The organism is Actinomyces sp. oral taxon 897 (assembly GCF_002999235.1).
In the GTDB taxonomy this organism is placed as follows: Bacteria; Actinomycetota; Actinomycetes; order Actinomycetales; family Actinomycetaceae; genus Actinomyces.
This window is the reverse complement of the sequence record NZ_CP027236.1, coordinates 57,672-519,044: the sequence shown is the minus strand read 5'-3', so window position 1 is coordinate 519,044 and position 461,373 is coordinate 57,672. Positions and strand designations below refer to the sequence as shown.

The 461,373-nt window shown below is 72.1% G+C and carries 364 protein-coding genes, 6 tRNA genes, 4 pseudogenes and 1 riboswitch (2 of these 375 running past the window's edge); of the genes and pseudogenes, 122 read left to right on the top strand and 252 right to left on the bottom strand.

The features are described from left to right. The 8 genes from C3V41_RS14135 to C3V41_RS02065 all read right to left on the bottom strand — a co-directional run. Window positions 1-3,783, bottom strand: the 5' portion of a protein-coding gene (locus C3V41_RS14135; RefSeq protein WP_106108902.1) for a DEAD/DEAH box helicase. It extends 2,751 nt beyond the left edge of the window; 3,783 of the gene's 6,534 nt are visible here — the first part of the coding sequence; it begins with the start codon at window positions 3,781-3,783; its stop codon lies beyond the left edge, outside the window. Between the two features lie 45 nt (window positions 3,784-3,828). Beyond that, the gene (locus C3V41_RS02095; protein WP_106108901.1) at window positions 3,829-4,080 is read right to left on the bottom strand and encodes a hypothetical protein; all 252 of its coding nucleotides are present in this window, start codon (window positions 4,078-4,080) and stop codon (window positions 3,829-3,831) included. Between the two features lie 53 nt (window positions 4,081-4,133). Further along, a complete protein-coding gene (locus C3V41_RS02090; RefSeq protein ID WP_106108900.1) occupies window positions 4,134-9,470 on the bottom strand; it encodes a hypothetical protein in 5,337 nt (1,778 codons plus the stop codon). Beyond that, window positions 9,470-12,541: a DEAD/DEAH box helicase gene (locus C3V41_RS02085; RefSeq protein ID WP_106108899.1), complete on the bottom strand. Its 3,072-nt coding sequence runs from the start codon at window positions 12,539-12,541 to the stop codon at window positions 9,470-9,472. The genes C3V41_RS02090 and C3V41_RS02085 overlap by 1 nt, the downstream gene beginning before the upstream one ends. A gap of 112 nt (window positions 12,542-12,653) precedes the next feature. Continuing rightward, window positions 12,654-12,833 (bottom strand): hypothetical protein, encoded by a 180-nt coding sequence (locus C3V41_RS02080; protein ID WP_129591456.1) that lies wholly within the window; start codon window positions 12,831-12,833, stop codon window positions 12,654-12,656. A 321-nt stretch (window positions 12,834-13,154) separates the two neighbouring features. After that, complete coding sequence (locus C3V41_RS02075) at window positions 13,155-14,207, bottom strand: MarR family winged helix-turn-helix transcriptional regulator (protein ID WP_254423645.1); 1,053 nt, start codon at window positions 14,205-14,207, stop codon at window positions 13,155-13,157. A gap of 289 nt (window positions 14,208-14,496) precedes the next feature. Beyond that, a complete protein-coding gene (locus tag C3V41_RS02070; protein WP_106108896.1) occupies window positions 14,497-14,982 on the bottom strand; it encodes a DUF4411 family protein in 486 nt (161 codons plus the stop codon). Next, entirely contained in the window at window positions 14,982-16,136 is a 1,155-nt protein-coding gene (locus C3V41_RS02065; protein WP_106110598.1) for an ImmA/IrrE family metallo-endopeptidase, read from the bottom strand. Before C3V41_RS02065 ends, C3V41_RS02070 begins: the two co-directional genes overlap by 1 nt. Before the next feature lie 361 nt (window positions 16,137-16,497). Between C3V41_RS02065 and C3V41_RS02060 the strand changes: the two genes are divergently transcribed. After that, window positions 16,498-17,772 (top strand): endonuclease/exonuclease/phosphatase family protein, encoded by a 1,275-nt coding sequence (locus tag C3V41_RS02060; protein ID WP_106108895.1) that lies wholly within the window; start codon window positions 16,498-16,500, stop codon window positions 17,770-17,772. On the opposite strand, the gene C3V41_RS02055 is transcribed toward C3V41_RS02060, so the two are convergent. Then, window positions 17,759-18,511 carry a metal-dependent hydrolase gene (locus C3V41_RS02055; RefSeq protein WP_106108894.1) on the bottom strand — a complete coding sequence of 251 codons (753 nt, stop codon included), beginning with the start codon at window positions 18,509-18,511 and terminating at the stop codon, window positions 17,759-17,761. The genes C3V41_RS02060 and C3V41_RS02055 overlap by 14 nt on opposite strands. An 834-nt stretch (window positions 18,512-19,345) precedes the next feature. On the opposite strand from C3V41_RS02055, the gene C3V41_RS13510 reads away from it, so the two are divergent. Then, window positions 19,346-22,204, top strand: coding sequence for a DEAD/DEAH box helicase (locus tag C3V41_RS13510; protein ID WP_254423644.1), 2,859 nt, complete (start codon window positions 19,346-19,348; stop codon window positions 22,202-22,204). Window positions 22,205-22,513: 309 nt separating this feature from the next. Next, a complete protein-coding gene (locus C3V41_RS02040) occupies window positions 22,514-23,554 on the top strand; it encodes a magnesium transporter CorA family protein (RefSeq protein WP_106108893.1) in 1,041 nt (346 codons plus the stop codon). A 484-nt stretch (window positions 23,555-24,038) separates the two neighbouring features. Here the strand turns inward: C3V41_RS02040 and hisD are convergent, their stop codons facing one another. The 7 genes from hisD to C3V41_RS02005 form a co-directional block, all read right to left on the bottom strand. Next, entirely contained in the window at window positions 24,039-25,403 is a 1,365-nt protein-coding gene (gene hisD / locus C3V41_RS02035) for a histidinol dehydrogenase (protein WP_106108892.1), read from the bottom strand. Between the two features lie 95 nt (window positions 25,404-25,498). Then, the gene (locus C3V41_RS02030; RefSeq protein ID WP_106108891.1) at window positions 25,499-27,469 is read right to left on the bottom strand and encodes a hypothetical protein; all 1,971 of its coding nucleotides are present in this window, start codon (window positions 27,467-27,469) and stop codon (window positions 25,499-25,501) included. Between the two features lie 389 nt (window positions 27,470-27,858). Beyond that, entirely contained in the window at window positions 27,859-28,728 is an 870-nt protein-coding gene (locus C3V41_RS02025; RefSeq protein ID WP_106108890.1) for an SDR family oxidoreductase, read from the bottom strand. A gap of 127 nt (window positions 28,729-28,855) precedes the next feature. Next, entirely contained in the window at window positions 28,856-30,478 is a 1,623-nt protein-coding gene (locus tag C3V41_RS02020; RefSeq protein WP_106108889.1) for a succinic semialdehyde dehydrogenase, read from the bottom strand. A gap of 313 nt (window positions 30,479-30,791) precedes the next feature. Continuing rightward, entirely contained in the window at window positions 30,792-33,029 is a 2,238-nt protein-coding gene (locus C3V41_RS02015) for a right-handed parallel beta-helix repeat-containing protein (RefSeq protein ID WP_106108888.1), read from the bottom strand. Between the two features lie 265 nt (window positions 33,030-33,294). Then, window positions 33,295-33,693, bottom strand: a complete 399-nt coding sequence (locus tag C3V41_RS02010) for a hypothetical protein (RefSeq protein ID WP_106108887.1) — start codon at window positions 33,691-33,693, stop codon at window positions 33,295-33,297. Between the two features lie 194 nt (window positions 33,694-33,887). Beyond that, on the bottom strand, window positions 33,888-34,838 hold the full coding sequence (locus C3V41_RS02005) for an alpha/beta fold hydrolase (RefSeq protein WP_106108886.1): 951 nt from the start codon (window positions 34,836-34,838) through the stop codon (window positions 33,888-33,890). Here C3V41_RS02005 and C3V41_RS14130 point away from each other — a divergent pair. After that, window positions 34,837-34,962 (top strand): hypothetical protein, encoded by a 126-nt coding sequence (locus tag C3V41_RS14130; RefSeq protein WP_281433026.1) that lies wholly within the window; start codon window positions 34,837-34,839, stop codon window positions 34,960-34,962. The genes C3V41_RS02005 and C3V41_RS14130 overlap by 2 nt on opposite strands. Window positions 34,963-35,241: 279 nt before the next feature. Here C3V41_RS14130 and C3V41_RS02000 read toward each other — a convergent pair whose 3' ends face one another. After that, window positions 35,242-35,592, bottom strand: coding sequence for an ArsR/SmtB family transcription factor (locus C3V41_RS02000; RefSeq protein ID WP_106108885.1), 351 nt, complete (start codon window positions 35,590-35,592; stop codon window positions 35,242-35,244). Window positions 35,593-35,920: 328 nt separating this feature from the next. Then, window positions 35,921-37,150, bottom strand: a complete 1,230-nt coding sequence (locus C3V41_RS01995) for an MFS transporter (RefSeq protein ID WP_106108884.1) — start codon at window positions 37,148-37,150, stop codon at window positions 35,921-35,923. 154 nt (window positions 37,151-37,304) lie between these two features. Between C3V41_RS01995 and C3V41_RS01990 the strand changes: the two genes are divergently transcribed. After that, on the top strand, window positions 37,305-37,544 hold the full coding sequence (locus C3V41_RS01990; RefSeq protein ID WP_106108883.1) for an RNA-binding S4 domain-containing protein: 240 nt from the start codon (window positions 37,305-37,307) through the stop codon (window positions 37,542-37,544). Between the two features lie 247 nt (window positions 37,545-37,791). Here the strand turns inward: C3V41_RS01990 and dnaE are convergent, their stop codons facing one another. The 22 genes and pseudogenes from dnaE to C3V41_RS01880 all read right to left on the bottom strand — a co-directional run bounded on the left by dnaE (window position 37,792) and on the right by C3V41_RS01880 (window position 63,918). After that, window positions 37,792-41,379 carry a DNA polymerase III subunit alpha gene (gene dnaE / locus C3V41_RS01985; RefSeq protein WP_106108882.1) on the bottom strand — a complete coding sequence of 1,196 codons (3,588 nt, stop codon included), beginning with the start codon at window positions 41,377-41,379 and terminating at the stop codon, window positions 37,792-37,794. 104 nt (window positions 41,380-41,483) lie between these two features. Continuing rightward, a complete protein-coding gene (locus C3V41_RS01980; protein ID WP_106108881.1) occupies window positions 41,484-42,050 on the bottom strand; it encodes a GNAT family N-acetyltransferase in 567 nt (188 codons plus the stop codon). A gap of 66 nt (window positions 42,051-42,116) precedes the next feature. After that, on the bottom strand, window positions 42,117-43,037 hold the full coding sequence (locus C3V41_RS01975) for an RluA family pseudouridine synthase (protein WP_106108880.1): 921 nt from the start codon (window positions 43,035-43,037) through the stop codon (window positions 42,117-42,119). Continuing rightward, a complete protein-coding gene (gene lspA, locus C3V41_RS01970; protein ID WP_106108879.1) occupies window positions 43,034-43,771 on the bottom strand; it encodes a signal peptidase II in 738 nt (245 codons plus the stop codon). The genes C3V41_RS01975 and lspA overlap by 4 nt, the downstream gene beginning before the upstream one ends. Window positions 43,772-43,890: 119 nt before the next feature. Beyond that, window positions 43,891-44,484, bottom strand: a complete 594-nt coding sequence (locus C3V41_RS01965) for a DivIVA domain-containing protein (protein ID WP_165271564.1) — start codon at window positions 44,482-44,484, stop codon at window positions 43,891-43,893. Between the two features lie 141 nt (window positions 44,485-44,625). Beyond that, on the bottom strand, window positions 44,626-44,925 hold the full coding sequence (locus C3V41_RS01960; protein WP_174714742.1) for a YggT family protein: 300 nt from the start codon (window positions 44,923-44,925) through the stop codon (window positions 44,626-44,628). Window positions 44,926-44,935: 10 nt separating this feature from the next. Continuing rightward, window positions 44,936-45,385: a cell division protein SepF gene (locus C3V41_RS01955; RefSeq protein WP_106108877.1), complete on the bottom strand. Its 450-nt coding sequence runs from the start codon at window positions 45,383-45,385 to the stop codon at window positions 44,936-44,938. A gap of 173 nt (window positions 45,386-45,558) precedes the next feature. After that, entirely contained in the window at window positions 45,559-46,308 is a 750-nt protein-coding gene (pgeF, locus tag C3V41_RS01950; protein WP_106108876.1) for a peptidoglycan editing factor PgeF, read from the bottom strand. A 2-nt stretch (window positions 46,309-46,310) separates the two neighbouring features. Beyond that, entirely contained in the window at window positions 46,311-47,675 is a 1,365-nt protein-coding gene (ftsZ, locus tag C3V41_RS01945) for a cell division protein FtsZ (protein ID WP_106108875.1), read from the bottom strand. Window positions 47,676-47,927: 252 nt separating this feature from the next. Then, complete coding sequence (locus tag C3V41_RS14125) at window positions 47,928-48,833, bottom strand: cell division protein FtsQ/DivIB (protein WP_106108874.1); 906 nt, start codon at window positions 48,831-48,833, stop codon at window positions 47,928-47,930. Then, window positions 48,830-50,314, bottom strand: a complete 1,485-nt coding sequence (murC, locus tag C3V41_RS01935) for a UDP-N-acetylmuramate--L-alanine ligase (protein WP_106108873.1) — start codon at window positions 50,312-50,314, stop codon at window positions 48,830-48,832. The genes C3V41_RS14125 and murC overlap by 4 nt, the downstream gene beginning before the upstream one ends. A 277-nt stretch (window positions 50,315-50,591) precedes the next feature. Further along, window positions 50,592-51,758 (bottom strand): annotated as a pseudogene (locus C3V41_RS01930) (UDP-N-acetylglucosamine--N-acetylmuramyl-(pentapeptide) pyrophosphoryl-undecaprenol N-acetylglucosamine transferase); the annotation flags it as partial. Further along, on the bottom strand, window positions 51,751-53,019 hold the full coding sequence (locus tag C3V41_RS01925) for an FtsW/RodA/SpoVE family cell cycle protein (protein ID WP_106108872.1): 1,269 nt from the start codon (window positions 53,017-53,019) through the stop codon (window positions 51,751-51,753). The gene C3V41_RS01925 and the pseudogene C3V41_RS01930, both read right to left, overlap by 8 nt. Further along, the gene (gene murD / locus C3V41_RS01920) at window positions 53,020-54,453 is read right to left on the bottom strand and encodes a UDP-N-acetylmuramoyl-L-alanine--D-glutamate ligase (RefSeq protein WP_254423772.1); all 1,434 of its coding nucleotides are present in this window, start codon (window positions 54,451-54,453) and stop codon (window positions 53,020-53,022) included. Window positions 54,454-54,624: 171 nt separating this feature from the next. Beyond that, the gene (gene mraY / locus C3V41_RS01915) at window positions 54,625-55,713 is read right to left on the bottom strand and encodes a phospho-N-acetylmuramoyl-pentapeptide-transferase (RefSeq protein WP_106108871.1); all 1,089 of its coding nucleotides are present in this window, start codon (window positions 55,711-55,713) and stop codon (window positions 54,625-54,627) included. Beyond that, the gene (locus tag C3V41_RS01910; RefSeq protein WP_106110594.1) at window positions 55,710-57,137 is read right to left on the bottom strand and encodes a UDP-N-acetylmuramoyl-tripeptide--D-alanyl-D-alanine ligase; all 1,428 of its coding nucleotides are present in this window, start codon (window positions 57,135-57,137) and stop codon (window positions 55,710-55,712) included. Before C3V41_RS01910 ends, mraY begins: the two co-directional genes overlap by 4 nt. 29 nt (window positions 57,138-57,166) lie before the next feature. Continuing rightward, window positions 57,167-58,756, bottom strand: coding sequence for a UDP-N-acetylmuramoyl-L-alanyl-D-glutamate--2,6-diaminopimelate ligase (locus tag C3V41_RS01905; protein ID WP_106108870.1), 1,590 nt, complete (start codon window positions 58,754-58,756; stop codon window positions 57,167-57,169). Between the two features lie 81 nt (window positions 58,757-58,837). Further along, window positions 58,838-60,655 (bottom strand): peptidoglycan D,D-transpeptidase FtsI family protein, encoded by a 1,818-nt coding sequence (locus C3V41_RS01900; RefSeq protein WP_106108869.1) that lies wholly within the window; start codon window positions 60,653-60,655, stop codon window positions 58,838-58,840. A gap of 4 nt (window positions 60,656-60,659) precedes the next feature. After that, window positions 60,660-61,148: a hypothetical protein gene (locus C3V41_RS01895; protein WP_106108868.1), complete on the bottom strand. Its 489-nt coding sequence runs from the start codon at window positions 61,146-61,148 to the stop codon at window positions 60,660-60,662. Between the two features lie 2 nt (window positions 61,149-61,150). After that, on the bottom strand, window positions 61,151-62,326 hold the full coding sequence (gene rsmH / locus C3V41_RS01890; protein WP_174714741.1) for a 16S rRNA (cytosine(1402)-N(4))-methyltransferase RsmH: 1,176 nt from the start codon (window positions 62,324-62,326) through the stop codon (window positions 61,151-61,153). 177 nt (window positions 62,327-62,503) lie between these two features. Next, the gene (gene mraZ, locus C3V41_RS01885; RefSeq protein ID WP_106108866.1) at window positions 62,504-62,935 is read right to left on the bottom strand and encodes a division/cell wall cluster transcriptional repressor MraZ; all 432 of its coding nucleotides are present in this window, start codon (window positions 62,933-62,935) and stop codon (window positions 62,504-62,506) included. A 578-nt stretch (window positions 62,936-63,513) separates the two neighbouring features. Further along, window positions 63,514-63,918, bottom strand: a complete 405-nt coding sequence (locus tag C3V41_RS01880; RefSeq protein ID WP_106108865.1) for a DUF3040 domain-containing protein — start codon at window positions 63,916-63,918, stop codon at window positions 63,514-63,516. A gap of 334 nt (window positions 63,919-64,252) precedes the next feature. Here C3V41_RS01880 and C3V41_RS01875 point away from each other — a divergent pair, with 334 nt between their 5' ends. After that, window positions 64,253-64,984 (top strand): MgtC/SapB family protein, encoded by a 732-nt coding sequence (locus C3V41_RS01875; protein WP_106108864.1) that lies wholly within the window; start codon window positions 64,253-64,255, stop codon window positions 64,982-64,984. 65 nt (window positions 64,985-65,049) lie between these two features. Here C3V41_RS01875 and dinB read toward each other — a convergent pair whose 3' ends face one another. Next, window positions 65,050-66,285 carry a DNA polymerase IV gene (dinB, locus tag C3V41_RS01870; RefSeq protein WP_106108863.1) on the bottom strand — a complete coding sequence of 412 codons (1,236 nt, stop codon included), beginning with the start codon at window positions 66,283-66,285 and terminating at the stop codon, window positions 65,050-65,052. Here dinB and C3V41_RS13010 point away from each other — a divergent pair. Both C3V41_RS13010 and C3V41_RS01865 read left to right on the top strand, forming a co-directional pair. Continuing rightward, window positions 66,284-66,421 carry a hypothetical protein gene (locus tag C3V41_RS13010; protein WP_165271563.1) on the top strand — a complete coding sequence of 46 codons (138 nt, stop codon included), beginning with the start codon at window positions 66,284-66,286 and terminating at the stop codon, window positions 66,419-66,421. The two genes, dinB and C3V41_RS13010, sit on opposite strands and share 2 nt — an antisense overlap. Before the next feature lie 65 nt (window positions 66,422-66,486). After that, window positions 66,487-67,230: a spermidine synthase gene (locus C3V41_RS01865; protein ID WP_106108862.1), complete on the top strand. Its 744-nt coding sequence runs from the start codon at window positions 66,487-66,489 to the stop codon at window positions 67,228-67,230. A 565-nt stretch (window positions 67,231-67,795) separates the two neighbouring features. Here the strand turns inward: C3V41_RS01865 and C3V41_RS01860 are convergent. Then, window positions 67,796-68,668, bottom strand: a pseudogene (locus C3V41_RS01860) (PAC2 family protein); the annotation flags it as partial. Window positions 68,669-68,960: 292 nt separating this feature from the next. Between C3V41_RS01860 and C3V41_RS01855 the strand changes: the two are divergent. From C3V41_RS01855 to C3V41_RS01845, 3 genes and pseudogenes are all read left to right on the top strand, one after another. Beyond that, window positions 68,961-71,449: pseudogene (locus C3V41_RS01855) on the top strand (HelD family protein). Between the two features lie 113 nt (window positions 71,450-71,562). Further along, window positions 71,563-73,290: an AMP-binding protein gene (locus C3V41_RS01850; protein ID WP_106108861.1), complete on the top strand. Its 1,728-nt coding sequence runs from the start codon at window positions 71,563-71,565 to the stop codon at window positions 73,288-73,290. Window positions 73,291-73,298: 8 nt separating this feature from the next. Further along, on the top strand, window positions 73,299-75,053 hold the full coding sequence (locus C3V41_RS01845) for an AMP-binding protein (protein ID WP_441299713.1): 1,755 nt from the start codon (window positions 73,299-73,301) through the stop codon (window positions 75,051-75,053). Between the two features lie 134 nt (window positions 75,054-75,187). Here the strand turns inward: C3V41_RS01845 and C3V41_RS01840 are convergent, their stop codons facing one another. The 4 genes from C3V41_RS01840 to C3V41_RS01825 form a co-directional block, all read right to left on the bottom strand. Further along, window positions 75,188-76,489: a sensor histidine kinase gene (locus C3V41_RS01840; RefSeq protein WP_106108860.1), complete on the bottom strand. Its 1,302-nt coding sequence runs from the start codon at window positions 76,487-76,489 to the stop codon at window positions 75,188-75,190. A gap of 118 nt (window positions 76,490-76,607) precedes the next feature. Then, a complete protein-coding gene (gene dapA, locus C3V41_RS01835) occupies window positions 76,608-77,513 on the bottom strand; it encodes a 4-hydroxy-tetrahydrodipicolinate synthase (protein ID WP_106108859.1) in 906 nt (301 codons plus the stop codon). Between the two features lie 9 nt (window positions 77,514-77,522). After that, entirely contained in the window at window positions 77,523-78,059 is a 537-nt protein-coding gene (locus tag C3V41_RS01830) for a hypothetical protein (RefSeq protein WP_174714740.1), read from the bottom strand. Window positions 78,060-78,064: 5 nt separating this feature from the next. Further along, the gene (locus C3V41_RS01825; RefSeq protein ID WP_174714739.1) at window positions 78,065-78,682 is read right to left on the bottom strand and encodes a hypothetical protein; all 618 of its coding nucleotides are present in this window, start codon (window positions 78,680-78,682) and stop codon (window positions 78,065-78,067) included. Window positions 78,683-79,102: 420 nt separating this feature from the next. Here C3V41_RS01825 and C3V41_RS01820 point away from each other — a divergent pair, with 420 nt between their 5' ends. Then, window positions 79,103-79,903: a GNAT family N-acetyltransferase gene (locus C3V41_RS01820; protein WP_106108858.1), complete on the top strand. Its 801-nt coding sequence runs from the start codon at window positions 79,103-79,105 to the stop codon at window positions 79,901-79,903. A 61-nt stretch (window positions 79,904-79,964) separates the two neighbouring features. Further along, window positions 79,965-81,143, top strand: a complete 1,179-nt coding sequence (locus tag C3V41_RS01815; RefSeq protein ID WP_129591455.1) for a mannosyltransferase family protein — start codon at window positions 79,965-79,967, stop codon at window positions 81,141-81,143. Window positions 81,144-81,331: 188 nt separating this feature from the next. Here the strand turns inward: C3V41_RS01815 and C3V41_RS01810 are convergent, their stop codons facing one another. Then, window positions 81,332-81,925 carry a zinc transporter gene (locus tag C3V41_RS01810; protein WP_106108856.1) on the bottom strand — a complete coding sequence of 198 codons (594 nt, stop codon included), beginning with the start codon at window positions 81,923-81,925 and terminating at the stop codon, window positions 81,332-81,334. Window positions 81,926-82,155: 230 nt separating this feature from the next. Next, window positions 82,156-82,815, bottom strand: a complete 660-nt coding sequence (locus C3V41_RS01805) for a DUF6318 family protein (protein ID WP_129591454.1) — start codon at window positions 82,813-82,815, stop codon at window positions 82,156-82,158. A 436-nt stretch (window positions 82,816-83,251) separates the two neighbouring features. Between C3V41_RS01805 and C3V41_RS01800 the strand changes: the two genes are divergently transcribed. Further along, window positions 83,252-83,857, top strand: coding sequence for a class I SAM-dependent methyltransferase (locus tag C3V41_RS01800; RefSeq protein ID WP_106108854.1), 606 nt, complete (start codon window positions 83,252-83,254; stop codon window positions 83,855-83,857). 8 nt (window positions 83,858-83,865) lie between these two features. On the opposite strand, the gene C3V41_RS01795 is transcribed toward C3V41_RS01800, so the two are convergent. The 5 genes from C3V41_RS01795 to miaA all read right to left on the bottom strand — a co-directional run bounded on the left by C3V41_RS01795 (window position 83,866) and on the right by miaA (window position 90,051). Beyond that, a complete protein-coding gene (locus C3V41_RS01795; protein WP_129591453.1) occupies window positions 83,866-84,855 on the bottom strand; it encodes a hypothetical protein in 990 nt (329 codons plus the stop codon). Window positions 84,856-84,913: 58 nt separating this feature from the next. Next, a complete protein-coding gene (locus C3V41_RS01790; RefSeq protein WP_106110592.1) occupies window positions 84,914-86,521 on the bottom strand; it encodes an MFS transporter in 1,608 nt (535 codons plus the stop codon). A 52-nt stretch (window positions 86,522-86,573) separates the two neighbouring features. Continuing rightward, entirely contained in the window at window positions 86,574-87,965 is a 1,392-nt protein-coding gene (gene brnQ, locus C3V41_RS01785) for a branched-chain amino acid transport system II carrier protein (protein ID WP_106108852.1), read from the bottom strand. Window positions 87,966-88,041: 76 nt separating this feature from the next. Beyond that, window positions 88,042-89,028, bottom strand: a complete 987-nt coding sequence (dapF, locus tag C3V41_RS01780) for a diaminopimelate epimerase (protein ID WP_106108851.1) — start codon at window positions 89,026-89,028, stop codon at window positions 88,042-88,044. A gap of 9 nt (window positions 89,029-89,037) precedes the next feature. After that, a complete protein-coding gene (gene miaA, locus C3V41_RS01775; RefSeq protein ID WP_106108850.1) occupies window positions 89,038-90,051 on the bottom strand; it encodes a tRNA (adenosine(37)-N6)-dimethylallyltransferase MiaA in 1,014 nt (337 codons plus the stop codon). Window positions 90,052-90,195: 144 nt separating this feature from the next. Between miaA and C3V41_RS01770 the strand changes: the two genes are divergently transcribed. Then, a complete protein-coding gene (locus C3V41_RS01770; RefSeq protein WP_106108849.1) occupies window positions 90,196-90,642 on the top strand; it encodes a YbjN domain-containing protein in 447 nt (148 codons plus the stop codon). After that, a complete protein-coding gene (locus tag C3V41_RS01765) occupies window positions 90,639-91,208 on the top strand; it encodes a YbjN domain-containing protein (protein ID WP_174714738.1) in 570 nt (189 codons plus the stop codon). The genes C3V41_RS01770 and C3V41_RS01765 overlap by 4 nt, the downstream gene beginning before the upstream one ends. A 229-nt stretch (window positions 91,209-91,437) precedes the next feature. Here the strand turns inward: C3V41_RS01765 and C3V41_RS01760 are convergent, their stop codons facing one another. From C3V41_RS01760 to C3V41_RS01730, 7 genes are all read right to left on the bottom strand, one after another. Further along, window positions 91,438-91,950: an FMN-binding protein gene (locus C3V41_RS01760; protein WP_106108848.1), complete on the bottom strand. Its 513-nt coding sequence runs from the start codon at window positions 91,948-91,950 to the stop codon at window positions 91,438-91,440. Then, window positions 91,947-92,723, bottom strand: a complete 777-nt coding sequence (locus tag C3V41_RS01755) for an ABC transporter ATP-binding protein (protein WP_106108847.1) — start codon at window positions 92,721-92,723, stop codon at window positions 91,947-91,949. Before C3V41_RS01755 ends, C3V41_RS01760 begins: the two co-directional genes overlap by 4 nt. Window position 92,724: 1 nt before the next feature. Further along, complete coding sequence (locus tag C3V41_RS01750; RefSeq protein ID WP_106108846.1) at window positions 92,725-94,215, bottom strand: ABC transporter permease; 1,491 nt, start codon at window positions 94,213-94,215, stop codon at window positions 92,725-92,727. Between the two features lie 5 nt (window positions 94,216-94,220). Continuing rightward, window positions 94,221-95,513, bottom strand: a complete 1,293-nt coding sequence (locus C3V41_RS01745) for an ABC transporter permease (protein ID WP_106108845.1) — start codon at window positions 95,511-95,513, stop codon at window positions 94,221-94,223. Between the two features lie 79 nt (window positions 95,514-95,592). Then, window positions 95,593-96,864 (bottom strand): DUF2318 domain-containing protein, encoded by a 1,272-nt coding sequence (locus C3V41_RS01740; protein ID WP_106108844.1) that lies wholly within the window; start codon window positions 96,862-96,864, stop codon window positions 95,593-95,595. Window positions 96,865-96,985: 121 nt separating this feature from the next. Then, window positions 96,986-97,612, bottom strand: coding sequence for an iron transporter (locus C3V41_RS01735; RefSeq protein ID WP_106108843.1), 627 nt, complete (start codon window positions 97,610-97,612; stop codon window positions 96,986-96,988). 92 nt (window positions 97,613-97,704) lie between these two features. Beyond that, window positions 97,705-99,567 carry an FTR1 family iron permease gene (locus C3V41_RS01730; RefSeq protein ID WP_106108842.1) on the bottom strand — a complete coding sequence of 621 codons (1,863 nt, stop codon included), beginning with the start codon at window positions 99,565-99,567 and terminating at the stop codon, window positions 97,705-97,707. Between the two features lie 284 nt (window positions 99,568-99,851). Between C3V41_RS01730 and C3V41_RS01725 the strand changes: the two genes are divergently transcribed. Then, window positions 99,852-100,703, top strand: a complete 852-nt coding sequence (locus C3V41_RS01725) for an FAD:protein FMN transferase (RefSeq protein WP_254423643.1) — start codon at window positions 99,852-99,854, stop codon at window positions 100,701-100,703. A 592-nt stretch (window positions 100,704-101,295) separates the two neighbouring features. Here the strand turns inward: C3V41_RS01725 and C3V41_RS01720 are convergent. From C3V41_RS01720 to C3V41_RS01705, 4 genes are all read right to left on the bottom strand, one after another. Continuing rightward, a complete protein-coding gene (locus tag C3V41_RS01720; RefSeq protein WP_106108841.1) occupies window positions 101,296-102,357 on the bottom strand; it encodes a CobW family GTP-binding protein in 1,062 nt (353 codons plus the stop codon). Window positions 102,358-102,871: 514 nt separating this feature from the next. Continuing rightward, entirely contained in the window at window positions 102,872-104,632 is a 1,761-nt protein-coding gene (gene miaB / locus C3V41_RS01715) for a tRNA (N6-isopentenyl adenosine(37)-C2)-methylthiotransferase MiaB (RefSeq protein WP_106108840.1), read from the bottom strand. Window positions 104,633-104,763: 131 nt separating this feature from the next. Continuing rightward, window positions 104,764-105,297, bottom strand: a complete 534-nt coding sequence (locus C3V41_RS01710) for a hypothetical protein (protein WP_129591452.1) — start codon at window positions 105,295-105,297, stop codon at window positions 104,764-104,766. Further along, on the bottom strand, window positions 105,294-106,733 hold the full coding sequence (locus C3V41_RS01705) for a hypothetical protein (protein WP_106108838.1): 1,440 nt from the start codon (window positions 106,731-106,733) through the stop codon (window positions 105,294-105,296). The genes C3V41_RS01710 and C3V41_RS01705 overlap by 4 nt, the downstream gene beginning before the upstream one ends. A 416-nt stretch (window positions 106,734-107,149) precedes the next feature. On the opposite strand from C3V41_RS01705, the gene C3V41_RS01700 reads away from it, so the two are divergent. Further along, a complete protein-coding gene (locus C3V41_RS01700) occupies window positions 107,150-107,413 on the top strand; it encodes a hypothetical protein (protein WP_106108837.1) in 264 nt (87 codons plus the stop codon). 494 nt (window positions 107,414-107,907) lie between these two features. Here C3V41_RS01700 and C3V41_RS01695 read toward each other — a convergent pair whose 3' ends face one another. Further along, a complete protein-coding gene (locus C3V41_RS01695; protein WP_106108836.1) occupies window positions 107,908-110,082 on the bottom strand; it encodes an alpha-galactosidase in 2,175 nt (724 codons plus the stop codon). Between the two features lie 184 nt (window positions 110,083-110,266). Here C3V41_RS01695 and C3V41_RS13500 point away from each other — a divergent pair, with 184 nt between their 5' ends. The 3 genes from C3V41_RS13500 (at window position 110,267) to gcvH (ending at window position 115,434) form a co-directional block, all read left to right on the top strand. Further along, entirely contained in the window at window positions 110,267-113,632 is a 3,366-nt protein-coding gene (locus C3V41_RS13500; protein ID WP_254423642.1) for a beta-eliminating lyase-related protein, read from the top strand. Window positions 113,633-113,647: 15 nt separating this feature from the next. After that, entirely contained in the window at window positions 113,648-114,934 is a 1,287-nt protein-coding gene (locus C3V41_RS01680; protein WP_106108835.1) for a glycine cleavage system aminomethyltransferase GcvT, read from the top strand. A 116-nt stretch (window positions 114,935-115,050) separates the two neighbouring features. Beyond that, complete coding sequence (gcvH, locus tag C3V41_RS01675) at window positions 115,051-115,434, top strand: glycine cleavage system protein GcvH (RefSeq protein WP_106108834.1); 384 nt, start codon at window positions 115,051-115,053, stop codon at window positions 115,432-115,434. Between the two features lie 151 nt (window positions 115,435-115,585). Here the strand turns inward: gcvH and C3V41_RS01670 are convergent, their stop codons facing one another. From C3V41_RS01670 to C3V41_RS01655, 4 genes are all read right to left on the bottom strand, one after another. Next, window positions 115,586-116,167, bottom strand: coding sequence for an NAD(P)H-dependent oxidoreductase (locus C3V41_RS01670; protein WP_106108833.1), 582 nt, complete (start codon window positions 116,165-116,167; stop codon window positions 115,586-115,588). Beyond that, window positions 116,164-116,736: a TetR/AcrR family transcriptional regulator gene (locus C3V41_RS01665; protein WP_106108832.1), complete on the bottom strand. Its 573-nt coding sequence runs from the start codon at window positions 116,734-116,736 to the stop codon at window positions 116,164-116,166. Before C3V41_RS01665 ends, C3V41_RS01670 begins: the two co-directional genes overlap by 4 nt. 105 nt (window positions 116,737-116,841) lie before the next feature. Then, a complete protein-coding gene (locus C3V41_RS01660) occupies window positions 116,842-119,397 on the bottom strand; it encodes an FtsX-like permease family protein (protein ID WP_106108831.1) in 2,556 nt (851 codons plus the stop codon). Then, window positions 119,394-120,092, bottom strand: coding sequence for an ABC transporter ATP-binding protein (locus tag C3V41_RS01655; RefSeq protein WP_106108830.1), 699 nt, complete (start codon window positions 120,090-120,092; stop codon window positions 119,394-119,396). The genes C3V41_RS01660 and C3V41_RS01655 overlap by 4 nt, the downstream gene beginning before the upstream one ends. Before the next feature lie 256 nt (window positions 120,093-120,348). Here C3V41_RS01655 and C3V41_RS01650 point away from each other — a divergent pair, with 256 nt between their 5' ends. Beyond that, entirely contained in the window at window positions 120,349-120,822 is a 474-nt protein-coding gene (locus C3V41_RS01650) for an RpiB/LacA/LacB family sugar-phosphate isomerase (protein WP_106108829.1), read from the top strand. 186 nt (window positions 120,823-121,008) lie between these two features. On the opposite strand, the gene C3V41_RS01645 is transcribed toward C3V41_RS01650, so the two are convergent. Next, window positions 121,009-122,733, bottom strand: coding sequence for a formate--tetrahydrofolate ligase (locus C3V41_RS01645; RefSeq protein ID WP_106108828.1), 1,725 nt, complete (start codon window positions 122,731-122,733; stop codon window positions 121,009-121,011). A gap of 151 nt (window positions 122,734-122,884) precedes the next feature. Here C3V41_RS01645 and C3V41_RS01640 point away from each other — a divergent pair, with 151 nt between their 5' ends. Further along, window positions 122,885-124,177, top strand: coding sequence for a hypothetical protein (locus C3V41_RS01640; RefSeq protein ID WP_106108827.1), 1,293 nt, complete (start codon window positions 122,885-122,887; stop codon window positions 124,175-124,177). 89 nt (window positions 124,178-124,266) lie between these two features. On the opposite strand, the gene C3V41_RS01635 is transcribed toward C3V41_RS01640, so the two are convergent. From C3V41_RS01635 to pgsA, 6 genes are all read right to left on the bottom strand, one after another. Further along, window positions 124,267-124,767, bottom strand: a complete 501-nt coding sequence (locus tag C3V41_RS01635) for a regulatory protein RecX (RefSeq protein ID WP_106108826.1) — start codon at window positions 124,765-124,767, stop codon at window positions 124,267-124,269. After that, the gene (gene recA, locus C3V41_RS01630; protein ID WP_106108825.1) at window positions 124,767-125,996 is read right to left on the bottom strand and encodes a recombinase RecA; all 1,230 of its coding nucleotides are present in this window, start codon (window positions 125,994-125,996) and stop codon (window positions 124,767-124,769) included. Before recA ends, C3V41_RS01635 begins: the two co-directional genes overlap by 1 nt. A 276-nt stretch (window positions 125,997-126,272) precedes the next feature. Continuing rightward, window positions 126,273-126,500: a DUF3046 domain-containing protein gene (locus C3V41_RS01625; protein WP_106108824.1), complete on the bottom strand. Its 228-nt coding sequence runs from the start codon at window positions 126,498-126,500 to the stop codon at window positions 126,273-126,275. A gap of 85 nt (window positions 126,501-126,585) precedes the next feature. Next, window positions 126,586-127,002, bottom strand: coding sequence for a helix-turn-helix domain-containing protein (locus C3V41_RS01620; RefSeq protein WP_174714737.1), 417 nt, complete (start codon window positions 127,000-127,002; stop codon window positions 126,586-126,588). Between the two features lie 149 nt (window positions 127,003-127,151). After that, complete coding sequence (locus tag C3V41_RS01615) at window positions 127,152-127,667, bottom strand: CinA family protein (protein ID WP_106108823.1); 516 nt, start codon at window positions 127,665-127,667, stop codon at window positions 127,152-127,154. Next, window positions 127,654-128,241 carry a CDP-diacylglycerol--glycerol-3-phosphate 3-phosphatidyltransferase gene (gene pgsA, locus C3V41_RS01610; RefSeq protein ID WP_254423641.1) on the bottom strand — a complete coding sequence of 196 codons (588 nt, stop codon included), beginning with the start codon at window positions 128,239-128,241 and terminating at the stop codon, window positions 127,654-127,656. The genes C3V41_RS01615 and pgsA overlap by 14 nt, the downstream gene beginning before the upstream one ends. 156 nt (window positions 128,242-128,397) lie before the next feature. Here pgsA and C3V41_RS01605 point away from each other — a divergent pair, with 156 nt between their 5' ends. After that, window positions 128,398-129,312: a restriction endonuclease gene (locus C3V41_RS01605; protein ID WP_165271562.1), complete on the top strand. Its 915-nt coding sequence runs from the start codon at window positions 128,398-128,400 to the stop codon at window positions 129,310-129,312. A 133-nt stretch (window positions 129,313-129,445) separates the two neighbouring features. Here the strand turns inward: C3V41_RS01605 and infB are convergent, their stop codons facing one another. The 4 genes from infB to rimP all read right to left on the bottom strand — a co-directional run bounded on the left by infB (window position 129,446) and on the right by rimP (window position 134,657). Beyond that, entirely contained in the window at window positions 129,446-132,550 is a 3,105-nt protein-coding gene (infB, locus tag C3V41_RS01600) for a translation initiation factor IF-2 (protein WP_106108821.1), read from the bottom strand. A gap of 71 nt (window positions 132,551-132,621) precedes the next feature. Next, entirely contained in the window at window positions 132,622-132,972 is a 351-nt protein-coding gene (locus C3V41_RS01595) for a YlxR family protein (protein ID WP_106108820.1), read from the bottom strand. Window positions 132,973-133,098: 126 nt separating this feature from the next. After that, the gene (nusA, locus tag C3V41_RS01590) at window positions 133,099-134,139 is read right to left on the bottom strand and encodes a transcription termination factor NusA (protein ID WP_106108819.1); all 1,041 of its coding nucleotides are present in this window, start codon (window positions 134,137-134,139) and stop codon (window positions 133,099-133,101) included. A 65-nt stretch (window positions 134,140-134,204) separates the two neighbouring features. Further along, on the bottom strand, window positions 134,205-134,657 hold the full coding sequence (gene rimP / locus C3V41_RS01585) for a ribosome maturation factor RimP (RefSeq protein ID WP_106108818.1): 453 nt from the start codon (window positions 134,655-134,657) through the stop codon (window positions 134,205-134,207). A gap of 74 nt (window positions 134,658-134,731) precedes the next feature. Here rimP and C3V41_RS13005 point away from each other — a divergent pair, with 74 nt between their 5' ends. Next, window positions 134,732-135,739, top strand: a complete 1,008-nt coding sequence (locus tag C3V41_RS13005; protein ID WP_165271561.1) for a DUF4439 domain-containing protein — start codon at window positions 134,732-134,734, stop codon at window positions 135,737-135,739. Between the two features lie 76 nt (window positions 135,740-135,815). On the opposite strand, the gene C3V41_RS01575 is transcribed toward C3V41_RS13005, so the two are convergent. Further along, entirely contained in the window at window positions 135,816-138,998 is a 3,183-nt protein-coding gene (locus C3V41_RS01575) for a DEAD/DEAH box helicase family protein (protein WP_106108816.1), read from the bottom strand. A 150-nt stretch (window positions 138,999-139,148) separates the two neighbouring features. Further along, complete coding sequence (locus C3V41_RS01570; protein WP_106110587.1) at window positions 139,149-140,987, bottom strand: proline--tRNA ligase; 1,839 nt, start codon at window positions 140,985-140,987, stop codon at window positions 139,149-139,151. A gap of 312 nt (window positions 140,988-141,299) precedes the next feature. Here C3V41_RS01570 and C3V41_RS01565 point away from each other — a divergent pair, with 312 nt between their 5' ends. Beyond that, window positions 141,300-142,088, top strand: coding sequence for a hypothetical protein (locus C3V41_RS01565; RefSeq protein WP_129591450.1), 789 nt, complete (start codon window positions 141,300-141,302; stop codon window positions 142,086-142,088). 603 nt (window positions 142,089-142,691) lie between these two features. After that, on the top strand, window positions 142,692-143,354 hold the full coding sequence (locus C3V41_RS01555; RefSeq protein ID WP_106108814.1) for a hypothetical protein: 663 nt from the start codon (window positions 142,692-142,694) through the stop codon (window positions 143,352-143,354). Window positions 143,355-143,392: 38 nt separating this feature from the next. Here the strand turns inward: C3V41_RS01555 and C3V41_RS01550 are convergent, their stop codons facing one another. The 3 genes from C3V41_RS01550 to C3V41_RS01540 are packed head-to-tail and all read right to left on the bottom strand — an operon-like array spanning window position 143,393 to window position 145,607. Next, complete coding sequence (locus C3V41_RS01550; protein ID WP_106108813.1) at window positions 143,393-144,088, bottom strand: hypothetical protein; 696 nt, start codon at window positions 144,086-144,088, stop codon at window positions 143,393-143,395. Beyond that, window positions 144,085-144,870: an ABC transporter gene (locus tag C3V41_RS01545; RefSeq protein ID WP_129591449.1), complete on the bottom strand. Its 786-nt coding sequence runs from the start codon at window positions 144,868-144,870 to the stop codon at window positions 144,085-144,087. Before C3V41_RS01545 ends, C3V41_RS01550 begins: the two co-directional genes overlap by 4 nt. Further along, on the bottom strand, window positions 144,867-145,607 hold the full coding sequence (locus tag C3V41_RS01540; RefSeq protein ID WP_106108811.1) for an ATP-binding cassette domain-containing protein: 741 nt from the start codon (window positions 145,605-145,607) through the stop codon (window positions 144,867-144,869). Before C3V41_RS01540 ends, C3V41_RS01545 begins: the two co-directional genes overlap by 4 nt. Window positions 145,608-145,739: 132 nt before the next feature. On the opposite strand from C3V41_RS01540, the gene C3V41_RS01535 reads away from it, so the two are divergent. The 4 genes from C3V41_RS01535 to C3V41_RS01520 all read left to right on the top strand — a co-directional run bounded on the left by C3V41_RS01535 (window position 145,740) and on the right by C3V41_RS01520 (window position 148,215). Beyond that, window positions 145,740-146,693 (top strand): sensor histidine kinase, encoded by a 954-nt coding sequence (locus tag C3V41_RS01535; protein ID WP_254423640.1) that lies wholly within the window; start codon window positions 145,740-145,742, stop codon window positions 146,691-146,693. Then, entirely contained in the window at window positions 146,690-147,415 is a 726-nt protein-coding gene (locus C3V41_RS01530; protein ID WP_254423639.1) for a response regulator transcription factor, read from the top strand. Before C3V41_RS01535 ends, C3V41_RS01530 begins: the two co-directional genes overlap by 4 nt. Before the next feature lie 148 nt (window positions 147,416-147,563). Continuing rightward, complete coding sequence (locus C3V41_RS01525) at window positions 147,564-147,959, top strand: hypothetical protein (RefSeq protein WP_217350945.1); 396 nt, start codon at window positions 147,564-147,566, stop codon at window positions 147,957-147,959. Window positions 147,960-147,990: 31 nt separating this feature from the next. Beyond that, window positions 147,991-148,215 (top strand): hypothetical protein, encoded by a 225-nt coding sequence (locus tag C3V41_RS01520; protein ID WP_106108810.1) that lies wholly within the window; start codon window positions 147,991-147,993, stop codon window positions 148,213-148,215. A gap of 77 nt (window positions 148,216-148,292) precedes the next feature. On the opposite strand, the gene C3V41_RS01515 is transcribed toward C3V41_RS01520, so the two are convergent. Beyond that, the gene (locus C3V41_RS01515) at window positions 148,293-148,550 is read right to left on the bottom strand and encodes a GlsB/YeaQ/YmgE family stress response membrane protein (RefSeq protein WP_106108809.1); all 258 of its coding nucleotides are present in this window, start codon (window positions 148,548-148,550) and stop codon (window positions 148,293-148,295) included. A 448-nt stretch (window positions 148,551-148,998) separates the two neighbouring features. Here C3V41_RS01515 and mvk point away from each other — a divergent pair, with 448 nt between their 5' ends. Genes mvk through fni form a run of 4 tightly spaced genes read left to right on the top strand, consistent with a single transcriptional unit; the run spans window position 148,999 to window position 153,093 of the window. Further along, window positions 148,999-149,958: a mevalonate kinase gene (gene mvk, locus C3V41_RS01510; protein ID WP_106108808.1), complete on the top strand. Its 960-nt coding sequence runs from the start codon at window positions 148,999-149,001 to the stop codon at window positions 149,956-149,958. Further along, on the top strand, window positions 149,955-150,938 hold the full coding sequence (gene mvaD, locus C3V41_RS01505; RefSeq protein ID WP_106108807.1) for a diphosphomevalonate decarboxylase: 984 nt from the start codon (window positions 149,955-149,957) through the stop codon (window positions 150,936-150,938). Before mvk ends, mvaD begins: the two co-directional genes overlap by 4 nt. Next, window positions 150,935-152,017: a phosphomevalonate kinase gene (locus C3V41_RS01500; protein WP_106108806.1), complete on the top strand. Its 1,083-nt coding sequence runs from the start codon at window positions 150,935-150,937 to the stop codon at window positions 152,015-152,017. Before mvaD ends, C3V41_RS01500 begins: the two co-directional genes overlap by 4 nt. After that, a complete protein-coding gene (gene fni / locus C3V41_RS01495; protein WP_106108805.1) occupies window positions 152,014-153,093 on the top strand; it encodes a type 2 isopentenyl-diphosphate Delta-isomerase in 1,080 nt (359 codons plus the stop codon). Before C3V41_RS01500 ends, fni begins: the two co-directional genes overlap by 4 nt. A 99-nt stretch (window positions 153,094-153,192) precedes the next feature. On the opposite strand, the gene C3V41_RS01490 is transcribed toward fni, so the two are convergent. The 5 genes from C3V41_RS01490 to C3V41_RS01470 form a co-directional block, all read right to left on the bottom strand. Beyond that, window positions 153,193-154,563 (bottom strand): tripartite tricarboxylate transporter permease, encoded by a 1,371-nt coding sequence (locus tag C3V41_RS01490; RefSeq protein WP_106108804.1) that lies wholly within the window; start codon window positions 154,561-154,563, stop codon window positions 153,193-153,195. After that, a complete protein-coding gene (locus C3V41_RS01485) occupies window positions 154,560-154,868 on the bottom strand; it encodes a hypothetical protein (protein WP_106108803.1) in 309 nt (102 codons plus the stop codon). Before C3V41_RS01485 ends, C3V41_RS01490 begins: the two co-directional genes overlap by 4 nt. A 249-nt stretch (window positions 154,869-155,117) precedes the next feature. After that, entirely contained in the window at window positions 155,118-156,074 is a 957-nt protein-coding gene (locus tag C3V41_RS01480; protein WP_254423638.1) for a GNAT family N-acetyltransferase, read from the bottom strand. Between the two features lie 62 nt (window positions 156,075-156,136). Continuing rightward, window positions 156,137-157,315, bottom strand: coding sequence for a flavodoxin-dependent (E)-4-hydroxy-3-methylbut-2-enyl-diphosphate synthase (gene ispG, locus C3V41_RS01475; protein ID WP_106108802.1), 1,179 nt, complete (start codon window positions 157,313-157,315; stop codon window positions 156,137-156,139). Between the two features lie 17 nt (window positions 157,316-157,332). Further along, window positions 157,333-157,767: a hypothetical protein gene (locus C3V41_RS01470; protein ID WP_129591448.1), complete on the bottom strand. Its 435-nt coding sequence runs from the start codon at window positions 157,765-157,767 to the stop codon at window positions 157,333-157,335. A 360-nt stretch (window positions 157,768-158,127) separates the two neighbouring features. On the opposite strand from C3V41_RS01470, the gene C3V41_RS01465 reads away from it, so the two are divergent. Next, the gene (locus C3V41_RS01465) at window positions 158,128-160,494 is read left to right on the top strand and encodes a glycogen/starch/alpha-glucan phosphorylase (RefSeq protein WP_106108800.1); all 2,367 of its coding nucleotides are present in this window, start codon (window positions 158,128-158,130) and stop codon (window positions 160,492-160,494) included. 216 nt (window positions 160,495-160,710) lie between these two features. Here C3V41_RS01465 and C3V41_RS01460 read toward each other — a convergent pair whose 3' ends face one another. The 3 genes from C3V41_RS01460 to C3V41_RS01450 form a co-directional block, all read right to left on the bottom strand. Beyond that, window positions 160,711-161,646, bottom strand: coding sequence for a tetratricopeptide repeat protein (locus tag C3V41_RS01460; protein WP_106108799.1), 936 nt, complete (start codon window positions 161,644-161,646; stop codon window positions 160,711-160,713). Between the two features lie 118 nt (window positions 161,647-161,764). After that, entirely contained in the window at window positions 161,765-162,772 is a 1,008-nt protein-coding gene (locus C3V41_RS01455; RefSeq protein ID WP_106108798.1) for a twin-arginine translocation signal domain-containing protein, read from the bottom strand. Further along, a complete protein-coding gene (locus C3V41_RS01450; protein ID WP_129591447.1) occupies window positions 162,769-164,307 on the bottom strand; it encodes a hypothetical protein in 1,539 nt (512 codons plus the stop codon). The genes C3V41_RS01455 and C3V41_RS01450 overlap by 4 nt, the downstream gene beginning before the upstream one ends. A gap of 252 nt (window positions 164,308-164,559) precedes the next feature. On the opposite strand from C3V41_RS01450, the gene C3V41_RS01445 reads away from it, so the two are divergent. Next, the gene (locus tag C3V41_RS01445) at window positions 164,560-166,026 is read left to right on the top strand and encodes a DivIVA domain-containing protein (protein WP_106108796.1); all 1,467 of its coding nucleotides are present in this window, start codon (window positions 164,560-164,562) and stop codon (window positions 166,024-166,026) included. A 59-nt stretch (window positions 166,027-166,085) separates the two neighbouring features. Here C3V41_RS01445 and C3V41_RS01440 read toward each other — a convergent pair whose 3' ends face one another. The 3 genes from C3V41_RS01440 to C3V41_RS01430 all read right to left on the bottom strand — a co-directional run bounded on the left by C3V41_RS01440 (window position 166,086) and on the right by C3V41_RS01430 (window position 167,988). Continuing rightward, window positions 166,086-166,451 (bottom strand): GntR family transcriptional regulator, encoded by a 366-nt coding sequence (locus C3V41_RS01440; RefSeq protein ID WP_106108795.1) that lies wholly within the window; start codon window positions 166,449-166,451, stop codon window positions 166,086-166,088. Window positions 166,452-166,592: 141 nt separating this feature from the next. Then, window positions 166,593-166,883 (bottom strand): hypothetical protein, encoded by a 291-nt coding sequence (locus tag C3V41_RS01435; protein ID WP_106108794.1) that lies wholly within the window; start codon window positions 166,881-166,883, stop codon window positions 166,593-166,595. 118 nt (window positions 166,884-167,001) lie between these two features. Further along, complete coding sequence (locus tag C3V41_RS01430) at window positions 167,002-167,988, bottom strand: malate dehydrogenase (protein WP_106108793.1); 987 nt, start codon at window positions 167,986-167,988, stop codon at window positions 167,002-167,004. A 245-nt stretch (window positions 167,989-168,233) separates the two neighbouring features. On the opposite strand from C3V41_RS01430, the gene C3V41_RS01425 reads away from it, so the two are divergent. Continuing rightward, window positions 168,234-170,156, top strand: coding sequence for an ABC transporter ATP-binding protein/permease (locus C3V41_RS01425; protein WP_106108792.1), 1,923 nt, complete (start codon window positions 168,234-168,236; stop codon window positions 170,154-170,156). Between the two features lies 1 nt (window position 170,157). After that, window positions 170,158-171,990 carry a thiol reductant ABC exporter subunit CydC gene (cydC, locus tag C3V41_RS01420; protein WP_106108791.1) on the top strand — a complete coding sequence of 611 codons (1,833 nt, stop codon included), beginning with the start codon at window positions 170,158-170,160 and terminating at the stop codon, window positions 171,988-171,990. A gap of 601 nt (window positions 171,991-172,591) precedes the next feature. Here the strand turns inward: cydC and C3V41_RS01415 are convergent. Beyond that, window positions 172,592-173,911, bottom strand: coding sequence for a dicarboxylate/amino acid:cation symporter (locus tag C3V41_RS01415; RefSeq protein WP_106108790.1), 1,320 nt, complete (start codon window positions 173,909-173,911; stop codon window positions 172,592-172,594). 332 nt (window positions 173,912-174,243) lie between these two features. On the opposite strand from C3V41_RS01415, the gene C3V41_RS01410 reads away from it, so the two are divergent. Then, complete coding sequence (locus C3V41_RS01410; protein WP_106108789.1) at window positions 174,244-175,221, top strand: alpha/beta hydrolase; 978 nt, start codon at window positions 174,244-174,246, stop codon at window positions 175,219-175,221. An 88-nt stretch (window positions 175,222-175,309) separates the two neighbouring features. On the opposite strand, the gene C3V41_RS01405 is transcribed toward C3V41_RS01410, so the two are convergent. From C3V41_RS01405 to C3V41_RS01320, 18 genes are all read right to left on the bottom strand, one after another. Then, window positions 175,310-175,615 carry a DUF3017 domain-containing protein gene (locus tag C3V41_RS01405; protein ID WP_254423637.1) on the bottom strand — a complete coding sequence of 102 codons (306 nt, stop codon included), beginning with the start codon at window positions 175,613-175,615 and terminating at the stop codon, window positions 175,310-175,312. A gap of 53 nt (window positions 175,616-175,668) precedes the next feature. Continuing rightward, window positions 175,669-176,673 (bottom strand): MauE/DoxX family redox-associated membrane protein, encoded by a 1,005-nt coding sequence (locus C3V41_RS01400; protein WP_106108787.1) that lies wholly within the window; start codon window positions 176,671-176,673, stop codon window positions 175,669-175,671. A gap of 181 nt (window positions 176,674-176,854) precedes the next feature. Beyond that, entirely contained in the window at window positions 176,855-177,661 is an 807-nt protein-coding gene (locus tag C3V41_RS01395; protein WP_106108786.1) for a hypothetical protein, read from the bottom strand. 212 nt (window positions 177,662-177,873) lie between these two features. Next, window positions 177,874-179,679: a bifunctional phosphoribosylaminoimidazolecarboxamide formyltransferase/IMP cyclohydrolase gene (purH, locus tag C3V41_RS01390; protein WP_106108785.1), complete on the bottom strand. Its 1,806-nt coding sequence runs from the start codon at window positions 179,677-179,679 to the stop codon at window positions 177,874-177,876. 23 nt (window positions 179,680-179,702) lie between these two features. Beyond that, window positions 179,703-179,788: riboswitch (ZMP/ZTP riboswitch) on the bottom strand. 241 nt (window positions 179,789-180,029) lie between these two features. Further along, window positions 180,030-181,532: a cell division protein PerM gene (locus tag C3V41_RS01385; RefSeq protein WP_106108784.1), complete on the bottom strand. Its 1,503-nt coding sequence runs from the start codon at window positions 181,530-181,532 to the stop codon at window positions 180,030-180,032. Further along, the gene (gene sucD, locus C3V41_RS01380) at window positions 181,529-182,497 is read right to left on the bottom strand and encodes a succinate--CoA ligase subunit alpha (RefSeq protein ID WP_106108783.1); all 969 of its coding nucleotides are present in this window, start codon (window positions 182,495-182,497) and stop codon (window positions 181,529-181,531) included. The genes C3V41_RS01385 and sucD overlap by 4 nt, the downstream gene beginning before the upstream one ends. Window positions 182,498-182,501: 4 nt before the next feature. Continuing rightward, window positions 182,502-183,704 carry an ADP-forming succinate--CoA ligase subunit beta gene (sucC, locus tag C3V41_RS01375; RefSeq protein ID WP_106108782.1) on the bottom strand — a complete coding sequence of 401 codons (1,203 nt, stop codon included), beginning with the start codon at window positions 183,702-183,704 and terminating at the stop codon, window positions 182,502-182,504. A gap of 78 nt (window positions 183,705-183,782) precedes the next feature. Further along, window positions 183,783-188,414 carry an FtsK/SpoIIIE domain-containing protein gene (locus C3V41_RS01370; RefSeq protein ID WP_106108781.1) on the bottom strand — a complete coding sequence of 1,544 codons (4,632 nt, stop codon included), beginning with the start codon at window positions 188,412-188,414 and terminating at the stop codon, window positions 183,783-183,785. A gap of 8 nt (window positions 188,415-188,422) precedes the next feature. Then, a complete protein-coding gene (locus tag C3V41_RS01365) occupies window positions 188,423-191,128 on the bottom strand; it encodes a hypothetical protein (protein ID WP_106108780.1) in 2,706 nt (901 codons plus the stop codon). Then, window positions 191,125-191,592, bottom strand: a complete 468-nt coding sequence (locus tag C3V41_RS01360; protein ID WP_106108779.1) for a TadE/TadG family type IV pilus assembly protein — start codon at window positions 191,590-191,592, stop codon at window positions 191,125-191,127. Before C3V41_RS01360 ends, C3V41_RS01365 begins: the two co-directional genes overlap by 4 nt. Continuing rightward, window positions 191,589-192,026 carry a TadE/TadG family type IV pilus assembly protein gene (locus C3V41_RS01355; RefSeq protein ID WP_254423636.1) on the bottom strand — a complete coding sequence of 146 codons (438 nt, stop codon included), beginning with the start codon at window positions 192,024-192,026 and terminating at the stop codon, window positions 191,589-191,591. The genes C3V41_RS01360 and C3V41_RS01355 overlap by 4 nt, the downstream gene beginning before the upstream one ends. Continuing rightward, window positions 192,023-192,424, bottom strand: a complete 402-nt coding sequence (locus C3V41_RS01350) for a TadE/TadG family type IV pilus assembly protein (RefSeq protein ID WP_106108778.1) — start codon at window positions 192,422-192,424, stop codon at window positions 192,023-192,025. The genes C3V41_RS01355 and C3V41_RS01350 overlap by 4 nt, the downstream gene beginning before the upstream one ends. A 21-nt stretch (window positions 192,425-192,445) precedes the next feature. Continuing rightward, complete coding sequence (locus C3V41_RS01345; RefSeq protein WP_106108777.1) at window positions 192,446-192,664, bottom strand: hypothetical protein; 219 nt, start codon at window positions 192,662-192,664, stop codon at window positions 192,446-192,448. Between the two features lie 42 nt (window positions 192,665-192,706). Then, entirely contained in the window at window positions 192,707-193,630 is a 924-nt protein-coding gene (locus C3V41_RS01340; protein ID WP_106108776.1) for a type II secretion system F family protein, read from the bottom strand. Further along, the gene (locus C3V41_RS01335; protein ID WP_106108775.1) at window positions 193,627-194,490 is read right to left on the bottom strand and encodes a type II secretion system F family protein; all 864 of its coding nucleotides are present in this window, start codon (window positions 194,488-194,490) and stop codon (window positions 193,627-193,629) included. Before C3V41_RS01335 ends, C3V41_RS01340 begins: the two co-directional genes overlap by 4 nt. Then, a complete protein-coding gene (locus tag C3V41_RS01330) occupies window positions 194,487-195,809 on the bottom strand; it encodes a CpaF family protein (RefSeq protein ID WP_106108774.1) in 1,323 nt (440 codons plus the stop codon). Before C3V41_RS01330 ends, C3V41_RS01335 begins: the two co-directional genes overlap by 4 nt. Further along, window positions 195,806-196,576 carry a hypothetical protein gene (locus C3V41_RS01325; RefSeq protein WP_106108773.1) on the bottom strand — a complete coding sequence of 257 codons (771 nt, stop codon included), beginning with the start codon at window positions 196,574-196,576 and terminating at the stop codon, window positions 195,806-195,808. Before C3V41_RS01325 ends, C3V41_RS01330 begins: the two co-directional genes overlap by 4 nt. Next, a complete protein-coding gene (locus tag C3V41_RS01320; RefSeq protein ID WP_106108772.1) occupies window positions 196,576-197,265 on the bottom strand; it encodes an SAF domain-containing protein in 690 nt (229 codons plus the stop codon). The genes C3V41_RS01325 and C3V41_RS01320 overlap by 1 nt, the downstream gene beginning before the upstream one ends. Before the next feature lie 343 nt (window positions 197,266-197,608). Between C3V41_RS01320 and C3V41_RS01315 the strand changes: the two genes are divergently transcribed. The 8 genes from C3V41_RS01315 (at window position 197,609) to C3V41_RS01285 (ending at window position 209,308) form a co-directional block, all read left to right on the top strand. Continuing rightward, window positions 197,609-197,908 (top strand): hypothetical protein, encoded by a 300-nt coding sequence (locus tag C3V41_RS01315; RefSeq protein WP_106108771.1) that lies wholly within the window; start codon window positions 197,609-197,611, stop codon window positions 197,906-197,908. 92 nt (window positions 197,909-198,000) lie between these two features. Then, window positions 198,001-198,336 carry a hypothetical protein gene (locus C3V41_RS01310; protein WP_106108770.1) on the top strand — a complete coding sequence of 112 codons (336 nt, stop codon included), beginning with the start codon at window positions 198,001-198,003 and terminating at the stop codon, window positions 198,334-198,336. Between the two features lie 27 nt (window positions 198,337-198,363). Next, window positions 198,364-200,574, top strand: a complete 2,211-nt coding sequence (locus C3V41_RS12715; RefSeq protein WP_129591446.1) for a DUF6571 family protein — start codon at window positions 198,364-198,366, stop codon at window positions 200,572-200,574. A 63-nt stretch (window positions 200,575-200,637) separates the two neighbouring features. Further along, entirely contained in the window at window positions 200,638-202,884 is a 2,247-nt protein-coding gene (locus tag C3V41_RS01305; protein ID WP_129591445.1) for a DUF6571 family protein, read from the top strand. 81 nt (window positions 202,885-202,965) lie between these two features. Then, complete coding sequence (locus C3V41_RS01300; RefSeq protein WP_106108768.1) at window positions 202,966-203,628, top strand: hypothetical protein; 663 nt, start codon at window positions 202,966-202,968, stop codon at window positions 203,626-203,628. 227 nt (window positions 203,629-203,855) lie between these two features. Beyond that, window positions 203,856-204,659: a hypothetical protein gene (locus tag C3V41_RS13000; protein ID WP_217350982.1), complete on the top strand. Its 804-nt coding sequence runs from the start codon at window positions 203,856-203,858 to the stop codon at window positions 204,657-204,659. Next, the gene (locus C3V41_RS01290) at window positions 204,656-206,929 is read left to right on the top strand and encodes a hypothetical protein (protein WP_129591444.1); all 2,274 of its coding nucleotides are present in this window, start codon (window positions 204,656-204,658) and stop codon (window positions 206,927-206,929) included. The genes C3V41_RS13000 and C3V41_RS01290 overlap by 4 nt, the downstream gene beginning before the upstream one ends. Before the next feature lie 51 nt (window positions 206,930-206,980). Next, window positions 206,981-209,308 carry a DUF6571 family protein gene (locus C3V41_RS01285; RefSeq protein ID WP_106108766.1) on the top strand — a complete coding sequence of 776 codons (2,328 nt, stop codon included), beginning with the start codon at window positions 206,981-206,983 and terminating at the stop codon, window positions 209,306-209,308. 14 nt (window positions 209,309-209,322) lie between these two features. Here the strand turns inward: C3V41_RS01285 and C3V41_RS01280 are convergent, their stop codons facing one another. Then, entirely contained in the window at window positions 209,323-210,174 is an 852-nt protein-coding gene (locus C3V41_RS01280) for a DMT family transporter (protein ID WP_129591443.1), read from the bottom strand. Between the two features lie 393 nt (window positions 210,175-210,567). Here C3V41_RS01280 and C3V41_RS01275 point away from each other — a divergent pair, with 393 nt between their 5' ends. The 5 genes from C3V41_RS01275 to C3V41_RS01255 all read left to right on the top strand — a co-directional run bounded on the left by C3V41_RS01275 (window position 210,568) and on the right by C3V41_RS01255 (window position 220,200). Then, complete coding sequence (locus C3V41_RS01275) at window positions 210,568-212,970, top strand: 6-phosphofructokinase (protein WP_106108764.1); 2,403 nt, start codon at window positions 210,568-210,570, stop codon at window positions 212,968-212,970. Window positions 212,971-213,057: 87 nt separating this feature from the next. Beyond that, complete coding sequence (locus tag C3V41_RS01270) at window positions 213,058-214,566, top strand: chloride channel protein (protein WP_106108763.1); 1,509 nt, start codon at window positions 213,058-213,060, stop codon at window positions 214,564-214,566. A gap of 119 nt (window positions 214,567-214,685) precedes the next feature. Next, window positions 214,686-215,474 (top strand): hypothetical protein, encoded by a 789-nt coding sequence (locus C3V41_RS01265; RefSeq protein WP_106108762.1) that lies wholly within the window; start codon window positions 214,686-214,688, stop codon window positions 215,472-215,474. Between the two features lie 936 nt (window positions 215,475-216,410). Next, window positions 216,411-218,309, top strand: a complete 1,899-nt coding sequence (locus tag C3V41_RS01260) for a phosphoenolpyruvate carboxykinase (GTP) (protein WP_254423635.1) — start codon at window positions 216,411-216,413, stop codon at window positions 218,307-218,309. Window positions 218,310-218,937: 628 nt separating this feature from the next. Continuing rightward, window positions 218,938-220,200 (top strand): alpha-hydroxy acid oxidase, encoded by a 1,263-nt coding sequence (locus C3V41_RS01255; protein ID WP_106108761.1) that lies wholly within the window; start codon window positions 218,938-218,940, stop codon window positions 220,198-220,200. Between the two features lie 315 nt (window positions 220,201-220,515). Here the strand turns inward: C3V41_RS01255 and C3V41_RS01250 are convergent, their stop codons facing one another. From C3V41_RS01250 to C3V41_RS13490, 5 genes are read right to left on the bottom strand one after another with little or no spacing between them, the layout of a single operon-like run. Next, on the bottom strand, window positions 220,516-222,432 hold the full coding sequence (locus C3V41_RS01250; RefSeq protein ID WP_106108760.1) for an alpha-glucosidase: 1,917 nt from the start codon (window positions 222,430-222,432) through the stop codon (window positions 220,516-220,518). Window positions 222,433-222,446: 14 nt separating this feature from the next. Further along, on the bottom strand, window positions 222,447-223,334 hold the full coding sequence (locus tag C3V41_RS01245; protein ID WP_106108759.1) for a carbohydrate ABC transporter permease: 888 nt from the start codon (window positions 223,332-223,334) through the stop codon (window positions 222,447-222,449). 3 nt (window positions 223,335-223,337) lie between these two features. Beyond that, the gene (locus C3V41_RS01240) at window positions 223,338-224,291 is read right to left on the bottom strand and encodes a carbohydrate ABC transporter permease (protein WP_165271559.1); all 954 of its coding nucleotides are present in this window, start codon (window positions 224,289-224,291) and stop codon (window positions 223,338-223,340) included. 19 nt (window positions 224,292-224,310) lie between these two features. Continuing rightward, on the bottom strand, window positions 224,311-225,147 hold the full coding sequence (locus C3V41_RS01235; protein ID WP_254423769.1) for an ABC transporter substrate-binding protein: 837 nt from the start codon (window positions 225,145-225,147) through the stop codon (window positions 224,311-224,313). Next, a complete protein-coding gene (locus C3V41_RS13490) occupies window positions 225,081-225,575 on the bottom strand; it encodes an extracellular solute-binding protein (RefSeq protein ID WP_254423634.1) in 495 nt (164 codons plus the stop codon). Before C3V41_RS13490 ends, C3V41_RS01235 begins: the two co-directional genes overlap by 67 nt. A 179-nt stretch (window positions 225,576-225,754) precedes the next feature. Here C3V41_RS13490 and C3V41_RS01230 point away from each other — a divergent pair, with 179 nt between their 5' ends. From C3V41_RS01230 to C3V41_RS01200, 7 genes are all read left to right on the top strand, one after another. Continuing rightward, on the top strand, window positions 225,755-226,927 hold the full coding sequence (locus C3V41_RS01230; protein ID WP_106108757.1) for an ROK family transcriptional regulator: 1,173 nt from the start codon (window positions 225,755-225,757) through the stop codon (window positions 226,925-226,927). 43 nt (window positions 226,928-226,970) lie between these two features. Further along, a complete protein-coding gene (locus tag C3V41_RS01225) occupies window positions 226,971-229,661 on the top strand; it encodes a TIM-barrel domain-containing protein (protein WP_106108756.1) in 2,691 nt (896 codons plus the stop codon). A gap of 92 nt (window positions 229,662-229,753) precedes the next feature. Further along, on the top strand, window positions 229,754-231,439 hold the full coding sequence (locus C3V41_RS01220) for a cytochrome c biogenesis protein CcdA (RefSeq protein ID WP_106108755.1): 1,686 nt from the start codon (window positions 229,754-229,756) through the stop codon (window positions 231,437-231,439). Window positions 231,440-231,578: 139 nt separating this feature from the next. Continuing rightward, a complete protein-coding gene (locus tag C3V41_RS01215) occupies window positions 231,579-232,157 on the top strand; it encodes a sigma-70 family RNA polymerase sigma factor (RefSeq protein ID WP_106108754.1) in 579 nt (192 codons plus the stop codon). Continuing rightward, window positions 232,154-232,912 (top strand): anti-sigma factor, encoded by a 759-nt coding sequence (locus C3V41_RS01210; RefSeq protein ID WP_106108753.1) that lies wholly within the window; start codon window positions 232,154-232,156, stop codon window positions 232,910-232,912. The genes C3V41_RS01215 and C3V41_RS01210 overlap by 4 nt, the downstream gene beginning before the upstream one ends. A 267-nt stretch (window positions 232,913-233,179) precedes the next feature. Beyond that, complete coding sequence (locus C3V41_RS01205) at window positions 233,180-233,860, top strand: sugar O-acetyltransferase (protein WP_106108752.1); 681 nt, start codon at window positions 233,180-233,182, stop codon at window positions 233,858-233,860. Window positions 233,861-233,915: 55 nt separating this feature from the next. Next, entirely contained in the window at window positions 233,916-234,635 is a 720-nt protein-coding gene (locus tag C3V41_RS01200) for a nitroreductase (protein ID WP_106108751.1), read from the top strand. Between the two features lie 157 nt (window positions 234,636-234,792). Here the strand turns inward: C3V41_RS01200 and C3V41_RS01195 are convergent, their stop codons facing one another. From C3V41_RS01195 to argS, 24 genes are all read right to left on the bottom strand, one after another. After that, the gene (locus tag C3V41_RS01195; protein ID WP_106108750.1) at window positions 234,793-235,815 is read right to left on the bottom strand and encodes a CPBP family intramembrane glutamic endopeptidase; all 1,023 of its coding nucleotides are present in this window, start codon (window positions 235,813-235,815) and stop codon (window positions 234,793-234,795) included. A 360-nt stretch (window positions 235,816-236,175) separates the two neighbouring features. Then, window positions 236,176-239,196 (bottom strand): UvrD-helicase domain-containing protein, encoded by a 3,021-nt coding sequence (locus C3V41_RS01190; protein ID WP_106108749.1) that lies wholly within the window; start codon window positions 239,194-239,196, stop codon window positions 236,176-236,178. 132 nt (window positions 239,197-239,328) lie between these two features. Continuing rightward, a complete protein-coding gene (locus C3V41_RS01185; protein ID WP_106108748.1) occupies window positions 239,329-239,793 on the bottom strand; it encodes a hypothetical protein in 465 nt (154 codons plus the stop codon). 276 nt (window positions 239,794-240,069) lie between these two features. Further along, entirely contained in the window at window positions 240,070-240,819 is a 750-nt protein-coding gene (locus C3V41_RS01180; protein ID WP_106108747.1) for an NAD(P)H-binding protein, read from the bottom strand. Between the two features lie 266 nt (window positions 240,820-241,085). After that, window positions 241,086-241,715: a hypothetical protein gene (locus C3V41_RS01175; protein ID WP_106108746.1), complete on the bottom strand. Its 630-nt coding sequence runs from the start codon at window positions 241,713-241,715 to the stop codon at window positions 241,086-241,088. Then, complete coding sequence (locus C3V41_RS01170) at window positions 241,712-242,560, bottom strand: ImmA/IrrE family metallo-endopeptidase (RefSeq protein ID WP_106108745.1); 849 nt, start codon at window positions 242,558-242,560, stop codon at window positions 241,712-241,714. The genes C3V41_RS01175 and C3V41_RS01170 overlap by 4 nt, the downstream gene beginning before the upstream one ends. Continuing rightward, window positions 242,560-242,910 (bottom strand): helix-turn-helix domain-containing protein, encoded by a 351-nt coding sequence (locus C3V41_RS01165; protein ID WP_106108744.1) that lies wholly within the window; start codon window positions 242,908-242,910, stop codon window positions 242,560-242,562. The genes C3V41_RS01170 and C3V41_RS01165 overlap by 1 nt, the downstream gene beginning before the upstream one ends. A 218-nt stretch (window positions 242,911-243,128) precedes the next feature. Continuing rightward, a complete protein-coding gene (locus C3V41_RS01160) occupies window positions 243,129-245,378 on the bottom strand; it encodes a UvrD-helicase domain-containing protein (RefSeq protein ID WP_106108743.1) in 2,250 nt (749 codons plus the stop codon). A gap of 3 nt (window positions 245,379-245,381) precedes the next feature. Next, the gene (locus C3V41_RS12995; RefSeq protein ID WP_165271558.1) at window positions 245,382-245,540 is read right to left on the bottom strand and encodes a hypothetical protein; all 159 of its coding nucleotides are present in this window, start codon (window positions 245,538-245,540) and stop codon (window positions 245,382-245,384) included. A 239-nt stretch (window positions 245,541-245,779) separates the two neighbouring features. Beyond that, window positions 245,780-246,493: a DNA alkylation repair protein gene (locus tag C3V41_RS01155; protein WP_106108742.1), complete on the bottom strand. Its 714-nt coding sequence runs from the start codon at window positions 246,491-246,493 to the stop codon at window positions 245,780-245,782. Between the two features lie 73 nt (window positions 246,494-246,566). Beyond that, complete coding sequence (locus tag C3V41_RS01150) at window positions 246,567-246,830, bottom strand: Txe/YoeB family addiction module toxin (protein WP_106108741.1); 264 nt, start codon at window positions 246,828-246,830, stop codon at window positions 246,567-246,569. A gap of 1 nt (window position 246,831) precedes the next feature. Then, window positions 246,832-247,089 (bottom strand): type II toxin-antitoxin system Phd/YefM family antitoxin, encoded by a 258-nt coding sequence (locus C3V41_RS01145; protein WP_106108740.1) that lies wholly within the window; start codon window positions 247,087-247,089, stop codon window positions 246,832-246,834. A 225-nt stretch (window positions 247,090-247,314) separates the two neighbouring features. Then, window positions 247,315-248,190, bottom strand: coding sequence for a peptide chain release factor N(5)-glutamine methyltransferase (gene prmC / locus C3V41_RS01140; protein ID WP_254423633.1), 876 nt, complete (start codon window positions 248,188-248,190; stop codon window positions 247,315-247,317). A 268-nt stretch (window positions 248,191-248,458) separates the two neighbouring features. Then, entirely contained in the window at window positions 248,459-249,559 is a 1,101-nt protein-coding gene (gene prfA / locus C3V41_RS01135; RefSeq protein ID WP_217350944.1) for a peptide chain release factor 1, read from the bottom strand. A 117-nt stretch (window positions 249,560-249,676) separates the two neighbouring features. Beyond that, window positions 249,677-249,889, bottom strand: coding sequence for a 50S ribosomal protein L31 (gene rpmE / locus C3V41_RS01130; RefSeq protein ID WP_106108738.1), 213 nt, complete (start codon window positions 249,887-249,889; stop codon window positions 249,677-249,679). Between the two features lie 232 nt (window positions 249,890-250,121). Beyond that, window positions 250,122-251,330 carry a hypothetical protein gene (locus tag C3V41_RS13270; protein WP_174714736.1) on the bottom strand — a complete coding sequence of 403 codons (1,209 nt, stop codon included), beginning with the start codon at window positions 251,328-251,330 and terminating at the stop codon, window positions 250,122-250,124. A gap of 316 nt (window positions 251,331-251,646) precedes the next feature. Next, window positions 251,647-253,629, bottom strand: a complete 1,983-nt coding sequence (gene rho, locus C3V41_RS01115) for a transcription termination factor Rho (RefSeq protein ID WP_441299731.1) — start codon at window positions 253,627-253,629, stop codon at window positions 251,647-251,649. A gap of 723 nt (window positions 253,630-254,352) precedes the next feature. Continuing rightward, on the bottom strand, window positions 254,353-255,252 hold the full coding sequence (thrB, locus tag C3V41_RS01110) for a homoserine kinase (RefSeq protein WP_106108736.1): 900 nt from the start codon (window positions 255,250-255,252) through the stop codon (window positions 254,353-254,355). Window positions 255,253-255,254: 2 nt separating this feature from the next. Next, the gene (locus tag C3V41_RS01105; protein WP_246742288.1) at window positions 255,255-256,559 is read right to left on the bottom strand and encodes a homoserine dehydrogenase; all 1,305 of its coding nucleotides are present in this window, start codon (window positions 256,557-256,559) and stop codon (window positions 255,255-255,257) included. Window positions 256,560-256,931: 372 nt separating this feature from the next. Beyond that, on the bottom strand, window positions 256,932-258,359 hold the full coding sequence (locus C3V41_RS12990; RefSeq protein WP_165271557.1) for a tetratricopeptide repeat protein: 1,428 nt from the start codon (window positions 258,357-258,359) through the stop codon (window positions 256,932-256,934). Window positions 258,360-259,257: 898 nt separating this feature from the next. Continuing rightward, window positions 259,258-260,538: a hypothetical protein gene (locus tag C3V41_RS01095; protein ID WP_129591442.1), complete on the bottom strand. Its 1,281-nt coding sequence runs from the start codon at window positions 260,536-260,538 to the stop codon at window positions 259,258-259,260. 142 nt (window positions 260,539-260,680) lie between these two features. Continuing rightward, window positions 260,681-260,944 carry a hypothetical protein gene (locus tag C3V41_RS01090; protein ID WP_106108732.1) on the bottom strand — a complete coding sequence of 88 codons (264 nt, stop codon included), beginning with the start codon at window positions 260,942-260,944 and terminating at the stop codon, window positions 260,681-260,683. A 218-nt stretch (window positions 260,945-261,162) separates the two neighbouring features. Continuing rightward, window positions 261,163-262,638 carry a diaminopimelate decarboxylase gene (gene lysA / locus C3V41_RS01085; protein WP_106110579.1) on the bottom strand — a complete coding sequence of 492 codons (1,476 nt, stop codon included), beginning with the start codon at window positions 262,636-262,638 and terminating at the stop codon, window positions 261,163-261,165. A gap of 5 nt (window positions 262,639-262,643) precedes the next feature. After that, window positions 262,644-264,326 carry an arginine--tRNA ligase gene (gene argS / locus C3V41_RS01080; protein WP_106110578.1) on the bottom strand — a complete coding sequence of 561 codons (1,683 nt, stop codon included), beginning with the start codon at window positions 264,324-264,326 and terminating at the stop codon, window positions 262,644-262,646. 16 nt (window positions 264,327-264,342) lie between these two features. Between argS and C3V41_RS01075 the strand changes: the two genes are divergently transcribed. After that, the gene (locus tag C3V41_RS01075) at window positions 264,343-264,462 is read left to right on the top strand and encodes a ribbon-helix-helix domain-containing protein (RefSeq protein ID WP_254423632.1); all 120 of its coding nucleotides are present in this window, start codon (window positions 264,343-264,345) and stop codon (window positions 264,460-264,462) included. 175 nt (window positions 264,463-264,637) lie between these two features. Here the strand turns inward: C3V41_RS01075 and C3V41_RS01070 are convergent. From C3V41_RS01070 to C3V41_RS01060, 3 genes are all read right to left on the bottom strand, one after another. Continuing rightward, window positions 264,638-264,713: transfer RNA gene (locus C3V41_RS01070), tRNA-Arg, on the bottom strand. A gap of 274 nt (window positions 264,714-264,987) precedes the next feature. After that, a complete protein-coding gene (locus C3V41_RS01065) occupies window positions 264,988-266,304 on the bottom strand; it encodes a galactokinase family protein (RefSeq protein WP_246742052.1) in 1,317 nt (438 codons plus the stop codon). Beyond that, window positions 266,301-267,176 carry a sugar phosphate nucleotidyltransferase gene (locus tag C3V41_RS01060; protein WP_106110576.1) on the bottom strand — a complete coding sequence of 292 codons (876 nt, stop codon included), beginning with the start codon at window positions 267,174-267,176 and terminating at the stop codon, window positions 266,301-266,303. The genes C3V41_RS01065 and C3V41_RS01060 overlap by 4 nt, the downstream gene beginning before the upstream one ends. A 195-nt stretch (window positions 267,177-267,371) precedes the next feature. Between C3V41_RS01060 and C3V41_RS01050 the strand changes: the two genes are divergently transcribed. From C3V41_RS01050 to C3V41_RS01035, 4 genes are read left to right on the top strand one after another with little or no spacing between them, the layout of a single operon-like run. Further along, window positions 267,372-268,403, top strand: a complete 1,032-nt coding sequence (locus tag C3V41_RS01050) for a siderophore ABC transporter substrate-binding protein (RefSeq protein ID WP_129591441.1) — start codon at window positions 267,372-267,374, stop codon at window positions 268,401-268,403. After that, window positions 268,400-269,503 (top strand): ABC transporter permease, encoded by a 1,104-nt coding sequence (locus C3V41_RS01045; RefSeq protein ID WP_129591440.1) that lies wholly within the window; start codon window positions 268,400-268,402, stop codon window positions 269,501-269,503. Before C3V41_RS01050 ends, C3V41_RS01045 begins: the two co-directional genes overlap by 4 nt. Next, window positions 269,500-270,450 carry an iron chelate uptake ABC transporter family permease subunit gene (locus C3V41_RS01040; protein WP_106108730.1) on the top strand — a complete coding sequence of 317 codons (951 nt, stop codon included), beginning with the start codon at window positions 269,500-269,502 and terminating at the stop codon, window positions 270,448-270,450. Before C3V41_RS01045 ends, C3V41_RS01040 begins: the two co-directional genes overlap by 4 nt. Continuing rightward, a complete protein-coding gene (locus tag C3V41_RS01035) occupies window positions 270,447-271,205 on the top strand; it encodes an iron ABC transporter ATP-binding protein (RefSeq protein ID WP_106108729.1) in 759 nt (252 codons plus the stop codon). The genes C3V41_RS01040 and C3V41_RS01035 overlap by 4 nt, the downstream gene beginning before the upstream one ends. A gap of 79 nt (window positions 271,206-271,284) precedes the next feature. Here C3V41_RS01035 and C3V41_RS01030 read toward each other — a convergent pair whose 3' ends face one another. The 5 genes from C3V41_RS01030 to C3V41_RS01005 form a co-directional block, all read right to left on the bottom strand. Next, the gene (locus C3V41_RS01030) at window positions 271,285-272,733 is read right to left on the bottom strand and encodes a phosphoglucomutase/phosphomannomutase family protein (protein WP_106108728.1); all 1,449 of its coding nucleotides are present in this window, start codon (window positions 272,731-272,733) and stop codon (window positions 271,285-271,287) included. A 167-nt stretch (window positions 272,734-272,900) separates the two neighbouring features. Continuing rightward, window positions 272,901-273,731 (bottom strand): glycerophosphodiester phosphodiesterase family protein, encoded by an 831-nt coding sequence (locus tag C3V41_RS01025; RefSeq protein WP_254423631.1) that lies wholly within the window; start codon window positions 273,729-273,731, stop codon window positions 272,901-272,903. Window positions 273,732-273,736: 5 nt separating this feature from the next. After that, window positions 273,737-275,023: a M23 family metallopeptidase gene (locus C3V41_RS13485; RefSeq protein ID WP_254423630.1), complete on the bottom strand. Its 1,287-nt coding sequence runs from the start codon at window positions 275,021-275,023 to the stop codon at window positions 273,737-273,739. Window positions 275,024-275,332: 309 nt separating this feature from the next. After that, on the bottom strand, window positions 275,333-276,433 hold the full coding sequence (locus C3V41_RS01010) for a hemolysin family protein (protein WP_106108726.1): 1,101 nt from the start codon (window positions 276,431-276,433) through the stop codon (window positions 275,333-275,335). Further along, on the bottom strand, window positions 276,430-277,797 hold the full coding sequence (locus C3V41_RS01005; RefSeq protein ID WP_174714735.1) for a hemolysin family protein: 1,368 nt from the start codon (window positions 277,795-277,797) through the stop codon (window positions 276,430-276,432). Before C3V41_RS01005 ends, C3V41_RS01010 begins: the two co-directional genes overlap by 4 nt. Before the next feature lie 483 nt (window positions 277,798-278,280). On the opposite strand from C3V41_RS01005, the gene C3V41_RS01000 reads away from it, so the two are divergent. The 3 genes from C3V41_RS01000 to C3V41_RS00990 all read left to right on the top strand — a co-directional run bounded on the left by C3V41_RS01000 (window position 278,281) and on the right by C3V41_RS00990 (window position 283,639). Next, complete coding sequence (locus tag C3V41_RS01000; RefSeq protein WP_106110572.1) at window positions 278,281-282,156, top strand: multifunctional oxoglutarate decarboxylase/oxoglutarate dehydrogenase thiamine pyrophosphate-binding subunit/dihydrolipoyllysine-residue succinyltransferase subunit; 3,876 nt, start codon at window positions 278,281-278,283, stop codon at window positions 282,154-282,156. A 125-nt stretch (window positions 282,157-282,281) separates the two neighbouring features. Then, on the top strand, window positions 282,282-282,866 hold the full coding sequence (locus C3V41_RS00995) for a GDSL-type esterase/lipase family protein (protein WP_106108725.1): 585 nt from the start codon (window positions 282,282-282,284) through the stop codon (window positions 282,864-282,866). An 89-nt stretch (window positions 282,867-282,955) separates the two neighbouring features. Beyond that, window positions 282,956-283,639: a copper homeostasis protein CutC gene (locus tag C3V41_RS00990; RefSeq protein WP_106108724.1), complete on the top strand. Its 684-nt coding sequence runs from the start codon at window positions 282,956-282,958 to the stop codon at window positions 283,637-283,639. Between the two features lie 219 nt (window positions 283,640-283,858). Here the strand turns inward: C3V41_RS00990 and C3V41_RS14475 are convergent, their stop codons facing one another. Beyond that, on the bottom strand, window positions 283,859-283,933 hold the full coding sequence (locus tag C3V41_RS14475) for a 50S ribosomal protein bL37 (protein WP_370444841.1): 75 nt from the start codon (window positions 283,931-283,933) through the stop codon (window positions 283,859-283,861). A gap of 212 nt (window positions 283,934-284,145) precedes the next feature. Between C3V41_RS14475 and C3V41_RS00985 the strand changes: the two genes are divergently transcribed. Further along, on the top strand, window positions 284,146-286,608 hold the full coding sequence (locus C3V41_RS00985) for a variant leucine-rich repeat-containing protein (protein ID WP_106108723.1): 2,463 nt from the start codon (window positions 284,146-284,148) through the stop codon (window positions 286,606-286,608). A gap of 210 nt (window positions 286,609-286,818) precedes the next feature. On the opposite strand, the gene rsrA is transcribed toward C3V41_RS00985, so the two are convergent. The 4 genes from rsrA to C3V41_RS00965 all read right to left on the bottom strand — a co-directional run bounded on the left by rsrA (window position 286,819) and on the right by C3V41_RS00965 (window position 290,302). Beyond that, the gene (rsrA, locus tag C3V41_RS00980; protein WP_106110571.1) at window positions 286,819-287,199 is read right to left on the bottom strand and encodes a mycothiol system anti-sigma-R factor; all 381 of its coding nucleotides are present in this window, start codon (window positions 287,197-287,199) and stop codon (window positions 286,819-286,821) included. Continuing rightward, window positions 287,199-287,990 carry a sigma-70 family RNA polymerase sigma factor gene (locus tag C3V41_RS00975; RefSeq protein WP_441299712.1) on the bottom strand — a complete coding sequence of 264 codons (792 nt, stop codon included), beginning with the start codon at window positions 287,988-287,990 and terminating at the stop codon, window positions 287,199-287,201. Before C3V41_RS00975 ends, rsrA begins: the two co-directional genes overlap by 1 nt. 328 nt (window positions 287,991-288,318) lie before the next feature. Further along, entirely contained in the window at window positions 288,319-288,534 is a 216-nt protein-coding gene (locus C3V41_RS00970) for a hypothetical protein (protein ID WP_106110569.1), read from the bottom strand. A gap of 169 nt (window positions 288,535-288,703) precedes the next feature. Further along, a complete protein-coding gene (locus tag C3V41_RS00965) occupies window positions 288,704-290,302 on the bottom strand; it encodes a TROVE domain-containing protein (RefSeq protein ID WP_106108722.1) in 1,599 nt (532 codons plus the stop codon). A 1,477-nt stretch (window positions 290,303-291,779) separates the two neighbouring features. On the opposite strand from C3V41_RS00965, the gene C3V41_RS00960 reads away from it, so the two are divergent. The 5 genes from C3V41_RS00960 (at window position 291,780) to C3V41_RS00940 (ending at window position 298,655) form a co-directional block, all read left to right on the top strand. Beyond that, a complete protein-coding gene (locus C3V41_RS00960) occupies window positions 291,780-292,256 on the top strand; it encodes a DoxX family membrane protein (protein ID WP_106108721.1) in 477 nt (158 codons plus the stop codon). A 267-nt stretch (window positions 292,257-292,523) separates the two neighbouring features. Beyond that, complete coding sequence (locus C3V41_RS00955) at window positions 292,524-294,758, top strand: NADP-dependent isocitrate dehydrogenase (protein ID WP_106108720.1); 2,235 nt, start codon at window positions 292,524-292,526, stop codon at window positions 294,756-294,758. Window positions 294,759-294,916: 158 nt separating this feature from the next. Further along, a complete protein-coding gene (locus C3V41_RS00950) occupies window positions 294,917-296,530 on the top strand; it encodes a 3-phosphoshikimate 1-carboxyvinyltransferase (RefSeq protein ID WP_106110568.1) in 1,614 nt (537 codons plus the stop codon). Then, window positions 296,527-297,780, top strand: coding sequence for a ribosome small subunit-dependent GTPase A (rsgA, locus tag C3V41_RS00945; protein WP_106108719.1), 1,254 nt, complete (start codon window positions 296,527-296,529; stop codon window positions 297,778-297,780). Before C3V41_RS00950 ends, rsgA begins: the two co-directional genes overlap by 4 nt. Window positions 297,781-298,013: 233 nt before the next feature. Next, the gene (locus tag C3V41_RS00940; RefSeq protein WP_106108718.1) at window positions 298,014-298,655 is read left to right on the top strand and encodes a GNAT family N-acetyltransferase; all 642 of its coding nucleotides are present in this window, start codon (window positions 298,014-298,016) and stop codon (window positions 298,653-298,655) included. Between the two features lie 219 nt (window positions 298,656-298,874). Here the strand turns inward: C3V41_RS00940 and C3V41_RS00935 are convergent, their stop codons facing one another. Both C3V41_RS00935 and C3V41_RS00930 read right to left on the bottom strand, forming a co-directional pair. Next, window positions 298,875-299,255 carry a YccF domain-containing protein gene (locus C3V41_RS00935; RefSeq protein ID WP_106108717.1) on the bottom strand — a complete coding sequence of 127 codons (381 nt, stop codon included), beginning with the start codon at window positions 299,253-299,255 and terminating at the stop codon, window positions 298,875-298,877. A 9-nt stretch (window positions 299,256-299,264) separates the two neighbouring features. Next, window positions 299,265-300,185, bottom strand: coding sequence for an ATP-grasp domain-containing protein (locus C3V41_RS00930; RefSeq protein WP_106108716.1), 921 nt, complete (start codon window positions 300,183-300,185; stop codon window positions 299,265-299,267). Between the two features lie 150 nt (window positions 300,186-300,335). Between C3V41_RS00930 and pip the strand changes: the two genes are divergently transcribed. From pip to C3V41_RS00900, 6 genes are all read left to right on the top strand, one after another. After that, window positions 300,336-301,397, top strand: a complete 1,062-nt coding sequence (pip, locus tag C3V41_RS00925) for a prolyl aminopeptidase (protein ID WP_106108715.1) — start codon at window positions 300,336-300,338, stop codon at window positions 301,395-301,397. 27 nt (window positions 301,398-301,424) lie between these two features. After that, window positions 301,425-301,862: a hypothetical protein gene (locus C3V41_RS12985; RefSeq protein WP_165271556.1), complete on the top strand. Its 438-nt coding sequence runs from the start codon at window positions 301,425-301,427 to the stop codon at window positions 301,860-301,862. Between the two features lie 105 nt (window positions 301,863-301,967). Continuing rightward, window positions 301,968-302,040 (top strand) — tRNA-Lys (locus C3V41_RS00915). Window positions 302,041-302,083: 43 nt separating this feature from the next. Continuing rightward, window positions 302,084-302,159, top strand: a tRNA-Lys gene (locus tag C3V41_RS00910). Between the two features lie 282 nt (window positions 302,160-302,441). Continuing rightward, the gene (locus C3V41_RS00905) at window positions 302,442-302,606 is read left to right on the top strand and encodes a hypothetical protein (protein WP_246742047.1); all 165 of its coding nucleotides are present in this window, start codon (window positions 302,442-302,444) and stop codon (window positions 302,604-302,606) included. Between the two features lie 221 nt (window positions 302,607-302,827). After that, window positions 302,828-302,912: transfer RNA gene (locus C3V41_RS00900), tRNA-Leu, on the top strand. A 129-nt stretch (window positions 302,913-303,041) separates the two neighbouring features. On the opposite strand, the gene C3V41_RS00895 is transcribed toward C3V41_RS00900, so the two are convergent. Then, complete coding sequence (locus C3V41_RS00895; protein ID WP_106108713.1) at window positions 303,042-303,695, bottom strand: SIMPL domain-containing protein; 654 nt, start codon at window positions 303,693-303,695, stop codon at window positions 303,042-303,044. Window positions 303,696-303,735: 40 nt separating this feature from the next. Next, complete coding sequence (locus tag C3V41_RS00890) at window positions 303,736-304,029, bottom strand: antibiotic biosynthesis monooxygenase family protein (RefSeq protein WP_106108712.1); 294 nt, start codon at window positions 304,027-304,029, stop codon at window positions 303,736-303,738. Between the two features lie 157 nt (window positions 304,030-304,186). Between C3V41_RS00890 and rph the strand changes: the two genes are divergently transcribed. Further along, window positions 304,187-304,987 carry a ribonuclease PH gene (rph, locus tag C3V41_RS00885; RefSeq protein WP_106108711.1) on the top strand — a complete coding sequence of 267 codons (801 nt, stop codon included), beginning with the start codon at window positions 304,187-304,189 and terminating at the stop codon, window positions 304,985-304,987. Beyond that, window positions 304,984-305,712, top strand: coding sequence for a non-canonical purine NTP pyrophosphatase (locus C3V41_RS00880; RefSeq protein ID WP_106108710.1), 729 nt, complete (start codon window positions 304,984-304,986; stop codon window positions 305,710-305,712). Before rph ends, C3V41_RS00880 begins: the two co-directional genes overlap by 4 nt. Window positions 305,713-305,846: 134 nt before the next feature. Here C3V41_RS00880 and C3V41_RS00875 read toward each other — a convergent pair whose 3' ends face one another. The 6 genes from C3V41_RS00875 to clpS form a co-directional block, all read right to left on the bottom strand. Beyond that, window positions 305,847-307,118: a L,D-transpeptidase family protein gene (locus C3V41_RS00875; RefSeq protein WP_106108709.1), complete on the bottom strand. Its 1,272-nt coding sequence runs from the start codon at window positions 307,116-307,118 to the stop codon at window positions 305,847-305,849. Between the two features lie 333 nt (window positions 307,119-307,451). After that, on the bottom strand, window positions 307,452-307,997 hold the full coding sequence (locus tag C3V41_RS00870; protein ID WP_165271555.1) for a DUF3054 family protein: 546 nt from the start codon (window positions 307,995-307,997) through the stop codon (window positions 307,452-307,454). A 3-nt stretch (window positions 307,998-308,000) separates the two neighbouring features. Beyond that, the gene (locus C3V41_RS00865) at window positions 308,001-308,795 is read right to left on the bottom strand and encodes an MBL fold metallo-hydrolase (protein WP_106108707.1); all 795 of its coding nucleotides are present in this window, start codon (window positions 308,793-308,795) and stop codon (window positions 308,001-308,003) included. Beyond that, complete coding sequence (gene murI / locus C3V41_RS00860; RefSeq protein WP_254423767.1) at window positions 308,792-309,799, bottom strand: glutamate racemase; 1,008 nt, start codon at window positions 309,797-309,799, stop codon at window positions 308,792-308,794. Before murI ends, C3V41_RS00865 begins: the two co-directional genes overlap by 4 nt. Before the next feature lie 30 nt (window positions 309,800-309,829). After that, a complete protein-coding gene (locus C3V41_RS00855) occupies window positions 309,830-310,684 on the bottom strand; it encodes a DUF2017 family protein (protein ID WP_106108706.1) in 855 nt (284 codons plus the stop codon). After that, window positions 310,684-310,998, bottom strand: coding sequence for an ATP-dependent Clp protease adapter ClpS (gene clpS, locus C3V41_RS00850; RefSeq protein WP_106108705.1), 315 nt, complete (start codon window positions 310,996-310,998; stop codon window positions 310,684-310,686). The genes C3V41_RS00855 and clpS overlap by 1 nt, the downstream gene beginning before the upstream one ends. A 126-nt stretch (window positions 310,999-311,124) precedes the next feature. Between clpS and C3V41_RS00845 the strand changes: the two genes are divergently transcribed. Beyond that, on the top strand, window positions 311,125-312,510 hold the full coding sequence (locus C3V41_RS00845) for a nicotinate phosphoribosyltransferase (RefSeq protein ID WP_106108704.1): 1,386 nt from the start codon (window positions 311,125-311,127) through the stop codon (window positions 312,508-312,510). On the opposite strand, the gene C3V41_RS00840 is transcribed toward C3V41_RS00845, so the two are convergent. The 14 genes from C3V41_RS00840 to C3V41_RS00775 form a co-directional block, all read right to left on the bottom strand. After that, entirely contained in the window at window positions 312,507-313,358 is an 852-nt protein-coding gene (locus tag C3V41_RS00840; RefSeq protein WP_106108703.1) for an alpha/beta fold hydrolase, read from the bottom strand. The two genes, C3V41_RS00845 and C3V41_RS00840, sit on opposite strands and share 4 nt — an antisense overlap. A gap of 124 nt (window positions 313,359-313,482) precedes the next feature. Next, the gene (locus tag C3V41_RS00835) at window positions 313,483-315,288 is read right to left on the bottom strand and encodes a DEAD/DEAH box helicase (protein WP_106108702.1); all 1,806 of its coding nucleotides are present in this window, start codon (window positions 315,286-315,288) and stop codon (window positions 313,483-313,485) included. Next, window positions 315,285-315,653 (bottom strand): DUF3039 domain-containing protein, encoded by a 369-nt coding sequence (locus C3V41_RS00830; RefSeq protein WP_106108701.1) that lies wholly within the window; start codon window positions 315,651-315,653, stop codon window positions 315,285-315,287. Before C3V41_RS00830 ends, C3V41_RS00835 begins: the two co-directional genes overlap by 4 nt. Window positions 315,654-315,851: 198 nt before the next feature. Then, window positions 315,852-316,592 (bottom strand): glucosamine-6-phosphate deaminase, encoded by a 741-nt coding sequence (gene nagB, locus C3V41_RS00825; protein WP_106108700.1) that lies wholly within the window; start codon window positions 316,590-316,592, stop codon window positions 315,852-315,854. A gap of 200 nt (window positions 316,593-316,792) precedes the next feature. Continuing rightward, window positions 316,793-318,532, bottom strand: a complete 1,740-nt coding sequence (locus C3V41_RS00820) for a transporter (RefSeq protein WP_106108699.1) — start codon at window positions 318,530-318,532, stop codon at window positions 316,793-316,795. After that, window positions 318,508-319,371: an ABC transporter ATP-binding protein gene (locus tag C3V41_RS00815; RefSeq protein WP_106108698.1), complete on the bottom strand. Its 864-nt coding sequence runs from the start codon at window positions 319,369-319,371 to the stop codon at window positions 318,508-318,510. The genes C3V41_RS00820 and C3V41_RS00815 overlap by 25 nt, the downstream gene beginning before the upstream one ends. A 352-nt stretch (window positions 319,372-319,723) precedes the next feature. After that, window positions 319,724-320,005: an HU family DNA-binding protein gene (locus C3V41_RS00810; protein WP_106108697.1), complete on the bottom strand. Its 282-nt coding sequence runs from the start codon at window positions 320,003-320,005 to the stop codon at window positions 319,724-319,726. A gap of 412 nt (window positions 320,006-320,417) precedes the next feature. Beyond that, a complete protein-coding gene (locus C3V41_RS00805; RefSeq protein ID WP_106108696.1) occupies window positions 320,418-321,107 on the bottom strand; it encodes an N-acetylmannosamine-6-phosphate 2-epimerase in 690 nt (229 codons plus the stop codon). A gap of 39 nt (window positions 321,108-321,146) precedes the next feature. Further along, complete coding sequence (locus C3V41_RS00800; RefSeq protein WP_106108695.1) at window positions 321,147-322,148, bottom strand: ROK family protein; 1,002 nt, start codon at window positions 322,146-322,148, stop codon at window positions 321,147-321,149. A 141-nt stretch (window positions 322,149-322,289) separates the two neighbouring features. After that, window positions 322,290-323,210, bottom strand: a complete 921-nt coding sequence (locus C3V41_RS00795; protein ID WP_106108694.1) for a dihydrodipicolinate synthase family protein — start codon at window positions 323,208-323,210, stop codon at window positions 322,290-322,292. A 423-nt stretch (window positions 323,211-323,633) separates the two neighbouring features. After that, on the bottom strand, window positions 323,634-324,452 hold the full coding sequence (locus C3V41_RS00790; RefSeq protein ID WP_106108693.1) for an ATP-binding cassette domain-containing protein: 819 nt from the start codon (window positions 324,450-324,452) through the stop codon (window positions 323,634-323,636). Beyond that, complete coding sequence (locus tag C3V41_RS00785; RefSeq protein WP_106108692.1) at window positions 324,452-326,602, bottom strand: dipeptide/oligopeptide/nickel ABC transporter permease/ATP-binding protein; 2,151 nt, start codon at window positions 326,600-326,602, stop codon at window positions 324,452-324,454. The genes C3V41_RS00790 and C3V41_RS00785 overlap by 1 nt, the downstream gene beginning before the upstream one ends. Continuing rightward, on the bottom strand, window positions 326,602-327,567 hold the full coding sequence (locus C3V41_RS00780; RefSeq protein WP_106108691.1) for an ABC transporter permease: 966 nt from the start codon (window positions 327,565-327,567) through the stop codon (window positions 326,602-326,604). Before C3V41_RS00780 ends, C3V41_RS00785 begins: the two co-directional genes overlap by 1 nt. Before the next feature lie 186 nt (window positions 327,568-327,753). After that, window positions 327,754-329,364 carry an ABC transporter substrate-binding protein gene (locus tag C3V41_RS00775; protein ID WP_106108690.1) on the bottom strand — a complete coding sequence of 537 codons (1,611 nt, stop codon included), beginning with the start codon at window positions 329,362-329,364 and terminating at the stop codon, window positions 327,754-327,756. Window positions 329,365-329,547: 183 nt separating this feature from the next. Here C3V41_RS00775 and C3V41_RS00770 point away from each other — a divergent pair, with 183 nt between their 5' ends. Next, window positions 329,548-330,291, top strand: coding sequence for a FadR/GntR family transcriptional regulator (locus tag C3V41_RS00770; protein ID WP_106108689.1), 744 nt, complete (start codon window positions 329,548-329,550; stop codon window positions 330,289-330,291). On the opposite strand, the gene C3V41_RS00765 is transcribed toward C3V41_RS00770, so the two are convergent. Continuing rightward, a complete protein-coding gene (locus C3V41_RS00765) occupies window positions 330,214-331,581 on the bottom strand; it encodes an alpha/beta hydrolase (RefSeq protein WP_254423629.1) in 1,368 nt (455 codons plus the stop codon). The genes C3V41_RS00770 and C3V41_RS00765 overlap by 78 nt on opposite strands. Before the next feature lie 71 nt (window positions 331,582-331,652). Further along, entirely contained in the window at window positions 331,653-331,988 is a 336-nt protein-coding gene (locus C3V41_RS00760) for a hypothetical protein (RefSeq protein ID WP_129591439.1), read from the bottom strand. A 59-nt stretch (window positions 331,989-332,047) separates the two neighbouring features. Between C3V41_RS00760 and C3V41_RS00755 the strand changes: the two genes are divergently transcribed. Beyond that, window positions 332,048-334,012 carry a solute carrier family 23 protein gene (locus tag C3V41_RS00755; protein ID WP_106108687.1) on the top strand — a complete coding sequence of 655 codons (1,965 nt, stop codon included), beginning with the start codon at window positions 332,048-332,050 and terminating at the stop codon, window positions 334,010-334,012. Between the two features lie 66 nt (window positions 334,013-334,078). On the opposite strand, the gene C3V41_RS00750 is transcribed toward C3V41_RS00755, so the two are convergent. The 9 genes from C3V41_RS00750 to pyrH all read right to left on the bottom strand — a co-directional run bounded on the left by C3V41_RS00750 (window position 334,079) and on the right by pyrH (window position 343,581). After that, window positions 334,079-335,521, bottom strand: coding sequence for an SPFH domain-containing protein (locus tag C3V41_RS00750; RefSeq protein ID WP_106108686.1), 1,443 nt, complete (start codon window positions 335,519-335,521; stop codon window positions 334,079-334,081). Window positions 335,522-335,803: 282 nt separating this feature from the next. After that, the gene (locus C3V41_RS00745) at window positions 335,804-336,295 is read right to left on the bottom strand and encodes a nodulation protein NfeD (protein ID WP_129591438.1); all 492 of its coding nucleotides are present in this window, start codon (window positions 336,293-336,295) and stop codon (window positions 335,804-335,806) included. A 391-nt stretch (window positions 336,296-336,686) separates the two neighbouring features. Beyond that, complete coding sequence (locus C3V41_RS00740) at window positions 336,687-338,003, bottom strand: M50 family metallopeptidase (RefSeq protein ID WP_106108684.1); 1,317 nt, start codon at window positions 338,001-338,003, stop codon at window positions 336,687-336,689. 4 nt (window positions 338,004-338,007) lie between these two features. Further along, window positions 338,008-339,318, bottom strand: a complete 1,311-nt coding sequence (dxr, locus tag C3V41_RS00735) for a 1-deoxy-D-xylulose-5-phosphate reductoisomerase (RefSeq protein ID WP_106108683.1) — start codon at window positions 339,316-339,318, stop codon at window positions 338,008-338,010. Window positions 339,319-339,329: 11 nt separating this feature from the next. Next, entirely contained in the window at window positions 339,330-339,872 is a 543-nt protein-coding gene (locus C3V41_RS00730) for a DivIVA domain-containing protein (protein ID WP_106108682.1), read from the bottom strand. After that, window positions 339,869-341,122, bottom strand: coding sequence for a 23S rRNA (adenine(2503)-C(2))-methyltransferase RlmN (gene rlmN / locus C3V41_RS00725; RefSeq protein ID WP_441299711.1), 1,254 nt, complete (start codon window positions 341,120-341,122; stop codon window positions 339,869-339,871). Before rlmN ends, C3V41_RS00730 begins: the two co-directional genes overlap by 4 nt. 81 nt (window positions 341,123-341,203) lie before the next feature. Next, window positions 341,204-342,142, bottom strand: a complete 939-nt coding sequence (locus C3V41_RS00720) for a phosphatidate cytidylyltransferase (protein WP_254423628.1) — start codon at window positions 342,140-342,142, stop codon at window positions 341,204-341,206. Window positions 342,143-342,182: 40 nt separating this feature from the next. Beyond that, the gene (gene frr, locus C3V41_RS00715; RefSeq protein WP_106108681.1) at window positions 342,183-342,740 is read right to left on the bottom strand and encodes a ribosome recycling factor; all 558 of its coding nucleotides are present in this window, start codon (window positions 342,738-342,740) and stop codon (window positions 342,183-342,185) included. Window positions 342,741-342,831: 91 nt separating this feature from the next. Next, entirely contained in the window at window positions 342,832-343,581 is a 750-nt protein-coding gene (pyrH, locus tag C3V41_RS00710) for a UMP kinase (protein ID WP_106108680.1), read from the bottom strand. A gap of 228 nt (window positions 343,582-343,809) precedes the next feature. Here pyrH and C3V41_RS00705 point away from each other — a divergent pair, with 228 nt between their 5' ends. Beyond that, a complete protein-coding gene (locus C3V41_RS00705) occupies window positions 343,810-345,549 on the top strand; it encodes a sodium:solute symporter family protein (RefSeq protein ID WP_106108679.1) in 1,740 nt (579 codons plus the stop codon). Between the two features lie 14 nt (window positions 345,550-345,563). Continuing rightward, the gene (locus tag C3V41_RS00700) at window positions 345,564-345,851 is read left to right on the top strand and encodes a hypothetical protein (RefSeq protein ID WP_106108678.1); all 288 of its coding nucleotides are present in this window, start codon (window positions 345,564-345,566) and stop codon (window positions 345,849-345,851) included. Between the two features lie 144 nt (window positions 345,852-345,995). On the opposite strand, the gene tsf is transcribed toward C3V41_RS00700, so the two are convergent. Continuing rightward, window positions 345,996-346,835: a translation elongation factor Ts gene (tsf, locus tag C3V41_RS00695; RefSeq protein WP_106108677.1), complete on the bottom strand. Its 840-nt coding sequence runs from the start codon at window positions 346,833-346,835 to the stop codon at window positions 345,996-345,998. 46 nt (window positions 346,836-346,881) lie between these two features. Next, the gene (gene rpsB / locus C3V41_RS00690) at window positions 346,882-347,703 is read right to left on the bottom strand and encodes a 30S ribosomal protein S2 (RefSeq protein ID WP_106108676.1); all 822 of its coding nucleotides are present in this window, start codon (window positions 347,701-347,703) and stop codon (window positions 346,882-346,884) included. Between the two features lie 574 nt (window positions 347,704-348,277). On the opposite strand from rpsB, the gene C3V41_RS13480 reads away from it, so the two are divergent. After that, complete coding sequence (locus tag C3V41_RS13480) at window positions 348,278-349,495, top strand: M23 family metallopeptidase (protein WP_254423627.1); 1,218 nt, start codon at window positions 348,278-348,280, stop codon at window positions 349,493-349,495. Between the two features lie 640 nt (window positions 349,496-350,135). On the opposite strand, the gene gatB is transcribed toward C3V41_RS13480, so the two are convergent. From gatB to gatC, 3 genes are read right to left on the bottom strand one after another with little or no spacing between them, the layout of a single operon-like run. Continuing rightward, complete coding sequence (gene gatB / locus C3V41_RS00680) at window positions 350,136-351,629, bottom strand: Asp-tRNA(Asn)/Glu-tRNA(Gln) amidotransferase subunit GatB (RefSeq protein WP_106108674.1); 1,494 nt, start codon at window positions 351,627-351,629, stop codon at window positions 350,136-350,138. Next, a complete protein-coding gene (gatA, locus tag C3V41_RS00675) occupies window positions 351,629-353,188 on the bottom strand; it encodes an Asp-tRNA(Asn)/Glu-tRNA(Gln) amidotransferase subunit GatA (RefSeq protein ID WP_106108673.1) in 1,560 nt (519 codons plus the stop codon). Before gatA ends, gatB begins: the two co-directional genes overlap by 1 nt. Window positions 353,189-353,195: 7 nt before the next feature. After that, window positions 353,196-353,492: an Asp-tRNA(Asn)/Glu-tRNA(Gln) amidotransferase subunit GatC gene (gene gatC, locus C3V41_RS00670; RefSeq protein WP_106108672.1), complete on the bottom strand. Its 297-nt coding sequence runs from the start codon at window positions 353,490-353,492 to the stop codon at window positions 353,196-353,198. A 755-nt stretch (window positions 353,493-354,247) separates the two neighbouring features. Between gatC and C3V41_RS00665 the strand changes: the two genes are divergently transcribed. The 3 genes from C3V41_RS00665 to C3V41_RS00655 all read left to right on the top strand — a co-directional run bounded on the left by C3V41_RS00665 (window position 354,248) and on the right by C3V41_RS00655 (window position 358,900). Further along, window positions 354,248-355,864: a L,D-transpeptidase gene (locus tag C3V41_RS00665; RefSeq protein ID WP_254423626.1), complete on the top strand. Its 1,617-nt coding sequence runs from the start codon at window positions 354,248-354,250 to the stop codon at window positions 355,862-355,864. A gap of 225 nt (window positions 355,865-356,089) precedes the next feature. Beyond that, window positions 356,090-358,147 carry a L,D-transpeptidase gene (locus tag C3V41_RS00660; RefSeq protein WP_129591437.1) on the top strand — a complete coding sequence of 686 codons (2,058 nt, stop codon included), beginning with the start codon at window positions 356,090-356,092 and terminating at the stop codon, window positions 358,145-358,147. A 12-nt stretch (window positions 358,148-358,159) separates the two neighbouring features. Then, entirely contained in the window at window positions 358,160-358,900 is a 741-nt protein-coding gene (locus tag C3V41_RS00655) for a UTRA domain-containing protein (protein WP_106108669.1), read from the top strand. A gap of 57 nt (window positions 358,901-358,957) precedes the next feature. Here C3V41_RS00655 and C3V41_RS00650 read toward each other — a convergent pair whose 3' ends face one another. Both C3V41_RS00650 and C3V41_RS00645 read right to left on the bottom strand, forming a co-directional pair. Next, on the bottom strand, window positions 358,958-361,018 hold the full coding sequence (locus C3V41_RS00650) for a glucose PTS transporter subunit IIA (RefSeq protein WP_106108668.1): 2,061 nt from the start codon (window positions 361,016-361,018) through the stop codon (window positions 358,958-358,960). A gap of 92 nt (window positions 361,019-361,110) precedes the next feature. Next, the gene (locus C3V41_RS00645) at window positions 361,111-362,823 is read right to left on the bottom strand and encodes an alpha,alpha-phosphotrehalase (RefSeq protein ID WP_254423625.1); all 1,713 of its coding nucleotides are present in this window, start codon (window positions 362,821-362,823) and stop codon (window positions 361,111-361,113) included. Between the two features lie 139 nt (window positions 362,824-362,962). Here C3V41_RS00645 and proC point away from each other — a divergent pair, with 139 nt between their 5' ends. After that, window positions 362,963-363,790: a pyrroline-5-carboxylate reductase gene (gene proC, locus C3V41_RS00640; RefSeq protein WP_106108666.1), complete on the top strand. Its 828-nt coding sequence runs from the start codon at window positions 362,963-362,965 to the stop codon at window positions 363,788-363,790. 371 nt (window positions 363,791-364,161) lie between these two features. Here the strand turns inward: proC and C3V41_RS00635 are convergent, their stop codons facing one another. The 7 genes from C3V41_RS00635 to C3V41_RS00605 all read right to left on the bottom strand — a co-directional run bounded on the left by C3V41_RS00635 (window position 364,162) and on the right by C3V41_RS00605 (window position 374,006). Further along, the gene (locus C3V41_RS00635) at window positions 364,162-365,928 is read right to left on the bottom strand and encodes an ABC transporter ATP-binding protein (protein ID WP_106108665.1); all 1,767 of its coding nucleotides are present in this window, start codon (window positions 365,926-365,928) and stop codon (window positions 364,162-364,164) included. A 3-nt stretch (window positions 365,929-365,931) separates the two neighbouring features. Next, the gene (locus C3V41_RS00630) at window positions 365,932-367,731 is read right to left on the bottom strand and encodes an ABC transporter ATP-binding protein (protein WP_254423764.1); all 1,800 of its coding nucleotides are present in this window, start codon (window positions 367,729-367,731) and stop codon (window positions 365,932-365,934) included. Window positions 367,732-367,905: 174 nt separating this feature from the next. Then, entirely contained in the window at window positions 367,906-370,371 is a 2,466-nt protein-coding gene (locus C3V41_RS00625; RefSeq protein WP_106108663.1) for an ATP-binding cassette domain-containing protein, read from the bottom strand. Window positions 370,372-370,456: 85 nt separating this feature from the next. After that, window positions 370,457-371,134 carry an ECF transporter S component gene (locus C3V41_RS00620; RefSeq protein ID WP_106108662.1) on the bottom strand — a complete coding sequence of 226 codons (678 nt, stop codon included), beginning with the start codon at window positions 371,132-371,134 and terminating at the stop codon, window positions 370,457-370,459. Between the two features lie 82 nt (window positions 371,135-371,216). Next, window positions 371,217-372,674 (bottom strand): ABC transporter ATP-binding protein, encoded by a 1,458-nt coding sequence (locus C3V41_RS00615; protein WP_106108661.1) that lies wholly within the window; start codon window positions 372,672-372,674, stop codon window positions 371,217-371,219. Next, entirely contained in the window at window positions 372,671-373,396 is a 726-nt protein-coding gene (locus C3V41_RS00610; RefSeq protein ID WP_246742041.1) for an energy-coupling factor transporter transmembrane component T, read from the bottom strand. The genes C3V41_RS00615 and C3V41_RS00610 overlap by 4 nt, the downstream gene beginning before the upstream one ends. Window positions 373,397-373,400: 4 nt before the next feature. Further along, complete coding sequence (locus C3V41_RS00605; RefSeq protein WP_106108660.1) at window positions 373,401-374,006, bottom strand: MptD family putative ECF transporter S component; 606 nt, start codon at window positions 374,004-374,006, stop codon at window positions 373,401-373,403. A gap of 177 nt (window positions 374,007-374,183) precedes the next feature. Between C3V41_RS00605 and valS the strand changes: the two genes are divergently transcribed. Continuing rightward, on the top strand, window positions 374,184-376,991 hold the full coding sequence (valS, locus tag C3V41_RS00600; protein ID WP_106108659.1) for a valine--tRNA ligase: 2,808 nt from the start codon (window positions 374,184-374,186) through the stop codon (window positions 376,989-376,991). A 94-nt stretch (window positions 376,992-377,085) separates the two neighbouring features. Here valS and C3V41_RS00595 read toward each other — a convergent pair whose 3' ends face one another. After that, window positions 377,086-378,417 (bottom strand): diguanylate cyclase, encoded by a 1,332-nt coding sequence (locus C3V41_RS00595; protein ID WP_106108658.1) that lies wholly within the window; start codon window positions 378,415-378,417, stop codon window positions 377,086-377,088. A 272-nt stretch (window positions 378,418-378,689) separates the two neighbouring features. On the opposite strand from C3V41_RS00595, the gene C3V41_RS00590 reads away from it, so the two are divergent. Both C3V41_RS00590 and C3V41_RS00585 read left to right on the top strand, forming a co-directional pair. Continuing rightward, the gene (locus C3V41_RS00590; RefSeq protein WP_441299710.1) at window positions 378,690-380,597 is read left to right on the top strand and encodes an AMP-dependent synthetase/ligase; all 1,908 of its coding nucleotides are present in this window, start codon (window positions 378,690-378,692) and stop codon (window positions 380,595-380,597) included. Window positions 380,598-380,807: 210 nt separating this feature from the next. Next, window positions 380,808-382,739 (top strand): AMP-dependent synthetase/ligase, encoded by a 1,932-nt coding sequence (locus C3V41_RS00585; RefSeq protein ID WP_106108657.1) that lies wholly within the window; start codon window positions 380,808-380,810, stop codon window positions 382,737-382,739. Window positions 382,740-382,918: 179 nt separating this feature from the next. Here the strand turns inward: C3V41_RS00585 and C3V41_RS00580 are convergent, their stop codons facing one another. From C3V41_RS00580 to C3V41_RS00565, 4 genes are all read right to left on the bottom strand, one after another. Beyond that, on the bottom strand, window positions 382,919-383,248 hold the full coding sequence (locus C3V41_RS00580; RefSeq protein WP_106110561.1) for a chorismate mutase: 330 nt from the start codon (window positions 383,246-383,248) through the stop codon (window positions 382,919-382,921). 67 nt (window positions 383,249-383,315) lie between these two features. After that, on the bottom strand, window positions 383,316-384,608 hold the full coding sequence (gene clpX, locus C3V41_RS00575) for an ATP-dependent Clp protease ATP-binding subunit ClpX (RefSeq protein ID WP_106108656.1): 1,293 nt from the start codon (window positions 384,606-384,608) through the stop codon (window positions 383,316-383,318). Between the two features lie 159 nt (window positions 384,609-384,767). Further along, on the bottom strand, window positions 384,768-385,457 hold the full coding sequence (locus C3V41_RS00570; protein ID WP_106108655.1) for an ATP-dependent Clp protease proteolytic subunit: 690 nt from the start codon (window positions 385,455-385,457) through the stop codon (window positions 384,768-384,770). A 1-nt stretch (window position 385,458) separates the two neighbouring features. Beyond that, a complete protein-coding gene (locus tag C3V41_RS00565) occupies window positions 385,459-386,100 on the bottom strand; it encodes a ClpP family protease (protein ID WP_106108654.1) in 642 nt (213 codons plus the stop codon). 435 nt (window positions 386,101-386,535) lie between these two features. Here C3V41_RS00565 and C3V41_RS00560 point away from each other — a divergent pair, with 435 nt between their 5' ends. The 5 genes from C3V41_RS00560 to C3V41_RS00540 all read left to right on the top strand — a co-directional run bounded on the left by C3V41_RS00560 (window position 386,536) and on the right by C3V41_RS00540 (window position 390,286). Continuing rightward, window positions 386,536-387,294 (top strand): class I SAM-dependent methyltransferase, encoded by a 759-nt coding sequence (locus C3V41_RS00560; protein WP_106108653.1) that lies wholly within the window; start codon window positions 386,536-386,538, stop codon window positions 387,292-387,294. Next, a complete protein-coding gene (locus C3V41_RS00555; protein WP_106108652.1) occupies window positions 387,291-387,926 on the top strand; it encodes an ABC transporter ATP-binding protein in 636 nt (211 codons plus the stop codon). Before C3V41_RS00560 ends, C3V41_RS00555 begins: the two co-directional genes overlap by 4 nt. 107 nt (window positions 387,927-388,033) lie before the next feature. Further along, window positions 388,034-389,083 carry an ABC transporter substrate-binding protein gene (locus C3V41_RS00550; protein ID WP_106108651.1) on the top strand — a complete coding sequence of 350 codons (1,050 nt, stop codon included), beginning with the start codon at window positions 388,034-388,036 and terminating at the stop codon, window positions 389,081-389,083. After that, window positions 389,083-389,853, top strand: a complete 771-nt coding sequence (locus C3V41_RS00545; protein WP_106108650.1) for an ABC transporter permease — start codon at window positions 389,083-389,085, stop codon at window positions 389,851-389,853. The genes C3V41_RS00550 and C3V41_RS00545 overlap by 1 nt, the downstream gene beginning before the upstream one ends. 70 nt (window positions 389,854-389,923) lie before the next feature. Further along, on the top strand, window positions 389,924-390,286 hold the full coding sequence (locus C3V41_RS00540) for a cupin domain-containing protein (protein WP_106108649.1): 363 nt from the start codon (window positions 389,924-389,926) through the stop codon (window positions 390,284-390,286). Window positions 390,287-390,477: 191 nt separating this feature from the next. On the opposite strand, the gene tig is transcribed toward C3V41_RS00540, so the two are convergent. The 4 genes from tig to rpmF all read right to left on the bottom strand — a co-directional run bounded on the left by tig (window position 390,478) and on the right by rpmF (window position 393,466). Next, window positions 390,478-392,025: a trigger factor gene (gene tig / locus C3V41_RS00535; protein WP_106108648.1), complete on the bottom strand. Its 1,548-nt coding sequence runs from the start codon at window positions 392,023-392,025 to the stop codon at window positions 390,478-390,480. Between the two features lie 1,047 nt (window positions 392,026-393,072). Beyond that, window positions 393,073-393,146, bottom strand: a tRNA-Pro gene (locus C3V41_RS00530). A 49-nt stretch (window positions 393,147-393,195) separates the two neighbouring features. Then, a tRNA-Gly gene (locus C3V41_RS00525) sits at window positions 393,196-393,266 on the bottom strand. 35 nt (window positions 393,267-393,301) lie between these two features. Continuing rightward, complete coding sequence (gene rpmF, locus C3V41_RS00520) at window positions 393,302-393,466, bottom strand: 50S ribosomal protein L32 (protein ID WP_106108647.1); 165 nt, start codon at window positions 393,464-393,466, stop codon at window positions 393,302-393,304. Window positions 393,467-393,635: 169 nt separating this feature from the next. On the opposite strand from rpmF, the gene C3V41_RS00515 reads away from it, so the two are divergent. The 3 genes from C3V41_RS00515 (at window position 393,636) to epsC (ending at window position 396,552) form a co-directional block, all read left to right on the top strand. Then, entirely contained in the window at window positions 393,636-394,328 is a 693-nt protein-coding gene (locus C3V41_RS00515; RefSeq protein ID WP_106108646.1) for an IMPACT family protein, read from the top strand. Window positions 394,329-394,887: 559 nt separating this feature from the next. After that, on the top strand, window positions 394,888-395,826 hold the full coding sequence (gene cysK / locus C3V41_RS00510; RefSeq protein WP_106108645.1) for a cysteine synthase A: 939 nt from the start codon (window positions 394,888-394,890) through the stop codon (window positions 395,824-395,826). A gap of 150 nt (window positions 395,827-395,976) precedes the next feature. After that, window positions 395,977-396,552 (top strand): serine O-acetyltransferase, encoded by a 576-nt coding sequence (gene epsC, locus C3V41_RS00505; protein WP_106108644.1) that lies wholly within the window; start codon window positions 395,977-395,979, stop codon window positions 396,550-396,552. A 522-nt stretch (window positions 396,553-397,074) separates the two neighbouring features. Here the strand turns inward: epsC and C3V41_RS00500 are convergent. The 3 genes from C3V41_RS00500 to C3V41_RS00485 form a co-directional block, all read right to left on the bottom strand. Beyond that, the gene (locus C3V41_RS00500; RefSeq protein ID WP_106108643.1) at window positions 397,075-398,364 is read right to left on the bottom strand and encodes an alpha/beta hydrolase; all 1,290 of its coding nucleotides are present in this window, start codon (window positions 398,362-398,364) and stop codon (window positions 397,075-397,077) included. 807 nt (window positions 398,365-399,171) lie between these two features. Continuing rightward, window positions 399,172-400,209 carry an Fpg/Nei family DNA glycosylase gene (locus C3V41_RS00490; RefSeq protein WP_106108641.1) on the bottom strand — a complete coding sequence of 346 codons (1,038 nt, stop codon included), beginning with the start codon at window positions 400,207-400,209 and terminating at the stop codon, window positions 399,172-399,174. Window positions 400,210-400,218: 9 nt separating this feature from the next. Beyond that, window positions 400,219-400,671 (bottom strand): ribose-5-phosphate isomerase, encoded by a 453-nt coding sequence (locus tag C3V41_RS00485; RefSeq protein ID WP_106108640.1) that lies wholly within the window; start codon window positions 400,669-400,671, stop codon window positions 400,219-400,221. Between the two features lie 85 nt (window positions 400,672-400,756). Here C3V41_RS00485 and C3V41_RS00480 point away from each other — a divergent pair, with 85 nt between their 5' ends. Continuing rightward, window positions 400,757-402,970, top strand: a complete 2,214-nt coding sequence (locus tag C3V41_RS00480) for a M13 family metallopeptidase (protein ID WP_106108639.1) — start codon at window positions 400,757-400,759, stop codon at window positions 402,968-402,970. A gap of 287 nt (window positions 402,971-403,257) precedes the next feature. On the opposite strand, the gene C3V41_RS00475 is transcribed toward C3V41_RS00480, so the two are convergent. Genes C3V41_RS00475 through C3V41_RS00455 form a run of 5 tightly spaced genes read right to left on the bottom strand, consistent with a single transcriptional unit; the run spans window position 403,258 to window position 406,805 of the window. Continuing rightward, the gene (locus tag C3V41_RS00475) at window positions 403,258-404,091 is read right to left on the bottom strand and encodes a hypothetical protein (RefSeq protein ID WP_106108638.1); all 834 of its coding nucleotides are present in this window, start codon (window positions 404,089-404,091) and stop codon (window positions 403,258-403,260) included. Continuing rightward, window positions 404,084-405,115 carry an ABC transporter ATP-binding protein gene (locus C3V41_RS00470; protein ID WP_106108637.1) on the bottom strand — a complete coding sequence of 344 codons (1,032 nt, stop codon included), beginning with the start codon at window positions 405,113-405,115 and terminating at the stop codon, window positions 404,084-404,086. The genes C3V41_RS00475 and C3V41_RS00470 overlap by 8 nt, the downstream gene beginning before the upstream one ends. After that, complete coding sequence (locus C3V41_RS00465; protein ID WP_106108636.1) at window positions 405,112-405,441, bottom strand: PLDc N-terminal domain-containing protein; 330 nt, start codon at window positions 405,439-405,441, stop codon at window positions 405,112-405,114. The genes C3V41_RS00470 and C3V41_RS00465 overlap by 4 nt, the downstream gene beginning before the upstream one ends. Window positions 405,442-405,453: 12 nt before the next feature. Next, the gene (locus C3V41_RS00460) at window positions 405,454-406,449 is read right to left on the bottom strand and encodes a DUF5808 domain-containing protein (protein WP_106108635.1); all 996 of its coding nucleotides are present in this window, start codon (window positions 406,447-406,449) and stop codon (window positions 405,454-405,456) included. Beyond that, window positions 406,446-406,805 carry a PadR family transcriptional regulator gene (locus tag C3V41_RS00455; RefSeq protein WP_106108634.1) on the bottom strand — a complete coding sequence of 120 codons (360 nt, stop codon included), beginning with the start codon at window positions 406,803-406,805 and terminating at the stop codon, window positions 406,446-406,448. Before C3V41_RS00455 ends, C3V41_RS00460 begins: the two co-directional genes overlap by 4 nt. Window positions 406,806-407,020: 215 nt before the next feature. Between C3V41_RS00455 and pepN the strand changes: the two genes are divergently transcribed. Then, window positions 407,021-409,615, top strand: coding sequence for an aminopeptidase N (gene pepN, locus C3V41_RS00450; RefSeq protein WP_106108633.1), 2,595 nt, complete (start codon window positions 407,021-407,023; stop codon window positions 409,613-409,615). A gap of 144 nt (window positions 409,616-409,759) precedes the next feature. Here pepN and C3V41_RS00445 read toward each other — a convergent pair whose 3' ends face one another. Next, window positions 409,760-411,043, bottom strand: a complete 1,284-nt coding sequence (locus C3V41_RS00445) for a PTS transporter subunit EIIC (RefSeq protein ID WP_441299730.1) — start codon at window positions 411,041-411,043, stop codon at window positions 409,760-409,762. A 626-nt stretch (window positions 411,044-411,669) separates the two neighbouring features. Between C3V41_RS00445 and C3V41_RS00440 the strand changes: the two genes are divergently transcribed. The 4 genes from C3V41_RS00440 (at window position 411,670) to C3V41_RS00425 (ending at window position 413,544) form a co-directional block, all read left to right on the top strand. After that, the gene (locus C3V41_RS00440) at window positions 411,670-412,434 is read left to right on the top strand and encodes a GntR family transcriptional regulator (RefSeq protein ID WP_106110560.1); all 765 of its coding nucleotides are present in this window, start codon (window positions 411,670-411,672) and stop codon (window positions 412,432-412,434) included. Further along, window positions 412,431-412,685 (top strand): glucose PTS transporter subunit EIIB, encoded by a 255-nt coding sequence (locus C3V41_RS00435; RefSeq protein WP_106108631.1) that lies wholly within the window; start codon window positions 412,431-412,433, stop codon window positions 412,683-412,685. The genes C3V41_RS00440 and C3V41_RS00435 overlap by 4 nt, the downstream gene beginning before the upstream one ends. A gap of 170 nt (window positions 412,686-412,855) precedes the next feature. Further along, a complete protein-coding gene (locus tag C3V41_RS00430) occupies window positions 412,856-413,086 on the top strand; it encodes a glucose PTS transporter subunit EIIB (protein WP_106108630.1) in 231 nt (76 codons plus the stop codon). Further along, window positions 413,083-413,544: a PTS sugar transporter subunit IIA gene (locus C3V41_RS00425; protein WP_106108629.1), complete on the top strand. Its 462-nt coding sequence runs from the start codon at window positions 413,083-413,085 to the stop codon at window positions 413,542-413,544. The genes C3V41_RS00430 and C3V41_RS00425 overlap by 4 nt, the downstream gene beginning before the upstream one ends. A 90-nt stretch (window positions 413,545-413,634) precedes the next feature. Here the strand turns inward: C3V41_RS00425 and malQ are convergent, their stop codons facing one another. Next, entirely contained in the window at window positions 413,635-415,851 is a 2,217-nt protein-coding gene (malQ, locus tag C3V41_RS00420) for a 4-alpha-glucanotransferase (RefSeq protein WP_106110559.1), read from the bottom strand. Between the two features lie 8 nt (window positions 415,852-415,859). After that, on the bottom strand, window positions 415,860-416,111 hold the full coding sequence (locus tag C3V41_RS00415) for a PTS glucose/sucrose transporter subunit IIB (RefSeq protein WP_281433045.1): 252 nt from the start codon (window positions 416,109-416,111) through the stop codon (window positions 415,860-415,862). A gap of 175 nt (window positions 416,112-416,286) precedes the next feature. On the opposite strand from C3V41_RS00415, the gene ptsP reads away from it, so the two are divergent. The 7 genes from ptsP (at window position 416,287) to C3V41_RS00380 (ending at window position 426,378) form a co-directional block, all read left to right on the top strand. Beyond that, window positions 416,287-417,984 carry a phosphoenolpyruvate--protein phosphotransferase gene (ptsP, locus tag C3V41_RS00410; RefSeq protein WP_106108627.1) on the top strand — a complete coding sequence of 566 codons (1,698 nt, stop codon included), beginning with the start codon at window positions 416,287-416,289 and terminating at the stop codon, window positions 417,982-417,984. After that, window positions 417,981-419,108, top strand: coding sequence for an acyl-CoA thioesterase (locus C3V41_RS00405; protein ID WP_106108626.1), 1,128 nt, complete (start codon window positions 417,981-417,983; stop codon window positions 419,106-419,108). Before ptsP ends, C3V41_RS00405 begins: the two co-directional genes overlap by 4 nt. A 193-nt stretch (window positions 419,109-419,301) precedes the next feature. Beyond that, window positions 419,302-420,783, top strand: a complete 1,482-nt coding sequence (locus C3V41_RS13265) for an Ig-like domain-containing protein (RefSeq protein ID WP_174714734.1) — start codon at window positions 419,302-419,304, stop codon at window positions 420,781-420,783. 213 nt (window positions 420,784-420,996) lie between these two features. Then, a complete protein-coding gene (locus C3V41_RS00395; RefSeq protein ID WP_106108625.1) occupies window positions 420,997-421,707 on the top strand; it encodes a response regulator transcription factor in 711 nt (236 codons plus the stop codon). Beyond that, window positions 421,707-422,984, top strand: a complete 1,278-nt coding sequence (locus C3V41_RS00390; protein ID WP_106108624.1) for a HAMP domain-containing sensor histidine kinase — start codon at window positions 421,707-421,709, stop codon at window positions 422,982-422,984. The genes C3V41_RS00395 and C3V41_RS00390 overlap by 1 nt, the downstream gene beginning before the upstream one ends. A gap of 212 nt (window positions 422,985-423,196) precedes the next feature. After that, entirely contained in the window at window positions 423,197-423,967 is a 771-nt protein-coding gene (locus tag C3V41_RS00385) for an ABC transporter ATP-binding protein (RefSeq protein WP_106108623.1), read from the top strand. Continuing rightward, on the top strand, window positions 423,964-426,378 hold the full coding sequence (locus C3V41_RS00380; protein WP_254423624.1) for an FtsX-like permease family protein: 2,415 nt from the start codon (window positions 423,964-423,966) through the stop codon (window positions 426,376-426,378). The genes C3V41_RS00385 and C3V41_RS00380 overlap by 4 nt, the downstream gene beginning before the upstream one ends. Before the next feature lie 173 nt (window positions 426,379-426,551). On the opposite strand, the gene C3V41_RS00375 is transcribed toward C3V41_RS00380, so the two are convergent. The 5 genes from C3V41_RS00375 to C3V41_RS00355 all read right to left on the bottom strand — a co-directional run bounded on the left by C3V41_RS00375 (window position 426,552) and on the right by C3V41_RS00355 (window position 434,444). Then, window positions 426,552-427,187, bottom strand: a complete 636-nt coding sequence (locus C3V41_RS00375; RefSeq protein WP_129591436.1) for a hypothetical protein — start codon at window positions 427,185-427,187, stop codon at window positions 426,552-426,554. A 1,036-nt stretch (window positions 427,188-428,223) separates the two neighbouring features. Further along, window positions 428,224-429,906, bottom strand: coding sequence for an energy-dependent translational throttle protein EttA (gene ettA, locus C3V41_RS00370; RefSeq protein WP_106108621.1), 1,683 nt, complete (start codon window positions 429,904-429,906; stop codon window positions 428,224-428,226). Window positions 429,907-430,225: 319 nt separating this feature from the next. Further along, window positions 430,226-431,896, bottom strand: coding sequence for a hypothetical protein (locus tag C3V41_RS00365; protein ID WP_106108620.1), 1,671 nt, complete (start codon window positions 431,894-431,896; stop codon window positions 430,226-430,228). Between the two features lie 277 nt (window positions 431,897-432,173). Then, window positions 432,174-433,295 carry a peptide chain release factor 2 gene (prfB, locus tag C3V41_RS00360; RefSeq protein WP_106108619.1) on the bottom strand — a complete coding sequence of 374 codons (1,122 nt, stop codon included), beginning with the start codon at window positions 433,293-433,295 and terminating at the stop codon, window positions 432,174-432,176. A 237-nt stretch (window positions 433,296-433,532) separates the two neighbouring features. Beyond that, entirely contained in the window at window positions 433,533-434,444 is a 912-nt protein-coding gene (locus C3V41_RS00355) for a LysR family transcriptional regulator (protein WP_106108618.1), read from the bottom strand. 72 nt (window positions 434,445-434,516) lie between these two features. Between C3V41_RS00355 and C3V41_RS00350 the strand changes: the two genes are divergently transcribed. Next, window positions 434,517-434,861, top strand: a complete 345-nt coding sequence (locus tag C3V41_RS00350; RefSeq protein WP_106108617.1) for a CBU_0592 family membrane protein — start codon at window positions 434,517-434,519, stop codon at window positions 434,859-434,861. A gap of 854 nt (window positions 434,862-435,715) precedes the next feature. On the opposite strand, the gene C3V41_RS00340 is transcribed toward C3V41_RS00350, so the two are convergent. From C3V41_RS00340 to C3V41_RS00315, 6 genes are all read right to left on the bottom strand, one after another. Further along, on the bottom strand, window positions 435,716-436,216 hold the full coding sequence (locus tag C3V41_RS00340; RefSeq protein WP_254423623.1) for a peptidase T4: 501 nt from the start codon (window positions 436,214-436,216) through the stop codon (window positions 435,716-435,718). Continuing rightward, the gene (locus tag C3V41_RS00335) at window positions 436,213-436,623 is read right to left on the bottom strand and encodes a TadE/TadG family type IV pilus assembly protein (protein ID WP_254423622.1); all 411 of its coding nucleotides are present in this window, start codon (window positions 436,621-436,623) and stop codon (window positions 436,213-436,215) included. The genes C3V41_RS00340 and C3V41_RS00335 overlap by 4 nt, the downstream gene beginning before the upstream one ends. A gap of 190 nt (window positions 436,624-436,813) precedes the next feature. After that, window positions 436,814-437,002 (bottom strand): hypothetical protein, encoded by a 189-nt coding sequence (locus C3V41_RS00330; protein WP_106108615.1) that lies wholly within the window; start codon window positions 437,000-437,002, stop codon window positions 436,814-436,816. 29 nt (window positions 437,003-437,031) lie between these two features. After that, on the bottom strand, window positions 437,032-437,961 hold the full coding sequence (locus C3V41_RS00325; RefSeq protein ID WP_106108614.1) for a type II secretion system F family protein: 930 nt from the start codon (window positions 437,959-437,961) through the stop codon (window positions 437,032-437,034). After that, window positions 437,958-438,809 (bottom strand): type II secretion system F family protein, encoded by an 852-nt coding sequence (locus C3V41_RS00320; RefSeq protein ID WP_106108613.1) that lies wholly within the window; start codon window positions 438,807-438,809, stop codon window positions 437,958-437,960. Before C3V41_RS00320 ends, C3V41_RS00325 begins: the two co-directional genes overlap by 4 nt. Then, window positions 438,809-440,071: a CpaF family protein gene (locus tag C3V41_RS00315; RefSeq protein WP_106108612.1), complete on the bottom strand. Its 1,263-nt coding sequence runs from the start codon at window positions 440,069-440,071 to the stop codon at window positions 438,809-438,811. The genes C3V41_RS00320 and C3V41_RS00315 overlap by 1 nt, the downstream gene beginning before the upstream one ends. A gap of 243 nt (window positions 440,072-440,314) precedes the next feature. Between C3V41_RS00315 and C3V41_RS00310 the strand changes: the two genes are divergently transcribed. After that, window positions 440,315-441,529, top strand: a complete 1,215-nt coding sequence (locus C3V41_RS00310) for a phosphotransferase (RefSeq protein WP_254423621.1) — start codon at window positions 440,315-440,317, stop codon at window positions 441,527-441,529. 302 nt (window positions 441,530-441,831) lie between these two features. Here C3V41_RS00310 and C3V41_RS00305 read toward each other — a convergent pair whose 3' ends face one another. From C3V41_RS00305 to C3V41_RS00295, 4 genes and pseudogenes are all read right to left on the bottom strand, one after another. Further along, window positions 441,832-442,128 (bottom strand): MerR family transcriptional regulator, encoded by a 297-nt coding sequence (locus tag C3V41_RS00305; protein ID WP_106108610.1) that lies wholly within the window; start codon window positions 442,126-442,128, stop codon window positions 441,832-441,834. Window positions 442,129-442,250: 122 nt separating this feature from the next. Beyond that, window positions 442,251-442,508, bottom strand: a complete 258-nt coding sequence (locus tag C3V41_RS14345; protein WP_368033272.1) for a PD-(D/E)XK nuclease family protein — start codon at window positions 442,506-442,508, stop codon at window positions 442,251-442,253. Between the two features lie 980 nt (window positions 442,509-443,488). Next, window positions 443,489-445,744, bottom strand: a pseudogene (locus C3V41_RS14340) (UvrD-helicase domain-containing protein); the annotation flags it as partial. Between the two features lie 101 nt (window positions 445,745-445,845). Next, complete coding sequence (locus C3V41_RS00295; protein WP_106108609.1) at window positions 445,846-449,613, bottom strand: PD-(D/E)XK nuclease family protein; 3,768 nt, start codon at window positions 449,611-449,613, stop codon at window positions 445,846-445,848. Between the two features lie 368 nt (window positions 449,614-449,981). Between C3V41_RS00295 and C3V41_RS00290 the strand changes: the two genes are divergently transcribed. Continuing rightward, window positions 449,982-450,197 (top strand): DUF3107 domain-containing protein, encoded by a 216-nt coding sequence (locus tag C3V41_RS00290; RefSeq protein WP_106108608.1) that lies wholly within the window; start codon window positions 449,982-449,984, stop codon window positions 450,195-450,197. Between the two features lie 81 nt (window positions 450,198-450,278). Here C3V41_RS00290 and C3V41_RS00285 read toward each other — a convergent pair whose 3' ends face one another. The 3 genes from C3V41_RS00285 to C3V41_RS00275 form a co-directional block, all read right to left on the bottom strand. Next, complete coding sequence (locus tag C3V41_RS00285) at window positions 450,279-451,094, bottom strand: nucleotidyltransferase domain-containing protein (protein ID WP_106108607.1); 816 nt, start codon at window positions 451,092-451,094, stop codon at window positions 450,279-450,281. A 330-nt stretch (window positions 451,095-451,424) separates the two neighbouring features. After that, complete coding sequence (locus C3V41_RS00280) at window positions 451,425-452,663, bottom strand: low temperature requirement protein A (RefSeq protein WP_165271554.1); 1,239 nt, start codon at window positions 452,661-452,663, stop codon at window positions 451,425-451,427. A gap of 61 nt (window positions 452,664-452,724) precedes the next feature. Continuing rightward, a complete protein-coding gene (locus C3V41_RS00275; protein ID WP_106110556.1) occupies window positions 452,725-454,155 on the bottom strand; it encodes a DHA2 family efflux MFS transporter permease subunit in 1,431 nt (476 codons plus the stop codon). Window positions 454,156-454,274: 119 nt separating this feature from the next. Here C3V41_RS00275 and C3V41_RS00270 point away from each other — a divergent pair, with 119 nt between their 5' ends. Both C3V41_RS00270 and C3V41_RS00265 read left to right on the top strand, forming a co-directional pair. Next, window positions 454,275-454,604: a helix-turn-helix domain-containing protein gene (locus C3V41_RS00270; RefSeq protein WP_246742034.1), complete on the top strand. Its 330-nt coding sequence runs from the start codon at window positions 454,275-454,277 to the stop codon at window positions 454,602-454,604. Window positions 454,605-454,639: 35 nt separating this feature from the next. Then, window positions 454,640-455,488: an aldo/keto reductase gene (locus C3V41_RS00265; protein WP_106108605.1), complete on the top strand. Its 849-nt coding sequence runs from the start codon at window positions 454,640-454,642 to the stop codon at window positions 455,486-455,488. Window positions 455,489-455,556: 68 nt separating this feature from the next. On the opposite strand, the gene C3V41_RS00255 is transcribed toward C3V41_RS00265, so the two are convergent. The 6 genes from C3V41_RS00255 to C3V41_RS00230 form a co-directional block, all read right to left on the bottom strand. Then, window positions 455,557-455,832 carry a type II toxin-antitoxin system RelE/ParE family toxin gene (locus tag C3V41_RS00255; RefSeq protein ID WP_106108604.1) on the bottom strand — a complete coding sequence of 92 codons (276 nt, stop codon included), beginning with the start codon at window positions 455,830-455,832 and terminating at the stop codon, window positions 455,557-455,559. Further along, a complete protein-coding gene (locus C3V41_RS00250; protein ID WP_106108603.1) occupies window positions 455,832-456,107 on the bottom strand; it encodes a type II toxin-antitoxin system RelB/DinJ family antitoxin in 276 nt (91 codons plus the stop codon). The genes C3V41_RS00255 and C3V41_RS00250 overlap by 1 nt, the downstream gene beginning before the upstream one ends. A 194-nt stretch (window positions 456,108-456,301) precedes the next feature. After that, window positions 456,302-457,321 (bottom strand): aldo/keto reductase, encoded by a 1,020-nt coding sequence (locus C3V41_RS00245; protein ID WP_106108602.1) that lies wholly within the window; start codon window positions 457,319-457,321, stop codon window positions 456,302-456,304. Window positions 457,322-457,526: 205 nt separating this feature from the next. After that, window positions 457,527-458,681: an ATP-binding protein gene (locus C3V41_RS00240; RefSeq protein WP_254423620.1), complete on the bottom strand. Its 1,155-nt coding sequence runs from the start codon at window positions 458,679-458,681 to the stop codon at window positions 457,527-457,529. 471 nt (window positions 458,682-459,152) lie between these two features. Further along, window positions 459,153-459,794: a response regulator gene (locus C3V41_RS00235; RefSeq protein WP_106108601.1), complete on the bottom strand. Its 642-nt coding sequence runs from the start codon at window positions 459,792-459,794 to the stop codon at window positions 459,153-459,155. Between the two features lie 2 nt (window positions 459,795-459,796). Continuing rightward, the gene (locus C3V41_RS00230) at window positions 459,797-460,975 is read right to left on the bottom strand and encodes a sensor histidine kinase (protein WP_254423619.1); all 1,179 of its coding nucleotides are present in this window, start codon (window positions 460,973-460,975) and stop codon (window positions 459,797-459,799) included. Between the two features lie 355 nt (window positions 460,976-461,330). Between C3V41_RS00230 and C3V41_RS00225 the strand changes: the two genes are divergently transcribed. Next, window positions 461,331-461,373: the start of an ABC transporter ATP-binding protein gene (locus C3V41_RS00225; protein ID WP_106108600.1), read on the top strand. 950 nt of this gene lie beyond the right edge of the window; 43 of the gene's 993 nt are visible here — the first part of the coding sequence; it begins with the start codon at window positions 461,331-461,333; its stop codon lies off the right edge, out of view.

Below are 461,373 nucleotides of genomic sequence, written 5' to 3'. Positions count from 1 at the left end.
CAGGGCACGGGTCTCGGCGTTCCACCGGCTGGCGATCCTGTCCACGGCGGCGGGCAGGCCGACGCGGCAGTGGGCGATGAGGTGGTCACGGGCGGGGGCGACCTCGCCAGGGAAGAGCGCGAGGAAGGAGTCGACGAGGGTCTCGGCGTGGGTAGAGACGTAGCCGGTGAACGTGTCGAGCCAGCAGGGCGCCGGGTCTGCGGCCTCTCCCCCGGTGCCGCTGGGACCGGGGCGGCGCGCGTCGCGCCACTGCTCGAAGACCGTCCTGATGCTGCCGGGCGGCGCGGGGACGGAATCGGGGACGGCGGTGTCCAGGACGTGGGCGGTGAGCTGGCGGGTGAGGAGCTCGGTGGCGCGCAGGTAGGCGGCCGGGGGCCGCACGACGCCGTCGAGGAGCTCAGCGGGCTCCTCGAGGTAGGGCATGGTGCGGGTGGTGGGGCGCACGACGGCCAGGACGAGGGCGTTGCCGTCACTACGGCCGGCGCGGCCCACGCGCTGGAGGTAGCTGGCGGTGGTGCGGGGCAGGGAGGCGAGGCAGACCACGGAGAGGTCCCCGATGTCCACGCCGAGCTCGAGGGTGGGTGTGCAGGTCAGGACGTTGGGGTCCGTGCCGGTGTCGGAGCGGGCGAAGGCCTCCTCCAGCTCCTCGCGGCGCTGGCGGTCCAGGAGGGCGGTGTGCTCCCGGGCCTTGATGGGGCGCAGGCGTCCCTGGGTGTAGAGGGCGCGGTAGTAGTCGGCGCCCTGCCCCACCCCGCCCTCTGAGGCAGCCTGGCCCGGGGCGGGGCCCAGGGTCCCGGTGCAGTGCCACCGGGTGCACCGGGCACCCGTCCAGGCGGCTTCGCGCTCCGGGGCGACGGTGAGGACCTGACGGCAGCGGTCGCACACGAGCCTGGCGGCCTCACGGGTGTCGATGACCAGTCTCTTCGGGTTCAGCCCGTAGGTGCGGCCGGTGGGCGTTGACCGGGAGTCCAGGACGCCCCGGCCGGCCAGGAGCTCGGCAGCCTCGCGCAGGAGGGCCCCCGCGGAGCCGTCCGTCGGGCCGTCGCTGACGTCCAGGCAGCGTCGGGTCCAGTCCCCCGCCCAGGTGGTGGGGGCGCCGTTCAGGGTGATGAAGTCGCTGTCCTTGTCGGTCCTGCCGGTAGTGAGGAACCCGGGGCGGGCGCTGCGCGGGCCGAAGCGGCGCATGGCCCGGTGGCGGGCGCCGCCTCCGACGAGCCAGGTGCGTCCGTCCTGGTCGCGGTAGGGATTCAACCAGTGGTGGGCGATGCCTCCGGCCAGGCGGAGGTGGTCCAGGAGCCCGAGGAGCCACTGCTCGTAGGCGCGTCGGGGCGCTTGGGTCCCGGGGACGTAGCCTGCGCTGTTGAGGTGGGACTCGCGCAGGATATCGGCGACGTCGGAGAGGTCCTCACCGGTGAGGTCGACGTCGACGTTCCAGGAGCCGGTCAGTTCCAGGGTGCGTCCGAGGCGGGCGAAGAGCCCTGCCTCCAGGTGGGCCTCCTGGGCGAGGCGCTGCCGGACGGCCTTGTGGCGTGCCCCGCCCTTGTCCGCGGCGAGCCAGGTGTTGTCCCGGTCCCAGCCCATGCGTCGTACCAGGGACGGCGGGGCCAGGAGGTAGAGCTCCTGGTCGTCCTCGTGGCGTCGTGTCGTGGCCGGGACGAGGTTGTGGGAGAGGTCCTCCAGGGTGGTCCGTCCTCCGGCGGCGCGGGCGGCGCGGTAGAGAGCGGAGCGGAGGTTGAAACGGAAGGCGCGGGCCTCGATGAAGGCGGCCCGGTGGGCGGCGTCCTGGACGGAGTCGGTGAAGACGAGGGTCTTCTTCTCCTCGTCAGGCAGGTGGGTGGAGCCGAAGGCCTGGGACAGGGCGACGGACAGGAGGGTGGAGGCGGCTGTGCCCATGAAGCGGACGGCGTCCCGGGTGCCGCAGGCGGGACAGGTGTCGCGCCTCGCGTCGTCCCCGGTCAGGGGCTGGTGGACGGGGATGAAGCGCTGGTGGGCATCGAAGTCCGGGGAGGGGCGCAGGAGGGCGGGACCCGAGGGGTCGAGGAGGTGAGCGCCTTCAGGGTCGGCGGCGCGCATGAGGTAGCGCAGACGGGAGTGGTCGGTCGAGGAGACGCCCGCCTGCCAGATGGTCAGGTGGTGGGCGTTCAGGGCGCCCTCGGTGTGGCGCTCGGCGGTACCCGGCCTCAAGGCGGCCCAGCCGGAGGCGCCGCAGGAGCGGCAGTAGACGGCGGGGAGGAAGGTGGCGCCTTCCTCCTTCACGGTGGTGGGGGTCCACCAGGTGAAAGAGGGCTCGGTGGAGACCTCCCGCAGGAGCCGGTGGACGTCGCGGACCCAGAGCTGGACCTGGACGTCGATGAGGGGGCGGAGGCGTCCTGTGGCCGGATCCTGTGTGCGGGCGTAGGAGGCGAGGGCGAGGAGGCGGCTGAGGGCGCTGACGCCGACCCTGCGGGTGGCGGGGTCGGTGGAGTACCAGGGGCGCATGGTCGCCCGCCCCAGGGCCATGAGGGCCTCGTCGACGGTGACGGGGCGCGTGCCCAGGACTCTCAGGAGGGTCTGTCCCACGGCGTGCCCGGTGAGCCGCTGGCCCAGTGCGACGGGGTCGGAGAGGTCGTCGGTGGCGGGCTTGCCGTCGTCGGTGACGAGGACGGACTGGGCCAGACGCCTCCAGCCAGCGGCGTCCGTGGGGGCGCTGACGGCGGCGATGTCACCCGGGTCCGGGAAGATCCGGGTGGCGTTCTCCCCCGGCCCGGGGAAGGCCTCGTCGGGGGTGAGGCGGTCCTCGGTAATGACGCAGTCCGCCTCGAAGGGGCGTCCGAAGACGGTCCGGGCGAGGTCCCGCATGGGGGCGGTGGCCGCGTTAGCGCCGCCCGGGTCGGGGCGGCCGTCCGGGGAGCGCGAGGAAGTGAGGTCGCCCAGGGTCGCGGAGGTGGCGACGGGGACGACGTCCCCCAGGGGCCGCCCCGGCCGGGCGATGCCCAGGGCAGCGCCGAGGCGGCGCAGGAGCATGGCGACGTCGGTGCCCTGGGCGCCGTCGTAGGTGTGGAACTCGTCCAGGACGAGGTACTGCAGATCCTGCCCGGCGCCGCGCCACAGGTCCGCGTGGCGGGGGTCCATGAGGAGCAGGTCGAGCATCTTGTAGTTGGTGAGCAGAATGTGGGGTGGGTGGGTGCGCAGGGTGTCCCGGTGGTCAATGACGTGCTCGGCACTCATGACGCGGTGGTGCCCGTCACCGCCAATGTAGAGGCCGACGCGAACCCCGTCCAGCTCGGGGACGCTGCTGACGGTCTGGGCGATGCGACGGGCCTGGTCGGTGGCCAGGGCGTTCATGGGGTAGAGGATGATGGCGGTAATGCCGCTGGGGCCCCTGCCGTGGGCGCGGCGCGCGTGGTCCAGCAGGGGCAGGAGGAAGGCCTCGGTCTTGCCGCTTCCGGTGCCGGTGGTCACCAGCGTGGGTCGCGGTGCGTGGTCGCGGCTGCTCAGGCGCTCGAAGGCGCGGGCCTGGTGCAGGTAGGGGGTGAACCCGGCGGGCATCCAGCTCAGGGGGCTGGCCCAGGTGGGGGCGACGCTGCGGAAGGGCGGGCGCAGCCTCAGGTAGGGGCCGCGGAAGATGCCGTGCTCGGAGGAGTCGAGGAAGGCGGCCAGGACGTTGCGCGCGGCCGGGTCGGCCAGGGAGTACGTGGTGGACAGGTACTCCACGAGCCCGGTGCGGACGTCCTCAGCCAGGAGGCTCGGCAGGCTGGGGGTGAAGGCGGCGTGCCTGCCCCGGGACGGTGCAGAGGTGCCCATTACCAGCCGCCTGTTCTCAAAGCGTCCGATCGAGCAATCATAATGTTACCATCTTATTGCTAGAGTTCGACGATCTTCAATTAGGCGCGAGACAGCATCTAGGATATCCTGCCGGGCGGCCTCCACCAGGGCGTCAGGGCCGAGGGGGAGCTCTACGGCGCCGCCCCGCAGCTCGTCCAGGACCGCCTGCGGGTCGCGGGTCTCCAGCAGACGCAGGACACGCTCGGGCTGACTGACGTCCCGGGCGGGCGCACGGGTCACCGCCAGGACGAGCGCAAGACGATCAAGGTCAGCCACGTCCGCATCATAAGCGGCCCCACCGACACGGTCTCGGCGCACTGGTTCTAGCGTCATGACCCGGGCCGCCCCTTCTGTGCGCCCTGGCCAGCATCCCCCAGGGGCCGGCCAGCGGCGTCGGTGAGGCCGGCGGCGGCGAGGCGGCGGCAGAACTCGGCGTGGGCGGCGGTCATCTCGGCCTCGCGGTCGGCCTTGGTGAAGGGGGCCTCGTAGCGGGAGAGGAAGTCGGTGTAGGGGCCGTCCTCGTACCAGGTCTCAGGCGGCTGGTCGGCGCAGGGGTCGAGCCCCGCCTTCTCCATGTCCTGGATGTAGGACATGAGGGTGGGGTAGTCGGTCTTGTCCTGGTGGACGCCGTAGGCCTGGTGGTGCCTGGCGATCTGGTGGCCCAGGGCGTCGAACCACATGGTGTGCTCGTACTTGCGCAGGACGCCGAACTGGGCGCGGTAGATGAGGCAGAGCTGCTCGGCGGTGAGCCCCAGCATGATGGCGCCCAGGGCGTCGGTCTCCACCAGGGCGGCACGGCGCTCGTAGTCGCTGCGCAGGGGCGTGTCCATGGTCCAGGTGGACAGGCCGAGGTCGCCCGCGTGGTCCCAGGTAATGGGCTCCTCCCCCGCGCCCGGGTCAGCAGGGTGCGGGGCCTCGGCCCGCGCCCGCTTGCCGACGGCGAGGGCGGGCCAGTCGGCGAAGGCGGGGGTCCACGCATCCTCCGGGTCCGTCAGAGGAGCGAGGGCCTTCCACAGGGGCTCGAAGTCCCGGGTGAGGCAGTTGAGGCGAAGCGTCCGCAGCAGCAGGTAGCGCCAGGCCGGGTGCTTGGTAGGGGCGGGGAGCTTCTCAATGAACTCCGGGTGAACATGCGTCTGCCCGGATACCTTGACGAGGTAGTCCCACGGCAGCGAGCACCATTGACCGCACATGAGGACGGTTGCGAGGGCGTCTTCCGGACGGGGCGAAAACCCCGCCGAGAACTCCCCCGAAGAATCGTCGCTTTGCGGCGATTCTTCGCGTTGACATGCGTGGACAGGCGCAGCGCATGTCGACGCCGTACACGAGTGTACGGCGTTGACATGCGCTGCGCCTACAGGGATGAGGGCCGGGACCAGTGAGCGCACGAGCCCGGGAACAGTCATGCTACGCACTGCGACACGCCAGTAGTCCCAAGAGGGCACTCCACTCCAGCGATCAACGCGGGCCTCGTACTGCTCGCGGGCCACAGCGGGTTGATAGTTGGTGCGAGGGACGCAAAACTCAGGAAGCTCCTCCAGATCCCATGGATCATAATCGGAGTTGTGCTTCACAACCTCACGAGGATTCTTGGCAAAAGGAGTACCCACATAAAAGTGAGGTCCTTGTAGGATCACGTCGTTCCACGAACCCGGCACCTCCGTGCGCCACGCCATGGTCCCATCCTGTTTAGCATTCTTCTCATGCCAAGCAGGAGACACCTCGACATTTTCGCCAATCGCAGCACTCTCCGCCAGCACCTCAAGGACGTTCTGGTGATCCTTAAGCAACGGGCGCATCAACCGAGCCTGGGATGCGGGGACGCCCGAATCGTCAATGAGTCTACCCCAGACGCGGAGCACACTCTCATCAACTTTCACGATACGAGCCGGATGCGGGCGCATATCCCAATCGCCACTCGGAAACTTTGTCACTGGCTTTACGTTGGATTCTGACGTCACAAAAGAGTCGTCCAAGGTGCCAGCCGACAGCAAATCGGTCACTTGCATAAAATCCGGAACCCGCGCAACACCGTATACATGAACTCCGAAAATCGCCCAATAATCGACTTCTGGAAACAAGTAACGGTAGTTCAAGAACTGCCAATGTCGTCTCAGCCTGCGGTACGTCGCCCCACGCAATGTCCCGGCTTTGGGGTCCATAAAGTGCCCCTCAGGGTGAACCAGTCCCGCAATTCCATGACCATTCATTGAACGCCACGTTCTCTCCATGAAGAGCATATAAAGATTAGTTTGAACTCCAGCAAGAACCGAATGTTCCACAGGCGACCCAAGCACTGAAGACATAGCCGCCATGGACGTCAAATCCGCAAGATAAGAGGCGCGTTCATTATGAGAACCTAGAACTTCAATGCGTCTTGCGGAAAAGGCCTTCTCGGGGATCCTTGGCTCGAGCATGAACCAGGGATCCGCCTCGGACAGAGTCTCGTTATCCTTCCATGTAGGCCGCACCCACGGCGGGTTCCCGACCTGAAGATCGAAGCCGCCGCGGGTGAAGACCTGGGCGAAGTCGAGCTCCCAGTGGAAGAATCCCTCCTTCTCAGTGATCTCCCGGACGGTGGCGAGCCAGGGGTGCAGCACCTGGAACTCAACGGAGGAGCGCATACCGGTCTCGGCGCGCTCGGTGCGCTCAATGAGGTCGAGGTCGTCGAACCCCGCCTGATCCACCAGGCGCTCGCTGTCAGCCGTCTGCACGGAGTCCAGGCCCAGGATGTCCTCCAGGGTGGCCAACCACTCGCTCCAGTCGGGCAGTTCCTGCCGCCTGTCCAGCGGCCAGAAGGACAGGGCGCACCAGGCGTTCATGACGGTGCGCAGGCGCTGGTACATGGAGTCGGGGTCCGCGAGCGCGTTCTCAATGCGCTCACGGGTCACTGTGGAGGGCGGGGCCTGCAAGGCGTCGGGCATCCCCCAGACCTCAATGCGGCGGGAGGCCTCCTGCTCACTGACCTCCAGGCGCCGTGCCGCGATAGCCCAGAGCCTCTCCACGCGCCCGGCCAGGGCGATCAGGCGCTCCTCCTGGCTGGCTCGCCTGACCGTGCGCCTGCGCAGCTCCTTCTCCGCCTTGCGGCGTCTGTCCTCATCGGTCCTGCGTGCCTGCTCGGCCAGGTCGATCTGCTGGATCTCGCCGCCGAAGAGCGCCTCGGTAATGACTGTCCCGGCACCGGCTGAGCCGACCGGTGCCACCGGGGCGGAAGCCGCCTGCTGATCAGCGGCTTCGTTCTCCAGGAATGCCTCGACCAGGGCGGCGTTGGCGTCGCGGCGCAGCACGTCATCGCGGCGGTGGTCGGGCCGCTTCAGCATGGTCTTGCGCCAGGTCCTCATGGCCTTGGCACCCGCCGGGTCGAGCTCCTTGGCCTGCTTGGCGTCGGCCACGGCGCCCCAGGTGGCTGAGGGCAGGAGGAAGTGGTGGACCTGCCCGGTGCCCAGGGTCCCCAGGGGCACGGCGGCCAGCCCCTGGTCCGTGGGGACCTCCTTGCTGTGCAGGGTCCTGGCCTTGCGCAGGGCGACCAGGTCGTAGGTGGCGCGGCGGGCCCCGATGAGGGAGTTGCCGCGCCTGAGGTGGAGGCCGAACCAGGGGGCGGCCAGGTGGGGCTGCATGACGTTGAGCCACATGGAGACCTCGGCCAGCTCCACGGCGGTGGCGTTGAGGTCCACGCCGTAGACCCGGTGCAGGGCGATCCACGCCTTGACGCGGCGCCGCTCGGCGGGCAGCCGGTCGGCGTCGATCGTCTGCCCGAGCTCCTTCTGCCTGCGCTCCAGGTAGGCCTCGGCGAGCTGGTTGACGGCCTCGTTGGCGAAGGCCCCTGATCCCAGGGCGGGTTCGCACACGCGCACGCCCAGGACCTCTGCGGCGGTCGTGTCCTCAGTGAAGAGCTCGGCCAGGGAGTGGCGTACGACGCACTGGGTGAGGACCTCGGGAGTGTAGTAGGAGGCGGAGCGCTCACGGTCGCGTCCCGACAGGCGGTAGGCGAACTCCCCCGCGCCGTAGCGGCGAATGCGTCTCTCCCCCGTCGTCGGGTCCGTCACCCTCACAATGTCGGAGTCCGCGTAGCGGCCCGAGCTCGCTTCGGGCACCAGCCAGGAGCCCTTGGAGGCGTCCCCGCCCTTGGCGACCTCCACCATCGGCTGGGTGGTGAGGACCCCGGAGTAGGACATGAGGCCCTCGTAGACGGCGCCGAGCTGGTTAATGCCCAGGTTCGCGTACGAGATCCACCCGCCGCGCCTGCGCGCCCCGCGTGATCCCTTGCCCGTGGGGGTGGACAGCAGCAGGAGGCGGAGCACCCGGTGGAGGGCGGCGTCGGAGAGCCAGTGGCGCACCCGGCCGTCCGTGCCGTCAATGAGCGAGGTGCGGGAGCGGGAGAACAGGTCCGCGCGCAGGTCCTCCACCGGCATCTCCTGCACGCCGGGGACGTCGCCGGACACCAGGCGGAAGAGGATGTCGAGGGAGGCGTGGATGTGGTGGGTGCGCGCGGCGGAGGCGGGCAGCTCCTCCAGGCACAGGTCGCGCAGCCGGTCCAGGCCGTAGCCCGAGGCGTAGTCGTCTGACGCCGTGGGCAGGACGCCCAGCTCCGGGTGGGCCTCGGCGAACAGGAGGAAGAGCAGCCGGTACAGGAAGCGCAGGGACTGGCGGGCCAGCTCGTCCGGAAGGTCCGGGTCCAGGAGGTCCTCGTCCTCCCCGGCCTCGCGCATGGAGCGCACCACGTCGCCGGCGACGATCTCCACGCTGCGGCGCAGGCCGTCGCGCAGCTCGGCGGAGACCCCCACGGCGTGGTTGGTGGAGTCCTGGGTCAGGGAGTCCATGACGGTGGTGCCCTCGGGTGTGGGCAGGAGGACCTCGCCGCTCATGAGCCCGGCCACGCGGGCCAGGCCGCCTGACGTCGTCGCCTCCCGGCGCTCCATGGCGGTCACCAGGTCCAGGGCCAGGTAGCGGCCCTCGGACCAGCGCGGGGCGTCGGTGAGCAGGGCCCAGCGGCCTGCCAGCACCAGGGCGTAGCGGGCGGTGGCGTCGGAGGCGAAGAGCTCGGACAGGGCCCGGGCCACGGTGAAGACGGCCTCCGGCTTGCCGCTCGCACTCGTGCGGCTCAGGGGCGACACGAGCCCTCCGGTCCCGGGCACCGCCTGGTCCGCCGCCCCGCCTGGCGCCTGCTCCTCGGCCAGCAGGTCCCCGATCCCGTCCGTCGCGCAGGCCTCCAGCACCACGAGGGCGTGGCCCCCGGGGCCGCGCACGTCCAGCAGCACCGGGACCACGAGCTCGCGCTCGCCCTGGAGAGTGACCAGCTCGGTGCGGTGGCTCGTCTCCAGGGCGGCAGCGGCCTCCTCGCAACCGGCGGCACCGGGCTCAGGGAGGAGGCCGAGAGCCCCCAGGAGGCGGTCGTGGGCGGGGGCCAGGAGGCGGGCGGAGGCCTGCCTGGCCGCGTCGTCCACACCGCCGGCCACCGCGCCGCCGGTCCCCTCGGTGGCGTCCAGGGCCTGGTGGACGGCACGCAGGTAGTCCCCCGACACTGAGAGCAGCCCGTGAAGGGGGTCGGCGCCGCCTGTCCTGGCCTGTGCGCGCCAGCCCTTGACCAGGCCGGAGAGTCGTGCCGGGAAGCCCTCGGCGAGCCAGTGGGCGGAGAGGAACTCGGTGTCGTTGACAATGACGTCGTCCATCACATGCTCCTGGGGACGATGACGGCTAGCAACCAGACATGGGGCTCCCCGGTCACCTGCATGGAGGTGATGAGGTCGTCAATGCCCTGGGCCGTGCGTTCAATGCGCTCCCGTCTCGCACGGGAGACCGATGGCAGGGTCAGGTGATCCAGGCTCTCCTGGTGCCAGACGGACAGGCGTTCGCGGTCGGCCGCCAGGCGCTGGTCGAAGTCGCCCTCGAACTCCGCACGGCGCCTGCGCAAGGCGGTGGTGGCGGCGTCCAGTGCCACGGGAACGCCCGGGCGCAGCCGCTCCAGGAGCTCCTCCTCCAGCGCGCCCGTATTAATGGCGCGGTCGTCCAGGCCCGCACGGCGCAGGAGGGTCACCATGTCCTCGACCCCGACCACGGACGCACTGGCCGAGCCGGTGCGCCCCGCGTCCTCGACGCCGGCTCCCCGGGAGCCTCGCCCGGTGTCCGCCAGTGCCACGCCCACGGCGTCCAGGCTCGCAATGACCACCTGCCCGGCGCCGTTGGCCCAGGTCGCCTGCGTCAGGTAGGTGGGCTGGTCGACCTCGCCGGTCACCACCAGGGCGGTGCCGCGCTCGGTGACGCCCAGGCCCCGGTCGGCCGCCCACTCGGCCACCGGGTGAGCGGGGGTGAGGAACTGGACGTCCGGCCAGGCGTCACCGGAGCTGGTGGACTCCTGGGCGGCCTGCAGGCGCCTCTCGGCCAGCGGGCCCGAGCCGGTCACCGCGATGGCGTCCAGGACCGAGTCCTCGCCGCGCACGAGCTCCCGTGGCAGGTTGCGCAGACGGGTGCGCAGACCCGAGCGGAGCGCCACCGCGGAGTCCGTGCGCAGCTCCAGGAGGTCGTGCTTGCTGTCCCGGCGCACCTGGAGCTCCTCGCGCTCGGCAGGGGTCATCGTCCCGCGCAGGACCGCGGCGACGTAGTCGTCGTCATCCGCGAAGAGGCGCGCCACCTCAGCGGTGCCGCTCAACGCGCCGTCACGGTGGTGGTCCGTGCGCGCCACCGGGGGCCGCACGTCCGGGGACTGCGCGCCGGGGGGCCGTGTACCCGCCGGTGCGCCGCCCCCGGGCGCGTCTCCGGCCAGCCCCAGGGCGACGCGCAGGAACGGGTTGTCGGCGACGACCCTGGCGGGGGGTGCGGAGACGTCCTCGACGGTGCGCCCGCGCGCCAGGGCGTCCATGACCGTGCGCTCCTCCAGACCGCCGTCGTACTCGGTGACGTCCAGGTCCATGAGCACCCCGGCGTCGCCCAGTGCGCGGTTGGCCTCGTGCTCCTTGGTGAGCAGGGAGGTGACCACGCGGACCTCGCTCGTGGCCTCCTCGTCAGCCAGGGCCAGGGCGTGGATCGCGGGGGCGTGGCGCTGCCCGTAGCGGTCGATGCGCCCGTTGCGCTGCTGGAGACGGATAAAGGACCAGGGGACGTCGTAGTGCACGAGCAGGTGGCACTGCTTGTGCAGGTTGAGGCCCTCGGAGGCCATGTCCGAGGCCAGGAGCACCCGGATCGGGGAGCGCTTCTGGCCGAAGGACTCCACAGTGGACTGGATGGTGTCGTCGGACTGGCTGGCGTAGAGGGTGCGGACCGCGTCCTTGGGCATGTGCAGGCGGCCGGGGAGCTCGCGCGCCAGCATCTCAATGGTGTCAATGCGTTCGGAGAAGACGACGACACGGGTGTCGCTGTCCCGGCCCACGCCGAGCTCCTTAAGGAGGGAGGTGAGCACCCTGGTCTTGGCCGGAGCAGTCACCTGGGCGGTCAGGGAGTCCAGGCGCCTCAGGGCGCACTGCTCAGCGGTCTGGGCGGTGCCGTTGGCGCCCGACAGGGTGCGCAGGCGGTTGGCGATAGTGGAGCGCAGGGCCTGCGGGGAGGACAGGAAGGCCTTGAACAGGGTCCAGGGGAAGAGGGTGCGGCCCCGGCCGGTCACGGGGGCGGACCCGCCAGCGGGGTGGAGCCACACGGAGTCCAGCTCGGCCATGACCTCGCGCTCGGCGGCGCCGGGGGCCACCGGGTGGATGGTCGGCTGGAGGCGCTCGCGCCAGCGGTCGGCGATCTCGGAGCGCACCTCCGGGCTGCCGCGGTGGCGGCGCACGTAGAGGTGGGCGATGTCAGCCGAGGAGTAGGAGCGGGGGTCGGCGATCGCCGTGGGGTCCAGCAGGGAGACGAGCTCGGCGAAGGACTCCGCGCTGCCGTTGTGGGGCGTGGCCGAGGCCAAGATGAGGGCGTCGGAGTTCCTCGCCAGGATCCGGGCCAGCTCGTTGTTCTGGGTGCCGCGGTTAATGAGGTTGTGGCACTCATCGATGACGACGGCGTCCCAGCGGTGGGAGCGCAGGTGGTGGCGGTACAAGTGCGGGTTCTTCAGGGTGTCGATGGAGACGATCACCCGGTGGAAGTAGGCAAAGGGGTTGCGTCCGGCGGGCAGGTCCCGCTGGACGCGCTGGATGCCGGCGGAGTCCAGGCGCACCAGGGGGATGCCGAAGCGCGTGAACATCTCGTGCTGGAACTGCTTGAGGACCGCGCGCGGCGTGACCACGAGGACGCGGTCCCCGCGGCCGCGGGCAATGAGCTCGGACAGGGCGATGCCGATCTCCAGGGTCTTGCCCAGGCCCACCGCGTCGCCGATCAGCAGGCGCGGGCGCAGGTTGGACAGCATGGTCCGGGCCGGGCGCAGCTGGTAGTCCAGGTGGTCCAGGAGGGCGCGGTGACCGGCGACCACGCGGGTGTCCGCCACCGGGACCGGGCTGCGGCGCATGACGGCGTCCAGCCACAGGCGCGTACTCAGGAACGCCCCGGAGGTGTCCGGTACCAGGCGGACCTGACGCGGGTCGAGGCGCCGGACCTCGTCGATGGCGGAGAAGAAGGTGGCCTCGTGGTCCCGCACGAGCTCGGAGGCGCCCGTGACCTCCAGCCGCACGCCCGGGGTGGCCGGTGAGACCGTACGGACGATCCACTCCTCGTCGCGGATGACCACCCGCTCGCCGGTGGCGTAGGAGGAGAGCCCGTCGTCGGCCCGGGCGGCTGGGTGGCCGGACGGTCCGCTGAGTGGGTCCGGGACCGTGCCCGAAAGTTCCATCGCCCGCTCCTCCACCAGCTCCGGCCGTGACAGCTGGCAGAACTCTACACCAGCGCGTTCCGCCCACCCCGCACCGCGGCGCGTGCCCGCACAGGCGAACCGCCTCGCCTAATCAGCGAACGCGGACACGGCCGTACTGGAGGTAGTCCAGGTCATCGAGCTCCTCCAGAAGATGCTCCTCCCGGGCAAGAAGCACGCCCTCAGCCTGCCGCTCCCTGAAGTCGTCAGAGTCCACGACCTGCCTGATGCGGGCACGGCGCTCCTCGATGTCCTCCACGGTCAGTGTCGTCACCCTGACGGTCATCTTTCCCTCCGGCGCTGATCGCTGATCTCACCTCGGAGCCTACCCGTGCACGCCCCTGCCACGAGGACCGGACGGGATGTCCGCAGAAGACGACGGCCCAGGAAGGGTGCTTCCCACCACGAGGACCGGGCCCGTTGGGGCCCGCCGGGCCTCACGCGCCCTTACGGCTCGGGAGGCTCGGCGGTGGGAGCTTGGGCGGTGGGAGCCCCGTCAGCGGACAGCGCGCCACACCAGGTGTTGGGGCCGAGGCTGCCGTCGGCGGGGAGCCCCGTCAGCGGACGGTGCACCAGGCGCGGGCCCGGTTCAGGTTCAGTAGTCCTGGCCGCCGAAGCGGCCGAGGAACGTGCGGGCCCCACGACCCGGGTGGCCGTGGCCGCGTCGGCCGGGCCGGAACCCCCGCGCGCCGCGCTCGGGGAAGTCCTCACCCGGGAAGCCGGGGACGCCACCACCAGGACGCCCGCCACGACGCGACCCTCCGTGCGCCCCACGACCACCGTGGCCGCCGTGGCCCCTGCGGCCGCCACGGCCTCCGGGCCCCTCGCCAGCGAAGGCGTCGTCAGCCTCGGGGCCGAACCCGGGACCACCGGGACCGAACCCGGGACCACCGGGGCCGAACGGCCCGAAGCCGTGCTCACGCATGTGCATCATGGCCTCAAAGCGCTCCGCGCCCATGCGCCTGCGCACCTCGTCGAACCGGGGCCCGCACTCGGCGTCGGCATCCGTCCCGAGCTGGGCCTCGAGGGAGTCGATGACCTTGTCCAGGAGCCTGGCCAGCGTGGCGGCCTCCTCGTCGGTGAGGACATTGAGGTAGTCGGCGTGCGCCCCGCCCAGCGGCGTGCCGCGGCCGGCCTGGGTGAGGTGGACGACCATGACGCGGCGGTCCTCCTCGCTGGGCCTGCGCTCGACGAGGCCGTCGGCCTCGAGCTTCTTGAGCAGCTCGTTGAGGGACTGCTGGCGGATGTCGAGGAGGAAGGCGAGCTCGCGGGTGGGGATAGGGCTCTGCATGCGCAGGGCCGCCAGCACCCGGCCGCGGCCGCGGGTGGTGTCGGCGAAGGGCCCGCCGTGGTGGGCCGCCATGTGGCGACGGCGCGTGAGGCGCTGAAGGCGGCGGAAGCGCTCGTGCAGCGGGGCTCGGGCGGAGTCCTCGTCCGGGTGCTCCGCAGGGTCGTCGGGGTCCTGGCTGGCGTCCCACTCGGGAGCGTCCTCCTCGGGGACACTTCCCTCGGGGGCGCACCCCGAGTTGGTTCCCGAGGTGGTCTCGGGGTGGGTGTTGGGGTTCATAGTCGTCTCCGTCTTCGCGTCAGGATGCGACCTCGCATCCGGGGTGGTGTCTGGGGTCATGTCCGCACTGTCGGCGTTCATGGGAACCTCCTGATCTGCTAGGGGCACCGAAGGGCTCCGGCCTCGAGCGGTCCAGGGCGGCGGGACGACGGGTCTCGCACTGCGCTCCGACGCCCGGCACGTGCAGGGCAGCAGCTCAAGGCGTTCCTAACGGTACCTGTTGATTCTTGGTAACACCGACGTTACAGGTACCTTCTGCACCTGGTCAACCCATTCCCGACTGGTACCTGTATGATTTGACTCACGTTTTGTCTCGCTGGCCGCTGCGCCCCGGCCTGAGGGCGGCCACGGGTAGCCCGCGTCCTGTACCTCAGGGAAGGACGAGCTGCGCCCCGCACCGGCGCATCATCTCGAAAGTGGTGGTAACGGCCACCCCCATCGCCTTGCAGGCGTCGGGGATCTTGACTCGTTTACGCCCCATAGGCGCAGACACCTCATTGGTGACCACGGTACAGCCGTAAGCGCGCGCAAACGTCACAAGAAGATAGTCCGCATTATTTCCCGTAAATTGGGCGAGCGCCGCTTTAGTAAACTTCTGACTCACCGCCCACTGCGAGAGCAAAGAAAAGTACTGCACGGGCCCTTGCCCAAGGGGGCGGAAAAAGTTAGTATGCTCCTGCGCCCACACCGCAAGATCGTCTTTGCCAGCTCGGAGCTCATCGTAAACCGGTTCGATACTGAAGACATCACCTGCTACACACATCTGATTCAACCATTCCCAAAAACCTGGGGCAAGATCGAAAGCATAGTAACGGTTCTTAGCCTCAATGAGAACGTTCGCGTCGACCACGTACATCAGGCCACCTCCATGTTAGCAGCCAACTCCTTGAATGTAGCGTGCTTCCTCACCTGCAAGAGCTCGTAAGCCTCCCGGTACGGGGTCCGCCCCCCGAAAGTAGACAGGAGCACCGCCTGGGCGAACCGACGCCCTAGTCGCAAGGGAACCGTATTGTAGTAGTTGCCGCCGTCGCCCGACCTTCGTTCTGTCATGAGGCTCATCAGCCGCTCATGCTCAACACCATACGTGCGACGGAACGCATCCCAGGAGATAAGATGGAGATCGTAGAGACGGTTAAGCACGACCAGCGTGCTCACGCCGAAGCAGTTGGCGAGCCCCTCCAGGGCCTCAACCCCGACATCGCCCCGGTACTCCGCTCTCAGGACCGCTTCCGGGACGAGGGTCGCGGCCGCAACCGCGTTGCACCAGCGCTCCTCGCTGACACCCGGGCGCACGACGTCACTGGGATCCGATAACGCACTGCCTCCCAGGCAGAGGTGGGCCAGCTCGTGGACAAGCGTGAAGACCTGGGCAGCCTGCGTATCCCTGCCGTTGACGAAGATCAGCGGCGCCATCGAGTCAACCAGGGCGAAGCCCCGGAACTCCTGAGGGTCAAGCCGCCGACGAGTATTACTCCCGACGATGCCACTGACCATGACGAGCACCCCAAGCTCCTCGATCCGGTCAATGAGCTTCCGCCGCATACCCTCCCTGCGCGAGCGGCGCGAAGCGGTGTCGTCACGGAGACGAAGCACCGTCCGGACCCGCTCGGCGACGGCAGCGGGATCCTCCTCGCGGACTGCGGATCCCACAATCTCGACAGCTGGCGCACCCTCCTCCAGGAGGTACTCCCGGTACCACTCCTGCCGGTTCTGGCACAGGTAGATCGTGTCGAGCAGATCCCCCGACGGCTTCGAGACGTCGTCGTCCCCGACGGTCCGCATATCGGGGATCGGCAGGGGCTCGTCGGGGGGCTCCGGCAGGAACAGCTGCCCGAACGGCGCGTGCGTCGCCCTGGAGAAGTCCTCGATCTGCCTCAGCGTCGGCCTGCGCGTGCCCCTGATCCACTCATCCAGGTGAGGCACGCGGCTCTCGGCGGTCTCCTTGTCCCAGCCCGCCCGGTCCACCGCCCACTTCAGCAGCGCAGGCGCCACCTCGACTCGAACCGCCACGGTCGGCACCTCCCTCATCGGCAGCCACGATCAGGCTTTCTGTCCCCTCGTGGCCATCATACGACACCGCTGCGACATCCCCGCCGTCTCGGCACAGCCTCGCAACCGTGGACCGGGCCGCCTCGCCCCACGCCCACACGACGGGCCGGAGCCCAGCCACGCCGGGAGGTCATCAACCACCCCATCGCCGTGGGGTACGCTCAGGACAGACGCCCCAGTCATACCGGGAGGTCGCGGCGCCCAGCTCGATCCTGGCCCCGGGCAGACCCGACCACGCTGGTGACAGCGCACCAGACCGAGCGTAATACCGTCGTGATATAATAATCACCACAGGCTTTAGTAGACACGGTGAGAGAAGGACATGTACGGTCACTATCGCAGGTTCGCAGGACTGGCGCTCACGTTAGTCCTCTTTGGCGGCCTCCTTACCGGGACTACGACCCGCGCCCAGGACGATAACGGTACTGACGAGGATCTGAGGCTCGGCACCTTCAATATCCTGGCCTACCGGGAGGTGAACGACGTCCCCCCGACGTCGTGGTACGAACCCGACCACCGGTCCCAGGCGATACCCAGGATTATCAGGGAGAACGACTGGGACGTGGTCAACCTTCAGGAGGTGCAGACCGCGCTCACACGCAAGGACGGGTCCACCACCCCCAGCCAGATCGAGGACCTCAGGGCCTCCACCGACCTGTCGGCCTACGACTTCGCCGCGACCGACAAGGATGGGTGCAACTTCTCCACGAGCAACCCCATGCCACGGACCTGGATGCAGCCTATTGCGTACAAGCGGGACAGGTTCATGCTGGTTGCGCAGGGATGCTTCGTCATGTCCCAGACCCCGGACGACTTCTCCGAGTCGAGCTTCGGCTGGCCGCGCAATATCACCTCCTGGGTCCGGCTGCGGAGCCGGGCCAGCGGCCAGGAGCTGTACGTGTTCAACACCCACATCGCCGCCAACTACGGTCCCATAGGCTCCGGGGGCAAAGGAGTGCCGCGGGAGGAGTGGCTCAGCCACCAGGCGGACCAGGCCAACGTGCTCCTCTCACAGATAAGGAGCATCAACTCGGATAACCTGCCCGTCATGCTGTCCGGGGACTTCAACTCGACCCTGCAGAAGGATCCGGTGTCGGCGGCGAGGACGGTGGCAGAATCAGGGGCGTTCACCGACGCCTACGGCAGTGCCGGCAGCGTCCTGGCCGACGGGGCGACGTGGAACCAGCTGACCGAGACAGGGAGGTTCACCGACAAGATCGACCATATCTTCCTGGGCGGCACGCTCAGGCCCACGGTCCTGGAGTACGCGGTCGTGAGCACCATGAGCAAGGACCCCGACGGGACCGTGCACTTCGCCTCCGACCACAACGCCGTCTCGGCGCACGTCACCTTCCACTGGGCGGCACCGGCACCCACGGGCGCGGCGGGGGCGCAGGGCGCGGCGGACGGCGGCTCCGGCAGCCCGGGCGCCGCGGTGGACGGGCAGGCGGATGCCACGGCCCCAGGGGCCTTCAGGAAGGTGAGCGGGTACGTCGCGGCACTGACCGGGGTCCTGGTCGTGGCCGTACCGGTGCTGGTGCTCTGGCGGAGGCGGGGCAAGGGGGACCCGCCTCGGCACCGTTTCAGCGCCCGGTGACCACCATGTAGGTGAAGCAGTACAGGCAGTAGGCGTACAGGATCCCTCGGAGCACGCGCTCCCGGCCGCTGCCCGCGTCGCCCAGCAGGGCTGGCAGGTTGGCCAGGTGGGTCTTGAACAGCGGGTAGAGGAGGCCGTGGACCGACTGGGTGGTGATGTCGTCGCCTATCCGGTGAACCCACATACCGGCGGCCACGAGCGTGGGCATGAACCACAGGGAGCTGGCCCCCAGGGCCCACGTCCCGATCACGAAGCCGATGAGGAACAGGGACCACAGGGTCCCCTCCCGGCTGCGTGACACCCCGAGCGCGCGGGCGGCGACGGCCAGGAGCAGGCCCAGGACGATCCCGTTGCCGGGGCGCACGTCCACGCCGTTGACCGTGACGGTCCAGAAGGTGACGTCATAGGTCAGGAAGGCCGCAATGACAAAGCCTATGAGGCTGTGGGTCCAGGTCCGGTGCCCGCCCTTGGCGATCACGCGGCTAATAGGCCGGGTGACCCCGGGCAGCGCGGTGGCGACGGATGAGGAGGGGGAGTCGATGTCCGGCAGGAGCGCCGTCACCCCCATAATGAGCGACGCCGCGACGACCTGGGTCAGGGACAGGTCGCCGACCCCGGCGCCCAGGGGGATGGTGGTGACCTCTGACCCGGCACCCAGCGGGGGGATGCTCAGAGTCGCGGTGCCGAACAAGGCCATCCCGGCCGCCACCCCGGAGACGGCGTGCGAGTGCCCCATCATGACAGCGTTTCCTCCCTCTGGCGGGCGACCGCGCAGGTGGGCGACGGTCCTGGGTTCCTGGGCCCACCTTAGGACGCGCCCGGCCCCTGCCCCGGTCACCACGCGGACACGGTCCACGCCACCGCACGGTCAGAACAATATTTCGAACCCTGCCCTAGTCACCACGCGGACACGGTGGCCGAGCGGCCGGGCGGCGTTTGCCGGTCCTCCCTGCGCCGGGGCCCGCCCCGCCGCCATTAGCGGCACCCCCTGCACGCCCGCCCCCGCCCGGGATCCGAGGCCCCCGTCCCCACCGGCAGCGAGCCGCCCCGGTGCGCGCCTTCCCCCGCCCGGGATCCGAGACTTGCACATTCTTTTTACAAACAGCGATCAAAGAACGCTGGAATCAAGCGGATCCTGTCAGCGGCCCGGGGCCTGGACACCAGGATGAATGTGCAGCGCGATCCTTGTTGCACATTCATCCTGTCTCCGACCCCCACCCAGGGACGCAGAACGTTGGAATCACGCCAACGCTTCACTGACACACCTAGGATGAATGTGCAACTGCGCCCTTCCCGCCTCCTGGACCTGAAGATCAGGTGGTCCTCGACCCCAGGACGCGGCCACCTGACTGCGGGTCAGGGCCCGGGGCGGTCCGGCGGGGCGTGGTCTGAGGGCGGGGCCAGGGCGGCCGCGGCGGCAGGCCCACACCCCACCGCCCGGGCGCCACGGCAGCCCCCGACCTCGGCCGTCCGGCCCCAGCCTAGGCCCGGACGACACCTGCGCCCCAGCCTGGGCCCCGCAGACACTCCCTCGCCCCGCCCGGGCGGCGCCCTCGGTCAGTACCATCCTCCTATGGCAAGGACGATTGACGGCAGGATCGTTTCCAAGAAGGTGGACGGGTGGGACACCGAGGCCAGGCACGGGTACGACGTCGACCAGCTCCACGGGTACGACGTCGACCAGCTCCACGGGTACGCGGACGAGACGCCCAGGCACTCGGCTCCTGCCCGGCAGGACGAGGTCCCGCCCAGGGCGCCGTCCGCGCAGACCCGCCCCTCCCCCGTCCACCAGCGCACCAGCACGCTGGCCGGGGGCTCCGCCGTGGGGGACCGCCCCTCCCCCGTCCACCGGCGCGCCGAGGAGATCCTGCGGGCCCTGGTCGGCGTCCCCACCGCCCGCCTGCACCAGGACCAGTGGCGGGCCATTGAGGCCCTGGTGGTGGGGCACCGCCGGGTCCTGGTGGTCCAGCGCACCGGGTGGGGCAAGTCGGCGGTGTACTTCGTGGCCACGGTCCTACTGCGCGAGGGCTGGGGCACCTGGCGGCCGGGCGACCCGCCGCCCCGCCCCGGTGCGATCTCGCCGCCCCGCCCCGGTGCGGGCCCCACGGTCATTGTCTCCCCGCTCCTGGCCCTCATGCGCGACCAGGTAACGGCAGCCAGCCGGGCCGGTATCCACGCGGTGACCATGAACTCGGCCAACGCCACCCAGTGGGACCAGATCCAGGCCCAGGTGCGCGCCGGGGAGGTGGACGTCCTGCTGGTCTCCCCCGAGCGGCTCAACAACCCCGTCTTCCGTGAGGAGGTCCTACCCCACCTGGCCGCCGACGCCGGGCTCGTGGTGATCGACGAGGCGCACTGCATCTCGGACTGGGGCCACGACTTCCGCCCCGACTACCGGCGTATCCGCACCCTGCTGGCCTCCCTGCCGCCCCGCACCCCGGTCCTGGCCACCACGGCCACCGCCAACGCCCGGGTGACGGCCGACGTCGCCGAGCAGCTGGAGACCTCTACGGGCTACCAGGCACCCACCACAGCCCACCGTGCCCCCACCACGGGCCGGGTCAAGGACACCGCCCCATCCGCCCCGGCAGCCGGTAGCGCCCCCGCACCCGGAGGCGCAGCCCGGCAGGAGGCTGCCGGTGCTTCGCGCCGCTACAGCACCCCCACCGGAGGCGCAGCCGGTAGCGCCCTCGCGAGTGGCGACCCGGCCGGTCCAGGCGTCCTGGTGCTGCGCGGCAGCCTCCAGCGGGACTCCTTGCACCTGGGGGTACGCATCCTGCCCGACGCCGCCACCCGCCTGGCCTGGCTGGCCGCCTACCTCCAGCACGTGCCGGGCAGCGGCATCGTCTACTGCCTGACCGTCGCCGCGGCCGGGGAGGTCACCGAGCACCTGCGTCAGGCGGGCCTGGAGGTGGCGACCTACACCGGCCAGACCGACCCCGCCGAGCGCGAGCACCTGGAGGAGGACCTCAAGGCCAACCGGGTCAAGGCCCTGGTCGCCACCTCGGCCCTGAGCATGGGCTTCGACAAGCCCGACCTCACCTTCGTGGTGCACGTGGGGGCTCCCTCCTCACCGGTGAGCTACTACCAGCAGGTGGGCCGCGCCGGGCGCGGGGTGGAACGGGCCGAGGTGGTCCTCCTGCCAGGGAGGGAGGACCGCTCCATCTGGGAGTGGTTCGGCTCCCAGGGCTTCCCCCCGGAGAAGGAGGTGCGTGCCGTCCTGGAGGGAATGGCCGCCCGGCAGGCGGCTGGCGGCGGCCCCATGTCCACGCCCGCGCTGGAGACCCTCACCTCACTGCGCCGCGCCCGCCTGGAGTCCATGCTTAAGGTCCTGGACGTGGACGGGGCGGTGAGACGGGTGCGTGGCGGGTGGGAGCCCACCGGCCGCCCCTGGGCCTACGACGCCGACCGCTACGCCCGCCTGGAGGCGGCCCGGCTGGCCGAGCAGGAGGCCATGGTCGCCTACGAGCACCTGGGGGCCGAGCCCCTGGGGGCTAAGCGCGCTGGCGCCGTCCCTCACCTCGGTGGGGCGCCGCGCCCCGCGGACGACGCGAACAGGGCCGGCACCGGGGCTGGCACCGTCGCCGGGGCTGGTGCCGGGGCTGGCACCGTCGCCGGGCCCGGCACCGGGGCTGGTACCGGGGCGTGCCGTATGGCGTTCCTGCGACAGGCCCTTGACGACCCTGAGGTCACTGAGGGCTGGCGCTGCGGGGCCTGTGACCTGTGCGGCGGGCTGGTCCTGCCCCAGGCGCCCGACGCCGGGCAGGTCGGTGCCGCCCGCCAGGCACTGGCACGCACGGGCGTGGAGCTGCGTGCGCGTCGTCAGTGGCCCACGGGCATGGACCGCCTGGGGCTGGCGCGCTACAGGGGCCGTATCGGCGTTGACGAGCAGGCCGGGGCGGGTATGGCCCTCGGCCGTCTGGACGGTCTGGGGATCTCCGCTCCGCTGCGGGACCTGGTGCTCTCCGGGCGAGACGGTGAGGTCCCCCGGGCCCTGCGCGCCCCCTTCCTGGAGGTGGTTGACCGCCTCGGCGAGGTCGTCCGCCAGGCCGACGCCAGTGGTCAGGCGGACGACGAGGGGCGGGGGCCGCTGGCCGTGGTCATTGTGGACTCCCGTACCCGGCCGCGCCTGGTGCGCCAGCTGGGCCGGGCCGTCGCGAACCGTCTCAGGGGCAGGGCCCTGGGGATCGTGGGCGTCAGCGGGGACGAGCCACCACGTCACGACGTCGGCTCGGCCTTCCGCCTGGCACAGGTGGCCCGCAGCCTGAGCCTGGGTGCCTGGTCCGCTGCCGCGCTGGGGAGGCTGCAGGGGGCCACCGTGGTCCTCGTGGACGACTGGACCGGCTCAGGCTGGACGCTCACGGTGGCCACCTCCCTGCTGCGCCAGGCCGGTGCCGCCGCGGTCCACCCCCTGGTGCTGGCCCAGCGCTGAAGGCAGGTGATGAGCGCGTGCAGCACGACAGCACGGTGCGCCCGGGGGCGATGACCCCGGCCAGCCCGTCGCGGCAGATGGCGGCGCGTGCAGCACGGCGTCCGGAGGCGGCGGTATCCGGGCCCGGGGCGGCGTCGGGGTGGCCGCCAGCGCCGGGCTGCCTGTCACGGACCGGCACCCAGGTCCGGGGCGACGTCGGGCACCAGGCCCGGGGCGGCGTCGGGCACCGGTGCCGTCGGGCCGGTCCCGAAGACGGCTCTCCGGCCTCAGATCACAGCACACAGCCGCTGTGAGTGTGATCATAGGCTTATGTCTGTATCTCCTATGACGCAACCCGCCCGTGCGGGAGAGGTCAACTCCGTTATCTGGCGTGACGGGGAGAAGACGTCCACCGTCCTGCCCCTGGGCCACATTGCCGCGCAGATCGAGGACCCGACCTCCCTGGTGTGGATCGACCTGGTGGACCCCGACCCGGCCACGCTGGTCCTCCTGGCCGAGGAGCTCAGCCTCGAGCCCACCTCCGTGGAGGACGCCATCGCGCCCTTTGAGCGGGCCAAGGCCACGCACCACGGAGACCACGCCTTCTTCGTGGCCTACGCCACCACCTTGACGTCGGAGGTGCTCCCCCAGGCCAGCGCCGAGGACCCTGACGGCGACGGCCTCCTGCTGCACCGCGTCTCCGCCTTTATCTCCCCCTACGGGCTCATTACCATCCGCCGCGGCAACGGCTTTGACATGGGACCGGTCCTGGAACGCTGGCACACCGCCGGGGACATGCTGCGCCTGGGGCCGTTCGCGCTGGTCCACGGCCTGCTGGACGTCATTGTGGACGGCTACTTCTCCACCATCCAGGATCTTGACGAGCACATTGACCACCTGGAGGACCAGCTCTTTGACGTCGACGGGCCCGGTCCGGACTTTCAGCGGGAGGCCTACACCATGCGCAAGAAGCTCGTGGCGCTGCGCCGGGTGGTGCTGCCCATGCGGGACCTGGTCAATATCCTGTGGCGCAACCGCCGCCTGGAGCTGGTGCAGCTGGACCCGTGGTACTCCGACCTGACCGACCACGTGCTGCGTGCCGGGGAGTGGAGCGAGTCCCTGCGCGACATGATCAGCACCATCTTCGACACCCACCTGGCGCTGCAGGACGCGCGCCTGAACGTGGTCATGAAGAAGCTCTCGGGCTGGGCGGCGGTGCTGGCCGCCATTACCTTCGTGACCGGCTGGTTCGGTCAGAACGTGCCGTTCCCGGGCTTTGGTAACACCTTCGGGTACGTCCTGACCTGCCTCCTGACCCTGGGGTCGGGCGTGGGCATGTGGTGGATCATGCGCCGCCACGACTGGATCTAGGCACCCGCCCCGGGCCCCTCCACCCCTCCACCTCCTCCGCTCCCCTCCGCGAGAACGGTACTTATTCCTCGCGAGAACGGTACTTGTTCGCCGCGAGAACGGTACTTATTCTTCGTGAGAACGGGAGGGGTGCTCGCGGGGAGCCAGGCTCGGAAGCTCGGGACCTGTGCGGCACGCCAGGCTCGGAGGCTCGGGGATCTCTGCGTGGCACGCCCATCGTGCCCCCGCACCCGACTCAGTCTGCTGGCAGCCGCCAGGCCCCAGCAGGCGACATGGGAGAACGCTCTGGAGACCACTCGTCGCAGGATGCCCCTTGCCCCTCGCCGAGTGTCAGTGGATCGCCCCGAGGACTACCAGGTATAGGCCTCCTCGCAGATCAGGGCAGGAGTCATAGGCGTCCTGAATGACTCTCCCGTTCTCACGAGGAACAAGTACCGTTCTCACGGCGAACAAGTACCGTTCTCACGGCAAACAAGTACCGTTCTCACGAAAAATAAGTACCGTTCTCGCGGGGGTGGCGGGCCTGGACCGCCTCGCCGTGGGCAGGCAGGTCCTCGGCCTCGGCCAGGGCCGTCAGCGGCCCGGCCACCGCCTCCAGGGCGGCGGCGTCGTACTCCACCACCTGGACCGGCTTGAGGTAGGACATGACGGACAGCCCGCCGGTAAAGCGCGCCGTGCCGCCGGTGGGCAGGACGTGGTTGGAGCCGGCCAGGTAGTCGCCCAGGGGCACCGGGCTGTAGGGCCCCACGAAGACCGCCCCGGCACTGCGCACCCGCCGGGCCAGTCGGGCGGCGTCGGCGGTCTGTACCTCCAGGTGCTCGGGGGCGTAGGCGTCGGCCACGGCCAGGGCCTGCTCGGTGTCCCGCACCAGCACGACGCCGGACTGGGGGCCCCGCAGGGCGGTCCCGGCCCGCTGCCGGTGCCGGGTGGCCGCCAGCCTCCGCTCCAGGGCGGCGTCCACGGCGTCGGCCAGCGCCTCGGAGTCGGTGACCAGGACGCTGCCGGCCTGGGGGTCGTGCTCGGCCTGGGACAGGAGGTCGGCGGCCACGTACTCGGCGTCGGCGGTGGCGTCGGCCAGGACCATGATCTCGGTGGGCCCGGCCTCCGCGTCAATGCCGACCACCCCCCGCACCGCCCGCTTGGCGGCGGCCACGTAGACGTTGCCCGGGCCGGTGACCACGTCCACCGGCTCGCACAGCACCTCACCCCCGGCGTCGGCACGGTCCACGTCGTCCTCGACGGCGGCGCCGTAGGCCAGCATGGCAATGGCCTGCGCCCCGCCGACGGCGTAGACCTCCTCCACCCCCAGCAGCGCGCAGGCCGCCAGGATGGTGGGGTGGGGCAGGCCCGAGAAGGCCGCCTGGGGCGGGGAGGCCAGGGCGACCTGCTCCACGCCCGCCACCTGGGCAGCCACCGCGTTCATGACCACGCTGGAGGGGTAGACGGCCAGGCCCCCGGGGACGTAGAGGCCCACGCGACGCACCGGGACCCAGCGCTGGGTGACCACGCCCCCGGGGACGACCTGCGTGCTGCGCCCGGTGGGCAGCTGGGCGGCGTGCCCGGCACGGTTGTGGGAGACGGAGAGCTCCAGCGCCTGGCGGACCGCGGGGTCAAGGTCCTCCAGGGCCCGGGCCAGGGCGGAGGCGGGGACCCGCAGGTGCTCGGGGCGCACGCCGTCGAAGCGCTCGGCGGCGTCACGCAGGGCGGCGGCCCCGCGCCGGCGCACGTCAGCCAGGACGGGGGCCACCGCCTGGAGGGCGGAGGCGACGTCGACCTCGGCGCGCGGCAGGACCGCGGCGAGCTGGCGGGCTGACAGGTCGGAGCGGCGCAGGTCAGTTCGGCGGAGCATGGCAGGAGCCTACCGGCCCGGGCCCGCTGGCCGCCCCCGCACCCCGCACCAGTTGGTGCGGGCGCCCCTGTGGGCGTACACGAGGCGCCCCCGCCTCAGTTGGTGTGGGCGTTCCTCAGGTGCGGGCCGATATAGCCGACAATGACGTCACCGCAGCCCCTGACCCTCGTGGCGTCGTAGAGGTAGAGGCGCGGGGACACCATGCTGCTCTGGGCGATCACGAAGTGCGCCTGCATGAACACGCACCCGTTGCGGTCACGGCCGGGGACCGTAACGGGCACGGGGAACATGCGTTCCTTGGCCAGCTCGGGCCGGTTGGTCACGGTGTCGGACTCTCGTGGTTTGTACTTGCTCGCGGGCAGGGGCAGGTAACCGGGCGGGGTCTCCTGGAGGTAGGTGTGGAGGTTCTTGACCCCGCATTCGGAGTCGGCCCGGGCGCGCGCGTAGTCGCTCAGCACCTGGAGGATCTGCCAGGTCTTGGTCAGCCACAGGACGTCGGAGTGGTCGTCGAGGTCGGCCACAATGTCCCAGTCGCACGTGAAGGTGACCCCCGGCAGCCCCTCCAGGTGCCCGCTGGAGGCCCGCACCGCCAGCTCGTTCCAGCTCGAGGGGCGCTCCGGCCCCACCGACTCGGGATCCTCGTTCCAGGCCTCCGCGCTCAGGCCGTTGTCCTCAAGGAGCCGACGCAGGCGCAGTATCTCACGCTGTGCCCGCACCATACGGGGGACGGACTTGTCCGTCTCCTCAATGGCGATGGCGAGCTCGAGCTCAAGGTCCTCGTGGGCCTTCTTAAGCAGGTCACGCTCGTCGATCACCGCCTCGATCTGCTCGTTGAGCCGCTCGACCTCGTTGGCGGAGGAGGCCAGGCGCTGGCGTATCTCGTCGTTCGTGGTCTCGGCGGCCAGGAGCGCGCGCTGGTGCTCACCGGCCTCGTTGCGTAGGCTCTCCGCCTCCGAGCGGACCTGGGCCAGCTCGACGCGCAGCGCCTCGATCATGGTCGCGTCCGCCCGGGGCACCGGCGTGACCTGGTCTGCCTGCGCCGTCAGCGCGTCGGCCGTGAGCGTCGTGGGGATCTGCTGCTCAATGGCCGTGTAGGCCTCATTGGGCAGCAGCGAGGGCTGCACGGCCAGGCGACGTCGCTCCTTCTCGGCGCTCTGGGCGAAGACGATGTCGTCCAGGTGCCGGTCCAGGACCTGCCGGTAGCGACGTACCTGCCGGTCCTGGGCCCGCTCGTTGGTGAAGTTCCGTGCGCGCCGCTCGATCGCGCGCGCGGCCCGTTGGCAGGCGACGTCGTCGGCGATCGAGCCCGGCACCAGGAACCTGTGGCGGATCCCGTCCTGCGGCTCGTTCAGGTGCGCACCGGGCAGGAAGGTACGCAGCCCGCCCGGGAGGACCTCGTGGCGGGGGGACACCTTGGCATTGAAGGCCTCGGTGGCCTTGGCGTCCAGGACGTAGACGGCGCTCTGCCCGGCCGTCCCGCAGGTGACCTTGCTGTCAATGAGGCTCTTCCACCTGTCCACCGGGAAGTCCTCGGGCGTCCCCGCCACGAGCACGAGCCCGTGGTGGTCGTCCTCCCCGAGCTCCTTAATGAGGGTGTCCACGTCCTCGGCGTGGAGCACGCGCGGGTCGTTGGACAGGGTGATCCCGTTGTCGTCGCAGTCGAACTCCTCCAGCATATTGCGCACGAAACGGGGTACGCCCATGGTGGTGGGGCGGGACGGCTCCGTCGAGGCGGACTGGGCGTCGATGTCCACCGCGATCACGGTACGCCCGCCCTCCTCCGGGCCGGCCACCATGACCTGGCTCGTCCAGGCGTCACGCCCGTTGCTCTCGACGCAGACGAACCCCATGATCCGGTCCCCCGACTCCTCCGTGGTGTCGACCAGGAAGAACTCCAGCGAGGGCGCCGGGGACACCCGGCTGCCGGGGACGAGGTCGTCGAGCCCGTGCGGTCCCAGCACCTCCCCGTGCTTCGCCTCCGACCAGCGCACCATAATCCCCCGGACCCGGTCCACGACCGAGTCACGGGGATCGGCCACGGTGAAGGTGCTTCGGTACCCCAGCATACTCGCTCCCTCTTCAGTCACCACGGGCCTGGCGACCGCGCCTCCGGGCAGACGACGTCGTCCCGGACTCCGACACTTGGACAAGGACGTCCCACCGGTACCAGGTGGGCCGCGCTCAGGAACCGCCTGGGCGGGTGCAGGCGGCTTTGGCGCGCACCGGCAGGAGGGGTGGCGCAGCGACGGTACGCGGGCCACCATCCTGGCTGTATTGTGCCCTTCCCCGGGCCTCAGCGGGCGCAGGCACGCCCATGGCCCTACCCGGTGCCCGGGCCCCGGCCCCGTGGTCCCGGTGTGATTAGCGCCAGCCGATTCGTGCCAGCGGGCCCCCAGTCCCCGCCCCTGCGGCCCTAAGTACCGGGGCGGCCGGTTCAGTGCCCGGGGCGACTGGCTCAGTGCCCGGAGCGACCTGTGAAGGTGTCCATGGTGGTCGAGATGCCGAACAGGTCCGTGACCGCGTCGGCCACCGGTACCGGCAGGGCCTTGACCAGCAGGACCGCGTTGGCGAACCACGGCAGGATCCGCCGGGCGTCCCCGCGCTCGACGGAGTCCAGGACCTGGCTGGCCACACGCCCCGGCTCCAGGACGGGCAGGAGGAGGGGGACGCGGGTGCGCACGCCGGCGAACATGCCGGTGGAGACGTAGTACGGCGCGACCACCAGGGTGCGCACGTGGGAGCCGGAGCGGCGCAGCTCACTGCGCAGCGACTCCATAAAGCCGACGGCGGCGAACTTGGAGGCCGAGTAGTCGGTCTGCCGGGCCACCCCCACCAGCCCGGCGGCGGAGGCGATAGTCACCACGCAGCCCCGGTCCCGGGTGCGCATACCGGGCAGGAAGCAGCGCACCACCCGGTACAGGGCCAGGACGTTGACGTCGAAGGTGCGCGCCACGTCCTCCTCGGAGAGGTCCTCGAAGCGCCTGCCGGTGACCACCCCCGCGGAGTTGACCAGTACGTCCACCCTTCCCAGGCGCTCCAGGACCACCCGCCCGGCGGCCTCCACCTCCTGGGCGTCGCGCAGGTCCACCCGCTGGGCCAGGCAGGTGGCCCCGGCCGCCTGGACCCGGGTGGCCACGTCCTGGGCGGCGGGCAGGTCCAGGTCCCAGAGGACCACGGCCCGGGCGCCCCGGTGGGCAGCCTGGACGGCCACGAGGGCGCCGATCCCGGAGGCCGCCCCGGTGACCAGGACGACGGCGCCCCGCACGGGGGTGCGACGCGAACGGGCGGGAGACAGGGGACGAGGGGTCCGCGCTGTACTTCTCATGTCAGGGTCCTTAGTGTCGGCGGGTGGCGGCGCAGCGGGCAGGGGTGCCAGCACTCGCCAGAATGTCCGTGCTGCCGGTCCTGTGTCACCGCATCGGTCAGGGCCGTCAGCGCAGTAGGCAGGGGCGTCAGCGCAGCGGGCAGGTCAGGTGCCGCAGGCCGCGCAGGTAGGTGGCCAGCGCCCCCGCCCAGGCCCGCTCCCCCACGCCCGGGGGCGCGTGCAGGCCCAGCCCGTGCTGCACGGCGACGGCCTGGACCTCGGTGTACTTGCGGATCCCCTCCGGCCCGTGACGCCGTCCCAGACCGGAGGCCCCCATGCCGCCCATGGGCGCGTCGGTCGAGCCCCAGGTGGCGGCGTAGCCCTCGTTGACGTTGACGGTGCCGCAGCGCAGGCGACGTGCCAGCGCCCGGCCAGCGGCGGTGTCCCGGGTCCACACCGAGGCGTTGAGGCCGTAGGGGCTGTCGTTGGCGGCGGCCAGGGCGGCGGCGTCGTCCGCCACCGGGTACAGGGCGACGACGGGACCGAAGGTCTCCTCCCGGTAGACCCTCATGCCGGGCCCCACCCCGGTCAGGACGGTGGGTGCGTAGGCGGTGGGGTGGGTACCGGGCAGGGGGTGCCCGCCGGTCAGGACAGTGGCCCCCCGGGCGACGGCGTCCTCCACGTGGGCGTGGACCCGCTCCAGGTGGGCGGGGCTGATCAGCGGGCCCATGCCGGTGGACCACTCCATGTCGGCCCCCACCCGCAGGGTGCGGGCGGCCGACACGAAGGCGGGCACGAACCGGTCCCAGACGGCCTCGTGGACGTAGACGCGCTCAATGGAGACGCATAGCTGCCCGGAGTTGGAGAAGCAGGCCCTGAGCGCGCCGCGCACCGTCCGGCGCAGGGGCGCGTCGGCGCGCACAATGAGCGGGTTCTTGCCGCCGAGCTCGGCCGACACGCTCACCAGGCGGGCCGCGCCCTGGACCGCCACCGTCGCGCCGGTGGCCGACGAGCCGGTGAACATGACCGCGTCACAGGCCTTGACCAGGGGCGTCCCGAGCTCGGCCCCCGGCCCCAGGACCACGGTCAGGAGCCCCTCGGGCAGGCCCGCACGCCTCAGCAGGGAGCGCACGGCCAGGGCGGTCAGGGGGGTGAGGCTGTCGGGCTTGAGCATGACCGCGTTGCCCGCGACCAGGGCGGCCAGGGCGTCCGAGGCCGCCAGGGTCAGGGGGTAGTTCCAAGGGGAGATCACGCCCACCAGGCCCTTGGGCTGGTAGCCGACGGTGACCCGGGTCAGGCCCGCCACGGCACCGCGGCGGCGGCACCGGGCCAGGTGGCGGTGCGCCGTCGCCGCGTAGTAGCGGGCGTTCATGGCCGTGTCGGCCAGCTCCTCGAAGGCGTGGGCCCGGGCCTTGCCGCACTCCCACTGGACGAGGTCGAGCAGGGCCTGCCGCTCCTGCCAGAGCAGGTCGTGGAAGGCCAGGAGCACCCGGCCCCGGTCCCGCACGCTGACCGTCTCCCAGCGCTGCTGGGCGGCGCGCGCCCGGTCCGCCAGGGCGGCCAGGGCCTCGGGACGGGTACGCGGCAGGGTCCCCACCCTGGTCCCGGTCAGCACGGAGGAGGCCTCGAGGCCCGGGGAGCGCGGGGGCCGGAGGGTCACGCCCAAGCGGGCCAGGGCGGCCCGGCCCCGGGCGTCGATACGACCCGCCACGTCGTCGACCTGGTCAGGGGCACTCAGGGGCGGGGCGCCAAGGGCCTGGGAGGAGGTCATGTCCTAACACCTTCCTGGGCACGGGGACCGTACCCGGCAAGCCTACTCCCGCCCGGGGCCCGCGGTGCCGCAGCCCCGTGTCCGCCCGGCGCAGCCAGGATACGGGGAGCGTCCGGTGCCCGGACCGCCAGGGAGACGCGGTCCGCCCCACGTCCAGGATACGGGCCGACTCCGCAGGGTCGCAGTCACCGCCCCGCCTACCGCCCGGCAGCCCTGGGCGGGGCCCGGGGGGATCCAGGGGTCACCACCAGAGCGGCCCTGGGCAGGACCCGGGGGTCCGGGGCCGCCTGGCTGCCAGCGGGCTGGAGACGCCCTAGGCGGGGCCCCCGGGAGCGGTTCCCCTCAGACGGGCCAGCAGGGGCCTGCCCAGGAGGAACCCGGTGACGACCAGGGCAGCCAGGCCCAGTCCGACAACCACCGGGATCCACACCGGCGTCCTGCCCTTGGGGGCCTGGACCGGGGCCTGCGCCACGGCAGCCGTGGGCGTGGGCCCGCTCAGGACCGCGGGCTGGGCCGCCGCGGGCGTGACGACGGGCGCCGGGGCGGGCTGCTGGGAGGTGGGCTGGGCCTGGGGCTCCGGGGTGGGCTGGGGTGCGGGCGCCGGCTGGGCGGCAGGCTGCCACGCCTCGTTGCTCAGGACCCCGCGGTCCACGGCCGTGCCCGCCGGGAGGCCCACGACCTGGGCGACGTCCTGGGGCAGGGGCCGTCCGGTGCCCGAGGCGGGGCTGCCGTCCTTGAGGTGCAGGTCCGCGGTACCCCAGGCCGTGGTCTGGACCGGCTCGGAGACGAACAGGGGGTTGCCCGCGCCGTCACCGTGCAGGTCCAGGCCGCTGGCCTCCTTGCCCTCGGCGGTGACGTGGGGGCTGGCGGTGAAGTCCGCCAGGGAGGAGGCGTTAATGCTCTGGTTGGCCAGGTCCGCGCCCCAGTTCCACAGGACCGTGGTGGAGGGCAGGCCGGTGTCCACGGGCCGGTAGTAGACGTTGTTGTCGATCAGGCGCACCATCTCGTTGGCGTAGACCGACCCGGAGCCGTCGTCGTTGGTACCGCCGGTGACCTGGATCATAGCGGAGTAGCGCCACACGTCACCGGGGGCCGGGATGGTCTGCTCGGAGGAGAAGATGTTGTTGACCACGCTGGTGCCGGTGGTGTCCCAGGACAGGCCGTGGTTGGTGCTCCAGGGCTCCACCGCGACGCACACGCCGTCGGGCCGACGGGCGTTGCAGCCCTTGGAGCGGGAGTCCTCCTGGATCATGACGCTGGTCAGGGCGTGGGAGACGGTGTTGTTCCACACCTTGGTGTCATTGGATCCTGAGACGTGGATGCCGGTGCGTGCGCCGTTGACGAGGTTGGAGGCGATCGTGGTGTTGGAGGAGACCTCGTTGAAGATACCCACCGGCACATTGACCAGGTTGTTGCCCACGATCTGGGAGTCCATGATGCCCTCGTCGAACCAGATGGCCCCGTGCTGGTCCCGGGACTCCTGGCTGGGGTCGGAGACGTCGACGCCGGTGAAGGAGTAGTCCACCGTGTTGAAGGCGACCCGGAGGCGCTGGGAGTGGGTCATCTTCATGTCCGCGATCGTGCAGTAGGCGCCGCAGGAGGTGGTGTTGAACCCGTCGGTGTTGTTGTCCGTCCAGGTGTTGTGCTCCACGGTCACGTCGCTGGAGTCCACGACCCCGAACCCGCCGGCCCCGTTGTGCTCGAAGCGGTTTCCGGTCACCGTGGCGCCGGCGGCGCTGGTGATCCCCAGGGCGGTGGCCCCTGAGGAGTAGCGGAAGACGGAGTTCTCCACGCGGACCGCGTTGGCGGAGGTCACCAGCATGGCGCCGCCGGAGGCGGTGCCGATCTCGGGGTCGGGGTAGTCCCACTGCGCCACCGGGGCGTACTTCTCCACCACCAGGCCCGAGAGGGTGGTGCCGTCCGCGGCCACGGACATGGCACGCGAGTGCTGGACCACCTCGACGGTGTGGGCCGCCGGGTCCACGCCGATGACGTAGGCGGTACCGGTGTGCGGTTTGACGTTGTAGCCGGCCCGGTTGTTGGTGGGGTCCTTGAGGGTGACCGGGTCCGGGTCCTGGACGTAGAAGCTGGAGGCCGTCACCTGGTCCGGGGAGGCCACCTGGGTCAGGGGGACGCCGTCGACGAAGACCTGCTCAGGGTGCGCGGCCATCCCCTCGACGGCGGGGTTGGCGTTGACCGTGCACACGGTGCAGAAGCGCACCATGTCGGTCGCGGTGGACCAGGTGCCCCCCTGCGAGGGCGTCCAGGAGGTGGGGACCGTGGCCCCGGAGAGCACGGGGGAGGCGCCCTGGGCGGCGCGGATCGTCACGGACTTGTCCACGAACAGCTCGCCCTCGCGGTAGGTCCCCTCGGCGAGCTCGATCGTGTCCCCCGGGGCGGCGGCCGACAGCGCGGCCCCCAGGGTGCGTAGCGGGTGCTCCGCGCTGCCGTCGGCGGCGTCGGACCCGGACTGGGCCGAGACGTAGACGGTTGTCCCCGCCGGGGCGGCCAGGGCCTGCGAGGGCACCAGGCTACCCACGGCGACCAGCATAAATACTGTCAGAAGATAGGCGCATAGACGACGAGACACGGGTCGTATTCCCAGCATGGCTCCTTGTTCCCAAAAGGTAGAGGTCATCAACGGGTGTTACCATACCGTGATCCGTGGTTGGTCGGCGCACAGCGGCACTGTGACACGTCCCCTGCCGTCAGCCCCCTGTTGGTGGTGTCAGGTCCTGCGGGACCGTCTGAGCACACAGGGCATGCCACCGCAGCGGCGCCGGGGCGGCCCGTGTCACAGGCGGCATGCCGGCGGCTCACGGGGCCCAGTACTCCCAGCAGGCCAGGCGCTCGGGCGGGGCCCAGGTGGTGGAGGCGGTCCCCACCTCGCCGCTGGCGGCGCTCACCACCAGGGCGGCCAGGGCGGGCTCCCCGCGGGCGGCGCAGTCGTGGTCGAGCATGTGCAGCAGCGGCCCCATGTGACGGGGCAGGACCGCTCCCCCGATCTCCTCGCTGAGCTCGCCGTAGGTGATGGTCTCGCGGTGCGCGGCCACGTCCACCAGGACCTGCCGGGCGTCGGCGGCGGCCCGGGCCAGGCGGGGCGTGAGGGTGTGCAGCCGCTCCCCCACCGGGTAGCGCTCCCCCGTGGTCAGGACCAGGTCCTGTGGGGCCGTCGCGCCGGGGGCGTCCGTCGGGGCGTCGGAGGTGGTCACCATGGTCAGGACCCTACCGTTTCGCCGCCCACGCCCGCCCTCGCTTCTCGCCTTCGCCTGTCCTCGCCCCGTACGTCCTCGCCCCGCCCGTCCTCGCCTTGGCCCACCGGGGACGTGCCTTAGCCATGGGGGACGTACCTTTAGAGTACTTCCCCGGCGACTAAGGTACGTTAACGGTGGCTAAGGTACGTCGCTGGTTAAAGGCCGGTCCTCGCGCAGTGCCGGGCGAAGGCGACCACCTCGGCCTCGACGTCGGCGCGGGTAGAGGGCTCGTTGTGGACCTCGTGACGCACCCCGGTGTAGACGCGGGTGCGTACGTCGCGCAGCCCGGCACCCCACAGGCAGTTGGCCACGTGGTAGGCGCCCTCACCGTAGTTGGCCACCGGGTCCTGGTCGCCGGCCAGCACCAGCACCGGCAGGTCCCGGGGCAGCGTCTCGACCCAGGCGGGGTCGTTGGCCTGGGCGTAGAGGACGGCGAAGTCCCGGGCGAAGCGCAGGGTCATGGGGGCGCCGAAGTTGTTGAAGGGGTCCACGGCGTGGTCCTCGACGACCCCGCGGTCCAGGGCCACCCAGTCGGTGGGGCGGCGCACGTCCTCAAAGCGGTCCAGGGCACCGGCGAAGGCGGCCCCGAAGAGGCCGTCGTCGTCCAGCGCCTGCCCCCCTCGCTCGGTGACGGCGGCCTCCAGGGCGCGCAGCAGGGCGGGGTCCTCCAGACCCCTCATCTGGGCGGCGACACCGCACAGCACCAGGCCCGCCAGGCCCTCGGGGTGGCGCGACGCCAGGACCCGGGCGATCATGGAGCCCCAGGAGTGGCCGAACAGGATGTAGGGGAGCCCCTCGAAGCGCCCGGTGACGACCTGACGCAGGTGCTGCTCGTCTGCCACGACGACGTGGGCCCCGTCCTGGCCCGTGTCCTGCCACACGCCCGAGACCATGGCGGTGCGCCCGTGGCCGGCGTGGTCGTCGGCGGCCACCACGAAGCCGGCGTCGAGCAGGGTGGTAATGAGGTGGAGGTAGCGGCGCGAGTGCTCGCCCAGGCCGTGGATGACCTGGACGACACCGCGCGGGGCGGTGGTCGGGGTGTAGATCCACGCCTGGATCTGGTCGCGGTGGTTGGCTGACTCAAAGGGGACCTCAAACAGTGCCATGGGTGACCTCCTTGTCACTGGCGGGTGGGCCGGGAACCTGCCCGGTCGGCTGCGGGACGCCCCCACCGTACCGGCTCCCGGCCCCCGCCGCCACGAGCCCGACGCCGGGGTCCGCCTGCCCTAGCCGGTCTCCAGCCCCGCTACGCGCCTACCCAGGCCTGGGGAAGGCATAGTCACGGCGGTGACCGCGGTCTGCCTGGTGTTCCACACGCCCGCCCAGGCCTGGAAGGCATGCCATGACGGCGTCTGGTCTCCCACCGCATCACGAGCCCAATACCGGTATCCCGCCTGTCCTGTGCCCGACGCCGGGGTCCGCCTGCCCCATGCCACGCCGCGCTACCCGGTCTCCCGACCCGCTACGCACCCGGTGCCGGGGGACCGCCTGTCCCGTGCCCGGTGCCGCTCAGCGGTGGTGGGGCGGCAGTGGGTAGAGGACGTGCTCGGCCTGCTCCAGGGTGTTGGTGACCAGGAGCTCCACGTGCTCGTTGGCCAGGGCGTAGTAGGAGCGGTTGGCCTCCCGCCGCACTGTGACGAGGCTGCCGTCACGCAGCCTCGCCAGGTGCTGGGACACGGCGGGCAGGGGCCGGCCCAGCCCCTGAGCGATCTCCCCGACGCCGCGCTCACCCTGGCGCAGGCAGGCCAGTATGGCCAGACGGGTGGGGTCGGCCAGGAGCCTGAGGATGCGCGCGGACCGCTCCAGCTCGGCGGCCGTGGGCGAGCGCCCGGGGGGCTGGGCGGACCGGTTCTGGCTCATGGCCAGGACCCTACCGCCCGAGGGCGGGGCTTGGGTCGCCGGATCATCCCCGCACGCGCTGGGCTGGGCCACTACCGCCTGGGGGCGGGGCTCCAACGGTCCGGGCGGGGCCCGAATAGCCTGATTGGCTCGTAGGCGCGGCCCACAAGGCCCCACCCAATGGTCTGGGCGGGCCCAGGTGGCCCGGGGACGGACCCGGGAGAGATCCGCCTACCGGCCCAGGCGGAGGCCCCGGCGGCACCGGCTCAGCAACCGGTGGGCCACCTGCCGGCCCCGGCAGCGGGGCCTACTACCCGTCCCCGCGTCCGGGGGCCACGGTTCATGTCGGTCAACAGGTCGCCGCCGTGAGACGTGTCGTCTCCGCATCCGGGGGCCACAGGCGTACGGCCGCCACGGTGCCCAGAGCGGCCAGGAGCGTCATGGTCCCGGCCGCCAGGGGCAGGCTGGCCGCACCGAGCCACCCCACCAGGGGGTAGGTCAGGAGCCAGCAGGCGTGGGAGACGGAGAAGTCCGCGGCGAAGGCGGCCGGCAGGTCGGCGTCGGGGACCTCGCGGCGGACAATGCGGCCCACCGGGACCTCCACGGCCGCCCACCCCGCCCCGACCACCAGCCAGGTCGCCAGGAGCGCCGGGGCCAGGGCGGCGTCGGGCAGGAGGGTGAGACCGGTCTCCCCGACCCCGCCGAGCACCAGGACGACGGCGCCGGTGAGCATGACCCGGCGCTGCCCCACCGCCTCCAGGAGCCGGGGCAGCAGGGCCGCCACGAGCATGGACCCGGCCCCGTTGACGGCCAGGACGACGCCCAGGGCCGCCTCCCCCAGCCCCAGGCGCTCGCGTACCAGCACCACGGAGTGGACCAGGACGAAGGCGCAGGGGGCGGCGACCACCACGTCCAGGGCAACCACCGGCCGCAGCGCCCGCAGGCGGACGAACAGGGCCGTGCCCCGGCGGACCCGCTCCCAGAAGGGGGCCTCCCGGCTGCCGGGCGCGCGGGCGGGCACGCCCGCACCCGCAATGAGCAGCGCCGAGGCGGCGAACCCCAGGGCGGTGATGTCAAAGAGCCGCCCGGCGGGCAGGACCAGGAGCAGCCCGGCGGCGAGCCCCGGGGAGAGGACGCTTTCCAGGTCCGCGGCCACGCGCGTCAGGGACAGGGCGGAGGTGTAGTCCTCCTCCCGGGGCAGGACGTCGGGGACGACCGAGCTGAGGGTGGGGGTGAAGACCGCGGAGGCGCACTGGAGGACGGCAATGAGCAGGTACACCTGCCAGACCTGGTCCACCAGCGGCAGGGCGAGGGCGCTGGCCAGGCGCACGCCCTGGGCGACGGCCAGGACCGTGCGGCGCGGACGGCCCTCCAGCAGGGTGGCCGCCACGGGGGCGACGCCGACGTAGGCCACCATCTTAATGGCCAGGGCGGTCCCCAGGACGCCGCCGGCGCGGGCCCCGGCGAGCCCGTAGGCCAGCAGCCCCAGGGCCACGGTGGCCAGGCCCGTGCCTACCAGGGAGACCACGTGGGCCAGGAAGAGACGGCGGTAGGTGCGCTGTCGGAGGATGCTGAGCACGTCACCAGGTTATCTAGTTATTGCGCAATAACGCAATTAGCTGAGATGCCGAGGCGTTCGGGCCTCCGGGGCGAGCACTCCTAGCTGCCCGAACGCACAGTACGTCAGAGGCGCACGGGGCGGACACGGGTACCGGGGCTGGGAGAATGGGGGCGTGAGCACCCACCAGCCCTACCCCGCCGTCCCCGTCCGAGGCGAGATCAAGCTCGGCCAGTTCCTCAAGCTCGCCGGACTCGTGGAGGACGGCGCCTCGGCCCGCCTCGCCGTCCAGTGCGGGGACGTGAGCGTCAACGGCCGGGTCGAGAGGCGCCGCGGACACCGTCTGGAGGCGGGGGACGTGGTCGAGGTGGAGGCCCCCTCCGCCCGGGTCGGCGCTCGCGTCGCCGGGGCCTGACCCGCAGACCCGGCAGAGCAGACGAGCCCGCCAGCACAGCCTCCACGCCTGCCTGGGCCTGCTTGCCCGTGGCGGCGAGCAGCGCGCTGGGCGCGGCCAGGCCCTACGCCAGCCTCCGTGCCAGTCTGGGCCCGCTGGCCCGGGGTCCCGCCGGCCTGAGCCCGCTGGCCTAGGGCCCGCACTGGCACCAGCCTCACGCGACAGGCCTCGCCGGCCTGAGCCCGCCAACCGGAGGCCCGCACCGGCCTCAGCGCAGGCAGCCGGGGCCGAGCAGGGCCTTTATGTCGGAGTAGAAGGCCGCGGTGGCCTCCACGCGCAGGGCGTCGTCGAGCTGGGTGCGGATCTCGCGCCCGGGGCTGGTGAGGTTGAGGCGTACCGTGGACATCCCCGGGTGCTTGGTGAGCACCTCGCGCAGCCGCTCCACCAGCGGGACGGTGCAGCGGTTCGACGGCAGGGTGAGGGTCACCGCCTCGTTGGCGGCGCTGGCCACGTCGGGGATGGTCATCTCCTGGGCGTACAGGGCCACCTGGCCGTCGCGCCGGTTGAGGCGCCCGCGCACGGTGACCACCGTGTCAGGGGCCAGCATGGTGGAGACCGTCTGGTAGGTGGCGGGGAAGAACAGCGCCTCCAGGCTCCCGCCCAGGTCCTCGATCTGCGCGATCGCCCACAGGTTGCCCTGCTTGGTGGTCTTGCGGGTCAGGGAGGTAATGAGCCCGGCAATGGTGACCACGGCGCCGTCAGACCGCTCCTCGTCCCCGATGAGGTCGGAGATCTCGGTGTCGCTGAGCTTGCCCAGGATCCCCTCCAGGCCCAGGAGCGGGTGGTCGGAGACGTACAGTCCCAGCATCTCGCGCTCAAAGGCCAGCTTGTCCTTCTTGTCCCACTCGGGGAGGTCGGGGACCTCGGAGGAGAAGACCGGGCCGGAGCCGAATGCGTCGTCCTGCGCCTCACCGCCCGTCAGGGAGGCGAAGAGGTCGAACTGGCCGGCGGCCTCGTTGCGCTTGACCCCGATGATCTCGTCAACCAGGTCCTCGTGGACGGCCTGCAGGCTGCGGCGCGTACGGCCCAGGGAGTCGAACGCCCCGGCCTTAATGAGGGAGTCGATGGTGCGCTTGTTGCACACCACCGCCGGGACCTTGTCCAGGAAGTCCTCGAAGCTGGTGAACTCGCCCTTCTCCTGGCGGGCCCTGACAATGGCGTCGACCACGTTGAGGCCCACGTTGCGGATAGCCGACAGGCCGAACCGCACGTCGTCCCCGACGGCGGAGAACTGGGCCCGGGAGGCGTTGACGTCCGGGGGCAGCACGGTAATGCCCATGTGACGGCACTCCCCCAGGTAGACGGCCAGCTTGTCCTTGTTGTCCTTCTGGGACGTCAGCAGGGCCGCCATGTACTCGGTGGGGTAGTGCGCCTTGAGGTAGGCGGTCCAGTAGGACACGACGCCGTAGGCCGCCGAGTGCGCCTTGTTGAACGCGTACTTGGCGAACGGGACCACCACGTCCCACAGGGTCTTGACGCTCTCCTTGGAGAAGCCGTTGGAGACCATTCCGGCCTCGAACTCGACGAACATCTTGTTCAGGATGTCCATCTTCTTCTTCCCCATGGCCTTGCGCAGGGCGTCGGCCTTGCCCATGGTGAACCCCGCCAAGTCCGTGGCGATCTTCATGACCTGCTCCTGGTAGACGATCAGTCCGTGGGTGGTACCCAGGATCGGCTCCAGGGCCTCCTTGAGCTCGGGGTGGATGGGGACGATCTCCTGCTGGCCGTTCTTGCGCAGGGCGTAGTTGGTGTGGGAGTCCGCTCCCATGGGCCCGGGCCGGTACAGGGCGCCGACGGCGGAGATGTCCTCGAAGTTGTCCGGCCGCATGAGGCGCAGGAGGGTGCGCATGCCCCCGCCGTCGAGCTGGAAGACGCCCAGGGTCTCGCCGCGCGAGAGCAGCTCGTAGGTGCCCTGGTCGTCCAGGGGCACGCTGTCAATGTCCAGGGCGGGCTTGCCGTTGGCCACGATGTTCTCCAGGGCGTCGGAGATGACCGTGAGGTTGCGCAGCCCCAGGAAGTCCATCTTGAGCAGGCCCAGGTGCTCGCAGGTGGGGTAGTCGAACTGGGTGATGTAGGCCCCGTCCTGGACGCGCTGCATCATGGGGATAATGTCGGTGAGCGTGGCCGAGGACATAATGACGGCGCAGGCGTGCACGCCCCACTGCCGGGTCATTCCCTCGAGCCCCTTGGCCAGCTCCACGATCTTCTGGGCGTCGGCGTCCTCGGCGTGGAGCTTACGGAACTCCTCGGCCTCCCCGTAGCGCTCGTCGGAGGGGTTGAAGATCCCCTTGATGGTAATGTCCTTGCCCTGGACCGTGGGGGGCATGGCCTTGGTGAGGCGGTCTCCCACCGCGTAGGGGTAGCCCATGACCCGGCTGGAGTCCTTCAGGGACTGCTTGGCCTTGATGACGCCGTAGGTGACGACCTGGCTGACCTTGTCCTCGCCGTACTTGCGCTTGACGTACTCAATGACCTCGTCACGCCGGCGCTCGTCGAAGTCGACGTCGATATCGGGCATGGAGATGCGCTCGGGGTTGAGGAAGCGCTCGAAGATGAGCCCGTGCTCCAGGGGGTTGAGCTCGGTGATACCCATGGCGTAGGCCACCATGGAGCCCGCCCCCGAGCCGCGTCCCGGCCCGACCCGGATTCCCTGCCGCTTGGCCCAGTTAATGTAGTCCGCCACGACCAGGAAGTAGCCGGGGAACCCCATCTGGGTAATGACGCCGATCTCGTAGTCCGCCTGCTTGCGGCACTCGGGGGGGATATTGCCGCCGAATCGGCGCTCCATTCCCGACCAGCACTCGGAGACGAACCAGGACTCCATGGTCTCACCCTCGGGGACGGGGAAGACGGGCATAAAGGAGGCGCCCTCGTCCACGGTCTGGAAGGACACGTCGCACTGCTCGGCGACCAGCAGGGTGTTGTCGCAGGCGGTCGGCATCTCGGTAAAGAGGCGGCGCATCTCCGCCCCGGGACGCAGGTAGTAGGTGTCGCCGTCGAACTTGAACCGGTCCGGGTCGGACAGGACCGACCCGGAGTTAATGCACAGCATGGCGTCCTGGATGGTGCGGTCCTCGGGGCGCACGTAGTGGGAGTCGTTGGTGGCCAGCAGGGGGGCGCCGATCTTCTCGGCCAGGCGCAGCAGGTCCTTGGTGACCCTCTGCTCGATCTCCAGGCCGTGGTCCATGAGCTCGACGTAGAAGAAGTCGCGCCCGAAGACGTCCTGCAGCTCCCCGGCGCACCGCAGCGCCTCGTCCCACTGGCCCAGGCGCAGGCGGGTCTGGATCTCCGAGGAGGGGCAGCCGGAGGTGCCGATCAGCCCTTCGCTGTAGCGGGAGAGCAGCTCGCGGTCCATGCGCGGGTTCTTGCCCCACTGCCCCTCCAGGGAGGCCAGGGAGTCCAGGCGCATGAGGTTGTGCAGGCCCTCGTTGGTGCGTGACAGGAGGGTCATGTGCGTGTAGGAGCCGCGGGCGGAGACGTCGTCGCCGCGCTGGGACTCGTCCCCCCAGAAGACGCGGGTCCGATCGAAGCGGGAGGTGCCCGGGGTCATATAGGCCTCGACCCCGATAATCGGCTTGATACCGGCGGCCCTGGCGGCGGCGTAGAACTCGTAGGCGCCGAACATGTAGCCGTGGTCGGTAATGGCCAGGGCCGGCTGGCCCAGGCGCCTGGCCTCGGCGACGTAGTCCTTGATCTTGCCCGCGCCGTCCAGCATGGAGTAGTCGGTGTGGACGTGGAGGTGGACGAAGTCGTCCCTGGGTGCGTCCTGGCTGCCCGTGCTGCTTGTCTCCGCCATGGGGTCATCCTAGGGGCACGCATGCCGGCCAGGTGCGCCGGGCCGCCCGCGCCTCCCGACCGCCTGCGCCGCCCGACGGCGGCCGGGGCCCGCGCCGCCCCCGCCTACCGGGAGACCACGCGGGTCATGTCCTGGTGGGCGATGCCCGCGTCCAGGTAGGACCTGCCGGTGAGCACGGTGTAGCCGCAGCGGGCGTAGAAGCCCATCGCCTGCTCCTGGGCGGCGAGCACGACGACCACGGCGGCGGTGCCGTCCCGGTCCACCGCGGCGCGGTGCCAGGCGGCGTCCTCGAGCGCGGCGACCACCCTCACCCCCAGGCCCGTGCCGCGGCAGGCGCGCCGCACGGCCAGGCGTCCCAGGTGGACCAGGCCGGGGTGAGCGGGGTCGATCAGGAGGCGTCCGGCCGCCAGCGGCGCCCCGTCCGCCCCGCGGGCCAGCACGTGGACCGTGGTGGCCAGGTCGTCACGGGCGTCGATCTCCAGGACCAGGGGCACGCCCTGCTCCCCGACGAAGACCTCCAGGCGCACGTCGGCCACGCCCGCGCGGGTGGACTCGGCGGCCGGGCCTCTCTGGTCCCCCGTGCAGGTCTCGAACCGGTACGGCTCGACGGCGGCGCCCAGGGGCGTGATCAGCAGCTCCGGGATCCCGGGGCGCCTGCTGGGCAGGGTCATCGCTCGCTCCTCGTCCACGAGGTCTCCTAGGTGGTGTGGTCTCCCGGGCCGGGGCCGGGCGCGGGGTCAGGGCAGGCGCAGGGCGTCCAGGGCGCGGACCAGGTCGGCGGGGTAGGGGGAGGAGAACCCCATCCACTCCCCTGTGACCGGGTGCGGCAGGCTGAGCTCGACCGCGTGGAGCCACTGGCGTCGCAGGCCGGTGCGGGCGCTCAGGGCGGGGTCGGCGCCGTAGGACTCGTCCCCGACGCAGGGGTGACCGACGGCTGAGAAGTGGACCCGGATCTGGTGGGTGCGACCGGTCTCCAGGCGGACCTTGACGAGGTTGGCCAGGGGCATGGCTTCCATGACGTCGTAGTGGGTGACCGACTCCCTCCCGCCGTCGACGACCGCCATGCGCCACTGCCGGCCCGGGTGGCGCCCAATGGGGGCGTCGATCGTCCCCGAGGAGGGATCCAGGTGCCCCTGGACCAGGGCGTGGTAGACCTTGACCGGCACGTGCTCACGGAAGGAGCGCTTGAGCACGGAGTAGGCACGCTCCCCCTTGGCCACGATCATGACCCCGGAGGTCCCCACGTCCAGGCGGGAGACGATCCCCTGACGCTCGGCGGCCCCGGAGGTGGCCACGCGGACCCGCATGGCGGCCAGCGCCCCCAGCACGTCGGGGCCGTCCCAGCCCATGGAGGGGTGGGCGGCGACGCCGGGCGGCTTGTCCACCACCACAATGTCCTCGTCCTCGTAGAGGATCCCCATGCCCTCCACGGGCGTGGCCACGGGACCGGCGGGCCGGGGGTCGGGCAGGTCCACCTCCAGGGTGGTACCGGCCACCAGGCGCTCGGACTTGCGGACCTCCCGGCCGTCGACCCGTACCCCTCCGCGCGCGCAGATCTCCTCCGCCCGGGAGCGGGACAGGCCGGTCATGCGGGCCAGGGCCGCGTCCAGGCGCTCCCCGACCAGCCCCTCGGGCACCGGCAGGAGACGCAGGCTCATGCACCAGCCCCCGGGGCCCCCGGTGCCGGCTCCCGCCCCGGGGCGGGGTCGGCCCCCGGTGCCGCCTCCGGGGAGGACCCCACCGGGGCGGCGTCCCTCACCTCAGCAGGGTCTCTCACCTCAGCAGGATCCCTTGCCTCGGCAGTGTCCTCTGCCTCGGCGGACTCCGCGTCCGGGTCGGGCTCCTGGTCCGACGAGGTGTTCTCCGCGGGCTTACCGACGCGGCTCCCGTCAAGGTTGACCCCCAGGATCGAGAGAACCATCACGATCCCGGCCGCGACCACAATGGCGATGTCCGCGATATTGCCCACGAAGTGCCCGCCGTAGTCCAGGAAGTCAATGACCCGGCCCCGCAGGAACCCCGGGGAGCGTACGAGCCGGTCCACCAGGTTGCCCACGGCCCCGCCCAGTACCAGCCCCAGGGCCAGGGCCCACCAGGTGGAGGCCAGGCGGCGGCTGACCCACACGACAATGCCGGAGACCACCACGGCGATGAGGGCGAAGAGCCACGTCTGCCCCGTGGCGAAGGAGAAGGCCGCCCCGGGGTTGCGCAGCAGGACCAGGGACAGCCAGGAGCCCAGGAGGCGCACCCGGCTGCCGTCGCTGAGGGCCGCCACGGCCCACACCTTGGTGAGCTGGTCGATCAGGATCACGGCTGCGGCCAGGAGCCACACCATGAGGACGGAGCGGGACCACGGCCGTGCGGGCAGGCCGGTACGGGCAGGAGTGGGCATGAGATCCTTTCCGGGCGGTTATGCCGTGAGGGCGGCGACCGGTGGGCCGCCGCCCTCACGGACAGCATGGTTGGTACCACGCGGTGGGCTACGGTGTCCGCAGCCGCACCAGGTGCGTCTCAGATACCAAGGTCACTGTTTTGGTTGCCGTCCTCAACGTTGGACAGCAGGTTCTGGAGGTAGCTCTTGAGGCGTGTGCGGTAGTCGGACTCGAAGCGCCGGAGCTCGTCGATCTTGTGCTCCAGGCCCGAGCGCTCCTTCTCAAGTTGAGCCAGTGTGCGGTTGCGCTGGTCCTCGGCCTCACGCACGATCTGCTCACCGGTGGTGCGGGCCTCGGCGATAATGCGGTCGCCCTCGGCCTTGCCGTTGGCCACGTGCTCGTCGTGCAGGCGTTGAGCCAGCTCGAGCATGCCCGAGGCCGCAGAGGGCTCCTGCTCGGGGGAGTCCACGGTCAGGGCGGGGGCGACGGGGGCCACCCGGTGCTCCTCCACCACGGGGACCACGGTGGAGGGGCCGCCCTCACCGAACTCCGCAACGCGGCGGTTGGCAGCCTCTAGACGGGCCTTGAGGTCGATGTTCTCGGCCTCCAGCTGCCGCATGGCCTCCACGACCTCGTCGAGGAACTCGTCAACCTCGTCCTGCTCGTAGCCCTCGCGGAACTTGGTGGCCTGGAACTTCTTGTTGAGGACGTCGTCTGCGGTCAGCAGCGCCATAGTCGTCACCTCGGTGTCGTCACGGAACAGGGTACACGAGCACCGGTGAAGAACCGGTCACTCTGGTCACAGCGTACCGGAAACCTGCCAGTCGGCCACCTCGGATGGCGTACATCACGCCGCGCACAGACTCCCGGCACCTCAGACAAGTGCCAGGAGAGCCTCCTGAATCAGCATGATTCCAAGGAAAAGTACGATGAAGCCGAGGTCGATGCCCATGGCTCCCAGCCGGAGGACCGGCAGCGCCCTCCGCAGCCAGCGTAAGGGCGGGTCCGTCAGCCAGTAGACGAGGTTGGCCAGGACCAGGACCACCCCGCGTGGTCGCCAGGAGCGGGCGAAGAACCGGACCCAGTCCAGGACCACCCGGACCAGGAGGACGAGAAGGTAGAGGCTCAGCAGGCACCAGACGATCCAGACGACCTGGCTCAGGGAGCTGCTCACCGAGACGGCCTCAGCCCTGGTTGAAGAAGCGGCTGTGCGTGGTGGTAGCGGCCTCCCCGTCGTCGATCGACACTGAGATGGGCGTCAGCAGGAAGACGCGGGGCGTGACCCGCTCGATGGCGCCGTGCAGACCGAAGACCAGGCCGGCGGAGAAGTCCACCATGCGGCGGGCGTCGGACTCGCTCATGTTGCTGAGGTTCACAATGACGGGGACGCCGTCACGGAAGGACTCACCGATGACACGGGCCTCGTTGTAGGTAGAGGGGTGCACGGTGACGATCCGGCGAAGGTCGGCAGGAACAGGCTCCTCCATCTCCTCCTCGACATCTTCCTCGTAGGGGGTCACGTCCTCGTAGTCCATGGGGGCCTCGGCCGCGTAGGACTCCGCGTAGGTGGCCTCGTCGGGCTGCTCGGCCATGCCGAGAAAGGTTGATACCTTGCGCAGGGCGCTGGCGCTCATGGGTGTGCTCCTTGTCCGTCCGGCTCCGGTGCAACCGAACGCCCTGACCGTAGCTGGCCGGGGGGCCCGCGAGGTCGATTGAGCCCGGCGTGTCTCGCACACGCTGCCCGCGGGCGCCGCGGGGCGCCCCCGCGGCCCTCCCGGCCCCCGGGCCCGGGACCGGGGAAATCGGCTCAGAACACGGGCAGAACAACGCCTCCCAGGCGTCCGACGTCCCCCTGCCGGCGGTAGGAGTAGAAGCGCTCGTCCTCATACGTGCATATACTCACATCTGTAATATGCCTCACTCCTGCACGTCGTAGCTGCGCACGGACCCCCGCGGCGACGTCAATGGCGGGGGTGCCCCACCGGGTCCGGCTGGCGCAGTCCGGCTCGCGGGCGGCCACCTGGGCGCGCATCGCCTCGGGGACCTCGTAGCACGCCCCGCAGATCGAGGGGCCGAGGGCGGCCAGGATGTCCGGGACGGCCGCGCCCAAGCGCGCCATCTCACCCAGGGCCGCGTCCACGACGCCCTCGCACATGCCGCGCCGCCCGGCGTGGACGGCCGCCAGCAGCCGCCCGTCGGCCGAGGCCAGCAGGAGGGGCACGCAGTCGGCGGTGAGGACGCCCGCGGCCAGCGGCCCGCGGCCACGCAGGTCGGCCACCAGGGCGTCCGCGGTGGGCTCCTGCCCCGGGGCGGCGGGGGCGACGACCGTGGAGTGGACCTGGCGCATCCAGGCCACCCGCGTCCCGAGCGCCTCCTCCAGCTCGCGCCGGCGCGCGGCCACACGGTCGGGGTCGTCACCCACGTGGGCGGCCAGGTTGAAGCCCGGGTCGCCCGCGGCGGCAGGCGCCTGGGCGCGCCCGAGGGCGGTGCCCGTGGTGGTGAAGACACCACGGGCACCAGGACCGAGGCTGACCTCGACCAGGTCGGGGACGGTCATGCTCAGCGCAGGAAGTCCGGCAGGTCCAGGTTGTCGTTGTCGGAGTCCTCCGACCCGATGGTGGGGGGCACGTCCAGTTCCGGCCCGGAGCGGGCCGCGGCCGTCCAGGGCACGTCGGCGTAGGGGGGGATCTCGCTGGTGGTGGGGGCGGAGGCCACCGGCGAGGCCGACCTCGGCTGGTAGGAGTTGGGCGGCGGTACCACCACCGGGCGGGTGACCGGGTTCTGGACGGCGTGGACGCCGCGTGCCTGGGTCTCGGAGGCCTGGTGGAGCCTGTGCACCGAGGCGGTCGGTGCCTGGTTGCCCATCACCGGGCGGGGGGCCGGGGCCTGGCGGCTGGTGACGGCCTGGCGGCTGGTGACGGCCTGGCGGGTGGTGGCGGGCGGGCGGGCGGCGGCGCTCTCGGGACGGGCCACCTGGGAGTCGTCGTCGAAGCCGGCGGCGATGACCGTCACGCGGACCTCGTCGCCCAGGGCGCCGTCGACCACGTTGCCGAAGATGATATTGGCCTCGGGGTGGACGGCCTCACGGACCAGCTCGGCGGCGTTGCTGATCTCGAACAGGCCCAGGTCGGAGCCGCCCTGGAAGAACAGCAGGACGCCGTGGGCGCCCTCGATGGAGGTCTCCAGCAGCGGGGAGGCAATGGCCTGCTCGGTGGCGGTCAGGGCGCGGTCCTCGCCCGTGGCCGAGCCGATGCCCATGAGGGCGCTGCCGGCGTCCTGCATAACGGACTTCACGTCGTTGAAGTCGACATTGATCAACCCGGGGGTGGTGATGAGCTCGGTAATGCCCTGGACACCTTGGAGGAGGACCTGGTCGGCCTGCTTGAAGGCGTCCACCACCGAGATATTGCGGTCCGCGATCTGGAGAAGGCGGTCGTTGGGGATGACAATAAGGGTGTCCACCTCCTCGCGGAGGTTGGCCACGCCGCTCTCGGCCTGGTTGGCGCGACGACGGCCCTCGAAGGCAAAGGGGCGGGTCACCACCCCGATGGTCAGGGCGCCGAGCTCACGGGCCACGTGGGCCACGACGGGGGCCGCCCCGGTACCGGTGCCACCGCCCTCACCAGCGGTGACGAAGACCATGTCGGCCCCGTCCAGGGACTCGCGGATGTCGTCCTGGTGGTCCTCGGCCGCCTTGCGCCCGATGCTGGGGTCGGCCCCGGCACCCAGGCCACGGGTCAGGTCGCGGCCGATGTCGAGCTTGGTGTCGGCGTCGGACATGAGGAGGGCCTGAGCGTCCGTGTTCACGGCAATGAACTCGACGCCACGCAGACCGGCCTCGATCATGCGGTTGACGGCGTTGACGCCACCGCCGCCGACGCCCACCACCTTGATGACTGCCTGGTAGTGCTGAGATTCCGCCACTGTGTGCCTCCGAGCGAGTTGAGAGCCACTGGAGCTCCCCCGGTTGCCCTCAACCTTGAACCTGAGGTTGAGGTTGATACTTATGTCATTGTGTTGATGACGAGGTCAACGTTATGAGCCCAGGCAGGATGTGGTCCGCATTTGCCCCGGCGTGTTTCACCACCTGTGAGGGCAAATTTCCCACCCGGGCGCCCCCGGGCCCCAGGACCGGGACCAGCGGCCCGGGGCAGGCGACCCGGTAGCCGGCAGCGGTCACGGGGCCGTGGGCGTGGGCGTCGCCTCCCCCGCGGTCACCGGCGAGCGCGGGGCCGAGACGTCGTAGACGCTGGCGCTGCGGGCACCCAGCAGCTGGGTGAGCACCCTGGCCTTGAGCGCCAGGTCCGTGGTGTCGCCCCAGACCACGGTGGACCCGCTGGCCAGGCTCAGCGACACCTGCCCGGTGGCCGAGGCCGTCCCCGAGACGACCTGGGCGCGCACGGCGGGGTCCAGGGCGCCTATGGCCACCGCCACGGCACTGACCTGCTCCCCGGTGAGGGACTCCCCCTGCGGGGTGACGATCGTGGCCAGGCCCGCGGGCGCCTCACCCACCGTCCCCAGGACGACGGCGTCACCGTCCAGGAGCTCGTAGCCGCCCTCCACCTGCCGGACCGCCACCGGGACGCGCAGGGTCAGCGCCACGTCCACCCCCCGGGGCCAGTTGCGGGTGACCCGCACCGAGCGCACCCGCACCAGGGCGTCAGTCACCTCGTGGCCCATCTCCTCCAGGTTCAGGGACACCAGGGACTGCCCCATCTGGGGGGCCAGGGCCTGGCGGACGTCCTGGACGCTCACCGTGGAGTCGGCGCCCGAGACGTGGATGTCGTCGGCGTGCAGGGAGAACAACGGCGAGAACAGGGGGATCCACACCAGGACCGCCACCACGGCCACCACGGCCAGGGTGGTCACCAGCCGCCTGCGGCGCAGGGAGCGCACCGCCCGGCGCCGCTCCTCCAGGCGGTCGGCCAGACCGGTGGAGACCACCCGCTCCCCCGCCGGCGCGAGCTCCCCGGACGGGGAGCGTCCCAGGACCTCCAGCTCACCGCGCCCCGTGGCGGGCTGGTCGGCCTGCCCCTCCTCTCGCGAGGAGGGGCCCGGGGCGCGGGGACGCCGGTGCCTCACGACGCCCCGTCCCCACGACGGCGCAGGTCCTCCAGGACCACGTCAGCCAGCTCGGTGACGTCCCCGGCCCCCACGGTCAGCAGCAGGTCACCGGGGCGGGCGGCGGCGGCCGCCGCGTGCGCGGCCTGCTCCCGGTCGGCCACGTAGCGGCCCGCGCGCATGCGGTCGGTGATCATGGCGCCCGTGACCTGCGGGAAGTCGGACTGGTTCTCACGGGCCGGGTAGACGCCGGTCACAATGACCTCGTCGGCCTGGTCCAGGGCGGCGGCGAAGCGGTCGGCAAAGGCCTGGGTGCGGGAGAACAGGTGGGGCTGGAAGAGGACCAGGACCCGCCCCCCCGGCGCCACGACCTGGCGGGCGGCCTCGAGCAGCGCCCGGATCTCGGTGGGGTGGTGGGCGTAGTCGTCCACGACGCGCACGCCGTCGCCCTCCCCCCGCGCCTCGAAACGGCGCCCGGCACCGCCGAAGCACGCCAGGGCCCGGGCCATGGCCTCGGGGTCGGCACCGACCTCCAGCCCGGCCGCCCAGGCCCCGGCGGCGTCGAGGGCCACGTGGTCCCCCGGTGCGCCCAGGTCCAGGTGCACGGGTACGGAGGTGGACAGGCCGCCGTCGGACATGACCGTGCGGGTCAGGACGGCCTGGGTGCCCTGCGCGTGCCGCCCGGTGACCTCCAGGTGGACGTGGGACTCCACCAGGGAGCCAGCCGGCAGGCTGGCGACCCCGGTGGTGCCGTAGGTGGCCACCCGCAGCCCCTCCTCGGCGGCGGTCAGCGCCAGGCGCAGGGAACCGGGGTCGTCGGCGCAGGCTACCAGGAGGCCGCCGGGGACCAGGCAGTGGGCGAAGTCGAGGAAGGCGGCCTCAAAGGCCTCCGCCGTGCCGTAGGTGTCCAGGTGGTCGGGCTCGACGTTGGTAATGACCTCCACCCGGGGGCTGTAGTTGAGGAAGGAGCGGTCGGACTCGTCAGCCTCGGCCACGAAGACGGCTCCGCCGCCCAGGTGCGCCCCGGTCCCCAGGTCCCTGACGACCCCGCCGACGGCGAAGGACGGGTCCTGGCCCAGGCGGCGCAGCGCCTGGGCCAGCATGGAGGAGGTGGTCGTCTTGCCGTGGGCGCCGGCCACCGCCACCAGGTCGCGTCCCTGGGCCGCCAGGGCCAGGGCCTGGGAGCGGTGCACGACCCTGGCCCTGGCCGCCCGGGCGGCCAGGAGCTCGGGGTTGGAGGCCCTGATCGCGCTAGAGACCACCACCGTGGCCCGCGGCGGGACGCGGGCGGGGTCGTGGCCGACGTACACCCCCAGCCCCAGGTCACGCAGGTGCTCCAGGGCGGGCCCGTCGTGGGCGTCCGAGCCGGTGACGGTGGCGCCGCGCTCCGCCAGCAGCTGGGCGACCACGCTCATCCCGGCGCCCCCCACGCCAATGAGGTGGAAGGCCTGCCCGTCCAGCGCCGCGGCGCCCGCCCCCCGGTCCCGGTTGCTCTCAGTCATGATCCGTGGTCCTCGCCGTGCTCGTAGGGTCGGTGTCTGGGTCGTAGAGGGGGCCGCCCCCCGCCCCGCCCCCGGAGAGGCCGGTCCACGTGCGGGGCGCGGTGCCCGACGCCGGCCGGGTGGTAGGGGCCTGCGGGGCCACCGGCCCGCTGGCGCCCAGGTCCTCAAGGTCCGGGTCCTCGGCGCCCGGGTCCTCAAGGTCCGGCCCGAGGGCGTCCGGTCCGGCAGCGTCTGCCGCCCCGTCCGGATCCTGCCCGGGGGCCAGGACGGTGGCGGTCACCAGCGCGGTCAGGCGCGCGGCGCCGTCGGGCACCCCGGTGGTGGCGGCGGCTCGGGCCATCTCCTGGCGCCTGCGGACGTCGGTCAGGAGGGTGGCGAAGTCCAGCACGTCGGAGGCGGCCAGGTCGCCGTCGGAGCGCAGCACGCCCCCGTGGGCGGCAATGACGTCCGCGGCGTTGAGACGCTGCTCACCATTGCCCACCGGCAGCGGCACGTACAGGGCGGGCAGGCCCAGGGCGGTCAGCTCCGCCACCGTCCCCGCCCCGGAGCGGCACAGCACGCCGTCGGCGCAGGCGTAGGCCTGCTCCATGGCGGTCAGGTAGTCCAGGACGTGGTAGCGCGTACGCAGGCTCTGCGGGGCCCCGTTATCCAGGGCGTCCTCCAGGGCGGCCCTCACCGGCGCGTCCTTACCCCGGCCGGTGAGGTGGAGGACCTGGAGCCGCTCAGGGAGGCTGGCCAGGGCGGCGCCCACGACCTCGTTGAGGTGCTGGGCACCCAGGGAGCCGCCCGTGATCAGGAGGGTCGGGGCCTGGGGGTCCAGCCCCAGGGCGGCGGCCCCCTGGAGCCGGGCGGTACGCTCGCCCTGGGGGGTGGCGCGCTGGGCGACCAGGTCGGCCACGGCCGGACGCAGCGGCAGGCCGGTCACCTCGGTGCGGCCGTGGGCGGAGCGCAAGGGCGTGGAGGCGAAGGTCAGACCCACCGAGGCGGCCCAGGAGGCCCCCAGCCGGTTGGCCAGGCCGGGACGGGCGTTCTGCTCGTGGATGACCACCGGGACACGGGCCTTACGGGCAGCCAGGTAGGCGGGGGTGGAGACGTAGCCACCGAACCCCACCACCACGTCGGCCCCCAGACGCCCGATGGCCTCGGCCGCGGCGGCGACCGCCCGGTTGAGGCGGGAGGGCAGGCGCAGCAGGTCCACCGAGGGACGCCGGGGCATGGGGACCCTGGGGACCAGGGCCAGCTCCAGCCCGGCGGCGGGGACGAGGTCGGCCTCCAGCCCCTCGGCGGTGCCCAGGACCAGGACCTGGGTGTCCGGGTGCCCGCCCAGGGCGGGGTCACGCAGGGCGTGGGCGGTGGCCAGCAGGGGGTTGACGTGCCCCGCCGTGCCGCCACCCGCGAGCAGGACGCGCAGTGGCCGGGACGGGGCGGCAGGTAGCTCAGACACTCTTCCTCCTTGAGGAGACGACGGACAGGGTACGGCGCACCGCACCAGGACGTGCCGCGAGCTCCTGGGCGGCCCCCGGCTCGGCGCGGGCGAAGGACAGCAGGACGCCGACAGCCGCCAGCACCGATATGAGGGAGGAGCCCCCGGCGCTGATCAGGGGCAGGGGGACGCCCAGGACGGGCAGGAGACCCACCACCACGCTCATATTGATAAAGGCCTGGCCCACGATCCAGGTCATAATGCCGGCGGTGACCACCGAGACGTAGACGGACTCGCAGCGCCGCATGACGCGCAGGCAGCACCACCCGACGACGGCGAAGGAGGCGATGACCGCCAGGGTGCCTACGAGCCCGAACTCCTCCCCCAGGACCGCGAAGACGTAGTCGGAGTCCGCCTGGGTCAGGTAGCCCCACTTCTGGCGCGAGGCCCCCGGCCCGACCCCGGTCCAGCTGCCGGTCCCCAGGGCCCAGCGCCCGTGCTTGGGCTGGTAGCCCACGTCCAGGGGGTCGGCGGAGTCCGGGAACCACCACATGAGGATCCGGGCGCGCCGGTTGGCCACGAGCAGGGAGGCCCCCGCGAAGCCGGCCACGCCCAGGGCCCCCAGGAGGGCGAACCACCTGGCACGCAGGCCGTAGACCCACAGCGCCCCGGCGCCCAGGAGCACCAGGACGATGACGGTCCCCAGGTCGCCGCCCCACAGGACCAGGGCGATCGGGACGCCGACGGGGACCAGGAGCCACAGGGCCAGGCCCTTGAGGTCCTTGAGACGGTCGGCGTGGCAGGCGACGACGTAGCCGATGTACAGGCAGATCGCGAGCTTGATGAACTCCGAGGGCTGGACCGTCTGGTCACCGGGGAGCCTGATCCAGTTGCAGTTCCCGCCCGTGCAGGTGCGCACGGAGGGCACGAAGTCCACCAGGAGCTGGGGCAGGGTCGCCACCACCAGGACCGGCACGGACAGACGCTGCCAGGCCCGGGCGGGCAGGCGCGCCGCCAGCGCCATGAGGGCCAGCCCCACCACCGCGAACACGAGGTACTTGGCGAAGTTCTCGTAGGCGCTGCCCCCGTCGGCCGCGCTCTTGACCGACTGGACGGAGAACACCATGATCAGGCCGAAGGTGAGCAGGGCGAGGCTGGCCAGGAGGAGCGTGTAGTAGCTCAGGGTGGCGGACTCCCCCTCCCGGGGGCCCTCGGAGGAGGCCAGGAGGCGGCGCAGGGGGTGTGCGGGTCGGGGGCCGCCGCCGGTAGGGTCTGCGGGCACTCAGTCACGCTCCTGGTCCGTGGTCCCACGACGTACGTGGTCCCTGGCGGCGGCCGCGAACAGGTCGCCGCGCTGGGCGTAGGAGCTGAACTGGTCCCAGGAGGCGCAGGCGGGGGCCAGCATGACGGTGTCACCGGGACGGGCCAGGGCCGCGGCGGCGGCCACGGCGCCGTCCACGACCTCCCGGGGGCCGCCGTGGGGCACGCGGCGCACCGGGACCTGGGGGGCCTGGCGGGCCAGGGCGTCCAGGACCTCGGTCTGGTCGGCGCCAATGACCACCGCGGCCCGCAGGCGCACGGCCACCTGGCGCACGAGGTCGTGGAACTGGGCCCCCTTGGTGTCCCCGCCCACGATCCACACGCCCGTCCCCGGCTCCAGGGCGCTCAGGGCCGCGCTCGCGGAGTGGGGGTTGGTGGCCTTGGAGTCGTCCACCCAGGTCACGCCCCCGCCCTGGGCGACGGTGACCAGCCGGTGGGCGCCAGGGGCGAAGGCGCGCAGCCCGGCCGAGACGGCCCGCCCCGGGACGCCGACGGCCAGGGCCAGGGCGGAGGCGGCCAGGGCGTCGGCCAGGACGTGGGCAGGCAGACGGGCCGCCTGCCCGCCCGGCGCCAGGTGGGCCAGGTCGGCCAGGGTGGCCACCTCCAGGCCCTCGGTGTGGCGGCCGGGGTGCCAGGCACGGTCCACCAGCAGGTCGTCAACCACCCCCACCTGCCCCAGGGCGGGGGCTTCCAGGGTGAAGCCGACGGCGCGGCAGCCCTCCATGACGTCGGCCTCCCGGACCATCAGGCAGGTGGCCTCGTCGGCGCAGTTGTAGACGGCCCCACGCCGGGTGCGGGCGTAGACGCGGGCCTTGTCCGCCCGGTAGTCCTCGTAGCCACCGTGCCAGTCGAGGTGGTCGGGGGCCAGGTTGAGGCAGGCGGCGGCCAGCGGGGACAGGGTGCGGGTGGTGTGGAGCTGGAAGCTGGACAGCTCCACGGCCAGCACGTCAGCGCCCCCCTCCAGGACGGTGGTGACCACAGGGGCGCCGATATTGCCCACCGCCGGGGCGTTGAGACCGGCCGCGGTCAGGATGGCGGCGAGCATGCCCACCGTGGTGGTCTTGCCGTCGGTGCCGGTGACGGCGACCCAGGGCACGTCCGGGCGGGCGGAGGCGCGCTGGAGGCGCCAGGCGAGCTCGACCTCGCTCCAGGTCTCGATACCGCAGGCGGCCGCGGCAGCCAGGACCGGCCCGGTGGCGGGCACCCCCGGGGAGACCACGAGGAGGCGGGGGCGCTGCTCGGTGAGCGCCTGGGCGAGGCGCCCGGGGCTGCCGGCGCAGGCCGAGGCCACGGCGGCGGGCAGGTCCTCCAGGGACTCCTGCCGTTCGTCGTAGACGCTCACGCGCGCCCCCAGGGTGCTCAGGGCCTCCAGGACGGCACGCCCGGTGCGCCCCATCCCGACCACGCCGACGTGCGCGTCGGCCAGGTCCTCGATCCTCGTGACGTTACTGGGCACGGGCCCACCTTCCTGCTGGAGCTAATGCCGGGACCGGGCCCGCCGGACGCCCGCCGGGCCCGGTCCCGGGGTGAGGGTACGCCGTCGCACCGGGGTAGCGGCGCAGGACGCTCAGGACACGAGGTACTCGCCGTAGAAGAGCCCCATGCCGGCCACCACGCACACCCCGGCGATAATCCAGAAGCGGATGACCACGTTGACCTCGGTCCAGCCCCCCAGCTCGAAGTGGTGGTGGAGGGGGGCCATGCGCAGCACGCGCTTACGGGTCATCTTGAACGAGCCGACCTGGAGGATGTCGCTGAGGACCTCCGCCAGGAACAGCCCCCCGATGACCACGGCGACGAACTCGGTACGGGTCAGGATGGACAGCCCGGCCAGCGCCCCCCCCAGGGCCAGGGAGCCGGTGTCGCCCATAAAGATCTTGGCCGGGGAGGCGTTCCACCACAGGAAGCCGAAGCAGGCCCCCATGAGGGCGGCCGATATCATGGCCATGTCACGTGGGTCACGGACCTGGTAGCAGGTCACGGCAATGGCCTCGCGGTGACCGTACTGGCAGGACTGGTTGAACTGCCACACGCTAATGAGCGCGTAGGCGCCGAAGACCATGGTCGAGGCGCCGGTGGCCAGGCCGTCCAGGCCGTCGGTGAGGTTGACGGCGTTGGACCAGGCGGTGATCAGGAGGTTGGACCAGATGACGAACAGGATCATCCCCACCACCGCGCCCCCGAAGGCCAGGTCCAGGCGTGAGTCCCGGGCGAAGGAGATGCGCGTGGAGGCGGGGGTCAGGCCGCTGCGGTCGGCGAAGTTGAGGGCGGCCACGGAGAAGGAGATACCGATCACGGCCTGGCCCGCGATCTTCTGCCAGGCCCTCAGCCCCAGCGACCGCTCCTTGGCGATCTTGGCGAAGTCGTCCATAAAGCCGATCGCCCCCAGGCCCACGATGAGCAGCATGAGAAGCAGGCCGCTGGCACGCGGTGGCCGCCACATGATCAGGCTGCCGACGGCGTAGCCCAGGACGGTGCCGCCGATAATGACCAGGCCGCCCATAGTGGGGGTACCGCGCTTGGTGAAGTGCCCCTGGGGCCCGTCCTCCCGGATGAACTGCCCGTACTGCTTACGGTGCAGGTAGCGGATGAGCAGGGGCGTGACGAACAGGGAGACCAGCATGCCCACGGCTGCCGCGATAAAGATACCGGTCATTGGGAACGGACCTCCTTGAGGTGGTCGGCCAGGCGCCAGGCGCCTGAGCCGTGGGAGCCCTTGACGAGGACGGCGTCACCGTCACGGACCAGGGAGTCAATACGCGCCAGCGCCGCACCGGCGTCGGCCACCTCCACGACCTCCACACCGCGCTCACGTGCGGCGGCGGCGGCGGGGGCCGCCCCCTGCCCCACGGTCAGCAGGAGGGCGGCACCGGCCTGCGCCACCAGCTCGCCGGTGCGGCGGTGGTCGGCGGGCGAGGACGCCCCCAGCTCCAGCATCTCGGAGACCACCACGACACGGCGGCGTCCGGCCGCCAGGACCGGCAGGGTGGCCAGGGAGGCGGTCATGGAGTCGATATTGGCGTTGTAGGAGTCGTCCACCAGGAGGAGGTCACCGGCCAGGGGGCGCACGTCCATACGGTGGGCGCTCTCAATACGGGCGTCGGCCAGGGCCGCCAGGACGTCCCGGGGGGCCACCCCGGCGGCCAGGGCCAGGGCGGCGGCGGCCAGGGCGTTGGCCACGTTGTGGGCCCCGGGCAGGGACAGACGCAGGCGGGTGGGCCCGGCCCCGGGCAGGTGGACCGTGGTGAGCGGGTAGGCCCCGGCCTCCAGGACCGTGTCGGTGGCCCGCACGTCCGCCCCGGCCCGGCCGCTGGCGGAGAAGGTCAGCACCGCCGCCGGGGCGAGGGGGCGCATGGCCGCGGAGCGGGGGTCGTCCAGGTTGAGCACGGCGGTGCCGCCCGGCCGCAGGCCGGAGAGGATCTCCGCCTTGGCCGCCGCCACGCCCTCGATCCCCCCGAAGCCGTCCATGTGGGCGTGCCCCACCACGAGGACCGCGGCGGCGTCCAGGGGGGCGATACCGGTGAGGTAGGCAATGTGCCCGGGCGCCGAGGCACCCATCTCCAGGACCAGGTAGCGGGTGGAGGCGTCGGAGGACAGGACCGTCAGGGGCAGGCCGATCTCGTTGTTGAAGGAGGCCACCGGGGCCACCGTGGGGGCCACCGAGGCCAGGATCTGGCGAGTGAGGTCCTTGGTGGTGGTCTTGCCCACCGAGCCGGTCACGGCCACGACGGTCAGCTCCCCGCCGCGCTCCCGGGCCCGGCGGCGCAGGTCCGCCAGGTGCTCGCGGGCCAGGCGGCCCAGCGCCGCGACGGTGTCCGGGACCACCACCAGGGGCAGCTCCGCCCCGCCCAGGGCGGCCCGGGCGGCCTGGACGTCGCTGACCAGGGCGGCCTCGGCGTGTGCGCGGGCGACGGCGTCGAGGTAGGCGTGGCCGTCGGTCCTCTCCCCCGCGATGGCCACGAACAAGCTGCCCGGCCCGGCGCGGCGGGAGTCCGTCACCACGGCGGTGACCTGGGCGCTGGCGGCGTCGCCCGGGAGGGGGCCCGCGGGCCGGCTGCCCAGGAGGGTGCCGCCGGCCATGGCGGCGACCTGCGCCAGGGGGCGGGGGATCACGCCTGCCCCCACTTGGCCTCGACGGCCTCGCGCATGACCGGGGCGTCGTTGTAGCGGATGAACTGGTCGGCGACCTCCAGGAAGGGCTCGTGGCCCTTGCCGGTGACAATGACGGTGTCGTCCGGGCCGCACAGCTCCACGCCGCGGCGCACGGCGTCACCCCGCCAGGTGGTGACCTCCTCGACGTCCGCCAGGTCGGGACGGACCCGGCGCACCCCGGCCAGGACGGCGTCGCGGATGGTCTGGGGGTCCTCGGAGCGGGGGTTCTCGTCGGTGACCACCAGGACGTCGGCCAGGCGGGCGGCCACCTCCCCCAGCATGGGCCGCTTGCCCTGGTCGCGGTCGCCGTCGGAGCCGAAGACCACGATGAGGCGCCCCGGTGTGATGGGGCGCACCGCCTCCAGGGCCAGCTCCATGGCGTCAGGGGTGTGGGCGAAGTCCACGATGCACAGCCCGCGCGTCCCGTCCCGCTGGCTGACGCGCTGCATGCGCCCGGGGATGTTGTGGGCGCCGGCCAGGGCCGCCACCGCGGTGGGCGCCGGGACGCCCGCCCGGACAGCCATGACCAGGGCCAGGGCGGCGTTCTGGACGTTGACCAGGCCCGGCAGCGGGCAGGAGGCGCTGATCTCCTGGGCGCCGGGCCCGTGGAGGGTGAAGGTGGTGGCCGCCTCCGCCAGGGAGACCGCGGCGTCAGACACCCACCAGTCGCACTCGGCGTCACCGGGGTAGGCGCGCACCCGCTCCACCTCCAGGCCGGTGGCGGAGGCGGTACGGGCCAGGGACGCCCCCCACCGGTCGTCCACGCAGACCACGGCGCGGCGGGCGTGGGCGGGGGTGAACAGGCGGGACTTGGCCTCCAGGTACCCCTCCATGGTCTTGTGGAAGTCCAGGTGGTCGCGCTGGAGGTTGGTGAAGCCCACGACGTCGAAGGTGACGCCGTCCAGGCGGTGCAGCACGATGGCGTGGCTGGAGGCCTCCAGGGAGGCGGCGCCCACGCCCTCCTCGACGGCCAGGGCCATCATGCGGGCCAGGACCGGGGCCTCCACGGTGGTGCGCGGGGACTCCACCGAGGTGCCTCCCACGCGCAGCTCGACGGTCCCGGCCACCATGCAGCCGCCCAGGTGGGCCGCGAGCATGGCGTCCAGGAAGTAGCTGGTGGTGGTCTTGCCGTTGGTACCGGTCACCGCGGTGGCGGTCAGGTGCTCGGCGGGGTGGTGGTAGACCGCCTGGGACAGGGGGCCGACCAGGGCCCGGGGGTCCTCGTGGACCAGGACCGGGGTGCCGGGGAGGTCGGCGGCCAGGTGGGCCCCCTGGCTGTCGGTGACCACGGCCACGGCCCCGGCCCCCACGGCCTGGGCGGCGAAGGAGGCGCCGTGGACCTTGAAGCCGGGAAGGCCCACGAACAGCTCCCCGGGGGCGACGTCACCGGAGTCCACGCTCACGCCGGTGACCATGACGCCGTCCACGTCCTCCTGGCTGGTGCCTGGCGCCGGGACCAGCGAGAAGGACCGCACCAGCTGCCTCAGATCGGTGGGCTCCAGGTGGTGGGGGCGCAGGGCCGCAGCCGACTCATAGGCGTTACTCATAGCTCCTCAATCTATCTCGGGGTCGGGGAACGGGCGTCGGGCTCGCCCGGAGAAGGAGTGTGACGTGCGAGGACTGAGGTATCAGCCGCCGTCCGGTGAGTGGCCGGGGGGCGCGGAGGTCTCGGCGTCGGCGCGGGCGGCGGCCTGGGCGGCCACCACCGTGGGATCCGGGGCGATCCCCAGGGCGTGCATGGCGGCGGTGGCGATCTTGCGGAAGACGGGGCCCGAGACGGTCCCGCCGTAGACGCCCTCGGGACGGTACAGGACCACCGAGACCGCGATGGCCGGGGCCCGGGCCGGGGTGAAGCCCACGAAGGAGGCCACCGTCCCGCCCTCCCCGGTGAGGATCTCGGTGGTGCCGGTCTTGCCCGCCACCAGGTAGCCGTCCAGGGAGGCGGTCTCGGCGGTGCCCCCCTCCTGGGTGACCCCGATGAGCATGTCGGTCAGGGCGGCGGCGGTGGCCTCGGAGATGACCTGGACGCCCTCGGGCTGGGTCTGGGGGATCTCCTTGCCGTCCGCCCCGATCCAGGCGTCGATGACCCGGGGGGGCATGCGCACGCCCTTGTTGGCGATGGCGGCCAGGACCTGGACGGCCTGGAGGGCGGTGACGGCCACGCCCTGGCCGAACATGGTGGTGTAGCGGGTCCGGCCGTCCCAGGAGTCGGGGGGGTAGAGGAGCCCGGAGGACTCCCCCGGCAGCTCGATCCCGCTCAGGGTGCCCCAGCCGAACCGCTTCATGAGCTCGTAGCGGCTCTGGTCGCTGACGGTGTCACCGACCTGGACGGTGCCCACGTTGGAGGACTCCGCCAGGATCTGGGCGCTGGTGAGGTACTGGTCAGGGTGCTCGTGGGAGTCGTGGAACTCCTCCCCGTCGGGGGACACCCAGCTGTAGGGGACGGTCCAGGGGGTCGTCGGGGTGACGGCCCCCTGCTCCAGGGCGCTGGCGAAGGTGACGACCTTGCCCACGCTGCCGGGCTCGAAGACGGCCTGGACCACCCGGGCCCCGCGGTCCTGCTCGGCGCTGGCGACGGGGTCGGAGGGATCCACCGTGTGGGAGTCCGCCATGACCAGGATCTTGCCGGTGGAGGGCTCCATGACCACGATGGAGCCCCAGTCCGCGCTCTGGGAGTCCACGGCGGCGTCGATCACCTCCTGGGCCAGGGCCTGGAGGTCGGGGTTGATGGTGGTGCGCACGGTGGTCCCGGCGGTGGCCGGGGTGTCCTGCTGCTCACCGGTGGGGATAATGACGCCGCTGCGACCGATCTCGACGCTGCCCTCACCGTCGGTCCCCGACAGCAGGTCGTTCTGGCTGTACTCCAGGCCGGCGGCACCGGTGAGGACCCGGTGCTCCTTCTCACTGGTGTAGCCCACGACGTTGCCGGCCGTCCTGCCGGCCGGGTAGGTGCGCCGACTGCGCTGGTCGGGCTCGATGCCCTGGATGTCCAGGGCCTTGACCTGGCGCCAGGTGTCGGGGGTGACCGCCTCGGCGACAATGACGTAGGTGGAGTCGCCCACCATGGCGCCGCCGAGCTCGTTGACGTCCACGCCCAGGACCGGGGCGAGCAGCTCGGCGGCGGCCAGGGCGCCGTAGCCCACGACGACCTCCTCCTCCGCGCCGGTGGTGGGGTCGGTCCTCTTCTCGCGGCGCTCGTACTGGGAGACCAGGACCTGGTTGACGCCGACGTCGTAGGACACCACGGAGGAGGCCAGGACCGTGCCGTCACGCCCCAGGATCTGGCCGCGCGGGGCGCGGTTGACCCAGGAGACGGTGCGCTCGGCCTTGGCCCTGGCGGCCAGCTCCGGGCCCTGGACGACCTGGATCCAGGCCGTCCTGCCCGCCAGGGCGGTGAACCCGACGGCTCCGGCCAGCTGCATCATCCGACGGCGGCTCAGGTCCACAGGCCTACTTCTCCGCGGCGGGCGTCCCGCCCGAGACGGTGGAGGTGGTCAGGTCCACGACCCCCGGGGCCCCGGAGGGGACCATGCCCAGACGCTGGGCGGCCTGGGTCAGGCTGGAGGGCGAGGAGGCCTTCTGGACCTGGTCGGCGAGGGTGGCGACGTGGTCGTTGGCCACACCGAGCTGGACCTGGGCGGCCTGCATACGGTAGGCGGTGTCCGCCATGGCGGCGTTCAGGGCCATGGAGCTGACCAGGACGGCCACCAGGATGAAGACGACACCCAGGAGGAAGGGCAGCGTGGAGCGCGAGGCCGCGAGGCCCTGGACCACGGACAGGCGCGGGCGGGTGGTGGCCTCGGAGCGCTCGGCGCGGCGGGGCTCACCGCGCCGCGGGCGTGAAGGACGGGCCTGACCGGCCCCCTCCCAGGAGGCGGTGGCTCGTGAGGTGTGACGCGGTGCGGGGCGGGTGGCCCTGACTGCGTTGCTGGCGGACATCTTCAACTCCTTCCGGTGTGGCGGCTACGGGAGCGTGCGGACGCGGCTGGGCGGCGTCGACCGTGCTGGGTTCCACGGTCCCCGTACCGGCACCGCTCCTGGCCCGGCTGCGAGGCGGGGGCGTCGCAGGCGGGACGGGTGCGGACGGCGGCACGCAGGCGCACGGGGGCAGATCGGGGGTTGGCGTCGATCTCGGCCTGGGTGGCCTTCTCGGCGCCGTGGGTGAGAGCCTCCAGGTAGGGCCGGGCGGCCTGGGGGACCAGGGGCAGGCCCTGGGGGGCCCGGCTGGTGGTCCCGGCGGCGATAGCCCGCTTGACGAGCCGGTCCTCCAGGGACTGGTAGGACTCCACCACCAGGCGGCCGCCCACGCGCAGGCAGTCCAGGGCCCGGGGCAGGGCCCTCTGTAGGACGTCGAGCTCGGCGTTGACGGCCACGCGCAGGGCCTGGAAGGTCCGCTTGGCGGGGTGGCCCCCGGTACGCCGGGTGGCGGCGGGGACGGCGGAGCGCACCAGGTCGCTGAGGTCCCGGGTGCTGCGCACCGGGGCGCCCGCCTGGCGGCGGCGGACGACCTCGGCGGCGATGCGCGTGGCGAAGCGCTCCTCACCGTAGGCGCGCAGGACGTGGGTGATCTGGGCGGCGTCCCAGGTGTCCAGGAGGTCCTGGGCTCTGGGGCCCGTGGTGGGGTCCATGCGCATGTCCAGGGGCGCGGGCCGGGAGTAGGAGAAGCCGCGCCCGTCCTCGTCGAGCTGGAGGGAGGAGACCCCCAGGTCCATGAGGACGGCGTCCACCGTGCCCGCCCCGTCGGTGCTGAAGCGGGCGGCGACCTGCGCGACGGCGTCGTAGGTGGTCTGCACGGCGTGGAAGCGTCCCCCGAAGCGGGCCAGACGGGCACTGGCCAGGGCCACGGCCTGCGGGTCACGGTCGATACCCACGAGCGTGAGCTCGGGGAAGCGGCTCAGGGCCCCCTCCGCGTGCCCGCCCATACCCAGGGTGGCGTCGATCATGACCGGCTCCCGCCCGTGGGCCACGGCCTCCTCCAGGGCGGGCGCCAGGAGGTCCAGGCAGCGCCCCAGGAGGACGGGGGTGTGGAGCCCAGCCGCCTGCTCCGCGGCCCGGGAGGTGTCTGCGAAGCCCGCTCCGACGCCGGTCTCGACGGCGGGGCTGGCGTTCTCGCGCACGTTGTCCTCCTTCGGGCGTGAGTCGGGTGGGCGGCCCACCACGGTGACGGATGTGGTGTGGCGGCGCCGTCGGACCAGGACTCCTTCCGCAGGTTCCGGCGTCGGGGAAGTGACGTCGGACGGCGGCGGAAGGGGACCTCGCCAGGCGGGGCTCCACGTTGTGCTAGGCGACGGGTCTCAGAAGAGGCCCGGGACGATCTCCTCGGCCGTGTTGGCGAAGACCTGCTCCTGACTGGTGAGGTACTCCTGCCACGCGGCGGCGTCCCAGATCTCCACCCGGGATCCTGCGCCGATGACGGCGAGGTCCCGGTCCAGCCCCGCGTAGGTACGCAGGTGGGCCGGCAGGGTAATACGACCCTGCTTGTCGGGGACCTGGGAGTCCGCGCCCGAGAGCATGACGCGCACGTAGTCGCGTGCCTGCTTCTGCGTCAACGGGGCCTCGCGGAGCTGGGCGTACATGCGCTCGAACTCGGTTGTGGTGAAGACGTAGAGACAGTGCTCCTGGCCGCGGGTGAGAACCACCCCTCCAGCGAGCTCCTCGCGGAACTTCGCCGGAAGGATGAGTCGACCCTTGGTGTCGAGGCGAGGCGAGTGGGTACCCAGGAACATGGGCCCGCTCCTCCCACCTCAACTATCCAGCGGGCACCACCATACTCCACTTCCCTCCACTTCCCTCCACGCAACAGGTCGAGGGCACGTCACAGTTAGATCGCTGCGGGCTGAGAGGTCTGCCTGCCGCCGGAAAACCGCGCCAGCCCGGGCGTCAAGGACGTGCGCGCACCACCGGGCGCGAACGTGCCCGGACCCGGAAAGGGCGACAGACCGGCCATAGGCGCGCGACACGCCGGGGGACGTGCGCACTCACCCGGAACCCCGGGTACGCGACACGCCGGGGCCGAGGACCTTGACGTCAGAGCGTGCGGCGCTCTTCCTTACGCCCGCACTGGCCTCCATGCCGTAGCGGGCCGGGCGCCACTCTCTTCTACGCACCCGCACCGGGCGCACCCGACGGCGAGGAGGCGGGTCCCGGTGCGCCCCGGCACGGCAGGAGGCCGCTCACGGTGCCGGGTCCAGGGCACGCCACTGGGGCGCCACGCCGGAGGCCGTCCCACGGCGCCGCGGAGGCCGCCCCTGGCCCCGACGCCTTGGCGTACCCGTGGTGGCGCACGCTCCCGCGGGCCGGGGGCTCAGTGGTCGCGACGATGCTCCCAGCGCTCAGCCTGACGCTGCATAAAACGTGAGCGGGGCCTGTCCGTGCCGCTCCCGCCTCTCCTGCCGCCGCGGGCGGGTGAGGACGACTCGTCAGCGGGGCGGGAGGGGCCGGTGAGCATAAGGGTGATCCCCCAGACGGCCAGGGCGAAGCCGACCAGGCCCACCAGGACGGACCACAGGTCGTGGGCGATGGCCACCCCCGCCACCACGACCGCGAAGCCCCCCAGGACCAGGGCGATACCGGCACCGATACGCCGGGGCGTGGGGCGTCCCAGACGCTTGTCCGCGGCGGTCATGGTCTGGGCCAGACCCGGGTCCTCCGCACCGAGCTGCTTCTCAAGGTCGCGTAGGACCTGCTGCTCGCGCTCTGACAGTGCCATGCCGGGACTCCCTTCCGTGTCAGTCCCGCGGGCGGGGCGCCGTCACCGGACCGTGATCCCAAGGATAGGCGCTTAACCGGCCCGGAGCGAAAACGTGTGTCAAGCGGTGGACACCACCATCCCGTCCCCGACAGCCCGCAACGACCCGGTTCTGGCCGCAGCGCCGACCGGGTCCGGGGCCGGTAGTGGCAACCACCACGACACGCCGACAGGACCCGTCCGGGTGCGGCGGGTCCGCCGACCCGACCCGGGCCGGCGGCATACGATCCTCCCGACGGCCCCTGACGCAGCCAGCACACCGCCGCGCACCCACCGATGCAGGAAAGACCCGCACATGCACCACCACCCCGGAACCGCCCTCGACGCCCTGGTCAGTACCACCGGGATCGGGCCGCAGACGGTGTCCCTGTGCGCGGCCTTCGTCCTGTGCCTGCTGCTCGGCCTCGAGCGCCACCTGCACCTCAAGGACGCCGGGATCAAGACCCACGTCCTGGTGGGACTGGGCGCCTGCCTGTTCACCCTGGTCAGCGCCTACGGATTCAGCACCGGGGCCGGCGGGGCGGACGCGCACCCGGACCCCTCGCGCATCGCGGCCCAGATCGTCTCGGGGATCGGGTTCATCGGCGCCGGGGTCATCTTCGTCAACAACGACACCGTCCGGGGGCTGACGACCGCGGCCACGGTCTGGCTCTCCGCGGCAATCGGCGTGGCCTGCGCCGCCAGGATGCTGCCGGCGGCCGCCCTGGCCCTGGGCCTGCACTACCTGCTGGTCTTCGCCGTCGCGCCCCTGACGGCGCACCTGCCGCAGCAGGGGGTCCACCAGGCGGTGGAGGTCACCTACGAGGTCGGGCACGCGGTCATGCCGGCCCTGGTCTCCACGGCGACGTCCCTGGGCTACGCGACATCGATCTCCTCTACCTCCTCGCAGCGCTCGGACCGGGGGCGGGTAATGAGCGCGCGCATGTCCTTCCAGGGCGGGAAGGACGCCGAGGCCCTGGTGCGCGCGCTCGCGGAGGTGGAGGGCGTCATTAGCGTCGACGCCGTCCACGCCTCCGGCCTGGACTGAGGGGCCCGTCCCGGACCGTCCCGGACCGTCCCGAACTGGCCCGGTCCGGGACGCCCGCCGCCCCTTCAGCGGCCCGGTGGCGGGCGCCTGCCCGTCCCCAGCAGGCTCGCCGGGGCCAGGGAGCCCGGCCCCCAGCGCCGTCGGACGGCGTCGGCGGCGCGCTCGGGCGCACCCCGGCGCGGGTCCTCGTCCAGGCTCAGCTGGATCCCGTCCTCACCGCGCTCCAGGCCCTCCAGGCGCACCCCCAGGAGCCGGTACCCGCCGGGCGGGACGGGAAGGGCCTCGAAGAGCGCGCTGACGGTCTGCCACACGTCCCGGGCCAGATCCGTGGAGGCCGGCAGGGTCCGTGAGCGGGTCACCGTCACGAAGTCCGCCCCCCGGGCCTTGAGGACCACCACCCGCGAGCGCAGCGCCCTGGCCCGCAGACGGGCCGCGCACTGGTGGCACTGGTCGAGCAGGACCAGGCGGGCCTGCTCGTGGTCGGTGAGGTTGTCAAAGAAGGTGGTCTCGGTGCCCACGGACTTCTCCTGGCGGCTGGTGGTCACCGGCCGGGGGTCGATGCCGTGGGAGAGGTCGGCCAGGTGGTGGGCGGCCGCCTGGCCCAGGATCCTCTCCAGGGTGCGCACGTCGGTGGCCGCCAGGGTGCGCACGTCGGTAATGCCCCAGCGCTCCAGGGCGGCGGCGGTCCGCTCCCCCACCCCCCACATGGCGCCCACCGGCAGGACGTCCAGGAAGTCCTGGGTGGCGTGGGCGGGGACGAGCAGGAGGCCGTCGGGCTTGGCGTGGGAGGAGGCGAGCTTGGCCACGAACTTGGTGGCGGCCACCCCGACGCTGGCCGGCACCCCCACCCGCTGGCGGATCTGGGAGCGGATCCAGGTGGCGACCTGGACCGGGGTGCCCATGCGCCGTCTGGCCCCGGACACGTCCAGGAAGGCCTCGTCGATACTGACCTGCTCCAGCAGGGGGGTGACCTCGGCCAGGACCTCCATGACACGGGCCGAGACGGCCCCGTAGTGCCCGTGGCGCACGGGTAGCACCACGGCCTGGGGGCAGAGCCGGTGGGCCCGGGCCATGGGCATGGCCGAGTTGACCCCGTAGGCGCGGGCCTCGTAGGAGGCGGCCGAGACCACGCCCCGCCCGTCCTGGCCTCCTACGATGAGGGGCCGTCCGCGCAGCTCGGGGTGCTCCAGGAGCTCCACGGAGGCGAAGAAGGCGTCCATGTCCACGTGGAGGACGGGGGTGGCGGAGTCGTCCGTGCCCCAGCTGCGGCGGGCGCCCTGGGCCCGTGGGGCTCGGCTCATGCTTCCTCCTCCTGGCGGGGCCGGCGTCCTGAGCGTGGAGGGGCAGGTCATTGACCCGCATGCTTCCTCCTCCTGGCGGGCCGGCAGGTGGTGCTGCCGGGACCGGCGCCGGGAACAGGCTAGCGTGCCCCTGTGACACGACAGGCTGCCAGAGCACCGCGTCCCCGGACCCCGTCCCTGGCGGGCCTGCCCCGGGGGCCGGTGCCGACGTCCCTGGCGGTGGCTGAGCTCCAGGTCCGTGACGGCGGGGTCCTGCTGCTGCTGGACGGGACGGAGTCCTCCTGGATCGACCTGGGGGACCCCACTCATCTGGACTTTGAGTACCACCAGCAGATGGACGCCGCCCTGGGGGCGCTGTGGGGCGAGGGCCCGCTGCGGGCGGTGCACCTGGGCGGGGCGGGCTGCGCCCTGGCCCGGGCCTGGGACGCCTCCCGGCCGGGCAGTACCCAGACGGCCGTGGAGGTTGACGCGGTCCTGGCGGACAGGGTGCGCCAGTGGTTCGACCTGCCCCGCTCCCCGCGCCTGAGGATCCGGGTGGGTGACGCCGCCCAGGTCGTCCCCCACCTGCGCGGCGGGCAGTGGGACGTGGTGGTGCGGGACGTGTTCGCGGCCGGGAGGGTGCCCCCGCGGTGCGCCACGACGGAGTTCCTGGCGGCCTGTCGCGCCGCCCTGGCGCCTCGGGGGCTGTACCTGGCCAATGTGGCCTGCCCGCCCCGGGAGCGGGCGGGGGCGGACCTGGCACGGACCCGTGAGGTCTTCGGCGGGGTCCTGGTGGTGGGGGACGCGGCGGTGGTCCGGGGACGGCGTCCGGGGAACCTGGTCGTGGTGGCCCGGGCCGAGCCCCTGACGTCCCGGGAGGCCCGGGCTGTGGAGCGGGCCGTACGCCGCCTGCCCCTGCCGGTGCGTACCTGGGAGGTGCACGACCCGGCGCTCCCGCAGGGCTGAGGGGCCCGGCGCTATCCCGGTGCGAGGCCCTGGGTCCGGGGCGCGGGTCCGGGACGGTGGCCCGGCGGGCTCAGGCCTCGGTGTCCTGGTCGGGCTCGGGGGTGCCACCTGGCCGGGGGCCCGTGGTACCACCGGGGGTACCGGCTGGCCGGTGCCCTGTGGGGCCGGGGGCGCCAGCTGGCTTGTGTCCCGTGGGGCCGGGGGTGTGGGTACCGCGTCGGCCGCGGGGCTGGTCGGGCTGGGGCCGCTGGTCACCGGCCTGGTCCGTGTTGTTCTCCTGGTCCCAGGCGGTCTTCCACCGGGCCCCGGCCTCCAGGCGGGCCCGTTCCTCGCGGGCCACCTGGTCGGCGCTGGGGGCGGCCGCGTGGCGGCCCCGGTAGGTGGGGGTGGGCAGGGGGCGGGTCTCCGGCGTCGGGCGCGGCTCACCGGGGGCCCGGCCCACCCGGCGCCCCGTCACGCCCCGGGAGGTCCCCGGCTGCTTCCCGGCGTGGCGGGGTGCCGGACCCGGTACCACCACGGGCGAGGGCTGGGGGGCCAGGGGCCCGGCGGCGCTGGACAGCTGGTTCTCGGCGGCGTCGTTGGCCTCCAGGAAGGCCTCCAGGCGGGCCCCGATCTCGTCGGCGCTGGGCAGGTCGAACTGCCCCACCGCCTCGTCGGCCCCCTGGGGCACCAGGGAGTCGTACTGGTTCTCCAGGGCCGAGACGATGGTGGCCACCTCGCTCTGGCGCTGGGTCTCGGCGTTGATCTCGGCCCGGGTCACCGCCGCGGCGGCCTCCAGGTCGCCCACGGGCAGGGCCAGGCCGGTGACCTTGGCGGCCGTGCGCAGCAGGGCGGAGGCCCCGGCGGGGTAGTCGTCGCGGGCGACGTAGTGGGGCACCCCCGCGCTCAGCCCCTGGGAGTCCAGGCCGATCTCCCCCATGCGCAGCTCGATCATGGCGCCCATGGTGCCGGGCAGCTCCACGGTCCCGAAGAAGTCGGGCTGGTCGGGGAGCTTGGAGGCGTCCGACCCGTGGTGGTGGACGAAGGTGGGGCGGGTGTGCGGCACCGCCAGGGGGAGGCCGTACATGCCGACCACCTGGGTGACCCCCATGGTGGTGACCACCCGGGTCAGCGCCGCCAGGAAGTCCTCCCAGCGGTAGTCCGGCTCGGCGCCGTGGAGCAGGAGCAGGCTCTCGCCGTCGTCGTCCTGGAGGACGTCCAGGACGATCTGGGGCATGACGGCGCTCTGGTAGCGCCGTGAGGAGTAGACCATGAGGGGACGGCGGGCGCGGTAGTCCACCAGGGCGTCGGCGTCGAAGGTGGCGAGCCTCTCGTGGGGGAGCGTCATGAGGAGCTGCTCGACGGCCAGGGCCCCGGCGTGCCCGGCGTCCATGGCCCCGTCCAGGTGGTGGAGGAGGACGCGGGCACGGGTGAGGCGTGAGGCCTGGGCCTGCTCCATGTTCAGCAGGGGCCGTCCGGTGGGGACTGGTGCCATGTCTTCCTCCTTCTCGCGCCGGGGAATGGACCGTGAGGCCGTCGGGTCCGCAAGTCACGGACCTGGTTCTCCAGCCTGCAACGTCGCGGTCCGCCCCCGTGTTCCTGACGGCCCCCGTCCGTGTTCGCCACGGGCGTCGGCCGCCCGGGGCGCGACCGGGGGCACTCAGAGAATAATGGACTGCCCTCTGCCGCCGGGTGATATATGCACTCGTTGGCACCGGAACCGATCACCGACCCAATGATTGTGAGGCCCTGTGACGTCTGCCAAGCCTGCGCGTACCCAGGACGCCAAGCCCCCCGCCGGGGACGGAGCCGACGCGGCGGCGGTACTGCGGGAGCGGGAGATCGCCGTCGAGCAGGCCCAGGTGGACCGCGCCTACGGGGAGCTGGACCGGCAGCTGGCCGCCGCCAGGTCCGCCCTGGCCGCCACCGAGGCCGCGGGGGCCGCCGGCACCCACCAGTCCCGGGGGGAGCGGGACGCCTACGCCGTGCACTACTCGGACATTATCTCCTGCCTGGAGGGCGTGGAGGACAGGCTCGTCTTCGGGCGGATGGACACCCGCTCCGGCGGGCGCCACTACGTGGGACGCACCGGCCTGCAGGACGCCTCCCGCCGCGAGGTGGTGCTGGACTGGCGCGCCCCCCTGGCCCGGGCCTTCTACCAGGGCACCGCCCTGGACCCGATGGGCCTGGTACGCCGCCGGCACATTGACTCCCGCGCCCGCGTCGTGGTGGGGCTGGAGGACGAGCTGCTGGACGCCTCGGAGCTGGGGACGGGCGGGGGCGGGCTCAGCGTCCAGGGCCTCCAGGGCGAGGGCGCGCTCCTGGCGGCCATGTCCGCGGCCCGCGACGGGCGCATGGGCGACATCGTGGCCACGATCCAGGCCGAGCAGGACCGGGTCGTCACCAGTGACGGCAGGGGCGTCCTGGTGGTCCAGGGCGGGCCCGGCACCGGCAAGACCGCCGTGGCCCTGCACCGGGTGGCCTACCTCTTCTACGCCGAGCGGGAACGTCTGGAGCGCTCCGGGGTGCTGCTGGTGGGGCCCTCACGGACCTTCCTGCGCTACGTGGAGCAGGTGCTGCCCTCCCTGGGTGAGAACGGTGTGGTCTCCACCACCCTGGCGGACCTGGTGCCGGGCGTGCGGGCCCGGGGCTCCGAGAGCCCCGCGGTGGCCGAGCTCAAGGGCAGGGCCCTGTGGGCGCGGGTGCTGCGGCGGGCGGTGCGCTCCCTCCAGCGGGTCCCGGCGCAGCCCCGTGAGATCGTGGTGGAGGGCACCAGCCTGTGGCTGACCCCGCAGGAGGTCACCGAGGCCGTGGGCCGGGCGCGGCGCTCGGGCAGGCCCCACAACCTGGCGCGAGAGACCTTCGTCCTGTGGCTCCTGGAGCGGCTCACGGACCAGTACGCCCGCCTCACCGGCCAGGACGCCTCAGACAAGGACACGCGCGCCTGGATCCGGGAGGACATCCGTACGGCACGCGACGCCCGCCGGGAGATCAACCTGTGCTGGATGCCGACCACGGCGGTGGGCCTGCTGGAGCGCCTGTGGTCCCGCCCGGCCCTGCTGGAGCGCCTGGCCCCCGAGCTGAGCCAGGCCGAGCGCGACCTGCTGCGCCGTGAGCCCGGGGCCGACCCGGACCAGGTGCTCACCGCCGCCGACGTGCCCCTTATTGACGAGCTGTCCGAGTTGCTGGGCCCCAGCGAGGACGCCCAGGCCGCCCGGGCCCGGCACACGGCCCGACGCCGTCAGGAGCTGCTCTCCTACGCGGCCCAGGCCATTGAGGCCCAGGAGCTGGGCCAGGGCATGGTGACCGCGCAGATGCTCGCCGACCGGGTGGAGGACACCGGGCCCCGGACGACCCTGGCGGAGCGGGCGAGGGCGGAACGCACCTGGACCTACGGGCACGTGGTGGTGGACGAGGCCCAGGAGCTGGGTGCCATGGCCTGGCGGGCCCTGGCCCGACGCTGCCCGGTGCGCTCCCTGACGGTGGTCGGCGACCTGGCCCAGTACTCGGGCCCCACCACCCCGGCCTCCTGGTCGCAGGCGCTCGCCGAGCTCGGGACGGCGGGCCCGGACGAGCACGAGCAGGCGCGGGCGGGATCCCGGGGGCCAGGATCCCGCAGGCCGCGGTCCCGCGGGGGCTCGACCCCCCTGCGTGAGGAGGTCCTCACGGTGTGCTACCGCACCCCGGCCACCATTATGGCCGTGGCGGAGCGCACGGTGACGGCCCTGGGGCACCCCCCGGTCTACCCGGTGTCCTCGGTGCGGGATCTGGACGACTGCCTGAGGGTGGAGGACCTCAGCGCCCTGCCGGCCGACGGGGCCGGGGAGGCCGCCTGGGCCCGCGCCCTGCGTCGGGCCGTGAGCGCCGAGTGCGCCGCCATGGACGCCGCGGCGGGCCCCGGCGGGGGCAGGATCGCCGTCATCGCCCCGGAGCCCGGCCCGGTGACCTCGCTCCTGGCCCAGGACCCGGCCCTGGCCGCCGCCATGGAGGCCCCGGGGGGGACGTGCTGCGCGCCCGCCTGGCGGTCATGGGGCCGGTGGCCTCCAAGGGCCTGGAGTTCGACGTCGTGGTCCTGGTGGACCCGGCGGTCATCGGCGGGACGAGCCCCGGGGACCTGTACGTGGCCATGACCCGCCCCACACGCCGTCTCCACGTGGTCTCCCGCCGGGCGCTGCCCCAGGGGCTGAGTGCCCGGACCGACGCCCGGCCCCCTGGGGCCGCGCCCGGCAGGCCGGGGTGATGCCCCCGACAGGGGTCAGGGCCCCACGAGGAGGCAGGGCTACGGCACCGTAGGTTACGGTTGCGTAGGAACTCTGTGCAGCCGCCCGACCGGGCACGCAGGAAAGGGACGCGATGACGACGCACGAGGCCCGCAGCGAGGCTGGGCGCCCGCACTACGCCCCGGGGGTACCCGCGGTGATCGAGCCGGTCACCGAGCCCCTGAGCCAGATGCTGGAGGATGCCACCAGGCGCTTCCCCGAGCGGGTGGCCCTGGACTTCATGGGAGCCACCACGACCTACGCCGCCCTGAGCGGGCAGGTGGCCCGGGCGGCCGAGGCCCTGCGCTCCCTGGGCGTGCGGGCGGGGGACGTCGTCGGCCTCATCCTGCCCAACTGCCCCCAGCACGTGGTCATCGCCTACGCCGCCTGGCGTATCGGGGCCATTGTGGCCGAGCACAACCCCCTGGCCCCGGCGGCCCAGATCCGCGAGCAGATCAGGATCCACCGCGGCACGGTCCTCATCGCCTGGGAGAAGTCCGTCGCCCACCTGGTGTCCACCGCCGGCTCCCTGGAGGCCGCGGGCCTGGAGGGGATGACGGTGCTGTCGGTGGACCTGTCCCGGGGCCTGCCGCTGCGCAGCCGCCTGGCCCTGCGCCTGCCCGTGGCCGCGGCCCGTACCCGGCGCCGGGAGCTGCGGGCCCCGGTGCCCCAGTCCGTGCGCTCCTGGGACGACCTGGCGGCCCTCTGCGAGCCCCTGGCCCCCGACCACCCCCTGCCGGAGGTGGACGACGCCGCCGCCCTGCTGCACACCGGGGGGACCACCGGCACCCCCAAGGCGGTGTGCCTGACCCACCTCAACCTGCGGGCCAACGCGGAGATGAGCCTGGCCTGGGCCTCCCAGACCACCCAGGTGGGCCAGGAGACCTTCTACGCGGTGCTGCCCTTCTTCCACGCCTTCGGCCTGTCCCTGTCCCTGCTGTGCGCGGTGGGCCTGGCCGCCACGCAGGTGGTCCTGCCCAAGTTCGGGGCGGACATGGTCCTGGCCGCCTGGAAGCGGCGTCCGGCGACCTTCTTCCCCGGGGTGCCGGTCATGTTCGACCGTATCGCCTCGCGCGCCAGGGCCACGGGCGCGGACCTGTCCTCCTGCAAGATCGCGGTCTGCGGGGCGGCGGCCACACCGGCCGCGGTGGCGGCGGCCTGGGAGGAGGCCACCGGCGGGGTCATTATCGAGGGCTACGGCATGACCGAGGCCTCCCCCATTATCCTGGGCAACCCCATCTCCCCCGAGCGCCGCCCGGGGGCGCTGGGCGTGCCCTTCCCCTCCACCCAGGTGCGCCTGGTGGACCCCGAGGACCCGCAGCGGGAGGTGGAGCGCGGCGAGGTGGGTGAGATCCTCGCCCACGGCCCGCAGGTGTTCACCGGCTACTGGGGGGACCTTGAGGAGACCGAGGCGGTCCTGCTGCCCGGCGGCTGGCTGCGCACCGGGGACCTGGCCCGCCAGGAGGAGGACGACTTCTACGTCATGGCCGACCGCCGCAAGGAGCTCATCCTGTCGGGCGGGTTCAACGTCTACCCCACTGAGGTGGAGGCCGCGGTGCGCTCCATGCCGCAGGTGGCCGACGTGGCCGTGGTGGGCCTGCCCGGGCAGGCCGGCAACGAGCAGGTCGTCGCCGCCGTGGTGCCCGCCGAGGGCCAGACCGTCACCCTGGACCAGGTGCGGGCCTGGGCGGAGCGGACCCTGGCGCACTACGCGCTGCCCCGCCGCCTGGAGATCCTCGAGGAGCTGCCCCGCAGCGCCATCGGCAAGGTCATGCGCCGCCTGGTGCGCGAGGAGGTCCTGCGCCGGGACGCCAGGAAGTGAGGGAGACCGTGACCACCTCCCCCAGTCGCCCCCTGCCAGAGGACACCCCGGCGAGGCAGGACGCGGCCGCCTACCACCGGCCCCACTACCAGATGGGGATCCCGGCGCTCATCGAGGTACCCGACACCCCGCTCACCGAGCTGCTGGACACGGCCGCCGCCTTCTACCCCCAGCGGGTGGCCCTAGACTTCCTGGGCGCCACCCTGACCTACGCCGAGCTGCGGGAGGCCAGCCTGCGGGCCGCGGGGCTGCTGTGGGAGGCGGGCGTGCGCTGGGGGGACCGGGTGGCCCTCCTCATGCCCAACTGCCCCCAGCACGTCGTCGCCGTCTACGGGGCCCTGCGCCTGGGGGCGGTGGTGGCCGAGCACAACCCCCTGGCCCCGGCCGAGGAGCTGCGAGCCCAGCTGGAGAGCCACCAGGCCCGGGTCCTGGTGGCCTGGGAGAAGGGGTTCGAGGCCCTGGCCGCACTGGGCGACCCGACGGCGGAGCGCACGGTCCTCACCGTGGACCTGTCCGCCGCCATGCCCCCGCACCTGCGCGCCGCCCTGCGCCTGCCCGTGGACCGGGCCCGCCGGCAGCGTTCCGCGTTCAAGGCCGCCGCCCTGCCCGCCACCGTACGCTCCTGGGACCGCGAGGTCGCCAGGCACGCCCCGGTGACGGCCTCGGCCCCGCTGCCCCAGGCTGACGACGTCGCCGTCCTGCTGTACACCGGCGGCACCACCGGCACCCCCAAGGCCGCCATGCTCACCCACCGCAACCTGCGGGCCAACGCGAACCAGGCGATCGCCTGGGTGCCGATGCTCCACGAGGGGGGCGAGGTCTTCCTGGCGCTCCTGCCCTTCTTCCACGCCTTCGGCCTGACCTTCAACCTGTTCTGCGCCGTGCAGAAGGCGGCCACGCAGGTGATGTTCCCCTCCTTCGACGTCTCCCAGGTCCTGGCCGGCCAGCGGCGGCGCCCCTACACCTTCTTCGTGGGGGTGCCGGTCATGTTCGAGCGGATCCTCACCCGCGCCCGCCAGGAGGGGGTGTCCCTGCGCTCCCTGCGTTTCGGGGTGTGCGGCGCCGCCCCCATGCCCCAGCAGGTCGGGCGCATGTGGGAGGAGGACACCGGCGGCTTCTTCGTCGAGGGCTACGGCATGACCGAGACCAGCCCGATCGTCAGCGGCACCCCCATGGGGCCCAGCCGCCGCATGGGCTCGCTCGGGCTGCCCTTCGCCTCCACCGACGTGCGCGTGGTGGACCCCGACGACCCCGACCCGGACCGGGAGGTGGCCGACGGCACGCCCGGTGAGCTGCTCGTGCGCGGCCCGCAGGTGTTCGCCGGCTACTGGCAGGATCCGCAGGCCACCGCCGCCGTCATGCTGCCCGGCGGCTGGCTGCGCACCGGTGACATGGTGCGCCGGGAGGACTCCTTCCTGTGGATGGCCGACCGCCACCGTGAGCTCATCCTCACCGGGGGCTTCAACGTCTACCCCTCCCAGGTGGAGGCCGCGGTCCGGGACATGGAGCAGGTGGCCGACGTGGCCGTGGTGGGCCTGCCCGCCGGGGCGGTGGGTGAGACGGTGGTGGCGGGCGTGGTCCTGGCGCCCGGGGCCACCCTGACCCTGGAGGAGCTGCGTGAGCACGCCGGGCGCACGCTGCCCCGCTACGCCCTGCCCCGCCGCCTGGAGATCCTTCAGGAGCTGCCCCGCAGCCCCATTGGCAAGGTCATGCGCCGCCTGGTACGCCAGGAGGTCGCGCGCCGCGACGGGCAGACGGACTGAGCCGGGGCGCCCGGCACCGGGCCGGGCGCCTGCGCCGGTCCGGACCGCCCAGCGCTGGGCCGGCAGCCACCCACCGGGCGCGGGCGTGGGGCCAGTAGCCCACCCGGCCCACCCGGCTGGCACTGGCACCGGGGCTATCCGGCCACCGGGAAGGCGAGGGAGAGCCGGGACCCCGGGGTGCCGTCAGGCAGCTCGACGGGTCCGGTCTCAAAGAACCCCCCGGCCATCCTCAGCCGCTCCCCCAGGCCGACCAGGCCGGTCCCACGCTCCTCGGACCGGCGCCGCGGCGGCAGGGCGTCGGTGACCGACAGCCTGCACCAGCCGTCACGCACGTACAGGCTCACCCGCGGGGTGGAGCCGCGGGAGGCGTCGGCCAGGGCCTCGTTGAGGACGCGGACGAGGGCCAGGCGCTGCAGGAGCGTCCAGGTGGTGTTCCAGGTGGCCAGGGTGGCGGCGTCGGGCACGGCGGCGCCCGACGGCGTGTCGTCAGGCTCGGCCCCCCAGTGGCTCAGGAGGTCCGGGACGACGGTGACGTCCCCCGTGGGGGCGTAGCGGCCGGGCACCGGTGACCTGTCGGCCTGCAGGAGCGCGACCACCTCGTGGACGGACACCAGGGTCGTGTCCGCGACGTCCTGGATCGTGCTCATGGCGGTGCGCAGCCTCTCCGGGTCCGTCATCATGGACCCGCTGGCGGCCTGGAGCCTAATGGCGGTCAGGCGGTGGCCGATGACGTTGTGCGCCTCACGGGCCAGGTCCAGGCGCTCGGCCACGGTGGCCTGCGCGGCGAGCCAGCAGAGGCCCTGCTGGCGCTGCTCCAGGGCGTCCCGGCGGGAGGCTGCCTGGAGGTAGGTGACGACGACCGCGACCGCGCAGGCCACCGTGAGGGGCAGCAGCCAGGCCATGTCGCGGGCCAGGGCGGGTGAGTCCAGGCGTGCCAGGAGGGCCGGGTTGGCCACGGACCCGGCTACGGCCAGGAGGAGGGCGCCCACCGCCCACCGGTGGTCCGGATCCCAGCGGGTGATCGTGTGCAGGCTGGTGGCCGCGGTCACCACCAGGGGGCTCAGCCCCAGGAGGCCCACCGGGCCGGCCCAGGCCAGGAGGGCGCTCAGGGCGAGTCCCGCGTAGGTCAGGACCAGGCAGGTGCGCTGGCGGACGTGCCTCAGCGGCTGGACGAGGGTCATGAGGAGGTGGACGGCCAGCAGGGCCAGGCCGGCCGGGCGGGGGTCGCTGAGCACCAGGGCCTCGACGCCGGTGGCGAGCAGGCACACGCCGGTCAGGACGAGGTCGCTGAGCGGTATCAGGCAGGTGTTGCCCAGCGCCAGGCAGCGCAGGCGGGACCGCCAGTCCAGGGCACGGGGCCCCAGCAGGTCGCCGGGGCCCAGGTCCGGCCCTTCTTGGTGGTCGGGGGCGGAGATACGTAGGTTCAGAGCTGGCACACCAGCAGGTTACGAGGTGGCAGAGAGGTTCTCTTCCTCCATAAGAAGGAGCGGAGGGCATCCCTTAGGCCCAGTCAGGTGTAGGCCCTGTGGTCGACTACCCTCCCCAGGTACCGCCTCAGAGCAGCCCGCAGGTAGCGAGGGTGGTGCGCAGGGCCTCGACCTCCGTCTGGCTGGCACGCACCAGGGGCAGGCGCAGGGCGGCCGAGGGGATGCGCCCCTGGAGGAGGAGGGCCTCCTTGGCCATGACGGCGCCCTGTCCCCCGCCCATCATGGCGCGCACCAGCGGACGCATGCGCTGGGCGACGGCGCGGGCCCCGGCGAGGTCCCCGGCGTCGACCTCGGTGACCATCTGGCGCCAGGAGTGGGCGTCGGCGTGGGCCACCACGGAGACCATGCCGGAGGCGCCGTGGGCGAGCCAGGCGAAGTTGAGCCCGTCGTCCCCGGAGTAGTACTCCAGGCCGGTGGCCTCCATACGGCAGAAGCCCTGCTCGACGTCGCCGGTGGCGTCCTTGACGGCCAGGACACGGGGGTGCTCGGCCAGGCGGGCCAGGGTGCCGTCCTCAATACGCACGCCGGTGCGGCCGGGGATGTCGTAGATCATGACAGGCAGGTCGGTGGCCTCGACCACGGCCATAATGTGCCGGTAGACGCCCTCCTGGCTGGGGCGGTTGTAGTACGGGGCGTTAATGAGCAGGGCCTGGGCCCCGGCCGCCTGGGAGCCCACGCCAATGCGCACGGCGTGGGCGGTGTCGTTGCTCCCGGCCCCGGCCATGAGCAGGGCGCGTCCTTCCAGGGCGTCCTTGACCTCACGGATGAGGGCCTGCTTCTCCGGCAGGTGGGTGGTGGGGGCCTCGCCGGTGGTTCCCGCCAGGAGGATGAGGTCGGCGCCGTCGTCCACCAGGGAGACGGCGAGCTCCTGGGCGGCACGGATGTCGATGACGCCCTCTGGGGTAAAGGGCGTGACCATGGCCACGCCGACGGAGCCGAAGGAACGGGAGGGAGGTGTGGCAGGAGCCGTCATGGGCAGAGCCTACGTCTCCGGCGCCCCCAGCCACCTGTGACGCCACTCGCTGGGGTGGGGCCGTGCGCGACGCCCCACGGGTGGGAGTTGAGCCGGTCGCCGAGCTGAGCGGCAAGGCCGCTGCGGGCTGAGCGCCCCGCCCAGCAGGCGCGCCCCCACGATGCCGCAGGCCCCCGCCCAGGTCAGGGAGGCGAGCGTGCCGATAATGAAGCGCTCGGTGACCGCGGGGTTGTCACGCAGGTCGGACCAGCGTCCCAGGCCCTTGACGGCCACGACGACGGCGAGCAGCCCCGGCTGGAGCGCCAGGAGAGCCCCGGTGGTCGCGAGCCGCTCCAGCAGGCCGATCCAGGTCCCGCCCCTGAGCACGACCGGCTCGTGCTGGGGCCCCGCCTCCAGGACCGGGACCTGGGTGCCGTCCTGGCTGGTGACGGTGCCGACGGGCGGCTGGGGGACCCTGGCCCAGTGCAGGACCACGACGCCCCACCCGCCCAGCGTGGAGGCCGCCAGCACGGCCAGGACGGTCCCGACGGCGGTGACGTCAGACACGACGGCTACCTCTTTCCCGACGACGGCACAGGTCCCTGGGCCGGGGTGTCCAGGGCCCGCAGGAGGTCGATGACGTAGGGGCGCGCCCCCACCTCCTCCTCGAGGCCGGAGGTGAGGCGCCGCTGGGAGAGGGCCTGGTCGCTAATACCCAGCCTGGTTGCGGCCTCGTGCCCGCTCAGGCCCTCCTCCAGCAGATCGACGGCCTCCCACTGGGCGGGGGTGCGGCGCCCCAGGAGGCAGGCCAGGAGCCGGAGCACGGCCTGGGCCCTCGCCTCGGCCTGCGCGTCCGGCGCCCGGACCGCCAGGGAGACGTGGGAGCCCTTGGCGGCCTCGACGGCCTGCCTGGCGTGGAGGAAGGCGGGGCCGCGTCCGGCCCGGGTACTGGCGCCGTCGTCGAGCTCCCCGGGCCCGGCACCCAGGCCCACGTGCCAGTCGCCGTCACGGGTGGCCACGCGGATGGCCTGGTATGCGGCCTCCGCCCCCTGGGGGACGCCCTGGAGCTCGTCACCCACGGTGCGCTCGAAGGCGGCCCGGACGGGCACGGCCTCCAGGGCCCGCAGGAGCCCGGGCACCCGGTCCTGGCCGGTGCGCGATCCCTGCTGGTCAATGGTCAGGACAAGCACGTGGACAGTATGCGGCACCCGCCCAGGAATCCTCAAGACCAGGAACTTGATCGACGGGATTCAAGGCTTAAGTTGTGATTGACGGGTGTCGCGACCGCATTGGCACCACATCGGCTCGGAACCGGCGTGTCTAAGACCTTTGACCGCCGCGATGCCGGTGGCCGCGGACGCCCGCACCCGGGGCAGGACCCCTGCGGGACGGACTGCCCGTGACCGTGCCCGCCGGCCACCCGCTGGCGGGCGCAGGACCCCCGCAGGACGGCTACCCGGCTGGCGGAGTCGTGCCGGGCACCAGCTGCTCCTCAGGACCCCTGCGGGATGGCCTGCCGCGGCGCCGGTGGCGGCCCGCCACGGGGCAGGACCCCCGCGGGACGCCGGGAGGCGCCGGTGGGCGGCCCGGGACGCCGGTAGGCTCACCCCATGAGCACGCACCAGGGCCAGGGCGCAGCAGCCGCGCACGGCACGGAGCCCGGGCCCCTGCGCCCCGTCCGCCGTCTCCGGCACCCGGGAGCGTCCGCTGCGGGCGGCGGGCGGACGGCCAGGGGCGGTTTTGTGCGCGAGGCGCGCGCCGAGGACCTGGAGGCGGTCGGTGCGGTTCACGCCGCCGCCATGACGGCCTCCCTCGACGCCGCCCACCGCACCGTGCACGATGTCGGGGTCCCGGAGGACGTGCGGGCCGTGGTCTCGGCACCGGTCCTGACCGCCGGCTGGCGGGACGCGGTGTGCGCACCACCGAGCCCGGCCCACCACGTGCTGGTGGCCACGCAGGACGGCGGGGTCGTCGGCCTGGCCGCCCTGGCACCCCTGCCTGACGTCCGGCAGGGCGGGGCCGCCGGCGTGGACGGGGCCGGGACCCCCTCGTCCGTTGACGGCGTCGACCTCGGGGCCACCGGCGCGGACAGACCTACCAGCACGGGCCCCACCAGCGCGGACAGGGCCACCGCTGGACCTGCTGGCGCCGGGCCCGTCCGGGCGGCGGAGCTGACCGCCTTGGCGGTGTCCCCGGACCACCAGCGCGCCGGCCACGGCTCACGCCTCCTGGCAGCAGCCGTTGACCTGGCCCGGGCCGACGGGGCGGGCGTGCTCCTGGTCTGGGCCGTGCGCGGGGACGAGTCGCTGACGCGCCTCCTGGCCGGTGCCGGCCTGGTCCCGACCGGGGCGTCCCGCAGCCTGCCGGTGGGCCGGGGCGTGACGGAGGCCTGCTGGGGGGCGTCCATCTGACGCCGTAAGGCACGGGCAGCACTCCTCGGGCGGGCAGACGGCCTGCTGTACGCTCCCCCTCGTGGACTGCGTTCACTACTCCCCACGAACCCGGCCGTGGGTTCACGCCCTGACCCTGGGTTCGGTCGTCTGGCTGCTGGCGAGGCTGGTGGTCCTCGGCATCAGCCTCGTCGCGTGGTGCACAGAGCTTTCGCCTGGCGTGACCGACCGGCTCGGAGACCCCTCCGCGGACTCCGTCACGGGACTGCCGGGGCTGTTAGGCCACTGGGACACGAACTACTACTTCACGATCGCCTCACAAGGGTACGGCGCAGACGCCGAGTACGGCCTCGCGGCCTTCTTCCCGGGGTACCCGTACCTTTCGCGCTGGGTTGCCGCAGTCCTTCCCTCCCAGAGCACCGGGATCGCCATGCTGGTCGTCGCCTCCGCGTCGTCCTGGTGGACTGCGGTGGTCTTCTCACGCCTCGTCGCCCTGGAGACCGGAGCCGGGGATGAGCTGTCGTACAACGAGCTTCTCCCGGTCGTCCTGCTCATGGCCGGACCTTACTCGGTGTTCCTTTATGCGTCCTACGCCGAGTCGCTGTACCTTGCCCTGGCCGTGACGGCGTGGTACCTCGCTCGTCGTGGACGTTGGTGGACGTGCGCGGCCCTGCTGTCCCTGGCCGTGCTCGTCCGCGTCAACGCCGTGTTTCTCGTGGCGGCGGTACTGGTCATGCAGGCGTGTCGGTGCGGCCTGAGCAGGTGGTGGCGCTTTTCGTGGGTAGTTCTCCCCGCAGGCTTCCTGCTCGGCTGGTTCGCGCGCCTCTACTCGGTGACGGGGGACGCGCTCGCCTGGTCGCACGCCCAGGGCCACGGGTGGAACCGTGAGCTGAGCCTCCCGGTCATGACGATAGCGCGGACCCTGGGCGTCGCCGCCGTCGGGAGTACCCCGGACCGTCAGCTCCAGTTCCTTCTCGACTTTATCTTCTTCCTGGTCGTCCTGTCCTGCTGCTGGGCCTGGTGGAGGCGGAGGGAATACGCCGAGCTCATGTACGCGACCCTGCTTGTCCTGTCAATGGGTACCTCGACCACGCTCGTGTCATTCGCACGGAACTCCGTCACCCTGTTTCCGACGTGGGTCCTGGCGGGTGACGTCCTGACCAGGGCCAGGACCCGAGTCCGCGTCCTCGTCATGGCCAGCTCATTCCTCTTGTTCACCTTGAACACGTTCTTGTTCTCAATAGGGGCCTGGACGGACTAGGACACCTTGGATTCAAGGCGCGGGCGGCTCGTCAGGCTCTGTGCTCCTGGTGGGCGGCGTGTCGGTGAGTACGGGCGGTGGGGTGGGGTTGGCCGCTGGTGTGCTGCCTCGCACCCTCTCGTGAGAACGGTACTTGTTCGTCGTGAGAACGGTACTTATTGTGTGCGGGGGTGGGTGCTGGGGGTTGTTTAGTGTCCTTGTTTGTGCTCTGCGTGGTCGGTGAGGTGTGTTGTGGTGTCTACTAGGTTGAAGGTGTCAGACTGTTGGGTTGTTGTGACGGTGCCTTGGACGTCGTGCCAGGTTCCGTCCTGGGGGCGGTAGCGGGCGGTCCAGGTGGTGGTCAGGGTGAGGTGGACGCCGGTCTGGGGGTGGTGGTAGCGGTGGGTCAGGGTCTGGTGGGGCCAGGGGGCGCCGGGGCTGGTGGTGGTCGTGGTGGTGGCGTCGCCCCAGTCCCAGTGGTAGGAGGTGGGGGTGGCCTCGACCTCCACGGCCACCCCGGCCACGGTGGTGGACAGGGTGCGGGTGGAGGGGTCGGTGTAGGCGATGAGGTCCACGTCCACCCGGGCCGTGGTACCAGGGGGCTGGCGGGTGATGCCCGACCCGTCCACCATCAGGGAGGCCACGTCCCTGGCCGAGACCACCACCGGCACCACTGCCGGGGCGGGCTCCTCGGGCTCCTCGGGTTCGTAGGGCCTGCAGAACAGGTGGCCGGGGTCCGGGGCGTAGGCCACGCACACCAGCGGGGTCTTGCCCGGCTTCGACACCGAGAACGACACCACCACGTCAGACGACCCACCAGACGAACCCGACCCAGAACCACTAGACGAACCCGACCCCGCACCCGCAGCCGGATCCAGACGCTCATACTGATCACCAATAAGCGTAATGGAGTTTCCTTCTGATGATCCGGTGATGGCGGCATTTGACGAGTCTCCGTCGGCCTGTGCCGCAGGAGCGATGGTGACGAATGAGAGAGAGGCCAGCACCCCGAGACCGCGCAGGAACCTTGCTGTCATGACTCTACTACCTCCGTGCCCCCTACGGTCCATGTGCCGTCGTGATAACGTATCGCTATGCGGACGAGGTTGGTCTCGGCCGGGGAGTTCTTTCCGTCCGAGCCGTCCCCGTGGTGGGTCGAGATGTCCCCGCTGTGCAGGGTGACGTCTACCTGGTGGTATTCGTATCCGGGGTTGAGGGGGTAGGCCTCGACCTTCTCGGCGGTCTGCTCCCAGGGGTCGGCCCAGCCCCCCTCCTGGTGCAGCCTGGTGACCTTGTCGATAATGTTGTTGCAGAACTTGCACTGCTGCTCGCTCATGGCCTCGAAGTCCTTGGTGTCACCGGTGACGAAGGCGTACTGGTAGAGCCGGAGGAAGTACACGGCCGCGGCCGCTGCCGCCTCCAGGCTGTCCTCACCCAGGTTCTCGGGCCGCTCCGGTGGTGGTGTGGCCAGGGCCGCCTCGCGCCTGGCCGCCAGGTCCGGCCCCAGGGCCGCGTCACGACTGGCCCGCGCACTGGCCGACGCAGAGGCCGCAGCCGCCATCGCGCTGGCCCCCACCTCATAGGGATCCACACTCGGCGACGCCCCCGCACCAGCCCCGCCAGAGCACCCCACCAGGACGGACACCATGACCACCACCAGGACAGGCGTCGTCCACGACCGGACCCGCACCATCACGACCCCCTCACACACCCAGGAAAACGACGAACACCAGGGGCGGGCCCGGCGGCACCAGCGCCACCACGACCAACCCCACCGCCAACCAGACGACACACACCACCATAACACCACCACCCAACCCACGCACACACACCACAACCACCACACACCAGAACCCCAGACACCCCCACACCCACACCCCCCAAACCAGGACCCACGTCCCACACCCACCCAACCGAACCGGCACCCAGGCAGCAGCCCAGCAGCACCCGCCCCGGACCCCGCCCGCAGCACCACCCAGACACCACCAGCTCACACCCGTTCTCACGACGAACAAGTACCGTTCTCGCGACGAATAAGTACCGTTCTTACGAAAGGGCGGGCGGGACGGAGGGGAGGGACGGGAGGACGCGGGCGGCCCCGCCCGCCGTGCCGCCACTACCCTGGTGGCGTGAGCGAGCACTACTTCACCCCAGGCCCCAGCACCCCTACCGAGGAGCGGACCCACCACTTCACAATCCGGGGGCGTGACCTCACCGTCACCACCGCGAACGGGGTCTTCTCCGCCGACCGCCTGGACAAGGGCACCCAGGTCCTCCTCGCCCACGTCCCCGACCCGCCCGAGCAGGGCACCCTCCTGGACCTGGGGTGCGGGTGGGGGCCCATTAGCCTCGCCCTGGCTGGCGCCGCCCCCCACGCGACCGTCCACGCCGTCGATATCAACGAGCGGTGCGTGGAGCTGACAGCCCGCAACGCCGTCGCCAACGGCCTGACCGTCCACGCGGCCCTGGCCGACCAGGCCCTGGCCTCACTGCGTCAGGCGGGGACCACCCTGGACCTGATCTGGTCCAACCCGCCGGTCCGCATCGGCAAGGGGGCCCTGCACGCCCTGCTGACCACGTGGCTCGGCCTCCTTAGCGAGCAGGGGCAGGCCTGGCTCGTCGTCCAGAGGAACCTGGGTGCTGACTCCCTGGCCGCCTGGCTGCGCGCCGAGGGCTGGCAGGCCACCAGGGCCTCGTCGTCCAAGGGGTACCGGGTGCTGCGCGTGACCCGCTGAGGGACCCTTCAGTCGAACAGCCCGGGCACGTTGTCCTCGAAGGCCTTGGTGAAGACCCCGAGGTCGTGCCCGCCACCCGGCATGACCGTGTAGGTCAGGGACTCCGAGGTGAACAGCTCCGGGTCGGAGGTGCGCAGCGTATCGACCAGGAGGTCCATGAACTGCGTCTCCTCGATGTCCTTCTCCCCCACCACGGCATAGATCCGCAGGTCCAACGACGTGGTCCCGACCTGCGCGGCCTCGGCGGAGATGTGCTCGGCGGTGGCCTGCGCCGCCTCGGCGCCCTGGTAGCCGTCAACCTCCCAGCTGCTCGCGGAGACGGGCATGAACCGCGAGAAGAACGGCAGCTGGTCCTCCAGGACGTCCCAGGTCATGATCGAGCCCATGGAGAAGCCGCCAAAGGCCCGGTGGTCACGGGTGTCCACGAGCTGGCTCGTCCTGACCTGCTCCGGCGTCGTGCCAAAGCGGTACCGGGCCTCCACCGCCGGGACCAGGGCCTCCGTGAGCTCGTGGTCGGTGAAGAAGGTGACCAGGGGCTCGTCCAGCATCCAGTCGTCACTGTCGGAGTCCAGGCTCGGGTCCGGGTAGTAGGTCGTGAACACCACCACCGTGTCCAGGGTGCCCTTCCGGGTCATGTCCTCCAGGACCGGCTGGAGCTGGCTGGCCATGTCCTGGGCCGACTGGGAGGAGCCGTGCATGAGGTAGAGGAAGTTCGTGTCCCGGCTCAGGGGGGCGTCCGGGTGCGGGAGGTAGACCAGGGCGGTCTTGTTATAGACCGTCCCGTCGTAGGTGACCTGGTAGTCCACGGAGGTCAGCGTGGGGCGCGAGGGAGCCTTCTGGGCGGAGGCGGACGCCTGCGCCACGGTGGTGGCGGTGGCCTGCGCTCCTTCGGGCGACAAGTCGTACGGGGCGTGACCGCCCATGAGCGCCGGTCCTGTGGCCGCCGCGGTCAGCACGGCCAGGACACTGAGCACCGTCTGACGCCTGTCATACCTCACAGGCACCAGGGTAGTGTCCGCCTACCGCTCCCGCCCTCAGCGGTAACGGTCAGGCATCTCACACCGCGGTCCCCGGCTCGTCCGGCACCCCACCGGCCCGCCCCAGCGACGGCGGGCGCCGGTCCCGCCGGGCACTGGCACGCAGGTCGGCCCAGGCCACCAGGGCCGAGACGGCGATGACGGCGGCGATCGCCCCCAGGCCCACCTGGGAGGCCGTGTGCCAACCCGAGCCCCGGGCCACGGAGAAGGCCAGGCCGGTAATGGCGGAGATGCCGATAGCGGTGCCGATCCTCTCCCCGGTCTGGATAATCCCGCCCGCGGCACCCGCGTAGGGCAGGGGCACGTCGGCCAGGGAGAGGGTCTGGTTGGGTGAGACCACCAGGCCCTGCCCCGCGCCCAGGAGGAGGAGGGTGACCGCCATCCACCACGGGCTCAGGGCGAGGACGGCGTTGAGGTGGACCACGACGACGGTAGCCCCCAGGCCCACGAGCCCCAGGACCATGCCCCGCAGCACCATGACCCGGCCCACGCGGGTGACGCTGCGCCCGGAGACGGAGGCGCCTACGGCGCTGGCCACGGAGGCCGGCAGGCCCATGAGCCCACTGGCCAGGGCGGAGTAGCCCAGGCCAGCCTGGAGGTACTGGGCCGTAATGATCCAGATCGAGGTGTAGCCCATGAAGTACACGGCGATGGCCAGGCTCCCGTAGGCGAAGGAGGGGACGCGGAAGAGACTGAGGTCCACCATGGGGGCCCTGCCGCGGGCCGCGTAGCGCCTCTCCCAGGCCACCCACCCCGCTACCAGGACCAGGCCCGCAACGAGCAGGCCCCACACCCACGCCCCCCGCTGGTACTCCATAAAGGGCACCATAACCAGGCCCGTGGCCACCGTCAGGAGGGTCATGCCCACCGGGTCCAGGTCAACCGGACGGCGGCCACGGCCCGACGGCGCCGCGGGCCCCTGTGGGGCCGGCCCGGAGCCGCCAGCCCGGCCAGCCGTCTCGCCAGCCACCGCGGCACCCCGGGCGGCCCCCGCACCCGGCACGGCGTCAGGGCGCCCCCAGGCGGTAGGCGGCAGGGCACGCCAGGCGACCCACGCACCGGCCAGGGCGAAGGGCACGAAGACGAGGAAGGAGGAGCGCCACCCCCACTGGTCGCCCAGGGCCCCGATGAGCGCGCCGGACATGAGGGGCCCCACCGCGACCGAGACCCCGATGACCCCGCCGAACAGGCCGAAGGCCCGCCCGCGCGCGGCCCCGGCGTAGTACTGCTGGATCAGGCCGGTGACCTGCGGGTTGAACAGCCCCGAGCCCACCCCCATGAGGACCCGGGCGAGGTTGAGCGCCAGGATCGAGGGCGCCACGCCCGCGGCCAGGGAACCCAGGCCGAACAGGACCAGCCCCGCCACGAAGAGCCGCCCGCGCCCCATGACGTCCCCGGCCCGCCCGGCGGGGACGAGCAGCACCCCGAAGACCAGGGAGTAGCCGGAGACCACGAGCTGGAGGCCCCCGGTGCTCGTGGGTACCGAGGCGGCGATGGCCGGCAGGATCACATTGACGCTGGAGACCGCCAGGAGGGAGACGAACGCCGGGATGAGGAGTACCGGGAGGATCCGGCGCTGCTCAGGGGTGAAGGTGGGCAGTTGCCCTGAGGGCTGGGGGTGACGCACCCTCGCAGCGTACGCGCGACCGGGGCCAGGCGGGACCCCGGTGTAGCACACCTCAGGACAGGGACGCGATCACGTGCTCCACCTCCTCCTGTATCCCGGAGGCGTCCGGGGCGGGGGTGGACCAGCGGCCCGTGCCCACGTCCACGACCAGCCCGACGGCCAGGGCCAGGAGCGTGGGCAGGATCCAGCCGGTGGAGTCGTTCCACAGCCCGGTGCGGGCCAGGAGGGCGCTGACCCTCTCCTCGCCCAGGGACGGCAGGGCGGAGAGGACCGCCAGCACCGTGCTGGCCGCGACCGGCCACAGGTAGGCGGCGCGCAGGTGGCCGGGGGCCGCGACGTCGATCAGGGTGACCACCACCAGGGTCATGGCGACCGGGTAGAGGATAACGATGACCGGTGAGAGCACCACGATAATCTCCGACAGGCCCAGGTTGGCCAGGACCAGCGAGACCAGCGCGGAGACCAGCAGGTGGCGGTCGAAGGGCAGGCGCGGCACCACGGTGACGGCGTAGCCGGACCAGGAGGACAGCAGACCCACGGAGGTGGTCAGGCAGGCCAGGACGGCGATGGCGGCGAACAGGAGGGTCCCCAGGGTCCCCAGGTTCGCCGAGGCCGCCGCACGCAGCAGGCCCGCGCCGTCGGTCACGTCCCCGCCGGTGCGCTGCCCGATCATGGCCAGGCCGACGTAGACCACCGCCAGGAGGACGGCGGCGATCAGCCCCGAGCTGACGGTGGCGCGGGCCACCTGCCGGGTGCCGTGCAGTCCCTGGTCCCGCAGGGCCTGGATGACCACGATGCCGAACACGGAGGCGGCCAGGACGTCCATGGTCAGGTAGCCCTGCGTGAGCCCCGTCGTCAGGGGCGCGCTCGCGTAGGCCCCCGTGGCGGCCCGGTCCACCGGGGAGGAGCCGGCCACGGTCGCCACGCACAGCACGGCCAGGAGCAGGAGCAGCGCCGGGGTGAGCCACCTGCCCACCCGGTTTGCGATACGGCTGGGGCGCAGGGCCACCAGGACCGTGACCCCCAGGAAGACGACGGCGTGGACGAACAGGGCCGGGCGCCCGGGGGTGAGGCCCAGCAGCTCCAGGACGGGCCGGGTGGCCAGCTCGTAGGACACGGTGGTCACCCGGGGCGCCACGTAGAGCGGGCCAATGGACAGGTAGACGGCCAGCGGCATGACGACGCCGAACCTGGGCCCCACGCGCCGGGCCAGCCCGAGAATGCCCTCCCCCGAGGTGGACACGGCCACGATGGCGGTCAGGGGCAGCAGGACGCTCGTGGCCAGGAACCCCAGGAGCACGGGCAGGAAGTGGCTCCCGGCGGAGGCCCCGACCACGGGAGGGAAGATGAGGTTCCCGCTGCCGAAGAACAGGGCGAAGAGCATCAGGCCCGTGGTCAGGACGGTGGTGGAGGTGCGGCGTGGCGCCGTCGTGGACGTGGTCATTGAGGGCCTCCTGTGGTGGTCACTCAGGGCTCCGGGCGCGCCCGCTGGGGTGGTGGCGGACTGGGGGCACGGCGGGTCAGGTCAGGGTGACACGCCCGACGACCTGGGCCGGGCCGGTCAGAAGGACGGTGGAGCCCTGCGCCAGGGGGGCGGCCCCCACGTGCACCCCGACCTCCCCGCCGGGCAGGATGATCCGGTAGTCCTCCGGCGCGCCCGGCCCCTCCCACTCGTGCAGGGCGACGGCCACGGCGCAGGCCCCGGTACCGCAGGCCAGGGTCTCCCCCACGCCGCGCTCCAGGACGCGCACCCGGGCCACGCCCACGCGCTCACCGGTGCCGGGGTCGGTCTGCTCCGCCAGGGGCACGACCAGCTCCAGGTTGGTGCCGGCCTCGGGCACGGGGTCGTAGGCCACCGGCGCGCCGGAGCCGGTCAGGCCGGCCAGGGCGGCGGCCTCCAGCTCCTCGCGGCTGCCCAGGGCGACGACGGTGTGCGGGTTGGGCACGGCCAGGCTCAGGGCGGCCCGCTGCCCCGGCAGGCCGGGGACGGTGACGACGGTGTCCCAGCCGGGCCAGTCGGGGTCGGTGGCGGACGTGCCCGGCAGGAGGGTGAGGCGGGCGGGCCCCATGTCCACCGTCCAGTAGTCCCCCATGCGGGTGAGGGTGCGGGCCCCGCCCCGGGTGCCAATGGTCAGGCTGGCGCCGTCGGGCACGTCCACCAGCCCCTCGGACAGGAGGACGGCGGCGAACAGGCGCGAGGCGTTGCCGCACATCTCGGCCACGGAGCCGTCGGCGTTGTAGTAGTCCATGAACCACTGCGCCTCGGGGACGGCGGCGTGGAAGGCCCGGGCCCCCTCCAGGGCGGCGGTGCGCACCACCCGGACCAGGCCGTCGGCCCCGACGCCCCGGTGCCGGTCGCACACGGCGGCGACGTCACCGGCGGTCAGGGCCACCTCCCGCTCGGGGTCAATGAGGAGCAGGAAGTCGTTGCCGGTTCCGTGGCCCTTGATGAGGGTACGGCCCGACAACGCGCCACCGGTACCCGGGCTGGTGTCGCTGTGCGTCATGAGTACAGCCTATGCGTTGGAGCCCACGACGCCCTCAGCGTCGCTCACCACACGCAGGGCCTGGCCCACCAGGCGGTCACGCTCGCCGGCGGGCAGCTCACCGGCCTCGGTCAGGGCCACGTCCAGCCAGTGGACCCGTGGGTCGCGGCGGAACCACTTGGCCTGGTAGCTGGCGAGGCGGCGGGTGGCCTGGGCGGTGGCGGCGATCGCCTCCTCCACCCCCATGCGCCCGTCGAGGACCGCGAGCGCCTGGGCGTAGCCGATGGCCTGGCTGGCGGTGGGCCCCTGGCGCAAGCCCCGGGCGAGGAGGGCGGTGGTCTCGGTCAGGAGCGTGGAGGCGTCCTCCTTGGTGGGCCTGGTCCCCGGCCCCAGGAACATGGCCCTGGCCCGGGCCTCGATACGCCGGTTGAGCAGGTCCCGGCGTGGGCGCAGGGCCAGGTGGACGGTGGGGACGAGGTCCTTATAGCGGGGCAGGTTGGCGGAGAAGGGGCGTCCGGTGATCTCTATCACCTCTAGTGCGCGGACCACCCTGCGGGTGTCGGCGGCGTCGATCCGCTCGGCGGCCCGGGGGTCGCGGTGGGAGAGCTCCTCCCACAGGGCGGCCCCGCCCCGGGCCCTGAGGCGCTGGTCCAGGGCGGCGCGCACGGCGGGGTCGGTGCCGGGGAAGTGCAGGGCGTCGGTGACGGCCCGGACGTACAGCCCCGAGCCCCCGACGATGAGCGCGCGGTTGCCACGCGCCTCAATGGCCTCCAGGTCGGCGCGGGCGTGGCGCTGGTAGGCGGCGACGCTGGCGGGCTGGGTCACGTCCAGGACGTCGATCTGGTGGTGGGGGTAGCCGCGGCGCCCCTGTGCCGGGAGCTTGGCGGTGCCCACGTCCATGCCCCGGTAGAGCTGGGAGGCGTCGGCGTTGAGCACCTCGGTGCCCCTGGTGCCGTCTGCCGTGCCCAGGGCGTCGGCCAGGTCGAGGGCGAGCTCGGACTTGCCGGTGGCGGTGGGGCCGACGACGGCGACGCGGACGCTCATGACCTTAAGGATACGGGCCTGGTCGGGCCGTCGGGCGAGGGGCTCCCGGGTCCTGCCTACCCCTGCCGGCACCCCGGCCAGTGAGGCGTGTCGCGGCGGGCGGAGGGTGGCTCTAGGACCTGTTTCCCAGGATAGGCTGGTGCTATGCCCACCGCCGTCATGCCCGCCCCGGTGGACGTCGCGCGCGTGCTGGACAGCCTCAGCCGCCTCGGTCTGCGGTCCTTCGTGGACGACGAGGGGGACGTGGGGATCCCGTGGCGCAGTGTCACCGTCCACGTCATCTTCCAGGACACCCGCGCCTTCCAGCTGCGCGGGCTGTGGCACCGGATCGCGGACACCGAGCACCTGGCGTCCCTGCGCCAGCTCGTGGAGGACTGGAACGCCACCCGGATCGGCCCCAAGGCCTACCTGACGCTCTCCGACGCCGGGGTGGTCCGTCTCCACGGGGAGGTCACCTACCCGCTGGCGGCGGGGATGACGGACGACCAGCTCGACTCCTTCGTGTTCACCAGCTGCCGGCTGATCGTGGCCCTCATGCGGGAGGCGGAGGAGACCTTCCCCGACCCGCTGCGTGGGAGCCTGGAGCCATGAGCCCTGCCGGACGCCCCCGCACCTGGCGCACCCTGCTGGCCTCCCTGCTCGGGGCGGTGCGCCAGCCCCGCCGCCCCGAGCCCAGGGTCCCCGAGCCCGCCCCCAGGCAGATGGTGGAGCGTGAGCCCGCCGCGGCCCTGGAGGTGCCGGCCCTGTCCCTGGGTCGGGTGCGTTCCATGCTGAGCAAGTCGATGGGCTACCACGTGCGTGACCACGTCGATGAGGAGCACCCCTCCTTGCTGGGTACGTGGAACGGGTTCCCCTTCGTCATTGAGGAGCCTGCCGAGCACCCCGGATGGCTGCTGGTCTCGGGCGACTGGCAGGAGCCGGCCCTGCCGGGGCAGCGTGACGAGCTGGCCGCCAGCGTCAACGACTGGAACCGGGACAAGTTCTTCCCCACGGTGGCCCTGGTGGACACCCCGGTGGGACCGCTGGTGCGCACGATCTACCTGGTGGACCTGACCACCGGGGTCACGGACAGGCAGCTGCGCCTGCACCTGAACACGGCCCTGGCCTCCTGCACCCAGGCCCTGGCGGAGGTGCGCCCCCTGCTGCCGGAGCTCTGAGCCGCTCCCCCGGCCCCGCTACCCCACCGACCTGACCCGAGGCGGCCGGCGCTCCCCCGGCCCGCCCCCGCTTGCTACGTAGAGGCCAGCACCCAGGGTGGGCTCCCGGCGCGCCCCGGGCTGGCGCATCTGCCAGGGCCCTACGCATCTCCGGGAACGTGGACCCCCGGCCCGCCCGCGGTGGCCGCCGCCCTGTCAGCGGCGTGGCCCCCGGCGCACCCTGCCCGGCTCACTGCTGGGCCTGGGAGGCAATGGCGTCAATGGCCCGGTTGAAGGCCTTGGAGGTCTTGGAGGCCCCTGCCAGGGCGGTGACGTGGGCGTCGGCCAGGCTCCTGCCGGTGACCGCCCCCTCGATCTGGGCCACGAAGCCCTTCATGTAGTCCCGGGAGACGGAGGTCAGGGGGTGGCCGGTGACGTTCATGTCGGTGATGACGCCGCCGCTCAGGGTGACGGTCACGTCAATGGAGTCCTCCTCCACCAGGTCGTCCACCGGCCCGTAGGACTCGCTGGCCGTGTAGGTGCCGTCCGTGTAGGAGGCTGAGGGCGGGGCGGTGGTGTGGTCGCAGCAGTCCGAGGGGGTGGCCGAGGCCGCGGGCTCCTGGGTGCCGGGGGCCTGGGTCTGGGGGCGGCTGGCGTACTCGTCGGAGCTGGGGGTCTCGCCGCCGGCGCAGGAGACCAGCGACGCCGTCGCGATCAGGATCCCGGCGAGGGCGGCCGGGCGCCGCAGGGCGGGGTGGTTCATGACGTGGTCTCCTTAGCGGTCGGGGTGCCAGGGGCGTGGTCACCGGGCTCCTGGGCGCCCTCCAGGCCCTGCCCCTCGAAGTCGAGCATGTCGGCGGCGCGGTGGCCCTCGAAGCCCTCGTTGGTCTTCTCCCCCACCAGGCGCCCGTGGTTGAGGAGGATCTGGCGCTGTCCGGTGGAGGCGACGTGGGCGTCGTGGGTGACGACGATGAGGGTGGTGCCCTGGGCGTGGAGGCGTCCGAAGATGTCCAGGACGAGCTGCTCGTTGGTCTCGTCGAGGTTGCCGGTGGGCTCGTCGGCCAGGACCAGCTCGGGCCTGTTGATCAGGGCCCGGGCGATGCACACCCGCTGCTGCTCGCCGCCGGAGAGCTGGCTGGGCAGGTGGTGGGCCCGGTCGGCCAGGCCGACGGAGTCCAGCATCTGGCGGGCCTCCTTCTCGTCGACCATGGAGTGGTAGTACTGGGCCACCATGACGTTCTCCACGGCGGTCAGGTGGGGGATGAGGTGGAACTGCTGGAAGACCAGGCCGATGACGTTCTTACGGATGTCGGTCAGCTGTCCCGCTGTCAGGGAGCCCAGCTCACGCCCGTCCAGGGTGACGGTGCCCTTGGTGGGGGTGTCCATGCAGCCGATAATGTTCATCAGGGTGGTCTTGCCCGACCCCGAGGAGCCCACGATGGACAGCCACTGGCCCCTGGGGACGGTCAGGCTCAGGTCGTCCACGGCGGCCAGGTCGCCGTAGATCTTGGAGACGTGGGAGAGCTCGAGCAGCATGTCATTCCTCTCGCAGGACGAGCGCGGGGTCGATGGAGGCGGCGCGGCGCACCGGCCGGTAGGCGGCGACCACCGCCACCAGGACGGTCACCGCCACCGAGACGAGGGCCAGCCACCACCCGAAGCCCGCCGCGGAGTCGAACACCCCCAGGAGCACGGCCACGGCCAGGCCGTAGCCGACGGCGGTCCCCACCAGGCCCCCGAACAGCCCCAGCAGGGCGGCCTCGGAGTAGAACTCGACGGCGATGGCGCGCCCGGAGGCCCCCAGGGCCTTGCGCAGGCCGATCTCGTTGCGACGCTCGGAGACGATGACGGTCATGGTGGTTGACACGCCCACCAGCGTCAGGGCCAGGACCACCACGCAGACCACCCAGAAGAGGGTGTTGAGCATGGTGATAATACGGGTGTCGCCGCTGGTGATCTTGGCGACCGGCTGGGCCTGGACGGAGTCGCCGGTGGCGGCGACGGCGTCGACCACGGTGGACATGGGGGCGGCGGCGGTGTCCACGCTGAACTCCAGGACGTCGTAGCCCGGGGCACTCACGCCGGTCAGGGCGTCCACGTCGGCAGCGTTGGCGTAGACGATGTCGTCCTCGCTGCCGCCGGTGTCCACGATCCCGGCCACCTGCCAGCGGGCCTGGCCGGGTGCGGTGGGCGACGCCGGGTTGGCGGAGTCCTGGGAGGCGGCGGCGGTGGACCAGGCCTTGGAGCCCGGGACGGGCCCGGTGTGGTGGTGGCCCACCGTGGCCTGGGAGCTGGACGCGCCGGCGTCGTCGGAGGAGACCGAACCCTGACCGGACTGCCCGGCATGCCCGGAGTGACCTGCGTGGCCCGGGGCGGTGGTGGCGGTGCCCGTGGGCGCGGCGGTGGGGGTCAGCGGGTCCGAGCTCACCGACCCGTCGGGGGCCACCGAGGTCTGGGAGCCCAGGTCCAGGTTGTCGCTGGAGAGGTACTCGGCGGTGACCGTGGAGCCGACGGTGAAGCCCGCGGCCTCGGCCACGTCGGAGCCAATGAGGACCTCCCCGGGGCCGGGCCAGTGGCCGGTCACCTCCCAGTGCCCGTTGAGGGTCCGGACCCGGTCCACGTCGATACCGGCGAGCATGTAGGGGGACTTGTTGATACGCACCGTCTCGTAGCGGTAGGCGGCGGTGGCCAGCTGGTCCGTGCCCACGCCCAGGGCGGTGGCCACGGCGGCGTCCACGTCGGCGGCCTCCTGGGAGGAGATCCGGGGGGCGGAGCCCTCGGAGGCCACCGGCACCACAATGAGGTTGGCCCCGAACTGGCGCATCTGGGCGCTCATCTGGGCGGGGACCGCCAGGCAGACGGCGGCCAGGCAGAACAGGGTGGCCGAGCCCACCGCGGAGGACAGGACGGCCGCCAGGGCCCGTGAACGGCGGCGTCGCATGGCGGCGGCGAGCATGCGGACGAACAGGCGCCGGTTGGTCGTCCCGCGGGGCGTCCGCGAGGTGGTCGTGGGGGTGGTCTCGCTCATGTCCGTCACCTCCGGTGCAGGGCCGTAGCCGGTTGGATACGCAGGATGGAGCGCATGGAGGAGGCCGTGGCCGCCAGGAGGACCAGGGACACCAGCACCGCCACCAGCACGAAGACCATGGGCCGCATGGTGATGGTCGAGCCGAAGACGACCTTGCCGATCAGCTGGGCCAGGCCCGATCCCACCAGGGCTCCCAGGAGCGTGCCGGCCACGCCGATGACGGCCGTCTCCCCCAGGATCAGCCGGTTGACGGCGGCCGAGGAGGCGCCTACCGCCTTGAGGAGGGCGAACTCGCCGGTGCGCTCCACCAGGGAGGCGGTGGTCAGGGAGGCTACCGCCAGGGCGGCCGCCACCAGGCTCAGGGCGGTCATGAGGATCATGAGGGCCTGGGTCTTGACCAGGACGTTGCCCTCCACGGCGGCGACCTGGCGGACCTGCTTGGCCACCGAGCCGGGGACGGCCTCCTCGATCTGGTAGGTGATGGAGGAGGCGTAGGCCGTGCAGTACCAGGTCTCCCACTCGGCCTTGGACAGGGCCCTGGGGTTGGAGGCGGCCTTGCGGCTCAGGTCGTTCTCCGGGGTGGTCAGGGCCTTGACCTCGATCCGCTCGGCCTTGCCGGGGTGGCCCGAGACGTGCTGGACGACGGACAGGGGCGCGTAGAGGACCTTGTCGTCACCGTCCTTGGAGGTGTAGATCCCGCTGACGGTCAGGGTGTGATCACCGGCGGTCCCGCCCAGGGTGAGGGTGTCGCCCACCGAGGCCCCCAGCTCGGAGGCCAGGGAGGAGCCCAGGGCGACCTGGCTGCCGTCGTCGGTGGGCCAGGTCCCCTTCCAGGCCCACCAGGAGCGCAGGGTGGTCATGCCCGCGGTGACGCTCTGCCCGGTGGGCAGGGACACCTCCTTGTTGAACCAGGTGCCCACGGCCTTGACCCCGGTCAGGGAGGATCCCCCGGCGCCGGCCACGGTGAGGTGGGTGGTCAGCACCGGGGCGAAGTCCACGATGTTGTAGGCCCAGAAGATCGTCTTGAGGCTGGCGGCGTCGGCCTCGTTGAGGAAGGCGGTGGCCTCGGTGTCCTCACTGGTCTCGTACAGGTCGGACACCACGCCCTGGGCCTTGGGCTGGACGGTGATGTTGGAGCCGTAGGTGGTCAGCTCGGCGTTGAGCTTGTCGCCCACGTCGAGGACGACGCCGAGCATGGCCACGCTCACGGCCGCGGACAGCGCCACGGTCAGGACGACCAGGGAGCGGCGGCGCAGCTGCCTGGTGAAGGACCGGCGCAGCAGTCGGGTGAAGAACATCAGGCCACCTCCGGGGCGGACGAGGGGACGGGGACCCGCCGGGGCCCCGCGTCCGGGCGGGGACGGTGGGTGCGGGGGCTCACGCGAAGACCTTCTTGGCGGCCTCCAGGTCGGCCTCGGCGATGGCCAGGTCCCCCCCGACGACGTCGAAGGCCAGGGGGATGGGGTTGCAGCCGCCCTTGAAGCCGATGGTGGCCGGGTTAATGGCCACGTCGCAGCGCTTGCAGATCACCTTGCCGTCCTTCTCGTAGTAGCCCGAGGGGCCGCAGTTCTCGCAGGCGTCCAGGCCCACGCCGTAGGCGCCGCCGTTCTTGAGGATGACGATGAAGCGCACGGCGGCACCGTTGGAGGCCTTGTACTCGAAGCGGTGGAGGTGGCCGTCCTCCAGGGTGGTGAGGGCCAGGTAGGCGGTACCGTCCTCGAGCCGGTAGGGCTCGGGCTCGGACAGGACCGGGACCTCATTGACCTTGGCCACGCCGTAGGTGCGGGTGGTGGCCAGCACCCCCACGCCCAGGGCGGTGGCCAGCACCCACCGGCGGGTGCGGCGGCGCCCGGCGACGGCGGCCCGGGCCCGGGCGGGGTTGGCGGCGGCCGGCGCCCGGCGCAGGGTCAGGCCGGCGGCCACCGCCAGGGGTACCAGCAGGACGGCGGCGGTGGTGATCAGCAGCGTGGACTGGGCGTTGTTGGTCAACCACACCAGGAGCCGGAAGGCGGCCCCGTGCAGGACAATGCGGTGGTTGGCGTGCAGGACGGTGAGCAGGTCGGTGGCGTGGGTGAAGAGCACCAGGGCCATAAAGGCGCACACCGTCAGGCGGGTCAGGCGTACCGGGGAGCGCCGGGCGGCCCGGTAGACCAGGAACGCCAGGACGGCGCAGGCCACCCAGCCGGACAGGAAGCCCAGGACGCGCAGGAGCATCTCGGAGGACACGGTCTGCCTGCCGGGCTCAATGAAGGCGGTGAGCTGCAGGACGGTCTCGGGCACGGCCCGGAAGAAGGCCAGGGCCAGCACCACGCAGGCCAGCACGTTGGTGGCGCGGCCCAGGCGGCCGCTACCGCCCCACCGGGGGCGCCCGACCTGGGCCGCCAGGAGGACCAGGAGGACCACGTCGGCGGCCACGCAGGCGTAGAGGGTGGGCAGGCTGACCGCTGAGCGCGAGCGCAGGACGGCGGTGGCGCGCAGGACGGCGAAGACCGACCCCGCGACCAGCCCGGTCAGGGCGCAGGCGGCGCGCCACCGGCTGGAGGGCTCCCACCCCCGGGGCTGGTGGGGGACCAGGACCACTGCGAGCCCGGACACGAGGAGGAACGGCAGGGCCATTCCTCCGACGACGGCGACGAAACGTTCCAGCATGAGAGTCCCTATCCTACGAGTCCTTACGAGCCGGGGCGGGGTCGTCCCGGGGGTGTGCGTGGCCTGGTGCGCCCGGGCGCCGCCCCTGTCCGGTGCAGGGGCGGCGCTCAGGCCAGTGGGCCTACCACTGCTGGGGGGTGTAGTTCCAGTCCCAGCTCAGCTCGATGGGCGTGGTCCAGAACCGGCCCTTGACACCGGTCTCCTCGTCGGAGTGGAGCATCCAGCCGTTCTCCTCCGGGGAGTGGATCTTCAGGGCCAGGGTGTACTCCCCGGCGTCGGGCAGGGCGATATTGCCCCCGTAGTGGGGGCCGTCGGAGGCGTTCATCTGCATGAAGGTGCCCTCGGCGGCGACGGTGTTGGTGGCCTTGTTGGTAATGGTGTAGTCCACTGTCAGGCCGGGGACGAAGTCACCGGCCCCGTAGCCCAGGTCGTTGCCCTCCAGGCCGGAGATGTCGGCCTCCAGGTGGAAGGACGCCTCGGAGGCCTTCAGGCCCATGCCGGCCGGCTCCATGTCCACGGGCTGGAAGTAGACCAGGGAGACGTTGATCTCGCCGACGTTCCCGTTGCCGTAGCCGATCTGGTCGTCACCCACCGGGTACTCCTGGAAGCCCTTGCCGCCCTCCGCCTTCTCGGTGGCGGTGGCGGACGGGGCTGCCTCCTTGGAGGAGTCGCCGCCACAGGCGCTCAGGCTCAGGGTACCGGCCAGGGCGAGCGTCGCGGCGACGATGAGGGGCTTGCGGATACGCATGAGGATCCTCACTTGTTCTTGTTCGGGTTCGGGGAAGGCCGCACCGGGTTTGGTGCGACCGGGTCTTCCGGGCGGGCCCGGGAAGCCTGGTGTCAGTCGTCGGCCTGCGGCCAGGTCGCGGAGCGGGCTGCGGGCTGCCCGGCGGGTGATGCCGGGGAGGCGGCACCGTCCGGGGAGGCAGCCGATGCCGCGGTGGCCGGAGAGGAGGGTGACGCCGAGGAGGCGGCACCGTCCGGAGAGGAGGCCGCCGCCGAGGAAGCAGCCGACGCCGCGGTGGCCGCGGCGGCGCCTGCCCGGCGGCGCAGCAGGGAGACTGCCGCCAGGACCACGACGACCACGGCCATGACCCCCTGGGCGGCCAGGGTCTCGACGTAGGGGTAGACGCCCAGGTAGTCGTAGGTGGGGACCCCCTGGACGTAGGTGCCGGACACGACGTCGCCCTCCACCAGGGCGTGGACGCCGCCGCCGGCGAAGATGACCACCAGGAGCGCCATGAGGAAGCTGGTGACGGCGAAGAAGGGCCGCAGCGGGATCTTGACGCTGGTGAAGCGGATGAGCAGGAAGACGGCCACGAGGATGACGCACCCCACGGCGAACCCCTGCCAGACGGAGGCGGCCCCGCCGCGGTCCATGGTGAGCAGGGCCTGGTAGAACATGACGGTCTCGGCGCCCTCGCGGAAGACGGCGAGGAAGCTCAGGGAGGCCAGGGCCCACACCCCGCCGTTGGAGACGGAGGCCTGGGTCCGGTCCTTGATGTAGGCGTTCCAGGAGGCCACCGAGCTCTTGGAGAGCATCCAGTTGGAGGTGAACAGCAGCATGAGCATGGCGATGAGGGCCACGACGCCCTCCAGGATCTCCTGGTGGGAGGAGGCGGAGTCGAACAGCCACGCGAAGAGGGCGGCCACGACCCCGCTGCCCACCAGGCCCAGGAGGATACCGAGGTAGATGTGCTTGACGCGGTCCTTCATCCCGGCCTTGATCAGGTAGGCGATAATGGCGGCCACCACGAGGATGGCCTCCAGGCCCTCGCGCAGGAGGATAATGAGGGCCTGCCCGAAGGAGCTGGTGAGGAAGGACTTGACCGGGTTGACCTGGTCGGCGGCCCCGGCGTCGAGGGTGGCGGCGTCCTGGGTGATCATGCTCTTGAGCTCGGCGGCCGCGGAGGTCACCGTCTGGGCGTCCTCACCGCCCACCATGGCCTTGCGCACCACCTTGAACTGGTTCTCCACCTGGGAGACCCGGTCCCCGGAGATGGCGGACATGACGGTCTTCTCAAAGCCGAGCTTCTCGTAGTAGCCGTAGTAGGCCTGGTTGACCAGGTCGCTGCCGGCCCTGCCGTCACCGGAGACGGCCGCGGCCACGCCCCGGTCAATGAGGTCGGTCATCTCGACGGCGACCTCGCCCCAGGTGCGCTCGCCCCGGCCGGTGTTGACCTGGGTCTTGGCCGCGTCCAGGGCGGCGCGCTCCGTGGCCGTGGTGGCGGCGCGCTGGGCGGCGTAGTCCCTGGGGTTCAGCAGGTCGGTCAGGGCGTCGAGCTGGGCGGCGGACTGGGTCACCGAGCTGCTCAGGGAGGCCACCCCCTCGGAGAGGACCTGCTCGTTGCCGGTCTTGAAGGCGGCCTGGCGCAGGGAGGCGAAGGCGTCCTTCTGGGTGGTCATGGTCTCCTTGCCCAGCCGGTCGGTGACCACCGCGGCCAGGTTGGAGGCCACGTAGCCGGAGTTGTAGGCCCGCTGGAAGGCGGCGGCCGCGCCGGAGGTGTCACCGGCCTGGTAGCGGGCGAGCCCGTTGTCGAGGTCCTGGGTGACCACGGCGGCGACCTCGCCCCAGGTGCCGTGGTCGGTGTCCGCCTCGGAGGCGCGGGCCCCGGGCGCCAGCAGGAGGGCCAGGAGGGCCAGGAGGGCCGTGAGGGGGACGGTGAGCCGGGGGGCCGTACGACCGGCAGAGGCAGTTGACATACTCGCTCACATGGCTTTCAGGGGGAAGTGGGTAGATTTAGACGTACCTAAGAAGTGGAGGCGCGCTCCTTTTAGGTAGGATAGGATGACCATATTCTTCAGGTCAAAGTGAAGGAGGTCACAGCGTGTCGGGGGTGCCTGACACATCCCGCACCATGGGGCCGGTTACGGCTCGAGAACCGTCCTCCGGGTGTTGCTGGGACCACACCTGGTCCTTTACCGCCACCGGCTGCCCCTGGCGGGTCCTGACTCGCCGTGCGCTCCCGCCAGGGGCGCGTGGGCAGGTGCTCGAGCTCGTTGACGCCTACGAGGGGGTGTGGTCCCGGTTCCGGGAGGACTCACTGGTCAGCCGTGCCGCCCGCGGTGAGGTCGGCGGCCTGGGTGAGGCTGGCACCCGCGGCACGCCGGGCCCGGTGGTCCTGGACCTGCCCCGCGGCTCGGGGCGCATGCTGGCCCTCTACGACCTGCTCCACCGGGCCAGCGCGGGCCGCATTGACCCGCTGGTGGGGGCCGACCTGGTCGAGCTCGGCTACGACCCGGCCTACTCCTTCACCGTGCGCGACGGCGCCCTGCACCGCCTGGGGGCCCGCCGCGGCCGCCTGACCTGGGGACAGGTCCGCCGTGACGGGGACCGTCTGACCCTGCCCCGCCCGGCGCTGGTCGACGTCGGCGCCGTGGGCAAGGGCTTCCTGGTCGACATGGTGGCGGACGCCCTGGGGCGGGCGGGCGTGGACGAGGTCGTGGTGGACGCCTCGGGGGACCTGGTGGTCCGCAGCGGCACGCCGGTACGCCTGGGCCTGGAGGAGCCGGGGAGCCCCGGACGGGTCATTGGCGTGGTGACCCTGCGCAGGGGGGCGCTGGCGGCCTCCGGGGTGAGCGAGCGGGCCTGGGGGGAGGGCCTGCACCACGTGCTGGACGCGCTCACCGGGCTGCCGGTCCGTGACGTGCTGGCCACGTGGGCGGTGGCGGGCACCTGCGCGCAGGCCGACGGGATCGCCACCGCGCTGTTCCTCACGCCCCCCCAGCAGCTGGCCGCGGCGGGCCTGCGCTACGACTTCGTCCTGGAGCGCGCTGACGCCACCGTCCTTACGAGTCGCACCTTCCCGCGCCTGGGTGAGCTGTTCACCTCACGGTGAGCCCGGCGGCCCCCTGCCGGTAAGGGCCACGGCTCCAGACCATGACTGTCCCCTACCTTCTCAGGAGCAGTCCCCCACAGGCAGGACACGGCTTACTTCCCACACCTCGACGATAGCGTCCCGGGCCCCACGGACAGAACGCAGGCCGGAGACCTGGGGCCCGCGAGCGGCCGCCTGGCGGTGAGGTCCACGGCTACTCCCCCGGCCGCCCCTGCGGCGCCCCAGAGACGCCCCCTTGTTCATCGAGGGCCACGGGCCGCGCTGACGCAGGGCGGCTGGTAGGCGCCCACGCGCCCTGGTCGGCCCCGGCGGGCCTGGCAGGTACGACAAGGCCCGGCCCGGATATCACCGGGTCGGGCCCATCGCACGAGGCCGCCTCCCGGTTCCCATCCCGGGAGGCCGTGCCTCCTTCGCCGAGCGCACGGTCGCAGTCCCTGGGCTGCGGTCCGGCATTCCGGAGGCGGCCGGTCACCGACGCTCCCCAACGTCTCGCGGTCGCCACCGTCCGGCGGCACAGCCAATAGTGCACACCGCCCCTGGGAGAACACCCCACTACCACCTCACAGCTTCCTGGGAACTTTCCCGGGGGCTCTCACAGGCCCCGGCCCCGACGCCGGATCCGCTCCAGACGGGCCGGGCCGGCAGGGTCAGGGGCCCGGGCCGGGCGCAGGGCCGCCTGGAGGCGGGAGCGCACCGCCTCGGTGTCCAGGTGGGGGCCGATGGCCACCAGGCCGTGCTGCGGGGCCCCGGCAGGACCGTCCTCCAGGTGGGCCCGCCCGGCGACGACATTGACCACGATCTCCCGGGGCCTGTCGCGGCGCGAGCCGCCCCCGGCGAGGGCGAGCACCCCCTTGAGCCGGTAGACGTCCGCGGGCAGGTCCTCCAGGAGGTCCGCCAGGCTCCCGGGGTCCACGTGCCCGGGCGCCGGGACGGTCACGACGTGGGCGTGGTGGGCGCACCCGGGCTCGCGCTCCTGACGCTCCTGACGGCTGACCTCGGCCAGGGGGAGCTCGTCCTGGACCGCCTCCCCCTGAATCCCGGCCACGGGGCCGGAGACGTCGGCCACCAGCAGGGGGTCGATACGGCCGTGGTCGGCGACCACCACGGTGGCCCGGGGGTTGTGGGCGCGGACGCGCGCGGTGAGGCGCTCCACGACGGCCTGGCGCCCGCCGGGGTCCAGCAGGTCGGTCTTGGTCAGGACCACTAAGGTGGCGGCCCCGTAGCGGGCGGGCGGGGCCGCTCCGGTGTCCACGGTGGCGGCCTGGTTGACGACGTCGACCACGTCAATAAGCCCGCCGAAGCGGGTGCGTCGCCAGGGCAGGGAGCGGATGAGACGTGCCAGCTGAGGGGGCTCGGCAATGCCGGAGGCCTCGATAATGACGGCGTCGAGCCCCAGGCGGGGACGGGTCAGGCGCTCCAGGGCGGGGACCAGGGCCCCGGCGTCGGGCAGGCAGCACAGGCAGCCCCCGGCCACGGAGGCGGGCTCGTCGACCTGCCCGGACACCAGGGCGGCGTCCACGCCTATGTCCCCGAAGTCGTTGACCACCACGCCCAGGCGCGCCCCGGGGGCACGCAGGAGGTGATTGAGCACGGTGGTCTTGCCCGCGCCCAGGTAGCCGGTCAGGGCGATGACGGGGACGGAGGGTCGTGCCACGGGTGCACCTCGCTTTCCGGGGACAGACTACCCGTCCCAGGTGGGCGCCCCAGGTGGGCGTCCCAGGTGGTGGCACCGACTGCCGGACAGAGGATGCGGGACACCCCAGGTGGACGCCCTCCCGCGTGCGCGGGCACCCTCGGCCACCGCACCAGGCGACGACGTCGACGTCGGACGTCCTCCCACGTGCAGGAGCACCCTGTACCCCCACCTGGGGACCGAAGGCGGGAACGCGGTCCCACACACATGAACGCGCTCTGAGGAAGATAAACGCGCTCTAGAGCAGGTGAACGCCGTCTAGGGTGGATGAACGCCGCATAGAGCAGGTGAACGCCACCTAGAGAAGCGTTCATCTGACCAAAAGCGCGTTCATCTACCGGAAAAGGCGTCTATCTACCGGGAAGCGCGTCCACCTACCGGGAGAGGCGTCCACCTACCGGGAGAGGCGTTCACCTGTCCCACCGGGAGGCACGCCCACCCACTGGAAAAGGCGTCCACCCACCGAAAGAGGCGCTCACCTACCCAGAGGCACGTCCGCCTGTCCTGAGCGGCGCGGGGTCCCCGGTCTGGCGCCCGACGGCGCCCCTACCCGGATGGCCGACGGCGCCCCCACCCGGATGGTGGGTATGCCCAGGCTCACCGGGGCGGTGTCGGACTCCGGGGCGGCACAGGCCTCGGTCCGGGAGCGCTCCCAGGCGTCCCCGGCGCGCGTGCGGCGCACCTGGAACAGGGCGGGGCCGTCGTCGAGCCACAGGCGGTCCCCGGGCCGCAGAGCCTGGTTGGCCGCGGACGCCGCCGCACCCAGTTGCCGTCCGCATCGGGCGGAGTCGGCAATGAGGTTGTGGGGGGCGCCGTGGGTGACCCTCACGGTGAGCACGTCCCCGGGGCGCGGGGCGCCGCCGGCGTAGTCGTCGGCCGCCACGCCGGCGGGCAGGGCGGCGTGCACCAGCCGGTTGTCGGCGGCCCGCCCCGAGACGCGGGCGGTGGCCGCGTCGCGGCGCCCCTGGCCTTCGGCGACCAGCACCTCGACGACGCGCCCCTCCTGCCTCTCGTTCTCCTCCCGGGCGATGCGGCCCATCAACGCCTCCAGGCGCTGGTAACGCTCCCTGACCACCTCGGCGGGCACCTGGTCCCGGTCGGCGGCGGGGGTGCCCGGGCGCGGGGAGTACTCGAAGGTGAAGGCCGAGGCGAACCGGGCCCGCTTAACCACCTCCAGGGTGGCGGCGAAGTCCTCCTCGGTCTCCCCGGGGAAGCCCACGATAATGTCAGTGGTGATGGCCGCCTCGGGCATGGCGGCGCGCACCCGCTCCAGGATCCCCAGGAACCGGGTGGTGCGGTAGGAGCGGCGCATGGCCCGCAGGATCCGGTCCGAGCCCGACTGCAGGGGCATGTGCAGGCTGGGCATGACGGTGGGGGTGGTGGCCATGGCCTCGATGACGTCGTCGGTGAAGGCCGCCGGGTGGGGGCTGGTGAAGCGCACCCGCTCAATGCCCTCCACGGCCCCGGCGGCCCGCAGCAGCCCGGCGAAGGCGCCCCGGTCCCCGAAGCCCACCCCGTAGGAGTTGACGTTCTGCCCCAGGAGGGTGACCTCAATGGCCCCCTGGGCTGCCACGGCCTGGATCTCGGCCAGGACGTCCCCGGGGCGGCGGTCGCGCTGGCGGCCCCGCAGGGAGGGCACGATGCAGAAGGTGCAGGTGTTGTTGCAGCCCACGGCGATGGACACCCAGGCGGAGTAGGCGGAGTCGCGGCGGGTGGGCAGGGTGGAGGGGAAGACCTTGAGGGACTCCTCCAGCTCGACGGCGGCCTCGGCGTTGTGGCGGGCCCGCTCCAGCAGGGCGGGCAGGACGTCAATATTGTGGGTACCGAAGACGACGTCGACCCAGGGGGCGCGCTCGACGATGCCCTGCCCCATCTGCTGGGCCAGGCAGCCGGCCACGGCGATCTGCATGCCGGGGCGCCCGCGCTTGACGGCGGCGAGCTGGCCCAGGTTGCCGAACAGGCGGTTGGCGGCGTTCTGACGCACCGAGCAGGTGTTGAGGATGACGACGTCGGCGCCCCCGTCACCGGCCTCGGTGGCGCGGGCGGCGGCCTGCGGCACGTCCTCGACGCGCCGGTAGCCGGCCGCCTCCAGCAGGCCGGCCATGTGCTCGGAGTCGTGGACGTTCATCTGGCACCCCAGGGTGCGCACGTGGTAGGTGCGCGGCAGCCCCCGGGGGCGGGCGTCGACGCCGGTCCGGTCGGTGGCGGGGGTCGTGGCGAGGGTCTGGGTGCTCATCGCCGGGCAGTCTACGGAGGCGCTCCCGGCCTCTCCCAACCGCGGGGCACCGCCGTGACCCGATGCACGCTCGGGACCCCTTTCGGCGGCGGGGCAGGACGCACCGCGGCTGTCGGTCGAGCACGCTGAGGCTACGCGGCGGATGAGGCGCCGTCCCCTCGGAGGCCGTCCAGGCCCGCGATGACTCGCCGGTAGCCCGGTGCGAGCGACTCCCCTCCCCCGTCATCGGGCTGGCACCCGACGTCACGGTACCTCGCACGTGCGAAGCCGACCACGAGATCCAGCACGTCGAGACCTCTTACAGGACACCGGTCATCGTGTCCCTGGAGGAGTCTGCTGACCGTGTCCCGCATGAGCTGGTAGGCGTCTGGTCGGTCACTGAACCAGGGGTGTACGACGAGGGTCAGCTCGTCGAACAGGCGGCTGCAGTAGTGGGCGCGGTCCCATCCTACTGCACGGTAGTCGTCTTCCAGTATCAGGATGTTGCCGGGGCGGAGGTCGCAGTGGGAGAAGACCCTGCACCGGCAGAGGGCGGCACAGTATTCGTGGCTCGTTCCGAAGCCGTCCGAAGTGCATTGGAAGGCGGGAACGAACTCGGAGCTGCGTGCCGCCAGATCACTGACAAGCAGTCTCCAGCCCGCCCCGGAGCCGTCGTAGGACGTCAAGGGGCGACTGCTGTTTCCCGGGACCCCGTCCACGTACTCCCAGGAAACGGAGCGTGAACCGATCGCCTCGAGCTTCGGCGAACGCAGACCGGAGGCGTGAAGATTCTCGGCAAGAGACTTAAGGTCCGGGAGGGAGGTTCCGGGAGAATATTCCTGTACGACGGACGGAGCGATAGCGAGGTCCAGTGGCACGCTCTTGCTGGTGCGTTTAGGGGAACGTCCTCCGTAGAGGGGGCCGACACCGACCTGCGGGAGCACCCGACAGCAAGGGCGACTGCCCCCAGGAGGATCCCGAGGGCGGCCCAGATCAGTTCGCTGCGGGTGACCGTGTTGCCGCCGAGGGCCACACCGAAGTTGATGACACTGGAGACGATTCCGGCGAGGACTCCGAAGGCGCTAATCCATGTCGATATGAACCTTGCGTCAGGGGTCAGTCGAACGACCAGCGCGGAGACGAGAGGCCGGTAGACGCCCTTGACCACGCAGAGCAGCATGTAGCCAGCTGCTACGAGGATCAAGTCTCCGCTCGCCAGCCCTACGAGCGCGGACACGCAGAAGGGGAGCAGGAGGGTCAGCCCTAGGACCGCGGAGCGGCCGGCGGACAGCCGGGAGAAGACTCTGCCGAGGCCCACGGACGACGCTGCGTTACCCAGTGCCAGGAGCACGGCAGAAGTCCAGATACCGCCGCCGAACCGTGCGGACGCGGCGTCCGCCGCAATAACCTGAATCGTTCGGTTCTGGAACTGCATGAGGCCGTCGAAGAACGCCGAGAGCATGACCGTGACCAGAGCGATCACAATATAGTCTCCCGGAACCCCGAGAGCATAACGCCGAATACCGGCTCCGCATGTTGCCCACGGACTGCTGCGACGACCGGGCCGCGAGCCGCGGGGACCGCCTGACGCCCGAGGGCGGATCCTGGCGACAAGCGTCGCGCCGGACCACAGCATGAGGCCCTGCAGCGCCATCAGGGCACGCGGGTCGAGATAGTAGAGCCCGACCCCTGCGAGGAAGAAGGCGGCGGTGTAGAGGTAGAAGTGCCGGTTAAGGTGCCGGTAGGTGTCACGGTATCGGTTCTCACCGACGACGTCCACCAGGAGGCTGGCGTCGGCGCCGGATATGAGGGCGTCGGCGACGGCCGTGGTGACGACGTAGGTAAGGAGCGCGGGGGTCCCGCCGAGGAGTATCTGCGCAGTGAACGCAGACCCGAGGACGAAGAGGCCCGACGCATAGAAGGCTGCGTGCGAGAGGCGGTCGCTGAAGAACGACAGCGGCAGGTCGATGACCATGCTGAAGACATTTCCTGCCGCCATGAGGGACAAGTACGTGCCGAGAGGGACGCCCTGGTCGACCGTCCACCAGAGCGGCAGTATCGGCATGACCAGGGCCGTGCTCTTGAGGTAGAAGGCCGCCGAGTACTTTCGTAGATCAGTCATACGCCGCAAGACACCCTCCCTACGTCCCGGGCGCACGCCGTTGCCGCGCAGGCCGCTGAGGGATGGGCCGACGTCCCGGTCGGCGGCCAGGAGCGTACAGCGCAGCGGCGCGTCCCGGCCGCCGAGCTCGGTGAAGGAGGTACCGAGGTCGCGAGCTTCACGCTCACGACGGGCGGTGCCCCGCACGCACGTCGGGCGGTGCCCCGCGCACACGTCGGGCGGTGCCCCGCGGTCGGGAGAGGCTGGGAGCGCCTCCGTGGGACCGGCGGCGAGCACCACGACCCCCGTCACCGACCGGGCCGGCGTCAAGGAACGGGGTCGTAGCGGTCGTAACGGTCATCGCGGGCAAGTGTAGAAGGACGAGGAACCCGCCGCCCGCAGCCTCCGCCGTCGTCAGGAAGCCGGACCGCGACGCCATGATCGTCCTCGCCGCCCGGTACCGCGTCTCGTTCAGCGTCGTCACCACGACCCTCAGGCAGCACGGCGCCCGTCTTACCGGCACCGACCTGACCAGCCCTAGCGACTCCGACTTCTACGCCGCGGGCGTCGAGCGCCCGGCACCTGACCTTAAGGTCGGCTGCGTGCCGACCCGGTGGATCCAGGCGTGCGTCAGAGCGGAGCGCCAGCACATGGTCAGCCGCGCCCGGGCGCAGGAGATGGCCCGGAGGCCCCTGCAATGACGCCACCCACGAGCAGCCCTGGAGGCTCTCCCCGCCTCCCACAAGGCGTTTCTGTGCCAGTGAGCTGCGTCCGTAGCGGCACCCCGGCGCCGCCTCGTTTTTCCCAGGAAGCTGTGAGGTACTACGGGGGTGTTCTCCCAGGGGTGGTGTGCACTATTGGTTGTGCCGCCGGACGGTGGGTGCCGAGAGACGTTGGGGAGCGTCAGTGACCGTCACCCGCTGGAAGCCGGGACGCGGACCAGGGACCGCGACCGAGCGCTCGGCGAGGGAGGGCCCCGCCCGCCGACATGGGAAACGGCTGGGCGACCTCGTGCGACAGGCCCGACCCGGGTGATCCATCCCGGGCCGGGCCTTCTCGCACCCCCGGGAGCACTTCTGAGCACTTCTCGCCCCCGGAGCAGGGTCCGGGACCGCGCGCGGACAAGGGCCTCAGCCGCTGCCGACCCTCTGAGACAGAGGGATCGGGACCGCACGGACAAGGGCCGGCCAGGGCCTCAGTCCACGGCGGTGGCGCGCACCAGCACCAGGTGGTCGGGGTGGAGCACCGGCAGGGCCAGGCCCGTGGCGGACAGGTAGGAGCCGGGCAGGGTGACGCCGTCGGCCATCCACCCGGCCGGCAGCCCCAGGTCGGGGTAGGCGGGGGCGGCCAGCTCCACCCGGTAGCGGCGTCGGGGGGCCAGCCCGGGCAGCGGGCGGGGGGCCGTGGGCCAGGCAGGCAGCTGCCCCAGGCAGGCGATCTCGTAGACGGCCTGGGAGCCGTCGGCGGCCACCACGCCCTCGATGCGCAGCGCGTCGTCGTCGGGCAGGTCCGCGTGGACGGTCAGGCCCGAGTGCAGCAGGCCCCGCAGCTCCTTGTGCAGGGCGATGACCGCGGCCAGGCGCTCGCGGGTGAGCGTATCCGCAGCGGTCAGGTCCCACTCCACGCCCATGTGCCCCCACAGGGCGGTCCCGGCCCGGAAGCCCAGGTCGAGGTGACGCAGCGTGGTGTGGGCCCGAGCGGCGCCCACGTGGGTGCCCACGAGCTCGGGGGGCAGCAGGAGGGTGGTGCCGCGCTGGATGTCCTGGCGGTCGTGGGCGTCAATGGAGTCCGAGGCCCACACGCGCTGGGTACGCTCCATCATGCCCAGGTCGATCCGGCCGCCACCGCCCGCGCAGGACTCGACCTCCAGGCCGGGGAGGCGCTCGTGGAGGGCGTCCAGGAGACGGTAGAGGGCCAGGGTCTGGTCGTGGACGGCCGCGCCCCCGTGGTGGCCGGACGTGGGGCGGGCCGTCACGTGGCCGACGGCCACCAGCGGGGAGTTGTGGTCCCACTTGAGGTAGTCGATGCCGTAGCGACCGACCAGGTCGCAGACGGAGTCGAGCAGGTACTCCCAGGCGCCGGGCGCGCACAGGTCCAGCACCCGCTGGTGGCGGTGCTCGGGTGCCCCGCCGGCGCCGTCGGAGAGGATCCAGTCGGGGTGGGCCCGGGCGAGCTCGGAGTCGAGGTTGACCATCTCGGGCTCCACCCACAGCCCGAACTCCATGCCCAGGGAGTGGACGTGGTCCACCAGGGGCCCCAGGCCGTCCGGCCAGGCCTCGGCGGAGACCTGCCAGTCCCCCAGGCCGGAGGTGTCGTCGCGCCGGGAGCCGAACCAGCCGTCGTCCAGGACGTAGCGCTCGATGCCGACCTGCGCGGCGGTGTCGGCCAGCGCCTTGAGCTTGCCCAGGTCGTGGTCGAAGTAGACGGCCTCCCAGGTGTTGAGCAGGACCGGGCGGGGGCGGGAGGGGTGGGAGGGCAGGGAGCGCAGCCAGGCGTGGGAGCGGTGGGCCAGGGCGTCCAGGCCCTCGCCCCAGGAGAAGACGGCCCACGGGGAGGTGTAGGAGCCGCCGGGGCCCAGGAGGACCTCACCGCCCTGGAGGAGCTCCCCGGCGCCCACGAGCTTGCGCCCCTGGGGCGGGTTGAGGACGAGGGAGCGCGTGCCGCCGCTCCAGGCCAGGTGCACCCCGTGGACGGTGCCGGACCGCCAGCCGAAGCCGCTGCGTCCGGCGGCCAGCCAGGTGGTGGCGTCGTGGCCGGGGCGCCCCTCCCAGGACTCACGCAGGTGGGTGCCGGCGGTCAGGGCGTGGCGCTGCAGGCCGCGCTCGCGCAGGTGGTGGCCGGACATGCCGAGGATCTCGTCGGCGGCGTCGGGCAGGGGCAGGTAGGGGGTGACCTCGTCGACGAACAGCCCCGGGGCGAGGTCCTCGCGGCCGGTCGCGTCGTTGCGGACGGTGGCGCGCACGCGCACCAGGCCGGAGGGCTCCAGGCGGATCTCGCACTCAACGGTGACGCCGTGGACGGCGTCGGTGCCGGTGGAGGTGAGGGTGCGCACGCTACCGGCGCCGGTCTCCTGACCCGCCTCGTGGGTGACGGCCCCGGGGTGGAAGGAGAAGGCGGTGCCGTCGCAGCGGTGCAGGACGACGGCGGGGCGGGCGGACCAGCCCAGGGAGGCCAGGGGCAGCACCGGCAGGTCGTTGAGCATCCAGGCGGTGTTGGAGCCCAGCGTGGTGCGGGAGGCGTCCGCCGCGTCGGTGAGGTCCGCGCCGTCGACGTCACCCAGGTCGGCGCCCCAGTGCCGGACCACGGGGAAGCGGTCGGGGAGGGTGTCCAGGACCAGGGAGGTGCCGGCACTGCGCAGGTGGAGGGTCATCGTCGTCTCTTCCAGGACCGGACCCGGAGCCGGGTCCACGTTATTTACGGCATGAAATTAAGTCCTCCGGGGCTCCTGTGTCAACCACCGCCGGCGCTCCTGTGTCAGCCACCGCCGGGGCGGCGACGCACCGCGCCCGTACCCCGGCCAGGTGCCAGCTTGCCCCTATGATGGGCCCTTCATTATGAGTCCCTCGGAGGTTTCCATGGCCCGACGACGCGCCCCCGCCCCTGCCCGCTTCGTCTCCCGTCACGTCGGCCCCAGCACGCAGGACACCAGCCGGATGCTGTCCGTGCTGGGGCTGGGCAGCCTGGAGGAGCTGGCCGACGCCCTCGTGCCCGGCGGCCTGCCCGCCCTGCCCCCGCCGCCAGCTGGCACGCCCTCACCCGCCCTGGACGAGGCCGGCGTCCTGGCGGCCCTGCGCGGCTATGCCGCCGACAACGACCCGCACGTGGAGATGATCGGCGCCGGGTACTACCCCGCCCACACCCCGGCCGTCATCGCCCGCGACGTGCTGTCCAACCCCGCGTGGACCACTTCCTACACGCCCTACCAGGCCGAGATCAGCCAGGGGCGCCTGGAGGCCCAGCTACTGTTCCAGACGGTGGTCAGCGACCTCACCGGCCTGCCCGTGGCCTGCGCCTCCCTGCTGGACGAGGCCACCGCCGTGACCGAGGCCATGATGCTGATGGTGCGCGCCCAGGGACGTCAGGGCAAGGATCTCCCGGTCCTGCTGGATCTGGACCTGCACCCCCAGTGCGTCCAGATGGCCGTGTCCCGGGCCTACCAGCTGGACCTGCCGGTCATCTTCGCCGACCTCACCGGCATGCTCAACAACTCGATCATGGGCATCGCCAACGACCCCCTGGCCGGGGTCGTGCTGGCGCAGGCCTCCACCCGCGGCGCCCTGCACGACCTGAGACCCCTGGTCGAGTCCGTCCACGCGCGCGGCGGCCTGGTGGCCGTGGACGTGGACCCGCTGGCCGCCACGCTCCTGACCCCGCCCGGGGAGCTGGGGGCGGACATCGCCGTCGGCTCGGCCCAGCGCCTGGGGGCGCCCCTGTTCTACGGCGGCCCGCACGCGGGCTTCATGTCCGTGACCACCGCCCTGACGCGCCAGCTCCCGGGGCGGATCGTGGGCGTGTCACGGGACCGCGACGGCGCCCCCGCCCTGCGCCTGGCCCTCCAGACCCGCGAGCAGCACATCCGCCGTCAGAAGGCCACCTCCAACATCTGCACCGCCCAGGCCCTCATGGCGGTCGTCTCCGCCATGTACTGCGTCCACCACGGCCCCGAGGGGCTGACCGCCATCGCCACGCGGATCCACGAGCAGGCCGCCGACCTGGCCTCCCGGCTGGAGGCGGCCGGCCTGACCCTGGAGCACCGGGACTTCTTCGACACCCTGTCCGTGTACGTCCCCCAGGGGGCGGCCTGGGCCGTGGCCCGGGCCGCCGACCGCGGCGTGAACATCCGCCACCTGGACACCAAGCACGTGGGGATCTCCATCAACGAGCTGACCACCACCGCCCACCTGGACGCCGTGGTGTCCGCCCTGACCGACACGGACTCACCGAAGGCGAAGCAGGCGGGTCCTGGTCACCAGGGACACCACGACACGGCCAGCTCGCCGAAGGCAGGGGCCAGGCGGCCGGTCCGCCCACGCACCAGCCAGGACACAGCCAGCTCAGCAGAGTCTATGTGGGGGGCAGCGATGCCCGCAAATCCTGATCCTGTATGGACAGCGATATCTTCCGTATGTCGTCCAGTGAGCGTCCCAGGCACGGCCAGCTCGCCGAAGGCGGAGCCCAGGCAGCCGGTCCGCCCAGGCATCAGCCTGGACACAGCCGGCTCAGCAGGGGCAGAGGCGCCCAGGGAACCGGGAGCGCCCGTCCGGACGAGCATCGGGACAGCCGCCTGGCTCCTGGACTGGACGCCCGGCTGGAGACGCGCCAAGGCGGCCGCCGGCCCAGTCGACACCGACGACACCGACGGCTCCCCCGCCGACGCCTTCCCCCTGCCCGCGGACCTGCGCCGCACCAGCAGCTTCCTGACCCACCCGGTCTTCCACGCCCACCGCTGCGAGGCCTCCCTCACCCGCTACCTGCGCACCCTGGCGGACCGCGACCTGGCCCTGGACCGCACCATGGTGCCCCTGGGGTCGTGCACCCTCAAGCTCAACGCCGCCGTCGAGTCCGCCACCTGGCTCGACCCCGCCCTGGCGGGCATCCACCCCCTGGCCCCGGCGTCCCAGACCCGCGGCTGGCGCCGTCTCCTGGCCGACCTGAGCCAGCGCCTGGCCCGGGTGACCGGCTACGACCGGGTCAGCCTCCAGCCGGCCTCCGGGGCCCAGGGGGAGCTCGCCGGGCTCCTGGCCATCCGCGGCTACCTGGAGGCCCGCGGCCAGGGTGAGCGGGACGTGTGCCTCGTCCCCGCCTCGGCCCACGGCACCAACGCCGCCTCGGCCGCGGCCGCGGGCCTGCGGGTGGTCGCGGTGGGGACCGCCCCGGACGGGTCCGTTGACGTGGCCGACCTGGAGGCCAGGCTCGCGGCCCACGCGGGCCGGGTCGCCGCCATTATGCTCACCTACCCCTCCACGCACGGGGTCTTCGAGAAGCAGGTGCGCCACGTGACCGACCTGGTCCACGCCGCCGGGGGCCAGGTCTACATCGACGGGGCCAACCTCAACGCCCTGTGCGGCCTGCTGCGCCCCGGGGACCTGGGCGGTGACGTCAGCCACCTCAACCTGCACAAGACCTTCGCCCTCCCCCACGGCGGCGGGGGGCCGGGGGTGGGGCCGGTGGCGGCCAAGGCGCACCTGGTCCCCTACCTGCCCGCCGGGCACAACGAGTCGACGGCCCCCGAGGAGGGCGACCCGGACGCGGGCTTCTACGGGGACCCGGTGGCCGGGGCGCGCTTCGGCTCGGCGGGGCTCGCGCCCCTGTCCTGGGCCTACCTGGCGCTCATGGACGACGCCGACCTGCGCCGCGCCACCCTGGGCGCCGTCGCCGCCGCGAACTACCTCTCACGGCGCCTGGCGGAGGCCTACCCCACGCTGTACACCGGGCCCGGCGGCCTGGTGGCCCACGAGTGCGTCCTGGACCTGCGGGAGCTGACCCGGGACACCGGGGTCACGGCCGAGGACGTGGCCAAGCGCCTCATCGACCTCGGCTTCCACGCCCCCACCCTGTCCTTCCCGGTGGCCGGGACCCTCATGGTCGAGCCCACCGAGTCCGAGCCCCTGGAGGAGCTGGACCGGTTCGTGGCGGCCATGACCACCATCCGCGCCGAGATCGACGACGTGGCCGCCGGGCGGATCGCCCTGGAGGACTCCCCGCTGCGCCTGGCCCCGCACACGCTGGCCCAGGTGACCGCCGAGGAGTGGACCCGCTCCTACCCGCGTACCCAGGGGGCCTGGCCCGGGACCGCGAGCGCGGCCCGGCGCACACGCTACTTCCCGCCGGTGACCCGCGTCGACAACGCCTGGGGCGACCGCCACCTGGTGTGCACCTACCCGACCCCGCAGGAACTCCCTGACACCTCCGTCTCCTGAAAGGAAGGACCGACCATGACCTCCTCCCCGGCCCTGCGGCGCACGCCCCTGCACGAGGTCCACGTGTCCCTGGGCGCCTCCTTCACCGACTTCGGCGGCTGGGACATGCCCCTGCGCTACGCCTCGGACCTGGCCGAGCACCGGGCGGTGCGCACCGCCGCCGGGCTCTTCGACCTGTCCCACATGGGGGAGGTGTGGGTACGCGGCCCCCAGGCGGGCGCGGCCCTGGACCACGCGCTGACGGGCCGGGCTGGCACCCTCGGCGTGGGGCGGGCCCGCTACATGATGATCGTGGACACGGGCGGCGGCGTGCTGGACGACCTCATTGTCTACCGGGTCTGTGAGGAGCGGTACCTGGTGGTGCCCAACGCCGGCAACCGCGAGCGGGTGGCGGCCGCCCTGGCCGAGCGGGTGGCGGGCTTTCAGGCGCAGGTGGAGGACGTGAGCGACGACACTGCGCTCCTGGCCGTCCAGGGGCCCCGTGCCGTCGAGGTCCTCTCGCAGGTGGTCGATTCCGGGGTGGCCTCGCCCGCGGCCCTGCGGCCGGTGCCCCCCGACGCGGCCCGCCAGGCGACCTCCCCCACCTCCCGGGGCTGCGGGGAGGCGGACGTGCTGTGCGGGGGCGAGCTGCTGGCGCGCCTGCGCTACTACGCCGTCGCCCGGGCCACGGCGGCGGGGCACCGGGTCCTGCTGGCCCGCACCGGCTACACCGGTGAGGACGGCTTTGAGATCTTCTGCGCCGGCGAGGACGCCGTGGACCTGTGGGAGGTCGTGACCCGTGCGGCCGCGGCCCTGCCCGGGGTGGGGGACGGGGGCACGACGCTGCCGGCGCTGACCCCCTGCGGCCTGGCGGCGCGCGACTCCCTGCGCCTGGAGGCGGGCATGGCCCTGTACGGCCACGAGCTCAGCGAGGAGGTCACCCCCCTGGACGCGGGCCTGGCCGGGGTGGTCAAGCTCGGCCCGGAGGATCCGGACTTCGTGGGCCGCTCGGCCCTGGCCGAGCGCTCGGGGCGTGACGGGCAGGCGGGGACCTGGATGCTCGTGGCCCTGCGCGGCCAGGGGCGGCGGGCGGCCCGGGCGGGGTGCACGGTCCTGGGCCCGGAGGGGCAGGAGGTCGGGGAGGTGACCAGCGGCCTGCTCTCCCCCACGCTGGGCTACCCGATCGCCCTGGCCCGCCTGCGTCCCGGCGGGCCCGCGCCCGCGGGCACCTGGCCGGTGGGCACGCGCCTGAGCGTGGACGTGCGCGGCCGGGCCCTGCCCATGGAGGTCGTCACCCCGCCCTTCTACCGGCGCCCCCGCTAGACGCCCGCCGGTACGCGGCCTCGCCCGCCGGTAGCGGCCGGGTCCGCCCTGGTTCTGGGGCGGGCGAGCATCGCCCGCCACCTGGTTCACCGTCCCCGATCCGAGAGGAACCGATCATGCCCAAGCAGCCTGTCACGCCCGGCCTTCGCTACTCCCCGGAGCACGAGTGGCTCGACTCCTCCCGCCCCGCCCGGGTGGGGGTGAGCGCCGTGGCCACCGACGCCCTGGGCGAGGTGGTCTACGTGGACCTGCCCGAGGTCGGCAGCGAGGTGGTCGCCGGGGAGCCCTGCGGCGAGCTGGAGTCCACCAAGGCGGTCTCGGACCTCTACTCCCCCGTCTCCGGTACGGTGGTGGAGGTCAACGGGGCGGTCGTGGACGACCCGGCCCTGGTCAACGCCGACCCCTACGCGGCCTGGCTGTTCACCGTGGAGGTGAGCGGGGAGGGGGAGCTGCTCAGCGCCCAGGAGTACGCCGAGCGCTTCGGTGCCGAGGTCCTCTGAAGGCCTCCGTCCTGATCCTGTCCCCCGTCCCGGCCCCTGCGTCCGCGTACGGGCCTGGCGCGCGGTCGGGTCCGTACGCGGGCGGGGGCACCCGCACCGCCCTGAAGCTGCTCAGCGGCACCACCTACGTACGCGGGCGGGGGCACCCGCCTCACCCGACGGCGAGGCGGGCCACCTGCTCCAGGTGGCGCCGGACGCGCTCCGGGCCGCCCGAGCCGGCCCGCCCGTAGTTGACCCAGCGGCGGCGACGGATACCCAGCTGCCTGAGGGTGGCCCCTACGAGGGTCCGTCTGACGGCGTTGCCCCGGGCGAGACGCAGGTACCAGGTGGGTGAGGTGGAGGTGGTCAGGACGAGGGCCTCCTCCACGTGCCCCAGGCGTCCCCGGATCCCCCTGCCGGTGGGCACGTAGGCCCACTGCTGCTTCATGACCTTGTCGATAAAGCCCTTGAGGACGGCGGGGACGTCGTTCCACCACACGGGGGCGATGACGACCAGGCGGGTGGCGCGCTCCACGAGCCCCTGGTAGCGGGTGACCAGCGGGTCGTTGGTGCCGCCGGAGCGGAAGAGCGCGAGCTCGGCGGCGTCGTAGCGGGGGTCGAAGCCGTCGGCCAGAAGGTCGATGACATCGTAGGGCTGCCCGGCGACGTCCAGGGCGCTGGTGACGGCCTCTAGGATCGCGTGGTTGAGCGATCCGGTCCAGGGATGGGCGTAGACAATGAGTGTATGGGTCACGTATTCTTTCCTATCATGGTGAAGGCGTTCATAGTCTGCCGCAGGAGGTCGGTGTCGTAGGTGGCTGCCCCGGTGGCGACGAGCCGGGAGTAGCCCTGGATAAAGGCCCACAGGACGGTGAACAGGGTCGTCGCGTCGAGGTCGTGGCGTGCCGCCATCCGGGCGACCTCACCGCGCACCAGGTCCAGGAGGGGGTAGCGGCCCGTCCCGTCCAGGGCCGCCAGGGCGGCGGGGCTGAACAGGAGAAGGTCCAGGAGGCGGGGGTGCTCCTGGGCCATGGTCACCAGGAGCTGGGCCACACCCAGGAGGGAGTCCTGGGGGTCAGGGCGCAGGCGGGCCCGTGCCTGGCGACCGACCTGCGCGGACAGGGCAAGGAGCGCGGCGGCAAGGAGGTGCTCCCTGTCCGGGAAGTGCTTGTAGCAGGCGGGGGGCGAGATCCCGCAGGCCCTGGCGACCGCGGAGAGGCTGAGCCGGTCCCACCCGACCTCGTCGACGCGCTCCACTGCGGCGGACACGAGCCGTTCGCGGGTGTCCGTGGTCCGCCTGTCCCCATCCTCCGACCTGGTCACACACTTAGGTTATGTTCATTAACCTACTTTGGCAAGCCGTCCGGACGCGCCGGTGCCGGCGTGCTGGCACTGAATGCACCTGGCACCGACGCGCCCGGGACGGGCTCACTCGCGCGCCATGGCCTCCACCGGGCTGATGCGCGAGGCCCCCGCCGCGGGCACCGCGCTGGCCAGGGCGGCCACCACGAGGGTCGCGACGGCCAGCAGCACCACCTGCCCCCAGGGCACCGTCACCTGGGTGCCCAGGCCTCCCGCCAGGGCCAGGACCGCGTGCGACCCCAGAGTGCCCAGGCCCGTTCCCGCCGCGAGCCCCAGGAGCAGGGAGGTCAGGGCCAGGACCACGCCCTCGGTCATGACGACCCCGCAGACCTGGGAGCGGGACATGCCCACGGCGCGCAGGACGGCCAGCTCACGGCGCCGCTCGGCGACCCCCAGCCCCAGGACGTTGACCAGGCCCACCACGCACACCAGCAGGGAGACCGCCAGGAGGCCCATGACGGCCGTGAGGACCTGGCCCAGGGTCTTCTCCGCGCTCACGCGCTCAGCCAGGCCCCCGCCGACCTGCATGTCGGGGTCGATCCTCAGCAGCGCGGCCTGGGCGCGCTGGAACTCGCCCCCGGACATGCCGTCCACCGTGCGCAGCCACACGGCGCAGGTGGGCGCCTCCTGGGCCACCCGGACGGGCAGGTCCGAGAGCGCCACCCGGACCTGGTCGGCCCCCAGGGTGCGGGAGGCCAGGGTGCTCACGGGCAGGCTCAGGGTGGTGCCCGACCCCAGGGTGAGACTGAGGCGGCTCCGCCCCGCCCACGGGCTGGTGGCGTCCACCAGGGCGCTGCCGGCACTGACCTGGTCCGTGGGGCGCCGGGTGACACCGGCCCACTGCCCGGGGTCCACGGCCGTGAGCTGCACCGGGGAGGCCGTGACGCCGTCGGCGTCGGTGGCCCTCAGGCAGCGCATGGGGGCGGAGGCGCTCACCCCGGCCACGGACTCGATCTGGGAGACCTGGCTGGCCGTCCACCCCGCCTCGGCGTCGGTGTGCACCACGACGTCCACGGGGCGGCGCCGGTCGATCTCCGCACCCACCGACGCGCGCATGGAGGCGGCCCCCACCAGGGTGGCGGTGACCAGGACGACGCCCACGAGCATCATGGCCCCGGTGGCCCCGGCCCGGCCTCCGGAGCGGCGCAGGCCCAGGGCGCCCTGGTGCCCGGCCTCCCAGCGTCCCAGGAGGCGCGCCACGAGGGTGCCGGTGGCGGGGGTCGCGCGGGTCATGGCGACCACGAGCGCCACCAGCAGGGCCACCCCGCCGGCGAGCGTCGCGAGCAGGCTGGACGCGCCGCCGCCCGCCTCCTGCCCGTGGGAGGCGGCGCCCCAGGCGACCAGGGCCGCCCCCAGGACCACCAGGAGGGCCGTGAGCCCCCAGGTCAGCAGGCTGCGACGACGGGTGCGCGGACCCTGGGCTCCCCCGGCCCCCGCCAGGACGGCCATGGGGCTGGTGCGGGCGGCGGCCGAGACGGCCCGCAGGGAGGCCAGGACGCAGACCACGACGGCCAGCACCAGCGCCGAGGCCGCGGAGGCGGGGGTCACGGTCCCCAGAGCCTCACCGGCGTCATGACAGATACCGGTGGTCGTGAGGAGCACTATGACCGTTGGCAGGGACAGGAGCAGGCCGAGCACCCCGGAGGCGAGCCCGACCAGGGCGGACTCCACCATCAGGAGGCGGCGCACCTGCCCCGTGGTGGCGCCCGTGCAGCGCAGGAGGCCGGTCTGGCGGGTGCGGCGGCGCAGGGTCACCTGGGAGGTCGTTGAGACGATCGCCACGGACAGGAGCACCGCGATCATGGCGAAGACGAGGAGGACCTGGCTGCTGGAGTCCGCGTTCTGGGTGGTCCGGGCGACGGCGTCCTGACGCGCCTGCTCACCGGTGAGGACCTGCGCGGCACCCAGGTCGTAGGTGCGGGAGGGATCCTGCGGGTCGGCCACCGTGCCCACTGCGGCCAGGGCGTCCCCCACGGCCCGGGCAAGGGCGGGGGCCTGGTCGGGGTCCTGGGCGCTCAGGAGCACCGTGGAGCCCTCGGCGCCGTCCTCCAGGCCGCTGACACCGCGTCCGGCACCCAGCCCCTGGGACTCCAGGAGGCCGACGACCTCCAGGGTCTGGGGGGCCTTCCCGCCGACGGGGTCGGTCAGGGTCAGGCTGGTGCCGACCCCCGCCCCCAGGGCCTGGGCGGTGTCCGCCTCCAGGGCCACCTGGGCCCTGCCGGCCACGGGCCAGGTCCCGGCGGTCAGGCGGTCGTAGCGCAGGGGCTCGGGCAGGACGGGCCCGAAGACGACGTTGACCTCGTTGCCGTCGGCGCGCACGCGCCGGTAGGACAGGGAGTCGGCGGCGGCCGCACCGACCCCCGGGACGTCGGCGACCACCTTCAGCAGGGCCCCGGCGGGAGGGCAGGGGCCCTGCTGCGCGTCGCACCCGATGACGACGTCGGCGGTGCTCAGGGGCCGGGCGCTGCTGTCCTCCACCGCCCGGCTGAGCCCGCCGGCCAGGGCCAGGACCACCACGACGAAGGCCGTCGACAGGCCCACGGCCAGGGCGGTGGCGGCCTGGGAGCGCCAGGAGTGGCGTACGTTGTCCCAGGCGAGCCAGGTCAGTCCCGCCCCCCTCATGAGCGGGCCTCCCGGTCCTCCACCACGCGGCCGTCACGGATGACGACGACGCGGTCCCCGGCGGCCGCGGCGTCGGCGTCGTGGGTGACCATGAGGACGGTCTGCCCGGCGTCGGCGGTGGAGCGCAGGAGGGTCAGGACCTCCTGGCTGGCGGCGGAGTCCAGGTTGCCGGTGGGCTCGTCGGCCACCAGGAGGGCGGGGGCCGCGATGAGGGCGCGGGCAATGGCCACGCGCTGGGCCTGCCCACCGGAGAGGGTGGCCGGCAGGCGGCCCAGGAGCCCGTCCACGCCCAGGCGTCCGGTGAGCTCGCGGAGGCGGTCCTCGTCCACCTTCTGGCCCGCCAGGCGCAGAGGCATGGTGATGTTGGTGCGTACCGTGTGGGTGGGCAGGAGGTTGAAGGACTGGAAGACGAAGCCGATGCGGCGCCGACGCAGCTCGGTCAGGGCCCGGTCCTTCATGCCCACCATCTGGACGCCCTCCAGGGTGACCGAGCCGGAGGTGGGCCGGTCCATGCCGGACAGGCAGTGCACGAGGGTGGACTTGCCTGACCCGGAGGGTCCCATAATGGAGGTGAAGGTACCGGGGAGGACGTCCAGGTCCACCCCTTTGAGGGCCTCGACGCACGCCGGGCCGGTGCCGTAGGTGCGGCTCAGGGATCTGGCGGACAGGATGGGCGGGGTGGGTTCGGCCGTCATGGCTGCTTCCTTCGGGGCGTGTCGGTGGCGACGCGGTGCGCGCCGTCACCTGCCAGGCTAGGAACCGCCGTCCTGAGGGGAATCCGCCCTCGTGTCGATCCTGCCCGCGGGCACGCTCCCTCCCCGGGAGGAGCCCTCTCCTCCTACCGGACGCCCCCGGGCACCGCCTGGCGGGGCGGGGCCGGACCCGCCAGAGGCGGGCCGGGGCCGTCTCATACGCCGCCCCCGCACGACAGTGTGATGTTAGACTCACCATATGCGTATTGCACTTGCCAGTGACCACGCGGGCTTCCCGCTCAAGAGAGAGATCGCGGCGTGGCTGGAGTCCCAGGGACACACCACCGAGGACTTCGGCACGCCGGACACCCAGCCCGCCGACCTGTCCGACCACGTCTACCCCGCCGCCCTGGCAGTGGCCCGGGGCCAGGCCGACCGGGGCGTCTTCGTCGACGGGGTGGGCTACGGCTCGGCCCTGATCGCCAACCGGGTGCGCGGGCTGACGGCGGTGGTGTGCCAGGACCCCTTCTGCGCCCGGCTCGCCCGGGAGCACACCGACTCCAACGTGCTGTGCCTGGGAGGCAAGATCATTGGCTCGGCGATCGCCCTGGAGATCGTCCGGGTGTGGATGACCACCGGCTTCCTGGACCAGCCCAAGTACCGCAGGCGGGTGGACAAGGTCGAGCAGATCAGCAACCGGCACCTGGTGGCCCTGGAGGACCTGGACCTGTAGCCGCCGGCAGGTGCGCCGGGGCCAAGGCGTGGTGCGCCGCTCCGCGCGGGCGTGGAGGGCCTGGCGGCGGGGTTCCCGGCACCGGTGGGGCGTAGGCCGCGCCCCGGCTCGGGCGGGGTGCGGCCTACGCCAGCCGGGAGCTGTGGGCGCCTCTTCCCGGCCCGGGCGTAGGCCGCGGCCGCGCCCTCAGCGCAGGCCCAGGATCTGGCCGGTGGACACGTCCAGGTCCACTTTCTCGGCGGCGGGGTGGCTGGGCAGGCCGGGCATGGTGGACAGGGCCCCGCACACGGCGTAGACGTAGCCCGCGCCGGCGGCCAGCCGCACCTCGCGCACGGGCAGGCGCCAGCCGGTGGGGGCGCCGGGGACCTTGGGGTCGGCGGACAGCGACAGGGGCGTCTTGGCCACCAGCACCGCCAGGGCGCCGTAGCCGCCCTCCTCGTAGGTGTCAATGAGGCGGGAGGCGGCGGGGGCGTAGTCCACCCCGTCGGCCCCGTACATGGCGGCGACCTTGCCGATCTTGGTGCGCAGGTCGTCGTCGGCCTGGTACAGGGGCCGCAGGACGGGTGAGGCGGCGGCGCAGGCGTCGGCCAGGGCGTCGGCCAGCTCCAGGCAGCCGGCACCACCGGCCTCCACGGGGTTGACGGGTACCGCCCGCACCCCGGCCCCGGTGGCGATGCGCACCACCTCGGCGACCTCGCTGTCGTGGTCGGTGGGGAAGACGTTGACGGCCACCACCGGCTCGACGCCAAAACCGCGCACGATCTCCAGGTGCCTGAGGAGGTTGGCGGCCCCGGCCCGCACGTCCTGGACGCTCCGGGCGCGCATGGCCTCCGGCAGGTCCCTGCCCGCGACCAGGTGGTAGCGCCCGCAGTGGGCCTTCAGGGCCCGTACGGTGACCACCACGACGGCGGCCCGGGGCACCAGGCCGGAGACGGCGCACTTGAGGTCGAAGAGGCGCTCGGCGCCCATGTCCGCCCCGAAGCCGGCCTCGGTCAGCACGTAGCCCCCGCCGCGGGCGGCCACGAGGTCGGCGACGACCGAGGAGCAGCCGGTGGCGATATTGCCGAAGGGCCCGGTGTGCACCAGCACGGGGGTGCCCTCGGTGGTGCGCAGGAGGTTGGGGGCCAGGGCGTCGCGCAGGAGCGCCGCCATGGCCCCGGCGGCGCCCAGGTCCTCGGCGGTGACCCAGCCCCCTGAGGTGGTGCGGCCCACCACAATGCGGCCGAGGCGGGCGCGCAGGTCGGCCAGGGAGGTGGCCAGGGACAGGATGACCATGACCTCGCTGGCGGGGGTGATGTCGAAGGAGGCCTGACGGGTGACGCCGTCGGCCCGGGCCCCCAGGCCGGTGACCACGTGGCGCAGGGCGCGGTCGTTGACGTCCAGGACCCGGGGCCAGGTAATGGAGCGCTCATCGATCCCCAGGGCGTTGCCGTGGTGGAGGTGGTTGTCGACCATGGCGCTCAGCAGGTTGTGGGCGGCCGTGACGGCGTGGAAGTCCCCGGTCAGGTGCAGGTTCATGCGCTCGGCGGGGAGGACCTGGCTGGCCCCGCCGCCGGCCGCCCCTCCCTTGACGCCGAAGGTGGGGCCCATGGCGCCCTGGCGCAGGGTCAGGGTGGCCCGCTCGCCCCGGCGGACCAGGGCCTGGGCCAGGCCGATGGCGGTGGTGGTCTTGCCCTCGCCGAAAGGCGTCGGGGTGATGGCGGTCACGACCACGTAGTGCAGGTCGGGGCGGACCGCCCCCTGGTCGGCGGGATCCTGCGGGGTGCCGGGGCCCAGGGCGGCCAGGTCGATCTTGGCCACGTCGCGCCCGTAGGGGATGACGTGCTCCGCCGCAACACCGACCCGGGCGGCCAGGGCGGCCAGGTCCACGGCGGGGCAGAGGGCGCGGGCGGGGACGTCCGGAGCAGTCATGAGGCAGATCCTACCGGCCCACCCCGCCGCGGTCCTGGCGTCCCTGGCCGGCGCCGTCGTGGGCCCGGCCGGACACGCCGGGCGCCGGCCAGCTCACCGGTAGGAGCCGTTATGGTCACATGACCGCTGCCCTCGTCATCCTGGAGGTCTCATGACACACCGTCGTTACCTGACCAGCCTGGTGGTGGCCTCACTGGCCCTGGGGGCCTGCTCCAGCTCCCCCTCGGACCCCGACCCCGGGGCGAGCGCCACCAGCGGGGCCGACGCCCAGACCAGCACGCCCGCACCGGCCACGACCACCCCACCGGTAGGGACCGTCGAGCCACCCTCCCAGATCCGGGGCCTGGGCACCCTCGGGCTGAGCAAAGCCACCATGAGCGTGCGGGTCGAGCCCGGCCTGACCAACTACGACGAGCACGGCCTGACCTACGTCGAGCCGCGCACGGACCCCGCGGCCGACCTGGTGGTCCACCACGTCCACTGGGACGGGACCCCGGGGTGGGACGCCACCGTCCCCGTGCCCACCGGGGAGGGCGCCTACACCCCGCGCATGAGCTACGACGACGCGGCCGGGGTGGTGGCCTACTGGTTCACCACCGACACGTGGGACGCCTCCGACACCGGGGCCGGCCGCAGACCGCACACGCTGAGCAGCCCCGTCCACTGGTTCGACGTGGCCACGGGCCAGGGGGAGGCGGTCACGGTCCCCACCACCGAGGAGCAGACGGCCTCCTCCCACACCACCCTGGTGGGGGCCCGCGTCCTGAACGCCCAGGGCGGCTTCACCGCCGCGAGCACCCTGGACCTGACCCACACCCTGTCCACCGCCCGCGGACCCGAGCTCTTCCGGGGCAACGACGTGACCACGGTGCAGACCGACTTCTCCTGGCACGGCAACTACATGACCGTGACCTCCACCGCGGACGACGAGGCGCAGCGGACCCTGCGCATGAACACCTCCGCGGTCCTGGACGCGGACCAGGACTCCAGGTTCTGGGCGGTGCCTGAGCGCGTCCTGGCCCTGGTCCCGGGTGAGGGCCGCCTGGTGTCGGTCACGGAGAGCGGGGCCCAGGACCTGGACCTGGGCGGCTGCCCGGTCTCCTTCACCCAGGGCGCCACCGGCGGCAGCGGCAACGGGTACGCGTTCGTGGGACAGCTGCTGGTCAGGCCCGACGGCACCACCCAGTGCCTGGCCTCCCAGGCCGCCGGGCCCCAGGAGCAGGTCTCCGGGGTGCTCGCGGACGGCAGCGTGGTACTCACCAACCCGGCGGACGGGGGCGGTGCCACCTCCCGCATTATGGGGACCGACGGCACCACCCGGGCCGACACCACCTCCGTCAGCGGCTTTGGCGCCTACGGCGCCCACCTGGTCTTCACCACCACCGACGACGCCGGGGCCACCACGGTCACCGCCTTCAGTGAGAAGGACCTGCACTTGGGCTGAGCCCGCCCCTCCCCGCGAGAACGGTACTTGTTGCTCGTGAGAACGGTACTTATTCGTCGTGAGAACGGGCGGGGCGCTCGCGTTCCGCCTCAGTCGGGGTCGGCACCTGCCAGCACGGCGTCCACCGTGGAGCGCACGGTCTCGGCGTCGTAGCCCCTGCGCCCCAGGAAGGCCACCAGGCGACGGCGCTGGACGTCCTGCCCCAGATGGGTCATGGTACGCACCCTCCTGCGGGCCAGGCCCAGGGCGGCCTGGCGCTCCTGGTCGGCCCCGATCTGGTCCAGGGCGGCGGCAATGTGCCCCTCCCCCAGGCCCTTGCGGCGCAGCTCCTCGGCGATCCCCCGACGTGCTGTCCCCTTCTCGGCGAAACGGGTGCGGGCCAGCATGGCGGCGTAGGCGGCGTCGTCCAGGACCCCGGCGGCCTCCAGACGGTCCAGGGCCTCGGCAGCCACCTGGGGGTCGACCTGCCGACGCTCCAGGAGGCCGACCAGGGCGGCACGGGGCGCGGGCCCCCGGTCGAGGCGGCGCAGGACGATCTCCCGGGCCGCCTCCAGGGCCTCGGTATGGGCGTCCGGAGTCAACCAGGCCATTAGAACCCGCTCGAGTCCTCACCGAAGATGGTGTCCGTCTCCTCGGTCGCGGCGCCCTCGGCCTTGTCCTCGTCCTTGGGCTCCTTGGCGGCCTTGGCGCTCTTGCGCCCGCGCCCACGGGCCGGCTTGGAGCTGCCCGCGGCCTCGGGGCTCGGGGTGGCCGCGGCGGCGACGGCGGCCTCGGCGGCAGCGGCCTCGGCCTCCTCCCTGGCCCGGCGCCCGGGCTCCCCGATCCCCAGGGCGGCGAGGATCTTGTCCTCGATCTCCCTGGCCAGCTCGGGGTTGTCCTTGAGGAAGTTCCTGGAGTTCTCCTTGCCCTGGCCCAGCTGGTCGGTCCCGTAGGTGAACCAGGCCCCGGACTTGCGGATAATGCCGTTGTCCACCCCCAGGTCCAGCAGACCGCCCTCACGGGAGATCCCCTGGCCGTAGAGGATGTCGAACTCGGCCTGCTTGAAGGGCGGGGCCATCTTGTTCTTGACCACCTTGGCCTTGGTGCGGTTGCCCACCGGCTGGTCCCCGTCCTTGAGGGTCTGGGTGCGGCGCACGTCAATGCGCACCGAGGCGTAGAACTTCAGGGCCTTGCCGCCGGTGGTGGTCTCCGGGGAGCCGAAGAAGACCCCGATCTTCTCACGGAGCTGGTTGATGAAGATGGCGGTGGTGCCGGTAGCCGACAGGGCCCCGGTGATCTTGCGCAGGGCCTGGCTCATGAGGCGGGCCTGGAGGCCCACGTGGGAGTCGCCCATCTCGCCCTCGATCTCCGCCTTGGGCACCAGGGCCGCCACGGAGTCGATGACGATAATGTCCAGCCCGCCGGAGCGGATGAGCATGTCGGCGATCTCCAGGGCCTGCTCGCCGGTGTCGGGCTGGGAGACCAGGAGGTTGTCAATGTCCACGCCCAGGGCCTTGGCGTAGACCGGGTCCAGGGCGTGCTCGGCGTCGATGAAGGCGGCGTTGCCCCCGGCCTTCTGGGCGTTGGCCACGGCGTGGAGGGCCACGGTGGTCTTCCCGGAGGACTCCGGCCCGAAGATCTCCACCACGCGCCCACGCGGGAGCCCGCCGATACCCAGGGCGATGTCCAGAGCGGTGGAGCCGGTGGGGATGACGGCCACCGGTGGGCGGGACTCGTCCCCCAGGCGCATGATCGAGCCCTTGCCGAAGGACTTGTCGATCTGGGCCAGGGCGGTGGCCAGGGCCTTGGAACGGTCCTGGGTCTGGGTTGCAGCTGCCATGGTGGTACCTCGGGTTCTCGGGCGGCTCGCGGCCGCGTGGACAGGGCTGGTCCGTGGGCTGAGTTCCCCTCTCCGGGGCTCAGTGACGACGGTATGCCGGACCACCGACACGTTCACGACCCGCTAACCTGCCCTGTGGACACGGCGGGCGGTGCCGTCGTCTGTGGACCACAGTAGCCGAACACGTGTTCGAAAGCGAGCTGGCGCCGCGCCACCCCGCCCGCAGGCGCACCGGCCCGTCGCGCGTCCGCGCCCCGGCACCCGCCCGGTGGGCCCTCAGCGCCCCCGGTCGCGCGGATCGACCCGGAAGACCCAGCGCTGGGCCTGGGTCACCTGCATCTCGTCGCACAGGGCGGACCACACCAGCCCCGGGCTCGTCCCGGCCTCAAGGGCCGCCGCGCAGGTGGCCCCCAGGGCGGGGACCACCAGGTCCTGGACCAGGCTGCGGCCGTAGGCCGGGCCGAAGACCGTCTCCACCGAGCGCCAGAACTCTGAGTGCCTCATCGCCTCCCCCTTGTATTAGGGACGCTCCGGCCCCCGGGACGCCGTGGCGCCCCGGGGGCCGGAGCTGGTCGGAGAAACGTGCCGCTCAGCGCAGGCTGGCGCCCTGCTGGCGGATGAGCTCGTCGGGGACGGTGTCGGGGACGGCCACGCCCTCGGTCAGGGCGATGCGGTCGGAGACCTCACGCAGCACCACGCTCAGAGGAGCGTCCAGGGCCTGGCAGATGGAGGCCAGGAGCTCGGAGGAGGCCTCCTTCTGACCCCGCTCCACCTCGGAGAGGTAGCCCAAGGAGACACGTGCCTGCGAGGAGACCTCACGTAGCGTGCGCCCCTGGTGCTGTCGTACAGAACGGAGGACCTCGCCGATCTCCCGGCGTAGCAGGACGGTCTCGTTCTTAGGGGTCGTGTCCATCGCACCGTACCCCGCCGCGGATGCCTGACGCATCGACGCCCGGGAGGCCGGACGTGCGGGGCGGGGGGTGCGGGGGTGAGTCGCGTTGTTCATCATTGGCCACAACCAATCCGTTGGTCTGTTCATTCCCGCTGCGCCCTGACGTGTCGGCAGGGCTCGGCGTTGGGCAGAGTGTGACAGCCGAGCCTGGGAGAAACCTTGATGTCGCGTGGACAGGTCCCGTGTGCCCAGGACCTCCGTCATCAGGTTGTGTCCTGCGTCTCCATCTTCTCCAGGGCCTGGATCTGCGCCAGGGCCAGGCGCAGGACCGCCGTCGCACTGGCCTGGCGCACCCCCAGGCGCCCCAGGCGGTCCCCCTCCAGGCGCAGCGCGTCCACCACGGTCCCCCACGGGCCCCAGGCGGCCACGTAGACCTCGCCGGGCGCATGTCCGCCGGAGGGCCCGGGCCCGGCCACGCCGGTGGTCGCCAGGCCGACGTCGGCCCCCAGCACCCGGGCCACGCCCCGGGCCATCTGCCGGGCCACCTCGCCGTCCACCGGCCCGGTAGCTTCCAGGCGCTCCTGGCTGACCCCCAGGACCTGCGCCTTGAGACGGGTGGCGTAGCAGACCACGGCACCCACCAGGACCGCGGAGGCCCCCGGCTCCCCCACCAGCGCGGAGGAGACCATGCCCCCGGTCAGGGACTCGGCCACGGCCACCGTCAGCCCCCGCCGGCCTGCTGAGGCCAGCAGGTCCCGGGCGGCCTCAGCGGGCGTCACGCGAGATCCTCACCGCGTCACGCACGTAGTCCAGGCCGGTGACCACGGTCACCACGGTGGCGGCGGCGACAATGATGTAGGCCAGGTACAGCAGCACCTGGGCCGCGCCGGTGGGCAGGACAGCGCCCCAGGGGACGAGCAGGCCCGTCAGCCCCAGGATCTGCAAGAAGGTCTTGAGCTTGCCCCCGCGGGAGGCCGCCATGACGGCACGACGCAGCATGACGAAGCGCAGGAGCGTGATACCCAGCTCGCGTACCACCACCAGGGCGGTGACCCACCACCACAGGTCGCCGGTCATGGACAGCAGCACGAAGGCGGACAGCGTCAGGGCCTTGTCGGCGATGGGGTCGGCGATCTTGCCGAAGCTCGTCACGAGGTTGCGGCTGCGGGCCAGCTGGCCGTCAAGGCGGTCGGTGGCGGCGGCGAGCATAAAGACCAGCGCCGCCGCCATCCGGGCACCCTGGCCCTCGCGGAGCATGAGGACGACGAAGACCGGCACCATGACGAGCCTCAGCACCGTCAGGGCGTTGGCGATATTGAGCAGGGGCGCCTTCGGAGCCTGGGTCGTGGTCACCCGCCCAGCCTAGCGGGGGTCCGGTACCGAGCCAGGTCACGACCACTGTGCCACGGGCTATATCATACGTGAGGCGGTCCACGCCGACGTGAGAGACCGCTAAGACACAGGAAACAGCTCAGGGAGTCCTTGATGGACCTTAACTATTTTCTCAGTATGACGCAGGAACAGGCTATTGACCTGGGAGTGCGCGCGCTCGCGGTGATCACCGTGCTCACGGTGGCCTGGCAGGTCCTCCGGTACGTCTACCGCGGCTACCTGCGCTCCCGGGCCAGCGCGGACCTCGGGGTCGCCCTGGGCCGCCGGTTCAGGGTCAGGCGCTCACGCCCCTACCGCCAGACCGGGGCCTTCACGCTCGCCTACCCCCGGTGGCGCTACGCGAACAAGGACGCCACCAGGGACCGGCGCCGCAGTGACAACCGCGTCATCAGGCGGCAGTCCGTGCTGGAGGTGCACCGTTGGCGCATCCTGTGCGGCAGCGTCTTCGTCATGTACGACCTCGTCCTGCGCCTGCGCGCGGCGGGCGTCCCCGTGGAGCTGTCCGACCACGAGCAGGTCAAGGCCAGGGTGACGGGGTCACGGGCCGCGGCCCGGGCCAGCGCCGCGAGCATTGACGGCCTCCTCGCCTCCTTCTCCACCCGCCCCACCGACTTTGAGCCCTTCTGCGCGGATCTCTTCCGGGCCCACGGTTTCCAGGCCGAGGTCACCCCGCCCTCACGCGACGGGGGAATTGACCTCAGGCTCTGGAAGGACGGCCTGAGCTACGTCGTGGAGTGCAAGTGCTATGACCGCTCCCACACGGTGGGGCGCCCCGTCGTCCAGAAGCTCCGGGGGGCCAACACCGTGGAGGGGGCTGACCGCATGATGGTGGTGACGACGAGCCGCTTCACGCGCGACGCCGTCACCTACGCCCAGCAGGCAGGCGTGCAGCTCGTGGACGGCGAGCACCTGGTCCGGCTGTGCCACGAGGCCTGGGGCACGAGCCTGCCGGCGGCACCCGACGTCGCGCTGACCCGTGAGGAGATCCTCACCGGCTTCCCCCAGGACATGCCGGCGCGCTACCTCGTCTGAGCCCGCCGGTCCCCCGGCCGCACCGTGCCGGGGGACCGGCGAGGAGGCCCGACGAGGAAGCCTGGCGCCAGGACCCCTCAGGGGCCGGCGCCAGGACGAGGGGCAGGGGCCGGGCGGCCCCTGCCCGTCAGTGCTACTCGCGCGGCTTCTCGCGCATCTCCCAGGTCTCGATGACGTCGCCCTCGGCAATGTCCTTGAAGCCCAGGTTGATACCGCACTCGTAGCCCTCGCGGACCTCGGTGACATCGTCCTTCTCGCGGCGCAGGGTCTCAATGGTGAGATCCCCGGCCAGCACGACGCCGTCGCGCACCAGGCGCGCCTTGGCGCCGCGCCGGATCGTGCCGGAGCGCACGATGGAGCCCGCGATCGCCCCGTACTTCGAGGAGCGGAAGATCTGGCGGATCTCGGCGCTGCCGAGTTCGACCTCCTCGTAGACGGGCTTGAGCATGCCCTTCATGGCGGACTCGACGTCCTCAATGGCCTGGTAGATCACCGAGTAGAACTTCATGTCCACGCCCTCGCGGTCGGCGATCTCCGAGACGCGCTCGGCGGGGCGCACGTTGAAGCCGATAATGACGGCGGAGTCCACCGTGGCCAGGTTGACGTCGTTCTGCGTGATCGCACCCACCCCGCGGTGGATGACGCGCAGCGCCACCTCCTCGCCCACGTCGATCTTGAGCAGGGAGTCCTCCAGGGCCTCGACCGCACCGGAGGAGTCCCCCTTGAGGATGAGGTTGAGGGTGTCGACCTTGCCCGCCTTGAGGACGTCGCTGAGGTTCTCCAGGCTCACGCGCTTGCGGCGCCTGGCCAGCAGGGCGGCACGCTCGGCGGCCTCACGCCTGTCGGCGATCTGGCGGGCCGTGCGGTCGTCGGGGGCCACGATCAGGGAGTCCCCGGCGCTGGGCACGCTGGTCAGGCCCAGGACCAGGGCGGGCCGGGCCGGGCCCGCCTCGGTGAGGGTCTCGCCGTGCTCGTCGAACATGGCGCGCACGCGCCCGTAGGCGCTGCCGGCCACGATCGGGTCGCCCACGTGCAGGGTGCCGCGCTGGACCAGGACGGTGGTCACGGCGCCTCGGCCCCGGTCGAGCTTGGCCTCGATGGTCACGCCGCGGGCGTCGGTGTCGGGGTTGGCCCGCAGGTCCAGGGCGGCGTCCGCGGTCAGCAGGACGGCCTCCAGCAGCCCGTCGATATTGGTGCGCTGCTTGGCGGAGATGTCCACGAACATGGTGTCGCCGCCGTACTCCTCGGGCACCAGGCCGTACTCGGTGAGCTGGCCGCGGATCTTCTCCGGGTTGGCGCCCTCCTTGTCGATCTTGTTGACCGCCACCACGATCGGCACCCCGGCCGCCTGGGCGTGGTTGAGGGCCTCCACCGTCTGGGGCATGACGCCGTCGTCGGCGGCCACCACGAGGATGGCGATGTCGGTGACCTCGGCACCACGGGCACGCATGGCCGTGAAGGCCTCGTGGCCGGGGGTGTCGATAAAGGTGATCGGCCGCTCCTCGTCGTTCAGGTGCACGCGCACCTGGTAGGCGCCGATGGACTGGGTAATGCCCCCGGCCTCGCCGGCCACGACGTCGGTGGAGCGGATGGCGTCCAGCAGCTTGGTCTTGCCGTGGTCCACGTGGCCCATGACGGTGACCACGGGCGGGCGCGGACGCAGCTCGGAGTCGTCCTCCTCGGCCTCCTCGGCCTCCAGGTCGATGTCGAAGGACTCCAGCAGCTCGCGGTCCTCGTCCTCAGGGGAGACGATCTGGACGTCGTAGCCCAGCTCGGCGCCCAGGAGGGCGAAGGTGTCCTCGTCCAGGGACTGGGTGGCCGTGGCCATCTCGCCCAGGTGGAACAGGACGGTGACCAGGGCGGCGGGGTTGGCGTTGATCTTCTCCGCCAGGTCGGTCAGCGTGGCACCCTGGCGCACGCGCACCGGCGTGGAGCCGTCACCGCGCGGGACGATGACGCCGCCGATCGACGGCGCGCTCTGCTGCTCGAACTCCTGGCGCTTGGTCCGCTTGGACTTGCGTCCCCGCGGGGCGCCGCCGCCGCGACCGAAGGCGCCCTGGGTGGAGCCGCGCCCACCGCGGCCGCGACCGCCGCCGAAGCCGCCGGGACGGCCGGTGCCGGCACCCTGGCCGCCGGTGCCCGGGCGGCCGCCGCGACCGCCGCCGCGGCCCCCGGGGGCGCTCCGGGCGGGCGCTCCCGGGCGGCCGATGGAGGACTGCCCGGGCATCATCCCCGGGTTGGGGCGAGGCCCGCCGGGACGGGGCCCGGGGCGCGGGCCGCCCGCAGGACGAGGCCCGCCCGCGCCCGCGGGACGGGGGGCGCCGGGGCGGGGACCACCCGGGCGCGGTGCCCCCGAGCCACCCGGACGGGGCCCGCCGGAGCCGCCGGGACGCGGGGCCCCCGAGCCGCCGGGACGCGGTGCGGTGGGGCGGGGGGCGCCGGGGCGCGGTGCCCCAGAGCCGCCCGGACGGGGCATGCCCTGGGAGGAGGCGAAGGGGTTGTTGCCGGGCCTCGGGGCGCCGGAGCGGCCGCCGGGACGCGGTGCGGTGGGGCGGGGGGCGCCGGGGCGCGGTGCCCCAGAGCCGCCCGGACGGGGAGCGGCGGAGCGCTCGTGACCGCCCTGGCGTCCGCCCTCACCACGCCCACGGCCGCGCTCGCCCGAGCGGGGCATGCCCTGGGAGGAGGCGAAGGGGTTGTTGCCGGGCCTCGGGGCGCCGGAGCGGCCGCCGGGACGCGGGCCGGAGGGCTTGGGGGCCGCGGGCCGGGGCCCGGGGACCGGGGCGGCGTGCGGCTTGGGGGCCGACGGCGTGGCGGGAGCCTCCCGACGGGTCCTGGGAGGCTCGGGGGCGGCTGAGAAGGCCGGGCCGGAGGGCTTGGGGGCCGCGGGCCGGGGCCCGGGGGTGGGCCGGGCGGGCGCAGAGGGCCTGGGGGCCGCAGGAGCCTTGTGGGCGGCCGGGGGCGCCGGGGTCGGGGGCGCCGGGGTCGGCGCGGAGGGCTTGGGGCCGGGCCGGGCGGCGGGCCTGGAGGGCCGCGGGGTCGGCTTGGGGGCGGCGTCGGTCCGGGCCTGAGCACCGAAGTGCTCGCGGACACGCCTGGCGACGGGCGGCTCGACGGCGGAGGAGGCCGCCTTGACGAACTCGCCCTGGTCCTTGAGCCAGGCGAGGATCACCTTGGAGGTGACCTTCTTGCCAGTGGGGTCGAGCTCCTTGGCGAGCTCATGAACACGTGGTTTTGCCACTTTTCTCCTGTCCGGTTGACCCACCCCCGGACAGGGGTGGGTGCTTCTAGAGGCAGCTCATCGCTGGGTACTCATCGGGTGCCCATCGGCTTCCTACCCGCCTTCGTGCTCGATGGTCCGGCCGTGGGGGCCGGGGGTGCGTCCGGGGCCGAGGCCGCCTGCGCAGCCAGGTGCTCCCGGACGGGGGCCACATCGGGTGACCCGCTGAGGCGCAACGCACGCCCGAAGGCACGCCGCCGCTCGGCGAGGCTGACGCAGGCCGGATCGGGATGGATCCAGGCGCCCCGCCCGGGCATGCGTGCCCGGGAGTCCACCACCAGGTCGCCGTCGGTGGACGCTACAACGCGCAGGAGCTGCGCACGTGGGGCCGCGGTACGGCAGCCGACGCAGGTGCGAGTGGGCTCGTGCGTGGTGGCAGCCACCAAGTCCCCTTAGTCCTCTCGCTCGTCGGGCTACCTCGTCCTGCTGCGGCCCGGCCCTCTCACGGGCACGCGGGCGCACGGACGGTGCGGCGTCGGGGGTCAGTCTACCGGCGTCGACGGCCTGCTCTACTCGGCCAGGGCTGAGGGACCGCTCACGTCATCGGCCCGGGACACGGTGCCGGGAGCCACCTGGCCGGACTCGGTGTCGGCGTGGATGTCGATCTTCCAGCCCGTCAGGCGGGCGGCGAGACGGGCGTTCTGCCCCTCCTTGCCGATCGCCAGGGAGAGCTGGAAGTCCGGGACGATCACCCGGGCGGTGTGCTCCTTGGCGTCCACCACGGACACCGAGGAGACGCGCGCCGGGCTCAGGGCGTTGGCCACGAAGCGCGCCGGGTCCCCGGAGAAGTCCACGATGTCGATCTTCTCCCCGCCCAGCTCGGCCATGACGGCCCGCACCCGCTGGCCCATGGGGCCGATGCAGGCGCCCTTGGCGTTGACCCCGCGGGTACGTGAGCGCACCGCCATCTTGGTCCGGTGCCCGGACTCCCGGGCCACGGCCATGATCTCCACGTCACCCCGGGAGATCTCGGGGACCTCGCGCTCGAAGAGCTTGCGCACCAGGCCGGGGTGGGTACGTGAGAGGATGATCTGGGCGCCCTTGGGACCCCGGGAGATCTCGGTGACGTAGGCGCGCAGGCGGTCACCGTGACGGTAGCGCTCACCGGGGACCTGCTCGTGAGGAGGGATGATCCCCTCGTGCTCCTCGTCCAGGGCCACGTAGACCAGGCGGGGGTCGCGGCCCTGCTGGACGGTCCCGGAGATGAGCTCGCCGGTCTTGTCCTTGAAGGTGCCCAGGACCTCGAAGTCACGGCGGTCCTGGATGCGCTGGACGATGACGCTGCGGGCGGTGGCCTGGGCGATGCGGCCGAAGTCGTCGGGGGTGTCGTCGAAGTACTCGCCGGTGGGCTCGTCGTTCTCGTCGACCTCGGGGGCCAGGACGCTCATGTGCCCGGTCCTGCGGTCGATCTCCACGTGGGCGCCGCGGATGGCGCCGGGGACCTTGGAGTAGGCGCCCAGGATGGCGTCCTCGATGGCGGGCAGGAGGTTGTCCAGGTCGATGCCCAGCTCGCCCGCCGCGCCTCGCAGCTCCGGCATGTTGATGTCCATGGTTCCTCTTTTGCTCGTGTCGGTGGTGTCGGGCCGGGGCGTGGGGTGACGGTGCGGGAGCCGGTTCAGAAGGTGACCACCATCTGGGCGCCGGTGACGTCCGGGTAGGCGATGGTGTGCGTCGTACCGTCCACGTCAAGGGTGACACTCGTCTCGTCTGCGGACGTGACGGTACCCGTCAGGGTCTGGGCGGCGGTGGTGAGCGTGGCACGGTGCCCCACGGCGCGGCGGAAGTGGCGGGGCGTGGTCAGGGGCCGCTCGGCACCGGGCGTGGAGACCTCCAGCGTGTACCGCCCGCGCACGGGGTCGGCCTGGTCCAGGGCGGCGGAGACGGCGGCGGTGACGGGGCCCAGGGCGTCCAGGTCCAGGTCACCGGGGCCGTCGGGCAGGTCCACCAGGACCCGTACCACGGAGTACCTGCCGGCACGGGTGGTCCGGACGCCCTCCAGGTGAAGCCCCTTGCCCTCCACCACGGGCGTCAGGAGCTCGGTGAGCCTGTGGGCGAGAGCGTCTGCCATGGGTCCTCCTCCTGCGTGCCCGGTGCGGGCGTGGCCGTGCGGGGCCATGGTACCCGGCGTGGGAGGATCGTAGCGTGAAGATCCCGCCGCCCCGCCCGCGCCCCGCCCTACGAAGCCGACCGGCCCCCGTCGGGGACACCCAGCTGCCCTCCTCCGCCCGGGTGAGGCTGCGCCGCGTGGGGGCCCTGCTGCTGGCGGGCGCCCTGACGGCCTCGCTGGGGGCCTGCGCCCTGAAGGTGGGGGAGGGCTCGTCGGTGGTCCTGCCCCAGGCCTCGGCCGCGGAGGCCTCCCGTGACGCCATGGCCCGGGCCGCGACCCTCATTGGCTCCACCGCCCAGGTGGTAGCCACCACCTCCACGGACCAGGCGGTGGTCCCGACGTCGGCCTCGATCCAGGAGGAGGCCCGCCAGCAGGTGGAGGCCCTGGGTGGGGTGTGGGGGCCCTGGGCGACGCCGGTCCCCACCACCTACCCCACCGCCACCCCGGTGGCCACGGCCGCCCCTGACGCGACCGTCAGCGACCTGGTGACGGCGCTGAGCTCGGGCGTGGAGACGGCACGGGGCGTCCTGGAGACGGCCGAGCCCGCCCAGGCGCAGCTGGCGGCCTCACTGGTGGTGTCCTGGTCCACGCGCTTAGAGGAGCTCTCACCGGGGTCGGTGGCCCCGGCCCCCCGCGACGCCGCGACCATGACCGAGCCCCTGGGCGCCGACCTGCTCCTGGCCTACGACTCGGCACGCTACGCCATGGAGGAGGTGGCGGCCCGCTCCGCCGGTGCGGACCGCGAGCGCGCCCAGGCGGACGGCGCGGTGGCCGACCAGGTGGTCCGCGCCTCGGTGGCGCTGGGTGGCACCGACTCCCGGCTGGCGGCCTACGCCGCCCCCACGGCGTCCTCTGACGCGCAGGGCCTGGACGCCACCTGGGCGCTCCAGGTGGAGCTGGGGGTGATGACGGCGGAGATCAGCACCGTCGGGTCGGCCAGCGGCGCGGCCCGGACGTCGGCGGTGGACGCCGCGGTGGACGCCGCTGGCAGGGCCAAGGCGTGGGGGGCCACCCTGCCCGCCCTGCCCGCCTACCAGGGCTAGCCACAGCGGGGCCCGGGGTCCCTACAGCAGGGTCCTGGGGTCCTCAGGCCGCCTGCCCGCCTACCAGGGAGGTGGGCTAGCGGGGCCCGGTCGGGCACCACAGCCTGCAACGACGCACGGTCAGGCGCCCGGTGACCCCCAGGGGGCCGCGGGCACTGACCAGGGCCGCCAGGTCGCCCTCCTCACGCACCAGGTGCAGCCGGCAGGGCCCCACCTCCTGCTCCCAGGTGCCCGTAAAGGCCGCCGCCCCCGCCTGGGAGCGCCCTACCGCGGTGGGCAGCGCCAGGTAGAGGGCCCGGTGCCCGCGCCTGTCGGCCCGGTGCCGCGCCAGGAGCAGGGCCAGGCGGCGCAGGGGTGGCCAGGAGCGCCAGCCCCGTGGCTCCACCGCCAGCGGCGCCACCTCGACCACGAAGCGCGGGGGGCGTCGGGGCGCGGTGAGGAGCTCGGAGAGGGCGTCGGCCAGGAGCGCGGCCTGCCGCCCGCCCAGTCCCTCCAGCCAGACGTCCACCTGCGCCCCGTCCCAGGGCACCGGCCCCGGCCCGCCTCGGGGTGGGGCGGGTGGGGCAGGCAGGTCTGAGTGGCTGCCCCACCTGGTCGGCTCGGCCGCGCCCGCCCGCCCGGCCTGATCAGGTGGGACAGCCTGGGCGGGCGCCCCGGAGGGCCCGGGCAGGCTGACAGGGCCGTCGCGGCGTACCACCACCTGGATCCGCCCGGCCGCGTCCACCTGGCCGTTCTGCCTCAGCCCCGCCAGGACCGCGAACGCGGCCCCGCGCAGGAAGGGGGCCGGGGCCCCGGTCGCCAGCAGGTCCGGGGCGGAGGTGACGGTGACCACCTCGCACTCCCCGCGCCGTCGGGCCGGGCGGCTGGTGGGGGCGGGGCCCTCCAGCCACAGGGTGGCCTCGGCGTCCCGCGGCTCCACGCGGGTGTCCGCGTTGAAGGCCTCCACCGCCTGGAGGTGGGTGCTGCCCTGGCGGGCCGCCTGGCCCAGGACCGCCTGCTGGGTGTCGGTGAGGCCGGCCCACAGCCCGGTGCGGACGACCGGGGTCCCGGCGGGGGCGGCGGCGGTCCACTGGTGCTCCAGCTTGCGCTCGACCCGCTCCAGGTCCGTGGTGCAGGACACTCCCGCCCCGTCCTGGGGCAGGCAGGCCACCGTCCAGTTGTGGGCCACCTTGCCCGGCCAGGCGGGGTCGAGCCGCAGCGTGCGGCCCAGGAGCTGCTGGACAGTGGTGGCGGTGGTGGCCTCGGTGAGGTCAATGAGGGTGTTGACGGCCGGGCAGTCCCAGCCCTCCCCCAGCAGGCCCCGGGTGCCCACGACGAGGCGGACCCGGCCCTGGGCCACGAGGTCGCCCACGGCCCGTACGAGGGCGGCGCCGGTGCCGCCCCGCACGCGCAGGGTCCAGCCGTCGTCCTGGGCGGGCAGGCTGGTCCCGGTCATGGTGCGCAGCAGCTCCAGCAGCCCCTGGTCGCCGTGGGCCAGCCAGAGGTGGTCGGCGGTCAGGAGGACCGGGTGCAGGGTGCGCAGGACGGCGTCGGAGAGCAGGGTCTCGTACACGCGCAGGGCGCCGCCGCGTGTCCTGCGCGCCCCGGCCGCGTGGTCACCGGGCGCCCCCTCCAGGACGTCCAGGGCCCGGTGGGTGGCGGAGCACTGGGCGGTGTCGGTGACGACGACGGCCCTCAGGCGCTCCCCGAGGGCCGCGTGCTCCCGGCGCAGGATGTCGACGGCGGCCACGTCCTTGGCGCGTGAGGCGGCCACGAGGGCGTCCACGGGGGTGCGGCCGCGGCGCAGGCCGCTGTCGGTCAGGCGGTAGCCGAACCCTCGCAGGAGCTCCCGGAGGTCCTGCCACTGGGCGCGGCGGGAGGGGTCGGGCAGCAGGACGTTCAGGGCGTAGTCGCCCAGGAGGTCGAGCTCGTCCTGGAGGCCCAGGGGTGCCAGGGGCGGCAGGAGGGGCAGGAGGGCCGTGGTCAGCGGGGTCTGCTGGTAGTCCCCCACCTGCTCCAGCAGGGCGGCGGCGGCCAGGGCCAGGGCCGGGTGCATGCGGATCCCGGCGGCCAGGCGGGCCACCAGGTCCTCCCCCACCGGGGCGGGCGGCACCGGAGGCGCCCCGGGCTGCCGGGATCCTTCCCCGGCCGGGGAGGAGCCCGTGAGTGGGAGCGCCCCGGGGGACCTCTCCCCCGCGGGGGCCCGGGGGCCGGGGACGTCAGGGGCTCCTCCCGTCGTGGCAGGCACCTCGGGGGCCACGACCCTGGTGAGGTAGGCGACGCCGTCGGCGGACAGCAGGTGCAGGCGCAGGCGGGTCCTCAGCTCGGCCCCGGCCGTGGCCAGGAAGCGGGTCTCCTCCTCGGCGGGCAGGGTCAGGTGGAGCAGGCTGCGGTAGGGGGCCAGGTGGCCCTCCTGGATGACGGCGGGCACGGGCACCTCGTGGTCCACCTCCCCCAGCAGGTCGTGGTAGCGGCTCCAGGCGGGGTCCTCCCGGCAGGGCAGGGTGGCGGTGAGCCCGATGAGCGTGGGGTCCACCCCACCACCCCGCAGGCGGCGCAGCAGGTAGTGGACCACCACCGCCCAGTGGGCCCGCAGGTGGTGGCACTCGTCCACCACCACGGTGCCCACACCGCCTGCGGCCAGGGCGTCCAGACGCCGCCGGGAGGAGGGGTGGAGGATCGTGGCCAGGGCCTCCTCGTCCAGGTCGGCCAGGTGGCGCCGGGCGGCGGCGGCCCGGCGCGACAGCCCGGAGCGGTAGGCGCGGGGGTTGGTGGCCTCCAGCCCGGCGAGCCAGTCACGGGCCTGGGCGGCCGTCCGCGGGCCGGTGAGCTCGGCCAGCCAGCGTCCCCGGGCGGCCCCGTCCCAGTCGGCGGAGCCGTCCACCACGGCGAGGCTCTGGTAGGTCAGGACGGTCAGGTCGGCCGGCGCCTCCCCTGTGGTGGACACCGCGGGCGCGCTCCCACCGGCTACCCGGAAGGCCTGGCGGGCCTGGGCGGCCCACTGCTCCTGGATGACGGTGGTGGGGGTGAGCACCACGGCCCGGCGCCCGTTGCGGGCGGCCAGGGCCAGGCCCAGGAGGGTCTTGCCCGACCCGGGTGGGGCCACCAGGTGCAGGCGGGCGCCGTCGGCGAGGTCGACGGCGCGGGCGGCCTCCTCCTGGTAGGTGCGCAGGGGCGCCGCCAGCCGCCAGGAGGCCAGGGGCCGGTGCGCGGCGGATCCCGGGCCGGGCCGGTGCGCGGCCGGGCCGGGAACGGCGCCCCCCGTGGGACCCGGGCCCACGACCGGACCGTCCTGGCTACCCGGACAGTCCTGGCCACCCGGACCGGGCGCAACCGGGGTCGTGGGGTCCGACGGCGTCCCGGCGCCCCCGGGCGGGAGGCCCCCATCGGGGACCACCCGCGCGGGGACGTCCTGTGGGAGCGGCACGGCTCAGGCGCGCCCGGGGACCTGGGCCAGGGCGGCGGTGAGTACGGCGGACACCCGGGCGACGGCGTCGGCCACGGGCAGGCTCACCCGCTCCCCGCTGCGGCGGTCGCGCAGCTCCACGGTGCCCTGACGGCCCAGGTCGCGGCCCACCACCAGGGTGTAGGGCACGCCCAGGAGCTCGGAGTCCTTAAACTTCACCCCGGCGCTGACCCTGCGGCGGTCGTCGTAGAGGATCTCGAAGCCGGCCTCGTCCAGGGCCTGGGCCAGAGCCTGGGCGGTGTCGAAGACCGTCTCCTCCTTGCCGGTGGCCAGTACCTGGAGGTGGTAGGGGGCCACCTGGATGGGCCAGGCCAGGCCAGCCTCGTCGTGGTTGGCCTCGGCCAGGGCGGCCATGACCCGGCTGACCCCGATGCCGTAGGAGCCCATGGTGACCACCCGGGCCCTGCCGTTCTCGTCCAGGACCCTCAGCCCCAGGGCGTCGGCGTACTTGCGGCCCAGGGCGAAGATGTGTCCGATCTCGATGCCGCGGGCCAGGTGCAGGGGGCCGGAGCCGTCGGGGGCGGGGTCGCCCTCGCGGACCTCGGCGGCCTCGATGACGCCGTCGGCGGTAAAGTCGCGGCCCATGACCAGGTCCATCACGTGCCTCCTGTCCGTGTCGGCGCCGGTGACCCAGGCGCTGCCCGCCACGACGCGGGGGTCCACCAGGTAGCGCACGGACCCGGTGAGGACCTCGGTGCCGTCCTCGCGCCTCTCCACCCGGCGGGCCGGGGAGTTGGGGCCAATAGCGGCCGGGCCGATGTAGCCGCGCACCAGCTCGGGGTGGGCCTCGAAGTCGGCGTCGGTGGCCATGTCGACCTCGGCGGGGGCCAGGGAGGCCTCCAGGCGCTTGAGGTCCACGTCGCGGTCGCCGGGGACACCGACCACCAGCAGCTCGCGCTCGCCGTGGGGGTGGGTGAGGGCCACCACGACGTTCTTGAGGGTGTCGGCGGCGCTCCAGGCCCGGCCGTCGGAGCGCGGGTAGGACTTGTTGAACAGGTCCACCAGGGACTCGATGGTGGGGGTGTCGGGGGTGTCCACCACCCGCGCGGGCCCCACCCCGGAGGCGTCGACCGGCCCGGGGGCCGTAGTGGTCACGGCCTCGGCGTTGGCCGCGTAGCCGCCGTCGGAGCGCACGAAGGTGTCCTCGCCAATGGGCGAGGGGTGGAGGAACTCCTCGGAGCGGGAGCCGCCCATGGCCCCGGAGACCGCTGAGACAATGACGTAGTCCAGGCCCAGGCGGGTGAAGATACGCTGGTAGGCAGCCCGGTGCGCCTGGTAGGAGGCCTCCAGCCCGGCCTCGTCCAGGTCGAATGAGTAGGAGTCCTTCATGACGAACTCCCGGCCCCGGATAATGCCGGCCCTCGGGCGGGCCTCGTCACGGTACTTGGTCTGGATCTGGTAGACCGACAGGGGCAGGTCCTTGTAGGAGGAGCACAGGTCCTTGACCAGGAGGGTGAACATCTCCTCGTGGGTGGGGGCCAGGAGGTAGTCGGCCTCCTTGCGGTCGCGCAGCTTGAACAGGGTGGGACCGTAGTCCTCCCACCGGCCGGTGGCCTGGTAGGGCTCGGCGGGCAGCAGGGCCGGGAAGTGGACCTCCTGGGCGCCCATGGCGTCCATCTCCTGACGCACCACCGCCTCGATCTTGCGCAGGGTCCGCAGACCCAGGGGCAGCCAGGTGTAGACGCCGGGGGCGGCGCGGCGGATGTAGCAGGCCCGCACCAGGAGCCGGTGGCTGGCAACCTCGGCGTCGGCCGGGTCCTCGCGCAGGGTGCGGATGAAGGCGGTGGAGAGTCGCTGGATCACGGGCACATGGTACGGCGTGAACCGGCCTCGCACTCCTGCCCCGGGCGCTGCCTGCGCCTTTGCCCGCGGTAGGGCACCGGGCAGGGGCGTCGGCCGCCAGGACCCCGCCCGGGGTCTCCACCACCCCGCGGTAGGGCACCGGGCAGGGGCGCCGCCCCGGGCCCGGTCGTGCATGACAGACCCTGATCACCCCCGGTACGCTTTAGGAAGCGTCTGTCAGAGTACCTGAGTTACAGGAGAGCCTCTACTATGACCGGGATCGACGCCGGACCATCGGCCACCGACAGCACCAGGACCGGTACCAGCACCAGTATGCCGGCCGTTCTCCGCCCCGCCCTACGCGCCCGGCCCACCGGGGCCTCCCTGCGCGGCGTCCCCCGCCCTGCCTGCGCCTGGGCCCGGCGCGTGCTGCCGGTCCTGGTGGCGGCGTGCCTGGTCGCGGGCTGCGACCTGCCCGGCAGCCAGCAGGCGGGCGGCCCGGCTGCCTCCCCGGCACCGTCGGTGACCACCTCGGAGCCGCAGGAGACCGGCCCGCAGGAGACCGGCCCCACCGGCGCGGACCCTGACGGGCTCCCCCTGCCAGCAGGCCCCGACGGGGCGCCCCTGCCGCCCGCCGGCGAGGTCCCCCTGTCACCGACCGGCGGCCCCGGGCAGGCGGCGCCCGCCTCCTACGCCGCACCACCGGGTGCCCGGCACCTGGGCTCCTTCCGGGGCTCTGCCCGACAGGGCACGTGCGCATTCCAGTCCGCACGCTCCGCGATCGGTGAGGCCGGCGTCATATGCCCCGTACCCGCACAGTCCTGGTCGCTGCCCAGGTACAGCACCGATATGAGGGGGCGCCCCTGCAACAGCTACGCCCTTCACCTGGTAGTCACCTCCACCAGCTCCGGCCTGCTGTGCCTTGAGGGGGATATTGGAATGGCGCAGGACACCCTGGATGTCGGGCAGACCGCCACCAACGGGGAGTTCGCCTGCACCGTCACCTCCGAGGCGACGATCACGTGCTGGAGCACCACCAGCGGGGTCTCCTTCGCCTTCTCCCGCGACGGCTGGATGACCGGTACCACCGGGCCGATCCCCGAGTCCGCCCACACCTGGTGAGCCAGGCCGCCACAACCAGCCACCGCGAGAACGGTACTTATTGCCCGTGAGAACGGTACTTGTTCGTCGTGAGAATGGGGCCGGGGCCGCTGCGCGCACAGGCACCACTGGCTCCTGTATGAGTGCCTGCAGCGCGTATGGCCGAGACCACTACGCACAGACACCGCCTACACCGTCGGCACAAGATCTCTCATTGCACAGGCTGCATTAGTTTAAAATGCACATATGCGCACCACTGTTGACCTGCCACCAGCCGTCCACTACCGCATGAGATAAGTCGCCGCCACTCACGGGATCTGCCTGTCCACGCTCATTAGTGAGCTGGCCACCTCTGCCTTCAACAGGGAGTACCCGCAGGCCGAGACGGAGACCAGTACGGTGACCGGCCTCCCGCAGCTCCCCCTGGGACACCCGGTGAGCTCGCAGGACGTCGCCGCCTTCCTCGCTGACGGAAGACCAGACGTCACATAGCCACAGTGTGACGCAAGGCTCTACCCTGGTACCAACCAGCGCGGCAGGTGGTCAGGCGGGCCCCGTCCGGGGCACTGGCACCACCGGCCGTCCTGGGCGTTCCCGGGCACACCCACGGCGAAAGGCACCCTGATGAGTACCACCCTCCTGAGGCGGGATCCCGCTCCGGCAGCGTCCGCGTCACGCAGCCGACGGCGTCTGCTGGCCCTGGCCCTGGTGTCAGCGGCCCTGGTCGCGGGCTGCGACGACGGGACGACGTCCACGGCCAGCGCACCCGCGTCGTCCACGGCCGCCACCACGGAGTCGGGCGCCCCGGCCCCCGCCGGAGGCGACGGGTCCCCCACCGCGGCTCCCACCTCCTACGACGCCCCGCAGGACACCGCCAGCCTGACCGGCTTCTGGGACCCTGACGAGAAGAACCAGTGCAGCTTCCTGGAGGACTCCAACAACCCGCTCGGCTCCCCCGGCGTCGTGTGCCAGGTGAACGCGCGGACCTGGTCCCCGCCCGCCGGCACCACCGACATCAGGGGGAACGCCTGCGACACCGGGGCGGTCTACCTGGTGGCCACGCCCGACAAGTCCGGCCTGTTCTGCTTCTCCGGGGACCTGGGGGCGCCCTCGGACACCCTGACGGTCGGGCAGAGCGCCGCCAAGGGGGACTTCGCCTGCACCGCCACCTCCGAGACGGCGCTCACGTGCTGGAGCACCACCAGCGGGGCCTCCTTCGCCTTCTCCCCCGCCGGCTGGATGACCGGCACCACCGGACCGATCCCCGAGTCCGCCCACACCTTCTGAGCACGGCACGCCCCGTTGCACGGCACGCTCCGGCGCCCTCAGGCATCCGAGCGGATCGTGCGCCAGGCCCCGGCCAGCTGGCACACGCACACCCACGCCAGGACGGTGAGCAGCGCCGCTGTGCGGGACCCCGGCCCCCGGGCGCCGCCCAGGAGCTCCTGGGCGGCCACCCCCGGCAGGAGCCGCCCGGCAGCCCCCAGGTAGCCTGACAGCGCCTGCGGGACGACGACGAGCAGCAGGGCCCCCGTGACCGCGGTCGAGGCCCGCCGCATCAGGCCCGCCGCCCCCGAGCCGATCAGCGCGGCCGCCACCAGCCACAGCAGGACGCGCCCGGTGGCACCAGCCGTCCCCCGGCCCGGCAGGAGCACGGCCACGGGGGCCAGGAGCAGCCCCGCGGCCGCGAGCGCACCGAGGCCGACCACGCCGGTCCGGGCGCCGGCCACCCGGGCGCGCACCGGCTGGACAAGCAGGGTGGTACGCAGGCAGGTGGTCCCTGCCGCGCACGCCAGCGCTCCCGTGACCAGGAACCCCACCTGGACGGGAACGGTCCACGACCAGGCCACCTGCTCCAGGCCGCCCGCCCCGCCCCGCGCCCGGCCCCTGGCCGCCGACCACAGCTGGAGGAGGGCCAGGGCCGCCGTCGCGGCGCCCGCCCACCGCACGGCCGGGAAGGTCACCATCTTGAGCGCCTCGGCCCGGCAGGCGCAGGCCGTCTGCGAGTCCCGCCACCTCATGAGGCGTCCTGCCTTATCCAGGCCACCGCCGTGGTCACCAGCGCCGCCAGCGCCCACACGCCGCAGGCGACCACCGCCGCGGTGGGGGTGGGGGTGATGCCGAACCGGGTCTGGCGGATAAAGAGGCTGTAGGCGGCCGCGTCGGGCAGGTAGACGGCCAGGTCGGTCACCTTGCTCAGCAGCACGGAGGGGGAGACCAGGCTCGAGGCCGTGACCAGGGCGACCAGGGGCACCGTCGCCCCCCGGCTCAGGGTGGCCAGCGCCGCCGCCAGCAGGGCGTTGATCCCCCACCAGGCGGCCAGGGCCGCCAGGCGTCCGGGCGTGAGGTCACTGCGCGTGGAGGCCCACTCACCCAGGAGGTGGTGGAGCAGGGACAGCTCCAGGGCCAGCGCCCCGGCCAGCAGAAGGACGCCTGCCAGGAGGACCACCAGGATCTTGGCTACCAGCGTGGGGCGGCGGCCGGGATCCACCAGCAGGGTGGTGGCCAGCTGGCGGGTGCCCCCGGTCTCCTGGCTGCCGCGCTGGAACTCGCTGGCGAACACCGCGGTCGCCGTAATGACCAGGCCGGGCACTCCCGCCATGCTCAGCTCCATAAAGGGCATGTCGGTGAGCTGCTCCAGGGCGTAGGGGTCACCCGCCCTCAGGTCGGCTACCAGGCCGGAGCTGGCGACCCAGGTGACGAGCAGCGGCAGGACCAGGGCCAGGGCCGACCCCAACCACACGGGCTTAAGACTCAGGGCCTTGAGCACCTCGGCGTGCAGGACCCGCACGGCCCCGCTCATGAGGCGGCCCCTGCCTGGTAGGCCGGCGGGGCCCCGTCCGGGCCCTGGTCGGCAAGGTGGAAGAAGGCGTCCTCGAAGGTGGCGTACCCGGCCCGGGCCGACTCCAGGGTCCCGGCGAACCGTACCCGCCCGTCGGCGATGACGACGACGTCGTCGGCCACCTCGGCGAGCTCGCCCAGCAGGTGGCTGGAGAGCAGGACCGTCCCCCCGGCCGCGGCACGCGCCCTGAGCAGGTCCCGGATCCACCGGATGCCCTCGGGGTCCAGGCCGTTGACCGGCTCGTCCAGGACGAGCACCTGCGGGTCGCCCAGGAGCGCCGTGGCCAGGCCCAGGCGCTGGCCCATCCCCAGGGAGTAGGTGGACACCGGGCGCCGGGCGGCCTGGGCCAGGCCGACGGCCTCCAGGACCTCGTTGACCCGACGTCGTGGCAGGCCCGCGCCCGTGGCCACCCAGCGCAGGTGGGCGTACCCGGTGCGGGAGGGGGCGGCCCCGGCGCCGTCGAGCACGGCGCCGACGTGGCGTAGCGGGTGGCGCAGGCGGGCGTAGGGCCGGTCCAGGACCAGGGCGCGGCCGCCGTCGAGGTGGTCCAGGCCCAGCAGGCAGCGCAGGGTGGTGGACTTGCCCGCGCCGTTGCGTCCCACGAAGCCGGTGACCCGGCCGGGGCGTGCCCGGAAGGACACCTGGTGGAGGATCTCGCGGCCCCGGTAGCTCTTGCTCAGGGAGTCGATAACGATCATGGCGCCAGTGTGGGTGCTCCCGGGCCGGGCGGCGTCGGCTCCGGGGAGGGCCCGGGGCGTCCCGGGTCGGAGCCCGGTCCCTCAGACCGTGGTCTGATGCCGCTGCCGGCGGGGCCTGCCTAGAGTGGGGGCGTGAGCAGCAGGTCCTACCCGGTGGGAGAGAAGGTGTCGTCCCGGCACTGGCCCGTGCCGGTGCTGGTCACCTTCATGGCGGCCCTGTCCCTCGTAGGCTCCGAGCAGGCCCCCAGTCCGCTGGTACGGGCGACCACCGTGGCGGCCCTGGTGACGGCCTTCGCCCTGACCGTGTGGCTGCGACGGCGTGAGAGGCGCGCCTATGAGGCCCGCCTGGCCGACCTGGCGGCGGCGCGGGCGGTGGCCGAGGACCGCCTGGCGCTGTCCCGTGAGCTGCACGACCTGGTCTCGGGCGGGCTGGGGGCGATCACGGTGCACGCGGCCGTGGCCCAGCGTCTGCACCGGGATCCTGAGGGCCTGCGCCAGGCCCTGGCCCAGATCGAGCAGGCCGGGCACGAGGCCACCGCCGACCTGCGGCGCATGCTGGCGGTCCTGCGGGGTGGGGACGCCGAGGCCCGGCGGGCTGCGCCGCCACCGGCACCCTGTGGCGCCGCCCCCGCCGAGGACCTGGCGCTGCGGGTGGTGCGTGAGGCCCTGGTCAACACGGCCCGTCACGCGGGGCCCAGCCCGGTGCGTGTGGAGGCGGACACCGGTCCCGGGCGACTGAGCCTGCGCGTGTCCGACGCCGGCCCCGGCCCGGACTGGGTCCCCCAGCCCGGCAGCGGCTACGGGCTGACGGGCCTGCGGGAGCAGGCGCAGGCCCTGGGTGGAAGCCTCACGGCGGGGCCCGTCGGGGACGGTTTCACCGTGGTCCTGGAGCTGCCCGCCCGGGCTGGGGACGCCTGTGGCCCCGCCCCAGGCCCTCAGCGCCCGGGCGCGCCCGCCCGGGTTGAGGACGCGGGCGGGGCGGGCGCGGGACCGGCCCGGGGCGCTCGGACCGGCCGGGAGCGGGCCGACGCAGGCGGGCGGACCGGGGCCGGTGCGCCCCGGCCCGGCGGGGAGGCGGGGTCGTGAGCGGGGCCGCGCAGGCCGCGGAGACGGGGAGGGCGGGCCCGGGGAGGCCGGTACGGGTCCTGGTCGCCGAGGACCAGGCGCTCATGCGCAGCTCCCTGGCCGCGCTCATCCAGGCCGAGGCGGACCTGAGCGTGGTGGCCACCGCCGCCGACGGCCAGGCGGCCCTGGCCCTGGCCCGTGAGCACCGCCCCGACGTGGTGGTCATGGACATCCAGATGCCCGGCACGGACGGCATCCAGGCCACGGCCAGCCTGGTGGCCGACCCGGACCTGGTCGCCACCAGGATCCTGGTGCTGACCATGTTCGACGTCGACGACTACGTCCTGGGCGCCCTGCGGGCGGGGGCCAGCGGGTTCCTCCTGAAGGACACCGACCCCCAGGTGCTGGTGGACGCCATCCGCACGGTGCACGCCGGGCAGTCCCTACTCAGCCCGCGCGCCCTGGAGCGCCTGGTGGCCCAGGGCGTCCCGGCCGCCGTCCCGCGCAGGTGGGGCGACGCCGGGGCCGCTGGCGGGGTGGGGGCGCTGACGCCGCGCCAGCGCGAGGTCCTGGTGCTGATCGCACGGGGCCTGTCCAACACCCAGATCGAGGCGGAGCTGTCGATCACCCGGGCCACGTGCCGCAGCCACATCACCGCCCTCCTGGCCCGGCTGGGGGCGCGCGACCGGGCCCAGCTCGTCATCGCCGCCTACGAGTCCGGGCTGGTGACGGCCTCCCCCTGAGGGCCCAGACGCTGGGGACGCGCCTGCGGAGCTGAACGCGAGTGACAGAGCTCATAACCTGTGCTACAATCTAATTTGAGGGTTTTCCCTGCAGTCAGCCCGGCACCAAGTGCGTGGCACTTTAGGACGCCACCGCAGGAGACGAGAGATGTCAAGAAAACAGGCCGCCGTCCTGGGCATCGTGGCCCTCCTCCTGACCGGCTGCGCCCCTGCCCGAGACCCCGCGGCGCAGACCGGGAACGAGACGTACGGGCCCCAGGTCATGGTCCCCCGTGACGACCTGGTCTCCCCCATGGTGCCCGTACGCTGGAAGTCCTGGCGCGCCGTGGACGACACCACCATCGAGATCACCTACTTTGCCGGGCCCGCCTCCTGCCAGGGCGTGCACGCCCTGGTGGAGCAGACACCCCAGGCTGTCACCATCACCCTGAGCACCGGCGCCTTGCCGGGATCCGGCGACTGCATGGCGGTCGCCCTGAGCACGATCACAACCATCACCCTCAACGAGCCCCTGGCCAGTCGCCAGGTCATCCAGGGCCTCTGAGCACCACGGACACCTCAGAGTAGGAATAGAAATGCAGGACGACTCACGGCTGCCCCTGGCGGTCACGACGCTGCTGGTCATGGTGGCGGCCCTGGTCGTCGCCCTCCTCGTACTCCGCTGGCACGATATCCCGGTGGTATCGCCCTCGGAGGAGACGGAGATCGCCTACCACACGGTTCCCAGCGAGGACCCGTCGTACTGGACCGAGGACCGAATGCGTTCGGCGAAGCCGGCGCCAATGCCGACGGAACCGTGACGAGCGGGGCTGGCGTCATCCTGTCGCGCGGGCTCGGCCGCGCCGCAGGCCGCCTGCGCCCGTTGCAGGCGCCCCTGCTACCTGCGGCCGGTGGCGCCGAGGTAGACGGAGATCGCGGCCATGGCCGCGAGGACGGACAGGATCCAGCGGATCCAGTCAATGCCGGGGGTTGAGGCGACGCCGAGCAGCCCTGACACCCAGCCGCCGACGAAGGCCCCCACGCACCCCAGCGCAATGGTCCACACGACCGAGATGTCCTGCTTGCCCCTCATGAACAGGCGGGCCAGGGCGCCAATGAGGCCCCCGAAGACGATCATCCCAATGAGCTCACCCATGCTGTCCTCTTCCTCCGGAACACGGATACGGCGTCCGCACGGCGGATCCGCGCGGGGCGCCGACGGCTGGTCTCGCCCGCCACCATACCCGCAGCCCGACGGCCTCCCGGCAACCGGCGCCCCCTGCAACCGCCGCACCGAGACGTCGCGCCGCTCCCGCCAGCGGCGCGCCACTCGCCAGCCGCGCGACGGCGCCAGCCTCAGGGCACCCGCACCGGGGCACCCCGGGCAGGTGACGCCCACTACTTGTGGGCGGGCAAACGGGACTGATACGCTCGGCCCCGCTCTGGCGTGGAACCGTAAGGGCCTCAGGAGCTCCGCTCCGATAAGGGCGCCTTGAGGACACGACGGGGCCACGGCACCAGCGCCACCCGGCCCGCGGTGCAGCACGCGTCCCTACCCGGCCCGGCCTCCCCGCACCCCTGGGCCACAGGCAAGGAATAAAGACATGGAACCCCACTCCCCCGCCCGTGAGGGACACGGCCGGACCTGGGCCAAGGCCATCCTCCTGGGCGAGCACTCCGTGGTCTACGGCCACCCCGCCGTCGCCGTGCCCCTGCATGACCTGCGGATGCGGGCCACGGCCACCCCCGTGCCCGGCCCCTCACAGCTGCACAGCCTGGGCTACCACGGGCCCATGGACGCCAGCGGCCCCCGGTTCGCCTGTGTCGTGCGCGCCTTCGAGGCGGCCCGCGAGTTCTCCGGGTGCCTGGGGCAGTCCTTTGAGGTCACCACCCACAGCGACTTCCCCCACGAGCGCGGGCTGGGGTCCTCGGCGGCCGCCGCGGGCGCCGTCATCCGCGCGGTCCTGGACGCCTGCGGGCGTCAGGCCTCCCGCGAGGAGCTGTTCGCGCTCACGCAGACGGCCGAGAAGGTCGCCCACGGCCGGCCCTCGGGGCTGGACGCGGCGGCCACCTGCTCCCCCGCCCCCATACGCTTCCAGGGCGGGCAGATGCACCAGCTCAGCCAGCACATCGACCACGCCTACCTGCTCATCGCCGACTCCGGCGTCCACGGCTCCACCCGCCAGGCCGTGGGCGGCCTGCGCCGGCGCTACGAGCAGGACCCCCAGGGCATCGGCCCTCTCATCGCCAGCCTGGGCGCGCTGGCGCACACGGGGATCACGGCCATGGACCGGGGTGACGCCCCCGCCCTGGGGGCGGCCATGGACCAGGCGCACGACGTGCTCGCCGAGCTCGGCCTGAGCCTGCCGGTCCTGGACCACCTCACCGGTGCCGCCCGCGCCGCCGGGGCGCTGGGCGCCAAGCTCACCGGAGGGGGCCTGGGCGGCTGCGTCATCGCCCTGGCCGGCGACCAGGACGCCGAGCGCGTCCGCTCCGCCCTGGGGCACGCCGGTGCGCCCGCCACCTGGGCCTACCGGATGCGCACCAGCGAGGTGGCCGCGTGACGCCCACCGCCACCGCCAGCGCGAACGCCAATATCGCCCTGATCAAGTACTGGGGCAAGGCGGACGAGTCGCTGCGGATCCCCACCACCTCCAGCCTGTCCCTGACCCTGGACGCCACCCGGACCACCACCACGGTCTCCTTTGACGGCGGGGCGGACGGGGCGGACGCGGTGAGCGTGGACGGCGCCCGCCTGGCCGGGACGGCGCTGGGGCGGGTGACCCGCTTCCTGGACCTGGTGCGGGCCCGCTCGGGCGTCACGGCGCCCGCCACCGTGACCTCCACCAGCACGGTGCCGCTGGCGGCCGGCCTGGCCAGCTCCGCGGCGGGGTTCGCCGCCCTGGCCGCGGCCGCCTCCCGGGCGGCGGGCATGGACCTTGACGACCGCGCCCTGTCCCGGCTGGCCCGACGCGGCTCCGGCTCGGCGGCGCGCTCGGTCTTCGGCCCCCTGGTGCTGTGGAACGCGGGCACCGACGACGCCACCTCCTACGCCGAGCCCGTCACCTGCCGGACGGACCTGGCCATGGTCGTGCTCGTGCTCTGCGCGGGGCACAAGCCCGTCCCCAGCACGGTGGCCATGCGCCGCACCGTGGACACCTCACCGCTCTACCCCGCCTGGGTGGAGGCCAGTGGCCGGGACCTGGGCGCCGCGCTGGAGGCGGTGCGCGACGGCGACCTGGAGGGCCTGGGCCAGGTGGTCGAGGCCAACGCCCTGGGCATGCACGCCACCATGATCGCCGCGCGCCCCGCCGTCGTGTACTGGCTGCCGCGCACCCTCCAGGCGCTCCAGGCCGTCCGCGACCTGCGTGAGGCCGGCCTGCCCGCCTGGGCCACCATTGACGCCGGCCCCAACGTGAAGGTCCTCACCCGGGGCAGCAGCGCCGAGCAGGTGGCCGCTGCCCTGAGGGAGCGCCTGACCGACGCGGACGTGTGGGTCAGGTACCCGGGAGGGGGCGTGCGCGTGGAGGGGGCCCGCCCGTGATCCGCCGGAGCGCGCCCGGCAAGCTCTACATCGCCGGGGAGTACGCCGTCGTCGAGCCCGGGCACCAGGCGCTGCTGGTGGCGGTGGACCGTTTCATCACGGTGCGCGTCACCCCCGCCGAGCACACCGGGCGCATTACCTCCGCCCTGTACGAGACCCGCTACCTGACCTGGTACCGCAGCCCCGACGGCACGGTGGTGGTCGAGCGGCAGTCCAACGACTACGTGGTCTCGGCGATCCGCCACGTGGAGCAGGTGGTGCGCGAGGGCGGCGGGGAGCTGCGCTTCTTCGACCTGGACGTGCACAGCGAGCTGGCCGAGCCCGACGGGCGCAAGCTCGGTCTGGGGTCCTCCGCGGCGGTGACCGTGGCCACGGTGCGTGCCGTGGCCGGGTTCTACGACCTGCCCCTGGACGACCTGGCCGTCTACAAGCTGGCCGTGCTGGCCAGCGAGGCCGTGCAGCCCGTCGGGTCGGGGGGCGACATCGCGGCCAGCGCCTTCACCGGGTGGGTCAGCTACACCTCCCCCGACCGCCGGTGGCTGCACGAGGTACGTGAGCGCACCAGCGTGGGCGACCTGGTGCGCTCCCCCTGGCCGCACCTGCTCATCCGCCGCCTGGACCCGCCGAGGCCCTCCCTGCGCGTGGGCTGGACCGGCACCCCCGCCTCCACCCCCCAGCTGGTGGCCGGCGTCCGGGCCCGTGCCCGCGGCGGGGCCGACGACGCCGCCTACAGCGCGTTCCTGCGTGACTCCGAGAGCTGCCTGGACGCCCTGGTGAGGGCCCTGGAGGAGGACGACCCCCGGCAGGTCAGGCAGCAGATCGGGCGCAGCCGCCGCCTCCTGACCCGCCTGGGCGCCACCAGCGGGATCGCCATTGAGACCCCCCGGCTGCGGCGTCTGGTGGAGGTCGCCCAGGAGCACGGGGCCGCGGCCAAGAGCTCCGGCGCCGGGGGCGGGGACTGCGGTATCGCCCTGTGCCTGCCGGGTACGGACATACCCGGCATGTGCTCGGCCTGGGAGGCGGCCGGCATCCGGCCCCTGGACCTGTCGGTCTACTCACGCCCCGAGGACGCACCGTGAGCCGGCCCACCAGGTGGGAGCACGCCAGCCGCAAGGACGAGCACCTGGAGCTGGCCCTGCGCCTGCACCGGACGGACCGCCCCAACGCCTTTGACGACGTGTCCTTCGTCCACCACGCCCTGCCCGCGGCCAGCGCCCGGGAGGTCGACGTCAGCACGAGCGTGTGCGGCTCCCCCTGGCCGGTCCCCTTCTACGTCAACGCCATGACCGGGGGCACCCCGGCCACGGCCCGGGTCAACGCCGACCTGGCCCGGGGGGCCGCCGCGGCCGGCGTGGCGATCGCCTGCGGCTCCCAGCACGTGGCCTTAAGGGATCCGGGGTGCGCCGACGGCTTCGAGGTCATCCGGCGCGAGGCCCCGCACGCCTTCGTCCTGGCCAACGTGGGCCCCACGGTCAGCCCGGAGCAGGCGGTGCGCGCCGTGGAGATGATCGGGGCCGACGCCCTGCAGGTCCACCTCAACGCGGCCCAGGAGCTGGTCATGCCCGAGGGCGACCGGGACCTGCGCCACTGGTCCCGGGGCGTGGCCGACATCGCCGCGGCCGTGGACGTGCCGGTGGTGGTCAAGGAGGTGGGGTTCGGGCTCTCCCGGCGCACCGTGGAGACCCTGGCGGGGTGCGGCGTGGACGCGGTGGACGTGGCCGGCGCCGGGGGTACGGACTTCATCGCCATTGAGAACGCCCGGCGTCCCGACCAGGACTACTCCTACCTGAGCGGCTGGGGGCAGCCGACGGCGCTGTGCCTCCTGGAGGTGCTCGGTGGCGAGGATCCGAGGCTGCCGGTGCTGGCCTCGGGGGGCGTGCGCACCCCCCTGGACGTGGTGCGCTGTCTGGCCCTGGGCGCCTGCGCCGTGGGCGTCTCAGGGCACTTCCTGCGCACCCTGTCCGGCCGCGGCGCCCACGGGCTGGAGCAGGAGCTGAGGACGTGGACCGAGCACGTGCGCACCCTCATGACCCTGCTGGGGGCGTCCGACGTCAGGGCCCTGCGCCGCACGGACGTGCTGGTCACGGGCCGCACCGCCGAGCAGGCGCGCCTGCTGGGGGCGGACCTGGACCGCCTCGCCCGCCGCTCGGGCTAGGGGCCCGCACAAGCAACGGGGACGTACCTTGAGCGCCGGGGACGTACCTTTAAGGTACGTCCCCGGCGCTCAAGGTACGTCGCCGGAAGTGGTCAGGGATCAGGCCAGGGAGGCCAGCGCCTTGACTATGCCGGGGGCGGCGTAGAGCGTCATGAACTGCACGCCGTAGTTGACCCCCAGGCGGTTGAGCGCCCCGCACGCCACGCCGATGATCAGCACCCCGAAGACGTTGGGGATGCCCGCGTCAATGTAGGCCAGCAGCATAATGAACGCCGTGAACAGGGCGAGCACCGCCTCGTGCGGGACGCGCCGGGTCACGAAGTAGGTGATCTGGGAGGACCAGCGCACCGCGATGACGTAGGTGATGACCACGGCGATGAGCGCGCCCAGGGCCACCGCCCCGATAAAACCGGGCATGTGCAGCTGGTAGTGCAGGTTGTTGTGCCCCTCCAGGTCGTAGACGGGCGGCGCCTCGAACAGCGGCATCGCGGGCCCGGCGGACACGCCCGAGACGGGGAAGCCCAGCGCGACCAGCGGGATAATGACGCCAGCCAGGTAGGTCGAGTGCGTCAGGGCGCTCATGACGGTCACGGCGCGCTGGGAGCGGCGCACCGGGTCGTCCTTCATGCGTGCCACCGAGGCCTCCCCCAGCAGGAAGGTCAGGCCCACGGGACTGAGCATGAACAGGGGCGTGGAGAGCGCCGCCATGGCGGTGCTCCACCAGCCCTCGGAGCGGGTGACCAGGTTGCCGGGCATGAGCGCCTGGGAGCGGAAGCCGGAGCGCAGGAGCGCCGTCCTGGTGCGGTCCCCGTGCGGAAGGGCCTCACGGCGCCTGGGGTTGAGCAGCTCGAGCAGGGTGACGAGCATGGGGCCCACCGTGATCCCCAGGAAGAAGGAGATACTCACCTTCTTGTCAGCGGGGATAATGTGGGTCGCGTGGTAGAGGGCGGGCAGGGCCTCGAACATGAGCGCCATGGGGACGATCGCCACCAGCGCCAGGATCCGGTTCCTCCCGAGCAGCGCCAGGAGCACCGCGCAGGCCGCGAGGATAAGAGGGGCCTGGGCCTTAATGGGCTCGGCGAAGCGTGCGATCAGGCCCGCCAGGGCGAAGCTCAGGGGGATGGAGACCAGGGTCCCGATGGCGGAGCCGACCGCCATCTTCCTAATGGTGTCCGAGGCCAGTCCCCGGTTGCGCAGGAGCACGGAGTGCTCCATCAGCGGCGCCGACATTACGCCACCGGGCAGCCCCACCAGAGCCGTGGGTATGCCGTTCATGAGGTTGAGCGTGACGACCGCCGAGACAAAGAAGGAGAGCACCACCTGCGGCGGGGCCCCGGAGAGCACCAGGGCCAGGGTGACGGGGGCGAGGACGCTGGTCTCGTCGGTACCGGGGATAAAGCCGATAAAGGTGTACAGGGCGACGGCGCCGAGAACGGCCGCCAGCATGAGGAGGACGAGGTCGACGCTCACCTGGCACCGTCCTCGCCTGCGCCCTGACCGGCGTCGTCACCGGTATCGGGCACCTCGTCGACAATAGTGACCTCACGCTTGGGGGCCACGAGGAAGCAGTTCACGGTGAATCCGACGACCGACGCCCCCAGCCCCCAGAAAAGCGGCTGCCCGCCGACCCTGGAGGAGATGAGCACCGCGGCGACGGTACAGGCGGCCGCGACCAGCAGGCAGATGACAAGGTCTCTGGGTGAGACGAGGTCGTTCCAGACCTCAATATTATGACGCCCCGTGTCATTGGAGGCGGATTCAGGGATATCGCGCACGTCGGGTGATGCTATGCGAGTTCCCCCGAGGGTGCCACGTGCTGTGCGCCACTGGCGGGTAGGGGACCCGCCCCGGTGCCCGGGCCAGGGCGTGCCGGGACCTTATAAGCGCGCCTAGGCCAGGGGTGAGGTCGATGACGGTGGTGGGCCCGGTGGAGCACGGGCGCGCCTAGGCCAGGGCCCCGGAGGGCCTGCGGCCTGGACGCCGTCTCCACCCCCGGGCCAGACCCCGGAGGGCGCGTGGGGGCCTTACAGCAGGATCGTGGCGAAGGTGCCGTGCCGGGTGAACCCCAGGGACCGGTACAGCCCCAGGGCCGGGGCGTTGAAGTCGTTGGCGTACAGGCTCACCACCCCGTCAGGCCCCACGTGGTCGGCGCGCACCGCGTCCACCACCGCCGCCAGGGCCACCGTCCCGATACCCCGCCCACGCAGGTCCGGCCGGGTCCACACCCCGGTGAGCTGGGCCACGGCCCCGGAGGGCGAGCGCCACAGGCTGCCCACGTCGGCCTTGAAGGCCACCGCGGCAGGACCCCCGGGGGCCGCGGGGCCGCCCTGGCCGTCGTCGAGCAGGACGTAGCCGCGTCCGCTGCCCACGAGCCAGGAGATGTGCCGGGCGAAGGCACGGCCCGAGCAGGCCGGGTCGTAGCCGACCTCCTCGCGGAACATGGCGGCGGCGGCGGGCTGGACCAGGGCGTCCTCAGCCGGGACCGCGGCCCGGGTCCCCGCCCCGACCCACCCCAGGTGGGGCCGACGCCGCAGCTGGGCGGCCAGGAGCCCCTCGGCGGCACGGGGCGCCAGGAGGAGCGGCTGGTTCCAGCGGGCCTCACGGGCCGTCAGGCCCGCCTCGGACAGCGGCCCCCAGACGGCCTCGACGTCCCTCCGCGGGCCGGAGACCGCACCCCGCCGCACCATGCGGCCCCGGGCGTGCTCAGCCAGGGCCCGTACGTCCTGCGGGTCGGCGCCGGCGTGCCCGAGGCCGGGGCGGGGGGCCAGGCCGTAGACCATGAGGGAGCCGGTGGCCCACGCCCCGGCGGTGGGGGCGTCCAGGGTGCCGGTCACCACGACGTCCCCCCGGCCCCACCTCTCCCAGCGGGTGAGCTGGTGGGCCAGGGAGACCCCCTCGACGGGGTCGAGGGCGCACAGACGCACCAGGCCCTCACGCCGGTCGGGCGGGACGGCGGTAATGCGGCGGTTGCGTCGGAGCACGGGGGCGGTCCTAGGCGCCGGGAGGGGACGTGGGCTCCCGCCCCCGTCGGCCACCGTCGGCCTCAGACGGGCACGACCTGCGGACGGGTGCCCTCCAGGGCCTCCTCGCCGAGCTCGTCCCTCATCTGGTCGGCCATCTCCCGGGCGTGCCGCAGGAGGGTCTCGACCACCTGGCTCTCCGGGACGGTCTCCACCACCTTGCCCGCCACGAAGATCTGGCCCTTGCCGTTGCCCGAGGCGCAGCCCAGGTCGGCCTCCCGGGCCTCACCGGGGCCGTTGACGACGCACCCCATGACGGCCACGCGCAGGGGGGCGGTAATGTCCTTGAGCCCGTCCTCGACGGACTCCGCCAGGGTCCACACGTCCACCTGGGCGCGCCCGCACGAGGGGCAGGAGACGATCTCCAGCTTGCGCTCGCGCAGGCCCATGAACTCCAGGAGCTTGGTGCCGACCTTGACCTCCTCCACCGGCGGGGCGGACAGGGACACGCGGATGGTGTCGCCGATCCCCTCGGCCAGGAGGGTGCCGAAGGCCGCCGCGGACTTGATGGTGCCCTGGAAGGCGGGGCCGGCCTCGGTGACCCCCAGGTGCAGGGGCCAGTCGCCCTTCTCGCTCAGGAGCCGGTAGGCCTGGACCATGGTGACCACGTCGTGGTGCTTGACAGAGATCTTGAAGTCGTGGAAGTCGTTCTCCTCGAACAGGCCGGCCTCCCAGGTGGCGGACTCCACCAGGGCCTCGGGGGTGGCCTTGCCGTACTTCTTGAGCAGGCGCCGGTCCAGGGAGCCGGCGTTGACGCCAATGCGCAGGGAGACCCCGTGGTCGGAGGCGGCCTTGCAGATGGCGGCGACCTGGTCGTCGAACTTGCGGATATTGCCGGGGTTGACGCGCACCGCCCCGCAGCCGGCCTTAATGGCGGCGAAGACGTACTTGGGGTTGAAGTGGATGTCAGCGATCACCGGGATGCGCGACTGCTTGGCAATGACCGGCAGGGCGGCGGCGTCCTTGTCCGTGGGGCAGGCCACGCGCACAATGTCGCAGCCGGCGGCGGTGAGCTCGGCGATCTGCTGGAGGGTGGAGCCGATGTCGTGGGTCTTGGTGGTGGTCATGGACTGAACGGAGACGGGAGCCCCGCCCCCTACGGCCACGTCGCCGACCTGGATGCGACGGGTGGGCCGGCGTTCTCCGAGGACGGGGCGGACTTCACGGACGGCAGGGATACCAAGGGAGATCGTGTCAGTCACGCCGCCCAGTATGGCACCTACCCCCGGGCGTCTCGCGGCGGGAGACGCCCGGGGGCTGTGGTGTGGCTCCCGTGGCGGACCGCCAGGACCAGCCCGGTGACGGCCGCCACCAGGCACCCCGCCAGGCAGACGGCGCTGAGGACGAGGGCGGCAAAGGCGATGCCGTCGCTCACGGAGGCGCTCAGCCCGGCCCGGCCCAGGACCGAGGGGGTCGCGCTGGCGTCGGAGGCGTCGGGCATGGCCAGGCACAGGACGAAGAAGGAGACGACGTAGACCAGGTAGAAGGCGCCGGTGACCGCCCCCATGGCGTCGCAGCCCACCCGGCGGGCCCGGGCCCAGGTCAGGACGAGGACGAGCCCGTGGGCGCACAGCAGGAAGGGGAGCATGTAGAACAGCGCGAACAGGGTCATCCACCCCCCGGAGCCCAGGAGCATGCGCCCAAAGGAAGGCATGAGCGGCCAGATAACCAGCAGCGGGATCTGGCAGTGGTAGCAGGAGCGGAGTCAGCCAGGCACGGGTCGGGAGGCGGGCCCGGCCGGATCCGGGCGGGCGGATACAGGCAGACTCATGGCCCCACTCTACAGGTGGGCGTCCTTAGGGCAGGGGCCGGCGCACCCGCCCCCACCAGGAGCCAGCTGGCCGCTGTCGGCATGCGGGCCCCGAGAACAGCCGGTACGCTGAGGAACGGCTCGCAGGAGTGCGCGTCTGGGCCCCGCAGCCCATGCCTGTGCCCTCCTGGTGACGCACGTTGTTTCAGCCGTTGCTCAGTTCCTTGGCAACCGGCCACCGCATAACCGACAAGGGAAGCAAGTATGACGCAGAACCTGGTGACGACCGTCCCCTCCGCGGTGCGATCCGTCTCTGGTCACCCCGCCGAGGCCTCGACCCAGATGGAGGTCTGGCAGGGCCTGTCCGCCGCCGTCGTGGACGCCATCGCGGACAACTGGTACACCACCGACCAGCGCTACCGCGCTGGCCGCATGGAGCACTACTTCTCCGCCGAGTTCCTCATGGGACGTGCCCTGCTCAACAACCTCACCAACCTGGGCCTGGTCCGGCAGGCCCAGGAGGCCGTGGGCGCCTTCGGTCAGAACCTCTCCGAGATCCTGGAGCAGGAGCCCGACGCCGCCCTGGGCAACGGGGGCCTGGGACGCCTGGCCGCCTGTTTCCTGGACTCCTGCGCCACCCTGGACCTGCCGGTGGCCGGCTACGGCATCCTGTACCGCTACGGGCTGTTCAAGCAGCTCTTCTCCGACGGCTTCCAGACCGAGCACCCCGACCCCTGGATGGAGGAGGGCTACCCCTTTGTCATCCGTCGTGAGGAGGCCCAGCGCATTGTCACCTACAACGACCTGACCGTGCGCGCCATCCCCTACGACATGCCCATTACCGGCTACGGCACCAGGAACGTGAACACGCTGCGCCTGTGGCGGGCGGAGTCGATGGAGGAGTTCGACTACGACGCCTTCAACTCCCAGCGCTTCACCGACGCCATTGTGGAGCGTGAGCGCACCGCCGACATCTCCCGCGTCCTGTACCCCAACGACACCACCTACGAGGGCAAGGTCCTGCGGGTGCGCCAGCAGTACTTCTTCTGCTCCGCCTCCCTGCAGGAGATCGTGGAGAACTACGTGACCCACCACGGGGACGACCTGAGCGGGTTCGCCGACTTCAACTCCGTCCAGCTCAACGACACCCACCCGGTCCTGGCCATCCCCGAGCTCATGCGCCTGCTCATGGACGAGCACCACCTGAGCTGGGACGCCGCCTGGGACGTGGTGAGCCACACCTTCGCCTACACCAACCACACGGTGCTGGCCGAGGCCCTGGAGACCTGGGAGATCTCCATCTTCGAGCGCCTCTTCCCGCGCATCCTGGAGATCGTCTACGAGATCGACCGCCGCTTCCGTGCCGAGCTCGCCGGACGCGGCGTGGACCAGGGCACCATCGACTACATCGCCCCGGTCTCCGGCGGCAAGGTCCACATGGCGTGGATCGCCTGCTACGCCTCCTACTCCATCAACGGCGTGGCCGCCCTCCACACCGAGATCCTCAAGCGCGAGACCCTGGCCCCCTGGCACGCCATCTGGCCCGAGCGCTTCAACAACAAGACCAACGGCGTCACCCCGCGCCGCTGGCTGCGCCAGTGCAACCCGCGCCTGTCCGCCCTGCTGGACGAGGTCACCGGCTCGGACGCCTGGGTCAAGGACCTGTCCGTCCTGGGCGACTACACCGACGCCGCCACCGACGCCGTCCTGGACCGCCTGGCCGAGGTCAAGCACGCCAACAAGGTGGACTTCGCCGCCTGGGTCAGGACGCGCGAGGGGGTCGAGATCGACCCCGACGCCATCTTCGACGTCCAGATCAAGCGCCTCCACGAGTACAAGCGCCAGCTGCTCAACGCGATCTACATCCTGGACCTCTACTTCCGCATGAAGCAGGACCCCTCCCTGGTGGTCCCGCCGCGGGTCTTCATCTTCGGCGCCAAGGCCGCCTCCGGGTACATCCGCGCCAAGGGCGTCATTAAGCTCATTAACGCTATTGCCAAGCTGGTCAACAACGACCCGGTGGTCTCCCGCACCCTCAAGGTCGTCTTCGTCCACAACTACAACGTCTCGTCGGCCGAGCACATTATCCCGGCCGCCGACGTCTCCGAGCAGATCTCCACGGCCGGCAAGGAGGCGTCGGGCACCTCCAATATGAAGTTCATGATGAACGGCGCCCTGACCCTGGGCACGCTCGACGGCGCCAACGTGGAGATCCTCGACGCCGTCGGGGCGGACAACGCCTACATCTTCGGCGCCACCGAGGAGGAGCTGCCCGCCCTGCGGGCGAGCTACAACCCGGTGTGGCACTACGAGAACGTGCCCGGCCTCAAGCGGGCCCTGGACGCCCTGACCGACGGCACCCTGGACGACAACGGCTCGGGCTGGTTCGCCGACCTGCGCCGCAGCCTCCTGGAGCCCTCCTACGAGCCCGCCGACGTCTACTACGTCCTGGGCGACTTCAGCGCCTACCGCGAGACCAAGGACGCCATGGCCGCCGACTACGCCGACACCCGCGCCTGGCAGCGCCGAGTCTGGGTGAACATCACCCGCTCGGGACGCTTCTCCTCGGACCGCACCATTAGCGACTACGCCCGCGAGGTCTGGAGGATCGACCCCGAGCCGATCGCCTGACGAGCCGACTACCGGACACCTGGGGCCCTGCCCGGGGCCCGGCGCCCCTGCCAGTGTGACGGGGGCGCCGGGCCCTAGTGAGGTGCCGGACCCAGCACCCGTGAGCCCCGGTCGCGAGAACGGTACTTATTCGCCGCGAGAACGGTACTTGTTCGTCGTGAGAACGGTACTTATTGCCCGTGAGAACGGGCCCGGCACCCGTGAGACCCGAGAGCCTCAGTACAGCATGGTGGCGAGCTGGCGCCGGGCCCGGGCCACCCGGGGACTGGTGGTGCCGACCAGGGCGAAGATCTCCAGCAGCCGCAGGCGGGCCCGCTCACGCTCGTCACCCTGGTGGGAGCGCACCGCCTCCAGGGCACGTCCCAGGGCCGCGTCAACGTCCCCCAGGGCCAGGGCGGCGTCGGCCCCGGCCAGGGCCGCCTCCACGTCGGCGGGGTCGGCGTCGGCAGCCGCCAGGAGGGCGTGGGGGTCCTGGCCGTCCAGGCGGGCCATGAGTCGTACCTGGTCGCGGGCGACCTGCAGGGACTCGTTGGTGGGGTCCTGGGCGATGGCGTGCCTGTAGACCTCCTCGGCGGCGGCGTAGTCACCCCGCTCCACGGCCTCACGCGCCTGACGCTCCACCTCGGTCTCCTCCGGCTCCCGGGCCGCCTCGGCGTCCCCGTCCAGGGCCAGGTGGCCGTTGACGCCGTGGGAGGCCGCGACCTGGAGGACCCGGTCGAGCAGCCCGCGCAGCTGGGTCTCCTCAACCGTCCCCTGGAAGACAGGCAGGGGCTGGCCCGACACGAGGGCCAGGGCGCAGGGCACGGCGGTGGCCTGGAGGGCCTGGGCCACCTCCGGTGCGACGTCCACGTCCACCAGCCCCAGCTCAAAGCGGCCCGCGTAGTCCTGGACCAGACGCTCCGCGAGCGCGGCCACCTTCGTGGAGGGCTCCGAGCGCCGGGTGTAGAGCACCAGGACGACCGGGACCTGGGTAGAGACCTCGGCCACGTCCCGCAGGTTCCCCGCCGTGACGTCCACGACCAGGGGCGCGGGGACGCCCCCGTCCGGGGGCCGGTGGGAGGCGGCAGGTGCCGCGGAGGGGGCGTCCGGGGCCCCGGACGCACCTGCCTTGGGAGCGAGGGTGGACAGGTCAACGGCACCGAACATGCTCATAGGTCTTCTCTCTGCGGTGGTTTGTCAGGGGTTGCGCACGCCGCCCGGGCGCGCCGGGTAGGCGGGCGCGGGCGGCCGGACAGCCGGGTGGCCGGACGCTCCGGGCGGCCGGGCGCGCTCAGCCCGGCGAGGTGGAGTCGTCACGGGTCGCCGCGGCCAGGACCAGGTCGCCGCCCAGGGCCGACGCCGTCTTCCCGGAGCCCTGGGCCGGGACCGAGAAGGCGATCATGACGTCGGTGGTGATGGTGACCGAGCCGCGTACGGCGGGGTCGCCCAGGAGGCTGGCGGCGGAGCCGGCCACATTGAGCGTCCCGCCCGCCACCGTCCGGCTGTAGACGGTGTTGAAGCTGAGCGTGGTCACCACGATCGCCCCGCCGTCAGTGGTGCGCACGCCCCGGAAGCCGTCGGTGCCCGCGCTCGCGGTGACCGTGATGCTGCCTGCCGCGGTGACGTCCACGGCCCGGTCGGCCGCCACACGCTGGCGCACGGGGTCGTCGGTGAAGGCCTTGCCGTTGGCGCCGTTGGGGTCGTTGAGCGCGTCCACGTAGGAGGCCAGGACCTCAGCGGGGGTGGCGACCAGCCCGGTGGAGTCGGCGTCGATCTGCTCGCTCCCCTTGAGGGCCGTGGCGGTCGCGGGCACCTTGGCCCCGGCGAACAGGCGGATCCAGGCCCACATCCTCATATTGTCGCGGGCTGTGCCCTGGTCGAGGACGTAGAGGTAGGGCACCCCGATGGAGGGGTCCTTCTCCGTGATCGTCATGGCGGTGCGGGGGAAGTCCTTGGTCAGGCCCACCGCGCCGGCCTGGGTGGTGTCGGGCAGGACGTGGACCAGGGAGTCGTCGCCCACCGCGGTGGCGACCGCGTACTCCTTCTGGCGGACCCGCTCGGCCGGGCCGGTGAGGTAGCCGGCCAGGGCGTTGGCGTCCTTGGAGGCGTCGGCCTGCTTAATGCCCTGGTGGATCCGGGTCAGGGCCTCGGTGAGGCGGTCGGAGTCCAGCACCGGCAGGGGCGTGGAGGTGCCGGTGGCGGTGGGCACGCTAGGGACGTCCTGGGAGCAGGCGGCCAGCGTGGTGGCCAGCGCTGCCGCTCCCGCGCCTGCGAGGAAGGACCGGCGGGACGTCATCATGCGTTCTCCTCGTCGTGACGACGGCCCCGCGGCTGGGTGTCCCAGGGCCTGGTGCTGGCCTCCCCGTTACCGGACGGCGAGTCCGCCACGGGGTGGAAGGTAGCCGTCTCCTGGCCCGCGTCCTGGGCAGGGGGCTGGGCCCCGTAGCCCTCCTGGGGCTCGTAGCCGCCGTAGGTGACGGCGTCGTCCACGGGGTGGAAGGTAGCCGTCTCCTGGCCCGCGTCCTGGGCAGGGGGCTGGGCCCCGTAGCCCTCCTGGGGCTCGTAGCCGCCGTAGGTGACGGCGTCGTCCACGGGGTGGAAGGTAGCCGTCTCCTGGCCCGCGTCCTGGGCAGGGGGCTGGGCCCCGTAGCCCTCCTGGGGCTCGTAGCCGCCGTAGGTGACGGCGTCGTCCACGGGGTGGAAGGTAGCCGTCTCCTGGCCCGCGTCCTGGGCGGGAGGCTGGGCCCCGTAGCCCTCCTGGGGCTCGTAGTCACCGTAGGCCGCGGTGTCGGCAGCGGCGTCGGAGGCGACCGCCTCGTCGGCCTGCGGGATGGTCGGCACCTCCTGGCCGCCGACGTAGACCTTCCTGGTGCGCGGATCCATCCACTCCTCGCCCGCGGCCTCCGCACGCGCCTTCTCCCTGAGCTCCCGGCGGGTCAGGGCGCGGTTGGGGTCGTCCACCCGGGGCAGGGCGGCCGTGCTCACCCCGTCGGCGGCGGCAATGCGGGCGGCCCGCTCGGCGGCCCGGGCCCGCCGCCGGGCCTCGGCGTGACGGGTCTGGACGTCGACGAGGAACCCGAAGACACCCAGGAGGATGAGCAGGGCGCCCACCACCAGGCCCGGGATGAGCCACGGGGTCGAGACGTTGCGCGGCCAGGACAGGGCCACCTTCGGGGCGGCGGAGGAGCCGTCGGTGGACACCAGCGCCACGAGGTCGGAGTCGGTGGCGTCCAGGCTCAGGGTGGTCTGGCCGGTGTCGGAGGCACTGGTCACCCACAGGTCCGAGCCGGTGGGGTCGGCGCCGGAGTTGCGCAGCGTCGTACAGCCGTTCTCGTCAACGGCCGGTGGCTGGGCGGTGGCGGTACCCGACGCCGTGGCGTCCGCCCCTGGCGTGGCGGAGGGGCTGGGGGTGGCGGACGGGGCTGCCGTCTGCCCGGCGGTGGCCCCCTCGGTGGCCTCAGGAGCGGGTGTGGCACTGGTCTCAGGGGTCTCGCAGCGCTGGGTGACCTCCGTGGAGGTCAGGGCGGTCCAGTCGCTCAGGCCGGTCACCGACAGGTAGGGGTCCTGGGCGAGCCAGGCCTGCACGTCGGCCGAGTGGCCGATGACGATGCTGGCCTTCTCGTCGGGGTTGACCGCGGTGGCGGTGATGGTCACGTCGGAGTCCACCAGGCCCAGGACCCCGGGCTGGGTGACGACGTAGTGGAGCTCGGTCGTACCTGGCAGGGTGGCCTGCGCCGTGGAGCTCGGACGCCACACTGTGGCAGAGCAGACGGCCAGCGCCACCACCAGCAGTCCGAGAACGGCGGTCAGCGCGGTCATGAGACGTCGGTTCACGACGTGGATCTCCTAGCGTTGCGGGCATCGACGGCACCGGACGGGGCGATCGCCTCCTGCCGCGGGTACCGCGCCCCAGGATCCCACGCCGTTCCCCGGCGGTGCAGCCACCTCGGGCAAGATCACACCTGCCTGCGCCCTCAGCGGACGCCCCCGACCCGGCGTGTCCCCGATCGTGGCTACCCCCGGGCAGCGGACACCGATACCCTTGGAGCGAACAGGACGGACGAGCCTGACCGGGAGGAGACCAGAGTGGTTGAGGATCACACGGAGTTCGCCATCGCGATGCGCGGCTACGACCGTACGCAGGTGGACCAGAAGCTGGAGAAACTAAACCGCCAACTCAACGACGCACGTCGTGAGGTAGCGAGCCTGGACCAGCGGGCCATGATGCTCGCCGGGGAGCTGGCTGAGGCCCAGAAGCGTCTGCGGGAGGCCGACAAGCCCTCCTACGCGGGCCTGGGCTCCCGCATTGAGCAGCTCCTGCGCAGCGCCGAGGAGCAGAGCGCCTCGATCGTGTCCAAGGCGAACGCTGAGGCCGACGCGATCCTGACCCGGACGCGCACCAACGCCCAGCGACTGAGCGAGCGCTCGGGATCGGAGGCGGCGACCCTCGTGGCCGACGCCCGTCGCGAGGCCGCCGAGCTGACCGCCCGCACCCAGGCCGAGGCCTCGACCACCCTGGCCAACGCCGAGGCGCGCAGCAAGGAGATGGTCTCCACGGCCGAGCGCAAGGCCGCCGAGGTCACCGGCGACGCCGACGCGGCCGCCACCGAGATGCGTTCCACCGCCGAGCGCGAGGCCGCCCTGGTGCTGACCCAGGCCAAGAAGCAGGCCGCCGAGCTGGTGGTCTCCGCCGAGCAGGAGGCCGCGGCCACGCGGGACGCGGCCGTGACCGAGGCCGAGGAGCTGCGCCGCTCCAGCACCTCCCAGGCCGAGTCCGTCCGCTCCACCGCCCAGCAGGAGGCCGACACCACCCTGGAGCGGGCCCGTACGGAGGCGGAGACCCTCCTGTCGGAGGCGCGTCGTGAGGCGGAGACCCTGCGACGCTCGGCCTCCCAGGAGGCCGCCGCCGCCCGGGCCGAGGCCGCCGAGCTGCGCCAGCAGACGACCCTGGAGGTCGCGGCCGCCCACGAGGCCGCCGCCCGTGAGGACGCCGAGGCCCACGAGGCCGCCCGGGCCCGTATCGCCGAGATGACCGAGCAGGCCCACGCCCAGGCCGCCGAGGCCGAGGCGCGCCTGGAGGAGGCGCTGGCCCGGGCCGAGCGGGTACGCAGCCGCACCGACGACGAGATCCGGGGGCGCCAGGAGGAGGCCACCGCCCAGGCGGAGCAGCTCCTGAGCCAGGCCCGGGCCGAGGCCGCCGAGATCGTGGAGGACGCCCGCAGCGACGCCGCGGCGCAGGTCGGTGCCGCCACCCGCCAGGTGGCTGAGCTGGAGCGCCAGCGCGACTCCGTGACCACCTACCTGGAGGAGATGCGCGGGGTGCTCGGTGGCGTCCTGCCGCAGGCACCCGCGTCCCGCAGCCAGCAGCAGAGCGAGACGGAGGAGCCGGCGTCCCCCGCCTCCGCGCCGTCCCCCGCCCCGGTGAGTGACAGCGAGACCGCCACGACCGAGATCGAGGTCGTCCCCGCCGCCACCTCCTCAGGGCCCAGGAAGTCCACCAGCCCCCGGAAGCCTGCGGGCGGCAAGAAGCCAGCTGGTGCCAGGGGCCGCTGAGCGGCCTGGCGCCCCGCCTCCCTAGTTCCCATCCCCGCGCCTGCGGGCAGCCCCACGAGCTACCCGGCCCAGGTCCTCTCCACGAGGGCCTGGGCCTCTTCCTTGCTCACGCCCAGGTTCCTCATCGTGGTCACGAACCGCAGCACCTCACGCTGGCGCACCGTGCCGGAGGTGTCCACGACAAAGGTCCCCTGGCGTCCCCGGCCTTCGACGACCCCCTCGGTCTCGAGCTCACGGTAGGCCTTGGCCACCGTGTTGACGGCGACGTCGAGGTCGGCGGCCAGGGCCCGGGTCGTGGGCAGCCGCTGCCCGGGCAGGAGCCTGCCCACCTCCACCTCGCGGCGGATCGCGGCGCAGATCTGGGCGAAGACGGGCTCAGGGGAGGAGGAGTCGAGTACCACACGAGGGCGGGTGGGGATGGGCATGGCCCCCAGTCTGTCGCATCCGGGCGCCGTCGTCACGGCCAGAAACGAATCCGGGTGACCTTCTCCGGCCCCCGGCCCCGCACCGGGAGGGCCCGGACCCCTGGTCCGCCGGGGTCGGCGGCACCCGGACCCGCGCGGGGCTCACCACAGACGGCGCTCCCAGCAGGAGGTGTGCCAGTGCCGACGCTCCTCCAGGCCCCGGTCCGCCCCGAAGAGGGACTCGTTGGACCAGGCCACCAGGTGCGGCGTGCCGGGCGGGATGGTGCGGTGGCAGCCAGGACAGGTGTAGGCCTTGTCCCCGCCACGCAGCCGGCGCACGGTGAAGTCGGCCCCGCCCGGGCCGGTCTGGGTGCGGGGCATGGAGGCCAGGCGCCCCATGTCCAGGGGGACGTGGCCCCGACCGTAGGGGCGCTTGGAGCTGCGACGTGCCATGGGCTGATCTCAGCACACCGGGCGCCTCCTGCCCAGCCACCTCACGGGGCGGGGCGGGAGACGCCCAGGTGCACGACGGCGTTACCGGGCGTCGTCTCATCGGCGCCCGGGGGCCGGGTCAGATGAGGCCCAGGCCGGCCACGGCCCGCTTCTCCTCCAGGAGCTCGGCGGCGGAGGCGTCAATGCGGGCGCGGGAGAAGGCGTCGACCTCCAGGCCCTGGACGATCTTCCACTCGCCGTTGTCCGAGGTGCAGGGGAAGGAGGAGACGACGCCCTCGGGGACGCCGTAGGAGCCGTCGGACATGACCGCGGCCGAGGTCCAGGCCCCGGAGGTGCCCAGGACCCAGTCGTGGACGTGGTCAATGGCGGCCGAGGCGGCCGAGGCGGCCGAGGACGCCCCGCGGGCGGCGATAATGGCGGCACCGCGCTTGGCCACCGTGGGGATGAAGTCGTCCTCCACCCAGGCGCGGTCGGCGAGGATCTCGGTAATCGGCTCGCCCTTGACGGTGGCCTGGGTCAGGTCGGGGTACTGGGTGGAGGAGTGGTTGCCCCAGATGGTGACCCTGTCCACGTCGCTGACGTGGACCCCGGCCCGGGCGGCCAGCTGGGCGAGGGCGCGGTTGTGGTCCAGGCGGGTCATGGCGGTGAAGCGGGAGGCCGGGACGTCGGGGGCGTGGGAGGCGGCGATGAGGGCGTTGGTGTTGGCGGGGTTGCCCACCACCAGGACCTTGATGTCGTCGGCGGCGCCGGCGGCCAGGGCCTCGCCCTGGGGGCCGAAGATACCGCCGTTGGCCGCCAGCAGGTCGCTGCGCTCCATGCCGGCCTTGCGGGGCATGGAGCCCACGAGGAAGGCGATGTTGGCGCCCTCGAACGCGGCCTTGGGGTCGTCGAAGATGTCCACGCTGCCCAGGGTCGGGAAGGCGGCGTCGAAGAGCTCCATGGCGGTGCCCTCGGCGGCCTTGACGGCCGGGGGGATCTCCAGCAGGCGCAGGTTGACACGCTGGTCCGCTCCGAGCAGGGCGCCGGAGGCGATACGGAACAGCAGCGCGTAGCCGATATTGCCGGCGGCACCGGTGACAGCGACATTGACGGGGGCGTTAGCCATCAAGGACTCCTTACAGGACGTTCGGTGTGGCCGCGCTGGGCGCAGCCCTACGGGGCAAGCCTATGCCGCTGGCAACGGCACCTCTACCAGCCCGCCTGCAGCCCACCTGGGCGCACACCGTTTGCTGACGAACGGTCAGTTCATTATGATCCCAAAGGAAGGTACTCCTAAGTCCTTGCCGCTCCTTCGTCCACCGACCGACCAGTATCGTGACCACGCCCCTCTACAACCGGCAAAGGACGCACATGACAGCCTCCAGCGACCCCCGGGACGCCGCCGCGCCCGCCCCCCTCCCCCGACGCCGGGGGACGCGCCCGCCCTCCGTCGCCACCCCGGCGGGGAGGCGCGCGGGCGTGACGGCCTTCACCATGACCGCCCTGGCCGCCCTGGCCGAGACCTGGGCGCTGGTGTGCCTGGGGCGTGCCGTGGGCGACCTCCTCACCCCCTCCTCCACCCACCTCGCGGGCCTGCTGGCCCAGGCCGGGGCGGCCGCCACCGCCTGCGCCCTCCTGCAGGCCGCCGTCCAGGCCACCGCCTGGAGCTCGGCGGCCACGCAGGAGGCAGCCCTGCGCCGCCGCGTCCTGGACCACCTCCTCGACCTGGGACCGGCCCACACCACCAGCCAGCGCACCGGGTCCACGGTCAGCCTGCTCACCGACGGCGCCGAGCGGGTGGCCCTGTACCGGCAGACCTTCCTGGCCCCCACCGTCGCGGCCGCCCTGGCCCCCGCCCTGTGCCTGGTCCTGCTGGGGGCCGCGGTCGACCCCGTACCGGCAGCGGTCCTGGGGGCCGCCGTCGTCCTGACCCCGCTACTCATCGGCCTGGCCCACAGCCGCCTGCGAGCCTCCTCCTCCGACTCCCGACGTGCCCGTATGCGCCTGGCCGCGGAGTACCTCGACGCCATCCAGGGGCTGACCACCCTGACCCTGGCCCGGGCGGCCCGCCGTACCCAGGAGGAGCTGCGCGCCCGCGGGGAGGAGAACCGTCGGGCTGTCATGGGCGTCCTGGCCGGCAACCAGCTCGTCATCCTCATCACCGACTCCCTGTTCTCCCTCTTCCTCATTACCGCCGCCGCCGGGCTCGCCGCCTGGCGGCTGACCTCGGGGGCCGTCGGGGTCGGGGACGCCCTGGCCGTCGTCCTGGTCTCCTACGTGCTCCTGGAGCCGCTTGACCACGTGGGCGCCTTCTTCTACGTGGGTATGGGCGGCCTGGCCAACCAGCGGGCTATCCGCCAGATCCTGGCCACCGACAGGCCCCTCGGCGCGCCCGACGCCCCGAGGGCCCCCGCGGACCCCGGGGCCGCCGTCCGCCTGGACGGTGTGCGGGCCTCCTGGGGGCCTGAGGGCCCCGACGTGCTCCACGGGGTCGACCTCAGGGTCCCCACGGGGCAGCACCTGGCCGTCATCGGCCCCTCGGGGTCGGGCAAGTCCACCCTCATGGCCCTGCTGTCAGGGGACCTCCTGCCCAGCGGCGGGACGGTGCGCGTGGCGGGCACCGCCTCCAGCGCGCGCACCCAGGACCAGGTCCGTGCCGCCAGCGCCCTGGTGGCCCAGACCACCTGGCTCTTCACGGGCACGATCGCCCACAACCTGCGCCTGGCGGCCCCGGGGGCCACCGAGGAGCAGATGTGGGCGGCCCTGGGCACCGTGGGCCTGGACGCGGAGGTACGGCGCATGCCCCGGGGCCTGGACACCGTGCTCGGCGAGCAGGGCCTGGGGCTGTCCGGGGGGCAGGCCCAGCGCCTGTCCCTGGCCCGGGCGATCCTGGCCGACCGCCCCCTGCTGCTCCTGGACGAGCCCACCAGCCAGGTGGACCTGGCCAGCGAGGCCGCCATCGTCGCCGCGATCCCCCGGGCTGCGGCGGGGCGGACCGTGGTGACCGTCTCCCACCGCGACGGCGCCCTGGTGGCCGCCGACCGCCTTATCGAGGTCCGGGACGGGCGGATCCTGGAGCGTACCGGGCCCCCCGCTCCCGCGCCCGCCAGCTCCTCTGGCTCCCCCGGCACCGCCCCGGCTGGGCCTACTCCACTCGGCGCTGCTCCGGCTGGCTCCCCCGGCACCGCCCCGGCTGGGCCCTCCGGCTCCCTCTCGGCCAGCTCCTCTGGCTCCTCCGCCCCGGGCCCGGCGCCTTTTGCGAACCCGGTCCCCGACCCCTCCCAGGAGGCCTGAGATGACCCGTAGCCCAGCCGCCCCCGTGTCCCGCCCGGTCCCGGACGGTCCCGCGACCACGGCGCCCGCCAGCCCCGCCCCGCCCCGACGGCGCGTCCTCATTGCCTGGATCCTCGACGTCACCCGCCCCGTCCTGCGCCCGCTGGCGGCCTCAGCCGCCTGCCGGGTCGCCGACCTCCTGGCGGGGGTGGGGCTGTTCAGCCTCGGCGCCGCCACCATTATGCGTCTGGGTGGGGACCTGGCGGCAGGACGCCCCACCCCCATGCCGTGGGGCACCTTGCTGGTCATGGCGCTGCTGGCCCTGGCCAAGGCGGTCCTGCGCTACGGCGAGCAGTTCCTGGGGCACCTGGTGGCCTTCAAGTCCCTGGAGCTCCTGCGCGCCGAGATCTTCCGCGCCCTGGTACCCCGGGCCCCGCGCGTCATGGCGACCTCCCGCTCCGGGGACCTCCTGGCCCGCGCCACCAAGGACGTGGACCGGATCGAGGTCTTCTTCGCCCACACCTTCGCCCCCGTGGTCAGCGCGGTCATTGTGCCCCTGGTCGTGGTGGGGGTCGTGGGGGCCGCGGTGTCCTGGACCCTGGCGGGCCTGGCCGCCCTGTTCCTCCTGGGATCCCTGCTCCTGGCGCCCCTGGCCGGGTGGCGCACCTCACTGTCCTCCTCACGGGACGTCACGGCGTGCCGTGCCCTGCTGACCCAGCACGTGACGGACTCCGTCCAGGGCATGGCCGAGGTGGTGGGGTACGGCCGCCGCTACGAGCGCCTGGAGGAGATGGGGCGGATCGACCGGGGCATTGTCCGCACCGGGGCGCCGGGGCGCCGGTGGATGAGCCTGCGTCGGGGGCTGACCCAGCTGCTCACCCTGGGCGGGCCGGTCGCGGTGGCGGCGTCAGGCACGAGCCTGGTGCGTGCCGGGAGCGTGTCCGCCCCGGCCCTGGCGGCCACAGTGGCCGCGCTGCTGCGCCTGACCGAGACCGTGCGCGGCATCGAGGAGCTCACCGGATCCCTCAACGCCTCCTTCGCGGCCGCCGAGCGGGTCCACGCCGTCGTCCACGCCCCCGTGGAGGTCCCCGACGGCACGGTGGAGCTGCCCCACGCCGTCGCCCACGAGGTGACCTGGGAGGACGTCTCCTACAGCTACCCCGGGGCCGCCACCCAGGCGGTCACGGCGGTCAGCGCCACCGCCCGGGCCGGGGCCTGGACCTGCCTGGTGGGGGCCTCGGGCTCGGGCAAGTCCACCCTGGCCCAGCTGCTCCTGCGCTTTGACGACCCCACCGCCGGGCGGGTGGAGGTGGACGGTCAGGACGTGCGCGAGCTGACCGGGGACTCCTTGCGCCGGGAGGTGGTGCTGGTCACCCAGCGGGCCCACCTCTTCCGCGCCTCCGTGGCCGACAACGTGCGCCTGGCGGCCCCGCAGGCCAGCGACGAGGAGGTCCGTCAGGCCTGCCGGGCCGCTGGCATCGAGGCTGACGTCCTGGCCATGCCGCAGGGCTACGACACCCTCGTCGGGGAGCGGGGGGCCTCCGTCTCCGGCGGCCAGCGCCAGCGCCTGGCCCTGGCCCGCGCCCTCCTGGCCCGTCCCAGCGTGCTGGTCCTGGACGAGTTCACCTCCCACCTGGACCCCGCCCTGGACGCGCAGGTACGCGCCAGCGTACGGGAGTGGACCCGCGGGTCCACCGTCATTGAGATCACCCACCGCCTGTCGGGGACCGAGCTCGCCGACCACGTGGTGGTCATGGACGACGGCCGGGTCCTGGAGGCCGGGACGGCGGAGGAGCTCGCCAGCCACGACGGCGCCTTCTCCCGGCTGCGCCGCCGGGAGCGGGTGAGCGCCTAGCAGCCCCTCCCCCACCCACCCCCACCGCGAGAACGGTACTTATTGCTCGTGAGAACGGGGGTGGTCACGCTCCTGCGGAGACACCCGCGCTCCGCCCCGCGTGGACACCTCCGCCGGGGGCTGTACCCCGGGGGCCTGGCCGGGAGCTCGTACCCGCGGGTCGCCCCGGGAGGTGTTGCACATTCATCCTGGGGGTGGCGGCCGGGCGCTGGCGTGATCCCAACGTTTTGTGCCTCCAGGCGAGGAACAGGACCAGGATGAATGTGCAACGCAGGCCCCGTTGCACATTCATCCTGGTTACCGGCCCCTGTACCAGCTACGGAATCCTCGTGATTCCGCCGTTTTATGATCGTCGATTGTAAAAAGAATGTGCAGGATCCCAGAGCCCAGGGGGGACCTGCGTCGCCCGGGGGCGGGCCGCCGGCGGGCGTCAGAGGATCCCAGAGCCCAGGGGGGCCTGCCCAAAGCTGTCGGCGGGTCGGTGACCCAGAGAGGCTGTCGGCGAGCTAGTGACCCAGGGAAACGGGATGTGCCGGCTCCCGGGACCCGGCGCACCCGGTCACCTGCGTCAGACTGGCCCGCCGCCGACCCCGCTCAGCGCTCAGCCGGAGGCCGAGGCCTGTAGCTCCTCGGGGCTGACGACGCCCTCCACCGAGACGCGGTCAAGGTAGGCCATGGCGTCAAAGGAGAGCTCACGGACGTTCTGCGGGTCGCCGTCGTCCCCGATCCTGCCGTGCGCCAGGCGGTCCACGACAATCGCGATGGCGCCGTCGCCGGTGACGTTGGTGGCCGTACCGAAGGAGTCCATGGCGACGTAGGTGGCGATCATGAGGGTCACCTGGTCGTTGTTGAAACCGAGCATACTGGCGAGCAGGCCGGTGGAGGCCATAATCGCGCCTCCGGGCACACCGGGGGCCGCCACCATGGTGATACCGAGCATAAAGACGAAGCCGACCCACTGGGTGGCGGAGACGCTCAGGCCCTGGGTCAGGGTGATCGCGAAGGCGAAGGCGAAGATCTTCGAGGTGGAGCCAGCCAGGTGGATGGTGGCGCACAGGGGGATGGTGAAGGAGGCGACGGCCTCGGAGACGCCGTTCTTCCTGGTCTGGGCCAGGGTGACCGGGATGGTGGCGGCCGAGGAGGAGGTCCCCAGGGCGGTGAGGTAGGCCGGGGCCATGGTCCCCAGGGCCGTGAACGGGTTGCGCCTGCCGACCAGCCCCGCGACGCAGTACTGGGTCAGGAGGATGACCACCTCCAGGGCCAGGACCACCAGGACGACGCGCAGCAGGGCCCGCATGACGCTCCAGGCCTCACCGGTGTAGGTGAGGTTGAGGAAGGTGCCGAAGATGTGTACGGGAAGCAGGGGGATGATAATGCGCTCGATCAGGCGGGTGATAATGGCGCGGAACTCGATAAGGCCCTTGCGCAGGACCCCGCGGGGCACCATGGACAGCCCGACGCCCAGCACGAATGACAGCAGCAGGGCGGTCATGACGGGCATGACGGCGGGCATCTCGACCGTGAAGTAGGTCTTCAGGGCGCTGCCGGGCTCGGTGACGTCGGACAGCGCGGTCCCCGCCAGGAGCCCGGGGAGGACCGCGGCGCACACCGCGTAGGTGAGGAACCCGGAGAAGAGGGTCGAGCCGTAGGCAATGGCGGTGGTAATACCGAGCCACCTGCCGGCACCGCGGCCCAGGTCGGCAATGGCGGGGGTCACCAGGCCGACGATAATCAGGGGGATCGCGAAGGAGAGGAACTGGCTGAAGACGTCGGAGAAGGTGGCGAAGACACGGCCGACCGCAACGGGGACAAGGTGGTGGCCTCCTACCCGCACGGATCCCAGGGCCAGGGCCAGGACAATAGCTACGAGCACCCACAGGAGTACCCCTCCCCTGCTCAGGACTTGACGGACGCGCGACATGGGAGCCTTTCGTGTGTTCATGAGGTCAAGGTCGTCTGCCTCACCGGCAGAGCATTCCACACCCTGCCGCGGGCGGGAGGCAGGGTATCGGATACTGGAACACCCTGCGCACCGCGCCGGAGGCGGCCTCTGAGACGCCGGACCCGGGGGATTCACTGGTCGATTGCCGGGGCCATCTCGCTGGTTGCTGGGGAGTATCTGGCCGACGCCGTGCGACCGCCCCCGGGAACCAGCCCGCCCCTGACCCAGGTGGTCTAGATCGCCGCCCCGGGCGGCGCCTGCGCGGCCCTGAGGCCCAGCCCCCGCCCAGGTGGTCTAGATACGCTGTCCTTATGAGTCCGTTCCGTCTGCCACGTACTACCTCGCAGCACCACCACGTCCGGGTCCCGGTCGGCCTGCCCGCCGCGCCTCGCACCGACGGTGGGCCCGGGCCTGCTGGCACCCGCCGGGGTCGCGCACGACGGCGCTGGCTCCACGCCGTCGTCCACCTGCCGTCCTCGTCGGCTGACGGTACGCTGCCGGACCCTGGGCGTACCGTCCTGCTGGAGTCGGGGCTGGGCCTGTCCCGGGTCCTGTGGAGCCGGGTGACCGCCCCCCTGACGGCAGCGGGCTTTACCGTCATCGTCTACGACCGGGCGGGCCTGGGACAGTCGCCCCTGGCACGTGGACGGCGCACCGCCCGGGACCACGTGGCGGACCTGTACACCGTCCTGACCCACCTGGCGCCGCGCGGGGCGATCCTCGTGGGGCACTCCTACGGTGGGCTGCTGGTGCGGATGCTCGCCTCGGAGCACCCCGACCAGGTCACCGGCCTGGTCCTGGTGGATCCCTCCAGCGAGGGCTCCACCGCGGAGGCCTCCAGCGGCGCCCGGTACCTGAACTCGGTGGGCCAGCAGGTCCTGACCGGGCTGTACGGCCTGGGCGCCGCCCCCCTGATCTCCCTCCTCCAGGGCTACCACCTCCTGCCGCGGCGCCTGCACGCCAAGGTCCTGCACGAGGACGCCACCGAGGCCTCCCAGACGGCCCGCGGCCAGGAGCTGGAGGCCTACTCGGACACGATCGCCGACCTGGGGGCGCGCCCGCTGCCCACGCCCCAGGTCCCGGTGGTGCTGCTGGCCGCCCGGCACCCGGCCGGGTCGGCCTGGGCGGGCTACTACCGGGACTACGTGGCCTCCCTGCCCCGGGGACTGTTCCGGACCGCGAGGACCCGCTCCCACATGGTGCCGCTGCGTGACCCCGGGGCCGTGGTCATGGCGGTGCGCTGGGTGTGGCAGCGGGCGGGCGAGCACGAGGCCTGTCCGTGCCCCTGAGCCAGGAGCGGGCGCCTCGACCCGCTGCCCGTGCTCATCAGGCCGACCGGTCCCGCACGCGCCGGGGCCGAGGCCCGGAACAAGGGCCTTACAGCACGTTGGGAAGGTTGACGTACCACACCAGGGCGGCCAGGGCCAGGGCCAGGACAATGTTGAAGACGACGTCGAAGAGCCGGGAGCGGGCGGCGATCCACGTCCCGTGGGGGCGGAAGACCCGCACCAGCGCCAGGGTGAGCAGACCCACCACGAGCCACAGGACCGCGAGCTGGCGGTGCCCGACGATAGCGAGCAGGGGGACGGCGGCCAGCCCCAGGGCCACGGCGACCACCGCCACGGTACGGTAGGGCTGGTATCGCGGACGTCGTGGCACGCGCGGGGCGGGGGCCTGGCTCACGACGCCCATCGTAGGCCAGGATCCGCCGGGGACACCTACCCGCCTGGGGACACCTACCCACCCCCCGCGCCGAGCTGGGCGCGAACGTCCTCCACCAGGCCCCGGACCTCCTGGGCCCCGGCGACCGGGCCGCCCGCGAGCATGCCGTCGGTGCCCAGGAGCACGGCCGAGGGCGTCGCCTGGGTGCGGAGCATCCGGGCTGCCGTACCGTCCTGATCGTACAGGGTCCACGCCGTCCAGTGGGGAGCGGCGTCGCGCAGGGCCTGCGGGCTCATGTGGACCACGGCCGCCACCCGTAGCGCGGGCATCTCCTCAGCCCACCGGGGCACCTGGGCCGCCAGGTCCGTGCACGCCCCGCAGCCCGGGGACAGGAAGAGCAGGAGGTGGGCCCGGCGGGCGGAGGCGGAGACAATGTCCAGGACGGATCCGTCGGCGTCCCGGAGGGTGGCCCGTGGGGTGAGGGTACGCAGGTAGGGGGCGTCCTGGGGCTGGTCCGTCTGGCCCGCCGCCTCGGGGGACGCCGCCGGGGGGCGGGACGGCGAGGTGTCCGGGGAGGTCAGGAGCCAGGTGGTGAGCATGGCGGTCAGGACCATGACGAGCCAGCCGGCCTCCCCGCGGGCCACCGCCCGGGCCACGGGGTTGGGTGCGTGGGGGACCATGACGGCCAGGCTGGCCAGGGCCAGGCCTGTCAGGAGGAGGTTACGACCCAGCGTGTGCCGGGTGACGGGGGTGGGGTGGCCGGCCCCCAGGCAGGCGCAGGAGACGGTGCCCCGCCTCAGCGCCCGCACCACCAGGAACGTGTAGGCCAGGGTCAGGCCCAGGGCCGCGAGCGCCGTCAGGCTCCCCCAGGTCCCGGGCGCCACCAGGAGCGCCAGGGCCAGGACCACCTCCGCCGGCGGGTGGAGGCGGCGGACCCAGGTACGGTTCAGGAGGCGGGGGACCTCCATGACCTCCCACTGGTGGCGTACGGACTCGTCGGCGTCACGGAGCTTGAGGACCCCCGCCAGGGCCAGGACGACGGCGAGGACCAGAGGCGCGGCGGCAAGTGCGTCAGGCACGCTCCCCTCCTTCCCTTCGCGAGAACGGTACTTATTCGTCGCGAGAACGGTACTTGTTCGCCGCGAGAACGGTACTTATTGCCCACCCTCTGGCACGGGCCCTGCGGCGGCCCACCCCCGCACGAGGGGCCTGCGCCGTCGGTTCCGACCCGCCCCTCCACCCGGGGCCGCCTCACGGGCCTCAGGCCTGGGCCGGGCTGGTTGCGACCACGCCGAGGGCGACCAGGCACAGGACCAGGCAGGCAGCCGCCTCCCAACCGGTCCCGGCACGCACCGTGTCCCCCAGGACGGCCACACCCACCCCGGCGGGCACGACCACCTCCGTACCCCACAGGATCGCGGTGGCGGCCACGGCGCTGCCCGTCTCCATGGCCCGGGCGTACAGGAGCACCGCCACCAGCCCCATGACGACCACCGCCCAGGTCAGCGGGTTGCCCACCACCCAGGTCAGCGTGTCCCAGCTCACGAGGCCCCCGCCCCCGCCCTGGGACTCCAGGGCACGGGCGCCCAGCGCTACCCCGGAGAAGCCCAGTCCCCCGATCACGGCCTGCCCCCAGGAGCAGCGGGTGCGGTACAGCACCAGCCCCAGGAGGGCGGTCAGGGCGGTGCCACCCCACAGGAGCGCGGTGAAGCCCGCGTGGACGGTGGCAGCGCCCTCGGTGGCCAGGGAGGCCAGGAGGCCCAGTGCCGGCACGAGGACCACGATGGCACCGATGTCCCTGCGTCGCAGGCGCACCTTGAGCAGCAGGGAGACCAGCAGGGCGGTCAGTGCCAGGGAGGAGGCCAGGAGGGACTGCACCACGAACAGGGGCAGGGACTCCAGGGCGACCAGGGAGACGCCCCAGGCCGCGGTGTCGAGCACGACGCCAGTGAGGTAGGCGGGGTGCATGACCACGGCTGGCCCCTGGGCCCGGTTGGCGGCCCACGCCTGGCAGGTAGAGGCCAGTCCGTAGAGGATGGCGGCAAGGATCGCGGCGGCAGTACCCATAAGATTCCTTGATAATGTTTGCAGATTTTTGATAATGTCAGAGCTGTTTTTGTGTCAGCAGTAAGTACTTGAGCCTGTTCATCTCGGATAAGGTCGTCCGAGGTGGCTTCGGTGCCACCCCCCGTTCTCACGGCGAATAAGTACCGTTCTCGCGAGCAATAAGTACCGTTCTCGCGACGAACAAGTACCGTTCTCGCGGATGGTGGATGGACCTAGTGGGAGAAGTGGCGGGTGCCGGTGAGGTACATGGTCACGCCCGCGGCCCTGGCGGCGGCAATGACCTCGCTGTCGCGGATGGAGCCACCGGGCTGGACGACGGCGCGCACCCCGGCGTCCAGCAGCACCTGGAGGCCGTCGGCAAACGGGAAGAAGGCGTCGGAGGCGGCGACCGCTCCCCGGGCCCGTTCCTCGGGCAGCCCGGTGAGGACGTCACCGGCCTGGGCCCCGCCGACGGCGCCCTTGGCGGGGGCAGCGGCGGCGTCGCCGGTGGAGCGCGCGCCCAGGGTGTTGGCGCGCTCGACGGCGAGCCGGCAGGAGTCCACACGGTTGACCTGGCCCATGCCCACCCCGACGGTGGCACCGTCCCTGGCCAGGAGGATCGCGTTGGAGCGCACCGCGCGCACGGCCCGCCAGGCGAAGACCAGGTCGGCGACGACGTCGGGGCCAGCGGGCTCACCGGCCACGAGCCTCCAGCCGGAGGGCAGGTCACCAGGGGCGTCAACGAGGTCACGCTCCTGGATGACGGCACCGCCGGAGATCTGCTTGACGTCGTAGCCGCCGGGGGCGGGGGGCTCGACGACCAGGACCCGCAGGTTCCTCTTGGTGGCGAGGATCTCCACGGCCTCGGGCTCGTAGGCGGGGGCCGCCACGACCTCGGTGAAGACGGGCTTGACCTGGCGGGCCATGGCGGCGGTGACGGTGGCGTTGGTGGCGATGACGCCGCCGTAGGCGGAGACGGGGTCGCAGGCGTGGGCCTTGCGGTGGGCCTCGGCCACGTCCCCGGTGGGCGAGACGGCGATGCCACAGGGGTTGGCGTGCTTGACCACGGCCACGCAGGTGGTCTCGCCGTGGTCGTAGGCGGCGCGCACGGCGGCGTCGGTGTCGGTGTAGTTGTTGAAGCTCATGGCCTTGCCGCTCAGCTGCCTGGCACCGGCCACGCCGGCCGGGCCAGCGGCGTGGGCGGTGGTGTAGACGGCGGCACGCTGGTGCGGGTTCTCCCCGTAGCGCAGGGTGGCCAGGCGGTGGTAGGCGGCACCGACGTAGCGCGGCATGCCAGCCGGGGCGGCCGGGGCGCCATGAGCCTCGGCCGCCCCGACCGCGCCAGCCGCCCCAGCCGGGGAACTGCCAGCCGCCTCGGCGGCCTCACCGGCCTCGACCTGCTGGGCGAGCCAGGTGGCCACGGCGGCGTCGTAGGCGGCGGTGTGGGCGAAGGCGGCGGCGGCGAGCTCACGGCGCTGTGCCAGGGTGAAGCCGCCGTCCCCCACGGCCCGGGCCACCTGGGTATAGCGGTCGGGGTCGGTGACCACGGCGACGGCGGGGTGGTTCTTGGCCGCGGCGCGCACCATGGCCGGCCCGCCGATGTCGATCTGCTCCACGCAGGCGTCAAAGGGGGCGTGCGAGGCCACGGTGTCGGTGAAGGGGTAGAGGTTGACCACCACCAGGTCAATGGGGGCCACGCCCAGCGCGGCGAGCTGGTCCATGTGGTCGGGCTTGCGGCGGTCGGCGAGGATGCCGGCGTGGACGGCCGGGTGGAGGGTCTTGACGCGGCCCTGGAGGCACTCGGGGAAGCCGGTGACCTCCTCCACGGGGGTGACCGGCAGGCCCGCGCCGGCGATGACGGCGGCGGTGGAGCCGGTGGAGAGGATCTCGACGCCGGCGCCGTCCAGGGCGGTGGCGAGCTCGACCAGGCCGGTCTTGTCGTAGACGGAGACCAGGGCGCGGCGCACGGGGACGCGGTCGGGACTGGTCAGCCCCTCGGTGGGGACGGGGGCGTGGGCGGTGGTGCCAGCGGTAGACATAGTGCTCCTGGTGCTCTCAGTTGCGGGGACGCCCAGGCGGGCGACGTCCCCTCCGGTCAGGCTGCCGCTCCCCGGTGGTGCCCCACCCTCGCCAGTCACGGCCGGGACCAGCCTACAGCCCCCGCCTTTCCCGTTGCACATTCATCTTGGGGTCGGGAGCAGGGCGTTGGCGTGATTCCAACGTTTTACCCGCCCGAGGAGGAGTCGGGAGCAGGATGAATGTGCAACGATGCCCGCGTTGCACATTCATCCTGCTCCCGGGTCCCCGTGGCGCATCGCGAATCCGTGTAATCCTGCCGTCTACTGATCGCCGATTGTAAAATGAATGTGCAGCCTCCCGCTCACGGGCGCTACGGCGCCAGGCCGTCCTCGCCTCGGCGTGCTGGTGGGTGTCCTGCCCTCCGGGTACCCCCCTGCGCGGCACCCCGGTCACGCGGGCCGACGTCGTCCTCCCCCACCGGGTACCACTGAGGGGTACCGGGCTCCGGGCGGCGCCCCTCACGCGCCTGACGCCCCTGCCCCTCACGCGCCCCGCGAGCCTCACGTCCCCGGGCCCCACCGCGCTCCGGGCGCCCGGGGCGGCGGGCGTCTGCGGACCCCGTCCCGACGTGCTCACGCGCCTCCTGCGCGGCATCCTCGGTGTCGTCCACGGCGGCGTCCGCCCCGCGTCGGGTCACGACCTGGCCCCAGGGGTGGGTGAGCAGTGCCACGACCCCCAGGCCCGCCAGTGTCAGCAGGCCCACAATGAGCGCCGTGAAGCCCTCCCGCGGCCCCACCTCGGCCATCCGTCCGGGGCCCGCCTGCCCGGAGGCGGCCAGGCAGACCAGGGCGGTGCCTCCGCCCAGCACCACCGAGGCCGTCGCGGCCGCGGCCGCGGCCTGGCGCAGCCGCATCTGACGCAGGCTGGAGCGGTCACGCCAGGCCACCACCACGGCCGCGACCAGCACGACGAAGGGCAGGGCCGTCCCCCACGACCCCACGGCCGTGGTGGGCAGGGCACCCAGGACCGGCAGGGAGGGCACCGCCCCGGCCACCACACGGGTGGGTGAGAAGACCGACCCGGAGCCTACCGCGAACCCCGGCCCCACCACCCAGGACAGCGCCCACACCAGCCCTGTCGGGACCCACCCCAGCTGGAGGAGGGTGATACCGAGGGTGTCGGCGAACCTGCCGTCGGTCAGGGCGTCGTGGAGGCGGGAGACCCGCCCCCCCGCCAGGACCAGGGCGACACCGGCGGCGACCACCGCCAGGGCGGTCAGGACCAGGGCGAGCTGGCGGACCTGGCGCAGGGCCAGGTGGAGCCAGGCCGGGCGGTCCTGCCACCACGGGCCCAGGGCCGGCCAGCCGGACCCGGAGCGTTGCAGCTCTACGGCCACCACCAGGGAGGTTAGCGCCCAGGTAGCCGGGACGACGGTCCAGGTGCGCGACGCGGCCGGACTGGCGACGAGCACCAGGACCAGGGCCGTGGTGGTGGCGGCGCCCACGACCCAGCCCCCGGAGGCCGGGGAGCTGGGGTGGGCCCGGCGCACCAAGGCGCGGGTCAGCAGGAGCAGGAGCAGGGTCAGGCCCGTCAGCGGCAGGCTCAGGGCGCCCTCCCGGCTGGTGGAGGTACCCCAGGACCCGCCCAGGGCCAGGCTCCACAGGCCCGTGGCGGCGCGCACCACCGAGCCGGTGCTCAGGGCGGCGGCGGCGTCACGGGAGGAGGAGGCCAGGTAGAAGGCCACCGCGGGCAGGACCACGAGGAGCCAGCCCAGGACGACGGCCTCCATCCCGCAGCGGGCGGCCAGGAACCAGTCCGCGGGACGCCAGGTACCGCGCCGCCAGGCCTCGCCCAGGGAGCTCAGGGCGCTCACACCGCGTCCTGGTGGCGCCCGGCCGGGGCGGCGGTCCCCGGGTGGAGGGAGCGGTAGATCTCCCGGACGATGGCGGCCGTCTGGCTGGGGGTGCGGCCCACGCGCACGCCGACCGCCTCCAGGGCCTCCTTCTTGGCCTCGGCGGTGCCTGAGGAGCCGGAGACAATGGCCCCGGCGTGACCCATGGTCCTGCCCTCGGGCGCCGTGAAGCCCGCGACGTAGGCGACCACGGGGGTGGTCATGTGCTCGCTGATGTAGGTGGCTGCCCGCTCCTCGGCGTCGCCCCCGATCTCCCCGATCATGACCACCAGCTCGGTGTCGGGGTCGGCCTCGAAGGCGGCCAGGGCGTCAATGTGGGTGGTGCCCACCACCGGGTCCCCGCCTATGCCGATGCAGGTGGTAAAGCCCAGGTCGCGCAGCTCGTACATGAGCTGGTAGGTCAGGGTCCCGGACTTGGAGACCAGGCCGATGGGCCCGGGACCGGTGATGTCCGGGGGGGTGATGCCCACGTTGGAGCGCCCCGGGGAGATGATGCCGGGGCAGTTGGGGCCGATGACCCGCACGCCGTGCGCCGCGGCGTAGGCGACGGCGGCGACGGCGTCCGCCACGGGGATGCCCTCGGTAATGACCACCACCAGGCGCACCCCGGCGTCGACGGCCTCCACCACGGCGCCCCTGGCGAAGGCGGGGGGCACGAACACGACGCTGACGCCCGCACCGGTCTCCTGCACGGCCTGGGCGACGGTGCCGTAGACGGGCACCGTCACGGTCCCGGTGGGCACCCCCGCGGCGCCCGGGCCCACCGGCTCCACCGTGAAGTCCACGACGGTGCCGGCCTTGCGGGGGTTGACCCCGGCCACCACCTGGGTGCCCGCGCTGATCATGCGGCGGGTGTGCTTGCGGCCCTCTGACCCGGTCATGCCCTGGACGATGACGCGGTCGGTCTGGGTGAGGAAGATGCTCATTGGCTCAGGCCTCCGTGCTGGACGTGCTGGTGATCTGCTCGGCGATGGCGGTGACGCGGTCGGCCGCCGCGTCCATGGTGTCCACGAGCTCGACGCCGTCGACGGCGGCCTCGGTCAGGATCGCCCGCCCCAGGTCGGCGTTGTTGCCGTCCAGGCGGAGCACCACGGGCTTGGGCAGGCCCCCCAGGCGGTCCACGGCGGCGACGAGCCCGTCGGCCACCGTGTCGCAGGAGGTGATGCCGCCGAAGACGTTGACCAGGATGGCGCGTACCTGGGGGTCGGAGGCCACCACCTCCAGGCCGGTGGCCATGACCTCGGCGCTGGAGCCGCCGCCCAGGTCCAGGAAGTTGGCCGGGCGCATCCCCCCGTGGCGCTCACCGGCGTAGGCCACCACGTCGAGGGTGGACATGACCAGGCCCGCCCCGTTGCCCATGACACCGACCTGGCCGGAGAGCTTGACGTAGTTCAGGCCCGCGGCCCGGGCCCTGGCCTCCAGGGGGTCGGTCTCGGCGCGGTCCACCAGGTCGGCGTGGCCGGGGTGGCGGAAGCCAGCGTTGTCGTCCAGGGTGACCTTGCCGTCCAGGGCCAGGACGCGCCCACCGGTGGTCAGCACTAGGGGGTTGACCTCCACCAGGGTGGCGTCCTCACCGGTGAGGACCTCCCACAGGCGCAGGACCACGTCGGTGACGGCCTCGGCCACCTCCCCGGGCTCGAACCCGGCCTCGGCCACGAGACGGGCCGCCAGCGCGGGGGTCATGCCGGTCAGCGGGTCGACGCCGACGCGGGCCAGGGCCTGGGGGCGCTCGGCGGCGAGGACCTCGATGTCCACGCCGCCCTCGCGCGAGCACATGGCCAGGTACCTGCGCCCGGCACGGTCCAGGAGCACCGAGAGGTAGAACTCGGAGGCGATGTCGGCGCCCTCGGCGACCAGGACGGAGCGGACGGTGTGCCCCTTGATGTCCATGCCCAGGACGGCCTCGGCCTCCTGCCGGGCCCCGGCGGCGGTGCGGGCGAGCCGCACGCCCCCGGCCTTGCCCCGCCCCCCGGTCTTGACCTGCGCCTTGACCACCACCAGGGGGGCTCCCTGGGCCAGGAGCGCGGCGGCGGCGGCCTGGGCCTCCTGCGGGCTGGTGGCCAGGCGCCCGTCGAGCACGGGCACCCCGTGCGCGGCGAACAGGTCCCTGGCCTGGTACTCGTACAGGTCCATGGCTCGTCCTACCTCCAGACGTCGGGCTGCGGGCACGTGCGGGTGCCCGGGCACGAGGGTATCGCGTGGTGAGGGCCCTTACGGCCGCGCGTCGGGGACCTGGACCCAGGTCCACCGGTGCGCGGTGACCAGGATCCCGCGCCCCATGGGGACCGGGGCCCCCACCGAGCGCGGCAGCCTGGCGGAGAGGTAGCTGCCGTCGTCGGCGGACCGGGGTGCCAGGAGCAGGCCGGTGCGGTTCTTGCGGACCTGCCCCACCAGGCCACGGTACAGCCCCTGGATCTCGTCGACACCGCAGGAGACCAGCACGCCCCCGGGCGCGTCGCGGCAGGTCTTGAGGTGCTTCTCCAGCACCGGGGCGAGCTTGTGGTCGGGGCCCAGGAACTCGAAGTCGTCCACGACGAGAAGGACCTCGGAGGGGGCGTGCCGGATCAGCCCGAGCAGGTCGGCGGCCACGGCGTCCTCCCCCAGGACGCCCAGGACCCCCGGCCGCCCCTGCAGGCAGCGCAGCGGGGAGCGCCCGGGGGCCACCGCCACCACCTGCGCCCCGGCGTCCAGGGCCGTGAGGGCCCCCACGTACAGGGCCGTCGAGCGCCCTGAGCGACGTGGCCCCGTCACCAGGACGCCGTTGCCGACCTCCTCCATCCGCAGGGGCAGCAGCCCCAGGTCGTCCCCGCCCACGGCCAGGCAGAAGGATCCCCGACCCGGGGGCGGGCCCAGGGCGAGCGCCTGGGTCAGGGAGATCGCCACGGGGAGCTCGTCAACGTGCCTGGGGCACCGGGAGCGCGGTACCTGCGACCACTGCCGGCCGGCCTGGCGCGCCAGGGCGTGGACGGCAGCCACCTGGGCCGTCCCCGCCGGGGAGGCGTCCAGCAGCCCCACCTGGACCTCCCGGGGCCGGGCGCCCGCGCGGAAGGCCCGGCCCGAGGGCATGGACACGGGCACGTCCCGGGGGCGCATCCCCACCATGTCGTAGTTCTCCGCCGCGGGCAGGCGCAGCGCCAGGCGGTCCTCCAGCATCATGCCCATACGCCCCCGGCACACCGTCTGGTCCCCGGCCATCACCACGTGCAGGCCCACGGCACCGCCCTCACGCAGCAGGAGCTCCACGCGCTCCACCAGGGCGCCCCCGTCCACGGACTCGAAGCTGGCCACGTAGGAGTCCCACCGGTCAATGAGCAGCAGGAGGTAGGGCAGGCGCTCCTGCGGGCTGGCGGCCAGGCGCTGCTCGGCCACGGACGCCAGGCCGTCCAGGGCCAGGAGCTGCTGGCGCCGGGTGACCTCACGCCCCAGGAGGTCCAGGAGCCGCCGGAGCCGCTCAGGCTGGTCCCGTGTCACCACGGCGCCCACGTGCGGCAGCCTGGTGCACGGCAGGAGGGCGCCCGTCCCGGCGTCGATCCCGTAGACGTGCACCTCCTCCGGGGACGTGGTACGGGCCACCTCCGCGGCGATCCCCCGCAGCAGGGTCGAGCGCCCCGAGCCGGCGGACCCGGCCACCCCCAGGTGCCCCGCACACGTGTAGTCCCAGGTCATGACCTTCTGGGCCTGCTCACCCGGGCAGTCCTCCAGGCCCAGGACGAGCGGGGGCAGCAGCCCGCGGGCACGTGGGTCCACCGCCCCGGCGGGGCCTGCGCCCTCCGCCCCCCGGGCCCCGTCCCCCGGCTCGCCCTGCCCGCCACCGGGCCCCGCCTGGGCGGCCAGGAGGTCGTGGAGCCCGTCCATGGTCACCACCGCGGGCAGGGGCGGCAGCCAGGGCCGGTGCGGCAGGGCGATCCCCAGCTCCTCGCGAGCCCGCCCCATGGACCCCACGAGGCGGGACAGGTCGGTGGGGACGGTGGCGTCCTCCTCGGCCTGCGGCGGGGCCACCTCCCGGTGGGCGAGGCCGGACAGGCTCAGGGACCGGGACCGCAGGGGCGCCCTCGGCCCGCTGCCCGGGGGCCTGCCTCCCACGCGCGAGGCCTGAAAGGGGTGCAGGCTGGCGTGCCCCAGCCGGGCGTAGGCGCGTCCGGGCAGCGCGGGAGGGATGTGGGCGGAGGCGGAGGACTCGATGACGTCCTGGGAGTCGTTCTCGTCGGTCACGCGCAGGGCGATCCGCAGGTTGGTGTTGGACTTGATCTCCGCGGAGACCACGCCCGCCGGACGCTGGGTGGCCAGCACCAGGTGGACCCCCAGCGAGCGGCCGCGTCGGGCGATGTCCACCAGGCCGGTGACGAAGTCGGGCAGCTCGGCCACCAGCGCCGCGAACTCGTCGATAATGATCACCAGGCGGGGCATGGGCTCGTCCTGGGGGCCCGTGGCGGCGGTGTAGTCCTCGATGTCCTTGGCGTCCGCCGCCGCCAGCTGGCGCTCGCGGCGGCGCAGCTCGGCCCCGAGCGACTCCAGCGCGCGGCTGGTCAGGTGCCCGTCGAGGTCGGTGACCATGCCCACCGTGTGCGGCAGACGGGCGCAGTCCTTGAAGGCGGCACCGCCCTTGTAGTCAACTAGGACGAAGGTCATGGACGCGGGCGTGTTGCCCACGCACAGGGAGGCGATGAGGGTCTGGAGGAGCTCGGACTTGCCTGAGCCGGTGGTCCCCGCGACCAGGGCGTGGGGGCCGTCGGCACGCACGTCCACGGTAAAGGTCCCCTCCGCGTCCTCCCCGATGACGGCGCGGGTGGTGGGGCGTGCCCGGCGCCAGGAGCGCAGGACGTCCTCGAGCCGGGCCTCGGGCATCCCCAGGACGTCCAGCAGCCGGGAGGAGGACGGGACGGCGCCGTCGTCGGCCAGGGCGGAGACGTCGCGCACGGGCGCCAGGGCGCGTGCCAGCCTCTCGCACCAGTCGTCACCGGGCTCGTCCAGCAGGACGTGCTCCACCGTGTAGGCGTCCGTCTGGCTGACCGACGGCGTGGGGCCGGTGGTGTCCACCACCGCACGGCACTCCTGGGGCAGGGAGGTCCGGTCCGTGTCCACGCAGACCAGGCGGAGGCCCGCGGCCGGGCCCTCACGCAGGAGGCGGACCACCCCCGGGCGCAGCCGCAGGGCGTGGGCGCCGTCGAGGACCACGACCGCCCTCTCCCCCACCTCCTCGCCCTGCGCCCGGGCGTCCAGGACGGTCAGCAGCTCGTTGACGCGCCGGGAGACGGACTCCTCGTCCAGGCCGACGCGGGCCGGGGCCCCGGGCTCGGTCCGCAGGTGCGGCAGCCACCGGCACCAGTCCCACCTGCGGGCCCCGGCGGCCCCCTGGCCGGGGTCTATGAGTAGGACGACGCCCAGCTCCGTCGGGGAGTGGAGGGTGGCGCACTGGGCCGTCAGCCAGGCGGCGACCCGCTCCCGGCGGGTGCCGGTCACGCCCACCACGCCCAGGCGTCCCAGGTGCACGCTGACGGGGACGTCCGGCGCGGTCCACACCAGGGGCTCCTCGTGACGGGCCCGGGCCGGGTCGTGCATGAGGACCCCGCTGGGCTGGTCGGCGGTCCCGACCCGCAGCTCCAGCCAGTCCGGGTCGCCAGGGCGCCTCTCCCACAGGGCGGCACGGGGGCCGGTGGCCCGTAGGAGGAGCTCGGCGGCGTCGGGGCAGTCCAGGCGGCGCTGACGCCTCTCCTGGGTCAGCGCCTCCCAGGCCGCGTCCTCGACGGTGGTGCGCTGCTCCCGGTAGCGTCTCATTGCCTCCCGGTACTGCCGCTTGGAGTTGCTGCGCCCCTGGACGACATTAGCGATCATCATCAATGGTGAAAGAATAACGAACAGCAACGAGTAGGCTCTGCCGGTCATGAGGAACATCGCTCCGCCCATGACAATGGGAGAGAGCATGACCGTCAGCGGTATGGGTGCCTTGCGTAGTCTCTCCGGCTGCGTGGGGAGGGTGAACTCCGTGGTGCGCTCCGGGCGGCTCAGGCGGGGCGGGCGGTTGAAGTCCACGCTGGGCTCCTCGGGCGTGGGGGTGGTGACCGCGTCCGCCGCGGGCACGGGACCCGCGGTCAGCAGGTTGCTCCCGACGGTGAGGAGCGCGCCCTGCCGCCACACCGCCCCCGGCTCCACCTGACGGCGGTCGAGCTCGACCAGCAGTCGCGGGCCCTCGGGGTCACGCTGCTCCTTGCCCCCCAGGACCGCCTCGGGGTCGCGGCGCAGCAGCCTGCGACGCCGTCGGCCGGCGGTGGCGGGCGCGTCCAGGACCAGGGGCCCCGGCAGGGGCCGGTGGCGGGGGGCCAGGACGGGGGCCTCACGGCTGGCAGCCTCGTCAACGGGGTGCAGGCGGACCGTGCCGCCCGCGGCGACCTCGATGGTGGCCAGGGCCCTGGTCTCCTCCCCCAGCCCCACCGGGCAGACGTCGCAGCCGGGGCCGCCCAGCGTGTAGTGGCCCAGGCCGAGGCGGTGGACGGCGCCAGCGCCGGGGCCCGCGACCACCCGCACCTCGACGACGCCGGTGGGCTCCAGGCTCCCGGGCACCGGTGCCCCCAGGCCCAGCATCATGCCGTCCCGGACCGGGCCGTCCCCGAGGCGGGCGCCCGCCTCCAGCAGGGTCCGCCCGTCCCACAGCCCGGGGGGCGGGTCGGGGTGGGGGGACCCGTCCTGCCCCGGTGGCGTGGGCCCAGGGTGCCGGGTCCCGCCGTGGGGGACCTGGTCGTCCAGGAACCGGGCGAGCTCACCCACGGTCGCCTCCGGCGGGGTGGTCACCAGCAGGTCGTAGCCCACCGTCTCACGGGGGCGCCGGACGGTCACGAGGAGCTGCACGCCCGCTCCTAGGCGCTGTGCCGGTGGTAGGACAGGCCCGGGGCCAGGTCCTCCACCAGCGCGGCGGTAGCGGGGTCGACGGCGGCCAGGTCCTGCGCCCCCGCCGCCTGCAGGAGCTCCTGGACCGCCTCGGCCAGGGGCCCGGTGCCCTCCTGGGCGGCCAGCCGCAGCCGGTCGCGCCACAGGACCTGGTTGAGGTCCACGACCTGGAGCCCCACGGCGACCGCCTGGGCGGCGCCGGCGGGGTCGGTCCCGCCCAGGAGCTCCACCACGCGGTGCGCCGCGTCCACCACCAGGGTCTCCAGCTGGCGGGCGGTGCGTACCCGGGCGAGCCAGCTGTAGCGCCGGGCGGGCACACCGGCGGCCACCGGGCCGCGGACCAGCCGCAGGGCCTCCAGGAGCACGGCCGCCTCACGCCCGGGCCCAGCGGTGCGGGAGGCCTCCAGCAGGGAGCGCAGCACGTCCCAGTCCAGGACGGCCCCCGGCCCCAGGAGCAGGCGGCCGTCGTCGTCCTCACGCAGGTGGGGTAGGCCGTCGGGGTCGTAGCCGAGCCAGGCCCTCAGCCTGCGCACGGTCTGGGTCACCACGTCGCTGGTGACGCCCAGGGGCCAGAGCATGGCCCCCAGGGTCAGGGGGCGGATCCCCCCGGGGTTGAGGGCCACGCACAGGGCCGCCTCGGTCAGCAGGTCGCGGCGCCCGGGCTCGGTGGTCCCGGCTCCCTCGACCTGGACCTGCCCCAGGATGTGGAGGCGTACCGGGGCGGCACGCAGCTCGGCGGTGGTCAGCGGCGGCCGGGGCGGGTCGGGGACGGGTGGGCGCCTGCGGCCTGCGGGCCGGGGCCCCTGGGGTGTGTCGGCCTGGGGCAGCAGGTCCACCAGGTGGCGCAGGTCCTCCTCGGTGGCGCGGCTGGCGGTCAGGGCCACGTCCAGCGGGTCGATGTGCGCGGTCCCCAGCGAGTCCACCTCGATCTGCCAGCGGGCGTGCCGGTGGGCCCCGGCCCGGATGACGGTCACCTGACGTCCGGGTGGCGGGGCCGGCAGGGTCTGGGCGCCGACGACGAGCATGAAGGCCGGGGCCGCGTCGGGGGCCTGCCCGGTCAGGACGCCGTCGCGGAGCACCTGGTCCTCCAGGTCGGCCAGGTCCTCCGGGTCGTGCAGGCGCTCGCCCACGAGACGGCGCAGGGCGGCCGGGAGCCCGGCCCCCGTCACGAGGGAGCGGGTGGACCAGGGGCTGGTGCACAGCCCCAGGGCGAGGGCCGCCACGACCTCGGCCGCCGCGGTCGGGTCGCCGGTGACCGCGATCTCACCGTCGGCGGCGGCGAGGTCCACCAGGACGTCGGCGCCCTGGTCGTCCCGGCCCAGGTGCGCCAGGCCGGGCAGGAGCGGCGGGGCGTCAGCGGGTTCCGGCTCCCTGCCGGCGGGCAGGACCCAGGTCAGGCCGTCGTCACGGACCTCCCAGGGCTGCGGCGCGGTTCCCAGGGGGCGGGCCAGGCGCAGCCGGCAGGCGTCGTCGTCAATGAGCACCGCGTAGGGGGCCGGGCGGGGCTCCAGGGCGCCCAGGCCCCGCAGGATCCGGTCGAGACGCTCGAGGCGCTCGGGGTCGGCGCTGACAAGGAGCCTGCGTTCCAGCTCGGTGGCGTCGTCCTGGGGCCGCCCGCCTACCGCCCGGCGGCGCTGGTAGGCCAGCAGGCTCAGGACGGAGGCGGCGAGCAGGGCGCCGACGGCGGGGACCTGGGCGCCGGGGACGCTCTCGGCCCGGGGGACGGCGTCCTGGCCGGGCTGGTCCTGTTGCTCCTGGTCCGGGGAGGTGTCCTGCTCCTGGGGCGCCGGTGCCGGCGGGGCCGGTTCGGGGTCGGTCACCGGGACCTCCACGACCCGTTCCACCCCCTGGGCGCCCTCGGGCATGACGAGCAGCCAGTAGGGCTGGATGAGCCGGGCCAGCTCCAGGCTGCGTCCGTCGGCCTGCACCCGCCCCACGTTGAGCTCGTAGATCTGCTGGTAGGCGCGCCCGTCCCCCAGGGACCGCAGGGCGATGTCCCAGAGGTTGTCGTGGTAGTAGCCCTCAGGCGGCCGGACCACGTAGACCAGGCGCCCCACCAGCTCGGCACCGACCTGCGGGTCGAGCTCCGTGTCACCGAGCATGTAGCGCACCTGCGTGACCGCGCCCGAGCGCCCCGTCTCCTGGCCGGTACCGGGTTCGTCCCGGGAGGCCTCCGGGGCGTCCGGGCTGCTGGCGTCGGAGACCTGGACGGCGGCCGTCCCGGAACCGGCCCCCGTGCCCGGGTCCACGGGGGCCGCGGCGGCGAGCGGGGCCCCTAGCGCACCCAGGAGCAGGGCGGAGGCGACCAGGCGGCGCACCAGCTCCTGCATGCCGCCGGCAAGGGGGACGTGGGCGGGCACGTCCCGGCCCCGGATCGCGGAGACGGTCTCCACCACCGTACAGACCGTGAGCTGGAGCCAGGCCAGCCACAGGACCCACTGGAGCAGGCCCAGGACGGCGCCCAGGCCCAGCGGGGCGTCCAGCAGGTCCAGGCCCAGGTGGTGGGGCACGGGCGGCGCGCCGGCGCACGCCCCCAGCCCGACGGGCACGCCCAGGACGAGGAGGGCCAGGACCAGGGCCGAGGCCACCGAGCGCCAGGCGGGCGCCCGCTCGGGCTCGCGTGGGGCGCGGAAGCGTTCCGGTCCGCGGGTCGTCAGGCCCTGGGCACGGTTCATGAGTCACCCTCCTGCCGGGTTCCGACGGCCAGGCGGGCCTGGCCGGTGACCTCGACGTGGATGCTGTCCACGCCGACCAGGCGCAGGGTCGTGGTGGGCAGGTCGCGTTCCATGGTCACGCTCACGGTCCTGCCGGTGACCTGGACCCGCCAGCTGCGGTCCTGACCGGTCGCGCCGAGGTAGGCGCCCACCGCCCTGGTGGCGGACGCCGGGTCGATGACGACCACGCCCTCGGAGCGCAGCCTGTGCTCCGAGACGGCCTGCGCCCCGGCCCTGGCGGCCTGCTCGGCGGTGTCGGCGAGGGTGGCGCGCTCGTTGAGCACGCGCCCGCCCTCCATGCACAGCCCGGCCAGGGCCATCATGACCCCGGCGACGATAATGGTGAAGACCGAGACCGAGCCCCGCTCGCTGAGGCGGGCCGGGCGGGGGCGGCCCGTGGTGGGGACGGGGGTGGTACGCCTCATCGTGATCCTCTCCTGGTGTCCACGACCGAGACGGTGGTCGAGGTGACGGTGGTGGTCCCGGGCAGGAAGGCCAGGCCGAGGTCGGCCAGGTGGACCCGGCAGGTGACGGTGACCCGTACGGTCCCTCCGCGGCCGAACCCGCTGACGTCGGTGGCCGTCGAGCAGTCGGCCCGCTCGGTGTCGGCCTGCTCCAGGCTGGTCCGGGCGGCCTGCGCGGCGCCGGGGGCCGAGCGCGCCATGGAGGCCGCGCGGGCCGCGTCCCGGGAGGCGGCGTCGACCGTCGCCTGGGTGGACACGAGCCGCGCCCCGGCCACGGCGACCAGCACCACCAGCAGGAGGACGGGCACCAGGACGACCATCTCCACGCTCATGGTGCCCTCCTCCTCGCGGACGAGGCGCAGCAGGTGGGCTCCGGCCCGGGCCGCGCGTCTCACCGGTCCTCCCGGAAGGTCTCCAGCTGGGAGGTGACGGTGGCGCGGACCCGGGGGGCAAGCCCGGCCACGATGTCCATGGCCTTGCCGGTGACCTCGACGGTGACCTGGTCGCCGCCCAGGGAGACGTTCACGACGACGTCGGTCAGCGCGCTGCCGCCGGTGCTGCGTGCGTAGCGGGTGCCGCCCTGCTGCGCCTGGCTGACGTTCGTGCCGTCGCGGATCTCCCGGGCGACCTCGCGGGCGGTGGAGATGGCGACCTCGTTGCCGTACCAGCTCAGGGAGACCTGGACGGTCACGAGGATAATGAGGAGCAGCAGGGGGAAGAAGACGAGGAGCTCGACGCTGGAGGCCCCCTCCTCGCGTCGGCAGCGCTCAAGCAGCCGTCCTGGACCGGTCACGGGTACCTGCCTGTCTGCCCGTCAGGAGCCGTTCTCAAGGCTGGGGACCTTGAGGTTGGAGGAGGCGTCCTGGACCAGGGAGTAGATGACGCGCCCCACGAGGGCGGCGATGACAATGAGGAACCCGGTGATGAGCACCCACTCGACCGTCGAGCCGCCTCGTTCCTCGGACAGGCGGGAGGTGACGCGGGAGCGCAGGTTTCCCGCAAGGGTCTGGAGCGTGCACAGGAGGTGGAGCATGGTTTCCTTCTTTGGTAGCGTGTCGGAGAATATGAGTAGTTCCTAGTGGTTGGAGACAATGCCCGTCAGTGCCGGGTAGATAAGGAAGACAATAAAACCCATGGCGATCAGGAGCTGGGCCACCAGCATGGACTCGGAGTTCTCCCCCGCCCTGCTCTCGGCGTCGGCCAGGTCCTTGCGCCGCATGCTGGAGGCGCGGGCCCCCAGGGACTCGCGGATCTTGGCCCCGTCCTCGGCCACCAGGGACAGGGCCGCGGCCAGGTCCCGCAGCTCGTCGATCCTCAGCTGGGTGCCCAGGTGGCCCAGCGCCGCCCAGGGGGTCTGCCCGCGCAGGCGGGCGGTGGCGAGGGCGTCGCGGATGCGCAGCATGGCGGGGTCGTCGCACAGGCTGGAGGCGGCGTCGAGGGCCTCGGGCACGCCCCGGCCCGCGGACAGGGACATGGAGACCAGGTCCAGGTAGGAGCCGACGACGTGCCGGAAGTCCCGGCGGGCCTCCTCGGCCTGGCGGCGCAGGCGCAGGGTGGGGGTGAGGGCGGCCAGGAGGGCCAGGACCACGCCTCCCAGCAGCGGCACCGACCAGTCCAGGACCGCCCCGGTGAGCCTCATAACGGTTATGACCAGGAGGGGGGCCAGGAAGCCGCCGACCCCGGCCAGCACGGAGACGGCGAGGTGGTGCTCCAGGGAGCGCCTGAGCACGGACAGGTCCGAGGTCAGGGAGCCCAGGTCCAGGCGGGTGCGCCGCAGGAGCACCGCGGTGCGCAGGCCCAGGGTCTCGGCCCACGCCGGCAGGTCCGCGCCCCCGGGGTTGAGGCGGGCCGCGTCACGGCGCAGCTCGCGCTCCTCGCGCTGGGTGTCCAGCTCGGCCAGGGCGGCGGCGGGCTGCACCGCGGGAGGTGCCAGGAGGAGCACGAGCATGAGGACGCCGGAGCCGCTGAGCGCGCCCCCCAGGAGGATCCAGGTGATCATGAGGACCTGCCCCCTGGTGCGGTGACGGTCAGGAACCGGCGTGGCAGGCGGATACCGGCCAGTCGGCGCATCCACATCATCCCGGCGGCGAACAGGCCCACGACCACCAGCAGGACGACCTGCCCCTGGGCGCTGTCGTAGGGGGAGACGAAGCCGGGGTTGAACAGGGCCAGCCCCATGATCATCAGGATCGAGAAGACGATGACGATCTGTGCCGAGCGCCGGGTGCCGGCGCGGGAGGCCGAGACCCGCTGGCGCATGTCCAGCTCGGTGCGGGCGGTGGCCGCCAGGTTGCCCAGCAGGGAGCGCAGCCCGGGGCCACGTAGCCTGGCGTTCATAATGAGCGCGGAGACAATGAGGTCGGCGGTGGGGTCGTCGAGGTCGTCGGCGAACTGCCGCAGCGCCGTGGGCAGCGGCACCCGCACCCGCATGCGGTCCGCCAGGAGGGCCAGGTGCTCGCGGATGACCGGTGAGGCGGCGTGGACGGTGGCCGGGACGGCCTGCTCCAGGCCCACGGCCCCGGCGATGGTGTCACGCAGGGACTCGGCCCAGGTGGCCAGGGCGGCGATCCTCTCGGCCGCCTCACGCTCCTGGGCCGCGCCCCCGAAGAACAGGGGCCAGACCACCACCAGGCACCCGCCCGCGGCGGCCAGGACGACCCACCTGGTCAGCACCAGCAGGGCGGCGGCGGTGACGGCTGCCGCCAGGATCCGGCGGGGCAGGGTCCTCAGGCGGGAGCCGAGCCCCGTGGTGCCCGGGACGTCCAGGCCCACCCCCAGGGCTGCCGCCACCAGGAGGAAGATCCCCGCCCCGACCATGGCCCCGGCCAGGAGGGCCAGGGTCGTCGTCGCGCTGTTCACGGTCGCCTCCTGGCGGGGGCGTAGGAGGCGGCGGGGTCGTAGCCGGTCTCCATGAGCTCGGCGGCGCAGGCCAGGGGCGCGGCGGGCTGGGCGGTGCCGCTGCCGTCGTCGGCGAACACCTCGCTGGACAGGACCCGTCCGTCCACGCCGTTGACCTCCCGCACGGAGGCGACGTAGCGCCGCATGCCGCCTCCCTGGCTGAACCGGTTCTCCCGGGTGAGGAAGATGACGAAGTCCACGGCCCCGGCAATGAGGAGGTGGGTGGCCTCCTGGGGCAGGTGCTCGGCGGACTGGATGGCGTAGGTGGCGATCCGGTTGAACACCTCGGCCGAGGAGTTGGCGTGGATGGTGGACAGGGAGCCGTCGTTGCCCTGGCTCATGGCGTTGAGCATGGTGACGATCTCGTCGCCCAGGACCTCCCCGACGATGACGCGGGAGGGGTTCATGCGCAGCGAGCGGCGTACCAGGTCGGCCATGGAGATGGCGCCCACGCCCTCGGAGTTGGGCAGGCGCTCCTCGAAGGCGACGACGTTGGGGTGCAGGTCGGTGAACTCGCCGAGCCCCAGCTCCAGGGCGCGCTCGACCGTGATGAGGCGCTCACCGGGCGGGATCTCGTTGGCCAGGGCCCGCAGGAAGGTGGTCTTGCCGGCGTTGGTGGCCCCGGCGATCATTATGTTCTTGCGGGCCCGTACCGCCGCCGAGCAGAAGGCCGCCAGGCGCGGGCTGAGGGTCCCCAGGGCCACGAGCTCGTCCAGCCCCACCCGGTCCAGGCGGGCCCGGCGCACCGAGACGGCGGGGCGGGAGCACACGTCCATGACGGCGGACAGGCGCGAGCCGTCGGGCAGGCGCAGGTCGAGCTGGGGGTTGGCGGAGTCAAAGGGGCGGGAGGCGAGCCCGGAGTAGGAGCCGAGGACCTGGACGAGCTCGACGAGCTCCTCGTCGGAGTCGGCCACGGGGGCGCCGCGCTCCTCGCGCCCGTCGGCGTACTGGATGAAGACGTTGTCGTAGCCGTTGATGTCGATGTTCTCGACGTCGGGGTCCTCCAGGAGGGGCTGGAGGCGCCCCACCCCGAACAGGGCGGCGTGGATGCCCTGGGAGATGTCCTCCTCGTCCTGGGCGGTCAGGGGCGGGCGCCCGGCGGCGATCTCCCCGCGCGCGTGCTGCTCCATGACCCGGCCGATGAGGGCCCGGGCGAGCTGGCGCTCGTCCTCGGTGGTCATGGGCGGCAGGCCGGAGGCGGCGTCGTCCCGTCGCTGCTGGGCCAGGAGGTCGGCGACCTCCTCGCGCATGGCGCGCACCAGGGCCTGGTCGGTGCTCACGGGCGCACCTCCTCAGACGGCTGGGGGACGTCCACCTGGGACAGGGAGTCGGCCAGGGCGTGGGCGGAGCGGACCAGGAGGGTGCGCCCCAGGGGGCGGGGCCGGCGTCCCGCCAGGGTGTCGGCGGCACCGGGGTCGGTGGCCAGCACCCCGGCCACGGGGACGTCGATCCCCTTGGAGCGCAGGAGCTGACTGAGGTCGTCGGCCTCGTGGCGGGACCTCCAGGGGGCCACCAGGAGCACGGCCAGGCGCACGGGAGAGGCCCGGTGGGCAGTCTCGGCCCGGAGCCACTCCAGGCGGTCCCGCAGGTGGCCGTAGTACTCCACCCCGGGGCGGGTGACGATGAGGGTGAGGTCGGAGGCGAGCACGACGCTGAGGCTGGGGCTGCCCGGAGCCACGCGGCCCACGTCGGCGATGACGTCGGGGTACCTGCGTAGGCCGGCCGCCAGGGTGGCCCACCCCGCGCCGATGGCCGAGGCCTGCTCGGGGCGTGCCAGCCCCACCAGCACCTGGAGCCCGCCGTCAATGACGCTGAGGTGGTCGTGCAGATCCGCCGTGGGGTCACGGCGCTGGGCGGCGGCCAGGGAGACCAGGCCCCGCTCGGGGTCCAGCGGGCGCCCGTCCTGCCCGCTGGCCCGGTAGAGCAGGTCGGAGCCAGCGGGGTCGAGCTCGGCCAGGATGACGGAGCGGGGCCAGACCCCGGCGAGCACGTGCGCGCTGGTGGTGACTCCGGGGGCGCCCTTGGCCGAGGCCAGTGAGACCAGCATCAGTGGTCACCGATGGGCTGGTTGCGGGCGGTCAGTATGACGGCGACGTTCCCGCTGGCCCCCAGGGTGGCGAGGCTCGCGGCACGGGCCTGGGGGACGATGAGCGAGACGACCGCCCCTGAGGACCAGTCCTTGGCGCCGTCGGAGCGTGGCACGGCGTCAAGGACCTGGACGTCCTGGGCCAGGACGGCCCCTGTGCTGGTGTCGACGAGGTCGACCATGTCCCCGGGGCCGAGGCCGCTGGCGGGGAAGCGCCCGGCCTCGAGGGTGGCGCCGACCACCTGGGCGCCCTGGCCGGGGACGGGGCCGGTGGTGAGCTGGGAGGTGTCCAGGAGCTGGCCCTTGGTGACCTCGACCCGCACGGTGCGGCCGATCACCTGGTCGATCTGGCTGGCGGGCACCAGGGTGCGGATCTCGGCGGAGACGGGGGTGGCGGCCAGGTCGTCGGCGGTGATGACGTGCCCGGGCCTCAGGGTGCTGGCCGCGGCGAGGACCTGGACGCGGTTGTCCATGCGGGTGGCCAGGAAGCCGGCCAGCAGCGCCCCGCCCACGATGAGGAGGACGGCCAGGGCGGCCAGGAGCGGACGGCGCTCGCGCGGGGCCGAGGGAAGCCGCGACCCGCCGGTGCGGGACGGGGCCGGTTCTGCGGGTGGACGGCGTCGGAGGCGTGCTGCTGGGGTGGGGGTCATGGTTGCCAGCCTCGGGTCGGGGGTAGGGTGTGAGGGTATTGGCTCTCAGTAGGATAATGCCCTCGGGCCCGGTGTCAACAGTAGAGAGGACCAAGCTAGGATGCCGATGGCTATGATCTGTACGATCCTCGCAAGCTGAAACGTGACATCGATAACAGTTTCAGCTCTGGCAAGTGTCCTGCGTCTCAGGTATATTAAGGGTATGAGTTGCGCGTACCAAGGCGGATCCTGCCTCTCGGCAGATCCCAAGGCCTCGCTCCGTTCCTCGGTGCCAGCCGGGGTACGCGCTGACTGCTTCGTTGACCGTCCTTAGAGTCCTCTGACGATTGGAGAGTGGTGGGCCATGTCCCTGCAGGCCGACCTGGACACACTTGCGACCCTGTACGATACGCTGAGTAACAACGTAACCCTGGCGGACACGATCCAGAAGGACACGGACCGTGACCTGGCGGCGGCGGTGTGGGAGAGCCCCAACGCCAAGGACTTCCGGGCGGCCTGGGACGAGTTCCGTCCCAAGCTGGTGGCCTTCGAGGAGCTCCTGGCGGCGGCGGCCACGGACGTGGCCAACAACCACAACGACATCGCCACCGCCAACGGGGTCACCGACGCCCGCCAGCTGGCGGCGGTCTCCCCCTTGGCCTGAGAGGCCCGAGCCTGTCTCCCGGGGGCGCCGTGACGTGGCGCCCCCGGGAGGCGGACGGTAGAAGCTTTAAGAGAGAATCGAGGTGGTGTCTCGTGAGCGAGGATTCCGGGAAGTTCCCCAACAGGTACCGTACAGCTCTGGAGGCGGTGGCCAGTCAGGCCCAGAGCGAGCTGACCACCCTGGGGTACGGCCAGATCCCCGGGCCAGCGGAGAAGCTGTCCTCGCCGGTCAACGACCGCGACAAGTGGAACTCACCCCTGTGTGACAGCTACGCCCAGAGCATCTCGTCCCACATCACGACCATCCTGTCCCAGATTGAGGCAGCCCGCAGCCAGATCCAGGCCGTGTGTGATGGTCCTAACGAGCCCTCCTCCTTCTCGGAGGAGACGGCGGAGAACAGCTGGAAAATCCATTGGAACATAACCTGAGGCAGTCGCAGCAAGCAAGGATTTGCAATGACGTTCATTAAGATTGACCCTATCGCGCTTCGGCTTGCCCTGACCAAGGTGAGCTCGTTCGTCACCAGCTACGAGCAGTCGGCAAGCTCAATCCGCAGCAAGAACCTCGTCGAGGGCTACCCGGCCGACCTGTCGTCTCTTGCGACTGCTGACACCAGCGTTGGTGAGCTGAAGACCACAGTCAGCGAGATCAAGACACGCATTAAGTCCGCGGAGCAGATCGGTTCTAGCGGCATTACGTTCTCCGAAGCTCCGACAGGAACATATTGCATCGGTTCACTCTGCATGAAAACTTTTTTCTATGTTGTGCCTGACGGTCAGTCGGACACAGTTGAGAACGTTAAGGCCGCCGCTTCCTCGATTACAGACGCTGGCGCGGACGCGAAATTGCTACAGGACGCAGTTAATCGTGGAGACCATGCTGCGATCAAACAGATCGTTGATGAAAAAGTGTATACCCATACAGACGATGGAGTATATGCTGCTGCCTTGGCTGACGGCCTCGGTCCCAGAAATACCACTCTCGTGTCATCTCAGATCATGTTTTCTTATGATGCCTCCAAAGGAAACCTGATGGAAATTAGTGACGAGGAAATGCGAAACGCAGTACCTACTCTGCAAACATGGTGCAGCATGTTTGCTGCCGCCACTAATTCTGGGATATGGAGTTCGCGACATCGCGAGGAGTATGCCCATAAGCTGGCGAAACTCGTGACCACAACAGCAGAGGTTACTGACGAAACCACAGAATCCGCTAGGAGAGATAACCTCATGCTGCCGATAGGATTTAATTTGCTACTTACTGGAGGTGAGTGGCTTTTGGAGCAGCATCCTGAAATTAGCGATGACGCCCTGCCGGGTGCCTCTGTTGTGCTGGATGCAGGGTTTTTAACTACTCTGGCACGAGATGTCATGGTCGACGAGACCACAGGAAACAGCCAGGACGGTTGGAGGGAGTACGCGGGACGTGCCTTGGCTGCTCCTGAGCCGCGTCATCTGGACCCTATGACAGGGATTTTAGAGGCAATGGGTCACCAGCCTCAGGCTGCCTTAGACTTCCTGGCCCCACCTTTGGATTACCGTGACATCGAAAGTGATTGGCATGCCCAAGAACGTGCCAATAAGGGGCCACGAGTGGATGTTAGTCCATGGAAGTGGATCTCCGAGCGCCAGAAAGATGCGGGAGTAGTCGGTCTAGAAGCTCTTACCCAGGCTCTAGCAGGAGCCTCTGCCCTGCGTCAACTGAGCTCCACAACCATTGACGAACGAGCGGCATGGCTCACTGAGAAAGCTACTGTCTACCTAGCAAACAGCGTCGGCACCGAAAACTGGAGTGATACCGCTCGACGCAATGCTGCAACCATGCTTGCCAACTGCGTAGCTGACCTCGATGCTACAGCCAACGAGAACGATTACAGTATTCGTATGACGGCATTCGACAAAACACTCCCTCATCCCTGGAGCGCACGTCACGAAGACGAAGTCGCACATCTCCTTCAAAAGGTACTCATCGATGACACCTCTTTGGCAATCGTTGCTGAAGCTGCAGGAAAATTCAGCAATAAACGCACGCTCACGGAAGCTGAAAGAACAAAAACGAATTCTTTGATAAATTCTTTCAACTCAGTTCTGGCAACAGCAAAGCAGGACGCTAAGTTGTACGGACTGCTACTTGGGGCGAGACAGAAAGCCGAGGAACTCAAGGCTGACAAAAACAACAAATCGAATAGTCTCGCTATGGAGGTAATAATTGACGGTATTGTGGCAGGCATATCAGCCTTCCCGTTCATATCAGGTGTGTCGATCGGGACAAAGCTCGCCGCTTCAGCATTGTCTGCAATAATAGCCGCAGGAGCGACTGTAGCTAAGTCTGCAATTCCATCTAACAATAGCGACACAAAGGATGATGAAAAGCTCAAAGAATTTGTTAAATCCATAAAAACACTATTGCACTTCAAAGCTTTGGGCGCAGTCGATTCGACCCATATCATCCCTCAGGAAGACTACGAAGCGATCTCGTCCAAGGTCGACTGGATAGTCAAGAATGACGACGGTCTATGGACTCTTGATTGGGATAAAGCTATAGCTGACAAATACAATTTTAACAAGTGGCTTGATTATGTATGCGCCAACAACGAAATCCCTCCTATCAACGATGCGGTTATCGGCGATTCCTTTAGTAGCGGCATGGACGCCGGAAAGAAATAATACAATGAACAATGGAGACTGAAGTTCTAACTGTTGCTGTTATTCGATAAGGAGCTGGTTCGTATGATTCCTGCCGATCGTCCTGGCCGGTGGGTCCTCGTGCGTCGTGGTGTGGCCCTGGTAGGGTGCCTGGTCCTGTCGGCCTACCTGACCCTGCCCACCTGCCGCGTGTCCCCACGAGCAGCAGCCGTACCACTCCCGGACGCACCCGCCACCCAGGTCATTTCGGGTACGGCACCAGCCCCCACTACAGGCACGGGCACCACCGGCCCGGGTGCTGCCACCAGTGCTACTGCCAGCACGGACGCTGATAGCGCCAGTGCCGCCCTCGGGGACGCCGACGCACTGACCAGGGCCCTGGACGAGGGCGACTACACGGCCTTGGCGCAGGTGGTCGATGAGCACGTGGCACCGCGTGTGGGTGGGGGCGCCTACGCGACTGCCCTGGTCGACGCCCTGGGAGCACGGACCCTGGTACGAGTCGCAGCACACCTGCCCGCGGGAGGCGGTGGTGTCACAGGTCGGGCGGGGTCTGGTGGGAGCGGTACCGGTAGCACGGGTCCGGGCGTGCCGTTGGCGTGCACGTGGACGTCCTTGCTGGCCACGGCCACCACCTCACCCCTGTGGACGGACGAGCACCGAGAGGCCCTGGCCCAGGACCTGGCGTCCCTGGTCACGGTGATCGGCGACGTGGCCGAGGCCGACACCCTCCTACTACCAGCAGGATTCATGCGCCTGCTCACCGCCGACCAGGACCCCCTGACCACCGCCGCCAGCACCCAAGCGCCAGATAGTGAAGACAGCCGGGACCCTCTGGCCCTGGACCCTAAGTTCCTGGCCGCCCTGACTCGCGGTGTCATGACCGGTGAGACCGGTGCGGCCGCCGGGGGCTTGCGGGTGGGGTGGGTGGAGTACGCGCGTCTGACCACCACGGCAGGCGGCGGGTACTCGAACTTCCCCCAGGGAACACCCCAGGACGTGACCACCCACAGGGCCTCCTACGACCCCCTGCCCGCCGTCCTGACCGCCACCGTCCGCACCCCCACCACCGTCCTAGACATCCTGGCCCCACCCCTACCAGGAGCCGACCCCAGCACCCCGCCCAGCGAGGAGGACGAGTTCAGGCGGATCCTAGCCACCCAGGTAGACGGATCCCTGTGGGAGTGGGTGTCCGCCCGCGCCCAGAAAGCGGGCCCCGCCTGCCTGGAGGCCCTCACCGCTGCCGTGGCCTCGGCCTCCACCCTGCGCTACCGGCCCACCACATCCCAGCCCAACCCCTACGAGGCCCAGGCCGCCTGGCTCACCGAACAGGCCACCACCGCCCTGGCAGGCACAGACACCACCACCTGGACACCCACAGCCAGACGCACCACCGCCGTCATACTCGCCAACTCCATAGGCGACCTGTGGGACGCCGCCCGTAACGACGTGCACTTCTACAGATTCCAGACCTTCTACAACTCTCTTCCTACCGGATGGAGCAAGCACCACAACGAGGAACTGACCACCCTGCTGCGCGAGGTCCTCAAGGACGACACCGCCCTGACCACCGTATCCAGGGCCGCCGGGGTATTCACCGCCCACCACCTTACCGCCGTCGCCAAAGATATCGAGCCCGGGACCAGACTCGACGTTAGTTATGCTACACTACTTAATGAAACTAGTCTGGACAGCTCCCTGTACGGCTACCTCTACACCGCCTGCGCCACAGGCAGGGGAATAGGCGCTGACGAGGCGAGCACCGCCACCGGGATCCTGCTCAACACCATGCTACAGAGCCTGACCCCGATCCCAGGAGCATCGTGGCACCCCCCGGCCGACCCCGCGAACCAGGATGCCACGGACACCAGCGGAGTAGACAGAGTTGCGGTTCAGGAGTTCCAAGCCGTCCTCGACGGGAGACTGCGGTTCGAGATCATCGGCATCCTGGACTCCACACACCTCATCCCCCAAGAAGACTACCAAGGACGCTACCCGGACGTCTTCCAGTGGATCATCAGGGACAGTGACGGCGTGTGGCACCTCGACTGGAACATGGCCATAGCCAACAAGTACGATCTGAACACCTGGTTCCAAGTCGTGTGGAGCACACACAATTTCGGAGCAGAATGCATCAGTCCCACGTACGTGGCCTTCGAGTACGGATCCCAGGAAGCTCACGAACCCGTGCCTGCCACCACACCCAGGAGCCCCGCCAGGCACGCCGCCCTGGTGGTGGCGGTGCTGACCACTGCCACCACCCTCCTGGTCTACAGCCTCTCCCACACCCACCAACGTCGCAGAGAGAAGCGACGCAGGCGCTGGTACTAAGGAGTAGTACCAGGTGAGCACGTGAACTGAAGACTACGTAGACCATTGTTTTCACCCTCTTGAGCAAAGGAGCTGATTCGTATGATTCCTGTCGATCGTCCTGGCCGGTGGGCCCTCGTGCGCCGCGGCACGGCCCTGGCAGGGTGCCTGGTCCTGTCGGCCTGTTCGGGGTCCTCGGAGTCGTCTACCACGCTGCCTCCCCTGGACCCGTCCACCACCCAGACTGTTACGCAGGAGCCCGCGCCCAGCGCGTCGGCGTCGCCTACTGACCTGAGCCCGCAGGGCCTGTCCACTGACAGGTACGTGGTGGTCTCCGTCCCACCCGGCCTGGACGCCGCCCAGAGGAGCGCCCTGGAGGGGTACGTGGTCTACGACCAGGTCACCTGGGACATCTGGTTCACCGGCACCGGCGTGGAGAAGGCCGACGCCGTCGCCACCGAGCCCTCGCTGAGCAGGATCAGGAAGAGCTACGCGGCCCTCCAACCAGGGTCAGCGGTCTCCGGGACGGTACGGGTAGCTGTCACCAACGTGTTCATCTCCTCCCAGCCCCCCAACCTCACCGCCGAGATCACTACTTGTGCCGACCAGAACGGACTGACAGAGCACGACGCGGACGGCAACGACATCACCAACCCGGACACCCTCCAGGGAATGCGAGAGATGGTGACCAAGATGGTCTACACAGACGGCACGTGGAAGGCCGCAGGACAACGAACCAAGAGCAAGAACGAGTGCACAATATGAGAATCTCACACTGGTCACGTATCCTAGTCGCATTTTTGGCCGTAGGAGCCCTGATTACCAGTTTCTTGCACTCGTCACCTGCAAATGCACAAGACGAGCACGATGGTTCCTCAGAGAACTCGTCCGCGTCTGCTTCGGTTTCGTCTGGCGGGGACGGGTCGGCGACGTTCTCGGTGGAGGTGCTGGTGGAGGGCGTGGCGGGGGGCGGGGGCTCGTCCTCGGGGCCGGTGACGGTACAGACCCAGGTATCAGGGTGGGTGCACCCGGTGTGCTGGTACGAGCCCTCGCTCAGCGGGGCGGACATGGCCGCCTACTTGGACTCCCCCCGGGCCAGGAAGGACGCCGCCATGCTGGACAGGTCCTCCCTGGCCACCGACCTCCCCGGGTACAAGGACCACGCCCAGGACACCGAGGGCCGCTGGTACTCCCCCATGTGCAGCTCCCAGTACGCCCCGGACGGCACGGACTACCTCTCCCTGGCCAGGGACTACTTCAGCTCCCACCCGTCCGTGTTCGTGCCCGCTGGCCAGGAGCCCCCCGCCCCCGAGATCGACCCCTCGGTCCTGGCGGCCGCGGCCTGGCAGTCAGTGACCGTCCCCCCACCGGCCACCGACCACAACCCCCGCCTGACCGGCAGCGGGGCCACCGTGGTAGGCGTAGACACCTGGGTGTGGGCCACCACCGCCACACCACGCACCCTGACCGTCACCGCCACCGCCGCCACCACCACCGTGACCCTGACCGCCACCTCCACCGGACTGAGCCTCCAGGCCCCCGACTCCCTGGTCTCGTGCACCGGGTTCGGCACCCCCTGGACCCCCGACGCCACCACCACCGACTGCTCCCTGACCTTCACCCGCTCCAGCGCCCACCTGGGAGGCACCACCCCCCTGACCGTCTCCACCACCTACCAGGCCACCTGGACCACCACCACCGGACGCACCGGCACCCTGCCCCCGCACACCACCACCACGACCACCCCCCTGACCGTGGCCGAGGCACAGGCCCTGGGCACCGCACCCACACCATGACCACCACACCCACCAACCACCCCCGGCAGAGCACCAGGAACCCCACCCGGCGGGCCCTCGTGCGCCGCGGCACGGCCCTGGCAGGATGCCTGGCCCTAGCAGCCTGCCTGACCCTACCCACCGGGACCCCACGAGCAGCAGCCACACCACCCCCGGACACACCCACCACCCAGGTCCTTTCAGGTACGGCACCAGCCCCCACCACCGGACACACCAGCCCAGACACCGTCAGAAACCCGGGCGCCACCACCCGAGCTGCTACCGGTACCGGCACGGATACCACCAGCCCGGGGGCCGCCACCAGTGCTACCACTACTACCAGCACGGACGCTGACGCTGCTGACGCTGCCCGTGAGGACGCCGTCGTACTGGCCAGGGCCCTGGACGAGGGCGACTACACGGCCCTGACGCAGGCGGTCAGTGAGCGCGTAGCACCGCGCGTAGGTGGGGACGTATACGCCACTGCCCTGGTCGACGCCCTGGGGGCCAGGGGCCTGGTGCGTGTAGCGGCACACCTACCCACTGGGGGCGGCACGCTCCCGGCGGGCTCTAGCTCGGGTGGTGCTGAGGGTGCCAGGGGGTGTCGGGTAGGCGGCGCAGACAGTACCGGGGCGGCCGGTATCGGGCTGGCGTGCACGTGGACGTCCCTGCTGGCCACGGCCACCGCCTCGCCCCTGTGGGACGAGGGGCACCGAGAGGCCCTGGCCCGGAACCTGGCGTCCCTGGTCACCACCACCGGTGACCTGGCCGAGCCCGACACCCTCCTGCTCCCGGTGGGGTTCAGGCGCCTGCTCACCGCCGACCAGGACCCCCTCGCTGGCACCCAAACGTCAGATAGTTCAGATAGTGAAGATGTGCGGGATCCTCTGGCGCTGGAGGCTGGGTTCCTGGCCGCCCTGACTCGCGGTGTCATGGCCGGTGAGACCGCCGGGGGCTTGCGGGTGGGGTGGGTTGAGTACGCGCGTCTGACCACCACGGCAGGCGGCGGGTACGCGAATTTCCCCGAGGGAAAACCCCAGGACGTGACCGCGCACCGGGCCTCCTACGACCCCCTGCCCGCGGTTTTGACCGCCGCAACCCGCACCCCTGCCACGGTCCTGGACGTCCTGGCCCCACCCCAGGACGACAGGGACAGCCAAGACCAGGCGGGCCAGCATTCCTCGGCCACCAAGGTGGACGCCACCACCTGGGAGTGGGTGGCCGCCCGCGCCCAGGAAGCGGGCCCCGCCTGCCTGGAGGCCCTGACCGCGGCCGTGGCGTCGGCCTCCACCCTGCGCTACCAGGCCAACCCCTACGAGGCCCGGGCCGCCTGGCTCACCGAACAGGCAGTAGTCACCCTGGCAGACGTGGACACCACCACCTGGACACCCACAGCCCGACGCACCACCGCCGTCATACTCGCCAACTCCATAGGTGACCTGTGGGACGCCGCCACCGACGTCGCTCATAATGACCTTTATGCCAGTTCCGACAAGCTCCTGCCAGTATCCTGGCAGGACCGCCACGACGAAGAGCTCACTACCCTGCTCCAGAACGTCCTGACCGACGACACCGCCCTGACCACCATATCCAGGGCGGCCGAGGCTCTTGCCGACCGTCACCTAGCCGTCACCGCAGGAAGAATCCCGTCAGGAACCAGTATTGACGAGGCGTATAAGCAGGTTTTAGGCACGTTCATGTACGACGTGACCCTGTACAGCTACGTGTACGGGGCCCGTTCCAGGACAGAAGGCACGTACGCCCCCGAGGACCGGGAACTACTCCAGGTACGCATCATGAGGGAACTGAGGAGAAAACCCATACTCGCGCTTGCCACGGCTGGACTGCTCCCCGACGAGGCCTACCCGAACATAAAAGGCGGGTCGTACGGGAGCGACTGGATGACCCAGGACGAGAACCAGCACTGGCACGTCGACCCACACAAGGCCGAGGAGAACGCTGGCGCAGTCGATGACTGGATGCAGACCAATAAGTACCTAGCGGGCCCCCTCCTCCTCACGGACTCCACACTGATCACGGTCGCTGGTTACGGTCTGGATAAAGGCATAGGAGCGACACCCCCTACGACGAACTCCAGGACCATTGCCAGGCACGCCGCCCTGGTGGTGGCGCTGACCACTGCCACCGCCCTTCTGGTCTACAGCCTCTCCCACACCCACCAACGTCGCAGGAACAGGCGGCTTCCGTGCCGCGAGGAGAGACGACGCAGGCGTCGGGAGCGACACAGTCGCTGGTACGAGGAGGAGTACCGGGGCGGGCACGTGAACTGAAGACTACGTAGACCGTTGTCTTCACCCTCTTGAGCAAAGGAGCTGATTCATATGATTCCTGCCGATCGTCCTGGCCGGTGGGTCCTGGTACGTCGGGGCACGGCCCTGGCAGGGTGCCTGGTCCTGTCGGCCTGCTTGGTCCTGCCCACCTGCCGCGTGTCCCCACGAGCAGCAGCCGCACCGCTCCAGGACGCACCCACCACCCAGGTCATTTCGGGTACGGCACCAGCCCCCACTACCGGCACGGGCACCACCAGCCCAGACACCGTCAGAAACCCGGGCACCACCAGCCCGGGCGCCGCCACCAGTGCTACTGCTGCCGGCACGGACCCTGCCGGTGCCGACGCCGCCCTCGGGGACGCCGTCGTGCTGGCCGAGGCCCTGGACGAGGGCGACTACACGGCCCTGACGCAAGTGGTCAGTGAGCGTGTGGCCCCGCACGCCGATGGGGACGCCTACGCCACCACCCTGGTTGATGCCCTGGGAGCCAGGGGCCTGGTGCGCGTGGCAGCGCACCTGCCCATTGGCACCACCACGTGGACGTCCCTGTTGGCCACGGCTACCAGCTCGCCCTTGTGGGACGAGGGGCACCGTGAGGCCCTGGCCCGGGACCTGGCGTCCCTGGTTACCACCACCGCCGACCAGGACCCTCTGACTACTGCCGCCGCTGGCACCCAGGCTCCGGGTGCTGGTGACGGCCAGGTTCCTGGTGCCGGGGACACGGCGACCCCGGGTCCTGGGGGTGGTCAGGCGGCTGCCCAGGTCCTGGGTGCTGGTGATGGTCGGGACCTGGGTGCCAGTAGCGGGCAGTCGGGTACCCGGGGTGCTCGGGATCCTCTGGCCCTGGATACCGGGTTCCTGGATGCTCTGGTTCGTGGGTTGATGGCTGGTGAGACCGGTGCGACGACTGGGGGCTTGCGGGTGGGGTGGGTGGAGTACGCGCGTCTGACCACCACGGCAGGGGGCGGGTACTCGAACTTCCCCGGGGGAGCGCCCCGGGAGGTCAGGGCCCGCTACCTCCTCTACGACCCCCTGGCCGCCGTCCTGACCGCCGCAGCCCGGCGCCCCCAGACGGTCCTGGACGTCCTGGCCCCACCTCTACCAGGAGCCGCCCCCGGCCCCTCACCTGGTGAGGAGTACGAGTTCAGGCGGGGCCGGGCCACCAAGGTGGACGCCACCACCTGGGAGTGGGCGTCCGCCCGCACCCAGAGGTCAGGGACCGCCTGCCTGGAGGCCCTGACCGCGGCCGTGGCCTCGGCCTCCACCTTGCGCTACCAGGCCACCACATCCCAACCCAACCCCTACGAGGCCCGGGCCGCCTGGCTCACCGAACAGGCAGTAGTCACCCTGGCAGGCGTGGACACCACCACCTGGACACCCACAGCCCGACGCACCACCGCCGTCATACTCGCCAACTCCATAGGCGATATTGAGAATACCGCTAGCGGTATTGACTACGCTGGGAGTAACCAGCTCTTCTACCTGTCCCTGCCCGCCAGTTGGAGCGAGCACCACAATAAAGAACTGACCGCCTTGCTGCGCGAGGCCCTCAGGGACGACACGGCCCTGACCATCCTGTCCAAGGCCGCCAGGATATTCATCACCCACCGCCTGGCCACTGACGCATTCAGGATCCCGCCAGGAACCAGTACCGGAAACACCCCTACCCGCATCCTGAACGACTTAGACGAGAATGCCCACTTGTACGGCTACGTCTACACCGCCTGTGTCACGGGCAGGGGCGTGGGTGAGGACGGGGAGAACCCCGCGGCAGGGGTGGTGCTGGCCGCCCTGGACCGGGGCCCGGAGCCCGTCCCGGCCCCGGGAGCACCCTGGCGTCCCCCGGCCACCCCCGCCCAGGCCACCCAGGCCAGCGACCGCTCCCTGACACGGGAGCAACTCGGGAACGAGGTCATTACTAGGCTGTACCTGAAGGCTATCAGCGTCCTGGAAACAGGCCACCTCATCCCCCAGGACGCCTACACCCTGGAGGACGGCCGACCAGCCCACGACTGGATCACCCTGGGAGACGACGGGATGTGGCACCTGGACCAGGAAGCAGCCCTGACAGACCCCGCCGGCCTGAACAGCTGGCTGAACGACATCTGGACGGAGCAGGACCTCTCCAGGGTCACCACCTGGCTCGCCGAAAAATTCGTCGTCGGCGCCCCCGAGACCTGGGTCCCTGTGCTCACAACCGACCCCCAGGCCCCCGCCAGGCACGCCGCCCTGGCGCTGCTGCTCACCGCCGCCACCGCCCGCCTGGTCTACGGCTACTCCCACACCTACCAGCGCCGCGCCCAACGGCACTGGCAGCACCGACGCGCAAGACAACGCAGACGCCAGGAACGACGCCGTCGCCGGGCCCAGGGCGGGTAACCACGACCGGCCAGCTAGGCCACCAGGCCCAGTCGCCGTTCCCGGGCCTGCCGGACCGCGGGCAGTACCTCGGCCACGCACGCCGCCCCCAGGATGCACATCCCACCGACCAGGAGACGGGCCGTGACCTGCTCACCCCCCAGGCTCACCGCGAAGAAGGCTGAGAAGAGCGGCTCAGTGGCCATCATGACGGCCGCGCTGGACGGGGAGGTGCGCGCCTGCGCCCAGGTCTGGAGCAGGAGGGCCAGCAGGCCCGGGGCCAGTGCCATGTAGAGCACCTCACCCCACTGGGCGCCGTCGTCGGGCAGGGTCACGCCCCCGGGCAGGCCCGCCAGGACGCTGGCCACCCCCAGGGCGATGACCTGGACCGCCGCCAGGTCGAGCTGGTTGGCGCGGGTGGCGCACCGTCCCAGCCAGACAATGTGCACCGCGAAGAGCAGGGCGGCCAGCAGGCTCAGGGACTCCCCCGGCCCCAGGGCCAGGCCCTTAAGGCCCAGGGCCGCCGTCCCCGCCGTGGCCAGGCCCACCGCCACCCACGTACGCCCCGACACCCTCACCCCCAGAGCCACACGCAGCACCACCGGGGTCAGGACCACGTAGGTGCCAGCGACGAAGCCGGCCACCGAGGCGTCCGCACTCTCCAGCCCCACCGTCTGCGCCACCTGGGCGCTGAAGTAGACCAGCCCCGTACCGGCCCCCCTGGTCCACACCCAGCGGGGGCAGCGCGCCAGGGAGCGTCCGCGCCAGGCCAGAGCGACCAGGGCCGCGATCCCGAACCGGACCGCCAGGAAGTCCATGGAGGGGATGACCCCGACCACGCCCTTGATCATGACGAAGGTGGAGCCCCACACGGCCGTGACCGTCATGAGGGCCAGGGCTGGCACAGTACAGCTGAGCGCACGCGGCAGAGCGTGGGACACATCGACCTCCGCAAGAAGGACGGTGCGGCGCTACGCTGCGCACCTGGCTGGTAGTCAAGGACCGGGGCGCCCCGTGCCGCCCCGCCACCGGGAGACGGTGCCAGACCGCCCCTGACCACGGCGGGCTCCCCATGACCTATTCTAACCGGTCGCGCCGCCTATCTCATGTGCAGGGCCGCCTACGCCAGGGACCTTGGTCCGCTCTGACCGGACGAACGGGTCCGTCCCCCGGTGGTGCGCTCCGCCCAGGGCGAGCGGCCCCGCCACAGACGTGACGTAGACCCCATGGTCGGGGGACAATAGGAGGACCTGACTACTGACCGCTCGGGAAGGACCCTCATGGCTCAGCCGACGACGCCGCCCACCACCTCCACCACCGCCGAGCCCCTGCGGATCGGGATCCTGACCTCCGGCGGCGACGCACAGGGCATGAACGCCGCCGTGCGCGCCGTCGTACGCACCACCCTGCGCCTGGGAGCCCAGCCCTACGCCGTCATGGAGGGCTGGGCCGGGGCCGTCAAGGGCGGGGACGGGATCCGCCCCCTGGCCTGGGACTCGGTCTCCTCGGTCCTCCACCGCGGAGGGACTATTATCGGCACCGCCCGCTCCGCGGAGTTCCGCACGCGCGAGGGCCAGCTCGCCGCCGCACGCAACCTGCTGGAGCACGGCATCGACCACCTGGTGGTCATCGGCGGCGACGGCTCCCTGACCGGCACCAACGTGTTCCGGGAGAACTGGCCCTCCCTGGTGGCCGAGCTGGCCGAGAAGGGGGAGATCAGCGCCCAGACGGCCGCCGAGCACCCCGCCCTCATCGTCACCGGCCTGGTCGGCTCCATCGACAACGACCTGGTGGGCGCCGACATGACCATCGGCACCGACTCCGCCCTCCACCGCATCCTGGAGGCCATTGACGACATCTCCTCCACCGCGGCCTCCCACCAGCGCACCTTCGTGGTGGAGGTCATGGGACGCCACTGCGGGTACCTGGCGCTCATGACGGCCGTAGCCGGGGGATGCGACTACGTGCTGGTCCCCGAGCTCCCCCCGGCCGAGGGCTGGGAGGACGACATGTGCACCAAGCTCCGCCAGGGCCGCGAGGCCGGACGGCGCGAGTCCATGGTCATTGTGGCCGAGGGGGCCACGGACCGCTCCGGCAACCGCATCACCGCCGACGACGTCAAGCAGGTCCTCTCCGAGCGCCTGGGTGAGGACGCCCGGGTGACGATCCTGGGCCACGTCCAGCGCGGTGGCAAGCCCAGCGCCTACGACCGCTGGATGTCCACCCTTCTGGGGGTGGCGGCCGCCCGGGAGGTGGTCACCGCCACCGCCGACTCCGAGCCGGTCATCTTCGCCGAGCGCCACAACCGCATCCGTGCCCTGCCCATGATGGAGCAGGTCAATGCCACCCGCGCCGTCAAGGACCTGGTGGCCAGCGGGGACTACCAGGGGGCCGTGGCCGCCCGTGGAGCCAGCTTCGGCCAGATGCTGCAGCTCTTCGAGACCATGTCCACGCCCCCGGCCCTGGACCCGGCGGTCCACACCCAGGACGAGCCAGACCAGGCCGCTACCGCCCCACCGCTGCCCGCCCCCTTCCGGCGCGGCCCGAGCATCGACACCACGTCAAGGGCCGACCGCCCGCGCCGGGTGGCGGTCGTCCACGCCGGGGGCCTGGCCCCGGGCATGAACACCGCCGCGCGCGCCGCCGTCCGCCTGGGTCTGGACCACGACTTCACCATGCTGGGCGTCCACGGCGGCTTCCCCGGGCTCCTGGACGGCGACGTCCACGCCCTGTCCTGGGACGACGTCGAGGGCTGGGTCGGAGACGGCGGGGCCGAGCTGGGCACCCGCCGTGAGGTCCCCACGGTGGAACAGCTCTACGCCCTGGGACGCTCCATCGAGCGCCACGAGATCGACGCCCTGCTGGTCATCGGCGGCTTCAACGCCTACCTGGCCGCCCACCAGCTGGTCACCGAGCGGGACCGCTACCCCGCCTTCAAGATCCCGATCGTGTGCGTGCCCGCCTCGATCGACAACAACCTGCCCGGCTCCGAGCTGAGTATTGGCGCGGACACGGCCCTGAACAACGCGGTGAGGGCGCTGGACTCCATCAAGCAGTCCGCCGCGGCCTCCCACCGATGCTTCGTGGCCGAGATCATGGGGCGCCGCTGCGGCTACCTCAGCCTCATGTCCGGCATCGCCACCGGTGCCGAGCGCGTCTACCTCAACGAGGACGGGATCACCCTGGCGGGGCTGGCGCGGGACACGGCCGGCATGGTGGAGGCCTTCCGCTCCGGGCGCGAGCTCTACCTCATCGTGCGCAACGAGCGCGCCAGCGTCAACTACACCACCGACGTCCTGGCGCACATCTTCGCCGAGGAGGGCCACGGCCTGTACGACGTGCGCCAGGCCATTATCGGCCACCTCCAGCAGGGCGGGGACCCCACGCCCTTCGACCGTCTCATGGCCACCAAGCTCGTGGCCCACGCCCTGCGCCTCCTGGCCGACCAGCTCGACGCAGGAACCGCCCACTCCTCCTACGTGGGCCTGACCGGTGGGCGGATCACGCACCACCGCCTGGAGCACATGAACGAGGAGCTCGACCGCGCCAACCGCCGCCCCCTCAACCAGTGGTGGATGGGCCTACGCGGGGCGATCGCCCTGGTCAGCCAGAACGCCGGGATCCTGCCCCTTGAGGAGGTGCCGGACTTCGGCGCGAGCGTGGACGAGGCCGCCGCGAGCTGACGCACCCTGCCCCGGGGCACGTCGGCCTGCGCAAGGTGGGTCCTGTCCGCCGACGCACGGCTTACCGGGGCTGGGTAGGGTGGGGTCATGCCCGCCCGCTGTCTTGCCGCTGTCCTGCTGTGTGCTCTGGCCGCCGGGCTCATCGGCCTGGCCATGGCGCGCTTCCTGGAGGGCGTCGAGCTGGTCTTCTACGGGGTGGACGCCCCCAGCCTGCCTGACCGCGTGGCACAGGCGGGCTGGCGCTCCGCCCTCGCCCCGGCGGCTGGTGGCCTGGGTGCAGGCCTGTTCTGGTGGTGGGAGCGTGCCACGGGTGGCGTGGTCACCGTCCGGGCCGCACTCGCCGACCCCAGCGGGGGTGTGGCCCGACGCATGGGCCTGGTCCGCCCCTGTCTCGACGGCGTCGTCCAGGTCCTCACGGTGGGTGCCGGCAACTCGGTGGGCCGGGAGGGGGCGCCACGCCTCATGGCGGGGGCCGTGGCAGCCCGGGTCTCGTCCTGGCTGGGCCTGGGGTCCGGTGAGGCCCAGCTCCTGGTCGCCGCCAGCGCCGGTGCGGGGCTGACGGCCATGTACAACGCGCCACTGGGCGGGGCCGTCTACGCCCTGGAGGTGGTCCTGGCGCTGCGTCTCCTACCGCGCCGACACGCCCAGCCCCGGGGGACTGACCGGCCCCATGAGACCGACACCCGGTCCCAGGGGACCGACGCCCAGCCTCGGGGGACCGACCGGCCCCGGGGGGCCGCGAGCGCTCCCGCTGGCCCCGAGCACCCTGCCGCTCCGGGTACGCCGGGGCCCGACGCACCCGGAGCCGGCCGCAGCTCGTCGGCTGGCACGGGCCCGGGCGCAGGTACCGCACCCGGTGGCGCCGTCAGCCCCACTACCTGGCCGCGGCTGCGTGCCACGGCGCTCTGCCTGGTGGTGAGCCTGCTCGCCGCGGCGACCACCTGGGTGGTGGACGGCAACCGGGCGGCCCTGGCCCTGCCCGTCCTGACCGCTACCGCGCCCACGTTCCTGGCCCTGCCCGTCCTCCTGGCCCTCACCCTCCCCCTGGGAGTCGGGGCGCGCGCCCTGTGGGCCCGGTTCGCGGCCCACCACCCGGCACACCTGTGGGGGCTGCCGCTGGGTATCGGCGGCGCGGGCCTGCTCACGGGGGTGGCCAGCCTGGCTCTGCCCCTGCTGCCGGGCAACGGCCGTGACGCCCTGGGCGCGGCCCTGGTGGCCCCGGTCACCGCCTCCGCGGTCCTGGTCATGCTGGGGGTGGTGGTCCTCAAGCCTCTGCTGACCGGTCTGACCCTGGGGGCGGGTGCCACCGGCGGCCTGCTGGCACCGTCCTTCGCCCTGGGGGGCTGCGCGGGGGCGGTAGTGGGGATCGCCTCACGCCTGGTGGGGTGGGACGTGGACGTGGCGGCGCTGGCGCTGGCCGGGGGCGCCGTCGTGCTGTCCGTGACCCAGCGGGCGCCGTTGTTCGGGGCGGTCTTCGTGTGGGAGATTGTCCGGGGCCCGGTCTGGTACCTGCCTGTCATGGTGGCCGTGACCGTCCTGGCCACCACGGCGTCCGAGCAGGTTACTTCCGGTATCTTCCGTAAAAGGTTCCCCTAAGCCTTACACTGGATGGCACCCCTGCCACTGCGAGCCAAGGAAGCCCCCGCACTGCGCAGCCTGCGTACACGGGGCGATCCGCCTCTCCGACTCCACCACTGCCACCATGAGGAGACCCCATGTCCCACTCGTTCCGTGCCCGCACCCTGGTGCTGGGCGCCGCCATCCTGCTGACCCTGGCCGGGACCGGCTGTGACGAGATCCCCGAGGCTGACCCCTCGGCGGACCCGGCCACCACCGTCACCACTGAGGCCGCCACTGAGACCGCCGACACGCCTGACGCCACGTCCGGCACCACCCAGGCCCCTGGGACCGCCCTCTCACCGAACGCGCCCCTGCCTTCCAGCTCCGACTCGTCCACCGCCTCAGGGCCGCTGGCGGACGTCCAGGCCTACACCCAGCCAGGAGGGGACGTCGTCTTCCGCACCGCGGACAACAACATGCTGTGCAACATCGGCACCCAGGAGGTCAGCCAGCCCACCCAGGCCGGGCGGGACGCCGCCGGCCAGACGGATGTCGACGGCCCCCAGGGCGTCACCGACAAGTACTTCACCACCCAGACGGTCCCCGCGGTCAGCTGCCAGGTCGGCACCCGGCTGGACGTCCACCAGGAGGACCGCCACTACTGCTACGGCATCGCCCACATTGGTACGGCGTTCGCGCTGTGGTCCGGCGGCTACAGCGTCGGCGAGTGCCGGGGCGACGTCTCCCTGGGCATGCTGTGCACCAGCGCCGAGCCGGGCTCCCAGTACTGCGAGGACAACTGGTACGCCTTCAAGGAGCTGCCTGAGGGCCAGAGCCTGTCAGCGCACGGTTTCACCTGCACAGCCGGCAACAGCACCCTGACCTGCACCGCCCCCGACGGCAGGCAGATGACCCTGGACAGCAGCGACTACACCTTCCGGTAGGAGCTCGGGAGGTTCCGGTAGAAGCTCGGGAGGCCGGGACCAGGCAGAACCAGGCCACCGGACTACGCCGTCCGGCAAGCTCAGGGGGTGCCTCGTTGTCCCCCACGACGCCAAGCTCGCCGCCCGCGACAAGCAAGCCCCACGCGAGCGGAGGTGCCGCCCCTGGTCGCCGGGTCCGTGCTAGTGCCCGGCCTCAAACCCTGCGCGAGTGGGGGTGCCTCGCTGTCCCCCACGAGGTACGGCAGCCGCTCTCCCGCCGTCCCGCAGGTGAACGCGCTCTCAACCAGGTGAACGCGCTCCCAAGGGGATGAACGCGCTTTCAGACAGGTGAACGCTGCCCTAGGTAGCGTTCACCTACCCTAAAGCGCGTTCACCCCCAAGAAAGAGCGTTCACCCCCAGAAGGGCACGTTCACCTCAGACCCAGGCACGACGCCGGACGCACCACCCAGAGCCCGAGTGCAGGTGACGGGTGCAGCAAGCACACCCAGGCCCGCCACTCGCATCCGCCGTCCCGCAGACGAACGCGCTCTCAACCAGGTGAACGCGCTCCCAAGGGGATGAACGCGCTTTCAGACAGGTGAACGCTGCCCTAGGTAGCGTTCACCTACCCTAAAGCGCCTTCACCCCCAAGAAAGAGCGTTCACCCCCAGGAGAGCACGTTCACCTCAGACCCAAACCCGACGCCGGACGCACCACCCAGACCCGTCGCCCACACCCGCCTGGACCTCACACGGTGCGCGCGGTGCGGCGCAGGACGACCAGGTCAGCCCGTCCAGGACCAGCGCGCCTACCTGCGACACGGCGCCACGACACCCCACAGAGTTTCGGGTACCCGAAATTTAGACTAGGCTCGTTGCCAGCCCCCGGGGCGGGCCAGCGCTCCCCGCGCCCGCCCCGGGCTGGCACCCAACCATCAGCACATAAGGAGACCCTCTATGACAGGCGCCGTGACCATGGACGCCCCGACAGCCCTGGCCCAGGCCGGGCTGCGCAACCCCTACGTCCGCGAGTTCGTCACCGAGTGGGCCCGGATCCTCACCCCCCAGGACGTCGAGGTCGTTAACGCCGACGCCGACGAGCGTCTTCTCGCCCAGGCCCTGGCAGCCGGGGAGCTCATTGAGGCGGGCCACGGCCGCTACCTGGCCCACAGCCACCCCAAGGACACCGCCCGCTCCGAGGAGCGCACGGTCGTGGCCACCCACGACCCCGCCGATAGGGGCGTCTACAACAACTGGCGCGACGCCACCAAGGTACGTACCCAGCAGGTCGAGCGCATGAGCGGCGCCATGGCCGGCAAGACCATGTACGTCGTCCCCTACCTCATGGCCCCTCCCGGCTCCCCCCTCTCTCGGTGGGCCGTCGGCGTCGAGATCACCGACAACCGCATCGTGGTCCTCCAGATGCTGCGCATGGCGCGCGTGGGCGTGGACTACCTCAATGACCTGGACGACCCCGGCTTCTTCGTGCGCGCTGTCCACGCCACCGGTGACCTGGACGCCCTGGGCCAGGGCACTAAGGAGGACCGCCGGCTGTTCGCCACCATCGCCGACGAGCGCACCATCCTGCACTTCGGCTCCGCCTACGGCGGCAACGCCCTGCTGGGCAAGATCGCCCACGGCCTGCGCCAGGGCTCCTACGACGGCTGGGCCTCGGGACGCTTTATGGGTGAGCAGTTCATGCTCATCGGCATCCGGGACAAGGTCACCGGCCGCACCTACCACGTCTGCGGGGGCATGCCCTCGGCCTCGGGCAAGACGAACCTGGCCATGATGCTGCCCCCGGCCGCCCTGGGCGAGCGCTACGAGGTCGACTTCTACGGCGACGACATCGTCTGGCTGCGCGTGGGCGAGGACGGGCGCGTCTACGGCATGAACCCCGAGTACGGCACCTTCGGCGTGGCCAAGGACACCAACTGGGAGTCCAACCCCAACGCCATGAGGGCGGTTGCCGAGGGCACCGGCACCCTGTTCGTCAACGTCGCCTACCACGAGGGCACCAAGGACCTGTGGTGGGAGGGCAAGACCCCCGACTACCCGCTCGACGTCACCGGCTGGCGCGACTGGAAGAACGAGCTCGTCTCCGAGCGCCCCGTCGCCCACCAGCGCTCGGGGGCCGACGAGGACCTGTGGTCGCAGAAGAACTCGCGCTTTACCGCCCGCCTGTCCGTGGTGCCCAATATCGCCGAGGACTACGAGCGCAGCGAGGGTGTGCCGATCGACGCCATTATCTTCGGCGGGCGCTGCCGGGACCGTGAGCCGCTCATCCGCGCCATTACGGACCTGGCCGAGGGTGTCTACGACGGCCTGACGCTGGGTGCCGAAGCGACCTTCGCCGCGGAGGGCACCGAGGGGCGCCTGCGCTACGACCCCATGTCCATGCGCCCCTTTATGTCCTTCCCCGAGGGCGCCTACGCCCGCCACTGGCTGGACGTGCTGGGTGCCGCCGAGCACAAGCCGATCTTCGCCCACGTCAACTGGTTCCAGCGTGACCCCGACGATGGCCGCTTCCTGTGGCCCGGGTACGGGGAGAACCTGCGCGCCCTGCTGTGGCTCATGGACCTCAAGGAGGGCCGGGTCACGGGACGCCGGACCCCGGTGGGCGTCGTCCCGCGCGTCGAGGAGCTCAACCTGGAGGGCTTCGAGGGCAGCCACGAGGACCTCGACCGCCTCCTGACCATTGACGTGCCCCGCTGGCGCCAGGAGATGGGCCTGCGTCAGGAGCACCTGTCCCAGTTCAAGGGCCTGCCCGGGGAGATCTGGGAGGCGCACCGACGGGTGGCCGCCGCGCTGGACGCCCAGGAGGCCCAGAATGCCCAGGACGCCCGAGGAGCGTAGGCCCCGCCCCTGAAGCCCGGCCCCCGCCCCTGCCAGCTAGACACGGCAGGGGCAGGGGCGGGGGCCGGCAAGGAGTACCACCCTTCGCCGTCCCCCCAGACGGACGCACGACGACGGACACACCACCAAGGTCCAGCAACCATATCCCTGTCCTCCCCGCAGACGAACGCACTCTTGAGGAGATGAACGCGCTCCCGAGGAGGTAAACGCGCTATCGGGTAGGTGAACGTCGCTTTAGGTAGCGTCCACTTACCCTAAAGCGCGTTCACCCCCAGGAAAGCGCGTTCACCTCAGACTCAGGCACGACGCCGAACTCCCGACGCCGGACGCACCACCCAGGCCCACCACCGCACGCACGACAGACGCCCGAGGCAGCCAGAGCCCGGCGGAGGGCGCGCGTCGGCCCACCGACACACCACCCACCGACACCCCACCAACCAGTACCCACCCACCGGCACCGGGGAGCGTCCATAAGGCTAGCCTCACCTTGCGTTCGCCCCCGAGGTTCCCTACAGTCATGGGTGCCAACCAGAGCCCCTCGGGCCCTGGGAGGGGACCAGCCCCTCACGGCAGCACGGCCGCACCTAACCCGGTAGGCCCCTCACACCACTCGACAACGAGGTTCCGAATGGTCCAGCGACAGCTCCCCAACCCGTACGAGATCTTTGACCTCCTGCACTTCAAGACCCCGGACCTCAACGGCCGTCGTCGTCGGCTCACCGCCGCCCAGACCATCTGGGACCTGCGCAAGATCGCCAGACGCCGCACACCCGCGGCCGCCTTCGACTACACCGACGGCGCCGCCGAGGGCGAGGTCTCACTGCGCCGGGCACGCCAGGCCTTCCGGGACGTCGAGTTCCACCCCGACATCCTCCACCCGGCCCTGGACGTGGACACGTCCTGCCAGATCCTGGGCGGCACCTCGGCCCTGCCCTTCGGCATCGCCCCCACCGGCTTCACCCGCCTCATGCAGACCGAGGGTGAGGTGGCCGGTGCCGGGGCCGCGGGCGCCGCGGGCATCCCCTTCACCCTGTCCACCCTGGGCACCACCTCCATCGAGGACGTGCGCGCCGCCAACCCGGACGGGCGCAACTGGTTCCAGCTCTACGTCATGCGCCAGCGGGAGATCTCCTACGACCTGGTCCGGCGCGCCGACGCCGCCGGGTTCGACACCCTCATGTTCACCGTGGACACCCCGGTGGCCGGGGCCCGCCTGCGTGACCGGCGCAACGGCTTCTCCATCCCGCCCCAGATCACCCTGGGCACCGTCCTCAACGCCGTCCCACGCCCGTGGTGGTGGTTCGACTTCCTGACCACCCCCAAGCTGGAGTTCGCCTCCCTGAAGAGCACCGGCGGGACCGTGGGCGAGCTCCTGGACAGCGCCATGGACCCCACCATCAGCGACGCCGACCTGGCCGTCATCCGCGACATGTGGAAGGGCAGGATCATTGTCAAGGGCGTGCAGAACCTGCACGACACCAAGCGCCTCATTGACCTGGGGGTCGACGGCGTGCTGCTGTCCAACCACGGCGGGCGTCAGCTGGACCGCGCCCCCGTGCCCTTCCGGCTCCTGCCCGAGGTGGTCCGGGAGGTCGGCAAGGACGCCACCATTATGATCGACACCGGCATTATGAACGGCGCCGACATTGTGGCCGCCGTGGCCCTGGGTGCCAGTTTCACGCTCATTGGGCGGGCCTACCTGTACGGGCTCATGGCCGGCGGGCGCCAGGGCGTGGACCGCGCCATTGAGATCCTCACGGAGGAGATCGTACGCACCATGAAGCTGCTGGGGGTGGCCAGCCTGGCCGAGCTCGAGCCCCGGCACGTCACCCAGCTCACCCGTCTGGTGCCGGTCAGGGGGCAGGTCCGCGCGGCCGCGGACTCGCTCTAGCCGTACTTCACTTCCCCTGGTCACCGGCGACGTACCTTCATCATCAGCGACGTACCTTCGTCATCAGCGACGTACCTTCGTCATCAGCGACGTACCCTAGAAGCCCTCTAGAGTACGTCACCGATGGCTAGGGTACGTCGCCGACAGCTAAGGTACGTCACCGACGGTTAGGGCACGTTCCCGGTAAAGAGGCGGACCGGGCGCCCGGGCACACCCCCCGGACCCGACGCCCAGACCCACCCCCCAGACTTGACGCCGCCCGGCGCCCGGGCCTCACACGGTGCGCCTCACACGGTGGGCCTCACACGGTGGGCCTCACACGGTGCGACGCAGGACGACCGAGTCCCAGCCCGCCAGGTGTCCGGGGACCCCGCGCCCGCTGGGGAGGGCCGCGGAGGCGGGCAGGGAGGCGACCAGCACCCGCGCGGCGTCGTCCCACTGCCCCAGGTCCAGTCCCTCGGCGGCGAGCCGACGCCGCAGCGCGGAGCCGACCCCCGTCTCCAGACCCTCCCGCGTGCACGAGGCCACCAGCAGGACCTGCTCGCGCGTGCCGTCGGCGCCCACGAGCTCACGCAGCACCGTCCAGGACCCGGGGTCATCGGCGTCGAGCAGGCGGAAGGTACCCAGGGCCACGACAGGGTCGGTGTGCCGCAGGGCGATGAGCGCCCGGTAGTGCTCGAGGACGCTGCCCCCCACCCCCACCTGGCTGGCGACGTTGACCTCGGTGCAGCTGGGGGCCACGTCGATCCAGGGCGTGCCCGTGGTGAAGCCCGCCCGGGGGTCCGCGTCCCACTGCACGGGGGTGCGGGCGTTGTCACGCGAGTTGGCGGCCAGCGAGGCCAGCACCGATGCCGGGTCGTCCCCTGCTCCCACCCGCTCGTGGTAGTGGTTGAGGCTCTCCAGGTCCCGGTAGGAGCTGACACCGGCAAAGACCGTGTTGACCATGCCGATCTCCTCACCCTGGTAGACGTAGGGGGTGCCGCGGTGCAGGTGCAGCACGGACGCCAGGGTCTTGGCGCTGACCTCCCGCCAGGCGGGGTCGTCGTCGCCGAAGCGGCTCACGGCCCGGGGCTGGTCGTGGTTGTCCCAGTAGCAGGAGTTCCAGCCCCTCTCCCCGGTCAGGCGGCCGGAGGCGTCCACGGCCGGGGCCAGGGCCTCCTGCCAGGCGGCGAGGTTGCGCTTGAGCGCGACCCGGTCCACGGGCCGGGGGTCGAACTTGCCGCCCGGCCCGTCGGCCAGGCCCACGTGCTCGAACTGGAAGACCATGTCGAGCTCGCCGCGGGCGGGCCCGGTGTAGAGGACGGCCTCGGGGCGGGTGACGCCGGGGGTCTCCCCCACCGTCAGGACGTGCACCGGCTGCCCGGCGGCGTCCACGCGCCCGGCCAGGACCTCCCGGTTCATCTCGGCCAGAAACTCGTGGACGCGCGGCCCGTTGACGACGGCCCCGAACCCGCTGCCGTAGCGGGCGCCGGGGGGCAGGGGGGCGTCGGTAAGCGGGTAGGTCTTGGAGATGAGGTTGATGACGTCCATGCGGAAGCCGTCCACGCCCCTGTCCAGCCACCAGCGCATTATCGTGTAGACGGCCCTCCTCACCTCGGGGTTCTCCCAGTTGAGGTCAGGCTGCCGGGGGCTGAAGAGGTGGAGGTAGAACTCCCCGCGCCCCTCGTCCCAGGTCCAGGCGGGCCCGGAGAAGGCCGAGCCCCAGTTGGTGGGCTCGGTGCCCGCGTCCCCGGGGGCCAGGCCGGGCACGTGGCGGGCCGGGCGCCAGATGTACCAGTCGGCGTGGGGGCTGGGGGCGCCGTCAGGCGGCACGGGGCCGCGCCGGGAGGAGCGGAACCAGGGGTGCTCGTCGCTGGTGTGGTTGACCACCAGGTCCATTACCAGGCGCATGCCGCGGGAGTGCAGGCCCGCGACGAGAGCGTCGACGTCGGCCAGGGTGCCGAAGAGCGGGTCAATGTCCTGGTAGTCGGAGACGTCGTAGCCGTTGTCGTCCTGGGGGGAGCGGTAGACGGGGCTGAGCCAGACCACGTCCACGCCCAGGGCGTCCAGGTAGTCCAGGCGGGAGAGGAGGCCGGGGAGGTCGCCCACGCCGTCACCGTCGCTGTCCTGGAAGGAGCGGGGGTAGACCTGGTAGACCACCGCGTGGCGCCACCAGTGCGGCCCGCTGCCTGCGTGGCGGGGCGAGGGGACCAGGGGCTGGGCGGGTCCGCCCGCCGGGGTGGGTGTGTTCATGGCAGGAGTCTCCTTTACTTCTGGGAGCCGCGCATGACGCCGGAGATGACCCAGCGCTGGGCGAGGACGTAGACGAGGACCATGGGCGCGATGGCCATGAGGTAGGAGGCGAAGGCGACGGTGTAGTTCGTGTTGAACTGCCCCTGGAAGACGTACTGCGCCAGGGGCAGCGTGGCCCGGGACTCGTCGGTGAGGATGACCAGGGGCAGGAGGAAGTCGTTCCACGCCCACAGGCAGGTCAGGATGCCCACGGTGGCGTTCATCGGGGACAGGAGCGGGAAGATCACCTTCCAGAAAATGCCCCACCGGCTGGCCCCGTCAATGGCCGCTGCCTCCTCGAGCTCCACCGGGATGGACTTGATGAAGGATGTGTACATGAGGATGTTGAAGGCCAGTCCGTAGACCGTGTAGAGCAGGACCAGGCCGGCCTCGTTGTCCAGGTGCAGCCAGGCGGTCTCCTTGACCACCGGCAGCATAATGATCGGGAAGGGCACGAAGAGGGCGGCCACGAAGTAGTAGTAGAGGCGGCGGAACCACTTGCGGTGCATATTGCGGCCCAGGGCGTAGGCCACGAGGGAGTTGGTCAGGAGGGTGAGGACCACCGCGCCGACGGTAATGACCGCGGTCTCCAGGAGGCGCCGGGGGTAGTTGGTGGTGGTCCAGGCCTCACGGAAGTTGTCCAGGTTCCACGAGCGGGGCAGGGAGAAGCCGGAGGCGGCCAGCTCCTCGGGGGTCTTGAAGGCCGTCACCACGGTGAAGTAGAGCGGTACGAGGACGGTCAGGCTGAGGACCACGGCCAGGGCGGTGGTCCACCAGCTCACGCCGTAGGTGCGGCGACGCCGACGCCTGGGGGCGGCGGGCGGCACGGTGGTCGGGGTAGGGGCGGGCGTGGTTGCGGACATGTCTCAGACCCTTTCCCGGCTCTGGAAGAACTTCAGCTGTGCGAAGGAGATGGCCACGACAATGAGGAAGTAGATAATGCCGTTGGCCGTCTGGTAGGCGTACTCGCCGCCCTGGAACCCGTTCTTGAAGATGAGGAAGGAGATCGACTGGGTGGCCGTCCCCGGGCCGCCGCTGGTCAGGGCCACCACCTGGTCGAACACGCCCAGGAAGTTCTTGAAGGACAGGATCATATTGATCCCCATGAAGGGGATAATGAGGGGCAGCGTCATGGAGCGCAGCCGGCGCCAGGGGCCCGCGCCGTCGAGCGCCGCGGCCTCGTAGATCTCCTCGGGGACGGTCTGGAGCCCGGCCAGGTAGATGATCGTGTTGTAGGCGGCCGCCTGCCACACCCCCACCGCGACGATGGCCAGCCAGGCCAGGTCCTCGTTGGCGAGCAGGGACGTGCTCAGCCACTCCCAGCCCAGCTCGCGGCCGATGAGGGGCAGGTTGTTGGTGAAGAGGTAGCTGAACACGTAGGAGACGATCAGCACCGGCAGGATGTAGGGCAGGAAGAAGACGCCGCGCATGAGGTTGCGCGCCCTCATCCGGGAGTTCAGCAGGAGCGCCAGGCCCAGGGCGATGACGTTGGTCAGGACGGTGGCGACGAGGGCGTACTTGAAGGTGAAGGCGTAGGAGCCCCAGATAATGTCGTCGGTGAGGAGGTTCTTGTAGTTGGTCAGCCCCACGAACCGCCACTCGCCGTAGCCCTGGTAGTTGGTGAAGGTGTAGAAGAGGCCGGTCAGGAGCGGGATAGTCAGCAGGGCCGTGAAGAGGACCGCTGCGGGGGCCACCATCCAGATGTAGGCGCGCTCGACCCTCCTGGGCCGGTTGGCGCCGCGGCGAGGCGGGCGCGAGGGGGCTGGGGGCGCCTTCGGGGCCGCGGCCCTGGGCGCCGTCGTGCTGGGTGCAGGGGTCATGGTCTGTCCTCCTTCGTCCTCAGGCGGTCTCGGCCAGGCGCTTGACGACCTTGTCCCACTGGGTGTCCAGGGTGGAGACGAAGGCGTCGACGTCGCCGGAGATGAGGAACTGCTGGATGTAGGCGTTCAGGGTGACGGCGGGCGGGAAGTTGTGGTCGGAGTAGGTGGCCACGCGACCGGCCTCGAAGTAGGGGTTGAGCCCCTCCAGGGCCGGGTCCTCCGCGACCAGGCCCGTCAGGGTGGGGTAGGCGACCTGCTGCGTGCAGTAGGAGGCCTGGTTGGTCTCCTGCATGAGGTAGGTCAGGAAGCGCAGGGACTCCTCGGGGTGCCTGGGGCTGACCCCCGTGCACAGGGCCACGTCCACCCCCGAGACCACCTTGGTGTCCGCCGCGTCGTCCGCGGGTGTGGCGAAGGTGCCCAGGTTGATGTCGGCGTTGTAGGAGCGGATGGCGGGGATGGCGTAGGTGCCGTGCCAGTACATGGCGGCCCGGCCCTGGGCGAAGCCCTGGTTGGCGTCGTTGTAGCCGAGCTCGAACTTGCTGGGGTTGCCGTAGCCGGCCACGGTGCGCATCTTCTCCAGCACGGGGGTGAGCTCGGAGAAGGAGACCGCGCCCTCGCGGCGACGCTGGTACCAGGCGGCGACGCCGTCGGTGAGGTAGCCCCCCGAGATGGAGGAGAACATGGGGGCTCCGGTCCAGTTGTCCTTGAAGCCCCAGTAGAAGGGGGCGACGCCCGCGGCGGTGAGCTCGTCGCAGATCTCAATGAGCTCCGCCCAGGTGGTGGGCGGGGTCAGGCCCACGGAGTCGAAGACGTCCTTGTTGTAGATAATGCCTGAGCCGTTGTCCGCGAAGGGCAGGCCGTTGTTCTCCCCCGCCGCGCCCGCGCCGAGGCTGGTGAGGATGTCGGCGATGGGGGCTGGACCCGTCCCAGCAGGTCGGAGCCCGCGAAGTCGTGGAAGACGCCGGTACGGGCCAGGGCGCCGTAGTTGTAGTCGGCGTTGATGGTCACGAGGTCGGGCATGTCCCCCTTGACCAGGCGCACGCGCAGGGCCGTGACGTTGTCCGCCTGGAAGTTCTGGGTGACCTCGATGTCCGGGTTGGCCGCGTTGAAGTCGGCGCAGATCCTGTCAAAGAGGCCTATGGCCTCGCTCTTGAACTGGAAGAGCTCGAGGCGGACCCTGCCGTCCCGGCCCGAGGAGCAGGCGGCGAGCGAGCCTCCCGCCGCCGCGAGCGCCGCCGCCCTCGCCGTCGTGGCGAGGAAGGAGCGCCTGCTCAGTGCTGTCATGGGAACCTCCCGGTGCGTCGTTGCGATGACGAGATTATTTTGCCCCTAAATAAAGAGGGGCGCAAGCGAGGACCTGGACCCGTCCCGGCGTCGGCCACCACGTCACCGTCTTCCTCTCCTGGCAGAAGAAAGACCGGGGCCGGGAGGCCGCGGCCGCGCCGGTCAGGCACAATGGGCCCATGACGACGCGTCGCCCGCCCACCCTCCCGGAGAACCCCTGGGCGGACCTGACCGGGACCCAGCGGCGCATCGTCCTGGAGCTGCTGCGCCACGGCCGCCTCTCGCGGCCCCAGATCATGGAGGCCGTCGGCATCTCCCCCGCCTCCATTACGCGCCTGACCGCCCCGCTGGTCGCCTCCGGGCTGCTCACGGCCACGGCCGAGCAGGTCGCGGCCACGGGACGCCCCCAGACGCCCCTGGAGGTGCGGGCCGAGGCGGAGAGCATCGTGGGCGCCACGCTGTCCGTCACCAGCCTGACGGTCGTGGTCACGGACCTGACCCTGACCCCTCACGCCTCCGTCCAGGTCCCGCTGGGGTCCCGCTCCCCCGCCGACGTCGTCGCCCTCCTCAAGGACACGGTCGCCGAGGCCGTGTCCGGGGCCGGGAGGCTCCCGCCCCCGGCCTGCGCCGGGATCTCGCTGGGCGGCGCCACCCGGGGCGGCCGGGTGGTGGGCGAGGCCACCTTCTACGGCTGGTCCTCCGTCCCCCTGGCCCGCCTGGCGGAGGAGGCCCTGGGCGTCCCCTGCACGGTCGCCAACGACCTGGTGGCCCTGACCCTGGGCGAGGCGTGGTTCGGGGCCGGCCGCCGTCACCGCCGCTTCGACGTCGTGACGGTCGGGTCCGGCGTGGGCTTCGGCCTGGCCTGCGACGGGAACGTGGTGACGACGCCCTCCGCCGAGCTCGGGCTCATGGGGACCGTCCCCGTGCCCGACGGCGCCCGCCCCGCGACGGCCCGGGCGGCCATGGACACCCTGACCGACTCGGCCCTGGAACGTGTCTGGCGGACCGAGTGCGGGCGGTCCCCGCTGGAGGCTGCGCAGGTGGTGCGCCTGGCCGTGCAGGGTGACGCGGACGCGGTGGCCGTCGTCTCCTCCTTCGCCCGGCGCCTGGGCCGTCTCATTGCCATGGCGGCGGCCTTCACCCTGCCCGAGGTGGTAGTGGTGGCCGGGGAGCGCGCCGACGTGGCCACCCTCTTCGAGGACCAGGTCATGGTGGGCATCAGCTCCCTGCGGCGCTCCTCGGCCGGGGACGTCCGCCTCGAGGTGCGCGAGCACCACCGGGCCGACTGGGCGCGGGGTGCCGCCACCCTGGCCCTGCGCCACCGGGTCATGGCCGACGGCCCCACCACCTGACGTACCACACCCCACCCGCCGCCCACCAGCCAGGAGCCGTATCGTGTCATCGCCCCTGTCCACCGCCCCCGACCGGCCGCTGCCGGCACCCGCACGCCCCGAGGCGGTGGTGGAGGGGCCCGACTACCGCTTCACGGTGCTCACGAGCCGCCTCATCCGCATGGAGCACCTGGCGGTCCCGGGCGGCTTCACCGACGTCGCCACCCAGCTCGTCACGAGCCGGGACCTCGGCCCGGTCCCGGACTTCCGGGTCCGCCGCACCGGCAGCGGCGAGGGCGAGCGCGTCGAGGTCGTCACCGAGCACCTCCACCTCACCTACCGCCCCTTCCGGGGGTTCTCCCGCACCGGCCTCCAGGTGGCCCTACGCACCCGGGTCATCCACCCCCACGGCGGCACCTGGCACTTCGGGGACACCTGGGACCCTCAGGAGCCCTACCCCACGAACCTCGGCGGTACCGCCCGCACCCTGGACGAGGCCGACGGCGCCGTCCCCCTGTGCCCCGGTCTGCTGTCCCTGGCCGGCTGGGCCGTCCTGGACGACTCGGCCTCCCTGCTCCTGACCGAGGACCAGTGGGTTCGTCCCCGCCCCGGTGCGAGCCCCGTGGACGGCTCCACACCGGACACGGACCTCTACCTCTTCGGCTACGGGCAGGACTACCGCGCGGCCCTGGGCGACTTCTTCCGCCTGACCGGGCCCACCCCGCTCATTGACCGGGCCCTCCTGGGCAACTGGTGGAGCCGCTACCACGCCTACTCCGAGGAGGAGTACCTGGCCCTCGTGGACCGTTTCGCCGCCGAGGGCGTCCCCCTGTCCGTGGCCGTGGTCGACATGGACTGGCACGAGGTGGACGTGGACCCGGCGATCGGCAACGGCTGGACGGGCTACACCTGGAACCGGAGGCTCTTCCCGGACCCCGGGCGCTTCCTGGCCGCCCTCCACGGGCGCGGCCTGGAGGTCGCCCTCAACCTCCACCCGGCCGACGGGATCCGCCGTCACGAGGCCGCCTACCGCGCCGTGGCCGCCCGGCTGGGCCTGGACCCGGACACGGGCACGGGCATCCCCTTCAATATCGGGGACAGGGCCTTCACCGACGCCTACCTCACCTGCGTCCACCACCCCCTGGAGGAGCAGGGGGTGGACTTCTGGTGGCTGGACTGGCAGCAGGGGGGCGCCACGGACGTCCCGGGCCTGGACCCGCTGTGGATGCTCAACCACGTCCACTACCTGGACTCCGGGCGCGAGCGCCCGCAGGGGCCCGGGGGCGGTGCCAGGCCAGCGGTCCCCGCCCGCCAGGAGACGCCTCCTCCCGCTGAGGCGGCCACCGAGTCACCCGCTCCCCGGGAGGAGGCATCCCCGCCCGCCGGGTCGGGCGCTGAGGCGCCCACCGGGTCGCCCGCTCCCGGGGAGAGCGCCACCGGGGGCGGGCCGGGTGCGTGGCGTCGTCGGCCGGTGACCTTCTCCCGCTTCGCAGACGCCTCCAGCCACCGCACGCCCGTGGGCTTCTCCGGGGACACGTACGCCACCTGGGCCTCACTGGCCTTCCAGCCGGAGTTCACGGCCACGGCGGCGAACATCGGCTACTACTGGTGGTCCCACGACATCGGCGGGCACATGCTCGGCACGGCCGACCCGGAGCGCTCGGCCCGGTGGGTGCAGCTGGGCTGCTTCTCCCCCGTCAACCGCCTGCACTCGACGAGGTCAGCCTTCAGCTCCAAGGAGCCCTGGCGCTACAGCCGGGACGCCCGGGCCACCATGGAGGCCTACCTGAGGCTCCGGCACCGTCTCGTCCCCACCCTCTACACCTGGGCCCGCCGGGCCCACAGCCAGGGCGTGGGCCCGGTGCGACCGCTCTACCACGACCACCCCCGGCAGCCGGGGGCCTACCGCCACCGCACGACGTTCCTCTTCGGCGACCTGCTGGTGGTCCCCATGGTCCACCCCCTCGACGCCGTCACGCGCCTGGGCCGGGAGGACGCCTGGCTGCCCCGGGGCACGTGGTGGGACGTGGTCACGGGCCGACGCTACGAGGTCCTCCCCGAGGGCGGTCGTGAGCTGTCCTTCTTCCGGCCCCTGGAACGCCTCCCGGTCCTGGCGCGGGAGGGCTGCGTCCTGGTGCTGGCGGGCGACCTGTCCGAGGCGGCGGGCTCGAACCCGGTGCACCTGGCGCTCGTCCTGGTCCCGGGCGCGCCGGGGACGCGCGGTGAGTTCGTGCTGGAGGAGGACGACGGCTCCCCGGAGCCCGGGGACGACGCCGTGACCCGCACCACCCTGACCGCCAGCTGGTCGGCGGAGGGCGTCAGGCTGTCCGTACGCGAGCAGGGGGCGGAGGGCGTCGTGCCCTCACGCCGCCGCCTCAGGCTGGAGATCCTGGGCGTGTCGGCGCCCGGTGCCGCACAGGTGCGCCTGGACGGCCGCCCCCTGGACGTCCCGACCGCTGCGCGCCAGGCCGACGGGACGACCCTGGGGGGCGGGCTCAGCGTGGACCTCGGGGTCGTGGACGCCACCGCACGACGACGTGGGACCACGGTGGAGGTGGGCGGCCTGGCCGTGCGGCAGGCCCCCTGGCAGGAGGAGGTCCTCGCCCTGCTGGAGGAGGCACGGATCGACTACATCGTCAAGGACGCCGCCTGGGCGGCCGTGGGCTCCGGGCTGACGGGCGCCGCCCTGCTGGCCTCCCTGCGGGCGGCCGGCCTCGGTGAGGACCTGCTGGGGGCCGTGACGGAGGTGCTGTAGCCCCGACCCCTTAAGGGGCCCTCACCCCTCCAATCCACTACCCCCTTCCGCTCCGAACCCGAGGTGACACCACCTGCCGATAAGGAGTGATCATGATTAGCCTGGTTCTCATAGGCGTGCTCGGAGGCCTCATTACCGGGATCTCCCCCTGTGTCCTGCCGGTCCTGCCTGTCGTCCTCCTGTCCGGGGGCACCCGGGCGGCACGGCCCGACGCCGGACCCGAGCCCCCCTCCCGGTGGCGCCCCTACCTGGTGGTCACCGGCCTGGTGCTCAGCTTCACCGTCCTCACCCTCCTGGGATCGACCCTGCTCACCCTCCTCCACCTGCCCCAGGACCTCGTCCGCTGGACGGGGATCGTCCTGCTGGCCCTCATTGGCGTGGGCATGATCGTCCCGAGGGTCATGGAGGTCATGGAGCGCCCCTTCGCCCGGTTCCAGAGGCTGGGCTCGCGCAACCCCTCCGGCGGCCTCGCCCTGGGCCTGGTCCTGGGCGCCGCCTACGTCCCCTGCGCCGGCCCGGTCCTGGCGGCCGTCTCCGTGGCGGGCTCCACCGGGAGGATCGGCGCGGACACCGTGACCCTGGCCCTGTCCTTCGCCCTGGGCGCCGCCGTGCCCCTGCTGGCCTTCGCGCTGGCGGGGCAGAGGGTCACCCAGCGTCTCAGGGCCTTCCGCTCCCGTCAGAGGGGCGTGCGCCTGGCCGCCGGGGCCCTCATGGTCGCCCTGTCCGTGGCGCTCGTCCTCGACCTGCCCGCGGCCCTCCAGCGCTCCCTGCCCGACTACACCGCCTCCCTCCAGGCCGGCGTCGACCGGTTCCTCAACGGCAGGGGCGCGGGGTCGAACCGGGCCTGCGTCCCGGGCGCCGACCACCTGGCCGACTGCGGCGCCCTGCCCGCCGTCACGGGGGCCACCGCGTGGCTCAACACCCCCGGCGACCAGCCCCTGAGCGAGGCGGACCGGGCGGGAAAGGTCCAGCTCATCGACTTCTGGGCCTACTCGTGCATCAACTGCCAGCGCTCCGTCCCCGGTATCCAGAGGCTCCACGAGACCTACGCCGCCCACGGGCTGCAGGTCATCGGCGTCCACTCCCCGGAGTACGCCTTCGAGAAGGAGACGAACAACGTGCGCGAGGGCGCCAGGAGGCTGGGTATCACCTACCCCGTGGCGGTGGACTCCGACCTGGCCACCTGGCGAAGCTTCGGCAACCGCTACTGGCCCACCCACTACCTCGCCGACGCCACCGGCCAGCTGCGTCAGGTGGCCTTCGGGGAGGGTGGTGAGGCCACCACCGAGAGGCTCGTGCGTGAGCTGCTGCGTCAGGCCGACCCGGACGTCGCCCTGCCCGAGCCCGTGTTCACCCCCGAGGACGACGCCCCCACCGTGACCGGGTCGCGGACCCCGGAGACGTACCTGGGGGCGGCCCGGGCCTCCATGTTCGCCTCCGGACGTCTCCCGGAGGGCCGCCAGGAGCTGACCTTCCCTGACTCCCTGGAGCCGGACACCTTCGCACTGGAGGGCACCTGGGACGTGGGGCGGCAGTCCGTCTCCCCCGCGGACGGCCCTGCCCGGCTGCGCCTGGCCTACCACGGCAGGCAGGTCAACCTGGTGGTCTCCGGCGAGGGCGACCTCACCTACAGCGTGGACGGCGGCCAGGAGCGCACCCTCCACGTCTCCGGGGTCCCCAACGCCCTGGAGCTGCTCAGCACGCCACAGACCAGCAGCGGCACGCTGGAGCTCACCGTCTCCCCCGGCCTGGCCCTCTACTCCTTCACCTTCGGGTGACAGGTCCTCCGGACACCACCCGCCCCGCCGCCCCGCCGGGGCGCCACGCGGGCGTCCAGGGCGCGCAGGCCGGCCCGCAGGCCACCCCCGCTACGACGCCGGGGAGCCACCGCCCGGCCCGGTCCCCTACGATGTCACCGTGACACCGCAGGACACCACGGGGGCGGGGCCGGAGGCACAGCCGGACGCCGCCCTGCTGACCCGGGTCGCGCAGGGGGACGCCCAGGCCTTCGCCTGCCTGTACGATGCCTGGGCGGGCAGGCTCCTGGCCCTGGTGCTGCGTATCGTGGTGGACCGCGCCCAGTCCGAGGAGGTCCTCCAGGAGGTGTTCCTGGAGGTGTGGCAGCGTGCCGCCACGTTCCGTCCCGAGCGCGGCAGTGCCCGGGCGTGGCTGGTGACCCTGACCCGCCGTCGGGCTATTGACCGTGTCCGCTCCAGCCAGTCCTGCCGGGACCGTGACCACGCCTGGCGCGGTGGCTACGAGCCCGACTACGACGTCACCGCCCAGGCCGCCGAGGACCACCTGGAGGGGGCGCGGCTGCACCGGGCCCTGGAGAAGGTCGGCGAGCCGCACCGCTCCACCCTCGAGCTGGCCTACTTCAGCGGCCTCAGCCACGCACAGATCGCCAGGCGCTGCGGGGTGCCGCTAGGGACGGTCAAGACGAGGGTACGTGACGGACTGCTCAAGCTGCGCACTCACCTGGAGGTGGAACGATGACCGGCACCCGGGGCACCGGCCCCCGTGACGTCCCCGCCGACGCCGAGCTGGAGGCGCTCCTGGAGGGGGAGACCGCCTCCCTCCTGGGTGCCTCGCTGGAGCCGGTCCCTCCACCGCCCGCCCTGCGGGCCCGGCTCCTGGAGCAGGTCGCCCGCACGCCCCAGGAGCGTCCCGCCCCGTCCTCCGCGCCCAGGGCGCCGTCCGAGGCCCCGGATCCGGGGCGGGCCGACGCCGTCGTGGTCCCCCTGGGCCGACGGCGCTGGCGCACCGTGGTGCTGCGGGCGGCGGCGTGCGTGGCGCTCCTGGGCACCGGCGCGGTCCTGGGGCACTGGAACGCCATGGAATCCATGTCCGCCACGGAGCACTTCGCCCACCTCAACCAGGCCCAGGACGTGCGACGGGTCTCCCAGGCCATGCCAGACGGCCACGTGGCCACCCTGACCTGGTCGGAGGGCATGGGGATGACGGCGCTGAGCCTGCCTGCGGGGATGTCCGCCCCCGTCCCGGGCTCCAGCCTCCAGGTCTGGCTCAGGCAGGGGGACGACACGACCTCGCTGGGGGTCTACGACCCCGGCTCGGGGGACACCTTCTCCTTCCTGGCCCTCACGCCCCGGCCCGGCCAGCAGGTCCTCATCACCCGGGAGCCCCGGGGCGGCTCCGCCCAGCCCACCTCACCGCCCCTGGTGGTCCTCCAGGTGGGGGACGGCACCGCCACGCCGTCACCCACGCCGCCACCGAGCGAGCCGCACACCTGATGCCGCCCGCCCCAGGGGGCCGCGCTGGCGTGGATCCTGCTAACGCCTCGCTCCTGCCCTGAGGCCGCCCGCGGGCCGGGCCCTCACGCCGCCGACGCCCGACCGCGGGCCCGCCACCAGGCGGTGGGCCGGGGCCGGGCCCGCCCAAGGCCGGGGCCGGACCCGCTACGGGCCGCAGGTCACCGTGACCCTCCTGGCTCCCGGTCTGCCCACTGGGCCGGGGCCGCCACGGGCCGCAGACGGGGCGGGCCCGGTAGGCTCGTGCCCATGACCGGCTCCCACAGCACCGACGACGCCCCCGCCCCGTCCCAGGGCACCGGGGAGCGCTTCCCCCTGGCCGCCCCCTACCTCCAGGGGGATCCGCGGACCAACCGCGAGCGCATGCTCGCCGGGGACTGGTACGTGTCCGACGACCCGGACTCCCGGCGGATCGCCGCCCGAGCCCGTCGCGAGCTGTCCCGCTACCAGCGGGCATTCGACGAGGGCGAGCCCGACGCCCAGGCCCACCTGCGCGCCGCGATCCCGCACCTGGGGGCCGGTGCGATCCTCCTGCCGCCGGTGCGCGTGGACTACGGGGAGAACATCATCGTCGGCGAGGGCAGTTTCGCCAACTACGGGCTCACCGCCCTGGACGTCGCCACCATCACCATCGGGGTGCACTGCCAGTTCGGCCCGAACGTCCAGCTGCTCACCCCGATCCACCCCCTGGAGCCGACGCCGCGCCGAACGGGGCTGGAGAGCGCCGATCCCATTGTCATCGGGGACAACGTGTGGCTGGGCGGCGGCGTCATCGTCTGCCCGGGCGTGACGATCGGCGACGACTGCGTCATCGGCGCGGGCGCCGTCGTCACCCGCGACATCCCGGCCCGCTCCCTGGCCGTGGGCTCCCCCGCCCGGGTCATCCGCACGCTGGACGACTCCACCTTCGTCCCCCGGCGCCGGTCGTAGAGTCCGGGGCGGCCCCGACCGCCAGCACCGCCGCACTTCCCAAGGAGCCACCGCCGTGAACCCCGAAGCCTTCTCCGACCTGGCCGCCGCCCGGCACTCCGTGCGCGACTTCCGGCCCGACCCGGTGCCGGGCGAGGTCCTCGACGCGATCCTCGACGACGCCCGCCAGGCCCCGAGCTGGTCGAACACCCGGCCCTTCATGGTGGCGCTGGCCACCGGGGAGCGGGCGGACCGCCTGCGCGCCGCCTACGTCGCCGAGTTCGACGCGACCCTCCCCGTCCAGCACAAGGAGCGCGGCGCCACGGCTCGCCTGGTCCTGAGCGGCAGGGCGCCCGACGGCGACTACCGCACCTGGGCGCCCTACCCCGCGGAGCTGCTGCCCCACTCCCAGGCCGTCGGCGGCCGGCTGTACGCGCACATGGGCATCGCCCGTCGGGACCGCGAGGCCCGCGACGCGGCCGCCCGGCGCAATTGCGAGGCCTTCGGCGCGCCGGTCATCGGCTTCGTCCTCATCCACAAGGACTTCATGCCCTTCGCCGCGCTCGACGCCGGGCTCATGCTCCAAACCCTGTTCCTGTCCGCCAAGGCCCGCGGCGTCGACTCCTGCCCCCTCGGGGTCCTGGCCACCTGGCGCCGCCCCTTCGACGCCGAGTTCGAGGCGCCGGCCGACTACGGCCTCATCACGGGCTTCGCCCTGGGCTACGCCTCCGACGCCCCGGTCAACGACTTCCGGGCCGATCGGCGGGCCGTGCGCCTGGTGCCGGCCCGGTCGTGAACCGGGCGGGCCGGGCCCGACCAGGTCCGGCTCGCAACCCCGATGGCCCCGTGAGCCGGGCGGATCGTCACCGGCCGCCGCTGTCCGCGGTGCTCGACGCCGCTCGTCGTCGTCCGTCAGCGTCCGACGGCGCGGCGCCCGCCCGCACCCGCCGCCGTCACCGCCGCTCGACGACGTCGTCGTCCGCCGGCGCCGGACGCCGCCATCGCGGCGCCAGCAGCATTCCCCGGCGTCGGGCCATCAGGAGGATCACCGCGGCCGCCGTCGCGCACACGACCACGGTGACGACGGAGCCCTCCACGCCCATGCGGCCGCCGGTGAGCCAGTCGGGCCCGTGGAAGGTCGCTTCGAACAGGCCCCGTTTGATCATTCCGGTCCCCGAGACGTCGGAGCCGAAGACGCCGCCCTGGATGAAGTTCCAGGACGCGTGCACCCCGATGGCCAGCCACAGGCGCCGGGTGAGCAGGTAGCAGGCCCCGAGCAGCGGCGCGGCCGTGAGGGCGATGATGAGGCAGCCGGACAGGGTCGCTCCGGAGTTGGTCAGGTGCAGCAGGCCGAAGACGACGGAGATGGTTCCGAGCGCCCACCAGCTGCCCAGCCTGGTCTCGATGAGTCGCTGGAGGAATCCGCGGAACATCGTCTCCTCGTTGAATCCTCCGACGACCCCGAATATCAGGCCGACGGCGATGCCCTCCGACCAGCCGACCCCGGTGATGCGGTAGGCCCCCGCCAGGGCGAGGACTGCGAAGACGGCGCAGATGAGCGCGCCGCCCAGCGCCAGCCCCGCGGCGAGCTCGCGCAGTGCGCCGGGGCCGCCCATCTCGGGCGCTTCACGGCAACCGATTCGTCGGACGATGAGGCGGTACCCCGCCACGACCGTGATCACGCACGTCGCCGAGACGAGGAGCGCGGTCGTCAGGTAGGCCATGGGTTGCGGCATGACGGATGTCAGCAGGTGCGTGCCGCCTCGTGCCACGATGATGATCAGGGTCTGGGTGAGGAGGAAGAGCCCCGCTCCGGCGAGCCCCTGGAGCCAGGAGCGTCGCTCGCGCGAGCCCGGAGCGGCGGAGTCCGCGGGAGCGGCGGAGTCCGCGGGAGCGGCGGAGTCCGCGGGAGCGGCGGAGTCCGCGGGAGCGGCGGGGGCCGCGGAAACGGTGAGAGGACGAGGATGCTGTGCCATGCGGCAATGACATCACGAGCTCTCCCACCCCTCCATGGGGCCAGCACCAGGGTCCGGGGTGGAGCCGGCGGGTTCGGGGTGGAGCTGGCACCACCCCGAGCGCCGCGGACACCGTCTGCGACGGCTCCACCCCCTGGGGGGTCGAATTGGTGATGTCACCCGGGCTCGCATTGTGCGAGGCGGGCTCGGCCCGCGCCAGCCCCGACCGCCCCGGATCGTCTGCTACGCCTTTTTCCGTCTACTGCGCCCCTTCACCCTCTGCTACGCTCCTTTTTCTCGTACAGTGAAGGGTCAAGAGGCGTAGCAGAGACAAAAGGGCGTAGCGGACGCCTCGGCCAGGTCCGAGCCGGCGCGGACCCCTCAGATCCTGGCGATCGGCGCCAGGCGCAGCATGAGGCGCTTGGTGTTCTTCGCGCCGTCGACGGTGAAGGTGACGCGGGCGACGGTCGAGCGCCCCGCGCCCTCCAGGGCGACGACGTCCCCCTCGCCGTAGGCGTCGTGGCGGACGCGGTCCCCGACCTTCAGACCGGCGACGGCGGCGGGCAGCGCCCCGCCGTCGGCCCCATCGGCCCCGGCGCTCGAGCCGTCGAGCCGCGTGGGCCTGCCCCGCTTGGCCATGCGCTCGGCCCGCCGCGCCTCGAAGCGGTCCTTGGGGGTCTCGACCCGGCCGAGCCGCCCCGTGCGCTTCGGGCGGCCCGAGCCGATCGGCGGGGCGAAGTCGTCGTCGTAGGAGGGCCGACGGCGGCCCCCCGCGGCCTTCCCGGCACCGCCCCCGGTGCCGTAGGAGCCCCGCCCGCCTCCGAGCCCGCCCTCCCAGCTGCTCCCCCAGCCGGTGCCGCCCCCACGCAGGGCGTCCGTGGAGGAGGCGATGCGCCTCCACTCCATGGTCTGCGCGGGGATGTCCTCCAGGAAGCGGGAGGCGGGCATGGCGTTGGCCGCCCCCCAGGCGGAGCGCACGGCGGCCCGGGTCACGTAGAGGCGCTCACGGGCGCGGGTGAGGGCCACGTAGGCCAGGCGGCGTTCCTCGGCCAGCTCGGTCTCCTCGGCCAGGGCCCGGGAGTGCGGGAAGGTCCCGTCCTCCAGGCCGGTGACGAAGACGACCGGGAACTCCAGCCCCTTGGCGGTGTGGACGGTCATGAGGGTGACCTGGCCCTGCTCCTGGTCCGGGGCGTGGGCGTCCTGGGTGTCGGCGCCCGGGGGGAGCTGGTCGGAGTCGGCCACCAGACTGACCCGCTCCAGGAAGTCGGCGAGCGCGCCGTCGGGGTTGGCGTCCTGGAAGTCGGCGGCCACGGAGTGCAGCTCGGCGAGGTTTTCCACGCGCGCGGCGTCCTGCGGGTCGTCGCTGGCGCGCAGCTCGGCGAGGTAGCCGGAGGCGTCCAGGGCGGAGTCGAGGATGTCGGCGACGCCGTCGCCGGCGGCGAGCTGGTGGCGCAGGCCAGTAAGGAGCTGGTGGAAGGCAGTCACCTGCCTGGTGGCCCGGGCGGTCAGCCCCTGGACGGCGGGCGGCTCGGTCGCCTCCTGGGCCCCGGGCGCCCCGGAGCCCACCTCACCCGTCCCGTCCTGGGCCCCGGGTGCGGGCTGCGCCGCCCCTGCCGACCCGGTGGCGGGCCGAGGCTCGCCGGCGGCGTCGGCCACGGCGCGCCCGAAGCTCACCGAGTACCTGGAGGCGTGCGCGCCCAGGGCCGCCTCCGCCTTGTCCCCCAGGCCCCGCTTGGGCACGTTGAGGACGCGACGCAGGGACACGTCGTCGTCGGGGTTGTCCACGGCACGCAGGTAGGCGATGGCGTCCCTGATCTCCTTGCGCTCGTAGAAGCGGGTGCCGCCGACGACCTTGTAGGGCTGCCCGGAGCGGATGAAGGCCTCCTCCAGGGCACGGGACTGGGCGTTGGTGCGGTAGAAGACGGCCACGTCGCGCGGGCGCACACCGGCCTCCTCGGCCAGGCGGCTGATCTCGGTGCTGACCCAGCGGGCCTCGTCGTGCTCGGAGTCGGCCACGTAGCCGATGATCGCGGGCCCGTCGCCGGAGTCGGTCCACAGGTTCTTCTCCCGGCGCCCGGGGTTGCGCGAGATGACGGCGTTGGCGGCGGTGAGGATGTTCTGGGTGGAGCGGTAGTTCTGCTCCAGCAGGATGGTGCGGGCCGTCGGGTAGTCCTTCTCGAACTCCTCGATATTGCGGATGGTGGCTCCGCGGAAGGCGTAGATGGACTGGTCGGAGTCCCCCACCACGGTCAGCTCACCGGGGGGGAGGGCCGAGTCGGCCCCGGAGGTGCCCGGTCCCCCGATGAGCTCGTGGACCAGCACGTACTGGGCGTGGTTGGTGTCCTGGTACTCGTCGACCAGCACGTGGCGGAAGCGGCGCCGGTAGGCCTCGGCCACATCGGGGCGCTGCCGCAGGAGCTGGACGGTGCGCATAATGAGGTCGTCGAAGTCCAGGGCGTTCGCGGCCCCCAGGCGGGCCTGGTAGGCGGGGTAGACCTCGGCCAGGTGGCGTTCCAGGGGGTTGGAGGTCACCGCCTCCTCGGCGAACTGGGCGGGGCTGACGAGCTCGTTCTTGAGGTCGGAGATGCGGTGCGCGAAGGCCTTGGGGGTGAAGCGCTTGGAGTCGATGCCCAGCTCGCGCACCACGAGGGTGATCAGGCGTGCGGAGTCGGCGGCGTCGTAGACGGAGAAGGTCGAGCGCAGTCCGGCGGCGGCGTGCTCGCGGCGCAGGATGCGCACGCAGGCGGAGTGGAAGGTGGACACCCACATGCGCTGCCCCACCGGGCCCACCAGGGCGGTGACCCTCTCGCGCATCTCGGCGGCGGCCTTGTTGGTGAAGGTGATGGCCAGGATCTCCCCGGGGCGGGCGCGGCGCGTGGCGATGAGGTGGGCGATGCGGCGGGTCAGGACCCGGGTCTTGCCGGACCCGGCGCCGGCCACTATGAGCAGGGGGCTGCCGGCGTGGGTGACGGCCTGGGCCTGGGCGGGGTTGAGGTCGGCCAGGAGGGTGGTGGGGTCGGCGACGGTGAGCCCGGGGAGGGGGCCTGGGCCGTAGGGGCGTGCCGCGTCCCCGGGGCCCGACGCCGTGGCCCCGCCCCCGGCGGGCTCGCGCCTCCCGGCATCGCGGGCGCGGGCGGCGTTCGCCCGGGCACGTGCGACGAGGGCGGAGACGCCGGTCTGGTGCTCCTCCCAGGTGGGGGCGACGGCGCCCAGGTCCGGGGGCGCCTCCTCGGCGGGAGGCTCGGTCTCCCAGTCCTCGGCGGGGGGCTCGACGTCGGCCCAGGAGTCGTCGGCCGGGTCGGGCAGGCTGGGCAGGGCCGCCTCTGCCGGCGCCTGCGCACCGGGGCGCACCTGCGTACCGGAGACGGGCAGGGAGCCGAAGAGGGAGTTCATCGCGTTCATCTCACGGCCAGCCTATACCAGCCTAAGGGCGGTACCGCGGGCCCCGGACGCCCTGCCGAGCTGGCACCATCGCTTCCCCCACTCACGGCGGTACCGCCGAGGAGGCTGGCGACGACGCTATCCCGCGGAACGCTACGCTCCCAGGCGTGCTGGTAGGTCCCCCACCGGGTGCCACACCACGCGCCGCCCCTGCCTGGAGGCGTCGAGGTAACCGCGCCGGGCGAGGTCGGTCAGGTCGGTCCGGGCCGTCTGTGCCACGACGCCGTAGCGCGCCTGGTGGTCCGCGACGCTGGTTGACAGCCCAGGGTCGCGCAGAAACCGCCCCAGGACGTCCGTCTGGCGGTAGTTCAGCCCGAGCCCGCGTAGGAGGACGTCGGCGGACCGCAGCTCCGCCGTCTTGCGCGCCAGGTAGGCGTCGAGCTCGTTGACAGCCCGGACCACGACCCTGGCCTGCTCCAGGAGGAAGTAGGTGAGATCACCCTGGTGCTCGGTGTACAGGAAGGAGCGCGCATAGCGTGCGGGGGCGCGTCGCAGCAGCCGGGAGGAGGAACCAGTCCCACGGGTGGTAGTCCGGATCCGTTCGCAGTCGCTGGTCAAGGAGGACCTCGAGGTACCGGGGCGTCCCCCGCAGGGAGGCGGTGACCGCCTCCAGCGACGGTGGTGGGACGGGCGTCTTCATGTCCGGCTCCTCAGAACGGCTAACTGCCAGCAACTGCTAATTTAGCTTAAATTAGCAGTCGATGGCAGGAGGCGACCGCTCCGGTCCAGGCCTCACCGCGTCGGTTCACCCCTGCTCCAGGCAGGCTGGCGCCGTCGCCCAGGTGGCCCCGGACGCCCTCGCACCGGACGCCGACCCGTGCGCCTGCTCCTCGCTCACCCGCGCAGCCGCGCGATATCGGCCTGGACGGACGCGGGCTCGTCGGTGAGCGGCACGTTGTTGGCGTCGAGCACGCCGTCCAGGGCGCCGGGCCCGTCCGCCCGGGTGGCGGCGAACAGGGCCTCGAAGTCGGTCACGGGCGCACCGGTGGTGCTGAAGACCTCCACGGTGCGTCGGGCCCCGGAGGGGACGGCGGCGCCCTCCAGGAGGACCTGGGCGATGTGGCGGCGGTCCACGCCGGGGCGGCCGGTGACCGTGTCCCCCTGACGCAGGTCGATACGTCGGTCGCCCGGGCCCTGGTAGTCGAACCAGCCGGGCCGCACGATCGTGTAGGGGTGGCCGCTGACGCGCACGAGGCGCTCGGCCCGCCGCTTCCACTCCACGAAGCCGTAGCGGCTGCGGCCCGCCGAGCGGCTCGTGTTCATCGCCGTCATGAGGCTGACGTGGGTCCCGGCCTCCAGGGCTTCCAGGACCGCCAGGACGGTCTCGTAGAAGCTCACTCCCCCACGACCGTCCACGTCCCCGCCGTGGGTCAGGACGACGGCGTCCACCCCCTCCACCAGGAGGCGCAGGTCCGCGGCGGACGCGGGTGAGGCCTGGACGACCTCGGCACCCGCGGGCAGCACGCCACGGGCCCGCCCGGCGTCACGGCTCTGGGCCCGCACGCTCAGGCCGCGCCCCAGGGCCTCCTCAGCCACCAGACGGCCGACCTGGCCGGTTGCACCAATGACGAGAACCGTTGTCATGAGACGTCACCTCGGGTATCAGCGAGTGCGTGTGCGGTCATGCCCCGAGTCTGCCCCCACGGGCCCGGGGCTGCCAGGCCCTCCCAGTACCCGGGTCGATGGCGGGCGCACCACCACAACCAGGTCATCTTCCTCCCAAGGTCAGCTCCATTAACAACTCGTAAGCCAACACGATCAATGCCTGAGAAATAATCTCCTCAAAAATGTTGGCATCGTCCTCAGGAACGATGCCTCCCGGCTTACGACAAGACGCCTATTTTCTGTGATCAACCTGGCTCTCGCCGCCAGAGAGGCTTATGTAGAAGACCTGTGTCCTCAATTGGCACGAGGCCGTCATCGAGACCACGCATCCGCTCATACAGCTTACGAAGCTCTCCTCGGTCCCCGAAGCAACCGTCACGGATAGCTTTTTCAAGGACGGTGGGGGTACGCATCAGCGAGACGGTCCCGACGCTCCGTCCCTGCTGTTGCAGACGCCTAAGTCGCCGTGACTCCAAGGTAGCCAGGCGGGCACCCTGACCGTCGTCGACGAGAACACCGACGTCTGTTCCCGCCTCCGCGAGGACCACGGCGTGCGCAATGACCATGATCTCACCAAGATTCTTAGGCTCAAGAACCCGCCTTGCAAACGACTGACCAGTCATCCTCACGACGACGCCGCCGAGGGTGTCGGAGTAGACGTCATCGAGAACAGTCAGGAACTTGCTGCCACGAAGCTTCCCGAGCGTACGTGAGGCTGATTCGAACCGCGGATCTCTAGCGGCCTTTCCCTCGATCTCGCGGTACACAGTACGAGGTAATGTCAGCGGCCCGACCACCCGGATCAGAAGCCGCTCGGAGTTGGTGGCGAAAAAGTTGAGGCTGGGACCTGCATCGAGAATTACGGGCGGGCTCACGTCTCCGCCTCGGACTCGTCCCCAAGCAGCACGTCGAGCTCAGCGAGGTCGACCGCTGGAAAGGAGGCAGTAGACGGTATGCTCCAGACCGGGCTGTCCGGCACCGGTCGTACCCCGGCGCTCTCCATCTCGGACACAAGCTGGACGACCGGGACACCTCGGAGCGTTGCCAGCGTCTGTGCCGACACGACGCCCTGCCGATAACCCTCAATGGCCCTGGCGAGCAGACGCCGAGGGGGACGCGGACGGCGGGACACGTTCTGGAGGGCCGCGTAATACTCGCTCCACCCGTAGCGGGCGGCGAGAACAGGGGTGTAGATCTGCTTCCACTCCTCCTTGGTGTCGTCGGTAATGGCTCCGGCCTCGCTGAGGGCTATGGCGGCAATAGCGGGAGACACGAGGTACCTGCGGACCAGGAGGGACAGGTCGGCCTCGGTCCACTCCCCCTGGTGACTCTCCATGGCCCGCTCAACGGCGGCACGCGGAATGAGGAGGTGACGCGCGAAGGCGTCGGCGAGCCGCTCCGGGGCCGGACGCCTCCCGTCAGTCCTCGGGCTCAGTTCTACACAGTCGGAGTGGATGACATGGCTGAGCTCGTGGGCGAGGCTGCTGCGCTGACGCATCGGGTTGTCACTGCACGCAATGAGGACGAAAACGGCACCACGTTCAGGATCGGTCACCGTCAGGCCGTGCTCATTGGTCGGCGCCTTGACAATGGCCACGTCGTGACCAGTAGCCTCCTCAATGACCCCTACGAGGTCCACCAGGGGACCGGTACCGAGGCCGTGCTCCTCACGAAACCGCTCCGCGGACTTGCGTCCGAGAACCTGAGTGCTTCTCCGCATCAGCGAGCCTGCGGGATCGCCTGGTCCGCCAGGTAGGCGTCGAGCTCCAGGTAGCCGATGGCGGTGGCACGCATGGCTTCCATGGTCGCACCCTCGGTCGAGCGCGCTGCCATACGGCAGCGGTCCGCCACCGTCCCGCGTCCGGTCAGGGCCGAGAGCGTGACCCCGGTCGCCTGGGCGAGGAGGATGAGCTCCGGCATGGTGGGGGTGCGCTGGTTGTTGAGGATCCGTGAGATGGTCGACTGTGAGATACCGGTGCGTTCAGCTGCCTGTCGTTGGCTGAGGCCTGCCTGGGTCAGTGCTCGGGCGACGGCGTCGGGAGCGGTAGTGGTAGTGGTGGGAACGGTCATGGGCACACCTCCTGAATCAGGATTTGACGCCATGATTCATTCTAGGCGGGGCAGGGCTGTACCGCAGCCGTACCGAGTGTGATGTCACGAAGACGACACCGCCTGACCGTCGGCGGCAGAGCGTCAGGGCCAGGCGGACACCTGCCTGTACCCGCCACCCCACCACTCGGTGCACAGCGTTCGCCGGGGCCCGGCTGACGTCCCCCGGCCGGTACGGGCTACCTCCTGGGCATGGGCGTGGGCACGACCGCGAGCACGTCGCGCGCCCGCGTGGCCGCCACGTACAGCAGCGAGCGCTCACGCAGCCGCCAGTCAGCCAGGGCCGTCTTGTCCAGGGGCTCCCGGTAGCGGCGCCGGGGGTCGAGGAGCGTGTTGACGTCGAGCAGGAGCACGTGCGTGAACTCCAGACCCTTGGCGCGGTGCATGGTCATGATCAGCGGCCTGCCGGGCCTGACCTCCTCACGGTCCACGACCTGCACCTCCAGGCCCTGCTCGCCCAGCGCGGCGGCCACCTGGTCGCGCTGGCGCTTGTCGGGCACGAGGACGGCGATCGTCTCGGGGGCCGGGGCCCCGGCACCGGTCTCCCCGGCCGCAGACGTCAGCAACCACTTGCGCACGATCGCGGTGACGCACAGTATCTGCTCGTGCGGTGAGCTCGCACGGGCAAGGAACGGCAGCGGCCCGGAGCGTGAGGAGCGGTAGGGGTGCTTCTCGACCAGTCCCTCCAGGTCGGTGAAGGAGCCGCCCTCGAGCACGTTCACGGCCCAGGCCAGGTTCTGCGCGGTGGTCCGGTAGTTGAGCGTCAGACGGCGGGCCCGCCCGCGGATCTCGATCCCGTAGTGGGACAGGGTCACCTTCTGGCCGTAGATGCGCTGGTGGGAGTCCTCGCACAGGAAGAGGTCGTCGGGTCCCTGGGCGACCAGCGCACGCAGCAGCTGGAAGTGCGCGGGGGTGAGGTCCTGGGACTCGTCGACGATCACGTGGTCAAAGAGGTGCTGACCGGTCCGCTCAAGCCACGCGGCTGCGATCGCCGCCCTCTCCGCGAAGCTGGTCCCCCCTTCCGCGCGGCCGGCGGACCGGTAGGCCGCGACCACCTTCCAGACCGCCATCCGCCTGGCCCGGCTGAGGGACAGTCCCCGGCCCTGACGCCGCACGCTCAGGTACTGGGACTCGGTGGTGACCCGGTAGGGCAGGATGACGGTCTCGTACTCGGCCTCGAAGAAGGCCGTGGTGGCGATCTCGGCGGGAAGGATCCGTCCGGCCTCGTCAATGGCCTGGTCCCAGCTGACGTCGGAGGACTTCAGCGGGTCCTCCCGGGGGTGTCCGAGCACGTCCTTGACGGCGTCGGCGATACCGGAGCGAGCCCGTTTCATTATGGCCCAGACGAGCTGGTCGATGCCGCTGACGTAGACACCGGGCCTATCGAGCCGCTCTACCGTCTGCGCGCCGGAGAGCTGGTGGACCTGGGAGGCCAGGTCGTCGGCCAGGTTACGGGTGTAGGTGGTCAGCAGCACGCGCGCACGGGGGTTCGCCCGGGCCAGGTTGCGGGCGCGGTGGACGGCGACGACGGTCTTGCCGGTGCCCGCGCCCCCGGACAGGCGGAAGGAGCCGTTACGGGACTTCTCAGCGTACTCGCGCTGCTGGGGGTGGAGGAATATACGCCAGGCACCGAAGTCCCCACTATTAATAATCCGGCGCAGCTCGTCATTGTCCTCAACCTTGTAGAAGGTCATGCGGGCGGCGGGCAGGTTCAGGCCGGCGAGGAACTTCTCGTCCTCCGTGCCCTCGATGACGGCGCCCTGGTCGAGGGCGAGGTTGCTGCGCACCTGCTCCAGCGGGGTACCGGTCGCCAGCTCCAGGAGGGCGTCGGCCTGCCACTCCACGCTTGCGGCCCCAATAATGTCCTCCAGAGCGTCCTCGGTGGGCGCGGCGAGCGCACGGGCGACGAGCTCCTCGTCCACACCGAGACGGTCGTGGATAATCTGCACGGTCAGGCCCGGCTCCCAGCCGGGGGCCTTCCCCATGACGTTCGCGCTCTGCACCGGGATGTCCGCAGGAGCCGGGGAGGCAAAGGACCTGCCGGGCGCCTCGGCTGGGGCGCTGGAGACCGGGGCGTCCTCGGCGAGCGCCTCGACGGCATCGGTAATGCGGTGAATCTCGGGGACCCCGTTGACGCGGTTCGTGGTCAGGCGGGTGGTGCGCGCTATCTCAATGGCCTTGTTGTGCGGCCAGATGCCGTAGAATCCGTAGACGGGACCGAAGCTGCTGTCCACCTTGAACAGGACGGCCCGGAAATTACGGTCCACCCTGCCTGTGCGCACTCGGGGGTCGGCGGCCGACTGAATGGGCTCAATGTGCAGGCCGGGAAGGGTGTCATCGGCCCTGAGCTTCTCCAGGAAGGCGTACGCCTTCTTGTTCATGGACGAGTCCATGCCGTCCTTGACGTTGATCATCACCAGAGTGGGCACGTCTCACTCCTCATCCAGACAGACACGCACCGACATAGCTGCCACCGCAATGATGACGGGCAGGATCTCGTCGAGCAAGGGCGTCGTCCTCCACAGGATGACATGAGACTTAAGTCTCATGTCTCGGTGGTGGGAGGACCCGGCGGGGACGGTCAGGCTCATGAGGGCATCCTCGCACGTTCTATGGGCTCAGCGGCGAGAGCCCCGCCACCGGAGAATCTCGCCGTCGCCCCGGGAAAGAGAAGCGAGGCCGGCGGTGCGAGGCCGGATGCCACGGAGGCGCACCGGGAGCGGGGGCTGCCGTAGCGGCCCGCAATGTAGCCCAGCCCATGCCACGGACGCGCACCGGGGCGGAGACTCTCCGGGCCGGCGACGGGCCGCTGGCCTCGCGGGGTCCCGGCTCACAGGTGCTTGAGCGCCTCGCGCCGACTCAGCGGGGACAGGCGCGGGTGGTCCGTAACGAAAGTGCGCACCCAGGCGCCGTCGGTGCGGGCGTAGTCCCTCAGCGCCCAGCCGATCGCCTTGCGGATGAAGAACTCGCCGTCGTCCTGGTTGGCCTCGATGACGTCGCTGAGCAGGGGCAGATCGGTGCGCTCCTTGTGCTGAAGCTGGCAGATGATCGCGCTGCGGCGCACCCACAGGTCCGCATCAGTCGCCCAGGCGCGCATCCGGGCGGCAGCGGCAGGATGCGCCCGCACCACGAGGCCGACGGCGTGCGAGGCCTCGTCCACCAGGTCCCACCACTGCCCGGTGCGCAGCAGGTGCTCGTACAAGGCGAGGGACTCGATGCGGTCGGCGTGGGGCGCGGAGAATCTGGAGCGGATAATGGCGAGCACCGCGAACCGCTCCTCCCGGTGCCCGGCCGTGTCCCACACCCGGCGCAATGCGGCCTCCCAGCCGGTGGCGTCGCGCCACAGGCAGGGGTGGGAGGCGGCGACCGCCTGGGCGATGCGGCGGGCGCGGGGGACGCCGACGCCGTACATCTCCATGGCCGACTTGAGGTAGCGGCGCTGCTGCTCGGCCCGCTCGGGGTCGCCGGCTGCGGCCAGCGCCTCGCGCAGGTCGCGGACGAGGGCGTCCGTCTCCTCGGTGAGCCGGGCAGCCAGTGGGGTCATGCCAGCACCATAGCGGATCGCCATCACGCTCACCGGCCGTGCCGGGCCAGCGCGCACGGGCCCGCTGGCCGGGTCAGTCGCCGTAGTGGTGGCGGCAGGCCACGATGTGGATGTCCCCACCGTCATCGATGCGGTAGACGAGGCGGTGCTCGTCGGTAATGCGCCGTGACCAGTGGCCGGTCAGCTGGTACCGCAAAGGCTCGGGCTTGCCAATCCCCTCGTGGCCGGAGCGCTGGATGTCGTGCAGGAGCAGGTTAATGCGCCTGCGCACCTTGCGGTCATGGAGCTGCCACCACAGGTAGTCCTCCCAGGCCTGATCGGACCAGATGAGCGTCATCTCAGTCCAGCTCGATGAGCTCGTGGACGGTGCCGTGGCCAGCCTCCAATGAGGCGATCGACTCCAGCAGGCGCTTGGCATTGGCGGGGTTGCGCAGGAGGTAGTCGGTCTCCTTGAGGGACTGGTACTCCGCCAGCGAGACAATGACCGCCGGAGCGTGCCCGGCCCGGGTGATGACGACCTCCTCGCAGTCGTCAATGACGGAGTCCAGTACCTCGGCGTAGTGGGCGCGGGACTCGGTGTAGCTCATGATCTTCACGGCAACCCCCCTCAATGAAACGTACAAAGAAGCGTACCTCTTGTCGGAAGGCGCGGTCCCGGGATACGCCCAACAACCAGGTGAGCTGGCTCACCTGATTCAGGGCGGCAGGGAAGGCCCGCCGTCTGGGCACAACCCGGCAGTCGAGGTGACCCGGCTGCCCGGCCTGGCGGCCGGTCCAACCTGGCAGCCAGTCTGACCCGGCAGCCCGGACGGGCCCGCCCGTCAGCGCACCGCGCGCAGGTAGCGGTCCCGGCCGGTCAGGTCCTGGCCGGTGTCCGCCGTGACGAACCCAGCGGCCCGGGCGGCCTGGCGCAGCGCCGCCCCCTGGCCGGGGTCGTGCTCCAGCACCAGCACCCCCCCGCCACACAGCAGGGCGGCGGCCCGTCCCACCACGGCCACCGGTACGTCCAGGCCGTCCCGCCCCCCGCCGAACAGGGCCGCACGCGGGTCGTAGCGGGCGGTCTCGGCGTCCTCCACGGACCCGGGCGGCAGGTAGGGCGGGTTGGACACGACGACGTCGACGCACCCGTCCAGGTCCGCCAGCGTGCCCGGGGCGGTGGCGTCGGCCCCCACCACCTCCACCCGCCCCGGGGCCAGGCGCTCACAGTTCTCCCGGGCCAGGGCCGCAGCCGCCCCGTCGATCTCGACGGCGACCACCCGGGCCCCCGGCGCCTCCACCGCCACGGCCGCGGCAATGGCGCCTGAGCCGGTACACAGGTCCACCACGAGCGGGGTGGGCAGCGCGCGTGCGGCCTCAATGGCCTCCCCCGCCACCACCTCCGTCTCAGGGCGGACGACGAAGACGCCGGGGCGCACCTGGAGCTCGAGCCCGCGCAGCCACATGACACCCAGGACGTGCTGAAGCGGCTCGCGCCCCGCCCGACGCCCCACGAGCGCGAGGTAGGCGGGGAGGAAGTCCTCCCCGGCGCCGTCGGACAGGACGAGCGGGGCCCCCAGCAGGTGCTCGGCGAGCAGGCGCGCGTCCACCTCGGGCGAGGCCACACCCGCGGCGGCCAGGCGCCTTGCGGCGGAGCGGACCGCAGCGCGCAGCTGGTAGCGGTCCAGGGACGAGGGCCCGGGCGGATCCGGCGCGCTCACGAGGCCTCCCGGGCACGCGCCGGTCGCGGGCCCCTGGTGTCCGCACACCCGACACCCCTACCGTCCGCACACCCAACAGGTGCCGGGCCCCACACCCGCCAGGCAGGAGCCTCCTGCAGACCAAGCCGGTTCCGGTAGGCACTGTCAACACCCCTACCGTTCTCGCGACGAACAAGTACCGTTCTCGCGACGAACAAGTACCGTTCTCGCGACGAACAAGTACCGTTCTCGCGAGGAGGGGTGCGGGGAGGAGACGAAAGGTGGGGGCTCATGCCCGCTCGGAGGCGGCCGCCAGTCGCTCAGCCTCGTCGAGCTCGATCGCGCTGGCGACAACCGGCCCCAGGTCGCCGTCCAGGACGGCGTCCAGATTGTAGGCCTTGTAGCCGGTGCGGTGGTCGGCGATACGGTTCTCAGGGAAGTTGTAGGTGCGGATACGCTCGCTCCGGTCCACGGTGCGCACCTGGCTGCGGCGCACCTGGGCGGCCTCGGCGGCAGCGGCAGCGGCCCGCTCGGCCAGGAGGCGGGCGCGCAGCACGCGCAGGGCCGCCTCCTTGTTCTGCAGCTGGGACTTCTCGTTCTGCATGGACACCACGATCCCGGTGGGCAGGTGGGTGAGGCGCACCGCGGAGTCGGTGGTGTTGACACTCTGCCCCCCCGGCCCGGAGGAGCGGAAGACGTCAATGCGCAGGTCGGAGGCGTCGATCTGGAGCTCACCGGGGTCGTCCGCCTCCGGCATGACCAGGACCCCGACGGCCGAGGTGTGGATGCGGCCGGAGGACTCGGTGACCGGCACGCGCTGGACGCGGTGGACGCCGCCCTCGTACTTCAGGTGCGCCCACACGCCCCCACCGGGCTCGACGGCACCCCGGGAGCGGATGGACAGCCGGACGTCCTTGTAACCGCCCAGGTCGGAGGCGGTGGAGTCCATGACCTCCACCACCCAGCCCTGGCGCTCGGCGTAACGGGCGTACATGCGGGCCAGGTCGGAGGCGAACAGAGCCGACTCCTCCCCACCCTCACCGGCCTTGACCTCGATAATGACATCACGGGAGTCGTCGGGGTCACGGGGCACCAGGACCTCGCGCAGGTGCTCGGCGGCCTGCGCCTGGGCGTCGGTAAGGGCGGGGAGCTCGGCAACGAAGTCGGCGTCCTCCACGGCCAGGTCACGGGCGTCGGCGAGGTCGGCACTGGCCGCCTCCCAGGCACGGTAGGCGGTCACGACCCGCCCCAGCTCGGCGTAGCGGCGCCCCAGACGGCGCATGACCGCGGGGTCGGCGGCGGCCGGGCCGGCCATCTGCTCCTCGATAGCGGCGTACTCGGCCAGGACGGGCTGGACGGCGGAGAAGTCTCCTTGGGTCATAGAGGTCATCCCAACGGTAGGAAGTGCCCGCCGTCAAGAAGACGCCCCACCAGGGGCGTGCACTCGCGGCGGGGTACCAGGACGCCGACGGGCCCGTTAAGGGTGTCCGTCGGCGTCGGGCGGTGGTCAGCGCTTGCGCTTGCCGTAGCGGGCCTCGAAGCGGGCCACACGGCCACCGGTGTCGAGGATCTTCTGCTTGCCGGTGTAGAACGGGTGGCAGGCCGAGCACACGTCCACGCGGATCTCACCGGAGGTGACGGTGGACCGGGTCTGGAAGGTGTTGCCGCAGGTGCAGGTGACCGTGGTGGCCACGTAGTCGGGGTGGATACCCTGCTTCATCGGTGTCTCCTTAGGCGATCAGAGGGTCCCGGGTCCCGTGCGGAGGCACAGGTGAACCGGAGGCCAGCCGACGATTCTGCCAGGTAGGGCAACAGCGCACAATGTGGCGGCGGTGGCTGCCGCGTGATTCCGCGCACGGGAAGCGCCGGGCCCGGGGGAGGCGTGGCAACTCCCCCGGGCCCGGACAGTTCAGTTCTCAGAAGACGGGAGCACCCGCCCTGAGCGTTCGCCCTCAGGCGCGACGGCGCCTGGCGTGGAGGGCGACGGCGCCCACGCCCAGGAGGAACGCCGAGGCCGTGCCCAGCTCCAGGGTCTGCGCACCGGTGTAGGCCAGCTCAGAACCCGCGACGGCGGGAGCGGCAGGCTGGGCAGCAGGAGCAGCCGGAGCGGCAGGCGCAGCAGCGGGCTCAGCGACAGCGGGCGCGGCGGCCAGGGGCTCGGCCAGCGTGCCCGTCCCGGCCACACCGGTCCCCGTCACGCCGGTCCCGCCACCACCGGCGCAGGCCTGCTGGTGGCACTCGTCCATGACGTGCTGGGAGCCCTCAAAGTCCCAGTCGTACGCAGAGACCAACTGGTCTCGGGCGTTACGAATAGTGAAGTCATAGCCCGACCACAGGGTCCCGACATTGGCGGTCATAAGGTACTGGAGCGTGCGAATGTCCCCCGCGCTGCCGGAGAACGGCAGCGAGCCAATGAGCACCTGGTCGTCCCAGACCTCAAGGGTGTAGGAGCCGTCGGCCTGGATCTTGACCGTAAGGGTCAGCAGGCAGCCATCACGCTCAACCTGGAGAAGCACTGCGTCATGAAGCACGGACGAATTGATCAGGAACCGATACGTGGTCTCACTGAGGTCAACGAGAGTTCCATTGGGGTCAGCGGCAGGGGCCGCGGCAGCAGCCGGCTCGGCGGCAGGGGCCGCGGCGGGCTCAGCAGCGGCGGCACCGGGGGCAGCAGCCGCAGCAGCGGGCTCAGCGGCGGCGCCTGCCGGCTCGGCGGCAGGGGCCGCGGGGGCGGGAGCGGCGGGCTCCTCCTCCACCGGGGCCGCGGGAGCGGGCTCAGGCTCAGGGGCGGGGGCGGGAGCGGCGGGCTCCTCCTCCACCGGGGCCGCGGGAGCGGGCTCAGGCTCAGGGGCGGGGGCGGGAGCGGCGGGCTCCTCCTCCACCGGGGCCGCGGGAGCGGGCTCAGGCTCAGGGGCGGGGGCGGGAGCGGCGGGCTCCTCCTCCACCGGGGCCGCGGGTGCAGGCTCAGGCTCAGGGGCCGGGTCGGCCGCGGGAGCGGGGTCAATGGCGGGCTCCTCGGCCGCAGGGGCACCACCCTGGTCGGCCGCCAGCTCCTCGGCCGCGGCAGGGGCGGTGTCCGTCACCTCGTCGGCGGAGGCGGGAGCCATCACGCAACCGACAAGAAGGGCGGCAGCCGCACTGGTGATAATGCTGCGTCGCATAGAGAGTGTCCTTTGTTCTGGGGTTGGGAGCAGACTCGAGGTGTCTGCCCCTCCATGACACCAAGGCGCCGTCGGGGTCCACAAGGACAAAAACCTGTATATATTTCCGTGACCTAAGGCCTAGTCGCCTGTAGTTTTTGTCACATTGACCTCGGACGGAAACCCCTTCTCACACAGGTGTCTCACAGGCGGTACACACGTGTGTCATAACGTGCCCCACCAGGTCGTTTACACCTGCGGTGGCGTCGTCCTCGGGACGGCGCCACCGCAGGTCCCCGGGCCCCTGACACGCCCGGACCCGATCCCTCAGGGGGTACTACTCCTCGGCGTCGGCCTGCTGCATGGGGGCGGACTTGGCCAGGCTCATGAGGAACTCCGCGTTGGAGCCGGTGTCCTTCAGGCGGCCCAGGACCATCTCGATGGCCTGCTGCTGCTCCATGCCGGCGAAGAGGCGGCGCAGGCGCCACATGATCTTGAGCTGGGCGGGGTCGATGAGCAGCTCCTCGCGGCGGGTGCCGGAGGCGGCCACGTCCACGGCCGGGAAGATGCGCTTGTCCGCCAGCTGACGGCTCAGACGCAGCTCCATGTTGCCGGTGCCCTTGAACTCCTCGAAGATGACCTCGTCCATCTTGGAGCCGGTCTCCACCAGGGCGGTGGCCAGAATGGTCAGGCTCCCCCCGTTCTCCACGTTGCGGGCGGCGCCGAAGAACCGCTTGGGCGGGTAGAGGGCCGAGGCGTCCACGCCACCGGACAGGATGCGGCCGCTGGCCGGGGCGGCCAGGTTGTAGGCGCGCCCGAGCCGGGTGATGGAGTCCAGCAGCACCACGACGTCCTGCCCCAGCTCCACCAGGCGCTTGGCCCGCTCAATGGCGAGCTCGGCCACAATGGTGTGGTCGGAGGCGGGCCGGTCGAAGGTGGAGGCAATGACCTCGCCCTTGACGGTGCGCTGCATGTCGGTGACCTCCTCGGGGCGCTCGTCGACGAGCACGACCATGAGGTGGGCCTCGGGGTTGTTAATGGCGATGGCGTTGGCGATCTGCTGGAGCACGATCGTCTTGCCCACGCGCGGCGGGGAGACAATGAGGCCGCGCTGGCCCTTGCCAATGGGTGAGACCAGGTCGATGACGCGGGGGGTCAGGGCCTTGGGCGTGGTCTCCAGGCGCAGCTGCTCCTGGGGGTACAGGGGGGTGAGCTTGACGAACTCGGGACGACGCCGGGCCCGCTCAGGATCCATGCCGTTGACGGTCTCGACGCTGACCAGCGGGTTGTACTTCACGCGCCCGGCCCGGTTCTGGCGGCGGTTGGCCCGGCCCTGGCCCCCCATGTGAGAGTGGGAGGACTCGCCGCCCTCGCGGACCCAGCCGGTAATGGCGTCACCGGGACGCAGGCCGTTGTCCTTGACCTGTGCGGCGGTGACGTAGACGTCCTTGGGGCCGGGCAGGTAGCCGGAGGTACGCAGGTAGGCGTGGTTGGGGTCGGAGGCGTCCAGGATGCCGGCCACGGGCAGCAGGACCTCCTCCTCACGCTGGCTGGTGCGCCCACCGCGGTCCCCGCGGTCCTGGCGACCGGGGCCCTCGTCCTCGTAGCGCTCCCGGCCACGCTTGCGGCCCCGGCGGCGGCGTCCCCGGCCGTCCTCGTCGTAGCCCTCGTTCTCCCGCTCAAAGGTGCCCCGGCTGCGCTCGGCGGGCTCGATGGCGGGGGTGCCGGTGGCGTCGGCGAGGTCGCGCATGAGGGCCGCCTTGGCGTCGAGGTGGTCCTCGGAGGTGTCGGCAAAACGGTCCTCGCGCCCCTCAAAGCGCTGGTCACCGCGTTCAGGGCGGTCGGTCCCCGCCCGACGGCGTCGGCGTCCTCCCTCGCCACGCTCCAGACGGGGACGGCGGGGACGGCGCTCCTCGGTGCGCTCTACTCCCTCGGTCGGGGTGTCCTCCTCGTCGCGCCGAGGCAGGTCGGCCTCGGCGGGGGTGGCCTCACGCTCCGTCAGGTGGGGCGTGCCCGCGGCGGCGACGGCGCGGCGACGGCGCGGTCGGTCCTGGTAGGCGGCACGCTCCACGGGCTCGGGAAGGTCCAGGGGGAAGGTGGCGGTGGAGGCGACGGCGTCGGGCTGCTCGGCAGGAGCGTCCTCGCCCGTCGGCTCCGCCGCGCTCTGGGCGGACTGCGGGGCCTGGTCAGGGGCTCCGGCGGCGGTGCCGTCAGCGGAGCCGTTATCACGGATAGCGGCGACGAGCTCGCTCTTACGCATACGGGAGATGCCCTTGAGGCCCATGGAGCCGGCGAGCTGCTGGAGCTCAGCCAGGCGCATGGTGGACAGGGCGGCAGAGGTCTCGGTCACGAGTGTCCTTACGATGTGGTGAACGCCGGGACGGCGTTGGCGGAAGGATCGACGACGGACTGCCCGGAGCAGGTCTCACGGGGAGTCACGCACCCTGAGGATCAACGGCTCGTGGCCAGACCTGGTGCTGACGGCGGTTCGGTCCGCAGGCGTCGTCGGGGTCCACAATAGCAGCCTCGGCGAGGACGTGAGTCCCAGCCCGTACGGACCTTCCTCACTAATACGCGCCTACGACGGCTGCCCGGACGGTGAGGAATCCTGCTGGCAGGAGGCGGCTACCTCCGTCTCCCCTAACCCGCGGAACCGCGGGCGCGGTCGGCGACAGGTCCCGGGTACCGGGCTTTGCCGCCCGGGCGCCTGTAGAATAATAGAATATTATCTGCCACAACTACCTACCAGCACCAGGGATACCAATAATCGACCTCGTAATCGACTACGTGGTCCTCGAAGCGACGCAACAGGCGCTGTCCTCCGTGCGCGAGGGTCCCGTCGCTTCCGGGGATCCCGGCCCCCGTGGGCCCGTGCCGCGCTGGAGGAGGCCACCCCAATACAGGGGTTTACACGATCGGCCGCCGCCAGCTCCTGTCCGGGGGACTTACCGGGAAGATGAAGGAGAACCTCCCGGACCGGACGGTGCACGACGGCCGGATCTGGTACTGAGCGGGTCGGCGGGCCGGTCCGCCCGCCGTCGGCTTAGACCAGGACGGCGCCGGTCATGTCAATGCTGGGCGACAGCACCAGCCAGCCGCTGCGCTCCAGGGAGAAGCACACCTGGTCGCTGAGCGTGGCCAGCACCAGCACGGTAGGACCGGCTCCGGAGACGACCGCCGGGTAGCCCTGGGAGCGCAGGGAGTCCACCACCGCCATGGAGGCGGGCAGGACGCCGCGTCGGTACTCCTGGTGGAGGCGGTCCTCGGTGCCTGCCATGAGCAGGTCGGGGCGGGAGGCCAGGGCCAGCATGAGGACGGCGGCCCGGGAGGTGTTGAACAGGGCGTCGGCGCGCGGGACGAGGTCGGGCAGGACCATGCGGGCCTCCTCGGTGGACAGGCGCGTGGTGTCCGGCGGCACGAGCAGGCTCACGGGCAGGTGGGAGTCCACCGGCATGGGGGCGGCGTGGGGCGCCCCCTCGGCGTCGACCCAGGCCACCGTGGCCCCGCCGTACAGGGCGGGGGCCACGTTGTCGGGGTGCCCCTCGAAGTCGGTGGCCAGGGCGAAGACGGTGTCGTCGTCCAGGGCCTGCGGCTCGCTGATCAGGCCCCGGGCCAGCAGGAGGCCGGCCAGGGCGGCACTGGCCGAGGAGCCCATGCCGGCGCTGTGGGGGATGCGGTTGACGCAGCGCATCTCAAAGCCCGCCTGGGGGGCGTCGGCCACCTCCAGGCCCACGCGCAGGGCCCGGACCACCAGGTTGGTGTCGTCGGTGGGGACCATGCCGGCCCCCACCCCCTTGACGTCCACGTGGGTGGCGCCCACGACGGGGCGAACCTCGACCTCGTCGTAGTAGCGGAAGGCCATGCCGAAGGAGTCGAACCCGGGACCCATGTTGGCCGTCGTCGCGGGGACCCGCACGGCGGCACGCTCAGCGGACAGGCGCATGGTCACTGCCCCTCGACGCGCTGGACGGAGACGACCTCAAGCACCCGGTCCTCCCGGCGCAGGCCGTCCACGGCGGCGTCCAGGTGGAAGACACTGGCAGGATGAGTGACTATCGTCACAATGGCGTCGTGTCCACCGACGTAGGCGCTCTGGCGCACCGAGTCAATGGACACTCCGTTGCCAGCGAACACACCTGCGAGCGCGGCCAGGGACCCGGGCTGGTCGTCCACGCGCAGCTGGACCTGGTAGCGGGTGATGGCGGACTCGGGTCCCAGGACCGGCAGGTCGGCGTAGCTGGACTCGCGAGGGGCCTGGCCACCGTGGACGCGGTGGGCGGCGGCCGCCACGACGTCGGACAGGACGGCGGAGGCGGTGGGCGCCCCGCCTGCGCCCTGCCCGTAGAACATGAGGCGTCCGGCGGCCTCGGCCTCAATGAGGACGGCGTTAAAGGCTCCGTGGACGGAGGCCAGGGGGTTGTCGGCAGGCACCAGTGAGGGGTGGACGCGCACGGACACGCCCCGGGCGTGGGAGTCGTCACGGTACTGGGCGACAGCCAGGAGCTTGATCTCGCATCCCGAGGCGTGGGCCTCGCGGATGTCGTCGGCGGTAACGCCGCGGATGCCCTCGACCTGGACGTCGGACAGACCCACCCGGGTGTGGAAGGCCAGGGAGGCGATAATGGCGGCCTTGGCGGCGGCGTCCAGGCCGTCGACGTCGGCGGTGGGGTCGGCCTCGGCGTAGCCCAGCTCCTGGGCGGTGGCCAGGGCCTGCTCAAAGGACAGCCCCTTGGTGCTCATCTCGTCCAGGATGTAGTTGGTGGTGCCGTTGACAATCCCCAGCACGCTGGTGACCCGGTCCCCGGCCATGGACTCGCGCAGGGCGTAGACCACGGGGATGGCACCGGCGACGGCGGCCTCGTAGTAGAAGTCGGTGCCGGCGGCGGCCGCGGCGTCGTAGAGCTCGGGGCCGTGGGCGGCAATAAGGGCCTTGTTGCCGGTAATGACGCTGGCGCCGGACCTGAAGGCGGCCAGGATGAGGGTGCGGGCGGGTTCAATGCCCCCAATGAGCTCAATGACGATGTCATTGCCGGTGGCCACGGCGGTGGCGTCGTCGGTCAGGAGGGCCCGGGGGACGGCGCTGTCACGGGGGGCGCCCAGGTCGCGCACCGCGATGCCGGTGATCTCCATGCGGGCGCCGCTGCGGGCGGCGAAGTCGTCGGCCTGCTCCAGGAGGAGCCGGACCACCTGGGTGCCGACGGTGCCGGAGCCCAGGACGCCGACCCGCAGCACGGGTAGGCCACTGGGCAGGGAGGGTGTCGGCTGGGGCTGCTCAGTCACGGGGGACCACCTTGCTTTGAAGGAGAGGGTTCGCCGGAGGGCGAGGACGTCGTGGCCCAGCATAGGGGTCAACACCACAGTGCGCCGCCTCGTGCCCACGCGGGCGCCCGCTCGCGGTGCCTCTTCGCCCGCGCCTCCCCTCAGGGAGGCAGCACCTGGAGGAGGCCGAGCAGGCCACCCGCGCCCGCCGTGCCGCTCCGGGGGAGGCGGCACATGCGTCTTCTGGGGACGTCATGGGGGCCTTCGTGCCGCTTCCGGACGGGCGGCGCCCTCGACGGCGCCGACGAGGCCCGGCGGGCTACTTAAGGGGCCGAGCTGGCAACCACCGCAGCCGGAGCACGGTCAGGAGCCGCCCGTGACGACAGCATCGAGTCTTCGTGCCTCGTCAGTCAACTGACCGGCTACTGCCGTGTCCCCTGCTTTATCGGCAATACGGGAGCGGTGTGCCAAGACTGTCAGCAGATCCTTGAGAGCCTGAAGAGTTCCCCGCTCGTCCGCTAGCGCACGCGCAACCTCCAGGGACTCCTGGAAGCAGTCGGCGGCCTCACCGAGATCACCACGCAGCTCCGCCACACGCCCCACATTGTTCAGGGATACGGACAGGTCGCGGCGCGACTCCGGCGTACCCAGCAGCTCCACCAACTCACGCGCAACCTCCAGGGACTCCTGGAAGCAGTCGGCGGCCTCACCGAGATCACCACGCCACTGCGCCACACGCCCCACGTTGTTCAGTGAGATGGACAGGTCGCGGCGCGACTCCGGCGTACCCAGCAGCTCCACCAACTCACGCGCAACCCCCAGAGACTCCTGGAAGCAGTCGGCGGCCTCACCGAGATCACCACGCAGCTCCGCCACACGCCCCACATTGTTCAATGAGAAGGACAGGTCGCGGCGCGACTCCGGCGTACCCAGCAGCTCCACCAACTCACGGCGCGCACCCAAGGACTCCTGGAAGCAGTCGGCGGCCTCACCGAGATCACCACGCAGCTCCGCCATACTCCCCACGTTGTTCAATGAGATGGACAGGTCGCGGCGCGACTCCGGCGTACCCAGCAGCTCCACCAACTCACGGCGCGCACCCAAGGACTCCTGGAAGCAGTCGGCGGCCTCACCGAGATCACCACGCAGCTCCGCCACACGCCCCACATTGTCCAAGGACACGGACAGGTCGCGGCGCGACTCCGGCGTACCCAGCAGCTCCACCAACTCACGCGCAACCCCCAGAGACTCCTGGAAGCAGTCGGCGGCCTCACCGAGATCACCACGCAGCTCCGCCACACGCCCCACATTGTCCAATGCGATGGACAGGTCGCGGCGCGACTCCGGCGTACCCAGCAGCTCAACCAACTCACGCGCAACCCCCAGAGACTCCTGGAAGCAGTCGGCGGCCTCACCGAGATCACCACACCGCCGCGCCATACTCCCCACGTTGTCCAATGCGATGGACAGGTCGCGGCGCGACTCCGGCGTACCCAGCAGCTCCACCAACTCACGGCGCGCACCCAAGGACTCCTGGAAGCAGTCGGCGGCCTCACCGAGATCACCACGCAGCTCCGCCACACGCCCCACATTGTTCAATGAGACGGACAGGTCGCGGCGCGACTCCGGCGTACCCAGCAGCTCCACCAACTCACGCGCAACCCCCAGAGACTCCTGGAAGCAGTCGGCGGCCTCACCGAGATCACCACGCAGCTCCGCCACACGCCCCACATTGTTCAATGAGAAGGACAGGTCGCGGCGCGACTCCGGCGTACCCAGCAGCTCAACCAACTCACGCGCAACCCCCAGGGAATCTCTTGCAGCCTCAGCGGCTGCATTATAAGCGCCAAAGACCTCCCCAATTTGTCTCACGACACCGGACACGTCAGCACGAAAGCCGCGTGGAAGCTCTTGTAGGACGGAGACGACAGAGGCGAGGTTTGCCTCGACGCCAACCCCGTCACCGAGCAAGCCAGAAACCTCTGCTCGCGTAAGACCAAAGACAATACGCTGGACCAGGGATTTTCCGACCCTGGCATCATCCAGGACTTGACGGGCTCCCGCAGGATCCGCGGGCAGCAGGAAGCGGGACCGACTGACCTCCTGCAGTGCCGCACTAGCTTCGGGAGTACGCAGTTGCTCCGGGACCGTCAGACGCCAGGTAAGACTGTACTTCTCACCTCCCGCGAGTTCCTGCCAGCTCGCACTATCGACTGCCGGACGCGCGGAGACAAGGGGCGGGAGCGCGGTACGCACAATATGTGCGAAGGAACGCACAGACCACAGGTCCGCGGCCTCACGAGCAGTCTCCCTCAGCAGGGATACCGGCCCGCAGACGACCAGGCACCCGCCTCCCGGACAGGACAGGCGAATGCGCAGCTCGTTGAGCACGTGGAGATTCTCCGTGAGGTAGCGCTCCTCCGCCCAGAGATCCAACCAGAGGACGCCCGGCATCGGCAGCTTGCGTCGGAGCCAGTCAGCAGATCCCTCTGCCTCACGTGGCGTCCACTGCTCACGGTTCCTACGACACCACAAGGCAGTCCTATTCCTTAGGTCATCAGACTGGTCCCGAGACTGAGCGGCAATAAACACAACCGTAGGCTCGTGCCTGGTCCACTCCAGGTGGTGACGCAAGTCCGACCAGGCCTGGTCAGCACTGACCGCCTCGGAAGATTCCTGAGACGGCATATCACGCCTCGTCCAGGAGCTTGTCCAGAAGAGGATGGACGCCGTACCAGTCAACCACCCCGTTACGATAGCACAGGACATACCCAAGGGCCTGAAGCGTCCACGCCTCGGAGGTTCGCTCACGCGGCACCCGTAGTTGTCCGGTCTGACGTACTGTTCGCAGAATGTCCCACTGCTCCTCCGTGAGCCCCGCGGCCGCGTATGAACGTTGCTGACGCTCTACCTGGTCAATATCCCCCGTGCTCACCGGAAGCGCACCGTCCTTCAGCAGAAGCGCGGACACCAGACGGAAGAGCTCGCGAAACAAGCCGCCTGAGGCTCGTATAACCCGGTCGGCCTGGTCTCCCAGGAGCCGCTTCAGGTCACCATCCGGGGCACGCCTGACCAGTACCTGACGCAGGAGGTCCATCCCCTCCCGGCAGTCACCTCCACTACGCTCCTGAACCTTGACATTGAGGACGGGCCAGATCTGCCCCTCCCACCCTGTGGGCTTAGCATAGATTGGGACCGTGTAAATCACGTGCATACCGGGTAGCGCCAGCTCTGAGGAGTAGGTCGAGAAGACCGACTCGACGGAGTCGCGAACCTCGTTGAAGACCGCCGCCCTCCCACGATAGTGGTCAATAGAGTCAACAATAAAGACAGGGGTCTTCCCGGAGGGCATGGCCGCGACCACCCCCTGGAAGAAGGTATGCATCTCCTTCTTGAATGCCTTCCGATTGGACTCCAGGGCCTTGGCGACCCGGGCCCGGAAGCTCTCGTCGTCGCGCAGGGTGGCCTTAATGTCGAGACCGACCGGACCCGCCGACGCCGCCGCATCAGCCTCCCCCCTGATGTCAAGGCGGTCAAGGAAGGTCTTCATCCGCGCGACGAGCCTCTGCCGTGGGACAGCAGCCTCCTCGCAGTTGTCGACAAAACCTGCCGCGAGCGCGATAAGAAGAGAACCGCCGTCGAGGGGGAGCTCCGTATTGAGGTAGTCCTCAATATCCATGTACACGGGGACGTAGGCGTCACGGTCGAGGTCGCGTCGCAGGCGCATGAGCTCGGTGGTCTTACCGGCTCCGCGGTAGCCTGACAGCAGTTGTACCGAGCCCCCGACAGTGAAGTCAATGGCCGTCGCCATCTCCTTGACCAGGTCTGGTCCGGCAGGGCCGTCGTCGTGCGCGTAGACGGGCACGTAGTACCGCTCGAACTGCTCCTCCTCGGTCATCATGTGAGCTCCCTGATGGAGGTTGACGGCACGATAGAAGGCCTTGCGGTACTCCCGGTCGGTAACACCCATGGCGAGGATTCTACCAGTGCGATCTGCACCTCACCCGGGTGCTTCCCCGGCAGGTGCGGGGAGTCCCCGGGGGTGCGGGCCCGGGGAGGGGCGGCGTCGGCAGTGTGGCGCCGAGCCCGCGGCGCCGTCCCTCCCCGGGCGGTCAGTGGCGGCGGGCGCTACGAGGCCGGGAGCCGCGGGTCAGGGGCCACACGTAGGCGGTGACGAACAGGGCGATACCCACCGGCAGGGCGACAATGCCGATGGTGACGTGGAAGATGGCAAACGCCAGGGCGGTAGCAACCAGGCCGACGACGCTGCCGGCGGCCACGCCCTCGGCAATGGCGCGCTGAAGAGCGAGCTCACGGCAGCCGCGGACGGTACGGGGGTCAATGGTGGACTCGAGGGAGGACAGTGTGGCGCTCATGACGCCAGTATGTCCAGGGCCGCCCCGCCCCTGACAGCCCCAAAGGGAGGATTTCATCCCGGAGATGTCTCCTCCTCAAGGAGTAGGGGAGATCCCTGAGGTCATCCCTGAGTCTCACCCACCCCCGCCGGCCCTGTGGTGGGGAGGGCCGCCCCGTCGGAGGCCTCCGGCCCGCTCCCGGGACGGCACACGTCACCCCCGAGGTCGGCAGGGTAACCCTACCCCTCCAGGGCCAGCAGGTCCTCCACGGTCTCGGGCCGCAGGACCCAACCGGAACGCCCCTCGCGCACCCAGCGCACACCGGGGCGGGTGAAGAGGTTGTAGTTGGAGGCCATGGAGCGCCCGTAGGCCCCCGTGGCGGGTACGGCCAGCACATCGCCGACGGCCAGGTCGGCGGGCAGGTCCACGTCCCGTACCACGACGTCGCCGGACTCGCAGTGCTTGCCCACCACGCGGCAGCGCACCAGGCCGGCTGCCGGGTCGGGGCGGCGGCTGGCGAGCAGCGCGGTGTAGGCGGCCCCGTACAGGGCGGGGCGGATATTGTCGCTCATGCCCCCGTCGATACTGACGTAGAGCCGGCAGGTCCCCTCCCCCAGCTCGACGCGCTTGAGCCCGGTGACGGTGTAGAACGTGACCTGGCTGGGGCCCGCGACGCACCGGCCCGGCTCCACCGAGACGCGGGGGGGCTCGTCGCCCAGCTCGGCGCAGGTGGTGCGCACGGCCTCGGCCAGGGCGCGGGCCACCTCGGCCGCCGTGGGGGCCACCGGGTCGGCGCCGGTGTAGGCGATGCCGTAGCCGCCGCCCAGGTCGATCTCCGGGCACAGGCAGCCGCCCTCCGCGGCGACCTCGTGACGCAGGCGCAGCACCACCTCGACCGCCTTGCGGAAGCCCGCCAGGTCCATGATCTGGGAGCCGATGTGGGAGTGCAGGCCGGTCAGGGTGAGCTCCTCGGCGGCCAGGACGGCGTCAATGACGCGGCGGGCGGCGCCGGTGGCCACCGACAGGCCGAACTTCTGGTCCTCGTGGGCGGTGGCGACGTACTCGTGCCCCCCGGCGTGGATGCCGGTGGTCAGACGCACCATGACCCCGGCGCGCTCCCCCGCCCCGAGGTCGCCGCTGCTCCTGAGCCGGCGCACGGCGGCGACGGCGTGGCCGACCTCCTCGGCGGAGTCAATGACCAGGTGGCCCACGCGGTGGCGCACGGCTGAGGCCACCTCCTGGGCGGTCTTGCCGTTGCCGTGCAGCCCCAGGCGCCGGGCCGCCGTGGCGGCCTGCGGGCCGTCGACCTGCACCAGGGCCTTGAGGCCCACGGCCAGCTCGACGCGCGAGGCGGTGTCAATGCCCATGCCCTCTTCAAGGACCATCCGGGCCACCGAGGTGGTCAGGAAGGCCTTGCCGGCGTAGAAGGCCTCACCGCCCCTCATGCCGTACCCCTCCCAGAACTCCTCGGCCATGGCGGCGCTCCAGGTGGCGGCGCGGCCCCGGAAGTCGGCCTCGTCCAGGACGAAGACGGGGGTGGAGGCCTGCTCCAGGAGCGTTGAGACGCCCAGGCCCCCCAGGGCGAGCTCGCCGGAGGCGGTACGCCGTACCGTCGTGGGCCACAGGTCGGGGCGCTCGGAGGGCTCGGGGCAGACCAGGGCGCCCAGGGGCGCCTCCCCGGCGGGGACACGGCTGGCGGAGTCGGGGGCGGTCACGGCGCTCACATCCTCTCCGGGGCGCTGACGCCCAGCAGGCCCAGCCCGTTGGCCAGGACCTGCCCGACGGCGTCGTTGAGCCACAGGCGGGCCACGTGCCCGGGGCCCACGGGGTCGTCGCCACGCGGGGTGACGCGGGTGACCCCGTACCAGGCGTGGTAGGAGGCGGCCAGCTGCTCCAGGTAGCGGGCCAGGCGGTGCTGCTCGCGCAGGGCGGCGGCCTGGGCCACGGTGGCGGGGAACTGGGCCAGGGCGCCCAGCAGGGCGGCATCGGCCGGGTCGTCCAGGGCGGCGGGCTCGAAGACGGCCTGCTCGGGGTCCCGGCTCACCCCGTGCTCGGCGGCGTTACGGGCCACGGAGCGGGTGCGGGCGTGGGCGTACTGGACGTAGTAGACGGGGTTGTCGTTGGAGGTGGAGGCCAGCAGGTCCAGGTCGATGTCGATCATGGAGTCCATGGAGGAGCGGGCCAGGGCGTAGCGGGCGGCGTCCACGCCCACGGCGTCCACCAGGTCCTCCAGGGTGACAATGGTGCCGGCGCGCTTGGACATGCGTACCGGGGCGCCGTCACGTACCAGGTTGACGAGCTGGCCGATAATGATCTGCATATTGACGCCGGGGATGTCCCCGAAGGCGGCGCACATGGCCATCATGCGACCGACGTAGCCGTGGTGGTCCGCGCCCAGCAGGTAGACGGCGCAGTCGGCGCCGCGCTCACGCTTGTCCAGGTAGTAGGCCAGGTCGGCGGCGAAGTAGGCGGCCTCGCCGTCGGACTTGATCAGGACGCGGTCCTTGTCGTCCCCGAAGTCGGTGGTGCGCAGCCAGGTGGCGCCGTCGGCCTGGAAGATGACGCCGCGCTCACGCAGGCGGTCAATGGCCCGCTCCACGGCCCCGGAGGTGTGCAGGGAGTCCTCGTGGAAGAAGACGTCGAAGTCGGAGCGGAAGGCGTGCAGCTCGGCCTTGACGGCGGCGAACATGAGGTCCACGCCCCGGGCGCGGAAGACCTCGACGGCCTCGGCCTCGGGCAGGGTGGCGGGGTCGGGGCGCCCGGCGGCCAGCTCACCGGCCGTGACCTCCTGGGCGGTCTCGGCGATGTAGTCGCCGCCGTAGCCGTCCTCGGGGGTGGCCTGGCCGCGGGCGCTGGCCAGCAGGGAGGCGGCGAAGCGGTCGATCTGGGTGCCGTGGTCGTTGAAGTAGTACTCGCGGGTCACGGCGGCCCCGCAGGCGGACAGGATCCGGGCCAGGGAGTCGCCGACGGCGGCCCACCGGGCCCCGCCCAGGTGCACCGGCCCGGTGGGGTTGGCCGAGACGTACTCGAGGTTGACGTGCTGGCTGGCCAGGGTCTCGTTGCGCCCGTAGGCCTCCCCCGCCTCCACAATGGTGCGGGCCAGCTCGCCGGCGCTGGCCGCATCCAGGCGGACGTTGAGGAACCCGGGTCCGGCCACCTCCACCGAGGCGATGCCGTCAACGGCCTCCAGGCCGGTGGCGAGGACCCCGGCCAGGGCGCGCGGGCTGGTCCCGGCCTTCTTGGCCAGCTGCATGGCGACGTTGGTGGCCCAGTCGCCGTGGTCGCGGTTGCGGGGTCGCTCCACGTGGGGTACGGGAATCTCCCCGTCCAGGGCGATCTGCCCGGAGGCGACGGCGGAGACGAGGACGGAGCGGATCGCTGCGGCAAGCTCTTCTGGGGTCACGGGCACAGGCTACCGGATGGCCGCGGACGGCCCCACGCGAGATCCTGACGCCCTGGACGCCTACGTCCGCGAACACAACACCACCGCCAGCGCGGTCATCCGCGACGCCGTCGAGGCCTACCTGGCCACCACCTGACCTGGTAGGCAGACCACCACGGGTCCGGTTGGGTGACCCCACCGAACCGCCCGGCCCGCGTGCGACGTCACGGTCGGGCCCTGGGCCGTGGCCTCATACCCAGGGCGTCCACCCTGCCCCTCGGCGCGCGGGCACGAGGAAGGCCCCGCCATCCGTGACGGGGCCTTGGGTGGTGTGGTGCCCCGGACAGGATTCGAACCTGCGACCTTCTGCTCCGGAGGCAGACGCTCTATCCACTGAGCTACCGGGGCCCGCGGAGCACTGTACCAGGCTCCGGCCGAGTGTGGAAACGGGACCGGCCCCGGCCGCTGGCCCGTACGCCGTCACCCGTGCCACGGCCCCTGCTCCCGGGACCGGCAGCACCGGGGCCGGGAGGTCCCCGCTGAGGCAGGACCACCCGGCCCCCACCGGAGCACGCCCGGCCGGGCCCGGCCCGCCGGGCCAGGAGCCCGGCCGCGGCCCCGTGCCGGGCGCCCGTACCAGCACGCGGCCAGCCACCGGCTCACACCGACGCTGTCGTCTTCCTCACGTCTCTAGGGCCAGACGGCGGGCGGGGGCACCGGGGCGGGTGACCAGCGTGACGGCCCGCGCCGCAGTCTCGGGGAACTCCCGGGCGTAGGCGCTCAGCCAGCGCCCGGCGAACGCCTGGGACCCGGCGGTGGGCACCAGCGCCCACACCGAGCCCCCGAACCCCGCACCGAAGGCGGAGGCGGCCACGGCCCCCTGCCGACGGGCCAGGCGCGCCAGGGCGCGGGTCTGCGGCACCTGGTTGTCCAGGCCCTCGTCCGTCCACTTCTGGGACAGGTCCACCAGCTCGCCGAAGGTCTCCATGTCCCCGGCCGCCAGGGCGTCCCCGGCCTGCCCGACGATCTGCTCGGACTCGGTCAGGAACTGCTCGAACCGCTGGGGCAGGTAGTCGTGACCGGCCACGACTTGGCGTATGCGCTCGGGGGCGTCGGTGCCGGAGCGCACGGCGTCGGCCAGGTAGACGTCCTGGCGGCCGGTGGCCTGGTTCCACAGCGCCACGATCTCCCGGGTGGACAGGGAGGCGCGGTTGTACAGGTCCCGGGCACGGCCGCTCTTCTCGGCCAGGACCCCGGAGACGGCGATGACGAAGGAGTGGTCCTCAGGGAAGGGGACCTCGCGCTCCAGGCGGGTGGGGCAGAAGGAGTACTGGCTGAGCCTGCCGGCGTGGCAGCACATCATGCCCGTGTGGTCCTCGCTGCCGCCGAAGGTCCCCACCCCCTGCTCCCCGGGCAGCGTGCCGAAGGTCTGCCCGTTCTCGATACAGGCCATGAAGTGGGCGAGCTCCTCGGTGGTGTGCACGTTCTGCCTGAAGACGGGCAGGGACTCGATGCCGGAGAGGTCCATGAGGACGTGCGCCAGGCCCACGATCATCGCCGAGGAGGAGGACATGCCCGAGGCCAGGGGCAGGTTCGTGGAGACCGTGACCTCGGCGCCGCGCAGGACGTCCCCGAAGTTCTTGCGCAGCCGGGCGCAGACGGCGGCCGGGTACCCGGCCCAGTGGCCCTGCCAGTCCCGGGTGTCCCCGTCGTAGGGGATCTCCACGGTCTGGCCGATGACCTCGCTGGTCACCCGCAGCACGGGCGGGTCGATGACGCGGCCGGTGAAGGTGATGCCGTGGGAGGCGGCCGCCAGCAGGGAGCGGCCCCCGGCGTAGTCGGTGTGCTTGCCCAGGACCTCAATGCGTCCGGGGACGAACCAGGTCACGGCCGTGGCGGGGGAGCTCAGGGGTCCCTGGAGGGAGCCCGGGGCCGCGTCGGCGCCCTGGAGGCGGGGGACGGCCGTCCCCGGGGTCGGGGTGCTCAGCAGCGGGGTCACAGCGAGACCTCCACGCCCTCCAGGGCGGCCCGCACCGAGGCGATGTCGTCCCGGCGCGACAGGTCCAGCACGCCCGCCGCCACCGGCACGACCTGGTACTCGGTGCCCCGGGAGCGGTCCAGGCGGACGGCGTCGGTGATCTCGTACTCCCCGCGCGCCGAGGGGGTGACGTCCCGGCAGGCGGCGAAGATCCCGGGGGTGAACAGCCAGGCGTTCATGGACAGCGGGGCCTGGGGGCCCAGGGACGCGAGCTGGTCGGCGGTGGGCTTCTCCACGATGTCACGCATGAGGAGGCGCCCCTGCTCGTCACGCTCCTGCTCCAGGACCGCGAAGGCCGCGATGCGGTCGGGCGGGATGTTGGACCGCGCCAGCAGCGCCTGGCGGTCAAAGCCGATGAGCCCGGCGCCGGGCAGGGCCACGAGCTGGCGCAGGGCCTGTACCGGGTAGTAGTTGTCCGAGTTAATGACGACCACGCGGTCGCCGGCGGCGAAGTCCTTCGCGGCGGCGACCGCGTCGGCCGTGCCCAGGGGCTCGGCCTGGACGGCGTAGGAGACGGTGACACGGGCCAGCTCGCCGCTGGCGGCCAGGGAGTCGAAGTGCTCCCGGAACATGGTGTGCTCCGGGCCGATGACCAGGCAGATCCGGGTGATGCCGGCGTCGGCCAGGGCGGAGACGACGTAGTCCAGGAAGGGGCGTCCGACGTCGATCATGCCCTTGGCGCCGGCCTCGACGGCGGCGTCGGTGACGGCGGGGGCGCCCGCCGAGGACGGGGAGGCGGCGCGCATACGGGTACCCAGGCCGCGCGCGAGGACAACGGCCTTGGTGACAGGTAGGGGGGCGGAGGGGGCAGAGCCTGCGGTCGTCGAAGACATGTGCACCATCTTATGCGATCGAGACACGATTCGCGCACATTCGATCACATCGCCATGCCCCCTCACGCCCCCCAGATTGTGACATAAGTCCTGATAGAGAATATGGCTAGACGAGGCTAGCCTAAATGGTGGTCCTGCCTCCGATCGAGGCGGTGCCCGTATCCCCACACCATCTGTCACGCTCGAAGGAGCCTTATGATTACCCGCCGTTCTCTCCTCTCACTGGGTGCCGTCGGTACCGCCGGGATCCTGACCGCCTGCTCCTCCGACAAGCCGTCCGACAGCTCCGCCTCCGGCGCCCCGGAGACCGCCTCCGGCGCCGCGGACTCCACGTCCGCCTCGCAGGGCGCCTCCTCCGGCGCCCCCGCCTTCCCGGTGACCGTGACCCACGGCAAGGGCGAGATGACCTTCCAGTCCGCCCCGAGCAAGGTCGTCGTCCTGGACATCACCACCATGGACACCCTGGTGGCCCTGGGCGTGGCCGACCACGTCGTGGGCATTGTGCGCAACGGCGAGACCCTGCCCACCGACCTGGGCGACCACTACTCCAAGGCCACCGTCGTGGGCAACCTCCAGGAGCCCGACCAGGAGAAGATCGCCTCCCTGGACCCCGACCTGGTCATCGTGGGAGGACGCTCGGCCAAGACCTACGACTCCGTGGCCGCCGCCTTCGAGGGCAAGACCATCCTGATCCCCGGGGACCGCTCCACCTCCTTCGAGGAGCGTCTCACCACCACCACCGACCTCATGAGCAAGATCTTCGGGGCCGCCGACGCCGCCGCCAAGGCCCTGGAGACCTACAACAAGGACGTCGAGCGTGTCAAGGCCAAGGGCACCACCGTCGGCAAGGGCCTGGTCCTCATGACCTCCGGCGGCAAGGTCACCGCCTTCGGCAAGGGCTCGCGCTTCGGCATTATCCACGACCAGCTGGGGATCGCCCCCGCCATCGAGGACGTCGAGGCCGCTACCCACGGGGAGTCCATCTCCTTTGAGCTCATTAGCCAGGCCAACCCCGACTGGCTGTTCGTGGTCGACCGCGACGCCGCCATCGGCGACAGCGGCCAGGCCGCCAAGGAGGTGCTCAACACCGACCTGGTCACCGCCACCACCGCCTGGACCAAGAACCAGGTGGCCTACCTCGACGGCCAGCGCTGGTACATCATCGGCGCCGGGCTCCACAACGCCCCCGCCATGGTGGACGAGGTCGGCAAAGCCATCGGCGCATGACCTCCTCGCCCGCCACCCCGGCCCGGGACGACGTGCCCGCCACGTCCCCCGGGCCGGGGCCCGTCCCCCCGTCCGCCCCCACCCGGCCCGCGACGCCGGGGCAGGAGCCCGCGGTAGCAGGGACCGCCTCCCGAGGGGACTCCCAGGTGCTGATCCGCCTCCTGGTCGCCCTGGTGGTGCTGGTGGGCCTGTCCCTGGTCACCGGCGTGGTCACCCTGAACCCGGTCAAGCTGCTCCTGGGCAGGCTGGGGCCCCAGGACACCACGCTCCTGGTCGAGTCCCGGATCCCCCGCACCGCCGCCGCCGCCCTGGCCGGGGCCGCCATGGCCACCGCCGGGGCCCTCATGCAGCTGCTGGTGCGCAACCGCTTCGTGGCCCCCTCCACCACCGGGACCGTGCAGTTCGCCACCGCCGGCATCCTGGCCGCGACCGTCCTGGCGCCCTCCGCCAGCATGACCGCCAAGATGGGTGCCGGGGCGGCGAGCGCCGCCGTAGGCTCGGCCCTGTTCCTGTGGCTGCTGCGCCGTCTGCCCGTGCACCGCCCCAACGACGTCCTGGTACCCCTGGTAGGCATTATGCTCGCCGGCGTCGTCGAGGCCGCTACCACCTTCGTGGCCTGGCGCCTGGACCTCATGCAGACCCTGGGGGCCTGGACCAGCGGCGACCTCTCCGGCAAGGTCGCCGGACGCTACGAGCTCCTGTGGGGGGTGGGGGTCATGACCCTGGTGGCCTGGTTCGCCGCGGACCGCTTCACCGTGGCCGGGCTGGGGCGGGACCGGGCCGTGGGCCTGGGCCTGGCCTACGACCGTACAATGGCCCTGGGCATGGTGATCGTCTCCCTGACCAGCGCGGTCACGGTGGTGGTGGTCGGCTCCCTGCCCTTCCTGGGCCTGGTGGTGCCCAATATGGTCTCCCTGGTGGCAGGGGACAGCCTGCGCCGCTCCCTGCCGTGGATGGCCGTCGGCGGCGCCGTCATGGTCCTGGCCTGCGACGTCCTGGGGCGCCTGGTCAACCACCCCTACGAGATCTCCGTGGGGCTCGTCATGGGTGTGGTCGGCTCCCTCCTCTTCCTCATCATGCTGCTCAGGAGCACCCGATGACCGCCCGTCCCGCCGTGCGCCTGGCGCTCCTGACCCTCCTGGCGGCCCTCGCCGTGGCCGCCTTCCTCCTGGTGGGCTCCCCCAACCCCTCCCTCACGCTCCGCTTCCGCCTGCCGACCCTGGCTGCCCTGGGGATCGTGGGGTGGGCCGTGGCGGTGTCCACCGTCGTCTTCCAGACCGTGACCGGCAACCGCATCCTGACGCCCTCGATCATGGGGCTGGACGCCCTGTACGCCATGGTCCAGACCCTCGTGGTGCTCGTCCTGGGTGGTGCCGCCCTGGCCTGGATCCCCTCCCTGGCCCAGTTCGCCCTGACGACCCTGGTCATGGTCGTCGTCTCCGTGCTCCTCGTCAGCACGCTGCTGGGCAGCGGCCGGGAGATCCACGTCCTGGTCCTGGCAGGCGTCATCCTGGGCACCCTCCTGCGCTCGGTGGTCGTCTTCATCCAGCGCCTGCTGGACCCCAACGAGTACCTCATCCTCCAGTCCCGGCTCTTCGCCTCCTTCAGCAACGTGAGCACGGACCTGCTGTGGGCCGGCGGCGCCGTGGTGGCACTGACCTCCCTGGCCCTGTGGCACCGGCGGCACGTGCTGGACGTGCTGCTCCTGGGCCGCCCCCTGGCCGCCTCCCTGGGGGTGGACGTGGACCGCCAGACGCGCCTCGTCCTGGTCCTGGCGGCGGTCCTGGTGTCGGTGTCCACCGCCATGGTCGGCCCGATCACCTTCCTGGGGCTGCTCGTGGCCCACCTGGGATACCGCCTGGCGGGGACCTACCACCACGGTGTCACCCTGCCCGCGTCCGCCCTGTGCGCGGTCCTCACCCTGGTAGGGGGCCAGACCGTGCTCCAGCACGTCCTGAAGTGGTCCACCGTCCTGTCCGTCATTGTCGAGCTCCTCGGGGGGCTCCTGCTCATTACCCTCCTCGTGCGGGAAGGAAGGCACTCGTGATCTCCATCGACCAGGTCTCCAAGTCCTACGGAAGCTCCCTGGTCCTCGACGACATTACCGTGGACCTGCCCGCGGGCGGCGTCACCTGCCTCATCGGCCCCAACGGGGCGGGCAAGTCCACGCTGCTGTCCATTATCGCCCGCCTGCTGGGGGCCGACGCCGGGACCGTGACGGTCGGCGGCCTGGACGTCAGCCGCACCGACACCCGCGAGCTCGCCCGCACCATGGCCGTGCTGCGCCAGGACAACCAGCTCACGGTCCGCCTGACCGTGCGTGACCTGGTGTCCTTCGGCCGGTTCCCCCACAACGGGGGACGGCCCACCGAGGCGGACCACAGGGCGGTGGAGAAGGCCATCGAGTGGATGGACCTGGAGGCCCTGGCCACCCGCCGCCTGGACCAGATGAGCGGGGGGCAGCGTCAGCGGGCCTTCGTGGCCATGGTGCTGGCCCAGGACACGCCCTACGTCCTCCTGGACGAGCCCCTCAACAACCTGGACATGACCCACGCCACGCAGATGATGCGCCGCCTGCGCGCGGCCGCCGACGAGCTGGGCAGGACCGTGGTCCTGGTCCTGCACGACGTCAACTACGCCTCCGTGTGGGCCGACTCCATCCTGGCCCTGCGCCACGGGCGGGTGGCCGCCCACGGCACACCCGCGCAGATTATGACCACCCCGGTGCTGGAGCAGATCTACGGCCAGGCCATAACGGTGCGCGAGTTCGACGGGCACCGCCTGGCCCTGTACTACTCCTGAGGGGCCCACGGCGCGGGCAGGATCCTCACCCCGACGTCGGGAGGGCCGCCGGGACGGGGCCCGCGGCCCTCCCGGCACCTCAGTGCAGCTGGTAGTAGTCCTGGACGGTGTCCACCAGGCGCTGGGCCTGCTCGGTGGTCCCGGCCTCGGCGAAGACCCTCAGGAGGGGCTCGGTGCCGGAGAAGCGGGTAATGACCCAGCTGCCGTCCGCAAACACGACCTTGCACCCGTCGGCGGTGGAGACCGTCCTGACCTCCAGGCCGAAGTCGGGCAGGTCCCGCTGGACCATAATGCGGCGGGTCAGGGGCTCCTTGACCTCGGGGTCGAACTCCAGGCTGGACTCGACCATCTCGAGACGGCCGTAGCGTGCCACGATGTCGGCGTAGATCCGGGACAGCGGCTTGGCCCGCCTGGCCACCATCTCCACCAGGAGCGCGCCCGCGTAGATGCCGTCCTTGCCGGCGATGTGGCCGCGCACCGTCAGACCGCCGGAGGACTCCCCGCCCAGGACGGCGTCGTACCTGTCAATGGCGGCGGAGACCCACTTGAAGCCCACGGGGACCTCGTAGCAGGTCTCGCCGTGCTCGGCGGCCACCCGGTCCAGCAGGTGGGTGGTGGCCACGTTGCGCACCACCGGGCCGTGCCAGCCCCTGTCCTCCAGGAGGTAGTCGTAGAGCAGGACGAGGATCTGGTTGGGGTGGAGGAAGGCGCCGGTGTCGTCAATGACCCCCAGACGGTCGGCGTCGCCGTCGGTGGCGATACCCAGGGCCGCGCCGCGCTCCAGGACCTCCTTGGCCAGGGCGAAGGTGGTGGCGCTCGACGGGCTGGGCAGGCGCCCGCCGAAGAGGGTGTCGCGGCGCTCGTGGATGGTGTCCACGTCGCAGCGCGCCGTCATGAGGATCGTCTGGAGGCAGGTGCGCGAGACCCCGAACATGGGGTCCAGGACGATCTTGAGGTGCGCGTGGCGGATCGCCTCCAGGTCCACCGCGTCCAGGATGGCGTCGATGTACCAGTTCATGGAGGTCTGGGTGGTGATGGCCCCCTGCGCCAGGGCGGTCCTGCGCTCCAGGCGCCTGACGTCGGGGGCGTGGAGGGTGTTGGCGTGCTCCTGGAGCGGGGTGGTGACCTCCACCTCGGCGTCACGGCCCCCGGCGGTGAAGATCTTCAGGCCGTTGTAGGCGGCGGGGTTGTGGGAGGCGGTCACGGCCACGCCGTAGGCGCAGCCCAGGTCGCGGACCGTCCACATGATCATGGGTGTGGGGGCGGCGCGGTCGATGACGTGGGCGCGGATGCCGTTGCCGGCCAGCACCTCCGCGGCCCACCAGGTGAACTCCGGGGAGAGGAACCGCTGGTCGTACCCGATGACGACGGGCCTGTCCGCCACGCCCTCGGCGTGGATACGGTCCGCCAGGGCCTGGGCCACGCGCTCGACGTTGAAGCGGGTGAAGCCGTCGGCGATGACGGCGCGCCAGCCGCCGGTTCCGAAACTGATGGGGACAATGTCAGCAGCCGTAGTCACGTGCGTCATACCTCACAAATCCTGTGCTCGCGTGGCGGTCTCCATGCGACGAGTGACCCGCAGACGGTCAGGCAGGTCACAGCGAACAGCATACATCTGATCACTCTCGACCGAAAGCTACCTTCTCCGCTCAGCACCTGTCATTCTGGGTGCCAGCTCGCCCGGACCCCGCTGACCTAGCCGCCCAGGACCTCCTGCGCCAGGGTGGGCACGTCCGTGACCACGGCGTCCACCCCCATACGCTCCAGCCAGAGCATCTGGGCAGGGTCGTTGACCGTCCAGACATGGACCTCCAGACCCGCCTCGTGAGCAGCCGCCACGACCCTGGGCCCCACCACAACCACCCCGGACCGCCTGACAGGGACCTGGACGGCGTCAGCCCGTCCGAGCCAGGACGGCCGGACCAGGCGACGCACCACCCCGGGCCGCGGCCTCACCCACCGCCCCGTACCGGGGTCCTGGAGCAGCCCGCGCCCGCTCAGGGCACCCACCCCCACGGCACTGACCGAGCGAGACACCAGCCCGACCACCTCCGTGGTACCCAGACTGGTACGGGCCCTGGGCTCCCGACGCCGGACCTGGCGCAGGCGCCGGGAGGAGAAGGAGGCGAACCGCACCCGCCGCCAGGCCCCTGCACGGCCGACCGCCGCCAGGGCCGGGGCCACCACGGCGTCCTCCTTGAGGTCCACGTTCAGGCCCAGGGAGGGGAAGGAGGCCAGAACGTCCGCCAGCCGCACCGGGGCCCGCCCGTCCCCCGCGTCCACCTCGCAGACCTCCTCCCAGGTCAGGTCGCGCAGGACCCCCTCCACCCCGGTGGTACGCACCAGGTCCGGGTCGTGCCACAGCAGGACCACCCCGTCAGCGGTGGCGCGCAGGTCCGTCTCCATCCAGGTCAGACCCGCGTCCACGGTGTGCTCCACGGCGGACCAGGTGTTCTCCGGGGCCTCAGCCGCACCGCCGCGGTGCGCCACCACCTCCACGGGACGGGAGGAACGACGTCGTACCACGCCCCTCACAGGCAGTCCGTGGTCAGCTGGGCGGCCTTGTGCTCCACCAGCCAGGCGGCGGGGTCCACGGTGGTCTCGTCAGAGGTGTCATTGGCGGTACGGACCTCAAAGTGCAGGTGGGGCCCCGTGGAGTAGCCGGTCGACCCCGCGCCCGCAATGAGCTGGCCCACCTTGACCTTGTCACCGACCTTGACGTAGATCCCGTCCTCGTACATGTGCAGGTAGCTCGTGTACCAGGTCTTCCCGTCGATCTCGTGCTGGATGGTCACGGTGCCGGTACCGTCCACCATGCCCGCCTCCACCACCGTGCCCGCCGCCGCCGCGTAGATGGGGGTGCCCGCAGGGGCCGACATGTCCATCCCCGCGTGGAGCTTGAGCACCCCCAGGGTGGGGTGAAGACGGTAGCCGTAGGGAGAGGAGAGGGTGTAGGTCCCCTCCACCATGGGGTAGACGAGGGAGGGCGCGGGGCTGAAGGCCGCCATCTCACCACTGGCCCCCGGGGCCGGGGCCGTACAGGTGGCCTTGGCATTGGCGTAGGCGTCACGGATACGTGCCAGGGTGGCGGCGTCAGGCACGTTGTTCATGGAGTTGTCCGTCGAGGAGTCAATGTCCGCGTCCGACCCCAGCACGGCGGCGGCCACCGAGGAGGCCCGCGCGCTGGCACGCGCCTGGGCCGGGCCCACGGTGGTGGCCGAGGCCCCCAGCCCCGAGTAGCTGGTCAGGGGGGCCACCACCGTCACCGCGGCCAGGGCCGCCAGGATGCCGGTGCGGGCCAGGGTCCCCATACCGGTCCGGCGGTGCTCACGCAGCCAGGCGATGTCCGCCTCACGCTGGCGGGCGTCCCGGGCGCTCGCGGCGCCGAGACGGTCGTAGCGGCCCTCCAGGGAGGCCAGTCCGGGCGGCGGGACCTTCAGCGTGGGCTCCTGGTCCGCGCGACGGGGCGCACGGGCCGACCCCGGTGGCTGCGGGAGCGGGGCCAGGGAGCTGGTGGGACGACCGCCCGGGGGCGCCGGTGGCTCTGGGGCCACTGGCGGCTCAGGAGGCGCTGGCGGCTCGGGGGGCCCCAGGAGGTCCGGGGACGGGGCGGAGCGGAAGAGCCCGGGCGGCGGTGGCCCCGGCTCGGGCGGAGCGGACGGGGTGACGGGGCGGGAATCCTGTCCTGACCTTCTCGTCGAGGAGGGCGTCCAGGCACCGGCCTCCTGGGTGTCGGCCTGACCTGCTGCGGCCTCAGCCGCACGCTCAAGCTCACGACGCTGCCGCCGGGTGAGCGGCTGCTCGGGCTGCGTACTCACGCCTGTGGTCCCCCTCACTGCTCCTACCGAGCCGTCCGCGGACGGCTGCCCAAGGCCCTCCGCACCGCCCTGGACACCTCCTAGAGTAGCCAGGTACGCCCCGGGACGCCAGGACTCCTGCTCACACCCGCTGCAGGACCGCCACGGCGCCGTCCCCGCTCACGGGCGACCACCGAGCCGGGCCCGCGGCAGGAGCAGGCGCGGCGCGGGCACGCCACCGGCTGACCCGGGTCCTCCTCGTCCAGGGGCGCGGGCGCGACCCGCGCGGGCACGCCAGGCCCGGCCGGGACCGCCACGGGCCGGGTCGCCCTAATGTCGCTGGTGGTCGTCACGCTGCATGGAGTCCTTCACCTCACCAATGAGCTCCTCCAGGATGTCCTCCAGGAAGACGACGCCAACAGTGGCACCGGTCTCGTCCTGGACCGCGCCCAGGTGCGCGCCCGAACGCTGCATGGCCGCCAGGGCGTCCTCGACCTCCTCCTGCGCGCCCACCTGGACCAGGGCCCGGGCCCGCCAGGCGGGGACCGGACGGTGACGGGCCGGACCGTCCGCGTCCAGCACGTCCTTGAGGTGCAGGTAGCCGACAATGACCGGAGCCGCCTGCTCCCGGGGCACCTCCTGGGGGGCGGGCGCCGACGTCGCGGGGCGGCGCACCACCGGGAAGCGGGAGAAGCCGGTCGCGGTCACCGCGGCCTCCACGTCCTGGGGGGTGCAGCCCTCGTCCAGGGTGACCAGGTGGTCCAGGGGCACCATGACGCTGCCAGCGGTCTCCTCGGAGAACTCCAGGGCACCGGTCAGCAGGCCGGAGTCGTCCTCCAGGACCCCCTCGGCGGTGGACATCTCCACGATAGAGGCCACCTCCTGGGCGGTGAAGGCGGCGGGGACCTCCTCGCGCGGCTCAATACGCAGCATCCGCAGCTGCCAGTTGGCGTACCCGTTGAGGGCCGTAATGACCGGGCCGAACAGGCGCGAGAGCGCCACCAGGGGCGGGGCGAGCCAGCGGGCGGCGTTCTCCGGGGAGGAGATGGAGATGTTCTTGGGCACCATCTCACCGGCCACGACGTGGAGGTAGACCACCAGGAGCAGGGCGAGGACCACGGCCACGCCGTGGGCCCCGGAGGCCGACACCCCCAGGGCCCGGAGCGGGGCGGACAGGAGGTGGGCGATGGCGGGCTCGGCCACCATGCCCAGGGTGGTGGAGCACAGGGTGACGCCGAGCTGGGCGGTGGCCAGCATGCGTGAGACGTGCTCCAGGGCCCACAGGGCGGTGCGGGCACGCCTGTCACCCGCCTGGGCCAGGGGCTCCAGGGAGGCGCGCCGCGCGGAGGTGACCGCGAACTCGGCACCTACGAAGAAGGCGTTGCCCGCGAGGAGGAGGACGGTCGTGATCAGGGCTGCCACTGAGTTCACTGTCCCCTCCTGCCAGTGGTACCGGGGGCGTCCGCGTGCCCCGGGGCGCTCTCGGCGTCGTCCGGCGGGGCGGTGGGGACGATCCGCAGGCGGGTGACCCGGCGCCCCTCCATGGCCTCCACCCGCAGCACGACCTGGGCGACGCTGACCTCGTCCCCCACCTGGGGGATCCTGCCCAGCCTGGTCATGACCAGGCCGGCGAGGGTCTCGTAGGGGCCGTCGTCGGGCAGGTGGATGCGTGCGCGTGTGGCGAGCTCGTCGGGGCGCATCCAGCCCGGGACGATCCAGTCCCCGGTGTGGGTGGCGTGCGCGCTGGCACGACGGCGGTCGTGCTCGTCCGCCACGTCCCCGACGATCTCCTCAATGGCGTCCTCCAGGGTCACCACCCCGGCGGTGCCCCCGTACTCGTCGACGACGACGGCCATCTGGCTGCCCTGGGCGCGCAGCTCCAGCAGCAGGCTGGCCAGGGGCATGGTCTCGGGTACCCGGGGGGCGGGGGTGACCAGGGAGGAGGAGGCCGCCGAGACCTCGTGACGCCGTTCGTAGGGCACGGCCACGGCACGGCGCAGGTGGACGATACCGCGCACGTCGTCCACGTCCTGGCCGATCAGCGGGAAGCGGGAGTGGCCGGTGACGCGGGCCAGGGCGATGACGGAGGCGGCGGTGTCCTCCTCGTCCACGGTGTGCAGGCGCCCGCGGTCGGTCATGACGTCCACGGCGGTGAGCCGCCCCACCCCGATGGAACGGGTCAGCAACGCGGCGGTGGACACGTCCAGGGTCCCCTCCTCAGCGCTGTGCCGCACCAGGGCGGCCAGCTCGGCGGCGCTGCGGGTGCCCGAGATCTCTTCGGCCGGGGTGATGCCCAGGCGGGTGAGGACCCAGTTCGCGGTGCCGTTGAGCGCCAGGACCACCGGCTTGGTCAGGGCGGTGAACCACTCCAGGACGGGCACCACGTAGCCGGCCGCGCGCAGGGGGTCGGCCAGGGTGGCGTTCTTGGGGACGAGCTCGCCGAAGACCATGGAGAAGGCGTTGACCACCACCAGGGCGGCGGCCACCCCCGCGGTGGCGGCGGCGACCGTCCCCAGGAGAGGGCCCAGGGCCTGGCTCAGCAGGTCCGCGAGCGCGGCCTGGGCCGTGTAGCCCAGCAGGACCGTGGTCAGCGTGACCCCGGCCTGCGCCCCGGACAGCAACAGGGACAGGTGGGACAGGGAGCCGCGCAGGTGGGCGGCGCGCCGGTCCCCGCTGGCGGCCCGGGTCTCCACGGTGGCACGGTCCAGGGTGACCAGGGCGAACTCGGCGGCCACGAAGACCGCGGTGCCGGCGGTGAGCAGGACCCCCAGGAGGATCATGAGGACGTGGGTCACGGGGTGTCCCCTCCTGCGGGGGCGCCCGGGTACCACACCGGGTGGGCGGGCACGGGGTGGGGGCGGTCGGCGTGGGGCGTGGGGTGGCTGGCGGAGCGTCGGCGGGCTCGGCGGCGTTGTCGCATAGTACCTTGCACGTTATCACCGTCACTGCCTGACAGGCAGGAGCGACTAAGGGGGTCGCCCCACCCTCTGGGCGAACCCCGGTCCGCACTCCTGCAGGCGCCCGGCGGCGCGGGCCGGTACCCGGTCCCTGCCGGCCGTGCGGCCCAGCAGGCCTACGACCGGCCGGACGGGCACGGTCCCCGCCGACCGTGCGACATAGCCGCTGTTCCTGCGTGGTTCGTGTGGCGGGGACCGTAAGATGGTGTGCGCCACCAGGCCGCCTCGTGCCGCCGAACCACAAGACCAGTTGAGGAGTTTCGAGCTGTGTCGAGCAACGTCACCGGTTCCTGGGAGTCCGCCTTCGGCGCCAACAAGTGGATGGTGGAGGAGATGCACGAGGCCTGGCAGGCTGACCCGGGCTCCGTCTCACCCCAGTGGCGTGCCCTCTTTGAGGGCGGGGACCCGGCCGCCACGCCACCACCCCGGACCGGGGACAACGAGGTCCCCGCCCTGGTCAGGGCCGGAGCCCTAGGCCTCGCCCCGGAGCCCGCCTCCCGGCCGGCCGACGGTGCCAGCACCGTGGCCCCCCTCCCCCGCACCGTGCGCACCACCGACCCCGCCGTCCCGGGGCCGGGGGGCCGTCCCGGGACCGTCCTGCGCCGGGGGGCCGGCACCGTCCAGGACGTCACCCGATCGGACCTGCCGCCGGCCCCGGCGTCGGACACCGCCCCGCCCACCTCGCCCTACGTACGGCACCTGCCCCACCCCCACGCCCCCTCCCCGGAGGACGGCGCCTGCGCCGACACCAGCACCCGTCTTAAGGGGGCCGCCGCCCGCACGGCGGCCAATATGGAGTCCTCCCTGACGATCCCGACGGCGACCTCGGCCCGGGCCGTGCCTGCCAAGGTCCTCATTGAGAACCGGTCGGTCATCAACAACCACCTGGCCCACACACGCGGCGGCAAGGTCTCCTTCACCCACCTCATTGGCTGGGCCGTGGTGGAGTCGCTGGTCGAGATGCCGACCATGAACGTCTCCTACGCCCTGGACGAGCAGGGTCGTCCGGCGTTGCGCGAGCCCGCGCACGTGGCCTTCGGCCTGGCCGTCGACGTGCCGGGGGCACGCGGCGAGCGCCGCCTGCTGGTACCCAGTATCAAGCGCGCCGACCTGCTGGACCTGGACGGCTTCGTCTCCGCCTACGAGGCCCTGGTGGCCCGGGCGCGCACGGGCCGCCTGGAGGTGGAGGACTTCCGGGGCACCACGGTGACCCTGACCAACCCCGGCATGATCGGCACCCTGCACTCGGTGCCGCGTCTCATGCCCGGTCAGGGCCTCATTGTGGGGGTGGGCTCCATGGCCTACCCGGCGGCCCTGGCAGGGGCCAGCGAGCAGACCCTGGCCCGCGCGGGGATCGGCAAGACGGTGACCCTGACCTCCACCTACGACCACCGGGTCATCCAGGGCGCGGCGTCCGGGGAGTTCCTGCGCCTGGTGGAGCGCAAGCTCCTGGGGCTGGACGGGTTCTGGGAGCGGGCCTTTAAGTCCCTGCGCATCCCCCACGAGCCCGTCGTCTGGGCCCGGGACGCCACCTACGACCCCGAGCTGGAGACCGGCAAGCCGGCCCGGGTGGCCGAGCTCATCCACGCCTTCCGCCAGCGCGGGCACCTCGCGGCGGACACCGACCCCCTGACCTACCGCCAGCGCCGTCACCCGGACCTGGACATCTCCTCCTACGGGCTGAGCCTGTGGGACCTGGACCGCACCTTCCCCACCGGGGGCCTGGGCGGCACCGAGCGGGCCACGCTGCGCCAGATCCTGGACCGCCTGCGCCAGGCCTACTGCCGCACCGCGGGCATTGAGTACATGCACATCCAGGACCCGGCGCAGCGCCGCTGGTGGCAGGAGCGCCTGGAGGGCGAGTGGTCCGCGGTGGGGGCCGGCGAGCGCCGTCGGATCCTGACCAAGCTGGGCCAGGCCGAGGCCTTTGAGACCTTCCTGCAGACCAAGTACGTGGGCCAGAAGCGTTTCAGCCTCGAGGGCGGGGAGTCCCTCATCGTGGCCCTGGACCGGCTCCTGGACGCCGCGGCCCACGACGGCCTGGACGAGGTGGTCATCGGCATGGCCCACCGCGGCCGGCTCAACGTGCTGACCAATATCGCGGGGAAGTCCTACAGCCAGGTCTTTGACGAGTTCGACGGCAACGCCGTCATCGAGGGCGCAGGCACCGGGGACGTCAAGTACCACCTGGGCACGGCCGGGACGTTCACCGGCACCGACGGGGTGAGCACCCGGGTGTCCCTGGCCGCCAACCCCTCCCACCTGGAGACGGTCGACGGCGTCGTGGAGGGGATCGTACGCGCCAAGCAGGACCGTATCGGCCTGGGTGAGAAGGGGTACACGGTCATGCCGGTCCTGGTCCACGGTGACGCGGCCTTCGCCGGGCAGGGGGTGGTCTACGAGACCCTCAACATGAGCCAGCTGCCCGCCTACCGCACCGGCGGGACCGTCCACGTCATCGTCAACAACCAGATCGGGTTCACCACGGGGGCCGCGGCGGCGCGCTCCACCACCTACGCCACGGACCTGGCCAAGGGGCTGCAGGTGCCGATCTTCCACGTCAACGCCGACGACCCCGAGACGGTGGCGCGCGCCGCCCGCCGCGCCTACGAGTACCGGGCGGCCTTCCACAAGGACGTCATTATCGACATCATCTGCTACCGGCGCCGGGGCCACAACGAGGGTGACGACCCCTCGATGACCCAGCCGGTCATGTACCGTCTCATTGACTCCCTGCCCTCCACGCGCGAGGTCTACACCACCGACCTGGTGGGGCGCGGGGAGATCACGCCCGAGCAGGCCCAGGCCATTACCCGTTCCTACCACGAGGAGCTGGAGCGGATCCTCACCGAGACCCGGGAGCACCACGCCGCCTCGGGGATGGCACCGGGCCCCGAGGAGCCCACGGACCTCAACGACCCCACGCAGGTGGGTGTGCCCCGCTCCAGCCTGGAGGTGACCTCCAGCCAGGAGGCCGGGGCCGGCATGATGATCGGCTGGACCTCCGCCGTGGACCGCGCCGTGGTCCAGCGCGTCGGCGACGCCCAGGTGGCCTGGCCCCGGGGCTTTGCCGTCCACCCCAAACTGCGCACCATGCTGGAGCGGCGTCAGGCCGCCAGCCGCGAGGGCGGGATCGACTGGGGCCTGGGCGAGCTCATCGCCCTGGGCAGCCTGCTCATGGAGGGGGTGCCGGTGCGCCTGGCCGGGGAGGACGCTCGGCGTGCCACCTTCGCCCAGCGCCACGCCGTCCTGCACGACCACGAGTCGGGGGCCGAGTGGACCCCCCTGAGCTTCCTGACCCCCCACCAGGCGCCCCTGGAGATCTACGACTCCCTGCTCAGCGAGTACGCGGCCCTGGCCTTTGAGTACGGCTACTCCGTGGAGCGCCCCGAGGGGCTGACCGTGTGGGAGGCCCAGTTCGGGGACTTCGCCAACGGCGCCCAGAGCGTCATCGACGAGTACGTCACCTCCGCCGCGCAGAAGTGGGGGCAGCGCTCCGGCCTGGTCATGCTGCTGCCCCACGGCCAGGAGGGCCAGGGGCCGGACCACTCCTCGGCCCGGATCGAGCGCTACCTGCAGATGTGCGCCCAGGACAACCTGTGGGTGGCCCAGCCCTCTACCCCCGCCAACCACTTCCACCTGCTGCGCGAGCAGGCCTACCGGCGCCCGCGCCGCCCCCTGGTCGTCTTCACCCCCAAGCAGCTCCTGCGCCTCAAGGCGGCGGCGAGCGCCGTGGAGGACTTCACCACGGGCACCTTCCAGCCCGTCATCGGGGAGCAGGAGGCGGTGCTCGCCCACGCCGGGGACGTGGAGCGGGTGCTCGTCTGCTCCGGGCGGGTCTACTACGACCTGCTGGCTGAGCGGGAGCGCCGGGAGGGGCGGGTCCAGGACGGGGGCGTGCGTACCGCCCTGGTCCGCCTGGAGCAGCTCTACCCGCTCGACGCCGCCTCCCTGGCCCAGGCCCTGGCTCCCTTCGCCCCGGCCGAGGTCACCTGGGTCCAGGACGAGCCCGCCAACCAGGGCGCCTGGCCCTTCCTGGCGCTCCACCTGCCTGACGCCCTGACCGCCACGTCCCTGGGTGGCGTGCGGCTGCGGAGCGTCTGCCGCCCGGAGGCGGCGGCCCCGGCGGTGGGTACGGCCGGGGCCTACCGGCGCAGCCAGGCCGACCTGGTCGCGCGGGCCCTGGCGCGTCCCTGAGGCGTGGCTGGCGCAGGCCCGGCTGGCGCAGGCGTGGCTGGCGGCCGTCGTCGGCCTGCTGGCGACCCACTGGTGCCAGCGTGAGAGACTGTGGCCGGGGGTCGCAGAGACAGCCAGGAGGATGCGTGGACGGGGACAGGCTGCACTTCGTCGGCGACGAGCTCGTAGCCGGCTACGGGGACGCGCGTGCCCTGGGCTGGGTAGGGCGGGTCATGGCCCGCACCCCGCGCACCATCCTGTGGACCACGCTGGCGATCCCCGGGGAGACGACGGCGCAGCTGGCCGAGCGCTGGCAGGCGGAGGTCGTGCCCCGCTCCACCCACGCCGGGACCAACCGACTCGTCCTGGGTATTGGCATGGGCGACGTCATGGCCGGGGTATCGCCAGCACGCAGCCGCCTGGCGGTGGCCAATATCGTGGACAAGGCCATGGGGGAGCGCCGCTCCTGCCTGGTGGTGGGTCCTCCCCCGCTGCCTATGGCGGATCTGGAGGCGACCGCCTCCCTGTCGCGCGCCGTCGAGGACGTCTGCTACCGCCGCGGCATCCCCTTTGTGGAGACCTTTGCGCCGCTGCGCAACCACGACCAGTGGAGCACGGACGTGGCCGCCTCAGGCGGGAGGTACCCGGGCCAGGCCGGCTACGGGCTCCTGGCCTGGCTGGTCCTGCACAGGGGGTGGTACGAGTGGCTGGGAGTGCACCAGCTCCGGTAGGACGGCAGGGGGCCCGACGCCCCGCCCAGGGCACCCTCCCGTCCCCGGGGGCGGGGGCGCCGGGGGCCGGCGTGCTGGCGGAGGCGGGTGTGCTCGTCGAGCTGTGCGTGGAGGACCTTCAGGGGGTCCTGGTCGCCCGCCGGGCCGGGGCGGACCGGGTCGAGCTGTGCCAGGACCTGTCCTGCGGCGGGCTCACCCCGCCCCTGGGGCTGGTGCGCGAGTGCCTGGCCCACGCCCCGGACGGGGGCCTGCAGGTCCTGGTCCGTCCCCGCCCCGGCGGCTTCGCCTACTCCCCGCAGGAGGTGGGGCAGATGGTCCGGACCGTGACCTCGCTGCTCTCCCTGGGGCACCGGGCCCCGGTGAGACTGGGACTGGTGGTGGGGGCGCTGCGGGCCGACGGCCAGGTGGACACGGCTGCCGCCCACGCCCTGCGCCAGGCCGCGGGGGCGGCCCCGCTGACCTTCCACCGGGCCTTTGACCAGGTGCCCGACCAGGGGCGGGCCCTGGAGGAGCTTATTGCCCTGGGCTATGACCGGGTGCTGACTACCGGGGGCCACCCCGGCGCGGCCCAGGTGGGTCCTCTGGCCGGGTTGGTGCGCCAGGCCGGGGAGCGGATCACCGTCCTGGTCTCAGGAGGCCTGCGGGCGGGCAACGTGGCCCAGGTGGTGGAGCGCACGGGCGCCAGGGAGGTCCACATGCGCGCCCCCGCCCCGGACGGTACGGGCACGGACCCCGACCAGGTCCGGGCGATCCTGCGGGCCCTGGGACGCTAGCGGGGCCGCCCCGGAGCACGGGCGGAGCGCGCCCCGCCCGGACCAGCCGGCCCGGGGACGCTGCGTCGTCTCCCGCACCCGCTGGTCCCGCCATCGGTCCCAGGGGCCGAGCGAACCCGCCTCCGCGCCCGCTGGTCACGCGCCTGCACACGACGGCGGCCGGTCACCCCCAGAGGTGACCGGCCGCCGTGCTGCTCAGGGTACGCGGCGGGACCCGGCTCAGGCGTTGGGACGCTTGCCGTGGTTGGCCGCGGACTTGGCGCGCGCACGGCGCTTACGACCACGCTTGCTCATATCTGCCTCCTCGTGTCTGGACTGGCCCCACGAGGGGGCTCGGAACACGAGGGATTCTCGCACAACCGGGTTTACCGGGGCCAGCCGGCCCCCGTGATCCGGTGTGGGAACGGGCACACTCCACCGTCGGGCGTGCACAAATGACGTCAGAGGCAGGAACTGACCCGCGTATATGGGCGTCGTAGGGGCCCGGGACGCCGATAATGTCCCCTATGAGCGAGGAGCCCTCCCCACCCGCCGATGACGACGCCCGCGCGGCCGCCGACCCCCAGACCCCTGTCACCGAGCTCGCCCGGCTGGCTGCCGAGCGTCCCGACCTGCACCTGGCGCTGGCCACGAACCCCGCCACCTACGAGGACCTGGTCCGTTGGCTGGCCTCCAGCCCTGACCCGCAGATCGCCCAGGCCGCCCAGGCGCGCCTGGCGGAGTCCGTGATCCAGGGCCCACCGGACCCACTCCAGGCCCCGGCCGGTGAGGCCACCGGCGAGGAGGACACCGTCCACGCCGGCGAGCTCAGCGCCCAGGTCAGTGCCCAGGGCCCGGACGTCAACGCGCCGTCGGCATCCTCGCCACAGCACCCTGACGGGCCGCAGCCTCCCGGTGGCAAGGCGCCAGCTGCCACCTCACCGGCGGAGGCCGCACCTGCCGCCTCCACGTCGGCAGAGGCGGCGGGGGCGGCGGGGACGGACTCACTCAGCGCCGCCCCCGCCGCTACCGACTCAGCCGGCGCTCCGGTCAGCGCGGTGCCCGCCAGCACGGACCCGGCCCTGAACGCCGCACTGACCGGCACGCTGACGCCGGGCAGGCGGTCAGGACGTCGCCGGGGGCGTTACAGCCGCAGGCGTATCGCGGTCATCGCCTGCAGCATGGTGCTCTGCCTGGCACTGGGTGTCGGCGGCGGCTGGTTCCTGTCCCTGCCGACCGCCTCCCGGTCCTCCGGCCTCGTGCCCGCGGTCAGGGCCTCCGCCAGCCTGGAGGCGCTGCACGACTACCACCTGCGTCGTCTCAACGACGACGACTCCTCCCAGACGCTGGCCACCGTCGAGGGCACCACCGTGGCCCGGATGACCAACGGCTCCCGGGACGTCGTGGTGGCCCTGCCGCCTGAGGGCAGCTCGCTGCAGTGGGCCGTGCCCCTGCCGCCGGCGACCACCAGCTGCGCCGTTGACGGCTCCTCCCTGACCTGCGGCACCCTGCGTATCTCCGTGTCCGACGGCACGGTCACCGCCGACCAGGAGCCGGTCACCGACACCTCGGACCAGCCCGCGGACCAGGACACCGTCTTCACCAGAGCCGCAGGCTCCTCCAGCAGGCCCGCCTGGTGCGCGCAGGCCCAGGTCGACACCCTCCTGGCGGGCCGGACCGTGGACACCACCACCGTCCAGCTGTGCTCCCAGGGCACCGACATCACCGCCACCGAGGGCTCCAAGACCCTGTGGTCCCTGTCATTGTCGTCCACGGAGGCCGATCTCAACGCCATGGGGACGGACAGCGCCCCCCTGCTCCAGCTGCGCGGGAGCACACTGGTGCTGGCCCGGGCCGACGGCGTCTACGGGGTGGACGCCCGCACCGGCCAGACCACCTGGAACGTCCCGGCTCAGGTGGCCAGCTGGGCCATGGACGGCGACACCCTGCTGGTGGAGGACGGCTCCCGGCTGACCTCGGCGGTCTTTGGCGCCGACGCCGCGACGCCCACCCCGGGCCCCGTCTCCACCCCGGACCCGGGCCTGACCATGGAGGACATCAAGGACGCCACCCTGGAGCTGCCCGGGTACTGCCGGACGTGGCTGAACGGCCTCAGCGGCGTCCCCAGCTCAGGGCAGGTCACCTTCAGCGACGGGAGCGCCAGCCGCAACCCCAATATCCCGCCCTTTGCCACGATCAAGACGGTCCTGCCCCTGGTGCATCAGGGCCGGACCCTCAACCTGGTGGCCATGAGCTGCAACACGGGGAGCCCCTACACGTACAACTCCATCGGCCTGTACGACTCCTCCCTGTCCCTGCTGGCCAGCATCGACCAGGACGGCTACAACGTCGGCGGGCGCCTGCCCGACGCCCTGGTCCAGAACCTGGAGGTCATTGGCTCCACGGTCACCTTCGACCTGCCAGGCCTCGGTATCTACGGGGACGACTCCGTCACCCACTCCGCCGCCCGCAGCGCCACAGCGCACCTGGCCTACGTCTGGGACGGCACCGCGTTCACCCGGATCGACCTGTCCTACACGGTGCCGCGCGGCACCGTGCGTCCGCCCAGCACCAAGGCCGTCCAGGCCTGGTACGACCACGTCGCCGCCGGGGAGGACGACGCCGTGGCGGATATAACGGATCCCGAGCTCCTCAAGACTATTCAGGCACCAAAATACGATATCCACAGCCCTAAGACCGCGCGCGAGGAAATCACTCCGGCAGGTAAGTATGTTACCGGCTGCACCATACTCCCGTCCATGAGCGAACCCACAATTGTCAAGCAGACGACGATTATGAAGGTAAATGGAGTGTCTCGCGAAGTCACCACGATCCTGCACGCCATCAAGGCACAACCAGGAGACTTTATCTGCCTGGTGGACACCAGTCCTATCCCAGCAGCCGAAAGTCGCCCATATAACTCTTTCCTTCTGCGTACTGACGAGTCCGGCGCATTCACCGTGATCCAGCAAGGTATCTTCTGGGACTGAGCAGGGCCCTACGACTTATTCGGACCCAGAACAGAAACGTATGGGACTCGAACAGACATGACAGGTACTCGAGAGCGTCTCTACCCTGACCTGCCTTGGAGCGGATAGGGGCCAGAACGGAAACCTGTTCCTGGGCACATACCCATCCCCGGTCCGGGAAGGGCGGGGTGCGGCCCGCGGCTGGTGGCCGCGAGAGCGCGGCCCCGCGCTTTAGGGGTGCCGGTAGGTGACGCTCTCCACGGCGGTCACCGTCGTGCCCACCACTCCCTTAGTGCCAGTGGTCCTGACCGCTGAGACCGTCACCGACTCGCTGCGCATGACCGACAGGCTCCAGCGGACCCGCTCGCGCAGGGCCGCCGGGGCCTGCTCGGCGCACCGCGAGCGCAGGATCTCACGCAGGTGCCACTCGGCGTCGGCCACCTGTGAGCAGTGCGGGCAGGTGTCCACGTGCCGGGCCAGGCGCTCGGTGAGGTCGGCGGTGCACTCCTGGTCCAGGAACGCCTCCAGGTGGGCGCGCGCCTCCGCGCAGGAGCAGCCGGGGTCGGCGCCCGTGCCTGCCGTCCTGCCGGGCCGGTCCATGTCCTGTGCCATCACTTGCCCTCCGTCTGCCCGTAGCCGTACTCGCGCGCGTAGTCAGCCAGGAGCCCGCGCAGCTGGCGGCGCCCCCGGTGCAGGCGTGACATGACGGTACCGATCGGGGTGTCCATAATCTCGGCGATCTCCTTGTAGGAGAAGCCCTCGACGTCCGCCAGGTAGACCGCCAGGCGACGGTCCTCGCTGAGCTGGCCCAGCGCGTCCTTGATGTCGGAGTCCGGCAGGGAGTCCAGGGCCAGGGACTCGGCGCTGGGCAGGCCCACCGAGTCGTGGGAGGCGGCCCGGTGCAGCTGCCAGTCCTCCACCGCGTCGGCGTCGGTCTGGAGCGGCTGACGCTGCCTCCTGCGGTAGGAGTTAATAAAGGTGTTGGTCAGGATCCGGTACAGCCAGGCCTTGAGGTTGGTTCCCGGGCGGTACTGGTGGAAGGAGGCGAAGGCCCGCACGTAGGTGTCCTGGACCAGGTCCTCGGCGTCGGCCGGGTTGCGGGTCATGCGCATGGCGGCGCCGTAGAGCTGGTCGAGGTAGGGCATGGCCTCGGCCTCGAACCTGGCTGCGCGGGCGGCCTCGTCCTCGTCGGCCGGGGCCCGGTCCAGGACGTCAGCGTCCTGGTGGGTGGCGGCGTCCGCGGCGCCACCGGCGTCCCCCTCCCCCTGGTCCCCTGGGGCACCGACCAGGGCGTCGGCCCCGCCGGTGACGTCCCCGCCCATGGTGGCGGGGGCGGGGTCCCGGGGATCGACCACCTCGTCGGGGGTGGTCTGGTCTGTCTGGTCCTTGGTAGGCATCATCACCCACGAGCCTAGCGGTCCCGGCCCTGGTCGGCCGCACCCGCCGTACCGCCCCCTGCGGGTGGCGCGTCGGCCCGGACGCCTGCCTGGCTGCCCCGGTCGCCCCGCCCGGGTCCCGGAGGCGGGGCGGGAGGTGGCAGGCCGCGGGGGCGCTGGCGGCCCGGAGGGGTGGTTCACGCTCATACCCTGGCCAACCGGCACGTACCCCGGTTTCATTCCCCGTCCGTGTACCGAGCCCGCCCTTGGTGCGCACCGACCACGGGACCTGCTCAGCTGGTCGCCCCTCACCGCTGCGACCGGCGTCGGTCCTGGCGCCGCCTGGCCGCCTGCCCTACTGGGCCCGGCGCACGATCTGGGCAATGAGCTCGCGGCTGCAGCCCAGGGCCCGGGCGAGGGCCGTGTAGGACCAGCGCCCCGGCTCGTCGGCCCGCAGCCGCCAGATGAGCGCGTCACGCTCATTCCGGTACCGGGCGGCGAGGGCGTCGGCCTCGAGGGCCCTGGTATGCAGCTCGGCGGCGCGTGCCGCCAGGGGGTCAGAGCTGCCCACCCTGCGGGGCGCACGGTCCCGCAGGACGCCCTGACCGCCTCCCCGGGTACGGCCGGGACTGTCCACGTCGGCGTGGCCGCGGACCGTTGAGGCAGCGCGCCGGGCGCCAGGGGGGTGGCCGTCCCCTGCCAGGACGGCCACCCCCCTGGTACGTACACCACTCAGCGGGTCAGAGGCCACGGGCGAACTCCGAGATGAGGTTCGGTACCGCGGCGTCGAAGCCGACGACGTCGAGCATGCCCGGGTCGTCCGGGTCGGCGATGGAGAAGCCCGTGGAGGTCATGCCGACCACAATGAGCCGCGCGTCAATGCCGCTGCGCTCCCGGTAGCGCCGCAGCGCCTGGTAGGGGTGCACCTTGCCAGCCCAGGTCTCGTTGTCGGTGTAGACCACGAAGGTCTCCACCTCCAGCTTCTGCTTGATGGCGTACAGCATGGGCAGCGCGCAGTCCGTGCCGCCCATGGGGATGGCGTCCACCACGGCCAGGGCGTCGTCGAGACGGCGTCGCGGGGAGATGTCCAGCGGGGTCAGGGCGGGATTGCGCCAGCTGCTGGCCGTACCGGCGTCGGAGAAGCCGTAGGCCACCGCCTCCGGCTCGGTGGCCAGCTGCACCAGGGCCAGGGCCGCTGAGGCCTCCCGGGCGGTGATCCCCATGCCCGAGACCGACCAGTCCATGGACCCGGAGACGTCCAGGGCCAGCATGGTGCGCCTGCCTGAGGGCTCCACCGCGCCGAAGGCCGCGTAGAAGGCCGCGTCCAGGGCGTCGGTGACCTTGGTCGTGGGGGTCCACTCCGTGGTACCGCGGTAGGAGGTACCTGAGGCGTAGGTGCGCTGGGCGACCAGCACGCTGATCGGGTGCACGCGGGCGGCCCGCAGGCGCCTGGCGTCGGTCAGCTGCGCGCAGACCTCCTGGGTGCGCCCGCCGATCGCGGGCAGCAGCCCCAGGCGGGTCAGGCGCGGCAGCTGGCGCATGAGGGCGGTCATGGGCACGCCGACGTCGAGCAGGGCCTCCCACACCACGGGCTGGGTCAGCGCGGCGGCGGGCAGCATCTCCCAGGTCAGGCAGTAGTCGCGGACGATCCGCGCCCAGGCGGCGGCGTCGGTGGCCTGCTGCGCCTTGATAAAGCCCTCAATGAGGGCGGGGGTCGTCTCCCCGAGGCCGGCGTGGGTGATCCAGTCGAAGGTGGCCCGCAGGCTGGCGTCGTCGGTGCGCGGGTGCGCCAGGCGCAGCAGGTCGCGGTGGCTCCAGCCCTCGCGCTGACGGTACTTGACCGCCTGGTAGGCGAGGCTGTCGGCGTCGCGGCCGGTGTACCAGGAGCCGACGGCACGACGCAGACCGCGCCCCCAGCCGCGGAACTGCTCGACGTAGCGGGCGAAGGTGAACAGGTGCGAGCCGGTGCGGGCGACCTGGGGCAGCGCGCCCAGGGCGGCGTCGCGGGACTGCGGCACGGAGGTGGCGTAGGCCAGGGCGAACAGGGCCGGGTTCTGCCTCGGCGCCGCGCCGCTGGTCGAGACCTGCACGATCGTGTCGACCAGGGTGCGCGGGTCCTCGGAGGCCAGGCGCTCCAGGACCTTGACGTTGTCAACGGCCAGGGCGTGGGCGCTGGTGTAGTAGGTGCCGCCGTCCACGCCCAGGATGAGGAAGCGTCGCAGGCGCGCGACGTCGTCGAGGGCGAAGACGTAGCCGCCGGCGGAGTTGGCCACCTGCTTGGTGGTGGCCTTCTGGTGCTGCGGCGTAATCCGGGTGTTGATCTTCCTCAGTACGTCCACGTCCTCCCCTTCCGGACGACTTGTTCCTGGGCGACGGCCGGGCTGCGTACCTGCCGCGGCAGACTGGCAGGCGCGCCACCCGGCAGCCAGCTGGCCCACCGCACGGCCCGGCCGTGCGAACCTGCGCGGGTGGTGGCGGGCGTGGGTGTGGTCCCCGAGTTCCTCCGAAGAGGGCCGGGAATCGAACCCAGCTGTGCCAGTCGATAACCGGGGAGCCTCCGGCCCGCCGCCATCCCGCGCAGGTGCCGGTCTGTGCCGACAGCAAGGAGTGTAGACCCCTACACACCTGCAGGGCAAGCCTCCCCTCGACAGCCTTCCTGACGGACAGGCTCCTGCACGTCTGGAGGCAGGGAGGAGCCGAGGAGCGTGTGGGTGGTGGCAGCATCGGCTCAGGACGTGCGGCCCGGGGGATAGAAGGTGGTGTCCGGGCGGTCGTGTAAGGTGATGACCGTTAAAGGTAGCTGGCCGAGGCCACCTACTGAATCAGAACGCTCTACCGTTAAGCTAACGACGAATAAGACGTAAGCGTCTGCGCCTGAACTACCGGTCACGGCGGTACCGGTGAGTACAGCAGTAACGCCGCAGGGGACTCGAACCCCTGACCTGAACTGATTCAACCTGCAGCGATAACTGGCCATCTCCGGCCCGCCCGGACACCGCCCAAGTGTATCCCCTCCGCCTGGCGGGCGTCAAAGCCCGGCGTGTCCTGGGCGTGGGGCCCGGACGGTCGTGGAGATTGAGGGGTGGAGACCAGCCGCTCTGCCACGAGCCTGGTGTCAGGGACTTGAACCCCGAAAGCTGGGTTTCGTTTAAGAGACGATAACCATCCCTCGTTCGGCCCGCCCGGGCAGGGACCATTATAGGCCAGCACCTGCCCGTAGATCAAGGACGCAGCCCGCCAGGAGGGGCTCAGAGGACGGGGTGAGGTCCGGGCGGTCATGGTGGGCGTGACCGGAATGCCAGCCGCTCTGCCTACTGAGCTACCGGCGCGAGCACCGACGGGGACTCGAACCCCGGACCTGCTGATCCTTTCGACGGTAACCGGTCACTTCCGGCCCGCTCGGACGAGGCGAGTGTAGAGGTACCACCTATACGGTGTCAAGCCCTTGACGGGACTCGTCCTGGGTGCCCCTCGTCCTGGGTGCCCGCAGAGGCCTGGTGCCGCCCGCCGTCCCGGCAGCGCAGGACGCCGGCGGTGCCGGGACGGACCAGGCGCAGGGGCGGCAGAGGCCACCAGGGCGGATGCGGCCCGCGGGGCCATCGGACGCCGGGCCCCCACGGGCGCCGGCGACACCGGGGGTGCTCACGGCCTGCCCCCGTCCTGGGCGCCACGGTCCCCCGCGCACGCCAGAGCGACCACCGTGGGGCCCCCGCCCCCGGCGGCGACCCCACGGGCCCCGCGGGTGCCGGCGACACGAACGGCGGGGACTGGCTGAAGTACCCTCCTGCCGGGGGGCGCGTGGGCCAGGATTGGTCCATGGACCTCCTGCGCACCTTCGCCCGCCCCGTCCTCGCAGCGACCTTTGTCGTCGAGGGCGTCGACGCCGTCACCCGCCCCGCAGGCCACGTGCGCAGGTTCCAGCGGGTCTACTCCCCCTGGGAGCGCCTGGGGCTGCCCCCGCTCCTGAACGCCGACGTGCGCATGATGACCCGGGCCGCGGGGGTCGTGAGCGTCGCGGCGGGCCTGGGGCTGGCCAGCGGGCGGGCACCACGCAGCTGCGCCCTGGCCCTGGCCGCCCTCAATGTCCCCCTCACCCTCGTCAACCACCCGCTGTGGCTGTCCCGCGACCAGGAGGAGTGGCGCGAGGCGGTCCTGGGCTGGGTACGTCGGGCCACGCTCGGAGCGGGACTGCTCCTGGCCGCCGTGGACCGGGAGGGCGGGCTCCTGGGGGCGCAGGCCGACGGCCCGACGCCGGACGGCCCAAGGCCGGCGGGCGGCGCACAGCCCCACTGAGCCGCCCCGGCAGGGCCCGGGACCACCCGTCGGGTCCCGGCCAGCACACTGGCCGCCCCCGTGCGCGAGCTGGGCCCTCCTCGCGGACCTCTTGGCCGCACGCCCAGCCCCCGTACCCCGTGGCGGACGCCAGGTTGGAGTGGGCGGGCTCTTGGCCGCACGCGCAGCCCCCGTACCAGCGCGGGCTGGGCGCCCTGTCGCCGCACGCCCAGCCCGCCCTCGCGATACGCTCAGGCTACCCGTACGCCACAGGATGGGAGACCAGCCATGACCGTAACCCCCTCAGACAGCCCCAGCGACATTGTGTGGACCTGGACCGACGAGGCTCCCATGCTCGCCAGCCACTCCCTCCTGCCCATTGTGCGAGGGTTTGCCAAGGTCGCCGGCGTGAGCGTGGGGACGGCGGACATCTCCCTGGCGGGACGGATCCAGGCGGCCTTCGACCTGGCTGACGACGACCTGGGGCGCCTGGGGGCCCTGACCCGCTCCCCCCGGGCCACCATTGTCAAGCTCCCCAATATCTCCGCCTCCCTGCCCCAGCTCAAGGCCGCCATTACCGAGCTGCGCTCCCAGGGCGTGGCCGTGCCCGACTACCCCGACTCCCCCGCCACCGAGGCCGAGCGCGAGGTCCGCGCCCGCTACGACTCCGTCAAGGGCAGCGCCGTCAACCCGGTACTGCGTGAGGGTAACTCCGACCGGCGCGCCCCGGCGGCCGTCAAGGCCTACGCCCGCTCCCACCCGCACCCCATGGGCGCCTGGTCCCCCGCCTCCCGCACCCGGGTGGCCACCATGGGAGCCGACGACTTCCGTCACAACGAGCACAGCGTCATCGTCCCCGAGGCGGGCACGCTGCAGATCCGGCTGCGCCCGGAAGGGGGCGGCGAGACGGTCGTCCTGCGGGAGTCCCTGCCGGTGACCGCCGGGGAGGTGGTGGACGCCACGCACCTGGGGGCCGCCGCCCTGGACGCCTTCCTGGCCGACCAGCTGCGCGCCGCCAGGGACGAGGGGCTCCTGCTCTCCCTGCACCTGAAGGCCACCATGATGAAGGTCTCCGACCCGGTCATCTTCGGCCACGCGGTGCGCGCCGCCCTGCCGGGCGTCTTCTCCTCCTACGGCGACGTCCTGGCCGCCGCGGGCCTGCGCGCCGAGGACGGGCTGGCCTCGATCCTGGCGGGGCTGGACGCCCTGGAGCAGGGTGAGGAGATCCGCGCCGCCGTCGCCGCGGAGCTGGCCGCGGGCCCGCGCCTGTCCATGGTGGACTCCGACCACGGCGTCACCAACCTGCACGCCCCCAATGACGTCATTATCGACGCCTCCATGCCGGCCATGATCAGGGCTGGCGGCAGGCTGTGGGGGCCGGACGGGCAGCAGGCGGACACCCTGGCCGTCATCCCCGACTCCTCCTACGCGGGCGTCTACGCCGCCGTCATCGAGGACTGCAAGGAGCACGGGGCCCTGGACCCGGCCACCATGGGCTCGGTGCCCAACGTGGGTCTCATGGCCCGCAGGGCCGAGGAGTACGGCAGCCACGACAAGACCTTCGTCGTCCCCGTCCCGGGCACCGTGGAGGTCGTGGTGCTTCACGGCGCCGGGGCGCGCCCGGGCAGCGTCCTGCTGTCCAGCACGGTCGGCGCCGGTGACATCTGGCGGGCCTGCACCACCCAGGACGACGCCGTACGCGACTGGGTGCGCCTGGCCGTGTCCCGGGCCCGGGCCACCGGTGCGCCGGCGGTGTTCTGGCTCGACCCCGCCCGGGCCCACGACGCCGTCATCCGCACCCTGGCGGAGCGCTACCTGGCCGATGAGGACACCACCGGCCTGGACATCCGGTTCCTCGACCCGGTGGCGGCCACCCGCCTGTCCCTGGAACGGGCCCGGCGCGGGCAGGACACCATCTCGGTGACCGGCAACGTGCTGCGCGACTACCTCACCGACCTGTTCCCCATCCTGGAGGTGGGTACCAGCGCCAAGATGCTCTCGGTGGTGCCGCTGATGAACGGCGGGGGCCTGTACGAGACGGGCGCGGGCGGCAGCGCCCCCAAGCACGTGCGTCAGCTCCTCCAGGAGGACTACCTGCGCTGGGACTCCCTGGGCGAGTTCCTGGCCCTGGCCGAGGCCCTGCGGCACGTGGCCGAGGTGAGCGGCAACGCCCGCGCCACCGTGCTGGCCGACGCCCTGGACGCCGCCACGGGCAGGCTCCTGGAGGAGAACCGCTCCCCGACCCGCCGCCTGGGCGGGATCGACAACCGCGGGTCGCACGCCTGGCTGGCCCTGTACTGGGCGCGCGCCCTGGCGGCACAGGACGCCGACGCCGACCTGGCCCGGGCCTTCGCGCCCCTGGCCGACGCCCTGGAGACGACCAGCGCCCAGGTGCAGGCCGAGCTGCTCGCCGTCCAGGGCCACCCGGTGGACATTGGCGGCTACTACCGGCCCGACCCGGTCGCCACGGCCGCGGTCATGCGTCCCAGCACCACCCTCAACACCCTCATTGACGCCCTGTGAACGGCGCGGAGGACGTGGTGGGAGGCACCCCGACCGCCGGTAGCGGTACCGGCAGACGGCTGCCCGGCGACAGCGCGCCGGTGCGCCGCGAGCTGGAGGGAGGCGTCAGCGCCGCTGGCAGACGGCAGGGGGCGCCGGTGCGTCGCGGGCCAGGGGCCCTGCCGGCGGGGCGCGCGCCCGGAGCTACCGGGGCGCCGGTACCGTGGCCGGCCCCGCAGGCCCGTGGCCCCCTGGACGCGGTGGTGGAGCTGCCGGGCTCCAAGTCCCTGACGGCCCGGGCCCTGCTCCTGGCGGCGGTGGCCAGCGGCCCCAGTGAGCTGGTCGGTGTCCTGCGCAGCCGTGACACCGACCTCATGGTGGCCGCCCTGACCACCCTGGGGGCGCGGGTGGAGCCCCTGGACCAGGCGGGCACGCACCTGCGGGTCACGCCCGCGCCCCGCCCCTTCGCGGTGGGGAGCGGGGCGCGGGTGGACTGCGGCCTGGCAGGGACGGTCATGCGCTTCGTCCCGCCCCTGGCGGTCCTGGCCGACGCCCCTGTGACCTTTGACGGCGACACCGCCGCCCGCCGCCGCCCCCTGGGTCCCCTCCTGGAGGCCCTGGAGCACCTGGGGGCCAGCATCGACTACCTGGGTGAGGCCGGTCACCTGCCGGTACGGGTGACCCCCCGCCCCGCCCCCCACCGCGAGAACGGTACTTGTTCGCCGCGAGAACGGTACTTGTTCGCCGCGAGAACGGTCCGCACGGGATCCGAGGGACCGCGCGCGCCCGGTGCGGCGTCCGCAGCGGGCACGGTGGCGCCCGCCGTCAGGAGCGCTCCGACGGCGGTGCGTACCATAGCGGGCCCGGCCCGGGTCCACGTGGACGCCTCAGACTCCTCCCAGATGCTGTCCGCTCTGCTCCTGGTCGGCTCGCTCCTGCCGGACGGCCTGGAGGTCACCCCCACCGGCCCGGTGCCCTCCCTGCCCCACGTCGCCATGACGGTGGCCTGCCTGCGTGACCGTGGCGTGGTGGTGGACGAGCCCGACCCCACCCAGGTCCCAGGGCAGCGCACCTGGCGCGTGCACCCGGGGGCGCCGTCGGGCGGGAGGGTGGTGATCGAGCCGGACCTGTCCAACGCGGGCCCCTTCCTGGCGGCCGCCCTGGTGGCGGGAGGACGGGTGAGCGTCCCCCGCTGGCCCGCCACCACCACCCAGGCAGGTGACGCCTGGCGCCGCCTCCTGCCCCGCCTGGGTGGGCACGTCACCACCAGGCGGCAGGCCGACGGGTCACTGACCCTCACGGTCCGCGGCGACGGCAGGCTCCGGGGCGTGGACGTGGACCTGGGTGAGGTCGGGGAGCTGGCCACCACCGTCGCTGCCCTGACCGTGCTCGCGGGCGCCCAGGGACAGGCCTCCCGCCTACGGGGGCTGGCCCACCTGCGCGGGCACGAGACGGACCGCCTGGCGGCCCTGGTGGCGGAGACCAGGCGGCTGGGCGGGAGCGCCTACGAGGTCGCCGACGGGCTGGCCATTGACCCCTCCCCCGTGCACCCGGCCCGCCTGCGCACCTACGCCGACCACCGTATGGCCACCTTCGCCGCCGTCGTCGGCCTGGGGGTGGCGGGGGTGGAGGTGGAGGACGTGTCCGCGACCTCCAAGACCCTGCCGGGCTTCCCCACCATGTGGTCACACATGCTCTCATCCGCCGGGGCGTCAGGTGCGGCCGCAGCACCCGCCCCGGCAGACGCTCCAGCGGCCTTAACGCCCCAGGGTGCGGAGGGGTCGGCTGAGTGACACGCCGAGGCAGCCGGGACACCGGCACCGACGACCCCCGGGTGCGCGTCCGCCCGGGCCGGGGCTCACGCCCACGCACCAAGCAGCGCCCCGCGCACGAGGGCGCGCACCTGGGCACGGTGACCCGCATCGACCGCGGGCACTACCGTGTCCGCCTGGAGGAGACCGGCCTCACCCAGGACGGCAGGGGGGACATCACCGCCGTCAAGGCGCGTGAGCTGGGCCGGGGCAAGGTGGTGGTGGGCGACCGGGTGTCCGTGGTCGGTGACGTGTCCGGGCGCAAGGACACCCTGGCCCGCCTGGTGCGCACCCTGCCGCGTTGCACCCTGCTGCGTCGCTCCGCCGAGGACGGCGACGCCGCGGGCACCGAGAGACCCGTGGTGGCCAACGCCGACCTCCTGGTCATTGTCACCGCGGTAGCCGACCCCCAGCCGCGCCCCCGCATGATCGACCGCTACCTCGTGGCGGCCTATGACGCCGGGATGGAGCCGCTGCTGGTGCTGACCAAGTCTGACCTGGCCGACGCCGCCCCGCTGCTGCGCCTCTACGAGCCGCTGGGGGTACGCTCACTGGCCACCCGCCTGGGAGCCCAGGGCGCGGGAACCCCCGGCGGCAGGCCCGACGGGCCTACCGGGCCAGGGGGCCGAGCCGGCGGCGGGGACGACGGCGCCAGGCCCGGTGCCACGGGGCCCGGTGCCGAGGACCCGGCGGCCCCGGGCCCCGGCACGGAGGGGACCACCGGGGCAGCCGGCAGCGGACCGGCCGACCCGACCGGCATCGAGGCGGTCCGCTCCGCCCTGACGGGCAGGGTATCGGTCCTCGTGGGGCACTCCGGGGTCGGGAAGTCAACCCTCATTAACAACCTGGTCCCTGGTGCGGACCGGGCCACCGGGGGCGTCAACGAGGTCACCGGGCGCGGGCGGCACACCTCGGCCTCCCTCCAGGCCCTCCAGCTGCCCGGTGGCGGCTGGGTCATTGACACCCCCGGGGTACGCTCCTTCGGGGTGGCGCACGTCTCCAGTGCCGACGTGCTGCGGGGCTTCCCGGATCTGGTGGAGGTGGCCCGGGACTGCCCGCGCGGCTGCACCCACGAGGCCGACCAGCTCGAGTGCGCCCTGGACGAGTGGGCCGCCGGGGCCGTGGGACCCGCCCAGGAGGCAGGTGCGCTGGCGGTGCGCCGGGCACGGGTGGACTCCTTCCGGCGCCTGCTCGCCCCCGCGCTGGAGGCCGAGGACCCCACCAGGCTCTGAGCCGGGATCTGGGACGGGGGACAGCGCCCTCCCCGCCAGGGCTCCGTCTGCGTCCCCTCGCGTCTGCCGGTGGCGTGCGGGGCCAGCCCTGCCACTCCAGGAACCTGTCCCCACCGAGGACGGGTAGGCCCGCCACTCAGGCTCCGCCGGTGACGCGCAGCCACTCCTGGTAGTGCGCGGGCGGTAGGCCCGCCACTCAGGCTCCGCCCAGAATGACGGGGCAGGATGGCACCATGCCAGGTCCCCTCCCTACCGTCGCGATCCGTCCCGCCGTCCCCGAGGATCTTGACGCCGTCACCAGCCTGCTGACAGGCGTCTTCGCAGCCGACCCGCTCATGAGCGCTATCACGGCCGCGGCCCCGGACCCGTACGCGGCCCTGGACCACCTGCACCGGGTCGAGCTGTCCACCCACTACCTGGACCCGCAGGCACCTGCCGTGGTGGACCTGGCCGTGGACGCCGAGGACAGGATCCTGGGGACCGCCCTGTGGGACGCGCCCCGGCAGACCGGGACCAACCGCCCCCTGCCGGACCCCGAGGAGCTGCCGGAGGGGCTGGACCTGGAGGTCCTGGGCGACGCCTGGGAGCTCATCCGGCTCGACGCCGCCCTGTGCGAGTCCGCCAGCCCCCGCGACCCGCACTGGTACCTGTACATGATCGCCGTCGCACCTACCGCTCGTGGGACCGGTACCGGCTCGGCACTGCTGCGCCACGGCCTGGAACGGGTCGACGCCGACCACGCCGTCGCCCACCTGGAGGCCACGACCCGCGCCGCCGCACGCCTCTACACCCGTCACGGGTTTGAGGACGCCACCACCCTGAGGCCCCCCGCGGACATGCCCGACTACTGGGCCATGACGCGACCGGCACGCTGAGGCAGGCGCGGCTGCCCGCAGGAGCGCCCCGCGGGCCGGAACCGGGGGCAGCACGGGGCAGCGCCTTACCACGACCGACCCGGCCAGCTCGCAGACCTCGCCCCACGCCACCGTATCCGCGCGTGGTGGGCACACCTGGCGGGACCGCGCAGACGGGCCCGCGTCGGTACCGGTCCCGCGCGCACCGGACCCGCCCCTGGGCCGGGAGCGCCTCCGCGGTCAGCGCCAGCGGGTGCTGACCACCTGCTTGCCGTAGGGGAAGCAGGTCACCGGGATCATCTTGATATTGGCGACGGCCAGGGGGATGCCGATAATCGTGATCGCCTGCAGGGTCGCGGTAATAAGGTGCCCGAGGGCCAGCCAGAGCCCGGCCACCAGGAACCACACCACATTGGCGAGCCCGGTCATGACCCCCGCACCCCGGGTGGGGACGACCTCACGGCCGAAGGGCCACAGGGCGTACCCGGCAATGCGGAAGGAGGCCACTCCAATAGGGATGGTTATAATGAGTACGCAGGCAATGACCCCGGCCAAAAAGTAGCCCAGGAACAGCCAGAAACCGCCGAATATTACCCAGATGACATTAAGGATGGTGCGCATGGAGGGAGCCTACCAGAAGACACGCTGGGCGATGGCGTCGGCAAAGTTGTCCAGGGCATCCGGTGTCGAGCCCAGGTAGAGGCCCGCGTCAATGAGGGAGACCTCCATGAGGTAGAAGCCGCCCTGGCCGTCGCCCACCATGTCCACGCGGTTGAAGAGCAGCTGGATATCACGCCCGGCGTGCTCCTTAATGAGGCCGTGGATGGCCTTGCGGACCCGCTCGCCCCACAGCCACTCCTGCTCACTGGGCTCCCGGGCCGTCACGATCTCCTCGTGGACCTCGTCGGTGGAGCGGAAGCGGGGGTGGAGCATAGGGGCCTTGTCCACGGCGTGGGACAGGATGCCGTTGAAGTAGACCAGGGAGATCTCCCCCCCGCGGTCCACCTCCTGCAGGTAGCGCTGGACCATGACGGAGCGGCCGTGGCGCAGGTGGTGCATGGCGTCGTTAATGGCCTGGGAACGGCTCCCGGCGTGCGTGGACGTGTAGCGGCCGGTGCCCCGCCCGCCCGAGGATATGGCGGGCTTGACCACGAAGTCCCCCTGCGCGGGGAAGCGGGTGTGGACCTGGTGCTTGGACAGGCCCGCCGTGGGCTCCAGCCAGGTGGTGGGGATCATGGGTACGCCCAGGTCGGCCAGGCGCCCCAGGTAGTGCTTGTCAGAGTTCCAGGTCACGACGTCGGAGTGGTTGGCCACGCGGGACAGGGAGCGGGCCCACTCCAGGAAGGCGGCGTACTTGTCCTTCGTGGCGTAGTCGCGCACGCTGCGCATGACGACGACACCGGCGTCGTCCCAGTTCACGGCGGGGTCGTCCCAGATGGCCACACGGGGCTCGATGCCGCGCTCGCGCAGGGCGTCAGGCAGGCCACGGTCGTCCTCGTCAAGGTTCGGAAAGTCGGCGGAGGTAGCCAGGGTCACGATCGGCTTGGTCACGACCCTAGACTACCGTGAGATGCCCCACGTGGTCCTCTCACCGCGCCGGGAAACGAGGTACGTGATCCTCCAGTCGCCCGCCACCGCCCCCCAGCGGCCAGCGGCCCCGCCCCGGTCATGGGCCGGCACCACCGGTGACACAATGCCCCTATGAGTCACCCCACCTCCTCGCCCACGTGGACACGACCACGGCCGGACGCGGGTCGACGCCGCCTCTACCCCCCGATCGAGCCCTACGCCACGGGCATGCTGGACGTCGGTGACGGCCAGAGCGTCTACTACGAGGAGTGCGGCAACCCCGACGGCCTGCCGGCGGTCTTCCTGCACGGCGGCCCGGGCGGCGGCTGCTCCCCCTGGCACCGGCGCTGCTTCGACCCCGCCCGCTACCGGATCGTGCTGACCGACCAGCGCGGCTGCGGACGCTCCCGCCCGCCCGCGTGGGCACCGGAGGCGGACCTGTCGGCGAACACGACCTGGCACCTGGTGGCCGACCTGGAGCTCCTGCGCGCGCACCTGGGGATCAGCTCCTGGCTGGTCTTCGGCGGCTCCTGGGGGTCGGCCCTGGCCCTGGCCTACGCCGAGAGGCACCCCGAGCACGTCCTGGCGCTGGTGCTACGGGGGATCTTCACGCTGCGCGCACGTGAGCTGGACTGGTACTACGAGGGCGCGGGCGCGGACATGATCTACCCCGACCAGTGGGAGGCCTTTGTCGCCGCGGCGGGCCCCGACGTCGCCCCTGGTGGTTACATACGGCGCTACCACGAGCTGCTGGGCGACCCCGACCCCGCGGTCCACGGCCCGGCCGCCCGGGCCTGGACCACCTGGGAGGCCGCCACCTCCACCCTTCTTCGCGACCAGAACCATATTGACGAGGTCCAGGATCCGGCCTTCGCCACGGCCTTCGCACGGATTGAGAACCACTTCTTCATCCACCGCGGCTGGATGGAGGACGGCCAGCTCATTGCCGGGGCGGACGTCCTGGCCGCCCACCGGATCCCCGGCACCATCGTCCAGGGCCGCTACGACATCCCCTGCCCCATGGGCACCGCCTGGGCCCTGCACCGCGCCTGGCCCCAGGCCGAGCTCGTGGTGACCCCCGCCTCCGGGCACGCCCTCAGCGAGCCGGAGACGCTGAGCGCCCTCCTGGAGGCCACGGACCGCATGGCCCGCCTCGGTCCTCCCACGCCTGCCGGACCCGCCCCGGCCTCCTGACCAACACTTCAGCCCCTAGGAGCAACCATGCGACCCAGCCCCGCCCAGAGGTACTGGCTGTCCCTGAGCGCCGTCGTCCTCGTCACGATCCTGCTGGCGGGCACGGCCAGCGGCGCCGTCATTATCCTGACCAACCGCGCCGCGAACGGCCTGTGGGGCACGGCGACCTTCTGCCTCGTGGCCCTCATGGGCTGGCAGGTGGCGCAACGGCTCCGGGAGAGGAAGAAGCTCGGCCTGCCCCTGTGGAGCCGCCTGGGCGAGGAGGACGCCCGCAGGCTGGCACAGTTCCGCAGCTTCTCCCGCACCGGCAGGATCAGCGAGCCCGAGGCCCAGGAGGTGGCTGACGCCGGGCGTCCCCCGGCCTCCCCGGGGCTGTCCAGACGCGACCGGGCCCGCCAGGCCTCCGTGGAGGCCCAGAAGAGGGCCCGCCAGGCCAGGAAGCGCCGCACGGACCGCAAGCAATGAGATTTACCGCACATTCCAGGGTTTTCGCCGTTCCCGGGCTGGACAACCCGACCCGGTGCCCGTAGAGTTCCCATCCGTTGCGAGGCCATCACGTCTGGCAGCGTCGCACCGTTAGCTCAATTGGTAGAGCAGCTGACTCTTAATCAGCGGGTTCAGGGTTCGAGTCCCTGGCGGTGTACGGCTCCTCACAAGGGGGCGCCGTCGGTCCTCGTACCGACGTCGCACCGTTAGCTCAATTGGTAGAGCAGCTGACTCTTAATCAGCGGGTTCAGGGTTCGAGTCCCTGGCGGTGTACCACGCGGACAGGCTACGGCCTATCCAGCACGGGCGCGACGCCCGCCCTGCGGTCCACGACCGGACGCAGCGGCCACTGCTCGGAGCCAAGCCCCTGGGAACACCCGCCGACGGTTCGGCGTTGCCCTCCGCGTGAGCCCCTGCCCAGTGCGGCGACGCCCTGGGGCACTACGGCTACCAGGCCGTCAGGGGCCCTCCCCCGGGTCGCAGGATCCACCTGCCGTCCGCCCGGGGCGGCCTGCGGGCCAGCACGACGAGAAGGAGAGACTGACAATGAGGCACACCATGACCACCGCACCGCGCACGCGCGACCTTAAGGCCGCCCTCCGCGAGCTGGACGCCGCCCACGCCGAGGTGAGCTCCCTGGGCGACGGCGTCGCCCCCTCCCGCCTGGAGCGGGCCCTGGCGCGCCTGGACGCGGCCCGGGACGCCCTGTCCCTGGCTGCCTGAGCGGCCCGCGGCGCTGCCTGAGCGGCCCGCCAGGCAGCGACCGCGCAGGCCGCGGCCGGTAGCGTGCCGGAGAGGCCCCGGCCTGACGAGTGCGCGCCCGGCGCCGAGCACCAGCCCTGCCCCGGGGCGCGAGGATTCCGCGCCCCGGGGCAGGCTCGCACCTGCTGGCGCCGGGGCCGGGCGCAGAGGGCCTGGTCCCATCAGGTAGGCTGTCCCGGCGAGCGCGAGTGGCGGAACTGGTAGACGCCCCAGGTTTAGGTCCTGGTGCCTTCGGGCGTGAGGGTTCGAGTCCCTTCTCGCGCACCACGGGCCCACGGCCCGGACCCCGGGTGGGCAGGGTCCTGGAGGACCAGGGTGGCGCTGGCAGGCCCGGAACCCGGACGGGCCCTTTTGACGGGGTCGGCCCCCTTCCGGGCCAACAGGGTGAGGTATAGCTCACTCCGCCAGGAACTCAGCCTCGACGGAGGCGCTCATCAGGATGTCCTCCGGACTGAACTGGTAGGTGTCGGAGGTGGTGGACGCCCCAGGAGCCTTCCCGCCCCGGCTCGGTGCCGCGGCCGCACCGGGGTGTCCGGCGCCCTTAGCGAGGTAGCCCCGGTCGGCGATCGTCCTGACCGAGACGACACGCATACCGGCAGCCGCGGCGTACTGCTCCGCCTTGCCCATGGCCGCCCTCACGGCAGCCTTCCGCAGCTGGGCCTCAAGCTCCTTGCGCCGACGCTCGGTAACGGACCAGGTGACGGACCTCAGGCGAACGCCCTGACGTCGCAGGACGGAGTCCAGCCAGGAGCCGAGCCGGGGGAAGTCGCTGAACTTGGCCCTCACGACGACCTCCTCACGAAACCTGGTGCCGTCCTCGTCCTTGCGGACCCACGTCCTGGCGCCGGAGACGGAGTACCACGTCACCGGCCCCCTGCTCCCGTCGTACATCCCCTCCACCTGGGCGCGCACGTCACCGAGCACCTCGGAGACCCGCTGGTGCGCCTGCTCCCGGCTGAACTCAGCAAAGCCGATCTCAAGGTTGGCCGTCGCCCTCTGCGGGGGCTCGTAGTGCTCGACGCTCTCCTGGACGATGACAGTCGTCGTCAACGCGTCCTCTCCTCTCACACGCCGTCCGCTGCCGACGGGCTCACTGCCCGAGCTGGACGACCTCGAAGCCGAGGACGTCCACGCTCATGCCCCGACGCACGTCGTCCTGGTGGCCGTCGACCGGGCGCGCCGCCAGCCACCTCTCGTAGTGCTCACGCGTGTCCCACCTGGTCACCACGAAGTAGCGGTCCCCCCCGACCACCGGGCGCAGCAGCTCGAAGCCCTGGAAGCCCGCCGAGGCGTCCACACCGCGCTGGCGCGCGGCAAAGCGCCTCTCGATCTCCTCCTGGGCGCCCGCGGGGAAGGCGAGCGCCGTTATGTTCACGTAGGTCATGACAGCCTCCGTCAGTACTCGGTTCCGGTCCGCCCGGCCTGGGCACGACCAGGAGCGGTGCCGACCGGGCTGCCACGAGGCTACCCAACGGCGGGGCACGGGGCCATACCCCACCAGGAGGACGGGACGCCACGGCGCCGACGGGTAACCTGGCACCATGACTGACCCCTCCCGCAAGGACGGACGCGCCACCGACGAGCTACGTCCCGTCACCATCACCCGTCACTGGCTCGACCACGCCGAGGGCAGCGTCCTGATCACCTTCGGCCGCACCCGCGTCCTGTGCGCCGCCTCCTTCACCGAGGGCGTACCGCGCTGGCGCAAGGGAGGGGGCGCCGGCTGGGTGACCGCCGAGTACGCCATGCTGCCACGGGCGGGCTCCGAGCGCTCCGCGCGTGAGTCGGTGCGCGGCAGGGTCGGTGGGCGCACCCATGAGATCTCCCGGCTCATCGGGCGCTCCCTGCGAGGCGTTATCGACGTGTCCGCCCTGGGGGAGAACACCATCGCCCTGGACTGCGACGTCCTCCAGGCCGACGGCGGGACCCGCACCGCCGCGATCACCGGGGCCTACGTAGCCCTGGCCGACGCGGTGGCCTGGGGCACCTCCAAGGGCCTGGTCAAGCCCCACGGCGGCAGGCCCGTCCTGGCGGACTCCCTGTCAGCGGTCTCGGTGGGCATGATCGACTCCGTCCCCTGCCTGGACCTGCCCTACGAGGAGGACGTGCGCGCTCAGACGGACATGAACGTGGTCCAGACCGGCAGCGGACGCTTTATCGAGATCCAGGGCACCGCCGAGCACGCCCCCTTTGACCGCGGCGAGCTGGACGCCCTCCTGGACCTGGCGGCCAAGGGCAACGCCGAGCTGACCGCCCTGCAGTACCGCGCCCTGGCGGGCCCCTACGGGCAGACCTTCACCGTCTCCTCCACGGGGGCGGCAGACCCGGAGGCGGAGGCGTGAACGCTACCTCCCCCACCGTACGGGTGCCTCAGGGCGCACGCCTGGTCCTGGCCACCCACAACCAGGGCAAGCTCAGTGAGCTCCGGGCCATCCTGGCCCCTCTGGTCCCGGGCCTGGCCCCGGAGGCGGTCGTCTCCGCCGCCTCCCTGGACGCCCCCGAGCCGGTCGAGGACGGCCTGACCTTCGCCACCAACGCCCGCACCAAGGCCTGCTGTCTGGCCGAGGCCACCGGGCTGCCCGCCGTCGCGGACGACTCAGGCCTGTGCGTGGACGTCCTGGGCGGGGCCCCGGGCATCTTCTCCGCCCGCTGGTGCGGACGCCACGGCGACGACACCGCGAACCTGCGCCTCCTGCTGGACCAGCTCCGTGACATCCGCGCACCGCACCGTCGGGCGCGGTTCACCTGCGCCGCCGTGCTCGCGGTGCCCCGGGGGTGGGCCCCGGGCGGCAGGGCCTGGGGCGGGGCGACGTCACCGGGCGGGGGCCTCCTGGCGCAGACCCCAGTGGTCACGGTGGTCGAGCGCTCCATGGAGGGGCGGCTCCTGACGGCCCCGCGCGGTGAGGGCGGCTTCGGCTACGACCCGGTGTTCGTACCCGCCAGCGAGGACGCCCCCGGCGGCTCAGGGCGCACCACGGCGCAGATGAGCCCTGAGGAGAAGAACGCGATCTCCCACCGCGGGCAGGCCCTGCGCGACCTCGCCCCGGTCCTGGCCCGACTCCTCTGAGGGCGAGCGCGCCGGGCCCACCTGGTCCAGGAGGGGCCTGGCAGCCTGGGCGGGCCTGCTGCGGCCTGTCATCCCGTAGCCGGCCGAGCCGTAGCCCCCAACTGAGCCGCAGCCCCGGCCGAGCCGTCGGCTACTCAGTCGTGGACGACCACCACCGTGCCGACCTCCGCCCAGTCCCAGACCGCCTGGGCGTCGGCAACGGGCATGGTCACGTAGCCGTGGGCCGACCCGTCCGTCCCCACGCCGAAGTCCTGGGTGTCAGGCGCCCCGTGGAGGGCACCCTGGTCCCAGGAGACCACCCAGGGCACGTCGCGCTGGCAGGAGGACTCCTCCGGTGAGCAGCCGACGTCCTGCTGGGCCTGACGCTGGGAGACCCGGTAGGTGCCGGTGGACGTGGGGTGGTCGGCGTCCCCGTGGTTGACCAGGACGGGGCCGTGGACCACCTCCCGGCCCTCGTAGGTGGTGAGGGTGGAGTCGGTGAGGTTGACGTCGATCCACTTCTCGTGCCCCCGGGCCCGGTAGGCAAAGCGCTCCGGGCCGGAGGGAACCACGCGCTCGTCCGTGCCCGCAGGGGTCTCGGTCCAGGTCAGCGCGCTGGTCACGGCCTGGCCGCTCTGGAGGCCCTGGACCAGGGAGGCGGTCACGGCGGCGGCGTTGTCCACGGTGCGCCCCGGCAGGGGCGGACGGGCCGGCTGGAGGACGTCACCGTCAGAGTCCACGTCGTTGACGCCGTTGACGGGCGCCCGGTCCACCTTGGCGACGATCGTGTCCACCCACTGGCCCACCTTGGTGGCCGAGACGGTGGGCACCACCGTGCCCCCGCTGAGCGGGAACTCGATCCAGGCAGCCTTCTGGGAGGCCGACGGCGTGTGGGACCGTTCACCCACGCTCACGGACAGGTCGGTGGACAGCATGGCGGTGGCGGCCTGGGCCGCCTCCTGGGCCTCTGCCGTGGTCACCTCGGGCTCACCCTGGACCGGCTCCAGGGTGCTGCGGGCGTCAGCCAGGCCGTTGGCGGCGTCCTGGACGGCGGTCTCCAGGTCGCCGCGCCCGACGGTGCTGCCGGGCGCCCCGGGTGCCACCACGAACGAGCCGCTGGCCTCGTCCCAGGAGACGGTGGCGTCCTGGGGCGGGCTGGCCAGGGAGGAGTTGAGCCTGTGGAGCAGGTCGGTGACGCCCTGGGGGTCTATGCGGGCCACCACGCCGGTCTCCCGCTGGCTGACCAGGGAGCGGATGAGGCGCCAGGGGGAGGCGTTGCCGTTAACCGCGGCGCCGGCGGTGGCCGACGCATCGACCTGGGCCAGGTCCCCCAGGGGCACCGTCAGCGTCGTGCCCTCCACGCTGATTGTCACGGTCGCCGTCGCGGCGCGCCGGGTGACCAGGTCCTCGACCTGGGCGCGGTCCATTCCGGAGACGTCCTGCCCGGCCACCGTGGTCCCGGGCAGAGCCTGTCCTAAGTGACTGAGCGTATACGCACCGATCCCCCCGAGGACGCCGAGGAGGAGGACACCGGTGACAGCCAGACGGAACCGGCGCCTGGGGTCGTGTGGATGGACAGAGCGTCGCTGCCTCATGGGGTACACGGTAGCAAGCCCGGCGCCTCCGTACCCGCGACACCAGGCCGGAAAACGCAACGGTCCAGGAGCGGGGCCGGCGGCCGGGCGGGGAGACGGAGGCGAACCACCGGGTCCGAACCACCGGGGCGGGTACAGCGGGAACGGCTACCAGGCGGCTCGCGGCTACCCGGCCTCGGCGTCCTGCGCGGCGATCCTCCGGGCCACCCCCCGGGGAGTCAGGGAGTCGTGAGCCCGCACAAAACCGTAGAGCCAGCGCCAACCATCTAAGAACACCATTAGAAAAACCGCTATGACTGATATCCAGGTCACTAGGCTTGTAAAACCGTCAAGCAGCATGTGCAGCACCGTCCAGGTCAAGGCGGTCACCCCCACCACCAGGGCGCCGTCGGGCCACGCCAGCTCCAGGTGATCCCCGCCCCGTCGGCGCAGCGCCCAGGCCGCCAGCCAGCCCGGGACCAGGCTCGCCACCCCCTGGAGCACCCAGGCCGACGCCTGCCCCCCTGCTCGCTGGGAGGCGGCGCCGAAGACCGCCACGAGCACCACCGCCAGGAGGTCGGCGGGCACGACCAGCCACCATCGGGTGGCGCGCTCACGCACCCAGGGGCAGTCCTCGCCGTCGGGCAGCACGGGGACGTAGGTGATCCGGCCCCCTGAGGGGGCCGGTCGGCTACCGTCGTCCGGGTCGGCTCGTCCCCGCCTGGCTCCCACGGCTCAGATCTCCCAGGAGGCGCCCGAGGCGGCGACGTCGACGGGACCGGGGTAGACTTCCCTGGCCTCGGCCACGGGCACGGCCGGGTCCGTCCAGGGCTGGATGTGGGTCAGGACCAGACGGCCCGCTCCCCCGCCCGCCGCCAGCTGCCCGGCGCGGCGCCCGGTCAGGTGCATGCCGCGCACCGTGTCACGTCCCTCCACGAAGGCGGCCTCGGCCAGCAGGAGGTCCACGCCCCGGGCCATGGCCACGATGCCCTCGCACATGTCGGTGTCCCCGGTGAAGGCCAGGCTCGCCACCCCCGTCCCGGTCTCACGGGGCCCCTCCACCCGGTAGCCGTAGGCCTCCACCGGGTGGTAGGCGGCAAAGGGCGTGATGGTCAGGGGCCCCACCCGGACCGGCGTACCCGGCACGGCCGCGTGGAAGCTGAACTCGGTGGCGTAGGACTCCTCCGGGCCGACGCCGTCCACGCCGCGCAGCCGCCCCATGAGCTCGGTGGGCCCCAGGGTCAGCACGGGGTCCAGGGGCCCAGCAGGGTTCCAGCGCCGGTAGACGTGCATCCCCACCATGTCCACCATGTGGTCGGCGTGGCAGTGGGAGATCGCCAGGGCGTCGAGCTCGGCGGGGTCGAGGTGGTTGAGCAGCTGCCCCATGGAGCCCGGCCCCAGGTCCAGGACCACGGAGAACCGGCGCCGTCCGCCGTCCGGGCCCCGCCCCCAGGCCTGGACCAGGTAGGAGGAGGCCACGGCACGTGGGCCGGACATGGAGCCGGTGCAGCCGATAATCGTGAGCTTCATGGACGGTCCTTCAGGTCGGGGGAGCCACCGAGGGAGGCGGTGGCCTGGGGCGCGGCCAGGACGGGCAGGGGCGTGGACGCCTGGGGCAGGGCGGCCACGGGGATGCCCTGCCCCGGGCGGGCGGCGGGACCGGGAGGGGGTACCGGCAGACCCGGGGACGGCGGCCGGTGTCCGGTGGCGCCCACGGGGCCGTCGGGGGCCGGGTTCCCGGTGGCGGGGCGGCCGCCGGCCCGGGTCACCCGCTCAATGTCCGGCAGGAAGCGGCGCCGTAGCCGCTCAAAGGACTGGGCGTCCCCGGTGGCCCGGAACTCGTGGTGCGGAGCGGGGGCGTCGGCCGGGCGCAGGAGGTCGCGGGCGGCCAGGGTGCGGTAGACGTCCCTGGCGGTCTCGTCGGAGGAGGTCACCAGGGTGGTCTCCTCCCCCATGACGTAGGAGATCGCCCCGGCCAGGAGCGGGTAGTGGGTGCAGCCCAGGATGAGGGTGTCCACCCCGGCGGCCTTGACGGGGGCCAGGTAGTCCTCGGCGACGTCGAGCACCTCCGCCCCGGTGGTGACCCCCCTCTCCACGAGCTCGACGAACCGGGGGCAGGCCTGGCTGGTGAGGGTGACACCGGGGACAGCGGCCAGGGCGTCGTCGTAGGCGTGGGCGTCCACGGTCCCCCGGGTGGCGATGAGACCGACCTGTCCGTTGCGGGTGACGCGGGCGGCAGCGCGGGCGGCGGGGTGGATGACCTCGACCACGGGCACGCCCTTCCCCAGGGTGTAGCGCTCGCGCGCGTCGTGGAGGACCGCGGCGGAGGCCGTGTTGCAGGCGATGACGAGCATCTTGACCCCGGAGTCCACCAGCTCGTCCATAATGCCCAGGGCCAGGGCGCGGACCTCGCTAATGGGCCGGGGGCCGTAGGGGGTGTGGGCGGTGTCGCCGATGTAGAGGAGCTCCTCACCGGGGAGCTGGTCCAGGACCGCGCGAGCCACCGTGAGGCCGCCGACCCCAGAGTCGAACATTCCGATGGCTGCGTTATCCACGCTGCGACCCTATGCGCCCGGCGACCTCCCCAAGAGCACGCACAGCAGTGATTCCTGCCACCAGGTCAGCATCTCGTAGCTCAGTGCCGCCACCCGCCTGCCGTGGGCCCTCGTGCCCTTGGCGGCGGGGACGCCGTGCCAGGCCAGGGCGTGGACGCGCTCAGCGTCCCGGGCCGAGCGGATCCCCAGGAAGGTGGCCAGGACCAGGCGGGTGTCGTTGAGGGCGCCCAGCCAGGCCCCCTCCTCACCCCGCCGCACCAGGACGGTGCCGTCGCGGCCGCTGGGCTCCTGGAGCTCAGCCAGGACCGCCCCGATCCGCTCGGTCTTCATCGCCCGAAGGCGGTCACGGGTGACACTGGCCACGTCCACCGCCAGGTCCGGATCCTCCGAGGCGTCCGGCAGGAGCGCCTCCAGTGCCGGTAGACGGGGCGGGAACGGGGAGCCGCCACCGTCACCGACGCCGTTGCCCGGGCCGTCGTGGCGGCTGGTAGCGCCGTCGTGGCCGCAGGCCGTGCCGGCGCTCCCGGGGGCCCCGGCCGGGGTCAGGGGTGCCGGGCCCGTCGGAGCCGTGTCCCGTCCGCCCGCCTGGTGCCGACCGGCGGGTCCGGTGGGGCGGGCGGGCCCGGTGGGGCGGGCGGGCCCGGTGGGCTCCTGGACGGCGAAGTCCAGGGAGACCAGGATCTCGTGGTCACGCGGGCTCTCCCCGACCCGTGACCCGGTGTACAGCGGGGCGGGGGACGGGGCCCTGGCGGCGTCGGACACGAGGAGGTCCTCCACCTGGGAGAGCATGTCCACCACGGCCTCCCTCTCCCAGGGCTCCAGGGCGCTGGACCAGCCCTCGGCCACGGGCTCGAAGGCGCGCATCAGGACCGCTCCGTGGCGTCGACACCGTCGCCGGGGGCGACGGGCTCAATGGTGGCGCGCAGGCCGTAGGAGTGCATAGCGGTCACGTCCACCTCCATGCGCTCCCGCGGCCCGGTGGACAGGGTGGACCGGCCCCGGGTGTGGACCTGGAGCATGTGGTGGTGGGCCCGCGGCACGGGGTAGCCGAAGTAGGAGTGGAAGACCCATGTGACGTAGTCCATCGTGTTGACGGGGTCATCATGGACGACGGTGCGCCACAGGTGCTGGGCGCGGGACCGGGTCTCGGGCTCCATGACAGGCGCGGATGCTGACATACCATCCAGGGTACGTGGCCTGGCCCACGTGCGGCCGCAGCGTCTCTGCGCGCTCAGCGAGACCGGGACGGATCCGGGCCCGCCAGGCGTCTTCCGGCGAGGACAGGCAGTCGCTAAGGTGGTGTCATGACAGTAACGCAGGCCGCTGCCCCCCGTCCGTCGACATCCCTCCTGACCGACATGTACGAGCTCACCATGCTCCAGGGCGCCCTGCGCTCGGGCACGGCCGGACGCCGTAGCGTCTTCGAGCTCTTCGGCAGACGTCTGCCGGCCTCCCGCCGCTACGGCGTCGTGGCCGGCACCGGGCGTCTCCTGGACGCGGTGGAGGCCTTCACCTTCACCGACGAGCAGATCGACTTCCTGCACCGTACCCGGGTGGTTGACGACACCACCCTGGACTACCTGCGCGGCTACCGCTTCTCCGGCACGATCCGCGGCTACGCCGAGGGGGAGTGCTACTTCGAGGGCTCCCCCCTGCTGACGGTGGAGGGGACCTTTGCCGAGGCCTGCATCCTGGAGACCCTGGCCCTGTCCGTCTACAACTACGACTGCGCCGTGGCCGCAGCGGCCTCCCGCATGACGATCGCCGCCCACGGGCGGCCCTGCGTGGACTTCGGGGCCAGGCGCGCCCACGAGCAGGCCGCCGTGGCCGCCGCCCGCGCCGCCGTGGTGGGCGGGTTCGTGGGCACCAGCAACCTGGAGGCCGGCCTGCTGTACGGCATCCCCACCTACGGCACCTCCGCCCACTCCTTCACCCTGCTGCACGACAGCGAGGAGGAGGCCTTCGCCGCGCAGGTCGCGAGCCTGGGGACGGGCACCACGATCCTGGTGGACACCTACGGCATTGAGCGGGGGGTGGAGCGGGCCGTGGCCGCCGCCCGCGCCGCCGGCGGTGAGCTCGGGGCGGTACGCCTGGACTCCGGGGACCTGGTGGCCGAGGCCTTCAAGGTCCGCGCCCAGCTCGACGCCCTGGGCTCCACGGGGACCAGGATCACGGTGACCAACGACCTGGACGAGTACGCGATCGCCGCGCTGGGTGCGGCCCCGGTGGACTCCTACGGCGTGGGCACCAAGCTCGTCACCGGCTCGGGGCGCCCGACGGCGGCCCTGGTCTACAAGCTCGTCGAGCGGGAGGGCGCTGACGGGCGGATGGCGGAGGTCGCCAAGTTCTCCGAGGGCGGCAAGTCCACGGTGGGCGGCCGCAAGTGGGCGGGGCGTGTGCGCGACGAGTCCGGCAGCGCCTGCGAGGAGCTCATTGTCTCCGCCGTGAGCGAGATCGAGGCGCTGTGCGCCCTGGAGGACGCCGGCGCCCGCCCCCTGCAGGTCACGCTGGTGGAGCAGGGCAGGATCGTGGAGGAGCACCGGGGCGCCGCGGCGCTGGCGGCCGCGGCGGAGCGCCACCGGGCCTCGCGTGCCGAGCTGCCCTATGACGCCTGGCGCCTGAACGAGGGCGAGGCGGCCGTCCCGACCCACCACGTGGACCTGGACGGGCGCACCGCCGTCCAGCACTAGGGACCCGAGGAGGCGGACGGGACCAGGGCGAGAGCGGCCTCGGCGACCGGCACGGCCAGGGCCGCGGGCCACAGGTGACCCATGCCGGGCACGAGGTGGAGGCGGGAACCGGGCAGGGCCTGGTGCAGCGCGGCGGCGGCAGCAGGATCGACGGTGGTGTCCTGCGTGCCGTGGACAATGTCCACCCCCAGCTCCCCGGCCCGGCACCGCGCGGCCAGCTCGGTCAGGCGGTGGGCCCACGGCGGGGTGCGGCTGATCGCCAGGGACTGGCGCTCGATCCCGTCCCAGTCCACACCACGGGCCCACATGGCCCGCGCCAGGGCCTCGACCTGGGAGGGGACCAAGGGGTAGCGGCTCCCGGCGCCCCGGGGCAGGGCCACCTGCTCGTAGGCCACGAAGCCCTCCTCGTCGGTGAAGGGGGCGGGCACGGCGGACCTGGGCGCGGCCGGGGCGCTGGCCGCCCACGTGGACATGAGCACCAGGCCGACGACGTCCTCAGGGTGGTCCAGGGCCAGGAGCTGGGCCACCGCCCCACCCATGGAGTGCCCGCAGACCACCGCCGGACCGGCATCGAGCACCTCCAGGAGCCCGTGGACGTCCTGGGCCATGTCCACCAGGGTGTAGGCGTCCTGGCCGGGGACGTCAAAGCGCTGCGAGCGCCCGACGTCGCGGTTGTCCACGCGGACCACGTGGCAGCCTGCGCCGGCCAGCGTCCGCGCCCAGGCGGAAGGGGTCTGGATGAGCTGGGCGCTGTGCCCCTCCAGGGCCAGGACGAGGGGCCCGGTGGCGACCCCGGTCTGCTCCACGCACAGGGTGGTACCGGTGGGCGTGGTCAGGAGGTGCTGCATACTCCCCACCCTATGCGCGCCCCGGCCGCCCGCGGGCAGGTAGCCCCCGTGGGGGCGGGGCGTGCTCGGCCTTACCCGTCGCCGAGTACAGGCCGGGGTGGCCCCTGTGGGGGCGGGACGTGTCTCAGCGCCTGCCCACGAACCAGCGGCGCAGGGTCTCCACCCGCTTCTCGATCTCCTCGGTGGAGGCGGCGGCCACCTCCGGGCCGCCGCACACGCGGCGCAGCTCGTTGTGGACCACACCGTGGGGCTGGCCGGAGCGACGGGCCCAGGCGGCCACGAGACCGGAGAGCTCCCTGCGGGCCGCGGCCCGGCGTCGGGCGTCGTCCGCCCCGGAGCCCTCCCGCTGCCTGGCCGCAGAGGCCTGCTTCCTCTGGGAGGCGATCTGCCTGTCCTGGCGCTGGCGCAGCAGGACGGTGACCTGCTCGGGCTCCAGGAGCCCCGGCAGGCCCAGGTACTCCTGCTCCTCCACGCTGCCCACCACGGCCCCGGTGCCGAACTCGCCGCCGTCGAACAGGACCCGGTCGAACTCGGCCTGGCTGCCCATGGCCTCGAACCCGGGCAGGAGGTCGGAGCTGGCCTGCTCGGTCCGGTTGGCCTCGGCGAGCAGCCGCTCCTCGGGGGAGGGCAGGGAGGCGTCGTCCTTCCCGGGGGCGTTCAGGACGTGGTCACGGGCCACCTCCATCTCACCGGCCAGGGCCAGCAGCGGGGTGACGGAGGGCAGGAAGACGCTGGCGGTCTCCCCCCGGGCACGTGAGCGCACAAAGCGCCCCACCGCCTGGGCGAAGAACAGGGGCGTGGAGGCGGAGGTGGCGTAGACGCCCACCACCAGGCGGGGCACGTCCACCCCCTCGGAGACCATGCGTACCGCCACCATCCAGCGGTCCCTGGAGGCGGCGAAGGACTCGATCCGGCTGGAGGCCCCGGTGTCGTCGGAGAGCACCACGGTGGGCGCCTGGCCGGTGATGGAGCGCAGCGCCCGCGCGTAGGCCCGGGCCCGTTCCCGGTCGGCGGCGATGACCAGCCCCCCGGCGTCAGGCACCTGACGGCGTACCTCGGTCAGGCGCTGGTCGGCGGCGGCCAGGACCGCGGGGATCCACTCCCCCGCGGGGTCCAGGGCGGTGCGCCAGGCCTGGGCCTCCATGTCCTTGGTCAGGGGCTCGCCCAGGCGGGCGGCGACCTCGTCCCCGGCCCTGGTGCGCCACCGCATCTGGCCGGTGTAGGACAGGAACATCACGGGGCGCACCACCCCGTCGCGCAGGGCGTCGGAGTAGTCGTAGGCGTAGTCGGCCCGGGACCTCCTGGCGCCGGCGGAGTCCTCGGTGTAGCGCACGAACGGGATCGGCGCCGTGTCGCTCCTGAAGGGGGTCCCGGTCAGGGCCAGGCGCCGACGTGCCGGGGTAAAGGCCTCGCGGATGGCGTCCCCCCAGCTCAGGGCGTCCCCGCCGTGGTGGATCTCGTCGAGGATGACCAGGGTGCGGGTGGCCGCCGTGCGGGCCCGGTGCCGGTTGGGGTTGGCGGCGACCTGGGCGTAGGTCAGGGCGACGCCGTCGAAGTGGGAGGCGAGCGTGGCCTGGGAGTTGGTGTAGGAGGGGTCGATGCGGATACCGACCTTGGCGGCGGCCTCCGCCCACTGGAACTTCAGGTGCTCGGTGGGGCAGACGATGGTGACCTGGTGGACCTCACCGGGGCGCAGCAGCTCCACGGCCACGCGCAGGGCGAAGGTGGTCTTGCCCGCCCCGGGGGTGGCGACCGCCAGGAAGTCCTGCGGCATGGCGGCCAGGTACCTCTCCAGGGCCGCGGCCTGCCAGGCGCGCAGCGGACGTGAGGTGCCCCAGGCTGCACGCTGCGGGTACGCCGGGGAGAGGTTCTCCGCGGCGAAGATCGAGGGCTGGTTGGGGTGGGCGGCCTGGCTGCGCCGCGGGCTCACTGGCCGCCTCGGCCGAAGGGGAAGCGCGGGAAGCGGCGGGACGGCCCGCCCTCGTCCCCGGAGCGCATCTGCTCGTAGATCTGCTTGCAGGTGGGGCACACCGGGTACTGCGACGGGTCCCGCCCGGGCGTCCACACCTTGCCGCACAGGGCGACGACGGGGCGTCCGGTGGCCGCCGCCGCGGCGATCTTGTCCTTACGCACGTAGTGGGCAAAGCGGTCGGCGTCGCCGTCATCGGTGGACTGGAGCTCCTCGCGCTCCAGGACGGCCGTCCCGACGCCCTGGGAGGGCTCGTCCCCGGGGCCGCCGGGCGCACCGGGGTCGACGCTGCTCGTCGGGTCCGGGATCACACGCTGGCCTGCCATATTGATAAGTCTAGTCTAGGGCGTCGTCGGCGTCGCCTCAGGACTGCCTGCTGTGGGCAGGCTCTCCGGTGGGCCACATCACGCACGAGTCCTTCTCCCCGCGCCAGACCGGCGCCTGGCCGCCTCCGGTCCGCAGGACGGGTCTGGCGGACAGGTCTGGCGGACGGGCGCCGGTCTGGCGGCAGCGGGACCGGCGGCTCAGTGCCGCTGCCTGAGCAGGCTGGCTGCCGCCGGGTCCACCAGGACCAGGGCGTCGGCGTGGTTCTGCATGACGGTGGCGGGCCAGCGGGGGTCGATCTCCCCCTCGACCAGGTGGGCGACGGCCTCGGCCTTGTTCTCACCGGTGGCGATGAGCACGAGCTTGCGCGCCCTCATGATCGTGCCCAGCCCCTGGGTGATGCAGCGGGTGGGGACGGCGTCGATGTCGCCGTCGAAGAAGCGGGCGTTGTCACGGCGGGTCTGCTCGGTGAGCTTGTCGATGTGCGTGGTGGAGTCCAGGGGGCCGCCGGGCTCGTTGAAGCCGATGTGGCCGTCGGCGCCGATGCCCAGGATCTGCAGGTCGCAGTAGCCGGCGGCGGCCATGGCGGCCTCGTAGGCGTCGCAGGCGGCCTGGAGGTCCTCGCTCAGGGCGTCGGGGCCGTGCAGGGAGCCGGGGCGCATGTCCACGCGGGAGCGCAGGTTGCGCTCCATGAAGGTGGCGTAGCGCTCGGGGTGCCCCTCGGGCAGGCCCACGTACTCGTCGAGCATAAAGCCCTCGACCTGGGCGAAGGAGATGCGCCCGGCCTCGTAGCGGCGGGTGAGCTCGTCGTAGAGGGGCAGCGGGCTGGAACCGGTGGCGGTCCCCAGGATGGCGTTGGGCTTGGAGGCCAGGAGGGCCTCAATGGCGTCGGCGGCGCGGGAGGCAATGGCCTCCGCGGTGTCCAGGACAATGAGCTCCACGGTGCTTCCTTCACTATGTGGACGTACGGGGCGCTGGGCGCGCGAAGCACACCTCAGTGCGTGCTTCTGATTGAATCGTATGCCACTGAGTCAGCCAGGACGTTATTGACGCCCTGCCGGTGGGTCCTGGCGGACTGGTCCCGGGCCCCTGCCAGGCTGGTCGCGCCGCCGAGGGCGACGTCAGGCCGGTCCCTGGGCCCTCAGCCGGGCTGGTCGTGCCCGGGCCAGGAACGGATGGTGGCCAGTAGCCGGGCCCCGCGCCGCTCCAGCAGTACGCCCGCACGGTGGACGCCCAGGCAGGTGCCGGCCAGCCCCCACCCCAGGCCCAGCAGGGCCACCGCCGTACCCCAGGCCCAGGAGCCGGCCAGGACGACGAGGATCCCGGCCCCCCAGACCGGGGCGGTGACGGCGGCCAGGACCACCCACCCCGCCATCTGGACCAGGGAGGCCAGCAGCGCCGTGCCGCTGGTCCGCGAGCGCAGGGGACTGTCCCCCGGGGCGTTGACCTCGTAGGGCATGAGGACGCTCGTGACCGCGGACCAGCCGTAGGCGCAGCCCAGGAGGGCCAGGGCCGTCCCCAGGACCACGGGCACCCAGCGCCAGTGCCCTGTCCACCCCGCGACCAGGAGCGTGGACACCACGATGACGGGGATCTGCCACAGGGCGGCGGCCACGATACGGCCCAGCAGGTCGTCACGCCCGCACAGGGCGGCGCTGAGGTGGCTCCACCGGGCGGTGGAGTCGTAGCCGAGGTCGTCGTGGAGGCTCCATCCTGTCAGGAGACCGAGCACGACGGGCAGGGCCAGGAGCCCGGCCGGGGCGCCGCCCCAGGCCAGGTGCCCCACCACGCTGGTACCCGCCGCGGGGCCCACGGCCACCACGACCACGAGCAGCACGGGGACCAGGCACAGGCCCAGGAGCTGGGCGAGGTAGCGCGGGTCGGTGCGCCAGTAGCGCAGGCAGCGTGCGGCCACGGCGGCGGCGGGGACGGGCATGAGACGCCCCAGGCGCCGGGCCCAGGGCAGGACGTCCACCAGGCTGTCGGCGTCGGTGCCGGCTGCGTCACCGGCGGAACCGGCTGCCGACGAGGACCTGTCCGGCTTCCTGGTGACCACCGCGTAGCCGTGGGAGGGGCCGGAGCCGCTGACGGGGGTCACCATGACGCGGCGGACGACCCGGTACCACAGGGCCATGAGCAGCACCGGGAGCGCCACCGCCCCCAGGGCGCAGGCCGCGGCCAGGGCCCACTGACCGGTGGCCACCAGGCCCGGCACGGCAAAGGTCCACCCCAGGGGGGTCAGCCCCACCGCGCGGGCCACGGGGCGCAGCGCCTCCAGCCCCTCGCCCAGGGCCAGGCCGTTGAGCAGGCTCGGGACCAGTGAGCCCAGGAGCACCGCCGCCACTGCCACCAGGGCGACCCTGTCCCGGCCCCTGCGGGTGGTGGACAGTCCGGCGGCGGTGACGACCACGCGCGAGAGGATCACGCAGGTGGCCAGGGCCACCGGGGCCATGACCAGGGCGGAGGCGACCGCCGCCCACTGCCCGGACAGGGCCCACACCAGCAGCGGCAGGAGGCAGACGACGCCGGTGGCCAGGCCCGGCAGCCCGCAGGCGGCCGCCACGAGCAGGCCCCGGGCCAGGGTGCGGGAGGGGGCGACCCAGGCCGCCAGGGCGCGGGGGTCCAGGGTCCCGTCCTGGCCGGTCAGGAGCAGCGGGACAAGGGTCCACCCCGCGACGAGGAGGGCACCGAGGGCCCCCAGGACCAGGGAGACGCTGGTGACGTCACCGGCGGCCCCCAGGAGGACGGCCCCACCGGTCAGGACACTGACTGCGCCGACGGCGTACGCCCCGCCCGCCAGGAGGCCGATAACGGCCCAGACGCTGCTCCGCACGGCGTTGAGGGTCAGACGCCACCTCAGTCGGACGAGGGTCGCAGCCACGACAGCCCCTCCGTCCGTACCCGGGCACCCACGAGCTGGGCGAAGCGCTGGTCCAGGTCCATGCCGTCGGCCACCTCGGCGACGGTCCCCGCCGCCACGACCCGTCCGGCGTTAATGACGGCCACGTGGTCGCACAGGCGCTCCACGGTGGCCATGACGTGGCTGGAGATGACCACGGTGCCGCCTGCGCGCACGAAGTCGGTCAGGATCGCCTGGATGGTCTGGGCGGAGACCGGGTCCACGGCCTCGAAGGGCTCGTCCAGGACCAGGACGCTGGGTGAGTGGACCAGGGCGCAGGCCAGGTGGACCTTCTTGCGCATGCCCGCGGAGTAGTCGGCCACCATGGTGGTCCCGGCCTCCCACAGCTCCAGCACGTGGAGGAGCTCGGTGGCGCGACGTACCACCGTGTCCCGGTCCGTGCCGCGCAGGAGCCCGGAGTAGGTGACCAGCTCCAGGCCGTTGAGCCGGTCGAAGGTGCGCAGGCCGTCGGGCAGGACCCCGATGAGGGCCTTGGCGCGGACGGGCTCGGCCCACACGTCCACCCCGTGGACGAGGGCGCGCCCGGAGTCGGGGGTGAGCAGGCCGGTGGCCATGGACAGGGTGGTGGTCTTGCCGGCGCCGTTGGGGCCCACCATGGCGTAGAGGCTGCCCGCGGGGATATCCAGCCAGAGGTCGTTCACCGCCAGGGTCTGTCCGTAGGCCTTGTACAGGCCCTGGAGGGCCAGGGCGCTGGTACCTGGGTGAGCACCGTGCGCGTAGGGTGCAGTGGCACCCGGTGCAGGAGGGGCGGAGTGGCTAGGGACGCCGTCGGGGGACGGCTTCACCGTGACGTCTGTCATGCCCTTACGGTAGGGCGGACGCCGGGTGCCGACCTCCTCCTCGAGGACGAGGCAGCTGCGCCCCCTCCGTGGTGCCGGGGAGGTGGTCTCCCCTGGCCCGGCTCCAGGGGGAGGCTCGGAGCCCCCTCCGCGGTGCCCACGGGCAGACGGCCGCCGCCCCGCTACCCGGTGGTCGACGCGGTCCGGGGTGGCGTCAGGACCGCCCCGGCCGCCCCACCGCCCTGGCCGCCGTCGGGCACCACGGCCAGGACGGGGTCGGGGCCGCTGGCGCGGGAGGAGGTAGGGCCAATAAGAGCAGCGCGCCACCGCTGGGTGGCGCGCTGCCGGACCGCGTCAGGGACGCGGGTGGGGCTCAGGCCTGGACGGCCTTCTTGAGGGCGGAGCCGACAGTGAGCTTGACGCCGTAGCCGGCCGGGATCTGGATCTCCTCGCCCGTGCGCGGGTTGCGACCGGTGCGGGCGGCGCGCTCGACGCGCTCGACCCCCATGAGACCGGTGATCTTGACGGCCTCACCCTTGGCGACGTTCTCCACCAGGACGTCCTGGAAGGCGCCGAGGAAGGTGTCGGCGTCGGTCTTGGTCAGACCAGCCTTCTCAGCGATGGCGGCAATGAGCTCAGTGCGGTTGACGGACATGTGTTGCCTCTCGGTAGTCGGTCGGCGCCTCGATGGCGGCGCCGCTGGTGTCACGTTATGCGCAGAAAGTCCATTTTGCCAGGTATGACGCCCCTATCCCGGCGTGGCGGACGCGGATCACGGCCCGGGTGGCGCCCCGGAGGGACCGTAGCGTAGCGCCAGTCACACGTCCCGGCGGGTACCCCGCCGCCCCGGCGCCCGCCCCGACCCCACCTGGCCTGCACAGGTCGCCCACGCTACGGGGCGCAGCGCCCCCCTACCCGGCCCCGGGAACGCGCTACGTGGAGCCCGGACGGCCCCGGGACGGGACGCCGGTGGGGCGCGTCCAGACAGACACGCCCCACCGGTGTTCCCCACCCTTGAGAAGGTCCGCCGTACCCGGCGGCCTCACAAGGTCTGTGTGCCCGACGTCCTAGCGTCGGGTGACCGCCTCCACGAACCAGGAGGTGATCGTCGTCGGGTGGGTGATGGCGGTCCCGACCACCACGGCGAAGGCACCGTGGTCCATGGCCTGGGCGGCCTGGGCGGGGGTGTGCACCCGTCCCTCCACGATGAGGGGGACCTGGGCGATGGCGGCGACCTGGTCAATGAGCTCAATGTCGGGGCCCTCGGTGCGGGGCCGCTCCCCGGTGTACCCGGCCAGGGTGGTGCCGATGACGTCGGCACCCGCGTCCTGGGCGGCCCGGGCGTCCTCCAGGGACCCGCAGTCCGCCATGACCAGGATCTCGGGGAAGACGTCCTTGAGGCCGACGACGGTCTGCGCGAGGGTCAGGCCGTCGGGGCGGGGACGCCGGGTGGCGTCCAGGGCCACGATCTGGCTGCCGGTAGCGGCCACGGCAATGGCGTGGGACAGGGTCGGGGTGATGAAGACGCCGTCGTGGCCGTCCTTCCACAGGCCGATGACGGGGACGTCCACGTGCTGGTTGATGAGGGCCAGGTCCGCCAGGCCCTGGGCGCGGATGCCGACGGCGCCCCCGGCCACGCACGCCTGGGCGACCTCGTCCATGGTACGGGGGTCGCGCATGGACTCACCGGGGTAGGCCTGGGCGGAGGCGATCAGGCCCCCCTTGAGGGCGGCGAGGACGGGGTGGAGGCTGGTCATGTGTCTTCCTTTGGCAGTGGGGGGTCCCGGCGGGCGCTCTCAGGCGGTGGCGCCCAGGAGCCTGAGGGCGCCGCGGGCGGCGCCGATAATGGGGGCGTTGGTACCCAGCTCGGCGCGTACGAGGGGTACGTCCGCCAGGGGGTCGATGAGCTCGGCGCGGAAGGTCTCGCGCAGGGGCGCCCACCACAGCTCCCCGGCGCGGGCCAGGCCCCCGGAGAGGACCACGCGCTCGGGGTCCAGGACGGCGACCACCCCGGCCAGGACCTTGCCCAGGGCGATGGCGGAGTCACGGTAGACCAGGGAGGCGATGGGGTCCCCGGCGTCGGCCCGCTGCTCGACCTCGAAGGCGTTGGCCACCTCCGGGTCCCCGCCCGCGGCCAGGTAGCGGCGGTGGATCTGGGGGCCTGCGGCAATGGCCTCCAGGTGGCCACGGCGCCCGCAGGTGCACATCTCGTTCTCGGCCCCCGGGGCGGGGACGTGCCCGATCTCCCCGGCGACGTAGTGGGCGCCGCGCACGGTGGTGCCGTTAATGACCACGGACCCGCCCACCCCGGTCCCCACGGCGACGACCAGGACCGAGCTGGCGTCGCGTCCGGCGCCCAGCCAGGCCTCTCCCCCGGCGTAGGCGTCGACGTCGTTCTCGACGTGGACGGGCATGTCCCCGTAGCCCTGGGCGATAAGGCGGGAGCGGACCCCGGTGGCGACCGACGTGCCGGTCCAGCCGGTGATGGCGTCGGTGGCCGAGACGATCGTGCCGGTGGAGACGTTGACCACGCCCGCGCTGCCCACGCCCACGGCGCTGACGGTCACCGGCGCGCCGGGGGCCTGGTGGGTGCCAACCGACACGACGGTGTCGACCACCGAGGCAATGGCGTCGAGCACCGCCTCCGGGCCGCTGCGGGCGGGGGTGGGCACGGAGGCCAGGGGGCCGGCCAGCGCGCCGTCCGCGGTGACCAGGGCGGCCGCCATCTTGGTCCCGCCCAGGTCCACCCCCACGACCAGGGGCGTGGAGAGGGGCGGGGCGGCGTCGGTGGTACTCATGACCTTCGGTCCTCTCGATTCCGTGTCCGGGTGGGGCGTCTGGCTCCAGGTCCCAGCGTAGCGGGGCGGCGATGCGCGCACCGCCCCGCTACGTGGTCGCCACCTGCGCGGACAGCCCGGCCCGGGCCGTACGCAGGGGCCCTACAGGAGCCCGTTCTTCCTCAGGACGGCCAGGACGGCCTGGGCGTTCGCGGGCTCCAGGGGCTCGACGGGGAAGGCCATGGTGGCGGTGGCAATGGTGCCCAGGGCCGCCATGGCGGTCTTGAAGGCCCCGACCCCGGTGGCGTCCCCGGAGCGGCCCGTGACGGCGAAGACGCACTCGAAGTTCCGGGCGATCTCGTCCTGGATCCGGCGGGCCCGGGCCCAGTCCCCCGCGACGGCGGCGTCCCACAGGTCACGGTAGGCACGGGGCTCGACGTTGCCGTACCCGGGCACGACTCCGTCGGCCCCGAGCAGGAGCATGCCGTCCACGACGAGCTCGTGGCCGGTCAGGAGCGCCAGGGGGTGGCCGGCGTCCTCGTTGGCCATGACCAGGCGGCGGAAGGCGACGTCGTCACCGGAGGAGTCCTTGACGCCGGCCAGGACGCCCTCGCTTCCCAGGCCCACCAGGAGGTCGCGGGAGAGCTTCTTGCCGCCCAGGCGCACGGGGACGTCGTAGGCGAACAGGGGGAGGTCCACGCTCGCGGCCACGGCCCGGAAGTGGGCGGCGTACTCGGCCTCGGAGTTCAGGGCGTAGAAGGGGCAGGTGGACACGATGGCGTCGGCGCCGAGGGCGGCGGCACGCCTGGCCTGCTCCACGACCCGGCCGGCGGTGGTGTCGATAGCCCCCACCAGGACGGGCACGCGCCCGGCGACGCGCTCGACGGTGCGTCCCACGACGACATCACGCTGGGCGTCGGTGAGGTAGGCCACCTCACTGGTGGAGCCCATGGAGAACAGGCCGGTGACACCTCCCTCGATAAGGACGTCAATAAGCCTGTCCAGGCTCTCGAGGTCGATCTCACCCTGGACGGTGAAGGGGGTGACGACCGGGGGGATGACGCCGGTGAAGCGGGTGTCCATAGAAGTAGTTCTCCTCGTCGAGTGTGTTTCCGACGTCTGACGTCGGATATCTGATTATGCCAGACATGCCGTGCCGGGGCACCAGCAGCGGACGGCGGGTCGCATCGCGGTGACCGCGGACCGCGCTCCGTCCGCGACCTCCACCCCGTCCACGACATCCGGCGGGTCGTGGCGGGGGCCCGGGCCGAAGGCGCCGGGGCGAGCTCGGGTGCGCCGTGCACTGTCTGCGGGATCTGCGGGGTGGCACGAGGCCGTGGGACGCGGTCGGGCACCGGGGCCCGGTGCCGGCAGCCGCGGGCCCTGGCGGTACCGGCCGCGGCTCCGCTGCGTACGCGTACCCGCCCTGGTAAGCGCAGGCCCCTGGCGGTACCGAGCGGGCCCCGTGCCCAGGGCCCACTCGGTACCGCCAGGTCCGCCGTCGTCTCAGCGGTCCAGGAGGGAGGGCACGGCACCCAGCAGGGTGCGGGTGTACTCCTCCTGGGGGTTGGCGAAGATCTCCTCGGTGGTGCTCAGCTCCAGGATCCTGCCGAAGTACATGACGGCGATCCGGTCGGAGACGTAGCGCACGGTGTTGATGTCGTGGCTGATGAACACCAGACCCAGGCCCAGGCTCGCCTTGAGGTCCTGCAGGAGGTTGAGCACCTGGGCGCGCACGGAGACGTCCAGGGCGCTCGTGGGCTCGTCGGCCACGATAATATCCGGGTCCAGGGCCAGGGCGCGGGCAATGGCCACGCGCTGGCGCTGCCCGCCGGAGATCTGCCGGGGCAGCACGTCCAGGGCGCTGGGCGGCAGGCCTACCAGGTGGAGCAGGTCGCGCACCTTGGCCTCGCGCTCCCTGGGGCTGCCGACGCCGTGGACGTTGAGCGGGTCAATGAGCGTGTCGTGCACGACCATGCGGGGGTTGAGCGCCGTGGCCGGGTCCTGGAAGACCATGGAGACCGAGCGCCCCAGGGCCCTGCGGTCGGACGCCCGGTGCCCCAGCCTCCTGCCCTTGAAGTAGACCTCGCCCGCGGTAGGCGCCTGGAGCCCCACCATGAGGCGGGCGGTGGTGGACTTCCCACACCCCGACTCCCCCACCAGGCCGAGGGTCTCGCCACGGCGCACAGTCAGGGAGACGTCGTTGACCGCGTGGACCTTGTCAGGCCGCAGGAGGCTGCCGGTGCGTGACTTGTGGACGACGTGGGCGCCACGCAGCTCGATAACGGGATCCTGCGGGGTCCAGGTGCTGTTCTTCTCCGGCATCAGTGGGCCTCCTCCTTGGCGAGGACCGCCTCAAGCTCAGGCGTGACGGCGTAGTAGTGGTTCTCCGCGCCGGCCACCGGCTTGAGGCTCGGACGGGTGTGGAGCCCGACGGTGGGGTGGTCCGAACGGGGGGCGAAGCGGTCGCCGTCGACGAACTCCGAGGGGCTGGGGACGGTGCCGCGCACCTGGTGGAGCCGGTTGGAACCGGACTCGATGGAGAGCACGGCGCCCAGCAGCCCCCGGGTGTACTCGTGGACGGGGTTGGTCAGCAGCTCGCTGGTGGGGGCCTGCTCCACCACCTGGCCGGCGTACATGACGGTGATGCGGTGGGCCAGCTTGGCCACCAGGGCCAGGTCGTGGGAGACGAACACCATGGCGAACCCGAGCTTCTCACGCAGCTCGTTGAGGAGGTCCACGACCTGCTTCTGGACGGTCACGTCCAGGGCGGTGGTGGGCTCGTCGGCAATGACCAGGCTGGGGTCACGGGTCAGGGCCATGGCAATGAGCACGCGCTGACGCTGCCCGCCGGAGAGCTCGTGCGGGTAGCTCCTCAGGGTGCGCACCGGGTCCAGCCCCACCAGCTCCAGGAGCTCCTCGGCGCTGCGGGTCCCGCCGCGGGAGGTGAGCTGCTTCATCTGGGAGCGGATGAGCATGGAGGGGTTCAGGGAGCTCAGGGCGTCCTGGTAGATCATGCTCATCTCGTGGCCGCGCAGGGCGTTGTGCTCCTCGGGGCTCATCTCCAGGAGGTTGCGGCCCTTGAAGAGGATCTGGCCGCGCATACGGGCGGTGGGGGGCAGCAGCCCCATGACCGCCATGGAGGTGATGGACTTCCCGCAGCCGGACTCCCCCACCAGCCCCATGGTCTCTCCGGGACGCACCGAGAAGGAGACGCGGTCCACGATATCGACGTCCCCGTGCTGGGCGGGGAAGGCGATGGACAGGTCCTTGACCTCCAGGACCGGCTCCTCGCCGCTGTCCTCGTAGACGAGGCGGTCACGGCGGGCCAGCTCGGCCACCCGCAGGGAGGCCAGGCGCTCAGCCAGGGGGACGTCCTCCACGGCGGGGACGCCCACCCCGGTCAGGGAGCTGACGTCCTGCCTGTCCCGGACCACCTCGCCCTGGGCCGTCCTGACGTGGGAGGCCACGGCGTCGGCGGCGTCGTCCCAGGCCTCCTGGGTCTCCATGGCCTCCTCGTCGGCCTGGACGTCGACCTTGACCCTGATGCGCGGGGAGGCCATGGCGTCGGTCAGCCCCTCGGAGAGGATATTGAGGCACAGGGTGGTGATGAGGATGAGCAGCCCGGGGAAGAAGGTGGGCCACCAGTGCCCGGACAGCAGCAGGGCCTTGCCCTCGGAGAGCATATTGCCCCAGGTGGGGGTGTTGGCGGACTGGATACCGGTACCGATAAAGGACAGCGAGGCCTCGAAGACGATGGCGTCGGCCACGAGCACGGTGGCGAACACCATAATCGGTGCGATGCAGTTGCGGGCCACGTGCTTGGCCAGGATCCACGGGACGGAGGCGCCCATCACCTTGGAGGCGGACACGTAGTCCTCACCGAACTGGGAGATGATATTGGCCCGCACCACGCGGGTGAGCTGGGGCACGTAGAGGATCGCGATGGAGATAATGATCACCGGCAGGATCGGCAGGCGCGTGGACATGGCCGACACCAGGACGGCCGCCAGGGCGATCCCGGGGAAGGACATGACGACGTCGAGCACGCGCATGAGGGTCTCGGAGATCCACTTGCGGGCCGTGGCGGCCACGGCCCCCAGGACGGCGGCCACGGCCAGGGCCAGGCCGGTGGCCGACAGCCCTACGACCAGGGAGACCCGGCCGCCGTAGACGGCGCGGGAGAAGATGTCTCGCCCGGTGGCGTCGGTGCCGAAGAGGTGGGACAGGGAGGGGGCCACGACCGGGTCGGAGGAGGTGACCTCACCGATGCCCTCGATGTAGGTGGTGCTCTGTCCCGCGGCCAGTCCCGTGGCCTTGGGGGAGTAGGGCGCGACCAGGGGTGCGAGGAGGGCGACGAGGGCGATGAGGCCCAGGACGACGACGGCGATCCTGGAGCCGGTCGGGAGCGCCTTCCAGCCCTGGAAGCGCTGCCCGGGGGCGGAGGCCCTCTCCAGCGTGCGACGGTGCAGCATCAGATGCTCCTGATTCGTGGGTTGACGAGGACGTAGAGCATGTCGACGACAATGTTGACGAGGATGAAGGCCAGCGCCACGGTGATGGACACGCCCTGGACGATATTGACGTCATTGCGGGTGATACCGTCGAAGATGAGCTGGCCCATGCCATTGATGTTGAAGATGATCTCGATGACGACGGCGCCGCCCATGGCGTAGCCGATACGCAGGCCCAGCACGGTCAGCGGGGTGATGAGCGCGTTGCGCAGCACGTTACGGGCCACCACCACGTGCTTGGGGATGCCCCCGCCGATGGCGGTGCGCACGTAGTCGCGGTCCAGCTCCTCGACCATGGCGGTGCGCACCACGCGGGTCAGGGACCCGGCGTTGGGCACGGCCACGGCCAGGGCCGGCAGGAAGATCTGGCGGACGTAGGTGCCCGGGTCGTCGCTGAAGGAGACCCAGTCGGAGACCAGGGCGGGGAAGGTCCCGGTGCCGCCGGGGACGTCGGAGAACCACTGGATGAGCAGCAGTGCCAGCCAGAAGGAGGGAGTGGCCAGGCAGGCGATGGAGATGACGCGGATGACCTGGTCAGGCCACCGGTCGCGGTAGAGGGCGGCGACGATGCCCAGGACGGTGGCCAGGATGACGGCGACGAAGATGCCGATAAAGGTCAGCTGGAGGGTGATGGGGAAGGCCGAGGAGACCAGGTCGGAGATCCTGACCCCGGTGAAGGAGGAGCCGAGGTCACCGTGGACCAGCCCCGTGAGGTAGTCCCAGTACCGCTGCAGGAGTGGGTCGTTGAGGTGGTGGGCGACTCGGTACTGCTCCAGGGCGTCCGCAGAGGCTGCCTCCCCCAGCGCCAGGCGCGCGGGGTCAGCCGATGAGAACGACATGACGACGAACACGAGAAGCGTCACACCCAGCACCATGACCGGCAGCGCGAGCAGGCGCCGTCCGATCAGGCGAATGAGGTTGGACACAGGAATGCTCCTTTGCTTCGGTGCCCCGCCACCTCAGGGGTGGCCGGCCGGTAGGTGCCCGGCCGGTGACGGTCGGGCGTACTCACCCTCCTATTGTCTGATGTCTGACGTCCGAATACAAGTCGGGGGCGCGTCACATGTGCGACGCGCCCCCGCTGGCTCCAGGCCTCCCGGCCAGGGCCCGGGTCAGGCCGTGGTCGATCCCACGTCCACGAAGGACAGGCCGGTCAGCGCGATCGGCTTGAAGCCGGACAAGGTCTGGGAGTCGTAGGCCGTGGGGGTCTTGCGGTGGAAGATCGGGTAGAGCGGCACGTCCTCGGAGAGCTTGTCGAAGATCTCCTGCCACTTGGCGACCTGCGCCTCACCCTCGAGCCTGACCGCCTCGTCCAGCAGGGCCTGGATGGCCGTGTAGGACTCCGAGCCCTTCCAGTGCATACGGGTCTCGGTCCACAGGTCGGTGCCGTACCACCAGCGCATGAGCAGGTCCGCGTCGTTGCCGAACACCGAGGGGTCACCCGGGGCGATGAGGACGTCCCAGGGCCCCTGGCTGCCGTCAATGAGCTGGTAGGCGTCCGCGGACTTCCTCTCGTCGTAGGCGACGCTCACCCCCAGGGCCTCCAGGTTCTCCTTGATAATCGGGCGGGCCGAGGAGAACCAGCCGTGGTTGGTGCACAGCAGGCTGAGGCTCGTCACCCCGGCCTCGGACAGGAGGGACTTGGCCTTGGCCGCGTCGTAGCCGTAGACCGTCTTGGCCTGCCTGAAGGCGGGGTGGCCGTCCTGGACGAAGCAGGTGGCGGGGGTGGCCAGCCCGGACATGCCGGTCTCGCAGATCTTGACGTAGTCCAGGGCGTACATCACCGCCTGACGGGCCTTGGGGTCAGAGAAGGTGGAGTGGTTGAACATGGCGAACAGGAGGCTGAAGCCCTGCTGGGCGGCCACGGTCACCGGGGCCTTCATCTGCTTGAGGTTGGCCGCGGGCACGGCGTCAATGGCCTGCACCTTGCTCGAGGTCATGGCGTTGGTGCGGGTGGTGTCGTCGGGCATGACCTTCCAGGTCATGGTCTTGGCCAGGGCCGGGTGGGGGCCGTTGTAGTGGTCGTTGCGCTCGAAGACGATGTTCTGGGAGGCGGCGCTGTTGTCCGTCATCTTGTAGGGGCCCGAGCCGGTGGGCATGAGGTCGAAGGCCTTGGCGTCGGCCTCGACGACGGCCTTGGGGACGATCTTGACCACGCTGAGGCGCTCGGCCACCAGCGAGAAGGGGTAGTTGAGCTTGATGGTGACCGTGGTGGCGTCCTTGGCCTCGACCTTGGCCACGAACTGCAGGAACTGGAGGTAGGTGGACTTGTTGGTGGGCTCGAGCACGCGCTCGAAGGAGAAGACGACGTCGTCGGTGGTCACCGCGGTGCCGTCGGAGAACTTGGCGCCGTCGCGCAGGGTGACCTCGTAGGTGGTGTCGTCCACCTTCTTGGGCAGCTCGGCGCCCAGGGCCGCGTAGACCTCGCGGGTGGCGGGGTGGAGCTCGGTCAGCCCCTCCAGGGTGTGCCAGTTGGCCGCGATGGTCAGGGCCGCGGAGGTGATCATGGGGTCGTAGCCGGTGGTGCCCAGCTCATACGAGATACCGGCGGTGATGGTGCCGTCCTTGTTGATCTTGGAGGGATCCGCCCCGGTGCCGGTGCCGGTGGGCTTCTGGCTGCCACCGCAGGCGGCCAGCGTCGCGGCGAGCCCGGCCGCCAGGCCCAGGGCCCCCGATACCTTGAGGAAGTCGCGGCGGGAGGCGGAAGCAGGTGAGATCGTCATTGAAGTTCTCCTGAAGTCGGACGTCTTATGTCTGACGTTGGTAGGATGACTGTAGCAGGCCCGAGGACGTCTGACCACCTGTCATATACTCCTGACCAGATGGTGGTTCAGGTCATACGGGCTTGGCGCGTCGGCACCCGACGCATCCTTAAACCGCGGTATAACAACGGAGTTACGATCACCATGATCCCTACGGAGACACCGGGCAGCGCCTACACCGTGCTCACGCATGCACCCACCACCCAGGCGGACACCGCCATCCAGGCGATCAAGGACTACATCCTGACCTCGCACCTGCAGCCGGGGGACTTCCTGCCCACGGAGTCCCAGCTGTGCACCGACCTGGGCGTGTCACGCTCCTCGGTGCGCGAGGCGGTGCGCACCCTGGTGGCCCTGGACATTGTCGAGGTCCGTCACGGGTACGGCATGTTCGTCGGCGACGTCTCCATGCGCCCCATGGTGGAGTCCCTGGTCTTCCGGGGGCTGCTGCACCCCGGTGACGACTACCGGGGCCTGCGCGACATCGTCGAGGTCCGCCTCACCCTGGACCTGGCCATCGCCGAGAGGGTGACGCAGGCCTGGAAGGGGCGCCAGGACCAGGCCCTGGAGTCCCTGGAGTCCCTGGTGACCCAGATGGAGGACCGTGCCGCCGCCGGGCACACCTTCGTCGAGCAGGACCGGGCCTTCCACAACCAGCTCCTGAGCCCGTTGGAGAACCACCTGTTCCGCCACCTCTCGGACGCCTTCTGGACGGTCCACACCCTGACGATCCCCCTCCTGGACGCCCCCCACCCCGCTGACATCATCACCACCGCCAGGGCCCACCGGGCCATGCTCGACGCCGCCCGGTCAGGGGACGTCAAGGCCTACCGCAGCGCCGTGGTGGAGCACTTCGAGCCCCTCCAGCGGGCCCTGGGCGAGGGGTGAGGCCCCTGCCAGCACCTGCTCGCTGAGGGCCGGGTAGGTCCCCGCCCGGGCCACCGCCAGGAGGTTGGTCCCCGGATCCTCGGGGACCAGGAGCCGCTCGACCCAGGCGTCACGGGCCGCCCCCAGGCCCCGGGCGAGCCAGGTGGTACTGACCTCCTCCATGGCGTGGGTACCACCGGGGAAGACGTGGAGCTCAGCCACCCCGCCGTCACGCCACAGGGCGCTGGCCAGGGCCACCACCTCGTCGCGGAAGGGCTCGGCCGAGGCCACGGACAGGAAGACCGGCGGCAGGTCGCCGAGCCAGGTGGCCCGGGCCGGGGCCTCGTAGGGACTGACGGCCCCGGTCCCCCGCCGCTGGCCCAGGGCCGCCTCCCAGGCGACGTTGTTGTAGGCCGAGGGCCAGGTGCCCTGGTGCAGGTACTGGAGCCCGGAGACCGACCCGTCCTCCTGGCCGGTGCGGTCGTCCAGCATGGGGTAGTCAGCCAGGGCCCCCAGGACCTGGGGCCCGTGGCGGTCGCGCGCCATGAGGAGGACCCCCAGTGCCAGCCCCCCGCCCGCGCTGGCCCCCACCAGGACGACCCGCCCAGGGTCGGCTCCCAGGGCGGCGGCGTTGTCCACGGCCCAGCACACGGTGGCGTAGCAGTCCTCCACCGCGGTCGGGGACAGGGACTCGGGGGCCAGACGGTACTCCGGGCTGACGACGACGCCCCCGTAGCGGCGCATCCAGGGCACCACCGTGCGCAGGCCGCTGTAGCGGCTGCCCATGACCAGCCCGCCCCCGTGGAGGGAGACAAAGAGCGGGCCGGGCTCCTGGGCCGGCAGGCCGTCACCGGGCCCCTGGGCCGGCAGGCCGTCACCGGGCTCGTCACCACCGGGATCCTGGGCCAGTGGGCCGTCACCGGGCCTGTGGGCTGGCAGGCCGTCACGGCGCCCGGGGTCACCGTGCCTGGAGTCGCCACCGTGCCCGGGGTCACCGCGGCGGCCGGTAGCCGGGCCCTCCCCCTGGGCCCCGTCGTCGGCCCCCCGCGCCCCGTCGCGCAGGACGGCTACCGGTATCTCGACGCCGTCAAAGGAGGTCAGGTGGTCCTCGGTCAGGTCGGTCCCGGGGTGGGCGCTGCGGAAGGCGGCCCGGGAGTCCTCCACGGGGGAGCGCCAGGCCGGGAGGTTGTCCACGGTCATCTCGCGCCAGAAGCCCAGCGGCTCGAGCGCGGCCAGGACCGCGGCGGTCGCGCTGTCGTAGGGAGGACGGGGCAGGTCGTCGCGGGTAGGACGTACCGGGGTACCAGACACAGGGGAACTATGGCACACCCCCGCTCCCCTCCCCCACCGCGGGCCCGCGCCAGGCCCCGGCGTCGCCGTCCTTAGGGGCCCCGTCCCCACGACGGGGCCTTACCGGATCCCGTCCACGTAGCCGGGGGCTCGGCACCCGAGGAGGGCTCGAGCCGCACCCCCGGATCCCCGTCCACGTAGCTGGGCCCGTGCCGACGGCGGACCACCTCGCGGCCCAGGCCCCGCCCCGACAGGATCCGCCGGGCCGCCAGCTCGCAGTAGGCCTCCTCAATCCCAGGCCCCGCCCCCGCGGCAGGGCCCGCACGGTGCCCACGGGCGGAGAGGGCTACCGCGAGCTGGTCGCCGACCTGCGGCAGGGCCCGCACGGCGCCCGTCCGCACCCACCCGGCGCCGACGACTTCACCCACAGCACACGCAAGGGTGAGAATGCGGTGGTCAACCTCCTGCTCCTCCACAAGGAAGCCCTATGTCTCGTCCCACCGCGGCCCCCGCCGTCAAGGATCCGGTCGACGCCGTCCCGGCGGTCAAGCGTCTTGCGGTCCTGTCCGTCCAGCACGTCCTGGCCTTCTACGCCGGGGCCGTGATCGTCCCCCTGGTCATCTCCCAGGGGCTGGGCCTGGACGACGCCACCACGATCCACCTCATTAACGCCGACCTGTTCACCTGCGGCATTGCCACCATCGTCCAGTCCGCCGGGCTCGGCCCCAGGATCGGGGTGCGGCTGCCCCTCATCCAGGGCGTCACCTTCACCGCCGTCTCCCCGCTCATCGCCATCGGCCTGGCGGCCTCCCCGGGAGCGGGTGGGACCGCGGGCCTGGCCGCCATGTACGGCTCGATTATCGTCGCCGGCCTGGCGACCTTCCTCGCGGCGCCCTTCTTCGCCAGGCTGCTGCGCTTCTTCCCCCCGGTGGTCACCGGCACCCTCCTGACCGTCATGGGCACCACCCTGCTGAGCGTCTCCGCCGGGGACATTGTCAACTGGGGCACCTACGCCCCCCAGGGCTCCAGCAGGTCCGACGTCGCCTGGTTGACCATCAAGGGCCTCCTGTACGCCCTGGGCACCATTGCCACGATCGTCCTCGTCCAGAGGGTCTTCAAGGGGTTCATGGGGACCATCTCGGTCCTCGTCGGCCTGGTCGCCGCCACCACCGTGGCCTGGGCGCTGGGAGACACCGACTTCTCCCAGGTGTCCCAGGCCGACGCCGTGAGCGTGACCACACCCTTCTTCTTCGGCGTACCGGCCTTCCCCCTGACCGGTATTGTCTCCATGCTCATTGTGATGGCAGTCACGGCCGTGGAGACCACCGGGGACGTGTTCGCCACCGGTGAGATCGTGGGCAGGCGCATTACCTCACGGCACATTGCCGCCGCCCTGCGTGCCGACGGGCTGTCCACCGTGCTCGGCGGGGTGCTGAACTCCTTCCCCTACACCTGCTTCGCGCAGAACGTGGGCCTGGTGCGCCTCACGCAGGTCAAGTCCCGCTGGGTGGTCACCGCCGCGGGCGCCATTATGATCGTCCTGGGAGTGCTGCCCAAGGCCGGTGCCGTCGTCGCCGCCATCCCCACACCGGTCATTGGCGGGGCGAGCCTGGTGATGTTCGCCAACGTCGCCGTCGTGGGCCTCCAGACCCTGGCCAAGGTCGACCTGCACGACAACCGCAACGCCACGATCGTGTCCACCTCCATCGGCCTGGCCCTGCTGGTGACCTTCAAGCCGGACATGGCCACCATGGTCCCCGACTGGCTGGCCATCCTGTTCGGCTCGGGGGTGACCATCGGCTCCATCACCGCCATTGTGCTCAACCTGCTCTTCTTCCACGTCGGCCGCCAGGCGGGACCGGACGTGGCCGTGGTCAGGGGCCGGGCGGTGAGCCTGGAGGAGGTCAACGCCATGGACCAGGCCACCTTCGTGGAGGCCTTCGGCAGCATGTACGTGGGCGCCACCTGGCCGGCTGAGCGCGTGGCCGGGCAGCGTCCCTTCACCTCCGCGGCCGAGCTGCGCCAGGCCTTCGAGGACGTGGTCCTGACCGCCTCCCCCACCGAGCAGGAGGCCCTCATGGCCGGCTACACCGACATCGTGGACCTCCTCCTGAGCCAGGACGCCCCCGGGGGCGACCAGCAGGCGCACATGGACACCGCCTCCCTGGCCCTGGGGGAGCTCGACGACGCCCAGGCGGCCGAGCTGCGCGCCCTGGGGTCCGCCTACCACGAGAGGTTCTCCCGCCCGCTGGTCATGTGCGTCTCACGGGTGGCCAACCGCGAGACGCTCATGGCGCGGGGCTGGGCCAGGGTGGAGTCCTCACCCGCCCGCGAGGCCAGGGTGGCCCTGGGCGAGGTCATTGACATCGCCGACGAGCGCTTCGACGTCCTCATGGCCGACGCCAACCCTGTCCGCTCCGCCTGGGTGCGGAGCCTGGAGCAGCTCGACTGACGGCACGGCGCCTGCAGCCGGCGGGGCCGGGTGGCACAGCGCCACCCGGCCCCGCCGTCGAGGGGATCAGGCGACGTCGCTACCGGCCTCGTCCTGGGCCTGACCGGTGACCAGCTCGGAGACGGACTTCCCCAGGAAGGTCTTGACCAGGGCGTCCACCTGGGGCAGGACCGAGGCGCCCATCTGGGTGACCTTGCCCGCACCATCGGCGGAGACCACGGTCAGGCCGTCAATGGCGCTCATGGGCTCCGCGTAGGCGCGCACCACGTCGGGCAGGATGTCCAGGGCCTGCTTGGCCTTGGCGGCCTCACCGTAGAGCTCCATGGCCTCGGCCATCGCCTTGGTGGCCCCGGCCTCGGCGGCACCCTTGGCGGCGGTCGCAGCCGCCTCGGCCTTGCCTCGGGCCTCCACGGCATCGGCCTCGGCGCGGGCGGTCAGGGCCGTGGCCTCGGCGCGGGCGGCGGCGTCCAGGCGCACCCGCTCAGACCCGGCCTGGGCCTCCAGGCGCACCCGTTCGGCCGCGGCCTGGGCCTCCAGGCGCACTCGCTCGGCCGCGGCCTGGGCGGCAGCGACCTGCTCGGTCCTGGTCGCCGCCGCGGCCTGCTCACGCTGGTAGCGGGCGGCGTCAGCAGGCTTGCGGACCTCGGTGTCCAGCTCACGCTCACGCAGCTCGGCCTCGGCCTGGGCGGTGGCACGCTTCTCCTCGGCGATCTCACGGTCCTTGCGGGCCTTGGCCAGGGGCGCGGCGGCCTGGGCCTCGGCGGCGGCGGTGTCCATCTCCTTCTTCAGGGCGGCCTTGGCCACCTCCAGGTCACGGTTGGCCTCCGCGATAGCCTTCTTGCTGGTGGCCTCGGCCTCGTTGGCAATGCGGTCGTTACGGGCTTTGGCCACCCGCGCCTCCTGCAGGACACGCTCCTGCTCAGGCTGGCCCAGGGCGGCAATGTAGCCCCGGTCGTCCTCAATGCGGTTGACCTGCAAGGTGTCAATGACCAGGCCCATGACCGCCAGGGCCGACTCGGCGCCCTCCAGGACCTGCTGCTGAAGAAGGGCCCGGTCGGAGATGAGGTCGGAGACCGTCATATTGCCGACGATGGAGCGCAGCGTCCCCTCCAGGGCCTCGGTGGCGGCCCGGGCGATGGCGGCGTCGGCCTGGGCCACACCCAGGAAGCGCTGGGCGGCCGCCCGGATCGCGGCCTCGTTGTCCCCGACCTTGATAGCGGCGACGGCGCCTACCGAGACATTGATCTTATTGGCGTCCTCACCGGTGACCGACAGCGCCACGGTCTGCTGGGTCATGGGCAGGAACTGGATACGCTGGAAGATCGGCCAGACGAAGTCCCGACCACCGGGCAGGATAATGGTCACGTCCCCTGTCTTGGCGCTACCGGAGACCAGTCCCACCTCGTTGGACTGGATGACCACGAAGCGTGAGGCAACGAACCACGACAGGAGGAGGACGAGGAGGACAATACCAAGCCCGCCGAAAAAGAGTGTTCCAATAGACTCCATGTGTGCTCCTTGTGTGATGAGAGTCGTATTCTAGCAACCGACAAGCAATAAGGGTAGGGGCCGCAGTGTGTGTCGCGGGAGACCGCTCCGCCCCCGTGGCCGGGACACTGACGTCATAAGGTCGTACTGCGCGTGTCGCGGAAGACCGCAGGAACAGGGGCCAGGGTCTGTGGCACTTGAAAGAGGCCGAGGAGCGGAGCCGCTCGGAAAGGAAGGGGCCCCGAGGAGGACAGGGCCCTCTGACACGATCAGGTTCCCGACCACGAGGTACAAGAGAGGTCCCTAGGAGGGCAGGGCTCTCAGATTGGTCACGACGACGCCGTCCTGGGCCGTGGCGGTCACCGTGACCATGGCGCCGGACCTCAGGTCCGTCTCACCGGTGGCAGTGAGCTGGTACTGGTCCCCGCGGGGGGAGACGACCAGGACCTTGCCTGTGGTGCCGCGCCACCACAGGACACGGGCGTCGGCCCCAATGAGCTCCTCGGTCTGGGGCAGGGCGCGTACGGCGGTGGCTACCCGCCGCAGACGGTGCCACCCCCAGACGGTCCCGACGGCGCTGGCCAGCCCCACCGAGGCGGCAACGGCCATGAGGACGGGGTCAGTCAGACCGGTCAGGGAGACCCCGATCAGGCCAATGGCTCCGGTGGCGCCCAGTCCTGTGGCCAGGGCCGGGGTGACCCCGTCGAAGAGGAAGCTCAGGAAGTCGTCCAGGATGCTGGTGAGCACCAGGAGGCCTAGGCCTGTCGCGAGAAGACAGATGAACACGAGCGTCATGCGAACCTCTGGGACGGGACCGGTGTGGTGCCCATAATCATAGTGCCATGGTGACCGCTGGCACAGGCCCGCGGCACCAGTACCCCACAGACCAGCAGCGTGCAGGCGCCCGGGGCCAACGCACCACCTCCCGCCCTGCCGCCTGGTCCCGGACCTTCCTGCCCCGGGACCAGGCGGGAGGGCGCCACCCCTGGGCGTTGATCTTGATGCCCCGGGCCCCTGCCTCGGGACCAGGCGGGAGGGCGTGATCGGGGCTGGACCGCCCCGACGCCCTGGAGCCCTGCCCCGGGACCAGGCGGGAGGGCGGGACCAGGGCGCGCGACACCCTCGTCACCCGGACCGCAGCGAGACCATCCCGGCCGCCGTGGGGCCAGGGAGTGCGTCGCGGAGTCTAGACGGGCGCGACAATATCCACCCAGACGAGGACCACCGCCATGACAATGAGGAGCCCGAAAACCACCTGGCCAATGGGCAGGAGCCGGGCGGTGTCCACCGGCCCGGGGTCAGGGCGCCCGTGGGCCAGCGCCCAGCGCCGGCGGGCCCCCTCCCACAGGGCTCCCGCCACGTGCCCGCCGTCAAGCGGCAGGAGGGGGATGAGGTTGAAGGCGAAGAGGGCCAGGTTGAGCGAGCCCAGCAGGCCGAGCATGGAGGAGATACGCACCGACAGGGGCACGGTGGCGGGCCCCGCGCTGGAGACCTCCCCCGCGATCCGGCCCATGCCCACCACGCCGACCACGCCGTTGGTGCTGCGCTGCTCGTGCCCCAGCCCGGCGGATACCGCGTGGTAGAGCCCTGAGGGGAGGGTGACAATGGCCTTGACGGTGCTGGTGACGGCCCCGGCCAGGACCCCCGGCAGCTCGGAGGGTGCCACCCGCACCCTCCCGGCGGTCGGCGAGATCCCTACGTAGGGCCGTAGCCGGGTCACAGGGGCCCCGTCAGCGTTGGTCACCGCCCGCCCGGAGGCGTCGTAGACGGTTCGCTCCACCTGGGTGGCGGTGACCTGGAGGGGGATCTCCTTGCCGTCACGCTCGACCACCACGGTGGTCGGGGCGGTGCCGGAGGCCGCGATCTGGGCCTGGACGTCCTTCCAGGTACGTACCGGGGTACCGTTCCAGGACCGGATCGTGTCCCCGACCTGTATCCCGGCCGCCAGGGCGGGGCTGGTGGGGTCGCTCGCCAGGCACTGGTCCGTGGTCTCCACGTTGGCGGGGAGGCACTGCGCCACCGTGGAGACCGTGGTGGTGTAGCCCATCTGGCCCATGACGCCCAGGGACACGGCCAGCAGGAGGATCCCCAGGACGAGGTTGGTCAGGATGCCCCCCGCCATGACCGTGAGCTTGCGGGGCACGCTCAGACGGTAGAAGGCCCGGTCCTCCTCACCGGGGGTGATCTCCTCCAGGGCCTCGGCACGCGACTCGGCCACCATGCCCGGGCTGCCGTCCTTGCGGCGCCTGTCAGGACGGGCCGGGTTCTCCGGAGGCAGCATGCCCACGAGCTTGACGTACCCGCCCAGCCAGATGGCCTTGATGCCGTACTCCGTCTCACCGCGGCGGAAGGACCACAGCCTGGGCCCGAAGCCGATGAAGTACTCGGGGACCTTGACCCCGAAGCACTTGGCCGGGATCATGTGCCCCAGCTCATGGAGGGCCACGGACAGGCCGATCCCGATAATGAGGACAACGATCCCGAGGACGTAGGCGAGGTTCACGTGGTCATCTCCTGTCTGACGGGGTGCTGCTACGGCGGGCGATAATCTCCTCGGCGCGCTGACGGGCCCACCGCTCCACGGACAGGACGTCCTCAAGATCCGGGTCGGTCAGCCCCTCGTGCTCATTGACGACGGAGGCGTCCACCTCCACGATATCCAGCCACTCCAGGCGCCCTGCCAGGAAGGCCGCCACGGCCTGCTCGTTGGCCGCGTTGAGGACGGCGGGGTGGGTGGCGGAGGCGCGCACGGCCTGCCGGGCCAGGGACACGGCCGGGAAGGTCTCCTCGTCCAGGGGCTCAAAGTCCCAGGAGAGGGGGGCCGCCCAGCTGTTGGGGGTGACCAGGCCGCCCAGGTCGGGACGCGCGGGCCAGGTCAGCCCCAGGGCGATCGGTAGGCGCATGTCCGGCGGGGAGGCCTGGGCGATGGTGGCGCCGTCGGTGAACTCCACCATGGAGTGGACGACGGACTGGGGGTGGACCACCACGACGATGTCGTCGGCAGGGACGTCAAAGAGCAGGTGGGCCTCAATGAGCTCCAGGCCCTTGTTGACCAGGGTGGAGGAGTTGACGGTGACGACCGGGCCCATGGCCCAGGTGGGGTGGTTCAGCGCCTGGGCGGCGGTGACCCCCGCCAGGTCGGCTCGGCCGCGCCCGCGGAAGGGGCCCCCTGAGGCGGTCAGGACCAGGCGCCGTACCTCGGAACGACCGGTAACAGTGGGGCTGGTGAGCCCCTTCTCGTGGCGGCCGCTGGCCAGGGCCTGGGCGATCGCCGAGTGCTCGGAGTCCACCGGGACCACCTGCCCGGGGCGAGCCAGTGCCGCCCTGACCAGGGCCCCGCCCACCACCAGGGACTCCTTGTTGGCCAGGGCCAGGCGGGCCCCGCTGCGCAGGGCCGCCAGGGTCGGTCCCAGGCCCACGGAGCCGGTGACGCCGTTGAGGACCGTGTCCCCTTCCTGCTCCACCCCGGTGGCCTCGACGAGCTCGGCGGCAGCCTGCGGTCCGGTCAGGACGGTACGAACCGGATCCGGTCGTCCTAGCCGTAGCGCCGCGTGGGCGAGCTCGTGACGGAGACGCTCCGCTACGTCGTCGGCCTGCGAGGCGACGGCGAGGACAGGAACCCGGAGACGAACCGCCTGCTCCGCCAGGAGAGGAAGGCGTCCTCCGCCAGCTGCCAGACCTGCCACCTGGGGAGCGAGGCCGTCAGCCGCCAGGCGCTCGACCACCTCCAGGGCCTGGGTGCCGATCGAGCCGGTAGAGCCCAGGAGGACCAGACGGCGCGTCCCCACCTCCGCGCCCTCCCTGGTGCGACTACTCATGACAGCCCCTCTCACTCCACCGACAGGAGGACCTCGACGACACGGGCCAGGTAGCGGTCCACACTGGCCTCGTCGTAGGCGTTCCGGCCACGGGCCCGGGTGAAGGTAGCCCCCCGTACCTCCGTGGAGGTGAGCTTAGCCTCTGAGTCGAAGTAGGCGGCGACACGCTCCATGAGGTCGTCGACCTCCTCACGGCTGTAACCGTCCTTGGCGGGGGCGAACCGTTCCCCGGCCGGACGCAGGAGGCGGGGGTAGAGGGTGGTGGCGAGCTGGGCCACCTGGCTCATCCAGGCCTCACGCCCCTCGTTGGCCACGAAGTTCTGACGTTTGCGCTGGAGGAAGGCGGTCTCCAGGCGGTCCAGGGCGGCGTCCACGGCGTCGGGGTCGTAGCCCCCGCGCACAATGTCGAAGGCGACGGTCCGTACGCCCTCGGAGTCCATCTCCTCGAACTCCCCGGCGTCGTAGATCTCGTGGGCGGTCGTGAAGTAGCGGTCCACCTGCTCACGCTGGTACCCCGGCCGCAGGCGTGAGGCCCTGGGGAACATGTCGCTCATCTGCTCCTCCTGGAACTTTTCTGGTTGAGCGCCTCGGTGGCCAGCTGGCCGCAGGCGCCGTCGATGTCGCTGCCGCGCGTGTCCCGCACGGTGGTCGTAACGCCCGCGGCCCGCAGGGTCTCCACGAAGGTCTCCTGCGCCGCCGGGGTGGAGGCCGTCCAGATAGAGCCCGGGGTGGGGTTGAGCGGGATGGGGTTGACGTGCGCCCACCCCCTGCCCCGGCGGCCCAGCTCGTCGGCTAGGAGCTGAGCGCGCCAGGCGTGGTCGTTCATGTCCTTGATGAGGGCGTACTCGATGGAGACCCTCCGCCCGGTGGCCTGGAAGTAGTCGTAGGCGGCGTCCAGGAGCTGACCGACCTTCCACTTGGAGTTGACCGGGATGAGGGCGTCGCGTAGCTCGTCGTCCGGGGCGTGCAGGGACACCGCCAGGGTCACCGGCATCCCCTCCCCCGCCAGACGCCTGATGAGGGGGACCAGGCCCACGGTGGAGACGGTGATGCTGCGGGCGCTCATCCCGAACCCCTCAGGAGCGGGGTCGATGAGCCGGTGGAGGGCGGCGATGACGTTCCTGTAGTTGACCAGGGGCTCGCCCATGCCCATAAAGACCACGTTGGACAGGCGGGAGGGTCTGCCCCCCAGCCCACCGGCGGCCGAGACCTGGGCGGCGTGGCGCACCTGCTCCACGATCTCGGCGGTGGACAGGTTGCGGGTCAGCCCCATCTGGCCGGTGGCGCAGAAGGGGCAGGCCATGCCGCAGCCCACCTGGCTGGAGACGCACAGGGTGGTGCGGTCCCGGTAGCCCATGAGGACCGACTCCACCCGCACGCCGTCATGCAGCTCCCACAGCTCCTTGACGGTGCGCCCCCCGTCAGCCTTGAGCGCGACCACCTCGTGGATGAGGTCGGGCAGGAGCTCGGCGGCCAGCTGCCCGCGCTGGGCGGCGGGCAGGTCCGTCATGTCAGCGGGGTCCCGCGTGAACCGGGTGAAGTAGTGGCGCGACAGCTGGTCAGCGCGGAAGGCCGGCAGGCCCACGGCCCGCAGGGCCGACTTGCGCCCAGCCAGGTCCAGGTCCGCCAGGTGCCTGGGGGCCTTGCCCCGGGTAGGGGGTACGGCGAGGGAGAGCCTTGGTCTGGCGTCGGGACTCCTGGCCCCTTCCGGCGGCTGGTCCGTGGGCATGACCTGCACCCCATCGGGCACGGGGCGGCGCAGCACGAGGCCCTGGGGGCCGCGGCGTGCGGAGAAGGTGCTCACGGGCGGTAGGTTCCTTCCAGTTAAGAGGCGCTTGAAGCGGCGGGGAGGACGGATCCTGCCCTGCCAGGGGCGGCGGAGCGCTCACCAGGCGGCGAGGCTGAAAAGGTAGACGAGGGGCGCGGTCACCAGGATCGAGTCCAACCGGTCCAGGATGCCACCGTGGCCGGGCAGCAGGGTACCCATGTCCTTGAGTCCCAGGTCTCGCTTGAGGAGCGACTCCCCCAGGTCCCCCAGGGTGGCCACCACCACCACGCAGGCACCCAGGACGGCGCCCGCCCACGGTGGCCCGTCCAGTACCCACACGCACAGCACGCCCACGGCGACCGTGGCCACCATGGAGCCCGTGAAGCCCTCCCACGACTTCTTGGGCGAGACCGATGGGGCCATGGGGTGCCGGCCAAAGGTGATACCAGCCAACCACCCGCCGGTGTCATTGGCCACCGGAAGGGCGAAGAGCGTAATGACCTTGCCGACCCCGTGGTCCTGGCGTACCAGCAGCAGGGCGAAGGAGGCCAGGAGCGGCAGGTAGGTGGCGGCCAGGACGGAGGCGGAGGCGGCTACCGAGCGCGCGCGGCGGACGGCGTCGTGCGCGTCGGTACGAGGGACGTCGTGCCCGGAGACCTCCAGCACGGTACCGGTCTCAGCCTCCGCCTGGTCCAGGAAGCACCACAGGACGCAGGCCCCGGCGGTGGCCAGGTAGGCGCCGAGGGCCGCCTCCGCCCCGACGTTCCAGGCGCAGACGGCTGAGCCGACCGTGCCCAGCCACAGAGGGGCCAGAGGCAGGCGGATGCGTTTGCGGGCCAGGGCCCCGGCCAGCTCCCACAGGGCGGCACAGACCGCGACCACCACCAGGCCGACGAAGAAGACCCTGTCGATGAGCAGCGAGGCCAGGATCACGGAGATAAGCAGCGCGGCTACCCCGACGGCGGCAGGCAGGTTGCGCCCTGCCCGCCCGGTGGAGGGCAGGGGGGCGTGGTTGCGTGTCGGCGGCGGGGTCAGCAGCGTTCTCAGGACGGTCACGGTCGGCAGCAGGGGGTCGGGGCGGGGGCAGCGGCGGGGCTCAGACCTCTAGGAGCTCGGCCTCCTTGGCGGCCAGGGCGGCGTCGACCTGCTCGACGAAGCGCCTCGTCAGGGAGTCCAGCTCGTGCCCGGCGCGCTTGACGTCGTCCTCACCGGCCTCCCCGTCCTTCTTGATGGTCTCAAGCTCCTTCTTGGCCTTGCCCCGGATACCGCGGATCTGGACCCGGGACTCCTCGGCCCGGGTCCGGGCCAGCTTGACGTAGTCCTTACGACGCTCCTCGGTGAGCGCCGGCAGGGTAACGCGGATGACGGTACCGTCATCAGTGGGGTTGACCCCCAGGTCCGACTCGCGGATGGCGGTGGTGATTGCCTTCATGGCCGAGCGGTCGAAGGGGCTGACGAGCACGGTGCGGGCCTCGGGGATGGTCAGGGAGGCCAGCTGCTGGAGGGGCGTGGGGGCGCCGTAGTAGTCCACCATAATGCCGTTGAACATGGCAGGGTTGGCGCGACCGGTGCGGATGGCGGCGAGCTCGCCCCTGGCGGCCTCCAGGGCACGCTCCATCTTGTCCTCGGCCTCAAGCATGACGTCTTCGATCATTGGTCTTCCTTGCACTGGTGGTTGGTAGGTGGGACCGCGCCGGGCGCGGGAAGTTGAGGGTGGTGGCAGGTGGGGCCACCGAGGTCGGGGCTCAGGCCTCGCCGGTGACCGACACGAGGGTACCGATCTTCTCCCCGAGCAGGGCCCGGGTAATGTTCCCACGTCCGCCCATGCCGAACACCCGCATGGTCAGGCCGTTGTCACGGCACAGGGCGAAGGCGGAGGCGTCCAGGACCTGGAGCCCCTCGCTCAGGGCCCGGTCGTAGGAGAGGCGCTCCAGCCTGACGGCGTCGGGGTGGGTACGCGGGTCGGCGGTGTAGACCCCGTCCACCCCGTTCTTGCCTACCAGGAGCTCCTCGCAGTGGGTCTCCAGGGCACGCTGGGCCGAGACGGTGTCGGTGGAGAAGTAGGGCAGGCCCGCCCCCGCCCCGAAGACCACCACGCGCCCCTTCTCCATGTGACGGATGGCACGTAGCGGGATGTAGGACTCGGCGACCTGCCCCATGGCGATCGCGGTCTGGACCCGGGCGGGCACGCCTGCCTGCTCAATGAAGTCCTGCAGAGCCAGGGCGTTCATGACGGTGCCGAGCATGCCCATGTAGTCAGCCCGGGCGCGGTCCATCCCCCGGGAGGAGAGCTCGGCACCGCGGAAGAAGTTGCCTCCGCCGACGACGACAGCCACCTGGACCCCCTGGAGCACGGCCTGGGCGATCTGCCGGGCGGCGTCGGAGACGACATCGGCGTCCAGCCCCACGCTGCCGCCTCCGAAGACCTCACCAGAGAGCTTGAGCAGGACACGACGCGGACGGCGCGACGTATCGGTCTGGGGGGTCTGAGTCATGACGGGTCTCCTTACGTCAGTCCGCGGCCTGGGGTACGGTCGCGCGCACGCTCGCGCTCGCACTACCTGTCAGAGACTACCTGGTTGACCGCCGTCATCACGGACGGGAGGCCACCCGTCGTCTGGCCGAAGGAGGTCCCCCGAACCGGTGGATGAAACCCCAGCCAGCCACTAGGCTACGTGAAGGCACTCACAGTCGAGCGCCGTCCCTACCGCAGGAGCCTACCCATGACCCTCTACCCCTTACTGCTGCCAGCAGCATCCTCCATCCGCCTGGACGCCCGCTGGTACGACTACTTCCCCATCGTCATCTACTTCGGCTTCGTCATCGCCGTGGGCTTCATGGCCAAGATGCGAACCTCCTCCTCCAACGAGTTCCTCACCTCGGGCCGCTCCCTGCCCGCCTGGGTGACCGGCATCGCCTTCGTCTCGGCCAACCTCGGCGCCGTGGAGATCATGGGCATGTCCGCCAACGGGGCGAAGTACGGCCTGCCGACCTTCCACTACTTCTGGATCGGCGCCATCCCGGCCATGCTGTTCCTGGGGCTGGTCATGATGCCCTTCTACTACGGCTCCAAGGTCCGCTCCGTGCCGGAGTTCATGCTCAAGCGCTACGGCAGCACGGCGCACCTGATCAACGCGATCGCCTTCGCCCTGGCCCAGCTGCTCATCGCCGGGGTCAACCTCTTCCTGCTGGGCTCGATCATCAACCGCCTGCTGGGCTGGCCGCTGTGGGTGGCGCTGGTCGTGGCCGCCGTCATCGTCTTCTCCTACATCAGCCTAGGCGGGCTGTCGGCGGCCATCTACAACGAGGTCCTGCAGTTCTTCGTCATTATCGTGGCCCTACTCCCCCTGACCCTGCTGGGCCTGCACCGGGTGGGCTGGTGGGAGGGGCTCACCGAGAAGGTCACCCAGGCGGTGTCCGGGGCCCAGGGCACCTACGCCGACCCCGCCGCCCAGCTCCACTCCTGGCCCGGTCTGCTCCTGTCCGGCTTCGGCTCCCCCGTCCTGTCGGTGATCGGCATCGTCTTCGGCCTGGGCTTCGTGCTCTCCTTCGGCTACTGGACCACCAACTTCGTGGAGGTGCAGCGCGCCATGGCGGCGGACTCCATCTCCTCGGCGCGCTCGGCCCCGATCATCGGCACCTTCGCCAAGATGCTGGTCCCGTTCCTGGTGATCATCCCCGGCATGGTGGCAGCCGTCCTGGTCAGGGAGGTCATCGACCTCAAGCAGCTGACCATCGCGGGCACCGAGGCCCCGGCAGGCAGCGCCACCTACAACGACGCCGTCCTGCTGCTCATGCGTGACGTGCTGCCCAACGGGCTCCTGGGCCTGGCGATCACCGGCCTGCTGGCCTCCTTCATGGCCGGTATGGCAGCCAATATCTCCGCCTTCAACACGGTGTTCACCGTGGATCTCTACGAGGGCTACATCAATAAGAAGGCCGATGACGCCACCTACCTGAGGATCGGGCACCTCGCGACGGCGTTCGCCACTATCACCGCCATCCTCACGGCGTTCATCGCCTCCAAGTTCGAGAACCTCATGGACTACCTCCAGCAGCTGTTCTCCATGTTCAACGCTCCGCTCTTCGCGACCTTTATCGTCGGCATGCTCTGGAAGCGGGCGACGGCGACCGCGGGCTGGATCGGCCTGGTCTCAGGGACCCTGGCGGCGCTGACCCTCAATATCCTGCACTGGACGCACCTGCTGAACCTCCCGGGCCAGGGCCTGGCCTTCCTGGCGGCAGGTGCGGCCTTCACCACGGACCTGGTGGTGACGGTGGTGGTCTCGCTGGTCACCAGGCCCAAGCCTGACTCCGAGCTCGTCGGCTTCGTCTACTCCCTGACCCCCAAGGAGCACCGCGCCGACCCCAAGAGCGCCGAGCTCGCCTGGTTCCGCCAGCCGGTCCCCCTGGCGATCTGCTCGGCCACCCTCGTCCTCCTCCTCAACACCATCTTCCACTGACCAGGGAGACAGCTATGAACACGTTCCTCAAGGTCCTCGCGGACATCCGCACCGTCATCGCCGCCGTGCTCGGCATTATCGGCGTGTACCTGCTCCTGTGCTCAGCCTTCCTCAACGGTCCTGACGAGAACGCCAAGACCGGCGGGGTCAACGCCAACCTGTGGGCCGGTATCGCCCTGCTCGTCATCGCCGGCTCCATGGCAGCCTGGTGGCTCCTCTCCCCCGAGGGCGAGAGCGGCGACGAGAACATCACCGGCATGGACGAGAAGACTATTAAGAAGATCGTCCACGAGGGGATCTAGCACGCGAGATCCGGGGGGCCCGCCAGGAGGTCACCAGACTGCCCACGGGAACGTCCCCCACCTCGTGAACGTGCCTGTGGGCGGCGCTGTCACGCACCGCCCACAGGCACGCCCCGTCTCGGGGCCGGTATCAGGGGACCTGCCTCAGGCACCCACGCGGAAGCGCACGAAACCGGTCAGCTCACCGCCGGTAGCCTTGACGACCTTGCCGACCGTGGTCTTGGGGTCCTTGGCGTAGGCCTGGTCCAGCAGGACGTTCTCCTTGAAGAAGCCGTTCAGGCGTCCCTCGACGATCTTGGCGATGGCCTTCTCGGGCTTGCCCTCGGCGCGGGTGACCTCCTCGGCAATGGAGCGCTCCTTGTCCACGGTCTCAGCCGGGACGTCCTGGCGGCTGAGGTAGGCCGGGGAGTAGGCGGCGACGTGCATGGCGACGTCGTGGGCCACCTGGGCGGCCGCGGCGTCGGTGCCCACCAGCACGCCCACCTGGGCGGGCAGGTCGGGGTTGGTGCGGTGCAGGTAGAGCTCCACCTGCGGCGCGGTCAGGCGGGCCAGGCGGCGCACGACGATCTTCTCGCCAATGACGGCCTGCATGGAGTCGGTGAGGTCCTTGACGCTGGTGCCGTCGACCTCGACCTCGGCCAGCGCCTCGGCGCTCTGGGCGTCAGAGGCCAGGGCGGCGGCGAGGACCTTGTCGGCGTAGTCCAGGAACTTCTGGTTCTTGGCCACGAAGTCGGTCTCGGCGTTGATCTCGACAAGGACGCCCACCTGGCCCTGGGCCTCATCGACGACCTTGGCGACAATGAGCCCGGCGGAGGCGGAGCGGCCCTCGCGCTTGGCAATGCCCTTGAGTCCCTTGACGCGGATAATCTCAATGGCCTTCTCAATGTCGCCGTCGGCCTCGTCGAGCGCCTTCTTGACGTCGAGCATGCCGGCGCCGGTCTTCTCGCGCAGCGCCTTAATGTCAGCAGTGGTGTAGTTCGCCATGGATATCTCCTGGTGATCGTGGAGTTGACGGACGAAGTATTGGGGCTCAGGCCTGCTCGGAGGCGGCCTTCTCCGTGGCCTCGGAGGTACCGGAGAGGAGCTCGGCCTCCCACTCGGGCAGGGGCTCGTCCTCGGGGGTCCCGGCGGACTCCTTGGCACCCGTGCGGCCCCGGCCCGCGGCGGGGTCAAGCAGCCCGGCCGCCACGGCCTCGGCCACCACGCGGGTCAGCAGCTCGACGGAGCGGATGGCGTCGTCGTTGCCGGGGATGCCGTAGGTGACCTCGTCAGGGTCGCAGTTGGTGTCGAGGATCGCGATGACCGGGATTCCCAGCTTCTTGGCCTCGGCAACGGCCAGGTGCTCCTTCTTGGTGTCCACCACCCAGACGGCGGCGGGCAGCTTGGCCATGTCGCGGATTCCGCCCAGGGTGCGGGAGAGCTTGTCCTTCTCCCGACGCATCATGAGCAGCTCCTTCTTGGTGCGGCCGGAGCCGGCCACGTCGTCAAAGTCGATCTGCTCAAGCTCCTTCATGCGGTCCAGGCGGGCGTGCACGGTGGAGAAGTTGGTGAGCATACCGCCCAGCCAGCGCTGGTTCACGTACGGCATACCCACTCGCTGGGCCTGCTCGGCCACGGCGGCCTGCGCCTGCTTCTTGGTGCCCACGAAGAGGATGTTCCCACCACGGGCGACGATCTCCTTGACAAAGTCATAGGCGGCGTTAATGCCGTCCACCGACTGCTGAAGGTCGATAATGTAGATGCCGTTGCGCTCGGTGAGGATGAAGCGCTTCATCTTAGGGTTCCAGCGGCGGGTCTGGTGCCCGAAGTGGACACCGCTCTCGAGGAGCTGGCGCATGGTCACGACTGCCATGACGGTCCTTTCGTGTGGTCCCGGGAGGTTGCCCGGGCCACGGTCTCTCTGGGACCGACGGCGCCGCCGTCCCGTGGCGGGGACCTGACGCCGGGGTCCGGGGGCTGGTTTCTTCCCTGCCGTCACCCGTGCGGGACGGGTGGGACGACCCCGACGCCGACGGGGCGGTACCGGGTACGGGCCTGGTGCCTGCGACGCGCAGCCACCCGGCTGGGCCGGGACCACGGCTGCGTCATCCGAGAGGACGTCCTGTCAGGCCCACCAGGTACTGGTGGGCCTCGCAGGTGCGGGCACGCGTAGTCAACGCACTGGGAGCTGTCGATCCAAGATGACAGGCAGCACGCTGCGGCGTGAGGGTATCACAGCCTCTCAGGACGGCGCCTGCGACCGTCTACCAGGCCCTGCCGCAGCGCCGACCAGGCCCCTCGCCTCCTCAATAAGAGCACCCCTTAGAGGCAGGAACCGCGGAATCATGCGGCGTCACTCGGCGTCCTCAGCCTGTGGACAACTCTTTGTCCACAGGGTAGAGGCATCACAGGTGAAACGTGGGACGCGCTAGGCACAGTATATGGCCATGACACACTTCACACATATTCTTCAGCCAGTCCAGCCCGCCCGCGCCCGGAGGGTCTCCGGCCTGGTGCTCCTGGCCGCCGCCCTGCTCCTGCTCTCGTCCTCGGCACCGGCGGCGTCCCCTCACTCCAGGCCTACCAGCCCGGATCCGCCACCCGGGCAGGTAGGGCCTCGACCCGCCCCGGCTGAGAGGACCATGACCCCGGGCGGCGGGCACGACGTCATCGCCCCGGCCCCAGGGCCCCAGCCCCCGACCACCCCCACCCAGGGCCGTTTCCCTTACTCCACCACGGTGTCCTTGGCGTCCTCCCCGGTGCCCGCCCCGGTTGTCCCCGGCGACCCGACCGTCTCCGTTGACGCGCCCGGCCCGGCCAGCCCACCGGTTCCTGCTGGCCCCGGTGCTCCCGACCTGGGTACTTCTCCCGCTCCCGCTGGCCCCACCCTAGCCGGCACGGCCTCCCAGGGGACGTCCGCTCCAGCCACCCTCACTGTCCCACCCGACCCGGCAAGCCGGACGGAGCTGGCCAACCCACCGGTTCCTGCTGGCCCGGCGGAGCCGGTTGGTCCGACGGAGCTGGCCAGCCCGCCCCGGCCCACGGCCCCCGAGCCGCCCCCGGTCCCGGGGAGCACGCCCGTCACGGGAACGACAGCTGGCGCCCACCCCACCGTCCTCGCACACGGCCAGGCGGTTCCTGCGTCAGGGCTGACGGTCTCAGACGCCACCTGGCTCATGCCGGACGCCGCGGGGGTATCGGTCCCAGGGAGCGGTCAGGGTGACCCGGCGCCCCTCCCCCAGCGCTCACCCCGGGTGCGCTACACCTGGCCGACAGGGGGCCCGGTCGCCGTCCTAGCCTCCTTTGACCCGCCCGCCCACGACTGGCTGCGCGGGCACCGGGGAGTGGATCTGGCCCTGGCCGCAGGCTCCCCGGTACGTGCCGCGGCAGCAGGGACGGTGGCCTTCTCCGGGCCCGTGGCCGGGCGGCCGGTGGTCTCGATCGACCACGCCGACGGAATCCGTACCACCTACGAGCCGGTAGAGCCCTGCGTGCAGGCCGGGGACCACGTGGAGGCCGGGCAGGTGATCGGCACGCTCCTGGCTGGCCACCGTACCGACGGGGTGGACGCCCTTCACTGGGGTGCGCGCACCGGTCGGAAGAGCTACATCAACCCTCTACGGCTCCTGACCTCCACGGTCATCCGCCTCAAGCCGTCCCGGTAGCGACGGGCTGGCGGCGCAGGAGGTGTCTTGCACCACCAGCCCGTGAGAGCACCGGCAGACCCGGGGCCGGGAGCCTGTGCGCCCTTATCGCACGTGTCGTCCGCCTTCTGTGGGGCGGTCCTTCCACCCCAGGTTGCGCCGCGTCGGCACCTGCTACACGGCTCAGAAGATCCTCCCCTGGAGGTCCTCCCCTGGGCTACGGGGCCGGTCCCCCGGCCCGGCACGTCCAGACCCGCGCCAACCTGGACCTGAGCTCGAGGGGCTGGTCCTCCCTGGGTCAGCTGGGCTCGTCGTCGCGGCAGTCCCCAGGTAGAGGGACACGCAGTTTTCCCCGGGCCAGCGGAGCCCGTGCATGAGTGATACCCGCGCGGCAGAGCCGTCCTTCCGACGTCTGCGGGTCCGCAAGCTGACCCGGGCGCAATGTCCGTCCGGCCCAGCAGCCGCCTCGACGCAGGCCCCACGGCGGTCGGGGCTCCAGACCCCCGACCCGGACGGGGCCACGACGCACGCTCCGAGAGGATTATGGCAACCCTCCACGCCTCCACCCCGGACGACGTGGCCCCTCTCCCCTGGTCCGGGGTGAGTCCACGCCTCCCCCCGGACCGGACACCACTCCTTGAATAAGCCTGCGGACGTCAGCTCAGGCACTCACCCGCTCCATAATGAGCTCACGTACCCGCCTGGCATTGGCCTGGCCCCGGGTGGCCCTCATGACCGCGCCGACAATGGCACCCGCGGCCTGGACCTTGCCGCCACGGATCTTCTCCGCGACGTCGGGGTTGTCGGCCAGGGCCTGGTCAACCGCAGCCAGCAGGGCGCCGTCGTCGGAGACCACCTCCAGGCCCCGGGCGGCGGACACGGCCTCGGGGTCACCCTCCCCGGCCAGGACACCCTCCAGGACCTGACGTGCCAGTTTGTCGGTAAGGCGTCCGCTGTCCACCAGGGACTGGAGCTGGGCGACCTGCGCCGGGGTGACGGGCAGGTCCTCCAGCGTGACCCCACGCTCCTTGGCGGCGCGGGAGAGCTCCCCCATCCACCACTTACGGGCAGCCTGGCCACTCGTACCGGCAGCCGTGGTGGCCTCGACCAGCTCCAACGCACCGGCGTTGACCACGTCACGCATCTCGGAGTCGGACAGGGACCACTCGGCCTTCAGACGCCGCCGCCTGGCAGCGGGCATCTCGGGCAGGGCGGCCCGGATCTCCTCGACCCACTGACGACTGGGGGCCACGGGGACGAGGTCGGGCTCAGGGAAGTAGCGGTAGTCGTCCGCATCGGACTTGACGCGACCGGGGCGGGTGGTGCCGTCGGCCTGGCCGTGGCGGGTCTCCTGCAGCACCGTCCCCCCGGAGGCGAGGACCGCCGCCTGACGCCGGATCTCGTAGCGGACAACCTGCTCAATACCGCGGAAGGTGTTGACGTTCTTGGTCTCGGTACGGGTACCCAGGGGGGCGTCGGGGGACTCACGCAGGGAGACGTTGACGTCAGCACGCACGTTGCCACGCTCCATACGCGCCTCGGAGACCCCCAGGGCCCGGAAGATGTCGCGCAGGGTCCTCACGTAGGTGGCCGCGACCTCAGGGGCCCGCTCGCCCGCGCCCTCGATAGGGCGGGTGACGATCTCCACCAGGGGCACGCCGGCACGGTTGTAGTCCACCAGGGAGTGGCTGGCGCCCTCGATACGGCCGTCAGCCCCACCCACGTGGGTGTTCTTCCCGGCGTCCTCCTCCATGTGGGCCCGCTCAATGGGGACGGTGAAGAAGGTACCGTCCTCCAGCTCGACCTCCAGGGCTCCGTCGTAGGCGATGGGCTCGTCGGACTGGGAGGTCTGGAAGTCCTTGGCCAGGTCTGGGTAGAAGTAGTTCTTCCTCGCGAATCGGCAGGACTCGGCGATCTGGCAGCCCAGGGCCAGGCCGATACGGATGGCGTACTCCACCCCCTTGCCGTTGACCACGGGCAGTGAGCCGGGAAGCCCCACGCTGGTGGGGGTGACCATGGTGTTGGGTCGCGCCCCGAAGACGTTGGGGGCGGCGTCGAACATCTTGGTGGCGGTGCCCAGCTCGACGTGCACCTCCAGCCCCAGGACCGGGTCGTAGCGGCGCACCGCCTCGTCGTAGTCCATGAGCTCGTCCATCAGTTCTCCTCCTCAGATACGGCGCCCTGGCCGGGGGCGGCCTCGGGCAGGGCGGGGGCCTGGGAGAGCAGGGGGGCGCCCCACCTGTCCTCCAGGGCGGCCTCCAGGACGGCGCCCACGCGGTAGAGGCGGTCGTCGGCACGCTGCGGGGCCAGGATCTGGAAGCCGACCGGCAGGCCGTCGACCAGGCCCGAGGGCAGGCTCATGGCCGGGACACCGGCCAGGTTCGCCGGGATCGTGGTGACGTCCAGCTTGTACATGGTCAGCGGGTCGTCCTTCTCCCCGAACCTGTATGCCGTCACCGGCGCGGTGGGTGAGACCAGGACGTCCGCCTCGTCCCAGGCGGCGGCGAAGTCGCGCTGGACGAGTGTGCGCACCTTCTGGGCGCTCCCGTAGTAGGCGTCGTAGTAACCGGCGCTCAGCACGTGGGTGCCCAGGATAATGCGGCGCTTGACCTCGTCACCGAAACCGGCGCCGCGGGTGGCGGCCATGACGGCCTCGGCGGTGACGGGGCCCTGCGCGGGCTCCACCCGCAGGCCGTAGCGCATGCCGTCGTAGCGGGCCAGGTTGGAGGAGGCCTCAGCGGGCATAATGAGGTAGTAGGCGTCCAGCGCGTACTCCAGGTGCGGCAGGCAGACCGTCTCGACCTGGGCCCCGGCCTCCTCCAGCAGGTGCAGGGCCGCGTGGAAGGAGTCCACGACGCCGGGCTGGTAACCCTCGCCGCCGTCGAGCTCGCGGACCACGCCCACGCGCAGCCCGCTGAGGTCGCGCCCGGCCTGTGCGGCGCGCACGACGGCGGCCATGCCCCGGGGGGCGTCACTGAGCGAGGTGGAGTCCAGGGGGTCGTAGGAGGCGATGACGTCGTGCAGCAGGGCGGTGTCCAGGACGGTGCGGGCCATGGGGCCGGGGGTGTCCAGGGAGGAGGCCATGGCGATGACGCCAAAGCGCGAGACCGTGCCGTAGGTGGGCTTGACCCCCACGGTGCCGGTGACGGCGGCAGGCTGGCGGATGGAGCCACCTGTGTCGGTGCCCACCGCCAGGGGCGCCTCAAAGGCCCCCAGGGCCGCCGCCGAGCCGCCCGAGGAGCCCCCGGGGATCCGCCCCAGGTCCCAGGGGTTGGAGGTCCGGCCGAAGGCCGAGTGCTCGGTGGAGCCGCCCATGGCGAACTCGTCCAGGTTGGTCTTGCCCAGGACCGGCAGGTGGGCGGCACGCAGGTTGGTCACCAGGGTGGCGTCGTAGGGCGGGACCCAGCCGGCGAGGATCCGTGAGGCCGCGGTGGTCACCTGTCCCCTGGTGCAGATGAGGTCCTTGACGGCCACGGGTACCCCGGTGAGCTCCCCGGCCGCCCCCTGGCGCCGTACGGCATCGGCGGCGTCGGCGTCGGCCAGGGCCCTGGAGGCGTCCACGTCCAGGAAGGCGTGCACGGCGTCGTCAACGGCGGACACACGGTCCAGGTGCGCCTGGGTCAGCTCGTGGGAGGAGACCTCGCCGGAGGCGAGGGCAGCGGCCTGCTCGGCGGCGGTGGCACGCACGAGCGAGGAAAGTGTGGAAGAGGTCATCGGTCCTTCACTCCTCCCCGAGGATCTGGGGCACGAGGAACATGGAGTCCTCGGCTGCCGGGGCACCGGCAAGGAGCTCGTCGACGTCCAGGGTGGGTCCGGGAACGTCCTGGCGGAGCACGTTGGTCAGGGGGACCGGGTGGGAGGTGGCAGGCAGGTCGGGCGTGACCACGCTGGTGACCCGGGCGAAGGACGAGGCGACGGCGTCCAGCTCACCTGCCAGGCGCGTCACCTCCTCCTGGCTCAGCGCCACCCGTGCGAGCGCCGCGACGCGGGCTACCTCGTCGGTGGAGATGGTGGACATGGCGGCAGTGTATCCGCGCCCGGCCCCGCCTCGCCCCTGGGCGGCACCGGAGCCGTAGCGGCACGAGGGTGCCTGGGACCGTGATGCTCCTCCTGCCCCTGGGCGGCACCAGACCAGGGCCCCGTATTGCAGGAGCTATGGTGGCTGGCGCCGGGGTAGCCGTGAAGTTCGCGGGGACGGCCCCGTATTGCAGGGGCTACGGACCCGCCCCACACGTAGAGGTCCCGATCGCCAGGACAGCTCCGTACACAGGGGCTGCCCGTCCGGTGCGTGGGTCGCCCGAAGGTGGGCCTCAGGCCGTCCTCGGGGAGGACGCCAGCGCTCCGCGCGGGCGCTGTCCGCGAGCTCGAGCGGTGAGGGCCCGGCGCGGCGCCTGAGCTGTCTCGTCGAGGAGCGCGACCACCACCCCCGAGGACGCCGGGAGAGCAGCAGCACCATCAGACCCGTCCCGGCAGGAAACGACCGGTGCCTGCCGGTACCCGGCCCCCAGCCAGACCACCAGCCCCGTCCCGGCAGGAAACACCTCCCAGAGGACGCAAGGGGAGCTTACCTACCGTCCTGGAGCACCACGCCGCCCCGTCCCCGACTACTTTTGCCCGATCTCACAGAGAGAATCACCGTGTTCTCCATTGACAACTCAGCGACTCGCCGGTGTGATGGAACCTAAGGCTCGCACGTCGGCGGGCCATTGGATTGTGGACAAGGTTGGGCACGCCGTCCCCTGTACGACGCGCCCACCCGGATCAAGGATCTCCGTGCAGTTCAACGCGCTCACCAGCGCCCCGACCGCTCCAACCGCTGACGAGGCGGGCCCCCAGGACGACGTCGTGACGCCCCCGCCCCCCGCCGCTCCCGAGGTCGTCCCCACCCCCGGCCCCGAGGCGTCCTACCACCCTGCTCCAGCCCCTGCCCGGGACCGGCGTCGTCGCTGGCCGCTATGGACCGCGGCGGCGGCCCTCCTGCTCCTGGGCACCGCCGCTGTGGGCAGCTACGCCTACGCCTCGCACTACTCCGGCCTGGCCCTGCCAGGTACCACGGTGGCCGGGACGGACGTGTCGGGCATGAACCGTCAGCAGATCGTCGACCTGGTCAACTCCAAGGCCGACGCTGTGACCGTGAAGGTCTCCGGTGACGCCAGCGCCACCGCCTCCCTGACGGATCTCGGCGTCACGGTGGACGCCGAGGCAGTGGCTGACGCCGCCCTGAAGCCCAGCGCCTCCTTCGGCTCCCGCCTGGCCGGCCTGTTCTCCGACCACCCAGTGACGGTGGCCACCACCACCCAGGAGGACACCGCTGCCACCTACGCCAGCTCCCTCATCCCCTCCGACAAGACGGCGGCCCACAACGCCGGGGTGACCCTGGGCGAGGACGACGAGACCTTTGAGGTCAGCCCTGGCTCCGAGGGCGTGAGCATTGACGCCTCCACGTTGCGTACCGCGGCCGAGCAGGCCGCCACCTCCCTGACCTCCACGGACGTGTCCGTCAGCTTCGTCACGGCCCCCCCGAAGGTCTCCGACGCCGACGCCCAGGCGGTCGCGGACAAGGCGAACTCCTGGGTGTCCCAGGACGTGACCATCACCGCCACCACCACGACCGGCTCCGGGGACCAGAAGAAGACCGAGGAGGAGTCCTTCACCGCTGACGCCTCCACCAAGGCCTCCTGGATCACGGTCTCCCAGAGCGGTGACAACCCCCCGACCCTGGGCGTGGACAACGCCAAGGTGACCACGTGGGTAAACGAGCAGGCCGACGAGGTCAATGCCGAGCCGGTCAAGGGCCAGCGCAACGTCAACTCCCGCGGGGAGGTGGTCGCCACCGCCGTGGAGGCCAAGGACGGCACCACCGTGTCCAACTCCGCGGACGTGGCCTCGGCCATTACCAACGCCCTGGGCTCGGGTAAGGCATACACCGGCTCCTTCACCACCAAGACGATCGAGGCCACCTGGGAGGAGCGGAAGATCGCCGACGGCGCGGAGAACCTGGTCTACCCGGCCGCTGTGGGCGAGAAGTGGATCGACATCAACCTCTCGAACAAGACGGTCACCGCCTACGAGGGGGCCACCGTCGTGCGTGGCCCCGTGTCCATCGTGGACGGCGCCCCGGAGACCCCCACGGTGACCGGCACGTACCACATCTACCTTCAGAACGCCACGCAGACCATGCGCGGGCAGAACGCGGACGGCACCCCCTACGAGGCCGAGGGCATCCCCTGGATCAGCTACTTCTACGAGGGCTACGCCCTCCACGGCGCCCCGTCGCGCTCCAGCTTCGGCTTCTCCGGCTCCCACGGCTGCCTCAATATGCCGGTGGGCGAGGCCAAGTGGATCTACGACTGGGCCACGATCGGCACCACCGTGGTCTCCCACTACTGAGAGCCGCCTGTCGTCTGGGCGTGACGGGACCGTGATCGTATATCACGGTCCCGTCACGTTTTTCTCACGGTCTTATCTCGATTGCCGACTGACCTGCCGCTCTGCGCCGGACGCCACATCAGGGGGAGAGTTCTGGTACCAGATCCTGGTCCCTGGCCGTCTCCCCAGTGAATTAGTATGTCTCACGCCCCCTTCCCCACTTCTCTGCAAGGAGCCTGATGCGGCATGGACGACGTTTCCACCCCACTTCTTTGTCCGCAGGACTCGGTCGCCACCCCCGAGGACCCGGTGGCCGAGGCCAGCACACCACAGGACGAGCACCCCGACCAGGCGGAACCACCTGCCCAGGCGGAGCAGCCTGACCAGGCAGAGCCGCCTACCCAGGACAGGCGCCCCGACTCGCCGGAGCAGTCTGACCAGACGGAGCCACCAACCCAGGACGAGCCTGACCCGGCAGAGCAGTCTGACCCGGCAGGGCCACCAGCCCAGACGGAGCGCCCCGACGAGGACGAGCCCGCTCAGACGGAGCAGTCTGACCCGGCAGAGCCGTCCACCCAGGCGGAGCCACCAACCCAGGACGGGGCCGCCCCGTCGGAGCCGCCCACCCAGGACGAGCCTGACCCGTCAGAGCCACCCGCTCAGAACGAGCCCGCCCAGGCGGAGCCACCTGCCCAGGCAGAGCCCGACTCATCGGAGCCGTCCACCCAGACGGAGCGCCCCGACCAGGCGGAGCCACCAACCCAGGACGAGCCCGCCCCGTCAGAGCCACCAACTCAGGACGAGCCTGACCCGGCGGAGCCGCTCACCCAGGCAGAGCCGAAAGCAGGACCAGACCGCCACTCCGGTCTCCTCGGCCTCCTCCGTGCGCCCCGGCGTCGGATCCTGTGGGCCTCGGCGGCCGCCCTGCTCCTGGGGATCGGGGCCGGAGGCTACGCGTACGCGAGCTACTACGCCGACGTCGCCGCCCCGCACACCACGGTGGCCGGGATCGACGTCTCGGGAATGAGCCGTGAGGAGATCGCCACCCTGGTGCGCAGTCGGGCGGAGTCGGTCACCGTCTCCGTGACCGGCGACGTCTCGGCCACGGCGAGCCTGGCCCAGCTGGGTACCACGGTCGACGCCGAGGCCACGGCACAGGCCGCCATCGCCCCGAGCAGCTCGGTCCTCCACCGCCTGACCGCGCTGGTCAGCCCCACGTCAATCGACGTCGTGACCGCCACCGACCCCATGGTCACGGCCGACTACGCCCAGTCCCTGGTGCCCGAGGGCCGTACCAGGGCCCGTAACGCGGACCTGGCCCTGGGCGATGACGGGGAGACCTTCGAGGTGGTCCCCGGCAGCGAGGGCGTCGGACTGGACACCCAGGCCCTCCAGACGGCGGTGGACACCGCGGCCTCCACCCTGTCGGGCACCAAGGTGAGCCTGTCACTGGCGACCGTCACCCCGGAGGTCACCGACGAGATGGCGGCGGCCGTCGCCCGGAGCGCCAACAGCATGGTGGCCCACTCCGTGACCCTCACCGGGCCCGAGGAGGCCTCCCTGACCGCCGACCTGCCCACCAAGGCCTCCTGGGTGGTTACCACCTCCCACCCCCACACCGCCCCCACCCTGTCGGTGGACGTCTCCGAGGTGGAGAGCTGGATCCGTACCAAGGCCGCCTTCCTGAACGTGGACTCGGTCACGGGCAAGCGCTACGTGGACCCTTCCGGGAACGTGGCCGCAGTACCCGTCCAGGCCCAGGACGGGCGCCACGTCTCCAATGCGGAGGCGCTGGCCACTGCCGCGGCGGCGGCCCTGGAGGCCGGTACCGACTACTCCGGCACCCTGGAGACGGCTACCGACACCGCGGCCTGGCAGGACAAGCTCATTGACTACGGCGCCCAGGACCTGGCCTACCCGGCGGCACCCGGGGAGAAGTGGATCGACATCGACCTGTCCAAGGCCACCACGACCGCCTACGAGGGCTCCAGCGTCGTCCACGGCCCGGTACCCATGGTGCCGGGGTCGCCCGACCACCCCACGGTCACCGGCACCTACGCGGTGTACCTCAAGTACGCTGCCCAGGACATGGGCTGCACACCCGGCTGGCCCTACTGCGCCAGGGGCGTGCCCTGGGTGTCCTACTGGCACGAGTCCTACGCCCTCCACGGCGCCCCCTGGCAGCACACCTTCGGGTGGTCGGGCCCGGGCGGCTCCCACGGGTGCATCAACCTGCCGGTCAGCGAAGCCAAGTGGTTCTACGACTGGGACGAGATCGGGACCCCGGTGGTCTCTCACTACTGATAAGAGGACCCTGTGCCGCAGGCCAAGTACCACCACATCTTCGCCACGCTGCAGGAGCGCATTGAGACGGGGGCCTACCCCTTCCAGTCGCTGCTGCCCAGTGAGAACCAGCTGGCGGCGGAGTTCGGGTGCACCCGCAACACGGTGCGCAAGGCGCTCACGCTCCTGGCCGGTGAGGGCTATATCCAGGCGATGCAGGGGCGCGGGGTCCTGGTGATCCACCGGAGGCGTCAGACCTCCACCTTCCTCATCGGCGGCATTGAGTCCATGCGTGAGGCGGCCCGCCGCAACCACCTGGACCTGGCCACCCACCTCATCTCCCTGGAGCGCACCCGGGTGGACGCCGCGCTCGCCGAGCGCTCCGGTATGGCCCGGGGGGCGGACATTACCGTGGTCAGGCGCCTGCGGCTGCTGGACAACGTGCCCCTCATTGTGGACACCAGCTGCTTCCTGACCGTGGTGGTACCGGGCCTGACCCGTCAGGTGGTGGAGTCCTCCATCTACTCCTATCTGGAGGAGGACCTCAAGGTGGTCGTGGCGAGCGCGTCCCGCACGATTATGGTGGACCGCGCCACGCCTGAGGACCGTCAGTTCATCCACCTGGCGGGTATGGACTGCGTGGCGGTGGTGACCTCCTCGACCTTCGACTCCTCCGGGACCCTCTTTGAGTACACGGTCTCAAGGCACTCCCCCGTGGACTTCTCCTTCCAGGCCACTGCCAAGCGGATGCCGGCACCACGCAGGCAGAGGTAGTGGCGGGGCGAGAGCTGGTGCTCACGCCCCGCCACATACCCTCAGGGGACGGTCTGGCTAGTTGGGCTCACGCTTGCCCAGACGCACCTTCTTGACCTCCTTGCCGCCCTCGAGGTCGGACTCGGAGAAGCCGAAGAAGTAGGTGCACAGGAACGCCACCACCAGGGCCGCGAAGGAGGCGATCCAGAAGCCCGTGAAGGAGCTGTCAATACCCTTGGGGTTCACGAACGAGGGGAAGCCCACGAAGGCGCCGGTGAAGCCCCACATATTGACGTTGAACAGGCCGGTGATGAGCCCTCCCACGGCGCCGCCGATAGAGGCGGTCAGGAAGATGCGGCCGTACTTGAGGTTGAGGCCGTACATGGCGGGCTCGGTGACACCGCACATGGCGGAGATGGTGGCTGGCCCGGCCATACGCTTGATACGGCGGTTGCGGGTCTTGATCCACACCGCCAGGGCGCCGCCGCCCTGGGCGATCATGGTGGCCGAGACGATGGCGTTGAGCGGGGAGTAGCCGGGGTCGGCGATCTGCTGGGAGATAATCGGGATGACCGCCCAGTGCAGGCCGAAGATGACCAGGCACTGGTAGAACCCGCCGATAATGAGCCCGGCCACGGGGTAGCTCAGCTTAAGAACAGCCGTCACCCCGGTGGCGATGGCCCCGGAGATGGCCATGACAATGGGGCCGAAGACCACCAGGACCAGGGTGGAGACAATGAAGATCTCCAGCAGCGGCGCGAAGATGGAACGGATGACCGCCGGGATCCACATCTTGAGCCAGGGCTCGATCCTGGCAGCCAGCCAGGCGGCCACGATAATGGGGAAGATCGAGTAGGCGTAGGCGTTGGTCTGCGGCAGGGAGACCGGGATACCAAAGAAGTCGGTGTTGAAGATCGTGTTGCCGATCTGCCTGACGATGTGGTAAGGCGCCGTGAACCCCGCAGGGTCATCGCCGGACTTGACGATGTACTCCGGGTTCGACATGTGCGCGAGCGAGGGGTAGGCGAGCACGCCGCCGATAATGGCCACGATAATGGGGTCGGAGCCCAGGCGCTTGGCGGCGGTGAAGCCGATGATAATGGGCAGGAAGTAGAACATCGAGTCGGCCATGGCCGAGATGATCTGGTAGGTGTCACTGGCGCTCTCCACGACCTTGAACTGGGTGAGGAGCGCCAGGATGCCCTTGAGGATACCGGAGGCAGCCAGGACGCCGATCACCGGGATCATGGAGCCGGTGATGACGCCGATGAGGGAGGAGAAGCCGTACTTGACCCAGCCCAGGGGGGTGGTGGGCCGCTCCACGGGCTCGGCGGCCTCGTCGGCGTCCCCGGCGGCGCCTGCGGGAAGCTGGCTGACAATGGCGTCGTAGACGTCCACGACGTCGGCGCCGATGACCACCTGGTACTGCCCGCCGGCCTTGGCGACGTCAATGACGCCGTCCAGGTTGGACACGACGTCGTCATTGGCCAGGGAGGCGTCCTTGAGGTAGAAGCGCACCCGGGTGATGCAGTGGATGACGCTGGCTACGTTGTCCGCCCCGCCGACCCCGGCGATAATGTCCGCGGCGGTGGCGTCGAAGCCGGTCCGCCCGTCGGTGCGTCCCGTCGTCGCGACGGCCTCGGCGGCAGGCTCGGTGCTGGTGTCCTTCAGGGTCGCGGTGGCGGCGGGTCCGCCCGCTGCGACGTGCCCGGGGGTGACCTCGAGCCCGGCGAGGTGGGTGGTGCTGTTGGTCAGGACCACGATGGCGGTGGTGGCCTTGCCCGCGGCGGTGACCGCCTTGAGGTCCATGGTGCCCAGGGGCTGGCCGCTGCGCACGCGGTCGCCGGCGCTCACGGTCATCCTGAAGGGCGCTCCCTTGAGCTCCACGGTGTCCACCCCGAGGTGGAGCAGGACCTCCAGGCCGGAGTCGGTCTTGAGCCCGATGGCGTGCCCGGTGGCGGCCACGAGCGTGACGGTGCCGTCAACGGGCGCCACCACCTGGCCGGCGTCGGGCTCGACGCCGAAGCCGTCGCCGACGGCCCCGGAGGAGAAGACGGGATCGGGGATGTCCGCGAGCGGGATCGTGGTCCCGGAGACAGGCGCCGCGAGGCGTACCTGCCGCTCAGGTGCGGTGGTCATGCTGATCCTTTCGGGGAGGGGGTACATCAATCAGGAAGGAAGGTGGCGGTGGGCCGGCGGTACGGCCGCCCCCGCGCCCTGCCTAAGAGGCGTCAGGCGGCGGGCTCGGCCCGCTCCAGCAGGGCAATGGCCTCGTAGGGGCGCAGCGGCAGGGCGCTAGGGCGCGGACGGACGGCGCGGTGGGCGGCGACCCAGGCGTCGGCGTCGGCGTGGTTGGCAATGAGGACCTCGGCCGTCTCAAGGCCCTCGGGCAGGATGACCTCGCTGTCGGTGCCCCGCAGGTTGCACAGGACCAGGAGCCGGTCGCCCTCGTGGGTGCGGGTGTAGGCCAGGACGTCGGGGTTGTCCTGCTCCCAGGGGGCGTAGGCGCCCTCGGCAATGAGGGGCAGCTCGTGACGCAGGCTGATCAGCCGACGGTAGTAGGGCAGGATCGAGCCCTCGCGCTCCTCGCGCTCGACGTTGACGGCCTCCTGGCCGGTGGGGCGCAGCCAGGGGGTGCCGGTGGTGAAGCCCGCGGTGGCGCTGGCGTCCCAGGCCATGGGGGTGCGGGAGTTGTCCCGGGCCTTGCGGTGCACGATCCGGAAGGCCTCCTGCGGGGTCCGGCCCTCGGCAAGGAGCTCGGCGTAGGCGTTGCGCGCCTCGACGTCCACGTAGTCCTCGATGGAGGTGTAGGCGGGGTCGGTCATGCCGATCTCCTCGCCCATGTAGACGTAGGGGGTGCCCCGCAGCAGGTGGACGGCGGTGGCCAGCATGGTGGCGGACTCGGCGCGGTAGCGCCCGGGGTCACCGAAGCGGTTAATGGCCCGGGGCTGGTCGTGGTTGTTCCAGAACAGGGCGTTCCACCCACCCCCCTCCTGCATGCCCAGGGCCCAGTCACTGAGGATCCGCTTGAGGGCGGGCAGGTCGGCGGGGACGTCGGTCCACTTGCGTCCCTGGTCGTAGTCCACCTTGAGATGGTGGAAGCTGAAGACCATGCTCAGCTCGTGGTTCTCGGGGCGCGAATAGCCCACGCAGGCCTCGATGGTGGTCGACGACATCTCCCCCACGGTGATACCGGCCTCGTCGGCCCCGAAGCTGGCGGCGGCGAGCTCGCGCAGGTAGTCGTGGACCAAGGGGCCGTCGGTGTACATGGCGCGGTCGTCGGTGCCCGGGGGGGCGTCACGCAGCTCCTCGTCCTTGCCAATGAGGTTGATGACGTCGAACCGGAAGCCGCGCACCCCCCGCTCGCGCCAGAAGTTGACGATCCCGGCGGCCTGGGCGCGCACGGCGGGGTTGTGCCAGTTGAGGTCGGCCTGGGTGCGGTCAAAGAGGTGGAGGTAGTAGTGGTCGGTGTCCCCGAAGCGCTCCCAGGCCGGGCCGCCGAACTTCGAGACCCAGTTGGTGGGCAGGCTCCCGTCCTCCTTGGCGGGGCGCAGGATGTAGTAGTCCTGGTAGACGGGGTCGCCCGCCAGGGCGCGCTGGAACCACTCGTGGGCGGTGGAGGTGTGGTTGAGGACCATGTCCAGGATGACGCCGATCCCCCGCTCCGCGAGCGCGGCGACGAGCTCGTCGAAGTCCTCCATGGTGCCCATGGCGGGGTCGATGGCGCGGTAGTCGGAGATGTCGTAGCCGTTGTCCCGGCCCGGTGAGGGGAAGAAGGGGTTGAACCAGACGTGGTCCACCCCCAGGGAGGCAATGTAGGGGACCTTCTCGATGACGCCGCGCAGGTCGCCCACCCCGTTCCCCGTGGAGTCGCGGAAGGACTTGGGATAGATCTGGTAGACGACGCTGGACCGGAAGGGGCGGGTCGCGGGGCTGGCAGGCACGAGACATCCTCTCAACAGCTTGTGCACACAAGGATGCCCGCCGAGGGCGAGCTTGTATACACATATTATTGTGTGATGAATCATATATCGCTGTGAGGAGGTAGCCTCCCGCGCACCGGGGAGCGGCTAGGCTCCGCTCATGACGACCTACGGATTCATCGGAGCCGGCAACATGGCGGGCGCGATCGTGCGCGGCGCCGTGGCGGCGGGCATACCCCCCTGTGACCTCGCTGTCACCAGCGCCCGCTCCTCCGCCGCGACGCTGGCCCAGGAGGTCGGCGTGCGCCTGGCCGCCAGCGGCCCCGAGCTGGTGTCCACCAGCGCCGTGGTGGTCCTGGCGGTCAAGCCGCACGTGGTCCCCGTCGTGGCCGCGCAGGTGCACGACGCCGTCGCCTCCCACCAGCCGCTGGTCGTCTCCCTCGCCGCCGGGCTGTCCACGGCGCGCCTGGAGGCCCTGCTGCCGACGGGTACGCGGGTGGTCCGGGCCATGCCCAATATGGCGGCCGCCGTGGGTCAGTCCATGACCGCCCTGACCGCCGGGAGCCGGGCTGAGGCGCGGGACGTGGAGCAGGTCCGCGCCCTTACGGACCTGGTGGGACGCACCGTGGTCCTGGAGGAGAGGGACCTCCCCGCCTTCGTGTCCCTGGCCAGCTCCTCCCCCGCGTTCGTGCTGACCCTCATCGAGGCGCTCGCCCGGGGAGGGCTCCTGGAGGGGATGCCCAAGGCCCAGGCGGTGGAGATCGTCACCCAGGCCGTCCTGGGCACGGCCCTCATGGTCCAGGCGGAGGCGGACCGACGGGCCTCCACCGGGTCGGGGCGGAGCCCGGCCGACCTGGTGGACTCGGTGTGCTCCCCCGGGGGGACCACGGTGGCGGGGCTGGTGGCCCTGGAGCGGGCCGGGTTCTCCGACGCCCTCATCCGCGCCGTCCAGGCCACCGTGGCACGGGACCGCGAGCTCGGCGCCTGACGCGAGCCCAGCACCTGAGACGCCCAGCACCTGAGACGCCCGGCGCCTGACGCGAGCCCGGCGCCCACGCCCCCGTTCCCACGGCCAGCGGGTACCGGGGGCAGGCCTCAACCGGTGGGCGGAGTCCACCACGGGGCCACGGCCAGCGGGTACCAGGCAGGACGCCGCCGACGGCGCTGCGTCCCCCCGTTCCCACGGCCAGCGGGTACCGGGGGGGCCACCCGGAGACCGGCGTGCACGACGTCGGTCGCGGCGGACTCGACAGGTACCCGGCAGCCCTCCCGTTCTCACGAAGAACAAGTACCGTTCTCAGCGCGAACAAGTACCGTTCTCGCGAGCAATAAGTACCGTTCTCGCGGAGGGTGGGCGGCCTAGCGGGGGGTGCCGGGGTGCGGCCGGCCCGGTGCGTGCACCAGCTGCCAGCGTGAGGAGTCCTGGGAGGCCTCGACGAAGTCCCGGAAGGGCCCGGGTACCTCGGCCAGCTCCTGGGGCGTGCCGCGCTGGGCCACCCGGGCCCCGTCCGGGCCCGGCTCCAGGAAGACGACCTCGTCGGCCTGGCGGACCGTGGACAGGCGGTGCGCCACCACCAGCACGGTGCGGCCCCGGGAGAGCTCACGGACGACCTCGGTAATGGCGGACTCGTTCTCGCCGTCCAGGGCCGAGGTGATCTCGTCGAGCAGGAGGACGGGGGCGTCCTTGACGAAGGCGCGGGCGATGGAGACCCGCTGGCGCTCACCCCCGGACAGGCTCAGCCCCCCGGGGCCCACGTTCGTGTCCCACCCGTGCGGCAGCGCGCTAATGACCCGGTCCAGCCGGGCCCGTCGGGCCGCCTCGGCCAGCTCGGCGTCGGTGGCCTCGGGCCGGGCTATGCGCAGGTTCTCGCGGATGGTGGTGTCGAACAGGTAGACGTCCTGGAAGACCATGGAGGTCAGGGCCATGACCTGGGTGGCGCCCAGGGCGCGCACGTCCGCCCCGCCAATGGTCACCGCCCCGCCGTCGACGTCCCAGAAGCGGGCGGCCAGGCGCAGGACCGTGGACTTGCCAGCCCCCGAGGGCCCCACCAGGGCGGTGACACGACCCTGCGGGGCGCTCAGGGAGACGTCGGCCAGGACGGGGCGGCCCGGGTCGTAGGAGAAGGAGACCCCGGACAGGGTGATGCCGGTGCCCTCGGGGCGGGCCTCGGTCCCGGGGGCGGGGTCGGGCAGGGGCTGGGCGTCCAGCAGGCTGCTCATGGAGCGCAGGGCGACCTTGGCGTTGTCGGCCTCGGAGGCGAACAGCGCGGCCTTGGTCAGGGGCAGCAGCATGCGGGCGGTCACGGCCATGATCGCCAGGTAGGCGACGACGTCGAGCCGGTGGCCGCTCACGCGCGACATGCCCAGGGCCAGGACCAGGGCGAAGGAGACGTTGACGACCAGGTTGAAGAGCTGGCCCGGGCGCCCCTTGACACGCAGGCCGGTCAGGGTGGCCCGGGAGTCCTCCTCCAGGGTGGTCCGCACCGGCTCCCACCCGGTACGGGTGACGCCGGTGGCGCGCAGCACCGGCTGGAGGCGGGCGAACTCCACCAGGCGGCCGGCGGCCGCGGCGGAGGCGGTGTCCTCCAGCTCGTTGGCACGGGTGGTCGCGGTGCCCATGAGCCGCCAGATGAGCAGCAGGGGGATGATCGTGAGCGCCATGATCAGGGCCAGGGGCCACTCGACGAAGGCGGTGGCCACCAGCATGACCAGCGGCACGATAAAGGCGTTGCACAGGTTGGGGATGACGATGGAGGCCAGGTGGGAGAGGGTGTTGACCTCCTTGGAGGTGGCGTTGACCACGGCGGCCTCCCGCGCGGGAGTGAACCACCCCAGGGGCAGGGTCAGGACGTGCTCGGCCACCCGGTCGATCATGGTGTCGCAGACCTCGTAGACGCTGACCCGGTAGGAGCGGTACATGGCGGTGGTGTCCACCACCAGGGTGACCGCCCCCAGGACCACCACCACCGCGAGCCAGGGGCCCACGCCGGAGCCGGAGTACAGGGCCCGCAGGAAGGGGATCATGAGGGCCAGGGTGACGCCCTGGAGCACGGCGGAGGTCACGAACCAGGCGGTAAGGACCCGCATCTGGCGGGCGTCTACCAGGCGCAGCAGCATCTTCCACATACTTCAGTCCTCCTGCGGGGCGGTGTCGGGACGGGTGGGGCGGGGGCGCGCAGGCGCCGTGACGGGGGCAGAGGCCGGGGCGGAGGCGGACGCCGGGGCAGGGCTACCGGACGATGCCGGGCCCAGGTCCTGGCTGCGCCACATGGCGGCGTAGCGGCCGTCCGCAGCCAGGAGCTCCTCGTGGCGGCCGCGCTCGGCCACCCGTCCGTCGTCAATGACGAGGATCTGGTCGGCGTCGCGCACGGTGGACAGGCGGTGGGCGATGATAATGACGGTGCGTCCGGCGGCCAGGCGGGACAGGGCCTGGTGGATGTCGCGCTCGGAGGCGGGGTCGGCCTGGGCGGTGGCCTCGTCCAGGACCAGGACGGGGGCGTCCTGGAGGTAGGCGCGGGCCAGGGTGACCCGCTGGCGCTCGCCCCCGGAGAGGAACCCGCCCGCCTCGCCCAGGACCGTGTCGTAGCCGTGGGGCAAGCGCGTAATGCGCTCGTGGACGCAGGCGGCCCGGGCCGCCGCCTCCACCTGCTCGCGGGTGGCCCCGGGCCGGCCCAGGGCGATGTTGTCGTGCACGGTGTCGTGGGACAGGGCCACATCCTGCAGCACGATCGCCACCCGGGAGAACAGCCAGGGGAAGGTGGCCTCGCGCACGTCGACGCCGGAGACGCGCACGGCGCCGGCGTCGACGTCGTAGAAGCGGGCAATGAGACGGGCCAGGGTGGACTTCCCGCCCCCGGAGGGGCCCACCAGGGCGGTGACGGTGCCGGGCTCGGCCGTGAGGGACACGCCCTTGAGCACCGGGGAGCCGGGCTCGTAGGAGAAGGTGACGTCATCCACCTCCACCCTCCCCGGGGCGGGGCCGTCGTCGGCGTCGAAGCCGCCCTCGGGCATGGGCGCCTGGGAGAGCAGCTCGGCGGTGTCCTGGGCCGCCATACGCGACTCGTAGGCGTGCTGCATGAGGTTGATGAACGTGACCATGCCCTCGGGCAGCCCCAGGGCCACCAGGAAGAAGGGCAGGGTGGCGGACAGCTGGGTCCAGCCCTGCCACACGAAGAGCACCGCCAGGGGCGCCACGGTGGCGAACACGGTGGCCGGGCGCAGCACCGCCGCCATGAGGCTCATGGGCCGCCCCGAGCTCGTGACCCACTCGTAGGAGATGTCGGAGAAGTGCCTCCGGGCGGCGTTGAAGCGGGTACGGCTCAGGTCGGTGGCCTGGAAGCCCTTGACCTCCTTAATGCCCTCGATCATCTCGACGGTGGCGGCGGCCAGGTCCGTCTGCGCCTTCCCGAAGCGGTCGGTGATACCGCTCAGGCCGCGCATGGCGGGCATGACGGCGGCCAGGGCCAGGAGCCACACCCCCAGCAGGGCCAGGGTCAGCGCCCAGTCGGTCCACAGCAGGTAGGCCGTCCCCGCCAGGGCCATGACCACGGCGTTGGTGGTGTCCCCGGGCATGTGGGCCACGAGGGTGTGGATGGCGGTGGTGTCGTCGCACACCATCTTGCGTATGGTGCCGTGGGGGATGGCGGCCACGCGCCCCAGCGGCAGGCGGCTGAGGGCCTCCACCACACGGACCCGCAGGTGGTGGCGCAGCCTGGCCTCGGCCAGGTGGGTGACGCCCAGGCCCGTGAGGTAGAGCAGCTGGGCGACGAAGAGGGACCCGACGGCGACCACCGCCCACGTCCAGGGCCGGGCCGCGAGCCCCTGGGCGTCCGACTCCTCCAGCCAGATGGCGGCCAGGTTCCGCAGGGCCACGAAGGGCACGATGGACAGCACCGCCCCGACGGCGGTCAGGACGCCGGAGAGGATCATCGCCCCCCGCGCCGGCCTAATGAGGTCGCTGACGGTGACCGTCCTGGTCCCCTCACCCGGCGAGCCCGCCCCGGGGGACTCCTGTGGTCGTCCTGTAGCTGCTGGCATGGTCGACTCTCCTTTTCCGTTCCTTTGCCGTTCCGTCTCAGTGTCCTCAAGAGGGCGTAGGAGCCCTCATCCCACGGTCCTCCACGTGATCGCGGTGACCAGCCAGGTGCAGGCCACCACGGCCCAGTCGCGCCGGCGCCAGGGCTCGTCCCTCAGCTCGGTGCGCCCCCTGTACGCCCCGAAGGCGCGCGAGTCCATGGACAGGGCCACACGTTCAGCGTGCTGGATCGCCAGGATCATGAGCGGCAGGATCGAGCCCGCCCAGCGCACCACCGGGGCCGCTGGCCCCCAGGCACGGCCGACACCTCGCAGGGCACGGGCCGTGCGCAGCACGGTGAGGTCCCCGTGGAACCGGGCGATAAAGGCGGTGGCCGCCGTCCCCGCGGACCCGATCCGGTAGGGCATGCGGAAGGTGGTCGTCAGCGTGCGTATAAGGGCCTCGGCGTCGGTGGAGATGCCGGATAGCAGCACCAGGGAGACCATGGCCCCGATCCCGGTCCCGGCGGCCACGGCGCTGCCCATGTCGTAGACCTGCGTCTCGGGGCCGGAGCGCAGCCCGTTGCCGAAGATCCACAGCATGAGCCCCGTGACTGCCCAGGAGCCCAGGACCGAGACGAGCGTGCGGGTGCGCGGGGCCCGTGCGGCGGTCATGAGGACGCTCGCCGCCACCAGGACCGCCAGGTTGACCCGGTGGTCCTTCAGGGCGAAGAGCATGACAATGACGGGGACGACGGCGACGAACAGGGTCAGGGGGTTGAGCCCGGTCATCAGGCCCCGGCGCGGCTGAGGCCTGGGCGGCACCGCCACGGCACCTGCCGCTGGCGCACCCGGGTCCCCGCCGGCGGGCCGCACGGGGTCCCCCGGACACCCGGTCCCGGCGGGCTGCGGCAGGGCGACGACGTGGGTGCAGTGCTCCTGGGCCAGCTCCAGGTCGTGGGTGGCCATAATGACGGTGCGGCCCTGGGCGCGCAGCTGCCCGATGAACCCCATGAGCTCGACGGTGTTGGCCCGGTCCTGCCCGTAGGTGGGCTCGTCCAGGACAATGACGTCGCGGTCCTCGCCGACCATGGTGGCCACCGAGAGCCTGCGCGCCTGGCCCCCGGAGAGCGTGAGCGGGTGCTGGTCGGCGTGCGACGTCAGGTGGAACTGCTCCAGGAGCTGGTCGACGCGCTCGGCCGGGGTGCCGCCGACCTCGAGCTCCTTGCGGACCGTGGTGGCCACGAACTGGTGCTCGGGGTTCTGGAAGACGTAGCCCACCAGGTGCCTGCCGCGCCGCACCTGCCTGCCGTGCACGCGCGCCCGGGTGGCGGTTAGGGGGACCAGCCCGGCCAGGGCGGACAGGAGGGAGGACTTGCCCGCCCCGTTGGGGCCCACCAGCGCCACCAGCTCACCGCCCCCCAGCCTCATCGAGACGGCCGGGGAGCGCCCGGGGACCTCCATGTCGACGAGCTCCACGCGCGCCCCGTCGCGTCCCGGCGCCCCGGTACCCTCCCCCGTCCCGCCGCCGGTGCCGCCATCAGGAGCGTCATTACCAGGGGCGCCGCCGTCAGGAGCGCCATTGCCATTATCAGGAGTGCCGGCGCGGGGACCGCCGCCGGTGGCGCCGGCGCCGACAGGCTGCGTGGTGGGGGCGACGGTGTCTATGGCCGCCGTCTCGTGCCAGCCGTCCTCGCCCCTCTCCAGGTAGCGCACGCCGTCGGGCGAGCACAGGTCGGCGAGCACCGGCAGGGTGATGCCCGCCTCCGCGCAGGTCAGCGGCGGCTCGGCGTCCGTCGGCCGCGGGACGCGCCGCAGGGCCCGGGGCATCCACACCCCGACGTCCTCGAGCTCCTGACGGTGCCCGGTGAAGACCTCGCGCGGCGTGCCCAGGGCGATGGTGCGGCCCCGGGCGTCCAGCGCCAGGACCTGGTCGACGACCGGCAGCACGGGATCCAGGTCGTGGTCGATGACGATCACTCCCGTGCCCTCCTCGGCCATGGCGGAGACGAGCCGGTAGAACTCGTCCCGCCCGGTGGCGTCGATGACGCTGGTGGGCTCGTCCAGGACCAGCAGCTGCGGGCGCATGGCCAGGGCCACGGCCACCGCCAGGCGCTGGCGCTGCCCTCCCGAGAGCTGCCACGGGTCGTCCCAGACGCGCCCCAGCAGCCCCACGGTACGCAGCGACTCCTCCACGCGGGCCGTGATCTCGCTGCGGGGCAGGCACAGATTCTGCAGGGGGAAGGCGACGTCGTCGTGGACGGTGCGGGTGACCACGGAGGCGTCGGGGTTCTGCCCCACGTAGGCGACGTGCGTGGCCAGGAAGCTGACGGTGGCGTCAGCGACCTCGGTCCCGGCCAGGCGCAGGCTGCCGGCGTACTCCGAGGGCAGGCAGTGCGGGACGAGCCCGCACAGGGCGCGCACCAGGGTGGTCTTCCCGCAGCCGGAGGGCCCGATGACGGCGGTGACCTGCCCGTGCAGGTGGGTCAGGTCCACTGAGTCCAGCACCCAGTCCTCGTACCCCAGGTAGTGGACACTCAGGCCCTCCACCTCCACCAGTCGGGCTGCTCGGCCGTCCTGGAGCACCTGCACAGCGGGGCCCGTGCAGGAGGCCTCGGACGGAGCCGTGGACGAGGCGCCGTCAGGCACGGCCCTTGGCCCGGTGGTCGATGCCGACGCCGGCACGGTTGAGCAGGTGGGTGAGCAGGATGGTGATACCGCCGCCGACCAGTGCGGAGGCCACGGCGACCGCGCTGGCCAGGACCGGGTAGGCGGCACCGGTGGCGACCTTGAGCATGCCGATGTAGAGGAGGCTGTTGATGAATCCGAAGGTGGCCGCTGAGATGAGGAAGGACCACCAGGTCCACTTGCGGTAGAGCATCAGGGCCAGGGGGATCTCGATAAAGAGCCCGCCCAGGACGTTGCCGAGTACCGCACCCGGGCCGGACGGCGTAACGAAGGCGCTGATAATGCCCATAATGGCGGCGGCGATGAGGACGGCTCCGGGCCTGCGCACCACGGTGGCGGGCAGCAGGTAGGGGATCACCCACAGGCCCATGATCGCGCAGCCCGTCAGCACGACGTCGGGGGCGGCGCCTGCTGCCGGGGCGAGGTAGTTCAGGGGTATCAGGAGGATCATGGACACCACCGACAGCGCGGCCAGCGTCATGAGGTTGCGGGTGCCCAGGGCCGAGTCGGCCAGGCCGCTGCGGGAGGAGGAGCGGATGACGGGGCGCTCCTGCGAGTCCGGGTCGGGCGGCCCGGCCTGCTGTGCCTGTACGACGTCGGGCCGCTCCGGTGCCGGGGTGCTGCTGCTCATCTTCCTTGTCCTCCTGAACTGCTGGGTCGTGGCTGGGGCGGTCGTACCGCCATACTATATGCAAATGATTATCATTCAAAGTTTAGGTGATCTCAATGACGTGGTCGGCGCACTCGTTGAGGAACTCGATGTCGTGGCTGATCACCACCACCACGCGCCCCTCATCGGCCAGGGACCGTAGCTCAGCGGCAATGGTCAGCAGGTGGCGGTAGTCCACCCCGGAGGTGGGCTCGTCGAGGACGATGACGCGGGCGTCCTGGTCCACGGCGGTGGCGATGACGAGCCGCTGCTTCTGCCCCCCGCTCAGGGACAGGGGGTGGCGCTCGGCCAGGCCAGCCAGGTCCAGGCGCTCCAGCTGGGGGGTGCTGGCCTCCTGGGAGACGGACTCGGCAAAGAGCTGGCGGTGGACGTCCTGCATGACCAGGAAGGCCTGTCCGTGCCTGAGCTCCTGGCCGTCCAGGGTCACGCGCGCCCCTCGGCGGGCGCGCTGGAGGCGGCAGACGGCGCGGGCCAGGGTGGTCTTGCCAATGCCGTTGACCCCGGTCACGCCGGTGATGGCACCAGCGGGAAAGCGCAGGGAGGCGATGTCCAGGATCCTGCGCCCACCGCGCTCGACCACGAGGTTCTCAACGAGCAGGCCCTGACCTCCCTGGGCGCCGCCGGTCCGTCCCTCCCCGGGGCCGGCGGGGCGGGCGGCGGCCCCGGTGCCCGGTACGGCACCGTCGGCACCTGGCACGGTACCGCCGTCACCGGGCCCGCCGTCGCGCAGGGCCGCCACCGGCGTGACCGGGACGCGCAGCTCGGGACGCTCCAGGGTGCGCAGCCCCAGGGAGCGCCGCTCCTCGCCCATGGCGTAGAACTCGGCCCCGCTCATGCGTCTGGCGACCCGACCGTCCTGCATGAGGACGACCTCGTCGGCCAGTCCCTCCAGGAAGTAGACGCGGTGCTCGGCCACGACGACGGTGCGCCCCAGCTCCCTGAGGCGCGCCACGGCGGCGCGCACGTCCTCAATGGCCCGGGGGTCGAGGTTGGACGTGGGCTCGTCCAGCAGGACGACCGGGGTGTCCTGGACCAGGGCCTGGGCGCAGGCGACCTTCTGGAGCTGCCCCCCGGACAGGCCCTTGAGGTCGCGCCCCAGGAGGTCCTCGATACCGAGCTCCTCCACGGCCCGGAGCCGACGCCGTCGGATCTCCTGGGCGGGGACCTGGTAGTTCTGGGGCGCGAAGGCCAGCTCGTCAGCCACCGTGGTGGTGAAGAACTGGGTGGCGGGGTCCTGGAAGACGGTGGCCGTCACGCGCCCCATCTGCTCAATGGGGGTGTCGGCGACCTCGCGCCCCTCCACCAGGACCTCGCCGTCGCGCCGGCCGTGGTGGAAGTGCGGTACGAGGCCGTTGACCAGGCGCACCAGGGTGGACTTGCCCGAGCCGGACGCACCGCACACCAGCGTCAGGGAGCCCGCCGCGGGGGCCAGGGAGACGTCGGTGAGCACCTGCGCGCCGGTGGTGTAGGCGTAGGAGACCGAGTCAATGCTGACGGTCATGACCACACCCCCCAGAAGCGGTAGGCCACGAGGCCCGCCACCAGGGCGACCAGGACGGCGTCGGCCACCCGGAAGCGGGGCCGGTTCACCACGGTGGGGCGGGCGCTGACGCCCAGGCCCCGTATGAGGGCGGCGGCGGAGAGCTCGTCGGCGGTCCGGGCACAGGCCGTCAGGACCGGGACCACGAGCTTCTCGAGGCCGTCCACGGGGTGGCGCCAGAGGTAGGAGCCGGTGTAGCCGCGCAGGCTCATGGCCTCCACGACGCCGTGGGCCTCGTCAATGACCACCGGCAGGAAGCGGAAGAGGACGGCCAGGGGGATGGTCAGGAAGCGGGGCAGCCTCATGGCGTTCATGGCGGCGGTCAGCTCGCTGACGCGGGTGGTGGCCACGAACCAGGTGCCCAGGGCGATGGACAGCCCGAAGCGCAGGAGCCAGTAGACCAGCAGGCCCACCGCGACGGCCGCCCCGTGGTGCCACACCCGGGGCAGCTCCGAGAGGACCCAGAGCAGGGAGTTGACCGCCACCAGGGTCACGGCGACACGTACCCGCAGGTCCAGGAGCGCCAGGACCACGACGACCACGAGGACGAGCCAGAGCACCCGGGTCGACCCCGCCGACATGAGCATGACATTGGCCACCAGGACCAGGAGGAACTTGCTGCGGGGGTCGGCCGCGACCCGTACGGTCGCGGGGACGGCCAGGGCGGAGGGGAGAGCGGACACGGTCTCAGGCGACCCCGGCCCGCTCAAAGTGCTTGTGCAGGACCCGCACGCCCACCAGCGCGCAGCCGAAGGCGACCAGGAACACCAGCACGACCCAGCCGCCGATGACGGCCGGTGTGGCCAGCTCGCGGAAGGTGTCGGCGTAGTCCTGCCCCATACGCCTGGCCATGTCGGCGAAGTACTCCTCCGAGCCCCACAGGACGGGCAGGACCGGCCCGACGCACCACACGGAGAACACCGCGAACCCCAGGGCGTTGGTGGAGGTCCTCGTGTACCCGCCGGCCCGGGTGACGAGGTCCGCCAGGAGGCCGAGCCCCGTGGACAGGATCGGGGTGACCCAGGCGTGCCCGGTGGCCACCATGAGGAGGCCGATGACCAGGCCCAGGAGGGTGTAGGCGCCCAGGGCCCGGGTCTTGGCCACGTAGAGCATGCAGACCATGGCGTTGACGACGGTCCCGGCCAGCGCCCCCAGGAGCACCATGACCGGGTTGAGGATGCCGAGCATGCCGCCGGCGAAGAGGACCACGAAGTAGACCGCGGTGAAGACGCCGACGTTAATGAGGTTACGTGGTGAGGTAATACGGTTGTGTGTGGCAGAGCCCACGATCACGTCGCAAGTCCTTTCCGGTAACGACCCGCCAGGGAACGCGGATTCAGGGACAGCTTAGGTGCGCCTATCCTATCGTCATCTCCGGCTCCCGGGACGTAGCCCACCTCACATAGTGCGGCCCCGGGGTCCGGGACCGCCCGACGTGCTCATGCGCGAAGCCGTGACAGAATCGGCCCCATGTCTGAGCCTGCTGCCACCTCGGCCGCGTCCGGAAGTCCTGCCGACGCCGCGACCCCGCCCTTCCTCCTGCCCTCGCAGGTCCACAGCCCCCGCGTCCCGGCCAGGGCCTCCGCCGACGGCCTGGAGACCACCTGGGGAGGGCGCTGGGAGGAGGAGGGCACCTACGCCTTCGACCGCGGCGCTAAGCGCCACGAGGTCTTCTCCATCGACACCCCGCCGCCCACGGTCTCCGGCTCCCTGCACGTGGGCCACGTCTTCTCCTACACCCACACCGACACCGTGGCCCGCTTCCAGCGCATGCGCGGCAAGGCGGTCTTCTACCCCATGGGCTGGGACGACAACGGCCTGCCCACCGAGCGCCGGGTGCAGAACTACTTCGGGGTGCGCTGCGACCCCTCCCTGCCCTACGACCCGGACTTCACCCCCCCCTTCGCCGGCGGTGAGGGCAGGTCCGTCAAGGCCCGCGACCAGGTGCCGGTCTCGCGGCGCAACTTCGTCGAGCTGTGCGAGCGCCTGACGGTGGAGGACGAGAGGCAGTTCGAGGCCCTGTGGCGCCGCCTGGGCCTGAGCGTGGACTGGTCGCACACCTACCAGACCATCGGCGAGCGGGCCCGCACGGTGGCCCAGACCGCCTTCCTGCGCAACCTGGCCCGTGGCGAGGCCTACCAGGCCCAGGCCCCCGGCCTGTGGGACGTCACCTTCCAGACCGCCGTGGCCCAGGCCGAGCTGGAGTCCCGGGAGTACCCGGGCTTCTACCACCGCCTGGCCTTCCACATTGTGGACGCGGACGCCGCCGCGGCCGCCCGGGCCGCGGGCGCCCCGGTGGAGAACGACGTGGACGTGTGCATCGAGACCACCCGCCCCGAGCTGCTGCCCGCCTGCGTGGCCCTGGTGGCCCACCCCGACGACGAGCGCTACCAGCCCCTGTTCGGCACCACGGTGGCCTCCCCGGTCTTCGGCGTTAAGGTCCCAGTCCTGGCCCACCCCGCCGCCGAGAGGGACAAGGGCGCGGGCATCGCCATGTGCTGCACCTTCGGGGACACCACCGACATCGACTGGTGGCGGGACCTGGGCCTGCCGCTGCGGGCCGTCCTGCGCAGAGACGGGCGCATGGAGACCGAGACCCCGGAGTGGATCACCTCCCCGGCCGGCCGCGAGGCCTACGCCGCCATGGCCGGCAAGACCACCTTCTCGGCCCGCAAGGCCCTGGTGGCCGAGCTGGCCGCCACCGGCGAGATGCGCGGCGAGCCCACGGCGACGACGCGCCAGACGAACTTCTTCGAGAAGGGCGACAAGCCCCTGGAGATCGTCACCTCCCGCCAGTGGTACATCCGCAACGGCGGCAGGCAGTGGACCAACCCGGCGAGCGGCGCCGACCTGCGCGCCGAGCTGCTGGCCCGGGGCCGCGAGCTGGACTTCCACCCCGACTTCATGCGCGTGCGCTACGAGAACTGGGTGGGGGGCCTGAACAACGACTGGCTCATCTCCCGCCAGCGCTTCTTCGGCGTGCCCTTCCCCCTGTGGTACCGGGTGGGCGACGACGGCGAGGTCGACTACGACGCCGTTATCACCCCTAAGGAGTCCGCCCTGCCGGTGGACCCCTCCTCCGACACCCCGCCCGGCTACACCGAGGACCAGAGGGGCGTGCCCGGCGGCTTCGTGGGCGAGCTCGACATTATGGACACCTGGGCCACCTCCTCCCTGTCCCCCCAGCTGGCCTGCGGGTGGCTGACCGACGACGACCTGTTCACCCGCACCTACCCCATGGACCTGCGCCCCCAGGGCCAGGACATTATCCGCACCTGGCTGTTCACCTCGGTGGTGCGCGCGGACCTGGAGTTCGGCGCCCTGCCGTGGCGCCACGCCGGGCTCTCGGGGTGGATCCTGGACTCGGACCACAAGAAGATGTCCAAGTCCAAGGGCAACGTGGTCACGCCCATGGACCTGCTGGAGAGGTACGGCTCGGACGCGGTGCGCTACTGGGCGGCCTCGGCCCGCCTGGGCCTGGACGCGGCCTTTGAGGAGTCCCAGATCAAGGTCGGCCGGCGCCTGGCGATCAAGCTGCTCAACGCTTCGAAGTTCGCCCTGTCCATGGGCATCCCCTGGGACACCGACGAGGAGGCCCGGGCCGCCGCACCCGCCCCCTGCCTGGACGCCTCGGTGGTCACCGAGCCAATCGACCGGGCGGTCCTGGCGGCCCTGGCCGACGTGGTGGCCACCGCCACCGCGGCCTTCGAGCGCTTTGAGCACGCCCGCGCCCTGGAGGCCACCGAGTCCCTCTTCTGGACCTTCTGCGACGACTACATCGAGCTGGTCAAGGACCGGGCCAACGACCTCGGGGGCACGCACGAGGCCGCCGCGGTGCGGTCGGCGCGCGCCGCCCTGGCGATCGCGGTGGACACCTTCGTGCGCCTGCTGGCCCCCTTCCTGCCCTTTGTCACCGAGGAGGTGTGGAGCTGGTACCGCACCGGCAGCGTGCACCGCTCCGCCTGGCCCGAGGCCGGTGGCCTGCGTCAGGCCGCGGGCGACGCCGACGCCACCCTGGTGGCCCACGCCGGGGCGGCCCTGGCGGCCCTGCGCAAGGTCAAGTCGGAGGCCAAGACCAGTCAGAGGACGCCGATCCTCTCGGTGCGCCTGGTGGTGGCCCCCGAGTACGAGGAGGCCGTTGGGGCGGTGCGCGCCGACCTGACCGAGGCCGCCAAAGTCACCGGCAGCTTCGAGGTCGCCACGACGGCGGAGGCGGGAGCGGCACCGGTGGTCACCGCCGTCGAGCTGGGCCAGGCCCCCGCGCGCAAGAAGGCCTGACCTCCCCCAGCCCCGCCGGGCGGCCGACCTGAAGACGGCGGGGGGGCCGGGACGCGAGCCGCGTCCCGGCCCCCCCCGCCAGTTCCCGAGGTCCTCAGCGGACGCCCTGGAGCTCAGCCAGGGCGGAGCGGATCACGTTCAGGCGCTGGACAATGACCTCCTCGCTGTAGGGCAGGTCGGTGCTACGGCACTCGGCGGCGAGCCGGGACAGGGTGCGTACCTCCGGGAAGCCCTGCTGGGTCAGGGCGGTGACCTCCTCCAGGGCGGCCCGTCCGGTGGTGGCACCCCCCAGGTCCACCCACTGCCCCAGGCGGCGGGCGCAGCGGTCCAGGCTGGAGGTGACCCCGCGGATGACGTCGTCGAGCTCGGCGGCCTGGTTGCGCACGGAGCGCACCACCGGGGCGAGCCCTGCGAAGCCGGTGTCCAGGGCCTCGCACAGGTCGGTCAGGGACTGGACCGCCCCCTGCTCGGAGCCGTTGAGGGTGGAGGCCGCGAAGCGCCCCACCATGAGCGTCAGCAGCCGCATGAGCGCCACCGAGAAACGTAGTTGGAGCACGGCGGAGCGCATGGCCTGGAGACGCCGGGGCAGGCCCTTGAGCCCGACGCCGGCGCTGCCGGCCAGCTCGGTGATCTGCGTGGCCAGGCTCTGGCTCCTGGAGCGGGAGAAGGAGGCGACGTCATGGGAGACCAGGGTCTCAATGCGGCGAATCCGCCCGGTGACGTCGTTGAGCGTGCCCTGGGCCTGCTCCATGGTCCCCAGTAGACGCAGGTACTCGTCGAGCTGGAACACCAGGGCGTTAGTGTCGCGCTCAATGGTCGCCGCCGTGCTGAGGACCCGGGGCACGGGGCCGTGGGCGCCGGCCGCGGCCGGTACCCGCACGCCCTGACGCACCAGGGCGGCCACCTCCCGCGGTAGGCTGACCAGGGTCAGGTCGTGCAGGGAGGTCATCCCCAGGGCCTCCAGCTCGGAGGTGAGCTCGCGGGCACCGAACTCGGCGACCTGCCGCCGGGAGGCGCCCTGGTTGGCCAGGGACCTCTCCTTGCCCCGCACCCGGCGGTAGATGTCCTCCACGGCGGACTGGGTGGCGGTGTCCATGGGGCGGCAGCGCACCGACAGGAACCCGTCGTGCAGGGGCACAATGGTGGCGAAGACCCGGTAGTCTAGGTTGTCGGCGGCACGGTTGATGACATAGGCGCACACCGGCTTGTTGGCCAGTAGGTCATCCCACATGAGACGGAAGACACCACCGGGCATGTCCTGGTGCCGGATGATGTTGTGGGGCGACCCGACAAGACGATCGCGTGAATATCTTGAAAGAACATCAAACGTAGTGTTCGTGTTCTTAATGACACCCTTGGTGTCTGTGGTAGAGAAAAAGATGTCCTGTGGATCAAACAGGCGCTCATATCCGATCTGCGTTTCCATAGTTACATCTCACTGCTAGGGGAAGGACTTATCTCGCCTCAGAGCAGGTCAGAAGGAGCACTCGGACCAGGCGCGGCGACTCGTGAGGGAGTCTAGTGTCTGCCGAGGAAAAACGCATCTGCGTGTCAACGCCGGATCCTGCCGTGCAGGCAGTATCATCCCCAGCCCGTCCTTCGCCTGACTGCCATCACATGTGTTCAGGGACACATCGCGGGCACCTACCACTACCCCGGCGGCGGACGCGGTCGAGGCGCGTTTGGCACAATGGCCGGGTGACTCCGTCCCCCTCCTCCCCCGCCGCCGCCCCGCGCCCGGCGGACCAGATGCCCCGACTCCTTCACGGCGTGTCCTCCAGCCCCCTGTCCCAGGAGCCCGACCCCACCTGGACGGTGCCCTGGCTCCTGGCGGACCGGGTGGCCCGCCTGCCCGAGGCCACTCTCATCGAGCGCAAGTCCCAGCTCGGCGACAGCTGGACCAGGGTCAGCGCCCAGGCCTTCGGCAAGGAGGTCACCCGTCTGGCCGCCGGGCTGATCGGCATGGGCCTGGAGCCGGGGGCCAGCGTGGCGCTCATGGCGCGGACCTCCTTCGACTGGTCGCTGCTGGACATGGCGATCGCCAGGGCCGGCCTGGTCTCGGTGCCGATCTACGAGACCGACTCGGCCGACCAGGTGGCCTGGATCCTCCAGGACGCCCAGGTGCGCCTCCTCGTCGTCGAGTCCGCCGCCCACGCCGAGGTGGTGCGCACCGGGGCCCGGTCCCTGGCCGCCACCTGCCCCGAGGCCGCCCAGGCCCCCGTCCTCGTCCTGGAGCGGGACGCCCTGGCCACCATCACCGCGGCCAGCCGGGAGGTCACGCTCTCCCAGGTGGACGAGCGCTCCAACGCCCTGACCAAGGACGACGTCTACTCCATTATCTACACCTCAGGCACCACCGGGCGCCCCAAGGGCGTGGTCATCACCCACGCCAACGCCGCGGGCCTGGCCTGGAACGGCGTGCGCTGGCTCCCCCAGCTCCTCAACTCCCCGGGCACGCGCCTGCTGCTGTTCCTGCCCCTGGCCCACTCCTACGCCCGGTTCCTCCAGCTGCTGGCGATCGCCGGGCAGGGGGTGCTGGGGCACACCCCCGACGTCAAGACCCTCCTGCCGGACCTGGCCGCCTTCGCCCCCACCTACGTCCTGGCCGTCCCCCGGGTCCTGGAGAAGATCTACAACGCCGCGGACGCCAAGGCCGGCAGCGGCCTGAGGCTCAAGACCTTCCGCTGGGCGGCCAAGGTGGCCATCGCCTACTCCCGGGCCCTGGACACCCCCCAGGGGCCCGGAACCGGCCTGCGGGCCTCCCACCACCTGGCCGACCGCCTCGTCTACCGTCGTCTGCGCGCCCTGCTGGGCCCCAACGCCCGCTACGCCATCTCCGGGGGCGGCCCCCTGGGCGAGCGCCTGGGCCACTTCTACCGCGGCATCGGCCTGGTCATCCTGGAGGGCTACGGCCTGACCGAGACCATCGGCCCCGCCCACGTCAACCTGGACACCGTCAACAAGATCGGCACCGTGGGCCCGCCGGTGTGCGGCAACGAGACCAGGATCAGCCCCGACGGCGAGGTCGAGGTCCGCGGCATCGGGGTCTTCCCCCGCTACCACAACAACCCCGAGGCCACCGCCGAGTCCTTCACCCCTGACGGGTGGTTCCGCACCGGGGACATCGGCAGCCTGGACGACGACGGCTGGCTGCGCATCACCGGCCGCAAGAAGGAGCTCATTGTCACCGCCGGGGGCAAGAACGTGGCCCCGGCGGTCCTGGAGGACCGCCTGCGCGGCCACCCCCTGGTCAGCCAGGTCCTCGTGGTCGGGGACCGGGAGCCCTTCATCTCCGCGCTCATCACCCTGGACGCCGAGATGCTGCCCCAGTGGCTGGCCAACCACGGCCTGCCCGAGATGGACGTGGCCCAGGCGGCCACCAACCCGCAGGTGCTCGCCGCCCTGGACAAGGCCGTGGCACGCGCCAACCGGGTCGTCTCACGCGCCGAGTCCATCCGCGCCTACCGGGTCCTGACCACCGACTTCACCGAGGCCAACGGGCTGCTGACCCCCTCCTACAAGGTCAAGCGCGCCGCCGTGCTCAAGGCCCACGCCGAGACGATCGCCGACATCTACAAGTCCACGCGCAAAGGGCCCCAGGACTAGCCACCCGGCCGGGCTACCCGACCCGACCGACGCGGGCCCCGACCCGACCGGTGTGGGCCCCGGCCCGGCCGGGGCCCACAGCCGTAGCCGGGTGCGCGGGCACCGGTGCCACGGTGCGGCAGGAGCGGGTCCCCGCGCGGTTCGGCAGTAGGCCAGGGTCACAGCACCACGTAGGTGCACCGGACCTGCCGGGCGTCAGACAATGGCCCCATGACCTCCATCCCCAGTGACCCCACGCCCACCGGCCCCGGCCCCGTGTACTCCACCCCGCTGCTGGTACCGGTCCACCAGGGGATGACCGCGCCCTGGGCCCTGGCAGAACGTGAGCGCCGCAACCCGCAGGGCCCCCTGGTGTGCCACAAGGCCGCGCTGGGGCGCACCTGGAGGACCATGAGCGCCTCCAGCTTCCGCGCCCAGGTGCGTGAGGTGGCCGCCGGGCTGGTGGCCTGCGGCCTGCGGCCGGGGGACCGGCTGTCCATTATGAGCCACACGAGCTACGAGTGGACCCTCCTGGACTTCGCGGCCTGGGAGGCGGGCCTGGTCGTCGTCCCCGTCTACGAGACCTCCTCGGCCGAGCAGGCCGAGTGGATCCTCACCGACGCCGGGGTCAGCCTCATCGCCGTGGAGGATGAGTCCATGGAGCGCATGGTCGAAGCCCTGCGTCGTACCAGCCCCGCCCTGACCGACCTGCAGATCCTCAATGTCGCCCGCGAGGGCGTCACCGAGCTCATCGCGGCCGGCAAGAGCGTGGACCACGCCGAGCTCGACGCCCGCACGGGGGCGCTGACCAGCTCGGACCTGGCCACCATTGTCTACACCTCCGGGACCACCGGACGCCCCAAGGGCGTCGAGCTCACCCACGGCAACCTAGTGCACCTGAGCGTCAACACGGTCGTCCACCTGCCCGAGATCCTGGGCCACGAGGCGGTGCGCCTCCTGCTCTTCCTGCCCCTGGCGCACGTGCTGGGCCGGTTCGTCCAGATCGCGATCGTCTGCTCGCCCTACGGCGTCATGGGGCACGCACCCGACATCAAGAACCTGGTCTCGGACCTGGAGACCTTCCGGCCCAGCTTCATCCTGGCGGTGCCCCGCGTCTTCGAGAAGATCTACAACGCGGCCGACGCCCGCACCTCCGGGCTCCGGCAGAAGATCTTCCGCACGGCCGCCAAGACCGCGATCGCCTACTCCCGGGCCCTGGACACCCCCCAGGGCCCCAGCCGGACCCTGCGCGTCCAGCACCGGCTGTTCGACCGCCCGGTCTTCTCCGCCCTGCGCCGCATCCTGGGAGGCAAGGTCACCCACGTCGTCAGCGGCGGCGGGCCCCTGGGCGAGCGCCTGGGCCACTTCTACCGCGGCGCGGGCGTCACCGTCCTGGAGGGATACGGCCTGACCGAGACGGCGGCCCCCGCCACCGTGGCCCAGCCCGCCACCATGGTCATTGGCACCGTGGGCGGGCCCATGCCCGGCACCCAGGTGCGCCTGGCCGAGGACGGGGAGATCCTCATCCGGGGCATTGGCCTGTTCACGCGCTACCACAACAACCCCGCCGCCACCGCCGAGTCCCTCGTGGAGCTGCCCGCCGAGCCCGCTGACCACGCACCGTCCGGCGCCGCGAGCGCCCAGGAGGGCGACGGGGCCCCGGCCACCGAGCGCTGGTTCCGCAGCGGGGACATCGGCACCTTTGACAGGCACGGCTTTCTGCGCATTACCGGCCGCAAGAAGGAGATTATTGTCACTGCCGGGGGCAAGAACGTGGCCCCGGCGGTCCTGGAGGACCGCCTGCGCGGCCACCCCCTGGTCAGCCAGGTCCTCGTGGTGGGTGACAACCGCCCCTGCATCGGGGCCCTGATCACGCTGGACGCCGAGATGCTGCCCCTGTGGCTGGCCAACCACGGCCTGGAGGACATGGACGTGGTGGCCGCCGCGGCCGACCCCCGGGTACGCGCCGCCCTGGAGCGGGCGGTGGCCCGGGCCAACGAGGCGGTCTCGCGGGCGGAGTCAATCCGCACCTTCACCATCCTGCCCACGGACTTCACCGTGGCCAACGGCCTGCTGACCCCCTCCCTGAAGGTGCGCCGGGCCCAGGCCCAGGAGCGCTACGCCGCGCAGATCGAGGAGCTCTACGCCCTGCCACCGCGCTGAGCCCGCTGGCCCCCGCCGGGCGGGTCCGGTCGACGTCCAGGTCCACTCCGGTGGACTCCCCCAGCTGACCGCCGGGCGGGTCCGGCTGCGTCTTCGTCGCCGTGACCGAGGGCGGGTCCGGCTGTGCGGCCGCCTCCTTACGTAACACCGTCGTGCCGGCCCCCGGGCCGGACGTCGGCCTAGTGGTCCTGCCCGTCCCTGATCGCCTCGTGGTGGCGGATGACCTCGGCGACTATAAAGGCGAAGAACTTCTCCGCAAAGACCGGATCCAGCCCGGAGCCCGCGGCCAGGGCCCGCAGCCGCGCCACCTGGCGCCGCTCCCGCTCCGGATCCGAGGGCGGCAGGTCCAGCTCGGCCTTGAGGTGCCCCACCATCTGGGTGCAGCGGAAGCGCTCGGCCAGGAGGTGGACCAGGGCGGCGTCGAGGTTGTCAATGGTGGCCCGGTAGCGGGCCAGCTCAGGGGGTACCCCCGGCACCCCCCGCTCCACCTGCTCGGCGGTGCCGACCAGCTGGGCCGATCCCGGCCCCTGCGGGTCGTCCGCCCTCACCGGGACGCCCCCGGGGCGCACGGTCCCATCAGGCGCTCCGTCGCGCCCGCTTGGAGGTGGCGGCCAGGACCCCCGGTCCGGCCTCGTAGCGGGGAGCCCCCCCGCCCCGGACGGCGTCGACGTCCACGACCACGCGCCCCACCTCCGGCATGGAGGGGACCTCGAACATGGCCTGCCCCAGGATCTCCTCCACGATGGAGGTCAGTCCCCTGGCCCCGGTCTTGCGCTCCAGGGCCAGACGGGCCACCGCCTGGATGGCCTCGTCGGTGAAGGTCAGCTCCACCCCGTCGAGGCTGAACAGGTACTGGTATTGGCTGACGAGCGCGTTCTTGGGCTCGGTCATCACCCGCACCAGCTCGGGCACGCCCAGGTCCTGGACGGTGGCGATGACGGGCAGACGGCCGATGAACTCCGGGATCATGCCGAACTTGTGCAGGTCCTCGGGACGTACCGGCTCGGTGAAGACGTCCTTGGCGGAGTCCGAGGCCAGGGTGGCACCGAACCCCATGAGCTGGGCGCCGGCCTCCTTGCGCTGGCGCTGGCGCACGATCTCCTCGATCCCGGCGAAGGCCCCGGCCGCGATAAAGAGGATGTTGGTGGTGTCGATCTCCTGGAACTCCTGGTTGGGGTGCTTGCGCCCGCCCGTGGGGGGCACCGAGGCCGTCGTGCCCTCGATGATCTTCAGGAGGGCCTGCTGCACCCCCTCACCGGAGACGTCGCGGGTGATGGAGGCCGACTCCGCCTTGCGGCCGATCTTGTCGATCTCGTCGATGTAGATAATCCCCTTCTCGGCCCGCTTAATGTCCCCGTCAGCGGCCTGGATGAGCTTGACCAGGATGTTCTCCACGTCCTCGCCCACGTAGCCGGCCTCGGTCAGGGCGGTGGCGTCCACGATGCAGAAGGGCACGTCGAGCATCTTGGCCAGGGTGCGGGCCAGGTGGGTCTTGCCGGTGCCGGTGGGGCCCAGGAGGAGGATGTTGGACTTGCCCAGCTCCAGGCCCTCCCCCTCCCCCACGGCGCGCTCGCGGACCTGGACCCGCTTGTAGTGGTTGTAGACGGCCACGCTCATGGCCCGTTTGGCGGCCTCCTGGCCGATGACGTACTCCTCCAGGAAGTCGAAGATCTCCCGCGGCTTGGGCAGCTCCAGGGGGACGCCGGCACCGTTCTCGCTCAGCTCCTCGTCCACGATCTCGTTGCACAGCTCGATGCACTCGTCGCAGATGTAGACGCCGGGGCCCGCAATCAGCTTGCGCACCTGCTTCTGACTCTTGCCGCAGAAGGAGCACTTGAGTAGGTCGACGCTCTCAGCATTGCGTGGCACGGTTCCTCCGATTCGTGCGTCAGGGCGGGGGCCTCAGCTTATGACCAGCAGGCCCAAAAAGTCAGCAACTTCACCTCAAATGTGTCATACACGCCACTGGAGGGCCTCGAGGTCCGACGGCGTCACCGCGCCGTCGGGCCTCGGGACCGGGCCGGTGGGTCAGGAGGCGTGGGGTGAGGGCAGGGCCTTGCGCGAGGCGAGCACCTGGTCCACGATCCCGTACTCCTGGGCCGCCTGGGCGGTGAGGATCTTGTCGCGCTCCAGGTCCTTGTGGACCTTGTCGCGGTCCTGGCCGGTGTGGGCGGCCAGGGTGTCCTCCAGCCAGGCACGCATGCGGTCGATCTCGTCGGCGACGATCTCGATGTCGCTGGCCTGGCCGTGCATGCCCTCCATGGCGGGCTGGTGGATGAGGACCCGGGCGTTGGGCAGGGCCAGGCGCTTACCGGGGCTGCCGGCGGCCAGCAGCACCGCGGCGGCGGAGGCGGCCTGCCCCAGGCACACGGTCTGCACCTGCGGCTTAATGTACTGCATGGTGTCGTAGATGGCCGTCAGTGCCGTGAAGGAGCCGCCGGGGCTGTTGATGTACATGGTGATCAGCCCGTCGGGGTCCTGGGACTCCAGGACCAGGAGCTGGGCCATAATGTCGTCGGCACTGGCGTCGTCGACCTGGACGCCCATGAAGACGATGCGGTCCTCGAAGAGCTTGGCGTAGGGGTCCTGGCGCTTGAAGCCGTAGGCGGTGCGCTCCTCGAACTGGGGCAGCACGTAGCGTGAGACGGGCAGGGCGCCGGCGGCGCCGGCGGCGCCCGTCTGCCGGGTGACGGCGTCGAAGTAGGGGCGGGTGCTCATGTCAGTTCTCCCCGTTGCTCTGGGCCTGCTGGCCGATCTCGCGGCTGGAGCTCACAATGTGGTCCACGAAGCCGTACTCCAGGGCCTCGGTGGCGCTGAACCAGTGGTCGCGGTCGGAGTCGGCCAGGATCTCCTCCACGGTGTGCCCGGTGTCGGCCGCCGTGATCTGGGCCAGCTCGTGCTTCATGGCGATAATGAGGTCGGCGTTAATGCGGATGTCGGTGGCGCTGCCGCCCGCCCCGCCGGAGGGCTGGTGCATGAGGACGCGGGCGTGGGGGGTGATGTAGCGCTTGCCCCGGGCCCCGGCGCTCAGCAGGAACTGCCCCATGGAGGCGGCCAGCCCCGTGGCCACGGTGACGACGTCGGGCTGGACGTACTGCATGGTGTCGTAGATGGCCATGCCAGCGGTCACCGAGCCGCCGGGGCTGTTGATGTAGAGGTAGATGTCCCGCTCGGGGTCCTCGGCGGCCAGGAGCAGCATCTGGGCGCAGATGGCGTTGGCGTTGTCGTCACGCACCTCGGAGCCGAGCCAGATGATGCGCTCCTTCAGGAGGCGGTTGTAGATGGAGTCGGTCAGGGCCAGGCCGTTGCCGGGTCCCTCGGCCGCCGCCGGGGTGCTCCCGGCCGCAGAGTGCTCGCTCACGAAAGTCCTCTCGTTGTGCTTGGTGCCCAACTTAACCCCGGCGACGGAGCCGGTATGCCCGCTGTCCCGGCCTTTCGCCGTGGGCGCATGGGGCCGCGGCGCCGGCTGCGGGGCGCCGGGCGCCGGCCTGCCCAGGTACCGGCCGCGGGGTGCCGTCCTGCCAGGCGACGGCGCCGCCTGGTCCTCGCCGCCTCCCGGGCCGGGACGACGGGACCCGTCCTGCCCCTTAAGCCCGGCTGGCACGAACTGGCCCCTGGCGCCGGGGACAGGAAGAGGATAGCCTGATCTCACTGATTTATGCCGGAGGAAACAGGATCAAAGTACATGGACGTCACACAGGACCCGCCCCGGGACAGCGGCCCCGGCCCGGGAGCCACGCCCCCGCACCCAGCAGGTCAGGGCCACGGACAGCGCACGGCCCCCGAGGCGTCCCGCATGCAGGGCCACTGGCTCCTGGCCCGCCTGGGCAAACGGGTCCTGCGCCCCGGCGGCATCGACCTGACCCGCCGCATGCTCGCCGCGGCCAAGCTGGAACCCGGGGAGCGCGTGGTCGAGCTCGGCCCGGGTGTGGGCCGCACCGCCGAGCTGCTGCTGGCCCGCCACCCCTCCTCCTACCACGGCGTGGACCCCAATCCTGAGGGTCGCGACCAGGTCGCCGCGATCCTCGACAAGCATCCCGGGGCCGAGTACGTGGTGGCCGACGCCGCCGCCACGGGCCTGCCCGACGCCAGCGCCGACCTGGTGGTGGGCGAGGCCATGCTCACCATCCAGTCCGACGAGCACAAGCGTGAGATAGTCGCCGAGGCCGTGCGCCTCCTGGCGCCGGGGGGCCGCTACGCTATCCACGAGCTGGCACTGCGCGGGGACCGCTCCCCCGCCGAGCTCGAGGCGGCCCGCAAGGAGCTCTCCCGCACCATTAGGGTCGGCGCCCGCCCGCTGCCGCTGGAGGCCTGGAAGGACCTGCTCACCGACGCCGGGCTGGTCGTGGAGTGGACCGGCACCGCCCCCATGCACCTGCTGGAGCCGGGCCGCCTCGTCCAGGACGAGGGCCTGCTGGGTGCCGCCCGCTTCTGGCGCAATGTGCGTCGCACCCCCGGGGCCCGTGACCGGGTACGGGCCATGCGCCAGGCCTTCCAGCTGCAGGGCGAGCTGCTCAGCGCCGTGGGCATGGTGGCCCGGAGGCCCCGGGCATGAGCGCCCCGCCCCCGGAGGCCGCCACCGACCTGGTCCTGGACCACGTCACCATGGTGCGCCGCGGCCTGACCCTGGTGGAGGACCTGTCGCTCACGGTCCGTCCCGGCCAGACCCTGGCCGTCACCGGCCCCTCCGGCGCGGGCAAGACCACGCTCCTGCGCGCCGTCTCCGGCCTGTCACCCACCGACGCCGGCAGCGTCAGGCGCCCCGACGGCCGCCTGTCCCAGGTGTTCCAGGAGCCCCGGCTGCTGCCCTGGTACTCCGCGCACCGCAATATCTCCCTCATTGTGGACGGCCCCGCCCCGGACCTGGCGGCCGTGCAGTGGCTGGAGCGGGTGGGCCTGGCCTCGGCGGGCCACCTGCCCCCGGCGCGCCTGTCCGGCGGCATGCGTCAGAGGGTGGCCATTGCCCGGGCACTGGCCGCCTCACCCACCCTGCTGCTGGTGGACGAGCCCTTCTCCGCCCTGGACCGGCCCCTGGCCGCCTCCCTGCGGGCCGACCTCATGGCGCTCCTGGCCGACCAGGACGTGGTGACCGTGTGGGTCACGCACGACCCGCAGGAGGCCGAGGAGGTCTCCCACCTCCACCTGCACCTGGACGGCCCGCCCGGCACCTGGCACCTGGACACCTGAGTCCTTGAATCCCCGCCTCCCCGCGGCCCCGGCCGCCCCCTGCCCTCACCACCCACCCGACCACCGTCTACCGCCAACCGGCACCACCTCGCGAAAGGAAACACACCATGAAGCGCCGCTCCCTCCTGGCCCTGGCCGGGCTCGGCCTGCTGACCCCGGGGGCCCTGGCCGCCTGCTCGTCGGACTCCCCGTCCGGATCCGGCAGCGCGGACCCCTCCACCGAGGCCTCCGGGGCCAAGGTCCTCGACGTCCTGCGTGTGCACACCCCCACCACCCTGGCCTACGCCGCCCCCATGACCTCCTTCGGCACCTACGGCAACCTCGACGCCGTCGTCGGGCAGGTCAAGAAGGACAACTGGGCCAGTGCCGACGTGCTCAAGTCCCTGCTCGTCAACGGCGAGACGGACCTGGCGGCGACCCCCTCCTACGTGGCGGCCAACCTGTTCAACAAGGGCGTGCCGCTGCGCCTGGTCGCCATGCAGGTGTGGGGCATGCTCTACGTCATCGGCCCCGCCGGCTCCTCCGCCCAGGGCCTGGAGGCGCTGCGCGGCAAGACCGTAGGCGTGCCCATGCCCAATAACATGCCCGACCTGGTCTTCCGCTACCTGCTCGGGCAGAAGGGGTGGAACGCCGACACCGACCTGACCATCACGCCCTACACCGAGGGCCAGGAGGCGCTCAGCGCCCTGATGGCCGGGGAGGTCGAGTACGCCGTCCTGCCCGAGCACGCCGCCAGCGCCTCCCTGGCCAAGGCCAAGCAGCAGGGCAGGGCCCTGGAGCGCACGGTCAACCTCCAGGAGCTGTGGGCCGAGGTCACCGGCGGCAAGGCCCGCTTCCCCATGGCGGGCCTGGTCATGCCCCAGAGCCTGACCGACTCCCACCCCGAGCTCGTGGGCGCCGTCCTGAACGAGCTGGAGGCCGCCGTGGCCGACGTCAACGCCATGCCCGACGCCACGGTGCAGGCGATCTCGGAGGCCAACAACGTGCCGGTGCCGGTGGTCAAGGAGGTCATCCCCCGCCTCCAGCTGGAGATCGTCCCCGCCGCCGCGGCCCAGGGCGACCTGGAGGACTTCTACACCAGGCTGTCCACCCTCAGCCCCGACATTATCGGAGGGTCCCTGCCGGCGAAGGACTTCTACGTCGCCGACCCGCGCTAATGCACGAGCCGCGGTCCCGCACCCAGCGGCTGCGCGCCGTCGCCCTGTGGTGGGCGGGCATCGCCCTGGCGGTCCTCGTCTGGCACCTGGTGGCCCGCTCCCAGCCCGCCTACGTGCTGCCCAGCCCCCAGGCCACCTGGGCCGCGCTGCTCGACCTGGCTGGCCGGGGGCGCCTGGGTGACGCCCTGGTGCTGACCATAGGGCGCGGCGCCACCGGCCTGGGACTGTCGTGCCTGGTCGGACTGCCGCTGGGCTGGGCCATGGGCACCTGGACGTGGCTGCGTGAGCTGCTGGACTCCTGGGTGCAGGTGCTCCTGTCCGTGCCGCCGATCGTCATCGTGGTGGTCGGCATGGTCTGGCTCGGCCCCACCGCCGAGGTCGTGGTCCTGGTGGTGGCCCTGGTGACCCTGCCGCTGCTGACCACCACCGTGCGCGACGCCGTGGCCGGTGTGGACGCCGACCTGCTGGAGATGGCGCGGGTGTTCGCCAGGGGCCGGTCCTGGACGGTGCGCCGGATCATCCTGCCTGCCGTCGCCCCACCGGTACTCTCGGCCCTGACCGTGGCCGTGGGCCAGAGCGTGCGGGTCACCGTCATGTCCGAGCTGCTGAGCACCACCACGGGCCTGGGCGCCATGGTCCAGCGGGCGCGGACCAACCTGGACACCGACGACGTGTTCGCCCTGTCCGTGGTCATGGCGGCGCTCACGCTCGTCCTGGAGCTGTGCGTCCTGGGACCGCTGAGGCGTCGGCTGGCCCGTCCCTGGCGCTAGCATCTCCGAGAACACGTCAGACAATCTGCACCATGCCTGAAGCACACATACATCATTGAAAGGAACCACTATGTCTGTGACCCCTGTCACCGAGTCTCTCTTCTGCCTGGGCCTGAACGAGGCCCTACCTATTAGCGAGGAGGCCACGACCTCGCGCGTCGTGGTCAACAACGACGTGCTGCGCACCGTCCTCTTCACCTTCGACGCCGGGCAGCAGCTCACCGAGCACGCCTCTCCCCGGGCCGTCGTGGTCACCCTCCTGGAGGGCGAGATGGACTTCTCCATCGGCGAGCGCACCGAGCGCATGGGAGCTGGCGACGTCATCTACCTGGCGCCGAACGACCGCCACGCCCTGACCGCGGTCACCGCCTGCCGCATGCAGCTGGTCATGGTGAACGTGGACAACGACGCCGTCGGCGCCCACCAGGGCTGAGGGCCAGCCGGCGGGGCGGAGGGGGACCAGCACGGCCTCTCCGCCCCGCTGCCGTGGGGCGCTTGCCCTGGGCCAGGGCAGCAAGCCTCGCAAGACAGGGGCCCCGCACCGGCAAGACGGTGCGGGGCCCGACACTATTGAGTGGACGACGGGTGAGGGGCCGAGGCGCGCGGGCGCTCAGCGGACCCGGCTCACTCGGCGCTCGCGGCGGAAGCGGCGCTGTCAGCCGACTCAGCGGACTCGGCACTCTGGGCCGACTCGGCAGACTCAGCGCTGTCGGCCGACTCGGCAGACTCAGCGCTCTGGGCCGACTCGGCAGACTCAGCGCTGTCGGCCGACTCGGCGGACTCCGCGAACTCGGCGTCCACGGTGAACTCATTGGCCTCGTCGGGCGCGGGCTGGTCCGGCGCGGCCTCGGCGGGCGTGGACTGGTGGGCGCCAGCGGCGGCGTCGAGCTCGTCGGAGCCGATGAACTCGGTCAGGTCCAGGACCTGGCCGTCGGAGTCCTTGACCTCGACGTGGCGCAGGGCCATGGCCAGGGACTTGTTGCGGGCGATCTCGGCGACGAAGGCGGGGATCTGGCCGGCCTTCTGGGCGCCCTCAATGAACTTCATGGGCTCCATGCCGTACTGCTGGGCGGTCTGGACCAGGAAGTCGATGAGCTCGTCCTGGTTGACCTTGACCTCCAGGCTCTCAGCGAGGACGTCGAGGATAATCTGGTCACGCACCGTCGAGGCGACGTCCTCGCGGATCTCCTTGGCGTGCTCCTCGTCGCCGTCCTTGCCCTCGGCGGACAGGTGGTGCTTGACCTCCTCGTCGACCAGGGCCGCAGGGGCCTCCACCTCGACGGCCTGGCGCAGCACCTCCAGGAGGGCGTCACGGGCCTCGATGGCCTGGTCGGCGTTCCTCCGCTCAATGACCTGGCGACGCAGGTCCTCACGGAGCTCGTCCACGGTGTCGAACTCGGAGGCCATCTGGACGAACTCCTCGTCGACCTCGGGCAGCTCGCGCTCCTTGACGGCGGTGACAGTGACCGTGACCTCAGCCTCCTCCCCCTCGTGCTCGCCCCCGGCCAGGTGGGTGGTGAAGGTGGCGGACTCGTCGATCTGCATGTCCAGGAGGACGGCGTCCATGCCCTTGAGCATGCTGTCCGTACCGAGCACCTCGTAGGAGACCCCTGAGGCGGAGTCGACCTCCTCGTCGTCAATGACGGCCCTGAGGTCGAGGGTGACGAAGTCCCCGAGGCGGACCTCGCGCACCACGGGGTGCAGTGACCCGAAGCGCATGCGCAGGGTGTCGACCTCGTCGTCCACGTCCGTCTCGTCGACCGTGACGGAGGACACGGAGACCGACAGGTTCTCCAGCTCAGGGAGGTCGACAAGGGGACGGACGGTGACCTCGGCGTTGAAGACGAACTGGCCGCCCTGGGGTCCGGTGACATTGGGCAGGTCGGTGATCTCGACCTCAGGCTGCATCAGGGGGACACGCCCGGCCTCGGTGACGGCCTGCCGGTAGAAGTCCGGAAGAGCCTTGTTCACGGCCTCCTGGATCACCGCGGCGCGGCCGACACGCTGGTCGATCACCGGGGCGGGGACGTGACCCCTGCGGAAGCCGGGGACCTGGACCTGGGAGCCGATCTCCTTGTAGGCGGCGTCGAGGCTCGGCTTGAGCTCCTCGTAGGGGACCTCCACGGTCAGCTTAATGCGCGCGGGGTCAAGGTTCTCGACAGTGCTCTTCACGGGGCTTACTCCGAAGTGGTGGAAGTGGTGGGTGATGGACGCCGGGGTCCGGCGGACGCCGCGCCGGCGCCGATCTCCCGCATCCTATGGCATCCGCGGCGCAGGGCGCGAACCTCGAGACCTGACGCCCTGGGGAGCGGTCGCCCGGTGGTGCGCCGTACCGTGTCGGCGGCCTCCCTGCACCCGGGGCCGGCTCGGCCTCGGTACGGGACAGGCCTGTGGCCTGCGGCGGACTCCCCGCGCCCGTGGCTGGCTCGCGCCGGGGCCGACTGATCGCGCCAGCCCCATTGACATCGGCTACGAGCGGGCCAGGGCGCACTGGTCCACCACAGCCTCAGCCCTACGACGAGCGGGCCACCTCCTCGCGGGACAGGGGCTTGCGGGTCAGGTGCCAGGAACCACAGGGGCACTGGTAGGCACGCACCGGGAGGCTGGGGAAACGCCGGCCCCGCCGCCCCCGGCGCTGAGCGACCCGGGCGCTCCGTCTCAGTCGCCGCAGGGCCGCCTGGGCCTGCTCGCGGTTGGCATAACCGACCTTGGACGGGGTGGGGCAGGGGCAGGTCACGGTTCCTCCCAGGAGGTGCTGACTGTTCCACGTGGTGCGCCTCCGCCAGGTCGCGGACGGCCTGGCGGGACGGGGGCGCGGTGGGCTGGTGCGCCCCATACTCGCCCCTGCTACCGACACCAATGAAAAGCCCTTAGCAGACAGAGGAGTAGACTCACGTACGGGTCACAGTGGTCCCAGTCCCGTCAGCCACCGGATCGGCCTGTTGCGCCCGCGACGAGGAACTGAGCAACTGGCCCGTTTGCGGTCGGCCGGATCGCATCCCCGCGACTAAGGAGGAAACCATTATCTCGGTCGCCCGCAACGCCGAGGCCCGCCGGATTGAGCGGGCACGGGCCGAGCGGGCACAGGCCAGACAGGCCCAAGGCTGAGGGGCTGGTCCGCGCCGTCGCAAACCACTGACGTGGCACGCATCTGAGCCGTCCGTATTAGTCAGCTGCGCAGCCGGTGACCGGGTTTATCCGGGCAAGCGTGTAAAGCAGTCGGGGTGGCGGGATTTGAACCCACGATCTCCTGCTCCCAAAGCAGGCGCGCTACCAAGCTACGCCACACCCCGTATAGGCACCCAGGACCACCAGGACACCCGGTGGCCCTGGGCTGCTCAGAGCGGGTGACGGGAATCGAACCCGCGCAATCTGCTTGGAAGGCAGAGGCTCTACCATTGAGCTACACCCGCAGTGGCAGAGGGCGCCGCCCCCTGTCGTGGTGGTCTCAGAACTCCAGGAGGCCCTCCTTGTAGGCGCGGACCAGACGACGGGGGACGGTGATCTCCCGGCCCCTGACGCGCACGGTGTTGAGCTCGGTCAGCTGGGCCCTCCACTGCGAACGACGTTTGCGGGTGTTGCTGCGGGACATCTTCCGCTTCGGGACTGCCATGAACCCGCTCCTCTCAAAGTATCTGGATCGTCCGATCCCTCGGAAACTGGACCAGAGGACACCTTAACGGCTCCTACCAGCCCGGTGCCAGCCCCCACCGCCTCCCGCCGTGTGAGATCCCTCCCCTCATCTGTGACGAGCACGGCCTAGGATCTGCGACGATCGGCCCATGGCCACCTCCCCCACCGTCCTCACCCTGGCCCCCGGCGAGCAGCCTGAGACCGAGCTGGAGGTCAGGCGCTCGCGCTTCCTGGCCCGCGCCGCCCGGACCGACACCGAGCAGGACGCCCGCGCCTTTATCACCTCCGTCCGCGCCGCCTACCCCGACGCCCGCCACCACTGCTCGGCCCTGGTCGTCCCCGGGCCCGGCGGTCTGGGCGCCCCGACCACGGAGCGTTCCAGCGACGACGGGGAGCCCGCCGGTACCGCGGGCCAGCCCATGCTGGAGGTCCTGCGCGCCAGCACCCTGGTAGGCGCCACCGTGGTCGTGACCCGTTACTTCGGCGGCGTCCTGCTGGGCACGGGCGGTCTGGTACGCGCCTACTCCCAGGCCACCTCCCAGGTACTGGCGGCCGCCCGGCGCGTGAGGCTGGCCACCCGCTTCCTGTGGGACCTGCGCGTACCCGTGGCCCAGGCCGGACGCCTGGAGTCCGAGCTGCGCCGCCTGTGCGCCGGGACGCAGGGGCCCTGCCCGGCCAGTGTGGAGGAGACCGTCTGGGGCCCCACCCATGCCGTCCTGACCCTGACCACCACGCAGGACGACGGCGGCGCCCTGCCCGAGATCGTCTCCTCCCTCACAGGGGGTACAGCGCTCCTGGAGGCGGCCGGGAGCCGCCTGACCGAGCTGCCCGTCCCGCGGTAGCCGCGGAGGGGACGACCGCCCCGGAGGCGTCCGCGCCCGGGATCCTCGCGGCAGGACGCGGGCGGGGCCCGGGGCGGCAGACGGACGAGAGGCCACTTAGGGCAACCGCACGCCCCCCCGGTCCGCGCCCCGAGGGGAGCCCTGAGCACCCCGTCCTTAACGACGGGCCCAAGGACCGTTCCGGTAGAGGACGGGACGGTCTCGACTTGACGGACCACCGCCCCGGGCAGGTAGGGTCCTCCTAAGCGCGGCGCCACCGGCGCCGCCCCGCAGGAGAGGAGCACCCCATGGCGACCATGACCGTCATGCGTGAGATGCCCTGTTCCTGCCTGTGTCGGTAGGGCGCCAGGCCATGATCCTGGGCGCGCGTCGCAGCGCGTCCGCCCGGCGCCACGGCACCGTCCCCCTAAGGCCCTGAGCACGCTCCCAGGTCCCTGCGCACCCGGTGCCCCCTACCCCCTCGGTCGCGACCCGAGCCCCCGCACACCCGGGGCCCTGCCCCGTCACCGTGAGCTACCCCTGCCACCGACAGCACCCCCACCACCGTTAGGACACCACCATGGCACACCCCCCGATCGCCGCCGACGTCACCGAGCTCGTCGGCTCCACCCCCCTGGTACGCATTAACCGCGTCACCGACGGCGCCCCGGCCACCGTCCTGGCCAAGGTCGAGGCCTTCGAGCCCGCCGGAAGCGTCAAGGACCGTATCGCCCTGTCCATCGTCCGGGCCGCGGAGGACTCCGGGGCCCTGCGGCCCGGCGGCACCATTATCGAGGCCACGTCCGGCAACACCGGCGTCGGCCTGGCCATGGTGGGCGCGGCCCTGGGCTACCGGGTCATCATCACCATGCCCGAGACCATGTCCAAGGAGCGGCGGGCCATTATGCGCGCCTTCGGTGCCGAGCTCGTCCTGACCACCGAGGGCGGGGTGGCCGGCGCGGTCAAGCGGGCCGAGGAGATCCAGGCCGCCACCCCCAACTCCGTCCTGGCCTCCCAGTTCAGCAACCCCGCCAACCCCCGGATCCACCGGGAGACCACCGCCCGGGAGATCCTGGAGGCGACCGGTGGCGCCGTGGACGCCTTCGTGGCCGGCATCGGCACCGGCGGCACCCTGACCGGCGTGGGCGCCGTCCTGCGGGAGAAGGTCCCCGGGGTCAGGATCTACGGCGTCGAGCCCGCCGAGTCCCCGCTGCTCAGCGAGGGCCGCGCCGCCCCGCACAAGATCCAGGGCCTGGGCCCCAACGTCGTCCCCGAGATCCTGGACCAGGGGATCTGGGACGAGCTGCTGCACGTCACCAGCGCAGACGCCCTGACCTACGCCCGCCGGGCCGCCGCCGAGGAGGGCCTGCTGGTGGGGATCTCCTCCGGGGCGGCCCTGGTCGCCGCCAGCAAGCTGGCGCACCGCCCGGAGCTGGAGGGCAAGACCATTGTCACGGTCCTGCCGGACACCGGTGAGCGCTACCTGTCCACCCCCCTGTACTCCGAGTACCTCAACTAAGTGCCACGACGGCGGCGCCCCGGGAACAGGGGCGCCGCCGTCAGTGTTTGACCTGGGCGGCCTGCTGCACCCGCCGGCGGAGAGCCGCCAGGCCGCACTCGCGCGCCGTCCGCGCCCCACCAACCACCACCCTCCGGCCTTAAGGGCACCATGACAGACAAGAGACGCTCCTTCATCGACCAGGCCCGTGAGGACCTTGCCACCGCCCGTCGACGCGACCCCGCCGCCCGCTCCAGCCTGGAAGTGGCCCTCCTGTACCCGGGGGTCCACGCCCTGTGGGCCTACCGGGCCGCCAACCGCCTGTGGCGCTCGGGCCACCGCTTTGCCGCGCGGTTCATCTCCCAGACGGCCCGCAATGTCACCGGCATTGAGATCCACCCGGCCGCCCGTATCGGCGACCGTTTCTTTATCGACCACGGCATGGGCGTGGTCATTGGCGAGACCGCGGAGGTGGGCGACGACGTCCTCATGTTCCACGGCGTCACCCTGGGCGGGGTCTCCATGAGCCCGGGCAAGCGTCACCCCACCATTGGCAATAACGTCCAGATCGGGGCGGGGGCCAAGGTCCTGGGCCCGGTCGTGGTCTCCGACGGCGCCAAGATCGGCGCCAACGCGGTCCTGGTCAAGAACGTCCCGGAGGGGCACGTGGCCGTGGGCGTGCCCAGCCGCGTGCGTGACCCCAAGACCGACCCTGACCTCATGATGGACCCCACCATCTACATCTGAGCCTCCGGGTGGAACCCCCGACATTACGGCTGCGGGACGTGTTCGTCTTGGCCTCGGCCTGCTCGCCTGGGTGGAGCCCGTGACCTCAGTCCCCGCCGGCCACACCATGTAGCCCCGACCCGCGCGCCTGGGCGGAGCCCTGCAACTCATGCGCGCCGCGTTCCGGCAATCCACCCCGGCCCGCACACCCGGGCGGAGCGGTGCTCACCGCGCGTCCCCGGCGCACCGGGGACCAGCGCCCAGAGCGCGATGCGGCAGATCCGCCAGATCGTGCGCGTCCTCGGCGCGCCTGGGACCAGCCTGGCGGAACAGGGCTGGGACGTCCCGGCCCTGGCGCGTCCCCGGCGCACCGGGGACCAGCCCTGGCGCGCACGGGCGGAGCTTGGTCATGCGCCACCTCCAGCTGGTCGGGCACCACCCCGGCCCGCGCACCCGAACGGAGCCCCCGCGCGAGCAGGCTCAGAAGCGGGCCCTGGTGCCCTGGCCTGCGCGCCCCGGCACCGGGCCGGGCACCAGGGCGGGTCAGCGGACGACGGCGCCCGTGGCCAGGGCGTGCAGGCGGGTGAAGACGGCCCCGCCGGAGGCCCGTGAGCCGTTGTGCTCGTACTCGCTGGTCACCCAGGTCCTCAGCCCTGGTACGAGGGCGGCGGTCTGGAGGGAGTAGACCATGGGCACGAAGACGTCGCGCGCGTAGACGGCCGCCGCCCCACGCACCCGGGTGGAGCGCAGGGCGACCGGATCGTACAGGCGGGGCCACTCGTGCCCGGCCAGGAGGTCGGCCACCTCCAGCCAGGGGGCCAGCAGGGGGTCCTCAGCCAGGTGGGCGTGGCTGACGTGCTCGCCGGTGAGCAGGGTGGGGTCGTCGTCGAACTCTGCCGGGAGGGTGCGCTCAGCGGCCCAGGCGCTGACCCCGCCGTCGGCCCAGCAGGACTCGTGGACGACGGCGTACAGCGGGTTGCGGGCGCTGAAGGGCAGCATCCCGGCCAGGTCGTGGCGGAAGCGTGCCGAGGCGGGGTCGGCCTCCAGGAAGTGGTGCAGGGAGTCCATGCCGCCGCTGGCACCCAGGCAGATGCCGACGCCGCGCAGGCGCTCGGGACCCACCGGGTGCCCGCCCGGGGTGAGGACCTCCCCGCGCCCAGCAGCCTCCATGAGGGCGGCCACACGGTCCCGGTCAGTGGGGTAGCGGTCGTAGTACTCCTCGCTCCTGACCCGCATGGCCTCGTAGGTCAGGGCGTAGACCTCCTCGATGCCGTGCCCGACGGCGGGCAGGCCCCCGGTGAGGTAGGCCTGCTCCAGGCTGGAGGCGTGGGCTGACAGGTAGCGGGTGGTGCAGAAGCCGCCGAAGGACTGCCCTAGGACGCTCCAGCGCTCCAGGCCCAGGGCACGGCGCAGGTCCTCGCAGTCCTCGACGATCTCGTCGGCACGCAGGTGGGTGAGCAGGCGGGCGGTGGCGGCCGCGTCCCCTGCGGCGTCGGGGTGGTCAACGGGGGTGGAGGCGCCAGTACCGCGCTGGTCGATGAGGATGAGACGGTAGTGCTCCAGCAGGGCGCCCACCCAGCCCAGGCCGGCGTCGGGGCTGGGGCGGGGGGCCTCGAACCCGGGACCGCCCTGGAGGAAGACCAGTGGTGGCCTGCTCAGCGGGTCGGCCCCCGCGCACGCGACCTCCCGGGCGTAGACGGTGATGGTGGTCCTACCGTCGGGCGCCCGGTCCCCGGCCCCGCTACGGTCCAGGGGGACGGTCAGGCGGTGGTCGCGGGTGAGCAGACCAGCGGTGGCGGCCGACCAGGCGGTGGTGCTCAGGGGTGTGGTCATGAGCGCACTCTAGACGACCGCTCCCGGCGGGCGTGCCAGACAGCATCCTCGTCTCACCCCGGCACGCCCCCGCTCCCGGCGGGCGTGATGGCCTCCACCGCTCCTGGGTGCACGGGGTGGGGAAGCAGGTCGAAGAGGACCACCTCGACCATCTCTGACCACTCCCAGTGCGCGTGCGTGCCGGGCACCCAGACGGCCTCGCATTCATCGAGCGTCCCCGAGTGCGCGTACGGGGCCTCCACAGAGGCACTGCCCCCTCTTGCTTGCGCAGCAGGCTGCTTGTCGGGCGTGCGGGCACCGGGTAGCTGGGCTCGCGCACCCCCAGGTGAACGCGCTTTTGTGTAGGTGAACGTGTCCCGATGTTGGTAAACGCGCTCTGAGTCGGGTGAACGTGTCTTGAGGTAGATGAACGTGCTTTTGGTCAGGTGAACGCCATTCAAGCTAGCGTTCACCAGCACGAAAGCGCGTTTATTCCCGTGATATGGCGTCTACCTGCCCCAGAGCGCGTTCACCTCCACTCGGTCCGGCGCGCGGGCGCACCGGCAGAGCAGACGGGCCCGGCGTCTCCCGGGACGAGCCCGCCCCGCCATCCCCGGCACCACGCGGACAGCACGCCCAGAAGACGAGCACACCGAGAAGACCACCCGGCGCACCCACCAACCAGCCCAGACAGGACCACTGCAAGCACCCCCCGTTCTCGCGGCAAACAAGTACCGTTCTCGCGAGCAATAAGTACCGTTCTCACGAACCAGAGAGGCGGGCGGGGCGCCGTCTACCGCCGGACCGGTCAGCGGGTCTGGCAACTGATCAGCGGGCCTGGCAGCGGGGGCACCAGAAGAGGCGCCGTCCGGCGACGTCCTTGGCCGCCACCGGGGTGGCGCAGCGCAGACAGGGGCGGCCGGTGCGGTGGTAGACGTACCAGCGCGCCGCCTCCTGGTCCCCCTCAGGCAGGGGGTCGGGAACGTCGGCCTCGTCCACGGTGGTGATAAAGCCGGTGGCAACCCCGTACTCCATGAGCGGGACCAGGTCCTCCCAGATGGCCCGCAGCCTCCTGGCGGAGACGGCGCTGCCGGGGCGGAAGGGGCTCACCCCCACCCGGAACAGGGTCTCGGCGCGGTAGATATTGCCCGCCCCGGCCAGGACGGACTGGTCCATGAGGAGCTCACCAATGTCCTTGCGACGCCGTCGCACCCCCTCCACGAAGGCCTCCACGTCCCCGTCCGCGCGCAGGGGGTCCGGCCCGAGGCGGGCGTGCACCGCGGCCACGCCGTCGGCGTCCAGGAGCTCGCAGGCCGCCGGGCCGGTCAGGTCGGCCACCCCGTGCTCACCCAGGAGCCTGAGCCGCACGGCCCCACGGGGAGCAGGCGGGACCCACTGCCCGGCGGGCGGGGCCGCCACGGGTCCCGCCGCGGTGCCGCCGTCCGCCGCGGTGCCAGCGGCCTCCTGCCCGCCGCGCAGCCCGGACAGGGCCGAGCCCCCGCTGCGCCCGCGCCCGCCGGCAGAGGGCAGGGCGTGCTCCCCGCGCTCCCCCACCCTGCGCCGGGGCGCCCCGATGGAGTGCGGGGCGGTGAACTCCGCGTCGCCGTCGAAGGACCAGGAGCCGTACAGGCCCAGGTGGACGCGCAGCCAGGTGACATCCGGATCCTGCGGGTCCGCGTCCGCCCGGGGGGCGAAGGCCACGAAGAGGTGCTTGCCGTGCGCCTGGGCGCCCAGGAGCACCTGGCCGTCAAGGCGCTGCGCCCCGGCGGCGAAGCGGCCCTGGGGCGAGCAGGCGCGCAGGCGCTGCCCGCCGTAGAGCTCGGTGAGCGCGGAGGCCAGACGGTGGACGGTGTGTCCCTCGGGCACGGCGGCCGCTCAGCCGCGGGCGGCGTCGTAGGCGGTCAGCTGGCCGATCCGGCGCTGGTGGCGCTCGTCGGCGCTAAAGGGCTCGGCGATAAAGGCGTCGACAATGGCCAGGGCATCGGTGCGGGGGTGCATCCGGGCACCGAGGCCCATCACGTTGGCGTCGTTGTGCTCCCGGGCCAGGCGGGCGGTCTGCACCGACCAGGCCAGTGCCGCCCGGACGCCCAGGACCTTGTTGGCGGCGATCTGCTCGCCGTTGCCCGAGCCCCCGATGACCAGTCCCAGGCTGCCGGGGTCGGCCGCGACCGCCTGGGCGGCCTCGAGGCAGAAGGCCGGGTAGTCGTCCTGGGGGTCGTAGACGTGGGCGCCGTGGTCCACGACCTCGTGGCCCAGGGCCGTCAGGTGCTCGGTGACCGCCGTCTTGAGGTCGAATCCGGCGTGATCTGCCGCTACGTGAATACGCATGGGCTGATTGTGCCTCACGCGAACACCTTCGCGCAGCCCGGCAGCCCTCGGCAGGGCCCTGCGGCTCCCGCGATAGCGTGCGCCCATGACCGCAACGAACGCGACCCACGCCCCGGACACGCCCGCCCCGGTCCTGGCGGGCGTCTACGAGACCGCCGCGGCGGACCCCGCCGTGCGTGTCCAGGACGACCTCTTCCGTCACGTCAACGGCGGCTGGCTGCGCGACGCGGAGATCCCCGCCGACCGCGCCGCCACGGGGGTCTTCACCGTCCTGCGCGACGAGGCCGAGGCCGCGTGCCGCGAGGTCATCGAGGAGGCGGCCCAGGACCTCACCGCGGCGGTGGTCGCGACCGTGCGCGCCGGCGGGGAGGAGCCGGTGGCGGGCACGGTCCGGGAGAAGATCGGCTCCCTGTACGCCTCCTTCATGGACGAGGAAGACATTGAGGTGCTGGGCGCCGCGCCCCTGGAGGCGGACCTGGTGCCGGTCATGTCGGCCACCAGCAAGGAGGAGCTGGCCGCGGTGCTGGGGTGGGGACCAGCTGGCTTCACGGGGGCGGTGGACGCCGAGGTGTCCAACGACCTCAACGACCCTGACCGCTACACCACGTGGATGGGCCAGTCCGGCATCGGACTGCCTGACGAGTCCTACTACCGTGAGGAGGACCAGGCCGACGTCCGCGCCGCCTACGTGACGCACGTGGCCCGGATGCTGGACCTCGTCGGCCTGGCCACCCACCCGGCCGCGGGCGGGGCAACCAGAGCAGATGGGACAACCGAGACAGACGGCGTGGGCGGGGCAGCCGGGACGACGCCGTCGGGCACGACGGACCATGACCCGGCGTCCCTGGCCCGCAAGGTCATGGCGCTGGAGACCGCCCTGGCCAAGGGGCACTGGGACCGGGTGCGCACCCGTGACATCGAGGCCATGAACAATCCCATGACCTGGGAGGAGCTGACCGCCTCCGCCCCGGGCTTCCCCTGGGGGTCCTGGCGCCGGGGGGTGCGGGAGCGGGCCGCGGCAGTCGGGGTGGAGCAGACCACCTTCCTGGACGAGGTCATTGTCACCCAGCCCGACTACCTCCCCCACCTGGCCGGTGTCTGGGACACCACGGACCTGGAGGACCTGCGCGCCTGGGCGGTCTGGCACGTGGTGCACAACCGGGCCACGCTGCTCTCCGACGCCTTCGTGAAGGAGAACTTCGACTTCTACGGGCGTACCCTCCAGGGCACCGACGAGCTGCGCCCCCGGTGGAAGCGGGGCGTGAGCCTGGTCGAGGGCTGCCTGGGGGATGCGGTCGGCGAACTCTACGTGGAGCGCCACTTCCCCCCGGAGCACAAGGAGGCCATGGAGCTCCTGGTCGCCGACCTCATTGAGGCCTACCGCCAGTCGATCTCGGCCCTGGACTGGATGAGCCAGGCCACCCGGGAGCAGGCGCTGGCCAAGCTCGCCCAGTTCAACCCGAAGATCGGCTACCCGGGCCGCTGGAGGGACTACTCCGCGGTCGAGGTCACCCCCGGTGACGTGCTGGCCTCGGTGCGCTCCGTGGAGGACGTGGAGCTGGCCCGCTCACTGCGCAAGCTGGAGGGGCCGGTGGACCGCGAGGAGTGGCACATGACGCCGCAGACGGTCAACGCCTACTACAACCCCACCATGAACGAGATCGTCTTCCCCGCGGCCATCCTCCAGCCGCCCTTCTTCGACCCTCAGGCCGACGCCGCCGTCAACTACGGTGCGATCGGCGCGGTCATCGGTCACGAGATCGGTCACGGCTTCGACGACCAGGGCTCCACCTTCGACGGCACCGGCAAGGTGACCAACTGGTGGACCCAGGAGGACCACGACGCGTTCACGACGCGCACCAGAGAGCTGATCGCCCAGTACGACGCCTACACCCCGACGGTCCTGGCCCACAGGTACGCGGCCACAGGGGAGCAGGCCCCCCACGTCAACGGCGCCCTGACCATCGGGGAGAACATCGGGGACCTGGGAGGGCTCGGCATCGCGCTAAAGGCCTACGGCCTGGCCCTGGCCCGGGAGGGCCTCACCTCCTTCGACCAGGCCCCCGTCATCGACGGCCTGACCGGCCTGGAACGCTTCTTCTACTCCTGGGCCCGGGCCTGGCGCTCCAAGCAGCGCCCCGACTACGCCGAGCTGCTGCTCACCATCGACCCCCACTCTCCCGCGGAGTTCCGCTGCAACGGGATCGTACGCAACACGGACGCCTTCTACGAGACCTTCGGCGTGGGCCCCGACGACGCCCTGTGGCTGGACCCCGACAAGCGGGTCACCATCTGGTAGGGCCCCGGCGACGCGCCCCCGGGATACCCGGAGGCATACCCGGAGGCAGAGGAACCCCTTCAGTGGAGGATAGGGCCCCGGCGGCGCGGCCCGCCGCTGGCCCCGGCCCGGCCGGAGCCGGTTGAGGCCCTGGGCACCGCCCCGGCGGGGGCGTAGACCGCCGCGGTACCCTCAGCAGGGGTAGCCGTAGCAGCGCCCCCGGCCCCGAGCACTGCCGTAACGGCGCCACGGGGCGGGGAGTGCCGCCCCGTGGTCTCCCGCCGTGCTGGCGGCGACCGGCCCTGCCCTCACAGCTCGGCACGACGCAGCGCCACCACCGTCCCGGCCACCAGGAGCACCAGGGCCACACCCCCCGTCCACACCGGGCCCCAGACCAGGGCGTCCCAGGAGGAGGCCAGCGAGGAGGCCATGGGGACCAGCCCCAGGGGGCTCCAGCGGGCCAGGGGCCCCCACAGGGCCAGGAGCTGGCCCAGCAGCGAGAACACCACCCCCACGGCGGCAGGCAGCACGGCGGCACGCGAGCAGGCCGACACCAGGAGGGTCAGGCCCAGGGCGACCAGCGCCCCCAGGCACCACAGGCCCGCCGCCGCCGCGCCCCGGGCCAGGTCCGCCCCGGTGACCCCCTCAAAGAGGGCCGTCGCCACCGCCGCGCAGGCCAGGGCGCTCACCACCGCCGCGGCCAGGGCGCTCAGGCCCACCGCCGTGGTCTTGGCCAGGACGTAGACGTCCCGACCCCGCGGGCCCTGCCCGGCCAGCTCGGCCGGGGCCACGCCGTTGCCCCGCTCCCCCGCGATCGCCGAGGCCGCCACGACGACCAGGACCACCAGCAGCAGGGAGGAGGCGTTCTTGACCCACTGGGCCCAGGCGTCGGCCACCACCGGGACGGGCAGGGCGCCCGCAGCCGCCTGGCCCAGGGTGCTGGCCAGCAGGTCGGGGACGAGCCAGGCCACCACCGGGGAGCCGACCCCGGTCACCAGGGCCGCCCCGAGCAGCACCGGACCGCGCCAGGTCCGCCTCACCCCGGCCAGCTCAAGGCGCAGGAGCTCGGCAAAGGCACGGAGGAAACCGTGGCGGCGCCCCCCAGGACGCTCCCCAGAACTTCCCTCAGGACGCTCACTCATGACCGACCCTCCCTCCGACCGCCGCGTCATCCGCCTCACCGAGACCCGCCGAGCGTGCCTGAGCCCCCGTCCCGGAGGACCGGGCGTCATCGACCTCACCGGGACCCGCCTGCCCGACGGCCCGCAGGAAGACCTCCTCCAGGCCGTGGCGTGTGGAGCCCAGGCGGACCAGCCCGCACCCGGCCGCCTCCAGGAGGCCCGGGAGCCGACGGTGCGCGGTCTGGGGGTCCCGGGTGCGCAGGCGCAGGCGGGCGCCCTCGGACTCCACCTCCTGCGCCCAGGGCTGGTGCGCCAGGAGCCCGGCCAGGGGCGCGGCGTCGTCCACGGTCTCGACCTCCACGCTGGTGGCCCGCGCCCCCTCCACCAGGTCCGCCGTCGCCCCGGTCAGGAGCAGGCGCCCGTGGTCGATGACGGTGACCTCGTCACAGACCCGCTCGGCGTCGTCGAGCAGGTGGGTGGACAGCAGGACGGTGGTGCGCCCGTGCAGGGTGGCAATGAGGTCAAGGACCTCCCTGCGTCCCACCGGGTCCAGGGCGGAGGTCGGCTCGTCCATAATGAGCAGGCGCGGGGCGCTCACCAGGGCGCGGGCCAGGCCCAGGCGCTGGCGCATGCCCCGGGAGTAGGCGCCCACCGGCTGGTCCACCCCCGTCAGTCCCGCCAGGTCCAGCAGGGTGGCGGTGCGACGTCGTAGCGCCACCCCCTCCAGGCCCGCCACGCGCCCGGCGTGGGCCAGGACCTCACCGGCCCTCATCCAGGGACGGAAGCCGGGGACGTCGGGAAGGTAGCCGACCACCCCGGGGGCCAGGGCCCCGTTGGCGTCGTGCCCCAGGATCTCCACGCTCCCACCACTGGGGCGGGCCAGCCCCAGGGCCATGCGGATGGTCGTGGTCTTGCCCGCGCCGTTGCGCCCCAGGAAGCCGAAGACGCTGCCCTGGGGAACCCGCAGGTCCAGGTGGTCCACGACCGTACGCTCCCTGTAGCGCTTGGTCAGGCCCCGGGTGACCAGGGCGGCCAGGGTGCTCACCGCTCGCTCCCGTAGAGGGCGGCGACGGCGTCGTCGGCGCGTACGGCCCCCGCCCTACGGGGGTCAGTCGCGGGTGCGGGGCGGCGCCCGGCGGCCAGGAAGGCCAGGGGGCCGACCAGGGACAGCAGCACAATGAGGGCCAGCCAGACCCAGCGGTTGGCGCTCAGGCGCTCAGTGGGCGTGCGCCACCAGCGCCACAGGGCCGTGGCCGCCAGCCCCACCTCCACGACGACGGCGACGACGAGCACGGCGAGCACGGGGCCGCTGGGCTGGGACAGGCCCGCGGCCTCAGGCAGCAGGACATCAGGCAGCAGGACAGGTGACATGGTGGTTTCCTCTCATGAGCGGGTGGACTGGGCGGGCGGGCGCTGGGCGTGCACGGCACGGTGCACGGCGGCACGCAGGGTCAGGACGGCGGCTCCGCCTGCCAGGGCACCGGCGGCGGCCACCACCCCCGCCTGCGTGAGGCGGGCGGAGCGGGCCCCGGGGCGGCGCTGGAGCGCCCCGGCGACCCCGACGCCGGTCAGGAGCACGGAGGTGACCGCGTGCCCCAGACGCTGGGGCAGGGACGCGCCACCCAGGACGTCGACCGCACCCAGGGCGGCGGCCGCGAGCGCGGGCGGCAGAAGGGCGACGGCTGGCCCCCTGCCACCTGCCGGGGCCCGGCCGGCACGTCCCTGCCGCGGGCCGCGGGGCGCCCAGTGCGTGCCCGTCGCGGCGACGCCCAGGGCCAGGAGGGCGGGGACCAGGCTCAGGGCCGTCATCTGGGCGGGGGCCAGGTCCAGGTCGTCGTCGAGGTCGTCGGGGTGGGCCAGGCCGGCGCGCACGGCCAGGGCCCCGAGGTTGACGTCCCAGCCGATCCCGTAGGCGCGGGGCACCAGGAGGGGGTCGGCCGGCGAGAAGCTCCGGGCGGCACGGTGGACCAGTCCCCGCGGGCTGAGGGCGGTGGGCACGCCGAGCACGCGGCGTACCGGGGGGCGCTCCCCCGGACGGTCGGCCTGGTCGTCGGCCGCCCTGCTGCCCCTGAGGGCGGCGGCGTAGTCGGCGGCAGGTCCGTAGGCGGCCAGGGCCGTCTGGTACCCCTGGCTGTCCGCGGTCTCACGCAGGGAGGCGTCGAGCTCGGCCAGGTCCTCGGCGAGGGCGGGCGCGGCCGCGCCGAGGTGGGCGCGGACCTGGGCGACGTAGTCGCTCAGCGGGTCCGGTGCCGCCGGGCGGCCTGGTGCCGTGGCGGGCGCCTGGGCCGTCTCCCCGGCCTGCGTGCGGGGCGCCGGCCCCGTGGCGTCCGGGCTCGTGGTACCGCGGGGGTCGTGGCGGTCGCGCGGGGTGGTGCTCATGACTGCGTGTCCTTTCCGGCGGGGTCCCGCAGGACGGCCGCCATGTCCGAGGTCAGGGCCTGCCAGGTGGAGCGCTGGGCGCTCAGGCGCCGGACGCCGTCGGGCGTGAGGCGGTAGTAGCGGCGGGGCGGGCCGGTGGGCGACTCCTGCCAGGTGGTCTCGACGGTCCCCTGCTGACGCAGGCGGGACAGGAGCGGGTAGACGGTGCCCTGGGGCGCGGCGAGGGTGGGGCGGGCCGCGAGCTGCTCGACGAGGGCGCCCCCGTAGGCGCCGGTGGGCTCGGAACGGGCGATGAGTGCCAGGACGGCGAGCTCGAGCGCGCCCTTGCGGAGCTGTGACTCCTGAGGACGTGCCATGTCCGACCTCCTTCCTTGTGACACCAACTAGTATGCACTACATGGTACCTGGCGTCAACAGAGACGTGGTCCGTGCGCCCGCACCAGTGAGACAATCACCCCAGCCCGGCCACACCGGGAGGTAGAACCTGCGGGTAGACCCTGGCCCACCCGGGTCCGCCCGCTGACCAATCGCATAATCCTTGCCCACAACCATCTGCAGACAGGAGCCCCCCATGCCAGGGCAGAACCTGACCCGCGTCGAGGCGGCAGAGCGTGCCGCCCTCGTGCGCACCGGGTCCTACGACGTCACCTTGGACCTCACCAGTGGTGAGGACACCTTCCGCTCCACCACGACCGCCCGCTTCTCCGCCACGCCGGGAGCCTCCACCTTCATTGACCTCATTGCCCCGGCCGTCCACGAGATCACCCTCAACGGCCGCCGCCTGGACCCCGCCCAGGTCTACGCCGACTCGCGCATCGCGCTGACGGGCCTGGAGCAGGACAACGAGCTCACCGTCGTGGCCGACTGCGCCTACATGCACACCGGCGAGGGCCTCCACCGCTTCACCGACCCCGCTGACGGCGCCACCTACCTCTACACCCAGTTCGAGGTCCCCGACTCCCGCCGTGTCTACGCCGTCTTCGAGCAGCCCGACCTCAAGGCCTCCTTCACCTTCACGGTCACCACCCCCCAGGAGTGGACCGTCCTGTCCAACTCCCCCACGCCCGAGCCCACCCCGGCCGCCGAGGGGGCCCACACCTTCGCCTTCGCCCCCACCGAGCGGCTCAGCTCCTACGTCACCGCCGTCGTGGCCGGCCCCTACACGGGCGTCACCAGCGAGTACCGGGCCGACGACGGCCGCGTGGTGCCCCTGGGCGTCTACTGCCGCGCCTCCCTGGCCGAGTACCTGGACGCCGAGGAGATCCTGGAGATGACCCGCAAGGGCCTGGCCTACTACGAGGAGCTCTTCGGCACCCCCTACGCCTTCGCCAAGTACGACCAGATCTTCGTGCCGGAGTTCAACGCGGGCGCCATGGAGAACGCCGGGTGCGTGACCCACCGCGACGACTACGTCTTCCGCTCCCGGCCCGTCCAGGCGCGTGTGGAGAGGCGGGCCGTGACCGTCCTGCACGAGCTGGCCCACATGTGGTTCGGCGACCTGGTGACCATGAGGTGGTGGAACGACCTGTGGCTCAATGAGTCCTTCGCCGAGTACACCTCCACCCTCGCCGTGGCCGAGACCACCCGCTTCACCGACGCCTGGACCACCTTCCAGACCATTGAGAAGGCCTGGGCCTACAACCAGGACCAGCTCTCCTCCACCCACCCGGTGGCCGCCGAGATCAACGACCTGCACGACGTGGAGGTCAACTTCGACGGCATCACCTACGCCAAGGGGGCCGCCGTGCTGGCCGCCCTGGTGGGCTACGTGGGCCGGGACAACTTCTTCGCCGGGATCAAGCGCTACCTGGCCGCCCACGCCTACGCCAACGCCACCCTGACCGACCTGCTGGCCGAGCTGGAGGCCACCAGCGGGCGCGACCTGGGCGCCTGGACCAGGCTGTGGCTGCAGGAGGCCGGGGTGACCACCCTGCGTCCCGAGGTGGTCACCGACGACCAGGGGGTCATCACCTCCTTCGCCGTCCTCCAGGAGATCCCCGCCGGCTCCCCCGCCACGCTGCGCCCCCACCGCCTGGCCATCGGCTCCTACAGCCTCCGGGAGGCCGACGGCGCCACCTCCCTGGTGCGCACCGGGCGCGTGGAGCTGGACGTGGACGGGGAGCGCACGCCGGTGCCCGAGCTCGTGGGCACCCGGCGGGCCGACGTCATCGTGCTCAACGAGGACGACCTCACCTACGCCAAGGTCCGCCTGGACGAGGCCTCCCTGGCCACCGGCCTGGAGCGGGTGGACGCCTTCACCGAGTCCCTGCCCCGCTCCATCGTCCTGGCCGCCGCCTGGGACATGGTGCGCGACGCCGAGGCCTCGGCCCAGGACTACCTGGACGCCGCCCTGTCGGCCCTGCGGGTGGAGGAGCACTCCTCGGTGGTCCAGGGGCTCCTGGCCCGGGTCTCGACCTGCCTGGGGCTCTACCTGCCCGCCCAGGTGCGTCCCACCGCCCGCGCCGAGGCCGCCCGCAAGGTCCTGCACCTGGCCCGCACGGCCGCCGCCGGCAGCGACAAGCAGCTCCAGCTGGTGCGGGCCGCGGCCGCCCACGCCTCCACCACCGAGCAGGTCGACGCCGTCGAGGCCCTCCTGACCGGCGGGGAGACCCTGGTGGGCCTGACCATTGACCAGGACCTGCGCTGGGAGCTCCTGACCGGCCTGGTGGCCTCGGGGCGCTACGGCGAGGAGCAGATCGCCGTCGAGGAGGCACGCGACGTGACCACCACCGGCCGTGAGCGCGCCGCCCAGGCTCGGGCCACCGTCCCGACCGAGCAGGCCAAGGAGGCCACCTGGACGGCCCTGGTGGAGGACGCGGACATGCCCAACGAGACCCAGGTCAAGGTCCTGCGCGGCCTGGCCACCGTGGAGGGCGACCCGGCCCTCCTGGTGCCCTTCCTGGGACGCTACCCGCAGATCGTGGACGGCATCTGGTCCTCCCGGACCTTCCACATGGCGGAGAACCTGCTGTCGGGGCTGTGGCCGCTGGCGGCGGTGGGCCAGGAGGGCGCGGAGGCGGAGGCGGCCACGGGCCTGCTGGAGGACTGGCTGGCCTCCCACGCCGGCGCCCCCGCGGCCCTGCGTCGCATTGTGACGGAGAACCTGGACGACACCCGCCGGGTGGCCGCCGCCCAGGCGGCCTCCGTGCCGCGCACCATCCTCTGAGGTATCCCCGCCCTGTTCCCGGGGGCGGACGTGCGCGGGGCCGGATCAGCGGATCCGGCCCCGCGCACGTGCTCAAGGCCCTTGGCGGGCAGGCCCCGAGGCTCTTGGGACCGACGGTGGACGCAGGCCCTTACGGGACCGAGGTCAGGCCCTGCGAGCAGCCTCGGCGTTCTTGCCGGTGCGCTCAGCGGCCTGGGCCTGGGCGGTGGTGAAGGCGTCCACGTCGTCCTCCTCACGCCCGGGGGTCCTGAAGTCGAACCTGACAATGAGGAACCGGAAGAGGAAGTAGTAGATGACGGCGTAGACCAGGCCGATAACCGCCAGCAGGACAGGGCCGTTGAGGACGCCGCCGGAGAGCTCGGCGGACTTGCCGAAGTTGAGCACGTAGTCGATCGCGCCGGCCGAGAAGGAGAATCCGTCCTTGATGCCCAGCTCGTTGACCACCGCCAGCGAGGTGCCGGTGAGCACCGCGTGGACGGCGTAGAGCGGGAAGGCCACGTAGGCGAAGGCGTACTCCAGGGGCTCGGTGACGCCGGTGAGGAAGGCGGTCAGGGCCACGGAGACCATGAGGGCCCCGGTGGCCTTGCGCTTGGAGGACCTGGCGGTGTGCCAGATGGCCAGGGCCGCGGCCGGCAGGGCGAACATCATAATGGGGAAGAAGCCGGTCATAAAGCTGCCGGTCCAGGCGTTGGTGCCGTCCACGCCGTTGAAGAAGCAGGTCAGGTCGCCGTGCATGGCCTCACCCTTGGCGTTGGTGCAGTTGCCGAGCTGGAACCACGGCACGGAGTTGAGCAGGTGGTGCAGACCGAGGGGGATGAGCAGGCGGTTAATGGTGCCGAAGACGAGGACGGCCAGGGCGCCGGCGGCGCCGCCCTCGGTACCCGCGCGCATGAGCCAGCCGCCGAGCTGCTCGTTAATGAGCCAGTTAAAGGCCGGGTAGACGGCGCCCAGCACCAGGGCCACGACAATGGCGGCCAGTGAGGTGACGATCGGGACGAAGCGGCGCCCGCCGAAGAAGGCCAGCCAGTCAGGCAGCTTGATACGGTAGTACCTCTGCCACAGCAGGGCGGCCACGACACCGATAATGATACCGGCCAGCACCCCGTAGTTAATGACCGGGTCATCGCCCTCCTTGGGGGCGGCGCCCCAGTAGGGGGCCAGGGCGCCGAGCACGCCCTTGAGCACCAGGTAGCCGAACAGGCCCGCCACACCGGTGGATCCGTCCGACTTCCTGGCGAAGCCGATGGCCACGCCCACGGCGAAGATGAGGGGCAGGTTGTCGAAGACCGCGCCACCGGCGGCGGCCAGGACCTTGGCCACGGGCTCCAGCCAGGGCAGCGGGGAGGACAGGCCGTCCTTGCCGAGCATGTCGTCCTGCCCCAGGCGCAGGAGGAGGCCTGCGGCGGGCAGGGTCGCGATCGGCAGCATCAACGAGCGACCGAGCCGCTGGGCGACCGCGAAGACGCCGCCCTTTTTCCTTGTTGTCACGTTGTTCTCCGTTCGGGACGGCGCGGCACCTGCGCCACGCCAGTGGGAACCGCCCTCGGGGACGGCGGGCCCGGACCGCTCGACGTCGAACATGTCTGGACCACCGCTTCCAGCAAAGCCGATCTCGCTGTACATGTCAAGCGGCCCTGCACCTTAACGACCAAATAGCGACAAGACCAATCATTGATAACATGACATATCTCACTTTTTTGCCCTCCTCTGCGCCCTCCGGTAGACCACCTGGTCCGCTGCCGGGCCCCGGAGGGCGGGTCAGCGGAACCCGGCTCCGGGGCACGGGGCCGCCGGCACCGGGGCCCGGGAACCAGGAGCCGCCTATCTGGGCTGGTCAGAGCCGGTCAGGACCGGTCCCGCGGAGGGACGGCGGTGCTCGCACCAGCCGTACCGCCCCGGCTGCTCGCAGTCGGGCACAGTGGTACGGACCAGACTGGGTCCGTGCCCACGCCCCGGTCCTCTCCGGTACGGTGGTACGGACCAGACGCCGCCTGGTCGGCCCGGCCCCACCCGTCCCGACACCCTCCCCGCCCGCCGGGAGGACAATGGTGATGATGCCCAGACGCCCCACCTCCAAGTACCTACGAGTCCGCGAGTACCTCCTCGGCCTGATCGCCCAGGGCCTGGAGCCCGGCGCCCCGCTGCCCTCCGAGCGCGAGCTGTGCGAGACCTTCTCCGTCTCCCGCATGACGGTGCGCCAGGCCATTGACACCCTCATTGTCGACGGCGTCCTGGAGCGCCACCAGGGCAGGGGCACCTTCGTGGCGCCCCCCAAGCTGGACCTCCAGCCCCGCCTGACCTCCTTCAGCGAGGAGATGCGCCGCCGCGGCATGACGCCCGGCGTCGTCGTCCTGACCATGGAGACGGCCCCCGCCCCGCCGGTGGTCGCCCAGGCCCTGGAGGCCGAGCCCGCCGCCCCCACCCACCACCTGCGCCGCCTGCTGACGGCGGACTCCATCCCCATGGCCATCGAGGAGAACTGGATCCCGGCCCACCTGCTGCCCGCGCTCCTGGAGCCCGGCCCGCCCGCCTCGGTGTACTCCAGCCTGACGGCGGCGGGGTTCGACCCCCAGTGGGGCGAGGACGTCATCGCGGGCCACGTGGTCACCCGCGAGGAGGCCACCCTGTTGGGCGTGACCGTCGGGGCGCCCGCCCTGGACATCACCCGGCGCACCTTCCACGAGCACCACGTCGTGGACTACTCCCGCTCCCTGTACCGTGCCGACCGGTACACCCTGTGGGTCCCGGTGTCGGCCCCCCAGCCCACAGGTCGCACCACCCGCCCCAGAACCGCACCAGACACCAGGAGCGCCTCATGATCAACCTCGATCGACTGGTCGCCGCGCTGGGAGGCGCGGAGAACATCGACACCATCGAACCGTGCATCACCCGGCTGCGCACGGAGGTCCACGACCCCGGTGCCGTGGACCGCGCCGCCCTGCGGGGCACCGGCGCCCACGGGGTCACCGCCGCGGGGCACGTGGTCCAGGTCGTCGTGGGCCCCAACGCGGACACCATCGCCTCGGACCTGGCGGACCTCATCTGGGGCGAGGAGACCCCGGCGCCCTGAGGGGGAAGCCCCCGGCGCCCTGCGGGGCACCGACGCCCTGAGGCCCCGGCAGGTGCGCACGCACCGTGACCACGCTAGGATGTGGACTGGTATGGACCACTGTCGGGCGAGGACGCCCGGCTCCCGGTCCCAGCCGGCACTGACGCAACCCAGACGCTAAGGAGACTTCCATGTCCCAGGCACAGAGCATCGTCGACGCCCTCGGCGGGTTCGACAACATTATCGAGATCGAGCCCTGTATCACCCGGCTCCGCTGCGAGCTGGAGGACGTCTCCCTCGTGGACGACCAGGCACTCAAGGCCGCCGGCGCCCACGGCGTCGTGCGCGTGGGCGACGCCGTCCAGGTCGTCGTCGGCCCCAACGCGGACACGATCGCGGAGGACATCGAGGACCTCCGATGAGCCTGGTCGTCCGCGCGCCCCTGCCCGGCCGGGTGCTGGCCGTCGAGGACGTCCCGGACCCGGTCTTCTCCGCCAAGATCGTCGGGCCCGGCCTGGCCCTGGACCCGAGGACGGGCGGGCCCGGCCAGGTCACGGCCGTGTCCCCCATCGACGGCACGGTCGCCAAGGTCCACCCGCACGCCTTCGTGGTCACCAGCCCCCGGGGGCGCGGTGTCCTGGTCCACCTGGGCCTGGACACGGTGTCCCTGGCCGGGGAGGGCTTCACCGTCCACACCGCGGAGGGCGCCACGGTGTCCGTCGGCGACCCCATGGTCACCTGGGACCCGGACGCGGTCCAGGCCAGGGGCCTGGACCCGGTGGTCCCCGTCATCCTCCTGGAGGCCGAGGAGACCACGCTGGGGCTCACCGCACCCGGCACGCAGGTCGCCGCCGGGGACGCCCTGGTGACCTGGGACTGACCTTAGGGAGTCGGGGCGGGGATCCCCGGGTGGGGATCCCCGCCCCGACTCCCTGTTGCGGACCGGGCCCGGTAGCCGGCGCCGTGGCCCCTACACCGGGGGCACCGGCAGGTCCCGGCCCCACCGGGGCCCGCGCCCCAGCTCCTGGCGCACCGCGGACAGCAGGCTGGACAGGCGTGCGTTACCGGGCAGGTCCTCCACCAGGACCACCTCGCCGCTGCCGTCCGCCAGGGGCATCCTCCAGTTGGGGTACTCCTGGTCCGTGCCCGGCAGGTTCTGGGCACGCCTCTCCCCGACGCCGTCGACCAGGGCGATCCCCACCAGGACCGAGGGTGTGCGCAGGACGTAGCGGTAGAGGGCCTCGACGACCTGCCGCTCGCTGGGCCGCTCCCCCAGCAGGCCGTGCTCGCGCAGGCGGGCCATCATCCGGTCGCGCTCGATACGCGAGTCGGTACGGACCTCGTCAATGTCCTGGGTCAGCAGGCCCAGGCGCTCACGCAGGGTGACGTGCTCGTCGGCCAGGTAGCCCGCCGTCGGGGGCAGGTCGTGGGTGTTGACCGTGGACAGGGCCAGGCGGCGGTAGGCCTCCGGCTGGGTGGGCCAGCCGTCGCCCTGCTTCTCGAACCACAGCACCGAGGTGCCCAGGATGCCCCGGCTGGTCAGGTAGTCCCGGGCCCAGGGCTCGACCGTGCCCAGGTCCTCGCCGATAATGACGGCCCCCGCCCGGTAGGCCTCCAGCAGGAGGACCCCCACCATGGCCTCGTGGTCGTAGCGGACGTAGGCGCCCTGGCCGGCACCCATGCCGTTGGGGATCCACCACAGGCGGAACAGGCCCATAATGTGGTCCATCCGCAGGGCGCCTGCGTGGCGCAGGACGGTGCGCACCATGTCCCGCAGGGGGGCGTAGGCGCTGCGGGCCAGGTAGGTGGGGCTCCACGGCGGCTGGGACCAGTTCTGCCCCTTCTGGCTGTACATGTCCGGGGGCGCGCCCACGGTCACCCCCGGGGCGAACGCCTGGGGGTCGGCCCACACGTCCGCCCCGCGGGGGTGGGTGCCCACGGCGAGGTCGTCCATGACGCCCAGGGCCATCCCCGAGGCCACGGCCTGGCGCTGGGCCCGCCCCAGCTGCTCGTCCACCACCCACTGGAGCCAGGCGTAGAAGTCGATCCGCTCGCTTAAGGTGCGGGCCTCCATGGCCACGTAGGCGCTGCTGGCGTCCCGCAGCGTGGCGGGCCACTGGCGCATGTCCCCGTACTTCTCGCTCAGCGCGCACCACAGGGCGAAGCGCTCCAGGCCGGGCCCCTGCTCGGCGCGGAAGCGATCAAAGTCGCGTTGCCGGGACCGGGAACGTCCTGTGGCAAATATCACCTCCAGGGCCTCGCGCTTGGCCTTCCAGCTGGCGTCGCGGTCAATGGGGTCGGCGCCGTGGTTGGCGGCGCGCGCCTCCTCCGCCCCCCAGCTCACCAGCGAGCGCTGCGGGCCGGGGAGCTCGGCGACCTCGAGGATCTGCTCGGGACGGATGTAGAGGGGGTTGACGAAGCGGCGCGTCACCGGCAGGTAGGGCGAGGGCGTCATGTGCCCGGTGGGCTCGGCCGCGTGGAGGGGGTTGATGAGGAGGAAGTCGGCCCCCTCGTCCCCCAGGAAGCTGAGCAGCTCGGTGAGGTCGGCGGCGTCCCCCACCCCCCAGGACCCCCGCGAGCGCACCGAGTACAGCTGGGCCATGACACCCCACCCCCGCTCCCCCAGGCTGAGGGGGAGATCCAGGTGGTCCGGGGTGACGACCAGGGGGCAGGAGGCCGTGTGGGGGCCGAGCCCCCGGCCGGTGTCGACCTCGGCGACAATGCGGTGCCACCCCAGGGGCAGGTCCTTGGGCAGGACGAAGGAGGCCTGGCTGGTCAGGACACCGTCCACCTCCCGGGCGGGGGCGGGGGTCCAGTCCTCGGCCTGGGCCAGGCGCCTGACCCCGCCGTCCTCCAGGTCCACCTTGGCCCGTACCACGGCGCCGTCGGGCACGTGGACCACCAGGACGTGGGAGGCGCCCCCGCGTACCACGACGCTGGGGGGCAGCACACGCCGCCAGGGGGCCAGCTCGACATCCTTCAGGGAGGTGGCGATCTCCTCCTGCGTGGAGGCCCGCACCCCCATGGCGGCCAGCACGGCCTCCAGGGTCTCCTGGGAGGGGGCGGCGTAGTGCCCCTGGTAGTCCCAGTACTCGGTGGAGACGCCGTGGGCCTCGGCCAGGCGACGCAGGGCCTCGTTGGCCTCGTGCCGCACGGGGCCGGCGTCGGGCACGACGGTCTGCGTCATGTCCATGGTCACAGGGCGGCGATCTCAGCCGCGAGGGCGTCGGCAGTCGGGCCGACGACGACCTGGACGACACGCTCGGAGCGCACCACGCCGAAGGCGCCCGTGGCGCGCAGCGCCTCCTCGTCCACCTTCTCCTGGTCCTTGACCTCCACCCGCAGGCGGGTGATGCAGGGCTCCAGGTCCGTGATGTTGTCAGCCCCACCCAGACCTGTGACGATATCCGCTGCGGTACTCATGGCGTTCCTCTCCGAGCTCTTCAGACCAGTGTGCGAGATCACTCTATCACAGAGGGTTACGTCCCTACACCTCAGGGCGCCGCCGGGAGCGTGTTCGCGGCCCGCGATTCGTCACAGTGTGGCGCAGGTTGCACATTTTCGGCTCCGACCATGCACAATGGGTCCTAACCCACACCCGCCGCGGCCACAGGAGCATCGCATGGCATTGTCAGACGCAACCCCCACCTCCTTGACCGGGATCGGCGTGAGCCCGGGCCTCGTCGCGGGCCCCGTCGCACGCATGGCACCCGGAATCATCGAGCCCGAGATCGCCACCCTGGAACCCAGCAAGGACCTGGAGGAGGAGTGCGACCGCGTCGCCGCGGCCGCCCAGAGGGTCAAGAAGAACCTGGAGCTCTCAGCGGCCCAGGCCAAGGGAGAGGGGCGGACCCTCCTGGAGACGACGGCGCAGATGGCCGCCGACCCCACCCTGACCTCCTCCGCCCAGGCCATGATCCGCGAGCGCCGCCTGGTGCCCGAGCGCGCCGTCTGGGAGGCCGCCGGCACCCTGGCCGCCATGCTGAAGTCCCTGGGGGGCTACATGGCCGAGCGCACCCGCGACGTAGCGGACGTGCGCGACCGCATTGTGGCGGTCCTCACCGACGCCCCCATGCCCGGTATCCCGGTGCTCCCTGAGCCCTTCGTCCTGGTGGCCGAGGACCTGGCCCCGGCCGACACCGCCCTGCTGGACCCGGAGAAGGTTGTCGCCTTTATCACCTCCGAGGGCGGCCCCACCTCCCACACCGCCATCCTGGCCCGCGCCCTGGGCATGCCCGCGATCGTGGGCACCGGCTCGGAGGTGACCGACCAGCTCCACGACGGCGACATCGTCCTGGTGGACGGCACCAAGGGCCAGATCACGGTCAGCCCCAGCGAGGAGGCCCTGCGCCGGGCCAAGGAGCTGGCCAGCCGCGTGCGGGTCTTCCGCGGTGACGGCGCCACCAAGGACGGCCGCGAGGTCCAGCTGCTCGCCAACGTGGGCGACGCCGCCGGGGCCCGCTCCGCCGCCGCGGCCGGGGCCATGGGCGTGGGCCTGTTCCGCACCGAGTTCTGCTTCCTGGACCAGCCCGAGGAGCCCACCATCGAGGCCCAGATCGAGGCCTACAAGGGCGTCCTGGAGGCCTTCCCGGGCAAGAAGGTGGTGGTCCGCACCCTGGACGCCGGCGCGGACAAGCCCCTGCCCTTCCTCACCGACGCCACCGAGGCCAACCCCGCCCTGGGCGTGCGCGCCTACCGCACCACCCGCCGCGACCCCGAGGTCCTGGAGCACCAGCTCCAGGCCCTGGCCAAGGCGGAGGCCGTCACCGACGCCAAGGTGTGGGTCATGGCCCCCATGATCTCCACCAAGGACGAGGCCAAGGCCTTCACCGACCAGGCCCGCGCCCACGGGCTCAAGATCGCCGGCATGATGATCGAGGTCCCCTCGGCCGCCCTCATGGCGGACAAGCTCTTCGAGCACGCGGACTTCGCCTCCATCGGCACCAACGACCTGACCCAGTACGTCATGGCCGCCGACCGCCTGCTGTCCTCCCTGGCGGACCTGTCCACCGGGTGGCAGCCGGCCGTCCTGCGCCTGATCAAGACCGCCTGTGACGGCGCCGCCGTGCACGGGCGCCCGGTGGGCGTCTGCGGTGAGGCGGCGGCCGACCCGGCCCTCGCCGTCGTCCTGGTGGGTCTGGGCGTGGCCAGCCTGTCCATGACCGCCCGCGCCCTGCCCGACGTGGACGCCGTCCTGAAGTCCGTGACCTTCGAGGACTGCCAGCGCCTGGCGGGGCTGGCCACGAGCGCCGGCACCGCCGAGGAGGCGCGCAACACCGTCCGCGCCGAGCTGCCGATCCTGGAGGAGCTCGCCCTGTGACCACGTCCTACCCCGTCCCCTTCGCCAGCGAGGAGCCCCTGGGCTCGGTGACCCGGGTGCTCGCCCTGGCGGAGGGCGACGGGGTAGACGTCTTCGTGGGGCGGAGCCTGCCCCAGCTCTCCGGACGTGTCTACGGCGGGCAGGTCATGGCCCAGGGGCTCCTGGCGGCGGCGGCGACCCTCCCGCGTGAGGCGGGGGCCGGCGACGCCGCCTCCCCGGCCCCCGGGGCGGGGCCGCACCCCGCCGACGACCTGGCGACCGCGGCTCCGGCCCCCGGGGCGGGGCCGCACCCGGGCGTCCCGAGCGGGCCGGGCGCCCGGCCGGAGGCGGCCCGGGCCGGGGCCCGGCTGCCGGTGCGCGAGCCGCACTCGCTGCACGCCTACTTCCTGCGCGGCGGCAGGCTCAAGGAGCCGATCGAGTTCCACGTGGAACGGCTCCACGACGGACGCTCCTTCTCCCAGCGCCGTACCACCGCCGTCCAGGACGGTGAGGTCCTGCTGGCCATGATCTCCTCCTACCAGCTTCCCCAGGAGGGCGAGGACGTCCAGATCCCGCCCCCGGTGGTGCCCCCGCCCGAGGACCTGCCCAGCGCCATCGAGATCTTCCGCTCCGTCAACCACCCGGCGGCCAGGTTCCTGGGGCGCACCGCGGCCTTTGACGTACGCCACGTGCAGGGCGGTATCTACCTGCGTCCGGACGCGGTGCGGCGGGACCGCCAGCAGCTGTGGCTGCGCGCCCGCGGGAAGGTACCCGACAGTGCCACGCAGACGGTCCACCGGGCGCTGCTGACCTACGTCTGCGACCAGGTCATGCTGGAGCCGGCCCTGCGCAGCCGGGGGCTGTCCTGGCGCACCCGGGGCATGAGCCTGGCGACCCTGGACCACGCCCAGTGGTTCCACCGGGACGTGGACACCAACGACTGGCTGCTGGTGGTCCAGGACTCCCCCACCTCCCAGGGGGGCCGGGCCATGGGCCGCGCCCGGGTCTACGACCGCGCCGGGCGCCTGCTGTCCACCATCGGCCAGGAGGGCATGGTCCGGGTGCCCGGCGCCGGGCAGGACGTCGGGGGTCGCTGGCAGGTCAGGGTCGACGCCCAGGACCCCCAGGACGCCCAGGCAGGGTGACGCGCCCAACGGAACTGCTTGCGGTTAGGTCTCGTCTAGTAGTCACATTGGCGTTACGATGTAACCGTCCTGAAATCACGGTAGGTCCCCTGGGACCCTGCCCCGAGAGGTCTGTGCGCCCGGTAGACCCCGGTCCGCACCCTCCGCCAGGGGGGAGGGACCGCCACCCACGATTTGCCTGGAGAGTCCCCTTATGTCCTGCCCAACCTTGACGCGAGCCCTGTCCGTGCTCGCGCTCGCCGCGGCCGTGGTCGTCCCGACCTCGGCGCTGACGCCGGCGGCGAGCGCCGCCGACCCCGAACCCGCGGACTCCACTTCCTGCACCCCCACCACCGAGGTCCCCACCTCCGTCACCGTCTTCAAGGACGACAAGCCGGTGTCCGAGGAGAACAAGGTCACCGCCTGGAACCGGGTCAAGCTGCAGTACACCTACAACCTGTCCAGCGGCCACTGCGAGGGCCAGGAGTACAAGATCAAGGCGCCTGAGAGCCTCCACTTCGACCTGGGAACCACCTGGAACCTCAGGGAGAAGAAGCCGGAAGGCACCGCCGCGCAGGACAGCTCGGCCAACGAGGGAAGCTCGACCGCGCAGGACCGCTCGGTCTCCGATGACACCAAGCCGGTCTCCGATGACGCCAGCAAGCCGGTCGTGGCCACTATGACCTACGACAAGAACGACGGCGGCTACCTGTCCGTCAAGCTGTCTGACTACGTCAAGGGCAAGGAGAAGGTCGAGATCTCGGGCTGGGTGGAGGCCACCATTGACGCCTCCATTACGCCCAACACCACCGAGACCCTGAAGTTCAGCGCCAACGGCGAGCCCATTAACGCCCCGGTCCCGGTCGGCGAGTGCGGGCCCGACTGCGAGGGCCTTCCCACGGCCATGGGCAAGTTCGGCTGGGCCCTCGCCCCCGGGGAGGACGGCACCCGCCCGGGCAGCGTCGTCGTCCAGACCCCCGGCCTGACCCCCGAGATGGCTGGCAGCGAGACCTCCAAGACCTTCAACTGGACGGACAAGACCACCAGCCCCGACCAGGCCTTTGACTGCGACAAGGCCAGCAAGGAAGGGCTCCTGTCCTGGTCCTACGAGGGCCGGACCAAGTGGGGCGACCCCAAGTACGACACCGCCAAGGCGGCCACCGCCACGGTCACCAGCTGCAGCGAGACCGAGGTCTCCGGGTCCGTGACCGTCCCCGCGGGCCAGTTCGCCCGCGTCTACGTCCCCATGAAGTTCTCCGGCCCCGGCAGCTGGACGGACTCGGCCACGCTGTCCCTGGGTGACAAGACCTTCCACGCCGAGGCGACCGTGAGCACCCGCAACGGTGGCGGTGAGGGCTTCGGCGTCCTGCCCGCCCAGGTCGAGAACCCTCCCGCCGTGGCTCCCGCCCTGCCCCCCGAGCAGGTCCAGCCCCCGGCTGAGAAGAACCCCGCGGCCCCCGCCGCCCCGGCTCCTGAGCAGCCCGCCGCCGAGCAGCCCGCGGCCCCCGCCGCCGAGCAGCCTGCTGCCGAGCAGCCCGCGGCCCCCGCCGCCGAGCAGCCTGCCGCACCGGCCACCAAGCCTGCTTCTGGCCTGGCCAAGACCGGTGCCACCCTGGTGCCCGCGGTCATTGCGGTCGTGGCGCTGCTGGGTGGGGGCGCGTTCCTCATCGCCCGCCGGGTCCGCGGCAACCGCTGACCACCGGCTCCCAACGTGGGTGGGGCGGGGACCGTGAGGTCCCCGCCCCACCCTTGTGCGTACTTTCGCCTGCGCGCGGGCTCCGGGGCCGGGAGAGCGTAGCGGGCTACGCTGCGGAGCTGAGTGGGGGCCGCGCGGGCTCCGGGGCCGGGGGCGCGACACGGTAAACGGAGACGCCCCTGGCTGGTGGGGCCGTGGTGGGAGACTGCCACCATGAGCGCACCCGTGGACGTCCTGCTGGTCGAGGACGAGGTGGACCTCGCCGCCGTCACCCGCGACTACCTGGAGGCCTTCGGCCTGCACGTGCTCAGCTGCCCTGACGCGGAGTCCGCCCTGCGCCACCTGCGCCCCCAGGCGCCCGGCGTCGCCCTGCTCGACGTCAACCTGCCCGGTATGAGCGGTTTCGAGCTGTGCCAGCACCTGCGGGACAGGCAGGTACCGGTTATCTTCGTCTCGGCCCGCGGCACCGACGTGGACCAGGTACACGGCCTGTCCCTGGGGGCCGACGACTTCGTCACCAAGCCCTTCTCCCTGGCCGTCCTCCTGGCCAAGGTCCGCCGGGCCCTGGAACGTGGCGGCGCCACCGGCCCCACCGGCCGGGGAGCCCCCACCGGCTGGGTGAGGGCGGACTTTGACGACGGACGCCTGCGGGTGGAGCTGTCCACCGGCCGCACCTACCTGGCGGGGCACGAGCTGCACCTGACCACGCTGGAGGACCGGATCCTGGCCCACCTGGTGTCCAGGCGCGGCACGGTGTGCACCAAGGAGGAGATTATCCGCTCGGTGTGGGGTGACGAGTTCACTACCCCGGGCACCCTGACGGTGCACGTACGCCGTCTGAGGGCCCGGATTGAGAAGACACCCGAGTCCCCCACCTACATCCACACGGTGTGGGGGCGCGGCTACCTGTTCGAGGCCCGCTAGTGCGCCGCCTGTCCGTCCCCGTGGCCCTGCTGGTGGCCGTCCTGGTCACGGGGACGTGCACCCTGGCCCTGCTCGGCACCCGCCAGGCCCCCGGTGCGGACACCGCCAGGATCAACGACGTCGTCCAGCGCCTGGCAGCCGCCTGGCCCCACCCTGAGGCAGCTGGACTGGACGGCATGGCCGACGCACTAAGGGTGGTGGACGCCGCAGGAGCCCCGGTGCCCCTCGGCCCCGGGGCCGCGCCGGTGGGGTACAGCGGGTTCGGGGTCATGCAGTGGACGGGCGAGCACCGTCCGCTGACCAGCCCCGTGGTCGTGGACGGGCGTACCGTGGCCTGGGTCTGGCTCGACGACGGGTACACCACCGCCGTGGCCGCCCACCAGCGTGCCCTGGCCCGGGCGGGCACGGCCACCCTGGTCCTGACCCTGGTCCTGGTCCTGGCCCTGGTGGGCTGGCTGGGCGTCCGGGTACTCCTCCCCTTTAAGCGTCTGGAGCGCTTTGCCGCGCGGGTGGCGGGAGGGGACCTGTCCGCCCCGCTGGAGATGGACCGGGCCAACGCCTTCGGGGCCTGGACGCAGAGCTTTGACCTGCTGCGCACCGAGCTGGCCGCCTCACGCCAGCGCGAGGCGGACGCGCAGGCCTCCAAGGAGGCCCTCATCGCCCAGATCGGCCACGACCTGCGCACGCCCGTGGCCACGATCTGCGCCACCGCCGAGCTCCTCCAGCTCACCGAGGACTCCCCTGCCCGTGAGCGCCTGGAGGTGGTCCGCTCCAAGGGCCACCAGGTGGACGCCCTGATCAGTGACCTGTTCCGGGCCCACTCCAGCCAGGTGGACGCCCTGAGCGTGAGCCCTGCGGACCTGAGCAGCCGCGAGGTGGTCGCCCTGGTGCGCCAGGCCGACCACCGTCAGCTCGTGGAGGCCACCGACCTGCCCCAGGTGCTGGTACGCGCCGACCGCCTGCGCCTGGCGCAGGTCATTGACAATGTCGTGCAGAACTCCTACAAGTACGCGGGCACGCCCATCCGCCTGACCGGCGGCCTCGAGACGGACTGCCTGCGCCTGGTCCTGACCGACGCCGGCCCCGGCGTCGCCCCCGACGAGACCAGCCTGATCTTTGCCCGGGGGCAGCGTGGCCGGGGTGCCGTGGGCGTCCCCGGCCAGGGGCTCGGCCTGTTCACCTGCGCCCAGCTCATGGAGCGCATGGGCGGGCACATTGAGGCGAGCCTGCCTGACACAGGTGGCCTGGCGATAACGCTCTACCTGCCGCTGGCCTGACCCGGTGGCTACCGGGGGCCAGCTGGCGTCCTACAGCGGCGCACCCCCGGGCCTGCACGCCGCCAGCGCACCAGGGGCCTGGTCCCCTGGACCCGCTCGAGCTGCTGACGGCGCTGGCGCCAGCCGCCGATCGCAGGCAAAACGTAGGGCTTTCGTAAGGACTTACCCGTGGTGCCTCCCATAGCGTCGACCCCGTTACGAGAGGAGCACCTGTGCCACCGACACCACAAGAGGACCCTGACAGTGCCGTTATCACCACCGACAAGCTCTCCAAGAGCTTCTCGGTGGGCGGGGCCCAGCAGCACGTGCTGCGCAATCTGGACCTGGAGATCACCGCGGGCTCCTTCACCGTGGTCATGGGCCCCTCGGGCGCGGGCAAGTCCACGCTCCTGTACGCCCTGTCCGGGCTGGACCGTCCTACCCTGGGCACGGTGAGGCTGGACGGTACGGATTTGACCGCCCTGGGCGAGGACGCCCTGGCCCGCTTCCGCCGCGGCCACTGCGGCTTCGTGTTCCAGCAAGCGCACCTGCTGGACTCCCTGACCGTCCTGGAGAACCTCCTGGTCGTGGGCCTGCTGGTCAGCCGGGACCGCGGGGCCCTGGCTGACAGGGCCCGCTCGCTGCTGGAGCGCGTCAACCTGCCTGAGAGAGACTGGACCAAGGTACCCACCATGCTCTCGGGCGGGGAGGCGCAGCGCGTGGCCATCGCCCGGGCCCTGATGAACCGGCCCGCCGTGGTCTTCGCCGACGAGCCCACCGGCCAGCTGGGCTCCGAGCAGTCCGCCGCCGTCCTGGACCTGCTCAGCGACGTGCACGCAGATGGTCAGACCATTGTCATGGTCACCCACGACGTACGCTCCGCCGCCCGCGCCGAGCGTGTCCTCTACCTGCGTGACGGCCACGTCTCCCACGAGTGCTCCCTGTCCGGCAGGACCGAGCGTACCCAGGCTCTCACCTCCTTCCTGACCGAGATGGGGTGGTGAGGGTGCTGAGGTCTCTGACGGCACGCCCCTGGCCGCTGCTGGTCCGCCGCACCCTCCGCAAGCACCCGGGCCTGGTGGGGGCCATGACGGTCCTGTCCCTCGTCTCCGGGCTGCTCATGAACGTCGGGCTGGTCATGATGACCCAGCACAGCGCGTACCTGGAGCACAAGGCGGATGAGTGGAACTCCCCCGACGACGCCACCCTCATACCGCAGGGTGAGCAGGCCGACGCCGTCACAGCCGCCCTGCGCTCAGAGCCGCGTGTGCGCGAGGTAGAAACCAGCTCCATGGTGGGCGTGCTGGGCTCGATCCCCTACGCCGGCTCGACCCTGCCGTCCAGGTTCCTCTTCTACGACATTGACTCCACCCCGCAGATGGGGCGGTGGGACGTCGTCTCCCAGCTCACCGACCCCGTGGAGGACCCCGTCTGGGTGCCCGCCACGTTCCAGGCCTCCGGCGGCTATAAGCTCGGTGACGCGCTGGTGCTCACCTCCCCCGCGGGTGAGCGCACCTTCCACATCCAGGGGTTCACGGAGTCCACCTACGGGGGGATGCCTGCGATCGGCCTGCTGTGGCTGGGGGTACCCGGTAGCAGCTACCGGCAGCTGGAGTCCCAGGCGCGTGAGCACGTGGCCGGCCTGCAAGCCGCCGCCGACGGTGAGGCCGCCAGCGCACGACAGCTGAACCGGGCACCCGGCTGGGTGCCGTTCACACTCATCAAGGTACGGACCGACGCCGCCGGGGACGACACGGTCGTCAGCGACGTCCTCACGCACCTGGACGTGACCGCAACCTGGGACATGACCCGGACGACCGTGTCCATGGCCAACCAGATATCAGTGAGCCTGACGTCCGTGGTCATCCTGCTCTTCTCCTCCATGATCACGGTCATGGCGCTGCTCATACTGACCTCTATGCTACGCAGCGCCGTCCGCGAGGACCTGGCGACGGTGGGCGCGCTACGGGCCACGGGGTTCACCACGGGCGGGGTCGTGCGCCCCATGGTGCTCTGCCTGACGCTGGTCGCCGCTGCGGGCGGGGTGGTCGGAGCCGCCCTGGGCTACGCCGTCCTGCCCTACCTGTCCTCGCTCCTGCGCGCCCAGGCCGGGATCACCTGGAGAGCACGGTTCGACCTCGGACTGCTCCTGGTGTGCACGGCCGTGCTGGGCCTCCTGGTCTGGGTGGGCGGGGCCCTGGCCGCACGGCGCGCCAGCCGCATGAGCGTGGTGGAGGCGCTGCGCGGCGGCCAGGCCGACCACTCCTTCGCCCGCGCCCGTCTGCCCCTGGAGCGCGTGCACGGGCCACTGGTCGTACTGCTCGGCCTCAAGAAGGTGCTGGCAGCACCGGGGCGCGCGCTACTCATCCTGGTGGTGACCGGTGCCTGCACCACGGCCTCGGTCTTCTCCGCCTCGGGTCTGGGGACGCTCGCGGACCGGGACAACGCCCTGTCACTGCTCCTGGGCGGCGTCTTCCCGGACGTCACCGTCACGACGCAGTCGCCGGGCGACCTGGACCAGGTCATGGCCCAAATCCGGCAGACCGACGGCGTAGCCAGCGCGCTGCCCTACTCCCAGCACTCCGAGAGGGTCAACGGCACGGGTATCCTCCTCATTGCCGTGGACCGGGTGGAGGATCTTCCTGTCAACCCCGTCTACGAGGGACGGCCCGCCCGTCACGCCAACGAGGTCGTCCTGGGCCCAGGCCTGCAGCGCCCTGGGGTCCGGGTCGGTGGTACCTGGACCATGACCCACGGCGGCACCAAGAAGGAGTTCCTGGTCACGGGCCTGGCCAGCGGTGTGGTCAACGGTGGGAGCTTTGCGATCCTGACCCGTCAGGCCTACCAGGAGCTCGTGCCCGACGCGCAGCTGAACGACGTCGGCGTCTTCACGGCCCCGGGCACCAGCTCCGAGGCGGTGACCAGGACGCTGCAGAATGAGCTGGGCCCCACCGTCCAGGTACTCAACATACGCGACGCCATGGCGGTTCAGTTGGAGAGCTACACCTCCGTGGTCCCGCTTCTGTCACGCACCCTCATGGTGTTCACCGGCCTCGTGGTGGTCCTGGTGGTGGCGCTCATGACCACCTCCCTGGTGGCCCGGTCCCGCCGCACCTCAGGTCTGCTCAAGGCCCTGGGCATGACCTCGCGGCAGGCGGCGGCCCAGGTGCGCTGGACCATACTCCCGCCCCTGGTCCTGGGTACCGTGCTGGGCTGCGTCGTGGGCGGGGTGCTGGTCATGCCACTGCTGGAGGTCATGCTCAGCGGGGTCGGGATCAGGAAGATCACGGTAGGGATCCCGTTGTGGCCCACCCTGGCCGTAGGGGCCGTGGTGCTGCTCACCGCCGTGGCGGCGACCGTGGCCGCCACCCGCCCCGTCAGGAAGGTCACCGCCTACTGCCTGCTCACGGAGTAGCGGCGGCTCGCCCCTTACCTCCCGTCAGGGTGGCGCCCCGATCCTCTGGGGGCGCCACCCTGACGGGTGGTGAGAGGCCGACTACCGGCAAGCGGACGAGCAGTATGCCCGCCCTCAGGGCGCCCGCCGTGCGACAGGCGCCTGCGCCCTGGCCCCTGCCGGGGCAAGGACCGTCAGGGCGTCACCGGGGAGTCGTCAGCATCACGCGGGAACACCGCGTCGAGGAACTTCTGCTCATTGAAGTCCGCGTACTCCAGGCTCCCCCCGATACGTTCCAGGGCGCGACCAAGATAGATCAGGCGCGTATCGCTCTGGAGGAGCCGGGACGGCCTGTCAACCGTCTGGTCCTCGTCGACATAGAAGAACACGTTCAGCTCGATCTGCTCGTCGTCGACAGGCGCCTCGACGACGATCTGGGATCCACGAGGCGCGACCCTCGCCGCGGAGTACACCATGTCCCGGAGCGCCATTATGAACATGGCCGCTGGGAGCTCCCCGACGAGTTTTGTCAGCTCAGTCAGGTTAGGCAGGTCGCCCTCAAGGTCCAGGCCCGCGTAAGCCGCCTCCGAACGGCACAGCGCCCCCACGGCCCGCCTGACCGTCATCCTCCTGGCGCCGAGCAGCGTCCTGTCGTTGACCGTCGCGACGTGCCCCATGTACCACCTGGCCTCCAGGATCAGGTCAACAGACCTGTCAGCCAGGTCATTAAGGTCGTCCGACGCGCCCATGACCCGCATCCACCCTGCCAGCTGCCCCAGGAGCTCCCCGGCACGGTCGCAGATCCTCTTGCTGTTCCGCGCCTGGATCATGGCCTCACGGTGGTACCTTCCCCGGTCGGTCCTGGCGGCGGCGAGGCGTAGCTGCTGCCTGCGCGTCCAGGGCCTGGTAGGACGTGCGCCCTGGTCCTGCTGCGTCCGGGGCCTCATGAGCGGCCCCTCGGCGTACGCGCCACGCAACGGCTGGGCCCAGGCCGGGTCAGCGCCCCGGAGGGCGGGCCGCCTGGTGGAGGTGCGGCTGCTTGATCTGCTGGTCGAGCTGCCACGCCAGCGGGCGGGCCGCCTGGCGGGGGTGAGGCAGGTCCACGGTAGGTGAGACGGGTGGGCATGGGGACTCCTTTCAACGGTTGTGTCCCGACCTACCTATCTTCCCCGATCTGCGGCCATTGCGCTCTTCACATTTGTTATAGTTTGGCATCAATATGGGCACGGCTTGGGTCCGCGGCTATGAGTCATGACCTGTCGATCGGAGGCGCCTATTCGGCAGCACTGGGACACCACCCAGCATGATCAAAACCTTACGCCCATAGCTGTACTTTGGCTAAAAGCATAGGCGACGCATGACGTATGCGAAGGCCAGGAGACCACCCGTCTGTCACCGCGGCGGGTGGCCGCCCCGGCAGGGGCGGGGCGACCGGCGCCCGACTCTGGCCCACCCGCGTAAGAGCGCGGGCAGGGCCAGGTGCAGGCATCCCCGCCACCGGTCCCCGGCTACGGCCTGCGGCCGTCCAGGGCCGCTCGCGGCTTCACTCGGCTCAATCGACGTGTGCTCGGCTCCGCCTCCAACACGCTCAATCGCCTCGGAAGTTCGAGCAAGCTCGGCTTCACTCGGCTCAATCGACGTGTGTTCAGCCTGCGGCCTCCAACACGCTCAATCGCCTCGGAAGCCCGAGCAAGCTCGGCTTCACTCGGCTCAATCGGCGCGTGTTCGGCTCCGCCTCCAACACGCTCAATCGCCTCAGCCAAGACCGCGAGCGGCCTTGGCCTTCGGCTCAATCGCGTGTGCTCGGCCCCGCCTCCAACACGCTCAATCGCCTCGGAAGCTCGAGCAAGCTCGGCTTCACTCGGCTCAATCGCGTGTGAGCTTGCGGTAGGTGACGCGGTGGGGGCGGGCGGCCTCGGCGCCCAGGCGCTTGACCTTGTTCTCCTCGTAGGAGGCGAAGTTGCCCTCGAACCAGTACCAGCTGGCCGGGTTCTCCTCCGTGCCCTCCCAGGCCAGGATGTGGGTGGCCACGCGGTCCAGGAACCAGCGGTCGTGGGTAATGACCACGGCGCAGCCGGGGAACTCCAGGAGCGCCTTCTCCAGGGAGCCCAGGGTCTCCACGTCCAGGTCGTTGGTGGGCTCGTCCAGGAGGATGAGGTTGCCGCCCTGCTTGAGGGTCAGGGCCAGGTTGAGGCGGTTGCGCTCCCCGCCGGAGAGCACCCCGGCGGGCTTCTGCTGGTCGGCGCCCTTGAAGCCGAAGGAGGCCACGTAGGCGCGTGAGGGCATCTCCACGTTGCCGACCTTAATGTAGTCCAGGCCGTCGGAGACGACCTCCCACAGGGTCTTCCTGGGGTCGATCCCGGCGCGGGTCTGGTCCACGTAGGACAGCTTGACGGTCTGGCCGACCTTGAGGGTGCCGCCGTCGAGCTCCTCCAGGCCCACAATGGTCTTGAACAGGGTGGTCTTACCCACGCCATTGGGGCCGACGACGCCGATAATGCCGTTGCGCGGCAGAGTGAAGGACAAGTCGTCAATAAGGGTGCGCCCGTCAAATCCCTTGCGCAGGTGGCTGGCCTCGAGCACCGTGTTCCCCAGGCGCGGGCCCGGCGGAATCTGGATCTCCTCAAAGTCGAGCTTGCGGGTGCGCTCGGCCTCGGCGGCCATCTCCTCGTAGCGGGCCAGACGGGCCTTGGACTTGGCCTGACGGCCCTTGGCCGAGGAGCGCACCCACTCCAGCTCCTCCTTGAGGCGCTTGGCGAGCTTGGCGTCCTTCTTGCCCTGGACCTCCAGGCGCTTCTCCTTGGTCTCCAGGTAGGTGGAGTAGTTGCCCTCGTAGGGGTAGAGGTGGCCGCGGTCGACCTCGGCGATCCACTGGGCCACGTGGTCCAGGAAGTAGCGGTCGTGGGTGACGGCGATAACGGCGCCCTTGTAGCTGGCCAGGTGCTGCTCCAGCCACAGGACGCTCTCGGCGTCGAGGTGGTTGGTGGGCTCGTCCAGCAGGAGCAGGTCGGGGGCCTGGAGGAGAAGCTTGCACAGGGCGACGCGGCGGCGCTCACCACCGGAGAGGTGCGCCACCTGGGCGTCCGGCGGGGGGCAGCGCAGGGCGTCCATGGCCTGCTCCAGCTGGGAGTCCAGGTCCCAGGCGTTCGCGGCGTCCAGGGCGTCCTGGAGGGTGCCCATCTCGGCCAGGAGGGTGTCGAAGTCTGCGTCGGGCTCGGCCATGAGGGCGGAGATCTCGTTGAAGCGGTCCAGCTTGGACTTGATCACGGCCACGCCCTCCTCGACGTTGCCGAGCACCGTCTTGTCCTCATTAAGGGGTGGCTCCTGGAGGAGGATGCCGACGCTGTAGCCGGGGCTCAGACGGGCCTCGCCGTTGGAGGGCTGGTCAATGCCGGCCATGATCTTGAGGATGGAGGACTTGCCGGCGCCGTTGGGGCCGACCATGCCGATCTTGGCGCCGGGCAGGAAGGCCATGGTGACGTCGTCGAGGATGACCTTGTCGCCGTGGGCCTTGCGCGCCTTGACCATCTGGTAGATGTACTCAGCCACTGCTTCGCCGTGCCTTTCGTGGGGTGAGTGGTGGATGCCTGCGCGGCGAGACCGCCGACGCCGTACCCGGCCGTCCGTCCGGTCTCGCGCGCACCGGGCCCAAGCCTAGGGGAGCGGGCGGGCAATGGCGAAGGACGCGGACGTGAGGCCGTGCACGCGGGCCGCGCCTGTATCGCCGGGTACACAGGCCACCCGCCAGGGGCAGACCACGGTGACAGCTAATTGAGCCGGGCGCTAAACGCGGGCCGCACCTGGGGCCGCGGCTCCGGGACCGTTCCCGCCAGAGGTCCCTTACCGGGGACAGGCGGCACAACCTCGGCTACGCGCCCTCGGCAGGCCCCCGTCCCCGGCTGGCGGGGACCAGGCTCGTACGCGGCGGCGCCTCGACCTTCTGGAGCTCCTCGTTCGCCTCGACCACGAGAGGATCCTCCTTGACCTCACTGTCAGGAATGTGCATGACGCTAGCAAGGATGTCAGCAATGCGCGTCGCGGCCTCACGGTCGCTGCTGCTGAATGACAGGCGGAGGTCGTTGCCGCGGTTCCCGGTGACGACTTCAAGCTCCAGGGTGTCTCCCTCCTCCGTGAGACGCATGTAGCGTACGTCAGCGAGAGGGACCTCGTGGTCGAGGGACCCCTTGACCACCAGTTTGTTCCGAGACCCCCAGAAAAGAACACGCTTCGACGTGACCACGACAATACCGGACCTGTCGGTCGCGTCCGCCACCCACTGCACCACCCCTGACGCTACGCCCAGAGGGCTATCTGCGGACACCTTCCTGACCGGCGACATGACCCACAGCTTCTCGTCCCGCTCAAGGATCCACCGCAGCACCCTGCGCTCGTGGCTCCTGTCCTTCTCCTCCCCCGACACGACCTGGGCGCCAGGGAGGTCCGGGAACCTCGCCCCACCTATATCACCCATTGTCCTCTCGATGCTGCTCAGCAGATTCTCTAGCACGATATCAGCGTCATTTTTGCTGCCGTGCTTAGGGTGGCTCTTGTCCGGAAGCTCGGTCATTAGGCCGACACGACGCCCCAGCCCGTAAAGAACGTCCTGAATATCTGCCGCCGCCCTGCCGTTCTCGTCCTCTGCGTTCCCTAGCCTCGTCTCAAGCCTCCTGACGTGCTCGTCCGTCTTGCCCTCCTGTGCCACGTGAGCGCAGCACAGCATGTCGGCCCTGTACTTCGCCTCCTGCACCGCCACCAAGAGACAGATGTCCTTGTAGATCTCGTCCTGCCGCTCGAGCACGTACCTTCTGCCCGACTGCAGGTCCTCCGTCCTGGCGTAATGCTTCGAGACGGCGTCGAGGCATGCGTCCCGCTCGGACCTGAGGTGCCGCAGCATGTCGTCGAGCTTTTTGTACATCTTACTGTCCACGGAGCGGAACGAGTAAGCCTCGGTGACGGTATTACGAACCTCGACACACATGCTGCGGCACTCCCGCAGCCGCTCCTGACGCAGGTTCTCCTCTAGCTCCTCAATGACGGCAATGCTCTTGTCCACCCGCTTTGAGATCGACATGAGCTGAAACCCCATGGCGCACAGCGCCAGCGCAGGGGTGACGGATGACAGCGTCAGTGCGGCCTGCGCGCCTGTCGCGGGCAGCCAGCGCACCTGTGCGGCTATCCTCCCCCCGGTGGTAAGCGACCCGAGGTTCCAGCCGCCTGACGTCAGGGGCGTCATGCCGCCCTCGAGGGCGGCCACGGTCTCCGGCGCGAGCCTCACCAGCCCCTGGACGCTGAGCGCGGCCCTCGTCCCCTGGGCGATAGCATTCGCACCACCTGAGGCGAGTGACATTACGTTCAACAGCTCAGACCATTTATCCCGCTCCCGCTCCTCCAGGAGGTGAATACCGCAGTCAGCGAAGTCCTCCGCCGGTCGGTCACCCAGAAGGAGCGCGATACCGGGCTCCACCAGCACCAGCGCTGGCAGCACGTCCTCGTTCGCTGGCGCCCGCCTGGTGGCGTCCTCGTCCTTGTCCTCTGGCACCGGGACCTCCTCATAAACACGCCGCCAGCCCGCACCAGGCGATGGTACACCCCGACACCTCCGGCTCCCCCTCAGGCCAGCCCGCAGGCCCATGGGCCTGCCAGGTGACGGCCTGCGAGGGGTTGCCGGGCGTCGTCGGCCTGGAGCCGGAGGGGGCCGCATGACGGGCCAGGCCCACGAGGGGGTGAGCCTGGCGTGCGCGGGGCGCGGGTACCTGGACGACGCCTTACCGTCGGACGACGTGCGACGGGCCAGGCCCGCGGGTGCGGGCACGCACTCAGGCCCCGGCGCGCTCCTGCTGCCTGCGCCAGCGGATGCCGGCGTCAATAAAGCCGTCAATGTCGCCGTCGAACACCGAGTCGGGGTTGCCCACTTCGTAGCCGGTGCGCAGGTCCTTGACCATCTGGTAGGGGTTGAGCACGTAGGAGCGCATCTGGTCGCCCCAGGAGGCCTTGACGTCCCCGGCCAGCTCCTTCTTCTTGGCGTCCTCCTCCTGCTGCTTGAGCAGCAGCAGGCGCGACTGGAGCACGCGCATGGCGGCGGCTCGGTTCTGGATCTGGGACTTCTCGTCCTGCATGGAGACCACCAGGCCGGTGGGGATGTGGGTGATACGCACGGCGGAGTCGGTGGTGTTGACGCTCTGCCCCCCCGGGCCCGAGGACCGGAAGACGTCCACGCGGATGTCCGACTCGGGGACGTCAATGTGGTCGGTGGACTCAATGAGCGGGATGACCTCCACGGCCGCGAAGGAGGTCTGGCGGCGACCCTGGTTGTCAAAGGGGCTGATGCGCACCAGGCGGTGGGTGCCACCCTCCACGCTCAGCGTACCGTAGGCGTAGGGGGCGTGGACCTCGAAGGTCACGGACTTCAGGCCCGCCTCCTCGGCGTAGGAGGTGTTGAGGACCTTGACGGGGTGGCCGTGGCGCTCGGCCCACCGCAGGTACATGCGCAGGAGCATCTCGGCGAAGTCCGCGGCGTCCACACCCCCGGCGCCGGAGCGGATGGTGACGACGGCGTCGCGCGGGTCGTACTCCCCGCTCAGCAGGGTGCGGATCTCCAGCTCGGAGACGTCCTTGGAGACGGCGGCCAGGTCGGTCTCGGCCTCGGCCAGGATGGCGGCGGCCTCCTCGCCCTCCTCCATCGCGGCCAGCTCCAGCATGGTCTCCAGGTCGTCAATGCGTGAGCCCAGGGTCTCCACGCGACTCAGCTCGGCCTGGGTGTGGGACAGGGCGGAGGTGACCACCTGGGCCGCCTCCGGGTCGTCCCAGAGGTTGGGGGCAGCGGCCTGCTCGGAGAGCTCGGCAATGCGTGCGCGCAGGACCTGCGGATCGCTTACGGCGGCAATGGAGGCGTAGGTGTGTCGGAGTCGCTCGATCTCAGCAGGAAAGTCAGTGGCCACGGGCGGCAGTCTACGGCAGGGTGGGCCCGTCCCACGGATCCGCGTGGTTGCGCGGCTCCCGAGGGTACGGGGCGGCCCGTGTCCCCTTGCTACCGCGCCCGCCCCACCCCGGGTCCCGAGGGTACGGGACGGCCCCCTTCCCCTGTGTGCCGGCCTCGCTGCCCGCGCCCGGGTACCTGGGGTGCCCCTGAGGCGGGCGGACGGCGCGGGAGCCTCGCTCGCGCCCGGGTCGGCTCCTCAGCCCAGGTCGAGGCTGGAGGCGACCGCCAGCAGCTCGGTCAGGACCGCGCGCGTGGCCGGGCTGGGCTCACTACGGCTGGAGCGGTGGCGCACGACGAGCTGGCGGGTGCCCAGGCCGGGCAGCCGGACGACGCCGACGCCGTCGGGCACGTGGCCCCCGCGCACGGCGAGCTCGGGCAGCAGGGCGTACCCCAGGCCCTGGGCCACCATGGCCAGGACGACGTCGTAGTCGTAGCCCACGTGCCGCAGGGTCAGGGGGGTGCCGAGCTGGCGTGAGAGACGCAGGAGGGCGAAGGCGCCGGCGGTGTCCGGCTCCAGGTCGATCCAGGAGGCCCGGACCAGCTCGGCCAGGCTGGTGGGGGCGCTCTGCCCGGGCGGGACCACCACGATCCAGGACTCGTCCAGCAGGGGCACGTCTGTGGTGCCCCGCGCGGCGGCGGCGGGCGTGCGCTCGTCGCGCTCCAGCAGGACGAGGTCGAGCTCACCGCGACGCAGCCGGGTCAGGGCGGAACGCTCCTCGACCTCCTCGACCACCATCTCCAGGCCCGGGTGGTCGTCCTGGAGGCAGGCCATGAGGGGCAGCAGGAGGGCGCGCACGGCGGTGGCGAAGGAGCCCACCCGCACCAGCCCGGTGGGGGTGGAACCGTCCAGGGCGACCAGCTCCCGGGTGGCGGCGGCGAGCTCGTCCTCAATGCGCTCAGCGGCCGCGGTCAGCACCCTGCCCGCCGGGGTCAGGACCGCCCCGGTGGGGGTACGGTCCAGCAGCCGGGTCCCGCTCTCCCGCTCCAGGGCCCTGACCTGCTGGGACACGGCGGAGGGGCTAATGTGCAGCAGGTCCGCGGCGGCCACCACGCCCCCTGAGCGCTGCACCGCCAGCAGGACGGCCATGCGGTGGGGCGAGAGGTTCATGAAGGAAAACTACATCCCCTATTGAGCAAGATACAATTGCTCTTCACTCCACCGGGCCCCACACTGGATCCCGTGAACGGCATCCTGACCTCCCTGGTCGCCATTGGCGGCTGGATCGGCGCGACCGAGCTCCTGGTGGCCTACTTCCTGGTCTCCAAGGGCACGTTGGCCGGCGACTCGCTGCGCTACCAGTTCCTCAACCTCACCGGATCGGTCCTGCTGATCATCAACTGCGCCGCCACCGGCGCCTGGCCCAGCGTCATTGCCAACGCCTTCTACGTGGCGGTGGGGGTCAACATCCTCCTGACCGTCAAACGGCGCTACATCGCCGAGGTGGCCCGACGCCGCGGCACCGCCCTGCGCCAGCGGGTCCTGCCCCACCACCTGGCGCGCAAGGAGCTCACCGAGGCCGCCTAGCCCCGGCCCCTCCCCTCGCGGTGGGCCGACGGTACCGTTCTCACGAGCAATAAGTACCGTTCTCACGAAGAACAAGTACCGTTCTCGCGACGGAGGCAGTGCCGCCAGGCGCCCCGGCTCACGGCCGGCTGGTGACGGCGGCCGAGCCGGTGGCCGTGAGGGTGAAGCCCCCGAGGGCAGGATCCCCCAGGGCAGGAAGGGCGGCTGGGAGCGGGCCGTCAGGGTGACGACGGCGGTACCCGCGTCCTGGGCGTAGGCCTGGCTAATACGCACGTCGCTCAGGCCGCCGGCACGACCGTCCTGCGCCCGGAGCTGGGAGCCCAGGTCCTCCTGGGCCGTCTCGATAACGACCTGGTCGGTCAGGGCCCCGGGGGCACCCGGGCTGACCCCGCTGCCGTAGTAGGAGGAGTAGTCCACCGAGTCGGCGGCCGCCGCGGCGGCGGAGTCCGCCAACGAGGTCAGGTGCTTGAGATCCAGGTAGACCGAGGTGGCGGTCGCCACCACCAGCAGGAGGGCCGCCACCAGGGCGACCGTCCCGACCCCCAGGAGGAGGACCTGTCCCTCCTCGCCCGCCAGGCGCTGCGCGGGCCCGACAGGAGCCACCCGCCCGCCCCGCCGTCGCCACCGCACCGCCCCCAGGCGCCGGAGGCCGGCCCACCAGGTGTCCACCACCCGGCGACGGCGCACAGCCTCCGGCACCGGGCGTACGCCCGGCCCCCTGACCGGCTCCACCCGGACGGCACGTTCCACCTCCCGGTGCGCCGGGGCCCCCTGCACGCCCCGGCGCTCATCGGCACGGGCCGGGCTCGCCTCCCGGTGCGCCGGGGCCCCCGCCCGGCCGCGCGCCGGGGGCCTCACGAGCCGCCCCCGTACTGGGCCAGGTCGACGCTGCGGGTGGTGTCCACCCGTACGGCCTGCCGCCCGATCCCGGACAGCAGGGGCAGGTCGACCCCCACCTCGACCCGTACCACGACGCCGTGTGCGCACCCCGCCGGGGCGCACTGGACCGTCAGTGCCTCCTGGGCGGGCACGTGCTGGTCGGCCAGGGCCAGCGCGACGGCGAACCGGGCGCGCTCCTGGGCCTGGGGGCTGGCGTCGACCTCCAGGATCCGGCTGGCGGCGTCGGCGGCCTGGGCCACGGCGAAGGAGGCCGCCTGGATCTGGGCCAGGGCCACGACCAGGTAGACCACGGGGACCACCAGCAGGAGCGCCCAGCCGATGAACTCCACCGGGGCACTGCCCTCCTCGCGCAGGGCCCTGCGCGACCTGCCGGGCAGGAGGGCGTGGGGCCCCTCAGGTGCAGGCCGCAGGCCACCTGCTGGCCGCGGACCACCTGCCTGACCGGGGCGCCTCATGGTGCGGGGGCCTTGCCCGTCAGGGCCGCCTCGTCCACGGCGTGACCGGTCACCGTCAGCGTGCCCCGGGGTCCCAGCAGTCCCAGGACCGGCAGGGGCGCCCCCACCTCGACCTCGACCACGGCCACGCCCTGGACCTGGGTACGGGTCACCGACACCGAGTCGACGTAGTCGTCGGCCAGGGCGGCGCCGACCAGCGCCCGTACCCGCGCCTCGGCCTCCGCGCTGGTGCCACCCACCAGGGCGGCGCGACGGGCCCCCTCCCCGGCGGCGTCGGTCAGCACGTTGCGCACGTGGAGGCCCAGCACCAGCTGGAGCAGGGCCACCGAGACGACCACCACCAGGACCCCCACCAGGACGAAGTCCACGACGGCGGAGCCGGACTCCTCCCCCAGCCGGCCCCGCACCCGGCCCGGGCTACCCGGCGGGCGACGTGGCAGGTGCCGGGCCGCCCGCCGTCGACCGGACGGGTGCCGACCGGACGGGTGCCGAGCGGGGAGGCGCAGGCGCCGCGCATGCACCGGCACGCCCTCCCCACCGCCTACCACGAGCCGGGGGCCGCCCACGTGGCCCCGCCCCGCAGGCGGCCGCCAGCCCTCAGATAGCACCGGTGACCTTGGAGATCGCGGTCTGGAAGACCTGGGTGAGGGCCGGGCCGGCCACCGCCCACAGGGTGACCACGAGGCCCGCGGTCATGAGGGTGACGAGCACCCAGCCGGGGACGTCGCCGCGCTCCTGACGCAGGTCGGCGGCAAGGGCGCGCAAACGGGCAGTGATAGTGGTCATGGCATCTCCTTAGTCATAGCTGAGCACGGTCAGACTCCGAGCCTGAGGACGAACAGGCCCGGGAAGAGGGCGAACAGGACGGTGACGGGCAGGACCAGGAAGACCACGGGCACCATCTGGGCGATCTCCCGCTTCCCGCCCTCCTCCATGAGGGCGCGCCGGGAGGCCTCACGGGCGTCCGCCGCCTGGGCGCGCAGGACCTCCGCGAGCGGGGTGCCACGCTCCAGGGCCACCGCGATCGCCTCGGACAGGCGGGTGACGTGCAGGGAGGCGACCCGGTCCTCCAGGTGGACCAGGGCGGTGGTCAGCACCGTGCCGCTGCGCACGTCGGCCAGGGTCAGGGCCAGCTCGTCGACGAGGTCCCCCCGGCCCAGGGCCACCACCCGCTCGATCGCGGCCACCGGCCCCTGCCCCGCGCCGACCACCAGGGCCAGGAGCTCGACGACGTCGGGCAGCTGGGCCTCGATCCGGCTGCGACGCCGCTCCACCGTCCGGCTCAGCCACCAGTCCCTGGCGGCCGCACCCCCCAGCGCCGCCAGGAGGCAGGCCAGGACCAGGGCGGGGAAGGACACCCCGTGCACCAGGGACAGGGCCAGGCCCGCCGCCGCGGTCAGGCCCAGGGCCGCCGCCGCGGTCAGGACCTGCTGGAGGCGGAACTCGTCGTAGCCCAGGGACGACCCCGTACGTGCCAGACGCCGTCGGACCGAGGCCGACGAGGAGCCAATGGCCTCCAGCAGGTGGCCCCCGCCCAGGAGCAGCGACAGGAGGCGGGAGGAGACGGTGTGCCCCTCCGCCACCGGGGCGGCCGTCAGGAGCGTGGAGGTGACCTGACGCTGGTGGACGTAGGGGGCCACCCGCTCGACCAGGCCGGGGCGACGCCCCCGGTAGACCGAGACCAGGAGGAGGACCCCCAGGACCGCGGACAGGGCCGCGAGCGCGCCGGCGGTGACTGGGCTCATCTGAGAATCCTCTCCTCCTCGGGAAGCCGCCCCAGGCGCAGCATGAGGCGGTAGGCCACGACGCTGGCCAGAGCCCCGGCCCCCAGGACCGTGGCGCCGGCGGCGGTGGCGTAGGCCCTGGCCGCCTCGGGACGGGTGGACAGCAGGGCCAGGACCAGCCAGGGGGCGGCCACGGCCACCCGGGCGCCGTTGACGGTCCAGGACTGGCGGGCCTCCAGCTCCCCGCGGGTGCGCATGTCCTCACGCAGCATCCGGGCCAGGTTGCGCAGCAGGACCGTCAGGTCGGTGCCGCCGACCTCGTGGGCCAGGCGCAGCGCCTCCACAATGCGGTCGGCCACCGGGTCGGCGAAGCGCGCCTTGAGCCGGTCCAGGCAGGTGTCGAAGCGGGCGGTGGAGGCGTAGTCCACGGCGAAGGCGGTGAACTCCGAACGCACCGCCTCGGGGCCGCGCGCCCCCAGGTTGCCTAGCGCCTCGGGCAGGCTCATGCCCGCACGGACCCCGGAGACCAGGGTGTCCACGGTCTCGGGCCAGATCTCGCGCAGCCGGGTGCGGCGGGCGCGGGCCCGGGCGGAGACCAGGGCGTAGGGGGCGGCCAGGGCGATGACGCCGAAGGCCACCGCAATGGGCCAGGCCCGTGAGACCCCCAGGAAGACCAGGAGCACCACCAGTCCCAGGACGAGGCTGCCGACCACGAACACCGCCGGGCTGGTACGCCCCACCCCCGCCTGGACCAGGAGGTCGGACAGGCGCCGGGAGCGCTCCGAGCGCCACCGGGGCGGCTCGCTGGTGAAGGCCGTCCACACCAGGACCAGGCCGATGCCTCCCATGAGGCCGGACAGGGCGCCCACTAGAACCACTCCCGGGCCAGCGGTGCCGGGCGGGGTGCGAGCGGCGCCAGCAGGGTGGGCAGGTCGTAGCCGGCGCGGGCAAAGCGCCGGGGGTCGTGGGGGGCGCCGGGGCCGCGCACCAGGCGGTCACGCTCGTCACGGTGGAAGACGTCGGTTATCTCCACCACGCCGTTCTCCACGCGCCCGGACAGGGCGGCCACCTCCCGCACGGTGCGGTGCCCGGAGACGTCCAGGTCGAGGTGGACCACCAGGTCGATGGCGCTGGCCACGGTGGGGACCACGAAGCGCGGGGAGATGTTCTCCCCGGCCAGCAGCGGCAGGGTGCAGATCTTGGTGACGGCCTCCCGGGCGGAGTTGGCGTGGAGGGTGGACATGGCCGGCAGGCCGGAGTTCATGGCGATGAGCAGGTCCAGGGCCTCGGCCTCCCGCACCTCCCCGATGAGGAGGCGGTCGGGACGCATGCGCAGGGCCTCCTTGACCAGGCGCCGCAGGGTGATCTCCCCGGCCCCCTCCAGGTTGGCCGAGCGGGTCTGCATGGCCACGCAGTCACGGTTGCGCAGGGCCAGCTCGAAGACCTCCTCGCAGGTGATGACGCGCTGCCCGGCGGGGATGGCCCCGGCCAGGGCCCGCACCAGGGTGGTCTTGCCGGCCTGGGTGGCCCCCGAGACCAGGATGTTCAGGCCCGAGGCGACGGCGGCGTCGAGGAAGGCGGCGGCCTGGGCGGTCAGGGAGCCCAGGGACACCAGGTCGCTGGTGCGGGTGGCCCGGGCGGTGTGCTTACGGATGTTGACCGCCCAGGTCCCGGCGGTAATGGGCGGGATGACCACGTGGAGTCTCTCCCCGCCGGGGAGCTGGGCGTCCACGAAGGGGCTGGCCAGGTCCAGGCGGCGCCCGGTGGAGCGCAGCATGCGCTCCACCAGGACGCGCAGGTCCTCGTCCTCCAGGATGGTGGTGGTCAGCTCGGGGCGCCCGGAGCGGGCCACGAACACGCGGCTGGCGGAGTTCACCCAGATCTCCTCGACTGACTCGTCCTCCAGGTAGGGCTGGAGCGGTCCGAGCCCAGCCAGGGAGTCCAGGACGTAGGCGCTGGCGGCCTCGGGGTCGGTGAGCGGGGGGACGAGCCCGGCGTCGGCCCGGGAGAGGTAGTCGGCGCGGGCCTCGTCCACGAGGGCGCTCAGCACCTCGGGCTCGGTGAGCGGGTCGACGCCGCGGCGGCGGACCAGCTCCCGGATCTCTGTGTGCAGCACGGTGACCGCGTCCATGGGGCCTCGCTGGGTCTGAGAAGAGGGTGGGAACAGGGTGTGAGGTTGTTCAGGGTCCGGAGTCCGGACTGGGATGAGCAATACAGAGACCGCTCAACGGTGAGCAAGCGCACCTGAGCATCTTAGATCATGGGAGGCGCCGGACGCCAGCAGTTTGTCTCAGATTGTGGAGAAACGACGTCGAGCAGGGCCTGTCCGCGCGGCAGCTACGACGTCAGGCCGTCCTTCGCCTACGGTGGTGGTATGTCTTCCTCCACCCCTGACCAGCCCGACCCCAAGGCTGGGTCGAGCTCGCACCGGGCCACCATGCTGCGCCTGGCGGCTCTTGCCGCGGTCGCGGTGCCGGGGCTTGACCCCGCCAGGCTCGCCCTGCCTCAGGAGCACTCCAAGGACCTGGAGGTCACCGGCCTCATCGACACCCAGGGGCGCCACTGGGAGGTCCTGGAGACCAGCGACGACGTCACCGGTGCCGCCCTGGAGGCCGAGGCGGAGGTCCTGCGCCGCATGGGCCGGCAGGTCGACAACGGCCACCTCAGCTTCGACGTGGCCCGCCCCGGCGGGGTGCTGCGCGGCAGCACGACGTACGTGCAGGTCCGCTCCCACCTGGAGGGCCGCCCTATCTCCGTGGACGCACTCCACCCCGGCCCGGGGCTCTCGGCCGGGCTGGGGCGGGCGCTGGGCGAGCTCCACGAGCTGCCCACCACGGTCGTCTCCGAGGCCGGCCTGCCCGTCTACGACGCCGAGGACGTGCGCCGGCGCTGGCTGACCCTGGTGGAGGAGGCCCGGGGCACCGGACACGTCCCGCCCACGCTGCTGGTGCGCTGGGAGAACACCCTGAAGGACACGGCGCTGTGGCGCTTCCGCCCCGTGGTGGTCCACGGGGACCTGGCGGAGGAGAACGTGCTGACAGCCGGCGGCGCCGTGGTCGCCCTGCGGGGCCTGTCCCAGGCGCACGTGGGCGATCCGGCCGAGGACATGGCCTGGGTGTACTCCGCCGCGCCCGTGGACTGCCTGGACTCGATCGAGGACGCCTACGACGTGGCCCGCCGCGAGGGCTCGGACAAGCACCTGCGCCACCGCGCCGAGCTGGTCAGCGAGCTGAGCCTGGCGCGCTGGCTCATGCACGGGGTGCGCTCGGAGGACGACGACATTATCGACGACGCCATCGCCATGCTCCAGGACCTGGACGACCAGGTGGGCGCCGAGCCCCTGGTGGAGCACTCCTCCCCGCGCCTGGCCCCGGTACCCGGGGAGAAGGAGCACGCCGAGCCGGACCAGGTCACCGCCGAGGTCGCCATGGTCCAGGTGGAGGAGGGCAGGGAGGGCGGGAGGCGCCCGGCACGCGCCGTCGACCCGCCCGGGGCGGGGCGCCAGGACCAGGACAGGGGCCGCGGGTCCGGGCCCACGCTGCACCTGGTGCGGAGCGAGGACCTGACGGCAGGACGTACCGGGCACTAGGACTCACCGGGCACTGAGGCCCTCCGCCAGCTGCCCCGGGCACCCGAGGCGACCGGTCACCGTCAGACGCACGACCACAGGTGCGGAACAGCGAGGTTCCCCTCACCGACCGACTTCCTACGGGGCCGTCTTCGTGCCCGACGGTACGCAGCCCCACCCCTTCAGTACGCGGCCCCACCCCCACCCCGGTGCCAGCGCCCAGGAGCCGTCCCCTGGCACCGGCCGGATCCGGGGAGGCCTCCGGGCCCTCAGGCGGCCGGGAGGCGGTCCGCCCCGGCTCACCAACCGGATCCCCTGCTCCCTCAGGCGACGACGGGGAAGCAGACCTCGGTGCGCCAGGCGGACTGGTCGGAGGTGCGGGCCGGCCCCACGAGGTAGCGCTCGAAGCTGGGCCTGGTGCTCTTCAGCCCCCGCTCCCCCATGGCCTGGTGAAGCTCAGGGTCGGAGTAGTACCGGTAGCCCGTGAAGGGGTCGATGTAGGCGGGCCTGAGCAGGCCGACGGCGTCGTAGTGCCTCAGCCGCCTGGCGCTCAGGCGCGTCATCCGGGAGAACCGGCCGATGCTCCACCGCGGGGGCGGGGCGGGTGCCGGTGTGGTCATGGGCCCACCCTCCTACCTGCCACAGTGTCAGGGTCAAGGGCCGGGACGGGTCTACCCCGGTGCCCCGTTCTCACGACGAACAAGTACCGTTCTCGCGACGAACAAGTACCGTTCTCGCGGTGTCAGGGGCGGGTGGAGGGGGCCAGGAGACGGGTAATGGCCTCCAGGGGCAGCAGGTCGGCGGGGCTCAGCTCCTCGACCAGGCCGCCGGGGGCGCTGACGTAGACGTAGGCGGCACGCACCGCCCCGGTGGGCACCCCCTGGGAGGCGGCCCAGGCGTGGACGTAGACGCTGAGCTGGTCCACCGGCACCCGCAGACGCCCCGTCTTCCAGTCCACAATGAGCCAGGTGGAGTCCGCCCCCTCGAAGACGGCGTCCATGCGGCAGCGCAGGGTGGTGCCCCCACCGTCAGCTCACGGTCGACCTCGGTGTCGTAGAGGCGGTAGGGGGCCAGCAGGGGCAGGTGCTCGGCCACCTCCAGCCAGCGCTCGATCCTCCGGCGGTCGGCGGGCGGCACCGAGTCGGGGACCCCGGCCTCCTCCAGGCTCATGAGGGCCGCGTGGGCGCTCAGGCGCTGGGCGACGGCCTCGTGGAAGACCGTCCCCAGGCGCCCGGAGGCCCGCGGCCGGGCAGGCAGGGGGCGGCGCAGGTCCAGGGCGAAGCGCTCGGGGTCGGTGCGCAGGTCGTCCAGCCGGGTGGCCGCCAGGTGGGCGGGCAGGTGCAGCTCGGGCACGGCCCGACGGGCCTGCTCCCGCTCGGCCAGCAGCAGCTCGGCCTCCAGGTACCAGCGCCGGACCACCGGGTCGGCCGGGGCACAGCCGGCTATCGGGCTGGGTGGGGCGGGGAACGGCATGGGCGCGCCCTGAGCGGCGGGAGCGTGCGGAGCAGGCGAGCCCGGTCCCGGGGCCCTGGCCCCGTCGGCCCCGGCGCCCCCGTCTGCTCCCGCCGCCATGGCGGCGGCGACGGCGCGGGCGGCCTGACGCCGGGCCGCCTGGACGGAGCCGCGGCGGTCAGCGACGCCGTCGTCACTGAGACCACCGCCAAGTACCCCCCGCGCCTGGGGGCCCCCTGCCCTGCGCAGCGCCTCGACGGCGCGGCCGTCCACGCCGGGCAGGTGGTCCGGCGGGGCTCCCAGGGGCCAGGTGCCGCTGTGGTGCTGCGAGGCCAGGGGGTTGGGCCGGTCCGGGTCGTAGTCGACCCAGCCGCGCCCGTAGGGGCGCAGGAGGTCCCGACGGCGCAGCTCGTCGAGGAACCGGGAGGCGGGCCGCGGCCTGGTGGCGGACTTGGCCAGGTGCGAGCCGGTCAGGAGCAGCTCGTGGCGGGCGCGGGTGAGGGCCACGTAGGCCAGGCGCCTCTCCTCGCGCACGACCTGGCGTCCCAGGGCGGTGCGGTAGGCCAGGACCGTGTCCGTCACGAGCTCCTTACCGGCACCCGGGTCCAGCTCCCCCACGGTGAAGGGCGGCAGATCCTGGGCGTCGGCCCGCAGCGGGTAGGGGAAGACGGAGGTGCCGGCCATCCAGCCGGTCTCCACCACGTGGCGCCCGGGCTGGATCCTGGAGCGGTAGGAGGGGAAGACCTGCTCGTTGAGGCCCGGGACGGCCACCACGTCCCACTCCAGGCCCTTGGCGGCGTGGACGGTCAGGATCTGGACGGCCCCGGGGACGGGCTCGGTCTCGGGGGCGGCCAGGCCGTCCTCGCGCGCCTGCGCCAGGTCCAGCCACTCCAGGAACCCGCTCAGGGTGGGATCCTGGGCGTCGGCGACGTACCTGGCAGCGGTGTCCTGGAAGGCGTCCAGGGCACGGTGCCCCAGGGGGTTGCCCACCCGTGCGGCGATCTCCAGATCCAGGTCCAGGGCCTGCTCAGCCACCACCACGAGCTCGGGGACGGGCAGGGTCAGGCTCGCGCGGACCCGACGCAGGGCGCGGGCGGTGCGCAGGGCCACGCGACGCCCGGCCTCGCTCAGGCCCACGACCTGCCCGGGCTCACCGGCCTCCTCCCAGCGCAGCACGGTCTCCAGGGCCTCGACCAGGAGGGGGACGTCAGGCTGAGGGTCGGCGTCGGGCCCCTGGGAGCCGTCGGGCCCCTGGGACCCCTGGCTGCCGTCAGGCCCTTGGGGGCCGGTCTCCCCGGGGGCGCGGGTGACCTGTCCTCCTGGTAGGGCGTCGGTCGGCCCCACGGGGGTCTCCCCGGGGGCGCGGGTGACCTCCCGGGCCAGGGCGGCCAGGGCAGCCAGGTCGCTGGCCCCCAGATCCTGCTCGGTGAGCAGGCGCATGAGCCGGTCGCCCCGCTCGGGGTCGGCGGCCAGGACCAGGAGGGAGCGGACGTCCTCCACCTCGGGGACGCTGAGCATCCCCCCCAGGCCCACGACGACGTAGGGCAGGCCCTGGGCCTCCAGCTCGGCGGCCACGGGGGCCATCTGGGCGCGAGTGCGGGTCAGGACCGCCATACGGGCGCCGGGGCCCCAGCGCTCGGCCAGGAACCGGGCCACGTGCTGGGCCTCCTCGAGCGGGTCCTGGAGGAAGGCCGCGTGGACGGCGCCCTGGGCCAGCCCCAGGTGACGCGGGCGGGGCGTGAGCTCGGCCACGGCAATGTGCTCCCCGGGCGGGTCCCCGGGCAGGGTCCGGGGGTGGCGCAGCGGGGAGGAGACCACGTTGGCGGCCTCCAGGACGGCGGCGTCGTTGCGCCAGGAGGTGGACAGCTGGAGGACGGGGGCCGCCTGCGCCGCCTGCGCGCCGGTGGACACGGCGGCGCTCCCGGTGGGGTTGAAGCGCGCATGGAAGGTGTCCAGGGCGGCGGCGCTAGCCCCCCGCCACCCGTAGATGGCCTGGTGCGGGTCCCCCACGGCGGTGACCCCCGAGTCGGCGAAGAGCGCGGACAGCAGACGGATCTGGGCCACGGAGGTGTCCTGGAACTCGTCCAGGAGGACCGCCGGGTACTGGGCGCGGACCTGGGCGACGGCCTCCGGGACCTCCTGGGCGACCTGGCAGGCCAGGGCGATCTGGTCGCCGAAGTCGAGCAGGCCGTGGGAGCGCTTGTACTGCGTCAGGGCCCGCACCACGTCCAGCAGCTCGAGCCACTCCCGCATGGCGGCCGGGCCCCGGCCGATGAGGGTCTTGCAGCCCCTGACACCGGCCAGGTCCTCCAGGAGCCCAGCCAGGTCCTCCAGGCCCTCGGCGGCCTGGTCGGCGCTCAGGAGGTTCTGGCTCAGGGCGTCGGACAGCAGCAGGACCGCGGTGGTGTTGTGCTCCAGGCCCTCCTCGGGCAGGGGCGCGGTGCGCTCACGCAGGAGCGTCTCGACGATCTGCCAGCTGCGCGCCTGGGTGATGAGGGTGGTGTCGGGGTCGACGCCAATGAGTAGTCCGTGATCACGCACCAGGGTGCCGGCGAAGGAGTTGTAGGTGGCGATGGTGGGGGCGCCGTCGGCCACCTGCGGATCCACCAGGCCCGCACGGGCCAGGGCCTCCAGGCGGGAGGACACGCGCTCGTCCAGCTCGGCGGTGGCCTTGCGGGTGAAGGTCAGGCCCAGCACCTGGTCGGGACGGACCTGGCCGGTGGCCACCAGGTAGACGACCCGCTGCGCCATGGTGGCGGTCTTGCCCGAGCCGGCCCCGGCCACCACCAGCAGGGGCGCCAGCGGGTGGGCGATGACGGCGGCCTGCTCGGCGGTGGGGACGTGGACGCCCAGGGCCCGGGCCAGGTGGGTGGGGCTCAGGGGGCTCACTGGGTCACCCGCTTTCCCTCGCTGCGTACGGGGCAGGAGTCCTTGACGGCGCAGTTGCGGCAGTGGTCACCGCTGCGGGCCTCGTAGAGGGGCCCCAGGCTCCCCAGGGCGGCGGCTGCCAGGAGGTCCTGGGCCCAGGGCAGGCTCTCACCGGTGTCCGGGTCCTGTACGGGGCTGGGATCCAGGGCCCCGCCAGCGGGGGCCAGCACGTAGCCCTCCCCGGAGCGCCTGCCCGGCTCCTTGCCCAGCAGGACCAGGGCCCCGCCACCCACCACCCGCCCCAGGGCCTCCAGGGCCAGCCGGTAGGTGGCCAGCTGGGGGTGGCGCTCGGGCGAGGAGGGTACCAGGCGCCCGGTCTTGAGGTCGATGACGCGCACGCTGCCGTCCGCCCGGCGCTCCAGGCGGTCAACACGTCCTGCGATCCGCAGGCGCAGGCCCGCGCCCGCCCCCGTGAGCGCCAGGAGGTCCTCCAGGTAGCCCCCCAGGTCCTCGCTGAGGTCCCCGGGAGCCAGGACGGTGTCCGCCCTGACAGTCAGCTCGACCTGCGCGGTGACCCCCAGGGCGTCGCAGTCCGCCAGGTAGGCGTCCAGGCGCCCCACCATCTCCCGGACACGGCGCTGCTGGACCTGCCCCAGCCAGGTATCGGGGTAGCCGAGCCCGGGCAGGAGCTCCTCGGCCTGGGCCCGCAGCGCCGGGCCCCGCAGGTGCTCGCGCTCGGCCTGCTCGGCCAGGGCGTGCACGAGGCTGCCCAGGTGCTGGGCCCCGGAGGCCGGCCGGTCGCCCCCGTGCCGGGACAGGAACCAGCGCAGGGGGCAGGTGGACAGGCTCTCCACGTCCGAGGGGCTCACCCGCACCCGCTGGTCCAGGGCGGTCAGGGGGCTGGTGGAGGTGGGGCCGGCCACGTCGAGCCAGGTGGTGGGCGAGGCGCCGGGGACACCCCTGCGGGCCAGGTCGGCCAGGAGGGTGACGGCGGCCGTTCCCCGGGCGCGCTCAGCGGGGGTGGCGCTGTCCAGGGCCCCGCGTACGGCCGCCTGACGCAGCTCGCCCACGAGCCCACGCAGGGTGAGGTCACCGGCGTCCGGGCTGGTCAGGGGGGCGCCGTCGACGTCCGTGACAGGCAGCCCGGCGCTGGCGGCCACCTCCAGGAGGAAGGAGGAGGGGGCGTGCTCGACGTCGGAGGTGGCCGTCAGGACGAGCCTGCGTGAGGCCCGCGACATGGCGGCCACGAGCATACGGCGCTCGTCCCCACGCACCTGGGCGCGGGCGGAGGCCGGATCCGCCCCCGGGTCCAGGCTGCCGTCGGGGCGCAGGGGCAGGCGCCCGGTCACCGCGTCCACCAGCAGGCCCGAGCGGGTCAGGGAGTCGCGCAGGCGCAGGTCGGGCCAGACGTCACGCTCCAGGCCCATGACCACGACGACCTCCCACTGCTCCCCGGCGGCAGCGGCCGGGGTGAGGACCGCCACACCGGCGGGGCGCCGCCCCTGGGGGGCCACGGAGTCGGAGGGGACGAGCTCACTGTCCAGCTCGGCCAGGAAGACGGCGCCGTCCACCCCGGGGTAGCGCTCGGACCAGACCTCCGCCCGCTTGAACAGGGCGGTGACCACGTCAAGGTGGTGCTCAGCGGCCTCAGCCAGGAGACCACGTCCACCACCCTCCTCCAGGGCCAGGGCCCGCCAGGCCTCGGCGCGCCCGGAGGCGTCCCAGGCGGCCCACAGGAGGGCCTCGACGTCACGCGGGGCCCGTCCACGGCCTCCTGCCCGGGTACTGGCGTCCGAGGACCCCCCGGTGGGGTCGGGGCGCTGCCCGTCGGCCTGTCCGGGCGCCCCTGGGTACCTCGCCGAGACGTCGTCCGGGAGCCCCCCGCCGGGAGAGCGCCCCCCTGCCTCCGGCCCCCGGGCACCGTCCGCAGGGGGGGAGCCCAAGCCCAGGACCTCACGTAGCGCCGACACCACCTGGGCGGCCCGCAGCAGGTCGGCGGCCTGGGCGGCCACCGACTCCCGGCCCAGGTCCTCCACCAGCTGGCGGGCGGACTCCAGGTCGCCCACGAGCCCCGGGAGCGTGACTCTCCCGGCACCCGGGCCCAGCTCCCCCCGCCGGCCTCCCGACCGGGCGCCCTCGGTCTGGGCCTGGACGCCCCTCGCCCGGGCACTCTCCGCCCGGGCGCCCTGGGCTTGGGCGCCCTCCGCCAGGGTTTGGGTGCCCCCGGCCTGCTCCCCCTGCCGGGAAGCTGGCCCCTCCGCCCAGACGCGGATCCGACGTCGTAGCCTGCGCAGGTCAAGAGGGCTCAGGCCAATGAGGGGACCGGTCAGGAGGAGCTGGACGACCTCCGGGAGGGGGGGCTGGCCGTCCTGACCGAGGTCCCCGTCCAGGGCCGCCCGGACCACCTCTGTCAGGGCGCGGGCGGCGGGCTCGGTGCGCAGGAGGACCGCGGGGGTCCGTGACGCCAGGGGAACCCCCCGTCGGCGCAGGTCGCGGGCCACCGCCTGGGCCTGGGCGGTGCTGCGGACGATGACGGCCATCTGGTCCCAGCCCGTGGCGTGGTGGATGTGCTCGCCACGCAGGATCCGCGCCACGTGGGTGGCCTCCTGGGCGGGGCTGGAGGCCAGGACGACCGAGGGCCCCGCCGGGGCAGCGTCCGTCACGCTGGCGCCGATCACCGGCCCGCCCGGCTCCTCCACGCTCTCCTCCACGGTCTCCTGGACGGCCCGCGCCTGGCGGTACCCGGTCGCCCCGACCACGGGGACCCGGGCGGCCTGCGCAGCGACGGCCTCCACCAGGGCAGGGCCCCCACGGTGGACGGTGCCCAGGACCAGGCGGGCGGCCCCCAGGCTGGCGCCCTCCTGGGCGGACGACAGCAGGCTGGGAGTGCCCCCGCGGAAGGTCTCGACAGCGGTGTCCGGGTTGCCCAGGACGACGACCTGGGCAGCGTGCCCGAGGGCGTCGGGGACCGCCAGGGTGCCCAGGAGGCGGGCGGTGGCCGCGGTGCAGTCCTGGTAGTCGTCCACCACGACCAGGTCGGGCACGGGACGCGGTTCCATGACGCCGTCGGCCTCCCAGGTGCCCAGGGCCTCCCGGGCACGGTCCTGGAGGCGGGCGGTGTCCATCCGCCGGGTCTGGGCGCGCCTGCGGGCACTGGGACGACCCTGGGCGTCCCACAGACGCAGCAGCCCGCTGGCAGGCCCCCAGACGGGCACGTCCAGATCCTGCCCCAGGGCGGCGAGCTCCTGGGCGCCCACACCCAGCTCCCCGGCGCGCGCCAGCAGGTCGCGCAGCTGGGAGCGGAAGGCCCGGGAGGTCAGGGTCTCGGGCGGCAGACCGGGCCAGTCCTCGGGGCGGATAAGGGAGGCCAGGGCGGCGTCCTCCTCCGCCCCGGCCAGCAGCACGGGGGCGGGCAGGGGGGCGGGACGCTGCGTGAGGGAGGTGGTCAGGACGCTCAGGGCCAGGGCCGCGGGGGTGCGCACACGCACGGTACCGCCCTCGACACCCCGGGCCCGCAGGAGGTGGGCCGCCCGGCCGCGCAGGACGCTGGCCCGCACGCGCGTGGGGGTCAGCAGGACGGCGTCCCTGCCCTCATCGACGGCACGCACCAGCAGGCGCAGGGCCAGGCTGGTCTTCCCAGTGCCGGGGGCGCCCAGGACCACCAGGTTCCCGCCTGCCCGGACGTGCTCCAGGACCACGGCCTGGGAGTCGTCAGGCTCGGGCAGGCCGGGCACGGGCAGGGCCGGCAGGAGCCGGGGGGCGTGCGGGGCGGCGTCGGGGGTCATGTGCCCATGGAACCACGGGGCGCCGACCCCGCCCCGCCGGGCCCCACGGCCACCGGCACCGGGCAGGGGCAGGCAGGGCCGGCACCGGGCAGGGGCAGGCAGGGCCGGCACCGGGCAGGGGCGGACCGGGGCCGGGGCCGCACCATTGCGGATCCCACCTAACTGCGTGGTCACCCGCACAACCCGCACGTACGAGCCGCCGTGACCACCTCCATGCCGATCGGTACACGCTCGAGCACAACTCGCTGCGTACGGCCGCCGGGTTCGCCCACCGCGTGTCAGGCGGGGCCAGATCCCCTACCCGGGTATAAACGGCATAGGATCGGCGGCAGCCCGTCCACCCTCCCGACGAACAGGAGCCCCGTCCCATGCAGGTCACCCTCGGTATTAAGCACTCCACCCGCGAGCTCACCCTGGAGACCTCAGCCTCCCAGAACGAGATCCTCTCCTCCCTGGCCAACGCCGCCACCGCCAACATCACCCTGAGCGACGACAAGGGTCGCAAGGTCTTCGTGCCCGCGGGCTCACTGGCCTACGTGGAGATCGGGGAGGCCGAGCCCCGGCGCGTCGGCTTCGGCATCTGAGACCGCGCCGGCAGGGGCCGCCCGGGTGCCCTGAGGTCCTTACCGCTCGTGGTACCCCGGCCGCCCGGGCGCTACCCCGGCTCACCCGGCCTGGGCGGAGCGCACCACGGCGAGGAAGACCTCGTTGAGACGTTCCCAGGGCACCTTGGGTGCGGTCGCGAGGTCGGCGACGACGTCGGTCAGCTCGGCGAGGGTGGTCTGCAGCCAGGCGTCGAGCTCCGGGACGCGCGGGTGCCCGTCACGCTCCCCTGAGACGGCCTTGTCCGCCAGGACGTCCTTAAGGGGCCCGCGTACGGGGCCCTCGAGCCCGGCGTCAACCAGGTCCTTGAGACGCATGGGGGCGGGCCTGCGCTCGGCCACCACCCAGCGGGCGGCCAGGAGCGCGCGCACCGTGTACAGGTACTTCTTGAGGGGCACCGTCTCACCCTGGCAGGCGACGAGCTGGCCGGTGGCCATGCTCAGGTAGTGGCGGGCGGAGGCGGCCGGTGAGAAGCACTCGGCGGCCAGGTCGCGCACGGCGGCGAAGGCGGGGTCCTCGTCGTAGATGACCGGGGAGGCGAGCCACTCGAAGAAGGAGGGGTTGGCCCCGCGCGCCAGGCGCAGGGACTTGTCCAGGTCCCAGCCGCTGACGTCGAGGACCTCGTCGAGCCGCCACTCCAGGACGTCACGCACCGGATCCAGGCGCAGGTAGTGCTCCACGGGACGGACGTAGACGAGGCGGACGTCGAAGTCGGAGTCGGGGGACTCAAAGCCCCAGGCCCGGCTGCCGGACTCCACGGCTAGCAGGACCCGCGCCCCCTCGGCCTCCTCAAGGAGGTCGAGCTCGTGGCGGACGGCGTGGGCGACGGCGTCGGGACTGGCGGAGCGCAGGTCGGCGGGATACGGGTCGGACGGCACGGGAGCGCCTCCTGGGTCTGACTGCTGCGAGGGGCAGGCGACATTATCGCACGACCCCCGCCGCCCGCGCGCCCGGCCGCATCGCCGCCCGGCTCAGGCCCCGCTGCCTGCCCCCGCTGCCTAGCCGCCTAGCCCTCGCCCCCGCCGGGCGCGCTAGGGAGCTACCGCCCGGCCGCCCCGGCCCCGACGTCCGCCGCCCCGGGGCCGAGACCCGCCGCCCGCCGTCGGGTAGCCGCACGGCGGGCAGGGAGGGAAGCGGGTAGGCGGCGTGGGCGCGGCGATCGCGTCGCAGACAGTGGGCGGAGGCCGGGCGGATCCTCGGGCAGGCTCTCACGCACCCACTGTGCGCATGGCGTCAGCCGCGTCACGCTTGTACCACATGCCGGTACCTGCCAGGCAGACCGCCGTGGCCGCCATGACGAGCACGCCGGGCAGGGCGGCCGCCCAGCAGACGGCGACGACGCCACCCAGCCCCGCGGCCCCCGCGGCCAGAGGCGGCCAGAGGCGGCGCCCGGTCAGGAGCGCCAGGAAGCCCCAGAAGGCCACCAGGCAGATGACGATCCCACCCGCCAGCAGGGCGGCGGCGGCCGCCGTGAGCGGCTCGTGGGGATCGGCGACAACGATCTCGGCGCTCACCGCGAAGGCGATGAGCCCGATGACCAGCACCTGCTGACCGTTCGTGGCCAGCCTGCCCATGGCCAGCTCGCCGTGCTCGGCCACGAGCCGGGCGTCGACCTCGTCCGTCCCCGTGCCGAAGAACAGGTACCACACGCCGACGAGCACCGCGAACGCGGCCAGCCCCGCGGCCAGCCGCGCAGGGTCCTGCGGGTCCGCGGCGATGGAGCGCCCGGTGGTGAGCACGCCCTCCCCCAGGCAGATAATGAGGAACAGGCGGCAGCGCTCGACCTGGTGCTCGACGTCGAAGCGCACCTCGGAGAAGTCCCGGTGGTGGCGCCCGGGCACGGGGTGCACGCTCCACATGCCGACGACGTCGATCACCACGGCAGCCAGCCACCAGAGCAGACGGTGCTCCGGCTCGGCCAGGGCCCCCAGGCCCCAGGGCACCGCGGAGACGACGGCCCAGATGATCACGGAGACGCGGTGGCGGCGCAGCGAGGCGTAGACGTCGTGGGTGCGGGTCATGGCGCTGCGGCCCACCTGGATGAGCACCAGGGGAACCACGAAGGCCCACGAGGCGTCCTCGAAGGCGCCGCTGATCGAGGCGTTCATCACCAGTCCCCCGGCCATGACCGCCAGCACGACCCAGCGGGCCTCGTCCTTGCGGGCCAGGACCATGGTGGACTCGTAGGCGGTGAAGGACCAGATGACGAACATGGCCAGGGTCATGACGAGGGTCTGGCCCGCCCCGCGCCACGTCTGGTGCTCCAGGAGGTGCTCGGAGAGCTGGGAGATCGCGAAGACCCACACCAGGTCGAAGAAGAGCTCGAGGAAGGTCACCGCCTGGTGGGCGGAGGGCGGCAGCGCGGGGGCCGGGGCGGGCGCGGAGCCGGCAGGCGGCGTGCGGCCGGCGGTCCCGGGGTCGTCGTTCTCACGGCTGGGCTGGCTCAAGGCGGGGCTCCTCTCCCGTCGGACTCTCGTCGGACTCTCCGCGGAGCAGACCCGAGGCACTCTAACCGTGGCGGGCCCCGCGCGCAGTACGACGGTCGGCGACGGGGCTGACGAAGACACTGGCCGCGGCGGCCAGGGCGAGGACGGCCAGGACGAGGAGCACGACGAACCCCGTGTGCGTACCGCTGCGGGTGGCGGCGGCCAGGTCGTCAGGGTCCGCGCTCTGGGCGGCGTTGACCACGGCGGTGGCCACGGCCGTGCCGACGGCGCCGCCGAGCTGCTGGATGGTGTTGAAGGCGGCGTTGCCGTCGGCCTGGAGGTGGTCGGGCAGGGAGCGTAGGCCGTTGGTCATGGAGTTGGACACCGACAGCCCCTGGCACAGCGGCATAATGACGTAGACGAGGGCGAGCCAGGGGGCGGGGACGTCCACGCCGACGGCGGCGAACAGGGCCATGGCGAGCACGCCGCAGACGGCACCGGTCAGGATGGGGCGGGCCGGGCCCAGCCGGTCCAGGACACGGCCGCCCAGGGGGGTCAGGCACGCGCCCAGGACGCAGCCGGGCAGCAGGAGGCACCCGGCGGCGAAGGAGCCCATGGAGGCGCTGACCTGGGCGTAGTAGGGGATGAGGTAGCCCAGGGCGAGCACGACCGCCTGGATGAGGACGACGTAGACCACGCTGAGGGTGTAGGTGCGGTCGGCGAAGATCCGGATGCGGATGAGCGGGCGCTCGGAGCGGGACGACAGGACGCAGAAGGCGGCGACGAGGACGAGCGCCAGGGCGAGCAGCCCCAGGACCCGGGGGCTGGTCCACCCCGTCTGCCCGGCGGCGTTCGTGGCCAGCACCAGGGCGGTGAAGCCGGCGGCCATGACCAGGAACTGCAGGGGGCTGAAGACGGCGTCGGACCGGGGCCGGGTGGCCTGCCGGATGGTCAGCAGGCCCAGGACGGCGGCGATGACCAGGAAGGGCAGCAGGACGATAAACACCGACCTCCAGCCGAGGGCGCCAATGAGGTAGCCGCCGAAGGAGGGCCCGACGGCGGGGGCGACGGCGGTAATGAGGGTGGCCACGCCCATCATGGTGCCCAGGTGCTCCAGGGGCACCTGCTCCAGGACCATGTTGAACATGAGCGGCAGGGCTATGCCGGTGCCCACGCCCTGGACGAGGCGGCCGAGGACGAGCAGGGAGAAGTGCGGGGCGGCGGCGCACATGACCGTGCCAGCCAGGAAGGCCGCCATGGCCAGGGCGAACAGGGTCCTGGTGCGCAGGCGCCGGTGGAGGAAGGAGGAGACCGGCATAATCGCCGCCAGGACCAGGAGGTAGCCGGTGGTGACCCACTGGACGGTGGAGGTGGAGACGCCGAACTCCTTCATGAGGGCCGGGAAGGCGATGTTCATGGCGGTCTCGACCACGACCCCGGCGAAGGAGGTGATGCCGACGGCGACGACGGCGATAACGAGGCGGGCGTCGAGCCTGCGTTCAAAGGTGGGCACGGCGCCATTGTCCTCCACCGGCACCGTCGGTGCCCGGCGTTCCCGCCCTACCGCGTCCCCGAGTCCGGCACGCCGCCCGACGGCGGCCGGCAGACGGCACGGACAGCAAGGAGACGCAGATGAACCAGCAGATGAACTCGGTGGGACGCAATATCGCACGGCTGCGGCTGGCGCGGGGGATGACCCAGGAACGGCTCGCCCAGCGCATGGGGGTGACCCCGCAGGCGGTCAGCAAGTGGGAGAACGACATCAACTACCCGGACGTGGCCACGCTGCCCCGCCTGGCGGCGCTGCTGGGGACGAGCGTCGACGCGCTGCTGACGGCGCCCGACGACGCCGGGCCGCAGGGTCCGGCGCCATCGTCCGGGGCGGACGGCACCGCCACGGACGCCGGGCCCGCCCCGACCGAGCCCGGCGTTTTACAACAGTCGCTACGCGGTGAAGACTGATACGTCAGACAGCGCGCACACCAAAGGAGCCCCGGATGCAGTCCCTCACCATGAACGACGGCCACACGATCCCGGTCCTGGGCTACGGCGTCTTCCAGATGACGTCGGCCGAGGTCGCCGCGCACCTGCCCGAGGCGATCGCCGCTGGCTACAGGCACATTGACACCGCCAACGCCTACTTCAACGAGGTCGCCGTCGGCCGGGTCGTTGCCAGCAGCCCGGTCGCGCGCGAGGACCTCTTCATCACCTCCAAGCTCTTCCCACAGAGCTACCCCTACGCCCAGTGCGGCAAGGACATTGACGCCACCCTGGAGCGCCTGGGCACGGACTACGTCGACCTGCTGCTCCTCCACCAGCCCTACGGTGAGTACGTCTCCGCCTGGAGGGCCATGGAGGAGGCGGTCGAGGCGGGCAAGGTCCGCTCCATCGGCCTGTCGAACTTCTCCGCCGCGAAGGTCCACGAGATCCTCGACGTCGCCCGGATCGTCCCGGCCGTCCTCCAGGTCGAGGCCCACCCGTACTGGAACCAGCACACCCTCAAGGCCGCTCTGGCGGACACCGGCGTCGTCTTCGAGGCCTGGTACCCGCTCGGCCACGGGGACAGGACGCTCCTGGCCGAGCCCGCCCTGACCGGGCCCGCCGCCAGGTACGGCAAGACCGCCGCCCAGGTCGTGCTGCGCTGGCACCTCCAGGAGGGCAATGTCACCTTCCCCAAGACGCTCAACCCGCAGCACATGGCGGACAACCTCGACATCTTCGACTTCACGCTGACCGAGGAGGAGATGGCCGCCGTCAACGCCCTGCCGCAGAGGCCCTACTACCAGGTGCCCGACGAGCCGCCAGCCTTCGTCACCACCGTCATGGACTACTCCCGGCAGGCGTGAGGTGCAGCCACCCCAGCTATTTGGCCCCGCCTGACCCGCGCGGCCGATCGCGCCGGGCCCCGGCGCGATCACAGGCCCAAGTCGGCGTGACTTCCAGTCTCCACCAGGACCAGGACCAGCTCCGTCTCCCTGATCTGGTAGATCAGCACCCAGTCGGGCCGGATGTGGCAGTCCCTCAGTCCAGCCCGGTCGGCCGTGAGCGCATGATCTCGATAACGAGCAGGTAGCGTCTCGCGACGTCGAAGCATCTCAACCACTGCGAAGAAGGCATCCATGTCGAGGCCGCGTCTTCTAGCCCGCTTGAGGTCCTTCCTGCACTTACTCGAGATGACGATGTCGAGCACTACAGGTCCAGGTCATTACGCAAGTCTGCAACGCTCCCGTAGCGCCTGGCGGTGCCCGCGGAGATCTCTGCGTCAATCTCGTCGTAGGCCTGCCGGGCCTCGGCACTCATGACGTATGGACGGGACGTGTCGAAGGGGAAGCCCTTGAACTCATTGAACGCGCGCACGAACATGCGCACCGCATGTGACGGGGTCGTCCCCATCTGATGAGTGAGCTCAACAAATAGACGCTTGTCGTCGTCGTCGATCTTGACATTGAGGGTCTTAGTCGCCATCAGGTCTCCCGCCCCACACCTCACTGCATCAGCATGCTCATCGTATCATGGTGTAACACGATGTGGTACGGACTCGTGGGGCCCGGCACCACCCGGACCCGGGACGCCACCTCACCAGGACGTCAGCGGCCCTGGACCAGGTCCTGGGAGGTGAAGCGGCGCACCGCCGGCCCCTAGCGGCGCCCCGGCGGCCCCTAGCGGCGCGTCGTGCGCACCGCCGTCCCGGCGAGGGCCTTCTCCCCGGGGCGGGCGAGCGGGCCGACGAGCTCGTGGGGCACGTAGGGCTCCTCCAGGTAGGCGACCTCCTCGGCGGTGAGGGTCAGATCCAGGGCGCGCACGGCGTCGTCGACGCGGCTCGGCCGCGAGCAGCCGACAATGGGGGCGGCCACGCCCTTGGCCCAGTGCCAGGCCAGCGCGACGTCGGCCATGGGCACCTCGTGCCTGGCGGCGACCTCGGCGACGCGCTCGATGACGGGCATGTCGATCTCGCGGTCGCGGTCGTACTTGGCGCGCATGGTGCCGTCCGTCGTCGAGCGCACGGACGGCGAGTCCCAGGTGGGGCGGGTCAGGTGCCCGGAGGCGAGCGGGCTGTAGGGGGTCAGGGACATGCCGTACTGCTCGACCACGGGGATCATCTCCCGCTCGTCCTCGCGGTAGAGGAGGTTGTAGTGGTTCTGCATGCTGGCGAAGCGGGTCCAGCCGTGGGCGTCCGCCGCCACTTGCAGGTTGTGCAGCTGGTAGGCGTACATGGCGGAGGCGCCCAGGGCCCGTACGCGGCCGTCGCGCACGAGGCGGTCCAGGGCCTCCATGGTCTCCTCCACGGGGGTGGAGTAGTCGAAGCGGTGGATAATGTACAGGTCGAGGTAGTCGGTGCCCAGGCGCCGGAGCGTGCCCGTGATCTCCCGCTCAATGGCCTCGGCGCTCAGGTGTCCCTCATTGAAGTAGACCTTGGAGGCCAGCACCACGTCCTGGCGCGCGACGCCGAGGTTCTTCAGGGACTGCCCGATGTACTCCTCGCTGGTGCCGTGGGCGTAGACGTTGGCGGTGTCGATAAAGGTGACACCGAGCTCGAGCGCGCGGGCGATGACGGCCTGGGTGGAGGGCTGGTCAATGACCCACTGGTGGAAGTCCGGGAAGACCTGGCCGAAGCTCATGCCTCCAATGCACAGCCGCGGGATCGTAATGCCTGTGGTGCCGAGTGTCGTGTACTGCATGGCGCCAGTATGGGTGCCCGGCGCCGCCCCCGGCCAGGCCCTGCCAGAGCCACCCTGGAGGCCGCCCGAGGTGCGGTCCGACGCCGGCGCCCAGCTTCAGCGGCTCCCTTTCGCTGTAAGGAGGCGCCCCACCCGGCCGGGCCCGCGCCCTGAGCCTTTTCCGGCCCGCGCACGACCTGGGCCCAGGCGGCCGTCCCCGGCCCGCTCACGGCCCCAGCGCCTTGAGCGGGAAGGTGACGACGCCGTCGGGGAGCGTCATCACGGGTCCGTCGGCGGTAATGACGGCGGTGAGTGCCGGAGGAGGGGTCCGTGCAGTGTCGATATCGGCCACGAAGGCAGCGAGCGAGGTCTGCGCCGCCGGGATCTGGCGCTGCCCCAGCTTGACCTCGAAGGCGGCCCAGCGCCCGTCGTCCAGCTCCACAATGGCGTCCGCCTCCTTCCCCGCCTTGTCCCGGTAGTGGTAGAGGCGTCCGCCGCACATCTCGGAGAAGATCCGCAGGTGCTGCACCGCCTGGGACTTAAACCAGAGCCCGGCGGTCTCCAGGTCCTGTAGGAGGCGCTCCGAGGACGTCGCCGTCACCGCCGCGGCGAGCGCAGGGTCGACGAAGTGCAGCTTCGACGACGTGCGCACCGCGTAACGGGACCGCAGGTGCGGCGCCCAGGCCGGCTGCTCCTCGACGACGAAGAGGCGTCTGAGGGCGCCCACGTAGGCGATGGCGGTCTCCGCGCTCAGGGACTGCCCGGAGGCGTCCCTGGCGATGGTGCGGAAAGACGCCTCTGTCGCGACATGCCGGGCGAGGGAGCGCATGAGGGCGCGCAGGCGCACAGGATCCCGCCGCGGTTCGCCGTCCAGGCGACCGACGTCGATACTGACAATGTCCTCGACGTAGTCGCGCAGGCGGCGCTGCGCCTGAGGCGTCGTCAGATCGAGGTCCCCCGGCCATCCTCCGTGCACCAGGTCGTCCAGGGCCTCGCGTACACCGGCGCCGGAGTTAAGCGCCGGCGCCGGCGCCTCGCCATTGAACAAACTCGTCAAGGAGACGCTGCCGTCCCCGCGACCGCGCTCGAACAGGGTCATGGGCCGCATTCGGATCCGTGAGATCCGGTGCGCTCCGGAGTGCCGCGCGGCGTTCTCGGCGGGGACGGACGATCCCGTGAGGATGAACTGTCCCGGGTGGCGACGGGAGTCGATCTCCCTGCGCACGAGGTTCCACAGTGAGGGCTCGATCTGCCACTCGTCAAGAAGACGCGGCACGTCGCCGGCCAGGAGGAGCGAGGGATCGACGTCCAGGGCGGCCCGCAGCTGCGGCAGCCCGGAGTCCAGCACGATCTCGGAGGAGGCGTGTCGACGTCCGGTCATGGTCTTGCCGCAGGCGCGGACGCCCTCGATGAGGACGCCCCCCGAGTAACCGAGGATGTCGAGAATTTCGGTATTGATCAGTGTCAGGCGATTGGACGCCCCCCGAGTAACCGAGGATGTCGTCAACAAGCCGATCCACGACTCTCGGCAGATAGCCCTCCTGCTCCACGGTTCCCTCCCCTACGCCCTTGCCGCACCATGTCAACCTGGCATGTGGCGTCATTGTAACCGGTCATATGGCGTCGTCCCAACCCGCCATGTGGCGTCGCCCGAGCGCCGCACCCACCCTCCCGCAGCGGGTGGTAGGCGAGCGCGGCGCCCGCGACATCTGGCCAGGAGCGGGGCCCGCCGCACCGCCACCGCCTCCGCCGCGGCCTCGGCGAGCCTGAGAGCAGGCGCGGGACGCAGTCGGATGGGAAATGGCTGGTACCCTACAATGTTCGCGCTCATGGACACCGGGCGCAGAGCCAGTCAGCCGGACTGCGCGGAGCGGTAGTACAGCACCGCCACCTGGGTGCGGTTGCGCAGCCCCAGCTTGGCCAGGATAGAGCTGACGTGGTTGCGCACCGTCCCTGCGCTCATAAAGAGCCGGTCCGCCACCTCCGCGTTGTCCAGCCCCTGGGCCACGGCCTCGACCACCTGGTACTCGCGCTCGGTCAGCGGGGAGAAGACAGGGCTCCTGGGTAGCCGGTCGGGACGCCTCCCCAGGCCCATGGCCGCGCTGCGCTCGAGCACGTCCCCCTCCAGCACGCACACGCCGGCCATGACCGAGCGCAGCGCCGGGGCGATACGGGCCACGTCCTGCTTCATGAGGTAGCCGCGCGCCCCCATCCTCAGTGCCCGGACAATGTACTCGTCGTCGGCGAAGGTGGTCAGGAAGACGATGCGCGCCTCCCGGTCCTCGTTGAGGATCGTCTCGGCCGCGCCCAGTCCGTCGCCGCCGGGCATCTGGACGTCCAGGAGCAGGACGTCGGGGCGCAGCCGGCGGTACCCCTCCACCGCCTCGGGGCCGGAGGCGCCCAGGCCCACGACCTCCACGTCGGGCTCCACCGACAGGATAGTGGCCAGCGACTGGGCCACAAAGGTGTCGTCGTCGACAATAAGGACCTTCATGCTCACTCCTTCGGGATCATGACGAAGACCGTGAACCGCGGACGCAGGGTGACCCGCAGCGTCCCACCCAGGGCCTCGACCCGCTCGGCCATGGAGTGCAGCCCCATACCGGTGCGCGGGAACCCGGCCCCTGTGGCGAGGCGGGCCGTGGCGCCAGGCCCCAGGTCCCTGCTCCCCCGTACCACGCCGCCGTTCGGACCGGCGGTCCCGAGCACCTCGTCCCGCGGCAGGATACCGTCGTTATCGACCGTGACCTGCCAGAACGCGGGGTAGTCGACCACCTTGACGTGTGCCGAGGTCGCCTTCCCGTGCCGCGCGGCGTTGGTCAGCGCCTCACGTACCACGGCCACCACGCAGCGGCTGACCGCAGCCGGGGGCGTCTGCTCCAGGGCGCAGTCGACCCCGACCTGGCTGATACCGCAGCGGGAGGCCAGCACGCTGAGGGTGGTAGGCAGGTCCTCGCCCTCGTCCGACAGCGCGTGGACGCTACGGCGCATGGAGTCCAGCGCCTCGCCCAGCGAGGAGTCCAGCCCCGCCAGGTCGGCCACGAGGCCCTCCTCGTCCCGGTGGGTGACCTGGAGGGCCTTGACCATGAGCAGGAGGCGGGTCAGGACGTGCCCGACGCCGTCGTGGATGTCGCGGGCGATCCGGGTGCGCTCACCCAGGACGGCGGCACGCACCTCGTGGTCCTGGGTCGCCAGGAGGCGGTCGTTGACGGCCTGGAGGGCCAGGATCCTCATCTGCAGGTCGTCCCTGACCGCGTGCAGGCTGGCACGCGCCCTCTCCTCCTGGACGGTGCGCAGGGCCAGGGTGGCGGACAGGGCCACCACGACCACGGCGACGAGGGAGAACGACCGGGGCCCCGCCCGCCGCCCCGCCACCAGGAGCGCGGCGCCGCAGACCGGGGCCAGGAGGCGGGCGGGCCGGGAGCCCGGCACCGCGCGCACCAGGTCGTAGAAGGCCAGGGGCGCCCCGGCCACCGACGCCGAGGTGAGACCGCCCAGCAGCAGGTAGGAGGCGGGGACGACGACCGCCGACCGCCGCCCCACCACCGCGCACGTCCCGGCGGCGATGACGGCCAGGAGCAGCCAGGTCACGGCCACCATGTCCACCGGCCCCCGGAGCACTGTCACCAGGAGACAGCCTGTCAGGACCACGCCCTTGTCCGTCAGAACCTTCACGCGGAGATTATGGTCCGTCCCCGGTCACGGGCACAGCCCACACGCGGGGGCGCACCGCCCCAGGCCCGGGAGGCCGCCGGTGTCAGCACGCCGGCCTGCCGGCTGGCACCCCGGGCCGCGTACCGGCACCAGGCCCGCCGCACCTTGCCGAGTCGATCCCGCCGCACACCCCCGGAGCCCGCCGCACCTTGCCGGGACCAGCCCGGCGGCGGGCGTGCCCGGACACCCATGACAGAAGTCATGCCCCGGCCCCGTACGTTATGACACCAGGCACTTCCGCGGCCCACCACGCCAGCGGACCATGAGGGCGAGCCCCAGGCACGCGGGCGCACGACGAGCAGTGTAAGGAGCTGGTATGGACGGTGAGACGGCACCCGACCGGGACTCGGCACCCGACG

Coding starts and splice junctions, on each gene's coding strand:
- ptsP (WP_106108627.1), top strand. CDS start 416,287: ATGGCATTGTCAGACGCAACCCCCACCTCCTTGACCGGGATCGGCGTG.
- C3V41_RS01290 (WP_129591444.1), top strand. CDS start 204,656: ATGACCACCACACCCACCAACCACCCCCGGCAGAGCACCAGGAACCCC.
- C3V41_RS01165 (WP_106108744.1), bottom strand. CDS start 242,910: ATGACCGTTCCCACCACTACCACTACCGCTCCCGACGCCGTCGCCCGA.
- C3V41_RS00245 (WP_106108602.1), bottom strand. CDS start 457,321: ATGCAGTACACGACACTCGGCACCACAGGCATTACGATCCCGCGGCTG.
- C3V41_RS00805 (WP_106108696.1), bottom strand. CDS start 321,107: ATGACCAGCCTCCACCCCGTCCTCGCCGCCCTCAAGGGGGGCCTGATC.
- C3V41_RS01875 (WP_106108864.1), top strand. CDS start 64,253: ATGCACCACCACCCCGGAACCGCCCTCGACGCCCTGGTCAGTACCACC.
- C3V41_RS01975 (WP_106108880.1), bottom strand. CDS start 43,037: ATGAGCCTGCGTCTCCTGCCGGTGCCCGAGGGGCTGGTCGGGGAGCGC.
- C3V41_RS01220 (WP_106108755.1), top strand. CDS start 229,754: ATGATTAGCCTGGTTCTCATAGGCGTGCTCGGAGGCCTCATTACCGGG.
- C3V41_RS00540 (WP_106108649.1), top strand. CDS start 389,924: ATGTCTGTGACCCCTGTCACCGAGTCTCTCTTCTGCCTGGGCCTGAAC.
- C3V41_RS00795 (WP_106108694.1), bottom strand. CDS start 323,210: ATGGACACCCGCTTCACCGGCGTCATCCCCCCGGTCGTCACCCCCTTC.
- C3V41_RS00355 (WP_106108618.1), bottom strand. CDS start 434,444: ATGAACCTCTCGCCCCACCGCATGGCCGTCCTGCTGGCGGTGCAGCGC.
- C3V41_RS00550 (WP_106108651.1), top strand. CDS start 388,034: ATGAAGCGCCGCTCCCTCCTGGCCCTGGCCGGGCTCGGCCTGCTGACC.
- malQ (WP_106110559.1), bottom strand. CDS start 415,851: ATGACGCAGACCGTCGTGCCCGACGCCGGCCCCGTGCGGCACGAGGCC.
- C3V41_RS00810 (WP_106108697.1), bottom strand. CDS start 320,005: ATGTCCGTCAACCGCACTGAGCTCATTGCCGCCATCGCTGAGAAGGCT.
- C3V41_RS01895 (WP_106108868.1), bottom strand. CDS start 61,148: ATGTCCGCCAGCAACGCAGTCAGGGCCACCCGCCCCGCACCGCGTCAC.
- C3V41_RS00845 (WP_106108704.1), top strand. CDS start 311,125: ATGACAGTAACGCAGGCCGCTGCCCCCCGTCCGTCGACATCCCTCCTG.
- C3V41_RS00790 (WP_106108693.1), bottom strand. CDS start 324,452: ATGCCGGAGAAGAACAGCACCTGGACCCCGCAGGATCCCGTTATCGAG.
- C3V41_RS01555 (WP_106108814.1), top strand. CDS start 142,692: ATGAGTACCACCCTCCTGAGGCGGGATCCCGCTCCGGCAGCGTCCGCG.
- C3V41_RS01805 (WP_129591454.1), bottom strand. CDS start 82,815: ATGGTGCGGGTCCGGTCGTGGACGACGCCTGTCCTGGTGGTGGTCATG.
- C3V41_RS01655 (WP_106108830.1), bottom strand. CDS start 120,092: ATGACGGCCGAACCCACCCCGCCCATCCTGTCCGCCAGATCCCTGAGC.
- pgeF (WP_106108876.1), bottom strand. CDS start 46,308: ATGACCGTCCCCGACCTGGTCGAGGTCAGCCTCGGTCCTGGTGCCCGT.
- C3V41_RS00240 (WP_254423620.1), bottom strand. CDS start 458,681: ATGACCGGACGTCGACACGCCTCCTCCGAGATCGTGCTGGACTCCGGG.
- C3V41_RS01040 (WP_106108730.1), top strand. CDS start 269,500: ATGACCGCCCGTCCCGCCGTGCGCCTGGCGCTCCTGACCCTCCTGGCG.
- C3V41_RS01905 (WP_106108870.1), bottom strand. CDS start 58,756: ATGAGTAACGCCTATGAGTCGGCTGCGGCCCTGCGCCCCCACCACCTG.
- C3V41_RS00325 (WP_106108614.1), bottom strand. CDS start 437,961: ATGAGCCCAGTCACCGCCGGCGCGCTCGCGGCCCTGTCCGCGGTCCTG.
- prfA (WP_217350944.1), bottom strand. CDS start 249,559: ATGACCTCTATGACCCAAGGAGACTTCTCCGCCGTCCAGCCCGTCCTG.
- dapF (WP_106108851.1), bottom strand. CDS start 89,028: ATGACGCACAGCGACACCAGCCCGGGTACCGGTGGCGCGTTGTCGGGC.
- C3V41_RS01880 (WP_106108865.1), bottom strand. CDS start 63,918: ATGGCACTGTCAGAGCGCGAGCAGCAGGTCCTACGCGACCTTGAGAAG.
- C3V41_RS01440 (WP_106108795.1), bottom strand. CDS start 166,451: ATGCCCATCCCCACCCGCCCTCGTGTGGTACTCGACTCCTCCTCCCCT.
- C3V41_RS01545 (WP_129591449.1), bottom strand. CDS start 144,870: ATGAGCGGGGCCGTGCGGGTCCTGCACGCCGAGGTGCTCAAGGCCCTG.
- C3V41_RS00905 (WP_246742047.1), top strand. CDS start 302,442: ATGACCACCGCACCGCGCACGCGCGACCTTAAGGCCGCCCTCCGCGAG.
- pepN (WP_106108633.1), top strand. CDS start 407,021: ATGCCAGGGCAGAACCTGACCCGCGTCGAGGCGGCAGAGCGTGCCGCC.
- C3V41_RS02090 (WP_106108900.1), bottom strand. CDS start 9,470: ATGGACGACGTCATTGTCAACGACACCGAGTTCCTCTCCGCCCACTGG.
- C3V41_RS01745 (WP_106108845.1), bottom strand. CDS start 95,513: ATGTTCTTCACCCGACTGCTGCGCCGGTCCTTCACCAGGCAGCTGCGC.
- rpsB (WP_106108676.1), bottom strand. CDS start 347,703: ATGGCAGTCGTGACCATGCGCCAGCTCCTCGAGAGCGGTGTCCACTTC.
- C3V41_RS01740 (WP_106108844.1), bottom strand. CDS start 96,864: ATGCTGGAACGTTTCGTCGCCGTCGTCGGAGGAATGGCCCTGCCGTTC.
- C3V41_RS01180 (WP_106108747.1), bottom strand. CDS start 240,819: ATGACAACGGTTCTCGTCATTGGTGCAACCGGCCAGGTCGGCCGTCTG.
- C3V41_RS00475 (WP_106108638.1), bottom strand. CDS start 404,091: ATGAGTGAGCGTCCTGAGGGAAGTTCTGGGGAGCGTCCTGGGGGGCGC.
- C3V41_RS01075 (WP_254423632.1), top strand. CDS start 264,343: ATGGCCGCGGACGGCCCCACGCGAGATCCTGACGCCCTGGACGCCTAC.
- C3V41_RS01195 (WP_106108750.1), bottom strand. CDS start 235,815: ATGGCACAGCATCCTCGTCCTCTCACCGTTTCCGCGGCCCCCGCCGCT.
- C3V41_RS01210 (WP_106108753.1), top strand. CDS start 232,154: ATGACCGGCACCCGGGGCACCGGCCCCCGTGACGTCCCCGCCGACGCC.
- recA (WP_106108825.1), bottom strand. CDS start 125,996: ATGGCAGCTGCAACCCAGACCCAGGACCGTTCCAAGGCCCTGGCCACC.
- C3V41_RS01270 (WP_106108763.1), top strand. CDS start 213,058: ATGCCCGCCCGCTGTCTTGCCGCTGTCCTGCTGTGTGCTCTGGCCGCC.
- C3V41_RS01190 (WP_106108749.1), bottom strand. CDS start 239,196: ATGAACGCGATGAACTCCCTCTTCGGCTCCCTGCCCGTCTCCGGTACG.
- C3V41_RS02020 (WP_106108889.1), bottom strand. CDS start 30,478: ATGACCTCCTCCCAGGCCCTTGGCGCCCCGCCCCTGAGTGCCCCTGAC.
- hisD (WP_106108892.1), bottom strand. CDS start 25,403: ATGCTCCGCCGAACTGACCTGCGCCGCTCCGACCTGTCAGCCCGCCAG.
- C3V41_RS01415 (WP_106108790.1), bottom strand. CDS start 173,911: ATGTCGCGCGTCCGTCAAGTCCTGAGCAGGGGAGGGGTACTCCTGTGG.
- C3V41_RS00630 (WP_254423764.1), bottom strand. CDS start 367,731: ATGATCCTCTCCGGCGTCCTGACCGCCGTCGGGGCGGTGCTGTCCATC.
- C3V41_RS01965 (WP_165271564.1), bottom strand. CDS start 44,484: ATGGCGCTGCTGACCGCAGACGACGTCCTCAACAAGAAGTTCCAGGCC.
- C3V41_RS01095 (WP_129591442.1), bottom strand. CDS start 260,538: ATGGGTGTTACCGACCGGGAGTACCGCAAGGCCTTCTATCGTGCCGTC.
- C3V41_RS02070 (WP_106108896.1), bottom strand. CDS start 14,982: ATGTACGTGGTCGACGCGAACGTTCTCATTGAGGCTAAGAACCGTTAC.
- C3V41_RS01605 (WP_165271562.1), top strand. CDS start 128,398: ATGACGCAGGAACAGGCTATTGACCTGGGAGTGCGCGCGCTCGCGGTG.
- frr (WP_106108681.1), bottom strand. CDS start 342,740: ATGATCGAAGACGTCATGCTTGAGGCCGAGGACAAGATGGAGCGTGCC.
- C3V41_RS00955 (WP_106108720.1), top strand. CDS start 292,524: ATGACCGTAACCCCCTCAGACAGCCCCAGCGACATTGTGTGGACCTGG.
- C3V41_RS00500 (WP_106108643.1), bottom strand. CDS start 398,364: ATGACCACACCCCTGAGCACCACCGCCTGGTCGGCCGCCACCGCTGGT.
- C3V41_RS01090 (WP_106108732.1), bottom strand. CDS start 260,944: ATGAGCGCCACACTGTCCTCCCTCGAGTCCACCATTGACCCCCGTACC.
- C3V41_RS01045 (WP_129591440.1), top strand. CDS start 268,400: ATGACCTCCTCGCCCGCCACCCCGGCCCGGGACGACGTGCCCGCCACG.
- C3V41_RS01305 (WP_129591445.1), top strand. CDS start 200,638: ATGATTCCTGCCGATCGTCCTGGCCGGTGGGTCCTCGTGCGTCGTGGT.
- C3V41_RS00840 (WP_106108703.1), bottom strand. CDS start 313,358: ATGCAGCACCTCCTGACCACGCCCACCGGTACCACCCTGTGCGTGGAG.
- C3V41_RS02025 (WP_106108890.1), bottom strand. CDS start 28,728: ATGAGAAGTACAGCGCGGACCCCTCGTCCCCTGTCTCCCGCCCGTTCG.
- lspA (WP_106108879.1), bottom strand. CDS start 43,771: ATGCCCACTCCTGCCCGTACCGGCCTGCCCGCACGGCCGTGGTCCCGC.
- rph (WP_106108711.1), top strand. CDS start 304,187: ATGACTGACCCCTCCCGCAAGGACGGACGCGCCACCGACGAGCTACGT.
- murC (WP_106108873.1), bottom strand. CDS start 50,314: ATGACTGAGAGCAACCGGGACCGGGGGGCGGGCGCCGCGGCGCTGGAC.
- C3V41_RS00315 (WP_106108612.1), bottom strand. CDS start 440,071: ATGGACGCGGTCACCGTGCTGCACACAGAGATCCGGGAGCTGGTCCGC.
- C3V41_RS01460 (WP_106108799.1), bottom strand. CDS start 161,646: ATGAGCATGTTCGGTGCCGTTGACCTGTCCACCCTCGCTCCCAAGGCA.
- C3V41_RS12715 (WP_129591446.1), top strand. CDS start 198,364: ATGACGTTCATTAAGATTGACCCTATCGCGCTTCGGCTTGCCCTGACC.
- C3V41_RS00460 (WP_106108635.1), bottom strand. CDS start 406,449: ATGAGCACCACCCCGCGCGACCGCCACGACCCCCGCGGTACCACGAGC.
- C3V41_RS00940 (WP_106108718.1), top strand. CDS start 298,014: ATGCCAGGTCCCCTCCCTACCGTCGCGATCCGTCCCGCCGTCCCCGAG.
- C3V41_RS01240 (WP_165271559.1), bottom strand. CDS start 224,291: ATGACCCCTGCACCCAGCACGACGGCGCCCAGGGCCGCGGCCCCGAAG.
- C3V41_RS00570 (WP_106108655.1), bottom strand. CDS start 385,457: ATGAGCACCCGCCCCTACTTCGACGCCGTCACCCGGCAGACGGGCGCC.
- murI (WP_254423767.1), bottom strand. CDS start 309,799: ATGTTCGACTCTGGGGTCGGCGGCCTCACGGTGGCTCGCGCGGTCCTG.
- mvk (WP_106108808.1), top strand. CDS start 148,999: ATGGAACCCCACTCCCCCGCCCGTGAGGGACACGGCCGGACCTGGGCC.
- C3V41_RS00395 (WP_106108625.1), top strand. CDS start 420,997: ATGAGCGCACCCGTGGACGTCCTGCTGGTCGAGGACGAGGTGGACCTC.
- C3V41_RS01730 (WP_106108842.1), bottom strand. CDS start 99,567: ATGTCAACTGCCTCTGCCGGTCGTACGGCCCCCCGGCTCACCGTCCCC.
- C3V41_RS00815 (WP_106108698.1), bottom strand. CDS start 319,371: ATGACAGACGTCACGGTGAAGCCGTCCCCCGACGGCGTCCCTAGCCAC.
- nusA (WP_106108819.1), bottom strand. CDS start 134,139: ATGGACATCAACATGCCGGAGCTGCGAGGCGCGGCGGGCGAGCTGGGC.
- C3V41_RS00290 (WP_106108608.1), top strand. CDS start 449,982: ATGCAGGTCACCCTCGGTATTAAGCACTCCACCCGCGAGCTCACCCTG.
- C3V41_RS01700 (WP_106108837.1), top strand. CDS start 107,150: ATGATCGTCCTCGCCGCCCGGTACCGCGTCTCGTTCAGCGTCGTCACC.
- C3V41_RS00935 (WP_106108717.1), bottom strand. CDS start 299,255: ATGCGCACCATCCTTAATGTCATCTGGGTAATATTCGGCGGTTTCTGG.
- C3V41_RS00960 (WP_106108721.1), top strand. CDS start 291,780: ATGGACCTCCTGCGCACCTTCGCCCGCCCCGTCCTCGCAGCGACCTTT.
- C3V41_RS01340 (WP_106108776.1), bottom strand. CDS start 193,630: ATGATCACCTGGATCCTCCTGGGGGGCGCGCTCAGCGGCTCCGGCGTC.
- C3V41_RS01980 (WP_106108881.1), bottom strand. CDS start 42,050: ATGACCCTGCCCAGCAGGCGCCCCGGGATCCCGGAGCTGCTGATCACG.
- C3V41_RS01315 (WP_106108771.1), top strand. CDS start 197,609: ATGTCCCTGCAGGCCGACCTGGACACACTTGCGACCCTGTACGATACG.
- C3V41_RS02030 (WP_106108891.1), bottom strand. CDS start 27,469: ATGCTGGGGTACCGAAGCACCTTCACCGTGGCCGATCCCCGTGACTCG.
- C3V41_RS01150 (WP_106108741.1), bottom strand. CDS start 246,830: ATGACGCTCATCTGGTCCGATCAGGCCTGGGAGGACTACCTGTGGTGG.
- C3V41_RS13500 (WP_254423642.1), top strand. CDS start 110,267: ATGAGTCCCTCGGAGGTTTCCATGGCCCGACGACGCGCCCCCGCCCCT.
- C3V41_RS01910 (WP_106110594.1), bottom strand. CDS start 57,137: ATGGCCGGCGGCACCCTCCTGGGCAGCCGGCCCGCGGGCCCCCTCCCG.
- C3V41_RS00985 (WP_106108723.1), top strand. CDS start 284,146: ATGAGCGAGGAGCCCTCCCCACCCGCCGATGACGACGCCCGCGCGGCC.
- C3V41_RS01765 (WP_174714738.1), top strand. CDS start 90,639: ATGAGCCCTGCCGGACGCCCCCGCACCTGGCGCACCCTGCTGGCCTCC.
- C3V41_RS13010 (WP_165271563.1), top strand. CDS start 66,284: ATGCTTCCTCCTCCTGGCGGGGCCGGCGTCCTGAGCGTGGAGGGGCAG.
- C3V41_RS00800 (WP_106108695.1), bottom strand. CDS start 322,148: ATGAGTACCACCGACGCCGCCCCGCCCCTCTCCACGCCCCTGGTCGTG.
- C3V41_RS01360 (WP_106108779.1), bottom strand. CDS start 191,592: ATGAGGCGTACCACCCCCGTCCCCACCACGGGCCGCCCCCGCCCGGCC.
- gcvH (WP_106108834.1), top strand. CDS start 115,051: ATGCCCAAGCAGCCTGTCACGCCCGGCCTTCGCTACTCCCCGGAGCAC.
- C3V41_RS00855 (WP_106108706.1), bottom strand. CDS start 310,684: ATGCGCGCCTTCGAGCCCGTGGCCGAGGGCTGGTCCAGCGCCCTGGAG.
- C3V41_RS00560 (WP_106108653.1), top strand. CDS start 386,536: ATGCAGGGCCACTGGCTCCTGGCCCGCCTGGGCAAACGGGTCCTGCGC.
- C3V41_RS01470 (WP_129591448.1), bottom strand. CDS start 157,767: ATGCCTTCCTTTGGGCGCATGCTCCTGGGCTCCGGGGGGTGGATGACC.
- C3V41_RS00235 (WP_106108601.1), bottom strand. CDS start 459,794: ATGAAGGTCCTTATTGTCGACGACGACACCTTTGTGGCCCAGTCGCTG.
- C3V41_RS00480 (WP_106108639.1), top strand. CDS start 400,757: ATGACCGCAACGAACGCGACCCACGCCCCGGACACGCCCGCCCCGGTC.
- C3V41_RS01695 (WP_106108836.1), bottom strand. CDS start 110,082: ATGACCCTCCACCTGCGCAGTGCCGGCACCTCCCTGGTCCTGGACACC.
- brnQ (WP_106108852.1), bottom strand. CDS start 87,965: ATGACCACGTCCACGACGGCGCCACGCCGCACCTCCACCACCGTCCTG.
- C3V41_RS00585 (WP_106108657.1), top strand. CDS start 380,808: ATGACCTCCATCCCCAGTGACCCCACGCCCACCGGCCCCGGCCCCGTG.
- C3V41_RS01430 (WP_106108793.1), bottom strand. CDS start 167,988: ATGGCTAACGCCCCCGTCAATGTCGCTGTCACCGGTGCCGCCGGCAAT.
- C3V41_RS00830 (WP_106108701.1), bottom strand. CDS start 315,653: ATGGCAGGCCAGCGTGTGATCCCGGACCCGACGAGCAGCGTCGACCCC.
- pyrH (WP_106108680.1), bottom strand. CDS start 343,581: ATGACTCAGACCCCCCAGACCGATACGTCGCGCCGTCCGCGTCGTGTC.
- C3V41_RS00745 (WP_129591438.1), bottom strand. CDS start 336,295: ATGACGCTCGTGTTCATCTGTCTTCTCGCGACAGGCCTAGGCCTCCTG.
- C3V41_RS01285 (WP_106108766.1), top strand. CDS start 206,981: ATGATTCCTGCCGATCGTCCTGGCCGGTGGGTCCTGGTACGTCGGGGC.
- C3V41_RS00455 (WP_106108634.1), bottom strand. CDS start 406,805: ATGGCACGTCCTCAGGAGTCACAGCTCCGCAAGGGCGCGCTCGAGCTC.
- C3V41_RS00775 (WP_106108690.1), bottom strand. CDS start 329,364: ATGACGATCTCACCTGCTTCCGCCTCCCGCCGCGACTTCCTCAAGGTA.
- C3V41_RS01820 (WP_106108858.1), top strand. CDS start 79,103: ATGAGCACGCACCAGGGCCAGGGCGCAGCAGCCGCGCACGGCACGGAG.
- C3V41_RS00875 (WP_106108709.1), bottom strand. CDS start 307,118: ATGGACCGCGCCCAGGTCGAGGACCTGGTCACCCGGCGCGCCGCGACG.
- C3V41_RS13510 (WP_254423644.1), top strand. CDS start 19,346: ATGGCAAGGACGATTGACGGCAGGATCGTTTCCAAGAAGGTGGACGGG.
- C3V41_RS00705 (WP_106108679.1), top strand. CDS start 343,810: ATGACCCTCTACCCCTTACTGCTGCCAGCAGCATCCTCCATCCGCCTG.
- miaA (WP_106108850.1), bottom strand. CDS start 90,051: ATGAGCGTCCGCGTCGCCGTCGTCGGCCCCACCGCCACCGGCAAGTCC.
- C3V41_RS01750 (WP_106108846.1), bottom strand. CDS start 94,215: ATGAGCGAGACCACCCCCACGACCACCTCGCGGACGCCCCGCGGGACG.
- gatC (WP_106108672.1), bottom strand. CDS start 353,492: ATGTCCACCATCTCCACCGACGAGGTAGCCCGCGTCGCGGCGCTCGCA.
- C3V41_RS00340 (WP_254423623.1), bottom strand. CDS start 436,216: ATGAGGCGCCCCGGTCAGGCAGGTGGTCCGCGGCCAGCAGGTGGCCTG.
- C3V41_RS00305 (WP_106108610.1), bottom strand. CDS start 442,128: ATGACCACACCGGCACCCGCCCCGCCCCCGCGGTGGAGCATCGGCCGG.
- C3V41_RS01850 (WP_106108861.1), top strand. CDS start 71,563: ATGACGACGCACGAGGCCCGCAGCGAGGCTGGGCGCCCGCACTACGCC.
- C3V41_RS02085 (WP_106108899.1), bottom strand. CDS start 12,541: ATGGAACTTTCGGGCACGGTCCCGGACCCACTCAGCGGACCGTCCGGC.
- C3V41_RS01410 (WP_106108789.1), top strand. CDS start 174,244: ATGAGTCCGTTCCGTCTGCCACGTACTACCTCGCAGCACCACCACGTC.
- gatA (WP_106108673.1), bottom strand. CDS start 353,188: ATGACCTCTTCCACACTTTCCTCGCTCGTGCGTGCCACCGCCGCCGAG.
- C3V41_RS01060 (WP_106110576.1), bottom strand. CDS start 267,176: ATGTCTTCGACGACCGCAGGCTCTGCCCCCTCCGCCCCCCTACCTGTC.
- C3V41_RS00770 (WP_106108689.1), top strand. CDS start 329,548: ATGATCCCTACGGAGACACCGGGCAGCGCCTACACCGTGCTCACGCAT.
- proC (WP_106108666.1), top strand. CDS start 362,963: ATGACGACCTACGGATTCATCGGAGCCGGCAACATGGCGGGCGCGATC.
- dinB (WP_106108863.1), bottom strand. CDS start 66,285: ATGAGCCGAGCCCCACGGGCCCAGGGCGCCCGCCGCAGCTGGGGCACG.
- thrB (WP_106108736.1), bottom strand. CDS start 255,252: ATGCGCCTGTCCGCTGAGCGTGCCGCCGTGCGGGTCCCCGCGACGACG.
- C3V41_RS00700 (WP_106108678.1), top strand. CDS start 345,564: ATGAACACGTTCCTCAAGGTCCTCGCGGACATCCGCACCGTCATCGCC.
- C3V41_RS00555 (WP_106108652.1), top strand. CDS start 387,291: ATGAGCGCCCCGCCCCCGGAGGCCGCCACCGACCTGGTCCTGGACCAC.
- C3V41_RS01650 (WP_106108829.1), top strand. CDS start 120,349: ATGCGTATTGCACTTGCCAGTGACCACGCGGGCTTCCCGCTCAAGAGA.
- C3V41_RS14345 (WP_368033272.1), bottom strand. CDS start 442,508: ATGGACGCCGTCTTCGAGGGGGCGGACTCCACCTGGCTCATTGTGGAC.
- C3V41_RS01735 (WP_106108843.1), bottom strand. CDS start 97,612: ATGCGTATCCGCAAGCCCCTCATCGTCGCCGCGACGCTCGCCCTGGCC.
- C3V41_RS00750 (WP_106108686.1), bottom strand. CDS start 335,521: ATGGAGTCTATTGGAACACTCTTTTTCGGCGGGCTTGGTATTGTCCTC.
- C3V41_RS13265 (WP_174714734.1), top strand. CDS start 419,302: ATGTCCTGCCCAACCTTGACGCGAGCCCTGTCCGTGCTCGCGCTCGCC.
- C3V41_RS01050 (WP_129591441.1), top strand. CDS start 267,372: ATGATTACCCGCCGTTCTCTCCTCTCACTGGGTGCCGTCGGTACCGCC.
- C3V41_RS01455 (WP_106108798.1), bottom strand. CDS start 162,772: ATGATGACGTCCCGCCGGTCCTTCCTCGCAGGCGCGGGAGCGGCAGCG.
- C3V41_RS01425 (WP_106108792.1), top strand. CDS start 168,234: ATGACAGCCTCCAGCGACCCCCGGGACGCCGCCGCGCCCGCCCCCCTC.
- C3V41_RS00650 (WP_106108668.1), bottom strand. CDS start 361,018: ATGACCACCGCACCTGAGCGGCAGGTACGCCTCGCGGCGCCTGTCTCC.
- C3V41_RS02075 (WP_254423645.1), bottom strand. CDS start 14,207: ATGAACGCCGACAGTGCGGACATGACCCCAGACACCACCCCGGATGCG.
- C3V41_RS01205 (WP_106108752.1), top strand. CDS start 233,180: ATGACCGGCTCCCACAGCACCGACGACGCCCCCGCCCCGTCCCAGGGC.
- C3V41_RS00310 (WP_254423621.1), top strand. CDS start 440,315: ATGTCTTCCTCCACCCCTGACCAGCCCGACCCCAAGGCTGGGTCGAGC.
- C3V41_RS01515 (WP_106108809.1), bottom strand. CDS start 148,550: ATGGGTGAGCTCATTGGGATGATCGTCTTCGGGGGCCTCATTGGCGCC.
- C3V41_RS00250 (WP_106108603.1), bottom strand. CDS start 456,107: ATGGCGACTAAGACCCTCAATGTCAAGATCGACGACGACGACAAGCGT.
- C3V41_RS01625 (WP_106108824.1), bottom strand. CDS start 126,500: ATGAGGCACTCAGAGTTCTGGCGCTCGGTGGAGACGGTCTTCGGCCCG.
- C3V41_RS00330 (WP_106108615.1), bottom strand. CDS start 437,002: ATGACCACTATCACTGCCCGTTTGCGCGCCCTTGCCGCCGACCTGCGT.
- dnaE (WP_106108882.1), bottom strand. CDS start 41,379: ATGGCGGAGACAAGCAGCACGGGCAGCCAGGACGCACCCAGGGACGAC.
- C3V41_RS02040 (WP_106108893.1), top strand. CDS start 22,514: ATGTCTGTATCTCCTATGACGCAACCCGCCCGTGCGGGAGAGGTCAAC.
- C3V41_RS01680 (WP_106108835.1), top strand. CDS start 113,648: ATGACCTCCTCCCCGGCCCTGCGGCGCACGCCCCTGCACGAGGTCCAC.
- C3V41_RS01000 (WP_106110572.1), top strand. CDS start 278,281: ATGGTGGAGGAGATGCACGAGGCCTGGCAGGCTGACCCGGGCTCCGTC.
- C3V41_RS00890 (WP_106108712.1), bottom strand. CDS start 304,029: ATGACCTACGTGAACATAACGGCGCTCGCCTTCCCCGCGGGCGCCCAG.
- C3V41_RS01030 (WP_106108728.1), bottom strand. CDS start 272,733: ATGACGCACGTGACTACGGCTGCTGACATTGTCCCCATCAGTTTCGGA.
- C3V41_RS01260 (WP_254423635.1), top strand. CDS start 216,411: ATGACAGGCGCCGTGACCATGGACGCCCCGACAGCCCTGGCCCAGGCC.
- C3V41_RS00635 (WP_106108665.1), bottom strand. CDS start 365,928: ATGTGGAAGATGCTGCTGCGCCTGGTAGACGCCCGCCAGATGCGGGTC.
- C3V41_RS01640 (WP_106108827.1), top strand. CDS start 122,885: ATGACACACCGTCGTTACCTGACCAGCCTGGTGGTGGCCTCACTGGCC.
- murD (WP_254423772.1), bottom strand. CDS start 54,453: ATGGGGCGCACCGGGCGTGCCGTCCTGGAGGCCCTGAGCACCCTGGGG.
- C3V41_RS00515 (WP_106108646.1), top strand. CDS start 393,636: ATGGCCACCTCCCCCACCGTCCTCACCCTGGCCCCCGGCGAGCAGCCT.
- mraY (WP_106108871.1), bottom strand. CDS start 55,713: ATGACCGGTATCTTTATCGCGGCAGCCGTGGGCATGCTGGTCTCCCTG.
- dapA (WP_106108859.1), bottom strand. CDS start 77,513: ATGACGGCTCCTGCCACACCTCCCTCCCGTTCCTTCGGCTCCGTCGGC.
- C3V41_RS01230 (WP_106108757.1), top strand. CDS start 225,755: ATGACGACGCGTCGCCCGCCCACCCTCCCGGAGAACCCCTGGGCGGAC.
- C3V41_RS00425 (WP_106108629.1), top strand. CDS start 413,083: ATGAGCCTGGTCGTCCGCGCGCCCCTGCCCGGCCGGGTGCTGGCCGTC.
- dxr (WP_106108683.1), bottom strand. CDS start 339,318: ATGAGTAGTCGCACCAGGGAGGGCGCGGAGGTGGGGACGCGCCGTCTG.
- C3V41_RS12995 (WP_165271558.1), bottom strand. CDS start 245,540: ATGAGCCTGACCGTCCCCGCCGGGTCCTCCCACCACCGAGACATGAGA.
- rpmF (WP_106108647.1), bottom strand. CDS start 393,466: ATGGCAGTCCCGAAGCGGAAGATGTCCCGCAGCAACACCCGCAAACGT.
- C3V41_RS00295 (WP_106108609.1), bottom strand. CDS start 449,613: ATGACCCCCGACGCCGCCCCGCACGCCCCCCGGCTCCTGCCGGCCCTG.
- C3V41_RS13490 (WP_254423634.1), bottom strand. CDS start 225,575: ATGACAGCACTGAGCAGGCGCTCCTTCCTCGCCACGACGGCGAGGGCG.
- C3V41_RS02055 (WP_106108894.1), bottom strand. CDS start 18,511: ATGATGGGGCACTCGCACGCCGTCTCCGGGGTGGCGGCCGGGATGGCC.
- C3V41_RS01955 (WP_106108877.1), bottom strand. CDS start 45,385: ATGAGCGCCAGCGCCCTGCGCAAGGTATCAACCTTTCTCGGCATGGCC.
- C3V41_RS00545 (WP_106108650.1), top strand. CDS start 389,083: ATGCACGAGCCGCGGTCCCGCACCCAGCGGCTGCGCGCCGTCGCCCTG.
- C3V41_RS00595 (WP_106108658.1), bottom strand. CDS start 378,417: ATGGAAACGCAGATCGGATATGAGCGCCTGTTTGATCCACAGGACATC.
- C3V41_RS01660 (WP_106108831.1), bottom strand. CDS start 119,397: ATGAGGGGGGCGGGACTGACCTGGCTCGCCTGGGACAACGTACGCCAC.
- C3V41_RS00865 (WP_106108707.1), bottom strand. CDS start 308,795: ATGAAGCTCACGATTATCGGCTGCACCGGCTCCATGTCCGGCCCACGT.
- C3V41_RS01645 (WP_106108828.1), bottom strand. CDS start 122,733: ATGACTGCTCCGGACGTCCCCGCCCGCGCCCTCTGCCCCGCCGTGGAC.
- C3V41_RS01755 (WP_106108847.1), bottom strand. CDS start 92,723: ATGCTGCTCGAGCTCTCCCACGTCTCCAAGATCTACGGCGACCTGGCC.
- C3V41_RS00270 (WP_246742034.1), top strand. CDS start 454,275: ATGAACCAGCAGATGAACTCGGTGGGACGCAATATCGCACGGCTGCGG.
- C3V41_RS01365 (WP_106108780.1), bottom strand. CDS start 191,128: ATGAACCGTGCCCAGGGCCTGACGACCCGCGGACCGGAACGCTTCCGC.
- C3V41_RS01770 (WP_106108849.1), top strand. CDS start 90,196: ATGCCCACCGCCGTCATGCCCGCCCCGGTGGACGTCGCGCGCGTGCTG.
- C3V41_RS00660 (WP_129591437.1), top strand. CDS start 356,090: ATGGACGACGTTTCCACCCCACTTCTTTGTCCGCAGGACTCGGTCGCC.
- C3V41_RS01465 (WP_106108800.1), top strand. CDS start 158,128: ATGACGCAGAACCTGGTGACGACCGTCCCCTCCGCGGTGCGATCCGTC.
- rpmE (WP_106108738.1), bottom strand. CDS start 249,889: ATGAAGCAGGGTATCCACCCCGACTACGTGGCCACCACGGTCACCTGC.
- mraZ (WP_106108866.1), bottom strand. CDS start 62,935: ATGTTCCTGGGTACCCACTCGCCTCGCCTCGACACCAAGGGTCGACTC.
- C3V41_RS01540 (WP_106108811.1), bottom strand. CDS start 145,607: ATGATCGTTATCGACTCCCTGAGCAAGAGCTACCGGGGCCGCGAGATC.
- C3V41_RS00615 (WP_106108661.1), bottom strand. CDS start 372,674: ATGACCGTCAGCATTGACTCGGTCTCCTACGCCTACACCACCGGCGCG.
- purH (WP_106108785.1), bottom strand. CDS start 179,679: ATGTCTACCGCTGGCACCACCGCCCACGCCCCCGTCCCCACCGAGGGG.
- C3V41_RS00755 (WP_106108687.1), top strand. CDS start 332,048: ATGTCTCGTCCCACCGCGGCCCCCGCCGTCAAGGATCCGGTCGACGCC.
- C3V41_RS01435 (WP_106108794.1), bottom strand. CDS start 166,883: ATGGCACGTCGCAGCTCCAAGCGCCCCTACGGTCGGGGCCACGTCCCC.
- C3V41_RS02000 (WP_106108885.1), bottom strand. CDS start 35,592: ATGAGCCAGAACCGGTCCGCCCAGCCCCCCGGGCGCTCGCCCACGGCC.
- C3V41_RS01550 (WP_106108813.1), bottom strand. CDS start 144,088: ATGAGGTGGCGGGACTCGCAGACGGCCTGCGCCTGCCGGGCCGAGGCG.
- C3V41_RS01280 (WP_129591443.1), bottom strand. CDS start 210,174: ATGACGGTCACGGCCGTGTGGGGCTCCACCTTCGTCATGATCAAGGGC.
- pip (WP_106108715.1), top strand. CDS start 300,336: ATGAGTCACCCCACCTCCTCGCCCACGTGGACACGACCACGGCCGGAC.
- cysK (WP_106108645.1), top strand. CDS start 394,888: ATGGCACACCCCCCGATCGCCGCCGACGTCACCGAGCTCGTCGGCTCC.
- C3V41_RS02015 (WP_106108888.1), bottom strand. CDS start 33,029: ATGCTGGTCGCCGTGGGTAGCCTGGTGCCCTCGCAGGCCCTGGCCGCC.
- rsrA (WP_106110571.1), bottom strand. CDS start 287,199: ATGGCACAGGACATGGACCGGCCCGGCAGGACGGCAGGCACGGGCGCC.
- C3V41_RS01250 (WP_106108760.1), bottom strand. CDS start 222,432: ATGAACACACCCACCCCGGCGGGCGGACCCGCCCAGCCCCTGGTCCCC.
- C3V41_RS00620 (WP_106108662.1), bottom strand. CDS start 371,134: ATGAGCAGCAGCACCCCGGCACCGGAGCGGCCCGACGTCGTACAGGCA.
- valS (WP_106108659.1), top strand. CDS start 374,184: ATGTCTGAGCCTGCTGCCACCTCGGCCGCGTCCGGAAGTCCTGCCGAC.
- rimP (WP_106108818.1), bottom strand. CDS start 134,657: ATGGCAGACGCTCTCGCCCACAGGCTCACCGAGCTCCTGACGCCCGTG.
- C3V41_RS01520 (WP_106108810.1), top strand. CDS start 147,991: ATGCAGGACGACTCACGGCTGCCCCTGGCGGTCACGACGCTGCTGGTC.
- C3V41_RS01525 (WP_217350945.1), top strand. CDS start 147,564: ATGTCAAGAAAACAGGCCGCCGTCCTGGGCATCGTGGCCCTCCTCCTG.
- C3V41_RS00435 (WP_106108631.1), top strand. CDS start 412,431: ATGATCAACCTCGATCGACTGGTCGCCGCGCTGGGAGGCGCGGAGAAC.
- C3V41_RS13480 (WP_254423627.1), top strand. CDS start 348,278: ATGACACACTTCACACATATTCTTCAGCCAGTCCAGCCCGCCCGCGCC.
- sucD (WP_106108783.1), bottom strand. CDS start 182,497: ATGAGCATCTTCCTCACCCAGACCGACCGCGTCATCGTCCAGGGCATG.
- C3V41_RS01635 (WP_106108826.1), bottom strand. CDS start 124,767: ATGGCCTGGTTGACTCCGGACGCCCATACCGAGGCCCTGGAGGCGGCC.
- C3V41_RS00730 (WP_106108682.1), bottom strand. CDS start 339,872: ATGAGCGACATGTTCCCCAGGGCCTCACGCCTGCGGCCGGGGTACCAG.
- C3V41_RS01345 (WP_106108777.1), bottom strand. CDS start 192,664: ATGCTCCACCTCCTGTGCACGCTCCAGACCCTTGCGGGAAACCTGCGC.
- gatB (WP_106108674.1), bottom strand. CDS start 351,629: ATGGACGAGCTCATGGACTACGACGAGGCGGTGCGCCGCTACGACCCG.
- C3V41_RS01300 (WP_106108768.1), top strand. CDS start 202,966: ATGATTCCTGTCGATCGTCCTGGCCGGTGGGCCCTCGTGCGCCGCGGC.
- C3V41_RS00265 (WP_106108605.1), top strand. CDS start 454,640: ATGCAGTCCCTCACCATGAACGACGGCCACACGATCCCGGTCCTGGGC.
- C3V41_RS13270 (WP_174714736.1), bottom strand. CDS start 251,330: ATGCGACGCAGCATTATCACCAGTGCGGCTGCCGCCCTTCTTGTCGGT.
- C3V41_RS01395 (WP_106108786.1), bottom strand. CDS start 177,661: ATGGGTACTGCCGCCGCGATCCTTGCCGCCATCCTCTACGGACTGGCC.
- C3V41_RS00785 (WP_106108692.1), bottom strand. CDS start 326,602: ATGCTGCACCGTCGCACGCTGGAGAGGGCCTCCGCCCCCGGGCAGCGC.
- C3V41_RS12985 (WP_165271556.1), top strand. CDS start 301,425: ATGCGACCCAGCCCCGCCCAGAGGTACTGGCTGTCCCTGAGCGCCGTC.
- C3V41_RS14130 (WP_281433026.1), top strand. CDS start 34,837: ATGGGTGACCTCCTTGTCACTGGCGGGTGGGCCGGGAACCTGCCCGGT.
- miaB (WP_106108840.1), bottom strand. CDS start 104,632: ATGAGCACCCAGACCCTCGCCACGACCCCCGCCACCGACCGGACCGGC.
- C3V41_RS00375 (WP_129591436.1), bottom strand. CDS start 427,187: ATGATCCAGGCGCGGAACAGCAAGAGGATCTGCGACCGTGCCGGGGAG.
- C3V41_RS01155 (WP_106108742.1), bottom strand. CDS start 246,493: ATGACCCCACTGGCTGCCCGGCTCACCGAGGAGACGGACGCCCTCGTC.
- C3V41_RS02005 (WP_106108886.1), bottom strand. CDS start 34,838: ATGGCACTGTTTGAGGTCCCCTTTGAGTCAGCCAACCACCGCGACCAG.
- cydC (WP_106108791.1), top strand. CDS start 170,158: ATGACCCGTAGCCCAGCCGCCCCCGTGTCCCGCCCGGTCCCGGACGGT.
- C3V41_RS01565 (WP_129591450.1), top strand. CDS start 141,300: ATGCCGGCCGTTCTCCGCCCCGCCCTACGCGCCCGGCCCACCGGGGCC.
- tsf (WP_106108677.1), bottom strand. CDS start 346,835: ATGGCGAACTACACCACTGCTGACATTAAGGCGCTGCGCGAGAAGACC.
- C3V41_RS01325 (WP_106108773.1), bottom strand. CDS start 196,576: ATGCTGGTCTCACTGGCCTCGGCCAAGGGCGCCCCCGGAGTCACCACC.
- C3V41_RS00445 (WP_441299730.1), bottom strand. CDS start 411,043: ATGCTGCCGATCGCGACCCTGCCCGCCGCAGGCCTCCTCCTGCGCCTG.
- C3V41_RS00440 (WP_106110560.1), top strand. CDS start 411,670: ATGCCCAGACGCCCCACCTCCAAGTACCTACGAGTCCGCGAGTACCTC.
- clpS (WP_106108705.1), bottom strand. CDS start 310,998: ATGTCAGCATCCGCGCCTGTCATGGAGCCCGAGACCCGGTCCCGCGCC.
- C3V41_RS01620 (WP_174714737.1), bottom strand. CDS start 127,002: ATGAACAACGCGACTCACCCCCGCACCCCCCGCCCCGCACGTCCGGCC.
- C3V41_RS01265 (WP_106108762.1), top strand. CDS start 214,686: ATGTCCCACTCGTTCCGTGCCCGCACCCTGGTGCTGGGCGCCGCCATC.
- C3V41_RS02010 (WP_106108887.1), bottom strand. CDS start 33,693: ATGGTGACCACCTCCGACGCCCCGACGGACGCCCCCGGCGCGACGGCC.
- C3V41_RS01170 (WP_106108745.1), bottom strand. CDS start 242,560: ATGCGGAGAAGCACTCAGGTTCTCGGACGCAAGTCCGCGGAGCGGTTT.
- C3V41_RS01255 (WP_106108761.1), top strand. CDS start 218,938: ATGGTCCAGCGACAGCTCCCCAACCCGTACGAGATCTTTGACCTCCTG.
- rho (WP_441299731.1), bottom strand. CDS start 253,629: ATGCGCCTGGCTGAGCTCCAGCAGCTCGCCGGCTCCATGGGCCTCAAG.
- C3V41_RS02060 (WP_106108895.1), top strand. CDS start 16,498: ATGTACGGTCACTATCGCAGGTTCGCAGGACTGGCGCTCACGTTAGTC.
- C3V41_RS01245 (WP_106108759.1), bottom strand. CDS start 223,334: ATGTCCGCAACCACGCCCGCCCCTACCCCGACCACCGTGCCGCCCGCC.
- C3V41_RS01320 (WP_106108772.1), bottom strand. CDS start 197,265: ATGACCCCCACCCCAGCAGCACGCCTCCGACGCCGTCCACCCGCAGAA.
- C3V41_RS00485 (WP_106108640.1), bottom strand. CDS start 400,671: ATGCGTATTCACGTAGCGGCAGATCACGCCGGATTCGACCTCAAGACG.
- C3V41_RS01760 (WP_106108848.1), bottom strand. CDS start 91,950: ATGAACCACCCCGCCCTGCGGCGCCCGGCCGCCCTCGCCGGGATCCTG.
- C3V41_RS00430 (WP_106108630.1), top strand. CDS start 412,856: ATGTCCCAGGCACAGAGCATCGTCGACGCCCTCGGCGGGTTCGACAAC.
- C3V41_RS01705 (WP_106108838.1), bottom strand. CDS start 106,733: ATGACTGATCTACGAAAGTACTCGGCGGCCTTCTACCTCAAGAGCACG.
- sucC (WP_106108782.1), bottom strand. CDS start 183,704: ATGGACCTGTACGAGTACCAGGCCAGGGACCTGTTCGCCGCGCACGGG.
- C3V41_RS01275 (WP_106108764.1), top strand. CDS start 210,568: ATGGCTCAGCCGACGACGCCGCCCACCACCTCCACCACCGCCGAGCCC.
- epsC (WP_106108644.1), top strand. CDS start 395,977: ATGACAGACAAGAGACGCTCCTTCATCGACCAGGCCCGTGAGGACCTT.
- C3V41_RS00465 (WP_106108636.1), bottom strand. CDS start 405,441: ATGTCACCTGTCCTGCTGCCTGATGTCCTGCTGCCTGAGGCCGCGGGC.